Raw genomic sequence first — 454,207 nt, forward strand, 5'->3', positions numbered from 1 at the left:
GTTCGAATCCTATGGACGGATGGAGCGGATAATCCTCGTCGGCCGCGGTCCAGCGTGGCACGAGCAGACCTAATTCCCGCAGTCGGTCGATTTCGGCCTGAACAGCGTCCTGCGCCAAGGTCAATTGGCCGCACAGTTCCGTCATACCGGATCGGCGAACCAGATGTGGTTGTTGCAGGAGCGCGCGGTAGACGGACAGGGTCGTTTCGGTCAACCCCAGAGAATCGAACACCGTGGAGTCAGACCCAGCCGCGCTTGGCAGCGGCTGCGCCGAGCTCGAAGCGGCTGGCGGCGTCGAGGCGTTCGGAGAGGTTGGCGGTGATGCGACGGGCGGTGCGAAGGGAGATGCCGAGCAGGCGAGCGACCTGCTCGTCCTTGGCTCCGCCGGCGAGGAGGCGCAGTACCTCCGCCTCGTGCGGGGTGAGTGGGGCGTCGTCGTCGCGGTCGTCCGGGTCGAACAGTTCGGTGGCTCTGGACCAGTAGGAGTCGAAGAGGGCCAATGCGACTGAGACCACGGCCGGGCTGCGGTGGATGACCGCACCGGCGGTGGGGTTGTCAGGATCCATCGGCATGATGGCGATCTCCTGATCAAGGATCAGGAGGCGCATCGGGAGGGTAGGGGTCGCTCGCACCTCACAGCCGAGCCGGTGCACTGCGGCGGCGTACTCCATCGCCTGCTTCGATGCGGTCATGCTCTGCAGATAAACCGTACGCATCTTGAGACCGCGCTCGATCAGAGGTAGGTCAGGTGACTGTTCGAGGGTGTGAAGCGAATCGTCGATGTGGGTAGGCACCAGACCCCAGAAGGTCTCTTTGGCCTTCAGGCCGAGTTCCTCGATGCGGCGTGACGCGTTGGCCCGGCCCTTGAGCACCTCGACGTCACCGCTACTGCGCGCGGTGAGGAGTTCGTTGTACTGCTCCGCGACGACCTCAGCCGACGCCTCGGCCTCGCGTAGCTCTCCCAGTAGCCGGGTCAGCTCGCTCCGGCGACGCTCTGCCAGACCGGTCAGGCCTACTCGCGGATGCACAGCATGCTCCGCGCCAGGATTTGTCCAGGTCGGCACCAGCAGATCGAGTTTCCGGAGTGTGTCCATCAGCTCGTGAACCTCGGTCGCCGACATCTTTACTAGCGCGGCAATCTGGTCCGGCGTACTGTCTGGGTGGCTGAGGAGGGCGTGATAGACCGCAAAGGTGGCTTCATCCACACCCAGCGGCTCGAGCACGATCCTTCTCCCCAGAACTTGTCGGAACCGACCATATACAGAGTGCGTCGACAATGAGCACCCAATTGCTGGTTCCGGATTATTTCTGAAGGGACAAGTCGTGATCAAGAAGTTGCTGACTGTAGTCGGCTTCGCCCTGCTTCTCGCTGTGGGCGCCGCTGCGCCGACGGCGGCCAACGCCGACGCGCAGCCGAACTGCCCCGCGCTGGCCTGCTGGTGACGCACGCCCGCTGAGCCGCCGATCTCATCTGCTCCGGTGTGAGTCGGGGCACTGTGTGATGTCCCGTAGACTGGTGGTGTGGCTCGTGGCGATGGTCGGCTTACTCATGAACTTGACCCTCAGGACCTGGGGCCGCAGGACGCGTGTGGCGTCTTCGGGGTCTGGGCTCCTGGTGAAGAGGTTGCCAAGCTCACCTATTTCGGGCTCTACGCCTTGCAGCATCGCGGGCAGGAGTCGGCGGGGATCGCGGTCAGCAACGGCAGCCAGATTCTGGTCTACAAGGACATGGGGCTGGTCAGTCAGGCGTTCGACGAGGCGACGCTCGCGTCACTCCGAGGGCATATCGCGATCGGCCACTGCCGCTACTCGACGACCGGGTCCAGCGTCTGGGCGAATGCGCAGCCGACGTTCCGGTCTACCGCGACCGGGTCGATCGCGCTCGGTCACAACGGCAACCTGACCAACACCGGTGAACTGGCCGCCAGCCTGAACGGTGAAGGTGATCTCGATCTCGGCCTGGACGTCGAGGTCGAGCACGCGAAGGCGAACGCCAAGCACAGCGCGTCGTCCGACACCGACATCCTCACCTCGATGCTGGCCGGATACCCGGACCTCACCATCGAGCAGGCCGCCGCGAAGGTGCTCCCGAAGGTCAAGGGCGCCTTCAGCCTGATCTTCATGGACGAGAACACCCTGTACGCCGCTCGCGATCCGCAGGGCATCCGTCCGTTGGTGCTGGGCCGGCTGGAGCGCGGCTGGGTGATCGCCAGCGAGACCGCGGCCCTCGACATCGTCGGCGCGAGCTTCATCCGCGAGGTCGAGCCGGGTGAGATCGTCGCGATCGACGCCGAGGGGCTCCGCTCGACCAAGTTCGCCGAGCCGGACCCGAAGGGCTGCCTGTTCGAGTTCGTCTATCTGGCCCGACCGGACACCCAGATCTCCGGCCAGCGGATCCACTCCACCCGGGTCGAGATCGGCCGCCGGCTGGCGCGTGAGCACCCGGCCGATGCGGACCTCGTCATCGCCACCCCGGAGTCCGGCGTACCGGGCGCAATCGGGTACGCCGAGGAGTCCGGCATCCCGTACGGGTCCGGCCTGGTCAAGAACGCGTACGTCGGCCGCACGTTCATCCAGCCGAGTCAGACCATCCGCCAGCTCGGCATCCGGCTCAAGCTGAACCCGCTGCGCGAGGTGATCGAGGGCAAGCGGCTGGTCGTGGTCGACGACACGATCGTGCGCGGCAACACCCAGCGCGCGGTGATCCGGATGCTGCGTGAAGCCGGCGCGAGGGAGATCCACGTCCGGATCACCGCGCCGCCGGTGAAGTGGCCGTGCTTCTACGGCATCGACTTCGCCAGCCGCGCGGAACTGATCGCGAACGGCTTGAACACCGAGGAGATCTGCCGCTCGCTCGGCGCCGACTCACTCGGATACATCAGCCTGGATGTGTTGGTCGAGGCCACCACCGTGCCGAAGGAGCGGCTGTGCCGCGCCTGCTTCGACGGTGTCTACCCGGTAGCGCTGCCGGAGCCGGAGCAGCTCGGCAAGCACCTGCTCGAGCTGCCGGTGGCCACCGACGCCGACGGGCTGGCCACGGTCTCCGGCGGTGCCGGCGCCGCCGACGCGCTCAGCCGCCCGTAGTACGCCGTACCAAGGAGAGAAGAACGTGAGTCAAGGCGCGAGCTACGCCGCGGCCGGAGTCGACATCGAGGCCGGTGACCGGGCCGTCGAGCTGATGAAGGAGTGGGTGGCCAAGGCGACCCGCCCGGAGGTGGTCGGCGGGCTCGGCGGGTTCGCCGGGCTGTTCGACGCGACCGCGCTGACGTCGTACCGGCGGCCGCTGCTGGCGACCTCGACCGACGGGATCGGGACCAAGGTCGCGATCGCGCAGAAGCTGGACAAGCACGACACGATCGGGTTCGACCTGGTCGGGATGGTCGTCGACGACCTGGTCGTGTGCGGCGCCGAGCCGCTGTTCATGACCGACTACATCTGCACCGGCAAGGTGGTCCCGGAGACGATCGCGCAGATCGTGAAGGGCATCGCCGAGGCGTGCGTCGAGGCCGGTACGGCGCTCGTCGGCGGAGAGACCGCGGAACACCCCGGCCTGCTCGAGCCGGACGAGTACGACGTGGCCGGCGCGGCGACCGGTGTGGTCGAGGCGGACGAAGTGCTCGGCGCGGAGCGGGTGCGCGCGGGCGATGTCGTCGTGGCGATGGCGTCGTCGGGGCTGCACTCGAACGGGTACAGCCTGGTCCGGCACGTGTTCTTCGAGCGGGCCAAGTGGACGCTGGACCGGGAGGTCCCGGAGCTGGGCGCCACGCTCGGCGAGGTGCTGCTGACGCCGACCCGGGTGTACGCCAAGCACTGCCTGGAGCTGATCCAGGAGCTGAACGACGGGGACGAGCGACCGCTGCACGCGATGTCGCACATCACCGGCGGTGGCTTCGCGGCGAACCTGGCGCGGGTGATCCCGGACGAGCTGTCGGTCCGGATCGACCGGTCCACGTGGGCGCCGGCGCCGATCTTCGGCCTGGTCGGGCTGCTCGGCGATGTCGCCCTGCCGGAGCTGGAGAAGACCCTGAACATGGGTGCCGGCATGGTCGCCGTACTCGACCCGTCTGCAGCCGATGCCGCGATCACCGCGCTGGCAGCGCGCGATATCCCGGCCTGGGTGTGCGGTGAGGTCACCGCGAACGCCGGTGGCACGGTCACCCTCGAGGGCACCTACGCGAAGTAGGCCCGCCTACCCCGAGATCACGGCACGCAGGAGCGCCGAGCTTTCAGGGTAGGCGACACCGCATCGGGTGTTGCTGGTGTGGTGGACCTCGTCGGCGCACGGTGAACTGCTCAGGCACCTGGTGGGTGCTGAGCAGTCAGCCGGGCTGGTGTTGCTTACCGACGGGGGTGGTAGTCGTCGGCGTCGTAGTCGTCGCCGTCGTTCTCGCCGTTCGCAGAACGGTCGCCACCTTGGTCGCCGGACAGCTCACGCTTGAGCTGGTCCAAGTCGGTGTCCCAGGTGCGGTACTTCAGGTCGCGAGCGACCTTCGTCTGCTTGGCCTTTGCACGGCCGCGCCCCATAGCGTCGACCCCCTCGCACAAGTCAACCGGGTACGCAGCGTGGCGCCCACGGATCAGTCGTCAGTAATCGTGGTTCAAGGATACCCGGAGCCAGGGATCGACACACGCACCGGCCCCCTGGCTGGACCCCGAGAGGTCCGATCACACTGCCGGCGGGGTGGGCCGGTCCCCTCAAACCGGCCCACCCCGCCGCGTTCAGCCCTGCTACTTGACCTCGCGACGTGAGCTTGCCCACAGTCCGACGATGGTCGGGACGACGATCCAGACCCCGACCGCGACCAGCGTCTCGGGCAGCATCCCTTGCAGATCACGCTCCGCGATCCGGCCGAAGGCGCCGAACACGTCCAGCCAGTTCGCGTTGTCCTTGAACAGCGCCGGCCCGGCCAGCGACCAGGCGGTCGGAGCGATGAAGTACACCAGGATCGCGACCGCGGTCTGGGCGATCAGCGCACCGAAGGCGGCGCCCATCACCACGTTCAGCGCGACGGTCAGGTAGGCCCCGGCGAGTTGTCCGCCTAGTCCGGCGTACGCCGTCGTGTGGTCGGTGACCGCTCCGGCCAGCGCAGTACCGGCGAACGCGAGTACGACGACCGCGGTCATCACCACGACACTCAGCACGATCGCGGAGACGAACTTGGCCAACTGGACCCGCACCCGGCGGGGCGACAGCGTGAACGTGGTCAGCGCGGTCCGCTGGGTCCACTCGCTGGTCATCGCCATCACGCCGATCACCGGCAGGATCAGCATGACGCTGGTCGAGGCCGCGCCGAGGAAGCCGTCGAAGCCGGCCGGCCCGTCCGGCAGGTGAGTGAGCTGCCAGGTGATCGCGACCGCGGCGAGCAACAGGATCGCGGCGATCAGGACACGGCCGCTGCGGGTGTTCACGGACTTGCGTAGCTCGATGGTGACGAGTTTCAGGAAGGACTGCCCGCGGGCCGGCGGCAGCGCGGTCGCCACCTCGGCCCGGTGCTTCGCGGGCGCCGCGGGCGCGATATCAGTGACGGTGGTCATGAGTATGAGCTCCAAGAAGTAGGTGTGATCAGGCCGCTGCGGCGACCGGGGCGGTCAGCTGGAAGAACAGGTCCTCCAGGCCGGCACCGTCGCTCTGGCGGAGTTCGAGAAGGATCTGACCGGCGGCCGCGGCGGCCCGCCCGACCTGCTCGGCGGTGGCGTCGACCCGCAGTGCGCCGTCGTGTAGCGGCTCGAGGTCCAGGCCCGCGGCGGTCAGGGCCTGGTTCAGGCCGATCGGGTCGAGACCGCGGACGAGCGTGCCGGTGCCGGCCAGCAACTCCTGCAGCGAGCCGTTGGCGACGATCCGTCCGCCGCCGATGACGACCAGCCGGTCGACGGTCGCCTGCACCTCGCCCAGCAGGTGGCTGGACAGGATCACCGTGCCGCCCCGGGCAGCGAAGTCCTGCAGCAGACCGCGCATCCACCGGATGCCTTCAGGGTCCATGCCGTTGGCGGGCTCGTCCAGGATCAGTACGGCGGGATCGCCGAGCAGCGCGCTGGCGATACCGAGCCGCTGCCGCATGCCGAGCGAGTACTGCCCGACGCGGCGCTTCGCGGCGTCGCTGAGTCCGACCGCCTCGAGCATCTCGTCGACACGGCCCTTCGGGACCCCGAGCAGGCTCGCGTTCAGCAGCAGCGTCTCCCGGCCGGTGCGGCCCGGGTGCTGCGCGGCGGCGTCGAGCATGACTCCGACGACCCGGCCGGGATTCAGCAGGTCGGCGTACCGCTTGCCGGTGATGGTCGCGGTGCCGGACGACGGTGGGGTGAGTCCGGTCAGCATCCGCAGCGTGGTGGACTTGCCGGCGCCGTTCGGGCCGAGGAACCCGGTGATGCTGCCGGGCTGGACCGTGAACGAAACGTCCTGGACAGCCGTGGTGCTGCCGTAGCGCTTGGTCAGATTCTCGACGGTGATCATGGCAACGAGTCAACCGTCGCCGACCCCTGTCGCACATCGGACAACCGGCTGCACCGACCCCCTACGAAAGTCGTCCGGGAACCCCCTGGATCACACCCGGAAGGGGGACGTGATCGCGTCCACCGGACAACTACGCTGACAGAATGCGACGGTTGCGCCGGTGGTACGCCTGGTGGGTCAGGCATGCCGCGCGCCTGCGCGACTTCCTGTACGTCGGCGTCAGTCTGCTCTCCATCGTCGCGCAGGCCGCCTCCGGTGGTGGGGGCTGGACGATCAAGGACTGGTACGTCGTCGGTGTGGGCGTGGTCGCGTCGGTCGCGCTGCTGTGGCGCCGACGGTTCCCGGCGACCGTCACCGCGATCACTGTCCTCGCGATGCTGACCGCGGGCATCTTCGTCCCGATGGGACTCGCGCTGCTGACCTTGGCGATCCGGCGGCGCGACCTCGTCCTCGCGATCCTGAGCCTGGCCGCGTACGCCGCCTACGTCCTCAACACCTGGGGTGGCGACGGCCAGTTCTGGGTGCCGGTCTTCACCGGACCGTTCCTGATCGGGACCTGGGTCGCGATCGGCGCGTACATCGGCGCCCGCCGCGACCTGATGGTGTCGCTGCGGGACCGGGCCGAGCGGGCCGAGGCCGAGCGTGAGCTGCGCAGCGAGCAGGCCCGGTTGGGGGAGCGTGCCCGGATCGCCCAGGAGATGCACGACGTACTCGCGCACAAGGTCTCGTTGATCGCCCTGCACGCCGGCGGCCTCGAGGTGAACCCGGCTGTCGGCCCTGACAAGGTGGAGGGGTCGGCCCGGCTGATCCGGGAGACCGCGCGGCAGGCGATGGAGGATCTTCGCGAGGTTCTCGGCGTACTGCGCTCCGACGTCAGCGTGGACGGCGCCGACCTGGCGCCGGTGCCACAGGCGGCGGATCTCGAACGGCTCGTCACGGCGTCGCGGGACGCGGGGGTCAGCGTGACGAGCGAGTTCGCGCTGCCGGACGACGTACCGACGTCCCTCGGGCGGACGATCTATCGCGTGGTCCAGGAGTCGCTGACCAACGTGCACAAGCATGCGCGGGGAGCGTCGACCGAGGTGCAGGTGCACGGCGCTCCTGGTGAAGGCGTCACGGTCAGGGTGACGAATGTGCGGCCGGTGGCTGCTGGTTCACTGCTCCCAGGCGCCGGGGCCGGACTGGTCGGCCTGCGGGAGCGAGTGCAACTGGTGGGCGGTCGGCTGACGACCGGACCGACGGCGGAAGGCGGCTGGCGCGTGGAAGCCTGGCTGCCCTGGGAAGACCACCGGCGGAGTGCTGAGCCTGTGTTCGTGGACGAAGGGGAACGATGACGCGGCTGCTGATCGTGGACGACGAAGCGCTGGTGCGGGCCGGGCTGAAGATGATCCTCGAGTCGGACGACGACCTTGAGGTAGTCGCCGAGGCCGACGACGGAGTCGACGCGGCGGCCATGGTGAAGGAGCACCGTCCCGATGTCGTCCTGATGGACATCCGGATGCCGCGGCTGGATGGCTTGGCCGCGACCCGAGCGGTGCAGGCGCTGCCGGATCCGCCGAAGGTCGTCGTCCTGACGACGTTCGACCTGGACGACTATGTGTTCCGGGCGCTGCAGGCCGGCGCGAGTGGCTTCCTGCTGAAGGACACACCGCCGCGGGAGCTGGTGCAGGCGATCAAGGTCGTGGCGGCCGGGGACGCGATGCTTTCGCCGGCGGTGACCCGGCGGCTGATCGGGCACTTCGCCGCGGACCCGCGCGCGGATCGGCGTCGGCTGGCCCAGCAGCGGATCAGCAAGCTCACCGAACGGGAGCGGGAGGTGCTGATCGAGGTCGGCCGCGGACTGCAGAACTCCGACATCGGCAAGACGCTGTTCATGAGCGAGGCGACGGTGAAGGCGCATGTGTCGCGGACGCTGGTGAAACTCTCGGCCACCAACCGGGTCCAGGTCGCGATCCTCGCCTACGAGGCCGGTCTGCTGGACGATTGAGAAACCGGCCCGGGCCGTCGGAGGGGTGGGGGACGACGGCCCGTGCCGGTTTCAGTGGTCAGCGCGCCTAGGGGGAGAGGACGCTGACGAACCGGCAGCGCCCGGGGGGAAGGGCGCTGACCGGTGGGACTCAGACGCGGCCGAAGGCCACGCTGCTGGTCCAGATCTTCGCCTTGGCGACCGGACGACCCGGACGCGAGGAGTGCCACAGCATGTTGCCACCGGCGTAGATGCCGACGTGGTACACGCCGCCGCCACCGCTCTTGAAGAACACCAGGTCACCCGGCTTGGCGGTCTTCCGGCTGATGTGCTTGGTCGCGCTGTACTGCGCACGCGACGTACGCGGCAGCTTCTTGCCGGCCTTCTTGTACACGTAGCCGGTGTAGCCGGAGCAGTCGAAGCCGCGCGGGGTGGTGCCGCCGTAGCGGTACGGCGTGCCCTTGAGCTTCGCGGCCTCGCGGAGCACGCGGGCCCGGAACGTCCCGGTCGAGGTGCTCGAGCCGCTGCGGTGGGGACCGTAGAGCAGGTGGTGCTTGGCGGTGTAGGTGAGGCGGCCCCAGGTCGCCTTGTCCGTGGAGCCTGTGGCGCGCAGACCCCAGGATGCCTGGTACTTCTTCAGAATCCGCACGGTGCTGGCGCCGAAGTAGCCGTCCGGACCCAGGTGCAGAGCCCGCTGGACGTACTTCACGGTCGGGCCCCTGTCGCCGTACCGGAGCAGCGGCCTGCTGGGGATGCTCCAGTACCCCCGCGGAACGGTGGTGGTGGCGGTCGTGGTCGCCGAGGCGGTCGCCGGGGACGCGGTGAGGCTGATCGCAGCGCCACCGCCTACTGCGAGGCCGACGGACAGAACGGCGGCGGTGGCTCGCGGAGTCGCCGACTTGGTGGGCTTGCGGTGTTTCGCGATGGTCCGGCCGGTGGGCCGGATGGTACTGGTGTCGTTCTGGCTGACGGCGCGCGAAAGCGACGTCCGTCGGGCAGTGACGGGCATGGTTGTCTCCCGACGCCTGTGAAGTTAGCTGTCGGGTTCGGGCTGGGATTCATAGCCCGGTCCGCTCCCGCGGACTTCACCCCAGGGTTTCGACCACTCACGGTCGAGACCCAACTTCCTGGGTCCCCCACCCCTGCCATAAATTTTCGAGGGGAGCAGGCGGGCCTTGGCAGGGCTCGGCGTTGACCCGTCTGCGGTTCGTCGTCTTTACCGAACCGCAGACGACTGTATAACAGAAGGATCACGACGCAAACCCTCAGATCCACAGAGACCCTCTGGAATGGCCCTGGAGGGCTGTCTGACGGGTCAGGGAGTCGGGGTGAACATCAGGTGTCCTGAGCGTGTCTGAGCGTCGCGCAGGTGGCAAATGGGGGTTCGATGTGACCCCGGTCACATTTCGCGGTGGCTTTCTGTGACAACGGGCACAGTGCGTGTCCAGGGCACCCTAAAGTCCTTGCGATTTCAGCGATTTCCGAGCAGCTCGACGAACCGGTCCAGGCCGACGTTCCCGCCTGACAGCACCACTCCGACGCGTTCGGGCAGCCCGCGGATCCGGCCGGCCAGCAGGGCCGCCAGCGCGCTCGCGCCGCTCGGCTCGAGGACGATCTTCAGTCGCTCGAACGCGAACGCCATCGCGACCAGGATCTCCTCGTCGCTGACCAGCTCGAAGCTGTCCACCAGCCGCCGGTTCACCGCGAACGTCAGCTCGCCCGGCGTCGAGATCGCCTGCCCGTCGGCGATCGTCCGCGGTACGTCGATCTCCACCCGCTCGCCCGCGGCCAGCGACCGGGCGTGGTCGTCCCCGGCGGCCGGCTCGACGCCGATGATCCGGATCCCCGGCGACATCAACGTCGCCGCGGTCGCACAGCCGGCCATCAGCCCGCCGCCGCCGACCGGAACCAGCAGCGCCCCGAGGTGGCCGACCTCCTCGATCAGCTCGAGCGCGACCGTCCCCTGCCCGGCCATCACGTCGACATGGTCGTACGGCGGAATCAGCGTGAGTCCACGCTCGGTCGCCAGTTCCTTGGCCAGCGCGGCCCGGTCCTGTGTATAGCGGTCGTACTCGACGATCTCGGCGCCGTACCCGCGGGTGGCGGCGACCTTCGTCGGCGGCGCGTCCGCGGGCATCAGGATGACCGCCTTCGTGCCGGCGATCCGGGCCGCCAGGGCGACCGCCTGCGCGTGATTACCGGACGAGTACGCCGCGACGCCGTACCGGAGCTGCTCCGGGGTGAGCCGGCTGATCGCGTTGAAGGCGCCGCGGAACTTGAAGGCGCCGATCCGCTGCAGGTTCTCCGCCTTGAGGAACACCTGCGCCCCGACCCGCTCGTCCAGGGTCCGCGAGGTGAGCACCGGCGTACGGTGGGCGACCCCGGCGATGCGGTCCGCGGCGGCCCGGACATCTGTGAGACTCAGCGCGGTCATGGGGCCTCCCGGCCTGGACTGAGGAGCGGAGGGAGCGAAGCGACTGGAGCGACGAGGGAAGGCCGGGAGTCAAAGCCCCATGACCCGCCGCGCCGGAGGCGTGGCATCAACACTGCCATGGAGTGACGTTATCCAGCGATGTCAAGATGGCGCGGTCCGCTCCGTACTGATGCACGAGAGGCGCCCACACCGGGGGCCACGGGCGAAGGAGACACTGTGAAGTACCTACTGGTCCTGAACATCAACCCCGACGTGCTGGCCGCGCTGACCGAGGAGGAGCAGCAGGCCATCGGCGCCGGGCACCAGAAGTTCCTGGAGACGACGAAGGCGTCGGGCGAGTTCCACAGCACGGTCGCGCTGGCGGAGCCGGCCAAGTCCGTGGTCGTGAAGGTCCGCGACGGCATGCCGGCGGTGACCGACGGGCCGTTCGTGGAGTCGAAGGAGTTCCTGGGCGGCTACTACCTGATCGAGGCGGCCACCCCGGAGCGCATGCACGAACTGGCGGCGATGATCCCGGACGCCGGCATCGAGGGCCTCGGCGTGGAGGTCCGGCCGGTCGTGTTCTCCGACGGTCTCTGACTGTCCACGACAAAGGGGTTCTCCACAGTCTGTGGAGAACCCCCTTGTTTTCCTGAGGTTTCAGGAAGTCTGGTCGTCGACGTTCGCGTCGGCGGCGTTCTTCTTGATCGACTCGATGCCGTTCAGAGCCGAGGCCTTGGTCTTGTAGCTCTCGCTGCTGGTCGCGATCACCTCGCCGTTCCCGGCCTTCAGCCGGAAGCGGTACTCACCTGACTTGTCCTCGTACAGCTCGAACTTCCCCGCCATCGGTAAACCTCCGCGTGTAGTGGTATCGCTCCGCTCCGGAGCGTAGTCCCGTCAGCCCGGCGGGACCTCGCGCACCACGCCGGGCGCGTCGGACCAGCCCGGCCAGGGCCCGGGCGGCGGCCCGTCGGCGTCGGGCCGCTCCTCTTCCGCCGTCTTGTACGGCGTCAGGCCGCGCGCCTTGTAGTTCGCCACCGCGGCAGGTCCGTCGAGGGTGTTCGTGTGCACCCAGACCCGCGTGATCGGGTCAACGCCGGCATGCCGCTCGTGCAGGGTCCACGCGTTCCGCAGGCCGACCGTGAGCAGATGGCCGCCGATCCCACGGCCGATGAAGCCAGGCAACAGTCCGAAGTTCTCGATCTCGGTCTCCTGGCCGACGCCGCGCAGAGCGACGTACCCAGCCGGGACGCCGCCGACCCACGGCACGTAGGTCTCGAAGCCGGGCCGGCTCAGCCAGTCGACCCACTGGTCCCAGTTCCAGCCGAGCTTGCCGATCCAGTGCCAGTGACCGCCGACAGCGGTGTAGAGGTAGCGGGCGAACTCCGGTGAGACCTCCTCGACCCGCCTGACCTCGATGGGCTGCTCTCGCGCCGGCACCAGTTCGTCAGGACTGTTCTGCTGCAGATAGGTCAGGACGCTGAGAGCCAAGCTGCTACTCCTTGTTCAGTACGCCGCAGACGCCGGCGACCACCAGATCGATCCCCAAGGTGTAGTAGCGGTCGGTCGACGACGGACAGATCAGTGTGTCCGCGGCGGCAGTGATCAGCGGGTACTTCCGCGGGGACAGCGCTCCAAGCGCCGCACGCTTCATCCGCAACGAATCCTCGCGCTTGACCGGGTCACTGACTTCCCGGGTGATCGGATCCGTCGTCACCAGGGTGATCAGTGAGCACAGTGACTGGCGGCCGACCTCGGCCGCGTCATCGATCGAGAACCCGCCTTCGGTGAGCAGCTCCATCGTCCGCTCGGCCATGGCCAGCCCTGGCTCGGACGCCAGGATCCGGACGAGGGTGAGGTCTGCCAGCCGCGGATGCCCGCGCAAGGCGGTCACGAACGCCGTCAGCACCTTGTGCAGCTGTTTGTCCCACCGCTCGTCGGTCGGCTCCGGCAGTACGACGTCCGCCAGCAGGCGATCGCCGAGAGCGGCCAGCAAGTCGTCCTTGTCCTTGAAGTGCCGGTACAGCGCCATCGGCGTGACCTCGTGCTGGCCGGCCAGCCGACGGAACGTGACGGCGGCCGGTCCCTCGTCGTCGGCGATGGCCAACGCGCTGTCGACGACCTTCTCCGGATCCAGGCGGCGGGCGCTCTCTTTGGTGATCACGTTGACAAGTTTACACCGTAGACCTAGTGTCTACTACGTAAGCTTACGGCGTATACATACGACGTAGACTCTTTTTCTGAGTGAGGTAGTCATGCGACGCAGTCCTTGGGCCACCCTGGCGGTGCTGGCTCTCGCGCAGTTCATCGTGGTGCTCGACGTGACGATCGTGAACGTCGCGCTGCCCCACATCCAGGCGGACCTGCACTTCTCCGCCGACTCCCTGCAGTGGGTGATCAACGCCTACACCCTGCTCTTCGGCGGCTTCCTGCTGCTGGGCGGCCGGATGGCCGACCTGCTCGGGCCGCGCCGGGTGTTCGTGGCCGGCCTGCTGCTGTTCGGTGTCACCTCGCTCCTGGCGGGGTTGTCCAACTCACCCGAGTTCCTGATCGGAGCGCGCGCCGTACAGGGTCTTGGTGGTGCATTGCTGTCACCGGCCGCACTGGCGATCTTGACGATGACGTTCGCGCACGGTCGCGAGCGGAACATCGCCATGGGCGTCTGGGGTGGTCTCGCCGGCCTCGGTGGGACGCTCGGTGTGGTGGCGGGCGGCGTACTGGTCGATTCGCTCAGCTGGCAGTGGGTGTTCTTCGTCAACGTGCCGATCGTGCTCGCACTGGTCGCTTTGATCCCGGTGTTCGTTCCCGACGTACGGCACTCGTCTGGACGTCGTACCTTCGACACTCTGGGCGCTGTGCTCGGGACCGCGGGCCTCATGGCTGTGGTGTACGGCGTGGTGCGGTCGGAGCCCGCGGGATGGGGATCCGCTGAGGTTGTCGGCACACTGATCGCTGGAGTGGTCCTGCTTGCGGCGTTTGTTGTGGTGGAGCGGCGGTCTGCTGCACCACTGGTGCCGATGCGGCTGTTCCGGTCGCGTGCGTTGAGCGTTTCGGGCGCATCGCTCGCTTTGAACGGCGCTGCGTTCCTCTCGATGTTCTTCTTGACCGCTATCTACTTGCAGCAGGTCCGTGGAGACAGTGCGCTCGAGGCTGGTGTGCACTTCCTGCCGATGGGTGGTGCGGCGATTGTCGGCGCGATCCTGGCTTCCCAGCTCGTGCAGCGGGTCGGCACTCGCACGGTGCAGCTCGCCGGCGCTGTCCTGAGCGTCACCGGTCTGTTCTGGCTCTCGCAGGCCGACGCCGCCGGCAGCTACCCCTCTCAGCTACTCCCCGGCCTGATCATCTTCGGCTTCGGCATCATCGGCGTCGGCGTGCCCGGCCAGATCACCGCCGTGTCCGAAGTTCGGCCCGCTGAGGCCGGTGCGGCATCCGGTGTGGTCAACGCGATGTACCAGGTGGGCGGTGCGCTGGGCCTCGCGATCGTCACCACTCTCTCCATCAGCCACACCACCCACGAACTGACCCACGGCGCCACCCAGCTGCAGGCCCTCCAGTCCGGCTTCCAGCGCGGCCTACTAGCAGCCGCCGCCTTCGCCGTGGCCAACGTCCTCCTGACCCTGGCCACTCCCCAACTCCAGCCAACCTCCGAACAACTAGCCGAAGCCACAGCCGCCGCCTAACAACCCTTCGAACGAGCCCCGGCCCACCAGTCGGGGCTCGTTTAGTTGCTCAAGGCTCCACTAGTTGATCCTCGGGTGGTCCCGGATGTTTGGGTCGGGTTCGGGATAGGCAGCGGGGTGTGGCGGGGGAGCAGTGGGGTCGCCGAGGTCGGGACCACGAAGGCTGTGCCTGTTGGTGCGCGCGTGCGGGTCGGGAGTATTACGAAGACGTTTGTGGCGACCGTCGTGCTGCAGTTGGTCGACGAAGGATGGTTGCGGCTGGACGACGTTGCCGTCACCCCCGACTTCACCAACAACCCCGACGCCCCCGTCAACGCCTTGGTAGACAAGGCCATCTGCTCCTGAAGGGTTCACACTGCTCGTATGACGCGCTTCTCCGATGAGCAGATGCAGGCGGCAATGACCCAGACCCGCGAGTACACCGTGGTGCTGCTCGAAGCCGGGCCGCAGTACGGGACCGAGGCGGCAAAGCCGGTGATCTGGGAACACGGCCGCCGCAACTTCGAACTCCGGGCGGACGGCATCCTCAACATCGTCTGCCCGATCACCGACGACTCCCCACTCTGCGGCGTCGGCATCTTCACCGGCAGTGCATACGACGTACGCCGAATCATGGACGAGGACCCCGGTGTCCAGGCCGGTGTCTTCACCTACCGCGTCCACCCAACTCGCAGCTTCCCCGGCGACGCCCTCAAAGGCTGAATCGCTGCTGGTACTGGGCCGGCGTCAGTCCGAGGCTTCGTTGGAAGTGGCGGTGGAGGTGACTCTGGTCGGCGAAGCCGGCGGCTGTGGCGGCTTCGCCGATCGTCACGCCGGCCTCGAGCATCCGGCGGGCGGCTCGGATGCGGTGCGCGAGTTGCAGCGCGTGGGGTGGTAGCCCGGTGCGCTGGCGGAAGAGCCGGATGAGGCGGAACTTCCCGATGCCCGCGACAGCGGCGAGCTCATCGAGTCCGACGTTCCGCTGGGGCTGGTCGGCGAGATAGTCGAAGGCGAGGCGAAGCGCGCTGTCCTCACGAGCCGTGGTCGCCGACCGCGGCGAGCGGACGGCTGATGTGCGGTCGATCAGAAGCCGCAGCCACTCGGCGAGGACCTCATCTTGTTCGAGTCGGGTGCAGGCCGACTCGAGCGTCGTGTGAAGCCGCAGGAAGCCTGCCGCGAGCTCGGTGTCGGAGAGCACCGGATCGGGAAACAGTACGTCGGCCAACGGGTCGGACTCGGAATCGTCCGCGAGCGCCGCGAGATCCGCGACTTCGACGACCAGCAGGCGAGCCCGCCACGGGCGCTCGTCGACGGCGCTGCCCGCGTGGGCGTGGGAGGGGTCCCAGGCAACCAGTTGGCCTGGGCGGACCAGGCGCTGCTCGCGGCCGCGCCACGACCACATCGGCTGCTCGCCCACGATTCCGAAGACATACTCGCCGCGCGGCTCAACGGCGTACCGAGTGGTTCGGCCCGCCATCAGCAGGACCCGCTGCTCGTCCGGTGCACGCCACATCCGAACCTGCTCAGTCGCCACGTCTCCATGCTAGGCAGGTGCAAGAACGTTCAAGACGGTCTCTTCGCGGCGACGTACGGTGCAGGCATGTCGATCACCGCACACATTGTCGTTCAAGGCGCCGAGCGCGCCGCGGCCTTCTACCGGGAAGCGTTCGGCGCCGAGGAGATCGAGCGCATCCCGACCCCGGACGGCCGGCTCATGTCGGTTCAGCTGCGCATCGGCGACAGCCTTCTCCACCTGGCCGACGAGTTTCCGGAGATGGGCGTTCTCGCGCCGCCCACGATCGGTGGGACTGCCGTCGTACTGGCGCTCGACGTCGCCGATGCGGAGGCGGTGTTCGCTCAGGCGGTTGCCGCCGGCGCCGAGGTTCGCCAGCCGCTGCAGGACACCTTCTGGGGCGACTTGCACGGCCAGTTCGACGACCCGTTCGGCCACCGCTGGAACGTCGACCAGCACCTGCGCGACGTCCCCCACGACCAGGTGGTAGCCGCCGCAGCCCAAGCCTTCTCCTGACCGCGGTCGCCTGTCGGCGTACTGTGATTGGGACGGTGCTTCGTGCATCGTGGGGGAGGCTGTCATGACCACAGCACAGGGTGACCTTGCACTTCTGCAGGACCCAATCGCGCAGGAACTCCTGGTATCCCGCCATCCGGCCCGACTCGCGTACACGTGGACGGACGGAACGCCGCGCGTCGTACCGATCTGGTTCACCTGGACCGGTGACGAACTCGTGTGCGGTTGCCCGCCGAAGGCGCCGAAGCTTCGGGCGCTGGATGCGGCGAGTGACGTCGCCGTCACCATCGATGACTCGACGTCGTGGCCGTACCGGGTGTTGTTGCTGCGCGGCACCGCAACTGTCGAGATGTACGACGACGTCGTACCGGAGTACGAACAGTCCGCCAACCGGTACCTGGGACCCGAGCAGGGCGCAGCTTTGCTCTCGCAGATGCGAGGGCAACCAATGGCACGCGTCGGCGTCAGACCGACGTGGGCGGCGGTGCTCGACTTCGAAACCCGCTTCCCCAGCGCACTGGGGATCTAGGCACTTATTGCCATCCAGGCCCTTGTTTCTGCCTGGGGTGCGGGTTCAGGATGCCCGAGGGAGGGCACATGAGAATCCGCCAATTGGTTGTTGCCGCCACAGTCTCGTCCGCGTTGGTCGCCGGGGTGATGTCGGTCCCCGTCGCAACTGCTGCGCCTTCGAGCCCATCTTCGACCAGCTACACACCGCCGCCAGTGCAGTGGGGTGCATGCACCGATCCACGCTTGGCCAGGGCCGGTGCTCAATGCGGCTACGTTGTCGTACCGCTCGACTACGACCATCCGAAGGGGACCAAGATCCAGCTCGCGGTGTCCCGGGTGATGCACAAGACGCCCGACTCGCAGGCGCAGGGTCCGATGCTGGTGAACCCGGGTGGTCCGGGTGGTTCCGGCCTGATCTACGCGATCCTCGGCCCGGCCATCCCGCATGGTGCCGGTGACGCGTACGACTGGGTCGGTTTCGACCCGCGTGGTGTCGGCTCGAGCAAGCCGGCGCTGAGCTGCATCCCGGACTATTCCGGCTACAACCGTCCGTTCTACGTGCCGGTCACGCGGAAGATCGAGCAGACCTGGCTCAAGCTGTCCAAGTCGTACGCGAAGGCTTGCGACGCCAACCAGCACGCGCTGCTCGGCCACCTCAAGACCACCGACTCGGTGCGCGACATGGAGAGCATCCGCAAGGCTCTCGGCGCACCGCAGATCAACTACTACGGATTCTCGTACGGCACGTACCTCGGCCAGGTGTACGGAACCCTGTACCCGAACCGCCTGCGCCGGGTCGTCTTCGACGGCGTCGTCAACGCGACGCGGGTCTGGTACAACGCCAACCTCGACCAGGACATCGCGTTCAACAAGAGCGTGAAGGTCTTCTTCCAATACGTCGCGGCGCACGACTCGACCTGGCACCTCGGCAAGACCGAGGCCGCGGTCGAGCGCCTGTACTACCGCGAGATGGTCAAACTCATCGGCCACCCGGCCGACGGCAAGATCGGTCCGTCCGAGTGGACCGACGTCTTCACCCAGGCGGCGTACTACGTGTACGGCTGGGTGGATGTGGCCGACGCGTTCGCCGCGTGGGTGCACAACCGTGACGCCTCAGGGCTGGTCGCGCTGTACGGCGGCCCGCCGTTCGACGACAACGGGTACGCCATCTACCTCGGCGTCTCGTGCACCGACGCCGCGTGGCCCAGCAAGTGGAGCACGTGGCAGCGCGACAACTGGCGCACGTTCGCCAAGGCGCCGTTCCTGACCTGGGCCAACGCCTGGTTCAACGCGCCGTGCTTCTACTGGCCGGCCAAGGCAGGCCGCCCAGTGAAGGTCGACGGTCGCGGGGTCAAGAGCCTCTTGATGATCAACGAGACGCTTGACGCGGCGACGCCGTACTCCGGCGCACTGCAAACCCGCAAGACGTTCCCGCACTCCGTCCTGATCGAGGGCGTCGGCGGAACCACTCACGCCGGTTCACTATCCGGCGTGACGTGCACCGACGACCGCATCGCGGCGTACCTCCAAACCGGAGCCCTGCCACCCCGCAAGCCCGGCAACCGCTCCGACGTCCAATGCGACCCGGTCCCCGCCCCCGAAACCCCAGCCGCTGCCGCCGCCAAGTCCACCTCAACCGGCACCGCCAAATCCCTACGAAACACCCTGTCCCCGAACCTCCCCTGAGATCCCTGGGCTGACGCCTGAAGCACGCTCGAGGAGCATCACGCCGCAGTAGCGACGTGATGCTCCTCTTGCTTGTCGGCCCGCCACAGCACATCGCCAGGCGATCGTCGGCACGCGGAAACGCAGACCTCACAGCCATTCCGGATAATTCTCGGGCGACAGCCTTTTCCAACAAGCATTTGATCGTGGCCACGTTTAGTGTTTAACCGCGTGCACAATGCCGCCATCCAGCGTCGCAAAGCTGCAAGTCTCGCGCGGGAAAGCGTTCTTCGAGGTGTTATGCAGCGAGAAGAGTGAAACCTTTCTGTGTGGTTTTGCGGGCTGGCGCAAAGGAAGAGGCGGTGCCAGACTCAAAGGGACGACCGAGTTCTCATTGCCGGCTATTGGGACGTTGCACGACCTGGCACCACGGTGCCGGCCGCCGCTGATCGCGGACCTGGCCGGCCGGGTAGGCAGGGGGACGAGATGCCCGACGATCCTAGCGTCCGCGCGGAGTTGCGCGCCCAAATCGAAACTCGGCGGGCGGGCATCGCTGCCTTCCTGCACGACGTCCGACCACGCCGCAATCGACTGACCAATATCAGCATCATCAGTAGTGCGATGGCGGCTGTTTTCGTGGCAGGCCCCGCCCTGGCCGGTCAGCCATTCACAGACACCGTCAAGCGAGACTTGTCGCTCAGCACCGGCGCCGCTGTTTGGAGGCCGCTCTGTGTGGCAGCGTTGATCGTCTCATTGGTGTCGGTTATCTCCAGTAACCTGAGCAAATCCCAGGACCTCGCAGCCCGCGTCACTGCCGCCGAGGTGTGCAGTACCGAACTCGAAGGTGTGTTGACGTCCCTCCAGTTCGGGCACCTCTCGGTGGACGATGCCGCCGAGCAATATCACCAATGTGTCAGCAAGATCCCGTTCGTCGAGGAGTTGCCGGCCGAGCCGCGATCGCCCTGGGCTCTTTGACGTCGACCTTCACGTGACGACGAGCGCACTTCGCGAACACCTCTCGCGACTGTGCGCACGCCCGGTGGGCATCCTTGGCCAGACGGGATCCGCCCTGTCGAATCAACCGCGACGGGCTCGGCTGCGGCCAGTGGAGCGCTGGGTGCGTTCTGTTTGGCTATGCGGTGATGTGTTCTGCGGCGGCGAGGTGGGTTGATAGGAGTTGGCCGGCTCTGTCGAGGGCGGCGGTGGCTTCGTCGAGGATCGGGTAGTAGGCCTGGAAGACGTGCGGCACGCCGGGGGTGATGTCGAGGGTGACCTCGACGTCGGCGGTGGCGGCTTGTTGCGCGAGGCGGACGGCGTCGTCGAGGAGTACCTCGTGACTTCCGGCCTGGATGACAAGGGGCGGCAGGCCGGACAGATCGGCGAAGATCGGGCTGATGAGACCAAGGGCGGTGTCTTGTCCCGGCGCGTAGTCGGTCACTCGGGCCTGGAGGTTCTCTCGGCTCATCAGGGGATCGACCTCGCCCTTGGTCTGCATGGTCGACCCGGCCAGCGTGAGGTCGACGTACGGCGACATGACGAAAGCCGCGGCCGGCAAGGGCAGGCCGTGATCTCGGGCGTTGATCAGCGTGGCGACGGCGAGCCCACCGCCGGCGGACTCTCCGGCGAAGACGATGTCCGAAGAGGCAGTGCCGTTCTGCAGAAGGGCCTCGTAGGCGGCAAGGGCGTCGTCGACCGCCGCCGGATACGGATGCTCGGGGGCGAGCCGGTAGTCGACTGAGATGACTTTGGCGCGCGTACGCCGGCCGACCTGCGAGGCCAGGTCAGCGGAGAGGAAGGCGTCCCCGAGTACGTAGACGCCGCCGTGGAAGTAGAGAACAACGTGGCGAGGTTCGACTCCGTCGATAGTGATCTCGGCGGTTGGGACGTCGCCCAGCGTGGCTGCGGTCACGGTCACGTCGGCGGGCAGCGGCTGCGCCGAGAGCAGCTCCCGGAGCAGCCGGCGTTGCTCGTTGAGATCGATATCGGTGGGGAAGGCTGACTGTCGCAGTATTGCGTCGAGGTTCTCTCGCTGTTCGGTGCTCACGGAGAAACTCCCTTCGGGTGGGTTGGTTCGGGAGCGGTCCCCTGCGGGCTCGCCACCGTCAATCCACCGCTGAGGTCTCCTGCCGGAGAGGCGGGCCACAGCCAGGCTCGCCGTACGGCAGGTGAGGAGGCATCACCTGATCCCAGTGATTCGCACGACCGGACGTGGTCACCTCGCGCCCTCCCACAGGACGACGTGAGGGCAGAACCACTTGGCGGCCTCCACGTCCCCAGTCCTCCCACTGGACGCCGAGCACCTCGCCCCAGAAGGTGCAGGTGAGTCAACCGTTGCCGGCCGCAACAGTCGGGCCGGGCTATTCCCCGGTGGCGCCGTCGATGGCTTCGCGGAGAAGGTCCGCGTGACCCACATGGCGCGCGTACTCCTCGATCACGTGCTCGAGGATGAACCGAACATCCGTGTCCCCGAACTCCGGGTTCGGCACAATGCGTACGACGTCTTCGGTCACCTTCGCGAACACCTCCCGCGACTCGTCGCACGCCGCCAGGTAATCCGCGTAGACATCCTTGGCCGGCGTGGGATCCGCCTCATCGAACCACTCGCCACCATCGCGTGTGGCAGCGCTCCGATAGGGAAAGAATCGAGGCGTCGTGTCCGCCAGCCTCCGCTTAAACCAGTACCGCTCGACCCCCTGCACATGACGCATGAGCCCCAACAAAGTCAACTCCGACGACACCAAAGGCCGCTGCCGCAGCTGAGCCTCCGAGAGCCCTTCGCACTTCCACAAGAAGGTCGCCCGGTGATACTCGAGATTCGAGCTAATCACCTCCACCCACGACCCCGACAACCGACGCGCAGGCCTAACGATCCCCTCGATCACAACACCACTCACTCCGCAGCCCTCCATAGCCGTCATCGGTTCGCCCCCTGAGCAACGCCTGCCTACCCCTCCGATGCCCCAACCGCCCGCAAATCGACAAGACCGAGGAAACTTCCGCATCAGACTCGTGAGAGGCTCCGAGCCTGCAAAGGTGGGTCGAAGGAGCGGAATGAGACACATCTACCTCGTCACGCATCCCGAGGCACAGCATCACGTTGACGGCATCGTTGGAGGCTGGCACGACTCAGATCTGACAGCCCGCGGGCGCCTGCAGGCCGAACGCATCGCCGAGGTCCTGGAGAGCAGGATCGGACGTCAGCCGGTCGAGGTCTACTCCTCTGATCTGCGTCGAGCCAGCCAGGCGGCAGAGCGAATTGCTCGGAGGTTCTCCGTCGAGGTTCAGACTGATGCGCGGCTTCGCGAGAGGTCCAACGGTGAGGCAGACGGGCGTCCCCAAGCGTGGCTCGCCGAGCGCCGCATCCCACTTCCGGAGTACGGCGATCGCCTCGGCCACCACGACGGACCAGCTGGTGCGGAGACACGAATGGCATTGGTCGAACGCCTGTACCCAGCCCTCGACGACATCCTCCGTCGACCAGTCGCGAACCAGATACTGGTGTCTCACGGGTCGGCATCGAGCTACCTGATTGCTGCCTGGATAGGCATGCCGATGATGTCGACCGACCGGGTCTTCTTTCCTCTGACTGCAGGCGGGATCACCACCCTCCTCCGCAACGACACCCACTTCAGCCATCAGGTTGTTTCTCTGAACGAGACCCAGCACCTGCAGGGTCTTGGAGAGCCACCACTGGCGTGACCTTGGCCCCTCATGCTGGAGTGTCAGTCGCTTGTGGCGGTTGGGGGTGTGCGGGCCGCGTCCGGAGCCGGTGCGGCGTGCGGCGGGACGGCAGGTGCCGGTGGTGTCTGCCGCGCCACGCGCAGCATCGCGATGACGGCGCCGATGAGCCACAGGGCGAAGGCCACAGATGCGATGCCGCCGCTCCAGAAGCCGGACAGGCACAGTACGACGACGGCGTAGGACACCCAGACGGCCCACGTCGGCAGGACGCGCGCCTGTTGGGTGATCCGCGTCGTGACGGCGACCAGCACACCGCAGCCGATCAGCCCGGTGAGGCCGAGGACTTGCCCCGCCATGCCGAGCGCGCGGACGGTGTTCGGGTCGGCGGTGAACTCGTCCGACCACGCCGCGAACGCGCTCGACACATCGAGTGAGACACCGGTGATCGTCAGTCCACCGAACAGCGCCGCGGCCGGCACGGTCGCGTGCGCGAGCGGGTCGCCGCCGGACAATCGGTCCAGCACTCGCCGCAGACCGGTGGAGAACCAGAGCAGCAGGGCGACCCCCGCAGCGAGCACGGGCGGCGCGAAGCCGGCGGCGGCCTGCCGCGCGTCGTCGTTGAGCCTCTCGAGGATGGCGGCGTCCGACATGCCTGGGTTGTCGACGCCGACCAGGTAGCCCAGCGCCACCCCGACGACGAGCAGCACGATCGAAGCGGCGCCCGCCCAGCCCGCGCGCCGAAGAGCTCGTGACCCGTCCATGCCGCCTCCCACGGTCGCGGCCACGGGTGAGCCGGAGGTGGTGCAGACACCAAGATCCGCCCCGCGGCGCGAAGTAGCGCCAGTCCGAGTGTGCCCGCGTACCAGGCCCCCAGCAAGGGCCGCGACGGACCTCGGTGCCGGGCGTTACCGAAGGTCAAGTACGTGCGTTGTGCCGCCAGTCATCGGCCGTGTGGAAGCACGAGAACCGCCAAGCGAACGGAGGTTTGCCGGGCAGCGGCGGCGGAGACGGGCTGCGGGAGCGTACGCGGGTGACGGGGGCCGTGACGAGTGGGTGCCGACGCGGGCGTGCTGTTTGGCCTTCTCGTTCTGTTCGCGTTAATGGTTCGCCTGGCGGGCCGCTGGGGTCGAGGATGGCTGCGATGACTACTACTTCCCCACGAGCGGTTCGCTTCGTCGAGATGACCAGTACTGCGTTGAGCGCGTTGCTGGCCGACGACCGTGCCGCGGCAGAGACCGAGCTCGGCTTCCCACTCGGCGACGAGTTCCTGACTGACCGGGCCAAGTGGCTCTGGCAGTACCGCCTCGATCAGCTGACCCGGGATCCCAGCACCTTCGGGTGGCTCGTCAAGCTCGTCGTGGCCGACGGGGTCGTGGTCGGCTATGCCGGTTTCCACGGTCCACCGGACGAGGCCGGCATGGTGGAGATCGGCTACACCGTCGACCCGTCGTACCGGCGACAGGGTTTCGCCAAGGCGATCGTGACCGCGCTCCTGGATCGTGCGGCAGCCGAACCCGCAGTACGGACCGTGCGCGCCACGATCAGCCCCACCAACCAGGCATCGCTGGCCACCATCGCCGGCTTCGGCTTCGTCCAGAACGGCGAACAGTGGGATGAGGAAGACGGCCTGGAGCTCATCTTCGACCGCCCCAGCCGCTGACCCGACCGTGGCTCGCGGGCCAGTCGCTGCATCCGTGAAGTATCCCCTAGGCCACCTTGGCGATCTTGCATTCGATGCCTGCCGGTCCAATGGGAGCTTGCGCCGGGGTGGTTCCTCCGAACGTGGTCGTGCCGCGAACCTCAAAGGTCTGACCGCCGATCCTCTGGTGAGAGGCCGCATCCAAGACGTCGACGGTCACTGAATAGTTCGTCGCGTCGCCTGTAATCGTGCCGCTGATCGTTACCGTGCCCTGCGATCCGACTGTGTTCACCTGGCAATCGACGTTGGTGCGGTAGCTCTTCCTGTCAAGGGACGGACTATCCACTCCCGGCACACCGAGCAAGTGGAGTACGGCGAAGACGCCCACCAACGCCAGCACACCCAAGGCGATGATCATGACAATCTTCCGCCGGGGGCGCCGAGGCGGGCCATATTCATCGTTGGCCATGGTCCACTCGTGCGTCGGCATCCTGTTCCCCCGTAACCCCGATCGATCCTGATAGGCGCATTTAGGCGCCGCTCAGCGTACATCTCAAGAGGGTCTGGCTTGATCTGATGAGTCTCTGCTCTCCCACGCCCCCGGCTGATGCAGCGCCGCCACGTCCTGAGCCTGGCTGACCGGACTCTTCCACCAACGCCAGTTGAACCAGGCAGGCATCCACCAGTTCGCGTCGCCCAACAGCTTCATCAAGGCTGGTACGAGAACCAGTCGCACGACTGTCGCATCGATGAGGACGGCAGTGGCCAGGCCCAGGCCGAACATCTTGGCCGTTGGGTCGTCGGCCAGAGAGAAGCTGACGAAGACCGCGATCATGATGAGCGCTGCCGAGGTGATCACGCGGCCGGTCGTGGCGATGCCGTGGATGGTGGATGCGGTGTTGTCACCGGTCCGGACGTACTCCTCACGGATCCGTGTGAGCAGGAAGACCTCATAGTCCATCGAGAGCCCGAACACCACGGCGAACATGAACATCGGGATGAACGGAAGGATCGGAATGGTCGACTCCAGCCCGATCAGCTCCGCGGCCCAACCCCACTGGAAGATCATCACCATGACGCCGAAGGACGCGCCGATACTGAGCAGGTTCATCAGCGCGGCCTTCAGTGGTACGACGACCGACCGGAAGACCACCGTGAGAAGTACGACGGACAACAGGATCACCGCGCCGATGAACCACGCCAGCCGATCGTTGACCTTCGCACCCACATCCGCCTGGGTCGCCGTCTGACCACCGACATGGGCCTTCGCCGGGCTGTCGCGTAGGACCGAGGGGAAGACCTCCGCGCGAAGCCGCTGGACCGTCGTCATCGTGGCATCGTCCTGCGGTCCGGTCGTCGGTACGGCGATCATCGTCGCGACGCCGGCCGCGCTGTTCACCGAAGGAGGTGCGACCGACGCGATGCCCCGATCGGCCCGGACTGCGTTGAACAGGGGTTGTACGACGATCGGATCTCGAGAGACGTCGACGGCGATCACCAGCGGACCGTTGCTACCGGCACCGAATCCCGCGGCGACCAGGTCGTAGGCCCGGCGCTCGGTGCGTTGCACGGGAAGCGCGCCCTCATCGGGCGTACCGACGCGGAGTGCGAGCACTGGTGCGGCCAGCGCCAGGAGCAGGACGGTAGCGCCGACGGCGTACGCGGTGGCGTGCTTGGACACATGCCCACCCCAGCGCAGCCAGCCCGAACCGGCGGACGACTGCACCCGGCGTACCCGGAGGCGGTTGATCCAGTGCCCGGCCAGACCCAGGAACGCGGGCAGCAAGGTGAGCGAAGCGAGCACCATGGTCAGCACGATCAGCGAGATGGCAATCCCGCCGGCGGTCATGAATGGCACGCCGGCCACCACCAGCCCGAGGATCGCGATGACTACTGTGCCACCGGCGAAGAGCACAGCCTGCCCCGCCGTGGAGACAGCACGCCCGACCGACTCCTCGACCTCCATCCCGCGGGCCAGGTTCTCGCGGTGCCGGGTGACGATGATCAGCGCGTAGTCGATGCCAACGCCGAGCCCGATCATGCTGCCGAGTACGGGCGCCCAACTGGGCAGCTCGATGAGATAGGTGACCAACGACAGGGAGCTGATCGCCAGCGCGAGGCCGAACACAGCCATCCCGACCGGCAGCCCCATCGCGATGATCGATCCGAACGCGAGCAGCAGGATGACGATCGCGGCGATCAGCCCGAACGCCTCGCCGAGACCTGGCTGGGCTTCCTCGAACGCGTAGAAAAGATCCCCGCCCAGCTCGATCCGCAGCGGCGATTCCACCGCCGTCAGGGTCTTGAGCTGCTCGAGGTCGCTCGGCTCGAGCTTGTCGAGCACCGGATACTGAAGCTTGATGAGCCCGACCCGGCCGTCGGGCGAGATGACGGGATCGGCCGCCTCCAGCACGTGGGGCAACGAAGCCGCAGTCGACCGGATCTGCGTCAGCGCAGCCCGCAGCTCGGGTGCGTTGAGCGTCGCGTGCTCGTCGAGCGGAGTCACGACCACCTGCGCGGTCAGCCCGGCCTGATCCGCTCCCGCGGCTGACAGCAGATCGGTCGCGGACTGCGAGTCGACACCAGGTGCTCCGAACGATTCCTCGAGTTTCTTGCCGAAGGCGCCGGATGCCGCGATCACGAGCGCCGCCACCACCAGCCACGCCCCGATCACCACCCACGGCCGACGTGCGGCGTACCGGCCCAGTTTGTACAGATTCGACCTCATCACAGATCCCTTCAGCGAGAGTTGGACTCATCTTGTGGCCGTGGGGCCGGCCACCACCTCAGGCGATGAGGCGGACTTCCCTCGGCCGATCAGCCGGGTCGCGTCCCGTACTTTGAGCCGATCCGCTCGGCGCCCGGAGTCCCTACGCTGTGGGCATGGTGAGAAACGCGCTCCGCTCGCTGCTGGCCGAGCCGCGAGCGCCCGACGCGCCCAGGCGGGTGTGGCGCGACTGGGTGCTCGTCGCCGGCCTGCTGACGGCCGTCGTTCTCGAAGGTGTACTCCGTGAGGACGTGGTCTGGAGGCCCGTCGCGCTGGTGCTCGCTGTGGCAACCGTGTGCGCCCTCCTATGGCGTCGTACCCACCCGTTGGCCGTGGTGGCCGCCGTCTTCGGAGCCCTGATAGTGGTCAACATCGGGACCTTGATCAGTGGGGACGCGACCTTCGGCCTGTACTCGATGATCTGCGTGGTGCTGCTGCCGTACTCACTTGTTCGCTGGGGATCCGGCCGCGAGATCCTGATCGGGCTGGCGTTCATCCTGGTGGCGCTGGTGCTGGGAATCATCAGTGACTTCACCGGGTACGGCGAAGCCGCCGCCGGCAGCATGTTCCTGCTGTTCCCGGCGACAGTCGGGGCCGCGGTCCGCTATTGGTGGTCCGCCCGGGTCCGCGAGCTGGACCAGGTGCGGCTCCGGGAGCGCGAGCAGTTGGCCCGGGAGCTGCACGACACGGTCGCTCATCACGTCTCCGCCATCGTCATCCGGGCCCAGGCCGGCCGAGCCGTCGCGGCCACCCGCCCGGAAGCCGCGGTCGATGCGCTCGCCATCATCGAGGCGGAGGGCACGCGTACTCTCGCCGAGATGAGGACGATGGTCGGCGTACTGCGCGATGACGGAACAGCGGCGCTGGCTCCACAACCGGGAGTAGCCGACCTGGAGCGGCTCGCCCGCAGCGTCGGGGAGCGGCCGCGGGTCGAGGTCGAGGTGTCGGGCGACCTCGACGACCTCGGACCAGCGGTCGGCGCCGCGATCTATCGCATCGCGCAGGAGTCGATCACGAACGCCGTACGGCATGCTCGGCAGGCAACTCGCATCGACGTTCGGCTGATGTCGTACGACGACTCTGTCCGCCTGACCGTCCGCGACGACGGAGAGGCCACCTCGGCGCCCCGGAACTCGCTGGGCTACGGCTTGGTCGGGATGACCGAGCGGGCCACGCTACTCGGCGGCACGTTCGCCGCGGGACCCGATCCGGGCCGGGGTTGGTCCGTCGACGTGGTGCTGCCGCGATCGGCGGTCGGCCGATGACGATCCGCGTACTCGTCGCCGACGACCAGGATCTCGTCCGTACCGGACTCGCGATGATCCTCGATGCGCAACCCGGTATCGAGGTGGTCGGTCAGGCGGCCGACGGCCTGGAAGCGGTCCAGTTCGCCCGCCGGCTGCGGCCCGACGTGTGCCTGTTCGACGTCAGGATGCCCGGCCTGGACGGGATCGGGGCGACCCGCGAGCTCGCCGGCCCCGGCGTCGACGACCCACTGGCGATCGTGGTGATCACCACCTTCGATCTCGACGAGTATGTGTACGGCGCTTTGAAGGCCGGCGCGCGTGGATTCCTGCTCAAGGATGCCGGCCCCGATCTTCTGGTCCAGGCGATCCACGCCGCCGCCAACGGTGACGCGCTGATCGCGCCGAAGATCACCGCACGGCTGTTGGCCGCGTTCTCCGAACCACCTGCCGGCCGCGCACCGGTCCAACCGGTCGATCCGCTCACGGCCCGCGAGGAACAGGTCCTGATCGCCGCGGCCACCGGCAGGACCAACGCCGAGATCGCGGCGGAGCTGCACATCAGCCTCAGCACCGTGAAGACTCACCTGACCAGCGTGATGGGCAAGGTGGGCGCCCGGAACCGGGTCGAGATCGCCATGTGGGCCTACGAAACCGGCCGCATCAAGCTCTAGCTCACCTCGTGGGTGAGGCGGGTGCGGACTTGGGACCGGTGATGGCGGGATTCAAGTCAGGAGTCCCACGTGAGGGCTACCGCTCGTCGAGGCGGCTTCATCCTTCACCATCGGGCCCTCGCGCGGCACGCACGCGGAACCGGTTCGGTTCACCTGGGCGGCTGTGAGGTTTGCCGCAGGTTTCGGTTGGGCGCCGGCCGGCAAATCGACGTACTTCCTGACGTGGGCCGTGCACAAGCGTCGGCCGCAGATCCGGAAGGACAATCACCATGTCTAGCAGCACAAAACGCCGCCTGGCCCGCGGTATCGGCGCAGCCCTCGTCGCGACTGCCGCGTCCACCACGCTCGCCGTCGGCGCGGCGTCAGCTAACAGCCGGGCGACACCGCCGGCGGGGATCACCGTGCCAGGCGACCCGACCGCAGCACCCGCCTCCTTCGTCGCGAGCCTGGAGGGCCGCAACGAGGTCACGGGCGGCGATCCGGACGGGCGGGCGCTGGAACTCATCGGCATCCAGGGCAACACGCTCAGCTACTCGGTGTCCTGGCGCGGCATCAGCACCCCGACCGAGGCAGCCATCCACGCCGCCGGTCGAGGAGCGGACGGGCCCGTCGTCGTACCTTTGTTCACCAGGCCGAGCGGAGGGGGTAGCTTCGCCTCCGGCAGCGTGACCGTCAGCGACCCGACCGTGCTTGACGCGTTGCGCTCAGACCCGAGCGGCTTCTACACCGACCTGCGAAACGATGACTTCCCGAATGGCGCCGTACGTGCCCAGCTACACCAGCTCAGTCACGCGGTCAGCACGACCGGAGTGGCGGCAGTGCAGGAGTCGGTGGTCTTCGGCAGCCAGATCTACGCCTGCACCGTGCAACGCGACGGCTCGTTCGCCTTCACCCAGAACAACGTCGAGGCACGCCTCACCGGCGGCATCCACCACACCTTCGTCCAGCCGGCCGCCGGCCCGCCGCAGTGGCAAGCAGCCGACGGCAGCGCTGTCACCGGCAAGGTCGTCTCCAAGAACGCCAACGGCGCGGGCAACATCGCCGAACTGGACCTCGACGCCACCCAGATCGGCGACTCCTCCGGACTGCTGTCGAACGCCGTCGAGGTGCTTCGCCTCAACACAGTCGGCGGCGTCGCGCCGACCGGTACCTGCGACCCGCAGGCCACGCCGCTCGTCAACGTCCCATACCAGGCCGACTACGTGTTCATCAACGGCTAGCCACTGCGATCTGAAGGAGTCGCCGCGCGCCCACATCTGACGCGACACTGGTTCGATCGGCAGGATGGCCTCGACCCCTTGAGCTAGAAGGGGTCGAGGCCATCGTCTACTTCCCGAAGAAGACGTGGATGATGCTGATCACGCCGGGGCCGATGATGACGACGAACATGGACGGGAACAGGCAGAACACCAGCGGGAACAGGATTTTCACCGGCACCTTCTGGGCCTTCTCCTCGGCACGTTGCCTGCGCCGCAGCCGCATCTCCTTCGCCTGTTCACGCAGTACGTCGGCGATCGTGATGCCCAGCTCGCCGGCCTGCACGAGCGCGGACACGAACGATCGCAGCCCGGGCACGGTCGTCCGGTCGGTCATCGCGCGCAGAGCCTGCGATCGCGACTTGCCGATCTGGATCTCCTGCAGCACCCGGGAGAACTCGGCAGCCAGCGGGCCGGTGGTGTTACGGGCGACCTGCGCCAGTGCCGCGTCGAATCCGAGCCCAGCCTCGACGCAGACCGTGAGCAGGTCGAGCGCGTCGGGCAAGGCCTTCTGGATCTTCTCCTGTCGCTTGATCCCGGTGTTGTACAGCAGCACGTCAGGCAGGAAGAAGCCGACGGTCCCCGCCACGGCAGCGCCCACGATGAGCAGGCCGATCGTCTGAAGCCCGTACAGGCCGCCCAGACTGCCCAGGATGAACAGACCCAGGCCCTTTGCCGCCAGGACTCGGTCGGGCGTCAACCCCGACGGGTTGCCGGCCAGGTCGAGCCGGTGCTGAAGCGTCGTACTGATGCCCGAGGGCGACAGACGTACGGCGACTCCGCGCAGCCAGCCTGGCAGTGCGGCGAACGGATCACGCTTCGGCTCGAGCTCCACCGGTGCGTGCTGCGTGTAGTGACTGTCGATCGTGGCGAGTGCCCGGGCCACGCCGCCTTCGGTAGTTCGCGCGGTGATGCTGATGACTGCCAGGACAATGGCGAGGCCGAGCGCGGCGACTCCCGCGATCAAGAGCACGGTCGGGTTCATCTCATGCCTCCACCTTGATCAAGACGCGAATCCAGAACGCGCCCACGATGATGAGTCCGACGCAGGCGGCGACCATCATGACGCCGATCGGTGTGGTGAACAGCGGGCTCATGTACTGCGGTTTGCTCAACGTCAGCCACGCACCGAGCGCAATCGGCAGACTGACGATGATGTAGCCGGACAGCCGCCCTTCGGCACTGAGCGCCCGGACGTGGCGGCGGGTCTGTGCGCGTTCGCGCATGGTGTCGACGGTGTTCGTCAGTACCTCGGCCAGGTTGCCGCCGACCTCCCGTTGGATCCGGGTGGCCATCACGACCCAGCGCAGGTCCTCGCAGTGCATCCGGTCCGCAACGTGGGTGAGACCGTCCTCGAGATCGACACCGATCCTGGTTTCCGCGAGTGCCCGGGAGAACTCACTCGCGGCCGGTTGCGCGCCGTCTCGTACGACGGCATCGATGGCCTGAGCCAGCGAGAACCCGGAGCGAAGCGATCCGACGATCAGTTGAAGCACATCGGGGAGTTGTTCGCCGAAGGCGGCACGGCGGCGCCCGATGCGGATATTGAGGAAGACATGTTGGGCGAGCCATCCGACGAGAAGTCCGATCGGCAAACTGAGCGGCGCGTTGACGCCCACGAGCATCAGGGCGACCCCCAGCGCCACACTGCCGCAGAGGACCAGCGACGCCCATTCGGCGGGCTTGCGCTTGACGTCCGCGAGATCGAGCCGCTTGGCAAGACCTTGGTCCGCACCGCTGGACCGCAGCACCTGGGCGACGAGTCCGACCGCGGTCCGCTCGGTAGCGCCCTCCACCTCACCGGTGTTGTGCTCGTCGCGGCGTGGCCCGTACTGGCTGACCTTCTGGATCAACCGACGCGCAGTGTCTTCCCGGGAGCCCTGCCAGCGCAGGAGTACGACGGCGAGCACCACGATCAAGAAGACGCCGGCCAGCAGCGCGAGAAGCTGCCAGGACCAGACGGTCTGGTGCGACCGAGCCGGCTGTGCGGCGTTCGTCGGTGCCGGCGCAGGAGTTGGCGGAGTGACTGCGGCAAAGGTCACCAAGGTCTTGGCGCTGACCGAACCGATGGCGACCCGGAGTATGACGCTACGGCCGGCCAATGCGTCGGGCACAGTGACGTCGACCTTGGCGCGCGCAGTGAAGTTCCGCGCCACGGCAGCGAAGGCCGCAGTCAGCTCACCGGCGTTCTGCGCGGTTAGTATCCGTCCGCCCGCGGCCGACGCGATCTGCTGTGCCGCTGATGCGTCGCCACTGCCGTACCGGAATGCGACGACGTCGGCCGGGACGCGATCCGCCGCGAGCTGCCTGGTCACCGACGTGAGATTCGCCTTGCTGGACGTGTCGACACCGTCCGACAGCACGACCAGCCTGCGCTGGGCTGACGAGCCGAGGTGGGCGGCATCGAGGGTTGCGACGGCTGCGCGGACAGCGTCGTACAGCGCTGTGTTGCCTGTGGCCTGCACGTGCGCCAATGCCGCACGCACCAGAATGCGGTTCGTCGTCGGCGAGACCAAGAGACGGGGCCGGTCGGAGAAGGTGATCAAGCCCGCCTGTACGTCGTTCGGCAGGCTGGCAAGGTAGCTGAGCGCGGCCTGACGCGCCGCGGCAAGCCCCGAGCCGGCCATCGAGCCACTGGTGTCCAGCGCGATGACCACCGCGCGCGGCGGGGCTGCTGTCATGGTCGTGCTGCTCACTGGCGTCACCTGTGCCGGCAGCGAGGTGCTGCCGGCCTGGACGCGCACCGTCTTCGAGTCCAGCTTTCCTGACACGTTGGCGGTCGTGAGCACGAAGCCGGCATGGCCATGGCTGACCTGCACAGAGTCGATCCGTGCCGACGGAGCGCCGTCCGCGTGCGCGATCCCCGGCAGCACCACTGCCAAGCCGAGGACTACGACACCCAGCCAGAGGATGCGTCGCGCGATCGTCATCGGTAGACCTCTTCCACGCCGAACATCCGCGGCGGCAGGTAGACGCCGCGATCAGCGAGCCGCTCGAGGAAACCTGGGCGCAGGCCGGTCGACCGCAGGGCGCCGCGGAAGCTGCCGCGCTCGTCGACGCCCGCGCGGAAGTCGAACTGGAACACGTCCTGGAGGGTGATGACCTCACCCTCCATGCCGGTGACCTCGGTGATGTGCGTGATGCGACGTGTCCCGTCCTTGAGGCGGGCTTGGTGCACGATGAGGTCGAGTGCCGAGGACATCTGCTCGCGGATCGCCCGCTGTGGCAGGTCGACGCCGGCCATCAGCACCATGGTCTCCAGCCGGGACAGCGAGTCGCGTGGTGCGTTGGAGTGCACGGTCGTGATCGAGCCGTCGTGGCCCGTATTCATCGCCTGCAACATGTCCAGCGCGGCGCCGTCGCGGACCTCACCGATGATGATGCGGTCGGGGCGCATCCGCAGGGAGTTGCGCACCAGTTCGCGGATCGCGATCTCGCCACGCTTCTCGACGTTCGCCGGACGCGATTCGAGCCGCAGTACGTGCTCCTGCCGCAGCTGTAGCTCGGCGGCGTCCTCGATCGTGACGATGCGTTCGTCATCGGGAATGAACGACGACAGCACGTTCAGCGTCGTCGTCTTGCCGGAGCCGGTGCCGCCGCCGATCAGGACGTTCAACCGGCCCCGCACGCAGGCCTGCAGCAGTTCCGCGACCGGCCCGGTCAGCGTGCCGAACGAGATCAGGTCGTCGACCGTGAAGGGGTCGGCGGCGAACTTCCGGATCGTGAGCAGTGACCCGTCCAGCGCGATCGGCGGTACGACGGCGTTCACCCGGCTGCCGTCGGGCAGCCGCGCATCCACCATCGGGCTGGCGTCGTCGACCCGGCGGCCGACTCGGGAGACGATCTTGTCGATGGTGCGACGCAGGTGGCTCTCGTCGGTGAACGCCGCGTCGACCGGGGTCAGCCGCCCGTCGCGTTCGACGTAGATCTGGTCGTGACCGTTGACCATGATCTCGGAGACGCCGGCATCGCGCAGATACGGCTCGAGGGGGCCGTGGCCGAGGATCTCGTCGGCGACCTCCTGCGCGACGCGCGCACGGTCGGCCGCGGTCATCGGGGTGTCATCGCGCTGCAGTACTGCCTGCAGGGTTTGCGTGACCTGCTGTTCGAGCTCGTGCTGGTCGAGGTGAGCGTCGTACAGCTTGGGACCCAGGCTCTCCAACAGACCCTGGTGCACGCTGCGCTTCACACCGGCGAAGGGGTCGGCGTTCCGTGCTGCACGGCGCGGTACGTCGGCGGACGTCTGCGGACTCGGTGAGCTCGTCGGCACCGTCCGGGACTGTTGCCCAAGGGGTGCCTGGCGCTTGGCCAATCGTTCGGACAGGGTCATGATCGCCTGCCCGCGCCACGGCGTGCGAACGCCTTGGACCTCGTCGCAACGGGTCGGTCGAGCAGACGTTCGTGGGCGAGCCGAGTGATCGCCTGGCTGACCGGATGAGTCGGGGTCGCGATCACGATCGGAGTGCCCTTGTTAATCGAAATGGGGACGTTGCGGCTGGACGGCACGTGCCCGTTGATGGCACTACGGACCACGCGCTCGACATCGCCCGAAGACAGTCCGACCTTCGAATCGGAGCGATTGAGCACCACTGTGCGGATGTCGCGCGAGTAGGACAGCAGGTCGAGCATGTCCAGCGTGATGCGCAGATTCTTCAGTGCCGGCGTGTCCGGTGTGGTCAGCAGGACATGGTGATCGGAGACGTCCATCGCGGTCAGCACGTGCTCGCTGAACTGCGCAGGCGTGTCGACCACGACGAAGTCGAACATTCCGCGCAGTACCGTGAGCAGCTCGCCGACCAGCGCGGCGGGAATCTTCTCCGCATCGCCGGGGGTCACGGGCGCGAGCAGCATGTCCAGCCCGGGCCGGTACGACGTCAGCAACGACACGGCGCCCGTCGTGTCGAGATGGCCGGCCATCGGCAAGGCGTCGCTGATCGTGCGGACAGGGTCGAGCTGAACGCTGATCGCCACGTCACCGAAGGCGAGATCGAGGTCCACCAAGCAGACCCGGTTGCCGTCGGTCGCCGACAGCGCCGCGGCCAGGTTGATCGCGATGGTGGTCTTGCCACACCCGCCCTTGGCCGCGAACACCGTGACGACCTTGCCCTGGTGTTCCGGTTCCGGCTCGTCGTTGACACGCACCCGGCCCGACAGCGTCCGTGAGCGCTCGCACGCCGCGACGAGCGCTACAGGGTCGCCGGCGGCAACCACCTCCCGCACTCCGGCTCGAAGTGCCTCCGTGAGCAGGTCGACGTCCACGTGCTCGCGGACCAGGATCAGGCCGGTGGCCGGCCGCTCCAACCGCAGGTCCGCGGCGAACCGCAGGGCGGCCCGGGCGTCGGCATGGGGTCCGACCACGACGAGATCCTCGGCGGCGTCGTCGTTCAGGGCGCGGAGCGCGGCATCGAGGTCGTCGACCGACCGAACGTTCGCACCGAGGTTCGAGATCAGGTCGTCCGGCGCAGCGGCCGGCTGGCAGAGAATGGTCATCGCAGTGCCCTCACTTCTTCCTAGGCTTCGGCGCCACCGGGAACAACGGCTCGTTGTGGTCCTGGACCCTGACCTGGGCGGACGGACCGAGCAGTGCCAGGTACGGCAGCGAGGTTTGGGACAGCTGGATCAGGCGCTCGGCGTCGATCTGATTCGCGGCGAAGGTCACCAGCGTCAGGTCGTTCTGCGCCGCGGCGCCCTGCGAGAAGGAGCTGTTGCTGGTCTTGGCATCGTCTTGCGGCGCACCGGACGTGGCCGGGCCGATCGCGATCACGCGCACCTTCGGGATGACGACCGCGGTTTTGGCGACGGCCTTGCCGCCGCCCTGTTGCTTGTGCTGGCCGGTGCAGTTCGGCTGCGCGCTGACATCGCCGGTGCTGCCGGCGACGACCGTACCGAAGACGGCGACGTCCGAGCCGGCCTTCACATTGCCGGCAACCGCTTCTGGGCTGCAGAGCGTGATGGTGACAGCCACCTTGCCTTCGGGAATCGCCAGTCCGCCGGTGGCCTGCGCGGGAGTCACCAGCATCGACTTCAGGAGCAGCTGGCCCGGGCTGAGGTCGGACGAGGTGACGAGGGACTCCTGCGCCGGCGTGATGTCCGTGACGGCGTCTGACGACACCGAGGAGGCCGGCAATGTCTCCTTGTTCAGTGATGCCTTCGCGTCAGCGGCGGAGGTTCCGGACGGAATCGCCTTGCCTACAACGAGAACGGTCACTGCTTGCTGTCCGGCGACGGCGCGGGCGTCCGCGCGATCGACGTACACCAGCACGGCGGCTGTCCCGAGTACGGCCAGCGCGACCGCCAGCACGATGGTCAAAACTCGACGTTTCATGGTTCTCTCTCTTCTGCTGGCGGTACTAGCCGGCGAGCCTGACGGCCGCGGCGCCGAAGTACGTGCCGGTGCCGACGGTGGTCGACACAGGCACCAGGGCCTGCGTGAAATGTCCGTAGATGCAGGACGGAGTAGTGCCCCCGTTCGGGCAACTGCTCTTGGTGAACGGCGAGGGGATCGCGTCCTTGAGCGGGTTCATGTTCGCGTAGCCGGTGAGGACGAAGGCGGCCAGTCCGACGAGGTGGTACGTCGCACCGCTGCCGCTTCCGGTGGTCGTGTCGAAGATCGGGATGAAGATCGGTGCCCCGCTCGCGACGTACGACGTCAACGTGTCCTGACACGCCTTGGAGATGCTCTTGCCGGGGTCGCTGCCCGCGATGACACCGCTCAGCGTGATGTCGATCTCGGCCATGCATCCGCCAGTGTCGTTCAGCCAGCCGAACTCACCGGGGGCGCTCAGACCCGCGCAGGTGGGCGCGCTGGGCGCGTCGCGCACGAAGATCCGGACGTTGGTGCCGAAGGTCGGCGGAGTACCGCCGGTCGCCTGGGTCCAGGCACACAACGAGAGCGTCATCGCGAGCGAGTGCGAGGTCTGTAGGGCCGGTCCCCACATCGCGCGAGCGCAGGCGTGGACCGTACTGCCTTGGTAGCCGGCGTTTCCGGTCAACGCGCGGGCGAACACCGGCGGCAACAGCGAGGAGCCGCCCGATGTCTTCGTGGCGGTGTGGACATCGACGTAGTTCGTCCCGGTCGCCGGTGCGCTCGGGCAGTCGACCATGGTTCCCGAGGGCGCCGGACAACCCGGCAGACCGCCTTTGATGTCATGACCGCAGACCAAGGTCACCGCCGACACGCCGTCCTTCGCGTTGAGGTTCGCGTAGGTGGCCGCCGTACCGGTGGTGCACGCCGGCCCGGTGAGGCAGCTCTTCGCGACGGCGAGCGAGCCGGCGTCCGCGCCGTTCTGCAGCTCGGCACGCTCCTGGTACAGCCGTCCGACATCGACGGTCAGAGCAGCCATGCCGAGCAGTACGCCGGTCGCGAGCAGCATGCCGACCAGGACCCCGAAGGCACCCCGGTCGTCGGTGCCGAGCAGCCGCATCATCGGACGGACGAACGGTGGAATCAGGTTTCGCATGGCATGACTCCCCGGGCGGACAACGTGGTCTGGCCACTCAGGCCGGTGCCGCCGAAAAAGCCGACGAGATATCCGAGGCCCGGCGTGAACTGGAAGGTGAAGCTGGCTTGCACGGCGCCGTTGCTGCCGGGGCCGGCGCCGACCGGGCAGGCCGACTGGATCGACACGCCGACGGGGCTCAGCCCGGTTGCGGCTGCCTGCGTGCGACTCGCCACGTTCGGCTGTCCGAGTGCGACGAGCCGAGCGCCTTCGCGCGCGGCCTGGGTGAGCGTCTGCTGTGCGTTGAGCATCCGGCCGAAGTCGATGATGCCCATCACGATCAGCAGCAGCAGGGGAAGCAGAAGCGCGAACTCGACAGCGGTGGCGCCGCGGTCCGCGCCGCTGCCCCCATGTACCGGCGAAGGGAGCATGCGGCGTACCCATGCCGTGGGCCGGATGCGAGATACGTGGCCGTGGTGAGTTTCCCCGCCGCGCTTCCCTCGTCTCGGATACATGAGTTCTCCGGTTCCTGAAGGTCGATCAGAAGGCCCCGATGACGCCGGTGTACAAAGCGGCGACCAACGGGCCGAGGATGATGACAGTGGGTACGACGACGAGCACGATCAGCGCGACGATCAGGCCGTACTCGATCAGGGTCGCGCCGCGATCGTCGCGTATCACCTTGCCGGCAAGGGTTCTGACGAACCCCGCGAGACTGGGCATCGGAACTCCAACCTGGCGAGGCGGCGGCGGCCCGGCCGTCCGGCCGGGCCGCACCACCCCCTGCCATCGAACGGAGTGGATCGGCAGATCGCTCGATCGGTCAGAGGTTGCCGGCGACGTTGGTGAACAGGGTGACAATGGCCGGGCCCAGGATCAGCAGCGCGGGAACCACGATCATCGCGATCAGCGCGACCATCAGGCCGTACTCGATCATCGTGGCGCCGCGCTCGTCGCGACGCGTCTGCTGGATGGCGGTCTGCACGTAGGTGAGCAGGTTGTTGAGCATGGGAACCCCTTCGGTTGGCGGCGGGTGCGGGACCCACCCGTTGATCGAACGGCGACCTGCCGATCGGTACCGAAACAGTGCGGGATCGCCGGCGTGGCCCGGCATCGGTCAACCGGCCAGACAGCGAAGAACGATCGACCGACAACGGCGGAGACCACGCCGACCGACCGACAGGAGACGACAGGTCTGTCGGTCGTTCGGCTGACACCGTCGGCCGGTCAGCCGGCTCCGCGGCTCCGGTCGGCCGGTTCTGCGGTGATGTGGTTTCTTCGCGCGTGAGGTGCGCCGTACCTTGGCCGGCATGGACATCGCGTGGATAGTTGCCGGGGGCACCATTGGCTTCGTTGCCGGATTGCTGCTGCGCGGCACGGTCTTCCGGCTGTCGGTAGCTTCAGGCGAGCCCGCCCCCACCAGTTGCGCGCGCTGCGGGACCGGGGTCGGCGGACGTTTCGCGATCCGGTGTACGCAGTGTCGTGGCTGGTTCGGCGCTCCGTTCGTCCTCGAGCTGGTGACCGCTGCGGTGGTTGCCCTGCTGCTGGGGCGGTTCGCCGGTCTTCCGGATGCGGCCCCGTTCGCCTTCATCGGCGCGCTGGGGGTCGCGTTGGCCGCCATCGACATCGCAGTCCAGCGGTTACCCGACCGGTTGACACTGCTGCTGTACCCGGGTCTGATTGCGCTGTTCGGACTCGCGACGGCGGTCGACGGGCATCCGTCGCACCTGCTGCGCGCACTGCTGGGCGGCCTGGTGCTCGGTGGCGGCTACTTGGTGCTGGCGGTACTGAGCCGGGGGCAGCTCGGTGGCGGAGACGTCAAGCTCGCCGGCGGAATCGGCATCGCGCTCGGCTGGCTGGGCTGGCCGACTCTGCTCGTCGGCGCGTCCCTGGGCTTCGTCCTGATGGGTGTCGTGAGCCTCGTGCTGCTGATCGCACGCCGGATCACGCTCCAGCACAGCATGAGCTTCGGCCCGTTCATGCTCGGCGGGGCACTGGTGGCCATCCTCGCCGTCGCGTGATGGGGGAGTCCCGCCGCGTTTGGGAAACTTTTTCACCAAGTGTTCAATTGTTTCGGCGAAAAGCACCTACTCGAATTCCGTAACGGGTTGTAGGTGGCTGCCGATCATCGGTTCAGTAAGTGAAATCCATTCATGTCCGGCTGGGGGCCACAGAAGAGTCCGGCGGGGGCAAGTGATGCACAGCTCGATCAAGGTCGTCGTCATCGACGGCCACACACTGACCAGGTACGGACTGATGAGGCTCGTCAGCATTGACGCCGACATCACCGTCGTCGGCGAATGCGGCCTCGCCGCGGAGGCGCCCGCACTGGTCGAGTCCGCCCGGCCGGACGTCGTGGTCCTGGATGTCGCTCTGCCTGACGCGGACGGCCTCCGGCTCGCCCGTGAACTCCGCGACCGGCACGCCGAGCTCGGCATTGTCGTACTCACGGCCCAGGCGGAGGACGACGTACTGTTCAGGGCGCTCGAGACCGGCGTCTCCGCTTTCGTCGACAAGACCGCCCCGAACGCCGAAGTCCTCTGCGCGATCCGGCACGCCGCCGTCGCGGCCGCTTCCTTCACCGCGACCGGCCTGATGCACGCGTTGGCCCGTCGCGGCCAGGTCGCCGGTGGACAGTCTGTGAGTGATCCGGTGGCGGTTTGTCTGGCGCTCAGTCCGCGCGAGCAAGAGGTCCTGTCCCTCCTGGCCACGGGTCGTTCTGTGCCCGAGATCGCCGGCGCGATGTTTGTCAGCCTCTCGACGGCCAAGACCTATGTTTCCCGCGTGTACGAGAAGCTGGGCGCCGTCAACCGAGCAAACGCGATCATGATCGCCCTCGGGCTAGGCCTGATCACCCCAAAGCTCCCCGCCTCGGCCTAGCCCACCTCCTGGAGACCGTTGGCGTCGGCTCACTCGCCCTTGTAGCAAAGGCAGAACGGGTGGCCGGCGGGGTCGGCGTACACGGGGCAGCTGCCGCCCTGCGGCGGTAGCCGTGTCCCTCCGAGCTCGAGGGCGAGACGTTCCTTCCCGGCCCGGTCGTCGAAGCCGATGTCGAAGTGCATCTGTGGCGGGTATTCGGGGTCGGGCCAGCGTGGTGGTCGGTAGTCGGGGACGCGCTGCAGGGCGAGCATCGGCAGCCGGTCGTCGTCGCGGGCGATCACGATCCGGTCGGGTGAGTCTTCGACCGTACGCGGCATGTCCAGCACGGCGCCCCAGAACCGCGCCAGCGGTCGTGGATCGGTGCAGTCGATCACCACGCGGACGAGCGTGCCGAATCGGTCCGTGGGTTTGGTGAGGCCGGGGTACAGGCAGAAGGGATGGCCCACCGGGTCGGCGTACACGCGCCAGCCGGGGAAGTCCTCCAGCTTCGTCGCGCCGTGCTCCAGCACCGCGTGCTCGGCGGCCTCCAGGTCGGCGACGAGCACGTCGAGGTGGATCTGCGTTGGGTTTGCCGGGTCGCGCCAGCGTGGAGGGCGCATCCAGCCCTCGCCTGGCCCGATCCGTCCATGGGTGAGCATCGTGTAGAACGCGCGCAGCTCGTCCTCTCGCTCCTGGGGGCAGCCCACGACGACCCAGAACCGTCCGTCCTGCTCGTCGGAGTCGACCGACGTACCGACGACCTTGGCGGCCTCGTCGAGCACCACGCTCACGAACGCCTGTCCACGGTTGCCGACCAGGACGACGCGGACCATGTGGTCGTTGACCTGCCGCGCACGGCCCACCGTCCGGTCCGAGCCCGCGAGTTCCTCCACATCTGGCTGCCACGCCTCGGCGATCCACGGCCCTGGATCCCACCCGACGAGACCGCTGACCGAGTTGGCCGCTGGTACATCCGCTTGCTCCAACGCGTCGACCCAACGGCATGCAACTTCGACGAGATCTCGCGGCATCTCCGTAGTCTCACGTTGGCAGGCCACCCGATCAAGACTCGCCCAGCCTGGGGTGCTGGACCTGCACCAGCGAATTGGTCAGCGGCCTCGCGACCTGAAACCGGACGTCAGGGGCGTGGTCAGGGGCGGTCTCGAACAGCGGTCCCTGGACCGTTGGGCGGCGCCATCGCGCACCAGATGCCTGAGTTGGAAGTCAGCGGCTCGGGCCGCCGCCGCACCTCGTGCAGGCGATCGCCGGGCACGCGGACACTCACGTCACGATGACGATCTACCCGCACGCGTCGCTAGAAGACCAGCGCAAGGCGATCGAACAGCTCGCAAAGGCGGCCGCCGGATAAGCGTTGCGGTAACTGCGGGAGAATCGGCGGTTCTCAGATCAAGAAACCGCAGGTGAGAGAGGTGGTCAGGGGCGGTCTCGAACCGCCGACCTTCCGCTTTCAGCTCGACGGCGGTGCCCAGGGTGCATGGCTGCATCGTTGTCGGGTAGGGCTCGCCGAGCGGTCTCGTCGGTAGCTGGTGCTGGCCACTGCGGTCATGGTTGCGGTCGGACGGGTATCAGCTTGGAAGCGGGGCGTGTCTGCAGGCGTGGCGCCGTTCTGCTCAGCCGGGTTGGCTGGCGCTGGCGAGTTCGGGTTGTGGGTAGCGCCTTGCCACGCGGTCGCCGATGGCATGGAGGATGGCTAGTCCGATGATCAGGATGCCTATGCCTGCGAGGATCTGGACCCCACGCTGCTCTGCTTCGAACGCGACGTCGTCCGGGGCGGCGAAGTAGAGCACGAGGGAGAACGTATAGAGGCCGTACATCCGCCAGTACGTCGCCCGTTGGGTGACAGCGAGCAGGAACGCGACTATGGCGAGCGCGGTCAGGACCCAGGCGGGCGGAGCGATGATCGCAACCAACACCGCAGCTGCTGCACCGAGGGCGGTGCCGAGTGCCTTCTCGCGGATGCGTTCCCTTCGGCCCATCAGCAGGTACATGACCAGGATCAGGATCGGCTCCGGGACCCAGTACGGTTCGGTCCACGACAAAGCGACCCCGAGTGCGGCTGCGGCGCCCAGCACGGCGCCGAACGCGAGCGCGATGAGGACGGTGACCGGCAGCGAGTAGCGGTCACCCTCGACCACCGGCGGTGCACCGAAGCGGCGAGCGATGACGATGCCGTATCCGGTCCCGATCGCGACGATGACGCCGAACGTGACTGCGGCGGATCCGGTGGAGACCGGCGTCACGAACGTGGCGGCGTACGGTGCCATCAGCAAGGCTCCGAACCAACCGAACCGGAACCCGAACCCGGAGACGAGACCCGCGATCGCCAGGAGCGCTACCCACGACCAGTCGTAGGCGGTGTATGCCCCCAGCCCAGCGACCAGCCCGATCCCGGGCGTCAGATAGACCAGTCGGCGGGTGCCGCCGAGCTTGGTCCCCAACGCGCCCCACAGCACGCCGGTGAACAGCGCTGAGACTCCCAGTTGACCCACGAGTGCGCCGACTACCACCGCCGGCAGCACAGCCCCGACCACCACCGCGCCGAGGACGTGCAACAGCCGTCTAGCACCAGACGGCTGCTCGGCAGGGGTTCCAGAGGCGTGGGGATCCACGGGGTCGACGGACTCGCCCTCGCTCACGGCGCACCACCCCCAGTGCGAGTGTGGCGCACCGGTCTGACGATCCTACTCCGGCACCGAGACGTCCGGACTTACCGCAAGTCCACGGTGACGGTGTACATGGAACCCCGGACGAAGGGGGTTGACCGCCGAACATGGAAGCCACACGACACGTGGACGCCAACTGGGGCGGCCAGCCTGTGCAACATCCGTGCAACTACAGATGGTCGCTGAGGGGGATTCACGGAGACTGGCGGTTGGGCCGTAGTGGCCCGATTCACGCTTAAGAAAGGTGGTCAGGGCGGTCTCGAACCGCCGACCTTCCGCTTTTCAGTTCGACGGTGACTCTCGTGCTGCTGGTGAGAACCTCGCCTGGGGGTCGCTCCGTTGAGCCAAGTCGGTTACTAACGCCGGCCACGGTCTTCATCTCAGATACTTCCTAGGCGGATCATCGACGTGCTCCTCCCAGAGTCTCGCCACCTTCTCGGTCTGGTTCTGCAAGTCGAGTCTGTCCACCTGGATACGGTGGTCAGCGGCCGGCGGGTTCGCTGCGTGGGCCTCGTAAAGCATTCGGAATTCATGGTCAGTCAGCCAGACTTTGCGGGACGCCGCACGCCATATCGCCTCCGGGAACTCGACCGTCATGTGCACAATCAGGCACCCGGGCAGCTCCCGTCTGTACAAGTGGCAGGTCTCTGGCGTGAGGACGTCAGAGAAGACGACCTCAATGCCCATGGCCACGAAATTGCGAGCCAGGCTGCACGCGTTTGTCAAGCCGAGCCTTTGCTGTTCCCGGCCTTCCTCTCCCTCCCACGGTGCGGCAGCGCCCGCGACGATCAGTTGGCGCACATCATCCACATCGATGAAGGCACATCTCGGGCGACCTTCCGCGAGGGCACGCGCCGTCACACTCTTACCCACCGCGGGCCCACCTGTGAGGATCAACGGTGGACGAGTCATAGCTCAGCCGACCCAGGTCACGTCGAAGATCCGGATCTGCTCGCGATCGTCGTCGACATGGAAGGACAGCAGCCCGAGGCCACCGAAGGTGCATTGCCGAAAGCTCGGCTCATCTCGATCGAGGATTTGGGTCTCCCACGGCGCACCGACCAGCTTGCTGACACGTTCGACCAAAGCGTCGAATGCCGATGAAGGCAATCCTTGCAGCTGGGCCAACGCGGATGCGTGAAACTCCACGCGGTAGCTCACAGCCGATCGGGCCAGCCTGGTATCGCTTGCTCAGCCGGCACGAACTCGTCAGCTCGATCCTCGCGGGCCGCTTGCAGTGCATGATCGAAGCCTGGATCGGAGTACGCGACCGCCCGCAGGTGCCAGAGGTGCAACACGTCCCGCAGCTGCTGAAAGCGCCACACCTCGTGGGCAGCGTCTAGAGCGCCGTGGTACTCGCTGAGGAACTGCTCATGCCACTTCGCCGGCAATAGGCGGAGGATCTCGCTGGGGTCGTCCGGCGAGCTCTGCATCGGCTCAGCAGTCATGGCACCAGATTACTCTGAGCAGACCCTCCGCGTATCAAAGCTATCCACACCCGACCGAACTGACCGGCGGTCCCGGCGAAGTGGTTGGCGGTTCCCAGAGCGAGAAAACCGTAGGTGAGAAGTGTGGTCAGGGGCGGTCTCGAACCGCCGACCTTCCGCTTTCAGTTCGACAGCGGCCCTGTGGCACCATACGGCCGCCGTCCTAGACGATGAGCTCCCAACTAGCCCTGGCGGTTGCTGTCGCCCGCTGTTGCGGTCTCGGTTGCGGTCACCGAAGACTTCAGTGGGAACGAAAACCTGTAGCCGTGGTTCCGGGAAGCCGGGCGCGCCGTGACGGGTCAGTTGAGCCGAAGAGATCCGGCCCCTGCTCGGTCGCTGCAGTCCTGAGCCCCGATCGAAGGCAAACTTCGGGAGTGCGCCGGTCGCCACGGAACTTCGGGTTCCAACAGCCAACACTCAAGTTAGCGCCCGGCCACGGAGTAGGTGTCAGTTTGACCCTTTAAGGGCATCGGAGATCTCTGAAAGATCACCGGCCCTGCGGGGTACGACGATCCTTACGGGACCGCAGAGGGCTACGGGAACAAGAGGATCAGGACTACAGCCAGGAAGACGCCGACGAGGAAGTACGGAACGGCGGCACGCCAATAGGCCTTGCTGTTGCCGGACTTCCGGGCGCCTCTGATCACGTAGTACGCGCAGCCGACGGCGACGAACATGCAGAGCGTGCCGACGACATCCCGCTTCCAGGCCCAGGTGACCGCGGCGAGGATGATCGCGGCGATGACGCTCTCGGCGATACGGCTCGCTGAGTTCTGCTGATCGGCCACGGTGGCCCTCCCGAACGTCCCCCAGGCCGGCACGACAATGCTAGTCGCGGAGTCAGCCCCTGTCGCCGGGTCCGCAAGCGGAGGGTGAGGAGCTGCCGGAGGGGCTGCTTCTACCGCCCTGCCGGCGCCAAACCTCTCCTCGTCATGACCCAGATGGGACCCGTGCAAAGCGTCTCCCCGGCGTGTATCGCTGACTGGTGAGAGGATCTGACCCTGCAAGGGTGGGCCCGAAGGAGGGTAATGAGATACATCTACCTCGTCGCGCATCCCGAGGCACAGCATCACGTTGACGGCCTCGTTGGGGGCTGGTACGACTCAGATCTGACAGCCCGTGGGCGCCTGCGGGCCGAACGCATTGCCGAGGTCCTGGAGGGCAGGATCGGACTCGAGCCGGTCGAGGTCTATTCCTCTGATCTGAGTCGAGCCAGCCAGGCGGCAGAGCGAATTGCTCGGAGGTTCTTCGTCGAGGTTCAGACTGATGCGCGGCTTCGCGAGAGGTCCAACGGTGAGGCTGACGGGCGGCCCCACGCGTGGCTCGCCGAGCGCCGCATCCCACTTCCGGAGTACGGCGATCGCCTCGGCCATCACGACGGACCGGCCGGTGCGGAGACACGAATGGCGTTGGTCGAACGCCTGTACCCGGCTCTCGACGACATCCTCCGTCGACCAGTCGCGAACCAGATAGTGGTGTCTCACGGGTCGGCGTCGAGCTATCTGATTGCTGCCTGGATCGGGATGCCGATGACGTTGACAGACCGGGTCTTCTTTCCGCTGACTGCAGGCGGTATCACCACCCTCCGCCGCAACGACACCCACTTCAGCCATCAGGTCGTGTCTCTGAACGAGTCCCAGCACCTGCAGGGTCTTGGAGAGCCACCACTGGCGTGATCTTGGCCCCTCGCGCAGCATCCCGCCGTTGCGGTCATCTGTGGGAGGTCGGCGGTTCTCCGATGGAGAAACCGTAGGTGAGAGAGGTGGTCAGGGGCGGTCTCGAACCGCCGACCTTCCGCTTTTCAGGCGGACGCTCTACCAGCTGAGCTACCTGACCGGGAGAAAGTTCGGCGGCGGTGTGTTGACACCGCCGCCTTCTCCTGGCGACCCAGACGGGACTCGAACCCGCGACCTCCGCCGTGACAGGGCGGCACGCTAACCAACTGCGCCACTGGGCCAGATGACTCGATGATCCTACAGCATCTTCGAGGTGCTTCTGACACCGGTCTTTCGACCGTATCCCCAACGGGATTCGAACCCGCGTTACCGCCTTGAAAGGGCAGCGTCCTAGGCCACTAGACGATGGGGACTCGGACCCGCGGGAGCCGAAGCTCCAGGGACAGCCGTAAGCATAGAGGAGACCACGCCCGCAGCCAAAACGGGTTCTGGGACGGGCGCCGTACGCCCAGGGGGGAGGCGTACGGCGCCCTGGAATCAGCTGGTCGCGTCAGGGGCAACCAGCTGCGGGTACTGAGCGGCGAACAGCCCGAAGAAGTCGAGGGCCGGAAGGATGTGGCCCTGCGGGCGGGCCGAATCCGCGACGCTGTAGGCCCAGAGGGCGGACCGCATCCGCTGATTGGGTGTGCCGTGGTGGCCGTCCGCGGCAAAGCCGCAGTCGCCCAGCTGGTAGAACATCTGGCCGAACGCCTGCACCCGCTTCCACTGCATCGCGGCGCCGCGGGCGTGGGTGAGGAAGTACGCGCTGAACGCGTCCGCCATCAGCTCCGCCCAGCGGGACGCCTCAGGCCCGGGCAGGTCAGGCCGCATCAGGCCGTCGGAGTACTGAACCTGGTGACCGAACTCATGCGCGAGGATGGCCTGCGGCGCCACGTCGCCCAGTCCGACCCGGGCGAAGCCTTCCAGCACGCCGTCACCGAAGGCGATCCGCCGCGGGGACTTGCCAAGGCCGGGGACGTCCTCACCGCCGGGAGCGGCGTACGCGTTGAACGTGAAGATCGGCAGGTCGCCGTACCCGAGGGCCGGGCTGTTGAGCTCGTGTGCGACCAGGTCGGCGGAGATACGGGACGCGGCCGGGTCGAAGCCGTAGAGCACGGTGAAGACGCGGTAGTTCACCTCGGGGTCGAGCATGGCCCGGCCGTGTGCGGGCACCAGTTCGACATCGCCGGACGGGATGTCCCAGAACCTCTTCAGGTCGCGGATCGTGCGGTTGACCTGGTTGCTGAACTCGCCCCGCGCACCGTAGGTGAACGGACCGGTCTGCGGCAGGTACGCCGCATCCATGAGCGCCATGTTGAACAACAGGACGTGGAGGACCGCGAGCCGCTGCTCGAAGGTCCAGTTGGTGACGTCCGGCATGATCGCGGCCACCACCGGCGGGGTGGCGTCGGAGCACTCGTACTGGGTCGGGTCGATGGCGTCGAGTACGGCGTCCTGGATCGGGTTGTCCTCCACGCCGAGCTTCGCCTTCACCGCCTCAGCCCGTTCGCGCAGCGCCGGCAGATTGTCGACTATCTGCTGGATCTGCGGCGACAACTTCTGGGGTACGGCGTCCGCAGCCGAAGCGGACGGGGACGGCGCCACGAGGCCGAAGGTGAGGCCGAGAGCGGCGACCACCGGCCAGATCAGGCGTTTTCTCATCGGGGACTCCTGGAAACGCGGGGACTTGGGCGGCATCAGTATTGGCCGGGCGCGGCGCCCGCTACGAGGCCCCGAGCTGTCAGAAACCGGCATGGCGAGAACCTGTCGCCCGGTGGTACACAAGGGCATGGAACCGCTGCAGGCACTGGGACTCTCGGCGACAGCCGAGGCGGTCTTCCTCGATCTGCTGCAGAACCCGGAAACCACGCCGGCCGACCTGGCGACCCGGCACGACCAGGTCGAGACGTCCCTCGATGAGCTGATCGGCCTGGGCCTGATCGAGCGGACCACTGAGGCCGTCGTGGTCCGTCCGCCACGGCTCGCACTGGGTGCGCTCGCGGAACGCCACACCAGGCAGGCGGAGTTGGCCCGGGACAGCGCAGACCTGCTCTCCGAGCTCTGGAAGGCGGCCGCCGGCAAACAGGACTACCTCGAGGTCCTCCCGACGTACGCCGCCTCACAAGCGGTCCTGAATTCGGTCCAGACCGACGCCAAGGAACAGGTCCGGGCCATGACCATGGGCAACCTCGCTGCCCGCGAACTGCGGATCGTCGACGGCATGTTCGACGCGCTCGAGCGGGGTGTCAGGTACGACGTGATCTACGGCGCCCACGTCCTCCAGGACGCCAACGCGCTGCACCTGGTGCAGGCGTGCATCCAGGCCGGTGAGCTGGCCCAGGTGTTCCCGCACGTACCGCTCAACATCACCATCGTGGACGACCGGTGGGCGCTGGTCGGGGCTCGTGCCGAGGTACGACGGGGTCCGGAGTTCGTGGCGATGGTGGTCCACGACTCCCCGTTGCTGGGTGGGTTCGAGCGGATCTTCGAGGCGCTGTGGCGGATCGCCGTACCGATCACCGGCGGGACCGAGCTGAACGACGTGAAAGCCGGTCCGAGCCTGGACGCGAAGCGGCTGCTGACCTACCTGAGCGCGGGGCTGACCGACGAGTCGATCGCCCGCGAGTTCGGGGTCAGCGAGCGGACGATCGCGCGCCGGATCGGGCGGCTGCAGGAGGCGCTCGGCGCACAGACCAGGTTCCAGCTCGGCGTCCAAGCGTCCCGACACGGCTGGCTCTAGGTCACTACGCTGGCAGCGTGATCGAGATGAGTCGGGCGGACTTCGAGGGGCTGGTGGCGGAGGCGCTGGACGAGGTGCCGGGGGAGCTGGCGGCGCTGATCGACAACGTGGCGATCTTCGTCGAGGACGAGCCGCCGGCCGGGGATCGGGAGCTGCTCGGGCTCTACGAAGGCATCCCACTCACCGAGCGCGGGCAGTACTACGGCGGCGTACTGCCGGACCGGATCACCATCTACCGCAACCCGACCCTGCGGATCTGCGCCACGGTCGAGGACGTCGTCGACGAGGTGAACATCACGGTGGTGCACGAGATCGCGCACCACTTCGGCATCGACGACGCCCGCCTGCACGAACTGGGCTACGGCTAGGAGCGCGAGAACAGCAGCTTCCACGGCATCAGGGCCGACTCGAGCTGCACCTTCAGGGTCATCTTCGACGCACCCACGGTCCGCTCCTCGAAGCGGATCGGGACCTCGGCGATGCGCAGGCCGCGCTTGACCGTCCGGTAGTTCATCTCGACCTGGAACGAGTACCCGTTGCTCTCGATCGTGCCCACGTCGATCCAGCGCAGCGTGTCCGCCTTCCAGGCCTTGAACCCGGCCGTGGCGTCCTTCACATGCAGCCGCAGGATCGCGTTCACGTAGAAGTTGGCCCACGCGGACAGCGCCCGCCGGTGCCAGCCCCACTCGGCCGCCGCCTCGCCGCCTTCGACGTACCGGGACCCGATCACCACGCCGGCGTCCGTCGTCCGCAGCGTCTCCACCATGGTCGGGATCACCGAGGCCGGGTGGGACAGGTCGGCGTCCATCTGGATGACGATGTCGGCGCCTTCGTCGAGGGCGCGGGTGATCCCGGCGATGTACGCGCGGCCGAGACCGTCCTTCACCGTCCGGTGCAGTACGCCGACCCGCTCCGGCGACTCCTTCGCCAGCTCGTCGGCGATGTCACCGGTGCCGTCGGGGGAGTTGTCGTCGACGACGAGCATCTCCAGGCCGGGCAGGTTGAGGTCGGCCAGCTGCCCGGCCAGCACGGGCAGGTTCTCCCGCTCGTTGTAGGTCGGCACGACGACCACGATCTTGGTCAGCTCACCCATGACTTTCCTTTGTCGGAGACAAGGAAAACTACCGCATCCGACGATCAGAGCTGCGCCAGCGCCTCCGGGACCGTGGCGAAGATCCGGAACTGGGCGCCGAGACCGGTGACCTCGAGCGGCCGGTCGATCGGCCGGCCGACGCCGACCAGGGCCAGGGTGATGTTGTGCTCGCCGGCCAGGTTGCGGGCCTCGACCAGGTTGCCGAGACCGGCGGAACTGCAGAAGGTGACGTCGGAGACGTCGATCAGGACCAGCCGGGCCGGCGGCGCCACGGCGGCGCGGATCGACTCGGACGCGAAGTCGGTGGTGGCGATGTCGATCTCACCGGACAGCCGGACCAGCAGTACGCCGGGTTCGAGTTCCTCGATCGCAGCGTCGAAAGTGGTTCTGATCATCTCGCCATCCCGCGGGTCTCGGTGGCTTGTCACGCCGGTCTCTCCCCCGGGCAGCACCATGACCGCCGGTCGGTCCTGGCGGAACGGAACTGCCCTGCTCTCACCGTATGCCCCAACGCGCCGGCGTCACAACGGTTCTCGTGCGGATGACCTCGGAGCGTGACCTGAGCCGCTGTAAGCGCTGCCAATTGGTAGGCAAGCCTTTCGAGGACTCAAGCAAACGAAAGACCCACTCGCGGTGATACACAAGAACAATGGGCGTACTCGACGGCAAGGCAGCTCTCGTCACCGGCGGCTCGCGCGGCATCGGCGCCGCGATCGTACGGCGCTTGGCCGCCGACGGTGCTGTGGTCACGTTCACCTATGCGAGCAGCGAGGCCGCGGCCGCGGATGTGGTCGCCGAGGTGAAAGCGGCGGGCGGTGAGGCAGTCGCGATCCAGGCCGACCAGGCCGACCTGACCGCTGTCGACGAGCTGTTCGACCGCGCGGCCGATCCGACCGGCACCCTCGACATCTTCGTCTGCAACGCGGCCCAGGCGTCGGTCCAGCTGATCGCCGACGTCACCGAGGACGACTTCGACGCTACGTTCGCGGCCAACGTCAAGGGACCGTACTTCGCGCTCCAGCGCGCCGGCCGCACTCTCCCGGACGGCGGCCGGATCATCGCGATCTCCACCGTCAACACGGCCCTCCCCGGGCCGGGCATCTCCCTGTACGCCGCCAGCAAGGGAGCGCTGGAGCAGTTCGTGAAGGTCGCCGCGCGCGAGTACGGCGCCCGCGGGATCACCGTCAACACGGTGTCGCCGGGCGCGACCGACACCGACATGTTCCACGGAGCCAACCCGCCGGACGCCGAGGCAGCCCTGGTCGGCATCACCGCCCTCGGTCGCCTCGGCCAGCCGGCCGAGATCGCCGACGTGGTCGCCTTCCTGGCCGGACCCGACAGTCGCTGGCTCACCGGACAGAACATCCAGGCCAGCGGAGGGTTGCTGATCTGACCACGAAGGACCTGACCACGAAGGACCTGCTCGCCGAGGTCGACGCCGCGGCCGACCCGGCGGTGGCCGACGTGCTGTCGCGGTACTTCCAGCTGCAGCCGGGTGGTTACGGTCACGGCGACCGGATGATCGGGGTGAAGCTGTCGACCATCCGCGGCATCCTCAAGCCGTACCTGCGCGCCGGCCTCCCGCTGCCCGAGCTCGAGCAAGCGTTGACCAGTCCGGTTCACGAGCACCGGCTGACGATCCTCTGCCTGCTCGCCGACCGCGCGTCCCGCAGTCTCAAACCGCGTACGGCGAACCCGGCCGAACTCGCCGCGATCCACGAGCTCTATCTCCGCAGTACGGCGTACGTCGACAACTGGGACCTGGTCGACTGCAGTGCTCCGCAGGTCGTCGGCGGCTACGTGGTCGACAAGCCCCGGGACATCCTCTACACGCTGGTGCGCTCGGCATCACTGTGGGAGCGCCGGATCGCGCTGATCGCGACGCAGTTCCTGATCGGCGTCGGTCAGACCGCGGACACCTATGCGCTGGCCGCCGAGGTGCTCGGCGATCGGGAGGACCTGATCCACAAGGCGTCCGGCTGGATGCTGCGCGAAGCCGGGAAGCGAGTCTCGGAGGAGGATTTGCTGGCGTTCCTCGACCAGCACGCGACGCAGATGCCTCGCACCATGCTCCGCTATGCGATCGAGCGGCTCGATCCCGCCGTACGCAAGCACTACCTCGCGCTGCGCTGAGTCAGCTGGGGGTGCGGCTGTCGGCGTAGGGAGGGGCTTCGAGCGCGCAGTGGGTGTGGTGGTGCACGAGGCCCCGAGACTTGCTCGACCTCGTCTTCGGCTCGGCGAGGCTGAACCAGGCGATCGCCGCGCCGGCTATGGCCAGCACCGCCGTGATCCACAGCGCGTTGTCGAACCCGTTCTGGAAAGCCAAGGGCTCGCGGTAGCTGTCGCCGGTGATCCCGGCCGCCATCGGGATCGCGGCGACCGCCATCAGTTGCGCCGACCGTGCGACCGCGTTGTTCACCCCGGACGCGATCCCGGCGTGGTGGTCGTCGACCGACGCCAGCACAGTGGCGGTCAGCGGCGCCACCGTCGACACCAGGCCGAATCCGAGGACGACGACGGCCGGCAGTACGTCGGTGAAGTAGTTGGAGCCCGGTCTGATCCGCAGCATCAGCAGGAATCCGGCCGACATCAGCAGCGGTCCGACCGTCATCGGGATCCGGGCGCCGATCCGCTCGGACAGACCACCGGCGTACCCGCTCAGGGCGAGCATCAGCAGGGTCATCGGCAGCAGGGACGCGCCGGCCCAGAGCGCGGAGTACCCGAGGACGGTCTGCAGGTACACGACCAGGAGGAAGGTCGAGGTGCCGAGAGCGCCGTACACGGCGACCGTGACGAGGTTCGCGCCGGTGAAGCGGCGGTTGTGGAAGATGCCGGGTGGCAGCATCGGGTGCGAACTGCGGCGCTCGACCTCGACGAAGGCCACCAGCGCGAGTACGCCGATCGCCAGGCTGGTCAGGACGCGCGCGGAACCGAACCCGTCATCGCCCGCGCCGATCAGGCCGAAGGTGAGACCGGCCAGACCGATCGTCACCAGGATTGCGCCGTTGATGTCGAGCTTGCCTGCCGCTGTCTCGTCGAGGGTCTCGGGCACGTGCCGGAGAGTGACGAGGACGGTCACCAGTGCGATCGGTGCGTTCAGCACGAAGATCAGCCGCCACGAGCCGCTGTCGACCAGGCTGCCGCCGACGAACGGGCCGACCGCCGCGGCGACCGAGGTGAGGCCGGACCAGATGCCGACCGCCTTGGCGCGGTCGGAGCGCTGGAACGACGTCTGCAGGATGGCCAGGCTGCCCGGGGTGAGCAGCGCGCCGCCCATGCCCTGGAGGACCCGGCCCGCGATCATCACCTCGAGGGTCGGCGCCGCCGCGCACAGCATCGAGGCCACCGCGAACCAGATCACCCCGATGACGAACACCCGCCGTCGGCCGAGCCGGTCGCCGAGGGAGCCGCTGAGCAGGATCAGGGCGGCCAGCATCAGCATGTAGCCGTTGACGATCCACTGCAGGCCGGCCATGCCCGCGTTGAAATCCTCACCCATCGCCGGCAGAGCGACGTTCACCACCGTGCCGTCCAGGAACGCCATCCCCGACCCCAGCGCCGTCGCGGCGAGCACCCACCGCCCCCGGCTGGTCCCCAACGCGATCCAGTCATCGCTCATGGGGTCAGCCTAAGGTCAGCGCGGTAGATCCAACTGCAGTACGACGAGGGCTTTGCTGGCCGGGATGTTGGGCAGGATTCCGAGCTTCGGGGGATCGCCGACCGCGCACCGGGTGTCGGTCATCAGTGGGCAGACGGCATTGAGCAGTCCACCGGTGACGGTGAAGGTGGTCGGCAGGGTCCCTTCGGTGATCGCGGTGAGCGGCCGGATCGCCGCGCCGGCCCGCTCCGGTTTCGACTGCGTACTGCGGACCACCGAGCCGGACAGCCGGTACGTCAGATGGACCCTGGTGGCGGCCGTCGTCAACGGAAGGTCGGCCGAGCCGGTCACGGTGGTGTTCTGGACCGGAACCGACTGGTCGTCGGCGAGGACCTTGAGGTTCGTCACCTGCGGACTCGTCTTGGCCATCATCCCGGGCAGGTGCTCGCCCGAGGACGGCACCTGGAGCTGCAGGATGTTCATGGCCTCGGGCAACATCACGTCCTCGGTCATGTCGAAGGTCCCGTCCTTGCGCGGTACGGCGATCAGCCGGATACCGGGCTTGGTCACACCGGGACCGGGGCTGACCGTGCCGCCGGCCTCCGGGGTGGGCGTCGCCGAGCCGCGGTCGATGCCGGGACTGGGTGCGACGGGGCCGCTGCCCCCGTCCGTGCAGGCGGCGGTCGCGCTCAGCCCCAGCATCAGCGCGGCCGCCGCCAGCACCCGCACCGTGGTGCGGGTGAGGTCCTCCACCCCCGTTGACGAAGGGAGGAACTCACGAGCCGGACCAATGCGTCCCGACATGAGTCATCGCCCCCCAAAAACGGACCTGGCCGTTACCCCTGGCGGCCGGATCGGACTGGGGCTTACGATACGCCCGAATTAGAGGGGTTCGGCAATTGTTGCCGTATTTTTCCGTGAACGTCGGAGGGGGCGCAAAATGCAGGAACGGAGCGTGTCCGGACAATTTCGGGCTGTATCGCGACGGGTATTAACGAGAATTCGTGGTCCGGTATTTCGAAGGGTGATTCCGCTGTTCCTGGCAGTCACCGTCGCGGCCGCGCCGGCGGTGCTCGCGACGCCGGCGCAGGGGGCGGCCGGCGCCAACGTGTACATCGTCCAGGGTCTGCCGGGGCGCACCCTGGACATCAGCATCGACGGCCACTCGGTGGCGACCGGGGTCAAGGCGGCGCAGCTGGTCGGGCCGTTCGGGGTTGCTGCGGGCAAGCGGATGATTACTGCCAAGCAAGGCGGGAAGGTGGTCATCCAGCGTCAGGTGACGGTCGGATCCGGGGCCAGCATGGACGTCGTGATCCACCAGCCGGCCTCGCCGACGGGGGCGCCGGTGATCACCTCGTACGTGAACAAGCTGAACTCGGTCCCGAAGGACAAGGCCGCGCTCCGGGTCGCGCACACCGCGGCGGTCGGGCCGGCCGACATCGTGGTGAACGGCAAGGTGCTGTTCAGCAATGTCGCGAACGGGGAATCACTCGACGTAGTCGTTCCGGCGGCCACGTACAAGGTCGAGATCGTGCCCACCGGCGCGACGTCACCTGTTGTTCTCGGTCCGTTGGATTTGCCGGCGAAGGCTGGTTATCTGACCCGGGTATTCGCGGTCGGCGCACCGAGCCAGAAGACGATGACGGTCGCGGTCGGCACGATCAAACTCCCGGCCTCGGGGTCGGGCACACCGAACCTGGTGAACACCGGGACCGGCGGGCAGGCGGCAGGGCTTGACCAGGCGCGAAACTCTGCCCCGTCCAACGAGTCCGGCCTCTGGGTCGTGGCGCTGCTGGCCGCACTGTTCGCGGCCGTGGTGACGGTCCGGACGGTGGCCGGCCGCAAGGTCGCGCGAAAGGTGGCACGTCGCTGAAACGGTGGCTGATCGGGCCGGTGCTGTGCGGTGTCGTCCTGGCAGGTTGTTCCGGCCAGGACGACAGTGCCATGCCCAGTCCGGGTACGGATGGCGGCACCTCAACGCCGGCGCCGCCGTCCGTACCAGGATTCAGTTCCGAGATCACCCCGACGATTCCCACGCCGTCGGATCCGATGACCGCGCCGCCCGGCCGGGTCGGGACGCCGGCCCCGAGTCAGCGGATCCGTTTCGTCCCCGAACAGGTCGTGCTGCCCGGCGGCGCGAGCGCACCGGTGCTTCCGGCAACAACCGTCAACGGTCAGCTCCAGGTGCCGGCGGAGGCTCAGCGGGTCGGCTGGTGGGATGGTGGGGCCGAGGCCGGTGATCCGTTCGGCTCGGTGGTCCTGGCCGGTCACGTCGACAGCAAGACCGAGAGGTTCGGCTACTTCGCCCGGCTGCGGCGCGTGCAGGTCGGCGAGGTCGTCGTACTCAATGGTTCGGGGCGCACGGCGTCGTACAAGGTGAAGTCGATCGTGTCGGTGCCGAAGGACGCGCTCGCGACCAAGAGTGGCGCCTTCACCCAGACCGGTGACCACCGGCTGGTTCTCATCACCTGCACCGGACCGTACAACGCCTCCCGGGGCGGCTACGCGGACAACCTGGTCGTCACGGCGATGTCGCTCGGCCTGGCGAAGTAGAACGGTGGTGTTAGCTCCACCTCTGGTTGGGGTGATCCCCTCCTGTCGCTGAGGCCGGCCGCCGACCAGGCTGACGACTATGACTCTGACGACTTTCCGCCCCGCGCGCCGCTTGCTGGTGGCCGTCGGAGCCGCCGCCGGACTGGTGGCGGCTCCGTTGTCCGCTCCACTCGCCGCTACCGCCGCGGGATCCGCCAACGGGGTGTGGACGATGGACGGCTACGGCACGATCGTTGCCGTCGACAACGGTAAGGCGAAGCTCTACCAGACCACGAGCATCAGCTGTACGCCGGCCGCCGAGTACACCCAGGACGGCAGCACCTTCGCCGCGGACGGCGAGCAGTCGTTCACCTTCGCCGTCCGCCGGGATCGCGCGGAGCTGCGGCTCGAGGGTGATGTCGGGGAGCGGCGCCTGCGCCGGGTCCCGAAGCTCCCAGCCGCGTGTTCGATGCCAGGGGCAACCGGTCCGCTGGCTACCTTCGATCAGTTCTGGACTACCTTCGCGGAGAACTACCCGTTCTTCGCGGCCAAGGGCATCGACTGGACCGCGGTCCGCGCGAAGTACCGGCCGCAGGTGACCTCCGACGCGGCGCTGTTCGACATCCTCACGGCGATGATCCACCCGCTGGGTGACGCGCACACCGGCATCAGTACGCCGGACCGGGACTTCGCCGGCGTCCGGCCGGGGACGACGTTTCCCACCTTGGAGCTCGAGACGAACGTGATCCGCCCGTACATCGAGAACACCGCGTTGCACGGCGTCCGCTACACGTCGTACGCGAACGACCGGATCGGGTACGCCGAACTCCCCGGCGGGATCGGATACCTCCGGGTGATCGGCTTCCTCGGGTACGGCGACATCCCGCACTACGACCCGGAGCGGGCGGTGCTCGACCGGACCCTGGACACGATCCTCGCGACCAAGCCGCGCAAGCTGATCCTGGACCTGCGCCTCAACGGCGGCGGCTCGGATCAACTCGGACTAGACCTGGCATCCCGGCTGACCGCGCGCCCGTACTTCGCCTACTCCAAGCGGACCCGCAACGACCCGGCCGACCCGTCGTCGTGCACCGCGCCGCAACCGGCGTACGTCGTGCCGTCCGGGAAGTCGAGGTTCACCGGGCCGATGGCGATCCTGACGGGTGGATCGCAAATGAGCGCGGGCGAGACGTTCACGATGGCGATGATGAACCGCACGCCGCGGCCGATCCGGATCGGCGAGAACACCCAAGGCGTCTTCTCCGACACCATGGACCGGACCTTGCCGAACGGCTGGACGTTCTTCCTGCCGAACGAGGTGTACCGCACGGCCGCCGGGACGTCGTACGACGGCGCCGGGATCCCACCGGACATCCGGCGACCGGTCTTCACACCGGCCGAGCTGAAGGGCGGCCGGGACTCCGCGTTCACCACGGCCGTGGAGTACCTGCGCCGCCGATCCTGACGGAGTCCGCAGCGGTAGGCTCGGCGGCCATGGCCAGGTATTTCGACGTGCATCCGGAGAATCCGCAGCGGCGGTCGATCGGGCAGGTGGTGGACCTGCTGCGCGACGGCGGGCTGATCGCCTACCCGACGGACTCCTGTTTCGCGCTCGGCTGCCAGCTAGGGAACCGGGAAGGGATCGACCGGATCCGCACGATCCGGCACCTGGACGATCGGCACCACTTCACGCTGGTGTGCCAGGACTTCGCACAGCTCGGGCAGTTCGTGCACATCAGCAACGCCGTCTTCCGCTCGATCAAGGCGGCGACGCCCGGGAGCTACACGTTCATCCTGCCGGCGACCAAGGAAGTACCGCGCCGGCTGCTGCACCCGAAGAAGAAGACGGTCGGGGTGCGGATCCCCGACCACGTGGTCACCCAGGCCCTGGTCGCCGAGCTGGGCGAGCCGCTGGTCTCCAGCACGCTGCTGCTCCCCGACCACGACGAGCCGATGACGCAGGGCTGGGAGATCAAGGAAGAGCTCGACAACCAGATCGACGCGGTCATCGAAGGTGAAGCCGGCACCGAACCCACCACGGTGATCGACTTCTCCGACGACGTACCCGAGATCGTCCGGGTCGGCGCGGGGGACCCGACGCCGTTCGAGTGAGGTCTTGCGGTCGGCAAGATTGTGCCCGATGGTGGCTGGTGAACGTTAGTCGGTAACGCATCCTCACCCGCCCCGGAGGAGCCATGAAACGTCTCGTGTTCGCGCTGCTGGCCGTCGTCCTGCTGGCCGGTCTGCCGGCCCCGGCGTACGCCTATGCCAACGCCTTCTTCCCGACCCAGAGCAGCGGCAACCGCGGTGCCGACGTCCAGGCGATCCAGTACCTGCTGCAGTACAACGGGCACTCCGTGGCCGCGGACGGCGTCTTCGGCGCGACCACGGTCACGGCGGCCAAGGCGTTCCAGACGGCCAAGGGGCTGGGCGTCGACGGGATCGTCGGGCCGCAGACGTGGACGGCGTTGACGCCGACAATCGGATCCGGCGACAACAACGCGGCGGTCAAGGCGTTGCAGGTAGAGCTGAACGCCAAGCGTCGGCTGAGCCTGCCGGTCGACGGAGTATTCAGTACGGCGGTCCGCGACGCGGTGGTGGCGTTCCAGTCGCACGCGGGAATCGGCGCGGACGGTGTCGTCGGCCCGATCACGTGGCGCAACCTCGCCTGGCACTACGACTACCCGGACTTCACTGCGAACCTGTGCGACCAGGACCCGGACGGCAACGGTACGGCGGCCAACTGGGCCACGGCCGCGGCCGTCGCCGAACTGGAGCAGGGCGCTCGTGCGTTCGCGTCGACCGGCCAGGGTCAGGTCCCGTACGGCGATGCCGGGTTCGAGCACGGTGGTGACATCCCCGGCCACAGCAGCCACGACGTCGGACTGGACATCGACGTCTGGCCGATCCGGACCGACAACGCCCAGTGCACCGCGGGCCGGATCACCTGGCAGTCGGCGACGTACGACCGGGCCGCGACCCGCCAACTCATCCAGTCGATCAAGGCGGCCGCGCCCGGCCATGTCCGCCTCATCTTCTTCAACGACCCGACCCTGATCAGCGAGGGCCTGACCACTCAGTGGCCCAACCACGACAACCACCTGCACTTCCGCTTCTGCGAAAAGGTCCACCCCAGCTCTCTGCACACCTGCTGAGATAGTGGTGCGGTGACCACACTCGATCTGTCGCCCGACGAACTGCTGACCACGACTCGCACGGTGCGGAAGCGGCTCGATCTGGAGAAGCCGGTTCCGCTCGAGCTGATACGTGAGTGCATCGAGATCGCGCTGCAGGCACCGTCCGGGAGCAATCGGCAGAAGTGGCACTGGGTGGTGATCACGGATGCGGACAAGCGGGCCGCGATCGGCGAGTACTACCGCCTCGCGGTCGAGAAGTACCTGGCCGGTCCCGGAGCCGCCGGGAAGTTGTACGCCGACGATCCCGTGCGCGGGCCCATCCAGCGCCGGATCGGGGACGGCGTGGCCTACCTGGGCGAGCGGATGGGCCAGGTGCCTGTACTGGTGATCCCGTGCCTCGAGGCCGCCTCGCTGCCCGCGGGGAACCAGGCCGGCCTCTGGGGCTCGATCCTCCCGTCCGCGTGGAGCTACATGCTCGCCGCCCGGGCCCGCGGCTTGGGTACGGCGTGGACCACCCTGCACATGAACTACGAACAAGAGGTCGCCGACCTGCTCGGGCTCCCGGAGGAGATCCGGCAGACAGTGCTGATCCCGACCGCCTACACGATCGGGACCAACTTCAAGCCCGCGCCTCGTCAACCGCTCGACGACGTCCTCCACCTCGACACCTGGTAGATCAGGAGGCGGCCATCTCCTCGATGGTCAGGCCGCTCAGCACCGAGCGCGGCTCGGTGACGGTCAGATCCACGGCCGGATCGGCCTCGGCGTCCCGGACCTTGACCAGCAGCCAGTCCTCGCCGGTGCGGGTGAAGGCCCAGGCGCCGTTCAGTTTCACGCCGTGCAGTTGCACCTTGAGATGCCCGCGCTCGATCGCCACCGCCGGGTCGACCGGCTGGTGACGATCGTCGCGGGTCAGGTTGGTGAAGACGCCCGCGTCCCAGACGATCACCGCGCCACTGCCGTACTGACTGTCCGCGATCACGCCCTCGTAGGAGGCGTACTCCAGGTCGTGGTCGGTGGTGAACACCGCGAGCCGTTTCACGGTCGGATCCAGTGACGGCCCGCGTGGCACCGCCCACGACTTCAGGACGCCGTCGACCTCGAGCCGAACGTCGTAGTGCAGCCGCCGAGCGTCATGCAGCTGCACCACGAAGATGGGCTTGGGGCTCAAGCCGCAGCTGCTGTCGGCGGTTCGATCCGGCGCCGCAGCCGGCCGAGGATGCCGCGGAGCAGGCGGGAGACCTGCATCTGGCTCACCCCGATCTCGGCGCCGATGTCCGCCTGGGTCTGCTCCTCGACGAACCGTAAGGTCACGATCCTACGCTCGCGCGGTGGCAGGCTGTTCAGTGCCGGTTCGAGCACGGCGACGTTCTCGAACCGTTCGTACGATGTGTCGTCGACCGCGAGGGTCTCGGCCAGCGGCACGGCGTCGTCGCCGTCGAGCGGACGGTCCAGGGACATCACCGCGAAGCATCCGTCCGCGGACAGCGCGGCGGTCACTTCCTCGACGTCCGCGCCGATCGCGTCGGCCAGCTCCCGCAGGGTGGGCTCGCGGTGGAGATCCTGGACGAGTCCCGGCCGGGCCGCGCCGATGGATCCCTGCAGCTCCTGCAGCCGCCGCGGGATCCGGATGGTCCACGAGCAGTCGCGGAAGTACCGCTTCACCTCACCCCGGATGGTCGGTACGGCGTACGCCAGGAACGGGGTGTCCGTGGTCGGGTCGTAGCTGTGCGCGGCCTTGACCAGGCCGAGGGACGCGACCTGGTTCAGGTCGTCGGCCTCCACGCCGCGGCCGTGGAAACGGGACGCGATGCTGTGGGCGATGCCGAGGTTGAGTTCGATCGCCTGCTCCAGGAGTGCCTGGCGGACCTCGTGGTCGGTAGCGGCCGCGCGCCGGCTGAGCAGCGATCTGGTCTCGTGATCCCGCCGCTCGGCCGGATCGGTCGGCGGCTCGGGGGTGGTGCTGGACTGTACGGTGTTCATTTGGGTCTGACCTCGCGACTGGAGTCACGGCGCGGCACGAGTCTGGACCGCGGTCAGAAGGTTCTGGTCACCGTTCTACCCCATGCGGCGGGGCTTAAGCATCCGTACCGCCTTGACATAGGTTGCAGGTCATGGACTGGAAGCTGGAGTTGGTGTCTGTGCCGGTGTCCGACGTGGACCGGGCCAAGGCGTTCTACACGGACAAGGTCGGCTTCGTGGCCGACCATGATCATCGGGTCACCGACGAACTGAGGTTCGTTCAGCTGACTCCGCCAGGTTCGGCCTGCTCGATCGCGATCGGCAGCGGTATGGACCAGGCCGAACCCGGCTCGGTCCGCGGGCTGCAGATCGTCGTACCCGATGTCGCGGCCGCTCGGGACGAGTTGCTCGCCCGCGACGTCGAGGTGTCGGACCTGCAGGAGTTCCCGTGGGGGCTGTTCGCCTTCTTCCAGGACCCCGACGGGAACTCCTGGGCCCTGCAGCAGATCACCGCGCGTTCCTGAGGATTCCTCACTCCGGCGCCGGCCGGATCCCCTGGCCTACGGGCGATTCTGTGCGGTCGTGTTCGGTTCGCGACCAATCCGAATTACCGCTAACGGCGCGTCACGTGGCGGTTGTAGGGTGGCCTTTGGTTGAGAAGCCAGCCCCCCGAAGTTGGCTTTGTTTCCCTGCGAGGGCGACGATGACCGATCTTCAGCACCACCCCAGAGCAGTACGACGCCATCCCACCACTTCCGCCCCTGTCCAGAAGTCAGGTGCCATGCCAGTAGCCACTTCCCCGGCTCGGCCCACCGCCGTTCAGGTCCGCCTCGGCGGCCGCTGGATCGCGGGGCAGGAGCTGGGCCGCCGGACCGGGGCGGCCGGGGCCGACGAGGTGCTCGTCAGCCACCACGGCCACCTCGTCTGGGTCGACGAGCAGTCGGTGCGCGAGTCCTAGCAGCTGAGAACCCTTGCAGCACAGGGGATTTCAGCAGAGAGCTTTCGCAACCAGATTGCCGATCTCGACCGCCGACGCCGACTGCGCCGGGTCGAACAGCACCCTGGTCAGGCCGAACGCGACGCCCGAGCGCGTGTCGGCCCAGCCGACGCTGCCTCCCATCCCCGGCATCCCGAACGACGTCGGACTCTCCTCCGCCGACGACCCGAGCCGGCCGATCGGGTAGCCCAGCGCCCACGTCGCGGGATTGCCCATCAGCTCGTCCGGCGCGGTGAGTGCCGGTCCGGTGATCTCCGCGACCGCCTCCGGGCGGACCAGCCGGACACCGTCCACCTCACCGATCAGAGCGGCGTACAGCTTGGCGATGCCGCGCGCGGTCAGCACGCCTTCGGAGGGGATCTCGGCGGTGAGCTGGTCCGGGCGGTTACAGCGGGCGGCGCGCGGGGTGAGGTCGGGCGGAGTGACCTTGGCGAACAGTCCGGCCACCATCGCGAACGTGTCCTCGGCGCCCTCCGGCTCGACCAGCGTCGCGACCCGGTGCAGCTGGTTCTGCGGTACGGCGAAGTACACCTCGTCGGCGATCCCGAGCGGCTCGGCGATCTCCCGCAGTACGTCGGAGATCCGCCGGCCGGTAGCGCGACGGACGATCTCGCCGACGAGGTAACCGAAGGTCATGGCGTGGTAGGTCATCTTGGTGCCCGGCTCCCACCACGGCTCGGCCGCGGCCAGGTACGACGTGATCTTCGCCGGATCGGTGAGGTCGTCGGCCGTGGTGTCCGGGGCCAGCGCGGGCAGGCCGACCGAGTGGGTCAGCACGTGCCGCAGGGTCGCCTTCTGCTTGCCGTTGGCGGCGAACTCGGGCCAGAGGTCCGCGATCGGAGCGTCGTACTCGAGCACGCCGCGGTCGACCAGCACGTTCGCGACCGTTGCGGCGGCTGCCTTGCCGGTGGATGCCGCGTAGAGGAGCGTGCCCGACGTGATGTCGCCGGCGACCGCATCGACGACCAGCTCACCCTGGTAATAGACCGCCACCTGCAGCCCGAGCTCGGTCTCGACCAGCTCGTCGAGCCGCCGCTGCACCTGGTCCTGAAGGTTCGTCACGATTCCCATCCTGTCTCTCTGAGATGCTCTCGTGGACTAGTCGGAGCCGTGCTCGCGTGCTTGACGTCGGGTCGGTGCCAGACTGCCGCTGTGGAATTGCGGCAGCTGGAGTACTTCGTGGCGGTGGCGCACGAGCGGAGCTTCACGTTGGCCGCTCGGCGGTTGCATGTCGTGCAGAGCGCGGTGAGCGCCGCGATCGCCGCACTGGAGCGAGATCTGAAGGTCACGCTGTTCGAGCGGAGCGCCCAGCGCGTGGTGCTGACCGAGGCGGGTACGGCGCTGCTCCCGGAGGCGCTCGCGGTGATGGACGCCGTCCAGGGCGCTCGTGATGTCGTCGACGAGCTGGGCGCCGGGATGCGTGGAACCGTGCGGGTCGGGCTGCTGCCAGGGCTCGGACTGGTCGATCTGCCTGCGGCGGCCGGTGAGTTCCGGCGGCGGTACCCGAACGTCGAGCTGCAGCTGCGGGTCGACGCCGACGGCTCGGCCGGTGTCATCGTCGGGCTGCGCAACGGCGACATCGACGTCGGCTTCCTCGGGATCGCGGCCGGGAGTGTGCCGCGTGAGCTGACCGCCTGGGAGCTGCTCCGGGTCCCGCAGGTCCTCGCGGTCCCGGTCGGGCATCGGCTCGCGCGACGGCGGACGGTGACGCTGGCCGATCTCGCCGACGAGGCGTTCGTGGACTTCCCACCCGGCTTCGGTACCCGGACGTTGATCGACCAGACCTTCGAGGCGGCCGGGATCGCGCGGCATGTCGTGGTCGAGGCGCTCGGCATCGAGAACGGCGTGCAGTTCGTCGCCCATGGCGTGGGCCTCGGCATCCTGCCCGGGTACGCCGTGAGCGGGGTGGACGAGATCCGCGTCGTACGGATCGCCGACGAGTCGTTCCAGTGGTCGCTCTACATGGCGACGCTGAAGAAGCGGAAGCCGACGGCCGCGCTCCGGGCCCTGCTCGGCCTGGTCAGCACCCACCTCCGCCACCCACCCGGCACCGAACTCGGCCGCGCCGTGGATCAACAGAATTGATTTACCCATTCCTCCACAACCACCGGGCCCTGGTCTTTTGGATCAACAGAATTGATCTACCCATCGACTTGAGTCGTTGGACTTGATGCATCCTGCGGAGCAGGATCGAGATGTCAGCAAGACATCGAGATCGAGGAGCAGGACGATGACCGAGAACACCACCGCCGGACGGGTCGCGATCGTGACGGGTGGATCGAGCGGGATCGGCCGCGAGGCCGCCGTCCGGCTGGGGCGGGACGGCTACGCGGTGGCGATCGTGTACGTCAACGGCCAGGCCAACGCCGAGGAAACCGTCAAAGAGGTCGAGCAGGCCGGCGGCCGGGCGATCGCGGTCCAGGCCGATGTCGCGGACGAGACCGCCGTGGCCGCGTTGTTCGACCGGACCGAGCAGGAGTTCGGCGGGATCGACGTGGTCGTGCACGCGGCCGGGATCATGCCGCTGGCACCACTGGCCGACCTCGACCTGGAGGTCTTCGACCGGATCGTCCGCACCAACCTCCGCGGCACCTTCGTCGTGGACCAGCAGGCGGTCCGGCGACTCCGCACCGGCGGCGCGCTGATCAACATCTCCAGCTCGCTGACCAAGCTGGCTCGCCCCAACTACTCCGCGTATTCCGCCACCAAGGGCGGCGTCGAGGCGATCACGCTGATCCTGGCTCGCGAGTTGCGCGGCCGCGACGTCACGGTCAACGCGGTGGCCCCCGGCCCGACCGCGACCGCACTGTTCTTCGACGGCAAGTCGCAGGAACTGATCGACCGGATCGCCGCGGAGCCGCCGCTGGAGCGCCTCGGCCAGCCGTCCGACATCGCCGAGATCATCGCCTTCCTGGCCGGCCCGGCGCGCTGGATCAACGGGCAGGTCATCTACGCCAACGGTGGCTCGGCCGCCTGAAACCTCGTGCTGAAAGGAAGACCGCTATGAGCAAGACGGTCCTGATCTCCGGCGCGTCGAGCGGCTTCGGCGCCCTGACCGCCCGCGCCCTGGCCGACGCCGGCCACATCGTGTACGCCGGGATGCGCGATGTCACCGGCCGCAACGCAGCCGCCGCCGCGGACGCCAAGCAGTACTCGACCGAGCACAACGTCGACCTCCGCGCCGTCGAGCTCGACATCAGCACGGACGCCTCCGTCCAGCAGGCCGTCGCCACCGTGATCAGTGAGCAGGGGCGTCTCGACGTACTCGTGCACAACGCCGGTCACATGGTCACCGGTCCGGCCGAAGCGTTCACGCCGGAGCAGCTGGCCGACCTGTACGACACCAACGTGGTGGGCACGCAGCGCCTCAACCGCGCCGCGCTCCCGCACCTCCGCGAACAGCAGGACGGCCTGATGGTGTGGGTCGGGAGCTCCAGCACCCGCGGCGGGACCCCGCCGTACCTGGCTCCGTACTTCGCGGCGAAGGCGGCGATGGACGCGCTGGCGCAGAGCTACGCGCTCGAGGTCGCGCGGTTCGGGATCGAGACGACGATCGTCGTGCCAGGTGCCTTCACGCACGGCACCAACCACTTCGCCCACAGCGGCTCCCCGGCCGACGCGGACGTGGTCGCGGCGTACGAGACGAAGTACGCCGGTCTGATGGAGCAGGTCAGCCAGAAGCTGGCCGAGCTCGAGCCGTCCTGGGCGGACGTCGCCGAGGTCGCCGAGGCGATCGTGACCGTGGTCGGCACCGAGAAGGGCCGCCGGCCGTTCCGCGTGCACATCGACCCGTCGGACGACGGCGCCGCAGTGGTGAACGGAGTCGCCGACCGGGTCCGCGCGGAACTCCTTCGCCGGATCGGTCTGGACGACCTCCTGCACCCGGTGGCGGGATGATCGACCTCCACGCGCACTTCCTGCTGCCGGAGTACGTCGCAGCGGCGGAGCGGGCGGGACACCTTCGGCCAGACGGGATGCCCGGCTGGCCGGAGTGGTCTGTCCAGAAGCACTTGGCGGAGATGGACCGGACCGGCATCGAGAAGGCGGTGCTGTCGGTCCCGTCGCCGGGAGTGCACTTCGGAGACGACTTCCGGGCCCAGGTCCTGGCTCGGCGGGTCAACGAGGCCGCCGCGAAACTGGGCCGCGATCACCCGGGCCGCTTCGGGTTCTTCGCGAGCCTGCCGCTGCCGGATGTCGAAGGTGCGTTGGTCGAGATCGACTACGCGTACGACGTGTTGCACGCGGACGGCGTCGTACTGCTGAGCAACGCCGGCGGCATGTATCCGGGCGACCCGTCGTGGGAGCCACTGTGGCGGGCGCTGGATGCGAGGTCCGCGATGGTGCTGCTGCATCCGACATCCCCACCACAGTGGCGTCAGGTCGCGCTGGACCGGCCGCGACCGATGATCGAGTTCCCTTTCGACACCGCCCGGGCGGTCACGGATCTGGCGTTGACCGGTGTCCTGACCCGCCACCCGGGCATCCGTTTCGTCGTCGCGCAGGGCGACCTGCTCCCGTTCCTCAGCGAGCGCATCGACCTCTTTCACGGGACGTCGAGCGTGGCCGCCCAGCTGAAGAACCTCTCGTGCGTTTCCGGCAGCGGCTACTGCTGTGCCGCGTAGTCGAGGGCGAACCTGATCGTTCGCTCCTGTTCGTCCGCGGTCCCGACCGGGCAGAACACGAACTCCGTCGTCCCGGCGTCCGCGAATCGCTGGATCTCCTTCGCCACCGCCGATTCGTCACCGAGCACGGCAGTGTCCTCCGGTCCCGCCTTACCGCCGCGATCGAGCACCGCCCGGTACGCCGGCATGTCGCCGGCGGCACCGAAGCGTTCCCGGATCCACTCGCGGGTCGCGACCGGATCGTCGGTGAGCGCGATACAGGCAGCGGCGATCACCTGTGGTTGCGGCCGGCCCGCGGCGATGGCGGCTCGCTCGATGGTCGGCCGGATGTAGCTCTCGACCAGTTCGGGTCCGACCCAGCTGGTCATCGTCCCACCGGTCAGTTGGCCGGCGGTCTCGAGCATCCGCGGACCCAGCGCGGCCAGAATCAGGTCCGGAGCCTCCGCGCCGGTGATCTCGATGTGACCGCGAGCCGTCAGCCGTTCGCCTTCGTAGTTGGTGGGCTCGCCGGAGAGCAGTGGGCCGAGCGCTTCGACGTACTCGCGCATGTACGTCGCCGGCCGATCCATCGACAGGCCGAACATCCCCTCGACCATGTGGGGATGACTCGTCCCGATCCCGAGCGTCAGCCGGTTGCCGGCCACCGCCTGGACGCTGAGCGCCTGCGCTGCCAGGGCCATCGGATGCCGCGGATAGATCGGTACGACGCCGACCGCGAAGCCGATGGTGGAGGTGAACGGCGCCGCTCCCGCGATCAGCGTGAGGGCGTCCCAGCCGGTGCGCTGGCTGAACCAGATCCGGTCGACCCCACTGTCCTCAGCAGCCTTCGCGGCCGCGCCGACCTCGTCGATCCGGAGGCCTTCTTCCTCGATCCACAGTCCGATTCTCATGTCCACAAGTCAACGAGCGCGGCGATCGGCGACCAAGACGCAGCTACCCTGTGCAGTGATAAGGAATCGTGATCGCCGGGGGTGGCCGATGGAGCTGCGGCAGCTGCGGTACTTCGTCACCGTCGCCGAGGAACTCCACTTCGGCCGGGCCGCCGAGCGGCTGAACATCGTCCAGCCCGCGGTCAGCCAGCAGGTCGCCCGGCTCGAACGCGAACTCGGACTGAAGCTCCTCGACCGCTCGTCGCGCCACGTTCGGTTGACCGGTGACGGCGAGCGGATGCTGCGCGAGGCGCGGACCATCCTCGCCGCCGCGGATCACGCCACCGGGGTCGCCGCGGAGCTCGCTTCCGGCCGGGCCGGCGTTCTCCGGATCGGCACGGCGCCGGGTCTGCGGGACCGGCTCGAGCGCGGCCTCGCCGCCCTGCGAGCGAGCACGCCGGACCTGGAGATCAAGCTCAGCTCCGGTGCCGCGGCCGATCATCTCGACGCCCTTCGATCCGGCGACCTGGATGCCGCCTTCGTCCGTGGCGAGGTGGCCGCCGCCGATCTCCGGGTGATCGAGCTCTGGCAGGATCCGCTGTCGGTCCTGGTGCCGTCGGAGTACCGGGCGGACGACGGGGTGAAGCTCGTCGACCTGGCCGGTATGCCGATGCGTCTGCCGGCCGACCCCTGGCTGCGCGAGTTCCTCACCGCGGCCTGCCGGGACGCCGGCTTCGAGCCGGTGCCGGGACGGCCGGCGGACGACCTGGAAGCCACGATCGTCGAGATGTCGACCGGCTCCCCGGCCTGGACCGTCGTGTACGGCACGTCGTGCGGATCGGCCGAAGGTGTCCTCTGGATGGGACCGTTCGCGCCACCGCTGCGCGCTCCCGGCAACCTGGTGATCGCACCGGGCCGCCCGGCCGCGTGCGTCGACGTCCTCGTTTCCGCCTTCGGGTGACCCCCGGCGGGCCCTGACAGCACCGCCGGGGGCCGAGCGTTGATCTCTCAACAAGCACCGGATCGTACGTGGCAAACCCTCTCCCGAGGAGAGGTCGTCTCAAGAAAAGACGCCGAGCGGTAGGTAGCTCCCGGTGAGCGGTCGCTGACGCTGCGGGCTTATTGTTGGTTATTGCAACCAAATACCAGGCTGGGTGAGGACCTGCCGGCCGTTTCCGCCCCGGAGCAGCGCCCCACGTTGCCCCGGCCGCAGCGACCCCGCGTACGAACGGAACCCGATGTCTGCCACCCGGACTCTGGACACGGCCACACCCACGGCCACCAACCCTGGGCTCTCCCATCGCGAGATCCTGGAGATCCTGGCGGGGCTGCTCGCCGCGTTGTTCACCGCCGTACTCAGCTCGACCATCGTCAGTAACGCACTGCCGACGATCATCGCGGACCTGGAAGGCTCCCAGACGCAGTACACCTGGGTGATCACCGCCAGCCTGCTCGCGATGACCGTGTCCACACCGGTGTGGGGCAAGCTCTCCGACCTGATCAGCAAGAAGCTGCTGGTCCAGCTCGCGATCCTGATGTTCGTGGCCGGGTCGGCGCTCGCCGGCGCCGCGCACAACGTCCCGTTCCTGATCGGTGCGCGAGTGCTTCAGGGCCTGGCGATGGGCGGTTTGATGGCCCTCGCCCAGGCGATCATCGGCGCGGCCATCCCACCGCGTGACCGCGGCCGGTACTCCGGCTACATGGGTGCCGTGATGGCCGTCGCGACCGTGTCCGGGCCACTCGTCGGCGGCGTCATCGTCGACACGTCGTGGCTTGGCTGGCGCTGGTGCTTCTACGTCTGCGTGCCGCTCGCCGTACTGTCGCTGATCGTCCTGCAGAAGTACTTGCACCTCCCGGTGATCAAGCGCGAGGTCAAGATGGACTACCTCGGCGCGATCCTGATCGCGGGTGCGGCCAGCCTGCCGCTGATCTGGGTCTCGTTCGCCGGGACGCACTTCCCGTGGTGGTCCTGGCAGACCGGCGCCTATCTTGGCGGTACGGCGCTCCTCGGCATCCTGGCCGTGGTCGTCGAGACGCACGCCCGCGAGCCGCTCGTGCCGGTGAAGGTGGTCCGCGAACGCACCACGGCACTGGCGATCCTGGCCAGCCTGTCGGTCGGGGTGGCGATGTTCGGCAGCGCGGTGTTCCTCGGGCAGTACTTCCAGGTGGCCCGCGGATACAGCGCGACCGAGGCCGGGTTGCTGACGATCCCGATGATGTTCGGCTCGTTCCTCGGGTCGGTCGGGGCGGGGCAGTTGATCACGCGGTTCGGGAAGTGGAAGCGGTACCTCGTGCTCGGTGGGCTGTTCCTGACCGCCGGCCTCGGCCTGCTCGGCACCATCGACCACACCAGCCCGTACTGGTACGTCGGCTGCGGCATGCTCGCGATGGGCATCGGCATGGGCATGATGATGCAGAACCTGGTGCTCGCCGTACAGAACACCGTCGACGTCACCCAGGTCGGCGCGGCCAGCGCGTCGGTCACCTTCTTCCGGAGCCTCGGGGGTGCGGTCGGAGTCTCGGTGCTCGGCGCGATCCTGGCCACACGGGTGACGGATCTGATCACGCAGAACCTCCGGGCGCTCGGGCCCGAGGCGGCGGCCGCGGCGCAGAGCGGATCCAGCGGCAGCGTGCTCGACGTCAACGCGTTGCCGGCGCCGGTTGCCGAGATCGTGCGGCACGCGTACGGCGATGCGACCGGGAAGATCTTCGTGATCGCGGCGGGGGCGGCGTTGGTCAGCCTGCTCGCGGTGCTGTTCATCCGGGAGGTTCCACTGCGTCGTACGGTCGCGATGACGGACGAGGGTGTTGCGGATGCCGCCGGCTCGTTCCCGGATGATCCGGCGGAGCGGGCCGCTGTCGTCGCACTCGACGTGATCACCTCGGCCGAGCGCACCGCCCGCGAACGCGAACGCGAGGCCACCGAACGCGTCCAGGCCGCGGCGAACGTCGTACGCCAGATGCGCACCGACGTCGCCGACCTGTTCACCCGCGTGGACCAGCAGATCGCCGCCCTGGAGGAGACGCTGCCGGACGCCGTACCGCAGCCGGCCGCCGCGATCCTCGACGCCCAGCGCCCAGCCGGCGAGCTCGTCGACGAACTCCGCCGCTACGAACTCAGCGTCCTCAGCGCCAGCCAACGCACCGCCGACCACCTCCGCGAAACCGGGAAGACCGAGGCAGATGAGCTGCTGGCAGCCGCACGCGCTGAAGAACTGGAGATCCGCGACCGCATCAGCGAACTGCAGGCCGTCGAACAACGCCTGCTCGGAGCCATCCGCGACGGCCTCTCCGACACCCCACTCCCACCCGCGCCGCCGATGCCACAGCCCACCCCGTCCGTGCCGCCGGCCTCCATCTCTCGGCCGGCTCCCAACGGCTACCCGGAGGAGGCGCACCACCGCCAGGCGTTCGGCTGATCTCAACCTCCTCCACGGCCCTGTCGGGGGCGGGTGGCATGCTTCCGGGGGAGGGGTTGTCGAGCGAGGAGTGCCGTGGGGCCGTGGGATGTGGAGCAGGTGCTGGGGCTGGCGTCTGATCCTGCGTCCGCGAAGGCCGGTCAAGCGCAGGCGCGTACGGCGAAGTGGCCGGACACCGGCGCGTCCGAGCGGGCGGTGTGGGGACTGTGTCAGGGGAGCGGCAAGCAGCCGTACCAGACCGCGGTCGATCTGAGCGGGCCGGCGTACAAGTGCTCCTGCCCGAGCCGGAAGTTCCCGTGCAAGCATGCGCTCGGGCTGCTGTTGCTGTGGGCCGGCGGCGAGGTGCGGCCGGGCGACGAGCCGGAGTGGGTGACGTCGTGGGTGGAGCAACGCGCGGCTCGCGCGGAGCGGCCGGAGCGTAAGCCGGGGGAGGTCGCCGACCCCTTGGCCGCGCAGCAGCGGGCGTCCCGGCGGGCCGACCGAGTGTCCGCCGGGATGGCAGAGCTGGCCAGTTGGCTCGATGATCAGGTCCGGCAAGGGCTCGGTGGGTTCGACCAGCGTGCGTACACCGAGCTCAGCCGGCTGGCCGCCCGGATGGTCGACGCCCAGGCGCCCGGGGTGGCGGGAGCGGTACGGCGCGCCGCCGGGGTGATCGGCCGTGGTCACGGATGGCCGGGCGAACTGCTGGAGGAGCTCTCGCTCATCCACCTGATCGTCTCCGCGCATGACCGGCTGGCCGAGCTGCCGCCGTCGCTGGCCGACACCGTGCAGAGCCGGATCGGCTGGACGGTCGAGACCGCGCGGGTGCTGGCCGAGGGCGAGAAGGTCGAGGACGACTGGCTCGTGCTCGGCCGGGTGATCGAGCCGGACGAGCGGCTCACGGTCCGCCGCGTATGGTTGCGCGGGGCAACAACTGGCCGGCTCGGCCTGATCCTCACCTTCGCCGCCGCCGGACGTCCGCTCGACCCATTGCCGGCCAGACCGGGTGAGTACGTCCCGGGTGCTCTGTCGTTCTACCCCGGTGCGCTCCCGATGCGTGCCATCCTGACCCAGACCGCTCCCCGCCTGACCGCGCCTCGGCCATCCGGATTCACCGCGCGCCAGGCGTTGGCGTCGTACGTCGAATCCGTCGCAGCCGACCCGTGGAACGAACGCTGGCCGCTGGTCCTGCAGGATGTCCGCCCTGCTCGGTACGGCGAGGGCTGGGCGCTCGTGGACACGGCCGGTGACGGGCTCGAGATCCTGCCCGGCGTGGATCCGTGGAAACTGCTCGCGGTGTCCGCCGGCGATCCGGTCACCGTCGCGGGTGAGTGGAACCGCGCCGGCTTCCGCCCGATGACCTGCTGGCACGACGATCGGCCGGTGATCCTGTGAGGGGCTGGGACGGGCTGGTGAGTTCGGCGCTGCTCGGTACGGACCGGCGGCCGCCGCACTTCGAGGAATTGCCGGAGCATGTCCAGGAACGCCTGGGGGATGGCGGGTTGCTGGATGCCGCCGCGCTCGCGACTGTCTACAAGCGCGCCGGTCGCACGCCGCTTCATGAGGTCGAACCGTTGCCGGCGGCCCCTGGTGAGGATCGGCCGCTACCCCGGCCGGTCGCGATCCGGCGGTTGGCCGCGATGCTCGGTGGCTTCCAGGCGACGGCGCTCGGCGAGTGGTTGCGGGCCGCTGATGCTCGTGGCTGGGGCGTTCCGCCCGAACACCTGCCGGCGTTGGCCGACTACGCCCGGAACCGGGCCGAATACCGCCCACTCGTCATCACCGCGGCCGGCCGCCGCGCCCGGTGGCTCGCGGACCTCAACCCGGAATGGCGCTTCCTCCACGCTGCAGTTGCTGAAAGCAACGATCCAGAGCTGTGGACCCACGGCAACACGCTGCAACGCCGGACCTGGCTCCGCACTCTCCGCTCGCAAGATCCCGAGGCCGCTCGCGAAGCCCTGGCCGAGGTCTGGCCGACCGAGTCCGCCGCCACTCGCGCCGACTTCTTGAGCCTGCTCGCCGACGGATCGTCCACGCAGGACGAGGCCTTCCTCGAGGCGGCCCTCGACGACCGCTCCAAAGAAGTCCGCCGAGCCGCCGCCCGTCTCCTCGCCCGAGTCCCCGGCGCGCAGTACGGCGTACGCATGACTGAGCGTCTCCACTCCCACCTAACCCTGACCCAGGGCGTACTCGCGGTCGACCTCCCCAAACGGGTCACCCAGTCGATGGAACGCGACGGCATCGACTCCCAGAACCCGGAAGGAGTGGGCAAGCGGGCGTGGTGGTTCCTGCAGATCGTCGCCAACACCCCGTTGTCGGAGGTGGATCCGGTGTGGTTGGAGACGCCGGTGGAGGGATGTTCTCCGGAGATCCTGCAGGCCGCGTGGACGGAGGCCGCGATCCGCGAAGGCTCAGCCGAGTGGGCACGCGCCCTGCTCCGCTCCGAAGCCTCGACCGGCACCCGAAGCCCCGCCGAGCTCCTGCGCCTTTTACCTGCAGACGAATGGGCCCGCGCGGTCGACGCGCTGCGCACAACTGTAGATGTCGCGGAGTTGGTCGGCGGGCTGCCGGTGCCGTGGCCGGCCTCGTTGGCGAGCATGATCCTCGACCAGTTGGCCAAGGTGGGGACCAACCGCGCATGGGCCCGGCTGGCGAGTATCGCGGCGCGTGCGGTGCCGCCCGACGTACTGAATCATCCGATCACCCGCGAGCCGACCGGCGAGGAAGACACCTGGCGCCGCCGCCTCGTCGAGACCTTGATCTTCCGCCGTGAGATGTATGAGGAGCTTTCATGACCACTGAGGTACTGCGGCCGCATGCGGAAGAGGAGTATGCGGGGGAGTTGGCCGCACTGGCTGCGGCGGATGACAGGGCTCGGCCGCCTGCGTGGCTGCTCTCGCCGGCTGCTGTGGTCACGTATCTGCTCGGCGGTAAGGCAGGCGACGTGGAGATCTCGCCCAAGTACGTCGGTCCGCGGCGGCTGATCGAGGTGGCGGTGGCGACCCTCGCGACGGACCGGGCGCTGTTGCTGCTCGGCGTACCGGGAACGGCGAAGACGTGGGTCAGCGAGCACCTGGCGGCGGCCATCAGCGGGGACTCGACCCTGCTCGTGCAGGGTACGGCGGGGACCGCGGAGGAGTCGATCCGGTACGGCTGGAACTACGCGCAGTTGATTGCCCAGGGCCCCAGTGAGGCGGCGCTCGTGCCGAGTCCGGTGCAGCGGGCGATGACCGAGGCGAAGATCGCCCGGATCGAGGAACTGACCCGGATGCCGTCCGACGTCCAGGACGCGCTGATCACGATCCTGTCCGAGAAGGCGCTCCCGATCTCCGAACTGGCCACGGAGGTCCAAGCCCGCAAGGGTTTCAACGTCATCGCGACCGCGAACGACCGCGACAAGGGCATCAACGAACTCTCCAGCGCACTCCGCCGCCGGTTCAACACCGTCGTACTCCCGCTCCCGGACTCGGCCGAGGACGAGGTCGAGATCGTCTCCCGCCGGGTCGCACAGCTCGGTACGGCGCTCGAGCTGCCACAACCGGACGACGCACTCGACGAGATCCGGCGCGTGGTCACGATCTTCCGCGAACTGCGGTCCGGCCGGACCGAGGACGGGCGGACCGCGGTCAAGTCACCGTCCGGCACCCTTTCGACCGCGGAGGCGATCAGCGTCGTCACCGGTGGCATCGCGCTGGCGGCTCACTTCGGCGACGGCGTCCTGCGGCCGACCGATGTGGCCGGCGGCATCCTCGGTGCTGTGGTCAAGGATCCCTCCGCGGACCGCGTCGTCTGGTCGGAGTACCTGGAGACCGTGGTCCGCGAACGTGACGGCTGGGCCCCGTTCTACCGAGCCTGCCGAGAGATCTCCGGATGACCGTTCATTTGCTGGGGATTCGGCACCACGGGCCGGGGTCGGCGCGGGCGGTGGCGACCGCGCTGGCCGAGCTTCGGCCGGATGTGGTGTTGATCGAGGGGCCGCCGGAGGCGGACAAGGTCGTGGAGTTGGCCGGGTCGGAGGAGATGGAGCCGCCGGTCGCGCTGCTGGCGTATGCGGTCGACGACTCGACGCGGGCCGCGTTCTGGCCGTTCGCGGTGTTCAGTCCCGAGTGGCAGGCGATCAAGTACGCGCTCGCGGCCGGCGTGCCGGTGCGGTTCTGCGACTTGCCCGCCGCTCATCAGTTCGCATCGTCCGGCGGTGGCGGCCGGCGGGCCGCGTCGATCGATCCATTGGCAACGCTCGCACATGCCGGCGGGTACGACGATCCCGAGCGCTGGTGGGACGACGTGATCGAGTCGCGGCGCGAAGGTGCAGAACCGTTCACCGTGATCGCCGACGCGATGCGCGAACTGCGCCGTGACGAAGAGGCGACTGGTCGCGAGGCGCAACGTGAGGCCTACATGCGCACCGTGCTACGGAAGGCGATCCGGGAAGGGTTCGAACGGATCGCGGTGATCTGCGGCGCCTGGCACGTGCCTGCGCTGGAGTTACCGTTGCCTCCGGCAACACATGACCAACGGATCCTGAAAGGCCTGCCGAAGCGGAAGGTCGCCTGCACCTGGGTCCCCTGGACGCACGGCCGGCTGGCGGCGGCGAGCGGGTACGGCGCCGGCATCACCTCGCCGGGGTGGTACCACCACCTGTTCACTGCGCCCGACCAGATCACCACTCGCTGGCTTTCGAAGGTCGCGCGGGTGCTGCGGGCCGAGGATCTGCCGGTCTCCAGCGCCCATGTGATCGAGGCGGTCCGGCTCGCGGACACCCTGGCCGCATTGCGGGGACGTCCGCTGGCCGGGCTGAGCGAGGTGACCGAGGCGACACGGGCGGTGCTCTGCGGCGGGAACGACGTACTGCTCGATCTGGTCACGCGGGAAGCGGTCGTCGGCGAGCTGCTGGGGACGGTGCCCGGGGAGACGCCGCAGGCTCCGGTCGCGGCGGATCTCGCGGCGCAGGCGCGGCGGCTGCGGATGAAGCGGGACGCGACCGAGCGGGTGATCGAGCTCGACCTGCGCAAGCCGAATGACCTGGAGAAGTCCAGACTCCTGCACCGCCTGCGGATTCTCGGGGTGCACTGGGGTGTGCCGGCCGCCGACGAGCGGCGGGCGCAGGGCACCTTCCGGGAGATGTGGCGGCTGACCTGGGATCCCGGCCTCGAGGTCGAGCTGGTCGCCGCCGGCGCGCACGGCACAACCGTGGCCGGCGCCGCGACGACGGTCATGCTGCGCGTGGGTGACGAATCCTCGACGCTCGCAGAGGTCACCGCCGCGTTGGAGAAGTCGCTCCTCGCCGACCTCGCCGAGGCGTTGCCGTCGCTGCTGCAGGGCGTTGACACCCGCGCCGCCGCCGATGCCGACGTCGGCCACCTGATGGCGGCGTTGCCCGCGCTCGCACGCTCTTCGCGGTACGGCGACGTCCGGGGCACCGACACCGCCGGGCTCGCCGCGGTCGCGGGCCGGATGGTGTCGCGCATCTGCGCCGGCCTCGGCCGGACCGTGCACGGTCTCGATCCGGATGCGGCGGCCGCCGTACAGGAGCTGATCGACGGCGTGCAGGACGCGACGGTGTTGCTGGCCGAGAATGTGCGGTCGGAGTGGCTGAACACGCTGCAGGGTTTGAGCGATCGTGTCTCGGTGCCGCCGCTGATCCGCGGTCGGTTGACCCGGCTGATGCTCGACACCTCGCGGCTGCCGGATCACGAGGTCGCGCTGCGGCTGGGGCGCGCGCTGTCCCCGGGTACGCCGACCGCCGACGCGGCCGGGTACGTCGAGGGGTTCCTCGCCGGAGGCGGTCTGTTGCTGGTGCACGACGAGCGCCTGCTGGCGCTGGTGGACTCGTGGCTGGGTGCGGTCCCGGACGATGCGTTCCTCGAGGTGTTGCCGTTGCTGCGCCGTACCTTCGGGACGTTCGCCGCGCCGGAGCGCCGGTCGATCGGGACCAGGGCTCGTGCGCTGGGCGATCCGGCCGCACTGGTCGTTGCTGATGACAACGATCTCGACACCGAGCTGGCGGCGTCCGTCCTTCCCGTCGTCGCGCAGCTGCTGGGGGTCTCATGAGCGAGGAACGCATGCGCCGCTGGCGCCTCGTGCTGGGCGGCGAGGCCGAGCCGGAGACGGGTACGACGCTCTCCGCTCAGGACCGATCCGTCGATGCCGCCTTGGCCGCGTTGTACGACGCGGAGGCCGGCGAGCCGGGGACGCAACGATCGGCCGGGCTGGGTTCGTCGGCGCCGCGGGTGGCGCGGTGGCTGGGAGACATCCGGCAGTACTTCCCGAGCACCGTCGTCCAGGTGATGCAGCGCGACGCGGTCGAGCGGCTCGGCATCACGCGGATGTTGATGGAGCCGGAGTTGCTGGGTGCGGTCGAGCCCGACGTACACCTGGTCAGCACGCTGCTCGCGCTCAACGAGGTGATGCCGGAGGAGACCAAGCAAACCGCGCGGGACGTGGTCGGGCGAGTGGTCGCCGAGCTGGAGGCGCGGCTGGCCGAGCGCACCCGGGCGGCTGTGACCGGCGCGCTCGACCGGGCTGGCCGGACCGGGCGACCGCGGCATTCGGACATCGACTGGGACCGGACGATCCGGGCCAACCTGAAGCACTTCTCGCCGGCGCTGGGGACGATCGTCCCGGACCGGCTGGTCGGGTACGCGCGGCGGAATCACAGCGTCCAGCGGGACATCGTGCTGGCGATCGACCAGTCCGGCTCGATGGCGGAGTCGGTGGTGTACGCGTCGCTGTTCGGTGCGGTGCTCGGGTCGATCCGCACGCTGCGGACCAGCCTGGTCGTGTTCGACACCGCGGTCGTCGACCTGACCGATCAGCTGGAGGATCCGGTCGACGTCCTGTTCGGCACGCAGCTCGGTGGTGGGACGGACATCAACCGCGCCCTCGCGTACTGCGAGGAGCTGGTGACCAAGCCGGCCGAGACCGTGATGGTGCTGATCTCAGATCTCTACGAGGGCGGTGTCCGCGAGGAGATGCTGCGGCGGGCGCGCTCGCTGGTGGAGTCCGGCGTACAGCTCATCGCCTTGCTCGCTCTGGCCGACTCCGGCACCCCGTCGTACGACGCCGAGAACGCGACCGCCCTCGCCGATCTCGGCGTACCCACCTTTGCGTGCACTCCCGACCTCTTTCCCGACCTGATGGCCGCCGCCATCCGCCACGAGGACATCACCACGTGGGCATCCACCAACCTCGCCTGAAAGGACATCCATGACGACTGTCGAGCTGACCCGCTTCCGCGTGCTGCCGGAGCAGACCGGGGAACTGCTCGCCGCCCGGGTGGACATGCTGAAGGACTTCGAGGCCGACCGCACCGGCTTCCTCGGCGCCCGCCTCGTGCAACTGCCGGACGACGAGTGGCTGGACATCGTCGAGTGGGCGAGCCCGGAGGACTTCGCCGCGTCCCGGGACAAGGGCGGGAACCTGCCGGGCATCGCCCGCTTCTTCGCCGCGATCGACTCACTGGTCGTCGCCGAGGAAGGCGTAATCGCGGTGTAATTCAGCTGACAGCCCGGCGGCGCCGGTGCGACGGTGGGCGGCATGGAGATCAGCGGCATCGCGCCGGACGAGTACGACCGGGCGGCGGAGTTGTGGGAGGCGTCCGTCCGGGCGACGCACGACTTCGTCACCGAGGCGGACCTGGACGTGTTCCGGCCGCTGGTGCGGGCGTCGTTCGGAGAGATCGAGCACCTGGCCGGACTGCGGGCGGATGACGGGCTGCTGATCGGATTCATCGGGGTGGCCGAGGGCAACGTCGAGATGCTCTTCCTGGATCCGGCGTACCGCGCGAGGGGTGGCGGGAGCATGTTGCTCACGCACGCCTTCCAGACCTTCGACGCCACGTCGGTCGACGTCAACGAGCAGAACCCGCAGGCCACCGGGTTCTACCTGCACCACGGCTTCCGGGTCGTCGGCCGGAGCGAGACGGACTCGACCAACAGGCCTTACCCGATCCTGCACCTGAAGCTCTAGCCTGCGATCTCCAGGATGTCGATCGGCGTGTTCGGGTCGGCCTCGGCGAAGCGGAGGGCCCACTGGACCGCTTCCTCCTTGGAGTCGACGCGGATGATCGAGACGCCCGCGACCAGCTCCTTGGTCTCGGCGAACGGGCCGTCGAGCACGCGCGGCTCACCCGGAGCCGGGAACGTGATCCGCGCTCCGCGCGAGCTCGGCATCAAGCCCTCACCGAGCAGCAGCACGCCCGCCTGACGCATCTCCTCGAGCACCGCGTCCGCCCGCGCCAGCATCTCCGGGTCCGGCGGGTTGCCCGCCTCCAGGTTGTCGTTGGTCTTGTGAAGCAGCATGTACCTCATACGCCTGACCCTAGACCGTGTCTGATGGTCCCGCGCCTACTGCGCGGCACTCGGCACGGCACCTCGCCGCACTGGAGCAAAGGCCACGATAGAACCACATCGAGGCCTTCGCTCCAGCACGCCGAGCTACCGCACCGAGCACCTGCTCGCTACGGCGCGAGACCATCAGACACGGCCTAGTGCCGCCCAGAACGGCTTGGGGATCTCGTGGTCGAGCCACGCCGCGGCTTCGGTGATCTCCCGCGGGCTCCGCGCCCCGACCACCACGGCCGGTACGGCGGGATGCGTGAGCGGGAACTGGAGTGCGGCGGCCAGCAGCGGTACGTCGTACGCACGACAGAGGTCGCGGAGTCCGTCGATCCGCCGGAGCAGGGTGGGCGGGACCCGCGCGTACCCATGCGGCGCACCCGCCGCGGTGTCGGCCAGGACGCCACCCTGGAACACGCCGGCCGCGAGTACGGCGACGCCGAGCTTCTCGCACAGCGGCAGCAGTTCGTCCGCGCCGGACTGGTCGAGCAAGGTGAACCGGCCGGCGAGCAGGATGCAGTCGGGTCCGATCGGGCCGGTCTCGCGAAGGAACCGGGCGGCGACGTCTGCGTGGTTGACGCCGAGGGAGATGGCGCGGATCGTGCCGCGGCCACGGAGCTCGGTCAGCGCTCGCAGCGCCTCGGTCGAGGCGGTCAGGTAGTCGAGCTCCGGGTCGTGGATGTGCAGGATGTCGATCCGGTCGATGCCCATCCGCTCCAGGCTGGCCTCGAACGAGCGGAGCACCGCGCCGTACGAATAGTCGAGCCGGGGACCGAGGCCGGCCGGCGGCTCGGCCCAGATCGGCTGGATGTCCGGGCCGCCGGGCTCGATCAACCGGCCGACCTTGCTGCACAGCACGAACTCCGCGCGCGGGCGCCCGCGGAGCGCGAGCCCGGCCCGCTGCTCCGAGAGTCCGTAGCCGTAGACCGGCGCGGTGTCGAACAGCCGGACGCCGAGCTCCCAGGCGCGGTCGATGGTCGCGACCGCCTGCGCCTGCGGTACGGCGGAGAACATTCCGCCGATCGACGCGAGCCCCAACCCCAGTCTGCTCACCGTCAAACCGGTCCGCCCGAGCTCCACCATCCGCATGCCGCCGACCCTAGGAGCGACCGCCGACAGTTCGGTCTTCCGCGCCGGGGTCCGGGGCGGGCAAGATGCGGTATGGGTGAGATCGCGGAGCGGTACCGACGCCGGGCCGAGGCGTTCGAGCGGAAGGTCGCGGCGGTGGAGCCGGACCAGTGGGACAACCAGTCGCCATGCGCCAAGTGGACCGCCCGGGACGTGGTCGAGCACATCGTGACGATGCACGGCGTCATGCTGCAGCCGGTCGCCCGCAAGCTCGAGCCGTCCGACGACCCGCTGACCGCGTTCCAGGAGGCGCGTGCCGCGGTCGAGGACGTGCTCGACGACCCGATCCTCGCGCTCACCGAGACCGACTCCCCGAGCGGCCCGCTGACGGCCGAGCGGCACATCGACCAAGTCGTTTCCGACGACCTCGTCCTGCACGGCTGGGACCTGGCCCGGGCGACCGGCCAGGACGAGACGATGGACCACGCCGACGTCGAACGCCTCTGGGCGACCGCGGTGGCGATCCCGCCGGACGTCATGGAGAAGTTCCGCACCCCGGGAGCCTTCGGCGAAGGCATCGAGGTCTACGGGCCTGAGGTGCCGGTCCCCTCGGACGCGCCGCTCCAGGACCGGCTACTGGGGCTGATCGGCCGTCAGCCGTAGCAGGTTACTCGGGGCGTAGTACGTCGCAGGCTCTATGCACAACGGCGCACTGGTCAGTTGCTTCGGCCTGGTCATGAGAAGTGCATGGCCCTGCGCGATGGCCGGTTCCAGGTACTCGTGCCCGGGCAGGTTCGCGACGGCGGTCCGGCAGCCGAGGGCCATCCCCTCGAACAGTGCGGTCGTCGAGACGCCGACCTGGTAGGTGGCCGAGGCCAGCAGGTCCAGCGTGCTGCCATCGGTGGACAGCTGCACACTGGCCGGGATCGTGTAGTCCGACGCGCGCTCGCTTGGATGGAGGCGGTACAGGACCTCCAGACTGGGATGCTCCTTCGCTACAGATTCGGCGACGTGGAGGAGTTCGGCGCCGATCGTGCCCTGCGACAGGAAGACGACGCGGCCGGGATCCTTCGGGCCCGCTGTTGGGAGGAAAGGAGCGCCGACCACCGCGGTCTTCATGCCGGCGGGCAGGTCGGCGACGTTCGTCCAGTACGACCCGAAGCACCACAGCTCGTCCGGCTGGTCCGCGACCACCGGACGGCCCGGGTAGCTGTAGCCCAGGTGGAACGGGCTGATCGCGCCGTGCTGCAGCTCGACCACGCGGATCCCGAGGTCGCGCGCGGCGCCGACGATGTGCTGGTGGAAGTACGCGACGACCACGTAGACCGTCTTGATCCGGTGGCGTCGCAGCAGCGCGCGGTACAGCGCGCGCAGCCGGAGATGCTTGGGGACCTCGCGAGCGAGCAGAGCACCTACAGGCACCGAGACACCGGTCAGTTTATGCAGTGCTGTCGCGATGCCATGGTCGTCCAGTTGGCGCTGGTGTACCGCTCCGGCGGCGGAGGTGAAGAAATCCAGGTTCTTGCTGCCGGTCAGCGGGATCCCGTTGATCCCCGAGTCGAGGATCAGCGCTGACGGGCCGAGGGCGGCGCGGAGTTCGTCGGTGTAGATCTCGACACCGCTCGGTTTCCGCGGATGCGGTACGACGAGAGCGTCGTACCGGCCGAAGAACGGGTTGCGGGTGGCCACGCCGCTCACGTGCTTGGCGACGAGTGCGGCCTTGTCGTACGGCGAACGTCGTACCGGATGGGGTGCGCCGTGGATGCCGCTGCGGCGGGTCAGCTCATGGAAGACGCGCATCCGGATGATCGGCCACGGATGCGCGTCCCGGATCCGCCAGTCGAGCAGACTCAGGTCCCGCTCCACCTGCCAGATCGCCCGGCACAGGCTCGCCACCGTCGGCGCCGTGCCGTTCCCGGTACTCGTCATGGTTGATCCCCACTATCCCTGCGAGACTGCCGACGCCGGAGAAGAACCGGCGGACCGCCTTCAGCAGGTGCGTCTTCCGGCCGAGCAGCAGCCCGGCGAGGGCGAACCCGATCGCCGAGACCACCCGGGCCGAAGCATAGGCCAGCACCAGGACGTAGCTGATCGCGCCCGGGCGGATCAGCAGCCGGCTGATCGTGTCCCCGCTGCCGGACCGGAAGGCACGCCGTACCAGCCAGCGCAGCGTGGTCCGTCCGACCGGCACCTCCTCGGCGATGCACGCCTCCTCGCACCAGACGATCCGGAACCCGGCCCGATGCACCCGGAGGAAGAAGTGCAGGTCGCTGGAGCCGGTATAGCGGAACGCGGGATGGAAGCCGGGCGTGACCGCGTGGTAGACCCGCCGGCTGACCAGGGTGTTGTTCGTGTACGCCTTGCGCAGTTCCTCGCCGGTGATGTGCTTCCCGGTCGAGTCGTGGACGTCGCTGTAGTGGTTCCAGGGCGGGGCGCCGGGCGGCAGGTGGCCCTTGACCGGCCCGGTGACAACGTCGGCACCGGTCGACTCCCAGGCCGTCAGCAGGGTTGTGAGCCAACCGGGTGGCGCGACCTCGTCGTCGTCCACGAAGACCAGGGCGTCGTCGTTCCAGCACAGCTCGACCGACCGCTCCCGCGCGAACGGGATCCCCGGCTCCGGTTCCACCACCGATTCGATCGCGTACGGCGTACCCGCCCCGAACTCCTCCAGGACCCGTTTGGCCGACCCCTCCGCGTCGTTGTCGACCACCACGATCCGGATCGCGTAATCCCCATCCTCCGGCAGCTCCTGGGCCTGCAGGCTGGTGAGGAGCGCGTGCAACAGAGCAGGTCGCCTAAACGTGATTACCGCAATGGCGACACTGGTGCTCATGGCGCCCGAGACTATCGGTCCCGCCCAACCACCGCCCATCCGCCAAGGCGTCTAAAGGCTGTGAGACACGCCCAAACGACACCGCTGCGCGGCGACAGTTCTTGCAGGCCGCCTCCGGCGGCTGCCGCAAACCGCTGGCCCGGTCCAGCGTGCTCGGATGTGATCACGCGCAGGGACACCGCTGCGCGGCGGCAGTTCTTGTGGCCGCCTTCGGCGGCTGCCGTGGGCTGGGGACACGGATTGATGTGGTGGGCGCGGGTCGGCTGTGATCACGGGCAAGGACGCGGCCCTCGGCCGGCGCTGTCTTCTGGACGCCACCGGCGGCTACCGCGGGCTGGTGACCGGGTCCGGCGTGTTTGGCCGGGTCGGATGTGGTCACGCGCAAGAGGACGCCGCTGCGCGGCGGGCAGTTCTTGTAGGCCGCCTCCCGGCGGCTGCGGCGGACTGGTGAGATGTGTGGGTTCGGTCGGCGGGATGGAGGTGATCACACGCGGAGGGCGCCGGTGCGCGGCGGCAGTTCTTGTCGGCGGTTTGCGGGTGCGGAGGTGAATTCTGTGGCCTTGGCTGTCGGGCGACGCAATCATGTTCTGGCGGCGCGGTTGGGTTGACGCCTGGCGCAGCGCACGCGGTGGCGAGGGAGGGAGTGCGGTGCGGGAATTCGAGCTTCGAGTGGCTACGGCCGACGACCGGGACTTTCTGTATGACCTACATCGTCGGTCGTTGGGTGATGCCATCGAGGCGACCTGGGGGCCGTGGGACGACGAGGTGCAGCGGCAGTTTCATCGCGACTGGTTCGATCCTGAACAGGTGGAGATCGTCCTGATCGACGGTCGGCCGGTGGGGATGATTCAGGCTGACTCGACCGCGCTCGACACGTTCTATATCTCGAGGATCGAGATCGACCCAGACCTGCAGAACCGTGGTGTCGGCACCGCACTGATGCAGCATCTGGTGGAGCGTGCCCGACAGTCGGGCGCGCAGGCAGTCGAGCTGCACGTCCTCGAGTTGAACCGTGCTCGCGAACTCTACGAGCGACTCGGCTTCCGAGTCGTCGCCAAAGAACCACCAAAACTCCGGATGCGTCTCGCGCTGCCCTGACTGACGCCTGGTGCGGTCGGTTGGCCGCATGGATGTGATCGCCAACGAGTCGACATGCGGCGTGTCAGGTGTGGAGGCGGGTTAGTTCTTGCGGGCGTGGGTGACCGCTGCGGTTTCGGTGCCGTTGGCGCGGGCGATTTTGCGGGCCCGCGCAACAGCGTGCGGCCTCGGGGCGCAGAGGTGCAGCACCTCCCTCGGCCGAGACAGGGTTTGGGCTCTGCTGCCACGCGCCGTCGGCATCGGTCACTTTGTGCACGAGATCCGTTCGGCGTAGGCCTCGGCGTACGGATCTGGTGCACAAAGTCGATCCTGGCCGTCGTCCACGGCTCCGGTCCGCCGCGCGAGGACAGCGCGGGTTGGGTTCGGATCTGCGGGGCGGATCTGTGCCACTCACCATGCAGGCACCGCTCTGGCTGGTCACGCTCAGACCTGGGCTGGTGATGACGTGGCGGTGGGGTTGGTCAGTGCCTCAGGTCCACACCAGCAACGCTCCGGGCAAACCGGCCTCAACAGCGCAAGGACCGCTCACCCACGGAAACGACAAAGAGCCGGGTTTGGATGGGGCGTAACGCTGAGGGTGGTTTGGGCGATTTAGGGGCGGGCCGGCTCTCGGTCCTTCCGCCCGCGAGGCTCCTGGGGGTCCCGTTGTTGTCGCGTTCTGCTTGGTTGGTGCGGCTGGCTGTGCCTGCAGCTTTGGTCGCTGGGGGTTTGGTTGTTGTGACCGGCTCGTCCGGGTCCGCTGCCGAGCCTGGGCCGTATCGTCCGCCGTTCGGCGCTCACCACAAGTCTGCGAAGGCCGAGTTCGAGCCGAACGCGGTGATGGTGAAGTTCAAGAAGAAGGCCACGTCCTCGGCCCGGAAGGCCGCGGTCTCCAAGGTCGGTGCGACCACCGAGGATTCCGTCACCTCGAACGTCGTGAAGATCAAGGGTGACCTGTCGGCGCCTGAGCTGCTGAAGAAGGTCAAGGCCGACCCGGCGGTCGAGCTCGCCTCGCTGAACTACAAGCGCCACATCGCCGCCGTACCGAACGACGAGTATTACGGCACCGACCAGCAGACCTACCTCAACACCGTGCGGATGCCGCAGGCCTGGGACCTGTCCAAGTCGACCGGCAGCCAGATCGTCGCCGTCCTCGACACCGGCGTCGACGCCGGTCACCCCGACTTGGCCGGCCACCTGGTACCGGGCTACAACGCGGTCTCGAGCACCCGGCCGAACCCGGTCGACGACAACGGCCACGGCACCATGACGCTCGGCATCATCGCCGCAGGCGCGAACAACGGCATCGGCATCGCCGGTGTCGGCTGGAACGTCAAGGCGATGCCGGTCAAGGTCCTGGACGCGAACGGCGACGGGTACGACGCAGACATCGCCGAAGGCATCGACTGGGCCGTCGCCCATGGTGCCAACGTGATCAACATGTCTCTCGGCGGCCCCGGTGACAACCCGGTCCTGCACAACGCGGTGATCAACGCGGTGAACCACGGAGTCGTCGTGGTGGTTGCGGCCGGCAACGACGGCACCGCCGCGATGCAGTACCCGGCGTCGTACCCCGAAGCGATCGCCGTCGCGGCGACGAACGCCGGCGGCGTGCTGACCGACTTCAGCTCGTACGGCGACTGGGTCGACGTCGCGGCTCCGGGCTGGGACATCCTCAGCACCGGCTCCCGGGCGCTGACTCCGGCAGGCTACGAGCCGTACTGGTACTGCACCGGCACCTCCTGCTCGGCGCCGATCGTCACCGCGATCGCGGCCTTGGTGAAGAACAAGTGGCCGTCGTTCACTCCGGCGCAGGTCGCGCAGCGGCTCGAGGGCCTGGCGCGGGACGCGGGTCCGCGCGGCATCGACCGGTACTACGGACACGGCATCGTCGACGCGTACGCCGCTCTCGGCGGCAAGACGACGACCGACTTCCCGGTTCTCGCACCGGACGGCAACGACCAGCCCGCCCGCGCGGTCCCGCTGTCGCCGGGCACGATCAGCGCAACGATCAACACCGAGGGCGAGGTCGACTGGTACCGGGTACCGCCGACCGCGTCGCGCACACTCCAGTTGATCCTCACCGGCCCCGAGTTCAACGAGGACAAGTATTCGGTGAACTTCGGCCCGCGGGTCGAGGTGTACGACGCGAACCTGAACGGGCTCGGCTCGGCCGTCAAGGCGTACCCGGACATCGACGCGGGCACCGGGCGGCCGATCTGGGGCGCGCAGGTGGCCAAGACCACGGTGACGGCGCCGGCCGGCGAGGTCTTCATTGCCGTGCGCAACGACAACGGCTCCCGGGATACCCGGCCGTACACCCTGAGCTACGGCGAGGGCGGCACCGTCAACCCGGGTGTCGTTCCGCCGGCCTATCAGATCCGCAACGTCGGTCCTGACGACAACCGCCTCGAGGTCAGCGTGTCCACGACGCCGATGGTCACGTTCGCCCAGGACATGGACGCGTTCTCGATCGGCCCCAACACCGTGCGGCTGCTGAACGGAAAGACCGGCGCGGTGGTGCCGACCACGCTCGGCGCGTACGACGCGAGCACCCGGTCGGTGGTCATCACTCCGACCGCGCCAATGCTCGACGGTACGCCGTACCGGATCGACGTGAACGGCGTTCGGCATGCCGGCGCCGACGTGAACCTGATGCCGTGGAGCAGCGTCTTCCTCACGTCCGACGAGCCACCGAAGAAGCTGACCACCTTCACCGGCAGCGGCGCGTACCTGGCGGCCGCCCTGGCGTGGACGATTCCGCCGACGCCGGACCTCGAGCAGGTGATCGTACGGCGCATCACCGGAGGCAAGGCGCCGACGCTGACGACCGGGACGCTCGTCTACGCGCGCACCGGGACCGCGGTGAAGGACACCGGGCTGGCGCAGGGGACGACGTACACGTATGCCGCCTGGGCCAAGGATCGCGCCGGCCACTACAGCATGCCCGCGGTCAAGTCGTTGCTCGGGATGAAGTCCGGGATCAGCACGACGTCGACGCTGGTCAACTACGGCGGCTCGATCACGATCAAGGGCAGCACGTTGCGGATCGACAATCTGGCGTACGCCGGTCTGCCGGTCAACGTCTATGTGCGACCGAAGAACGTCTCCACGTTCAAGCTGCTGGCTGCGCTCAAGACATCGTCGACCGGGACCCTCTCGGTGGTCGACAAGCCGGCCGTCTCGTCGGTGTACATGCTCACGTTCCCCGGCAGCGCGGATCTGATGGGCACCCGCACCGCCGACATCACGGTGCAGGTGGCTCCGACGATCTCGGCGACCCTCGCACCGGCCGCGATCAAGCTGGGCACGACCACTGCGTTCAGCGGGTACGTCGCTCCCGGACACGCGGGGCAGACTGTCTATCTGCAGCAGTACGGCAGCAGGGTCTGGAAGTCGATCGCCTCGGTCAAGCTCAGCACCTCGGGCAAGTACGCCTTCGGTATCAAGCCGGCGGTCCGGGGGCAGATCGCCTACCGAGTCTGGTTCCCGGCCGACGCCGACCATGCTCAGGCCTACACGGTGAACAAGATCGTCACCGTCAGCTGAGCGGGCGGTCGGGTGAGGTCTGGAGGCGTTGGAGTTCTTGCCGGGCGTGGGCGACGGGTGGGGTTTCGGTGCCGTTGGCTCGGGCGATTTCTCGGGCCAGGTCCTGGGCGGCTTCGAGGCGGTGGCGGGCCTTGGCTCGGCTGTGGAGGTGCTTGCGGTACTTCTTCCGGTCCTTGCGAAGGCCGCTGACCGCGTCGAGGAGGGCGGGGTCGACGACGCCGGCCTCGACCTCGGGGCCGAGGAGATCCCGCATCCAGCGGCGTTCCTGGCCGGCGGCGTGCCGCAGGACGTAGAAGAGCGCCACGAGTTCGACGGCAGCGATCGCGAACGGCAGCACGGCCGCGGCGGCGGTGCCGCCGCCGAGGGCGTTCATGTCGTCCCAGGCGAAGTGGAACACCATCGCCATCAGCATGGTCAGCACGCCCCTGAGCACCTTGCGTTCACCGGGGGTACGGCCGAGGACCCACATCAGTCCGGCGCAGAAGATCGCGCTGAACAGGGCGTGCGACACGATCCCGGCGGCGCCGCGGACCACGAACACCCGCAACGACGAGCCCAGTTGGTCCACGCCGTACAGCTGGGTGGCGCCGTTGTAGACGTACAAGACGTCCTCGAACACCTGGAACCCCAGGCCGATGAAGGCTCCGATGATGAAGCCGTCGTACGCACTGCGCACCAGGCGGGGCGCCAGACCGATGAGGAGGACCAGGCCGATCGCCTTGCCCCACTCCTCGTTGATCGGCGCGGTCAGACCGGCACCCCAGTCGGACGCGAACGACGTGCCGCCGATCTTGGCCCAGATCGCGAGCAACGCGGCGTTGGCGGGCAGCGCGATCCAGAACGTGGCGGCGACGCCGCCCCAGACGAAGGCGGCCGCCAGGAGCCCGGCCGGCTGCGAGGTGTAGCGGTTGTGATGCCGCAGGAGCAGCAGCCAGGGCACGAGATAGAGACCGAACAGTACGACGCCTCCCGCGAGCGCCGGCGTATAGAACGTGGCGCCGGGACCGAAGTACCGCAGCATCGTCAGCGCGCCGCCGCCCACGCCCAGCAGGTAGACCCAGAAGGCGACGTTGTCCGGGCGCAGGAACCGGAACGGCGCACCCCAGCCCGACTCCTCGATCGCGCGAAGCTGCGCTGTCTTCTCCTCGGGTACGACGCTCATTGCGCCACCCCCGGGGTGATGCTCCGCAGCAGCGCGCCGACGTCGTCCTGGTAGCGCTCGAACTGACCCGACGCGGTCCGGACCCGGACGAGCAAAGCCGGTGCGGAGTCCACCGCTTGCGTCGTGCCGGTGGCCATCTTGAACGCCACGTCGATGCCGTCGCCGCTGGGTCCGGTGTGGCTCTGCACGACCCCGACCAGCCCGGCATCGGTGGTGAGCGTCCCGCGCGCTCCGGTGACGCCCGGCGTGTCGCTCTCGGACAGCTCGACCTGATCGAGGAATCCGGTCGCGCTCCCGTCGTACGACGTGCCACGCAGCTCGATCGTCGCGCCGCCGGAGGCCAGCAGGATCTGCAGGTTGGTCGCGGTCGCGCCGGCTCCACCGGTCAACGTCCCACTCTCCAACTGCCAGCCGACCGGCGGCACCGCCGTTGCGCCGCCGCCGAGATCCAGGACCTGTCCGGCCCGGATCTCGTTGTGCCACGGGATGGCCGCGTTCAACGCCTGCAGACCGTAGATCAGCAGCAACGCCACCGCCAGCGCGGTGAATCCCGCCTTGAACGTACGCCGGTCGAGTCCGAGGAACCGGTCCTCGACCGGCACCCACTCCCGCGGGGCTTCCTCCCTGCTCACGACCATCGAGGCTCCATTCGCCTGAGCGGCACGGACTGGGCGGCGTATCCGGACACTCTAGGCGCAATGGCCCACACCTGTTCGGGACGAGCGGCCGTGTACCTGTGGGTACAGTTGGTCGGGTGGAGACGGTCGAGCGGTTGATTCGCAGTACTCAGGAATTGTTGTGGGAGCGGGGGTATGTCGGGACCTCGCCGAAGGCGATCCAGCGGGCCGCGGACGCGGGGCAGGGGAGCATGTATCACCACTTCGCGGGGAAGGCGGAGTTGGCGAAGGCGGCGATCGAGCGGTCCAGCGCCGAGTTGCGGGAGGCTGCTGAGGAGCAGTTCAGCGGCCCGGGGTCGGCGACGGAGAAGATCAGCGGCTATCTCGAGCGGGAGCGGGAGGTACTGCGGGGGTGCCGGATCGGGCGGTTGACGGCGGATCCGGAGGTGATGGCGGACCCGGAGTTGCGGGCGCCGATCGACGAGACGTTCACTTGGCTGCGCACCCGGCTGGCCGAGGTCGTTGCTGAGGGCAAGCGTGCGGGGGAGTATCCGGAGTCGCTGGATGCCGAGGAGACGGCTGCGACGATCGCCGCTGTGTTGCAGGGTGGGTACGTGCTGGCTCGGGCGGCAGGGTCGGTCGAGCCGTTCGAGTTGGCTGTGCGGGGATTGATCAACTTGTTGCCGGAGGGTGCGAAGTGAAGATCGGTGCCGTGTTCCCGCAGCTCGAGATCGGAGCGGATCCGCGGGTCGTGCGGGAGTGGACCACCTCCGTCGAGGCGGCCGGGTACAACCATGTGGTCGCCTATGACCACGTTCTCGGTGCGGATCCCACGAATCGGCCGGGATGGACCGGATACACCGACAAGTCCTTGTTTCATGAGGTTTTCGTGCTGTTCGGGTACATGGCGGCGATCACGACCGAGCTCGAGCTGGTGACTGGTGTGCTGGTGCTGCCGCAGCGGCAGACGGCACTCGTGGCGAAGCAGGCGGCCGAGATCGACGTGCTGAGTGGCGGTCGGCTGCGGCTCGGCGTCGGCATCGGGTGGAACCACGTCGAGTACGACGCGCTCGGGGTGCCGTTCGAGAAGCGGGGTGCACGGCTGACCCAGCAGGTCGAGTTGTTGCGGAAGTTGTGGGCCGAGCCGGTCATTTCGTACGACGGCACGTTCGACCGGGTCGAGGAAGCTGGGTTGAATCCGTTGCCCGGCAGGGAGATCCCGATCTGGTTCGGTGGCGGTGCGGACGCCGTACTGCGTCGTACCGGACGGATCGGCGACGGCTGGATGCCGACGAGTCCGCCCGACGACAAGGCTCGTGCGCAGCTGGAGACGATCCGGGAAGCCGCTGCCCAGGCCGGACGTGATCCGGCCGCGATCGGTATCGAGGCCCGGCTCACGCTCGGCGCCGTACCCGAGCAGGACTGGCGAGCTTTCGCCGACGGCTGGCGCGACCTCGGTGCGACCCACTTCGGCGTCAACACCATGAACATGGGTCTGTCCAAGCCCGAGGATCACGCCGAAGTGCTGCGCGAGGTCCTTCCCAAGCTCAGCTAGACCACGGGGTATTCGCGGTCGAGCCGCGGATGATCAGCGGGCAGGGGAGGGTGACGGTCTCGGTGGGCCGGTCGGGGTCTTCGATGCGTTGGCGGAGAAGGTTCACGCCGGTCTCGACGATGGCGTGGACCGGTTGCTCGACCGAGGTGAGGTCGAAGGATTCCCAGGCGGCGAGTTCGGTGTTGTCGAAGCCGATCACCCAGACGTCGTCGGGGACCCGGACGCCGAGTGCGCGTGCGCCGTCGAGAATGCCGAAGGCGAGTAGGTCGGTGACGGTGTAGATCGCGGTCGGCGGGTTCTTCCGGGACAGCAGCTTCTGCGCCGCGGCGTGCCCGTCCGCGTGGGGTACGCCGACCGGGACGACGTTGCCGGCCTTGATCTCGACGCCGGCGTCGGCGAGTGCGGCCCGGAAGCCGAGGTCGCGGTCGCGGGACGTGTTCCCGGTGTGGGTCAGCGTGACCAGGCCGATGTCGGTGTGCCCGGCTTCGACCAGATACCGGCCGGCGTCGTAGGCGCCCTGCCAGTTGTCGCCGACGACCTGGTCGCAGTCGAGACCGTCGATGCCGCGGTGCAACAGCACGGTCGGCGTCCCGGAGGAGAGTGCCATCGTGTGCAGCTTCGAGTCGTACGTCGCCGACGTGAGCAGGAACCCGTCGACCAGGCGCTGCTGCAGCACGCCGGCGATCGTGTCCTCGGGGTCGTGCTCGATGTTCCACAGGATCATGTGCTGGCCGACCGAGCTGAGCACCCGGCCGATCTCGTCCAGCAGTTCGGCGTGGAACGGGCTCGTCACCCGGGTCATGAACACGCCGATGGTGTCGGTCCGGCCGGTCTTCATCGCCCGGGCCAGCGCGTTCGGGATGTAGTTGGCGTCCTTCAGCACCTGCAACACCCGGGCCCGGGTCTCCGGGTTGACCTTCGGGTTGTTGGTCAGCACCCGTGAAACCGTCGCCTGGGACACCCCTGCCAGCCGCGCCAGATCCCGGCTCGTCGGTGGTCGCACCATGATCCGCCCTCCCCTCGTTCTTCGGATCCGAAACCTACTGAGCTCGGAGCCGAACCCTACTGAAGAGTGTCGCTCCCCGCCGTTGACCTCAGCCAGAGAGCATTGTATACGTATTCATTGTATACGTATTCATCTCTAGCGGATGGGAGATTCCGGTGCAGACATTCCCCTCCAACCTGAGCCGCCGCAGGTTTCTCGCCGGACTGACGGGAATTGCGGCCGGTGGTGCGCTGGCCGGCTGCGGTGGCAACGGCAACGCAAGTGGTGGTGGCAAGAAAGGCCTGACCTTCTTGAACTGGGAGCAGGTCAAGGGCAACCCGCTCGAGCAGGCGATCCAGGCGTTCGAGAAGGAGTCCGGTACGTCGGTCACCGTGCAGCCCGCGGTCACCCAGGAGTACGACACCAAGATGCGCACGCTGATCGCGGGTGGCAGCCCGCCGGACGTGATGCGGATCAACGACGACTTCGTCCGCGGCTTCTCCCAGCAGGGAGCGCTGCTCGACCTGAAGCCGTACATCGAGAAGGACAAGCTCGACACGTCGCAGTTCGCCAAGGAGACGTACGAGTTCCCCAAGCAGCCGGACGGTTCGCACACCGCCTGGGTGCTCGGCTACCAACCCCGGCTGATCTTCTACAACGTCGATCTGTTCAAGAAGGCCGGCGTACCGCTGCCCCCGACGACCTGGTCGTCGACCGGGTGGACCTGGGCCGATTTCACCGAGAAGGCGAAGAAGCTCACCGACCCGGCCAACAAGCAGTACGGCGCTCTGGTCTACCTGGACACCGGCTACGAGCAGACGTTCACGGTCAACCACGGCAGTGAGACCGGGATCTTCTCCGCCGACGGCACCCAGTTCACGCTGCCCGGCACGAAGGAGGCCGAGGCGCTGCAGTGGGCGACCGACCTGACCTGCAAGGACAAGGTGCAGCCACCGTGGTCCGCGCTGCAGCAGGACAACGTGCAGAACCAGATGTTCGCCCAGGGCAAGATCGCGATGATGTTCGCGACCTTCGGCACCGTGCCGTACCTGCGGACCGCGGTCAAGGACTTCACCTGGGACGTCGCTCCACCGCCTGGTGACGTGGAGCAGAAGACCGAGTCCAGCGTGATCGTGTTCTGCGTCCCGAAGAAGGCGAAGAACCCCGACCAGGCCTGGGACCTGCTCAAGTACCTGGCCAGTGAAGACGGCGGCAAGATCCTGCTGCAGGGCGGCGCCTTCACACCGATCAACCTCAAGGCCGCGGCCGGGCTGGCGCCGAACGGAAAGGCGCCGGCGCACATCGGGCTGTTCGCCGAGGCGGCCAAGCACCTGACCGCGACCAACCAGACCAAGAACACCATCGGCGCCCGCGAGCTGTACCGGCCCGCGCTGGACACGGCCTACAACTGCGAGAAGCCGGTCGGTGACGTTCTCCAAGGGGTCAAATCACAGGTGGAGAACGCCTTGAAGGGTTGATGTCGATGGCAACCATCACGATGGCGCGCGAGACCTCGAGCGCGGTCAACACAACCGATGTACGCCGGGCCCGCCGTAAGCAGAATCTCACCGGCTGGCTGTTCATCAGCCCGATCGTGGTCGGGGTGGTGGCGTTCCAGTTCTTCCCGATCCTGGTCTCGATCGTCGCGTCGCTGACCGACTGGAACGGCATCTCGGCGCCGAAGTTCGTCGGCCTGAAGAACTTCTCCGAGATGTTCACCGACGATCCGTTGTTCCTGCAGACGTTCAAGAACACGGTCTACTTCACCCTGGCGACCATCCCGCTGACGATCGGCATCGGCCTGGTCCTGGCGTTGCTGTGCGCCCGTCCGATCCGTGGCGTCGCGTTCTTCCGGACGGCGTACTTCGCGCCCTACGTGACGAACGTGGTGGCGATCGGGTTCGTCTGGTTCTGGTTCTTCCAGCCGGACAACGGCGTGATCAACGGATTGCTGAACCAGCTCGGGATCCACGGCCCGCAGTGGCTGTCGAGCTCGAGCTGGGCGATGCCGGCCGTGATCATGGTCAGCGTCTGGCAGGGGATCGGGTACCCGATGATCATCCTGCTGGCGGGACTGCAGGGCCTGCCGAGCGAGTTCTTCGAGTCCGCGAAGATCGACGGCGCCGGAGCATGGCAGCGGCTGCGGTTCATCACGCTGCCACTGCTGACGCCGCACTTCCTGTTCCTGCTGATCACGCAGTTCATCTCGTCGTTCCAGGTCTTCGGCCTGATCTACGTGATGACCAAGGGCGGGCCCGGCCACGCCACCAGCGTCTACATCTACAACATCTATCAGAACGCGTTCAGCTACGGGAAGATCGGCTACGCCTCGGCGATGGCGTGGATCCTGTTCGCGGTGATCGCGGCCGTCACCTTCCTGCAGTGGAAGCTGCAGAAGAGGTGGGTGTTCTACTCATGAGAATCGTCGGAAAGACTTCGCAGTACGTCGTGATGGCGCTGTTCGCGGTGGCGTTCCTGGCGCCGCTGGTGTGGATGATCAGCGCCTCACTGCGGCCCGAGGCGAAGGTGCTGTCGGTGCCGCCGAAGTTCCTGCCCACGGACACGCAGTGGGACAACTACCGGCAGGTGTTCGACCTGATCCCGATGTTCCTCTGGAACAGCGTGAAACTCGCCGGGCTGAACGTGATCGGCATCCTGATCGTCGCGTCGATGGCCGGGTACGCGTTCGCGCGGCTGCGGTTCGCCGGCCGGGACCTCGCGTTCATGGTGCTGCTGGCCACCTCGATCATCCCGGGGATCGCGTACCTGATCCCGCAGTACATCGTCTTCCAGCACATCGGCTGGGTGGACACGCAGTACCCGCTGTGGGTGCCGAAGGTGCTCACACCGGTGTTCGCGACCTTTCTCATGAGGCAGTCGTTCCTCACGATTCCGAACGAACTGGAGGACGCCGGCAAGATCGACGGCGCCTCCACGTTCGGCATCTACTGGCGGATCATGCTGCCGCAGACCAAACCGGCGCTGGCCGCGATCGGGGTCTTCACGTTCCTCGAGTCGTGGAACGACCTGTTCGGTCCGCTGATCTACATCACATCCGAGAACCTGCAGACGCTACCGGTGGCGCTGGCCCAGTTCCAGGGCGAGTACTTCACCCAGATCAGTCTGCTGATGTGCGGTGCGACGATCTCCGTCGTACCGGTGATCGCCGTCTTCCTCTTTGCACAGCGCTATTTCATCCAAGGCATCACGATGACAGGAATGAAGGGGTGAGCACCGTGCCGGACCGGCTCGTTGCCATGCAGATCGGAGCGGTTTCGTTCGTCGACGAAGGCGTCGACCAGACACTCGACATCCTGGCTGACCGCGGCGCGGTGAACGCGCTGTTCCTGGCCACGCCGACCTGGACCCGGGGGACCGGCGGCCGGCAGATCCCCGGGCACCCGATCCCCGACCACGGCGGATCCGAGTACGACCTCGGCTGGGTCGGCGGCAACTATGCGACGCCGCACCCGCAGTACTACGGCAACACCGCACTCGGCGCGGTCGGCCGGGCGCCGGAACACCCGGAGCTGGACCTGCTGGCCGAGGTCGTGCCGAAGGCCCGCGAGCGCGGCATCCAGTCGTTCGCCTGGATGGAGGAGAGCGGCGGCGCCCGCGAGCTGCGGACCTACCCGAACTTCGCCAAGGTGCTCGAGGTGGACGCGTGGGGGCGGCCGGGCCGCCGGCCGTGCTTCAACAACCCGGACTACCGCAACTGGCACCTCGGGTTCGTCGAGGACTACGTGCAGAGCTACGAACTCGACGGACTGGCGTGGTGCTCGGAGCGGCCCGGTCCGTTGAACATGCTGATGCAGGGCACGGTCGACGTGTCGGAGATCGGCTGCTTCTGCCCGCACTGCCGGCAGATCGCCCGCGAGCGTGGGATCGACGTCGACCGCGCGATGCGCGGCTACCGTGAGCTGGTCGAGTGGAACCAGCGCGTCGGCGCCGGCGAGCGTCCGGTCGACGGTGCGTTCGTCACGTTCTGGCGGATCCTGCTGAACTACCCCGAGGTGCTGGCCTGGCAGACACTGTGGACCGAGAGCCAGCGGCAGCTGTACCGCGACATCTACGGTGTCGCCAAAGCGATCTCGCCCGAGGTGCAGGTCGGCTGGCACGTCTACCACAACATCTCGTTCAGCCCGTTCTACCGTGCTGACCAGGACTACACCGAGATGGCGAAGTTCTCCGACTTCATCAAGGTGGTCATCTACAACAACTGCGCCGGGCCGCGGTTCTTCACCTGGGTCAAGAGCATCTGCGGCGCGCTGTTCGGCGACGCGGAGCCCGATGACGTCTACCCGTTGATGATGAAGCTGCTGCAGCTCGACGAAGGCGCGTACGAGAAGCTGCCGCAGAACGGCTTCAGCTCCGACTACGTCCGCCGCGAGACCGCGCGGGCCGTCGCCGGGGTCGGCGGGCAGAGCAAGATCTACCCGGGCATCGACATCGACATCCCGGTCGGTGTGGCCAAGCAGCGCGGACTCGAGAAGCCCCGCGACGTCGGGACGAAGATCAACTGGGACGACAACGAGGGTGAGCTCACCGCGTGCACGCGTGAGTCCGTCCGGGACGCCACGCTGGCCGCGTTCGAGGGCGGCGCGGAGGGCGTCGTACTGAGTCGCAAGTACTCCGAGATGCTGCTGGAGAACGTCTCCGGCGCGGGCGACGCGATCCGGAGCCTGAAGTGAAACCTTGGTACCAGAGAACTCTGCGCTGGGCACAGACCAATCTGACCGAGAAGGACCCGGCCCGGTACGACGCCGATTGGTGGCGCGACCACTGGCGTCGTACCAAGGTGCAAGGGGTGATCGTCAACGCCGGCGGGATCGTTGCCTACTATCCCAGCAAGTTCGAGCTCCAGCACCGGGCCGAGTTCCTCGGCGATCGGGACCTGTACGGCGAGATCGCCGCGCTGGCCAAGGAGGACGGGCTGACCGTGCTGGCCCGGATGGACTCCAACCGGGCCCACCAGCCCCTGTACGACGCGCATCCGGACTGGTTCGCGATCGATGCCGACGGCAACCCGTACCGGGCCGGGAAGATGTACGTCGCCTGTGTCACCGGGCCGTACTACCGGGACTTCCTGACCGGGATCCTCGAGGAGATCATCGAGCGCAGCGCGCCGGACGGGCTCACCGACAACAGCTGGAGCGGTCTCGGCCGGGACCAGATCTGCTACTGCCCGAACTGCCGGGACAGCTTCGGCCAGGAGCTCCCGCCACGCGTCGACTGGGCGGATCCGGTGTACCGGCAATGGATCCGCTGGAGTTACGACCAGCGGCTCGCCGTGTGGGACCTGAACAACGAGGTGACCCGGCGCGCGGGCGGTCCGGACTGCCTGTGGATCGGCATGAACGGCGGCGATGTCGTTGCCCAGAGCAAGCGGCTTCGGGACGACGTGGAGATCTGCAAACGCGCCTCGATCTTCATGCTCGACTCCCAGTGGCGGCACGACGAGTCCGGCTTCCAGGCGAACGCGGACACCGGCAAGCGGCTGCACGGCCTGCTCGGCTGGGACACGCTGATCCCGGAGAGCACCGCGATGTACGACGCCGGCGTGCCGACCTTCCGGCTCGGGAGCAAGCCCGAGCCGGAGGCGCGGATGTGGGCGCTCGAGGGGTTCGCCGGCGGCATCCAGCCGTGGTGGCATCACATCGGGTCCGTGCACGAGGACCGGCGGCAGTACGCGACGGCCCAGCCGCTGTTCGAGTGGCATGCGCAGCACGAGGACTACCTGATCAACCGCGAGCCGGTCGCCACGGTCGGGCTGCTCTGGAGTCAGCGCAGTGTGGACTTCCACGGCAAGGACGATCCGCAGACGACGAGTCTGCTGCCCTATCGCGGGTGGGTGGACGCGCTGATCCGGGCCCGGATCCCCTACCTGCCGATCCACGAGATCGACCAGCGGCTGGCGGTGATCATCGTCCCGAACGTGGGCGTCCTCACCGATGCACAGTCCGAGGCGTTGACGGCGTACGTCGAAGCCGGCGGGCGGCTCGTGGTCACCGGGGAGTCGGGTCTGTACGACGAGTGGGGTGATCGGCGGGACGAGTCGGCGCTCGCCGGGCTGCTCGGAGTGCGTCACCAGGGCAAGCGGCTGGAGGCGGGGCAGGTCGACTGGGAGACGTACGGCGCGCACAGCTATCTGCGGATCGAGGATCGGGGGATCGCAGACGGTTTCGGGGACACCGACCTGCTGCCGTTCGGCGGGCAGTTGGAGGTGGTCGAGGCCTCGGGTGCCGCGGTGACCTATGTGCCGCCGTTCCCGATCTATCCGCCGGAGCTGTCGTGGATGGCCGAGCCGCGGACCGACGTACCCGTGGTGGTGCTCGGCGAGCGGACGGCGTACCTGGCAGCCGACCTGGACCGGCTGTACGCGCAGTATCACCACCCTGACCACGGACGGCTGCTGGCGAACCTCGTCCGCCGGGCGGCCGACGGCGACATCCCGTTGCAGGCGGACGGGGCCGGCGTACTCGACTGTCAGGTCTATCGACAGGGCGACGCGGTGGTGCTGCACCTCGTCAACCTCGACCAGGGCGGTGCCTGGCGCGGGCGGGTGGAGGAGTTCACGCCCTCCGGCCCGTTCACCGTCCGGCTCAAGGCGAGCGGCCGGCGGGCGCGGTTCCTGGTCGCCGGCGGGGAGGCGGAGGTGAACGAGCGGGACGGCTGGATTACGGTCGAGGTGGCGCGAATCGCCGATCACGAGGTCGTGGTTGTGGAGTGAGAGGGAGTGAGTTCGTGGCAGTCGAGGTCACCGGGGCACGGCGCGAGCGGTACGACGAGATCCTGACCGAGCGGGCGCTCGGGCTGATCGAGCGGCTGCACCGCGAGTACGACGGACGGCGGCGCGAGCTGCTCGAGCGTCGCCGGGAGCGGGTCGCCGAGATCGCGGCCGGCGCGTCGCTGGGGTTCCTGCCGGAGACCAAGGACGTGCGGGACGACCCGGACTGGCGGGTCGCTCCCGCGGCGCCGGGGCTGGTCGACCGGCGGGTGGAGATCACCGGGCCGACCGACCGGAAGATGACGATCAACGCGCTCAACTCCGGCGCCAAGGTGTGGCTGGCCGACCAGGAGGACGCGAACACGCCCACCTGGGACAACGTGGTCGGCGGCCAGCTCAACCTGCTCGACGCGATCACCCGGCGGATCGACTTCAGCACCGACGCCAAGAGCTACGCGCTGAAGCCGGACGACGAGCTGGCGACCATCGTCGTCCGGCCGCGCGGGTGGCACCTGCCGGAGAAGCACCTCACGGTCGACGGCGCACCGGTGAGCGGATCGCTGGTGGACTTCGCGCTGTACTTCAGCGCCTGCGCACAGCTGCAGCTCGACCGCGGCCAGGGACCGTACTTCTACCTGCCGAAGATGGAGTCGCACCTGGAGGCGCGGCTCTGGAACGACGTGTTCGTGACGGCGCAGGAGTTCGCCGGCATCCCGCGCGGGACGATCCGGGCGACGGTGCTGATCGAGACCTACCCGGCCGCGTTCGAGATGGAGGAGATCCTCTACGAGCTGCGCGAGCACTCGGCCGGGCTGAACGCGGGGCGCTGGGACTACATGTTCAGCGTGATCAAGACACACCGGACCCGGGGCACCGACTTCCAGTTGCCGGACCGCAACAGCGTCACGATGACGGTGCCGTTCATGCGTGCCTACACCGAGCTGCTGGTCCGGACGTGTCACAAGCGCGGCGCGCACGCGATCGGTGGGATGGCGGCGTTCATCCCGAGCAAGGACCCGGCGGTGAACGAGCAGGCGTTCGCCAAGGTCGAGGCGGACAAGACGCGCGAGGCCGGTGACGGCTTCGACGGCTCGTGGGTCGCGCACCCCGGCATGGTCGAGACCTGCCGGACCGTGTTCGACTCGGTCCTCGGTGATCGGCCCAACCAGGTCGACAAGCTCCGCGAGGACGTTGCGGTGACCCCCGAGCAACTGCTCGACGTCGCCTCCACACCCGGCGAGGTCACCGAGGCCGGGCTGCGCAACAACGTCAGCGTCGCCATCCAGTACCTGGCGGCCTGGCTGGAGGGCACCGGCGCGGTCGGCATCTTCAACCTGATGGAAGACGCCGCGACCGCCGAGATCTCCCGCTCGCAGATCTGGCAGTGGCGCCAGAACGGCGTGGTCCTGGACACCGGCGAGACCGTCACGACCGAACTGGTCGAGCGAATCGCCGACGAGGAGATCACCAAACTCGACCAGTACCTGCGCTACCAGTCCGCCCGCGCACTCTTCCTCGAGGTGGCTCTCGCGGACGAGTACGTCGACTTCCTGACCCTGCCCGCCTACGAACGCTTCGACTGAGGCGGGTCGACGTTCACGGTCGGGATGCCGCCCCCGGCCCGGGCGATGATGGCCAGCGACGGTGCACCGGAAGGATTGCTCTCCCGGTGCACCGTGAAGGCCGGCACATGCACGAAGTCCCCGGCCACGGCGTCGAGGTACTCGTCGCTCCCCTCGAACTCCAGCCGCAGTACGCCGGACACGATGTAGAGACTGCTCTCGTTCTTGTCGTGGTGATGCCACCCCGAGATCGCGCCGGGCTCGGTGGTCACCTGCCCCGACCACAGAATGGGCAACTCGAAGGCACGCATCCGCAACATCCCGGACGTCGGATCGGCGGCCACCAGGTTGCCGGCCTTGATCACCCGAACAGGCTCACTCATGCCAGCAGTCTGCCTCCGCCCGAAGGGCTCCCGCCAGCGGGTGGGCCGGTGCGGATGCGGGCGCGGGCATCGGGGACGGTGAGGGCCTGGGTGAGAAGCCAGGTGACGCCGGAGCGTTCGTACTGCGGGATGGTGGCGGGGGTGGGTTCGGTCGCGTCTGCGTTGCCGATGAGGACGAGGTCATACGGCGCATCGGAGGTCCGGGCAACGCGGAGATCCTCGGCGATCTCCGCATAGGTTTCGGGCGCGATCACTGCCGTCGGCCACTGCTCGCTGGCTGGGGCGAATCCGTCCCATCGGGCGGCTCGACGGCGGGGTGGGCGGAAGGAGCCGCCGGCGCCGATCCAGATCGGGATTCTGGGGTGCTGGAGCGGCGTGGGTTGGAGGGAGACGCCGCGGCAGGTGTAGTGCTCGCCTTCGAAGTCGACCCGTTCGCCGCTCCACAGGCGGTTCACCAGTTCGAGGAACTCATCGACCATCGCCGCCCTGGTCCGCAGATCCACGTCCGTCCCGAACGCGGTGAACTGGTCATCCGGGTGACCGAGACCGACTCCGAGCACCAGGCGGCCCCCGGACAGCCGATCCAGCGTCACCGCCTGTCGCGCGAACGCCTCCGGCCGCAATCGGGCCACCGCCGTGACCAGAGTCCCGAAGCGGATCCGCTCAGTCGCCCCGCCCACAGCCGTCAGCGCCACCAGCGCGTCGGCCACGTCGTCGGACTCACCGAGCGCCGCTCGGACCGCGTCCGTGTGCGGATGCAGTGGCAGCAGTTCGTCCCAGATGAAGAATCCGTCCCACCCGGCCGCTTCAGCCGACTGCGCCAGCTCCACGAGCACACCCACGTCAGCGAAAGCACCTTGGTTCGGCAAGTAGATCCCGTGCCGCATAGGCCCTCCTCCCGCGGCCGACGCCGTCGACTGCAGCCTTGCGGCCCGCGGGGCGCACTGTCAACGACGCAGTCGCGCGCCTAGGCTACGAAGATGGCGAGCGTTGTGTTGCGGGTCCGGCTGACGAGCGGTGACCACCTCGATGTCACCTATGAGGAGTCCTCTGCGGCCGATGATGACGAAGTTGTCGAGCACGCTGTCGCCGCCCTCGCGAGCGATGGCGGCATGCTTCGGTGCAGACATGGCGACCGACTTCTCGTCCTGTACGCGCGCGGAGTCGCCGCCGTGGAGATCGCGCCACGAGGCGCGGTCCTGTAACCGCGGTGATTGCGGCCGGATGCCCTGGCGTCGGCTCGCCAGGGCATCCGGATCCGTTCAGCGCTTGGCGGGGTAGGCCGCGTCGACTTCGACCTCGACCAGCCAGCCGTTCACCGGCAGGTTCTCGATCTCCAGGGCGAAGCGTGACGGCCTGGCCTTGTTGACCACGAACGGTTTCGCGGGTGGCGCCGTACCGAGGGGGACGGGGACGTACTGTCCGGTGGTGAGGTCGGTGTTGGCGAAGTACTGGCGGTAGGCGCGGTTCCAGCCGGCGAAGTCAGCGGTGGCCGCGCCGGACGGATTCTGCAGGAAGACGCGCATCGTGTAGACGTCGGCGTAGGACAGGCCCGCCGCTTGCAGGTTCTCGCCGATGCGGCGGAGGACGTTGATGCCTTGGGCCTCGGTGATGGTGACGCCCGCGGGGAGCGTGCCGCCGGGGAAGACGACGGTGTCGACGTACGACGCTTCCGAGCCGGCCGGAGCGCCCGTGTTGAGTGCCGTCGGGCCGATCCCGCTGGTCTTGTAGACGGGTGTGTCGGCGCCGATGCCGACACCGCTGGCGATCATCGGGTTGGACTGACCGGCCGGCAGGGCCGGTACGACGGTGCCGGGCTTCGGCGGCTTGGGTTTGTCCCACCAACCGGCGGCCGTCGTCGCGCCGCCACCGAAGGACAGGGCGACGACTGCGATGCCGGCGACCAGGTTGCGTTTCCTCATCGGCTCGTCACCCGGCTGTGCAGGGCGGTCACAGTCGCCCGGGCGGACACGATCGCGCCGTGCTGCCAGGCGATGGTGTGGGACAGGTGGTCGCCGGCGAAGTAGATGTTGCCGGTGGCATCGAGCAGCCGGGCGTAGATCCCGTCGGTCTGGGACGGCCAGCTGACCCAGGACGCCTCGGAGTACTTGGTGCCGAGCCAGTTCACCGAGAACGCCGCCTTGACGTCCTTGGTGTACACGTCTCCGTGCATCTTGGCGCCCTGCATCAGGGCCCGTTCCAGGCGGGCGGCCGGCGTCAGAGCGCCGTACACATTGGCGTTCGCACCGGTGTTGTAGTAGCCGATCACGGTGCCGCGTTGGCCGTGGAAGCCGGTCGACGGGTACCAGGTGTTGGCCGTGTCGAGCGAGCTGTTGGTGATACCGCCGTAGATCTTGTGGTCCTCCTCCCACCAACGCCGGCCGTACTCGATACCGATCTTGCCCGCATTCGTCGGCCGGGCGTACTTCAGCGCCTCGATGATCGGCGCCGGCAGGTTCGACGGGACCTTCGCGGCCAGGTGCGGCGGGAGCGTGCAGATGGCGTAGTCCGCGGTGACCGTCCGGGTCCGCGTCCCGGTCTGGTACATGATCTCGACGCCGGAGCCGGTGTTGCGCAGCCCGGTCACCTCGGCGCCATAGGTGATCTTCTCGCGGCCGATCGCCTTCTCGAAGGCGTACGGGATCCGGTCCATCCCGCCGACCGGCTGGAACATCATCATCGCCTGGTCCCAGCCGAACTCGAACGAGAAGTAGTTGCCGACACCACTCGCGAAGACATCGCTCAGCGGGTACGGCGCGGCCGTCGTCCCGCCCTCCAGCCCGGCGCCCGGTTCGACGACGTATCCACGCCGGCCGTCGGTGCCGGTGTAGGCGAAGCCGGCCGCCTTGTTCCTGATCGAGCCGAAGCTGCTGAGGAACCCGATCAGCGCGTCCTTGTCGGTCTGCGTCAGCAGGCTGTCGAGCGCGCCCTGGTCGGTGGCTGTAGCGAGCAGTTCGGCGACATAGCCGTAGACGTCCGCCTTGGCGGTGCGGTGCCGGATCGCCTTGCCGGACAGGGCTGTGGTGCCTTCGCGGTAGAGGTACGCGTCGGCGTTCTGGTTGACGAACGGTTCGATCGCGACGCCGAGTTCACGGCAGTACTCCAGCGTCAGGTGGTGCTGTGGAAGACGGCCCGGGCCTGCGTTCATGTACTGGCCGGGCGAGAACGTCGCCCGCTGGGTGTTGCCGGCCAGATCGGTCTCCATGGTGCCGCCGCGAACCGTCCAGTTGCGGCCGCCCGGGCGATTACGGGCTTCCAGCAGCGTGACCTTGTAGCCGGCCTTGAGCAGTTCGTACGCCGAGGTCAGACCGGAGATCCCGGCACCGAGGACGACGACGTGCTTGCTGCCGCGGCCGTGCAGGTCAGCCCGCGACGGAGCGGCGAACGCGGGAGTCTCGGCGGCACTCGTGAGACCGAGCGCCGACATCGTGGAGTACAGGACACCGGCTCCACCGGTGATACCGACCTGTTGCAGGAACTGACGTCTGGTCTGCGCCATGCCTTCTCCTCACTGGGCAACGGGGTAGCTGACCAGAAAGGTAAGGACCTGGTGTTTTCGGAGTGTGTCCGGGCGGTGACGACCTGAGACCGGTACTGACAGGTATGTTTCGGGTTAACGAACCTGTTGGAACTGGGCCCGCAGGGTCTTGACGGCGGGCGCGATTTCCGCGTAAACACCAGGAAATCCGGGCTCCGCGCAGCCCTTGCCCCAGGACACGACGCCGAGCAGGCGGCCGTCGAGGACCAGGGGGCCGCCGGAGTCGCCCTGGCAGGAGTCGGCGGTGCCGTCGAGGTAGCCGGCGCAGATGTTCGAGGCGGCGGCGTACCCGTAGGCGACGTACTCCTTGTTGGCCAGGCAGGTGCTGTCGCCGAGGTCGGGCACGGCCAGCTTCTGCATGGTGTCGTCCGGTCCGGTGCCGGCCGTGTCGCTCCAGCCGTAGACCGTCGGTACGGCGCCGCGCCGGTCGGCCTTCGGGTTCGTCTCCAACTGGACCAGCGGAACGCCGGTGAAGGGATGCGACAGCGTGAGTACGGCGAAGTCGTTGCGGTTGTTCTTCGTGTTGTACCCGGGGTGGATCCACACCTTGCTGATCCCGGACACCTGCCCGGTGCTGTCATCGCTGAGATCGGCCCGCCCTTGGACAGCGACGTACGTCGACAGTGGCTTGATCATGCAGTGCGCGGCGGTGACGAGCTTGTCCGGCCGCACGAGCACCGCACCGCACCACCGCCCGGTCGCCCCCGCGGCCTCTGTGTTGGCCAGCGACACCGCCCACGGCGCCTCGCTCACACTCGCCAGCGTCCCCCCGACGACGAACGGCTTGTCTGTGGACGCGGCCACCGACCCCGCCGTTACCAGCAGAAGAGCACCAGCAAGAACAGCGGCCCGTTTCAACATGCGCCGAACCTACTCTACGTAATGATTCGAATGCGTCAGGTGACCTCGATCAAACGGGGAAGGTGGTCACCCCGGCCACGCATGCCGGGGTGACCACGTCTCGGGGGTTATGCCCGGTAGGCGGTCCACATCGTGCTGATGCGGCTGCTCTGACCCGGGGTGAACTGGGTGTAGCAGGAGTCGTACGAGTAATCCATGTAGTTGTGGATCGGGTCCAGGCCAGGCAGCGAGCAGGAGTCGCGGCCTTCGGGGCAGCCGTTGGTGGGGCTGCTCTGGGCCGGAGTGTCCGAGACCTCGTCGTTCGTCGACGTACAACCGCCCTGGAAGGTGTGGTAGAGCCCGAACCAGTGACCTGCTTCGTGCGTCGCCGTCTCACCCAGGTTGTAGTTCGTGGCCGAGCCGCCCGGCAGCGAGGTGTACTGCACCCGGATGCCGTCGATCCCCGGCTGCTTGGCGTAGTCCCACGGGAACGTCGCGATGCCCAGGTAGGCGAAGTCGACCAGCCAGATGTTGAGCGTGTTCTTACCGCCCAGGCGGGTCTTCTTCCGGTACGTGCTGCTCTGCTTGTCCTGGTGCCACTGGGTGTTGTTGTAGCGGTCGACACCGGCCAGGGTGAACGAGAAGCCGGTGTTCGCCGCCTGCGACGACTCCTGCCCGGCGAACGTCTTGTTCAGTACGGCGATCTGCTGCGAGATCTGGGTGTCGGTGACGTCGCCGTTGCCGGCCGCGTCACGCATCACGTGGATGTAGACCGGCACGGTCGCGGCCGCCAGCGCACCCTTCGGTACGGCGATGCCACGCGCAGCCTTTGCCTTGAGCAACTGAGCTGTCCGGGCCTCGATCGCCTTCTGCTCGGCCACCGAGATCTCCCGGGTGTCCGGGCCGTGACCGCCCTTGGCCGCCGAGCCTTCCGGCGGGACGAAGCAGTCGGACTTCGGCAGCTGATCCATCGGGAGTCGGGCGGTTGCCTGGCTGCTGAGCGGACTGAACAGCAGCGCTGTGCCGGCCAACAGCACGGCCGCAGCGCGGGGACGGGTGATGAAAGATCGCATGCGAGCGCTCCTCCGGTTGGGCCGCTGGGCGGGCGGCCGGTTGCCCGGAATCCTGCGCAAGAACCTCCCGGCTGCGGAAGCGATCACCGGTGAATTTCTTGTGGTTCAGGGAAATCCTTCGCCGGCGGGAGGCTACGGAATGTCGCGGACCAGGAGCCCCGGCGTGGGGGCGGCCGGGGGTTCCCAGCGGGTCGCGTAGTGGGCGAGGAAGATCTGGCCGACCAGTTCGCCCCGGCTGCGGACGCCGGTCTTGCCGAAGATCGCCTTGAGATGGTCCTGCACGGTGTACGGCGACATACCCAGCGCGTGCGCGATCTCCCGGGTGACGCGTCCTTGGACGCACTGCATCGCAACCTGGCACTCGCGGTCGGTCAGCCCGTAGGAGAGCGCGATCACCGGCGCGACGTCCTGTGGGGTCGCCGGATGGATGATCACGGCGGTCCGGCCGCCGGTGTCCGCGCCGAGTCGCGTGCCGTAGAGCAGAAGCCAGTCGCCGGAACGGGTCCGGACCCGGGCCCGGGCGGACAGTTCGAGCGGGTCGGTGTGCGGTGCGATAGCCCGGGCGCGTGCCGCGACCGCCTGCACCGTCTTCGACTCGGCCGGCGTACTCGGCGGTGGGTCCTCGACCAGTTCGCCGATCCAACGCTCCGCGGCGCCCGAGATCGACTCCGGCGCGCCGAACTCGTCGAAGACGACGACCCCGGGACCGTGGTCCACCGGGCGTGCGGGGTACGGCGAGATGCGCGCCAGCAGTGATCGGCGCAGGCCGGCCGCGATCACCGGTGCCAGTGCGGCGATCGTCCGAACCTCGGCCTCGGTGAACCACGGCTCGTCCACCTGGCGCAGGAACGCGGCCGCACCCCAGTAGATGCCATCAGCAACGAAAGAGACCCGCAGTTCGTCACCGAAGCCGTACGAGCCGTGGGAGCGATGCCGGATCGACCGGTCCAGGTCGCCGTGCGTGTCCAGGCTGGTCGCTCCCGCGATCCGCCCGCTGTGGGCCAGGAACGACCATTTGTTCACATCCTCGACGACGTACTCGTGGTGCGCGAGCCAGGAGCCGGAGCAGCCGACGTTCCGGTTCACGCTGCCGGTGAACAGGATCGTGCCGGGATCGACCGTGTGGCAGCACCAGGCGTCGAACGGGATCACCGGTGCGACCGCGTCCGCGACGGCAGCGCCGTACTCCACCCAGGTCAGCCCGGTGCTGCCCAGGTGCTGGATCTTGTCCCGGACCCGCGGGACCAGGTCTCCGGTCACCTTTGGAGCGTACGGCGGTCCGGATACGCGGCGGCACCCCCAGAATCGTGGGATAGCGACTGCGAGCCGCCGCTGCGCAGGCTGAAGCCATGACTACCACCGGCACAGCCGCAGCGCGGACACTCCACGACGTCACGCCCGAGCGCATCTTCGAGATCGCGCAGGGCTTCATGGCCAGCAAGCATCTGTTCGCGGCGAGTGAGCTCGGCGTGTTCGAGGCACTCGGAGAAGGCCCGGCCGATCTGGCCGGCCTGGCCGCCCGCAGCGGGCTCAACCGGCGGACGGCACGGATCAGCGCGGACGCGATGGTCGCGCTGGGGTTGCTGGAGCGGCACGGCGACCGCTACGCGAACAGCCCGGTGGCGGCGGTGTTCCTGTCCGGTACGACCCCAGCCGACTTCCGGCCCCTGCTCCGGTTCTGGGATCGGCTGAGCTATCCGGCCTGGTCAGACCTCGCTGGGGCACTCGGCCGCGGGCACCCGGCTCACGAGATCTTCGAGATCGACGACGAGTTGGTGCCGATCATGTCGGCCGGTATCGCGGCGGCCACCGCGGCCGCCTGTCAGGCACTGCCGGCAGCCGCCGGACTCGCGCCTGGGAGCCGGCTGCTCGACATCGGCGGCGGTACCGGCTCGTGGGCGATCGCGCTCGCGGCAGCCGTCCCGGACCTCACCGCGACCGTGTTCGAGCTGTCCGAGGTCGCCGACGTGGCCCGGGACCAGCTCCGCGCGACGCCGTACCGGGACCGGGTCGACGTCCTCGATGGCAATGTCCTGACCGGCCAGCTCCCACCCGGGTACGACGCCTTCCTGCTCGCCAACCTGGTGCACTACTACACGCCCGAGACGAACCGGTCGATCCTGCGCCGGATCCGTACCTCCGCCGACCCCGGCGCCCGCCTGCTGCTCGCCGACTTCTGGACGGATCCGTCCCACACCCAGCCCCTCGCCGCGGCATTGATGGCCGGCGAGTTCGCGATTCACGTCAACGACGGCGACGTCTACAGTGCGGCGGAAGCAGGCGACTGGCTCACCAGCACCGGTTGGCGGATGACCCGTCACACGCCTTTGGCCGGACCGATCAGCTTGATCACAGCCGAGGCGGTGTGACAGCGTCCACCGGGGCCTGCAGACTTCCGTAGCGTTCCATTCGTTGCCAGCGCAGCCGGGTCCCGGCCAGTGCGGTGAAGACGGACTGGATGACCACCAGGTACATCAGTTGCCGGTAGACGAACTGCTGTAGCGGGAGGGTCCACAACGGCCCGGCTCGCTCGCCATCCAGGCGGAACGCATACAAGCCCATGCCCATTTGCACGACGAGGAAGCCGAGCCAGACCAGCAGCACCCGCACCGGGTCGAGGAACACCAGGCCATAGAGCGAGAACACGTCGACCACCGGTGCGAGCAGCGGCAGGAGGACCTGGAAGAGCAGCAGGTAGGTCAGCCCGCGCCGGCCGAGCTTCCCGGCCTGGCCCCGCTGCACCCACGCGCCGCGGTGCTTCCACATCGCCTGGATCGTGCCGTAGCACCAGCGGTACCGCTGCCGCCACAGCGCATCCAGTGACGCCGGCGCCTCCGTCCACGCCACCGCGCGCTCCTCGTAGACCACGCGCCACCCGTCCCGGCACAACGCCATCGTCAAGTCGGTGTCCTCCGCGAGCGTCACGTCGCTCAGTCCACCGATCCGCTCCAGCGCCGTACGACGGAACCCGCCGACCGCACCGGGCACCGTGGGCATGCACTCGGCCAGGTCGAACAGCCGCCGGTCGAGGTTGAACCCGATCACGTACTCGATGTGCTGCCAGCGACCGAGCAGCCCGCGACGGTTGCCCACCTTGGCGTTGCCCGACACCGCACCGACGGCCGGATGTCCGAACGGCTGGATGAGCATCCGCACGGCGTCCGGCTCGAACACCGTGTCTCCGTCGACCATGACGATCAGGTCGAACCGGGCCGCCTGCATGCCGGTGTTGAGTGCGATCGGCTTGCCGGCGTTGGCCTGCCGGATGACCCGTACTCCGGGGATCCGCAGTGACTCGACGAGATCCGCCGTACCGTCGGTCGAACCGTCGTCGACCACGATCACCTCGAGCGGATGGTCCGACGCCACCAGCGATCTGATCGCGGCCTCGATCCCCGCGCTCTCGTTGTACGCGGGGACGATCACACTGACCGGTTCGGTCACCGGCGGACCGTACAACCAGTCCCGCATCCGGGCATGACGCCGCGCCGCGATCAGCGTGGTGATCGCCCGCAACACGGCCAGCGCACCAGCGGCGTACAGCAGCCAGGTGAGGAGCGTCAGGACGCCGTCGCTGATCCGCATCGCCCAGATCACCGCGAGCCCGCGGCCTCGATCGAGCAGGGTCGCCTTCCGCGTCGGATCCGGCAGGCCGACGGCGTCGCTGACGGTGGCGAACCGGAACCCGCGGGCCTTCAGCCTCGGGACGAGTTTGGACAGGGCCTCGACGGTCTCGCTGCGGTCACCGCCGGCGTCATGCATCAGCAGCACCTGTCCGGCACTGCTTCGCGGCATCGAGTTGGCGATGATCTGCGTCGTACCCGGCCGGCGCCAGTCCTCACTGTCCTGGCTGTTCAGCACGGTCAGGTAGCCGGCCTTGCGGGTGGCCTCGACGGACTCCCAGTCGCGGTCGGTCAGTTCGGACGGCACGGACGAGTACGGCGGCCGGAGCAGCGTCGTGGTGACTCCGGTCGCACCGGCCAGGATCGACTGGCTCTGTCGCAACTCGAGATCCCGGCGCCAGCCTGCCGTGGTGGTCAGGTTGGCGTGCGTGAAGGTGTGCACGGCGATTTGGTGGCCTTCAGCAACAATCCGCCGGGCCAGGTCCGGGTGTTCGGCGACGGCGGTGCCGACGACGAAGAAGGTGGCGTGCACCTGCTGGGCCTTCAGCAGGTCGAGGATCTTGGGCGTCCAGATCGGATCCGGTCCGTCGTCGAAGGTGAGCGCGATGGTGCGGGGCGCGGGCGACACCGACCTCGGCCGGCCCTGGCCGGCGTCGATGACCGGCCCACCCTTGACGATCGACGGCGGCGCTCCACCGACCTTGCCGGGTGACCTGACCGCGCCGTCGGGCTCCGCGCCGAACATGTGGTGCGTGTAGCCGTTGAGGAGCAGCATGCTGGACAGGCAGACCAGCAGCATCGTCAGGACGATCCAGTGCGTCCGGAGCGGGAGTTGCTTGGCCCGTCGTGCGACCGGACGGCTCACGGCTGGGGCGGCGTCTTCGTGTGCCCTGGAGGCGCGGTGGGCTTCTTCCCGTTGTTCCCGCTCGTCGGCGTGGAGGTCGGCGTACTCGGTGGAGTGGTGGGTGCCGTCGTGACCGGCGCTGTGCTGGGCACTCCGGTGGTCCCTGTTGTCGGCGCTACCGTCGGTCCGGCCGTCGGGACCCCCGGTGTCGGGATGGCTGTTACTGGCGCGACGGACGGCGTTGTCGCGCCGTCGGTCGGCCCGGGCGACTGCGTGGCGCCGGGGTCGCTCGGGTTGCCGGTGGGCTCGCCGGCACCCTTCGGAGTCGCAGTTGATTCATTCGTCTGAATCGCCTCCGGACCCGGAGTAACTTGTGGCCGGTGCTTGGGGCCTGAGGCGGCTTCTGGGATCGGGATCAGAGGTGTGTCGAGGCGAGGCCCACCCAGCAGGCTGCTGCTCATCAGGATGAGATAGCCGACGATGGGTACGGCGAGGAAGGCTCCCGCGCGGCGGAGAACGCGACGACGTTGCCCGGTCGAATCCAGGAAGACTGGCCGCCGGGCGGAAGGCGGTTTCACAAGCCCGGAATACTACTCACTACTCACGCGTCATGGCAGTCCCTTACCGGACTATGCCGGAGCGTAGTGACTCGGCAACGCAGCGGAATGAATTCTCGACCGCGAATTCACCCTCGATGCCTGCTTCGGAGGTCGAGGTGGCTACTGTCATCAGGTGCAGAAATGGCCTGGCCGTCCCTATCCTCTCGGTGCCACGTTCGACGGCGCCGGGACGAACTTCGCGGTGTTCTCGGAGGTTGCCCAACGAGTAGATCTGGCCCTGATCGAGGTCGACGCGACCGAGCAGCTGGTGCAGCTGACCGAGGTGGACGGGTTCGTCTGGCACGCGTACCTGCCGGCGGTGCAGCCGGGGCAGCGGTACGGGTTCCGGGTGCATGGGCCGTACAACCCGGCGGAGGGGCATCGGTGCAACCCGTCCAAGCTGCTGCTGGATCCGTACGCGAAGGCGATCGACGGACAGATCGACGGTGACGAGTCACTGTTCAGCTACCGGTTCGCCAAGCCGGACGAGCTGAACACGATGGACAACCGCGAGCACACCATGCTCTCGGTGGTGACGAACCCGTTCTTCGACTGGGGCAACGACCGCCCGCCGGGGCACGACTACCACCAGACGGTGATCTACGAGGCGCACGTGAAGGGCCTGACCAAGACCCACCCGGCGCTGACGGAGGAGATCCGCGGCACGTACGCCGGGATCGGGCACCCGGCCATCATCGAGCACCTGAAGGACCTCGGGGTGTCCGCGATCGAGCTGATGCCGATCCATCAGTTCGCGCAGGACGGGCACCTCCAGGAGCTCGGGCTGTCGAACTACTGGGGCTACAACACGATCGGCTTCTTCGCGCCGCACAACGACTACGCCGCCGGCGGCACCCGCGGCCAGCAGGTGACCGAGTTCAAGACCATGGTGAAGGCGCTGCACGCGGCCGACATCGAGGTGATCCTGGACGTGGTCTACAACCACACGGCCGAGGGCAACGAGTTCGGCCCGACGCTGTCGTTCAAGGGCATCGACAACGCGGCGTACTACCGCCTGGTCGACCAGGACAAGTCGCACTACTACGACACCACCGGCACCGGGAACAGCCTGCTGATGCGGCACCCGCACGTGCTGCAGCTGATCATGGACTCACTGCGCTACTGGGTCACCGAGATGCACGTCGACGGATTCCGGTTCGACCTGGCGGCGACGCTGGCCCGGCAGTTCCACGAGGTCGACCGGCTGTCGGCGTTCTTCGACCTGGTCCAGCAGGACCCGGTGGTGAGTCAGGTGAAGCTGATCGCCGAGCCGTGGGACGTCGGCGACGGCGGCTACCAGGTGGGGAACTTCCCGCCGCTGTGGACCGAGTGGAACGGGAAGTTCCGCGACACCGTGCGGGACTACTGGCGCGGCGAGAAGTACACGCTGGCCGAGTTCGCCTCCCGGCTGACCGGCTCGTCCGACCTGTACCAGGACGACAGCCGCCGGCCGCTGGCGAGCATCAACTTCATCACCGCGCACGACGGCTTCACGCTGCGCGACCTGGTCTCCTACAACGACAAGCACAACGAGGCGAACGGCGAGGGCGGCAAGGACGGCGAGAGTCACAACCGCTCCTGGAACTGCGGTGTCGAGGGCGCGACCGATGATCCAGAGGTACTGAAGGTGCGGGCCAGGCAGCAGCGCAACTTCCTCACCACACTGCTGATCTCGCAAGGCGTGCCGATGGTTGCCCACGGCGACGAGCTCGGCCGGACGCAGAGCGGCAACAACAACGTCTACTGCCAGGACAACGAGATCTCCTGGGTCGACTGGGAGCTGACCGCCCCGCAGAAGGATCTGCTCGCGTTCACCCAGGCCGTGGTCAAGCTGCGCAACAACCATCCGGTCCTGCGCCGCCGCCGCTTCTTCCACGGCGACACCGGCGTCGACGGCCTCGGTGACCTGGTCTGGTTCACGCCGAAGGGCACCGAGATGCAGAACGGTGACTGGCAGCGCGACGACGCCCGGGCGATCGCGGTGTTCCTCAACGGCGACGCGATCTCCGAGCCGGACCCGCGCGGCGAGCCGGTGGTCGACGACTCGTTCCTGGTCCTGCTCAACAGCGACCACGAACCGGTCGACTTCCTGCTCCCGCCCAAGCCGTACGGCGAGAACTGGACCGTGGTCGTGGACACGACGACCGCCCACGGTGAGGGGAGTGACGAGCCGCATGCCGCCGGCAGCACGGTCCAGCTCGAGTCTCGCAGCACCCTCGTCCTGACCCGTCCGCGTCAGGCCGCGGGATGACAGCGGTTCCGCTGGCCACCTATCGGCTGCAACTGCGCGCCGAGTTCGGGTTCGACGACGCCGCCACGGTCGTCCCGTACCTGTCCGGCCTCGGGATCTCGCACGCCTACCTGTCCCCGATCCTCCAGGCCGCGCCCGGCTCCACGCACGGGTACGACGTGGTGGACCACAGCCGCCTGTCCGAGCCGGCCGGTGGTCGCCCCGCGTTCGACCGGCTGGCCGCACGGCTGGCCGACCATCGCATGGGGGCGGTGGCGGACGTCGTACCCAACCATGTGGCTGTGCCGACGCCGGCTCGGCTCAACAAGGCGCTCTGGTCGGTGTTGCGGGACGGGCCGGGATCGCCGTACGCCGAGTGGTTCGACGTCGACTGGGGTTCGGGGAACCAGCCGCTGCTGATGGCGGTGCTGGGTCAGCGGATCGGCAGGGTGCTGGCGGATGGCGAGCTGTCGGTCGATGGCGACGTACTGCGGTATTACGACCACGAGTACCCGCTCCGGCCAGGGACTGAGAACCTGCCGATCGCGGAGCTGGTGACCGAGCAGTGGTACCGCCTCGCGCACTGGCGGGTCGCGGACGAGGAGCTGAACTACCGGCGCTTCTTCGACGTCGACACCCTCGCTGCGGTCCGCGTGGAGACCCAGGAGGTCTTCGACGCGACGCACGAGCTTCTGCTGGCGCTACTGCACGAGGGCAAGCTCAACGGCTTCCGCATCGACCATCCGGACGGTCTGGCCGATCCGCGCGGCTATCTGCGCCGTCTGGCCGAGCGCACCGGCGGTGCGTGGGTCGTGGTCGAGAAGATCCTCGAAGGCACCGAAGAACTTCCCCACGACTGGCCCTGCGCCGGCACCACCGGGTACGACGCTCTGCTCCGGGTCGGCGGCCTCTTCGTCGACCCGGCTGGTGCCGCACCCCTTGCGGCCTTGCACTCCGAGCTCACCGGCGCACCTGCCGACTTCAGCCCGGTGGTGGAGGAGGCGAAGCGAGAGGTCGTCAAGCACGGGCAGTACGCCGAAGTGCATCGGCTGGTGGAGCTACTCGCCCGCATCTGTCAGGACGACGTACGACTACGCGATCACACGCGCCGCGCGTTCCACGAGGTGGTCGTCGAGCTGCTCGTCCACTTCGACGTCTACCGGGCGTACGTCGTACCAGGGGAACAGCCGGCGCCGACCGCGATCGACGCTCTGGAGCGCGCGGCCGAGAAGGCCCGCCAGAACCTGGACGACGACCGGCAGGAGACGCTGGACGTCGTACTGCACCTGCTGCTCGGCAGGGAGACCGGGACGGCGAGCCGGATCGACGAGCACGCGCGGCACGAGCTGATCGTGCGGTTCCAGCAGACGTGTGGACCGGTGATGGCCAAGGGTGTCGAGGACACCGCGTTCTACCGGTGGTTCCGGCTCACGTCGCTGAACGAGGTCGGTGGGGATCCGGAGCACTTCGGCGTGACACCGGAGGAGTTCCACGCGTTCGCGGCCCGGCTGAACCAGCTTTGGCCGAAGACGATGACCACACTGTCCACCCATGACACCAAGCGATCCGAGGACGTGCGCGCTCGCCTCGGTGTGCTGTCGGAGCAGCCCGCTGCTTGGTCCGAGGCGGTGCGCGAGTGGTGGCGGTTGTCGGAGGACCACCGGAGCCCGGTGCTGGACGGGAGCACGGAGTACCTGTTCTGGCAGACCCTCTTCGGCACGTGGGACGACGGACCGCTGCCTGAGGACCGGCTGCAGGCCTATCTGCTCAAGGCGATGCGCGAAGCCAAGCGCCACACCACCTGGACCTCCCCGGACGAGGAGTACGAACAGGCCGTCGCCGCCTTCGCGAGTGCCGTCCTCACCGACGCCGCGGTCCTGGAGTCGGTACGGCGCTTTGCCGCACGGCAGACGGAGTTCGTCCGGGCGGCCACGCTCGGCCAGAAGCTCGTGCAGCTCACGATGCCCGGCGTACCGGATGTCTATCAGGGCACGGAACTGGTCGACCTGTCCCTCGTGGACCCGGACAACCGGCGGCCCGTGGACTACCAGCACCGGATCGACCGGTTGCGGCGGCTGGACGACGGCGCCAAGCCGGACGACCTGTCCGACGAGAAGCTGCTCGTCACTTCGCGGGCGCTCCGCCTTCGCCGGCAGTACCCGGAGGCCTTCGCCGGCAGCTACACCCCGCTCCCGACATCCAACGGTCACGCGGTCGCCTTCGCTCGTGGCGACGCGGTCATCACGGTGGCAACCCGACTGCCCGCGGCACTGCATCGGCTCGGCGGCTGGGGCGACAGCACGGTGGTGTTGCCGAGTGGCCAGTGGAAGAACGTGTTGACCGGCCACGAGGTGGGTAGTGGAGCAGCCCGGATCCACGAGCTGCTGGACCACCTCCCGGTAGCCCTGCTAGGGCGTGTCTGATGGTCCAGCGCCTACTGCGCGGCACTCGGCACGGCACCTCGGCGTGCCGGAGCAAAGGCCACGATGAAACCACATCGAGGCCTTCGCTCCAGCACGCCGAGCTACCGCACCGAGCACCTGCTCGCTACGGCGCTGGACCATCAGACACGCCCGTCAGGAGCTGATGTCATGCACACCTTCTCCGTGTGGGCGCCGGCCGCGTCGTCGGTCGACCTGGTCCTGCGGGACGGCGTACTGCCGTTGCGCGCGGCCGCCGACGGCTGGTGGGTGCGGAGGGTGGTCGAGGCTCACCACGGCACCGACTACGCGTTCTCGATCGACGGAAGCGAGCCACTGCCGGATCCACGCAGCCCGTGGCAGCCCGACGGCGTGCACGGCTTCAGCCGGGTCTTCGACGCGGACCGCTTCGGCTGGACGGACGAGGACTGGATCGGCCGGGATGTGCGCGGCTCGGTCTTCTACGAGCTGCACGTCGGGACGTTCACGCCGGAAGGCACGCTGGACGCGGCTGCCGAGCACCTGGACTACCTGGTGGTGCTGGGCATCGAGGTGGTCTCGCTGATGCCGGTCGCCGCGTTCCCCGGCCGCCACGGCTGGGGGTACGACGGTGTGCACCTCTACGCGGTTCACGAGCCGTACGGCGGGCCGGAAGCGTTGCAGCGGTTCGTCGACCGATGCCACGACGCTGGACTGGCCGTGTGTCTCGACGTGGTCTACAACCACCTCGGTCCGAGCGGCAACCGCCTGGCCGGCTTCGGTCCGTACTTCACCGACCGACACACGACGCCGTGGGGTCCGGCGCTCAACCTCGACGACACCGACAGCACCGAGGTACGCCGCTGGGTCTGCGACAACGCACTGCGGTGGTTCGAGTCGTTCCACCTGGATGCCTTGCGGCTGGACGCCGTCCATGCGCTGGTCGACGACAGCCCGGTGCACCTGCTGGCACAGCTGTCGCTCGAGACCGAGGAGCTGTCCGAAGAACTCGGTCGGCCACTCGGACTGGTCGCCGAGTCCGATCTGAACGACCCACGCGTCGTCGAGCCGGTGGTCGACGGCGGTCTGGGGATGACCGCGCAGTGGAGCGACGACTTCCACCACGCGCTGCACAGCCTGCTGACCGGCGAGCGCTTCGGGTACTACGTGGACTTCGGGGACCCGGCCGTGTTCGCGAAGACGCTGACGCAGGTGTTCCGGCACGACGGCTCGTACTCGACCTTCCGCGGGCAGGACTGGGGCCGGCCGGTCGACCCGGCGAGGCACCGCGGTGCCGAGTTCCTCGCCTACACGTCGAACCATGACCAGATCGGCAACCGGGCGCTCGGTGATCGACCCGCGCTCACGCCGGGCCAGCTCGCGATCGGCGCCGCGCTCGTGGTCACCTCGCCGTACACCCCGATGCTGTTCATGGGGGAGGAGTGGGGCGCCTCGACGCCGTGGCGTTTCTTCACCGACTTCGACGAGCGGGGCCTCGCCGAGGCGGTCCGGACCGGTCGCCGGCGCGAATTCGCGGCGCACGGCTGGACCGCGGACGAGATCCCGGATCCGCAGGACCCGCAGACGTGGCGCAGTTCGGTGCTGGACTGGTCCGAGCTCGACGACTCACCGCACCACGAGCTGCTCGCCTGGTATCGCCACCTCCTCGCGTTCCGCGCGCGGATGCCGGAGCTGCGCAACGACCGGCTGGACTCGGTCCGCATCTCGTTCGATCCCGGCGGGGATTGGTTGGTCGTGGCACGCGGCAGCCTGCGCGTGGTGGTGAATCTGGCCGCGGCCGGGGCCGTGGTGCCGGTCGACGAGGTCCCGGAGTACCTGGTGATGGCCTTCGGCACCGCCGAGCTGGTCACTGACGGTGTCCGGTTGCCGGGTCACGGCGTTGCGATCGTCGCGGTCTGAGAATTACCGACGCCGCCCCAATTCCGGCGCAATCCAACAGAACACGGCGTTCGAGCCTGTTGATCGATGGTGATTTCCGGAATCGCTTGTGCGCAAGCGTCCCGTGACGCAACGTGGAATCGCCAGCAGGGGAAGCCGGGGGGTAGACGGGAGGATCTGGGTGACTATCGGAGGCGTCGATACGTACTACGACTACGAAGAGAAGCAGTGGAAGAGCCGGCGGCTGGGTGGCGGACCGATCCGCCGGGGCCCGGTGTGCCCGGCACCACGGACCGCGGACCACACGCTGCACGAGCCACCTCGCGAGCGCCATCCGGCCGGCCGCGAGCACGACAAGTCCAAGACCGTCCTCAGCTGAGAGACCGGTGGCAGGACCCGCCAGATCAGGTCACCGCACTCATTCGATCAGCGCCACCACAGCGGCCGTCGAGCCGGAACCCGACGGCCGCTGCGGCCTGCCCGGCTGACCTGCGTTCGGGAACCGGTCAGTAGCACAAAGCTCGGCAAAGACTGGCCGGGGTCGCGCGCGAGGCCGTTCGGGGGTCGCATAGAGTGACTGCTGTCACCACCGGATCGGAAGGACCGCCGCGATGGCCGATGCAAACGAGCAGGTTCCGGAGAAGCCGCCGTTCCCCGGATTCGACGTGAGCAAGCCGAGTATCGCTCGCACGTACGACTACCTGCTCGGAGGCAAGGACAACTTCGCCGTCGACCGCGCGTTCGGGGACAAGTTCATCACCGACCTGCCCGGCTCACGGCAGATCGCGCCCGACAACCGGGGCGCCCTGATCCGGGCGGTGCGCGAGATCGTTTCGAACACGCCGGTCCGGCAGTTCGTCGACCTGGGCAGCGGGCTGCCGACCGCGGACAATGTCCACCAGGTCGCCCAGCGGTACGCCCCCGATGCGAAGGTCGTGTACGCCGACAACGACCCGATCGTGCTCGCCCACGGCCGCGCGTTGCTCGCCGAGAACGACAACACCACCGTCATCCAGGCCGACCTGCGCGATCCGAAGGCGATCTTCGACCACGAGGAGACCCGGCGGCTGATCGACTTCACGCAGCCGGTCGGGGTGATCTTCAGCGCGACCCTGCACCACGTGAACGACGACGAGGACCCGGCCGCCCTGGTCCGGTTCTGGTACGACCGGATCCCGTCCGGCAGCTACGTCTTCATCAGCCACTTCCGCAGCGAGAACGACCCGCGCAGCCAGGAGCTGGAGCAGGTGCTGCAGGGGTCGCTGGGCCGCGGCCGCTGGCGCACCGACGAGCAGATCCTCGCGCTCTACGGCGACGGCTTCACTGTCGTCGAGCCCGGCCTCGTCCCGGCCGTCCAGTGGCGCAACCCGGAGGCGCCGGACGAGCTCTCCGAGTGGCAGGGGCTCATCGCCGCCGTCCTCGCGGTCAAGGACTGACCTCGCCCGCGAACTGTGCCCGGGTGAGGAAGGCGAACTGCGCCGTCTTCGTCGTCCCGTCCGGGTGAGTGATCGTGGCTTCGGGACCAAACGTGAAGCCGGAGCGACGGAAGCGGTCGATGGCCCGCGTGTTGCGGACGTCCGGCTCGACCACCAGCCGCGGATGCCCGAGGTGGTCGAACGCGAAGCCGGCCACCGCCTCGATCAGGTTGCCGGTGAAGCCCGGCCGCGGTTCGCCGGGCGCGACCAGCAGATGGAGACCGAGATCCCCGGCCTCGACGTCGTACGCCGAACCCGCCGGATCGGCCTGTGGATCGTAGGTCTGCAACAGCGCGACCGGTACGTCGTCCAGTCGGACGACGTACACGTGATGCGTCGGCACCGAATCCAGGAACCGGTAGGTCGCGGCGATCTCGTCCCGGGACAGCTCACCCATTCCCCAGTACGTCGCTCGCTCGGCGCTCACCCACTCGTAGATGAGCTCCAGGTCGCGCGAAAGATCCGCCTCGACGATGCGGACCGTGCCGAAACCGTCCAGGACACAGGCGAAACTCATTTCCTCGCGAGTGAGTGAGCCCTCGACCGGAGCCAGCTCACCGCGCTGCCACAACGGGAGCTGGTCATGATGATGCGGATCCCCTAGTACGCCGGACGCACCCAACGGCACGACCCATCCACTCGCCGAGCGATCCGCGAGATCGAAGGCATAACGGGCCGCGGAGCCGCGGACACACACGTCGGTCAGGCCGGGCAGGCTTGACGTCGACATCACGCAATGGTGGTCGCCGGACACCCCGAGATCGAACGGCTCCTCGTCCGGCGCGAACACCGGACCGCGCAACGCGTGCAGCGGTGACAGCTGATGGGTCTCACCCCATGGCGGCCGGGCCTTGCGGGCGGCCACTTCCTCGAGGGCTTCCCGGGCCAGCCAGCCGATGTTGACGTCCGGGAGCAGGTCGGTCGCGATCAGGTTCTCCAGCGCGAATGAGACGTGCGTGAGGGCGTCCATCCACGGCGCGAACACCTCCGCGCATTCGGCGTTCTCGAGCATCGTGAAGTGGTCGGTCAGCCGGGAGACGAGCGCCTTGCGGAGTGCGGCGTACGACGAGGCCGTCGTACTCGCGGCGTCCATCCGGCGATCCCAGCCGAGCAACTCGGTGCGCAGGGCAACGGCTTGCTCGGAGAGATCCTCGAGGCCGGGCAGGAGATCCAGGATCGAGCCAGCCGATCCGAGGAAGGTGTCGGTGTGGATGTCCGGCATCTCGCCGACCGACCACGTGGGCCGGGAGGCGAGGAGTTCCCGGATCCGGCGGGACCGGTGCGGGGTGGCGAACTCGACGCCCAGCGGTGCCGCGAGCTCACGCGCGTTCGCCATCACGGCCGGCCCGTCGACAGTTGCCCGCGGCATCGGATCGTGCCAGCCGTCCCACTGGTGCTCGGCCTCCCACGCCGGTACGACGCGCAGCCGGTTGCTCTCGTCCCGGCGCGGAACCATCCCGGCCGTCCGATGCAGCAAACCACCGGCGGTGTCAGCCGCCAGTACGACGTTGACCGGCTCCACCCACTCCTCGAAAGCGGCGTCGACATCGTCCACAGTTGTTGCTCGTAGCAACTTCGGCAGTGCTTCGAAACCCAGTCGGTTGGTCACCCGGGGCGGATACCTCAGACTGATTCCGTCCATGATCATCGGACCGCGGTCGGTCTCGATCACGTCCACCTCGATCGGGTCAGCCCCGCTGACTTCGACCACCTCGGTGTGCACTGCGCACGCGGTCCAGCCCTCCGGGCCGAGGGCCTCCACGCCGGATCCGGTGCGGCGGAGTTGTTCGGCGTACAGGTCCTGGTAGTCGGCCATGGCGTTGGTGATGGCCCACGCGACCTTCCCGGTGTGGCCGAAGTGGGCGAGGCCCGGGATGCCGGGGACGGCCAGGCCGAGGACGTCGTACTCGGGGCAGGTCAGCTGGATCTGCTGGTAGACGCCCGGGCTCTCGATGTACCGGTGCGGGTCGCCGGCGACGATCGCCTGGCCGGAGGTGGTGAGCGAGCCGGGGATGAGCCAGCCGTTGCTCCCGGACGTGTGCGGCCCTTCCGAGCTGAACAGCTCGAGCGCTTCGTCGCCGAGATGCCGGGCGACGTGCGTCCGCCACAGCTTCGAGGGGAACCCGGCGAACAGGACGTGCACCGCCAGCCAGATCCCGAGTGGCGTCCACGGCTCCCACTCCTGCAATGTCAGCCCGGTCTCGGCGAACTCCGGCGCGCGCCGGGCGCCACCCGGAAGCGCGTGGTTGACGCCTTCGACGTACGCCGTGATCCACTCGCGCGTCTCGTCGTCGAGCGCCTCGAAGCAGCGCCGCGCGGTATCGGCGAGCCGGGCCTGCCGGGCGAATACGTCCCACCCCGCCGCTTCGGGACCGAGGAACGCCGCACTCGTCCCGAGGTAGCGCCGCCGCTCGAACTCGACTTGCCAGGCCCGGTCGCGAGCGACGTTGATGCCTTGCAGGTACGCGAGGGCAAGCGGGTCTCCGGCTTGCAGGTGCGGTACGCCGTACGTGTCCCGGAACACCCTCGCATTCACCGCGGTCCTCGTTTCAGTTAGTTAGGCTCCGCTAACTTACACGGCAGCGTAGCCTGGCGCGCGTGATCAGACCTCTCGATTTGTCGGACCGCGCGGTTGCCGAGCGGGTGCTGACGATCCAGCACGCGGCCTACGCCGTCGAGGCCGAGCTGATCGGCTTCGATGGCATCCCGCCACTGCAAGAGGACCTGACCGGCCTGATGGCCTCCACCGAGCACTGGCTCGGCCGGTACGACGGTCCCGTGCTGGTCGGCGCGGTCGCCTACGAACTGACCGACGACTCGGTGGACATCAGTCGGCTGATCGTCGACCCGGCCTATGCCCGCCGCGGCCATGGTCGCGCCCTGCTCGACCACCTCGACCAGCTCGAGCCACGACCGGTCAGCCTGGTGTCCACCGGCAGCGCGAACACGCCGGCGGTCACTCTCTACAAGTCCCGCGGCTACACGGAGATCGGCCAGGTCGAGGTTGCTCCCGGGGTGTGCGTCACGCAGTTCAGGCGCGGGTCCTGAGCTGCTCGAAGCCGTAGTACACCGCCAGCAGGAAGACGACCAGCAGTGTCGCCTGCGCGGAGATGAAGGACAGCCCGATGCAGGCCGCGTAGATCAAGGTGCCGATCGAGTATCTGAGCAGCGACCTCCGGACCTGCGCGTTCGTCATGTTGTGCTCGACCAGATGCTTGCGCAGGACGTGCCACCAGATCAGGCTGAACGCGATCGCGGCCAGGGTCAGGTTGGTGCTGTAGACGGCTGCGGCGATGCTGGCGTTGATCGAGTCGTCTCTGAGGTGCTCGGCGAACAGACTGGTCGGGAACGGCAGCAACGTGGCCCACAGCAACAGCAACAGGTTGAGGAACATCAGCCCACGGTCGGCGCGCTGGATCTGGCGGAACAGCGAGTGGTGGTTGACCCACATCACCCCGAGGATCGCGAAGCTGGTCAGGTACGCAGCGAACTGCGGCCACTCGTCCAGCAAGGCCGGCCAGAGTCGTTGCCCCTCCTCGAGTTCGGGGTTGTGCAGTTCGAGGACCAGCAGGGTGATCGCGATCGCGAAGACGCCATCACTGAAGGCTTCCAGCCGAGTGGTCTCGGCAAGGTCAGACTGGGTGCTCACGGCCACCCAGTCTGACCTAGCGCCATCAGTCCGTCGACAGAGAAAGCGCTGTCCAGCTGATCGCTGGGAGCGTAATGGTCAGCTTGCCGTCGGCGAGGCTCACCGACTCGTGCGGCTGGGCGGTCACCCGGTCCGGGTGCGCGGCCGAGTTCGTGGCGAGTGGGTCGTCGTCGTGGACGATCACGGCCTCCTCGATCGCCGTGACGCCGGTCCGGCCGACGTCCACGGTGATCTCGACCGGGCCCTCGGTCGACCGGTTCACGGCGAAGACCGCGAGCCGGCCCTCGTCGTACGTCGCGACCGCGTCGACGGCCGGGATGTCGCCGTACTTGGCGGTGCTGACGGTCGGCGAGTCGGCCCGCACCTGGAGCACCTGGCCGGCGGCGAGCCGGGAGGTGATCGCGAACGGGTGGAATGTGGGCTGCCGCCAGGCCGGGCCGCCGGGCTCGGTCATGATCGGGGCGATCACGTTCGCCAGTTGCGCGAGGCACGCGACCGCGACCCGGTCGCTGTGCCGCAGCAGCGAGATCAGAAGGTTGCCCACGACAACGGCGTCGGTGACGTTGTACTCGTCCTCGATCCGGCGCGGCGCCACCTCCCACCGGTCGTGCGGGCCGTCGGTCCGGCGGGACCGTTCGCCGTACCAGACGTTCCACTCGTCGAAGGAGATGCCGATCTTCTTGCTGCTCTTGAGCTCGGCGCCGACGTGGTCCGCGGTCGCGACCACGGCCTCGATGAAGCGGTCCATGTTCACCGCCGAGGCCAGGAACGACGCCGTGTCGCCGTCGTCGTTGCTGTAGTACGCGTGGCACGAGATGTAGTCGACGAAGTCGTACGTCTCCCGCAGGACCTCCCGCTCCCAGGTGCCGAACAGTGGCATCCGCGACGAGGACGAGCCACACGCGACCAGCTCCAGATCGGGCTCGATCATCCGCATCGCCCGTGCCGTTTCTGCCGCGAGCCGCCCGTACTCGGTCGGCGTCTTGTGCCCGACCTGCCACGGGCCGTCCAGTTCGTTGCCGAGGCACCACAGCTTGACGCCGTACGGCGATGCGCCGTGCTGTTCCCGCAGATCGGACAAGGCGGTCCCGCCCAGGTGGTTCGAGTACTCCTGGAGGTCGAGCGCCTCCTGGACTCCGCGCGTACCGAGGTTGAGCGCCATCATCGGCTCGACCCCGGCCTTGGCGCACCAGCGGATGAACTCGTCCAGGCCGAACTCGTTCGTCTCGATGCTGTGCCAGGCGAGGTCGAGCCGGCGCGGCCGTCCTTCGCGCGGGCCGACGCCGTCCTCCCAGCGGTAGCCGGACACGAAGTTGCCGCCGGGATAGCGGACCACCGAGACGCCGAGCTCGCGGGTGAGCTCGAGGACGTCCTTGCGGAACCCGTCCTCGTCGGCGGTCGCGTGGCCCGGTTCGTAGATACCGGTGTAGACGCACCGGCCCATGTGTTCGACGAAGGTCCCGAAGGTACGGCGGTTCACGGGCGCGATCGTGAACGCGGGGTCGATGGTGAGGTTGGCAGAGGGCACCAGGCTGCTCCTGTCGTGGTGAGTGGTGTCAACCCTTGATGCCTGCGTCGCCGACGCCGCGGACCACATGGCGCTGGAACAGGGCGTAGACGATCAGCAAGGGAAGTCCGCCCAGGACCGCGGAGGCCATGATCTGGGCGTAGCGCAGGCCGTACGAGCCCTGCACGTTGGCCAGGCCGACCGGGATCGTCATCATCGACGGGTCGGTGGTCACGATGAAGGGCCAGAGGAAGTTGTTCCAGGCGCCGATGAACGTGAAGATGCCGACGGCAACGAGGATCGGCCGCGACATCGGCACCATCACGCTCCAGACGATCCGCCACCGAGACGCGCCGTCGACCCGGGCGGCGTCCTCGTAGTCACGCGAGATGCCGTCGAAGAACTTCTTCAGCACGAACACCATCACCGGCGCGACCACCTGCGGCAGCACGATGCCCCAATAGGTGTCGACCAGGCCGAGCCCGGTCATCTCCTGGAACAACGGCACGATCAGCACCTGCGGCGGGACCAGGATGCCGGCGATGATCAGCCCGAACAGCACCCGCCGGCCGGGAAACCTGGTCCGCGAGAAGCCGAAGGCGGCCAGCACGGACACGACGAGCGTCAGGCCGGTCACCAGGACGGACACGACGCTGCTGTTCAGGAACCAGCGGATCAGATCACCCTGGTCGACGACGCTCCGGTAGGCACCCAGGGTCGGTGCGTTGGGCAACCAGGTGATGGGCGACCGGGTCGTTTCCGGCTCCGGTTTGAGCGAGGTGTCCAAGGCCCACAGCAGCGGGACCAGCCACACGACCGCCAGGATGACCGCGCCGACGATGCTCGCCACCTTCGGGAAGGTCCACGACGTCCTCATTCGCCGGCCTCCTTCCGGCCGGAGAACAGTTTGAACTGCAGCAGCGCGACCACCACGATGACCGCGAAGAACATGTACGAGATCGCCGACGCGTAGCCGATCCGGTAGTTGGTGAAGCCGTTCTCGTAGATGTACTGGATGATCGGCCGGGTCGCGAAGTTCGGCCCGCCGTCGGTCATCAGGTACACCTGGTCGAAGATCTTCAGCGACGCCACCAGTTGCAGTACGACGATCAGCCCGGTGGTCCGGCTCAGCAACGGCAGCGTGATCCGGAACAGCTGCTGCCGCCCGTTGGCGCCGTCGATCGAGGCCGCCTCGTACACCTGAGCCGGAATCCCCTGCAGGGCGGCGAGATAGAGCAGGAAGTTGAACCCCACGGTCCACCAGACGGTGGTGATCACGATCGCGAGCATGGCCCGGTTCTCGGTATTCAGCCAGTCGATCTCGGCGAACCCACCGGCCGTCAGCAGCCCGTTCACGAGGCCGAAGCCGGGCTGGTAGATCCACACCCAGATCAGCGTCACGACGGTGGCCGGCAGGACGAACGGAGCGAAGTACGAGAACCGCAACAGCCAGCCCAGCAGGCCTTTGCGGTTGGCGAGCAGAGCCATCAGGAGCGCGATGATCACCAGCGGCGGCGTACTCATCGCGGTGAAGATGAAGGTGTTCTTCAGCGACGACCAGACAGCCGGGTCGCCGACCATCTCCCGCCAGTTCTCCAGGCCGAGGAACTGGTGCTTGACCCCGGCCAGGCTGGTGTTGAAGAAGCTGTTCCACAGCCCGGACACGATCGGCCAGAGCAGGAAGACCGCGAACAGCAGCAGGAACGGCGCCACGAAGAACAGTCCGCCCCAACGCTCCGTCCACGGGCGGCCAGTGCCCGGCTTCGGTGCGGCCGGTCGGGTGGTACTGAGGGCACGAGGTGGTGTCTGCACAGCCATGATGGCCTCCTTTCAGACCGGGGACGGGGTGTCGAGCAGCTTCTGGGTGGCTGCCTTGAACTGGGCGAGCGCGGCCTTCGGAGTGGCCTGTCCGGTCGCGATCCCGTTGAAGGCCGCCGCGGACTCGTTCTCCAGCTGGGCTCCCGAACCGCTGAACCACGCATCCGGGTCGTACAGCACGTTCGGAGCGACGCTGCGGTACTCCGCCTGCGGCTTGAGGTCCAGGTACTCCTGGCTCGTCACCACCGGCTGGTACGCCGGGATGTGGCCGCCGGCCGCCCACTCGACGCTGTGCTTCAGCATCCAGGCGATGTACTCGATCGTCGCCTTCGTGTCGTCGGCGTTGCGGTGGGCCTGGTGCGGCAGCACGAAGGTGTGCGAGTCGCCCTGGAACTTCGGTACGTCGTACACGACCGGGAACGGCGCCATGCTGAACGGCAGCTTCGCGGTCTGGTACGTCGTGACCTCCCACTCACCGTTGAAGCTCAACCCGGCCTCGCCGTTGCTGAACTGGGCGACCAGGGCGGCGTAGTTCGCCGACCGCGGCGTGAGTCCTTCGCTCGCGAGCTTCGCGATCAGGTCCAGGGCCTCGAGCGCCTTGGCGTCGTCGATCACCAGCTCTTTGCCGTCCGGACTGAAGAACTCGCCCTCGAGTTGGCCGTACAGCGTCCACCACAGCCGCCACGGGCTGGTGGTGTCGACGGAGACGGCGTACTTGCCGGTGGTCTCCTTGACCGCCCGGAGCATGTCGAGGAACTCGGTCACGCCCTTGACTGTCTTGATCTTGTTGTCCGGGCCGAGCAGACCTGCCTTCTTGCAGATCTCGAGGTTGTAGTAGAGGACGAACGGGTGCTGGTCCAGCGGAACGGCGTACAGCTTGCCGTCGATGACGCAGCGGTCCCAGGTCGCCGGCAGGAAGTCGGACTGGTGCACGCCGGCAGCGGACAGCAGATCGACCGGGATCGGGTCGAGCATCGTCGTCGGGCTGAATCCCTTCAGCCGGGACATGTGCATGGTTGCGACCTCGGGCGCGCGGCCGCCGGCCGCCGACATCGCGAGCTTGGTGTAGAACGGCGGGCCCCAGGCGAGGGTGGTCGCCTCGAACCGCACGTCGGGGTGTTCGGCGACGTACTGCTGGTGGATCTGCAGCAGGCGGGCGCCGTCGCCGCCGCCGAAGAGGTTCCATTCCCGGACTCTGGGTCTGCTGCCGAGGCTGCCGCAGCCGGTGAGGGCGAGGGCGCCGCCGAGCAGGCCACCAAGTACTGCTCGACGCCGTGGGCGGAGGGGCGGAGGGGAGTCGTCAAGCATCTGCGTGTCCTCCAGGCGGGGGCGGGGACAGGGGACAGGGCGTTCTACATCGGTGTACTACAACGGTGTAGAGATGATGCCCGGGTGCTCCGGGACCGTCAAGACCTCAGCCGGCGCCGAGCGTGGATTCGCGGGTGTGCAGCTCGTACGGCGCGACGATCTCGGCGTGCTCGGAGTCGTCGCCGGCCATTCGCCGGACCAGCAGGTCGACCGCGGTGCGGGCGATGTAGACGCGGTTCGGATCGACCGTGGTCAGGGTCGGACTGCTGTAGCTGGCCTCGTCGATGTTGTCGAAGCCCGCCACCGCGACGTCGTCCGGGATCCGGATGCCGTGCGCGGTGAGCGCCCGGACCGCGCCGAGTGCGAGCGTGTCGTTCAGACCGAGGACGGCGTCGAACTTCTCCCCGGACGCGAGCAGCTCCTCCATCGCGTCCGCGCCACTCGACCGGTGCCACTTCCCGCCGGACACGGCGAGGTCCTTCGGAACGGGTACGTCGTACTCCGCGAGCGTCTCGGCGTACGCGCCGTACCGGATGGCGGCGGTGCCGACCTGCTCGCCGGGGCGGATGCCGATCACCGCGATCCGGCGCCGGCCCTGGTCGAGCAGATGCCGGACGACCGCCTTGGTGCCCTCGACGTTGTCGATGATCACGTGGTCGACCGGGCCGTGGAAGATCCGCTCGCCGAGCAGCACCATCGGCGTCGGTGTCCGCAGCTGGTCGACGTCCTCGGGCCCGAGGCCGAGCGGACTGTAGAGCAGACCATCGACCAGATGTCCGCGCGGCCGGGCGAGAGCGGTCAACTCGCGGTCGCGGTCGGCGCCCGTGGTCTCGATCATCACGGTCAGGCCGTGCTCACCGGCAGCCGCGATCGCCGCGTCGGCGAGCTCGGCGAAGTAAGGATTGCTCAGCTCGGGGACGGCGAGGGCGATGATGCCGGTCCGGCCGGACTTCAGGTTCCGGGCGGAGATGTTCATCTGGTAGCCGAGGGCGTCGATCGCGGCGAGCACCCTGGTCCGGGTCTCCTCGCGGATGTACGGATACCCGTTCATCACGTTGGAGACCGTCTTCGGCGACACCCCGGCCTGCCGCGCCACGTCCCGCATCGTCACCGCCACGGCATCACCCCCAACCATCCGGTCATGGGCACACACGGTAATGCACGCGGGCGGGGTGTTGCCGTCGCCCGCGTGCTCAGTCGCCGCTGGAGTGTGTCCTGGTCAGCTGTCCGCCGGTTCCTCCGCCGCCGGTTCCTCCGGGGGTGCCTTGTGGGGCGGGCGCCGGGGTGGGTTGGGCTGCGGTCCGAGGGATTTGCCACCGGCGTGCTCGGGGATCACGCCGTCGTAGTTGGTCAGCTCGAGGCCTTCCTCCTGCAGCGTCTCGTCGATCACCGGGGACGGCTCTTCGCCGGGATCCCATCTACCGGGTCTGCGGACAGTCATGACACCCTCCCTGGGACGTGTGTGCACTCCACGGTACGACGGCGCCGTCCCGGCGTCAGGAGGTCGGCGTCATACGCCGTACGGCGGGCGGTTGAGCGGGGTGAGCTTGATGCCCGCCTCGACGGCCTTGGTCAGGATGGCCGGTATCGGGCGGCCGAGGCGGAGGCTGATCACTGAGGGTGGCAGGTTCTCCGCCGCGAGTTTCTCGAACTGCCGGACTTCCTTCGCCGTCCACGGTTCCGCGGCGTTACGGGTGGACTGCGGCAGGGGGTTCATCGCTCTCACATCTTCTCGCTCGGTTGACGACCTTCCAGTGCCCACTTCCCCCCGTCAAAAACAAACCATCATCCCCACCCTCCCGACCGAAAACCTTCATCTTCCGTCCGCCCCGGGACGAGTTGCAGGCCTGCTGGTGTCGCGCGCTGGGGGGCGAGGGCTTCAGCGGTCGGTGGGTGGGCGGCGGCGGGTGGTGGGGGTGGTGAGGGATCGGGGGGCGCCAGGCGGCGTCGGTGTCCCAGAGGTCGGTGCCTGGGGGGACGATCTCGTCGATCCGGTCGAGGGTCGCGTCGTCCAGGGTGAGGTCGGCGGCCTTCAGCAGGCCGTCGAGTTGCTCCATCGTGCGGGGTCCGCTGATCACCGACGTGACCGCCGGATGCGTGGTGACGAAGGCCATCGCCAGCTCCGGGAGGGACACTCCGTTGCCCTCGGCAACTTCGATCAGGTGCTCGACGGCGTCGAACTTCGCCGCGTTCGCGGGCAGTGACGGATCGAAGCGGTGCGGAGCGATGGCAGCCCGGCCGGACGTGAGGTCGATCGGCTGGTTCTTGCGGATCTTGCCCGAGAGGAAGCCGAATGCGAGCGGGCTCCACGTGAGCACGCCCATCCCGAGCCGTTGACACGTCGGCAGCAGCGAGCGCTCGATCCCGCGGCCGATCATCGAGTACGGCGGTTGCTCCGTACGGAAACGCCCGTACCCACGCCGCTCCGCCACGTGGTACGCCTCCACGATGTCCTCGGCCGGGAACGTCGAGCATCCGGACGCCCGGATCTTCCCCGCGCTGACGAGATCGCTGAGCACCCAGAGTGTCTCCTCGATATCCGTCGAGTGATCGGGCCGGTGCACCTGGTAGAGGTCGATCCACTCGGTGTCGAGCCGGCGCAGGCTGTCCTCGACCGCGCGAGTGATCCACCGCCGGGAGTTCCCACTGCGGTTCCGGCTGTCGTCGTGCAACGGGAAGTGCACCTTGGTCGCGAGTACGACGTCCTCCCGGCGGCCCTTCAGTGCCTTGCCGACGATCTCCTCGGACTCGCCCGTCGAGTACATGTCCGCGGTGTCGACGAAGTTGATGCCCTGTCCCCAGTCTTTCCGGTCCTGACCGGCGAAACGCTAGAAGCTAGAGCGCTCTCTAGGTCAACCCATAGGTAGCTGCCGCCTGAAATAGGTGATTGGCACCGATGTGGGCAACGGGCGGCGATCGCAGCATGAGATTCCATGACGACCTTGATGGAACAGGAGACGCTGGGGGAGCGCTTTCGGGTGGGTGACGGGTCGGCGTTGCCCGAGGTGTACGAGCGGTACTCCGGGCCGATGTTCGCGACCGCGCTGAACCTGCTCGGGAATCGCGAGCACGCGGCGGACGCCGTACAGCGGGCGTTCGTGCAGGCGTGGCGGGCGGCCGGCCGGTTCGATGCGGGGCGTGAGCTCAAGCCGTGGTTGTACGCGATCACGCGGCGTGCGGCGGTGGACATCTACCGGCGGGAGCGTCGTACCCAGGAGCAGTTGACGTTCGATGACACCCTCGAGGTCGCGATCGCCGAGCCGCCGAGCATCGTCACTGTCTGGCAGGCCGGGCAGGTACGCGCCGCGTTGGCCCGACTGCGGCCGCTGGATCGCCAGGTACTGCGACTCGCGTACTACGACGGGCTCACGCAGACCGAGATCGCGGACCGGCTCGGCGTCCCGCTCGGCACGGTGAAGAGCCGCACGTCGCGCGCCCAGCAACGGCTGGCGACACTGCTTGCGCACCTGCGTGACTGACGGTTGTGGACAACTCCCGCGGCCGGTCCGCGTGGCTGCGTAGGGTGGAGCAATGGGAACTCTTGGGGACTTCGCCGGACTGTGGGATCCGGAGCCGGGCTGGCTGAACACGGCGTCGTACGGACTGCCGCCGAAGCCGGCCTGGGACGCGTTGCAGGCCGCGCTCGCCGACTGGCGGGTCGGCGCGACGTCCTGGGAACCATGGGACAAGTCGACGACCCGGGCCCGGGAGTCGTTCGCCCGGCTGGTCGGTGCGGACGTCGGCGATGTCTTCGTCGGCAGCACGGTCTCCGCGGCGTTGGCGCCGATCGCGGCGGCGTTGCCGGACGGGGCGAAGGTGCTGACCGACGACGTCGAGTTCACGTCGGACGTGTTTCCGTGGCAGGTCCACGCGGATCGTGGCGTCGAGGTGGTCGCCGTACCAGGGGATGAGCTGGTCGCGGCGATCCGGCCGGGGATCGACCTGGTCGCGGTGAGTGCGGTCCAGTCGTCGACCGGCGCTGTCCTCGATCTGGCCGGGGTTGTTGCCGCTAGCAAAGAAATCGGCGCGCTGGTGGTGATCGACGCGAGCCAGGCGCTGGGGTGGTTGCCGTTGCGGGTGGATGGCATCGATGTGCTCGTTGCGCACACGTACAAATGGTTGATGTCGCCACGCGGCGCGACGGTCGGGTATCTCTCGCCACGGTTGCAGGAGCGTTGCCGACCGTCGGCCGCCGGATGGTACGCCGGTGCCGAGGTGCACGACTCGTACTACGGGACCCGGATGGTGCTCGCCGATGGCGCGCGGAAGTTCGATCAGTCGCCGGCCTGGTTCTCGTTCGTCGGGGCCGCGCCCGCGCTCGAGCTCGTCGAGCAGATCGGCGTCGAGACGATCCACCAGCACAATCTGGAGCTGGCGAACGAGTTCCGCGCCGGTCTCGGGCTGCCACCCGGCGACTCCGCGATCGTGAGCACGCCGCTCCCCGGCGCGCAGGAGGCCTTCGCGTCGGCCGGCATCCGCGCGGCCGTCCGCGACGGGAAGTTGCGCGCGTCCTTCCACATCTACACGACCTTGGCCGACGTCCATCAGGCGCTGACGGCCCTGAAACCACTGCTGTAAGAGCTACGACCGGGGTTATGGTGCCGCGTATGGACGCTGGACTGAGTATCGGACAGGTGGCGGAACGGACCGGGCTGAGCGTGCACGCACTCCGGTTCTACGAGCGCGAGGGGTTGCTCGCGGACGCCGTACGGCGGGAGTCGAACGGCCGGCGCGTTTACACCGAGGACGATGTCGACTGGCTGGACATGTGCATCAAGTTCCGCTCGTCCGGGATGCCGTTGGACACGATCCGCAAGTACACCGAGCTGGTCCGCCAAGGCTCCGGCAACGAACAGGACCGCCTCGCCCTGCTCCGCAGCCACCAGGACCACGTCACCGCCCAGATCCAGGAACTCACCGAGTGCCTGCGGGTGATCACCCACAAGGTCGGCGTCTACGAACAGCACCTGGCCGAGGGCACGGCCGAGTGCCTGTGGGTGGCGCCCTCGACCACCAAGGCCAGCGAAGCCTCCTGAACCTCCCCGTCATCAGGACAGGGTTTCTTGCATTGACAGCAGGGTTTTGCGCATGTTCGCGGACAGCTGGTCCAGGCGTCCTTGGATCACCTCCGCGGCCCGCTCGGGCTGCTGCCGCACGCCGGAACGCAGGCCGCTGTCACCAGGTCCATGGGTGAAGGACTGCCGGACCAGCGTCACCCGCCCCTGCGGCTGCAGCTCGTACTCCCAGTGGGCGAAGGGCACATCCTCACCGCCGTACACGTCCCAGCCGAAGCGCAGCGGCTCATCGGCGATCGTGACTGTGCACGTCACGTAGGTTTCGTACCCGTCGGCGAAGCGGTTGCGCGCTTCGAAGCGGGCGCCGGGGACAGGCCTGTCCGCGTCGTCGAGCCAGGCGCCGTAGTAGCACTCCGGGCTCCACTCGCCGTATCGGTCGATGGCCGTGATCCCCGCCCAGACCGCGTCGACGGGCAGCTTCAGCAACACCTCTGTTCCGGTGGTCGCACCGGTCACTCCGTGGTCGTTCATGTCCGCGACGTCGGAGGTGTGCGACCGGGCTCGACATTTACGTCGTGACGCGGTCCGGGCGGGCCCCGTGCGTGGTTGCACCAACGCCGAAAGGGCTGGACACCGGACCGTACAGCGCGGCGGGGCGGTCCTCGAGGTAGGCCCAGTAGCGGTCGCCGTAGGACCAGTGCCACCACTCGGTCGGGTAGTTCACCAGTCCGGCAGCGGACAGTACGTCGGCCAGCAGCGAGCGATTCGTCCGTGCCTCGCGGCTGATGGTGGCCGCCGCGAAGAAGCACGCGCCGTTGCTCTGCTCGGGTGTCGCGTCGATCGGCGTACCAAGATCGAGCGGACCGTGCGCACCGATCAGCGTGAGGTCGACCGCGGCCCCGGCCACGTGCGGCGCGACCCCGACCGGAGACACGAACCGGCTCGCCAGCACATGCACCTCGTGGTCGGAGATGCCCGGATGCAGGCGTTCGAGTTCCGCCCGGTAGCCGTCGTAGATGTCCTGCTGGCTCTCGATCGGCCGCAGCCCCTCCACCACATGCAGCCGAATCCCGGCCGGCAGAAACGTGTCCGCCAGCGCCAGCCGCTCGGCGACGCCCTCCCGGGCGAACTGCCGGTCCGGCGTCGAGATGTCCCGGGTCGAGAGGTCGACCAGCGGTTCACCGCTCTCGATCGCCGGGATCCGCGTGATCCGTTCGTCACTCAACAGAACCGTCACTGCTGAGCCACCGCCGTCCGGATCAGCGTGTCGACGACCTCGGCGTACGACATCCCGGCCGCCGCCCACATCCGCGGGAACTGTGACGCCGGGGTGAACCCGGGAAACGTGTTGATCTCGTTGACCACCGGCTCTCCATCGGCCGGCACGAAGAAGTCCACCCGGGCCAGCCCCTTGCACCCGAGTACGTTGAAGACATCGATCGCCGTACGCCGAAGCCGGTCGGCCAGCCCGGGTTCGAGCGGCGCGGGTACGACGAACCGCGTGGCGCCGCTGTCGTACTTGGCCGTCGCGTTGAAGAACGGCTCGGCCGGATCAGCGTGGATCTCCAGCGCCGGTGCCGTGTCGACGCGCCCGTCCGGGAACTCCAGCACGGCCAGGTCGACCTCCCGGCCGACCATCTCCCGCTCCACCAGCACGACCGGATCCAGTACGGCGGCATCCGCGATCGCGGCCGACAGCGTCGGCAGGTCCGTCGCCCGGGTCACGCCGAAGCTCGAGCCGCCGTTGCCAGGCTTGACGAACACCGGGAACTCGAGGCCGGCCACTTTGATCTTCTGCATCGCAGCCTCGATGTCCGTCAGGTCCGGACCGCGCAGGGTCACGCCCGGAGTGACCGCGATGCCGTGCGCCATGAGGACCGCCTTGGTGAGCCGCTTGTCCAGCCCGACCGCGCTGGCTGCCACGCCACTGCCGACGTACGGGATCTTCAGCTGCTGGAAGAAGCCCTGCAGCGTGCCGTCCTCACCGCCCTCACCATGCAAGGCGGGGATACTGACGTCGCACGCCTGCAGGATCTCGATCGCCTCGTGCTGCCCGTCCAACCAGTTGCCGGCGGCATCGATCACCAACGGGATCGCCGTGTGGCCGAGCAGCTCGACCGCCTTCACGATGCCCTTGCCGCTGGCCAGCGAGACCCGGCGCTCAGGACTCGCGCCACCCAGCACCACCGCGACCTTCATCGGATGCCCTCCTCGTAACGACGGGGCACCCTGGATCCGATGCCGCAGTAGATCTCGTGCGGGATGGTCCCCGCCCAGTCGGCCCACTCAGCGGCGGTCGGCTCGCCACCCGAGCCGTCTCCGAACACGGTCACCGGCTCACCGGGCTCGACCGCCAGCTCACCGGCGTCGACGACGAACTGGTCCATCGCGATCCGGCCGATCACCGGCATCCGCACGCCCCGGCACTGCACACCGGCCCGACGTACGGCGACCCGCGGGATCCCGTCGGCGTACCCGAGTGGGACCAGTCCGATCGTGGTGTCCCGGTCCGCGACGTAGTCGTGCCCGTACGAAACCCCTTCGCCGGCGCGGATCCGGCGTACCTGGGCCAGCTTGCTGGTCAGCCGCATCGCAGGCCGCAATCCGATGCCGACCTCGTCGATGCCGTACAGACCGGCGCCGATCCGGACCAGATCGCAGTCCGGCGCGTCCAGCGTGATCGCGCCGGCCGAGTTGGCCAGATGTACGACGCTCGGCCGCAACCCGGCCCGGCGGGCAAGGCTCACCCCGGTCCGCAGGAGCTGCAGTTGCCGCCGGCTTTGCGCGGCATCGGGCGACTCACCGTGCGAGAGATGAGACCAGATCCCGCGGACCGTGACGGCGCCGAGCGCCTCGTAGTGCGCCGCCGCACGCGTGAGTTCGATCCACTGGTCAGGTGCACTGCCCGCCCGATGAAGTCCGGTGTCCAGCTTGAGGTGCACGAAGTGCACAGAAGGAATGGAGACGACGCGCTGGAGTTCGGCGACGGTCGAGACGCTGACATCCACCTCGAGATCGCCGAGCAGCAGCAGTTCGGTTGCGTCGTACAACCAAGTCAGGATCGGAACGGTCAGGCCCCCGGCGCGCAGCTGCAGCGCCTCGTCGGCGTGGGCCACGCCGAGCCAGGTCGCGCCGGCCTCGACCGCGGCCCGGGCCACCGGTACGGCGCCGTGACCGAAGGCGTCGGCCTTCACCACCGCGAGGATGTCCTGCGGCACCAGCCGCCGGAAGGTGCGGACGTTGTCGCGAACGGCCGCGAGGTCGACGACGGCCTCGGACAGGCCGGCGATCCCACGGACTGCAGGGCGGTGGCGGGACTCAACCAGGTTCATGTCCGTCATTGTTGGTCCCGGCAACGATCTGCGGCATCGGAGCCCGGGCGGATGTTCCCCCGCCCGGGCGTACGACCCTGGTAGCAGACGTCGCAGTGCCCTGGTCTGACCCACCTCCTCCGGATGAACGATTTTCCGCCGTCACGCGATAATGGCGGAGTGGAGGCTACGGATCACCTGAAGGCGTCGCTGGTCGCGGCGATCGCACTGGCGAACACCTTCGGATCGGCCACGCGCCAAGGGCGGCCGGCGGTCCCACCCGAGGCGGACGACATCCGCGCCGTACTGCGACTGACCACAAACCGCGTCGGCGAGGTGGACGTGGCGGCGTACGCGTCCGGGGGCAAGCAGTTGTACGACGCTCTAAGCCGTCTGCCGGATGTGGACGCGGCCGTCGACCAGGTGAACGACTTGCTCAGGGATACGAAGGCGGCGCCACAGCTGGTGCGGGACGACGGGGCGCCGTGGCATCTGCACTTCGGCGGGCCTGGGGCGACTGGCTGGATCGCCGAGTTCGCGACAGCGGCGGCGATGCTGCTCGGCAGCGACGAGGTCGAACGTCTCCGCCGGTGCGAGGCGACCCGCTGTGACGACCTGTTCCTCGACGCGACCCGGAGCCGCACGCAGCGGTTCTGCTCAACGGCCTGCCAGAACCGCACCAAGGTCGCCGCCCACCGCGCGCGAACTGCCTGACCCGGTCACCATGGTTGCCTCCAGCAACCAGCCGAGCTTCCGGTAGAGGTGGAACCCGTCGGTGGTCGCCATCAGCAACCCCGTCCGCGCGCCGCGCTCCAAGGCCCGCCGGCTGAGCGCGCCCATCACGACGCTGCCCAGCCCGCGTCGCCGATGCGCCGGATCGGTCTGGATGTCATGCATCACCGCGTCGCTCCCGACGATCGCCGCCATACCCCGCGCCGCGACCGTGCCGTCGGCCGCCAGCATGCGTACATACTCCAGCGCCCCGTCGGAGCTCACCTCAAGTCGGTACGCCGCTGTCGTCGGTTGCGGGTGTTCACGCAAATCGATCGACATCAGCGTCTTCTGCTCCGCGAACGGCTGCACGCCCGCGGCCGCGAGTCGTCGGGCAATGTCGTCGCCCTGCTGCGTCGTCACGGTCAACCAGGTGTCCCCGGACACCTGCGCCGCGAGCCGATCCACGGTCGCCGGGTCGTCGCCGAGCGCGAACAACTCCCGCTCGCGTCCGGGCAACCGCAGTACGGCGGCCAGCGCGTCGTCATACTCGATCACTGGTTCCAGTCCGCGGCAGAGCCGCCAGCCCTCGAGCCATCGCCTCACTGAGTCCATGGGCTGGAGTGTAACTGTTTATCGCCTGATAGTCAGTTACTCGGTTCCGAGGACGAAGGTCTGGATCGCGACCACTGCGGCGCCGCGAGCCCACTCGGTGAAGTCGGCGGGCTGCAGCACCATCGGCAGTTCCGCGGAGGACGGATGCCGGTCCGCGTGCAGGGCGGCCAGCAGGTCGGCGTGCGCGACTTCGGCGAGCCGGACGCCCTCGCCGCCGAGGACGACGAGCTCGGGCATGGTGAAGTTCGCGGCCGCCGCGATCAGCTTGCCCAGCGCGCGGCCCGCGCGGCCGATCACCGCGCTCGCCGCTGGGTCGCCCTTGGCCGCGAGATCGAGGCTCTCGTCGTAGCCGACCGTCCGGCCGACCGCCGCGCTGACCTGTTCGGTGATCGCGCTGACGGTCAGCAGGCTGAGCGCGCAGCCGCGGTGGCCGCGCTCGCAGCGGGGGCCGTCCGGCAGCAGTGGGTAGTGCCCGATGGTGCCGATGTCTGTGTCGGGACTGTCGACGGTCAGGTTGTGGACAACCAGTCCGTACCCGACTCCGGCCCCGATCGTCAGCAGCACGAAGCGGTCGGCGCTCCGGCCGGCGCCGAACCAGTGGGTCGCCTCGGTCAGCGCGGTGAGGTCGTTCGCGATCACGACGGGGATGCTGGTGTGGGCGGCCATGATCTCGCCGAACGGTACGTCGACCCAGTTCAGGTACGGCCCCCAGCGGACCTCGGTGTTGTTCGCCACCCGGCCGCCGAGGGCCACCCCGAGCCCGGTGATCGGGGTCCCGCCGGGCACCTGGATCGCGAGGTCGTCGGTGAGCTCGAGGACGAGCTCGGCCACGACGGACGGGGTCGGATCGGTCAGCGGACGCTCGGCGCTCGCAATCACCTCGGCACGCAGCGTTGTCAGTACGCCGATCGCCGAGTCGCCGGTCAGTTTGATGCCGACGAAATGGTGGGCGGCCGCGTCGAGGTCGAGTGGCTGCGACGGCCGGCCCACCCGCGCGTCCGTCGGTCCGCCGGCCACCTCGACCAGCAGTCCGGACTCGACCATCGGTTTCGTCAGGCGGGTCAGGCTTCCCGGCGACAGGCCGACCCGGCGGGACAACTCGGCACGCGACAGCGGACCGTCCAGCAGGATCTCCAGCGCCACCTGCCGCGAAGGCCCCGAGAGCGGCCGCCACTCACCCATCTCGACAGGGTAGCCGCGCGATCGGGGTGAGGACGCCGGGACGTGACCCGGTCCGCCGTTCTGGCCGCACAAGTCCCGGCGTCATGCTCAACCCAAGGGCGCTCAGGTGTCCCCACCCTTTGCACAGATGAACCATCCGCGGGCGCCGTACCCAATTCTTCTCGAAGTATGCACCCGATTTCGGCAAATGTTCCCTGGACAACGGTGTCAGATTCGCCTGCGCCCTCTCAGGTCGGGCGACTGGCGTACCGGACTAGTGCGGGAGTTTGCGGGTGTCGATCAGGTGCTGGGCGACGTCGCGGAGCTTGGTGTTGGTGTCCTGGGAGTAGCGCTTGAGGATGGCGAAGGCCCGGTCGCCGTCGACGTCGAAGCGTTCCATCAGGATGCCCATCGCCTGGCCGACGAGTTTGCGGGCGTCGACGGCCTGGGCCATCGTCGCCTCGTGCCGTGCGGAGGCGACCGCGACCGAGGCGTGCCGGGCGAGGATGTGCGCGATCGCCTCGTCGTCGGCGTCGAAGGCGTCCGCGACCGGGCTGTAGAGGCCGAGCACACCGACCGTCTGGTGGGCCCCGCCGCCGGTGACGAGCGGTACATCGAGGACGCTGCGGACTCCGAGCGCGGCGACCTTGGCGGCCCACTCGGGCCAGCGGCCGTCGGTGGTCGTGTCGCGGATCAGGACGGTTGTCTTCTCCTGCAGTGCGGTGACCAGTGGTCCGGTCTGGCTGCTGAGCTGCAGGTCGTAGACGTCGGCGACGACCGGATCCGTGACCGCCGCGACCTCTGGGCGTGAACCGCGGGCGTACAGCGCGACGCCGGCATACGTGCAACTCAAGGCCTGCAGGGCGAACTGGACGACGGCATCGATCGTCTCCTCCACCCCGGGTGCTTCATGCATCTCGATCGCCAGTCGCGCGAACGAGTCCGCGGACGCGCTCATGGCGAGGTATTGCTCGGACACAGGGGACTCCAGTCGTGCTCAAGCCATCGGGCACCCCGTGGCTGGAGTGATCCTCAGGACACATCATGCAGCCCACGAGCCCCGAACTGTTAGCCGGATCAGCACGGATTTTTCTGGGTCCTTCAACCCAGAACGTTAGAGTGATGCCATGACGGACTTCCCCGCGCTGCTGAGCGGCCGGACCAACTGGCGGCGGGAGTTCGCGGCACCGCTCCGGGCGTTCCTCAGGACCGAGGCGGGCAGCTCCGGCGTCCTCGCCGCGGCGATCGTGGTCGCACTCCTGTGGGCCAATGTCCTGCCAGGGATGTACGACGATTTCTGGCGGACCGACCTGTCGATCGGACTCGGCCACAACGTCCTGAGCCTGGACCTGCGGGAGTGGATCAACAGCGGCCTGATGACGCTGTTCTTCCTGGTGGTCGGCCTCGAAGCGCGCCGCGAGTTCGACCTCGGCGACCTGCGTGACCGCAGCCGGTTCGTGCTGCCGGTGCTGGCCGGCGTCGGCGGGATGGTCGCGCCGGTGCTCATCTACCTGGCCTTCAACGCCGGCGGCGCGGGCTCGCACGGCTGGGGTGTCGCGATGTCCACCGACACCGCGCTGGCGCTCGGCCTGCTCGCGCTGGTGGGTCGTGGGGTCCCGGACCGCGTTCGGGTGTTCCTGCTGACGGTGTTCGTGGTCGACGACCTGCTCGCGCTCGTCGTGATCGCCGTGGTCTACAGCGAGAACATCCAATTGATGCCGCTGGTGGCAGCCATCGGGGCGTTCGGCGTCGTCCTTGGCCTCGCCCTGTTCCACGTCCGCAAGGCCTGGGCGTACGTCGTACTCGGCGTGATCATGTGGGCCGCGTTGCTCAAGAGCGGTGTCGATCCCGTCGTCGCCGGACTCGCGATCGGGCTGACGGCCACGGCGTACTCACCTGGCCGGGAGGAGCTGGAGGAGGCGTCCGGGTTGTTCCGGCTGTTCCGCGAGCAGCCGACCCCCGAGCTGGCGCGCTCCGCGACGGTCGGGCTGACCGCGACGATCTCGCCGAACGAGCGGTTGCAGTATCTCTACCACCCGTGGACCAGCTACCTGATCGTCCCGCTGTTCGGCCTGGCCAACGCCGGTGTCACCATCGATGCCGCATTCCTCGGCCGCGCGTACGCGGCGCCGATCACGCTCGGCATCCTGATCGGCTACGTGGTCGGCAAGCCGGTCGCGGTGACGTCGGTGTCCTGGCTGCTGGATCGCGTCAGCCGGGGCCGGTTCCGGCCGACCGTCGGCTGGGCCGCGGTCGTCGGCAGCGGCACCATCGCCGGGATCGGCTTCACGGTTTCCTTGCTGATAGCAACGATCGCGTTCGAGGGGCCGCAGTTGGCGGAGGCGAAGGTCGGCCTGCTGTCGGCGGTGATCGTCGCCTCCGGGCTCACCTGGCTGGTGTTCCATGCGGCCAAGCTGCTCTCACCGCCGAAGAAGGCGCTGGCGTTGCTCGGCGACGCGGAGCAGTTGCTCGATCTGACCGACCCGGTCGATCCCGAGCGGGACCACATCCGCGGCCCGGAGACCGCGTCGGTGACCCTGGTGGAGTACGGCGACTTCGAGTGCCCGTACTGCGGGATGGCGGAGCCCATCCTCCGGGACGTGCTGCAGGACGACGATCTGCGGTTCGTCTGGCGGCATCTGCCGCTCAGCGACGTCCATCCCCGCGCGCAGATCGCCGCCGAGGTGTCCGAGGCGGCCGCCAAGCAGGGGGCGTTCTGGGGGATGCACGACCTGCTGCTCGCGAACCAGGACAAGCTGCAGCCGGCGGACCTGATCGGGTACGCCGAGCAACTCGGCCTGGACACCGCGAAGCTGCATGACGACGTGAAGCGGCACGTGGCGGCGGCGCGGGTCGCGCAGGACGTGGAGTCCGCGGACACCAGCGGCGTGTCCGGCACACCGACGTTCTTCGTCAACGGCCAACGGCACTACGGCGCGTACGACGTCGAGACGCTGAAGGCGGCGATCAAGACCGCCCGGGCCCGGGCCAAGATCAGCGCGCGGCGTGGCTGAATCTTGTAGTAGTAGGGCATTTCTGCCACTGTTGCGCAGTGCCGGTGATGCCTGACGCTGGTGGCTCCCTGATCACTAAGGAGCCAGCCATGACCGTTCAGACCTCGGCCGTTCTGCAGACCTCCGCCGCCGCACCGGAGGCCGCCGTCGCGCACTTCGCCGGCCGGCTGTCGTTCGAGGCGGATGTCTCGGACGTGGCCGCCGACATCGGGGCCGGCGTGACCGGGTGGGTCCTGGTCGACAGCCGCAGCCAGGAGAGCTGGGACCAGGGTCACGTACCGGGCGCGATCCACCTGCCGACCCGGGAGATCGCGGCCCGGGCGGCGTCCGCCGTACCGGCCGGCGTCACGGTGGTGACGTACTGCTGGGGGCCCGGCTGCAACGGTGCGACGAAGGCCGCGCTGGAGTTCGCCAGGCTGGGCTACCCGGTCAAGGAGATGATCGGCGGCTTCGAGTACTGGGCCCGTGAAGGTCTGCCGGTGGAGACGGCCGACGGGATCGACCGGCGCCTGCCCGATCCGCTCACCGCACCCCGTGGCGTCGCGTGCGCGTGCTGAAGTTGCAGTGTCTGTTGTCATCGCCGTCGGCGCTCACCCGCGCGGGATGAGGCGCAGTCCTGACGTGCCGTCCAGGGTGGGAGGTAAGAGACGGACGCCCTCGGGGTGCGCCGGAACGGGCCAGACGGAAGAGGTTTGAAGATGGCAATCGGACCAGTGCAGCTCATCGTGCTGGGGTTCTCACACCCTGAGTTCCACGGTGAGATCATCGCTGAGCTGGAGCGGCTGCGGGAGAGTGACACCGTTCGGGTGATCGACTCGCTGGCGGTCTACAAGAGCGCGGACGGAGAGATCGAGGTAGAGCACCTCAGCAACCTGACCGAGGCGGAGGCGATCGAGCTCGGTAGCAAGATCGGGGCGCTGATCGGCTTGGGCTTCGAGGGTGAAGAGGGCATGGAGGCCGGGGCGGAAGCCGGCGCCGAGGCCGTGGCCGAGCAGGGCGGGGTGAACGTGTTCGACGAGGAGGACGCCTGGGATGTGCTCGAGGACATCCCGAACGACTCCGCCGCGGCGCTCATCCTGCTGGAGCACAACTGGGCTGTGCCGCTGCGGGACGCGATCGCCCGGGCGGGCGGCTTCCGCATCAGTGACGGCTTCATCAGCCCGCTGGATCTGGTCGGACTCGGGCTGATGTCGGCCGAAGAGGCCAAGGAACTGCACGACATGGAGAAGGCGTCCGCCGCCAGTTGACCTGTCCAGCCGGCGTTCACGACGACCGGTGCTTTTCCACCACCAGGAGGAACCACATGTTCGGATCACGCAGGGTCGCACGCCGTACTGGGCGACGCACCGCGCGGCGGACCTCCCGCCGCAGGTAACGGATCACCACGGCGTTCGCCGGGATCACTGCCCCCACGCGCTCGTGCAACCGAGCGCGGCGGGGGCGTGCGTTCGCAGTGACTGCTGAAACGCCTGTAGCTCTTGAGGTTTTACACACCTTGAAACTCATCGTGCTGATCGGTTCACTGTCCGTGCGATAACCTCGTCGTAGTACGCGACGCCGACGGCGAGGAGACAGTGTGACGGGTCAGCCGAGCGATGACGGCGGGCTGATCGCCCAGGGGATCGACACGACCAAGCCCAGTGTCGCCCGGGTGTACGACTACTTCCTCGGCGGGAAGGACAACTACGAGTCCGACCGCGAGCTGTACCGGCAGATCATGAAGATCGCGCCGGAGGCGCCGGAGTGGGCCCGGGTGAACCGGAGCTGGCTCGGGCGGATGGTCGGCTGGCTGGCCGGTGCGGCCGGCGTGGAGCGGTTCGTGGACGCCGGCTCGGGGTTGCCGACGGCGCAGAACACCCACCAGATCGCCCAGGCGCAGAACCGTTCCGCCTCGGTGGTGTACATCGACCGTGACCCGTCGGTGGCCGCGCATGGGCGGGCCTTGCTGCTGGACAACGACCGCACGCACTTCGCCGCCGCCGATCTGACCCGGCCCGACGACGTGCTGGCCGACCCGGCCGTGAAGGCCATCCTGTCGGAGGGCCGGCCGGTCGCGCTGGTGATGGCGCTGATGCTGCACTACGTCGAGGACCTCGACGACGCCCGCGCGATCCTGCGGCAGTACGTCGACGCCCTACCCCCGGGGTCGTACTTGGCGATCAGCCACGCGTGCAATCCGCGCGACGGCGGCGCGATCGACCAGATGGCGACGGAGCTGACGGAGAAGGTCAAGGCCGCCTTCCCGACCCTGACGTTCCGGACCGTCGAGGAGATCGGCTCGCTGTTCGCCGGGCTGGAGCTCCTTGATCCAGGCGTGGTCCGTTTGGCCGAGTGGCACGCGCCCGGAGCGGAGGCGTCGGCCGAGGACGAGCAGCTGGCCGATGCCCGCGACGTCATCTACGGCGGCGTCGCCCGCAAAGTGTGAGCCGGCCGTCCCTCAGAGGTTGGCCAGGTAGTCGGCGTTACCGCGGATGGCGGCCTCGTACCGCTTGATCTCCGGGCTGTCCACCCGGTCGGCGATCACCAGCAGCAGCGTGGCCAGCGCCTTGTCCTTGTGACCGGCCGCGTGCAGGGTGAGCGACTTGAACACCCGCAGCGAGTCCGACTCCGGGAACTCGGCGCACGCCTTCTTGAACACGTCCAGCGACTCGTCGAACCGGTCGAGGTTGCGCAGGGTGCTGCCGTACTGCAGCAGGCACTTCCGGCGTATCTCCCCGGTCAGCTGGGGTAGCGCACGCTCGTAGTACCCGATCGCCTTCTCCTCCTGGCCATCGGTGTCGTACGAGCCGCCGACCTCGTAGAGCACGTACGGGTTGTCCGGGTGCTCGGTCAGCAGCTTCTCGAAGAAGTCGATGGTCGGCTGCATGTTGTCCCGATCCCGGCGCGCGAAGGCCGCCTCGATCGTCGCGGCCAACTCCGGAGTCAGTTCAGTCACAACACCATCATGCCGCGTCGGGCGGGGCCGGCTCGGACCGGCGTTGCTGCCACGGCCAGGCGCCGGAGATCTCCACCTCGAGGGCGAAGCTGAGGACGACCCGGATCAGCACGATCAGACCGAGGATCAGCACGTTCTGGAGCGAGGTGTCGACGATGATTGTGCGGATGATGTCGCCGACGATCAGGATCTCCAAGCCGAGCAGGATCACCCGCCCGAGGTTGACGCGGAGTTGCTGGTAGCTGCTCGTGCCCTTGCGGACGACGTCGTACAGGTAGCGGATCAGGACTGTGGCGAGGCCGATGGCCATGATGACCACGCCGGTGCCCTCGATCACGCGGGCCACATCGGCGAACAGCGACTCGAAGTCCACCCTCAACAGGTACCAGTCAGGCGGCGGTCTCCGCACTCGCCTCGCCGGGGCGGATGTTCTGGTTGAGGTGGAAGACGTTGGCCGGGTCGTACGCCGTTTTGAGCGCGGTCAGCCGGGCCAGCTTGGCCGGCGGGAACGCGCGGCTGATCGAGTCGCCGTTGAGCGTGTTCACGTAGGCCCCGTGCGCGTACGGCGCCAGCGCCGCGGCGTACTCGCGGAGTTGTGCGATCCGGCTCTCGTCCTCGGCCGGGTCGTCCCAGCGCGTCGCGGTGACGAACTCGAACAGCGTGTCCCGGTGGCTGAAGGCCGCGTCGTCATCGGGGACGTCGGCGATTGCGCCGCCGTACGCCTGCAGGCTGGCGGACACACCCGGCGTCCGGAGCAACGCACGGATCGCGTCGTCGGGCAGCGCCTTGAAGTAGTGGCCCTTCCAGTAGCGGCGGTACCGGTGACCCTGCGCGTTGTCGTCCCGGGTCTGCAGCTCGAGGTACGACGTCTCCTCGACAACCTCATCGCTGACCGGACCCAGCGCGCGGAACGCCGGCAGCAAGGCGTACCCGCCCTCGCCGACCCATACGTACCCGACGGTGATCGAGTCCGGCTTGATGCTTGCGGTGAACGTCGCCTCTCGCGGTGCGTTCGCGTTCAGCTCACGCCACCCGCGCAGTACCTCGAACCCCGCCGACGCCGGGTAGGTGAACTCGACGCTGAGCGCCCGCGTCCCCACCTGGTGCAGCCGGAACTCGAACGAGGTGACGATCCCGAAGTTCCCGCCACCACCGCGCAGCCCCCAGAACAGCTCCGGGTTCTCGTCGGCACTCGCCCGCACGACGGAGCCGTCCGCCGTCACCAGTTCGTACGACGCCACGTTGTCGCAGGCCAGACCGAATCGCCGGGCCAGCCACCCCATCCCACCGCCGAGCGTGAGCCCGCCGACGCCGGTGTGCGAGACGTTGCCCGCGGTCGTCGCGAGACCGTACTGCTGCGCGGCCTTGTCCAGCTCACCTAGCAGCGCGCCGCCCTGGACCCACGCCAGCTGCCGCTCGGGATCGACCCGGACCGCGTTCATCGGCGTGAGGTCGATCATCAGGCCGCCGTCCGGTACGGCGAGACCAGCGATGTTGTGGCCGCCGCAGCGGACCCCGATCTCGAGGCCGTTCGTCCGGGCGAACCGGACCGCGGCGGCCACGTCCTCGGTGCTCTCGCACCGGGCGATCACGGCGGGGCGGCGGTCGATCATCGCGTTCCAAACAGTCCGGGCCTCGTCGTACCCCTGGTCTCCGGAGCACAGCAGTGTGGTCATCGTTCTCTCTTCTCTGATCGGCTTGCTTCAACACTGACAGCGCTGCGGTACTCCGATAAGGTCCAGTTGTGTGAGCCGAATCAGTACCAGTTCGGGGCCTGGCGAGCTGCTGGTCGAGCTCCGGCGGGACACCGGCGTACCGCTGCACCAGCAGCTGGAGAGTGGGATCCGGACGCGGATCCGGGCCGGTCTGCTGCGCGCCGACACGGTGATGCCGTCGACCCGGGCGCTCGCGCAGGACCTCGGGCTGTCCCGTGGCGTCGTGGTCGAGGCCTATCAACAGCTGGTTGCCGAGGGATACCTGGTCAGTCGGGGCGGCGGCTACACGCAGGTCGCCGACATCGCCGTGGTCGAGCCTTCCGCGGTGAAGCCGTCGCCGAGCGGTCCGCCGCGGATCGACTTCCGCTACAGCCGGCCGGACGTCTCGCAGTTCCCGCGCGCCGCATGGCTCCGGTCGATCCGCCGGGTGCTGAACGAGACGCCGTACCGCAGCCTCGCCTACCTGGACGGTCGCGGCACCATCGAACTGCGGACGGCGCTCGCCGACTACCTGAACCGCGTCCGCGGTACGGCGGCCCGCCCGGAGAACATGCTGATCTGCAACGGGTTCGCCCAGGGATCGCGCTTGCTCCTGCAAGTCCTGGCCGCGCAGGGTTATCGACGGCTCGCGGTCGAGGACCCGTCGGACAACGACCTGCGTGACGTCGCGGCGGCGGCCGGTCTCGAGGCGGTCGGCGTACGGGTGCTGGAGTCGGGGATCGATGTCGACGCGCTCGAACGGTCAGGAGCTGACGTCGTACTGGTGACGGCGGCGCACCAGTTCCCCACCGGGGCGGTGGCGTCGGCCGAGACCCGGGCGGCGCTGGTGGCCTGGGCGGCTCGCGGCGATCGGCTTGTCTTCGAGGACGACTACGACGCGGAGTACCGGTACGACCGGGAGCCGATCGGGGCGATGCAGGGCCTTGCGCCAGATCGGGTCGCGTACGCCGGGACCGCGAGCAAGACCCTCGCACCCGGGTTGCGGCTGGGATGGTTGATCCTGCCGGCCCGGCTGGTCGAGCCGATGTCGCAGGCGAAGCTGATGGACGATCGGGGATCGCCGGTGTTCGATCAGCTGGCGTTCGCGGACTTCGTGGCCCGGGGTGAGTTCGACCGGCATCTGCGCCGGATGCGGCCGCGCTACCGCCTGCTGCGGGACACGCTGGTCCATCGGCTGGCGGCGCGGCTGCCGGAGTTCGAGCCGGTCGGGGTGTCCGCGGGGCTGCATGTGATGGCGTTGCTGCCACCGGATCTGGCCGAGGAGCCACTCCAGGCGGCTGCGCTCGAACGCGGTCTGGGGGTTTACGGACTGGCGCCGTACTGGGTGTCGGCCCCGGGGCCGGCCGGGCTGGTCTTCGGCTACGGCTCGCTCACCCCGAAGGAAGTTGTCGAGGGCATCGATCTGCTGGCGGACGTGATCGGTGTACTCCGAGGTGTATGAATAATTATGTAATCCGTTGCAATTTGATCCGCCTGCTTCTACTCTTGGGCGAGTGATCACCACAGCTCGCATGAACGGACTGATGAACCAAGGCTGGCCCGCCGCGGACAGCACCGAACTCGACGGCTGGCTGATCCGCCGCAACGCAGGTGTCACCCTCCGAGCGAACTCGGTGCTGCCCGCGGATGCGCCGTTCGATCTCGGAAAAGCCTTGGACTACGTGGAAAACCTGTACCAGGCGCACGGCATCACACCGTCCTTCCAGATCAGCTCGGCGGCCCGGCCCGCCGACCTCGACGCGCAGCTCGAGGCGCGTGGCTATGAGATCCGGACGCCGACACTCGTGCAGTGCGCCGAGGTCGCCGACATCCTCGCGAAGCTTCCCGAGCCGACGGTCGAGGTGAATATTTCCCCGGCGCCGGACGACAGCTGGACGGACTTCTGGTGGCGGGTCGACGGACACGGCGGACCGGACGAGCAGGCGACCGCCCGGCAAATCCTCCACCGCGGCCGGGCGCTGTACGCCGCCGTCCGGTCCGGCGACCAGATCACGGCGATCGGGCGGCTCGCGCTCGTCGACGACTGGTCGGGGTTGTACTGCCTCGCCGTCGACGAGCACCTGCGCCGGCAGGGACTGGCCCAGGCCGTCATCCACGGCTTGTTGCAGGCGGCAACGGTCCAGGGGATCGGCCGCGTCTGGCTGGCCGTGGTCGAGGCCAACGCACCGGCGCGCGCCCTCTACGACCGCCTCGGTTTCCAGACCGTCTCCTCGTATCACTACCGGGTCAGAGCGTGATCTTCTCCAGGTGATCCAGGAGGATGAACTCCGCGCCGGACTTCTCGGCCGAGGCGCGGAGTGGACCGAGATCGGTCCACGGAACGCCCGGCTCGTCGAGCGGCTTGTCGAAGTCGTCCCAGTGGGTCGCGCTGACCTTCCGCACCGGCTTGATGGTGTCGAACAGCCGGTCGGTGATGCCCGGTTCGCCGCCGGGCGCCGCGAACACGACGTCCACCTGCAGGTCGCGCAGTGCGTTCTGGTCGAAGTTCGCCGTACTGAGGCTGAGGATGCGCAGGCCGCCGATCGTGATCACGTACGCGAGCGTGCCGCCCTCCACCAGGTCCTCGATCACCCGCGGGCGTGGTGGCACGGACTCCAGGTGGTAGCCCGGCCACGCGTAGGTGTGCCGCTTCCCGCCGCAGGAGTGGAGGGACGGGAACACCTCGATGGTGAAGCCGTCGAAGGGCAGGTACTCGCCGCCGCGCACCGGTGACAGCAGGTCTTCCTGGGTGCGCATCGCGCGGAGCAGGTTGACGTGGGTCTGCGTGCCCAGGACTGTCGCCTGCGTCTTCTTCGCGACGTACGGTACGTCGGCCATGTGGTCGTAATGCGCGTGGTGGACGAGGATCGCGTCGGCCGTGCCGAGGTGGCGATCGATCACCTCGGGCTCGATCACCAGCTTGGTTGGGGTCCGCACCCTCCGGCGTGAACGTGCCGGTCTTGAAGCGGGTGAGCCACGGATCAGTCAGTACGACGCTCTTGCCGCAGCGCAGCTGCCACGCGTGGGTCCCGAACCAGGTCACCTCCACCGGGGTCCGCCCTCCCGCCACTTGAGTCCCGGCCTGTGTGTCTGCCGTGGCCGCCTCCTCGCGGGTCGCCGCACCGATCACGCCGGCCGCTCCGACCGCCGCCGCGCCCGTCAGCATGCCTCTGCGCTCACCTTCACCGTGTCTCCTCTCGCCGTACCGGAGCTTCAGTCAAGGTGAGGCCGTCGGACTCTGTCGAATATGCTCTTGCGCATGAACCGATTGGCTGGAGATATCAGCGCAGGTCAGCCGGGTCATGCTGACTGAGCGGCATCTGCAGATCTTCATCGCGCTGGCCGAGGAGCAGCACTTCGGCGACGCGGCCCGGGTGGTCGGCATCACCCAGCCGCCGCTGTCGCAAGGGCTGCGCCGGCTCGAGGCGCTGGTCGGGGCCAAGCTGTTCGAGCGCGGCCAGGGCCGGGTCGAGCTGACCTCGGCCGGCGCCGCGTTGTTGCCGTACGCGCGGCGTGCACTGAGCTCGATCGAGGAGCTGCACCAGGCCGCGGTCGGGCGTGATCCGGAGGGGCCGGAGATCCGGCTCGGCCTCGCGCCGGAGGTCCCGCCGTCGGCCGGCGCCGCGGTGGCGGCGGCTTGTGGTGCGGTGATCCCGGGCAGCCGGGTGACGGTGCTGTCCGCGCCGACCAGCTCGCTCGTAGCTCAGGTGTCCGCGGGCCGGCTGACGCTGGCCGCCGTACTGCATCCCGCCGTGCTCGACGGGTTGGAGGCCGGGCCGGTCACGCTGCTGCCGACCTGGGCGCTGGTGCCGACGTCGGCGATGGCCGATGACGGCTCGGAGCTGAAGTTGCGGCAGTTGGAGCGGCTGCCGATAGCCGTCCGGCCGCGGGCCGAGGCGCCGGCGGCACGGGATCTGTTCCTGGACACGCTCGCGTTGCACCGGCCCGACGGCGGGACCGTCGTGGTCACGGACGAACGGGCCGGACTGGCGATGGCGGCCGCGGGTCAGGTCGCGGTGGTGACGGCGGATCCGGCGCTCGCCGCCCCGGGGATCGGCCGGCACCGGCTCGTCGATGATCCGCTGCCGTTGCGGCTCCGGCTCGTCTGGTCCAGGACGCGTACGCCGTTCCTGCGCCCGGCGGACGTGATGGCGCAACTCACGGATGCGTTGGTGGCCTCGTGAGCGCCCGGATCCGCGCGGTCTTCGACGACGCCGGCGTTCGCGGCTGGTTGCATGCGGTCGCCCTCGATGCGCCCGAGTCGACGATCGAGGTGGATGCGGATCGCGTCGTACCGATGGCGTCTGTGTACAAGCTGCCGTTGCTCGCCGGGTTCTGCCGGCTGGTGGATCTGGGCGACGTCGATCCGCGCGAGCGGGTGACCCTGGACCCGTCGACGCGGACCGCCGGGCCGACTGGGCTGTCGTTGTTCGCGGACCCGGTGACGGTGTCGCTGCGGGACCTGGCGGTGTCGATGATGACGGTGTCGGACAACGCGTCGGCCGATGCGCTGCTCGATGTGGTCGGGTTGCGGAGGCTGGCCGGCTTGCTGGAATCCTTCGGCCTGCAACGGACCTGGGTACGACGAGGGACCGCGGGGAACCTGCGTGACCTGCAACGCCGGACCGGGCTCGACGATCCGGATGCGGCACTCGCCGTACTCGCGGACAACGACCGGACCGATCCGGCCGGGATCTACGAGGCGGCGAATGCGTCGGCGAGCACTCCGCGGGACCTGACGTCGCTGTTGCGGCGACTATGGGCGGGGGAGTTGCTGTCACCCGAGCAGACCGCGTTCGTGCAGGCGACGATGCATCGGCAGGTGTTCGGCCAGCGCTTGGCCTCCGGCTTCCCGCACGACGCGATTCGCGTCGCCGGGAAGACCGGGACGTTCGGAGCCCTCCGCCACGAGGTCGGGGTGGTCACCCTGCCCGACGGTGCCGCCTTCGCACTCGCGATCTTCACCCTGGCCGCGCGCGGCGATTTCCGGCAGCCACGCGTCGACGCCGCCATCGGCGAAGCCGCCCGCGTCGCGGTCGACCTCCTGCGCTGACCGCTTCGGTCAGTTGACGACCGCGTAGGCCTCGACTTCCAGGAGGGCGTCCGGGCTGAAGAGGGCTACGACCTGGACGGCTGTGCTGGCGGGTGGGTTGGTGGTGTCGACGTACGCGTCGCGGGCCGCGCGGATCGCGGGCAGGTAGGCGATGTCGGTGACGAAGAAGTTGAGTTTCACGACGTCGGCGAAGGTGGCGCCGGCTGCCGTCAGGCACGCGTCCAGGTTCGCGAACACCTGGCGCGCCTGCGCGGCCGGGTCACCCACCCCGACGATCGTCCCGTCGGCATCCAGTGCCACCTGCCCGGCGATCGCCACCCACTGCCCCGGCCCGGTCACGACATGGCTGTAACCGTTGCCCGGGGCAACACCATCGGGCCGCGGGAACGAGAGCTTGGTCAAGAGTTCCTCCCAGAGAGTCGTCGCCTCATCTTCTCCCGGTTGGCCGGGTAAATCGCGGACGGGGTTGAGAAACCGGTTTCCGTCGAGAGAAGATACCGTCGTGGGCCGGACACCGAAGGACTCGATCACGATCGCCGACGTCGCGCGGGCGGCGGAGGTGTCGCGGGCAACCGTGTCACGGGTGATGAACGGGCGTCTCTCCGTCGCGCCGGACATCGCCGAGCGGGTGCGGGCCGCCATCGACCGGCTGAACTACCGGCCCAGCGACCTGGCCCGCAGCCTGTCCCTCGGCCGGACGAACATGATCGCGCTGGTGGTGCCGGATCTCGGCAACCCGCTGTTCCAGCAGATCCTGCGCGGCATCACCAACGCTTCGGCCGCGGCCGGCTACCGCGTCCTGGTCGCCGAGACCGATGAGGACCCCAGCGCCGAGGCGGCCATCGCCGTGGAGGCCCGGCGGCGGTGCGACGCGCTGATCATGGTGTCGCCGCGGTTGCCGGAGGAGAGCCTGCTCGAACTGCTGCCGCAGGTGCAGCCGGTGATCCTGGTCAACCGGCAGGGCCCTCCGGAGGTCTCGTCCGTGGTCGTCGACTACGGCCGCGCGGTGCGGATCCTCGTGGATCACCTCGTCGGCCTGGGCCACCGGCGGCTGGCCTTCCTGTCCGGGCCGTCGGCGAGCGCGTCCAACACGGCCCGGCTGCGATCGCTCGAGGTGGCCGAGCGGGAGATCCCGGGGCTGGAGATCGTCCGGCTCGACTGCGGCTGGTCGATCGAGGACGGGTACGCCGCTGTCGAGCGGGTCCTCGAGTCGCACGTCACGGCCGTGGTCGCGTTCAACGATCTGGTGGCCTTCGGTTTGCTCGCGCGACTCAATGAAGTCGGCGTCGCCGTACCCGCGGACCTGTCGGTGACCGGGATGGACGACATCGGCTTGGCGCGGTTCGCCGTACCGTCGCTGACGACTGTGCGGGTGCCGCAGAAGGGCCTCGGGGAGTTGGCGTGGCGGCGGATGTACGCCACGATCACGGGGTCGGATGCCGAGGTGGACGGCGTACCCGAGCTGCGGCTGGCGGTGCGGGCGAGCACCGGGCCGGTGCCGCAGGCGCCGCGGCTGCAAGGGGATGCGCCGACCGGGCGCGTGGGTTGGCAGCGGCAGGGCGACATCTTCGAGCTCAGTAGCGATTCCGGCATGCTCGCGCGGTACGAGTTCGGGCGGCGGACGCCGGAGGTCCACTCGCCGCGGCCATATCTGAATCCGGTCCGGACGCTCGGCGGTCAACCGCTCACGGAGGCCGGCCCGGTCGACCACCGGCATCACTACGGCGTCTCGCTGGCGGTCGCCGGGGTCAACGGCACCTCCCACTGGGGCGGCCGGACCTTCGTCCGGGGCCAGGGCCCGACCCTGCTCACCAACCACGGCCAGCAACGCAGTCGCAGCGTAGCCGTCGACGACGATCACACCCTGCGCGACGAACTCACCTGGTACGACGAACAAGGCCGGCCGCAACTGGTCGAACGCCGACGACTCACGGGTTCACTGGCCGAGGGCGGCTGGCGGCTGGACTGGCAGAGCGTTCTCACCGCGCGCTACGGATCGATCCGCATCGACAGCCCGGCCACCACGGGCCGCCCGGACGCCGGGTACGGCGGCATCTTCTGGCGACTGCCGTCCGCCGAAACCACGACTGTCCTCAGCTCAGCCGGCGAAGGGGCCGATGCTGCCTTCGGCTCGCTGAGTCCGTGGCTCGCGTTCGTCCAGCGTCGCGCCGACATCATCACCACGTTGCTCCTCGTCCAGCCCGGCGACGTACGCCCGTGGTTCCTTCGCGCCACGGAGTACGTCGGTGCCGGTCCAGCGCTGGCGTGGGACAGCCCGCTGACCCTCCAGCCCAACCAAGACCTCGCCCTGTCCCTCACCGCGCTGCTGCTGGATCGCCCGGTCGACCTCGCCGAAGCTGCCGAACTGGCGGCTAGAACGTAGGCAGACCGGTCGTCGGCGAGGAGGCCAGGGCCGACTGCCAGCGGCGGGGGACGCGGCCGGCCAGGCGGGCGGCTCGGCCGGCGGAGACGGCGTCTCGCATGGCGGCGGCCATCAGGGCAGGCTTCTCGGCGCGGGTGACCGGGGTCGCGAGCATGACGGCGGCACAGCCGAGCTCCATCGCCAGCGCGGCGTCGCTCGCCGTACCGATGCCCGCGTCGACGATCACCGGAACGTTCGCGGCTTCGACGATGAGGGCGATGTTGTGCGGATTGCGGATGCCGAGCGCGGAACCGATCGGCGCCGCCAACGGCATCACCGCGGCACATCCGGCCTGCTCGAGCCGGCGCGCGAGAATCGGGTCGTCGTTGGTGTAGGGCAGCACCGTGAACCCGTCGGCCACCAGGGCGTCCACGGCGTCGAGCAACTCGATCGGATCGGGCAGCAGCAGGTGGTCGTCGGCGACGACCTCGACCTTGATCAGGTCGGTCTGCAACGCCTCCCGCGCGAGCTTCGCGGTCAGCACCGCCTCGGCGGCGGTGTGGCAACCTGCTGTGTTCGGCAGGACGTCGATGCCGTGCTTCTTGAGCACGTCGAGCACCGAGCCCTCGTGGCCGGTGCCGAGCCGGCGCATCGCGACCGTGGTCAGTTGGGTGCCGGAGGCAATCAATGCCTCCTCCATCACTTCCAGGTTGGCCGCACCGCCCGTGCCCATGATCAGGCGCGAGGTGTACGTCCGCCCGCCGAGCTCCAGTGGATCGTCCATGTCAGCCTCCTTGCACCGCGCTGACGATCTCGACCCGATCGCCCGCTCGCAGGGCGGTGGACGCCCATTCGGCCCTGGTGAGCACGTTCTGATTGATCGCGACCGCGATCCCGGTGGTGCGGTCCGAGTACTCGGCGATCAGGTCGGCCACGGACTTCCCCGGGGCGACGTCGGTCGCCGTACCGTTGACCCAGACAGCTTCCTGCATCGCTTCCTCCCTACGCCGGAATTACCCGATTCAGGTTCAGCGGTCGGCGACGGCCCAGTCACCCTCTCAGCCCACTCCTGCAAGCTCCCGCGGCGCTTTCGACTCTAGCTCACGTCTTCCCGCGACCGCCAACCCGTCCCGAAGGCAGTACGCCAACGCCGGAAACGGCTACCGTTTGTCTTGGGGGAAGGTGAGCAGAGATGGGGACGATCGATCGGGCTCACGGGGTCACAAGACTTGGCCTGCTGATCACCGCAGGCGTGGTCCTGGCTGCTCTGGCGGTGAGTGTTCTCGCGCTGAGAGCCGAGCTGTACGGCCCCGATCCGCCCGATGTCATCCCGACGATGTCCGAGCCGGCGACATCCGAGCCGGCGGCGACATCGGCGGCTCCGACCTCGCGGCCGAGTTCGACGCCCACCCAAGGGGAGACCGGGCCGCCGACGAGTCGGGAGCCGACGTCGCGCGAGCGGTACGAGCAGGCCGCACGGCGAGAGCTCGAGCAGGGTCTGGTCGCGTACAACCCGCCTGCTCAGGCACGGGTGCAGGAGGACTTCGAGGTCACGGTGCGGGTGCAGCGCGGCACCGTGACGGTGTCGCCGTCGCTGAGATCGCTGCCGGGCACGGCCCCGGTCATCATCGAGAAGCTTCCCGTCGGCACCTACATGCGGGCGGAGCTCCGGGGTTCGGGGCTCGACGTACAGCCGCTCAGCGACAAGTTCCAGCTCATCGACGGGGTGACCGAGTGGGCCTGGCGCGTGACACCGCAGACCGATGGTGTGCGGACTCTCCGTCTCACCCTGGTCGTGGAGCTGAACGACCTGCCCCTCAGCAGCCGTACCTTCGAGCGGGCGATCGCGGTCGACGTCGAGAAGCAGCCGCCGTGGTACAAGCGGGCGTGGGGGTTGCTCGATGTCGCCGGCGTGGTGACCGCGATTGTCATCGCCGCGATCCTGGGATCCGCCAAGCTGGCACGCGTGTGGTGGGTACGCCGGAAGGTTGACGAGGAGGCGGGCGGCGAGGACAGCGGCACGGCGGCCGACGCTCCGGATGTCTCCGCGCCGACGGCCACCGCCGACGGAAAGTCGACCGCCGCCGCCAACGGAAACCAGCCGAATCCGTGAGTAGTCTCAGTCGAGGTCCGATCCGGTGAGCAGGACGGCGAGCTCGGTCGGTCGGTAGAGCACCTGTTTGCCGGTGCGTTGCGCCTCGACCAGTCCGGTACGACGCAGCAGTTGCAGGTGCTGGCTCACGGCCGAGGGCGTCACCTTCAGCTCGCCGGCCAGGTCGGTCGTCGTCCGGGGATGCGTGAGCAGCTGCAGGATGTGGGCCCTCGGCGTACCGATCAACTGGGCCAGATCCCGTTGTGACGGCGGTTCGACGACGGACCACAGATTGGCCTGCCCGCGCGGCGGATACCCCAGCAGCGGCTCGGCCCCGATGTCGAACGGAATCACCGCATGCGGCCCGAACAACGTCGGCTGCAACACCAGCCCCCGCCCATCCACGCTCTCGGTCCGACTCGGATCGCTGACCCGATCGACTTTCAGCAGTCCGTCCTGATAACTGATGGCCGGCCCGAGTCCGTTCAGCATCGCCCCGGTCCCGTGCTGCGTGAGCACATGCCCGCGATAGCTGATGTCGGCCGACAGAATCGTCCGCATCCGATCCCAGTACGGCGCCATCGCCAACTGCCAGTACGCCCGCAGCGCGTCGACAACTCTGGCGGGACCATCAGCACCGGCAAGCTCGTCGGGAACCTCCTTGTTGACCGCGACGAACTGCCGCTCGAACGTCCCCCGATCCACCGCCCCGATGATCTCGAGCTCATCCTGGATCTGCGTCAACGGCGAGGTAGGCCGCGGCGTCAGGAAATCCGGACTCCCCATCGTGTCGTTGACCAACCACCGCAAAACCGACCAATCCACCTGCTCGACAACCGCCTGCACCCCCCGAACCCACCCCAACTGCAACGGAAACCGCCCCGCATCCCGCAACGCCCGCAACGACAAAACCATCTCCGCCACCGGCGAGATCGCGAATCGCACCTCCTCAAGGTCTCGCGAGCTCAGCCGATAGGTCAGCACGCCAGTCCCTTCGTCGATGTAGCTCGATCCTAAATCGACTCGGGTGTGTCCGTGGATCTGGACCTTCGGCCAAGCTGGCCTGCTGCTAGCCGTTCGCGGCGACTCCGACCTTCTGGCCGTGGACGTCGGCGAAGACGCCGAAGCTGGTGCCCGGCACCTGTTGGGTCGGCTGGATGATCTTGCCACCGAGCTCTTCCGCCTTCTGCAGGGTCGCGGTCACATCGTCGACCGCGACGAAGAACAGAACTTCGTCATCGGCGCCTTGACGTGGGCCGATCGCCACATAGGGGCCGGCTTCGCTGCCGGTGTCGATGAACGTGTAGCCGGGGAAGCCGCCTTCGGACGCGACCTTCCAGCCGAAGAGGTCCGCGAAGAACTTGCGCGTGACGTCGGGGTCCTCGGACCGGATCTCGGTGTGAACAACTGGATGGGACATCAGATCTCCTCAGGTTGTGGGTCTCTTCGCGACCCGTGGTGCTTACCTGACGATCACCGCACCCCAGAATCGACAGCCGCCTCAGAACACTGCAACCGGGTTGCCGGCGCTGGAGGTGGCACCGACCATCCGCCACGGCAGCGCGGCGAAGAAGAACTCCCACCGGTTCTCCACCTGGCAGACCTTGGCGAGTTCGGTCAGTTGCATGTTGTCGATCAGCCACAGACCGAGCGCGACGAGACCCACTGTGTGGATCGGGCGCAGGAAGTCGAGCCCGAACCCGGACGGCTGCGCATCCTGGACGCCGTCGTTGCCGAGAACGGCGACATCACGCTCGCGCAAGTACGGCAGGCAACTGGCGTGCAGACCCGCTTGCCGGGCGCCGGGTCCGACTGCGTCCGGTCCTTCGGTCAGGATCGCGGCGACGTTGTCCGTGTGCACCAGGAGCGCGTCGCCCGGTCGCGCCCGTACGCCTTGCCGTGCCTCGGCCGCCTCCAGCTCGTCCGGTGTGACCGCATGGCCCCGTTCGAGCCACTCGACCTCGTGGAGTGCCGCGATGTCGAGCAGGACACCACGGGTGATGAACCCGGCTTCGGCGTGATGGACCGACAGCGACTTGGCCCCGAAGCGCGACGTGGTGTCCGATTCCGGAAAGCCGTTGTAATTCTTGCCTTCCCACGAGTAGTGGGCCAGGCCGTCGACATGTGTATTCGATCCGTGGGCGGAGATTCCGACGTACTCCGTGACTGCGTCGAACCGGAGCGCCTTGCCGTCGAAGTGGTCGGCGACCTCATGCAGACCGGTGAACCGCTGCACCAGGGCGATGCCCGAACCGAGCGCATCGGGTGCTTCGGGGTCGATGTCGCGCGAGAGGGAGAGCGTCCGGCCGGATCGGATCAGCGATGCTGCGGCGACACGGACGTCGTCGGTGATCAGGTTCAGGGTGCCCAGGCGGTCGTCGTCTCCCCAACGGCCCCAGTTCGACAGTGATGTCAGGTACTGCTCGACTTCGGCTTCGGTGACCATGATTCGTCCTCATTCCTTGTGGTCCCTGATCGGGGACATGGTCGTTCCTTTCTTCTCTTCGGTCAGCCGGTCTGGGCCATGCCGCCGTCGGCGAAGAGTTCGACACCGGTGATGAAGCTCGAGGCCCGGCTGGAGAGGAAGACCGCCGCGGTGCCGAGTTCGCGCGGCTGTGCGAGCCGGCCGAGCGGGTTCCCTTCCCCCATCTCGGTGACAAGGGCATCGACCGCGTCGGGGCCGGAGGCATCGGCGAGGGCCGAGCGCAGGGACGGCGTGTCCACCGCTCCGGGGCTCAGCACATTGATGCGGATGCCGGTTCCCTTGACCTCCTGGATCCACGCTCGCACCATGTTCCGCAGCGCGGCCTTGGCTCCGCCGTACAGGCTCATGCCGGTCGGCGGCTGGATCGAGGCGGTCGATCCGATCACCACGATGGTGCCGCCGTCCTTCATCAGGTTGATGGCCGGCTGAACGGTGAACAGCACGCCCTTGACGTTCACGCCGAACACGAAGTCGAACTGCTTCTCCGTGATGGACCGGACGCCGTTGCTGTCGCCGGCGCCGACGTTCGCAACGACCGCGTCGAGACGGCCGTGGGTGGCGACGATGTCGTCGTACATCGTCTGCATCTGCTCGAGATTCGTGACGTCGACGACCACGGTGGTGACCTCCGGGCCGAGTGCGGCGCCGGCTTCCTTCAGTGTCGTTTCGTTGATGTCGGCAACGATCACGGTCGCGCCGTAGGCGACGAACTCCTCGGCGATGCCGAGGCCGACTCCCTGGGCGCCGCCGGTGATCACGGCGACCTTGCCGTCGAGCCGCATGTGATCGGCGGGCTGTGCTGACATGGCTGGACTCCTCGAGTTGGGTGCGATCCGTGCATGCGACGGCATCGGCCAGGGCACGCTGTACCGTCACTTCCCCACCCGAGAGGCGCTCGTCCTCGAGGTCCACCGCCACGACGTGGCCGACCTCGTCGACGCGGCCCCCACCCTGGTCGCCGAGCACCCACCGCGGGAGGCCTTACGCCTCTGGCTGGACCGCCTGGCGTCGTACGGCCAAATCAAACGAGGCCTGGCCGGCGCCTTCCACACCGCCACCCACAGGCAGTTGGCCGGCGAGGGCTACGGGCCGGTCATCGACGCGATCACCACACTCCTGGACGCCTGCAAGCAGGATGGCGCCGTACGCAAAGACGTCGAGGCCGAGGAGGTACTTCTCCTCGTGGGCTTCCTCTGGCGCATTGACCCCGACGACAACTGGTCCACCAGAACAACCCGAATGCTCGACCTGGTCATGAATGGCCTGGCCCCCAATCACAGCAGGGTGGACGCACCGCGTCGTGCATAGACCGGCCGCCACGGAATCGCCTCTGTCGTAGGCTGCTTGGAGTCGACGATGAGTAGGGATCTCATGACCAAGCTTTCCATGCACGAGAGCCTCCCGTTCGACGAGGCGACGGCGCCCTCGCTCGTGTCTACCGGCGAGCTTCCACAGGCTGACCAGGTCAGGGATGTCGTCACCGAGGCGTACGAGCGCTATCGGTCGAACGGCGACGGGGCCGTCGCGAACTACATCCCCGCGCTGGCGAGCGCATCGCCTGGACTGTTCGGGATCTGCGTGGTCGGGGCCAGGGGCCGGTCCTTCGAGATCGGTGACGTGGAGACGGCGTTCTCGATCCAGAGCGTCTCCAAGCCCTTCGTCTTCGCGCTGGTCTGCGAGGCGATCGGGTATGAGGCGGCACGACATCGGCTGGGCGTCAACAGCACGGGATTCCCGTTCAACTCGCTGATGGCCGTCGAGTTGAATGACGAGCGGACGATGAACCCGTTGGTCAACGCGGGTGCGATCGCGACCACCAGCCTCGTTCCTGGCGACACGGCGGAGGAGAAGTGGGAGAGGATCCGCGACGGGCTTTCCCGCTTCGCCGGCCGCGAGCTCACCTTGAGCGACGATGTCTACAGGTCCGAGTCGGCCACCAATATGCGCAACCAGGGCATCGCCCATCTCCTGGACAGCTACGAGCGGCTCTACTTCGACCCCGACGAGGCCACCGACGTCTACACCCGGCAGTGCTCCCTCGACGTGACCGCCCACGACCTCGCGGTCATGGCTGCCACGCTGGCCAACGGCGGAGTGAATCCGATGACAGGCGAGCGAGTCATTGTCGCGGGGGTGTGCCGACGGGTGCTGGCCGTGATGGCCACCGCCGGTCTGTACGAACTGTCCGGGGACTGGCTGTACGAGATCGGGATGCCCGGCAAGAGCGGCGTCAGTGGCGGCATCGTGACCGTGTCGCCCGGCAAGGGCGGCCTGGCGACCTTCTCACCCCCGCTCGACGCCGCCGGAAACAGCGTCCGCGGCCAACTCGTCACGAAGTACCTCGCCGAGCGCCTCGGCCTAAACCTCTTCGCCTCCGAACCCACATAAGCCAACCAGCCAACAACGGGATGGTCCACACCACCTGGGGCCGTGCTTGTTGGAGTTTCCCTCGACGGTGATCGTTTCATTGCCTATGGCAAACTACTTCGCTGAATCAGTTCGGTCGACCCTTCAGTCGGCGGCTGACCGCGCGCTCGACCTCCCGGGTGGCTACAGCGCGTGTCACCAGGGGTCAGAATCGAGCACTTGTATCAGGCTTGGTCTCCGCCAAGGGTCACGCGGCGTGCTCCGCGAAGCGGTCGCGGCGGTGCTGGACCCCGAACGCGATACCCAGACTCGCCCCACTCAGCGCGATACCGCCCAGGGCACCGAGAGCCACCGAGCTCAGGTCCACTGTGCCGTCCGCTGCGGTGGGCGTGGCGCTGTACTCGATGGATCCGCCACGCGGCTCGGGAGGCTCTGAAGCCATCGCCGGCGCGGCGACTGTCATGAAGGCGACGCTGACTGCCGCCCCCGCGGCCACCCGGGTGAGCCGGCTGGTCATGGATTGCTTCCTCGTGCGTCCTGCGGTGGTGAGCATCGCTGCCTCTCCTGCTCGAGCGGGGTCCGCCGTGGTTGGCGGTCCGGTTGCGCTTCGAGTTGCTGGAACCGTTGTCCCGCCCGCAGGTATCGAGCCGCCCGCGACCGGTATCGCCGTGGTATCGCCGCCATTGACGGCGGTTGTGTACAGGTCGAGAGTCGAGGTGTGGGTATCGCCGTTCTCGGCCCGCTCACGATCGAGGGGGAACACAAGGTTCTCGGACGACGTGATCGCGTCGTACTCGCGGCTCTGGTCGTCCACCCGGGGGATGTGGTCAGCGCAGAGGTGCTGGCGGACGTGTTGTGGGGTGAGCAACTGCCGCCGTCGTGGGCCAAGATCGTGCAGGGGTGCGTGGTCCGGCTGCGCAAGCTGCTGGGCATTCATGCGATCGAGACCACCGCGCTGGGCTATCGGCTGGTCGTGCCGTTGGACGAGATCGACGCGCAGCGCTTCGAGCGTGCCGTGTCTCGGGCGCACGACCTGCTCGCCGCCGATGACGCGGAGCGGTCGGCGCTTGTGCTGGCGGACGCGTTGGCGTTGTGGCGGGGCCGGCCGCTGACCGATATCGACGGATGGGACGCCGCGCGGGTCGAGGCGGCCAGGCTGACCGAGCTCCTGTACACAGCCGAGGAGTTGTACGTCGAGTCCGCCCTGCGGGCAGGCCAGCACGACAGGGTCCTGGCGAAGGCGCAGGCGTTGGTGGCTGAGGCCCCGTTGCGCGAACGTCGGTGGGCGCTGCTGGCCACCGCGCAGTACCAGTCCGGCCGTCAAGGTGAGTCGCTGCGCACGCTCCGCCAGCTCGGCTCGGTGCTTGATCGTGAACTCGGCCTGGATCCAGGACCGGAGATCGCCGCCTTGGAGCAGGCGATCCTGCGGCAGGATCCGGCGCTGGTCGTGGAGAGCGCGCTGCCCGAGCCGAGCGCGATGTGCCCGTACCGGGGACTCAAGCCGTACGACGTCGACGACGCGGAGGTGTTCTTCGGGCGGAATGCCGACATCGCCGCGTGTCTGCGACGGCTGGCCGACAGCTCGGTCCTCGCCGTCGTCGGGCCGTCAGGGTGCGGCAAGTCCTCGCTGGTCCGCGCAGGCGTCACCGCCGCCCTGCGCCGCGACGGGGTGCGGGTCGTCGTGATCACCCCCGGCGTGCACCCAGTCGCTGCGCTGGCCGACGCGATGCCGCGGTCAGGCCCGACGCCGGCGCTGCTGGTCGACCAGTGCGAGGAGGTCTTCTCGCTGTGCCAGGACACCGCGGAGCGCGACGCGTTTCTCGGCGCGCTGGCCAAGCACCAGACTGCGGCGCCGCTGATCCTGTCGTTCCGGGCCGATCGGCTGGCCGACATCTCGTCCCATTCTGGGTTCGCGCGGGCCGTGGAGCAGGGCCTGTACCTGCTCGCCGCAATGGCTGAGGCCGACCTCCACGCCGCGATCGAGGAACCGGCCCGGCTCGCGTCGCTCGTGGTGGAGCCAGGTCTGGTGGACCTGCTGGTGAACGAAGTGGCCGACCAGCCCGGTGCGCTGCCGCTGATGTCGCACGCGCTGGCCGAGACGTGGCAACGTCGCGAGGGCCGGACCCTGACCGTCGCGGGCTACAACGCCTCGGGTGGGATCCGCGGCGCGGTCGCCCAGTCCGCCGAGGCGGTCTACGAACGGATCCCGCCTCAGCGTCGCACGGTGCTGCGCGACCTGCTGCTGCGGCTGATCACCCCCGGCCCGGACGACGAGCCGGTCCGCAGCCGGCTGCCGCGGCGCCTGGTCGTCACCGGACCGGACAACGAGGCGATGATCGACCTTCTGGTCGGCGCGCGGCTGGTCACCAGCGACGACGGCATTGTCGAGCTCGCGCACGAGTCACTCGCCCGCGCCTGGCCCCGGCTGCGCGGCTGGCTGGATGACGACCTGGAGGGCCAGCGGATCTTGCACCACCTGACCGTCGCCGCGGACTCCTGGGACGGTCTCGGTCGTCCCGACAGTGAGCTCTACCGCGGCGTCCGCCTCGCCAAGGCCCTGGACTGGCAGCAAGACACCAACCCGACGCTGACCGACACCGAACGCGACTTCCTCGCGGCCGGCCGCCGCCTGTCCGAGGCCGAGCTCCACGCGGCCGAAGACATCGCCCGACACCAGATCCGGGTCAACCGCCGCCTCCGCACCGCCCTCACCACCGCCGCGTTCCTGCTCGTCGGCGCACTCATCGCAGGCTTCGTCGCCGTCCGCCAAGCCGAGCGCGCCGACCAGGAAGCGGCCGCCGCCGAGCAAGCGGCGGTGGCCGCGGATGCCGGCAAGGCCGGTGCGAAGGCCGTCGTACAAGACGACATCGGCAAGTCGATGCTGCTCGCCGTGGCCGGCCTCCGGCTCGACGACACCCCCGAGTCCAGGGACAACCTGCTCGCCGTACTTGCCAAGAACTCGCAGCTGATCCGGTCGTTCGAGACCGAGAGGCTGGACGTCGGCGGCCTCGACGTCAGTCCTGACGGCAGGAATGTCGTTGTGCACGACTGGACCGGCACGGCCGTGCTGTACGACCTGACGACCGGCAAGCGGACGGCTGAGCACCGACCCGAAAGCCAACCGGGCCAGGAACCCGAGGACGGGTGGGGAGCAGTCTTCAGTCCAGACGGCCGTCATCTGGCCATAGGCATGCCCTCGCCGACGACTCAGCCGGTGCTGCTGCTCGATCCGAAGACGCTGGAACCGGTAGCGGATTCGCAGCAACTACCACGCTCCGGGCTACCGGCACGCGCGACGCATGTCAGCTACAGCAAGGACGGGAACTCGCTCACAGCCATGCTGCACTCGTACCGCAACGGGACACCGACCGATGGGACCACAGTGCTCGTCTGGGACGTCCGACCGGGCGGCCCACCGAAGGTACGCATGACCCTGCAACTGTCAGACCTCGCGGGAAACGGCGGGCTGGTGATGAGCCCGGACGGGAGCCAGTTGTACACGAGCAGACCGCTGAGTGCCTACGACGTCCCGACAGGGACGCTGCGCTACTCGCGACCGGAGCTGAAGTACGGCGGCGTCGACGTCACCCCGGACGGCTCGACGCTTGCCATCGGCGGCTTCCTCGCCGGCTCGAACCTAGACCCCGGCCAGGTGCTGCTGGTCGATGCAGCGACCGGACTTCGCGAACGCCCGCTGCGGCGACACGACGAGGCAATTACCGCAGTGCGCTACTCACACCGCGGAACCCTGCTGGTGACCACTACAGCCGAGCTGCAGGCGACCGTGTGGGACGTGAGAACCGGCCGCGCAGTGGAGGACATCAATGTCGGCCAGGCGGGCGTCAGGGGCGTCGGCTTCAGTCCGGACGACGCGACCCTCTACGTGGCCAACGAAGGAGCCCTGCGCAGCTACGACCTCGAGGGCCGGCGCAGATACATCGCGCACCTCATCCCTCCAACCGGCGGCGACTACGGCTGCATCAGTCCGGCCCCCGGCGGCAAGACCACCTACCGTCAGGGCCCCTCCGGGATCTCGTTCAAGGACGTCGAAACGCACAATGCCACCAGGCCGGTCCCGCTCCCCGGGAACTGGTGGGAGACTGACACCGGCAACTGCGTCGCCTGGCACCCCACCGGGGCACGAGCGGCGACGATGAAGTCGGACGTGCTCAGCGTGTGGAACGCGCGAACAGGTGAGCTCATCGCCAGCCGCCCGGTGGTAGGCAGTCGAGTCTCGGACTTCCACTATGCCGGGCGAGACGGCAGCCGGCTTGCCATCGGCCAGGTGTCCGGAGTGGCCACGCTGCTGGACGCCGAAACCCTCGAAGTGGTGGGCACACCCGTCCAGCTCAACGGCTCGATCAACTGGTTGTCAGCCGGCCCCGACGGCCACAGCGCCGCGGTACTCACCGGCGACACCATCGCGGACGGGGTCAAGTCCACGGGTTGGGCACTGCTGGATCTCGAGTCGGGTGAGGCGATCCGCTCGGGCCGGCTGCCGGTAGCCGACCCCGAGGTCGTCGCACTCTCCCCGGACGGACGACATATCGCGGTCACGAGCGCGCAGGGCGAGGTACTCGTGCTCGACACCGCGCCAGGCGCAGCGCCAGGACGACCCGTGAAGGTCAAACGTGGTGCGAACAGTCTCGCGTTCTCAGCCGACGGTTCCCTCCTGGTGGCGCCCGGTGACGGCACGGTGAACTTGTACGACGGCTCCACAGGCGCTCCACTTGGCTCCGTTGTTGTCCCGAACCGGACAGTCGTCACGGCGGACTTCCGGCCCGACGGCCACACCGTGGTCATTGCGTCCTACGACGATGCGATTTACACCTGGGACACCCGCCTCGAGCACACCATCGAGTACGCCTGCCGAACAGCCGGCCGCGACCTGACCGTCGAGGAATGGCGCGAGAACTTCGGCGGCCGGCCCTACCGCAAGACCTGTCCCTGACAACACCACAACGAGGCAGAGCCGCCGCTCGGCAGCTGGCCGGCACATGGGTTGCTGGCACAACTGGCTGAAGGCGGTCGGCTCGCCCACATTTTCCACGCGCCAGGGAAGTCCGGGCCGCCCTCAACCCGCTCTGCAACGGTCTGACGCGCGAGCGCAGTCCACAAGGCTCAAGCCATCCAGCCACACTCGTGTCGCACACCACCCCTCAACGGCACGCGCTGTGACAGTGCACCCCGACGTCCTGGGCTCGATCACCCAGCCCGAAGACGCCGCCGCTGGTGCCGTTGGCGGTGGCGAGAGTGCCTGCCGCTGTCCGGTGACGGTGCGGCGCTGGTCGACCAGGAGAGCCGGCGCGGGCCGAGGCCGAGCTTGACCGCCGGTCCCCCACGCGGGTGCTGGCGCGTGGTGCCGCGTCCCCCGACGACTACCGGGCTGCTTGGGATGCGGTCGAGGCGCTGTGGGCGGCGACGCTCGACCGTACCAGGCTGTTGCCCGAGGCAACGCTGCACGAGCAGGTCGACGGCGAGTGGTCGTTGGTCGAGACTCAACGGCACCTGCTGTTCGCAGGCGATGCCTGGCTCGGCAATGCGGTGCTCGAGGAGGAAGCGCCGTACCACCCGTTGGGCTTCCCGTACGGCGGGATGCCGCCCGATGAGTCGGCGAAGCTCGGGCTCACCCTCGAAGCCACCCCGACGCTGGACGAGGTGCTCGTGCCACGGCTGGCCCGCATGGCCACGATGCGGGGTGTCGTCGACGGGCTCACCGAGGCCGAGCTCGATCGGGTCTGCGGTCGCAAGCCGGCCGACCCGTATCCCGACCAGGACTACGTGGTACGCCGCTGCCTCAAGGTGGTGCTGAAGGAAGAGGCCGAGCATCACCGTTATGCGGTGCGCGACCTCGCCGTGCTCGAGGCCGGTGCCTGAACTGGCGCCGACCCGGCGGAAATGAATTCCCGCCGCACCGCGTGCTGCAACTCCCGGCCCATGAACTCCCGTCCCTGCCAGTTGCGGCGACCCGTCAGACCTCAACCCGCCGGCTCCGGCTTCGAATCTTGCGGGGCCCTCCAGCGCGCCCTGACCCGTGTTGGCAGGCCGAGCCGCCCCAGCCGGCCTGGTCGCGTTCGCGGTGCCGTTCGTGGGTGCGAAATGGTGTCAACCGGTCCGGCCGGTTGACAGCGGTCAGGTCGTGGCGGCGCTTCGAGACCGGGTCGATGCCGGCATACACGCGCACTCTGATGGCGCCGCTCGGAAGCCGCATCGATCGCGCTTCTTGCGACCATTCGCCTTGGCCATGGGGCAAGTCTTGACCCAACTTGCGTCACGAACCGTGTCACGACGCGACCTTGAGAATCTAGCTGACCTCGTCGGAGCGGTGGCCTCTGATCCGTTTCTGCAGGTCAGAGGCCACTTTATTGCGGTAGGCCCCGTGGGACTCGAACCCACAACCCGCGGATTAAAAGGGGCCATGATGCCGTCGAGACTGCCCTCTCCAGGCTCCGGGAATCTCGAAACGACCTGCCATGCGCCACTCTAGGCACCGTGGTTTGACTTCATTTCGCACCACGATTGATACCACGACGGCCGCCACGGCTCGCGGCGGTCGGCGGGGCAGATGCTGCCCAGTGCGACGGCGGCTGGCACGCAGACTTACTGGAGGCCGCCACGCTTTTCGGCGTACTGGATTGCCCGCCTGACCAAATACAGATCGAAGTCGGCGTTGGCGACGAGATCGGCACACTCGACGTCATCAGCAAGCCGATATCTAAGCAAGGTCAGGATGTCGTCCGCGCGTGATAGGTCGGGGGCATGTGAGAGCAGACCAGCGGTCTTCGCGCTAATCTTCGCTGCCATGGAGGCGACTCTATCGATCGAATAGACAGATTCGACAGCGTCTCGCAGAACCTGAGCGACAGATCGGTCGTCATCCGCAGGAGCCAACGTGCCCGTAACAACCGGTGCGGTCTGCCACCAGCTGATCGGTTGGCCCTGATGGGAGACAGTTCCCTTGGCTATGGCCCGCGTGTCTAGCTCGGATGAGTTCCAGGACCCAAACTCGTCCGCGGAGACATAGGACCGGGTGCCCCGGCTGGTGACGAACGGCCAGTGCAATCCGGGCACATGGAAGACGTAGCCAGGTGGCAGATGCTTAGCCACAGCGATGATTCCTGCAGATGCTGAGACATCAGCAATGGCCAAATCGGTCAGCAGCTCGGGGACCTCGCGGTAGGAGCTCGTGAGCGCCTGGAGGAACCTGCTGGGAACGAGCAGTCTCGATGCGAAGCGGTTCGCTTCCCACTCCTGCCGAGCAGCTAGCGTGCGGCCGAGGTCCCGATCGCTACCTTCAGGTGCGCCGGCAGAGGGTGCGGTCGGGTCTTGGTGGCACTGCACGATGTCGACGTGCCACGAGATCCGAATGTGGCCATACTCGTGGGCGGCTGTAAAACGCTTGCGATAGGCAGGACTCTGCTGTCTCAGAAAGATCTTCGGTCGCTTCGAGTTCAGGTCAACGGCGAGACCGTCGCAGCTTGGAGACCACTCCAGCTCTTCGACATCAGCGAGCTCCTGCGCCAAAGCCAGGATGTCGATGGGTGGACGAAGATCTAGACGCTCAACGAGCGTGTCAGCGAGCCGTTCAACTGCGGTCGATGGGTACATACCGTCCGGTCTGCTTCAGCCACGCAAGCAGTTTCTTGGCCTCACCGTCATTCTCTGCCCTGGCAGCTGCTGCGGCGGCGGTTGCGACGTCTCTGATCTCTGAGACCGATCGACGATGCTTTCGTGCTGCGAAGACGAAGCGGAGCGACTCTGGGTGCTCCACCCACAGCGCGTACTCGTCAGGTGTCAACCCGAGGAACTTGGATACCGAGTCAGGCGCGTCGGGAGATTCGTGCCAGGTCTCGATGAAGTCGTCGATATCTTCCGGGAGGGCGCGGCCATCTAGAACCGCGTCAACGAACGTAGCCGTCTCAGACATCGATTCTCCTCCCTTTGCGTGGCTCCTTTATCATAGTACCGGTCACTGCGTCCAGTACACCGATATGGTGGCCCCGCGAGTTGAACACCTCGATCTCGCCGTGTAGCTGATCCCACGTGTAGAGCCGACCGTCGTTGGAGCGCCAACGCTTCTGACCACCGAACGCTCCCAGGTACTCCAGCTGGTCCAGGTAGCACGGATCGGGTCGCGCTTTGTAGAAACCTTCAGCCACCCCCTCCACTACCTCCCCACCCAGCCGATCGCCTCAACGAAGCGCCGACAGCTCGTAGCGCGCCAAGACTAGTCACCCTAGCTCGTGGCTCGTATCTGTGCAGTCGCTCACGGCGACTGGCGTGGCTCGCTGCTCCAGTCGCGCGCGGTGCCGGCCGGGGGGCGTTGCACACTCGAATACTGACCATTGCGTAGTCATCGCAGGCGCCTTACGGATCAGAAGGTCGAGAGCACCCGGCCAGCGCCGCCTCGCAGGGATCACCCGGGGACGCACGGCTTAGGAGACGGACCCATTCCACCGGCATGCGCCCCGCCAGGCGTAACCAGCCAACACCAAATTGGCCGATCGAGACTCCCGTCGACTCTGATCGACCTCACTCTGCTCCCAGGTCGTTCCAGTTCTGAATCGATGAATCGTGGACCGGTCGCCTAACCGTCGACAAACTGAACCCTGGCCAATGCCTTCGCTCAGTAATCCGTGGCCGCGACAGACAAGTAGAGGCGCTCAGCGTCGCCTGCCTCGTGGATAGCCTTGCGGACAGCTTCGGACTTGAGGTCGAGTACGCGTAGGGTCTTGTCCTTCATCTGGGCGACAGCCTCGACGCGGTGGAACTCGTGGGCGTACTCCGCGGTGAAGTCAGCGAGTCCCCGCAGCTTCGGGAGAGCGTCGCCCAGGTGGAAGCCGTGCGGGTCGACGATCGAGACCTTGATCTCTTCGTCCTCGCCTGAGAAGAACACGAAATCAGGACAGAGCCGCCGCCAGTTTCCCTTACCGTCCTTATACGCGATAGCGAGCGAGTCTTCGGAGGCACGTGCGGGATTGCGGTACCAGGCTCGGAAGCCCGGCTGGCTCATCTCCGACTCGAGGACCCTGGTCTCCCAGTTGTTGAGCGATCCGATCGGGAACCGGCCCTGTGCATCAGACATCAGGTGTCCCGTCTTCGTGGCCACCTTGTTCCCAGCGCTGTCTTCGGTCTCTTCGGCGCGGATTCGGGGGCGGAGGACGTCGATGCGGTGCGGGTCAGTGGACATCGCAATGATGTCGTCGTAGACAGCCCGGCGCTCATCTAACAGGCCCTTGATGGCCACCCTGTACTGAGTCAGCCACTTCCCCGCGAGCGTGTCGGCGGCCCGGTCGAGCTCCGCCTGGACCCCTTCGACCTGGGCGAGTGCGGCGATCCTCACGTGTGCGTCGAATAGGCCGTCATCGTCTGCGTCGACCACCGCGATATGGTCTGCGTACTTGCGGGCAAGGTCGGGGCTCAGGACTCGTCCAGCCGCCTTGAAGTCGGCCTCAACGGAACGATCGTCGGCCATCTCGGAGAACTTGCCTGCGATGGCGACGTTCTTGGAGCGGACGCCGGCGACGATGGTCTCGCCTTCGACATCGAGGATTCCGTACGTTGCCTCGTCCACCTTCTGCTTGTGACGGGCGACGAGGCCGTCGAGTACGGCAAACATTTCACCGTAGGCGGCCTTGCGGGCGTCCTTGAGGAGCCCATCGCGCGACAGCGCCTGGGCGAGCGCGGTGAGCCGCTTCGTGGGCTTGGCCGCCTTGCGCGGCAGGGTCTGGGATGGGAGTCGGTCGAATGCCTTCCATACGCTCGGCGATATCGAGGCATTCACGTTCATATCGACCGGAGCTACGAGCACGCGCCGGCCCTCACCACCGCCGGTGTCGCCGGTCCCGTCATCACCTTCACGCTTCTGCCCTAGAAGCACCTCGGCGACCGCAGTGGCAGTCTGCCGGTTGAAGTGCGGGAGTACGCATTCGACAGAGTTGAGCCGGTCGTCTCCAGGGACGCGTCGCGCCAATGGCGTGCGAATCATGCGACCCAGCAACTGCGTGATGTGCGTTTCATCCTTGGCCGGCCGGAAGGACACCAGAACCTCAGCCCGGGGGCAGTCCCAGCCCGTGGAGATGGCGTCCTTCGCGAACAACACTCGAATGTGGGTGCGGTCTTGTACCTTCTCCGGGCTCACGTATGGCACAGCATGACCGCCGAGTTCGATGGCACTGTGGTCGCCGAACACATGTGCCATGGCATCACCGGGGAGGTCTGGCCACTCCTCGCGAACCGTGTTGAACGCAGTCATTAGCAGGTCGGCTGACGGCGTGTTCGGCACCTGAACGACGAGGAGCGGCACCACCGGGTCGGCCGCGGTGTCCTGGCCGTCTGCGTACTCACGCCATAGGACCGTAGACTCCTTGACCTTTCGGGTGGCCCGCTTCAGGAGCACAGTGTCGAACTGGCCAGTCTCGGCAGGGAAGTCGAGGCGGATGTCGTCCTTTAGCAGGCCGGATTCCTGCACCCGGGCCGGGTCGACGCGGATCGGCGGGTACGAGAGGCGGCCCTCTGATGCGGCCATGGCCTTATTGAATCGATCGACGGTTGCCGAAATTCCCCAGACCACCGGGACCGGTGGCACGCCGTTCGTGCCGTTGATGAGTCTCGCCACGATTGTGGACTTCTCATCGCGTTCTCGCGACGACGGCGCCTTCATTCCCCGGTGTGCCTCGTCCAGGATCAGATAGAGCGTGAGATGGTCATTCTCGATGGTGTTGCGGATCGTGTCCCACATCGTGAAGGCGCGGAGGTCCGGCGAGGCCGATCGCTCCACCAGCGGTTCCTGGGAATCGTCGGGTGCACCCTTTACGAGCAGCGAGTTCTTCGACAGTTTCTGTGCGTTTAGGAAGTACACCTTGCCCGGCTCGAGGTTCTCTTCGTTGAAGGTGTTCTCGATGACCTCCAGTCGGGAGTGCGCGATCCGATCTCCCGCTTCCATCAATCGGAACCGGGTCTGCTCGTTCAGCGACGGGTCGTCCGTGAACCAGAGCACGACCGCTCCTGGGTCCGCCTCGAAGCTGAAGTCGTCGTTGCCGTCGAAGAGTGACTCGATCACGGCCGCCGCCATCACCGTCTTGCCGGCACCAGTTGTCGCGGTGAGGGAGAACGCGGTGGGGCGTCTCCGCTGTTGCCAGTCGAACCTGGCGTCGGCCAGGTTCCGCAGCACGTCGCCGACGGCATCAACCTGGTAGTCCTTCAGCGTGAACCGCATCGCCCTGTCACTCCCTGCCGGTGTTGATCGTGAAGTTCGTCAGGTAGGACTCGTACAACCGCACCGGTTCGAGGTGGGCTGGCAGTTCTGAGCACACCATCTGGTAACTCCGGTCGTCGTCGGTCACGATGAACGCCACCCGCACCGATTCGGCTTCCGCGACAGCAGCGAGAAAATCGTGGGATGCATCCATGTCGAACAACACGCCGTATACGTCGGCGACCTCGAAGGTGTCCGTGGCTTTCGCGATCCGCCGGCCCTCCGCTCCAGCCTTCAGCCACAGCAAGGCGGCGACCGCCTCGAACGACCTATTGTGAGCCACTGACCGTGGCGCCTCGTAGGTCATCGTGAAGAATTCGACGTTCTCCTCGAAGCCTTCGGCCATTGGAAACTCGTCGACGAATTTGTAGTCACCTTTGATCGGTTCGCCGGCAGGCGTTTCACCGGTGATTGCCGCTTTGATGCGCGGCTTCGTGATGTAGTCGCAGATCCCCAGGGACTCCCACTCCGGATCTCCCGGCCGGAGTCCCTTAGCGCGCAGCCTAGTCTGCTCGTCCGCGGACACCTCGTTGTTGGTCACTGAGATACAGCGACGCCGCCCGCCGTCTTGCTTGTTGAGCCGCATCACTGCATGTGCCGTCGTACCAGAGCCGGAGAAGAAGTCGACGATCGTCGCCTGCTTCTTATCCGCAACGAAGAATCGCAGGGCATCCTCGACGGCGTACAGAGACTTCGGGAATGGGAACTTCCGGCCGGGCAGCAATACGCGGAGCAGATTGCTCCCGTGCTCGGTGGCGTCGTGCGAGCCGATGTTCCACACCGTCTTCGGCACACGCTCGCGCGAATCCATGTCCGCGTACCTCAGGATATGCGCTCCGGACGCATCACGTCCGCTTGAGACGAGTTCACCAGTCGCCAGCCGGTTGATGTCCTTGGCAATCAAGTAGTTCACCGTCCACATCCCCGTCGCTCGGTTCTTGGTACCGAGTTTCGCGTAGCCGTCAGCAATCAACTCTTCCAAGCGCTCAGGGCCGACCTGCCACCGCCCTTCCGACCCGTCCCGTCGCATCGGCCATGTTGCCGTCGTGCCGCTCGGGGGTTTGATGGTCTGGCGATCGACGCCCGCACCGAGCGGCCGTCCGACGGAGTGAATCGTGCCCGAGGCCTCATCAATGAGGATCGGATAGAACCCGCCTTCGCGGTCGGTGCGTTTCGAGTCCGTTCCTCGCCGCATGAGGGGATTCCAGATGTCAGGCAGCCTCTCGGACTTGATGCCGACCGACAGCCCAAGCGTCTCGCTCTTGATCGGCAACACGCCCGCACGTCCTACGAACACAACAAACACAAACTCGTTGACCCGGGCGAGTTCGCGGCCGCGTGCCACGCCCTTCCGGTTAATCACGGTGCTGACCATCTGTATGCGAGCGTCCGAGAATGTTTGCTCCAGCAGGAGTCCGAGTCGAAGGTACTCCTTCTCGTCGATGGTCGCGATGAGAACCGAGTCAGCCGGATTGAGCAACCGCTTCGCCAGCTTCAGACGACGCTCCATGAACGCGAGCCACTTGCTGTGGCGGTAGATGTCGTCATCGGCGACGTAGTTGTTGTTGTACTTCCAGTCTCTTGCGCCCGTGTTGTAAGGCGGGTCGATGTAGATCGCGTCGATCTTGCCTTCATGGGTGTAGAGCAGCGCTTGGAGTGCATGGAAGTTTTCAGCGTTAATGACGGTATGGAACGGCTTGTCCCCACCGCGCTCGACCTTGCCGGTTGAGACCAGGCCGGGGTAGATCGGATCACGGAACTCGGCTACGACCACGAGGTCCTCCACAGCACGCTCGGCCGTGTCTGCCTCGGTACCCGGGCTCGTCTGGCCCCTCAGCGCTGCGATCCGGCCGCCCTCGTTCCGCCTGACGGCAGTGACCTTCCATAGCCGCCGATCGACGTCGTCTGGGGACTCTCCCGGCGCAGCAAGGAACCGCACCTTGTCGCCGCGCCGGATTGGGCGGCCTGGCAGTTCGACTGTCTCGGGGGTGTGCCGTTCGAAGTTGAGGCCGAACGACCGACGCTCACTGAGCGCTTTCACCTCCTTGGCGAGGTCGGCGCCCAGCTGCGGGTCCTTCTGCTCCAACACTCGTAGGAGGTTGCTCAGCGTCGACACTCGTACCTTCCTTCCCCGAGCAGGTCCGTCGATTTCTGGTGCGACGAGTTCGCAGGCTATCTGGCCACGGCTCTTGTTTCATAGTGAGAGTTGGATGCTGCCGCGCAGCGCTGGGCGAAGTGCCGCGTGATCGGAAGTGCCTGTGCTGGCATTGATGAATGGCTACCCGCTTGGTCGGCAAGCGGAGCGGCATGCATAGGCGATGTTCTCGCAACGCCGACAGGGCCTACGCCTCACTGTGGCTGGCACGCTCCGCGCTGACCGGATCTTGTTGCCTGGCTACATGAACCGGCGCGCGCGCCACTGGCCGCTGGCCGGCGCCAGAGTACTTCTCGAGCACGGGACTCCTCGTATCGGAGGCCACGATGCGGTGGTGGGCCTAACTGGACTTGAACCAGTGACCTCTGCCTTATCAGGGCAGCGCTCTAACCGTCTGAGCTATAGGCCCGCGGTGCGGGTCGAAGCTGGAAGAGAGTATCAGAGGGCCGCCGAGAGCCAGAGGTAGCCCTCGGCTGCCCTTCCTTGTGCGTCCGCCGCCGGACAGCGGTCGGGCGTGCAGTGTGGAGGGAGACCGGTGGATGTCCTATGGCGGCGGAGACCTCGCAATGGAACGCGCGACTTCGGCGCGGATTGCGGACCATGGGAGCTCTTTGTTGGGTGCACTGCCAGGTATGTGGAGCGGCCAAACGTCCTTGCCGTAGACGAGGTGTACGCCGCCGGGGGCAAGGGTGGTGATGTGCTGGTCCCAAGCTGGCTGGGCCGCATGGACCAGGGGAAACACCACTACTGGTGGGTGGTGACCGCCGATCGCCTCGCAGAGCTGGGTTAGTGCCTGGTTGTCAGCGATGCCCAGTGCCAGCTCTGCCGCGAATCTGGGGTTGGCGTCAGGGTGATTGAGTCCCTCGATACGCCAGCGAGTCGGGTGCCGCCGTGCGTCACATCATCCCGCGTGGCGCCTAGCGGCTACGACTCTGGAGGCGTTGCGTGGAAGATCGCCGCACGGATTCAGTCCCCGGAGCTCCTTGTCTGGCGCGCTCCCAGCGCATGGAGCGGCCAAATGTCCTCTCCGTTCATCAGGCGCCTCAGCGGAAACTCAGAAGTTCCTCGCGGTGGCGCCATGCGAGTGTCAGACAGGCGGCGCTCGTCTGGCCGAGGGGCTCACGCGTCGTCAGACGCTTAACAGTGGGCTCGTCGAACGGCAGACCGCGGATCGACCTGTTCGCGTCCAGGGACGTTACAACCTCGCCCTCGGGATTCTTCGCAACTAGATCGCTGAACAGTTCGTCGAAGACGGTGTCGTCGATAACGGTTGTGGTGGCGATCGAGGAATTGAGGCTCAGTGCGTCGAGGATGATGCCGAGGGCGTAAGGGCGGACTTGGCCGACGGTACGCGCGGCGGTCATGTCTCGATAGAAGGGCCATACGTCGTAGTCGACAGGGACTCCGCTGCTGCCGTCGTGTTCTGGTTGGCCGAGCATCTCCTCGGCGTACTCGCGGACCATGTTGCGCCAGATGTCCAGGTCGGCTGAGACGCTCTCGGGCGAGATGCTCGCGGGCTGGAACTCGCCTGCGGGGAGAAGGCTGTAATGCCGACCGTTGGTGACCTGCGTCGGGTCACGCCTGAGCAAGAAGAACGTGCCGCTGCCGTCGACGGTGTTTCGGCGGATTGTCAGTGTGCTGATCCCGGGGTTGACGATGCGTCTCGACAGGTCGAATGGATCAGAGACCAAGCCCCTGAATGGCAGGTGCGCCCAGTCGAGGTGGCCGGCGAGCTCGGCGGCAGCTGACTCGTGTGCCAGTACCTCGGAGACGTCGAGTTTGTCGAAGAACGTTGCGAGTCCGAACTTCATTCGGCCGGCGCCATGGCTCCACTCAACGTCAGTGAGCCGGTAACTGTGGCGGTTCTCGAACAACGCTGGCTTTCGTAGGTAGCGGATAGCGGCGGTGTACCGGGTGAACGCCTGACCCGGTGCACGTAGCGGCAGGGTCGGACGGGCTTCGGCCTCGATGCCGGTGATTCGCGGCTTCCGCGGGCTGGCATCCCAGTCGACTACGAGCTTGTCGAGAGGTACTGGCTCCCTGGGGAGCCATGTCGCGGGGCTGATTGCCGGTACGTTTTCCACGCGAAGCGCTGGGTCGTACAGGTCGGCCGTCCTAGCTGCTAGGCCGATTCCACTCTCGATGAGGTACTGCCGCACCTCGCGCCAATGTGCTTGGCTGGCCTCGACGGCAGCGTCTGCCGAGGGTTGCTCGCTGATCCCGATTGGCTGATCCGAGGCTTTCGCCGGTGCACCCTCTTGTGCTGACAGAAGCATGCCGAACCTCCGGTGGACATCCTCGCCTGCATCCTTCAGTGCGGCGTCGAGTACTTCTTGCATTCCGGGCGAGAGCACCATGTCTGGATTCGCCTCCCAGTTCGCGACGGTGCGGACTCCGGCGCCGAGGCGGCTGGCGAAGGCTTCGTTGCTCATGCGCAGGGACGCTCGGAGCGCCGACGCTCGTCGGCCTGTCCACAGGTCCACTACGTCCATCGTGTGAGTCCCTTCGCAAGGTCGAGCCAGACAGACTGCACTGTCGCTGCACTGTGGATGCATCGTCGCGGCATGTTGAGCGAGTCGCCTTCAGTATTCACTGGTTCATGTGGAAACCAGGGGCACCGGAGATTCGCGGACTCACTCGGCTTGCCATTGCTGGGATGAGTCGGTCACCAGTTGCTCAAGGTGCTCGACCCGATGCCGCAATGAGTCGACGTCGGCGCGCAGACTTGCCAGCTCCGAACCGTTGTTCTCAGCAGTAGCAACAAAGACGCCGACACCTGGCGCGGAGCGGAGGAGGCCTTCCGACTGGAGAGTCTCGATCGCGCGGCGGACGGTCATCAGCGCTACGCCGAAGGTCGTTGCGAGTTTGGGCCCGGCGGGCAGCTTCTCGCCCGGTTTGAGTTCGCCGCCGGCGATTGCTTTGCGGATGCCGGAGGCGACCTGGAGGTAGGCGGGTCCGGCGACCTGATCGTCCAACTTCATACCTGAACGGTAGTCCGGGCTAGATCAGCTAGTCATGTCTACTCGCGAGCCGTTGTCGGCAGAATCAGACTAGACTAGACTAGTCTGGACTAGAGTTGCTTCGAGAGGAGAACGGAAATGCAGGAGTCCAACGAGGGCAACCGCCAGTGGCTGAACGTCGCGGAGATGGCGAAAGAGCTGGGGATCGCAGAGATGACGCTCTACCGCGCGATCGCGGCAGGGGAGTTCCCGGCAGTGCGGATTGGCAGGCGTCTTTTCATTCCCGCCCGAGTCCTAGACCGCATGGCCGAGGCGGCGATCGCGACTGGGCGCGTCGTGACAGCGGCTGAGTTCTGCGGTGAAGCCTCATGACCGCAGGCACGACCGACCAACAAGGGATTACAGACCGGCCCCGCCCAGGCGCCAACCAGAACAGGGCCGGTTCTCCCTTCACTCAGGTACGAGTTCGAGAGGTCTACAGCATGACTGAGGCTGTGCCGGGCGGCATGGAGTGGGTGCTGCGGTTCGCGATGTTGGAGGTTCCGCGGCAGCGAGCGGAGCTGATCCGTGGGTTGTTCGAGCTGCCGGCGTGGGTGGCGGATCACCCGGAGCTGCCGGTGCCGGCGGTCAGGGCCGTGGTCTGGCCGTCGAGCCGGAACGCGGACTTTTCGGCGGCTTGCAGCGAGGTCGACCAGGTCGGTGCCGCGCTCGGTGTTCAGCCGGAGTTGCGCGGCGGGCATTACCACGTGAGCACGGAATTCGGTCCCGTCGAGATCACGTCGTTCGCGATTTCGAGCGAGACGATGGCCGCGCACACCGCACACATGTCGTACGCGGAAAACGTACAACCCGGGCCGAGCGCGGCTAAGGCGACGGGTGGTGCGCGATGAGCGAGAACGTACGGCTTGATCTGGCGTGGCGGATGCACGACTCGGCCGCGGGTGCTGTCGACCGGGCTGACACGAAAGCTGGTTTCGCTGCGACGGTCGAGACCGCCTTGGCTGCGGTTGTTCTGTCCCTGGTGTCGCAGTCAGACGGCGCGCCTGTGGCTGTCCGTGTCCTGTTCGGTGTCGCGCTCGCGGCTCTTGCGGTGGCGCTGGGTTGTGCGTTGGTGGTGGTGGTGCCGAGGCTGCACCGTCCGGGCTGCAAGCTCGTCGCGGGGGAGTTCCTGTACTTCGGCGCGGTCCGCCTGCGGTCGATTCGCGAACTGCGCCAGCACATCGACCCCGAGGTGTACGGCGAGCTGCTCGCCGAGCCGTGGGAGGCCGTCAGCCACCACGCGAAGCGGCTGGCCGATATCGCCTGGGCCAAGCACCGCTTGTTGCGGATCTCGTTCGCGGCGGCGACCGCGGGTGTGCTGGTCGCGGCGGCCACTGTGCTGATCGAGGGTGCGCGATGATGCGCCGACCGACGCGGACCGAGGGCGTGATGGTGCCGCGGTTCACGGCTCTGATGGTGACGCTGACTGCCGCGGGTATCGCGGCGTGCGTGTGGGGCCGGACCCCCCTAGTGATCGAGGTGGGTTACTGGGCGGCGGCGACCGGCGTCGTCGGTTTGGTGACGAGCGGCCTGTTGTTCTGGCGCCTGATGCACGGCGTCCTCATCGCCGCGCCGTTGTGGGTCCTGCTGGCCGGTTTCGCCGCGCTGCGCCTGCACGCGCCCGGTGGTGCAGCGGGGTGGACGATCGGTGCCGGGGCGCTGCTGTTGGTGACGCTGGGCCCGGTGGCGGTCAACCGCCCGGTCGGTGGAGGTCTCGCGGCTGCTGTGTGGCTGGCCTACGCTGGATTGCTGCTCCGTGCGCTGCCGGACTCGGTGCAGGCATCGCAGCGCTGGTGGCTGCTGTTGCTGGCGGCAACTGTCGCGCTGGTCGCGACGGCCGGTTTCGCGCTGCGGTCGCGGTCCAGCTCGCGGGGCCTGCTGCGCCGCCTGGGGCGCGCTGGTCGGGTCACTGACGGTCTGGCGTCGGCGTGGGACGTGCGCCGGAACGCCTCGGCGCGGATGCTGCGCCGCAAGGCCAAGCAGGTCCGGCCGTCGCTGGCGCAGGTGCCGACGTGGAAGCGGCGGTTCGTGCCGCTGACTGAGCTGGGCACGACGGTCGCCACGGTCGGCTGGGTCAAGGTTCGCTCCAGCGCGGAGGACCACACGCTGACGGTGGCCGGGCCGCGTGCGGGCAAGACCGGCCTGGTGATGGGGCATCTGCTCGACGCGCCGGGTGCGGCGATCGTGACGTCGACCAAGACCGATGTCCTCGACATCACCCGCGGCCTGCGCGGCAGGCGTGGCCCGGTGTGGGTGTTCGACCCCGACGGCCTGACCGAGGACGGCTCCACGATCTCGTTCGACCCGTTGATCGGTTGCAGCGACCCGTCGGTGGCGATGGACCGCGCCTCGGACCTGCTGGACGGGGTCGGCGCCAAGAGTGACGACGCCGAGCACTGGCTGAACCTGGCCCGGCAGGCGCTGACCGCGTTGATGCACGCTGCCGCGCTCGGCCGTTACACGATGGCCGACGTGCAGCGCTGGGTCGCTCACCCCGACTCCGGTAAGGACGACGTGCTGTGGGAGCTGCGGGTCGCGAACTCGGTCGGGTTCGAGCTGCAGGCCATGCAGTTCTTCGACAACAACGAACGCACCCGCTCCAGCATTTCCACCACGATCATGCCCGCACTGAGCTGGTTGTCGGTGCCGGCCGCGGCGGCTGCGGCGGCACCCGGTGGGGTCGCGTTCGACGTGGAGCGGCTGCTGGCCGAGACCGGCACCGTGTGTCTGCTGGGCGCGGAAGACAAGAAGACCGCGCCGCTGGTCACCGCGTTGACGGCGCACATCGCCAGGTCGGCGCGCGCGATCGCCGTCAAGAGCCCGGGCCGCCGGTTGGAGCCGCAGCTGACGATGGTGCTGGACGAGGCCGCGCTGATCTGCCTGATCCCGCTCGATCGGTGGACCGGCGACTTCGGGTCCCGCGGCATCACACTGCACATCGTGGCGCAGTCGCGTGCCCAGCTGCGGGAGCGGTTCGGTGAGGCCGCGACCGGTTCATTGATGACGAACGTGACCACGAAGATCGTGCTGGCCGGCACCTCCGACGATGACGATCTGCAGTTTTGGTCCACGCTGTGCGGCGAGCGGCTGGAGCAGACCGCGACCAAGGACCGCACCACCGGCGGGGTGTCGATCAGCGACCGCCGCGTCCCGGTCCTGACCCCGGGCCAGATCGCGCAGCTCCGGGCTGGGCAGGCGCTGATCATCACCCGCGGCATGCCGCCCGCGATCGGGCGGGTCAAGATGGCCTGGAAACGCTCGGACCTGCGCAGGGAACGGTTCAACAACCGCCCCGCCGTGCAGTGGACCAACCGCCAAATGGCTGCGCTCGAGAACCGGATCGGCGCTCGGGTCCTCAACGACGCCGCGTGGCTGCGCGACCAGATCCTCTCCGGTGCCGACCGCGCAACAGCCGCGCGCCGGCGGCTGGCGGCTCCTGTCACACGCCGGATCACGGCTCGCGTCGTGGCCGCGGTGACATGGCTGGAGGCTAACGACCCGGCCCGCGAGCTCCTCGCGCGACTGCGGCTGGCAGGTGCGATGCGCAAGGCCCGCGCAGCCCTCGCCGGACGTGAGACCGCTCGACCGCGGGAACTGGTCGGCCGCGACCACGGCACCGACGGCGGTGCGGCATGACGGCACCGAACAGCGGATGGAGCGGCGACGAGTTGCGGGCGCGCTGGAGCTGCGAGTACCTCGCCGAGGTGCTCGACCTGGAAGCCGTCCCCGCCTATGACCAGGACGGCAACGCGACTGGCTGGGTCGCGATCGACCCGGGCGTGCTCGAAGACCGCTTCGTAGACCTACGCCGAGGGAGACGACTGATGCGCTACGACGACGACAAGGACCCCGGCACCGCCGCGCTCGCGGCGGTTGCCGGGCTGGCCCGGTCGGTCGAGGGGCTGACCCGGGATGTGGCTGCGATGAAGACCGGTCTTCAGCAGACCGCCTCCAAGACCGCCGTAGCGCGGCTGAATGACACCGTGGCGTCGCTGGGCAAAACGGTCGCCTCGTTCGAGGACCTCCTGACCCGACTCACCGCCAAACCCAACAGCCGTGGCAAGGCCGCAGGTCCCAGCGACGTCGAGCCGGTGTCGTGGCTGCGGCTGCCCGAGGACGACGAGTCCGCAGTACAGGCGGTGCTGAGCGAACTGCTGCCGTGGATGGAATCGACCTATCTGCGTTACGCCACCAGCGCGGAGTCGCTGCCGCCGTGCTGGCTGTGGCACCCCGACATCGTCGAGGAACTGCTGTGGCTAATGGACGCCTGGACCGGCGCCTACCACGGCCCGGAGGCGTCGAACAAGCTCGTCGGTGACTGGCACGACCGGCAGCGGCCAGGCGTGGCCCGCCGCATCGGCGAATACGCCCCGAGCTGTGACGTGCTCAAGCACCGCGACCCCGCGGGACAGCCCGCCGTGGTCGTGCCGCTCGCGGCCGACGCGGACGAGTTCGTGACCTGGTGGACCACCAACCGCGACGCCAACGGCCCGGCGCCGACCGCTGAGCAGATCAAGGCCGGCCGCCCCCGCGGCGGCCTGACCGCCGTACCCGACACCGCTGGAGGCCAGCGATGACCACCCACCTGATCAACCTGCCCGACGTCTTCGATCAGGGCGCGGTGACTTGGCCAGTGATCGCCGCCGGCGCCACCCGACTACTGATCCTCGCCGCGACCGTGACGGCGCTGGTTTGGGCGACCCGCCGCGCCTTCCGGGGTGTGAGTGCCGCGATCCAGGCCGGGCGGCTGACGACCCGGCGGGTGCTGATCGTGGTCTCGATCGTCGCCGCGCTCGGCGTCGCCGGGATCGGCGGCGCACGGTCGTTCAGCGCCGTGTCGGACAAGTTCGACAGCAACCTGGTGCCGTTGGTTGCCGACGGCATGATCGTGGCCTGCACCGCCCTGCGACTCGCGGCCTTGACGCGCGGGTGGCGGATTCCGGGCGCGCTGGTCACGACGTATGTGTTCATCGGCGGCACGGTGTGGCTGAACATCGACACCGCCCACGGCATCGCCGACGCCGTCGCGCACGCGCTCGCGCCGCTGGCCTACGCGGTGCTGGTCGAGATGCTCGCCCACCTGCTGCGGCTGCACATGAAGCTCGCCCAGCCCGCCAAGGCGCGACTGTCGGCGCTGACCTGGTTCACCTCCCCGGTGATCACCACCCGGGTGTGGCTGCACCTGTCCCGAACCGGCACCGACGACCCGGCCGAGGCCCGGGCGCTCGTGCAGCAGGTCGTGCGGATGGCGTCCCGGCTGGCGACGCTGTGCCCCAGCCACAAGCTGTGGCCCTACGACGCGGCCCGCGGCGCCCGGGCTGCGTGCCTGCACACCATCCGCGACGGCTTGCTCTCGGCCCGCCAGCTTGCGGCCCTGCTGCCCGCCGGCGGGCGCCTCACGCCGGGCGAACTGCTCGCCCTGGTCGACTCCGCCGCACTCGGCATGACCGACCCCAGCCACCCGCCGAAGGCCCCCGGCGACGGGACCGCGGCTCCGGCCGACATCGCGTCCGGCGATACGGCCGATGGTGCACCGCTGTGGCTGGTCGCGTTCCTGCTCGGTGCACTACGCACCGACACCACGACCGCACCGGTGCACTCCGCGAGCCGCACCGCACCGGCCGCACCGGTGCACGTACCGCACCGCACCGACGACACGAACACCGAGACCGGCGCGACGCCGGACGCCGCACCGCGTAAGGGATCGGGTCCCACGGATGCCGAACTGCTCGATGCGGTGGTGCGGCACGCGGCCGAGCACGGCGGTGCGGCGCTCGGGCAGCGCGAGATCCGCCGCGCCACCGAGGAGGCCTTCGGGCGACCGGTCGGCTTCGGCCGCGCCAAGCGCCTCCAGGAGCTCGCCGGTTGGGCCGAGCCCACCACCGGTGACAGCGACAACCCGCCGCCGGTCCCGCAGGTGCGCGGACAACTCCAGCTCGTCACCGAGCCCGGCGAAACCACCCCCGAGAGCAGCGACGACGACACCACGAAGTCCACCGAACTCGAAACGAGCAGCCACCGATGAGCACCGTCACAGATAACTCAGCGACCAGCAGGCAGCACACCACCGCAGCCGCAGCGACGATGACCGCACCGACGTTCCAGCAGCAGCCAGCAGGCAGCAGCAAGACCAAAGAACTCAGATCACACCTATGCATCACGATCAAGTGGAGCCGTCACTCCGCTTCGCGTCGTCGGCAGTGTCCGGGCTTCGCCCTGCCCAATAGCGCCGGGTACGGCCCGGCTCGAGTCGCCGGAGGTGCGTTGTGCTGAGCGTGCGCAGCGGCCACCGCGCCGACTACCTGACCGGCGCTGTCGCGTCAGGCCGGGAGAACTACTACACCGGCGCGGTGGCGGCCGGCGAGCCGCCCGGGCGCTGGTTCGGCAGGGGCGCCGAGGCGCTCGGCCTGGCCGGGGAGGTCGACGCGCAGGACATGACCGCGCTGTACGAGCGGTTCATCGACCCGCGCGACGACGCGTTCCGTGACCCGGCACGGTGGGACGAGGCCGAGACGCTCGGCCACGCCGGCCGCAACTACAAGTCCGAGGAGCAGGTGTACGCCGACGCACTGGCCAAGGAGCCCGGTGCAGACGCGGAGCGCCGTGCCGAGCTGCGTGCACTGGCGGGCAAGGCGGTGCGTAAGAACGTCGCGTTCCATGACGCGACGTTCTCGGTGCAGAAGTCCGTCACCGTGCTGCACACCGCGTTCGAGGCTCAGGAGGTGCAGGCCCGCGCCGAAGCGGAGCGGGCGCGGGGTGCACTGGAGCAAGCTCAGCGCACCGGTGACACCGCCGAGGTGCATCGGTGCACGCAGGCGGTGCACCGCGCGGAGACCGAGGCCGCGTCGTGGGGGCAGTACCGCCAAGCTGTCGAGGATTCGATCTGGGCGGGCAACCGGGCAGCCCTGTCCTATCTCCAGGACAAGGCTGGGTACACCCGCGTCGGTCACTTCGGGGGCGCCGCGGGCCGGTGGGACGACGCGCACGACTGGACGATCGCGTCGTTCTTCCAGCACGACAGCCGCGACCACGACCCGCAACTGCACATCCACAACGCGATCCTGAACCGCGTGCAGGGCAGCGACGGGAAGTGGCGCACCCTCGACGGCGAGGCCCTGCACCGCTACCAGCCCGCCGCCGGCGCGGTCGGCGAGCGGGTGATGGAGTACCACCTGGCGAAGGCACTCGGGGTCCGGTTCGAGATGCGGCCGGACGGCAAGGCACGTGAGGTCGCTGGGATCGACCAGGCCGTGATGGACCTGTTCTCGTCTCGCCGCAAGGCGATCACGAAGAAGACCGCCGTACTGGTGCGTGAGTTCGAGGCCCAGTTCGGCCGCGAACCGAACAACCTGGAGCTGGCCAGGTTGCAGCAGACCGCCACGCTGGCGACCCGCAAGGCCAAGTCCCACGACGGCGAGACCGTCGAGCAGCGACTGGCGCGATGGGATCAGCAGTTGCGCGCCGAGGTCCGCGGGGGACTCGGCAAGGTGGCACAGAACGTCCTCGCCACCACCGGCACGCCGCCGGTGTCGCACACCTTCAACGAAGCCAAGGTGCTCGACATGGCGCTGGCCGAGGTCCAGCGCAAACAGGCCGAATGGGAGGCCCCCGACCTGACCCGCGAGATCAGCAATGCGCTCCCGGACGATCTGGGGGATCGGACCCCGGAGCAGATCGTGGAGCTGCTCGACAAGCTCACCGAGAAAGCTCTCCGTCAGGCGGTGGTGCTGGCCGCCGAGCGGCCCGGCGAGGCGATGTTGCCCGCCGAGCTGCGCCTGGCCGACGGGACGTCGGCGTACCGGGCGCCCGGCGGCACCCGCTACGCCACCGGCGACCACCTGAAAGCCGAGCGGCAGCTCGCCCGCGCCGGCTACGCCCGTGGCGCCGCGCTCGTGCAACCGCACCTGGCCGAGGAGTTCTGCCGCCAAATCGCCACAGCCGGACTCGAGCTAGGCGCCGATCAGGCGGCCGCTGTGCGCGGCATCCTCACCTCCGGCGCGAAGGTGGAGACGCTCATCGGACCGGCCGGCACCGGCAAATCGCGCGTCGTCGGCGCCTTGGCCAAGGCATGGGAGGACCCCGAGCTGTGGTTCGGCACGCAGCACCGCATGATCGGGTTGGCGGCGTCGCAGGTCGCGACCGAGGTGCTGGCCGCCGACGGTGTCACCGCCCGCAACATCACCCGGTGGCTGATGACGCATCAGCACATCGCCGACGGCTCGGCCAGCCGCGAGGAACTCGCCTGGCAGCTGCGAGACGGCGACCTGGTCGTCGTGGACGAGTCCGCGATGGCCGCCACGAGCGATCTGGCCGTCATCAACCGGCTGTGCGATGAGGCCGGGGCCAAGCTGCTGCTGGTCGGCGACCACCGCCAGCTCGCCGCGGTCGGCGCGGCGGGCGGGATGGAACTGGTTGCCTCCGGCGCCCTGACCCACGAGCTGACCGAGACCCGCAGGTTCCGCGCCGGCTGGGAAGGTCCGGCGTCGCTGCGGCTGCGCGCCGGTGACCAGACCGTCCTGGCCGAGTACCACAAGCAGGGCCGCATCCTCGACGGCGGAACCATCGAGCGTGCCCAGCGCACCGCCGCCGACGCCTGGCTGGCCGACCACCTCACCGGCCTGCACTCGCTGCTGATCGTAGACACCAACGACCAGGCCACCCAGGTCAGCGCCCAACTGCGCTCCAGACTCGTGGAATACGGCCGCGTCGATGACACCAGCACTGTGTTCCTCGCGGCGCAGGGCAGCCACGCCGGCGCCGGTGACCTGATCCAGGCCCGGCACAACGACTGGCGGCTCGCCAAGTACAAGGGCAACCGGCGGGCCGTGTTCAACCGCGACGAGTTCGAGGTGATCGGCACCCGCCCGGACGGCGGTCTGATTGTCGCGCCGCTGGAGCGCGGCACCCGGCGCCGCGTCCCCGGCGAAACGGTGGAACTGCCCGCGAGCTACGTGCGCGAGCACGTCGCCCTCGGGTACGCCGCGACCGTCCACTCATCGCAAGGCCTCACCGTGGACACCGTCCACTCGGTCACCACCCAGAACACCTCGCTCTACGCGCTCTACGTAGCCATGACCCGGGGCCGGACTGCCAACACCACGCACGTCGTCACCCAAGCCATCGCGGCCTCGGCCGAGATCGGCGAGACCAAATCGGCGGCGAAGCGGTCACCGCTGGCCGTGCTCGGCACCGCGTTCGACCTCGACCAGCCACAGATCTCGGCCTTGCAGGCCCAGGCCGAAGCCGCCGCCGAAGCAGGCCACCTCCGCACCCCGGCCGAACTGCTCACCGACGGCATCGCGGTCGCCACCGCCGGGCGCTGCGCGCAGTGGCTCGATGAGCTGACCAAGCAAGGTCTGCTGACCGAGCCGCAGCGGACGAAACTCGCCGTCGAGGACGGCGCCGGCACCCTGGCCACCCTGCTGCGGCGCGCCGAGCTGGCCGGGCACGACCCGCACCAGGTGCTCACCGACGCGGTAACGGCGCGGACGCTGACCGACGCCCGCCGCCTGTCCTACGTCCTGCACGACCGCATCACCAAGACCACCCGGCTCGACCCGGCCGGCGACACCCACACCGAGTGGGTGCCCCGCCTCGAGGACCCGGCCTGGTCGAGCTACCTGCACCAGCTCGCCGCCGAGGCCGACCGTCGCGCCACGACCATGGCCGAGCAACTGGCCGCCGACCCGCCCCCGTGGGCGGTCAAGGCGTTCGGCGCACCGCCCGCGGAAGGAGAGACCCGCACCGAATGGATCGAGCGGGCTGCCGTGGTCGTCGCCCACCGCGAACTCGCCGGAGTGACCGACGATGCCGCCGCGCTCGGCCCGCCGCCGAAGCCGGGCCAGGTCGAGGCGTACGCCTCATGGCGCGCGGCGTGGCGGGCCCTTGGCCGCCCCGACACCGACCGCGCGGAGGCCGAGATGTCCAACGGCCAGTTGCGTGTCCGGGTCCGCGCCTACGAGCGCGAACAGGCTTGGGCGCCGCCGTCGGTGGCCGAAGAACTCGCCGGCACCCGGCAACAGTCCGAGGATCAGCGGCGCACGGCGACACTGCGTGCCACCGAGGCCGACGCCTGCAGCGACGCGCAGACCGCGGCCCGGTTGCGCGCCGAAGCCGGCGAGGCCAAGGCTCTCGCGCAGGCTCTCGATGCCCGGGCGGCCGAGCTGGCGATCGTCGACCAGGCCCGCGCCGAGTGGTACGCCCACACCGCCGCCACCCGTGAAGCAGCGTTACGCGCGACCGACGAACTCAAGGACCGCGGCATCGACAACAGCGACGAAGGCACCACCACCGACGAATGGCTCGCCGCGCACCGCGCCAGCGATCGAGCCGACGACCAGCACCGCACCGTCACGGACGAGCACGAGCTGGCCGACATCGCGCAGCAGCGCGACACCGACACGATCGACGCCGTGCCCGGTGCCGAGCTCGTGGAGGCCCAACTGGTCAACGACCAGCTGCCCAGTAAGGCCGCAGGACCCGACGTAGCTGCCGACGAGATCTCTGGCGCGGAGATCGTTGCCGACGACAACACGAGCTCCGACGACGCGGGCTCGGTGGCCGCCGAGAACCGGACCGCGCAAGAAGGCCAGGCTCCGGTCGATATTCGCGAGGTCGCGGCCGGCGAGGAGCGGGTCGCGGAGTCCGATGCCCCGCGGGTGCCGTCCGCAGACGAGTCGGCCGAGGCGGTCCGCCGGGCGCAGCGGGCACTGATCGAGATCCAGCACCGCCGCGAAGCCGAGGAACGGTTCGCCGCCGCCGAAGCCGAAGAACGGGACGAGGAACTCGCCCGGTGGCACGCCGACGACAGCAGCGCCGAGCGTCGCGGCGCGGCAGCGAAGGCATCCGAGGCCGCGACCGAGGACAGCGGTCCGGTGATGGAGCTGGGCAGCTACGACGACCAGTAGCCGCGAGGCTCTCCCGCCCCTGGCGGGCGGGAGAGCACCCCGGCCTGCGGCCGGGCGAAAAGCCTGCTGTGGCTGGGGTTGGTGGGCGGCTAGCGGACCAGGTCCCCTCCAGCCAAGTTGGTTCCGGCAGTTCTCACCTGGAGGACAAACCGCGTCCACCAGGTGACAACGGCCGCAACCAACTTGGCCGGAGCCTCTGACCCGGCCCGCTAGGCGGCAGTAGCCGGCAGGCCCCAAAGGACGGGGCTGCCGCCAACACAAGCCCACCAGCGGGCAACGGACCAGTCGCAAGGAGACCACCGTGAACCACCCGACCAACACCACCACCCCTCACCGGTACTTCGTGGATGCCGTCGCCGAGCACAACGACAACGCGTGGCCGAAGCACCGTGACGTGACTCCGGCTCCGCAGCCGATCCGGAACGGCCAGGTCGTGAGCGTCTGTTCGTGCGGCCGCCGGTTCGTCGGCATCGACCCCGACCACGCCGACTGGCAGCTGATCGACCACATCGACAACAACGCCGAGACCGTCAACTAACCCACCGGCACGGGGAGCGTCGTGGTGACGGGACCACGCACCCACGGCGCTCCCCGCACCACCCCTCTCGGAAGGAGCTGAACCGATGACGACAGTGACTGATCTGTTCTGCGGTGCCGGTGGCTCGAGCACCGGAGCTGTGCAGGTGCCCGGCGTGACCGTGCGGATGGCCGCGAACCACTGGAAGCTGGCCGTGGAGACCCACAATTCGAACCACCCGACCACGGACCACGACTGCGCGGACCTGTCCCAGGTCGAGCCGGGCCGCTACCCGCGCACCGACGTGTTGTGGGCGTCGCCGGAGTGCACCAACCATTCCCAGGCCAAGGGCCGCAAACGCAACGTGGACGCGATGCCGGACCTGTTCGGCGACACCCTGCCCGACGAGGCGGCCGAGCGGTCGCGGGCGACGATGTGGGACGTGGTCCGGTTCGCCGAGCACCACCGCTACCCGGCGATCGTGGTCGAGAACGTGGTCGACGCCGCACTCTGGGTGCTCTGGCCCGCGTGGCGCTCCGGGCTCGACGCATTGGGCTACTGCACCCACGTCGTCTACCTCAACAGCATGCACGCCCAGGCCGGCGGGCTGCCTGCCCCGCAAAGCCGCGACAGGTTGTATGTGGTCGCGCACCTGCGCACAACGACCTGCCCGGACCTGAACCGGTGGACCCGGCCCCTGGCGTACTGCCCGGGTTGTGACGCGATGGTGCGGGCGATGCAGGCGTGGAAGAAACCCGAGCGGACCTGGGGCCGGTACCGGGCCCAGTACGTGTGGCGCTGCCCGAACGTTGCCTGCCGCAACCAGACCGTGGAGCCCGGCTGGCTCCCGGCCGCGGCGGCGATCGACTGGTCACTGGTGGGGGAGCGGATCGGGGACCGGACCCGGCCGCTGGCCGACAAGACCATGCAGCGGATCCGCGCCGGGCTGGCCCGCTACGTCCGGCCGGAGCTGCTGGTGCCGGTCGAGGGCCGTGACGGCAAGACGGCCGCCTCGGCCTGGGACGCGATGCGGACCATGACGACCCGCAACGAGACCGGTCTGTTGGTTCCGGCCGGTGGGACCTGGAACGAGACCGCGACGCCGCTGAGTGCAGTGATGCGGACCCGGACCACTCGTGAGTCGGAGGCGCTGGTGGTGCCGCTGCGCAACAACAACACCACCAAGCGGGTCTCGGAGCCGTTCGACACGTTCGCGGCCAACGGGAACCACCACGCGCTGCTGATGCCCTACTACGGCAACGCCACCACCCGGACCACGACCGAGCCGCACGGGACGTTCACCACACGGGATCGGTATGCGCTGATCATGCGGAACAACGGCTCCCGTTACACGGGTGCGGAGATGTGCACCCCGGCGAGCGAGACGCTGCGCACCCTCACCACCGCCGGGCACCAGTCGCTGCTGGAGCCGCAGACGGTCGCGGTCGAGGACTGCCTGTTCCGGATGCTGGAGCCGCACGAGGTCGCCGCCGGGATGGCCTTCACCCCCGGATACGTGGTGCTGGGCAACAAACGCGAGAAGGTCCGCCAGCTCGGCAACGCCGTCACCCCACCCGCCGCCCGCGACCTGATCGCCGCCGTCGCCGAATCCCTCGGCCACGACCTCAGCGACCTGAACGCCGCCTAACCAAGAGCTGGTGGGGGTGGCCTCGCCCGCCGCCCCCACCAGCAACAGCAAACCCGACACCGCAAACCGCCGCGAGGGGAACCCACACCATGACCGACCCGAACACCGACCTGACGCTCTCACTGCTGACCCGCACCGACGAGGTCGACTACCAGGAGCCCGAGGCCCAAGTGGTCATCGCCGCCGACGAGGCCCGGGCCCACCGACTGGCGATGGGCGATCTGTCCAAGGACCAGCAGTTGTCCTGGCTCGACCCGCAGCGGTCCACCTGCGTCGCCGTCGCGTCTATCGCCCCCGGCGAGCCGGGGCACGTGCTGACCGCCCACGCCCCCTCCTGACCCACGAACCCGAGGGAGACATTCCATGAACACCCCAACCGACGACACCCCCACCGCCGAGGGACCGGACGACTTCCAGGTGGCCGTGACCGCGGTCACCCGCGCGATCAGGGCGATGAACGCGAACCGGCGCGGTGGTGACGGCGCCGAGTTCGTCACGCACCTGCTCGCCACGGTCGCCGCGAACCTCGGCACCAGTGCCGCCGTCACCGCCGCTCGGCCTGGGTCGTGGGAAGCCGCCGGCGTGGGCGACCTGCTGCGCAGCACCGTCGGATCAGACGACGAATACCTGCTGACCTATCGCATCGAGCCGATCGAGATCGTGGTCAACAGCACCTTCGAGCTGGACGACCTCGGCCTGTACGAGACCTACGAGGCCAGCACCGGCCACATCGGGCGCACGCTGTTCGGTGACCGCTGGAGCCAATCCCGCGACCGCCTGACCGTAGACGAACTGGGACAGATCGAAGACATCGAGCAACTGCTCGTCGACCTGGAGAAGACCGACCGCGCCGAGTACCAGCGACGGTTCACCGCGACCGTCCAGGCCCGCCTCGAGCAGCTGCGCAGCGACGACCCACACCGCTACCCCGAGCAGCTGACCGTCACGGTCCGGTTCAACGACAACGACAACGACACCGCCAGCTACAGCGACCGCACCGACGAGCTGACCGACGGGTGGGGCGAGGACCTGGCCAGCCGGCTCTACCAGCACGCCCGCGAGACCACGCCACTGCCCGGCAGCGACACCGCACCGGACTGGGCAGCCGGCCAAACCCACGTCGACACGCTCCTGGCCGCCGGGCACTGGCCGCACCTGCGCATCCCCACCCTGACCCACTACGCCACCCCGGCCCCCGAGCACTGACCAGCTGCGAGAACAGGAGAACCACGTGATGACGATCAAGGTCCGGCTGTCCGGAGAACCCGATCAGATCGACGCCATGATCACCCACCTCAGCGAAGCCTTCGAGGTCGCCGGCGGCGACCGCGCCTACCCGAACCGGGGATCGTTCGGCGTCCGCGTCTACCTCGAAATCCGGCCCCGCACCGACCAGCCCACCGTGCGACGCGTACGCAGCGAACGGGTGCACCCGCACCGTCAGGAGATCGAACCGTGAACACCACAAGAGATCGCAGGACAAACACGGGGCGGGCCGGGGCTCGAGGAGCAGGACCCGACCGGCTCGCCCGGTCGGCGCACTGGCACGCCGCCCGCGGCCTGGCCGTGTTCCCCCTCCGACCCGGATCGAAGACGCCAGCGGTCGAGGACTGGCCGCACCAGGCAACCACAGACGCCGATCAGATCACCCGCTGGTGGCGTGAAGCCCCGTACAACATCGGCGTCGCCACCGGCCCGTCCGGGCTGCTGGTGATCGACCTGGACCAGCCCAAGCCCGGCGAAACCGTGCCCGAGCCCTGGCACTCCCGCGGTGCCACGTGCGGGCGCGACGTGCTCGACCAGCTCGCCGACGACGCCGGCCAGGCCATGCCCCGGACCTGGACCATCGCCACGCCCTCGGGCGGACGTCACCTGTACTACCGCCAACCCGACGGGACCGAGCTTGGGAACAGCGCCGGGCGGCTTGGCTGGAAGATCGACACCCGCGGTCGCGGGGGCTACGTCGTCGGCGCCGGATCGGTCCTGCGGGGACAGCGATACCGCGCGGACGTGATCCGCCGTCCAGCCACGCTTCCTGACTGGGTCACCGCTCTGACCGCGACCGACGCAACCATCCCCACACGCCCGGCAAGCAACCTCCGCAGGTTCGGCGCCGCGTACGGGCTGAAAGCGCTCACCGATGAGCTCGAACAGCTGCTGGCCTCCACACCCGGTCACCGCAACCATGATCTGAACGGATCTGCCTACGCGCTTGGCCGCGTCGCGGCCGTCGGCGCCCTCGACGCTCAGACCGTACGTGACGAGCTCCTGTCCGCCGCGCTGCGGATCGGGCTCGGCCGCCAAGAAGCACAGCGCACCATCGAGTCCGGCCTGAGCGCCGGGCTTCGACGCCCGCGAGGCACGAAGTAGAGGAGTTACTCGGACCAGAACGTATCCTCCGGCCCGCCACCGGACCGCGCAGTTAGCTGCGTGTATGTTCGCCCGAGCTACGGATTGTTGGGGTATAGTCGGCATCAAGTAATCGAACACATGTTCGGTTGGGGGTAAGGAATATATGGCTGCCACCGCAATTGAATGGACAGAGGTCACTTGGAACCCTGTTACAGGATGCGATCGCGTAGCGTCGGGATGTGACAATTGTTACGCGCTCGCGCTCGCGAAGCGGCTGAAAGCGATGGGTGCCGAGAAGTACCAAAACGACGGAGATCCTCGGACCTCTGGTCCAGGCTTTGGCGTCACGATCCACCCCAAGGCGCTCGACCAGCCATACCGATGGCGTGGGTCGAAGCTGGTGTTCGTGAACTCGATGAGCGACCTCTTCCACGCCAGGGTTCCGATCGCCTTCGTCCGGGACGTATTCGACGTAATTCGCGATACGCCTCAGCACACCTATCAGGTGTTGACCAAACGCGCCCGCCGCCTGGCACGCGTCGCCGCTCGGCTCGACTGGCCGGAGAATCTCTGGATGGGGGTGTCGGTCGAGTCCGCTGACGTCTTGGATCGCGTCGACCAACTCAGGACCACGCCGGCCAGCACGCGGTTCCTCTCCTGCGAGCCCCTGCTAACGGCTCTGCCGAACCTTGATCTCACGGGCATCGACTGGGTGATCGCCGGCGGGGAGTCGGGACCGCGAGCGCGACCGATGGAGTCCGCGTGGGTCGAGGAAATTCGGGATGAATGTCTGGCCGCGAACGTGGCCTTCTTCTTCAAGCAATGGGGCGGCCGCACGCCGAAGGCGCACGGCCGCGAGCTTGCGGGCCGCGTCTGGGACGAAATGCCGGTCACCGCCTGAACTACGGCACGACCACCGTCACGCCGACGGCGAACTGCTGCTTCGGACCCTTGGGTCGGATGACCTGGATCAGCTCGTTCTTCTCGAGCTGCTTCAGCGTCGCGGTCAGGTGGGGCTTCCGGTACGGCGTTTCGAGTAGAACCCATTCCTCGATGCTGGGTTTCACCATGACTGGCCCTGTTCCCGCGTACTTCTGCAGGAGTGCGGAACGAAGCGGGGTGAGATCCGCCTCTGGGGTGAAGAGGACGTCCTTGCCCGCCAAACGGTCGGAGAACGAGAAGTCACCGGACGGTGCCGTCTTCCACATGGCGTCCTTCATCTTCTCCACACCCAAGATGTGGCGTGTTCCGTGGATGAGGTAGTACCCCACGTTCCCGGTCGAGTTCTTCATCGCAAACCACCGCACGTACGGGAAGCCGGCAACCTCCACCAGTTGGCGGATGTACACGTCACGGAGGTGCGCTACCCGGCCCGTGCCGTCGAAGTCAGCGAGGACCTGCTCGGCGTCCAGACCGAACAACTCGTTCATGTTCTCAGTCTGGTCAGGGTGCTCGATGAACCGGTTGATGAAGCCCACCATGAAGTTGATGAACACCTCGCAGCTCTTGTGGTTCAACAGCTCGGCGAGCAGTTTCATGGGCAGGCCCGTCCAACCGAACGGGTCGACGAACGCGAACGTCGGAGCCAGGCTCCTCTTCTGTTCGGCAAGCCAGTCACACATCGCTTGAGCTTCCTGCTCGAACGTGCCGTTCACGACTCTCGTCTTCACGTTGTCGGGGAACGGTCGGTCGTTCTCCGCCGCCCACGCTGCCCTGAAGGCGTCGATCGCCTCTTGCAGGCTGGCCGCGTTCTCCTCGTCGTGCTCGATGAAGAGAAACACGAACTCGCGATGCGACATCCTCTGCCAGTGCGAGTGATTCAGCAGTGCCGACAGTGCGATGATCGGGGACCCCTTCGACCCATCGTTGTAGATCCCGCGACCGGCGAAGCCGTCTAGCACCAGAATCCGGCCGTTGGTACTCGCGAGGATCGGAAACCACGCGAGCAAGTACTGCTCGAAGATCTCGTGCTTCGCCTTGGTGTGGTCGGGGTACTCCCACTTCTCCGGATCGGAATCCTTGGTCTTCATCCAACAGCTCCCCAGGCCCTCGTCGTAACGCTGGCAGGTTCCCCCCTGCCGCTGAGTGATCAATCATACGCACGAGCCGCATTCGTACTCGGCCAGCGGGGCCGGTTCCGGCACCCGGACGAGACGACCGTACGTGACGAACTCGTCTCAGCCGCCGCCCGCATCGGTCTACGCCGCAGCGAGGCCGACCGCACCATCACCTCAGGACTCACCGCCCGCGAACGACACCCGCGCCAACGCAACGCCTAGACCTTGCCTCAGGCCGCAGAAGGGGCCTCGGGAAGCCCACCCAAATGGCTCTCCTGAGGCCCCTTCTCGATGCCAACCCTGTTTTGGTCAGCTCGCGTGCGCTTGCTCAACCTGGATCGGCGGCACACCCGAACGTCGCCACGTCCAGGCGAACGTCGCGGCGACTCCCTCGACGTAACCCGGGCGACCAGGCCACTCCCACCGCCCGACCAGCCGCTCAGCGTACAGCGTCTCTTCCTCGATGAGCTCCTCGATGACCCACGCACTTTTCAGGGTCAGCGGCGTCTTGGCCATCTCACCGTTGCGACCGTCGATCGGGCCGTCGTACGGGACCCACGCGTTGGCGATCCACCGGCACGCCGCGAGCACCCCGACCAGGTACCAATCGACCTGGTCTTCAGCGCGCAGCGCATCGCCGCGCTGCTCGGCCTGCCACCACAGATGAGCGAACTCCGTCACCTTCACGCCGCGCAGGTGTTCGCGTCGGATGCGGTCGAAATCCCGGCCCATCAGCTCCATACCACAACACGATCCCACCGGGCGCGGACACTTTTGGCGCAGCCTCGTGTCCACAGACCCCGTTACGGCAGCGTCTGCAGTGCCTCGAGATCCGAACGGCGACATGAGCTGACCAATGGGCGCATGCTGGTGCCGTGGCCAGGGTGTGGCGGTGCGGGAAGTGTGACGGGGCCGACGTCCCGGAGCACCACCGGTTCTGCCTGCACCGCGACACGCCGCGCACGGTGCAGCGGGTCGTGGTCGTGGTGTGGCCGCCGTTCGGCCGAGCGCGCGGAGGTAGCAGGTGACGCCGGCGCGGCCGCGTAGCGAGCCGGCCGGGGTGCGGATCCCGGCCGAGCTGGCCGGACCGGTGGAGGTCGCGCTGGCCCGATCCGTCGACCAGATCCCGGCCCCGAACGCCCTGCCGGGCGGGGCACGCTACGAGGTGAAGTGGGATGGCTACCGGGTCGCGATCGTCCGGTCCGGCGATGGCGCTCGATTGTGGACCCGCAACCGCCATGACATCAGCGACCGGTTCCCCGATGTCGTCATCGCCGCCGTACGCCAGTTGCCGGACGGCGTTGTTCTCGACGGCGAACTGGTCATCCTCGGCGCGGACGGCCGGTTGAGTTTCGACGCGCTTCAGCAGCGACTCGTCACCAGCCCCGCCAAGGCGCGCGGCAACGCCGCCGTTCTGCCCGCCTCGTTTGCCGCGTTCGACCTGCTCGCCGCCGGTGGGATTGATCTGCGTACCCAGCGCTGGACGGTACGCCGGCAGCGCCTAGAGCAGCTGGCGCAGGGGTGGGTCCCGCCGCTGCAACTGACTCCCGTTACGGCCGATCTCGAGGAAGCCACCGAGTGGTTCGAGGTGCTTCCCGCCGCGATGGGTGTGGAGGGACTGGTCGTGAAAGGTGCAGCCACCCGCTACACCCCGGGCCGCCGTGACGCCTGGGTCAAGGTCAAGCACCGCGAGACCCGCGAGGTCGTCGTCGGTGGGGTGCTGGGCTCGATCACTCACCCCGAGGTCGTCATCGCCGGCCTCTACAACGGCGAGGCCGAGCTGGTGGTGGTCGGGCGCACCGTCCCGCTCAAGCCCGAGCAGTCGGCGCAGCTTGCCGCCGTACTCGCCCCCGCGCGGGGCGGACACCCCTGGCCGGACGAGATCACGTCGTACCGGTGGGGTGGCCCCGACTCGAAGAAGCCATTGACCAAGGTCGAACCAACGGTCGTGGCCGAGGTCACCGCCGATGCGGCAACCCAGGCCGGACAAGCGCGTCACGGGATGCGCTACGTGCGGCTGCGCCCGGATCTGCGCCCCGACGACCTGCCCACCGTTGCAGGCGGGGTTGGCGGTGGCTGATCGGGCGTGGATCGTGGAAGCGTGGAGATAGACGCGGCGGTCGTCGAGCTGTACGGGCTGGCGCCCGAGCAGTTCGTGGCTGCCCGCAACCAGCTGTCGAAGGCGGTACGGGACCGCGGTGACGAGCCGGCCGCGGCGGCGATCGGTGCCCTGCGCAGGCCCACGATCGCCGCGTGGCTTGCCAACCAGTTGGTCCGTGCCGACCCGGACGGTATTCATGCCTTGACCGAGCTGGGGGAGCGGCTGCGCGAGACCTACCTGACGGCCGACAGCACCAGGCGGCGTGAACTCACCCGGCAGCGCCACGACCTGGTCCGCCATCTCGTCCACGCCGCGAGCCAGCGAGCCGCCGGCGGCAGGCGGGTCACCGCCCAGACCGCGGAGCGGCTGACCGAAACCCTCGACGCCGCTCTGGTCGATCCCGGCGCCGCCCAGTTGTTGCGGACCGGGCAGCTGACCAGCGCGCTCCGCCATGTCGGGTTCGGCGTCGTCGACGAGAACGGCGACCCGGCCCAGCTCGCCCCGATCCGGCCCCGCGTCGTCCGCCGCTCCCAGCCGGCACCCAAGGCCCCGGCGCCGAAGCCTGCGAAGCAGCCCGCCGCACCAGCCGCCGGACGGGCCAAGGTCGACCGGACCCTCGCGCACCGCCGCGCCGCGCAGCAAAAGCGCCTCGGCGCGGCCGAATCCGACTACGCCGCCGCCGAGACCGACCGCAACCAGGCCGAGCAGCTCCTCGACGCCCACCAGCACCGGCTCGCCGACCTGCAAGCCGACCTCGACCGGCTCAACGACCAACTCGAGAAGACCCGCCAAGCCCTCCGCGCCGCCCGCAAACAACTCCCGCGACTGCAACGCGCGTTCCACCTAGCCGCACGCAACGCCGCCGCCATCCGGACACGCCGAGACACAGAGCAACGACGCCTGAACGCGCTGGAGCACTAGCCAGCACCTTGTTCGTGTGAGGCTTGGTGCATGGCGGCCGATCAGCACGAGCACCCGGGCGAGCTGCCGGTCGATCCACTGCTCGGGCAGCCCCGGCTGGTCGACGACCCCCGGATCTCTATCGCGCAAGCAGCCGTGGTCCTGGGCAAGAAGCCCGCGCAGGTCCACCGGTACGTCGCGCTCGGCCGGCTACCCCGGCACGGCCCTGCACACAACGGCCGACCGCTGCTGCTGTCGGAGGTCGAAGCGCTGCGCGACAGGGGCGAACCGATCCCGCTGAAGCACGCCGCCCACAGGCTGGGCCGATCGCTCAGGGCCACTCTCGAGCTCGTGGCCGACGGCCACCTGCCGCTCGTCCCCGGCACGAAGTCGATGGTCTACCCGGCCGACCTCGCGGCCATCATCGCCGCGAAAACCCAGCCGCCGATCCGGCGCCCCGCCGGCCCGCCCGGATACCTCAACACCAAACAATCCGCAGAACGCCTGGGACTCACCGCCGTCTACGTGACCCAGTTGGCCGCGGCGGAGAAACTGCCGGCCGTCTTCCAGGACCGACAGTGGTGGTTCGACCCCGACCGGATCGAGATGATCCGCCGCGTGCGACGGGCGCGGCGCGACCGCGTAGTCGGTCGGCCGCTCGGGCGCCGCGGCGGCACAGGGCGGTGAAGGGCTCAGGTCAGTCGATCGAGTTCGGGTGACAGTTCTTTCCCTCCCGCCACACCCAGATGAGACCGGCCGCTCGTGCGACAGTGGCCAGCCCGCCGGATCGCCGACCCTGCGATGCATCCGCTGCGCGGCGCGGATGCATTCGAGGAAGTCCTGCTCGTAGTACTGCCACTTGTCGCAGGGACCGCCCTGCAACTGGTTGACCGGTCCCCGGTCGGCGGCGGCCATCAGAACTGCTCGGCACGGCGAAGCTCGGCCTGCGGAATCCAGGAGACCTTGCCATCTTTTCCCTTGACCCGTCCCAGCCAGGTTCCTTGCTCGAAGATCCAGGCGTCCAGGAACCCGGCCGGCTGCCAGGCCTTCTCCACCGGCACGGGCGGGTCGACGCGCCGGACATGATCCGGTGACCTCGGCCCGTACACGTCGTACTGCAACTCCAGGTCCGCTGCGAGCCGGTGCGCGGCCTGTTCGGACAGGCCCGCTCCCCGGTTGCCGTTCGCCGCGTTGTCCCACACCGACCAGTCCTCGTCGCCCGAGCCCTCGCGCACATTGAACCGTCCGACCATGCCGCCAGGATGCCACACATTCGAAAGTATGTTCTAGTGACCTGAATAACAGTCGCTGACCGTCATGTGATGTCTCAGGACATCGGTGACAGTTCTGCATCAGGACATCGGTGACATTCGATGTGTCAGGACATCGGTGACGATTCAGGGGTCTTGGCGTGGGCCGCGGGGGCGGCCGTTGCCGACGTAAGTCACTCCGGGCGCGGGCCTGGTGTGCTCGATGAGGATCTCGCCTTCCAGGTCGGCGACGGTGATCTTGTCGCCGGCGGTGATGACGAGGACCTGCTGGAAGCCTCGTCGCCCGTCGACCATGTACTGGACCTTGTTCAGCATGAAGACACCGTTGCAGGTCAGCTTCTTGACGACGGTGCCGTCGGGCGGGTCTGTGGGCACTGGTGCCGAGGCAGGTCGGGGCCGGCTGGCGGGACGGCGGATCAGGTCACGAGTGGGGCGAGGTGCCTCGGCCTTCGTGGTGGCCTCCCAGGCGGTCAGGGGTGTGACGCGGCCGGGCAGGCCTTGGTGGGGGCGCTGGGTGTTGTAGATGTGGTCGAAGGCGTCGACCTGGGCCTGCAGGTCAGCCAGCGTGTCGGCGATCGGCTGCTTGTCCAGGTAGCGGAAGAGCGTCTGGTGGAAGCGTTCGTTCTTGCCCTGGGTGGTCGGCTTGTACGGCTTGCCGGTGATCGGCTCCACGCCCAACGCCATCAGGTGCACGACGAACTGACCCAGGAGTCCGCGGCGCGACGGGTTGAGCGCGAGCCCGTTGTCGGACAGCAGCCGCTGGGGCACACCGTGGGCGGCCACGGCCTTGTCGAAGACGGCGACCGCCGCATCTGATGTCTCGCCCCACGCGACGTGCGAGGCCACCGCATAGCGGGAGTGGTCGTCGATGAGCTGGAAGATCACACACTTACGCCCGCCACTGAGCACGTACTCGGTGCCGTCGAGCTGCCAGCAGGCGTTCGGCGCTGGATAGACGAACCGGCGCCACGCCGAGCGTGGCTTCTTCCTCGGCTCGAACCGAGCCACACCTGCCTGACGGAAGATCCGGGCCAGTGACGCGACTGAGGGCACCACCTCCAGCCCCATCGCGCGCATCTTGTCGTGCACGCTGATCGGCCCGTGGTCCAGCCCGGAGGCCTCCAACGCAGCCCGCACCCGTACCGCTTGCTCTTTGACCTCCTCGGTCAACTTCGCCGGGCTCAACCTCGGGCGCCTGGACCTGGGCTCGAGCACGGCCGCCGGGCCGTCGGCCTTGGCGCGCTTGCGCAGCTCGTAGAAGGACTTGCGCGAGATGCCGTGCTCGGCGCAGAAGGTCGAGACCGCGCCGCGCGGAGCATCCTCGGGCCACTGCGAGATCGCGAGGCGAACACGGGGATCGATGGGTTCATTGGCTGACACCGCCCGAGCCTCGCGGCCGAAGTGTCACCACCAAGCCCACCAGAAGAGTCACCGATGTCCTGATCTAAAACCGTCACCGAAGTCCTGCGACATGACAAGTCGCTGACCGTCAAGACAGCTAAACGCACGGCTGAATCGGCGGCCCGGTGGCCAAAGCCGCGCTGAGAACCGAACGTGCACTCACACGCCGCGTCACAGATCCGCCACGAGATCCGCGCGACAGGTGCGCCAACTGATGTGCGACTGGCTAGAAGCCGTGCGACCACGCGGGGCGCCGGAAAACGCACGGATCTGCCGAGATCAGTCCGTTGGCGTGAACGTCCAGCAGGCGCTCACCATCGAGGTTGAACCTGTCATCCTCGCGGGGTGATGCGATCCGCCCCGTCCATGGCGAGGCTCGTTGGGGATACCGGTTGCGGCGGTCGGCGGGCGCGGAGGTTCCGATGCCTGGTCGGCGGTGCGGGCAGGGGGGTCATGAGCGACAAGCGGCCGAACATCGTGTTCTTCTTCTGGGACAACTTCGCGTGGGGTGAGCTCGGCTGTTATGGCGGCGGAATGCTGCGCGGTGCGGCCACACCGCGGATCGACGCGCTGGCCGGTGAGGGTCTCAGGCTGTTGAACTTCAATGTCGAGGCGCAATGCACGCCGAGCCGGTCTGCCTTGCTGACCGGGCGCCATGCGATCCGCTCAGGGACCCAGACCGTGGACATCACCGGCGGACCTGACGGGATGACCCGGTGGGAGGTCACGATCGCCCAGGCACTGTCCGACGCCGGCTACGCCACCGGGATGTGGGGCAAATGGCACCTGGGCAGCGACCCCGAGCAGCGAAGCCCGGTGGACTTCGGCTTCGACGAGGCGGTGTGGAGCCCGCGCACCGCCGATGAGGTGCTCTGGACCATGCAGTCCTACTTCCCGAACGGCCCGGTGACCGCCACCCCGTACGCCGGCCAGACGCAGATCCCGCTGGAACCGGAGCCGATCTACTCGCGGAGGAAAGGCGAGACGGCCGAGGTCGTCTCGACGTACGACGCAGAGTTCCGGGCCGGCTTCGACCGGAAGATCACCGACTGGGCCTGCGACTTCATGACCCGCTCCCACGAGGCCGACAAGCCGTTCTACGTCTACCTGCCCTACACCCAGGTCCACATCCCACCGATCCCCGACCCGGAATACGTCGCCAAGACCAAGCGCGGGAACTGGGCCGACATCCTCACCCAGATGGACGACTTCACCGGAACGATCCTCGACAAGCTCGACCAGCTCGGCATCGCCGAGGACACCATCGTGGTGTGGGCCTCCGACAACGGCGCCGACACCACGTTCCGCTTCCCGGCGATCGACCCGGACCCTGCGGGCGGACAATGGCACGGCTTCTCCGGGCCCTGGCGGGGCGGGCTGTTCACCGCATTGGAGGGATCGAACCGGACGCCCTGCCTGGTCCGCTGGCCCGGCCAGGTACCCGCCGGCAGGGTCAGCAACGAGATCGTGCACGAGGTCGACTTCTTCACCACGCTCGTGAAAGCCGGCGGCGGCACCGTGCCGGGTGACCGGCAGATCGACGGCATGGACATGGCCGGCTTCCTGCTGAGTGATGCCGAGGAATCAGGCCGCGACATGGTCTTGTGCCTGCAGGGCAACCGGCTGCAGGCGGCGAAATGGCACCAGTGGAAGGTCCACCTCTTCCAACAAGACGACTTCTACTCCACGTGGGTGCCGTACAACCTGCCGATCCTCTACAACCTGGAGTGGGACCCGCGCGAGGAGCACCCGGTCGACTTCCCACACGGCTGGGTGGTGCACCCGATTGCCGCGGCGGCCGGGGCCTTCCTGAAGTCGCTCGTGGTGGAGCCGCCGATCAAGCCGGGTACCCCCGACCCGTACGAGCCACCCCAGCCCGGTGAGCTCCGCCCGGAAACGCACCTGCAGATCGGGCCGATCATGCAGTACATCACCACCCTGGTCAGATCTCACGACGAGCTGCCCGACCCGCGCACCGGGATCGAGCACTCTTCCGGATGAGCGAGGGCGCGGCAGGTGCTCCGGCGCGGGCGCCGAAGGACGAGGGCACGGTCACCGAGCTGTGCATTCTGCTCGCCTGCTTCGCGGGACGATCGCACGCAGCGAAGATCCGCAGGAAGCTGGACAAGCGCATCGCGCACAGCGGGGACGCGATCCTGGACGAAGTGGTCGTGAAGATCAGCTCGAAGCGCAGGGCGCTGGTCTACGACCCACGCCGAACCCTCCGGGGCGCCCTGACCCCCGCCCTGACGTGGGGCATCTTCGGGCTGCTCGCCGAGGGCCTGCGAGGCCTGGTGGTCTGGGCCGTGCTGGGCGCTGTCTGCGGCGGCCTGTACGCCTACTACTTCGAGCACCTGCTCGCCAAGGACGAACTGAGGCGCATCGGCGGCCGACTACCCGGCGACTCCTCAGCCCTGGTCGCCTTCGTGCGCGGACCCGATCCCCAGCGACTCCTGTCGTCCGCCGCGGCGCTCGAGCCGGTGACCGTGAGCGTCGCCACGGTCGCACCGGACCTGTCAGCACATGTCTACCGCGGTACAGCACCATTGAAAGGCCCTACGACCGGCGAGGCACCGAACGGCCACGGCAGCGAGCTGAGCATGCTGCTCGTGCGGTTCGCCGGTGAACACACGGCCCGCCAGACCCTGGTCAGCTCCGGATCCTCCGCCACGCACCAAGGCCAGGCCGAGCCGCAGGTCGAGCTGGTCATCGAGACCAACCCGCACGGCAGGCGCAGGGTCGTGAACCCCACCACAGGAAGCGCGGCCTTCGCAAAGGTCGATGCGATCAGCTGGGGACTGTTCGGCCTGGTCTGGGGCGTCATCGTGGGCTTCACCGGCCACGGCGGAATCCTCGGCTCCATCGAGAGCGGGCTCCTCACGGGCATCCTCTGGGCCCTGTTCGGCGTGGTCGCCGGCGCGCTGTACGGCCTGTGGGCGGGCCGTGGGCTGTCTGCCCGGCGCTTGAAGCGGCTCGGCGCGTTCGTGCCGCCCGCCACCTCGCTGGTCGTGGCCTGGGCGGACGGATCGCCTGACCCGGAAACGGTCGAGCGGTGGGCCGGATCCAGGTCGCAGCGACTGACCCTGCGCTTCACCCCAGCCGGGGACGGCGCCGTGCTGGAGGTGTGACAACGTGACGACTGCACGGCACCGCGGCCTGATGTCGTGTGCGACGACTCGAGCGCCCGCGCAGATCGCTGATCTCTGTCTGCAGACAGTGGCAGCAGCACCTGCACGCCCGGAGACACAGCGATGACGCCGCCCGATCCTGGCGATCCACCCGTGCAGCCCGAGCCAGAACCGGCCCGCGACGAAGGCGAACACTCGCGCTCCGGCACCAGCGAGACCCACTACTCCGATGCGAGCCGGCGCACCTTCCTTGCCCAGGAGCGCACGCTGCTGGCCTGGTGGCGGACCGCGCTCGGAACCATGGGTGTAGCGGTGGCCATCGGTGCGATCCTCCCGAAACTGACCGACCTCCCCGAAGGGCCCTTGGTTGCACTCGGGGCGGGATACGCCGCCTTGAGCCTCTGCTTCGTTCTGCTCGGCGGATACCGCCACCTCGCGGGTGAAAAAGCCCTGGCCCGCCGCAGTTACCTCGGACTCAGCCGTGGCACCGTCATCGCCCTGTCCGTGTACATGACGGCACTCGTAGCAGCGACCGCCTGGGTGATGTTCTGGGGACCCGACTAGAGCGCCCAACCCTGCCAAGCACGCCCGTCCTGCGACGCGCACTGAACCACAGTCGTCACTCGACGTCCTCATCGGCCGCAATCCGCGCTTTCGACTGTCGCAGATCACCTGCCGGACGAGTATCGCGCATCAGTCGACGGAGGACAGCCGATGACTCCATCTGTCGTGTGCCACCTGATGCCTGACGATTTCGTGCCAGTTGATGGTTGACGCCTCGCCTAGGAAATTGAGGGGACCGTCCGGGGCCGGTCTGCCTTGATGTTACGGATCGGCAGGGTGGTGGTGCGGCGGACCACGCGGGGTTCTTCGTCGTCGAGCTCGATCGCCAGGGTGGTGTCGGAGACCCAGATGGTCAGGGTCTGATGCTTGTGGGCGCGGCCGAGGGAGACCTTTTGGCCGCAGACCATGATCACGCCGGAGTTGGATGCGCGGCGCTGGACCCGGACGGGTTCGACCGATGGGCGTGGGGGTGGTCCGGCGGGCCGGCTGCCGCGCAGTCGGCGGGCCTGGTCCATGGTCAGCGGGTTGGGTCGGACCCGGAGTAGTTCGCGGGTGTCGAGGTCGTAGAACATCAGCGTTGATGGTTCGATGCGGATCCCGACTCGGCGACCGCCCAGGAGTTCTGCCGCGACCAGGACGTGTCCGGCCAGGGACACGGTGCCGCCGCGGGCGACGATCCGCTCCACCTCGATCGCGTCGCTGCCCTCGATCTGCGGCAGCGGCGATGGCCCGGCGTTGGTGGCGCCGTCGGCGACCAGTCTCGCCAGGTCGTTCACGGTCAGGTGTGAGCGGACGGTCTTGATCCGGGCACCGCCCACGAGCAGGTGGATCAGGTTCACGTCGACCCAGAACCGCAGCGTCTGCCCGGCCCGCTGTGGCCCGAGCCAGAACTGTTTCCCGGCGACCTGCAGGTTCCCACTTGGTGGCACGATCCGGTCGAACTCGATCGGGCCACCGGCCCACGACTGCCTCACCGGCAGCACCTCGGCATCGTCGGTGACGACCTCGTGATCGCTGGGCTCTGCCGGTGCGAGGTGCGGTGGGAGCCACAGCTCCAGCAGCTCGCGTTGATCCTGCGGAGCCGGGCGGAATCGGTCGGCCGGCATCACCGGCGCTCGCTCGTCGAGGGCCTGGTGCGGCCGGTCGGTGTTGTATCGGGCAACGAACCCATCCACCGCGGCCTGTGCGGCCGCCACCGACAGATAGGGCTGGTGATCGTCGAGCAGTTCGCGGCGCAGCGTCAGGTGGAACCTCTCCACCTTGCCGTTCTGATTCGGTGAGGCCGGCGCGGTCAGTCGGTGCGTGATCGCGTTCTTGCGGCAGATCTTGTCGAACAACACCTCACCGCCCTTGCCGAACCGGCCGGTGAACTGCTTGCCGTTATCGGTCAGCACCTCGTCGGGAACCCCGAAACGCTGCAGGGACTGGGCGAACGCCAAACACACCGCCCGACCGGTTGCCCGCTCCACCACCGCCGCGATCACACAAAACCGGGAGTGATCGTCCACGCCGGTCACCACCTTGGCCTCCCGGACCTCACCAGTCACCGGGTTCACGATCATCACCCCACCGACGATGTCGATCCCCCACAGCTGCATCGGACCAGGCCGTTCCCAGCGCCGATACGCGTCCCGGCTCCTCTTCCGTGGTCGCTCGACCAGCAACCCCTGCCGGGCAAGGATCCGGTTGATCGTCCGCTCCGAGGGCACCGCCAGCTCAGAGCGGTTGCGCAGCAGCTCCAGCCGAATCCGCTTCGCGCCCCACCTCGGATGCGTCCGGCGCATCTCCGCGACCCGCACCTCAACCTCAACCGGCGCCTGATGCGGACACGACACCGGACGATGCGACCGATCCGCCAACCCGGCCACACCCTCGACCAGATACCGGGTCATCCAGGAGTGCACCGTCTGCCGCGACACCCCCACCGAGGCCGCCACCTCCGTCACCCGCGCACCCGCCAGAACCGCCCGCACCACGTCCAACCGCTGCTCGACCACCGACAACGCAACCAGCGCCAATCCCGGCCTCCTGAGTCACCGACGCCCCACGGAAACGTCGAACACAGACTGACCGAACAAAGGCGAGCGTCAACCATCAGGTGGCACACGACTGTCAAGCATCACCCGGCACAGGACATAGCATCGCACCGATCCGTCCTGACAAGTTTCTCTACGTCTTCAAGACGGGCCCCTCCAGGGCCCGAAAGGCGCGCCGCCACCGCAGGACGGGGCGCCTGCCTCCCGCTCCGCTTCGCTGCGCTCCCGGCGCGTCCCTTGGCTCGGCGCGCACGTGCCAACAGGGTGCCGGGTCGAAGACAGCAGAACTCGCCATCAACCATCCGACACCCTGTCGGTACCTCACTCCGCCGGAATGGCCGGCCACCGTCTCCCGTCTGCTGGTGAGCTCCCGCATCGCCCCGCTAGCAATCATGGAAGGGACGGCCGGCATGGCACGCGTCAAGGGCGCCTACGGCGTCCCTCCGGGATCTCCGACCCCTCGACCCGCACCGCACCTAAGGTCTGCAGCTATCGGGGCGATGCGGGAGGTCTGCCGTGCGCTTGACACGTAACCGTCAATCGTTATGAAGACTATTCCTATTGGGTGCGCCCCAGGTAAGGAACCTCAGGCCGTCCTCCTCGAAGGCCATATCGGGAGGCCACTGGAGCGGCTCCGCAGGTGCCGGCCACGCAGCGAGAAGCGGCAGCTCGGTAGTGGGCCGCGTTGTCATTCGCTCCTCCCAAAACGCAGGAGGAGTCAGGAGAACCTTGATGAGTAGAGCACCGATGGATGCGGTCCAGTCGTACGCGCTGTATAACTCAGCCGGTCTGCTCGGCCGACTGAGCGTCAGGTGCCGGTTTTGGATCTTGCATGCATGCGCAGGACTGGTGCTGCCTCGATACCGTCCCAACCAGGCCATCGTATTAGGAGGCGGCGTCTGGTGATCATAAACCCAGCGTCCTTGCTCCGCTGAGATCCCGTCGCGCTGATTTCCCGTTTGACTGAACACGATAGCCGTCTTAACCGCCCACGTAACCACGGTTTCCAGATCCTCTGCAGCCAACTCGGCCGGGCGTTCCTGGATCATCGGCGACAGAATAGGTAAGGCGGCTGTTTCTAGGGCGCTCATCCAGCCGTTGTTGCAGTCGTTACAGGCCACGCGTGCCGTGAAGTTGAACGACTTCCCATTGAAGGCGAGTAAGGGACCGTCGTTCTCATCATCCACGGAAAACTCGTAGTCGCCGTCCGATGGCAGTACGTCGGTTAGCCACCTGGGTAAAACATGTTCACGCGTTAGCTTCTGCTTTCGCCCGCAGAACAGACAAGATCTGGACATGACGATCACGAGTCTAGCAAGCACCCACCGGACCACCCGTGATGCAGTTGCAGTCCGGGTTGCAGTACGCCGCCGTTCGCGACCGTTCGGGGAAGGCCAATCGCCTTGCAAATAAGGCAATACGAACCATAGTGAACACGCGCGAAACGATGGTCAGCCGCACTCGTAATGAGAGGGTCGTCGGTTCGATTCCGACAGGCGGCTCCACCCGAACCCCCAGGTCAGAGGGCAGCTTCCTCGCCCGCAGGTTCTTCATTCCAAGTCGCGTGGCATGGTTCGTGGCTGCGCCGTCACGCTGGCCGCGCCGGAGTCGGTCACGAACGCTCGGAGTGTCTTCACGCCTTCCCCGCCAGGCGGCAACCAGCGGGTGCCGGCGACGGTGTCCGCGATGACGGGTCGGTGACGAACACGGTGCCGTCGTAGGCCCGGATCCGGCGCCGGAGTTGCTGACGGTCGCCGCGACCGTAACCGACCACGCCGTGCTTGATCCGGGCTGCGGAAAGTAGCGGCAGGTCGGCGGCGAGGTCGTCGCTGCCGAGGACGTACTGCCAGTCCTCCATCAGGAGATGGGTGATCCCGTCCAGGTCGGCCGGAGCCATCGGCCGCGCACAATCTGGGCCTCATCGATCGCCCGTGACCACTCGATCGCCGCGTTCGACCCGATCGGCCCGATCACGAGTCTCGGGTGCACGGCGCCGCTTGCCGCGCTGGGCGGCGCGCCGACGAGGTCGGCGTACAGGGTTCGGAGATGACCGGCCTGGGTCTGCCAGGACATCTGGTCCCGCAACCCTGGATCCGAGGCCCGTTCGCGGTACGGCTCCGCAGCGACGCCGCGAGCCCACGCAGTTCGTCAACCGGCCTCGCGGCGATGCTGGGCACGCAGACGACGGCCAGGTGGACGCCTGGCAGCCGCGGCAGCGCCGCGATCGCCGTTTCGACCCCGCGAGCACGCGTGACCCCGCCGCTGTAGACCAGCAGCGGTACGTCAGGGGGGAGTCCGGCGGCGGCCCGGACGTCGGTGATCTCGTTGCCTTCCGCAATCAACTGTGGACTGTTGATCACCACCGTCGGCTCGCGGTCCAGTCGGTACCGTCGCCGCAGCGTGCGCGCGATCGCCGGGCTGACTGTGACGACCCGGTCGGCGGTACGGATGTACTCGCGCTCGTGTTGTGCCCAGGCCGCGATGATCCGCGGTGTCCGGCCGCCGTACTGCGACAGACCGGGACGTACTCGTGTGCGTCGTACACCACCTTCATGGTGCGGCCGCGCAGCGCCGCCTGGCAGCCATCCGTCCCACCACTGCCAGAACTCGGCTACTCTGCGGGCTTCGTACTCGGCCAACCAGGTGCGCAACGACGAAGCCACCTGGGACAACCACCACCGCCGGTACGTGAGTGACCGGAGCACAGTGCCGGTCAGGTAGGTCAGCGGACCGACAGCCTTCGCCCGACGATTGGCCAGCGCCCGTCCGGACTCCGCCTTCAGATCCGCCAGCCGGGCAGCGACGCGGGCGGCCTGCGCCGGCGCGGGCTGGATGGTGACCAACCGGCGGGTGCGCCGCAGCCGGTGGCGGCGGTGCCGCTCGTCCCGCAGCACGAACCGGCCGGGCAGCCGGATCATCACGACACCGCCGTCGATGGTGTCGATGGCGAGCCGGCCCGACGCCGACACGCCAAGCAGCGTGACCCGATAGCCAGCGTCCCCCAAGGCAATGGCTTCCTTCAACACGCGAGTGTCATTGGCGACGTCGTTGGCGACGACCATAACGACGTGCGAGACGCGCACATCCCCTCCGACGTTCGTGAGATCTCGGCACTTGACGAAGCGTGACGAACTCACGGGGAGGGCACGGTTCAGCTCTGTAATCGTCGAGACCGCATAAACGTTACGGGCTTTCGCTTGCGGCCATTCGGTCCGGGCCGTAACGCCTGGATGACGGTCCGAGCAATTCTCAACTGGGTGGCTCGAGGTCTGCGAGCCAGGTGGTGAGGAGCCGCTCGAGCTGGGCGCGTTGAGGCTGGGGAGCGGCGCCAGTCGGCGTTCAGTTGGCCCGGGGCGTGATCGGACGGGGTGTCAACGGCCGGCGGAGAAGTCGCGGGCAATGCACTCATCCGCTGTCCGCGCAGTCATACCGATGAGCGCGCACCTGCTCAGGTTGTGACCTCGCCCTTGTGGATGTCGGCCAACATCCTGACCCGGCAGGGGTCAGGAGATGCGATAGAGGGAGCCGCCGGCGGAGATTCCGACGGATGTGCGGACTCCGCCTACGGAGAAGTCGACGATGGTGGCTGTGCCGGACGTACGAACCGCGTAGGTGACGCCTTGGGTGGGTCCCACGGGGACGACGAAGGAGAGAATCGAGGCCGAGTAGCCGGACCAGGCGAACATCAAGGTGGGGGCCGAGTTGCGGGTGGTGATGTTCGGGTAGTGCCAGCCCTGGATGGAGCTGGTCTGGCCCTGCTTGATCAGGATGGCGCCGGGCGGGAGGGCTTGCTTGTAGGGCACTTGGAACAAGATCGTCCGCATCGCGTCGCCGGTCTTCATCGCCAGCGCGGTGGTGCGGGAGTAGACGGTGGTCCGACGGCAGGTGCCACAGCGTCTGGAACTGCTGGGCTGTCGTCGAGCTCGCTCGGTCCAGCGACATGATCAGGTCTGGGTTCTTCAGCACGAGCACCGCCCGGGTGCGGTTGATCCCGACGCCCGGAACGTCTGTGAACTCGTAGAACTCCGACGTCGTAGAAACCAGGGAGCGTGTCAGCTTCGCAATGTCAAAAGCTGCAACCACCTCCCCGCAGTACTTGCCTGTCAGGTCGCAGCTCCCGAAGCACCGTCGGGCTCTCGTCAGGCGCGACTCGTACCTAGACCGTCGATCTGCACCAGCTTGCCGCTCGACGTCACCTTCACCACCACAGTGCCGCTGCGGTAAGTGTGGCCGGCAGCGCGATGACGGCCCGGTACTGGAGCTTCGCGCTGTAGAGGCTGACGGTTCCGACGGCGACGTTGTTGACGTACATCCCCACCGAACCACAGGTCGGACACCTCGTGGCCACGATGGCGACCCGGCTGAGCGCTGCTCCCGTGCGGCTGAGGTAGACGCCCGCCTTCGTCGTCACGGTGGCGGTGCCGCGGTAGAACACACTCGACGTACTCCGCGTCCATCCGCTGGATGCGCCCATCGATCGGTCGTCGATCGGCGCGGCGGCGCAGTTCACGGTGGAACACGCGCCGACGTTGCCGAGCTTGTCGACTCCACGGACTTGGAAGCAATGCGTGTATCCAGGGGCAGTTGCGCTGAAGGTCACGTTGATGCCGGTGACCTTCTGCCAGGCAGCCGGGTACCGCCAGGCGGCGAACCCGCCGTTGAACGGCGCGCGGGTCCACCGGACCTGGTAGCTGGCGACACCGGAGCCGGTGTCCGATCCGGTCCAGGAGACCGGAATCGTGGACGCGAGCGTGAACGGTTGCGCCGGCCCACGCAGTACGGCGACAGGCCCGCTCTGATCGACGAGCCATGGCTTCGCGTGCTTGGCTTGCCGCCGATCCCAGCAAGTGTCATCATCCGGACACCCGCGATGTGCGCTTTCGACTCGCAGATCACCTGGCGGACGAGTGTCCCGCATTACCCGACGGGGGAGACACTCTCCCTCCGATCCCTCTTGCCGAATTTTGGCTCTTATGGATCAAGGCGCGCTTTCGGCGCGGGGCGCGGACGTGCGCATGCGGCCTCCGGCCGTTCACCGCCCGCGCCCGCTCTCGTTGTCTTGTGTTTGAGCCAAGGAGCATTTGCCTCCGGCGGGGTCCCATCAGGGCAGATCTGCCACCATAGACACGCGAAACGCCACCGGTGTCAGGCTCAGACAAGCCATCTGTGGCGGCCCTCAGACTTTTGATCCGCGGTTGTGGGTTCGAGTCCCACGGGCCTACAGAAGCAAGATCGGCCTCTGACCTGCGTGGACAGGTCAGAGGCCGCAAAGTGGAATTGCTACTCGCCCAGGAGGAGGAACTGGAATCCGATCTGGGACGTGTGGTTGAGTCCGTTGAAGACAACCGGGACCTTGCCGTACGACGTCATCGCGGTGGCTGTGCCGTTGAACCTGCTGAAGCCGTACTGGTAGGCGGCTTTGGTGTCGTGGTCGACGGCGGTGATGACCGTAGGCCCGTTGACGCCGCACTTGTTGACGACCAGCGACTCGTACGCCGCCCAGCCGGACTTCCGGATCAGCTTCACCGCCGGCTTCGCGGCGGCCGTGGTGGGGATGTGGATGGTGTAGAGCGCACCGGCTGTCGTGGTCATCAGCAGGGTGTCGTACGCCCTCTCCTCGCTGATCATGGTCATCGTCTTGAAACCCCGGAAGCCGGCGAACGAGCCGGCCGACCGGTACCCGGCGCCGTTCGGGGCATAGCGGTACAGGTTGCCGTTGCTGTTCAGGCCGTACAGGTACGCGGGCCGGGATCCCTTGAGGGGATAGTTCGAGGTGGCGATGGACTTGAAGCTCGCCCAGCCGGTGCCGACCCTGACCGCCGTCGACTGCGCCGGGCGTCCGCCCGAGAGGACGGTCGTCTGCCGGTACAGGTTCGAGCCCAGTAGGAACAGGCCGAAGGCGTAGTACTGGGTGCCCGCGGCGTTCCACGCCAGGTACCACCTGTCCATGAAGCGGGTGGCGAAGAACTTCGAGTACACGTACGGCGCTGACACCGGCGCTGGCGGCTTGTGCGCGGTGATGTCGACTGTGTCTACGACGTTCGCCTTGGTCGGCCAGACGACCGAGTTCCAGCAGGTCTCGGCTGCGGCGGTGGCTGAGTCGGGCGCGGCGGTGGCAGTAGCAGCAGTGGTGGTACTGGCGGCCAGCAGACCGAAACCAGTCAGAACGAGCGCAAAGCGCCGCAGCTTCATCGAGCAGTCCCCTCCAGAGAACCCAGACCCACCCCGGTCCCCCCGAGGTCGGTAGTACAGATCAGCCCCTGCACTGCGTCTCCGCACGTCAGGGGCTGGTTTCGTGCTGGTGGCGCGTGCAGGGTTCGAACCTGCGTAGGCATACGCCGACAGATTTACGGCCGAGACCGCAGCCTACCCTCTGACCAGGGCGAACACCGCTTTCACGCGACTCTGCGGCAGACCTCAGACTTTCAATCCGCAGGTCTAGGTTTTTGACGAGTCGGGAGTACGGCGACAACTGAGGCAAGCGGAACCAACGGATGTCCGCACCGGCTTGAGTGAGGCGGCCGAGGGCCGGTTCGGGGGCGGCGCTGCGATCGCTGTCGCCTGGTTGACCTGTGAGGCGTGCGGCGCCTACTGTCCGGCCAGCTTGGCCACGACGGGGGCGAGTGTGTCGGCAAAGTCGGCGCCGATGACGAAGTAGGAGAAGCCGATCTCCTCGCGACGTCGTTGGATTTCTTCGACGGCTGCCGCGGGGTCACTCGGAAGGATGACGAGCGAGTCGGCCGCGCGAAGTGCGGCTTGTGGTGCGAAGTGGCGTCAACTCGTGCGGGCTATGTTGCCGTGGTGCGAAGCAAATGATGGCAGAGTTGCTGGTAGAGGCCAGTTGCGGCGATGTCGTTCCTCCTCGTAATGAGAAGGTCGTCGGTTCGATTCCGACAAGCGGCTCCACACGAACCCTCAGGTCAGAGGCCACGTTCCTCGCCCTACGGGTTTGTCATTCCCGCCTCAAGTGCCCTCCCTCCGTACCCGATTGGCGGGACACCGATTCGTTGATCGCGGCCGACCAGCGAATCGACCGCTTCCAGTTGCCCTCGGTCAGCGGCCACCTGGACCCACGCTCGGGCTTCAACTGGGGATGCAACCAACTTCAGCCTCGTGGGCGTGTCTAACCCGGTACCGAGGATGAGGAGGACGGATGAGTGATCGGGACGCTGCGTTCGAAGTGTATTTCGCGGCGCGTTCCGACGCCATGCGCGGCACGGCGTACCTGCTCTGTGGCGACTGGCATCGTGCGGAAGACCTGGTACAGCAGACGTTCACGAAGATCTATCTGGTGTGGCGCCGGATCCAGCGGCACGAGGCAATGGACAGCTACACCAGGCAGACGCTCGTACGTACGTTCCTGTCCGAGCGGCGCCGGGGGTGGTTCCGGTACGAGTCGGTCGGGTCTCGGCCGACCGATGAGGCGGCGCCCTCGTCTGGCCTTGCCGACGAACGGCTCGTGTTGTTGGAGGCCCTCGCGAAGGTGCCGCCGAGGCAACGCGCCGTACTGGTCCTGCGGTACTGGGAGGACGCGTCCGTCGAGCAGACAGCCGCGCTGCTCGATTGCTCGGCGGGAACTGTCAAGAGCCAGGCCGCGCGGGGGCTGGCGACGCTGCGCGGTCTGCTTGAGGAGGAGAGGGTTCGATGAACGAAGAGGATCTGAACGAGGCATTGCATGACGTGATGGTGCGCAGCAGTCCACCGCCGTCGATGGATCCTGCGCGCGCGCTTGAACTGGGCCGTCGGGCGCGCAGGCGGCGCAGGGTGGCGTGGGCCGGGGTCGCCGTCGTGCCGCTGGTGGTTGCCGTCGGGGCCGGTCCCGCACTGGTCGCGAACTACACCGGTGACCGGTCGGCGGGCCAGATGGTGGCGGGCGGCACCGGATCGCCGCCGCCGGTGTCAACACCGCGGCCGGTCTCCACCGTCGTGCCGACGACGCGGAAGACAGGTGACCCGTGGCCGGAGGGCCAGGTGGATCGCACGGCGAGCGCGGGTCCGCGCGCGGCTCGGTCCGTGACGCTGATGAACGAGCTGAGCTCGTCAGTGCCGCCGGGGTTCAGCATGCCGAACCTGAAGTACCCGGACGGTCGCTCGATGAGATGGCCGCAGAGCCAGTACGCGTCCAATGACGGGGAGCAGGACTATTGGGAGTACAAGGCCTCCATCCCGGTGCAGAAAGGCGACCGGGTCGGCCAGTTGCTGGTGCAGTCGACCACGCCCGACGGGAAACCGGCGATGGACCCGTGCAAGCTGGCGCAGAAGTTCTGGGGTGGGACTGGTACCTGCGCCATCGTGGACGTCGGCGGCAAGAAGGTCGGCGTGGTGACCACCAATGGGCGCGGCAGCTACGACCAGTGGGCCACCTATCGGCACGACGACGGCACCGTCGTGATTTTCGCGCAGGCCAAGAAGAGCGACGCCCGGGGCCGATCGCCGCTGACGCAACCGGTGTTCACCCCCCGCCAGCTGGCTGAGCTGGCGACGTCCACGAAGTTCAAGATCAGCACCTGATCAGGACACCAGCACCATGAAAGACCGCGCGACCCTGAGGACTTCGCGGTGAATCGTTGCTGTCGGCCCCATTCATTGTCCGGAGCGTACATACAACTCCACCGATCGGAACACCCGTTTCGGAGCAATTCCGCGGTCTCATCGTGGACTGGCAGGGGGTCCACGATGAGGGTGCGGTCGAGCGCGGCGATGGGGTCAGTTGGGCTTGGGCTGGGGTTTGAAGCGGCGGACTTCGTGGGGCCAGCCGCAGGCCTCCGCGACCTTGGCTGCCCACATCTTGGCGGTCTCGTCATCGGCCACGCTGACTAGCGCGAACCCGCCCAGGAACTCCTTGGTCTCGATGTATGGTCCGTCGGTGAGCAACACCTCGCCACTGGTGGGGTCGGCGCTGTAGACCGGGCCGTCCTCCTCCTCCAGCCCCCCGGCGAAGACGTAAACGCCGGCGACCTTCATCTCGTCCACGACCGCCCTGGCGAGTGGCCCGCGCCCGCGGAACCACTCCTCGGTGTGGTCACCCACCCACTGTTGGTTGAAGTAGATGAGGTACTCGGGCATGTCTGCTCCTTCGGCTCGAGCGGACCCGCTGTCCGCCTCCACCTACGCTACGAACGGCGTCCGGTGGATACGACAGGCTTTCGGCAACAGTTTCACGGGACCTCCAACGTTCGGCCCCGCGCAGGCGCCAGGAGCGGGCGACCATGAGCACGAGAAGGTCATCCGGATGTGTGTCGGGCCTGCTCCAGGTTCGACTGGTGGGGGCCGGAGAGCCAGTCTTGATCCAGACGCGCGTCGACCGGTTCGTCTCCTCGCCGCAGCGCGTCGATGTAGGCATGATCGGCGGCCAGCCGGGCCGCCACCTCGGGACCCTCGGCAACGGCGCCGTGGCCGGGAACCACGACATCGACGTGCCTGGCAGCCTCATCCAGCCGGTCGAGTGCCGTCTCGTAGGCGCTCACCTGATCGGGGCGGCGAGGGTCGAGGAGCGGGATCAAGACGTCGGAGAGCATGTCGCCGGCAATCAGGACGCCACGGTCTGCGAGGAGGACCGCGGCGTGGCCGATGGCGTGCGCCTGATGTTCGACGATCTCGCCCGGAACGGGTCCGCCGTCCGCGGGCAGCGGGGTGAGGAGGCCGATCAGCTCGAGAGGGATACCCGACGCGCTCTCCGCCGCCATCTTCTGTGCCCGCTCTCGGGCTTCACTGGCAACCTGGACGCCGCCGGGAGTGGCGTAGCGCGGCACCTCGCCGAACCGGGAATGCCAAAGCAAGTGGTCCCAGTGGGGATGGGTGGAGAACCCAGCGACCACCGGGATACCGAGCCGGTCCACGTCATCGGCGAGCTCGTTCAAATCGGAACCGTCGATGCCTGGATCGACGAGGATCAACCCATCCTCCCCGCGCACCACGATGGCATTGCTCCAGACCCACTCGCTTTGACGGACCCAGACGCCGTCAGCCACCTGATTCAGCATCCATCGACTCTGTCAGTACCGCCACCCCGGCGCAATCACGTTGAGCAGGAGTAGGCGCATCTGCCGGATTCTCTTATGGATCGGCCGCGCAGATCCGATCCAACCGGCATTCGGTCGTGAAAGCCACGAGATCCTGCTCGGGCACTCAGGGCTCGAAGGATCGACGGGACAGGTCGGGACTCGGGGCCCATGACGTTGGGACGCGGGGGCGAGGAAGTTGGGGGCAGGCCGGCCGGACGCGCCGGTGTTGGAGGGGACCTGAAATGTTCACCACGTACCGCGAGAGGGTGGGGGCCGCGACCGGCGCGGCGTTCGTCGCCGCGATCTTCATCGGCAACGGCCTGGCCACCGCCGGACAGTCTCAGTCGAGCCACCCGAGTGGTCAGGACGTGCTCAGCGATGCGGCGCGGGCCGCATCGAGTACGACGGCCACGATCGGATTTCTGCTGGAGATCGCCGGCTTCGTCCTGTTCATGATCTTCGTCGGCTATCTGTGGGAGGTACTACGCCGGGACACCGGCGGACGGGACACTGCTGCCGGCACGAGCTTGGTCGCGGCGATCACGATGCTTGCGATCAAACTGGGTTCCGCTGCCCCGATCATCGCGCTCAGTGTGGATCGCGACCATCTCACCCCGGAGCTCGCACAGGTCCTGAACGACATCAACGGCTCGGCCTTCATCGTGAGTTGGCTGCCGTTCGCCGTGTTCGTCGGGTCACTGGCCGTGGCTCTGCACGTCTCTGGACTGGTGGGCCGCCCGACGGCGTACATCGGCCTGGTGGTGGGGGTTGCAGGTGTGGGCTTCGCGGTCTTGGGCTTCAAGGAGCCGCTGAACGCGAACCCGCTGGCGTTCCTCGCGGGAATGCTGTGGCTGGTGGTCGTGGCGGTGCGGCTCGCGGTGCGGCCCGGCGTCCGCAGGGCACTCGGCCAGCGGACGGCCGATCCGGCGCTCACCGGCGCCTGAAGAAGACCTCATGGCCAAGTGGGCCGGGCCGCGGGACGATGAAGCGGTGGTGACGGATACTGCTGAGGCTCGTTCCGCGACCCTGGTCCGGGTCGCGGTCGCGGTCGCCGTGATCGGCACGATCGCGGTCGCGGTCGCGCTCTGGGTCGCGGTCGTGGACGACCTCCAGCTCGACATCGTTGGCACCGGCTCGTGGATCAACCTCGTCGCCGTGCCGGCATTCCCGTTGCTGGCGGCCCTTGTCCTGCGCAGGAGCGAGGAGGACCGGCCGCCGCACCAGGATCGCCTCGCCTGGCTGTTCCTGGGCTTCGGCGTGCTGTGCGCCGCGACCATCGTGCTCCACATCTATGCCGACTATGCGCTCCGCAACGGATCGCCTCTGTCGGTCCAGAGCGCGTGGGTTTCCAGCTGGTTGTGGATCGGAGTCCCGGCCGGACTGCTCCTCATCCTGTTGCTCTTCCCGACCGGCGAGCTGCCCGGACCGCGGTGGGTGGTGGTCGCAGCCCTGGTGGGGGTTGCCTATGTCGCCGTGTGGGTCAGTGTTGCGCTTGGGCCCGGGCGGATGACCGACTTCGCCGGCGACCATCCGAACCCACTCGGGTGGCACTCCATGGCGGACATCCTTCGCGTGCTCGGCTCCGTCGGCATGGTGGTACTCGCGTGTGCCGCAATCGGCACCGTGGCCGCGGTCGTGTGGCGGTTCCGGCGAGGTGACGCCGCAGTACGGGCTCAGTTGCGATGGCTGGTCGTCACGGTCGGGGTCATCGCACTCACGATCGCGCTTCCCGTTCCCAACGGCCTCGAAGGCGCAGCTCTGGTACTGAACGTGGTAGCGACGTTCCTGCTCCCGGTCGCACTCGGCGTGGCCCTCACCCGCCGCGACGGCCTACTCCTTCCACGGGTGCTCGTGTACGGCCTGCTCTCGGTGCTCCTGCTCATCGCCTTCCTGGCCATCGTCGGCCTGGCAGAGGCGCTGTTCGGCGCGCGCGCCGAGGGAGTGGCCGGCGTCGTGGCCGCGGGTGTGGTCGCCGTGGTCGTCGCCCCGCTGCGAACCAGGCTCCAGCATGCGGTCGACCGACTCGTCTATGGCGACAGAGGAGACCCCTACGAGGCGCTGTCCGATCTTGGCCGCCGACTTGCGTCGAGTCCCAACGATCTTCTCAACGAGGCGGTGCTGTCGGTCGCGGACGCACTCCGCGCACCGTATGCCGCTGTCATCCTCACCGGCGACACCGCGCCGACCGCAGCGGTGGGAACGCCCACAGGGGACGAGATGATCGTGCCTTTGTCTGTACGCGGGAGCGATGTCGGCTCACTGCTGGTCAGCCCACGCGGCCCACGGGAACGGTACGGCGAACGCGACCTGGCACTCGTGTCCGACCTGTCGCGCCACATCGCGGTGGCCGCGCATGCGGCGGCGCTGACTCGCGACCTGCTGCACTCGCGCGAGTCGCTCGTCATCGCGCGGGAGGAGGAGCGCCGCCGGATCCGTCGTGATCTCCACGACGGACTCGGGCCGGCTCTGGCCGGGATTGCCTTCGGCATCGATGCTGCGCGCAACACCTTGACCCGCGACGCAGCCGCGGCTGATGCTGCGCTGGCAGGGCTGAAGGCCGAGGTCCAGACGTCCGTCGCCGACGTGCGCAGGCTCGTCTACGACCTACGGCCGCCTGCCCTCGACCAACTCGGGCTGGTGTCGGCGGTCGAGGAGTACGGCGCTCGGCTCGCCGAACGCGGCGCCCTCTCGGTGACCGTTTCGTCGCCCGCTCTACCTCCGTTGCCCGCGGCGGTAGAGGTGGCGGCGTACCGGATCGCCATCGAGGCGCTCACCAACGCGGCGAGGCATTCGCGTGCGCGCACGTCCAGGGTCTCGTTCGAGATCGACGACTCGACCCTCCGGCTCCAAGTCGTCGACGACGGCGACGGGATGCCCGCCCAGCGCACCTACCGCAACAACGGCCTTGGCATGTCCGCGATGGCCGAGCGAGCCGCCGAGCTCGGCGGAAGCTGCTCGGTCGGCCCTCGGAGCGGTGGCGGCACCGCGGTCACAGCGGTACTTCCCTTGCGGAGCGCGCCATGACCCGGACCCGGGTGATCGTGGCGGACGACCACCCGACGTTCCGCCGCGGCCTGGGGGCGCTGCTCGACAGCCTCGAGAACGTCGAGCTCGTGGGTGAGGCCGCGGACGGCGAGGCCGCTGTCGCGCTCGCCGCACAGCTCGTACCCGATGTCATCGTGATGGATCTCAACATGCCGGGCGTCAACGGCGTGGAGGCGACCCGCCGGATCCTCCGCGCGAACCCGGACATCGCGGTCCTCGTGCTGACGATGCTGGACGAGGACGAGCCGGTGTTCGCCGCAATGCGCGCCGGTGCCCGCGGCTACGTCGTCAAGGGCGCGGACACCGAGGACGTGCTGCGGGCGCTGGAGTCGGTGGCTCGTGGCGACGCGGTGTTCGGACCTGCGATCGCGAGCCGGGTGCTGGCGTACCTCACCCGGCCGCTGTCGGCGCGCGACCCGATCCTGTTCCCCGAACTGTCCGACCGTGAGCGCGAGGTGCTCGAGCTGCTTGCCCGGGGGATGTCGAACAGCCAGATCGCCCAGACGCTGGTCATCTCCCCCAAGACCGTACGCAACCACCTGAGCAACGTCTTCACCAAGCTCCAGGTCCGCGACCGCAACGAGGCGATCGAACGCGCCCGCCGCGCAGGCCTCGGCCAACCCGACGACGCACGCGCCAAGTCGCCTTCGAACCTGCGCCCAACGGACTAGAAGCCTGCCGGACGCGCGTCCGAGCGCTGGCTGATCACGCCCCGCGCGTCGGCCGGGCGAACACTGCCAGGACCAGGCCGAGCAGACCGAGACTGCCGTACATGGGGTGGTACGCACCCTTCGCCTTCGAGAGCTGCTCCCCAGCAGCACAGCATTTGAGGTTGCAGACGACGAGCATGGTGAGCGCCAGCGCAGCGGTCGGCCATCTGAACCAACTGTGCATGCTCCCAGCACTCAAGCCGAGGAGGACCGCCCCAGCCGCCGTAACAGCCACGTCCGCAAGTGCTCGCCAAAACCGCCGCATCGCCGTAGCAAGTGACGGCGTTGGTCCCAACGCGTTCGACATGGCCGCCAGCCTAGACGTCGTCATTCCCCGGCGCGCAAGGGCATTCTGGCGTTACGATCCGGCGTGGAGCACCAACCAGTGGTGGATCCGGGCTGACCAAGGCGGTGTGGTACGCCGGTGTGGCTCTGGTCGCCGTTCGACGCCAGGAGGAGTCATGGCCAACGATGCGACTGGCTTTGAGACGGATATCAAGCCCCTTGTTCCGCGAAATCGACCGCCAAGCAGGTCGACCTCTTCCAACGGTGGGCCGACAACGCCAAGCCGCAGTGACCGCTGAGGAGGGATGCCGGGAAGGGCTTCTTGCGCGGATCGTCGCGACGGTGCTTGGGATGGGGGTGGGGCATCCGGTCCGGGTAGGGATTGACGGGTCGGATGCGGCCGGGAAGACCACGCTTGCCGATGAGTTGGCGGAGCGGTTGCAGGGGCATCGGCCGGTGATCAGGGCTGGGATCGATGGGTTTCGGCGGCCGCGGGACGCCAGGCCGCGGCCGGGGGAGACGTTCCCGGGTGGGTACTTCGACGACTGGTTCGACAACGAGGCCATCGTGGAAGGTTTGCTGTTACCCCTTGGACCGGGCGGGGATCGCCGGTATACCACCATGACGTTCGACGACCGCGCGGACCTGCGGGTGGTTGCGCCGGTTCAGGTCGCGGCGTCTGATGCTGTGCTGGTGTTCGACGGGGTCTTCGTGCTTCAGCCCGCGCTCCTGGCGTATTGGGAGATGGGCATCTACCTCCACGCTGATGAGGGCGAGATCTTGCGACGCGGGGTTGCCAGGGACAGTGAGTGGTTCGGGAGTGAGGAGGCCGCCTTGCGTGCACTGACGACGAACTTCCTCCCTGGATATCGGCGCTATCAGGAGCTGCACGACCCGGCGGCCATCGCGCACGTCGTCGTCGACAACACCGACCCGCAGCACCCCGTCGTACAGAAGTTCACTCCGCCTGCCAGTGAATGAGGACGTCGTCGGCGATGTCGTCGATGGTGCGGGCGGCTGTGTTGATCGCGAAGTCGCTGACATCGTCGGCGGTCAGCAGGGCGGACAGTTCGGCGGCGCGGGCGACGAGTTTGGTCAGACTGGCGCCGCTCTCGCGGGCGCGACCGTGGATGCGCTGTGCGAGGTCGGCGTCCGGCGCGTCGAGACGGCAGATCACCACTGGTCCGCCGGTGGCGGTCTCGAGTTGCCGGCGGTCGTTCAGGTTCTCGACGACGCCTGCGACGATGAGGCGGCGGCTGCCGTTCTGGCGGGAGTTCGACCACACCGCAGCCAGGTTGGTCGCCTTCAACCGCGACTGGTGCGGGTCGTCGTCCGGAGCCGGCCAGGCGGCTCCGAGAAAGTCGAGGTCCGCGAACGCGGGCGCCAGTCCGAGATCGGTGCAGCGATCGAACACCCGCCATCCGACGGACGTCTTGCCGACCCCCGGAGGGCCGGAGAGCACGAGAGCAGGTGGCGCTTGCACCGACCGATGATCTCGTCTAGTACCTGCGCGTGCAAACGATTAGACGGATCGAGGGGGAGAGCCGTTCTCCAGGTACGTCGCCGCCCGTCGGGACGTGAGAGCGGCCGAGACGCGTGCGAACTGTCCGGCGTCCAGTAGTTGCTCGGCCTCGTCGAGAGTGGCGAACCTGAAGCCCTTCACCTCGGCCGGATCGGTGACTATGCGGTCGATGTCGGCCCGCGCGAGTACGCCGCCGTCGAAGAGGAACGCGACGATCTCGGTGAAGTCGCCGGACCGGGCTATCCAGTCCACGGCGAGCAGATCGCCGGGCTCCACGGTGAGGCCGATCTCCTCCCGGACCTCGCGTTGTGCGGCGAGGCGTGGCGACTCGTCCCGCTCGACCATCCCGCCGGGAAGATCCCAGGTCGGCTTGTACGGCGGCTCGAGCACCAGCAACAGGCCGATCTGGTCGGTGAACAAGCAGTCGGCCGCCATCCGTTTGGCGGGGAACTTCGCGGTGAAATGAACATCGTCGGCCACGCCGTAAGCCAACCACAGGTCAATCGCCCGTCTATGGGTTCGGTGGGCTACCCGCAGTACGCCTTCAGGAGTACGGCGCGCATGGCCTGGGTGATGGGGTGGTCGTGGCTCAGGCCGTCGATGTTGACCATCACGACGACTTGGCGGCTGCCGTCGCGGCTGTTCCACACGGCGTCGGTGTAGCCGGGAATCTCGGAGTCGTGACCCCAGGCGTCGCCGCACGGGAAGGTCTCTCTGAGCAGACCCAGACCCCAGCCCCCACCGGGAATCCCCGAGTCGATGGACCCTGGTGGGTCGGTGGCGACCGGGTCGACGGTTTGCATGGCCTTGAGCTGGCCGGGCTTCAGCAGGTGGCCGCGGAGCAGCGCACGATAGAAGCGGGCGAGGTCGTCGGCGTTGGACAGGATTGCGCCGGAGGCACCGAGCAGGGTCGGACTGAGTGCCGTGAAGTCGGTCGGCTCCGGTTCGAACAGCAGCCAGTAGCCGTGGGTGTAGGTGCCGGGGATCCGCGACGAGGTCGGGTACGAGGTGTGGTCGAGTCCGAGTGGCCGGAAGATGCGGCGCCGCAGTTCGGTGCCGATCGAGTTTCCTGTGGCCGCTTCGACGATCATCGCAAGCAGCAGATAGTTGGTGTTCGAGTACGTCCAGCCGGTCCCCGGTGCGAAGAGCGGGCCGTGTTCGGCCGCGATGGCGACCCCCACGCGGGGGGCGAAGATCAAGGTCAGATCCCCTTCGAGATAAGGAGCGAAGACCCTGTCGTCCTGTGCGTAGTCGTAGATGCCGCTGGTGTGGTTGAGCAGCTGGCGGATCGTGATCCCCTGGCCGTTCGGGAAGACTCCCGGGAGCCACTGCTTGATGGTGTCGTTGAGCTTGAGCACTCGATCGCCGACCAGCTGGAGGACCACGGTGGCAGTGAACGTCTTCGTGACGCCACCGATCCGGGATCGGTCACCGACCCGGATCGGCGTCAGTGTCGCGAGCTCGCCGTACCCGCTGGAGAAGCGGTACGTGCGATCACCGATCCGTAGCAAGGCGACAGCACCCGGCGCTCCGGCGGCGACGACCTGATCGAGCGCGGCCTGGATTCCTGGCGGCGGGTGACCGGCCGACGATCGTGGCACTGCGGCTGAGGTGGGGACGCCTGCCGCCGATACCGCCGGTGCCGTTGCCAGGCCGGCAGCGGTGGCGAGCGCGATGACGACCATCCATCGGCGACGCCGCGGCGCGGCGGACCTTTCCGCTGAGGAAGACATTGGTGTGCTCCTACGCCGTTGGGGTCCGCGCTACGGCGGTGCGCCGGGTTGCGACGGTCACCGCGATGACCAGGATTCCGAGGATCAGCAGGAGGCCGCCCACGACCAGGGCAGCGATGGATACGGGAAGGACGACCGGAAGTTTGCTGCCGATGCTCACGTCGGCGTCGACGCCCTGCGAGCCGTCCGCATTCATGACGACGACGGACCAGTTGCCATCAGCAACATTCCAGTCGAGGGTGCGGGGGCCGGTGCCGCTGTCGGACGCGACCCAGAACGTCTGCGCGGCAGGATCGGCGGCGGGTTGGCCGCCTGGCCGGGGCACGTAGGTGACCTTGAACGGGTCGGCCTCGAAGTCCGAGATCTCGGTGTGGCCCACTCCGTTGAGATACCTGGCCACGTCACCGGCGGGGCCGATGCCGATGAACAGCGGTGTCTCCGCGTTCCTCGACTCGAGCGTGATCCGTACGTCGCCGAGCAGATCGTCGGCGTAGATCGCGTCGGGACCGGCGATGCCGACGTCGAGCGACGGAGCCGACAGGGCGAACGTGTCGGTGGTGAGGCGTTCCGGGCCCGCGGTGTGATACCCGGCGGCGTCGCGTTGCGCATGGGCCCACAACCCGATCCCGCCGCCGGCCAGCAGGCCGCCGCCGAGCAGGATGAGTACGGCGCCGACGATCACGAGCACCGTGCGCCAAGCGCTCCAGGAGCGGCGGACCGGCGTGGCAGGACCCGGGATCGGCTCGGTCGTGGTCATGAGACTGCCTCGGCTCGTACTGGCGTTCTGATCATCCAGACGCCCAGCCAGATCATCGCGAGCCCGAGCGGGATGCCGAACGGCGGCAGCAGCGACTGGAAGCCGAGCAGCCCGCCGATCACGATCGCCACGCAGATCGCGCGGGGGAAGACCCCGGCTCGCAGGCTCGAGAGGCCGAACAGCGCCCAGCCGATCGCGAACAGCAGATAGCTCGACACAGCGCCGATCACGATGAGACCCGCCGGGTCCGCGTCGAGGACCGCGGGTGCGGTGTCGGCGAGGTAGGTGACGTAGAACGTCTCGAACCACAGATCACCGCCCAGGAACATCGTGCCCACCATCGCGGCGATCACCCCCACGACGCCGAACCGGCCGGCCTTGTCCGCCTGCCACAGGTAGGCCGCGACGACGGCGAGGATCAGCAGGCAGAAGGCCACGAAGTACACGACGCCGCTGATCCGGTACACGGTGTTGGTCGACGTACCGACATGATCGTCGCGATCGACGATCGGGAGGATCACCACCTCGACCACGACCATCAACGCGCCGGCCGCGAGGGCGAGCGGACCTGCCAGCCGGGCGAGACGTGTGCGGGAAGCGGTGAGATTTCCGCCTGACGATGAAGCCTGCGATGCGTCCAGTCTTGTCATGCTGGACAGTCCCCTCAGCGAGCGGGACCGGCGATTTCCCCCACCAGGTCCCCAGGACGAACGGACCTCCGGTGGTCCTGCCCCGCGCCCCGAACTGCCAAAGGTGAGACCCGATGAGCGGGTCTTTTTGTACTCCGTACATAATATGGACGGCGTACAGAAACAAGTCAAGAGCGAAGGGTTTCGTTAATGGCGACACCGACGGGCCGGCGGACCGGCAGGCCGCGGGCAGTCACAGAGCAGGCGATTCTCGACGCCGCCCTTGCGCAGCTCGACGCAGGGGGCCCGGCCGCGGTCTCGGTGCGCGGCATTGCGGCGCAGGTCGGCGTCGCACCGAACGCTGTGTACACCTATTTCCCCAGCAAGGCCGCGGTGCTCCGCGCTCTCGTCGAGCGCTTCCTCGGCGACGTCAACCACGACCGCTTGGTCGACCGGCAACTGCCGTGGCGACAGCGCGTCGAGGCTCTCGCGCTCGAACTCCGGACCCATCTGGTCGCACACCCCGGCGCCGTACAACTGCTGCTCGGCGGACTCATGGGCGGACCGAATGCCCTCGCCTTGCGCGAGTCGCTCGGTGAGGTCCTCGCCGACGCCGGCTCCGCCCCCGACGACGCCGCCCGCGCCTCCTATGTGCTGCTCGTCTACGTCCTCGGCGCCATCGCCCTCGAAGTCGCCGAGCTCGACCAGCCCCACACCACACCCACAGAACGCGCCCGAGTCTCGACCCGGCGCGCGGTCCTCGACACCATCTCCGCCGACACCTACCCGCGCACGACCGAAACGGCCGCCACCATCTCCAAAGACCTGACCACCGAACAATTCCTCTGGGGCCTCACCCGAATCCTCGACGGCCTCGAACCCGGAACCTGACAGCCCTCGGCAGTGTCAACCGGCTGAATCCAGGTAGTACCTCAGAGGCCTGTCGTGGCCATTGCGCCGGCTGCTGATGCCGACCCGTTCGGCAGCCCGGACCTGCGCAGGATCGACTGAGATGCCCCAGTCCTCCAGGAAGAGTTCGGAACCCGTGAGGTCTGCGCCGTACAGGTCCTTGGTGATCTGGAAGGACCGGCACAGCTTCCCGGGCGCGTTGGCGAGGTGATCGGCGCTGCGTGGCTGGTCCCACTCGGCGGCCATGGCTTGGACGCCCTCGACCGGGGTCACGCCGCGGATGAAGATCACGTCGGGTACGTCGGCCCGATTCACGACGGCGGCGAACTGATGCCACTGGCCATAGATCAGGTACACGTACGCGAGACCGCCGGCCTCCCACATCACGGACGTCCGTGCCGTCTTCTTGTTTCCGTGGTGGACCGCGTCGGTGAAGGCCGGGTAGGCCTCGACGTCGCGGATCACACCGGCGACGCGGCCGGCGCGGGTCTGGCGGACGAGGACCTTGCCCAGGAAGTCGGTTGCGCAGGCCGACGCCGGACGCAGATAGAAGTCGGGCGCTAGCTTCCTGACGGACAACGGGCGAACGGGCGACCTCATCGACCCATCATCGCGCCTACGATCGGTCATTTGGCGAGGAGGTGGATGTGTCGGTTGATGAGCGGGCGGCTCGGGCGGAGGGGCGGCTGCGGGCGGCGTACGGGATTGTCCGGGAGCTGGAGCTGCTGGAGCGGTGGGGGAAGTACGGCGAGGTGGTGATTGTCGGGTCGGTCGGGATCGGGGTTGTGGTGCCGCCGGACATCGACATGGAGATCCACTCGGACGAGCCTCGGGTGGCTGATGGGTTCGCGGTGATGGCGGCGTTGGCCGACTTGCCGAAGGCGCGGCGGATCACCTACCTCGATGCTCGCGATCGGCACGAGCAAGGGCAGTACTGGAAGCTCGAGTACGAGCTGACCGCGGATGAGACGTGGACGATCGACATGTGGGTCTTCGAGCGTGCGTCGACTGTCGCGAGCGGTGCGGCGCTGACCGCGGCTCTTCGAGAGGCACTGACCCCGGAGACTCGGGACCGGATCCTTGCCATCAAAGAGGAAGCCGAAGGGCTGGGGGAGCGGGCGCGTGGCTACTGGCTCTATCAGGCGGTGCTGGATGCCGGCGTCAACAACTACGCCGAGTTCCGGGCGTGGCTCGGAGATCGGAATATCTACGAGCGGACATCCTGGATGCCTCGCCGGGGCTAGCGAGAGGTGCCGCCCCAGTCCTCTGGGGCGACGTCGGCGATGGATTGGCTGATGGTCCAGTGGTGGCCGGCCAGGTCTTCCACGGTGTACTGGCGTTCGCCGTACGGGAAGTCGGTCGGGGTGGTCAGGATGTTGGCGCCGGCTCGGCGGGCGCGCTCGTGGTGGGCGTCGACGTCCTCGACGTGGAGCATGACGCCATGGCTGTGCGCCGTCGCGTCCGAGTCCGGTGCACGCCGCCCGTACTCCTCGCCGGCGTCGGCCACCACGATGATCCCATTGCCGTACTGTAGCCGCGCCCGATGGTTGCCCACTCGCCACATCTCCTCGAACCCGAACACGTCACACAGCCAGTCCACAGCCTTCCCGACATCCGGATACACCAGCATCGGTACGACGTTCGCCGTACCCACCGTCCGATTCACCACCACAACCCGCTCCCTCCACTCGAGCCCATCGTGACACCCCAGCCCGCCCTCAGCCTTGAACTTTTGGGAAGTCCCAAGCCCACGACTCCCCGGCCAGGGTGAAGGTCCAGTCCGCGCGTACGCCGTCGGCCATATAGCCGACCGCGGGTACGGCGATCGGCGGGTAAGGCACCTGTCGCAACAGCCGGATGGCGTCCGCACGGGAGAACCACTGCGCATCCATCACCGACGCATCGGGATCGTCGATCGCGAACGAAGGATCGCTCACCCACACCACGTAGTTCCACGACCGCGACAGCGTCCGCCCGGCAGGTTCCAGTACGCCGCGTCCCACGCCTCGTACTGCTCCCGCACCAGCGCGAGCCGCCCGTCGTACTGCGCAATCACTCCGGCATACCGACCCATCCGCCGAGCCTAGGACGTCAGTCAGGCACGGCTCCTAGTTCCGGAAGGGGAGTGTCCGGAATCGGGTCTACGGTGCCGGTATGACTGAGACATGGTGGGAACCTCCGCTGGCTGGTACCGAGGCTGAGCACCTGGTCGGGGCGCTCGATCGGCTGCGTACGACGTTCCGCTACAAGGTCGACGACCTCGACGCGGCCGGGATGCAGACACGGATCGGCGCGTCGACGATCACCCTTGGCGGTCTGCTGAAGCACCTGGCGGCGAACGAGGACTACATGTTCACCGTGAAGTTCCGCGGCGAACCGATGGACTCGCACTGGGACGAGAACGGTTGGCGGGACGACAACGACTGGGAGTTCAACTCCGCGGCCGACAACACTCCCGAGGAGCTCTACGCGCTCTGGGACGGCGCGGTCGCACGCTCGCGGGAGCGCGTGACCGCGGCCCTCGCCGACGGCGGACTCGACCAGCCGGCGCATATCAGTTGGCCCGACGGCAGGCACGCGAGCCTGCGCCGCCTCGTCTGCGACCTCATCGAGGAGTACGGCCGCCACACCGGCCACGCCGACCTCATCCGCGAAGCCGTCGACGGCCGCGTCGGCGAGGACCCGCCCCCCGGCTGGCACCCCGTAGGCGCCCGCACCCCCCAAACCGCCTGACCCCGTACGGCGGCCGACCGCATCCAGCCGCCTGACCCCGCACGGCGGTCCGCCGCATCAAGACCCTGACCCCGTACGACGGCCCGGCGCCGAGCCGCCGTACGAAGGACTCACTTGACCCGTGCGAGCGTGCCGTCAGCCGCCACGGAGATAGTGGTGCTCACGCCGTCGACCTTCAGGGTGATGCGTACGCCGGAGCCCTGCTGGGACGTGGTGTAGCTGGCGGCCCCGTTGCTGCGGGTCGGGACGATGACGGACAGGATCGACGCGGTGCGGCCGGAGCGGGTGAACTTCACGACCGGCGCCGGCTGGCGCTTGTCGATGGTGGTGTAGTGCCAGCCCTGGATCGGATCGGTGTTGCCGGTTGCGACCTGGATCGGCGTGGTCTGCTGCCGGAACGGGATCTGCAGCAACGTCGTCTTGACCCGATCACCCGGCCGCGCGGCCACCGCAGAGTTGCCGTGGACAACCACCTTCTGGTCCTCCGGCAGATGCCACAACGTCTGGTAGTCCTGGGACGACGGTGACGTCCCGCGGTCCAGCACGACCATCAGGTCCGGATCCTTCAGCACCAGCACGCCTCGGGTCCGGTCGATCCCCTTGCCCAGCGAGTCACGCAGCTCGTAGAACTCCGAGGTCGGCGCGATCGACGACCGCGTCAGCTTGGTCTCCGGGTGTTCCGCGGCGGTGGACAACGCGGTCATCTCGTTGTGCGAGAACTGGCTCTTCGCCCAGCTCCGCCAGTCGTCCATCTTGTAGCCCGCGTGCCCACCGTCGATCAGGATGTCCCGGCCGTGCGAGGTATAGGTGATCGATGTGTGGTCCTCGTGCCCGTGCAGCTTCCGCGTCGGCCCGAACCTGATGCTGTACGTCGATTCCTGGGTGAACGGCCGCGTCTCACCCCACCCGGTCCGGCCGAAGATGTACCCGGCGTCGAAGATCCCGATCCGCTGGGTCGGCCGGATCCCTTGCGCACCGAGGGTCCCGGCGTACTCGAGAACTGTCCCGGGCACCGGGAAAGTCTTCACCATCTCGGAATCGCCGATCTGATGCAGGTTGCCGAGCGAGTCGGTGGCGAGCGCGAGCCACTTCGCGAGCTCGCGCCGGCGTGCCTTGATCGTCGTACCAGGGTCGACGCCGCACTTCTCCAGTACGTCGATCGCCCGGCCCCAGAGCGAGTAGTTGAACTGGGCGTATGCCGTCGACTGTTCGTTGGTCGAGCCCTGGGTGTCGATCGACGTCTTGATCGCGCTGGTCAACCGATCCGCGGCGACCTTCTTCAGATCGCTCCGCCCGAGCGTGCAGCCCACGCCGAACAGGGCAAGGCTCTCGTCGGTGCCGTGGTTCCAGTCACCGCTCCAGTTCCTCTGCAGGAACCAGGCGTGGTCCAGCAGCGCCTTGTCCAGCCACGCGTACTCCCGCGGTAGCCGCGACACGTGCAGCCCGGACAACGTTGCTTGGCGCAAACAAATCAGCACGTTGGTCCGGTGCATCGTCGACTCGTACGCGCCGATGTCCGACTTCCACGAGTACGGGTTGTCCTTCACCCAGTCATGCGCGATCGCGCTGACCCGCTGCAGGGCACGCCGATCGCCCTTGCCGGCGGCCACGATTCCCTGGCCCAGCCAGCGCAGCGAGTGCAGCCACATGTACCAGCTGGGGTTCTTGTCCGGGTTCACCCGCCAATTGATGTTGCCCTTGCCGTCGCCCACCTTGTACGGCGCCGTCGTACCCCAGGTGAACATGTCGCGATAGAGGTTGGCCAACGGGTTCGCGTGATCGATCCCGCTGTACGCCGGGCACGTGTAGGTGTTGCGCTTCGCCGGCGTCGGCGGGGCGGTCGGAGGTTCGGGAGTCCGGACAACGGTCGGGTCCGGGGCGGCCTCCGGCTTCGAGTTGCCCCGCGGGATCATCAACGCGGTCGCCAGGACGGCGACGCTCGCCGCCAGTGCGATGGCGAGCCGGACCGTCGTTCCAGCTGTGCGGGGATGTCTCGCGGGCATTGCTCGTCCTCACCGCATGCCCCGGGCATGCTTCTTCTGGCCTAGACCTGAATTCGGGTCGAGCGGGTCCCTGGATTCGGGTCAGGTGGTTTGCGTGACACGCCTCGAGTCCGCGGCGTGGGCGGTGTTACTCGTGAGAACGTCAGGCGGTCCGGAGAAGGTTGCAGCCGGCATCGATCACGGTGCTGTCCAGGTACGTCGCCATCAGTCCCCCCGAGGTCAGATTGTTTCCTCTTCTGTCTAGATGCCGTGACTCAGGGAAAGGTTGTGCGGATCGACGACTCCGGTTCAGCGGTGCTGGATCGCCTGCAGAATCAAGGTGTTGCGGGCCGTCTGCCCGGCCGGGACCGTCGTGTGCCGGCCGTCCCGCAGGTCGGTCCGCATCCGCTCGGGGCGGGCCGCGAGGAACTCGGCCCAATGCACGATCCGCAGGTTCCGGTAGCGCTCTTGCGCCTGGGCCAACTGCAGATCGACCCACTCGCTGTTGCGCTGATCGGCGACCTGCACCGAGGCCGGCTCGTCGGTCCGGGACACCTGGACGTTCACCCAGTACACGGTCCGGCTGGCCCCGGCGATCCGCAGCGCCCGATCGACCTGTGCCGTGAACGCCGGCGGGTCGAAGATGTCGTTCGAGCCGACCGCCATCACGATCCGATGAGGCAGCCCGTACGCGCGGGCCCACGCAGCCAAGGCGTCGACGGCAGCCGACGTCGGCTGACCGGCCCAGCTGTACTCGGCGAACGACGCACCCGTCCGCTGAGCCAGGAGTCGCCCGAGCGCCTCCCCGTCCTGTACGGCGATGCAGTCGCCGAACAGCAGGACCCCGTCGGTCGCCACGACGTGGCGGACGTGCGCACCACTGGAGATCACCTTGGCGTTGGACCGCCAGGAACCGATCGTGCCCGACCCGTAGCCACCAATGCTCGTGGCCGGCGCGGCGGCGGCCTTCGCAGGGGCAGTGGGGGACTCGAGATGGATGAGTACAAGCAGCGTTGCGGTCAGGACCGCGACGATGACCGCGGACGTCGCCCCGCCGCGAGCGGTGGCGAGCGCATGATGCCGGAGCATGCGTGGACCTCCCTGTGACGCCGTACCCATCCTGTTAACGCCGAAGGTGGCCCGGGGGTTGCCAGCCTCAGGGACTGCCTTGCAGCGCGTCCGCGATCAGCTCGTTGCGCGCGGCCCGGCCGACCGGCTCACTGGTGTGGACACCGTCGCGCAGGTACTTCGCCAGTCCGGCCGGCTGCGAGTTGAGGAACTCGGACCAGTGGATGATCTTCAGGTTGGGGTGGCGCGCCGCGGCTTCCTCCAGCTGCTGGTTGATCCACGCGCTGTTGGCCCGGTCGGCGGCCTGGACGTCGGCACTCTGCCGGAACCGGCTCACCTCGACGTTCACCCAGTACACGGTCCGCTTCGGACCCGCGATCGCCATCGCCCGCTCGACCTGCGCCCCGAATGCCGGCGGGTCGAAGATGTCGTTGGTGCCGACCGCCATCACGATCCGGCTGGGCAGGCCGTAGTCGCGCTCCCAGCCCGCCAGCGCGTCGACCGCCGCGGACGTCGGCTGACCGGACCAGTCGTGGACGGCGATCGAGTCGCCGGTCCGCGTCGCGAGCAGTTGCTCCAGTGCCAAGCCGTCCTGGACGGCGATGCTGTCGCCGAACATGAAGATCCCGTTGAACGTCAGGACGTCCCGGACCTGGTCGTCGGGCGTGATCCGCCGGAGCAGGTTCTGCCACGGGCCGAGCGTGCCCGAACCGTAGCGGCCCGGTGGCACCGTGGTGGGGCCGGGGGGTGCCGCAAGGAGGCCGGTGTCCGGGCTCGCGGGGCTCGGCGAGCGGGGCTCGAGCAGCACCAGCAGTCCACCGATCGCGGTGAACACGGCCAGCGTCGCGACGATCGCCATGGCCGGAGCGATCACGGACTCACGGAGTCTGCTCCTCACGCCCTCCACTCCCCCCAGTTTCGACAGTCGTCCTCATACCTCATAACGCGGTGAACCGCGTTAAACGTTGCAAACCGTCTACATGTATCAGATGCGGACAGGCCCGGAATGGTTGTCACGACCTGACCTGACCCCGGACCGTGCCCGCGTGCCGCCGGACAGTAGCCGCCGCATGTGTGCCTCACTCTTGGTTAATGTCCGGAAACCCCGAATAGGTTCCAGCCATGCCAGAAATCGACAAGCCGGGATACACGCCGGCTGGAGTGTTCCCGGCGTACGCGGGCGGACCAGGAGCTGGCCTGGCGACTCCCGAACCCTCGGCCGCTACCCCTCGAGCCCAGCCTGACCTGACCGCTCGGCGTCGCTGCGTTCGACACAGAACTCGTTGCCCTCGGGATCGTGCAGGGTGACCCAGCCGGGGCCTTCGGGCTGCCGGTGGTCCTCGTGGATGGTGGCGCCCAGGGCGAGGAGGCGCTCGACCTCCTCGTCGCGGGTGCGCTCGGTCGGAGCCCAGTCGAGGTGGACGCGGTTCTTCACCGACTTCGTCTCCGGGACGGCGACGAACAACAGACAGGGGACGGGGGCCGGGGCGACCACGAGCGCCTCGTCGTCGCCGGGTTCGTCGCCGTCGCCGAGCGGCCAGCCGGTGACCGTGCTCCAGAATTTCGCGAGCTCGTACGGATTTCCGGCGTCGATCGTGATGTGTCGCGGGATCATGCCCAGACCCTAGCCACAGACCCGGATCGGCGGGGGGTCGCGAACTGTCGGCGGGCGGGTTTACTGTGCGGGCAAGAGGCCTCACCACCGGGTGCGGCCGGTTGGGGGAAGTGAGTTTTCTGATGGCGGCTCGGCTCAATCCGTACATCCAGTTCGAAAGCAACGCGCGAGCGGCGATGGAGTTCTACCAGAGCGTCTTCGGCGGTGAAGTGGCCTCGAACACCTTCAAGGAGTTCGGTGCGAGCCACGGCCCGGACGACGACGACAAGCTGATGCACAGTCAGCTCGAGACACCGAGCGGCTTCACGCTGATGGCGGCCGACACACCGCAGGGCATGCCGTACAACCCGGGTGAGAACATCGCGATCAGCCTGAGCGGCGACGGCGACGAGCTCCGCGGGTACTACGAGAAGCTGTCCGAGGGCGGCAAGGTCACCGTCCCGCTGGAGAAGCAGATGTGGGGCGACGAGTTCGGCATGGTCACCGACAAGTTCGGCATCAACTGGATGGTCAACATCGCCGCGGCCGGCTGACGCGCACCCGGCGCCGGTGCGCTCGCCTGCGGTTGGTGAGGTGCTGCGGCCGGCGGACGGGCGGCGGATGCAGTGGTGGGAGGGCGGGGCGCCTGACGGCGTCCCGATCTTCTTCCTGCACGGCTGCCCGGACACCCGACATGCCGCGTACGCCGGTGACGCGCCGGCTCGGCGTACCGGCGTACGACTGATCGCGGTGAACCGCCCCGGCTACGGGACGTCGGATGCCTATGCCTCGACGCACCTGTCCGTGGCCGACGACGTCGTGGCCGTCGCGGATCAGCTTGGGATCGACAGCTTCGCGGTGCTCGGGATGTCGATCGGCGGCCCGTACGCGTTGGCTTGCGCAGCGCGTCATCCGGACCGCGTGACGGCCGTGGGAGTGGCGGCGAGCCCGGGCAGCGTCCCCGAGCTGGACCCGCCGATCCACCGGGATGATCTCGGCCCCGAGGAGCTGGCGTTCTTCGCCCGGCTCGCCACGCTGCCACCGGACGACGCGGTCGAGGCCATGCGCTCCGACTTCCAGGCGTACGTCGCCCAGCTCGATCCCGCCGACACGGATGACGCAGCCCTGGCCCGACGCTTCCTCACGGAGCTGGAACCGCGCGACGCCGAGGTAGTCAGCCGGCCCGGCCCGGTCGTTGACGGCCGCGCGCTCGGCTCCGACGCCGCGATCGCGGCCGCGGTCCGCGAAGCGCTGACGAACCCGGCCGGCTATCTCCGCGACGCCGCGATCTCCTTCACATCCTGGCACTTCCGTCCCGAGCGGATCACCTGCCCGGTCCTCCTCTGGTACGGCGACTCGGACGCGAACGCCTCGCCACGCAACGGGCACTGGCTCGCCGAGCGGATCCCGCGGGCGACTCTGGTGATCCGCGAGCAGATCACGCATCTCGCCGTACTGCACGAATATTGGGACGAGATCCTCGAGGCTTTGCGGCTAGCGTGAAGCGCATGGGACTCAACGACCTGCTGTACGACCCGATCCGGCACAACAACTGGGCGACGAAGAGCCTGATCCAGTTCTGCCGCGCGCAGAACCTCACGCCCGAGCAGCTCGAGGTCACCGGCGTCGGCACGTTCGGCGGGATCCTGGCGACGCTCGATCACATCGTCCGCTGCGACGCCGGCTACGTACGGCGGATCGCCGACAGCCCGCTCGACTTCGTCGACGGCGAGCACGCGCAGGACTTCGACACGCTCGAGCGGTGGAACGACGAGGCCGGCGCGGTGTGGGAGGAGTTCCTGGCGAAGCCGATCGACGTCGAGCGGGTGATGATCGTCGACGACAACACGCGCGGGACGCGGGTCGGCATCTTCATCGCGCAGGCGATCAACCACGCCAACCACCACCGCGAACAGGTCTGCGCGATCCTCACCGGCTTCGGCATCGAGCCCCCCGACATCCAGGCCTGGGAGTACGCCTGGCAGACCAACCGCATCTGGGACCTCCCCGCGGCCGAGCAGCCGGCAGACGAGTCCGCCGGCTGACCCACCGCACCCCCGCCCGTCCCCGTTCGAGGGGCCAACCCCTCGATGTGTGGGTCGGCCCCGCGAAATTCGGCGGCCGAACCCGCCCCTTCCGGGGTTGACCCCTCAAACGGGACGCCGGGTCAGTCGAGGGCTTTGGTCAGGAGACCGGCCTCGTACGAGCCGCCGAGCTGGTTGAGGGTGACGGCCAGGCGGTTGGTGGCGTTGATCATCGCGATCACGGTGACGAGCGCGATGAGCTGGTCCTCCTCGTAGTGCTTGCTCGCCCACGCCCAGGTGTCGTCGGAGACGCCGTGGGTGTCGGCCAGGCGGGTGGCTTCCTCGGTAAGGGCCAGGGCCGCCTGCTCGGCCTCGGTGAAGACCGTCGAGTGGTGCCAGGCGGCGACCAGGCTGAGGCGGGTCTCGGTCTCGCCGGCCGCCGCGGCCTCCTTGACGTGCAGGTCGATGCAGTGACCGCAGCCGTTGATCTGGCTGGCGCGCAGCATGACCAGCGCCTGGGTGGTCTCCGGCAGGCCTGACTCCTGGACGGCCTGGTGAATGCCGAACATCCGCTTGCCGAGCCTGGCGCCGAGCTCGTTGCTCATCAGGTCGATACGGGGTTCCGTCATGATGTCCTCACTTGTGAGATCTACTGGACGAACACGAGATGCCGCCGGCCCGGCTGCTGTGACGTGACGAGCGCCATACCGATCGAGCTGTCACAGAATCCCGGCGGCCGGCATCTGGTGGGTGACACCCGACGGCGCGAAGGAGCCAGCCATGACCGGTACGGACCGAGCCACCGAGGCGTTCGTTGCGCATCGCAACCTGCTGTTCACGGTCGCCTACGAGCTGCTCGGCTCGGCCGCGGACGCGGAGGACGTCCTGCAGGAGACGTGGTTGCGCTGGGTCGGCGTCGACCTCGACACCATCCAGGATCAGCGCGCGTACCTGGTCCGGATCGCGAGCCGCCAGGCGCTGATGCGGCTACGGACGCTCGGCCGCCGCAAGGAGTCGTACGTCGGTCCGTGGCTGCCCGAACCCCTGCTCACCGCGCCGGACGTGGCCGAGGACGTCGAGCTCGCCGACAGCGTCTCGATGGCGATGCTGCTCGTCCTGGAGACCCTCAAGCCGACCGAGCGGGCCGTGTTCGTGCTCCGGGAGGTGTTCGACCTGGAGTACGACGAGATCGCGGAAGCCGTCGACAAGAAGCCGGACGCGGTCCGGCAGATCGCCCACCGGGCCCGCGCCCACGTCGCCGCCCGGCGGCCCCGCGGGATCGTCTCCGCCGACGAGACCCGGGACGCGCTCGAGGCGTTCCAGCGCGCCATCAACACCGGCGACCTGCAAGGCCTGGTCGACATCCTCGCGCCGGACGTCGTCTTCCTCGGCGACGGCGGTGGCGTCGTCCAGGCCCTGCCCAAGCCGATCGTGGGCGCCGACAAGGTCGCCGGCCTGCTGGCGCTCGGGCTGCGCCGGCTGGGTCAGGCGTCGGTGGAGCTGACCCAGATCAACGGGCAACCGGCCCTGATCCTCCGCTTCGACGGAGAGATCGACACCGTGACAGCCATCCGGCTCGAGGACGGCCTGATCACCGGCCTCTACGCCGTACGCAACCCCGAGAAGCTCTCACGCCTGGAGCGGGAGATCACTCTGAGCCGCTGAGCCGCCGGACCAGCTCCGCCGACTCGGGGACCGGGGTCAGCGGAGTGCCGTGGGCCAGCCAGTTGCGGAGATTGTCGACGACCAGGTTGCCCATCGCGGTACGGGTGGGCATGGTGGCCGAGCCGACGTGGGGGAGCAGGACGGCGTTCGGGAGGGTCAGGAGGTCGGGGTGGACTTTAGGCTCGTGCTCGAAGACATCCAGGCCGGCGGACAGGATCGTGTTGGTGCGCAGGGCGTCGACGAGCGCCTGCTCGTCGACGACCGAGCCACGGGAGACGTTGATCAGGATGCCGTCCGGGCCGAGCGCCTCCAGGACCTCGGCGTCGACGAGGTGCCGGGTGCTGTCGCCGCCGGGGATCACGATCATCAGGACGTCGACGTCACGGGCCATCTCGACCAGCGACGGGTAGTACCGGTAGCCGACGTCCTTGCGGCGGCGGTTGTGGTAGGCAACGGAGATGCCGAACGGCGTGGCCCGGTCCGCGATCGCCTGGCCGATCCGGCCGAGGCCGAGGATGCCCATCCGGCGGCCGTGCATGGTTGCCCGGGTCAACGGGTAGGGACCGTCCTGCCACTTGCCCTCCCGCAGGTACCGCTCGGCCTGGGGCAGCTCACGCACGGTCATCAGCAGCAGCCCGAGGGCGGTGTCGGCGACCTCGTCGTCGAGCACGCCCGGGGTGTTGGTCACCACGACGCCGCGCTCGGCCGCGGCGTTCGCGTCGATCCGGTCGTAGCCGACGCCGAAGCTGGCCACGATCCGCACCGCGGGCAGCCGGTCGAGGAACGGGCCGTCGACCCGGCCGCCGCCGGTGGCGACGGCAACGATCTCGTCCCGGCGGGCCGCGAGCACGGCGTCCGGGTCGCTCTCCTCCCAGAGCCTGATCAACTCACAGTGGCCCTCCAGACCCTGCGCGACCGCCGGATGCATCGGTCCTGGCATCAGTACCACTGGTAGTCCCACGGGTTCTCCTCACCGATGTTCACCGCCACTTTCCCGCTCAACCCTATTTCCTGTCGCCGGTCGGTACGACGATCAGGGGAGGAGGTCATCATGATCATCGACTGCGCTTACTACCGGGACGGTCGCCGCCAGCACGTCGAGGCGATGTCGGTCGAGGACGCCGCCGCCAGTTGCAAGGCCGGCGGATTCGTCTGGCTGGGCATGTTCGAACCCACGGACGACGAGCTGACCCAGGTCAGAGAGAATTTCGGCCTGCACGAGCTGGCCGTCGAGGATGCGCAGACGTTCCATCTCCGGCCCAAGGTCGAGCCGTACGAGGGCGACATCAGCCTGGCCATCCTGCGCACCGCGCGGTACGACGACGAGCGCGAGGAGGTCGACTTCGGCGAGGTGAGCGTGTTCGTCGGGCCGGCGTTCGTGATCACCGTCCGCCAGGGCGTGGCCAGTGACCTGCACGGCGCCCGGATCCGGCTCGAGCAGCGCCCCGAGCTGCTGGAGACCGGGACGAGCGCGGTGCTCTGGGCGATCCTCGACCAGGTGGTCGACGGTTACGGCCCGGTCGTCGCCGAGCTGGAACGCGACATCGAGCAGGTCGAGCAGACCGTGTTCGCCGGCTCGGTCGCGCCGACGGAGCGGATCTACTTCCTCCGCCGCGAGGTGACCGACTTCTACCGGGCCGTCCACCCGCTGCTCGCCGTACTCGCGACCATCGAACGCGGCGCGCGGGACACCCAGCTGCTGCCGTACTTCCGCGACGTGCACGACCACCTGGTGCTGGTGAACGAGGAGGTCGCCGCCCAGCGCGACCTCCTCGCCACCGTGCTGGAGGCGAACATGGCGGTGATCGGCGTCGAGCAGACCAAGGTCAGCGTCCGGCAGAACGCGACGATCGAGCAGCTGACCATCCTGGCCACGATCTTCCTGCCGTTGACCTTCGTCACCGGGTTCTTCGGCCAGAACTTCGGCTGGCTGGTCGAGCGCATCGGCGCCGAATGGGACTTCCTCGTCCTCGGCGTCGGCGGCCTCCTACTGCCCTGCCTGGCCCTGGCCATCTGGTTCCGCCGCCAACGAACCGCCCGCCACTCAACCAAGGCGTCGGCGTTCGCGGCTTCAGGCGTTGGACCAGCCGCCCAGGTTCAGGTCGGCGATCGCGATCGGCTGGCCGGTGGCTAGCGACTGGTTGGCGGCGATGCCGACCGCGACCGCGCGGACGCCGTCGTGGACGTCGGCGGCGCGACCGAGCGGGTCGTTGCCGGGACCCTGGAACAGGTCGGCGTAGATCAGGCGGTCACCGCCGCCGTGACCGCCGACGCCGCGGGGGATCTCGACCTCGACCGCGGGGGCCCAGTGCTTCTGCAGGACCAGCCGCTCGCCGTCGGACCGTACGTCGCCGGCGACCACGCGCTCGGACGGGTAGCTCGGGTCGATCTGGTCGTCGATCACCGCGGCCCGCTCGACGACCTCCAGCTCCGCGCGTCCCTCCGTGCCGTTGATCGAGACGCGGTACCCCTCCCAGGGGGAATGGGCGTTGAGCGAGTAGCTCAGCCGGGCGCCGTTCGCGTACTCCGCGATCACGGACATGTTGTCCTCGATCGTGATCCCCGGACCGAACACGTCCTGGTCGCGACGGTAGCCGTCGTACTTCTCACTCTCCCAGTACAGCTGCCGGTTGACCTCGTCGGTCCGCAGATCCAGCAACCACGGATCGTTGCCCGAGTCATCGATCGTGCCGCGCTCGGGTCGTTGCCCAAGGCCACGAGCGGCCGCGTTGCCGTCGCCGTAGAAGAACAGGCCGCCGGACGCGAACACCCGGGCCGGCGTCGAGGCGATCCACCAGTTCACCAGGTCGAAGTGGTGGGACGCCTTGTGCACCATCAGACCACCGGAGTTCTTCTTCTCGCGGTGCCAGCGGCGGAAGTAGTCCGCGCCGTGCCGGGTGTCGAGCACCCACTGGAACTCGACGCTGGTGACGGTGCCGATCTCGCCGTCCGCGATCAGCTGCCGCAGCGCGCTGTTCCGCGGCGAGTAGCGGTAGTTGAAGGTCACCACCACGGACTTGCCGGACTCAGTCATCGCGTCGACGATCTGCCGGGTGCCGTCGGCATCGATCGTCAGCGGCTTCTCCACGATCACGTCCGCGCCGGCGCGCAGCAGCCGCGAGACGACCGCGGCGTGCGTGTAGTCGGGACTCGTCACGACCACACGGTCGACGGACTGCTCCTTGACCATCCGCTCCAGGTCGTCGGCGCCGTACTGCGGGAGCTCCGGTCCGCCGAGTTCCTGGACGTACCGGTCGTGATACGCGAGGCGGCCCGGGTTCGGGTCGAGGAGAGCGACCAGTTGGGCCTCCTGCGGGTGATCCTCGAGGATCGCGCGGACGTACGCCCGCGCTCGTGAACCGGTCCCGGCGACTGCATAGCGTCTGGGCACGACGAACTCCCTCTACTCGTGTAGAACACGCACGCTAGCAATCGCTTTCCAGGCGGTCAAGGGTCGTACTATCGGCACATGCCGAAGGCCACCCCAGTCACCCGGAACGACGTGGCGCAGTACGCCGGGGTCAGCACGGCGGTGGTCAGCTACGTGGTGAACGAGGGCCCGCGACCGGTCGCGCCGGAGACCCGGGACCGGGTGCTGGAGGCGATCCGCGTGCTCGGCTACCGGCCGAACGCGACCGCCCGCGCGCTCCGGCTGGGCACCACCCGGACCTTCGGGCTGATCACTCCCGACGGCGGGAACCCGCTGTTCGCCGAGCTCGCCAAGGCGATCGACAAGGAGGCCGCGGCCCGCGGGTACGTCGTCCTGCAGACCGGAGCCGACGGCGACCCGGCCACCGAACAGTCGAAGATCGCCGAACTCCTGATCCGCCGAGTCAGCGGTCTCCTCCTGGTCGCGCCCACCGAGGATCCCGACCTGAGCGAGACCGACATCCCGGTGATCGCGATCAACCGCGTGTTGTCCACGGTGAGCTCGGTCCGACCGCAGTACCGCGAGGGAGCGCGTCGCGGCGTGGAGCACCTGCTGGAGCACGGCCACCGGCGCGTCGGTCTGGTGATCGGTGGTGGCCGATCGGGGGAACGCGAGTTGGGCTGGCGGGACGCGCTCCGGGCGGCCGGGCTCGAGGACGGACCGATCGCCCGCACCACCTTCAGCCGGCAGGGCGGGTATGACGCCGGCCATGAGTTGCTCGCGGCAACTAATCGGCCGACGGCCGTCTTCGCCAGCTCCGACCTGCAGGCCGTCGGCGTCCTCCGCGCGATCCACGAGGCCGGCCTGCGAATCCCCGACGACATCGCGGTCCTCGCCTTCGACGGCACAGCCGAAACGGAATACAGCTGGCCCCCGCTCAGCGTCGTACGCCAACCGCTGGAGCAGATGGCCCGCGAAGCAGTCAGCCGCCTGATCGACGGCCAGGACGCGGTCGAAGCGGTGACCTACCCCACCGACCTGATCCTCCGCAGATCCTGCGGCTGCTAGAGCGTCCCGAGGTCTTCGAAGATCAGGGCGGTGCGGGTGGCTAGGACCTCGGGGATGGCTTGGAGCTTCTCGAGGACTACGCGGCGGAGGCCTTCGTTGTCGGTGGCGCGGACCAGCAGGATCGCGTCGAAGTCGCCGCCGACCAGGGCCATGTGCTTGATCTCGGGGATTGCCTGGAGCTGCTCCCGGAGGGACCGCCAGGAGCTCTGGCGGAGACTGAGGGTGACGTACGCCGATGTCGCGAGGCCGAGCTTGAGTGGGTCGACTGTGACGGTGAAACCGGTGATCACCCCGGTCGTGGTGAGCCGCTCGACGCGGGCGTACGCGTTGGCGCGGGAGATGTGCACCTGGTCGGCCAGGGCCCGGATCGAGAGCCGTCCGTCCCGTCCGAGCGCCTCGACGATCTGCCGGTCGACCTCGTCCAGCGCGGGGGCGACGACTATTTGTCCAGGACCGGCCCGGTGGACCATCACCTCATCGGACATCGTGCCTCCTCATCCGGAGTGGATCGCGCCAAACGTCTCGTGATTCTTCCAGGTCTGGATCCGATTGGCCAGAAGGACGACGATGAAGCCACCGTCCGTCTCCTGCGCAGGAGTGTTCATGACCACCGTCGAGGAGCGTTTGCTTCCGTCTGCGAAACCCGTCCGGTTGATCGACCAGGACGGCATGCCGCACGCCAATCCGTCGTACCCGCTGCCCACCAAGGACGCGCTGGTCGACGGTTACGTTCAGTTGATCAAGGGGCGCCGGATCAACGACCAGGCCAGTGCGCTGGTCCGGCAAGGGCGGCTCGCCGTCTACCCGTCGTCGCACGGTCAGGAGGCCTGCCAGGTCGCGGCCACGATGGTGCTGCGCGAGGGCGACTGGCTGTTCCCGACGTACCGCGACACCGTCTCGATCGTGAGTCGCGGCGTCGACCCGATCGAGACGCTGACGCTGCTCCGCGGCGACTGGCACTCCGGGTACGACCCGTACGCGCGCAATGTCGCGCCGCAGTCCACGCCGCTCGCGACTCAGCTCACCCACGCGGTCGGTGTCGCGCACGCGGCGCGGCTGAAGGGTGAGGACACCGTGGTGATGGCGCTCTGTGGCGACGGCGGGACCAGCGAGGGCGACTTCCACGAGGCGCTGAACTTCGCCGCCGTCTTCCACGCGCCGGTCGTCTTCTTCATCCAGAACAACGAGTACGCGATCTCGGTACCGCTCGCCAAGCAGAGCGTCGCGCCGTCGCTGGCTCACAAGGGCATCGGGTACGGCGTCCCCGGCGAGCGGGCCGATGGCAACGATCTGGCCGGGCTGCTCGCTGTACTCGGACAGGCCGTGGAGAAGGCGCGGGCGGGGGAAGGACCGCAGCTCGTCGAGGCACACACCTACCGTGTGCAGGCGCATACGAACGCCGATGACGCGACCCGCTACCGCGAGGACGCCGAGGTCACGCCGTGGCTGGACCGCGATCCGATCAAGCGGCTCGAGACTTACCTCGCGGCGCAAGGGCTGCTCGATGATGCGGTCCGGGAGCGGGCGGAGGGTGCGGCGGCTGAGGTCGCGGACCAGCTTCGCGACGGGCTGATGCCGGAGCCTGAGGTGGACCCGGCAGACCTGTTCGCGCATCTCTACACCGAGCAGACGCAGCAGCTGCGGGAGCAGGCCGCGTTCCTGCGCGACGAGCTGGCGCGAGAGGAGGTCTGAGGTCATGACGCACATGAAGATCTCCATGGCCCAGGCGCTCAACCAGGCGCTGCGGGACGCGATGAAGGCCGACGACACCGTGCTGATGTTCGGTGAGGACGTCGGTGCGCTCGGCGGTGTCTTCCGGATCACCGACGGGCTGACCGCGGAGTTCGGCGAGGATCGTTGCTTCGACACCCCGTTGGCCGAGTCCGGGATCGTCGGGATGGCGGTCGGGCTGGCGATGAACGGGATGCGGCCGGTGGTCGAGATGCAGTTCGACGCGTTCGGGTACCCGGCGTTCGAGCAGATCGTCTCGCACGTCGCCAAGATGCGGAACCGGACCCGCGGCCGGATCACGCTGCCGATGGTCATCCGGATGCCGTACGCCGGCGGGATCGGCGGCGTCGAGCACCACTGCGACTCGTCCGAGAGCTACTACGCGCATACGCCCGGCCTGACTGTGGTCGCGCCGGCCACGGTCGCGGATGCGTACACGTTGTTGCGCAAGGCAATCGAGTTCCCCGACCCGGTCGTGTTCATGGAGCCGAAGAAGCTCTACTGGGCCAAGGAAGAGGTCGATCTGACCGAGGACCAGCCGGGCATCGGGACCGCCGTCGTACGGCGGGAGGGCGCCGACGCGACGTTGATCGCGTACGGGCCGACGGTGCCGGTCGCGCTGGAGGCGGCCGAGGTCGCGGCGGCCGAGGGACGGCAGCTGAGCGTGGTGGATCTGCGGTCGATCGTCCCGTTCGACGACGAGACGGTCTGCGCGGCGGTACGTCGTACCGGCCGGGCGGTCGTGGTCGCCGAAGCGAGCGGGTTCGCGAGCGTGTCGTCGGAGATCGTTGCCCGGGTCACCGAACGGTGCTTCCACTCGCTGGCCGCGCCGATCCGGCGGGTGACCGGGTTCGACATCCCGTATCCGCCGCCGAAGCTGGAGAAGTACCAGCTGCCCGGCGTGGACCGGATCCTCGACGCGGTCGACGACCTGCAGTGGGAGGACTCGTGAAGACGTTCCTCCTCCCGGACCTCGGCGAAGGCCTCACCGAGGCCGAGATCGTCCGCTGGCTGGTAAAGGTCGGCGACGTGATCACCGTCGACACCCCCATCGCCGAGGTCGAGACCGCCAAGTCCATAGTCGAGCTCCCCTCGCCCTACGCCGGCACCGTCGAAGAACTCCACGGCGACCCGGGCACGACAGTCCCGGTCGGCAAACCCCTCATCACCATCGCCGAGGTGAGCCGGACGGCCGAGCCCAGCGCGGGCGAGGCCTACCGTCGGGAGGAACGTGCCGGCTCGGGCAACGTACTGATCGGCTACGGCACCGGAGCCGGGTCCGCATCGGGCCGTCGGCGCAAGCCCCGCCCGTCGGCGACGGTTCCCGGAACATCACTGCCATCGAGCGTTCCGGAAAGCAACGGAGACGCGCGGCGGGTGCCGTTGGTCATCTCGCCGTTGGTACGTCGGCTCGCGCGGGATGCCGGCGTGGATCTGAAGGGCCTGACCGGGTCGGGTGAGGGCGGTCTCATCGTGCGGCGGGACGTGGAGTTGGCGATCGCTCGGCGGCTGGGGATCGAGGAGGTGCCGCCGGTGACCGTAGCGCAGAGCTCCCGGACCGGCTTGGCGGAGTTGCGGCGGGAGCCCATGAGTGCGTTCCGGAAGGCTGTGGTGGCTACGTTGAGTCGCAGCCGGGCGGAGATTCCGGAGGCGACCACCTGGGTGGACGTGGATGCGACCGCGCTGGTCGAGCTGCGCGAGTCGTTGCGCTCGGCAACCGATGGCGGTCCGGGCTTGCTGGCCTTGATGGGGCGGTTCGTGGTGGCGGGGCTGCTGAAGTATCCGGAGTTGAACGGGTACGTCGACACCGAGCGGGAAGAGCTGGTGCAGTACGACGGCGTCAACCTCGGCCTGGCCGCGCAGACCGACCGTGGTCTCGTCGTACCAGCGGTGGCCAACGCGCACCGATTGACGACGCGGGCTCTGGACGAGGAGATCCGGCGGCTGACCGAGTCCGCGCGCGCCGGCCGGCTCACGCCGTACGAACTCGCCTGTGGGACGTTCACGCTGAACAACTACGGCAGCTTCGGCGTCGATGGCAGCGCGGCGATCATCAACCACCCGCAGGTCGCGATCCTCGGCGTCGGCCGGATCATCGACCGGCCGTGGGTGGTCAACGGTGAACTCGCGATTCGTAAACTCACCCAGCTGTCCCTCGTCTTCGACCATCGGGTGTGCGACGGCGGCACGGCGGCCGCCTTCCTCCGCTTCGTCGCGGACGCCTTCGAGAATCCGGCCTCGGCTTTCGCGGACCTCTAAGAGTTGTCCGCGATTGCCGCTACGGTGGCGGCATGGCCAAAGCTCCGGCCGACAAGGTTGCCCTGTTCGACGCGCTCGTCGAACTGTTCCCGGACGTCGAGCGCAAGGGCGCCGGGTTCCCGTACACCTCGGCCAACGGCAACATGTTCTCGATGCTGAACGAGAACGGCACGCTCGCGCTGCGCCTTCCCGCGGCCGAGCGTGACGCGTTCCTGACGAGGTACGACACGACGCTCAACGTCGCCCATGGCGTGGTGCAGAAGGAGTACGTGGTCGTCCCCGACGCGCTGCTGGCGAACACCGATGAGTTGCGCGAGCACTTCGCGGTGAGCGTCGCGTATGCCCGATCGCTCCGGCCGAAGCCCACGACCCGCAAGAAGCCCTCGACCGGCAAGAAGCCGGCGGGTTAGGAGAGCTGGCGCGGGCGGAGGCCGATCAGGATGACGCGGAGGCCCGAGCTGAAGCGGGCCTCGGGTCCGGCCAGGCTCTCGCGGTTCAGGTACGACGCGAGGCTGGCCGCGTCGACTCCGAGCGCACCGCCGGCCTCCCGTGCCCAGCGGAACTCGTCCATGCCGCTGCGCCGGACGACCGCGGCCCAGGCCGAGTCCGTGACCGCGGACCCGACCAGGTAGTGGAAGATCGCCGACACGGCCGAGTCCAGGTACGCGCCCTTGAACCCGGCCGACTTCAGGATCGCCTGCACCCGGTCGGTCAGCGCTTGGTAGTTCGGCCCGAGCCCGGCATGCGACGGAAGCAACTGCGACGCCCACGGGTGCATCCACAGCGCGTGGTACGCCGCCTCGACGACCACGGTCACCTGGTCACGCCAGTCGCCCGCGCCCTCCGGCACCAGTGCGTCCGCGAGTACTTCGTCAACGGCGAGCTCGAGCAGATCGTTCTTGTTCGCGACCCGCCAGTACAGGGCCGAGGTCGCGGCCGTCCCGAGCTCGGCGGCCATCACCCGCATCGAGAACGCGTCCAGACCTACTCGGTCCAGCACCTTGATCGCCGTACGCACGATGTCGCCCCGACTCAGCCGCGAGCGCGTCGGCTCCGGCTCGTCCCGCAACCACACCGACCCGAGCACCGTCTTCTGATCCGCCTCGCGCCTCACCCGCGAGAGCATAGCGAAACACTGTTCTTCGTTAAGAAACACTGATTCAGCGGAGTGTCGGGCCTGGTCGGCTTGCGTATGGCACCCCAGCGCCCCGAGAATGCCGTGGTCGAGCGTCGCGGGGGCAGGCTCGAGTACGTGAGGCGTGCTCGGTCATGGGGGCGGATGCGTCGGCGCAGGCCGGTCAATCCGATCGGCCTCGGACCATGGGGTGGGGAAGACTTGTGAACGACACATCGATGGACGCGCGCGTGCGCTCGAAGCGGTCCCGCGCGGTCCCGCTGCTCAGCAGCGTCGGCGCGCTGGCGCTCGCGCTCGGCGGCGTCACGCTTGCGCTGGCTCCGTCCGCGTCGGCGAGCGGCGACATCATCGACGGCAACCCGACGTGCGAGAACGTGATCCCGGGCTCGACCCAGATCAAGTTCGACCCGCCGACGCCGGGTTCGGACACCGCGGACGGCGTGACTGTGACGTGGACCGAGCGCATCCTGCAGGCGGACGACCCGGATCACCCCGGTGACCAGACCGGCGGTCAGGTGGTCGACTTCACCGCCACGGGCGGCGTTGTGCTCGCCGTACTGGTCAAGGGCGGTCCGGCGGCGAACTACTACAACTACCAGCCGGCCGGGAAGACCGAGGACACCAGCCTGCACCCGCCGGTGAACTCGAACAACGACAAGTACTACGGCATCAGCCATGTCACCTTCTGCGTCAAGAAGGTGACCCCCACGCCGACGCCGTCCGAGACCCCGTCGGAGACGCCGAGCGAGACGCCGTCGGAGACCCCGAGCGAGACGCCGTCGGAGACTCCTTCCGAGACGCCGTCGGAGACGCCAAGCGAAACGCCTTCCGAGACGCCGAGCGAGACGCCGTCGGAAACCCCCAGCGAGACGCCTTCGGAGACACCTTCCGAGACGCCGTCGGAGACCCCGAGCGAAACGCCTTCCGAGACGCCGAGCGAGACCCCGTCCGCGACCCCGAGTGACACGCCGTCTGCGTCGGCCTCGCCGTCGGAGACTCCGGTCGGGGTTCCGACCGACATTGATGCCGGTCAGTCGGGTGGGCTCAAGCTCACCTCGGCGATCACCGGGCACCAGAGTGCCTGGGGGCTCGCGCTGCTCATGGTCGGCGGCGTGCTCGTCCTGGCTGGTGTCCTGAAGTCACGGCGGATCCGCGGGCAGCACTCTGCCTGACATGTCCGCGCAGCGCCGCCGCCAGGGTCGCGCTCGGTCGTCATGGTTGACGATCGCGGCTCTGGCGGCCGGCGCCGCACTTCTGCTCGTTGGTGGATTCCTGCAGTTCACCGGCGGCAAAGCTGACGACGCGCGCCAACCGGTGACCGTCGGCCGGCCTTCCGCGTCCAGCCCCACGCCGGGTACGACGTCCGCCGTGCCTGGGAAGCCGTCGACGCAGATTGAGAGTCCTCGACAGAGCACGCCACCGCCGGAGGTCCGGAGTACCGGACGGCTCAAGCCTGCGGACCCGGTCAAGGTGTCTGTGCCCAGTCTCGGTGTCTCTGCCCGCGTGCTCGGGATCCGCGCCCGCGGTGGCACGTTGATACCGCCATCGAATCCACTGCTCGTCGGTTGGTGGTCCGACGGTGCTCGGCCCGGCGCGGCCAAAGGGTCGGCGGTTATCACGGGGCACACGGTGCATACCGGTGGTGGGGCCTTCGACGACCTGGATCGGCTGACCGCCGGGGACGCGGTCGCGGTGACCACCGGGCGGAGCACCATCAACTACGTGGTCGCGTCGGTGACCGTCTATCGCAAGAAGGCGCTGGCCAAGCAGGCTGCCCGTATCTTCGACCAGACCGTCCCAGGCCGGCTCGTTCTCGTCACCTGCGAGGACTGGGACGGTACGGCGTATCTCAGCAACGCCGTAGTCATCGCGACCCCCAAGAAGTAGGTGGCCGGTCCCCGTGGACCGGCCACCATGACTGAGAAGAGTCGTCCTGCCGCGGCGAGTGGTGCAAGCGCTTGACAGGGGCACATCGGTGACGGGTCATGGCTGTGTCATGCGACCAAAGTCATGACGCTGTGGACCTCGGTACGACGACCTGAGCGGGGTACCGGCGAAAACTCGACGCTATGACCGCGTCGCGTATCAACCGGGCCCAGTTCCTCCGCCGCGCGGCCGCCCTCGGCCTGTTCGCGACCACAACCGGCATCACCACGACTGCGACCGCAACCGCCGCCGTTCGACCCAAGCTCGAGCTCAAGGGGGTCGCCTACGACACCGGGACCGGGTTCGTCGGCGACGACAGCCGGATGCTGTGGCGGAACAGCATCATGCGCGGCGAGATCCAGGCGATCCGCCACCGGCTGCACGCGAACTGGGTCAGCATCTACGGCAGCGACGTACGCCGCCTCACCGACACTGCGACCGCCGCACTGGAACAGGGGCTGACGGTGTCGATCCAGCCGCGGTCGTTCGACGAACCGCAGGCCGACGAACTGGAGAAGCTGCGCAAGGTCGCGGTCGAGGCCGAGCGGTTGCGGCGCCGCTACGACCAGGAGGTGATCCTGGTGATCGGGTGCGAGTTCATGCTGTTCACGCCGGGCATCGTCCCTGGCGCGACGTTCTTCGAGCGGGTCGAGTACCTGACCAAGGGCGAGTTCGACATGGCCGAGCTGCAGCGGAAGTTCCGCGCCTTCACCGCCCGGATGGTGAAGGTTGCCCGCAGCAACTTCAAGGGCCGGATCACGTACGGCGCCGCGTCCGACCTGGAGCGGGTGGACTGGTCCCTGTTCGATCTCGTCGGATTGGACTACTACTCGTACCACACCGACCGCGCCGGTCACACCCAAGAGCTGGCGCCGTTCCGTCGCTGGGGCAAGCCGATCCTGATTCTGGAGTTCGGGTGCTGCACATTCACCGGCGCGGCCGAGCTGGGCGGCATGGGGTGGGACATCGTCGACTACACCGGCGATGTGCCGGTGATCCCGCCGCAGTACGTCCGCGACGAGCAGGAGCAGGCCGACCACCTCGTGAACATGCTCGGCGTCTTCACCGCCGAGGGGTTCCTCGGCGCGTCGCCGTACACCTTCATCTCACCCGACGCGCCGCACCGCCCGCACGACCGGCCCCATGACGAGGACATGGCCGCCTTCAGCCTCTGCAAGGTCCTGCGCGACCACGATGCGGATCCGGCCTCGCCGTACCGCTGGCAACCGAAGAAGTCCTTCCACGCTGTCAGTGCCTTCTATAGGCGCTCGTGACAGTCTTCGGGGATGTCTGAACACCTGGGTGTCTACAGCGACTGGATCGAGCATGCGAGCGCGCCGGCGGCCCGCGCGGCGAGCCTGCCGGCGAGCGATCAGGTCCGCGATGTCGTCCGGCGGATGGTCTCGACCGCCGGTGCCGCCGACGGTCCGTCAGATGTCGAGGTCGAGCGGCGCTGGACGGCCGGCGGGCTGATCGGTGAGGAGCTCTCGTACTCGGTCGGATTCGGCCCACGGACGCACGCCTACGTGCTGAAGCCGGCCGACGCCACCGGACCGCTTCCGGGCGTACTCGCGCTGCACGGCCACGACGGCTTCAAGTACTACGGCAAGGAGAAGATCGCCGACACCGATCAACCACCGTCCGCCGCGGTCAGGGCACTGCGAGACGGACTGTACGAGGGCCGGGCCTTCGCCAATGACCTGGCCGCGCAGGGGTACGTCGTCCTCGTGCCGGACGTCCTCGCCTGGGGGAGCCGCCGGTTCCCGCTGGAGGACATGCCGCCGCAGATCACGTCGGGTGTGGATCTCGAGGTGCCGGAGGACGGCGACGATCTGCGGGCAACCGCCGCGTACAACACCGCCGCAGGTCATCACGAACACCTCGTCGAGAAGTACTGCACCCTCCTCGGTACGACGTTCGCCGCGGTCGTCACCCGGGAGGACCGGATCGCGCTCGCCTACCTGCGCGGCCGCGACGACACCACCGACCGGACCGCGAGCATCGGCCTGTCCGGCGGTGGGTGCCGGTCCGCGTTGCTGCGGGCAACGAGCAGCGAGCTGACCGCCGCCGTGGTGGCCGGGATGATGGGCACGTACAACTCGCTGCTCGACCGGAACGTCGTCAGCCACACCTGGATGCTGATGCCGCGGATGTTGCCCGCCGAGGTCGACTGGCCGGATGTCGCGGCCTGTCAGGCGCCGGCCTCGCTGCTGGTGCAGTACAACCGGCAGGACGAGCTGTTTCCCCTGGATGGAGCCACCGCCGCACACGACCGGATCGCGGCGCATTATGAGGCGGCCGGCTCCGTGGCGTCGTACACCGGTCAGTTCTTCGAGGGCCCGCACAAGTTCGATCTCGCGATGCAGGACGCGGCGTTCAGTTGGTTGCGGGAGGCCTTGTGAGCGGTCTGGTGGCCGGTTCCTGACGCCACACTGGCGCTCGGCGTACCGGACCGGCCAGGGTTGACGGCAGTCGAGGGAACGGGAAGGGCGTATGACGAACAGCAACGCCGACAAGCACGCCGAGTCGACCGGCTTCCAGGAGCAGGCGCCGTACGACGAATCGATCGACCTGCGGACCGATTTCGTGATGGTCTACGGCCTCAACGACACGACGCCGGAGCGGATCGCCCGCTGGCGCGAGGCCGGTTATCGCGTCCACCTGATGACCGGCATCTCCTGGGGCACCTATCAGGACTATCTGGACGGACGGTGGGACGGCTCCGACCACTGGGCCGACGCGCAGACCGCGGGCGACGGATCGCCGATCCTGCACGGTCAGAGCACCGACATCCCGTACATGGTCCCGACGTTCAGCTTCACCGAGTACCTGGTGCAGAAACTCCGCCCGATCATCGAGCTCGGTGTCGAAGGCATCCACCTGGAAGAGCCGGAGTTCTGGGCCCGCGCAGGCTATTCGGAGTCGTTCAAGCGGGAGTGGCAGGCCTTCTTCGGTGAGCCGTGGCAGGCCCCGCACAGCACCGCCGAAGCGCATTTCCGTTCCGGGCAGCTCAAGCAGCACCTGCTCTCCCGCAGCCTCGACCGGGTCACCTCCGTGCTGCGGGACGCAGCCCTCCAGCAGGGCCGCCAGGTGCGCTTCTACGTCCCGACGCACAGCCTCCTGAACTACACCCAGTGGCAGATCATCAGCCCCGAATCACGCCTCCGGACCCTGCCCTCCATCGACGGTGCCATCGCGCAGGTGTGGACCGGAACCTCCCGCACGCCGAACGTGTACGCCGGAAAGGTCGCCGAGCGCACGTTCGAGACGGCGTACCTGGAGTACGGCATCGCCCAGGACCTCACCCGTGGCACCGACCGTCGGATGTGGTTCCTTCACGACCCGATCGAGGACCACCCGGACCGCACCTGGGAGGACTACCTGGCCAACTACCAGCGCACCCTCGTCGCCTCGCTGCTGCACCCGGGTGTCTCGCGGTACGAGGTCGCGCCGTGGCCCAACCGGATCTTCAACCGCCCCTACCTGCGCGAAGGATCCACCGAACGGCAGCCCATCCCGCCGGACACCGCCACCAGCTACCTGATCGCCATGAACAGCCTGCGCGACCTGGACCAGCCTGAGGTCCGCTGGGCCAACGACGGACCGCGGATCGGGATCGCGCTCTCGGACACCGCCATGTTCCAGCGCTGGTCACCCGGTGGCGAGAGTGGACACTACGACGGCCTGCAGGACGCGCTGGCGCTCGAAGGCCGCGAGCAGTTGCACTTCTCCGACTTCTACGGTCTGGCGCTGCCACCGCTGTACGACGGGCAGCGGGTCAGCCCGGTCCAGCTGGAGAACGTGATCGACACTCCCGATGCACTCGACGATGTCGACGTACTCGTCCTGAGTTACGAGTTCCAGAAGCCGCTGGCGCCCGGCATCCATTACGCACTCGCCGGATGGGTCAACCGCGGTGGCAGTCTGCTGTACGTCGGCGACGGCGCCGATCCGTACCACGAGATCCGCTCCTGGTGGACCGGCCGCTACGACACCTGCGCCGACCACCTGGCCGAGGCGCTCGGCGCGGACCGCGACAGCGACGGAGTTCAGCCGATCGGCAAGGGCCGGGTTCGATTCCTTCCGTCCCGGCCGGCGGGCTTCACCGAATCACCGGAACGCGCCGGCGAGTTGGTCGCGGCGATCCGCGAGTTGGCCGAGGCGGGCGGCCACACCTGGGAGTCCACCAACTGGCTGTCGGTGCAGCGCGGTCCGTACCTCGTCGGAGCCGTGCTGGAAGAGGCCGGCGGCTCGCAGGTCGTCGAGGGCAGCTACCTCGATCTGCTCGACCCGCAACTGGGCATCGTCCGGAAGCGGGAGCTGGGCCCGGGTCAGCTGACCTGGCTCCGCGATCTGACCTTCGACGAGGAACCGCTGCTGGCCTCCGCCGGCCGGGTCGTGGACTGGCAAGGCGACCAGACCGGGATCCGCTACGGCTGTGAGGCTCCACGCGGGGTGCAGGTGACCACAGCGCTGCGCGTTCCGGCCGAGCCGGCGGCCGTCCGGGCTGACGGCGCCGACGTCACCGACCTGCGGTACGACGCCGAGGCCGGTGTGCTGTGGTTGCGGCATCCCGGTGTTCCCGCCGGGACCCGGGTCGAGATCACGTTCTGATTGCTTCAGGCAACAGAGTTGAGAGAGGAGCGGCGGTACGCCGACGATCCAGCAGGCCGCTGATCAGGGCGACCATCAGGCCGGAAACGGCGAGCGCGGCGCCGACCCAGTTGGGCGCGGTGTATCCGAGGCCGTGCTGGATCGTCAGCCCGCCGAGGTACGCGCCGATCGCGTTGCCCAGGTTGAAGGCGGCGATGTTGGCCGCGGACGCCAGCGCCGGAGCGCCCTTGGCCTTGTCCATCACGCGCTTCTGCAGCGGCGCGACGGTCGCGAACCCGGCCGCGCCGAACACGGCGATCGTGACCGCGGACGGCACCTTGCCGTGCGCGGTGAAGACGAACACGACCAGTACGGCGGCCAGCAGCGCGAGGATCACGGAGAGACTCGGCATCAGCGACCGGTCCGCCGCCTTGCCGCCGACCAGGTTGCCGATGACGAGACCGACACCGAAGAGCACCAGCAACCAGGTCACGGCGCCGGCCGAGAAGCCCGCGACCTCGGTCATCATCGGCGCGATGTAGGTGAACGACGCGAACACCCCGGCGAACCCGAGCGCCGTCATCGCCAACGCCAACCACACCTGCACACTCTTGAACACGGCCAACTCGCTCCGCAGCCCAGGACCCTCGGACGTGTCCTGCCGAGGGACGAGGAACACGATGCCGAGCAGTCCGATGACACCGAGCGCGGTCACGGCCCAGAACGTCGACCGCCAGCCGAACTGCTGGCCGAGCGCGGTCCCGCCCGGAACGCCGAGCACGTTGGCCACGGTCAGTCCGGTGAACATGAGCGCGATCGCACTCGCCTGCTTGGCCTTCGGCACCAGCGATGCCGCGACTACCGAGCCGACGCCGAAGAAGGCTCCGTGGGACAGCGCAGCCACGATCCGTCCGGCCATCAGAACGCCGTACGTCGGAGCGACCGCGGCGACGAGGTTGCCGGCGATGAAGACGCCCATCAGCGCGATCAGCACGGTCTTGCGGGACACCCTGGACCCGATCGCGGTGAGCAGTGGAGCGCCGACCACGACACCCAGCGCGTAGCCGGAGATGAGCAGGCCGGCGGACGGGATGCTGACCCCGAAGTCCGTCGCGACCTCGGGCAGCAGGCCCATGATGACGAACTCGGTCGTGCCGATCCCGAACGCACCGATGGCGAGCGCGAGCAGAGCCGCAGGCATGACTGGTGATCTCCTCGAATGTAGTCTTATGACTGTTACCGGCGTGTGCGATAGTTGCACACGCGGGCTATTGCGCAAGCGCTATGATTGCGCATGCAATCGTGAAGTTCAAGTGGAGGACTCGTGGGCCTACCGGACGACGCCGCGGAGGCGCGGGCGCAGGGGTGGCGGACCCTGGCCGCTCTGCATGCCCGGATCGAGGACGAGCTGGAGCGCGCGCTGCAGAAGCAGCACGGCCTGTCCGTGAGTGAGTACAGCGTGCTCGACGTGCTGGCGCGGCAGGACGACTACCACCTGCGGATGAACCAGCTGTCCAACGCGGTCGTGCTGAGCCAGTCCGCGACCACCCGGCTGGTGAACCGGCTGGAGGACCGCAAGCTCCTGCAGCGGTACCTGTGCCCGACCGACCGCCGCGGCATCTACACCGAGGTCACCAAGGCCGGTCGCGACCTGCTCGACCAGGCCCAGCCCACGCATGACGCCGTCCTCACGGCCGCCCTGGAGAAGGCCGCGGAGCTGCCCGAGCTGGCTCCGCTGGTCGATGCGCTGGACAGGCTGACGATGAAGGTCTGAGATGGCCCGCCGGTACGACAATCGGAAGCTCTACATCTGGTTGATGGGCAGTTGCCTGGTGCTGATCGGCCTGGCCTGGTTCGTCGTGCGCTTCTTCTCGGTGCCGGTGGCGATCGGGATGAGCGCGGTCGCGGCCGTGCTGCCGCCGATCGCGGTCATCGTGGCCAACTGGGGTCAGGACTGAGCCAGTTCTCCCGGGGTGGGGTCCAGATAGAGGTGCCGGACCATCGGGAACTGACGCCGTACGTCGGTGTCGACCTGCTCGGCCAGTTGCTCGATCGCGGAGCCGGTGGTCCGCATGTCGGCGAGGTCGACGGTCGCCACCACCAGGACCCGGTCCGGCGCCAATCGCAGGCTGAGCAGCTCCAGGACACGTTCGATACCTGGCGTGCCGCTGATGATGCCGCGGATCTCCTGCTGGACGTCGTCCGGTAGCGCCCGTCCGATCAGCATGGTCTTGTTGTCCCGGCCGAGCGTGAAGGCGACGACGATCAGGAGCAGGCCGATCGCGATCGACGCCGTACCGTCCCAGAAGTGCTGTCCGGTGACGACGGCCAGGGTCACGCCGATCGCCGCGATCAACAGTCCGATCAGGGCGGCCGAGTCCTCGAAGGCCACCGTCTTGACGGCTGGTTCCGCGTTCTTCAGGTGGGTCAGGAAAGGTACGCGGTGCTCGTGGGCCTCCCGCCGTACCTGGGTGATCGCGCGGAGCCAGGACGTCCCCTCGAACACGAACGAGACCGCCAGCACCGAGTAGATCACCGCGAGCGCCGCGATCGGCTCGGGAGCGAACAGCGAGCGGAGGCCTTCGGCGATCGAGAAACCGGCGCCGAGCACGAGGATCCCGACCGCGGCGAGCAGGGACCAGAAGTACCGCTCCATCCCGTAGCCGAACGGGTGCCGCGCATCGGCCGGTTTGCGGCTGCGGTGGAGTGCGGTCAGCAGGAACACCTGGTTGAGCGTGTCGGCGACCGAGTGAGCCGCCTCGGCCAGGAGTGCGGTCGACCCCGACAGCAGGCCGGCGACGACCTTCGCGATCGCGATCGCGAGGTTGGCCGCGCCGGCCAGAAGGACTGTGCTGTCGGATTCTTCTGCCATCAACTCCGCGTGCCCGCGGCCCCGCTGCTCCAAACCAGGACGTCGATGAACGCCGCGGCGAGCGGGTCGGGCTCACCCCGCGTGTACGCCGTGAGCGTGCGGCAGACGCGTGGTTCCGGGTGCAGGACGTGACCGTCGAAGTCCTTGGGCAGGATGTTGTCGGGGACCAGCGCCGGACCGAGGCCCGCGGCGGCGAGGGCCGGTGCGGCGGCCGTCTGCTCGGTCCGAACGGCGACGTGCGGTTCGAAACCCGCTTGTGCACAAGCGAGATCGAGGACGTCGGCCAGTCCGTGGCCCGGGGTGTAATGGACCCAGGCGCGGTCGGCCAGGTCCTTCATGCTGACGGTGTCGCCGACGGCCGCGGGGTCGTCGGCCGCGACCACCACGACGAGCTCCTCGGTCCCGAGCGTGCGGGTGACGCCGGTCCATCCGGCCGGCTCGGGGCCGACGGCGAGATCGGCCTGGCCGGCGTTCATGGCCTCGACGAGCTCGTCGGTGTGCCGGTGCTCGAACAGCCGGATGCCGACGTCCGGGTAGGCCTGTCGCCAGCTTCGCAGTGCCTTCGGGAGCACGCCCAAGGTGATCGAGTAGAGGGTCGCGATCTGGAGCTCGCCGACCTCCAGCCCGGCCGCTTGGCGCGCGGCGCAGCGGGCCCGGTCCGCGTCGGCGAGCGCGGCGCGGGCGTGGGGCAGCATCGCGCGGCCGGTCGGGGTGAGCCGGACGTTGCGGGGGAGCCGCTCGAGTAGCGGCCCACCGGCCGAGCGCTCCAGGGTGCGGATCTGGTGTGACAGTGCCGGCTGCGTCACGTGCAGCAGCTCGGCGGCCTTGGTGAACGACCCCTGGTCGACCACGGTCACGAGGTATTCGAGCTGCCGCAATGTTGTCATGACCTGAGTTTATGACATCGGTGAAAACTATGTCTTTGTCTTATCTGCGCAGGTCAGGCAGGCTGTCAGGCATGGACAAGGTCGCATTGGTAGTCGGTGCCCGTGGGGTGATCGGGACGAATCTGGTCGAGCATCTGTCGTCGTTGCCGGACTGGCGGGTGATCGGGCTGTCCCGCCGCGGCGGGGTCGACGTCCCCGGCCGGGTCCGGCATGTCGCCGTCGACCTGCTCGATCCGGACGACACCCGGGTGCAGTTGGCCGGGTTGTCTGAGGTGACCCATGTGTTCTACGTCGCGTACCAGGACCGTCCGACCTGGGCCGAACTGGTCGCGCCGAATCTCGCGATGCTGGTCAACGTGGTGGACGCCATCGAGCCGGTCGCGCGCGGACTCCGGCACGTCAGCCTGATGCAGGGCTACAAGGTGTACGGCGCGCACCTCGGACCGTTCAAGACGCCGGCCCGCGAGGACGATCCGCCGCACCTGCCGCCGGAGTTCAACGTCGACCAGCAGCGGTTCCTCGAGGATCGGCAGCAGGGCAAGACCTGGACCTGGTCGGCGCTGCGGCCCTCGGTCGTCGGTGGTGTCGCCCTCGGCAACCCGATGAACCTGGCGGTCGGGATCGCCGTCTATGCGTCGATCTCGAAGGAACTCGGCGTACCCCTGAGGTTCCCGGGCAAGCCTGGCGCGTACGACGCTCTGCTGGAGCTGACCGACGCAGGGTTGTTGGCCAAGGCAACGGTCTGGGCGGCGACCGCGCCTGCCGCGGCGAACCAGGCGTTCAACATCACGAACGGCGACCTGTTCCGCTGGAACGAGCTGTGGCCGAAGCTGGGTGCCTGGTTCGGGCTGGAAGTCGCGCCGCCGTTGCAGTTGTCGCTGACGGACGTGATGGCCGACAAAGAGCCCTTGTGGAAGCAGATGCAGGCGACCCACAGCCTGGCCGCGACCTCCTTCGCCGACGTCTCGTCCTGGCCGTTCGCGGACTTCGTCTTCGGCTGGGACTACGACTTCTTCGCCGACTCGTCCAAGGCCCGCCGCGCCGGCTTCCACGAGTACGTCGAGACCGAGCAGATGTTCTACGACATCTTTGCCGACCTCCGGCGCCGGCACATCATCCCGTGATCAGGCCATCCACGACGGTTACGGGGCCTCCCGTCCTGGACTGAGGAGCGCAAGGAGCGAAGCGACTGAAGCGACGAGGGAAGGACGGGAGCGAAGGCCCCGTAACCACGCCGCGCCGAAGGCGCGGCCATCCAATATGGCATGCTCCGGGCTGTGGCGGCGATGGGTGCGGGTAGGTTGCTCGGAACGAATCTGCGGGCGCGGCGGGACGAGCAGGGCATCTCGCTGTCCGAGCTGGCGCGGCGGTCCGGGATCGCGAAGGGGACCCTGTCGCAGCTGGAGTCCGGGGCGGGGAACCCGACGATCGAGACAGTGTTCAGTCTGTCGAACGCTCTGGGAGTCCCGGTATCGGCCCTGCTGAGCGAGTCGCCGACCGCGGACCTGGTGCTGGTGCGGTCCGCGGACATCGAGGTACTGTCCGGCGACGCGATCGACCTGCGGATGCTGCGGCGGCTGGAGAACCCGGGTGGGTTGTTCGAGATCTACAACCAGGAGGTCCGGCCGGACGCGGTCCAGCATTCGGATGGGCATCCGGGGACCGAGCATCACATTGTCCTGAGCGGGCGGTTGCGGATCACCTCGCGAGGGCGGACCGAGGAGCTGGGGCCGGGGGACTACCTGGCGTTCCGGGCCGGCGGGCCGCATGGGTACGAGGCGGTGGACGGGCTGGTGCGGTCGGTGCTGCTGCTCGAGTACCCGCCGGACGCGTACCCGATCACGCCTGGTGGGCCGCATCTGCCGGGATAGTTCCTGGAGAGTGCGCGGAGAGTGCATTGACCGTGCGGCTCGGCGGCGCGTACGCTCGGAATCGTTCATTTTAGTGAACGGTTCTGACGGAGGAGTGTGCGATGCCCGGATCCGCGACGCCCGATGTGGTGATCGTCGGTGCGGGCATGGTCGGGGCCGCTTGTGCTGAGGCGCTGTCCGCGGCCGGGGTCCGGGTGCTGGTGATCGACCGCGACGGGCCTGCGGCCGGGACGACGGCGTCCGGTGAAGGCAATGTGCTCGTCTCGGACAAGGAGCCCGGGCCCGAGCTCGAGCTGGCGATCGCGTCACGGGCCGAGTGGGACGTCGTACTCGATCGGCTGCCGGCACGGGTCGCCGACATCGAGTGGGAGTCCAAGGGCGGGGTCGTGGTGGCCACTGGTGAGCCCGGACCGCTGCAGGAGTTCGCGGCCAAGCAGTCGGCGGCCGGGGTCGATGCTCGGGTGATCACGCCTGCTGAGGTGTTCGAGCTCGAGCCGCTGCTCACGCCTCGGGTGACGGTTGGCGTGCACTATCCGGACGACGCGCAGGTGCAGCCGGTGCTCGCGGCAACGGCTTTGCTGGCCGCGGTTCGCGATCGGGGTGGTGAGGTGCGGTCGGGAGTGACTGCGCTGGGGGTGCGGCAGTCCGGTGGGCGAGTCGTGGGTGTGGATACGTCGGACGGTGACATCGCGTGTGGCGCCGTACTCAATGCCTGTGGTCCGTGGGCTGGTGCGTTTGCAGCCGCGGCGGATGCGCCGATCCAGGTGTTGCCGCGGCGCGGGATGATCTTGGTGACGGCGCCGCTGCCGGAGTGCGTGCAGCACAAGGTGTACGACGCGGACTACGTCGGCGCGGTCGGGAGCGGTGACGCTGACCTGCAGACGTCGACGGTGATCGAGTCAACGCGAGCCGGGACCGTACTCATCGGCTCGAGTCGCGAACGCATCGGCTTCGACGACTCGGTCCGGGTGCACGTACTGCGCGAGCTCGCCCGGAAGGCGGTTGGGTTGTTCCCGTTCCTGGGCGACGTTCCAGTCATGCGCGCGTACGGCGGTTTCCGTCCGTACGCCCCGGATCATCTGCCGGTGATCGGCCCCGATCCCCGCCTGCTCGGCCTCTGGCACGCGACCGGCCACGAAGGCGCCGGCATCGGCCTGGCGCCCTCGACCGGCCGCCTGATCACCGAGCTCTTCCTAGGCCTCACGCCCCACGTCGACCCTTCTCCCTTCCGGGTCGACCGCCCGGCGGTGGTAGCCGCATGACCGCCTACCTCCGTCCGCACTCGGACGACCCGGCCGAGATCGGTACGCCGCCCGCCATACAGGTCACCATCGACGGCGAACCGGTCACCGCCCGAGCCGGCCAAACCGTCGCCGCGGTCCTCCTCGCCCAAGGCCGCACGTCATGGCGCACCACCCGCCGCACCGCACGCCCCCGAGGCGTCTTCTGCGCCATCGGCGCGTGCCACGACTGCCTCGTCATCGTCAACGGCACCCCCGACACCCGAGCCTGCCAACGCACCATCCACGAAGCCGACGCAATAACCACCCAACCCGGCGCCGTCCTCCCCCACCCCTCCACCCCAACCCCCGAGCCCACCACCCCCAACCAGCCCCCCGACGCGGCGCACCCAACCCTCGCCCAGGCGCAGCCCCCCACCTCGGAGCAGCCACCGCACCCGACGCAGCATCTGGCAGCCTCCGCCCACCCGCAGCCAGAGAAACCGCAGCACCCCATCCCTAGCCAGGGGCAGCAGTCCAGCCTCGACCAGACGGCTCAGGCGGCGCGGGGTCCTGCGATGGATCGCCCGAAGGTGGCTGATGTTGTGGTGGTGGGGGCTGGTCCTGCGGGGATCGCGGCGGCTCTGGCTGCTGCGGATGCTGGTGTTGAGGTAGTGCTGATCGACAGCGGCCGGGCTGTGGGCGGGCAGTTCAACCGGCAGCTACCGGTGGAGTTCAACGCCCGGCGCCCAGGGAAGTTGCAGCACGGCTGGAAGGGCTTCGCGGAGCGGCGGGGTCGCGTGGGTGCACACCCACGGATCACCCACCTGGCGGAGAGTTCTGTATGGGCCATCGAAGGACTCCGCCTATGGGTGCAACGCGGGCCGGCGGATGCCGTGGGCCGAGAGGTCTTCGCCGTTGACACCAAGGCCGTCGTCCTCGCGACCGGAGCCTATGACCGCGTACTCCCCTTCCCTGGTTGGGATCTACCGGGGGTCTACAGCGCAGGTGCCGCACAGGCGCTGGCCAAAGGACAGCGCATCTCGGTCGGCCAACGCGTGATCGTCGCGGGCACCGGCCCGTTCCTTCTCCCAGTCGCGGAATCCCTCGTTGGCGTCGGCGCCCAAGTCATCGGCCTACTCGAGGCAAACTCCCTGAAGACAGTCCGCCAGGGCTGGGCCACAGATCCACTGGTTGCCTCCAGCAAACTTCGTGAAGGCCTCGGGTACGGCGCCCTACTGGCCCGCCACCGCATCCCCCTCCGCCACGGCTGGACCGTCACCGCCGCCCACGGCACCGACCACGTCGAGGCCGTCACCATCACCCGCCTCGACGACAACTGGCACTCCATCCCAGGCACGGAACGCCGCGTCGAAGTAGACGCCGTCTGTCTAGGCTTCGGCTTCACCGCCCAACTAGAACTAGCAGTCGCCGCCCACTGCGACCTCACCACCGGCCCCGACGGCGGCCCAGCCGTAATCGTCGACCCCAACCAACAAACCACCACCCCCGGCATCTACGCCGCCGGCGAACTAACCGGCCTAGGCGGCGCCGACCTCTCCACAGCCGAAGGCCACGTAGCCGGCACCGCCGCCGCCCACCGCGCCCAAAGCACAGAGAGCACGCCGCATCCCGCCGCGGCTCCGGCGCCCGGAAGCGATTCGCCGGCTGCGCACTCCACACCCGAGGGCCAAGTAGCCGGCACCGCCGCCGCCCACCACGCCCAAAGCGCACAGAGCCCGCCGCATCCCCCCGCGGCGGCAAGCCCAGCACGGGTTGAGGAAGCGCGCGCGGCTGTGCTTAAGGGGCGGCGGTTTGCGGTGGCTTTGGGGAAGGCTTATCCGGTGCGGGAGGGGTGGCGGGCGTGGAGTCAGGCGGAGACGGTGGTTTGCCGGTGTGAGGAAGTTACGCGGGGGGAGATTGAAGCCGCGGTTAGCGAGCGGGGTGTGGGGGACGGGCGGGGGTTGAAGCTCAGTACTCGCGCGGGGCTCGGGCTGTGTCAGGGGCGGGTGTGTTCGCGCACCGTCGCCGAGTTGGTCGCCGGACCAGGCGACGTACCGAAACCAAGCATGAAACGACCGATCGCCGTGCCTGTCAGGTTGCGGGATTTGGCTGAGGCTCAGGAGGAGCTGTGAGCGAGAAGTTGGACGGCGTGATCGTCGCTACCGCACTGCCGTACGCCGAGGATGCGTCGGCGCCGGCGGGATTGCGCCCGGATCTGGATAAGTTCGCCGAGCACTGCCGCTGGCTGGTCGACAACGGCTGCCGCGGCGTCGGGCCGAACGGCTCACTCGGTGAGTACTCGTCACTCACCGACGACGAACGCCGGGCCGTCGCGCGGACCGCGATCGAGGCGGTCGGCGACGACGGCGTCGTGGTCGTCGGCGTGCACGGCGTCGGCGCGCACCAGGCGCGGGCCTGGGCAGAGAGGGCCGCCGAGGACGGCGCGGACGGCGTACTGTGCCTGCCGCCGACCATGTACCGGGCGAACCGCGGCGAGGTGCTCCACCACTTCACCGAGGTCGCGAAGGCCGGCCTGCCGGTGATGGTCTACAACAACCCGCACGACACGAAGGTCGACCTGACGCCGGACCTGCTGGCCGAGATCGCGCAGATCGAGAACATCGTCGCGGTCAAGGAGTTCTCCGGCGACGTCCGCCGGATCCTGGAGATCCGCGAGCAGGCGCCGGACCTGGCCGTTATCGCGGGCGCCGACGACCTGACCCTCGAGGCGCTGCTGATGGGTGCGACCGGCTGGTTCGCCGGGTTCCCGAACGTGTTCCCGAAGGAATCGGTCCGCTTGTTCGACCTCGCTGTTCAAGGCAAGCTGGACGAGGCCCGGGCGTTGTACGAGCCGCTGGTCGCCGCGTTCCGGTGGGACTCGCGGACCGAGTTCGTCCAGGCGATCAAGTACGGCATGGACTACGTCGGCCGGTACGGCGGTCCGTGCCGCCCGCCGCGTGGGCCGCTGGTCCCCGAGCACGTCGCACAGCTGGAGCAGGACATGAAGAAAGCCGTGGAGTCCCTCGGATGAGGTCTGTCCGGACGATCACCGCGATCGATTCGCACACCGAGGGGATGCCGACGCGCGTCGTGACCGGCGGCGTCGGCGTCGTCCCGGGTACGACGATGGCCGAGCGGCGCGAGTACTTCGTCAAGCATCTGGACGACCTGCGGTTGTTCCTGATGAACGAGCCGCGGGGTCATTCGGCGATGAGCGGCGCGATCCTGCAGCCGCCGACCCGGTCCGACGCGGACTGGGGTGTGCTGTACATCGAGGTCTCCGGCTGCCTGCCGATGTGCGGGCACGGCACGATCGGCGTCGCCACGGTCCTGGTCGAGTCGGGCATGGTCGAGGTGACCGAGCCGATCACCAAGGTCCGTCTCGACACCCCGGCCGGTCTGGTCGTCGTTGATGTTGCCGTGAGCAACGGTCGGGCGGAACACGTGACCTTGCGCAACGTCCCGTCGTACAGCCACGCCCTGGATGCGGCCGTGGACGTGCCGGGGCTGGGGAAGGTGACCTACGACCTCGCGTACGGCGGCAATTTCTACGCGATCCTGCCGTTGGAGCAGCTGGGGATCCCGTTCGACCGCGCCGAGAAGGACCGGATCCTGAAGGCCGGGCTGGACATCATGGACGCGATCAACGCGACCGATCGGCCGGTGCATCCGGTCGATCCGGGGATCAGCGGGTGCAAGCACGTGCAGTTCACCGCACCGGGGCTCGACGGCGCGGACTCGCGGAACGCGATGGCGATCCACCCGGGCTGGTTCGATCGGTCGCCGTGTGGCACCGGTACGTCGGCCCGGATGGCGCAACTGCATGCCCGCGGCGAGCTGGCACTGAACACCGACTTCGTGAACGAGTCCTTCATCGGCACTCGCTTCACCGGCCGCCTCATCGAGGAGACCACCCTCGGCGACCGCCCAGCCGTCATACCCACCGTCACCGGCCGAGCCTGGATCACCGGCACCGCCAACTACCTACTCGACCCCAACGACCCATTCCCAGCCGGCTTCGTCCTCTAACCCACCTCAACCGACCCCAGGCCGGTAAGCGTGAAGACCGCCCGCACGGCCACGGGCGCGGTTGGCGTGGAGCCCGGTCGCACGGCCGCGGGTTGCGGTAGGTGTGGAGATCGGCCGCTTGGCCGCGGGCGTGGTCCGGCCGCACGGCCACGAGGCGCAGTAGGCGTGGAGGCTGGTCGGCACGGCTGCGGGCGCGGTTGGTGTGGAGACCGGCCGCGCGGCCACGAGGCGCAGTAGGTGTGGAGGTTGGTCGGCACGGCCGGGGGCGCGGTTGGCGAGGAGAGCGGCCGCGCGGCCGCGGGCGCGGTAGGTCTGAAGACCGGCCGCATGGCCACGGGCGCAGGAGGCCCGGAGCCCGGAGCGGCGCGGCCGCGGGGCCGCCAGCCTCCGCCGGCAGCCCCGGTTGGCGAGGAGAGGCAGGTTGGCACTCGCTGGATTGAGGCGGACGCTGCGGTCAGACGGTGGGCGTTGACTGCGCCGGTGCGCTCGTCAACGGGATCCTCGCGCGCGGGTGTCAGCGGTTGAGTTTGGTGCGCCAGTCGTCGGGGACGTTGCCGCCGGGGACCGGCTGGTCCTCCGGGCGAGACTCCGGCGGGGCGAGCTCGGGGCCGTCGTAGTACTGGGATTCGCCGTAGTGCCAGAACCAGTCCTCGCCCGGCTCGAAGCTGCGGACGATCGGGTGACCGCTCGAGGCCGCGTGGGCGGAGGCGTGCTGGGCCGGGGACGAGTCACAGCAGCCGATGTGGCCGCATTGGGCACAACGGCGGAGGTGGAACCACCAGCCGTCGACCTGCAGACAGTCCGCACAGCCGGTCCCGCTCGGTGGGACCGTCGCGTCGATCCCCGGAATATCCGTCATAGCGGCCATCCTTGCGCGCCCCAGCCTCCCGGACAAGCAGCACCCCACCGTCCGCGATCCGGCAGGCGGGGGTGTTGGACCACCGGGCGAGGTCCAGTCCACATCCCGCTACCCGGCCTTCCGGACACGCAACCCACTTCCCGCGAGCCGGTAGGTGCGGGTGTCAGATGGTGGCTGTGTTCAGTTTGGAGGGCGGGGTGGTGGTCTGTTGGATGCGGGCTGTGGGTTGCGTTTGTTGGCGAGTGCTGGTGGGTGGTGCGGGATGGTGATGGGCGTCAGGTAGGTCGGGATCGGGGTGGTGGGGGTTTCGCGCGGCGGGTTAGGGGGTGGGGTGGTTGGTGGTGATGAGGGCTTTGGGCGTGCTGGGGTGACGCCGGGGGTGGTGGGTTTGGTGGGTGGTGGCGGTTGGGGTGGTGGCGGCTGGGGTGGTTGGTGGGGTGGTGGGGTTGGGGTGGCCCAGGTGGGGTGGGTGGGGTGGGGGTGGCCGTTGGTTAGGTGGATAGGCCAGTGGGATTTGTGGACGGCGGTGTGGTCGCGTTTGCAGAGGAGGGTGAGGTTGTCGAGGGAGGTGGTGCCGCCGTCGGCCCAGTGGACGATGTGGTGGGCTTCGCACATGGCTGGGGGTGCGCCGCAGATGATGCAGCCTTTGTCGCGGGCGTTCAGGGCGTGGCGGAGGGCTTTGGTGACGAAGCGGTGTTCGGTGCCGACGTCGAGGGGTTCGGAGTTCGAGCCGAGGACGAGAGGGATGACGCCGGCGTCGCAGGCCAGGCGGCGTACGGCGGATGCGGGGAGGGTGTCGCCGTGGATCAGGTCGCCGGTGCCGGTGCCGGATCGGAGGTCGTCCAGGGCGATGGTGACGGTGATGTGCGGCTTGATGTCGCCGTGGCCGGGGACGGCCGTGCCGGTGCCGGCTGCGTTGTGCAGGATCGCGGTCAAGGCGTCGGCCTGACGTTTGCCGCGGAGCCGGGGGTCGCGGTGGCCGTCGGGGGTCTTGTGTGGTTTGGCGCCGGCGAAGATCAAGGTTTGCAGGAGTTCGGCGTTCTCGCCGGCGAGGTAGCCGCCGAAGGTGACGCCGTGGTCGGCCTTCTTGAGCCAGAGGTCTTCGCGGTCGCGGGCCTGGTCGTCGGTGGGTTCGGGGCCGTCGGTGTCAAGGCGTTTGCGGACCTCGACACCGAGTTTGTGTAGCTCGCCGGAGGAGAGGAAGCGGGCGGCCTTCACCATCTGTTCCTCGGCGACTTGCAGGTCCTCGATCGGCACCATCGCGGTGACCGGAACCTTCTCGAGCGCGGACACGATCGCGTGGGCTTGGGCCGGGTTCAGCGGCACGTCTGTTGGGGGCTGCGAGACGTCGGTGGAGTACGTGCCGTTGGTGAGGGCTGCGGAGACGGTCGGGTACCTCGGGAGCGCGGTGGCCAGGCGGAGATCACGGCGTACGTCGCGTGGGTCGAGGCGATGGCGGACGGACAGCAGTCGCACGGTGTCTCCGGCGCCGATGTCTTTGGCGTGGCCGTTCGCGTCGAGGGCGGCCAGGAGCTCGAGGCGACGTACCTGCCGGCGGGTGAGGTCGGCCTGTAGTTGATCGAGACCGGCGAGCATCTCGGCGCCGCTCATCGACCAGACCGGTCGCTCGTCCAGGAGTTCCATGCCGATGACTCTAGGCATGGCCACGGACAGTTTTCGAGCCGAGAAGGCCTTATTTGTAAGGGATCCCGACATTGGCACGTTCCTGCCAACTTGTCCACATTCGACAGGAAGCTGGGCGGTTCTGTCGCGAAACTGATAGGCACGAAGCGGCGACGTTGTTGCATCTGGCAACGGGTTGGCAGCTTTCCAGGTGGAGGACAGCAGCTGTCCTCTACCTGCGGCAGGCTGATGGGTATGACGCAGATTCCGGGTGGTAAGTCGACGGTTACGCCGTACGTAGTGGTGAAGGGAGCGGATCGGTTCCTGGAGTTTGTCGAGGGGACCTTCGGGGTGCGGACGGCGTTGCGGGTGCCGAATGAGGATGGGACGGTCGGGCATGCCGAGGTGACGGTCGGGCAGTCGGTCGTGATGGTGTTCGACGCGGCGGCGGACTGGCCTGCTACGCCGAGCTTCTTGAGTGCGTACGTCGATGACGTCGACAAGGTGTATGCGCGGGCGTTGGAGGCCGGGGCGACGGTCGTCACTGACTTGATGTACTCGCGGATCACTGGTGATCGCGGGTGCCGGGTGAAGGATCCGGTCGGCAATATCTGGTGGCTGCAGACGCATCTGGAAGATGTCGATCCGTCGACGCTGGGTGCGCTGTTCGCGGACCCGGCCGAGTCGGCGGTGATGCGCGAAGCGCAGGAGTCTTTCGCGACCGAGATGCGGAGCCGGATCAAGTAGCCGACCCTGCCGGCCGAGGCCCACCCTCGGCCGGCGGGGGGAGCTAGTCGGTGAAGTTGCGGGTGAAGAAGCGGAGGGCGTTGTCTGTTTCGAAACGGGGTACGTCGCCGGGGTTGGCGTCGAGAGTTTTGGCCGGGGACGCGAAGGTGTCGAAGAGGTCGAGAGCCTGGGCTCGGGGACCAGGGCATCGTCCCACTGGACGAGGAACTGGATGGGGATGGTGAGCCGGGCGGCGGCCTCGGCCAGGCCGATGGAACCGGCGAGGCCGAGAACTGCGGCGCGGACCCGGGGTTCGGCGGCGAGGAAGGGGATGCCCAGGCCGCAGCCCATCGAGACGCCCAGGTAGCCGATCGGGCCGGGGCCGACGTGGCCGAGTTCCTGGACCGCGGTCAGGACCGACTGCCACTCCGGGACCGACTGGCCGGCCATCACCGGCAGGATGGCGACCCGCGGAGCGACGTCCTCGCCAGCGGCCATGCGAGCCCGGTTGTCGGCCGCGGTCCGAACGAACTCCTCGTCGCGCGGCCGGTAGCCGTGGTCGGGTGCATCGACCGCAACCACCGCGAAACCGCCTGCGTGGACGAAGTGATGGGCGTTGGCGACGACGCCAGGACCCTTCTTGTGTGCACCGCCGCCGTGTCCGATCAGGACCAGCGGGCGGGTGCCGGTCGCGCTCTCCGGTGTCCACAGCACACCGGGGATCTCGCCGAGAGTGAAGAGTTGTTCAGCTCCCAGACGTCGTACGACGTCTGGGAGCTGAAGCGCATGGCAAGCCTTTCAGGATGCTTCTGCGGGCGTGCGGGGCGGACCTATTGTTATGCAGGGATCAGTCGGAGGGGTTGGCCGGGGCGGAGTTGGGCGCAGGTGTCCAGGTCGGTTTCGGTGACGTACGCGATGACCGGGTAGCCGCCGGTGACCGGGTGGTCGGCGAGGAAGATGACGGGGGTGCCGGACGGCGGGATCTGGATCGCGCCGAGGGTCATGCCCTCGCTGGCGAGTTCGCCGGTCCTGGCCCGGTCGAGAGGTACGCCGTCCAGCCGCACGCCGACGCGATTGCTGTTGCTGCTCACCTGATAGGTCTGAGTGACCAGCGACTGCCAGCCCGCCTCGGTGAACCAGTCACGTCGAGGACCAGGCGTCACCCGGACAAAGACTTCGCCACCCGGCGGATCGGCAACTGGAGCGAGGTCGACCCCCGGCATCGGCCCGTACGAGCGGCCGACTGGCAACGTCTGGCCGGACCCCAGCGGCGCCGGGCCCAGTCCGGAGAGGAGATCGGTGGAGCGGGAGCCGAGGACCGGAGGTACGTCGATCCCTCCTCGGACCGCGACGTACGTCCGCAGACCGGTGCGCGGCGGGCCGAAGCGAAGGACGTGGCCGGCCTTCACCAGCGCAGGTGCGTTGAGAGGAACGCCAGGGCAGGGAGCGCCGGTGATGGCCAGGACGAGGTCGGTGTCGGCGTGCAGGACGAGTCCACCGAAGGTGACCTCGATGACGCCGGCGCCGGGCCGGTTTCCAACCAACCGGTTGGATAGCGCGTACGCCGTACGGTCGCAGGCGCCGGAGACCGGGATTCCGAGCGCGGCCTGACCGGCCCGGCCGCAATCCTGGATTGTTGCTAGAGGCCCTGATTCGAGGATGGTGAGGCTGCTCATCCACGACCCGCGTCGACGAACCGGACCCGGCGGCCCGGATGGAACAGCGCGGCCGGGTCGCGCTCCTGGTCGAAGATCTTCACATCGGTCCGACCGATCAACTGCCAGCCGCCCGGTGACTCGCGGGGATACACACCGCTGAACTCACCGGCGAGGGCGACGGCGCCCTGAGGTACCTTCGTCCGCGGAGACTGCCGTCGCGGAATGTCCCACGACGACGACGAGCCGGTCAGATAGCCGAAGCCGGGAGCGAAGCCACAGAAGGCGACGGTCCACTCTTCGCCTGCGTGGCGAGCAACCACCTCGGACGCGTCGCATCCGAGGTGGTCGGCGACGTCCTGCAGGTCCTCCCCGTCGTACGTGACCGGGATCTCGATGAGGTCACCGGCCGCGCGGGTCCCGGGAGTCGGCGTGACCGAGTGAAGCGTGCGGGACAGTTCATCCAGGCTGCCCGAGGTGGTGACGAGGATGGTGCGTGCGGCCGGGACGATGTCCACGACGTCCGCGGGTGGGTCGGCGGCGAGGGCGGTGTAGTAGCCGAGCACCTGGTCGAGGTCGTCGAGTTCGATCAGCACCCCGCGGTCACCAGATGGCAGAATCCGCATCAGTGCGCGAACGGGCGCAACGTCACGCCCGCTCCCTCCACCGCGGCCCGCACCCGGCGGGCGATGTCGACGGCGCCGGGGGTGTCGCCGTGCACGCAGATCGACGCGGGGCTCAGGGTCAGCGAGCCACCGGCGTTGTCCTGGATCGGCCGGCCGGTCGCCATCGCCGTACAGCGAGCGGCGATCTCGTCCGCGTCGTGCAGTACCGATCCGTCCAGCCGCCGCGACACCAGCGTGCCCTCGGCCGTGTAGGCCCGGTCGGCAAAGGCCTCGTGTACGACGGTGAGCCCGGCGTCCCTGGCGAGCCGGAGCCACGCCGAGCCGGGCAGGCCAAGGACGGGCAGTGTCTTGTCGTAGTCCGCGACCGCACTGACGACGGCCGCCGCCTGCTCCTCGTGAGAGCCGATCGTGTTGTAGAGCGCCCCATGCGGCTTCACGTACCGCACGCGGTCGCCCGCGATCCGCGCGAACGCGTCCAGCGCGCCGATCTGGTAGACCACCTCGTCGCGCAACGCAGCCGGCTCGATGTCGACGAACCGCCGTCCGAAGCCGGCCTTGTCGGCGTACCCGACATGCGCCCCGATCGCCACCCCGCGCTCGACCGCCTCCCCGGTCACCCGACGCATGATCGACGGATCGCCGGCATGGAAACCGCACGCCACGTTGGCACTGGTGACGACGTCCAGCAAGGCGCTGTCGTCACCCATCGCCCAGGATCCGAAGCCTTCGCCGAGATCCGCGTTGAGGTCCACGAACACTCCTCCAAGGTAAGGATCGGCTGGATCGGACGGCCAGGCAGACGGTGTGAGTGAGGATATGACACGAGAGTAGAGATTGTTCAACAATCCTGCAAGAGTCTTGTTCCACCAAACTTCCCCTAAAAGCTCGGGTGGGCGATGATGCGGGGATGAGCAGGGGTGGGGAAGACGCCGGCCGGCAAGCGTGGTTGCGGACAGTCGCCGCCGACGTCGCGCGGCTGGACCGCAGCAGCTCGGCCGAGCGGGCGGCCGACATCCTGCGCCGCAGCATCACCGAGGGTGCCTTGCCGCCCGGCTCGCAGCTGTCCGAGATCGAGCTGACCGAGGTGCTGGAGGTCAGCCGCAACACCCTCCGTGAAGCCTTCCGGCTGCTCACCCACGAAGGGCTGCTGGTCTACAAGCTGCATCGCGGCGTGTTCGTCCCCGAGCTGGGCGAGCGGGACGTGGTCGACCTGTACCGCCTCCGCCGGGTGCTCGAGGTCGACGTCGTCCGCGGTCTGGTGGACCGCGATCCGGAGCTGCCGGCGAGTCGGCTCGAGCCGCTGCAGGACGATGTCGAAGCCGCCGAGGCGGCCGCGCTAGCGGATCGCTGGCCGGCGGTCGGTACGGCGAACATGCGGTTCCACGAGCACCTGATCGGCCTGGCCGACAGCGCCCGGATGGACGCGGTGACGGGCCGGCTGCTGGCCGAGCAGCGGCTCCTTTTCCACGTCATCGCGGCGCCGCGCGAGCTGCACGAGCCGTACATCGCGCGCAACCGTGGACTGTTCGAACTGCTCGAGGCCCGCAAGTACGACGAGGCCGCGGCCGACCTGCATCAGTATCTGCTGGACTCCGAGCAGGGGATCCTCGCGGCGTTCCGTTCGCGCTGATCTGGGACAGATCCGATAAGGGCTTGCGCGCCCCCGCGCGGACCTGAGTTGATGAACTCTGACCGTCAGCTGCAAAGGGGAGCTCAGCTCATGACCGAAGACGACCGGACCGATCCGACTCCGAAGTCCTACCGCCCGATCGACGCCAAGGGATTCCGGGACTTCGTCTCGCGGGGCTGGGGCCCGGTGGACCGGTCGGTGACGGTGCCGGAGGGCCTGGCCGAGGCCGCCGCCGCGCACCGGCGGAAGCTCTCCGCCGCGCTGCCGGGCCGGCGGATCGCGCTCGCGGCCGGCCGGGCGCCGGTGCGCTCGAACGACACCGACTACCAGTTCCGCGCCGACAGCGACTTCGTCTGGCTGACCGGTTGCCAGGCGGAGGGCGCTGTACTGGTGCTGTCGGCCGATGGTGAGGCGACGCTGTACCTGCGGGAGACCGCCGGTCCGGACGAGGCGGACTTCTTCGCCAACGCGCGGGACGGCGAGCTGTGGATCGGCCCGGTGCCAGGGCTGAAGGACTGGTCGGACGCGCTGCAGATCGCCTGCCGCCCGATCGAGGAACTGCCGGCGGCCGTGCGCGGCGCGGTGCCGTTCATGCTGTCGACGCCGGGTGTCGAGCCGATGCTGGACGCGCTGGTCCGGACCTCTCCGACGGACGGCAACTCGCTGCGCCAGACGCTGGCGGAGCTGCGCCGGATCAAGGACGACTGGGAGCTGGACCAGCTGCGCGAGGCAGTCGCGGCCAGCGTGCTCGCGTTCGGCGATGTGGCCCGGGAGCTGCCCGAGGCCATCCGGGGTGGCGGCGAGCGGTGGCTGCAGGGCACCTTCGACCGGCGCGCGCGGACCGCGGGCAACGGCGTCGGGTACGCATCGATCGTTGCTGCCGGCCACCACGCGCCGGTGCTGCACTGGGTCCGCAACGACGGCCCGGTGAACGAGGGCGACGTGATCCTGCTGGACGCCGGGGTCGAGACCCGCACGCTCTACACCGCCGACGTGACCCGGACCTTCCCGGCCACCGGTGAGTACACCGCGGCCCAGCGGCAGGTGCACGACCTGGTGCACAAGGCGCAGTTGGCGTCCCTCGATGCCGTCAAGGTGGGAGCGCCGTACCGGGCCTTCCAGTACGAGGCGCTGCGGGTGCTGGCCGAGGGCCTGCGGGACTGGGGTCTGCTCGACGTGTCGATGGACGAGCTGCTCGGCCCGGACGGGCAGCAGCACCGGCGGTACATCGTCTGCGGCACGGGTCACTACATCGGCCTCGACGTCCACGACTGCGACGCGTCCCGGCCGGAGGCGTACTTCGCCGGCGACATCGAGGCCGGGATGGCGCTCGCCGTCGAGCCGGGGCTGTACTTCCACCCGAACGACGAGACCGTGCCGCCGGAGCTCCGCGGGATCGGCATCCGGATCGAGGACAACGTCGTGGTGCACGCCGACGGGCTCGAGATCCTCACCAAGGACCTGCCGATCACCACGGACGGACTGGAGCAATGGACCCAGTCGCAGCTCAACGCTCGGTGACAGGCGGTCTACGCAAAATTAATCGTCACAAGCAGTAACATTCGCCCCGCCGGCGACGATGTAGCGAGCGGGGGAGGGTCGAACTCGGCAGGGCGCGTGGCAGTGGGGGGCCGCGTACCACGCGCCCAGCCGAGCCGGCCCCGACTGGGGCCAGGGGGGACCCAGGATCCCTGGGCACGGGGAGTAGTCATCATGAATCTGCGAGTGCGAGTAGTCCACTACGGAGATCAGCACTGGTACGCCGACATCGACGATGCCGACGATCCGCAGCCCGACGACCCGTTCTGGTACGTCGACCACTGCCGATCGCAGATGCAGGCACTCGAGACCGCCTGCGCCGAACTCCGGCTGCTGGCGGGCCGCCTGGTCCGCGGCGACCATCTCGACCGCGTCTTCGACGTGGCCGGCGTGCCGGTCTGAGAGACCGCCGGGGCCGGTGCTGGTTGGGAGGCGCCGGCCCCGGATCTCTCTCAGCCCACCGGCGGTACGGCGGCGCAGCTGGTGCCGCGTTCCGGCACCTGACGCGAGATCAGATACGCGTCGATCGTCGTCTGCATGCAAGGGCTCGAGTTGTAGCTGCCGTGACCCCAGCCCTCGTAGGTGAGAAGTACGCCGTACCTGCCGAGCTGGCGTTCGACGCTCCGGGCCCAGTCGTAGCCGGTGGCCGGGTCGTGGATCGCGTTCGCGAGCAGGACCGGAGTCCTCAGGCCGTGGACCTTGAGCCGGTGCTGCGGGTTGGCGGCCGGCGGCTGCCCGAGGCAGATCGACACCGCCATCAACTGACCGGGATAGCGCATGTCGGGGTTGTTCCCGGCCAACCGGTCGAGATGGCCGGCGTACTCCCGGTAGTCGCGGACGCCGAGGTTCCAGTCCTGGCAGAAGACCGCCAGCGGGTACGACGCCAGTCCGGGCGGGACCGGCGCTTGCCCGGTCGGCGGCGTACTCGCGTCGAGTTGCTTCAACGTGTCGGCGAGCGCGACCCACTCCGGGTCGTAGAGCTTGCGGAACACGAAGAAGCTCAGGTTGAACGGTGTGATCGCGACGGTCGGGTGCTGCGGATCCGGCACCTCGCCGCGGTCGGCGCGGGCGAGCAGGTCCGCCCACAAGGTGTGGATGTCGCGACCGTGCAGTGCGCAGGTCGTTGCCGCGTCGCACCATTTCACGAACTCGGAGAACGAGTCCTGGGCCGCGGTCGCCTGGGCGTCGAGGAACTCCTCCGTCGGCGCGGCGCTGTGGTCGCTCACGCTCTCGAGCACCATCGCGCGCACCCGGCCCGGATACGTCTCGGCGTACTGGCCGCCGAGCACCGTTCCGTACGAGCTGCCGTGGAAGGAGATCGTCGACTCGCCGATCGCCCTGCGGATCGCGTCGACGTCGTGGACCGTCTGCCAGGTGTCGAGGTGGTCGTACACCGGCCCGGTGTGGTCGCGGCAGTCGGTCGCGAGTTGCTGGTTGTAGCGGATGGTCGCGCGGAACTCGGCCGCGCTCTTGATAATCGGTGACGGCTGCTTGACGAGCAGCGCTGCTGTGCACTTCACCGGGTTGCTGCGAGCGACACCCCGCGGATCGAAGCTCACGATGTCGAACCTGTCCTGCAGGTTCTGACTGAACCGGGACATCCCAGTCTTGACCCGGTCGACACCCGAGTCGCCGGGACCACCCGGGCCCCACATCAGCACGCCGACGCGGTCGGCCGGCGACTTCGCCGTACGACGGGCGATCGCGAGTCCGAAGGTGGGGCCGTCGGGATCGTGCCAGTCGACCGGCACCTGCAGGGTCGCGCACTGCGATCCCTTCGCCTCCTGCGGATCGTCGTTGCCTTCGGGCTTGCAGTCGGACCACTGCACGGTCACTTGCCTGGGTACGGCGGCCGGCGCCGGCACTGCGGTGAGGCCGGCCGCAGCGAATCCCAGGACCACACCCCACGCGGTGGTCCTGAGAACTCGTCGGGACTTCATCAGTGGAATCTCCTGTCTGGGGGGACTCCCTCGATCCTCAGCAACCGTTTGCCCAACCACATCCGGGACAAGCCCTCGCCCGACCCCGGCCGATGCTTGGGGGACTTGTTAGGGTCGGCGCCGGCGTGAAGACGGTGCGGAGCGGCCGGATTGACGTTGCCGGTCGGAGCGCCGTACCGTCCACACCGTCAGTCAATTCAACAGCCGCATGAACCCGTGCGGGAGAGACCCGGGCGTGACCCGGGCGCCGTAGGAGCAACTCTCCCCAAGAATCTCTCAGGCACCTTCACCGCGCGGGCGAGGCACCTCTGGAGGACTTCCGGTCCAACAGAGTGGGGAGGACACCAAACGGTCAACGGCGACCGGAAGGAACCTCCACACGATGGCGATCAGCGTCTTCGATCTGTTCAGCATCGGGATCGGCCCGTCGAGCTCCCACACGGTGGGACCGATGCGCGCCGCCCGCACCTTCGCACTCGGCCTGGCCGACGCCGGCCTGCTGGCCGCGACGGCGGGGGTCGAAGCACAACTCTTCGGTTCGCTCGGTGCGACCGGGCATGGCCACGGCAGCAACAAGGCGGTTCTGCTCGGGCTCGAGGGCGAGGACCCCGAGACCGTCGTCACCCATTCCGTCGACGCGCGGGTCGAGACGATCCGCGAGCGCGGCCGGGTGCTGCTGGCCGGCACGCACGAGATCGCGTTCGACGAGAACACCGACCTGGTCATGCACCGGCGCAAGGCGCTGCCCTACCACCCGAACGGGATGAGCTTCGTGGCCCGCTCGGCGGATGGCGCCGTACTTCGGGAACGCACGTACTACTCGGTCGGCGGCGGATTCGTGGTCGACGAGAACGCCGCGGCCGGCGACCGGATCGTGCTGGACACGACCCCGCTCAAGTACCCGTTCACCACCGGTGCCGAGTTGCTCGACCGCTGTCGCGAGTCGCAGTTGTCGATCAGCGAGGTGATGCTCGCGAACGAGCTCGCCTGGCGGACCGAGGAGGAGATCCGGGCCGGGCTGCTGCACATCTGGCAGGTGATGCAGGACTGTGTCCGCGAGGGCTGTGAGACCGAGGGCATCCTGCCCGGCGGGCTGAAGGTGCCGCGCCGGGCGCACTCGCTGCACCGTCGGCTGAGCGCTGACCCGTGGTCGGTGGATCCGCTGAAGGTGATGGACTGGGTGAACCTGTTCGCCCTCGCGGTGAACGAGCAGAACGCGTCCGGCGGCCGGATCGTCACCGCGCCGACGAACGGTGCCGCCGGCATCATTCCCGCCGTACTGCACTACTACCGCCGGTTCGTGCCGGGGGCGACCGACGACGGTGCGGTCAGATTCCTGCTGACGGCCGGCGCGATCGGCGTGCTGTACAAGGAGAACGCGTCGATCTCCGGCGCCGAGGTCGGCTGCCAGGGCGAGGTCGGCTCGGCCCGCTCGATGGCGGCGGCCGGGTTGTGCGAGGTCCTCGGCGGTACGCCGGGGCAGGTCGAGAACGCGGCCGAGATCGCGATGGAACACAACCTCGGCCTGACCTGCGACCCGGTCGGCGGGCTGGTGCAGATCCCCTGCATCGAGCGGAACGCGATGGCGTCGGTGAAGGCGATCAACGCGGCCCGGATGGCGATGCACGGCGACGGCGTCCACGTCGTCACCCTCGACAAGGTGATCAAGACGATGCGCGAGACCGGCGCCGACATGAAGATCAAGTACAAGGAGACCTCCCGCGGCGGCCTGGCCGTCAACGTCATTGAGTGCTGATCACCAGGGCACGGTTCCGTTCAGGCTGAGGTACTCGCCGGTCGGGCCGTCCGGGCCGATGGTGGCCAGCCGGACGATGATCTCCGCACCCCGCTCGACGCTCTGCGGACCGCTGTGGGCGTTGAAATCCGTCGCGGTGTAGCCGGGATCGACCGTGTTGATCCGGAGCTCCGGCAGTTGGCGCGCGTACTGGACCGTGAGCATGTTGAGCGCCGCCTTGGACGACCCGTAGCCGGGTGCGGGCACCCAGATCGGTACGGCGTCGCCCTGACCCTCCGGATCGACGGCGGTGGCGATCGAGCCGAGTCCGCTGGACACGTTGACGACGACCGGGTTGTCGCTGCGGTCGAGCAGCGGCAGGAAGTGGTGCAGCATCCGGACCGGGCCGAACACGTTGACGTCGTACGTGATCTGCAGGTCGTCCGCCGTCAACTCCCGGGCGGTGTGCCGCGGACCGGGGATGCCGGCGTTGTTGATGAGTACGTCGAGCCGGCCGGCCTCGGACTCGAGTTGCCGGGCCGCGGCGGCGACGGAGTCGTCGCTGGTGACGTCCAACGGGAGGTAGTGCGCGCCGAGGTCGGTCGCGGCCTGCTTGCCGCGCTCGGGATCCCGGGCGCCGAGGTAGACGGTGTGTCCCGCGGCGACGAGGCGACGGGCGGTTTCGAAACCGAGGCCCTTGTTGCCCCCGGTGATGAGTGTCGTGGTCATGACTCCACCCTCGCGCTACGGCGGTCGGCCAGATAGTGCCCGCGATGTCCTAGGGAATGGCAGTACCAGGCTGGTTCGGGGCGTGCGCGGAATACTGGGTGTATGGGTGAGCTCGGGCGGACACTGCACGCGTGGCGCGATCGAGTAACCCCGGACGAGGCCGGCCTGCCCGCGGGTGAGCGGCGGCGCGCACCGGGGCTGCGTCGGGAGGAATTGGCGCAGCTCGCCGGACTGTCGGTGGACTACATCGTCCGGCTCGAGCAGGGCCGCTCGGACTCGCCGTCGGTGCAGGTGCTGACCGCGCTGTCCCGGGCGCTCCGGCTGTCCGATGCCGAGCGCAACCATTTGTTCGTACTCGCGGGCCAGGTGGAACCGTCACCCGGCCGGATCTCGGCGTACATCCCGCCCGGGGTGCACCGGATGGTCGATCAGTTGGAGGGTGCGCCGCTCTGCGTGTGCGACGCGGCCTGGGGGTTGATCACCTGGAATCCGCTCTTCGCGGCCCTGATCGGGGATCCGTCGGAGTGGCGCGGCCGCTGGCGCAACATCATCTGGCGGCACTACGCGGCGCCGGGCGAACGCGTGCTCCAGACACCCGAGCAGCGCCGAAGCTTCCAGATCGCGATGGTGACGGACCTGCGCGCCTCCCTGGCCCGCTATCCGCACGACCCGGAACTCAGAGCGCTGATCGACGAACTGCGCGCCGGGTACGACGAGTTCGCCCAGCTCTGGGATCAGCCCGTCGTCGGTTTCCATCAGACCGAGCAGAAGACCATCCGCCATCCCGACCTCGGCACCCTCGTCATCGACTGCGACGTCCTCACCGTGCCGGGCAGTGATCTGCGCATCGTCGTCTACACGGCCGCGCCGAACAGTGAGGCCGCCGAGAAGCTGCGCCTGTTGTCGGTCATCGGCCTGCAAACCCTTCGCTGAATTCTGAACGCGTCAGTCCTAATAACGGACAGAGATGCTACGAGTACGTACTGGTTATCCAGGTGTCAAAAGATTGCGATCTAGCGTGGAATTTCTTCCAAGGACTGTTTGAAGCGCTGGTTCAACCGCTACTGTGCGGGACCGTGAGACCGTTCTCTGCCACGGCACCCGGCCGCCCGCCCTGGCAGAACCCGCAGCGACTTCGACAGGTCGCCGCCGGCGCCGGCGTACTGCTGCTGCTGTACGTCGTCCTGTTCCTCACGGCGCTGGCCGGCGGCCCGCGGATCGGGGCCTCGTTCCTCCCGCTCCCGGGTGGTGGCCCCGACCCGGCCAACCCGGTCGCCGGGCTCGAACCCGGCCAGCCCAGCCAGAACGTCCCGGCGATCCCACGCGGCACCACGGCCACGCCGACCTCACCGGGCACCACCCCGCCCACGCCGTTGCCGACAGCAACGACTCCCGGGGTCGGTGCGACCACCGGCCGCATCCCCGGCGAAAACACCGTGTACCCCACGCCGGCCCCGGGTCGGCCGACCACGCAGATCGTCGACCGCTTCGAGCCGACCATCCCGGGCGCCACCAAGACCCCGCCCACGCGCCCCGCCGATCCGCCCCGCACCGAGCCCACCACGCAGCCGACCACCAGCAATCCGACGGCCCCACCCCCGACCAGCACCACCCCGAGCACCCCGCCGACAACCCCCGAAAACCCAGACCCGCCGAACTCACCGTCCCTAGGCGGCCTCCTCGGCGCCCTCCTGGACAAACTCGGCCTTTAGTACGCCTCCACCTCGGTTGTCTTGGCGTTGCCGCCGAGGGTGGGTTCCAGGTTCACCTGCCAGCTCTCGTTCCGGCCGAAGGCCTGCTCGAACTTCTGGAACGAGCAGTCCTCGCCGAACTGGCGACGGGTGGGACTCCAGTCCGTGCCGCTCTTGAAGTAGATGTGGTACACGCCGCCGATCCGGCTGATCGTGGCGGCTTTGCCCGCCTGGATGAACATCATCACGTGCGGCTTGGCCGGCGGCTTCCCGTCGGTGACGATCGAGACCGCGACGTCGTTCGCCGTACCGTTGGTGACCTTCAGCCGGCCGGTGCCGGTGGGACCGCTGCGGATCACGATGGCACCGTTCGACGGGCGCACGACCTTGGGTTCCGGTCCGGGATCGGGCAGCGTGCCGCCGAACTTCAGCCCGAGCCGGTCCAACGGCACGGTCGCACCGCTCAGGTCCGCCCGCAACTGCCGCTGCACTTTCTGCGAGGTGTAGGCGACACCACCGCAGCGCGCGTTCGCTTCCGTCCGGTCGGAGTTCGACAGGGTCTCGGCCGCCGACCCGAGGCTGTCCTGCAGCACCTCGTGTACGGCGGTCAGTCGCGTGGTCACCGTGAGGTCGGCCAGCTGTGACGATGCCGCGTCGAGGGAGTCGGCGAGCATCGTTATCGCCTCGGTCAGACCCTCGGCGGTGCGCACCCGGGTCAGCGTGCGCAACGGACCGGCCAGGCTCTGCTCGAGCTTGGTCAGCTCCGCCTGGTACGCCGCCGACCCGAGCGGACCGGCCGGTGGTACTGACGCGGCCGGCGCAGGTGCGGACGTCGTACCGATCGTGGATGGTGACGACGCGACCGGAGTCTCCTCCGGCGTGCGGCTACAGCCGGCGAGCACGGCCAGCATCGCCACCCCTGCGCAGAGCGCAGCACAGCGCTTCATGTACTTCCCCCCAGGTCGCCCCAAAACCCTGTGCCGCACAGGGTATGCGCACACCTGCCTCGGAAGCGAGTGGCGTCAGTCCCGCGGAGCCGGCCGCACGAAGGGGAACGCGAGGGTCGCGCGGATGTTCTGGCCCGTCAGCATCATCAGAACCCGGTCCACGCCGATCCCCAGGCCGCCGCTGGGAGGCATCGCGTACTCCAGCGCGTGGAGGAAATCCTCGTCGAGGGACATGGCCTCGGGGTCGCCGGCGGCCGCCTTCAGTGACTGCTCGGTGAGGCGACGGCGTTGCTCGACCGGGTCGACCAGTTCGGAGTACGCCGTACCGATCTCGGCGCCGAACGCGACCAGGTCCCAGCGTTCGGCCAGGCGTGGTTCGGATCGGTGCGTCCGGGTCAGCGGCGACGTCTCGAGTGGGAAGTCGGTGTAGAACGTCGGCAGCGTGGTGGTCGGCTCGACGAGTTCGTCGTACAACTCCAGGACGAGCTCACCGGCGGACATCTCGAACGTCGTGTGTACGCCATGCTCCGCGCAGAGTTCCCGGAGTCGCTCGGCCGAGGTGCCGGCGTCGATCGTTACCCCCGTGGCCCGGCTGACCGCGCCGTGCACGGTGATGACCGGCCACTCACCGGAGATGTCGATGTCGCCGTCCGGCCGGCGGACGATCGGCTTGCCGAACACCGCGGTCGCGGTCTCGATCAGCAGTTCGCGGGTGAGCTCGCGCATCACGTGGTAGTCGGCGTACGGCTGGTAGGCCTCGACCGAGGTGAACTCTGGGTTGTGGGTCGCGTCGGCGCCCTCGTTGCGGAAGTTCCGGTTCAGCTCGAAGATCTTGCCCATCCCGCCGACGCAGAGCCGCTTCAGGAACAGCTCGGGCGCGATCCGCAGGAACAGTTCGGTGTCGTAGGCGTTGATGTGGGTGACGAACGGTCGCGCGTTCGCCCCGCCGTGCACCGCCTGCAGCATCGGCGTCTCCACCTCGATGAAGCCGCGCGACTCGAAACCGTTGCGCAGGGCCCGGACCGCCGCGCTGCGGTGCCGCATCATCTGCAGGGAGTCCGGGTTCATCACGAGGTCGATGTGCCGCTGCCGGACCCGCGCCTCCGGATCGGTGAATCCCTTCCGCTTGTCCGGCAGGGGATGCAGGCACTTGGCCGCCATCAGCCAGGCCGTCGCCGCGATCGACAGCTCGCCACGGCGGCTCGTCACCACCTCGCCGGTGACGCTGACGTGGTCGCCGATGTCGACCAGGCGCCGCCACTGGTCCAGCGGCACCTCGCCGCACGCCTCGGCGGTCAGCATCACCTGCAGCTGGGCCAGACCGTCCTGCAGTTGGGCGAACGCCAGGCCGCCGTGGTTCCGCATCCGCATCACCCGGCCCGTCACCGACACCGTCTGGCCTGTCCGGTGATCGGGCGGCAGGTTGTCGTGCAGCTCGCGGATCCGCTCCAGCGTCTCCGTCCGCGGCACGTTCACCGGATACGGATCGATGCCAGCGGCAATGAGCTCGGCCAGCTTGGTCCGGCGGATCAGCTCCTGCTCGGTGAGCTTGCGATCGGGCAGCGCCGGCCGCAGCAACTCCTCTTCCTGCTGCCGTACGGCGTTCGCGAACCGGCCACCGTCCGACGCCATGATCGCGTGCCGTTCGGCGGTCTGGGCACTGTCGACACGCGTCCAGGGCCGGGGCGCGGGCAGGAAGCCCTCCGCGGTCCCGGCCGCCAGCAGCACCTGGGCGAGCGACGCTCCGCGCGAGTAACAGATCAGCCGCGGCGACCAGCGCGGCAGGTACTTCTCGTTCGACTGGTAAAGACTCTCCAGCTGCCAGAACCGCGAGGCCGCCGTCAGCAGCGCGCTGGTCAGCCGCAGCACCGGCCCGGCGCCGACCCGCTCGGCATCGCTGAAGATCTCCCGGAACATGGCGAAGTTCAGCGAGATCCGGTGCAGCCCGAGATCGCCGCAGGCGTCGACCAGCGACGTCACCATGAACTCCATCAGCCCGTTCGCGGACTCCGGATCCCGCCGCATCACATCCAGCGAGACACCCCGGACACCCCACGGCGCGAACGACAGCAGGCCCCGTACGGCGCCGTCCGCATCGCGGGCGATCACCATCACGCATCGCGCGTCGGCCGGATCGCCCAGCCGCCCGAGCGCCATCGAGAACCCGCGCTCGGTCCGCGCTCCCCGCCACTTCTCGGCGAGGTGGACGTACTCAGTCATTGCCTCAGGCGACAGATCGCCGTGCCGAACCACCTCGGCGTGATAGCCGGCCCGCTGGACCCGGGTCACCGCCTGCCGGACCGGCCGCATCGTCCGGCCTTCCAGCGTGAAGTCGGCGACGTCGATGATCGCCTCGTCGCCCATCGCCAGCGCCCGCAGGCCGGCATCGACGTACGCGTGGGCGGCCTCCTCGCTCGCCGACAGGACCGCGGGGGACCAGCCGTACGTGCGCGCCTCGGCGAGCCAGCGCTGGATCGCACCGGGCCAGGCGGCTGGATCACCCAGGGGATCCCCGCTGGCCAGGCTGACCCCGTTGACCACCCGGTAGGCGATCGCGGCGTCGTTGCCGGGGGCGAAGATGACCGCCTTGTCCCGCCGGGTGGCGAAGTACCCGAGGGAGTCCCGCTCGCCGTGCAGCAGGAGCAGCCGCCGGACCTCGAGTTCCTCGGGCTGGGTGAGGTAGCGGACCCGGCGGACCGAGCGGAGGAAGATCCAGAACGCGATCACCAGCGAGGCGGCCGAGATCGCGCCGACCGTCAGGCCGATCCAGCCGTGCCCCTCGTGCCCGCCCATCTTGTTGCGGGACTGACCGAGCGCGGCGATGACGGCCCAGCCGATCTTCTGCCGCTGACCGGTCAGTGTCCGCGGGAAGATCTGGGTCAGGGTGATGCTCACCGCGATCGAGATCAGCAGGCCGAGCACCAGCGCTCCGATCGCGAGCCGCCGGGTGCCGGGTGCCAGCCGGGCCGGGAACGCGGCGCGGATGTTCCACAGCAGCACGATGATCGCGGCCACCACGACCACCTGGACGATGCCCCATTCCAGGTCCTGGACACTGGCGGGACCGAAGTCGCGGAGCAGTTCGGCATCGTTCGGGTTGGCCAGCCGGACGCTGGTGAACGCGACGGCCGCGGTCTGCGCGAGCAGCCAGAGGACCTGGAAGACCCACAGGACCCAGAGCAGCGCCGCCCGTTTGCCCCGCAGTAGTGCGCTACCGACGACGGCCAGGTAGACGGCTGAGAAGAACGTGTGCCCGGCGGGGATGCCGAAGAAGTCGAACGCCATGTCGACGCGTTTCACGTACGCCGGGGCGAAAATATGCAGCGGGATCGCCAGGAACGACCACACCGCCGCGAACACGACGATGCGGCCCACCCAGACCGCGGCGCGCTGCTTCCACGCGGGGATCACTTCCTGTTGTTCCAGCCGCACCAAGCGATCATCCCACTTGTTCGCTGAGAGTTCGGTCGCCCTAGGTCTACCTGGACGGTATAGCTGACGCCACAGTCAATCCTTTGGTTGACATGTCAGGCCGGCGCTGCTCGTCTGCCTTATATCCGGCGACATAGTTACCAGGTCTCAGGCAGGCTTTCCTACGATGACCGTGATCTGGATCGTGCTGCCCGGCCTGGCCGAGACTCCTGAGGAGTTCGGCCGGGTCGTCGAACTGTTACCGGGGCAGGATGTGCGGGTCATCGATCCGTGGCGTACGCCGATCACGTCCGACGTCGACGAGTTGCGGACGGCGGCCGGCGTACCGGCGGGGGCGGAGGTCGGGCTGGTCGGGCACTCGATCGGCGGACTGGCGGCGCTGCGCTGGGCGCTGACCCGGCCGCTCGAGGTGACCAGTCTCGTCCTGGTCGACACCAGTCTCACGTCGGAGATCGGGTGGCGCGGGCTCTACCCGGGGACGCGCGGTGATCGGGCGGCCCGGGCGTTCCTGCGGTTCCTCGGCCGGATCGGCGGGCCGCAGGTGCTGGGTCCCACGCTGCGGCGGCTGTTCGTCCGGATCGGCAGCCGGTCGAACCACGATCTGTTGTCGAAGGCAACCGCCCGGGCCCGGTACGGCGCGGCGTCGTCGTGGGTGCTGTTCTGGGACGAACTGGCGAGCAGCTGGGAACTGGCCGCCGAGGTCGCCAAGCTCGTCGCCGGTCCGGTCGGTGCGCTCACCCCCACCACGCTCCTCGTCGCCACCGGCGGCACCTCCCGCTTCACGGCCACCCGCTGGCTCGCCGGCCAACGCCGCCTCGCCACCACCCTCAGCGGCACAGTCGACGTCCTACCCGACTCCGCCCACCTCATGCACCTCGACCGCCCCGACGCCATCGCCGCAGCGGTCATCGACCGAAACGGCCGCGGCAGTACGTATGGGTGATGAGGTCAGGTGGTGCTGGTGAGGGCAGGGGTGGGGAGTTTGCGTTGCCAGACCTCGTCGAGAGCCATCCGCATGGCACCGGTGACCACGGCGTCCTCGGCCAGGGCGGACAGCTCCAGCTTCGGGTGGTTGAGAGTCAGCAGCCGCAGCTGGTCTGAGATGGCGTCGAGCAGTACGGCGCCCGCCCGAGCGACACCGCCACCGATGACCACGGCGGTCGGGTCCAGCACCAGTACGGCGGGAGCCAGCGCGCGGGCGAAGTCCCGGGCGACCCGTTGCACGACCGCCTGAGCCACCGGGTCGCGCTCTGCCGCGGCCGCGAACACATCGGCCGTGTCGAGCTGCTCTCCGCCGAGCTCGGCGAGGCGGGACTGTGGGTTGTCCAGAGCGGCCTGGCGGCCGAGTGCGGCGATCGCCTCCGAGCCGACCGCACGCTCCAGCGGACCCCGGCTGTCCTCGGGGTTGATGACGTCATCCGGACCGGTGGCGATGAAGCCGATCTCACCGGCCGCGCCAGTACCGCGGTGCAGCCGGCCGTCGATCACGATGCCGGCACCGAGCCGCTCACCCCACTGGACGGCCAGCAGCGTGCCCGTCCCGCCACGAGCGGCCGCGATGGCCAGGGCGGCCAGGTTGGCGTCGTTGTCGAGCATGACCGGGCAGTCGAGCAGACCGCGGACGTGCTTGATCAGGTCGATCGCGGACCAGCCCGGCACACTCGGGACCAGCTGGACCCGGCCGGTGTGCTCGTCCACGATGCCAGGGCTGGCGGCGACCACGGCCGCGATGTCCTCGGCCGGCACCTCGGCCTCTGCGAGCGCCTCGTTGATCACCTCGCCGATGACCCCGAGCAGCTCTTGCGCGGTCCATCCAGGTCCGGAGCGCCGTACCAGTGAGAGCTTGCGGCCGGCCAGGTCGGAGACCCCGACGGTCACCCGGTGCGGGCCGACGTCCAGACCGAGGACGGGGGCCGCACGGCCGCGGAGCGAGACGCGGATCGCCGGCCGCCCGAGTGAACGGTCGGCCGAATCCGGGCCGTGCTGCTGCAGCCAGCCGGCCTCCAGTAGTTCGTCCACGGCCTGGGCCACGGTCGGTCTGGCCAGACCGGTCCGTTCGACCAGTTCGGCGACGCGGAGTGGTGCCGGCGCGGATCGGCGGACCGCGTCCAGGACCGCGGCGACGTTGATCCGCCGCAGCATCGTCGTACCGCCGCCGCCGACCGTTCCCTTGCTCATGTCCGACCCCTTGCTTGCCACTCGCCTATCTTAATAGAAAGCGAGCGTTCATAAATTACCGTGACGGGTGTTTCGCGCCGGCTGGCGGACGCCGATGTGTGAGTCGACAACTATCACCCTCCGGGGGCCCGATGTCCCAGTACACGCACCAGTGCCGAAATAGGCACTGCCGCCGTCAGTCCTGGAGGACTGTCCGGGCGAAACTGCTCAGTGCCTCCCGATCCGGTTGCTGTGTCTTGGTCATCAGGCTGGCCACATGCTTCTCGACCGTCCGAGGCGAGATGTGCAGCCGGGAGGCGATCGACTTGTTCCCGATCCGGTCGACGAGGAGCTGACAGACCTCGTACTCGCGCGTGGTGACGCCGAGCTGGCGTAGATGCGCGGGCACCTGCTCGGTCCCGCTCCGCCGCTGCGAGACGGTTGCCCCGAGCTGCCGCATCAGACTCCGGCACGCACTCGCCACCGCCGGGATCTCAGCGTTGTGGAAGTAGTCCTCAGCTTGCCGCAACCACGCGACCGGCTCGCCCCACCCGTCCGCGTGCGCCGGCTCGGCCACCATCCGCAGCCCGAGGTAGCGCGCCATGGGATAGATCGACCCGGTCTCCAGCGCCTCCACCACTTTGGCGTTGGCCGCGTCGTACCGCCCGTCCCGCCCGAGCAGTACGGCGTGCGCCAGCTGGACGAACTGTTTGTTCCACCGCATCCCGCTGGCGGCCGTCGCAGTGACGGCCTCGAGGTGCGCCCAGCCGTTCCTGCCGGACAGTACGCCGAGCAGCAGGCCCAGCCCGTTCTTGCCCGAGGTGTGGAAGGTGGTCGGGTTCTGGGCGTCGTACGCGAGGGCCTGGGCCAGGTCGGAGTCGGCCAGTTCGCGGTTCTCCTCCAGGAGTGCGCAGAACGCGCGAGCCAGACCGTAGGAGTACGGCAGCTCGTACGACGCGCGCTCGCCACCCCAGTTGGCCACCTCGGCGAGTGTCTCCTCCATCGCTGCCCGCCGGCCCCGGTGTGCTTCGAGAATCGCCTTGGTGGACAGGAAGTACGTCGCCGACCGGCCCATCCGGAGTCGCCGCGTGACCGCCAGGCACTCGTCGATGATCGCGGCCGCCTTGTCGTACTCGGATCGCAGGATCGCCTGCTGACCGAGGATCCCGTCCACCTCGTAGACCAACGGGATCGCGCCGATCCGGAGCGCTTGCTGCCGGGCCCGCTCCAGCTCCAGAATGCTCCCGTTCGCGAGGCAGATCGTCCCCGCCTGGAAGATGTGCGAACAAACCCGCTGGAACGTCATCGCGTGCTCTTCGGCGACCTGCCGGGCTCGATGGAAGTAGTCGATCGACTGATCGAGGTCGTGCTCACGGGCCAGAATCCCCAGCAATTGCAGGGAGTCGCAGGCCACCGCGGGCAGCTTGGCGCGCTCGGCCGCCGCCGCGGCGCGGGTGGCCAGCTCGGTGGCCGCCTTCAGCCGGCCGGGACTCGATCGGGCCAGCTCGAGGTTGGCGGCGATCGCGTCGACCGGCGCGATGTCGGCGTCGGCGGCGTCGATGCCGAGCAGCGACCGCGCGGTCGCGACCTGGGTCAGTGCGGCCGACCAGCGACCGGCCATGTGTTCGAGGTTGGCCAGTTGCACGTGCAGGGCGGCGACCTTGCGGCTGTCCAGGTTGCGGTCGGCCATCTCCTCGATCGTCGCGGCGTGGTCACCGCTGGTCTCGAACTGGCCGGTCTCACTCAACGCGATCAGCAACGAGCCCAGGACCTCGGCGCGGCAGGTGGTGTCCGGATCGCCGGCCAGCAAGGCATTCGAGCGCTCCAGCAGCTTCACCGCCGACGCCATCGACCCTTCGTCGAAGGACCGTCTCCCGGCCGTGGCGAACAGCCGGCCGGCCCGGGCCTTGTCGCCGCCCGTCTCGGCGAGCTCCGCGACCATCGGGCACCACTCGCCCGGCAGTCCGGGATGCAGCTCCTCGATCGCATCCGCACACCGTCGCGCGAGAGTGGAACGCTCGGTCGGCGTCAGTCCGGCCAGCAACGCATCGGCCGTCAGCGGATGCCGGAACGCATACCAGTCCGGCACCGGCTCGTCCGGCCCGACCAGTTGCGCAGCCAAGCCGGCACGCAGCGTGGCCAACAGCAACCGTTCGTCGGTCCCAGTGGCTTTGCGTACGACGCTCAGCGGAAAGCGATGACCGATCACGGCCGCCAGCACGAGCAGGTCGCGCGACTGCGGCCCGAGCTGATCGGTGCGGCTACTGATGCTCCGGACAACGGCCGCGGGCACGTTCGTCTGCAGACCGTCGACGACCTGCACACTCCCGTCGGCCCTGGACAGCAGTTGCCCGGTCCGGCTCGCCTCCTGCAGCAGTTCCTCAACGATGAAAGGGATTCCGGCGCTGTCATGCCACAGCCGGTCGACCAGAGTGTCGGGTACGCCGCTCACCGGCACCTCGAGACAGCCGGAGGCCAACTCGCCGACCTCGGCCCGGTCCAGCGGCGGCAGCTCGATCAGGGCGGCCGTTCCGCGTTGTGCTGACAATCTGGCCAGCTCGAGCGCCGCACAGGTCTCGGAGCGCAGAGTCGCGACCAGTGCGATCGGCTGGTCCTCGAGGTTGTCGAGCAGGTACTCGATCACTGCCAGGGTCTCGGGATCGGACCCGTGCAGATCCTCCAGTACCAGCAGGCAACCGCGGTCCTTGGCGACCAGGGCGAGTAGCCGCAGGACAGCCTCTCCCAGGACGACGGTCGAGGTCGCGGTGTCGTGCGCCGTACCGTCGTCCCAGTCCGGGATCAGCCGGCTGAGCACCTGACGGTAGGGGCCGAGCCCGTCGGTGGCGGGCATCTCGCCGCGGCGGACGAGCGACAGCAATGCCTCGGTGAACGGGCGGAACGCAACCATGGCGCCGATGGCCCCGACCCTTCCACGCAGGGTCGCCATTGCGTCATCGAGTGCTTTCGTGGTGGCCAGTCCGGCCAGCCGGCTCTTGCCGATGCCGGGCTCACCGACCAGGAAGACCGCACCCCCGTGGCCCCCACGGGCCGCGGCCAGCAGGTGGTCGAGATGATCGATCTCCCGGTCCCTGCCGACCACTCTGGGCGAACGGGTCTGCATGCTTGCCAACTCTAACGACGTATCGCTGACCCCGCAGTGAATCGGCGAAGCCGGTCACCCCCCAGGGCCGGCCGGCTCCGCCGATCAAACGTTCGCTGGGCGTCAGTTCAGGCTGATGGTCGGCCAGGTGCTGGCGAGTTCGTTGCCGACGGCTGCGATCGCGAACGTGCTCAGGCCGACGGTGCCGACCAGGGCCATCGCGCGGGCGCCGACTTTGGTGCGCTTCGGCAGTGTGATCGGACCGAGCGGGTCGGTGGCGTCCGGGGCGGTGGACTGGGCGTCGGGCTGGGATTCGGGCTGGTGCTGGGCGGTCATGCGCTTCCCCTGTCGCTGTGTGGGTTCCGGCGCTGTGATGGGCGCCTCGACCCGGTGGTTGGTTCGAGCAGCAGCACGGACGGAACGCGTTCGGGGAACGCCAGCCGGAGCAGGCCGTAGCCGATTCCCGCCAGACCGGTCAGCAGGCCTGGAGATGGAACCGCCCGCGGTGTCCCGCACTGCGGCCCGTACTGCTGTACTGCGGCGAGCACCAGCCCGGCACGGCGTCGCCGTACCGCCTCGACGGCTGGGTGGTCGCGTTCGGCCAGCCACATCAGTGGCTCGACCGCGCCGAGCTCGCCGTGACACAGACTCATGTCGGCGAGCACCGGACGTTCTGTCGCGGAACTCAGGTACGCATCGAGGTCCGCGGGTACTCCGGCCGCCAGCCGGGCCAGTGCGGTGCCGGCGTCACCCGAGCACCAGCCGTGGCCGGCAGGCCGGTCCCCTCGATCCAGATCGGCAGCCGCTCGCGCGGCATCCAGGTACCTGTCGCCAGGTACGCCGTACTGACCGAGAGACCACGCGATTCCCTGGTAACCGCGAGCGAAACCGTGATCCGCTGCTACTCGGCCACGGAGGCCGCTCTCTACGGTGGTTACCAGTTCGTCGGCGTACCGCGTGGCCAGTCTGTGTGCCGCCGGGAGGCCGTCGATCGCTTGCATGGCGGCGAGTCCACCGGCTGCGCCCTCGGCGTACGTCGGGAACTCGGTGGGATCGGGGACGAGCCGCTCGGTGAGTTCCAGCGACCCTGCCAACCAGGTGGTGAGCTCGGAGTCGCCGAGGAGTGCGCAGAGGCGATTGAGGCCGTAGCTGATGCCACCGAGTCCGTGGAAGCCGGGTCCGACGAGTTGTGCCGACTCCGGATCCCCGGCCAGGGCCTCGAGCAGGTGGGGGAGCGGGCGGATGGCGTCGCGGGCGAGATCGCAGTACTTGCCGGCTCCGGTGAGGACGCCGACCTGGGCGAGGAAGAGCGCCGTACCGGTGTAGCCGTTGGAAAGCCCTGCACCCATTGGCCTGATGGCCCAGTGGTGGTCGTCGAGCAGTTCGAGTCCGAGCCAGTTGGCCGCGCCGCCGCGCTCGCTGATCACCTGCGCGACGATCTCGTCGGCGATGTCGGTGGCCGCGGCCAGCATGCACTCGGGGTCTGCCTCGGTGGCGCCGAGCCAGGGCCTGCTCGCCGTCGTGGTGTGCACGATCGGCTCCGGCCGGGTGGCGAGCGATGCCGAGATCAACCACTTCTGGCGGTGCTCGTCGATGTCGCCGAGATTCGCGATCTTCGCCTCGACCGCGGCCAGGCCTTCAGTGGCGAGGACGTTGGCGATCCGGGTGCCGTCGGAGGACCAGACGTCACGGCTGTCCGGACGAGCAGTGAAGAGCGGTACATCGCCGGTCCACAGGTCGGCCAGCTCGTAAGGCACCAGGTCGCGCAAGGACTCGTCGGCATCCCACAGCAGGTCCAGTAGCCGGCTCCGACCGGCCGCGTCCCGCAGTGCGTCCGGATGCGTCGACTCGTCCAGCAGGCCCGTGTAGAGACTGGTGCTCCTCGGGACGAACCTGATCTGGTCCGCAGCGCAGCGAGCCAGCAGACCGTCGGGCCCGATCAGCTCGTCGCGATGCCAGGCGATCGCCTCGTACCCGGCCCGGAACCCTGTCAGCACAGCGATCTCGTGCTCCCGCGGCTCGATCATCGCACCGTCGAGCAGTGGCCGGTTGGCGGCACTGTGCGTCCGGCCAGGACGCCGGACCAGGTGCATCGAGTCCAGGCCGGCGTCGGCCCAATCGACCACACCCATGGGCGCCGCCGCGTCCGCGTCACCGCCCAGCCCGGACAGGTCTGCCACTCCGTGCTCGCCGGTGACCAGCAGCGGCAACAGCGCAGTGCGGTAGACCGAACTGAGAAGCGCGCGGTACGCCGGGTCGCGGCTGAGCGAGCCCACTGGTGTGTTGCTCGGATGGAACAGGGTCTCCACGTCGACGAGGACAGGCTGGTCGCCGACGGCAATCAGGTTCTCGTAGTGCATGTCGGTGCCGTCCAGCACGTACAGCAGCGCCAGTAACGCGCCCTGCCGGTGATAGAAGCGCCGTACGCCGGCCAGATCGTCGCACGGCTCGTGTACGACGTACTCCAGCCAGCCATAGCCGTGACGGGTCAGCAGGTCGACCGTGCGGATGTCCAGACCGGTCTTGTCGTTCAGCCAGTCGACGAGCTCGTTGAAATGCCGGTGCAGCCCGAGCGGCCGTGGCTTGTAGACCAGCCGCCGCCCGTCCGCGAAGGTGAGGGTCGCTGTGCACCGCCCGCCGCGGTGGGGATCGCCACCGGGCTCGATGGCGGTCAGCGCGCCGGGGTCCCGGCCGTCCAGCAGTCCGGTGACGAGCGACTCACGGTCCTCGGCGAGCCGTGCCAGCAACTCGAGGTGACCCTCGACCGCCTGCCGGCACGACTCGCCCAGGACCCGGGCCAGCACCGGGTAGGCGGCCAGGAACTCCGCCAGCTCGCTCCCTCCGACGAGCCGGTGGGTGAAGGCCAGGAACCGTTCCGCCGGGGTGTCGCCGGCCAGCTCACCGCGGTCGCGGGCGCGGGCAAGCTCCAGCACCAGCGTCCGCGACGCCAGCTTCACCAGCCGCAGCCCGAGCCGATGCAGGAACTGCTCGGTCAGGACGCCGGTGTGCCCGGCGGCGACCAGATCGCGCCGGGCCGCGGTGAGAAGGGGTTCCAGGCAGCGCATAAGCGCCTGCCGCCAGTCCGTGCCGGGCCCACCCGTTGCCTCGGCCGCCCCACCTGACGTGTGGCCGCCGATCACACCGGTCCCTGCAGGGCCCCGACCGGCGGCAGGCGCGCTCGGTGGGAGAGCGGTACTGCGCTCCACGTACTCGACCCAGGCCGGAGCGGTCTGGGTCAGCTCGTGCGGGCGCATTCCCGCGGACCACCAGGTGTCACGCTGGTCGGTCCGGGCCCGCCCGGTGGTCACTGAGTTGAGCACGCGGACAGGCTGCCATCGGCAACGGGGTCGGGGCATGGGTAACCAGCCCCCATATTTAGGTGGGAGCTCGTGGCGGCGCTGGGTTCGAGCCCTGGGGACGATGCCTGCCGCGGGGCGACGACTGGGGGTTGACCGCCCCGCGGCAGCAGCGCCCGGCCGAGCGGCCTCTGGTGGAAGGCCGGCCGGCTCAGGTCGGGAACACTACGGTTCCCAGCTCGGTGTCTGCACTCCTGGTTGGCCTCCTCTGTCCGGGAATCCGCAACGATCGCGGGGAACGATGCCGCGACGATCCGGCACCGGGCAAGGGCTCCGAACCCCCAATTTCCGGCCGCCCGACAGGCCTGGACAGATGGGTGTGGAACGGCCGGAACATGGGGGGCGAACACCCATGTGTGATGCCGCGGACACTGCGACGGTGAACAGGTGCTCACCCCTGTCGCTCCTGGACTGCCCGTCTCGGCTCACTCTGTGCTGGACGTCGTACCGCAGCTGCCCGGTCAGTCGGCTGCGGCCGCGCTCCGGGAGACCGCGGAGGTGGCACAGGCTGCCGACGACCTCGGCTACCGCCGATTCTGGGTGGGGGAGCAGCACGGCGTCCGAGGCGTCGGCAGCGCGGCACCGGCTGTGCTCGCGGCGGTCCTGGCCGCGCGTACGGACCGGATCCGGCTGGGCGCCGGCGGTGTGCAGCTGGCCAACCATCAGCCGCTGGTCGTCGCAGAACAGTTCGCTGCACTGGCAGCGGCGTACCCGAGCCGGATCGACCTCGGCGTGGGCCAGCAGCACAGCCTGATCCCCAGTACGGCGGCCGCACTCGGCGGTGGCGCGCGGGACGCGTTCCCGCAGCGGCTGGACGAGCTGTGCGGGTTCCTCCGGGACGGCCTGCCCGGGCGAGCACCTGTGGGCGACGTACGGCTGACACTGGCCGGCTTGCCGCCACCGGTGTTCGTACTGGCCGACCATCCGAGTGCTGCGGCGACTGCCGCCGTCCGTGGGCTGCCTGTGTTCCTGGCGCATCACTGCGCGGCCGCGGTGACGCCGGCGGCGGTGGCGGCGTACCGGGATCACTTCGAGCCGACCGGGCCCACGGTGAAGCCGTACCTCGCCGTCACGGTCGGTGTGGTCGCGGCCGACTCGGAGGAGGAGGCGATCATCCGGTTCGCGGAGTACGTGCGGGTGAAGACCCGCCTCGGTACGACGGGACCGCGAGCGACACCGGCCGAACTGATGGCGGTCCTCGAGCAACCACTGACGGGACGCGAGCGGGGCCGGGCCGAGCGGATGCTGGACGACCCGAGCACCATCGTCGGCTCGAGAGCGTCCGTGGTGGCCGAGCTCGGCGGACTGGTCGCGAGTACGACCGCCGATGAGATCATGCTGGTCCCACTCGCCTTCGACGGCCTGGTCCGGTCGGCGATCCTCCGCACCATCGCCGCCGGCCTGACCCGCATGGTCCGCACGATCCCCAGGCACGCCCCACCACTGATCGCCACCGCCTAGTGTGGGTACTGCCGACTAGCGAGAGGCGGGCTCATGTCACGGGAGCGGGAAGTCGTCGAGGCGTGTCCGACCGAGCTGTACATCGGGGGGAAGTGGGTAGCGGCCGAGGGTGGCAAGACCCTCGCCGTCGAGGACCCAGCCACCGGTACGACGCTCTGCGACGTGGCCGATGCCAGTCCGGCCGACGGCAAGGCCGCACTGGACGCAGCGGTCGCCGCGCAGGCGGACTGGGCCGCCACCCCGCCGCGAGAGCGTGGCGAGATCCTGCGCCGTACCTATGAGCTGATGACCGAGCGGGCCGACGACCTCGCGCTGCTGATGACGCTCGAGATGGGCAAGCCGGTCGCCGAGTCCAAGGGCGAGATCGCCTATGCGGCCGAGTTCTTCCGCTGGTTCGCCGAGGAGGCCGTCCGGATCGACGGCGGCTACCAGATCGCGCCGAACGGCAAGGGCCGCTTCCTGGTGATGCGGCAGCCGGTCGGGCCCTGCCTGCTGATCACTCCGTGGAACTTCCCGGCCGCGATGGGCGCCCGCAAGATCGGCCCGGCCGTCGCCGCCGGCTGCACGATGGTGATCAAGCCGGCCTCCCAGACCCCGCTGTCGATGCTCAAGCTGGCCGAGCTGATGACCGAGGCCGGACTGCCGGCCGGGGTGCTCAACGTGATCACCACGCACAGCGCCGGCGGTGTGATGGAGCCGCTGATCCGGGACGGCCGCGCGCGCAAGCTGTCGTTCACCGGCTCGACCCAGATCGGCCGGAAGCTGATCGAGCAGGCCGCCGAGCAGGTGCTGCGGACCAGCATGGAGCTGGGCGGCAACGCGCCGTTGCTCGTGTTCGCGGACGCTGACCTGGACAAGGCGGTCGACGGCGCGATGCTGGCCAAGATGCGCAACGGCGGCGAGGCCTGTACGGCAGCCAACCGGATCTACGTGCAGGCGCCGGTGATGGACGCGTTCGCGGCCCGGCTGACCGAGCGGATGGCCGCGCTGAAGGTCGGCCGTGGCACCGAGGACGGGGTCGACGTGGGCCCGCTGATCGACGGGACCCAGCGGGACAAGGTGCGCGAGCTCGTCGACGACGCGGTGGACCAGGGCGCGCGGGCGCTGACCGGCGGATCGGTTGCCTCGGGCAACGGGTACTTCTACCCGCCGACCGTGCTGGCCGACGTCCCGCAGAGCGCCCGGCTGCAGAAGGAGGAGATCTTCGGCCCGGTCGCGCCACTGACCGCCTTCGAGACCGAGGAGGAAGCGGTCCGGATGGCCAACGACACGGAGTACGGCCTGGTCTCCTACCTGTTCACCAACGACCTCACCCGCGCGCTGCGTGTCTCCGAGAAGCTCGAGACCGGGATGATCGGCCTCAACCAGGGCATCGTCTCCAACCCGGCCGCACCCTTCGGCGGCGTCAAGCAATCCGGCCTCGGTCGCGAGGGCGGCACCGTAGGCATCGACGAATACCTCGAGATCAAGTACGTCGCAATCAACGTGGACTGATCTATTCGACGGTCAAGGTCAGGCGTTGGATGCCCCAGTTGTCGGCCGTGGGGCCGGGCGGGAACCAGACGTCGATGATGTCGTCCTTGATCCAGCTGCCGATGTCGGCCGCGTAGCAGTGGCCGTAGCCGGGGACCCACAGGCGAGTCCCCCACGGGATGATCCGGGCATCGACCGCGCAGATCCCGGTGCCGGCGTTGTAGCCGAGCGCGGTCTGAGCGACATCGTTGTACGCCGAGACCCGGTAGTTCAGCGTGGTCCCGGGCGCGAGGGCGAACGCGGCCAGCCGGTTGGACGAGTTCAGCCGGTATGACGTGCTGATCTGCCCGATCGACGACGCCGCGGTGTCCTCCGACGACATCGCATAGACCTGGTAGTGCGCACCGTCGCACGGGCTCGCATCAGTCACCTGCAAGGTCGGTTGACCCCAGTCACTGATCCACTGCAGCGCCTGACCGTTCTTGAACGCGCGATACGCCTTCGCACCGGTCACCCGGCTGAACGTGAACGTCACCTTCCCGTCCGCGCCGAGCCCGCCGTCGATCCCCGTCGGCGCGGGCAGTCGCCCGCTGACGTCGTACGGCGGTGCGGTCGTCCCGTCGCCGTGACCACCGGAGATCGGCCGGTCGGGAATCGGTCCGGTGTAGAAATGCTGACAGGCCGGCAACGCCGCCGACGCGGTGGACGGTGCGACGACAAGGGCGGCAAGGCTGAGGAGAACGACGCTCAGAGCACGCGATCGAGGCATGACGGCAAGACCTCCAAGGTGGGGCGGGACCATGAGGTTTCACCCTCAAGTAGCGGTCCCGCACCCCACTTAGTCAAGGTCTCGACGTAATTCAGTTCACCAGATCGTTCGCCGAACGCAGCACCGGTACGCCGACCTGCGCCGGAGCCGTCCCGCCCGTCACATGGAAGGTGTGGCGCTCGCCCGCGGACAGGGTGATCAGACACGAGTCCACCCGCGCCGCAGCGTCCAGCCGGTCCGGGAACAGCGCCAGGTCCTTCGCGAGCGCGGTCGCGGTGACGGTCACGTCGTACCCGTCGCTGGTCGGAGCGACCGACGCAGTGTAGGCGTCGCCGGCCAGCCGCAGCGCAGTGTCCTCGACGAAGTACCAGTACGCCGTCGACTCGCCGCTGCGGACCTCGAGGTACTCGCGGTGGGGATCGCCCGGCGTGGCGACCGACTCGGGAACCGAGCTGAGGACCGCCGAGCGTGGTTCGACTTCGAGCGCGAACGTCTCCTGCGCGAGGACCGTGCTCTCGGCGCCGGTCGATCGCCGGCGGACCGTGATCTCACCCGCCCACCGCGCATCCGTGTCGTTGTGCGCGGCAACCACTAACCCGTCTTCCCGCGGCTGCACGGTCAGCAGCCGTTCGGCGTACACGCGCTTCAAAGCGAACCACAGCGGCTTCCGGATCCCGTGCCCGTCGACCGCCGCCCACGACACCACCGGCCAGTTGTCGTTCAGCTGCCAGACCACCGCGCCGGTGTTCAGCGGGAACAGGCTGCGGAAGTGCTCGATGCCATAGGCAACCGCTCGCGCCTGGTTCAGCTGCGTCGTCCAATGCCAGTCGTCGATGTCCTTCCACCCCGGCAGGTGATCGCCGAGTCCGCGCTCCAGCTTGAGGTTGCCCTCGAAGGCCTTCTGGTGCACGAGCATCTGCGCGCCGTACGGATCCAGCGGCGCGTCGTGCACGACCGAGGTCAGCGTCGACCACGCCGGCGGCCCCTGGAACCCGAACTCCGAGACGAACCGCGGCTTGTACTTCCGGTACGTCGTGTAGTCCACCTGGTTCCAGACGTCCCAGATGTGCATCGTCCCGTGCCGCTCGTCGTTCGGGTGGATGAAGCGGTCGTACGAATAGGGGCTGCCCGGCGAGTACGGCGTTCGCGGGTCGAGCTCGGCCACGATCTTCGGCAGCAGGTCGAAGTAGTACCCCTCACCCCAGGCGCGCCCGGCCAGCGGCACCCGCCAGCCCCACTCGACGTACCCCCAAATGTTCTCGTTGTTCCCGTTCCACACCGCGAGGCTGGCGTGCTTGCTCAGCCGGCCGACCGCCTCCCGTGCCTCGGCCTCCACCTCGCTCCACAGCGGCTCGTCCTCCGAGTACGCCGCACACGCGAACAGGAAGTCCTGCCAGACCAGAATTCCCAGCTCGTCGCAGACGTCGTAGAAGGCTTCGCTCTCGTAGATGCCGCCTCCCCAGACACGCAGCAGGTTCATGTCTGCGTCGACCGCGTCCTGGATGCTGGTGCGGTAGGTCTCCGGGGTCAGCCGGGTCACGAACGCGTCGTCGGGGATCCAGTTGGCGCCCCGGCCGTAGATCGGCTTGTCGTTCACCGACAGCGCGAACGGCGTCCCATCGTTGTCCGGAGCAACATTCAGCGACACGGTCCGGAACCCGACCCGCCCGTTCCACTCATCCCGGTCGTCCACCGTGACCGTCACGTCGTACAGCGGCTGCTCGCCGTGCCCGCGCGGCCACCACAGGTCTACCGCGTCGATCGTCGAGGTGAGCTCGACGGTCTCGGCGCCGGCGGCAACTGTCACCGCCTGCGTCGTGCCGCCGACCTCGACGGTGATCGACGCCTCGCCGCCCTCGCCGTCCGCCCACGCGAGCGCGACGTGGGTGGTCAGGACACCCTGGCCGCCGTCGACGCCGGCCAACGGACGGACCGTGTCGATCCGCACCCCGGACCACGACTCGATCCGGATCGGCCGCCAGATGCCCGCGGTCGCGACGTCCGGACCCCAGTCCCAGCCGTAGTTCGACGCCATCTTCCGCAGCTCGTTGTACGGGTGCAGGTTCGTGTGCGGCCAGTCGCCGACCGTCGCCCGGATCTCCTCGGCCGTCGACACCGGACCGGCGAACTCGATCACCAGCTCGTTGTCACCGGCAATCAAAGCCTCGGTGACGTCGAACCGGTACGAGCGGTGCTGGTTCGCGGTCCGGCCGAGCTCCCGGCCGTTCAGCGTCACCGTCGCCACCGTGTCGAGGCCCTCGGCGACCAGCTCCTGCCGGGTGTTGCCGTCCGCGGTCCAGGCGAACTTGGTCCGGTATCGCCAGGACGTCCGGCCGATCCAGGCCAGCTTCGACTCGTTGTCACCGTCGAACGGATCCGGGATCTCGCCCGCCGCGAGCAGGTCGGTGTGCACCTCGCCGGGCACGGTGGCAGCGATCGGTCGCCCGATCAGACCCTCCGGCGCGGGACCCTCCAGCGCATCCACGGTCCAGACAGCACCGCCGTCGGTGGTCAACGGCACGACATTGAGGGTTGTCACAGGCGTTCTCCAAGGTGAACCGGTTTAGTCGGTGCGAACCGCTCCCCGTCGAGGGGAGCGGGGATTTCAGTCTTCGAGCACGACGCGTCGCCACAGGTCGGCGATCGCGCGGTGTCCGGCGGCGGTCGGGTGCACGCCGTCGTTGGCGAGTGTTGCCGCACCGACGGCCGCGGCCTGCCGGTTCAGCTCGACATCGGCCGGTACCAGGATGGCGCCGTACTCGACGGCGAGCTTACGGACCACGTCCAGCTTCGGATCGAGGTCCTCGCGCCACGCCTCCTGCCCGGCCTTCACCGGCAGCAAGAAGGGCTCGATCACGACGACGGGGCAGGTGAGCGGATCGAGCATCGCCCGGTACGACTCCTCGAACGACTCGGCCGTCGTCGGGTCGTCCTCGTCGTACCGCCGCCAGGTGTCGTTGATCCCGATCAGGATCGACACCACCGACGGCTCGTGGGCCAGCACATCGGCGGACCACCGGGCGGCCAGGTCGGCTGCCCGGTTGCCGCTGATGCCGGCGTTGACGATCCGCGGCCGGCGCGGACCGAGATCGTCGTACAGGGTGCGGACATAGCCGCCGCCGAGCCCGTCCGGGTCGGTACGGCGGCCGCAGTCGGTGACCGAGTCCCCGGCGAACACGAGGGTCCGCCGGGGATCGAGGAGGATCGTGGTCACAGGGTGGCCGCGGTGACGTCCCAGTCGTCCGGCAGGATCGGCGCGACCTCGACGGTGCTCTGCACGTCGACGAACGCGCCGGTGTCGATCGACTCGGTGATGGACGCCATCACGTCGACGATGTGGAACGCCAGCGCCCCGGTCGCCCGGTGCGGCCGGCCGGCCCGGATCGCCCGCGCCATCTCCAGCACGCCGGTGCCCCGCTCGGCCACCGCGGTGGTGCTCGCGAGCGTCTCCCACTCGTCCGCGCCCCGGCGGCGGATCTTGACGTCCCCGGCGAACCCGTTCGGGTCCGGTACGGCGAGCGTCGCCTCGGAGCCGGTGATCTCGACGAACCCGGCCCGCGACAGCGGCGAGTCGAAGCTGAAGATGCTCTGCGACGACTGCCCCGACTCGAACCGCGCGATCGCGCTGACGTGGGTCGGCACGGTCACGTCGAAGTCGGTCCCCGCCAGCGGACCGGATCCGATCGTGCGCTTCTCCCGCGACTTCGAGCCGAGCCCGGCCACCGCGCCGACCGGACCGAACAGCTGCACCAGCGTGGTCAGGTAGTACGGGCCGATGTCCCACAGCGGTCCAGCGCCCTCCTGGAACAGGAAGGCCGGGTTCGGGTGCCAGGACTCCGGGCCGGGCGACTGCATCAGGGTCAGCGCCGTCAGCGGCTGACCGATGTCACCGCGCTCGATGATGCGGCGCGACTCCTGCAGGCCCGGACCGAGGATGGTGTCGGGTGCGCAGCCCAGCCGCACGCCCGCGTCCTGGGCCGTCGACAGCAGCTTCAGGCCGCTGTCCTGGTCCAGCGAGAACGGCTTCTCACTCCACACATGCTTGCCTGCGGCAACCGCCGCCAGGGCCACCTCGACGTGTGCGACCGGGATGGTCAGGTTGACCACGATCTCGACGTCCGGGTGGTTCAGGACCGCGTCGGGACCGCCGTGGGTCTCGATCCCGTACTGCTCGGCCTTCTCCTTCGCCGCTTCCGGCCGCAGGTCGCCGATCGCGACCACCTTCAGGTCGGGGAAGCTCTGCATGCTCTTGATGTAGGCGTCGGAGATCACCCCGGCGCCGATCACACCTACGCCGACGGCACTCATGCCGGTGCACCCTCTCCGGTGAGGAACGTGTAGCTGCCCTCGACCGCGTCGAAGATCTCGCCGGAGAAGTCGTCCAGCTCGACCACGCGCAGCGCGTTCGGTGCGGCGGCCAGGATGTCCCGGACCGCGATGACGCCGTCGCCGACCGCGACCTGGGCCTTGTTGTCCAGCGTGCCGTCGCCGTCCTTGACGTGGATCGCCTTCACCCGGTCGCCGAACTTGCCGAGCAGCGCCGGTACGTCGGCGCCGCCGACGGCGGCCCAGTAGGTGTCCACCTCGAGGATCACGTCGTCGGACAGGTTGTCGACCAGGATCTCGAGCCCGTGCGCTCCGCCGATCTTGGACTCGAGCTCGAACTGGTGGTTGTGGTAGCCGACCGTGATGCCGTGGTCGGCGGCCTCGATCGCGGCCTTGTTCAGCCCGTCGGCGATGACCTTGATGTCGTCGGCGGACTGCCAGCGCGCGGGGTCGGTGTGCGGGTCGATCACGGTGCTGATGCCGAGCCGCTTCGCCGCGGCGTAGATCGGGGCGCTGTCGTCGCGGAGCAGGCCGGCGTGGGTGGTGGGTGCCGAGAGTCCGTGCTTGGGCAGCGCCTCGGCGAGACGGTCCGCGAAGGCGGTGACACCGAAGGGTTCGACCTTCGTGTAGCCGATCTCCGCGATGCGGGCCAGGGTGGCGTCGAAGTCCTCTTCGAGCTTGCCCCGGACCGTGTACAACTGGAGGGACAGGTTGTCCACTGCGACCATGGTTTCTCCTCGTCGTCGGCGCCTCGCCCGCTGCCCTGGGGTCCGCGCCGACTGATAAGCCGAACCGGTTAAGTAACGACGGCAACGCTATCCCACTCGACCCCCCCCACACCACCCTCCGCCCAACCACTGGGCGGTCACCTGGCACTTCCCGGGCCGGGAAGGTTTGATCAAATGATCACGCTCCGCGCCTGAGCGATGACACGGTGTGGAAACCGGCGCACACTGGAGGATTCCGGACCGACTCGTCAGCGGTCCGGCCGCCGTGAGGGGTGTTCGTCGTGGCTCGAGTGACCATCAAGGAGATCGCCAGACGCTGCGGCGTCTCCCAGGGCGCGGTGTCGTACGCGCTGAACAACCAGCCGGGGGTCTCCGCGGCCACCCGGGCCCGGGTCCTGAGAGTGGCCGCCGAACTGGAGTGGGTGCCCAACCGGGCCGCCCGGCAGTTGTCGGCGGCACGCAGCGAGACGTTCGGGCTCGGGTGGCCGGACCGCCGGAGTTCGGCGATGTGTGGATCCGGGACCAGGGGTTCGCAGTGGCCGGCCGGAGGCTCGACCTGGACGGCCGGATCCGGCACACGGACTTCTCCGCCGCCGAAGGCGCCTCCGCGACCCGCGAACTACTGACCGCCCGTTCGCGGCCGACTGCGATCATCTACGACAACGACCTGATGGCGGTGGCCGGCCTGGCCGTCGTCCAAGCGCTCGGTCTGCGTACGCCGGACGACGTCACGCTGGTCGCCTGGGACGACTCGACGCTGTGCCGGATCACGCACCCGGCCCTGACCGCGCTGAGCCACAACATCGTCGGCTACGGCGCCGAAGTAACCCACCGCCTCCTGGATCTCCTCACCGGAGCCGTCCCCCAAGCACACCTCTACTCCACCCCACTGCTCATCATCCGCGACAGCTCGGGCCCGCCACCGCTGCCCGCATAGCGCCTCGTCCAGACTCTTCAGCAGGCCGTCACCGTGACGGGTACGCCGTTCACGGCGGCGGTCCCGGCCACGGAGTCGGTGAAGTCCGCGTCGGTGATGTCGTTGGCGCTGGCGCCGGGGACCTGGTTGGCGACGGAGAGACGGGCGCCGGGGCGGCCGTGGCCGAAGCCGTGCGGGAGGCTGACCACGCCGGGCATCATGTCGTTGCTCGCGGCAACTTCCACCGCGACCGACCCGGCCGCGGACGTCACCGTGACCAGCTGCCCGTCGGCCAGGTCGCGCTTGGCCAGGTCCTCCGGGTTCATCAGCAGCTGATGCCGCGGCTTTCCCTTCACCAGCCGGGCCGAGTTGTGCATCCACGAGTTGTTGTTGCGCAGGTGCCGGCGCCCGATCAGCAGCAACTCGCCGTCACTCCCGGTCGCGAGCGCCTCCAGCCGGGGCAGGTCGTCCAGGATCATCCGCTGGGCGAGGTCGATCCGCTTGGTCTTGTGGTGCAGCGCCCCGGGCAACGCCGGCTGCAGCGGACCGAGGTCGATCCCGCCCGGCGATCTGCGCAGCTTCCGCAGCGACAGCCGGTACGGTCCGATCCGCAGTCCGAGGTCGACGATCCGTCGCGGCGACAACCGCAGTCGTGCCGTCATCTCGACCTTGCGCCGGCTCATCGGCGTACGGCGTACCAGGCCCAGGCCGAGGTCGCGGAAGATCTCCCAGTCGTGCCGGGCCTGCGGGGGCTTCGGCAGAACGGCGTCGTTCCAGCGGGAGGTGTTGCGGACCGCGAGCTGGTGGAAGATCACGTCGTAGTGGTCGCGCTCGAGCGGCGGCGCCGGCGGCAGGATCACGTCCGCGTGCCGGGTGGTCTCGTTGATGTACGGATCGACCGCGACCATGAAGTCCAGCGTGCCGAACGCCTCGTCGAGCCGGCGGCCGTTCGGCGTGGACAGCACCGGGTTGCCGGCCACCGTCACCATCGCCCGGATCCGGCCCTCACCCGGCGTCAGGATCTCCTCGGCCATCGTCGACACCGGCAGCTCGCCGCCGAACTCGGGCAACCCGCGGACCCGGCTCTTCCACAACCCGAGGTGGCCACGGCCGAGACCGAGCAGCGCGTTCACCGCCGGCCGCGGGAACATCGTGCCACCGGGCCGGTCCAGGTTCCCGGTGATGATGTTGAGCACCTGGATCGCCCACTGGCAGATCGCGCCGAACTGCTGCGTCGACACCCCGACGCGTCCGTAGCAGGCAGCCCGGTCGGCCGTCCCGAACTCGCGCGCGATCCGCCGGATCACCTCCGCGTCGATCCCGGTCATGCCCGCCGCGCGCTCGGGCGTCCACGGCTCGACCGCGGCCTCGACCGCCTCGAAACCATCGACGTACGACGCCGGCCGAGCGTGACCGTCCTCGATCACCTGACGGATCAGCGCGAGCAGGAAGGCGGCGTCCGTGCCCGGCCGGACGAAGTGGTGCTCGTCGGCGACCGCCGCGGTCTCGGTCCGGCGCGGGTCGATCACGACGACCTTGCCACCGCGCTTGCGCAGTTCCTTGAGCCGCCGCCCGAACCCGGGCGCGGTCATCATGCTCCCGTTCGAGGCGAGCGGATTGGCGCCGAGCATGAGCAGGTACGACGTCCGGTCGATGTCCGGCACGGCCACCATCAGCTGGTGCCCGTAGAGCAGGTACGACGCGAGCATGTGCGGGAGCTGGTCGATCGAGGTGGCGCTGAACCGGTTCCGGGTCCGGAGTTGCCGCACCATCGTCGGCAGGTGGGTGAGCGCGCCGAGACTGTGCACGTTCGGGTTGCCGAGGTAGACGCCGACAGCATTCCGGCCGTGCTCGCGCTGGATGTCGGTCAGCCGCCCGACCACCAGCTCGTACGCCGCCTCCCACCCGAGCTCCTGCCATCCGTCGGGAGTCCGCCGGACCGGCGTGGTCAGCCGGTCGGGGTCCTCCTGGAGATCGCGCAGCGCGACCGCCTTCGGGCAGATGTGGCCACGGGACAGCGGGTCCGACTCGTCGCCGCGGATGTCGGTCACGCGGCCGTCCTCGACCGTCACGAGCACACCGCAGATCGCTTCACACAGGTTGCACGAGGTCCGCCGTACCGTGGTCGCCATTCAGCCAAACTACCCCCGGGTAGCCTGTCCGGCCATTACTCGAAGCGCGCCTCGTCGAGGCGCCCGAGGATGGCGTCGACGGTCTCACCGGCGGAGAGGTCGGAGTTGTCGAGCCAGAGTCCGCGGCGCGGGCTGAACGCGTGCAGCTCGTAGTCGAGCTCGTCGACCAGGTGGTACGCCCCGCCGATCCGGCTGGAGATCACCTCGGGTCGCGGCGTCAGGACGACGAGATACCGCGGGCGGGTCCGGATCCCGTCGAGGAACTCGCGGAGCAGTTCGCCGATCACCACGTCCTCGAGGACCACGGTGAAGCCGGCGTCGGCGTACCCGTCCGCGACCTGGCAGGCGAGCCGGTAGCGGAGCTGGAGCTGCTTCTGGGCCGCGGCGCTGTCGTCGCGCATCGAGGCCTGTCCGCTGACGATCATCCGGCGGAAGACATCGCCGCGGAGGTGTACGCCGTACTGGAATCTCTCGGCCAGTAATTGGGAAACTGTCGACTTCCCCGCCGCCATGATCCCGCTGACGACGATCACCCCCTCGGACTCCATGCGGTGATGTTGCCACGCGGCGCAAGGTTTTAGTCAGGTCTCCCGGAATCTTGTCTGTAACCGGACAGAAAACCTTGGTTTGCAAGGCTTTTCAGGCCAGCAGCGACTCGACGTGGAGCCGGAGAAGCTGCCGGACCCGGGTCGGTGTGGTCCGGTCGGGCTGGATCGCCGCGTGCAGGGCCAGGCCGTCGATCACCGCGTGCAAACGCTCGACCTCGCGGCGTAGATCGAGGCCCTCTGTCAGGAGGCCGGCCTGGGCGAGTGCCTGCAGCAGCGATTCGCAGAGTTGGCGCAGTCCGTTGTGCACGGTGTCGACGTGTTCGTGCAGGGTGCCGGCGCCGGACTCGGCCTGGGCCTGGGCCATGAACGCGATCCAGACGTCGAACTCGGCGCGGCGTTCGGCGTCGAGCGGGAGGGCTTCCTCGAGGTAGCGCAGCACGACCGTGGTCGGACTGCCCTTGGCGTCCAGAGCCTCGATCCGCTGCGTCACCCGTCGGGTGACCAGGTCCATCGCGAAACTCAGCAGACCGTCCTGGTCCGGGAAGTAGTACCGGACGGCGCCCGGGGACCAGCCGGCCTCGGCGGCGATGGTGCGGACCGAGGCGGCGCGGATGCCGTCGCGGCGGACCACGCGCCAAAGCGCCTCGGCGATCTCCTCGCGGCGGGTCTCGTGGTCGACGATCTTGGGCATGCGGCCTTTTTAGCACAGCCGTGCTAGAGTCTTGTCTCAACACAGTCGTACTTAATAAACTCGGGAGGGTGAACCGCTGTGCTGCTCGCTGTGATCGCCGGGTGTGAGATCGGCTTCTGGGTTCTGCTCGCCGCCGGGATGGTGACGCGCTACCTGCTCAAGCTGCCCAGGGCGGGCCTGGTGCTGCTGGCCGCCGTACCGCTGGTCGACGTGGTGATGCTCGCGGCCAGCGTGATCGACATCCACCGCGGCGGGGTGCCGGCGTTCAAGCACTCACTGGCCGCGATCTTCATCGGGGTCAGCGTCGGCTTCGGTCATCAGACGCTGAAGTGGGCGGACAAGTGGGCCGCGCACTTCCTGGGCGGTGCGCCGCGCCCGGTCAAGCCGCCGAAGCGCGGTCCGGAGCGTGCTCGTCGCGAGCGCGCCGGATGGTTCCGCCACCTGCTCGCGTACGTCGTCGCTGTCGGCATCATGATCGGCCTCGGCCTGCTGTCCGGTCGCGGGTACGACGCCGCCCTCGCGCCGGCCGGGACCTGGACGATCGTGCTGGTGATCGACGCCATCGTCTCGTTCAGTTACAGCTTCGGCCGCGCCGGCGACGAGGCCCGGGAGAAGGAGTCGGTCTGAGATCCCCTCGCCGGGCGCTCCGGCGTCGTACATTTCGGACATGACGACGACGGGGCGTAGCTGGGCCGGGATGACCGCTCTGGTGGTGGCGGCCGGGATCGTGATCCAGTTGATCGTGACGGCGAACGGGACCGAGGGGTTCTTCCCGGACAACCCGGACCGCGTGTTCAACGTGTTCGCGTACTTCACCATCCAGTCGAACCTGTTGCTCGGCGGGACCGCGCTGATGCTGGCTCTGCAACCGGATCGGCCGGAGAGCACGCTGTTCAAGACGCTGCGGCTGAACGGCGTGCTCTGCATCGCCGTGACCGGGATTGTCTACCACCTCGTACTGGCCGGGTCGGACGACCCGCACGGGTGGGCGGCGGTGGCCAACTTCCTGCTGCACACGCTGGCCCCCGTGGTCGGGGTGGTGGGCTGGCTGCTCTTCGGTCCGCGCGGGCAGACCGATGCGCGGATCGTTTCGTGGTCGATTGTTTACCCGCTGCTGTGGCTCGTGTTCACACTCATCCGCGGCGAGTTCGTCGGGTTCTACCCGTATCCGTTCGTGAACGTCGACGAGCACGGGTACGCACGGGTGCTGCTGAACTGTCTGCTGGTCGCGGTACTGTTCCTGGCTCTGGCCGCCGGGGCGACCTACCTCGACCGCCGTTTGCACCGGAAGACAACCGTCGAAAGGTAGACCCGTGCTGGTGACCTCGCGCTCGTACGCCGAGTACGAAGCGATGTTCGACCTGAAGGACCTCCCCGACTCCGTGCTCGACTGCTGTGCGGGTGGTGCCGGGTTCACCGCCGAAGCCGCCGCCCGTGGCGTCGACGCGATCGCCGCCGATCCGGCGTACGAGCTCGATCACCCCGAGCTGGTCGACACGGTCCGGCGGAGCCTGCCGGCCACGGCCGGGATCGTGGACGAGCACCAGGGGAGCTTCGTCTGGCACTGGTACGGGTCGCCCGAGCGCAAGGACCAGTACCGCATCGAGGCCGCCGACGCGTTCCTGCAGGACGTCGCGGCCGCACCCGAGCGGTACGTCGCGGCTGGCCTCCCGGAGCTGCCCTTCGGCGACGGGCGCTTCGAGCTGGTGCTGTGCTCACACCTGCTGTTCACGTGGGCCGACAAGTACGACCGCGACTGGCACGAGGCGGCGCTGCGGGAGCTGATCCGGGTGGCCAACTCCGAGGTCCGCATCTTCCCGCTGGTCATGCAAGGTGCCGGTGAGTCGGTGCCGTATCTGCAGGACATGCTGCAGGGGCTCGACGGCGTCACCTGGGAGATCCGCAAGGTGCCTTACGAGTTCCAGGCCGGGGCCGACGAGATGCTGGTCATCACTCGCACCTGACGTTTGGTGCTTCCCACCCGGTCGCCATCCCGGATGAGTTGCGCACTGACCCGCCACGAGGGGTGGGAAGCGCCAAACGGCAGCTACCGCAGGCCTGCCGGGCCGATCGAGTGGTGGAGGACGTTCCGCCACTCGATCGGTTGGATGGCAGGCTGGTTCAGCGGAGGTACTTGCCGCAGACGGGCCACGGGGAGGCGCCGCGCTGGGCGTAGAGCTTCTTCGCGCGCATCAGCTGCTCGCCCGCGGACGCGCTCGCCGGGCTGCCGGAGCCGCCGACGCTGCGCCACGTCTGCCTGTCGAACTGGAACAGCCCGTAGTACCCGGCCGAGTTGACGGCCCGCGGGTTCCCACCGGACTCACAGTTGGCGACCTTGGCCCAGGCGCCGCTCAGGTTGGCCTTGCCGCTGGACGTGGAGCGATCCTTGGACCGGCTGTCCCGCACCTTGCGCTCGGCCTTGCGGACCTTCTTCGTCTCGACCTTGTGGGTCTTCTTCGTCTCGGCCTTCTTCGCGCTGACCTTCCTCGGCGCGGGAGCGGCGGCCTTGTTCGCGCCGTCCAGCGAGAGGGTCTGCCCGATCAGGATCAGGTCCGGGTCCTTGAGGTTGTTGATCTTCGCCAGCTGGTGCCAGTCGGCACCGTTCGCCTGGGCGATTTCTGAGAGGGTGTCGCCGGCCTTGACCGTGTAGTCGGTCGCGAAGGCCGCGCCGGCGCCGGCGGCGGTGATGCCGGCCCCGAGACCGGCGATCGTGATCGTCCGGGCCACCCGGCGAGTACTTCGCCGGGGGCGCGCATGTCGGGCTTTGGACATCAGAAAAGCGCTCCTCGTGAGCTGGGCATGGTGAAACTCACCAGGCCCCCCGTCAGGGGATGGGGGCATCCGGGCAGGTCACAGGACAGCGTCCGAATGGTCACGCCACGGTAACGACGCGACCTGAGCCATCCTGTGCGACCTTGGCCCGAAGCGCAAGGCCAATCGGGGAATCTGCCCCGGGTTTTTTCCGTCGCTTGACGTAGCGAAAGCCCAACAACAGAACGGTTTCCGGTGCGACGCGCCGAAGGTTTGAGCGCGGCCGGAGGGGGGAGGCAACGCTGCGCAACCGCCCGGTTTCCCGCCCGTGCAGCGGTCGGGAACAGGTCGTTTTCCCACCTGCTGGACCTGCCCCGTCTCAGCGCCGGAAGTATCGCGGTGGGACCAGGTCGTTGGTGAGCTTCCGGATCACGTCCTGCTCCTCGGCCGGCCACGACTCCCACACCTCCCGCGCCCACGCGATCAGTGCGGCCTCCACGTCCCCGACCTCACCTGCCGTGAGTACGTCGTACGCCGTGAGCCGGCCGACTGTCGCGGGTGGGGTCAGCGCGGGCCAGTCGTCGTACGCATTGGCCATGATCCCGTGGGCGGTGCGGACGTCGATGTTGCCGGAGCCGCGCTCCAAGTACATATAGAGGCCGTTCAGTGCGAACACCGGCCCGATGCGTGGGGCGTCCGGGCTGACGTGCTGGGCGCCGTACGCGTCGATCCGCAGCTGGTGCAGATACCCGAGCCGAGCCGCGTGCTCCAGCTCGTAACCGAGCAGCTCACCGGCGACCTCCAGGCACGCCGGGGAGGCGGTGTTCTTCGCCTCGCCCGGCCAGTCCGAGCGCGGGAGTACGGCGCCGCACCCTGGGCAGGCTGATTCTTTCCCCACCCCAGCGCCCCGGCCAGGGGATTCGTGCGTGTCATCGGGGGAGTTCACTCGTTGATCGAAGCACGGGCACCGCTGTCCGGCAGCTGGTTTTCACCGCGGCGGCGCGGTGACTGCGGGATGAGGCGACGGATGTGATGGGGGCAGAGCGGTGATCCGAGTGGCTCTCGGCCATCGTGGCACGTTGGTGCGTGGTGCACTGGCCGCGGTGCTGTCAAGGGAGAACGATCTGGACGTGGTGGCCGAGCTGGACCGCTCGGAGGACGTCCTGCAGGTGGCCGGCCGGCGGCCGCATGTCGTGCTGCTCGATCCACAGCTGCCCGGGCGGATCCGGATCGAGGAGCTGTGCCGGAAGCTGACCGGCCGCGGAGTCCTGATGCTGATCGACCACGAGGCGATCGTCGCGACCAGTCTCGCGCTGGTGAAGCAGGCGCCGCGGATCGGGCTGATCGCGACCGACGCCACCACCGACCAGTTGGTGCAGGCGGTGCGCGACGTCGCGAAGGGCCTGCCGGTGGTCGACGTACGCCTCGCCGTGGCCGCGTTGAAGGCGGGCGACAATCCGCTGACCGATCGCGAGTGTGAAGTCCTGCGACAGGTCACCACGGGCGCTACGGCCCAGGAGGTCGCGCGGACCTTGAGCCTGAGCACCGGGACCGTGCGCAACTACCTGTCCCGCATCCTCGCCAAGACCGGAGCCCGCAGTCGCATCGAGGCGATCCGGAAGGCTCAGGACGCCGGCTGGATCTGACTCCGGCCGATCGCCGGCGCCCAGTTGCCGTGCAGGTCGCGGTACATGCGGGACGTGCGCATCAGGCTGACGTGGGTGCCGAGAGTCGCTTTGTTGCCGTCGAGCACCAAGATGCGCCGCGCACGCAGCGCCGAGCTGATCCGGTGCGCGATGACGATGAGCGTCCCGTCCCGCTTGGCAAACGCCTCCTCCGCCAACCGCTCGGCCTCCGGATCCAGGAAGCAGGTCGCTTCATCCAGTACGACGAGCGGCGCGGGTGACAAGTACGCGCGCACCAATGCGATCAACTGCTTCTCTCCAGCCGACAACTCGCCCGGCTTGACCTCACCCGTAAGCCCGCCGATCTTCTCGATCAGGCGTTCTGCTCCCACTGCCTCAACCGCGGCGCCGACACAGATCCGCTCAGTTGTTGCGGCAGGCAACAAGTAGGTCAGGTTGTCGAGTACGGTCCCGGAGAAGACGTACGCCTCCTGCGGGATCAGCACCCGCGTCTCCGCCAACCGCTCCGCAGTCACCTCCGCCGGTGGGACACCGCCCAGCAGCACCTTCCCGCCGGTCGGCGTCAGCATCCCGCACACCAGCCCCGCCAGCGTCGACTTCCCGATGCCGCTCGGCCCGACCACCGCGAGATGCTCGCCTTCGGGAATGATCAGCTCGAGCCTGTCCAGCACCGGCTCGGCATTCGGCCCGTACGCGAAGGTCAAACCACGGATCCGGACCGCGAACCCGCCCGGAGCCCCGCCGCGCTTGGCCTCCGGCGCGGCCGTCGACGCATCCAGGATCCGCCCGAGCGTGATCACGTACCGCAGACCGCTGTCTCCGAGCGCGCTCATCACCGTGTTCAACGCAGGCTGCAACCCGATCAACACATACGTCAATCCACCGAGCAGCGTGCCCGTGCTGACTCCGCGCCCGACCAGCCACGGCCCGGCCGCCAACAGGATCAGCAGCGGCAACCACCCACCGACCGCGAAGCACAACGTTCGCAGCGCCGCGACCTTGGCCAGGGCGCGTTCCGCCGACGCGTGGGCCTCGATCGGCTCCCCGACCAGATGCTCGGCGAACTCCTCCGTCCCGGCCGCGGTGATGTCCCGCACCCCGTCGAACACCATCCCCGCCGACGCCGCCAGTTCCTCGTCCGCCTTCAGCGAGGCCCGGACCCGATCCGCCGCCATCCCCAGCACCGCCAGCGACAACGCGAACCCAACCAGAAAAGGCGGTACGACGAACGCCGCAACCAGCGGAGCCAGTGACAACAACCCGGTCAGCACACCGAACAACGTCACCGCGAAGCTCCGCAGCACCAGTACCAACCCGGCGAACGTGTCCCGGACGATCTCCACCTGCCGATTCAATCGAGCAACCGCACCGTCGTCCCCGGACCGCAGTGCGCCGGCGACAACCCGCCGTACCAAGTCATCCCGCAGCGGCTCGACCACATCACCCAACCGCCCGTAGACCTGACGAGCACCCGCCGCCCCCAGACAGGCGGTCGCGACCAGGCCCCCAAGCCACACGATCCCTTGCCACGCACGTCCCTCGAGAAAGCTATCGGTCGCCCGGGCAACCGCCACTCCGTAGATCGCCGTCGGCAATATCTCCGGAACGGACCACCCGATCAACCCGACCGTAGCCCGCTTCTTCAACGCTACGGCGCCGTACGCCAGTTCTCTCCTCATCCAAAGACTTCGCGGTACGACGTGTTGTGCCAGAGGTCGGCGTGGGGGGCTACGGCGCGGACCTGGCCGTGGTCGAGCCAGACGACCAGGTCGGCGCGGGCCGCGGTGGCTGGGCGGTGGGTGACGATCAGGCGGGTGCGGTGGTGCCGGTCTTCGGTCAGCGTGCGGCTGATCTGCCGCTCGGTAGCGGTGTCGAGGCTCGAGGTCGCGTCGTCGAGTACCAGCAGGCGGTTCGCCGACCAGGCTCGGGCGAGGCCGAGCCGTTGCCGTTCGCCGCCGGACATCGGTGCCCTGCGCAACGACGTGAAGTACCCGTCGGGCAGGCGGCTGACGAAGTCGTGCGCATGGGTGGCGCGGGCGGCGGCCAGCGTGCGGATCGGGCTGATCGCGTCGGGGGCGATCGCCTCGGCGATCGTGCGACCGACGAGCTGCGGACGCTCGAACGCGCATCCAACGGCACTGCGCAGCGCATGCCGGCTGACGGCCTGGAGGGGGACGCCGTCTAGCGACACCTGTCCGGTCGACGGATCACGCAGTCGCGCCGCGATCGCCGCGAGGACCGACTTGCCGGCGCCGCTCGGACCCACGACCGCGACGGTCACGCCACCAGGTAGGTCGAGATTCACGTTGTCCAGCAGGACGTTCCCACCCGCGACCACGCTGACTCCGTCGAACGTCAACTGCCCGGGGCCGGCCGGAATCGGCAGCGTGCCGTGGGCGATCGACTCGATCGACAGCACCTCGGCGGCCCGGTGCACACCGGCCTTGGCGCGGGCGATCTCTCCGAGTACGCCGGTCAGGTTGCCGAGGCCGGCCCCGAGTACGGCGTACTGGGAGGCGGCGAACAGTTCGCCTGCGGTGATGCGGCCGGAGACGAGTTGCAGCCCGCCGACGGCCAGTACGGCGACCAGCACGAGCGGGCCGACGACCGCGGCCTGCGCGCCGGAGCGGGCCAGGATGCGCCAGGTGACGACACCGTGCTTGTGCAGCTCGGGCAGGAATCCGAGGATGCGGCGCTCCTCGCGTTCCGTCGTACCGGCGGCGGTGATCGTGCGGATGCCGGTCAGCGATTCGGACAGCAGGGCGGCGATCCGGCCCTGGGTCTCCTGATAGGCGAGGCTCACGTTGGCGGTCCGCTTCGCGAACGTCCACAGGACCAGGATCACGAGCAGCACGCCGCCGAAGAAGGCTGCGGCGAGCCAGGGATCGATCAACGCCAGCAGGACGAGGCTGCCGACCGGCGGAGCGATCGCGGCGACCGCGGTCACGGCCGCCGGGCCTGCTTGCGCAGCGTCTGTGGCGTTGGCGGAGACCCGGGTGACGAGGTCGCCGGTCTCGAAGTCACGGGTGCCCTCCGGGCCGCCGTGCACGACGTGCTTGACCAGGCGATGCCTGAGCCACGCTGTGGTCTCAGTGACGCAAGCAGCGCCGGCGAACGCGTCGACAATGCTCGCCGCGATCCCGAGCGCGATCAGTGCGGCCGCCGCCATCAGCCATTGCGTGTAGCCGGCACCCGCCACAATCGCGTCGACAGAACGACCGAGGATCGCCGGGAGCGCCAGCGTCACGCCGCTGCCGATCAAGGCATTGATCCCGATCAGCGGCAACCACCCCCGCCCCCGCTTGGCAACATCCCCAAAGCCGATCATGACGCCGCCGTGCATCGATCGGCACGCCCGCTGCGATCGGCTGGCTCGGTCTGCGCGGCGAGTCCGGTTTGGTCGGACAGGAAGGCCAGCATGTCGGCCGCCAGGCTGGCACCTCCGGTGGCATGCCCTGCGTCTGCTTCCAGGCGCAGCAGGATCGGCCGACCACTCTCGGTCGCGTGTTGCAGAGCGGCGCACATCTTCCTTGCGTGCAAGGGATCCACGCGCGTGTCGTTCCCGAAGACAGTGAACAGCACAGCCGGATACTTCACCCCGTCGACGACCCGGTGGTACGGCGAGTAGGACAACAGGTTCTGGAAGTCGTCGGGATCCTGAGCCGACCCGAACTCCGGGACCCAGCGCTCGCCCAGACCGGACAGCTCGTAGCGGGCCATGTCTGTCAGCGGCGCCGAGCAGACCGCGGCTGCGAACAACTCCGGTCGTTGCGTGATGGCGGCCGCGACGAGCAGACCGCCGTTCGACTCGCCGCACAGTGCCAGTTGATCCGGCGTCGTCCAGCCCTCGGCGATGAGGTGCTCGGCAGCGGCGATGAAGTCGTCGAAGACCTTCTGCTTGTGCCGCCGGATCCCGGCTTGATGCGACGCCTCGCCACGCTCGCCACCACCACGGGCAGATGCGGTGACGAAGATGCCACCGGCCTCGACCCAGGCCAACGCGAAGGCGGAGTACGTCGGGGTCAGCATCTGGCCGAATCCGCCGTATCCATAAAGCATCGTCGGCCGGGGTCCTTCGATGCCGGGCTTCTTGATCGCGCGCAGCTCGAGCGCGGTGCCGTCGGGGGAGGTGTAGGTGAGCGCGTGGGTCTCGGCTGCTGTCGCTGCCGCGGGTTCTTGCCGCCAAGGCGCAGTACGTCCGGTGGTCGCGTCGTAGCGGTAGACCGTCGGTGGCGTGATGCTGTCGGTATAGGTGAACCAGGCTCGCGCGCCACCATCGGTGCTCAGCGAGCCGATCGAGCCGCTTCCCGGGACGTCGACGGTCCCCAGTTGCCGGCCGGTCTCGCGCTCGTGCACGGTGATCCCACCCAGTGTGCCGACCAGGACGACGTCGTCGAGGACCGCCAGCCCGGTCAGGGGTGCATCAGGTGTGAGGTAGTCGTGCCAGACCGTCGGATCCGAGGAATCGCCGACACAGACCCGCCCGCTGGGCGCGCCCTGCGTGGTGACGACGTACAGGCGGCCGTCAGGACCGACCGTCATGACCGTGGTCGCGTCGACACCTTGCTGGACAGGCGTTGGCGGCTCAGCTGTGGACAGGTCCGCCAGCCACAGGTCGTTCGCCGCGCCGCGCACCGCCGAGATCGTCAGCCACCGACCGTCCGCGCTGATCTCGAGTCCGTACGACGCCTCGGCGGCCAGGATCGTGGTGTCGTCAGGCACGCCCAGCCGATGGCGTCGTACCTGACGGAAACGCACGTAATAGAAGGAGTTCCCGTCGGGAAGCCATGCGATCGGGGAGTAGCGGCAGCCGTCGATCGGGCCGTCGATGAGCTGACCCGTGGCTACATCGAGGATGTGGAGGACGGACTGCTCGTCTCCGCCCCGCGAGACTTGATACGCGAGCCGGCTGCCGTCCGGGGAAGGCTGCCAGCCGTCGAGCGTGCTCAGTCCGGTCGGGTCGAGCTCCAGCGGATCGAGCACCGGCCGCGAGTCGACGTACAACACCGCATGCTGCCGCCCCGCCTCCCGCCGCACCGTGAAGCACCGCTCGCCGCGCCACACCGGAGTCGACACGCTGCCGACGTTCGACAGCTCTCGCACTCGGTTGCGCAGGCGGAACCGGTTGGACAACGAGCCGGCGTACTCCAGCCACACGTCCTGCTGGCCCGCCAGCCACCGCACGGTGTCGTCACCCGAGGCATCCTCGAGCCACCGGTACGGATCCCCCACGGCACTACCGTGCACCTGCTCCACGAGCGGTAGCCGCTCGGCGCATGGATAAGACTGCACGGAGTCCCTCACCCCTCTCATTCCGTCCTGCCCAATCAACGACCGCCGGGGCTCCGGGCTACCCCGGAATCCTGAGGTCGTCCTGGCAGGGAACGCCCGGCGACCGAGGCGAGTCGGTCACCGGGGGCTGAACGCAGGACGGCCCCGGGTGGGTATGCCGCCCACCCAGGGCCTCAGAACCTGTCTATCCAGGTGCCGATCAGTGGCAGAGCAGCAGGCTCAGGTTGCTCGGGGTCTGCGAAGCGCAGCCCAGCACGGTCAGCGTGGAGCCGCCGTGGTGGTGCCCGCCGTGGCCGTAACCCGGGGTCTCGAGACCCTGGAGGTCGAGAAGTGCCATGTGTTTACACCTCCTTCGGTGTGGATTGTCGGGACAGGGACTCGGACCACTGGGGAGGTCCGAGGAACGGGAGGGACACCGGCGCGTCGTGCAGCGCCGTACCCAGAGCCAGCAGTACGCCGGCCGATCCGGTCGCCAGGTCCATCGAGAGACGGAGCAACTGGTTGCCCGGGTACGCGAGGCCACCTTCGAAGGGCATCGCGTGCCAGCCGAGTCCGTAGACGAGATCGTCGACCGTCGCCTGCTCCTCGCCGAGTGCAGCGGCGGTGAGGAGCAGACCGGCGCGACCCATGAACAGGCCGGGCTGGACGTAGTAGGAGCAGTGCGTCACGCGCTTGAGTTCGGCGAGCGTGGCCGCGAGCTCGTCGGACGGCCGATGACGCAAGTACCGCTCGAGGACCAAGGCGACCCCAGCCGAACCCTCTTCGAGGTACGGCAGCGTCCGCCAGCCCTGGTTCACCTGCCGCATGCCGTCGTCGGTAAGGACGGAGCGCTTGAGGTCTTGCCTGATCGCGATCTCGGCCAGATCCAGCAGCCCGGTGTCCCCGAGCCGCTCGAACGCTTCCAGGAAGAGGAGTGCCGGTCCCGAGGACCCGTACATCAGCCCGGCCCGCGCATGCTGACCGCCACTGAGCTCAGGTACGGCGGTGAGGTCGCCGAGGCGGTCAGCGACCAGATCCAGGACGCGGACCGCCTTCGCGCGAAGGCTCGGCTCCGTGTCGAGGTGCAGCAGGTTCAGTCCGATGCCAGCGAGCCCGGAGTGCAGTCCCAGTTCGCGGGAGCTCCAGTCGTCGGCGAGTGTGCGGTCGACCAGGTCCAACGCGTCCTGCCGGTATCCCAGCTGGTCCAGCACATGGGCGACCCCGTGCAGGCCGTCGTACAGGCCCGGCCCGGTCTCTGTGTCCACGGCGCGTTTGCGCAACCATTCGTCGTACTGCGGGAAGCGCCCCGCGCCGGTCGTCGCGAGGGCGTAGAGGACGCCCGCGGCGCCGGTGGCGAGGTCGATGCCGCCGCCGTCGCGGAACTGCGCGATGTCGCCGGGGAACAGCCGATCCGTGCGCCCGGGTGTCGCACTGGCGACGATGGCCTTGGTGAGTGCCTCACGGACCTCGGTCCATCCAGCCTCGCCGGGCAGCGCGAGATCGACCATCTCCGGGTCGTGGGTCGCCTTCGGGCCGACGATGGTCCGGACGGCGTCCTCGATCGTTGCCCTGGGCACCGGGAAGGTCTCGGTGATCATGTCGGCGAGCTGGAACGCCTTGCCGGGATGCATGTTCAGCAGGATCGTCGCCTGCGGGGCGTAGACACCCAGAGCGATACAAGCCAGCGCGTAACGGTCGACGTCGACGCCCTGACGGTCGGGCGGCGCGGCGTACCCGGGATGCGCGAGCGTCGAGCGGGCCTTGTCCTCGGCCTTGGTCGCGACCTCGAAGTCGATGAGGGTCAGGCGTCCGTTCACGTCGAGCAGGACGTTGTCCGGGTGCAGATCGCAGAACACGACACCGCGCTCGTGCAGTTGCCCGACAGCCTCAGCGACTCGGTCGACCATCTGCGTGGCCCACTCGGCGTACTCCGCCTTGTCGGCCTCGGTCGCATCCGGGTGCGTCAGTGGGTAGCGCCGTACCAGCTCGCGCTGCAGCGACACCGAGTCGATGTGCTCCTGGACCAGGAAGTGATGCTCACCCAGCTGGAGGTAGTCGTGTGTCTTCGGTACGACGCTCAGTCCGTCGAGCTGCTCGAGGATGTCCCGCTCGTGTGCGATCCGGGCGACCGCATCACGGCCGGCCATGTCGAGACCGGCGTACGGGCGTCCTTCCTTGAGGACGACGCGGTCACCGGTCTCGTTGTGGTGGCCGAGGTACACACCGCCGCCGTTGGAGAACTGGATGACGCCGTCGACCGTGTACGCGAGGTCGTTGGTGGTGACCGCGTTGCGGGCGTCGAGGTGCGGTTGCAGGAAGTCCGGCAGCTGCACCCAGGCCGGCAGCGCGAAGGTCGGGCCGCGATGGTCGGGCACGAGTCTGCCCTGGTCGTCTTCAAGCGCCAGCACTCGTTCGCCGGTCGGGGACAGGCAGTGCCTGCTGACGAAGGCGCCGTACCGGACGAAGAGCGGACCTTGCCCGTAGCGCAGATCGCTCAGGATGTAAGGCCCTTGCACGCCGTCGAGGACCCCGTCGAGCTCCTTGAGGATCAACTCGCACTGGGCCTCGTCGGTCGGGTAGATCGTCACCAGCTTGCCGCTCGACCCACGGGGAGCGGCCTTCGAGTTGACCATCACCAGCACGGGCTCGTTGCGCAGGAACTTGAACGCGATCCCGCGCGGCACGCAGTAGTCCCCGACGGCTTCGAGCGTCCGCTCGACATCCGCGAGCCGCGCCGAGACGTGGATCTTCCAGCCCTGCTGCGGGAGCTTGATCCCTTCCGGTGCGTAGTGCATCCAGGTCTCCCCGGGCACATGCCGCCAACCGTCCGGAACGGCCCGCGCGGTGATCGCGAAATCCGGATGCTGAGCACCACGGTTGGCCGGCGTCTCGTAGAACCGCCGATCCGCAAGGCAGTAGAACTCGTAACTCTCATGCATGACTGTCCGACCCCCCTTCTCGTGGTGCCCCGCCACATCTTGGACACCCCGACCAGGGCCGGCGTAGTGCACGATGTCATCACTCTCACGTGAAGAACCCACACACTATAAGTGAGTAACTAAACACTCCTCGTTACCAAACCGCGCCCTCTGAGCGCGAATCCCCCCGCAACAACATGTCAATCCATCCCGGTGCCATCACGGCCCGTAACTTCACTCCCAGTGCCTCGTACACACCCAAGAGCGACGACTACTGTCATCCCGTGACCGCCGAGAGCACCCTGTGGAAGATCCACGGCGAACGCCTGATCGACGACACCCGCCGCCTCCGCCTGACCATCGCCTCCGTCGAACTCCCCGATGGCGTGCGGTTCGAGCAATACGTACTGCGGATGCCGAAGGCCGCGATGATGGTCGTACTCAACGACGCCCACGATCACGTGCTGATGATGTGGCGCCACCGCTTCATCATCGACCGCTGGGCCTGGGAACTCCCCGGTGGGTACGTCGACGCCGACGAGGACCCGGCCGTCACCGCCGCCCGCGAGGTGGAGGAAGAAACCGGCTGGCGCCCCCGATCCGTCGAACCCCTCGTCACTCTCCAACCTTCAGTCGGTACGACGGACGCGGAGAACCTCCTGTTCATCGCCCACGGCGCTGACCACATCGGAGATCCCTCCGACATCAATGAGGCAGAGCGCGTCGCCTGGCTCCCTTTGGACTCCCTGCCCGGCCGCATCCAAGCTGGCGAGATCATCGGCGCCGCTTCCCTCGTCGGCCTCCTCCACGTCCTAGCGTTCCCGCGCTCATGACGGAGCAATGGCTAGAGGTACGTCGGGAGTTGCAGCAGAACCGTTTTCGCTGGGGTGTCGAGGCCGCGGCCGACTATCCCGCGGACCGTCGAGTGGCTGGGACACCGTTGCTGGCGGCATCGACGTGGATCCCGGCGCAGCCGATCCCGTTGACGTCCATCCGGTTGGAGTTCGAGCCCGATGCGGAATTCCACGGGGTGACAGGTTTGGAACCCACGGGCACCCTGCCCCTGCGACCGGACGGCACCCGCTACCCGTCGTACGCCGAGGCCATCGCCGACCTGGCGTCCCCGGCTGTCTTTGAGAACCGCCCGACGTACAGACTCCTCTCGGCGGATCTGACCGCCGCACAGCCCGTACTGCGCCTGGGCCGAGGCACCTACTTCGACAGCATCAACACCGGCGAGGCCTCCGCCCACGAGTACGCCGCCCGCCGCCTTGACCTGAATGGATGTAATCCGCTGCGCACCGCGATCGGAGAACCCTGGGACCCAACCCGCCGCCCCACCAACCTGGCGATCAGCACCCTCACGATCCGCCACGACAAGACGACCGGCGACTCCACCTTCCTGATCCACTGGCGCGATCCCGCCAAGGTCGGCCATGCCGGCGGCCTCTACCAAGTCGTCCCGTCGGGCGTCTTCCAACCAAGCGCCGACGCATCCTGGAATGAACGCCACGACTTCTCCCTCTGGCGAAACCTCACCCGAGAACTCTCCGAAGAACTCCTGGGCACGTCAGAGGACCACGGCAGCGACTCCGCCCCCATCAACTACGAAACCTGGCCCTTCGCCACCCAACTCTCAGCTGCTCTCACAGCCGGCTCGGCCCGGGCGTACTGCGTAGGCCTAGGCGTAGACCCCCTCACCTTCGCCACAGACCTACTAACAGTCCTGGCAATCGACGCCGACATCTTCGACACCCTCTTCGCCGACCTCACCACCAGCAACGACGAAGGCCGCGTCCTCACCCCCCAACCCTTCACCGCCGACTCAATCAACGACTTCGTCCACCACAAACCACTACAAGCCGCCGGCGCCGCCATCCTCCAACTCGCCTGGCAACACCAACTGGTCTGAGCGTGGGGACCGGTCAGGCTGCGCTTTCGTGCGGCACCCAAAGGACGCGACGCCCCCTCGACCGTTCATAAGGCCATCAGGCGGCTCGTGTATCCGCCGGCGACCAACCGACGGTACGCCGCGTCGACCTCAGCCGGGACGTCTTGTTCGACGGCGAAACCAAGCCCGGGGTACTCGATCACCCGCTGAAGATCACCCACGAGCATGCCCACCACGAGCTTGTTATCGCCAATGCTCGCCAAATAGGCGTCGAATCCGATCGGCTCCGACGCACAGATAGGCTGAACCTCCGGCCAAACCTTCTGACACGTCGCGAATGCACGTCGTTCCATGTACGGCTTCGAGACGATCAAGACTGTCGTCACCGATACACCGACCGACGCGAGGAGGTCACGAGTGAGGGCGATGTTCTGACCGGTGTTCGTGGCTAAGCTCTCGACCCTGATCGCAGACGAAGGCACGCCCAACTCGATGCGCATGCTCGCGGTAGTGCACAGCCTCGCCCCGCGGAAACCTCGCAGCCGTCGTCGAGCTGGTCGCTCCGGTGAAGACGATCTGCGGAAAGAGCCGTTCATGAAAGAGGTTCGCGGTGTACGCCGCAACACCCAGGTCATGACTGCCAAGCCCGATCCCGACGTCGGCAGGCCCCAATCGATGATGCATCAGGTGGTAGTCCCAGATCCTGCGCGCATCGCGAAGATCCTGTGTGGAGATCTCGCCAGTCATCGACTCACCTTCCGGGGCTCCCCTTGATCTTCGACTGATCCGATGATGCGGCACTGATGCGGTGCGTTTGGGCGTTGCCGAGCAGTTGGGCCTGACCGCGGTTGCCTAGCACGCGTGGGCTGTTACACCGGGTAGGTGTGGATTTCGGTGGCTTTTAGGGTGGCGTGGAGGGGTTGGCCGGGGGATAGGTGGAGGTCGGCTACTGCTGCGGGGGTGATGTCGGCCAGGAGGGTGGCTGGGCCGGTGGGGGTGGCGTTGAGGCGGACTCTGACTGTGTGGGCGTGTTGTTCTATGCCGGTGACTACGGCGGGCCAGGTGTTGCGGGGGCTGCCTGAGGGTGGTGAGGGGTAGAGGCTGACCGCGGTGGGTGGGAAGGCGACGTGGACCGGGCCGGTGGCTGGTTCGGCGAGGGTGATGGTGCCGCCTTCCATCAGATCGACTGTCGTGCCGGAAGCGGTGCCTCGGTAGAGGTTGAGGCCTACTAGTTGGGCTACGTAGTCGGTGCGCGGGTGGCGGGCTATCTCGGTCGGGCGGCCTGCTTGGACAACACGGCCGTTCTCGACGATGACCAGGCGGTCCGCGAGGACCATGGCGTCGAGTGGGTCGTGGGTGATGAGAAGGGTGCGGCCTTCGTAGCGCCTCAGGTGTTGGCCTAGTTCAGCCCGGACGTGGAGCGTCGTACCGGCGTCCAACGCGGCCAGAGGCTCGTCCAGCAACAACAGTTCGGGGTCGGTGGCCAAGGCTCGGGCCAGGGCGACTCGTTGGGCTTGGCCGCCGGACAACGAGCGCGGGCGGCTACGCGCGTACGACGCCAAGCCGACGATGTCGAGCCAGCGCAGAGCCTCCGACCGGGCGGCGTGTTTGTCGAGTCCGCGGGCGCGGAGGCCGAAGGCAACGTTCTCGAGGCAGCTGAGGTGGTTGAAGAGCAGGTAGTCCTGGAAGACCACGCCGATCGGCCGGCGGTCCGGCGGACGGAATGTACGCGGGGGTTCGTCCCACACCTCAGAACCTAAAGCGATGCGGCCACCGCCCAGCGGCAAGAGGCCGGCAATCGCGCGGAGTGCGGTGGTCTTGCCGGCGCCGTTGGGGCCTAGCAACGCGACCACCTCACCTGGTTCGACAACCAGGTCCAACGAGAGGTCGAAGGAGTCACGCGTCACTCGCACGTCGGCGTACAGAGTCATCGCAGCCCACTGATCCAGCGCTCGCGCAGAGACGCCAGTACGACGACGGACACGATGAGAAGCACGATGCTCAGTACGACGGCCACGTCCGGGTCGGTCTCCAACGCGAGGTACACCGCCAGCGGCATGGTCGTCGTACGGCCAGGCAGGTTGCCGGCAAAGGTGATGGTGGCGCCGAACTCACCCAGCGCGCGAGCCCAGCACAGTACGGCGCCTGCCACGACACCTGGCGCGATCGACGGGAGTGTCACGCGTCGGAAGGTCAGCCAGCGACCTGCGCCGAGTGTCGCGGCCGCTTCCTCGTAGCGCGGGTCCGCAGCGCGCAGTGCGCCCTCTACAGAGATCACTAGGAACGGCATGGCAACAAAGGCCTCTGCCACGATCACACCGGCCGTCGTGAACGGCAGAGTGATACCGAACCACAGATCCAGACGTTCACCGATCAGTCCGCGTCGTCCCAGGACCAGCAGCAGTGCAACACCGCCCACTACAGGCGGCAGGACCAGTGGGACGGTCACCAGCGCCCGGATGATGCCGCGGCCAGGCAACTCGCCGCGAGCCAGCAGCCAGGCGAGCGGGATGCCCAGGACAATGCACACTGCAGTAGCGGAGGTGGCGCAGATCAGGGACAGCCTCAGCGCCTGCCAGACGTCCTGGCTGAACAGATGGCTCGGCAACGTCGACCAGGGCGCCTTGGCCAGCAGACCGATCAGAGGGACGACCAGGAACGCCAGTCCGAGCAGGGCAGGCAGCAGGAGCACGAGCGGCAACCGCCCACTGGTGCTCCTGCTACGACGACTCACGGTGTGTCGAAACTACTACGACCTACGGCGCGCTGAAGCCGGCAGCGGTCATGACCGCCTTGCCCTGGTCGGACAGTACGTAGTCGACGAACGCCTTTGCGCCGTCAGGGTTCGGAGCCTTCGTCAGCGTCGCGATCGGGTACTCGTTGATCGCCTTGTCCGCTTCGGGGAACTCGATGCCGTCGACCTTGTCCTTGGCCGACAGTACGTCGGTCTTGTAGACGAGGCCGGCGTCGACCTCACCGAGGCCGACCTTGGTCAGCACGGCCTTCACGTCCTGCTCGAGGCTGTCCGGCTGCGGCGTGATCCCGGCCGCCTTGAACACGGTGTCGGCCGCCGCGCCACACGGCACCTGTACCGCGCAGATCGCGATCTTCTTGTTCTTGTCGGCGAAGTCTTCCAGCCCGGTGATCTTGGCCGGATTCCCCTTCGGTACGGCGATCTCCAGCGTGTTCGTCACGAACACCGTCGGAGTGTTCTTGTCCGTCACTTGGTCCATGTTCTTCGGCGACGCCGAGGCGAACACGTCCGCGGGGGCACCCTGGTTGATCTGCTGCGCCAGCGCCGAGCTTCCGGCGAAGTTGAAGGTCACCTTCACACCCGGGTGGGCCGCCTCGAAGTCCTTGCCCAGCTGGGTGAACGTCCCGGTCAGGGAGGCCGCCGCGAAGACGTTGACGGTCCCGGACAGAGCCGGCGTACTGCTGCTGCCTGACGGCGAGGACGATGCCGCCGGAGTGTCGTCACCGCAGCCGGCGAAGGTGAGCGCGGCAACGGCGGCGAGCGTGGCGAGCGCGGTACGACGGAACATCAGGCCTCCGGGATTTCGACGACGACATGGGTGGACTTGATCGAAGCGACCGCGACCACTCCCGGCTCCAGACCGAGCTCGTCGGCAGCCTCGCGGCTCATCAGCGACACGACGCGGAACGGACCGGCCTGCATCTCGACCTGGGCCATCACACCGTCCTTGATGACACGAGTGACGATTCCCCGCATCCGGTTCCGGGCCGATGCGGCGGTGGTGTTGCCCGGCTCCGGCGACTCGGCCAGCTCCTGGGCGAATCGGGCGAGCGCTTGCCCGTCGATCGCCATCCGGCCGCTGGCCTGGACTGACGGCAGCCGGCCCTGGTCGACCCAGCGACGGACCGTGTCGTCGCTGACTCCCAGGAGCGCTGCCGCCTCACTGATCCGCAAGTTCGGCACGGCAGACAGCATACTGGCGCAGATGCGGATTGTTGCCCGGAGTTTTCCACAGTCACCGACTGGTGACGGAAAGTGTCTGCCAATCCGCATAAGTTAAAGGCATGAGGACATCGGGGTTGCGGGACTACCTGGACGGGCCGCACAAGGCGGCGCGCGACGTGGTGCGCGCAGGGCTAGCGGACGCGGAGCTGTTCGACCTGGCCGTGCGCCTGCCGCGGGACGAGTACCGCGACAAGGTGCTCGACCTGCTGCAGCAGATCACGGCCGACGGGCACCCGGCGCGCGGCTTCCCGAAGGAGTACGGCGGTGAGGGCGATCTCGGCGGGTTCATCGCCGGGTTCGAGATGCTGGCCTTCGGGGACCTCTCGCTGATGGTGAAGGCGGGGGTGCAGTTCGGCCTGTTCGCCGGCGCGATCCTGCATCTGGGGACCGAGAAGCACCATGAGCGATATCTCGCCGACGCGGTCAGTGGCCGGTTGCACGGCTGCTTCGCGATGACCGAGACAGGCCACGGGTCGAACGTCCAGGCGCTCGGTACGACGGCGACGTACGACGCCTCGACCGAAGAGTTCGTCGTCCACACGCCGACGGCGGCGGCGCGGAAGGACTACATCGGCAACGCGGCGCGGCACGGGCGGATGGCGGCGGTGTTCGCGCAACTCGTGGTCGGCGGTGAGAGTCATGGGGTGCATTGCCTGCTGGTCCCGATCCGGACGGACGACGGTACGGCGATGCCCGGGGTGACGCTGTCCGACTGCGGCCCGAAGCTGGGACTGAACGGGGTGGACAACGGGCGGATCGTGTTCGACCAGGTCAGGGTGCCGCGGGACGCGTTACTGGACCGCTATGCCCAGGTCGATGCTGATGGCAACTATCAGAGCGAGATCGAGAATCCGGACCGCCGGTTCTTCACCATGCTCGGGACGCTGGTGCAGGGGCGGGTGTCGGTCGGCGGCGCGGCGATCAACGCGAGCAAGGTCGCGTTGACGATCGCGATCAAGTACGGCGCTCAGCGTCGGCAGTTCGGTGCGCCGGGGAGTGCGGAGGAGGCGTTGCTCCTGGACTACCGGATGCACCAGCGACGGTTGTTGCCGTTGCTTGCACGGACCTACGCCTTGCACTTCGCGCAGGGGGAGTTGGTCGACGAGTTCCTGCGGGTGTTCGGGGAAGACGGCACCGAGCACGACCGGCGGGCGTTGGAGGCGCAGGCGGCCGGGACGAAGGCGCTCGGGACGTGGCACGCGACCGAGACGATCCAGATGTGCCGCGAGGCGTGTGGCGGTGCCGGTTACCTGGCGGAGAACCGGTTGGCGACGCTGAAGGCCGACACCGATGTGTTCACCACCTTCGAGGGGGACAACACCGTCCTGCTGCAGTTGGTGGCGAAGGGTCTGCTGACGGACTACCGGGAGTCGTTCGGGAAGCTGGACCCGCTCGGCACGGCCCGGTTCATCGCGGCGCAGGCGGTGGAGATCGCGGTCGAGAAGGCGGCCCTGCGACCACTGATCGAGCGGCTGCGGGACGTCGTACCGAATCGGAGTGACGCGGCCGATCCGGATGCGGGGTTGCGGGACGACGCGTATCACTCGGGGCTGCTGCGGTTTCGCGAGGAGCACATGTTGTCCGGGGTGGCACGGCGGTTGAAGGCGGGCATCGATGCGGGCGACGAGCCGTTCGAGGTGTTCAACCGATGCCAGGACCACGTGATCGCGGCCGGGCGGGCGCACGTGGACAGGGTTGTGCTCGAGGCGTTCCAGGGCGCCGTACTGGACGCGCCGGAGGAGAGTCGTGAGCTGCTGAAGGACGTCTACGACCTGCACGCGCTGGCGACGATCGAGGCTGAGCGGGCCTGGTACCTGGAGCACGGGCGGCTGTCGCCGGGGCGGTCGAAGGCGATCACGGCGCTCGTGAACGAGCTGTGCGCCGCCGTCCGGCCGGCCGCTGTCGAGCTCGTCGACGCGTTCGGCATACCGGGCGGGGCGGTGGAGGTGCCGATGGTTGTACCGTCGCAGCATGAGTGAGCCGATCGAACCCGCGTCGGCCGCCGAGGCCGCCCGCGAACTCGCCCGGGTGTTGCTGGAGCAGGCCGACGCTCTGGACCTGCACGACCTGCGGGCCACCGGCGCGATTGAGAACGTCCGGGTCCAGGCCCGGGCGCTCGCGGACGCCGTCCATGAACGGGGCTGGGGTGACATCTTCCTCGGGATCGACTCGTACGACCCCGACGAGCTGGACGACCTCCCGCTCGGGCCGGACGACTTCGACGACCCCGCGGACTACCGGGAGATCGTGGAGGGTGTGGACGATCTCGAGGAACTGGAGGAGCCGCTGCTGCCGGAGAACGGGGTCCGGGTCAGCTACCAGGCGCGGTACGACTATGTGGTGACGGATCCGGAGGCGTTCGTGCAGTACGTCCGGAGCCGGGCCGACGAGGCGCAGAACGACGAGGTGATCGACGACATCGAGGACGCGCAGTCGGCGTTCGAGCTGCTGTGTTACCTCGACGGGATGGGGTCGAAGGAGTACGACTCGTTCGGGCTGATCCCGGCCGGCGGGGAGGAGTCCCACCGGATCGTCGAGTTCTCCCTGTGGGACCTCGACCCGACCCGCCGCGACGACACCTACCCGTACTAGCCGCCAACCACCACGAACCTCCGAGCGCCTGCCGTCAGCCCAGCAGCCGACAGCAGGCGCTCGGCTTGCATGCGGTGGGCCATGCTGACCAGCCGCGGCGCGCAGGTGCCCGAGTACGTCGTGTGCCGGTGCCGCCGCGCGGGATGCGGGCTGAGCTGGTGCTGGTTGCCGGGGACGGCTCTCCGGTGCTGGCTGCGCGAGCACGGCTTGTGCGGGTGCCGCTCCGCGGGGTGCGGGCTGCGCAGGTGCTGGTTTGCCGGGGCGGTTGTACCGGTGCGGGATGCGGGGGTGCGGCGTGGGCGGGTGTGCAGCTGAGCGGAGTGCGTGCTGGGCAGGTGCGTGTGCTGGTTGCTGGGGGCCCGGGTCGGCGCGACCTGCGCAGATGCGGGTTGGGCGGGGCGGGATGCGTGCCGGTTGCCGGTTGCCGGGAGCTGCGTGTGTACGGCTTGTGCGGGTGCCGCTGTGCGAGGTGCGCGCTGAGCGGGTGCTGGTTGCCGGGGACAGCTCTCCGGTGCGGGCTGCGCGAGTACGGCGAGGGCGGGTGCTGCTGCGCGGGGCCGGCTGGGCAGGTGCTGGTTCTCGGGGTCGGTTGTACCGGTGTGGGGTGCGCGGGTGCCGTGTGGGCGGGTGCTGCTGCGCGGGGTGGTGGCGTGGGCGGAGCTGCTGCGAGGGGTGCGGGCTGAGCGGGGTGAGTGTGGTTGCCGGGGGCGGCTGTACCGGTGCTGGCTGCGCGGGGTACGGGCTGGGCAGACCGCGACCGGGGACACCGGTGGGTTCGAAAGGCCGGCCAACGCGTCCGCGACGTCCTGGAAGGTGCGTGCGTCGGCCTTGCCGGCACGACCTGCGCGGGTGCGGCTTGTGCGGGCGGGGCGGGTGCCTGCCGGCTGCCGGGGCTGTGTGGGTGCGGTTCGTGTGGATGCGGCTTGTGCGGGGCCGCGTGGGTGCGGGTGGTGGGGTTTTGGAGTGGGCTGGTGGTGGGGGTTGTTGTTGCGGAAGGCAACGGTTGTACGGAAAGTGAAGGTTTGTCTACGGAGAGTTGTCTTGTTCAAAGGCAATGCAAATGTTTGATCGGAGGGATTCCCGGGGATCGCGGCCCATGACAACGTTCTCTTGTCGGCGGCGGACGGGTCGCTGACACAGGCTCCAGGTGGTTCCCGAAGTACTCCCGTCCGCGACCGGACTGTACCTCCCCTGCCGGTCACGGAATGAGGCATCGGGCCCGCCCGCCTTCGGGCCGACTGCCCTCTCGGGGCAACAGCAGGACGCCGGCCGTGCCGCTAGGGCAGCCGGTCGCCAGTGAGGTGGCGACCGACGCCCGGCACGGTCGGCGTTTCCGTGCCCGGGCTGGTGTCTGGTGCTGCTGGGGATCAGACACCAGCCCGGGAACGTCACCCGGTGAGATGGGTGAGTACGGCGAGCACCCGCCGGTGGCTGTCGGGAGTGTCGTCGATACGGAGCTTCTGGAAGATGCTGCGCATGTGTGTCTCGACTGTGCGTTCGGCGAGGACCAGTTCGGCCGCGATCGCGCTGTTCGACCGGCCTTCCGCGACCAAGGCGAGGACCTCGCGTTCGCGGGCCGACAACGCCGCCAGCGGATCGTTCACCCGGGTCGGCGTGACGAGGGCCGCGACGATCGCCGGGTCGAGCGCGGACCCGCCGTCCGCGACCCGGCGCATCGCGTCGAGGAAGTCGGCGACCCGCAGGACCCGATCCTTCAGCAGATACCCGAACGCCCCGGTCCCGACCAGCTCGACCACGTGCCGCGTCTCGACATGTTGCGACAGCATCAGGATCGGCCGGTCGGGCGCATCGTCGCGCAGGACTTTCGCCGCCCTCGCGCCGTCGTCCGTCATCGTCGGCGGCATCCGTACGTCGATGATCGTCAGCTCGGGATCGACCGCGCGGACCACCTCGACCAGTCCGTCGGCGTCGGCCGCCGTACCGGCGATCTCGTGGCCGTTCTCGGTCAGCAGCCGGCTCAGACCCTCACGAAACAAGGCGGAATCCTCGCCGATCACGATGCGCACGGAATCTCCACCCTGATCGCGGTCCCGGCTCCGGGCGGACTCTCCACGGTGAACTCCCCGCCGACCGACGCCACCCGGTCCCGCAACGACGTCAAGCCGAATCCCTCCTTCGCCCCGCCCACCCCGTCGTCGCGAACGACCACCCGCAGCACCTGGTCGGAGATGCCGACCTCGATCGAGATCCGGGTGGCGCCGGCGTGCTTGAGCGCGTTCGCGATCGCCTCGCCCACCGTGAAGTAGACCGCGGTCGCCGCGCTCTCGCCCACCTCCAGGTCGGGTACGACGAGGTCGACGGGCAGTGTGCTGTCGGCGACGAGGCGGCGCAGCGCCACCGCGAGCCCGTCGTCGAGGCGGCTCGGGCGGACGCCATGCGCGATCTGCCGTAACTCGGCGACGGTCGCCTCCACCGTCTCGACGACTTCGTCGATCTCCTGGTACGCCGCGATGCCGGGCTCGAGCTGATACTGCAGGGATCGCAGTCGCATGCCGATCGCGATCAGCTGTTGCTGCGCGCCGTCGTGGAGGTCCCGCTCCAGCCGCTGCCGTTCGGCGTTCACCTCGTCCATCAGCCGGGCCCGGCTGGCGCGGACCTCGGCGAGTGCCTCCCGGAGTTCGAGCCGGAGCCGGCTGACCTCGATCGGCAGTCGCGCCTCGACAACGGCTTCCCGGGCTCGCCGGATCCGCCGGGCCGACGTCGTACCGAGAACCAAGGCGCCGACGACCGCATCGCCGGTCCGCAAGGGGATCGCGCCGTCGGGGATCTCGGGCTGGTCACCCGGCCGATGGAGGAGAACGCGTAACGACGGGTCGTCGAGGGCGTCGCGCAGTACGGTCTCGACCTGTTCGGGCTCGGCCTCGCCGTCACGCACCCGCCAGACGAAGGCGCGGATCCTGGCCAGCGCCACGGTCCGGTCGGGGTCGACGAAGCGGCCGACGGAGCTGTGGATCCAGTGCTGCAGCGGCAACAGGGCCAGGGCGGTGACGAAGGCGGCCGTGGTGACGCCGACGCGGTCCGGGAAGAAGTTGCCGACAGCAAGAACCACGGCGGCGAAGATCGCCGCCGAGATCAGCGTGGTGACGACCCAGCTCAGCGTGCTGCCGAGCAGCCGGTCGATGTCGAACAGATCGTGGCGGAGGATCGCCACCGCGATCGCGGCCGGGACCAGAACGAGCATCGCGATCAGGAAGCCGCCGTAGGCGACATCGGCCGGCGCCCCGAGCGCGATCCCCAGCCAGCTCGCGGCCAGCAGGATCGGCACGCCCAGAGCGGCTCCGGTCAGCCAGCGCAACCGCAGCCGGGTCAGTTCGTCGCCGTGCCGGTAGCGCACGACCAGACTGGAAGCGGCGGTCAGCAGGACGGCCACGAAGAACGCGAACACGGCGACGATGACGATCGAATGGAAGGGTTCGGGCGTGACGAACGGAGGATCCCCGAGACCGCCGTCGGCGAAGGTCCCGGGATCTGTGGAGACCACGAAGTTCACGAGCGCGGCCGCGACCGGAACCAGCGCCCAGGTCACCCGCCAGCGACGGCCGGGCAGCAGGCCGTCCGGGAAGAGCAGCACCAAGGTCACGAAGCCGAGGAACAGCCACGGCCAGACGCCGGCCGCGACGACCTCGACCACGCGAGCGACCGGCCACGGGCTGCTGGTTCGGTACGTCGCTCCCCAGTCCTCGATGCTGAAGACGACAGCCGGAGTGGTGGCAGTCAGTGCCAGCGCGGGGCCGATGGGACTTGACGGGGCTCGGACAACGACCAGCCAGCCGAGGAGGAGTGAGGGCAACAGGAGAGCGGTTGTGACCGGCCAATCGGCCGGACTGCCGATCGACGCCGGGCCGTAGGCGAGCACCGCGCGCAGCCCGGCAGCCGCTGCGAACACCGTCGTCGCGGCGGCGACCAGACGCCGTGGCTGCAACACAACCTCATGATGACGGCGAGTGGCCGGTTTCGCACCAGTGTCAGCACGTAAGCGCCAGCCGCGAGCCTGTTCCGGCGACAGCACCGATGTGCGGAGGCCGGGCCGAGCGGGACGGTGATGGTGTCAATTCTTCCAGGAGGGGATCCCCATGGTTGCCATCGTCACCGTACTGTTCGCCTTCCCGCTCGGCTTCTTCCTGCGCAACCGGCTCGCGGCGTACGTCGCCTACATCGCGATCTTCGCCTACTCGTTCACCTTCCAGACCCTCTACCTGATGCGCGCCTGGGTCGGCGGCAACCACACCGCGTTCAGTGCCGATGCGAAGAAGCTTCCGCTCGACTACCTAGCCGTCACCGGCTCCATCTACATAGTCGGCTTCCTGCTCATCACCTTGGGCCACCGCCTCGGATCGAAGCGCCGGAGCCGCACCAACGCCGTCAACCTCGACGCGGCCCGTTGATCAGGCGAGCTCCAAGGACGGGCGGGCCGGGACCTCGCCGTACGTCGTGGTGCGCTGGCGGGCCGGGCGACCGGCGGCGGTGGCCATGGCGGTCAGCTCCTCGATGGACTTGCGGGAGCCGTGCTTGGAGCCGGCCATCCGGCTGATGGTCTCCTCCATCAGGGTGCCGCCGATGTCGTTGACCCCGCCGTTCAGGACCGCGACGCAGCCGTCGACGCCGAGCTTGACCCACGAGCACTGGATGTTGTCGATCCGCCCGTGCAGCATGATCCGCGCCATCGCGTGCACCGCGCGGTTCTCGTCGTACGTCGGTCCCGGGCGGGCGACGCCGGCCAGGTAGATCGGCGAGTTCTGGTGGATGAACGGCAGCAGGACGAACTCGGTGAACCCGCCCGTCCGATCCTGGACGGCGGCGATCGTGCGCAGGTGCTGCACCCAGTGGTGCGGTGCGTCGACGTGGCCGTACATCATCGTCGAACTGGATGGCAGGCCGACCTTGTGCGCGGTGCTGATCACCTCGATCCAGCTTGCCGTGGGCAACTTTCCCTTGGTGAGGATCCAGCGCACGTCGTCGTCGAGGATCTCCGCCGCGGTGCCGGGGATGCTGTCCAGGCCGGCCTCCTTCACCGAGATCAGGAAGTCCTCGATCGACAGCCCGGTGCGGACCGAGCCGTTGACGATCTCCATCGGCGAGTACGCGTGCACGTGCATGTCCGGCACCCGGTCCTTGACCGCGCGGACGAGATCGGCGTACGCCGTACCTGGCAGGTCGGGGTGGATACCGCCTTGCATGCACACCTCGGTCGCGCCGATCACCCAGGCTTCCTCGGCGCGCTGGCCTACCTCGTCCATCGACAGCGAGTAGGCGTCGGCGTCGGTCCGCCGCTGGGCGAACGCGCAGAACCGGCAGCCGGTGTAGCAGACGTTGGTGAAGTTGATGTTGCGGTTGACCACGTACGTGACGTCGTCCCCAACCGTTGCCTTGCGCAACCCATCCGCAAGAGCGGCCAATGCGTCCAGCGCCGGACCCGTTGCCGTCATCAACGTCAGGGCGTGCGCATCCGACAGCCCGGCCGGATCCCGCTCGGCAGCGGCGAGCGCCGCCTTCACGTCACCTTCGACACGCTCTGGTGCGGACCGATGCGCAACGTCCTCGCGGAGGACGTCCCAGTCGCCGTACGCGGCGTCGAAGTCGGAGCGGGTCTCGGTACGCCGTCCCTCGGTGTCGATCGCGGTGTGCAGGTCGGTCCGGCCGACGCTGTCCCACCCACCATCCGGCTCCTGCCACGGCAGCCCGACAGGCATAGCGCTCTCGTCCGCTAGCCCAGAACCCCCATCGACCAGTGCTTCGACGTGCGAGATCAACCGCGGGTCCAGCCACGGCTCACGTAGGTACTCCGGATGCGCCGTCAACCGCTCCCGCAAGACAAAGCCGGCGTCCGCCGTGACCTTCGCCAGGTCGTCGATCTGCGGCCATGGGCGTTCCGGGTTCACGTGGTCGGGCGTCAGTGGCGACACCCCGCCGAAGTCGTCCACGCCCGCGTCGAGCAGCGCGCGGCACTCGGCCAGGTCGACCAGGTTCGGCGGCGCCTGCACCCGGACGCGCGGCCCGAGCACGACGCGGGTGGTGGCGATCGCGGCCAGCCATTCGTCCAGCGGTACGTCGGCGTCGTTGCGCATCGCGGTGTCCGGCTTCACCCGGAACCCCTGGATGATCACTTCCTGGATCCCGTTGTACTGCCGGGCGATCTTGCGCAACGCGAAGATCGAGTCCGCCCGCTCCTCCAGCGTCTCGCCGATGCCGATCAGCAGGCCCGTGGTGAACGGCACGTTCGACCGCCCGGCGTCCTCGAGCACCCGCAGCCGGATCGCCGGGTCCTTGTCGGGTGAGCCGAAGTGCGGCTGGCCCTTCTCCTCGAACAGCCGCCGGGACGTGGTCTCCAGCATCATGCCCATGCTCGGCGCGACCGGCTTCAACCGCTGCAGGTCCTGCCACGACATCACGCCGGGGTTGAGGTGCGGCAGCAGCCCGGTCTCCTCCAGGACCCGGATCGCCATCGCCCGCACGTAGTCGAGCGTGCTGTCGTACCCGGCCTCCTCCAACCACTGCCGCGCCGCCTCCCAGCGGTCCTCGGGAGCATCGCCGAGGGTGAACAGCGCCTCCTTGCAGCCGAGTGCGGCGCCCTGCCGCGCGATCTCCAGCACCTCGTCCGGCGAGAGGTACGGCGAGTGCACCCGGCCCGGCGTGGTCGCGAACGTGCAGTAGTGACAGCGGTCCCGGCACAACCGGGTCAGCGGGATGAAGACCTTCTTCGAGTACGTGACGATGCCGGGGCGGCCGGCGTCGGCCAGGCCCTGGTCGCGGACGCGGGCCGCGGTCGCCATCAAGGTGGTCAGCGCGTCGCCGCTCGCGCCGAGCAGCACCTCCACCTCGGCCGGGTCGAGGGTCTTGCCGTCGTCCGCACGCTTTAGGGCGCGGCGCATCGCCGTACTGATGTCGTTGGTTGTCACGTCATCCGAGCCTAGGTGCCGAAAACCGGTCGTTCCCGTGATTCCCGGAACCAAAAACAATCCGTACAGACGTCCTGATAGTTTGCTGTTCGTGCAGGTCGGAAAGGCTGTGGACGGTCGCCGGATGCGCGGTGAGCAGCGGCGGAGCGAGTTGCTGCGGGCGACGCTGACCGTGATCGAGCGCGACGGGGTCGCAGGTGTGAGCCATCGCGCGGTGGCCGCGACGGCGGATGTGTCGGTCGCGTCGATCACGTATCACTTCGCGACGCTCGACGAGCTGCTGGTCGCGGCGCTGGGATGGGCGGCCGAGGATCTCGCCGCCGAGCTGCACGGCTGGGGGAGTGAGCTCGGGGCGCGGCCGGCGGACGAGCTGGCGCGGTTGATCGAGCACAGCGTCGTACGGCGGCGCGGCCGGACACTCGCGTTGTACGAGCTCTACCTGTACGCCGCTCGCCGTCCGGAGCTCCGCGACGTCGCCCAGGCCTGGTTGGAGCCGTTGACGGAGATCGCCCGCGCCTTCACCGCCGATCCGCAGAAGGCGCGGCTGCTGGTCGCGGCGCTGGACGGCCTGCTGATGCAGGCACTGATCGGTAGCCGGCAGGTGGACCGTGCGGACCTCGCCGCGTTATTAGAGGTGCTGAGGTAGGCGGTGCCGGGTAGGGTCCCGAGGGAACTCGCCATCGGGAGGTCCGAGTGTCTGACCCCGCAGTTCAGCCACTGTTCGCGTCCGCTGTCCGCGCCGTACGAAAACTGCAAGATCTCGGCGATCCACTGCCCGCCGATGTGGTCACCCAACTGTCCAAGCTGGAAAGCAGCTCGCTGAGCGAGGCGGAGCGGCGCAGCCAGCTCGAGACCCTGCTGCGGCCGTACGTCCTGGTGGACGTGTCGATCGACGAGCAGGGGATCGCTGTGTGCGCACCGGGCGCCGCGCCGCCGCGACTGGTCCAGCACGGCTGGCGCAGTTTCCTCGTGCGGGTGGCGAACCCGCACCGGATCGCCGCCACCTTGAGCGCGTCGCCCGGCGGCGTGTACGGCGTGATCGACTACCAGAGCCACTCCGCGCGCATCGCGTTGCACGACACGCTGACCATCGTTCCACGGATCAAGGACGCCTGGCTGGACGCGGCCGTCGCCGCACCGAAAGACCTGTCCGGCCTCGAGGTCGAGTACAAGGTCATCAGCCTGTACAGCCGCGAAGGCGGCGTCCGGCCGGGTGGCGTGTCGCTCTTCGCCGCGGACGAGCACAACCACCACAGTCTGAGCCGGTCCCCGCTGGGCGTCGCCGGCTTCCGGACGAACTTCGAGTCGCGCGAGTACGCCGCGTCGTTCGACTTCGACTGTGCACCGGCGCGCGACATCCGGCTGGACATCCGTGAGCCCGACGGCCGGAGCTGCATGGCCGCGATCACTGTTCGCGACGCGCAGGGACGCTCGTACCCTTCCAAGGCGATGCGGCTGGCGCCGGACATGTTCTTCCACGAGCACGTCTACCGCGCGACCGGCGAAATGATCCGGCTGCCCGAGGGGCGGTACGAGGTCTCGGCGATCCGTGGGCCCGAGTATCGACAGGTACTGCTCGAGGCCGATGTCGACGCGGAAACCGAGACGGTTCCGATCACCCTCGACCGCTGGGTCGATCCGGCCGGCCACGGCTACTACTCGGGTGACCCCCACATCCACGCCGGCGGCTGCTCGCACTACAACGTCCCGAGCGAAGGCGTCACGCCCGAAACGATGATCCGGCATGTCCGTGGGGAAGGCCTCTGGCTCGGCAGCGTGCTCACCTGGGCGCCGTGCTACTACCACCAGAAACAGTTCTTCAGCGGTGCGGCGATCAGTCCGCCGGCCGACCTGGAATATCCGGCGATGCAAGCCGCACAGGGCATGACGTGGACTCCACAGCCGACGGACCGCGATGCCGAGAGTGCGTTGCGGTACGACGTCGAGGTGTCGGGGTTCCCGTCCAGCCATTCCGGTCACTTGATCCTGCTCGGGCTCACCGACCAGGACTACCCGGGAACCAGTCTGATCGAGGACTGGCCGTCGTGGAACCTGCCGGTCCTGCGCTGGGCCAAGGAGCAGAACGCACTGGTCGGGTACGCGCACTGTGGAGTCGGTCTGTCGGTCGGCACCGAGGAGCTGCCCAACTACATCGTGCCGTCGTTCCAGGGCATCGGCTCCAACGAGATCATCGTCGACGTACCCCTCGGGGCCGCCGACTTCCAGTGCGGCGGCCAGTTCGCGCCCGCGGCGGAGCTGAACATCTGGTACCACCTGCTCAGCGTCGGTTACCGCACCCTCATGCTCGGCGAGACCGACTATCCCTGCATGTACGACGAGGGCCCGGGCGTCGGGCGTACGTACGTCCGACTGGCCGAACCGCCGGCCGGTCCGCAGGCGATCGAGGCATGGACCACCGGTCTGCGGGAGAGTGCGTCGTACTTCGGTGACGGCCGCAGTCATGTGTTCGATCTGGCCGTAGACGGTGACGTCAGCCGTGAGCATCCGCTCGACGCGCCCGGCCCGGTGCGGGTCAGCGCGACCGTCGCCGCTTGGCTGCCCGAGGAGCCGCCTCCACCACCGGCGGGTCGTCCGGTGTACAGCGCGCCGGTGGGCTGGCATCTCGAGCGGTCCCGGGTCGGCACGTCCCGAACTGTCGTCCTCGAGGTCGTGCTGAACGGTGTCGTGGTCGCGTCGCAGGAACTAGTTGCCGATGGCACCGAGCAGGAGGTCGCCTTCGACGTGACCGTCGAGCGCTCGTCCTGGCTGGCGCTGCGGATCCTGCGCAGCGTGCACACCCAGCCGATCTTTCTCGAGATCGACGGCCGGCCGATCCGGGCCTCACGCCGCAGTGCTCAGTGGCTGCACGACTCCGTCGACCAACTGTGGAAGGTGAAGTCGGGGTTCATCCGGGAGAGCGAGCGGGATGCGGCGCGGCAGGCGTACGACGAGGCGCAGGCCGGCTACCTGTCGAGGCGAGAAGAATGCGAGGCCGACTGATGCACCACGCACCTGCAATCGGCTGTTGTGGGCCGGTCGAGACCGACGCGCCGCTCGCGGTGACCATCAACCCGGAGGCGCGGGTGAACGTCGCCCGCAGCGGCGCGCCGATCGGCATCTTGACGCCAGGTGAATGGCACACGCTCGCCGTGACGGTCGTCAACGACGGCTTCGTCACCGGCCCCTTGGCCATCGAAGCCGAGCCGGTCAGCGGGCTCCGGCTCGAGCTGCCGGCTCACGAACTGACCGGTGAGCATCGCCAGGAGACGGCCTTCCGGGTCCGGCTCGACGCGCCCACCGTTGTGGACGTGACCCTGACCTTCCGCGCTCTCGGCGCGCTTGGTGGTCTCGCCAACCACAGCACCGTCAACCTGCTGCTGTCGGCACGCGCGTGAGGTAGCGCGGAAGCTACCCGCGCTGGGGTGGCTGAGCCAGGGCGAGCAGCAGCTCCCACCTGTTGGGTAGGAGGATGCTGACGTTGTCTGTGGATGCAGTGCGGACGAGATGGCACCTGTTCGCGGGCGCAGTGGTTGCCGTCGCGCTAGGAGTGGGCCTGGTGCAGTCAGGGCTGCAGATGCTCGCCGCCACCGATCGACCGGCCCTGCCTGCCGGACTGTCGGCGTACGACCGCGCCCGAGTGCGTGAAGGGTACGTCGGCGCCGCCACGCTGCTGGGGATGTCGGTGATGCTCGCGGTGTTCCTGACCGTGTTCATCGTCAGTACGACATTCGGCTTCACCGTCGTGCAGCGGCGGCGGGAGCTTGGCCTGCTGCGGCTGGTCGGGGCACAGCGTGGCTACCTGTGTCTGATGCTGGTGACGGAGGCCGGACTGCTCGGTCTGATCGGGACTGTGGTCGGTGTGCCGCTCGGGCTGCTGGGGACCTGGGCGCAGTCGTGGTTGTTGATCAAGCTTGGGATGCTGCCGTCCTGGTTCGATGCGCCGTGGGATCAGGGGGCGGTGTGGGCGGCGATGATCGTCGGCGTGAGCACAGCGCTCGCCGGCGTACTCGCGGCCGCGTGGCGAGCGTCTCGGATCAGCGCGCTCGAAGCGCTCACGGAGAGCCGTGCCGCGCAGCGGGTGATGACCGGCTGGCGATGGTTCTGGGGACTGTCGGCCGCGTTCTGCACGGTGGTGCTGGTGGTCGCCGCGCAGGCCGCGCGTGATCTGGTCGCCGGGCTGATGATCGGTCTGGTCGTGATGATCAGTGGTTCGGTCGCCCTCAGTCAGCTCAGCCCGATCGTCGTACCGCTGACCGGTCGGCTGCCCGCGGCCGTCCTGCGTGGCAACCTGATCGCCGACCTCGCCCGGGCTGGAGTGCTTCACGCGGTACGGCGAAGCGCGGCAACGGCGGCGCCGTTGATCGTGCTGGTCGGACTCGTGGTCGGGTTGTGGGGGACGTTCGGGTCGCTGGCGAAGGCTGTCGGGGTGGAGCAGGAGCGACTGATCACCGCGGACCTGGTCGTCGATCACGCGATACAACGCGGGCCGGACATCGCGGTCGCGTCGCAACAGACCGCCGTACCGATCACTGTCAGCCGGGGCAGGACGACGGTGTACTCGGAGGCGATCGGGATCGATCCGGCCGCATATCTGCAAACCCACAAGCTGCGGCCGCGCAAGGGGTCGTTGGATCGCCTGACCGGCCAGACGATTGCCATCGGCCCCGGAATGGCTGCCGAGGGCTACAGACTCGGATCCACGCTCAAGATTGCCTTAGGCAATAGAACTGTCGTCGCCAAGGTTGTCGCCATCATGCCGGAGACGCTCGACGTCAGTGAGAACTTCTTCATCCCCAGAGCCCTGCTGCCCGCGGGCGGCCGGACCGAGACGTTGGTGAAGGTTGCGCCGGGCATCAAACCGAGCCGGGTCGCGGCCGGGCTCGACGGCACGGTGCAGACGGTCGGAGAGTGGGCCGAAGATCGTGGCGCGGCGCAACAGCGGAGTAACTCCAGTCTGTTCGCCGCGCTGATGGGGCTGGCCGGCATCTTCGCGGCCGTTGCTGTGGTCAACGCGGTGGTGATGTCGACGGCCGACAGGCGGCGGGAGTTCGCGCTGGCCCGGATGGCCGGGCTGACTCGCGCGCAGGTCGTCACGGTTGATCTGGTCGAGTCCGCCACCGTCGTGATCGTCGGCGTACTCCTCGGATCGCTGGTCGCGGCGGCCGCGCTGGCCGGCATCGCCGCTGGTCCGTACGGTCTTGCAGCGTTGGCGATTCCCTGGCGCTTGCTCGGCCTGATCTTCGGCGTGGCGCTCATCGTCGTCGGTGCGGCCGCGGCGTTCACCGCGCACCAGGCGACGAGGCCGCAGCCGGTGTCGTTGCTAGCGGCTCGCGAATGACGTCTCGCCGGCCCGGCACATGCTGAGCAGGACCAGGTGATGGAACGGACGGATCAGGTTGTAGTAGAAGCGACCGACGGGTCGCAGGTACTTGACCAGCGTGACGACCTTGAACTCCGCGGGCTGCCCGTTGTCCGTGATGATCGCCAGCCAGGCGACCAGATGGTTGTCGGAGACCTTCAGCAACAAGTAGTGATCCTCCTCGCCGCGCACGACGGTGAAGAACGCGGCGGGGTCACCCGGGGTGAAGCTCACCGTCTCCGGCCGCAGTCGAAACGAGTCGGGGACGGCCGTCTCAAGCCGGAGCGCCCAGGCCAGCAGGATCCGGACACCGAACAAGGCTTTGATCCACAGCGGTCCATGGCCGAGTGCGCCGGCGGTGAACTCGCGCAGTGACACCGCACCGCGAGCGGTCTTCACATCGACCACGTCGACGATGGGCAGTAGGTCATCCAGCTCAGGCAGGTCGGTGCGGGTCGGCATGGCGACTCCTCTAGTCGATGGACGCGAGACGCAGGGTCAGTGCGTAGATGTCGCGCAGGTCGTCCTTGGCGATGGGCGGCAGCACCTGCTCGGCGCCGATCAGGATCAGATAGAGCAGTTGCGCGAACCGGTCCGGATCCAGGTCGGCCTTCAGTCCGTGGCACAGCTCCTTCACGTACGCCGTCCGCGCCCGGTCCACCCGCTCCTGCGCAGCCCGTACTTCGGGATCCTGGAGGGCCCACGCCCGTACGGCGATCTCGAGCCCGGCACTGTCCGGGTCGGACGTCACGAGGCGCAGGAGGTGCTGCAGCTTCGCCGCCGGCTCCGCATCGGGCTGGCGCTCGACCGCGTCGATCAGCCGGGTGGTGAATTGCGCCTCGAAGTACTCCAGGAGCGCCGTCCGGTAGCCGGCGGCGCCCTTGAAGTGGTGGTAGTACGAGCCCTTGGTGACCCCGAGCTTCCCGGTCAGTCGCTCGATCGTCACCGCCGGCGCACCTTCGTCCGCCAGTAGCTCGAGGCCGGCGTCCAGCCATTCCGTCCGGGTGACCATGCCGAAAACATACCATACCGTTTGGTATGGTCAATCCTGTGTGACCTCCTCGCCGAAGAGCTCGACCGAGGTGAGGTGCAGGTCGCCTTCGCGGACGTGGAGCGTTCGCTCGACCGTGTCGAAGGTGCCGACCGCGTCGCCCGTCGACCAGAAGATCCGTCGTACGTCGGGAGTCCGCGGCGCGAACCGCATCACCCCGGTCCGTCCGTCGTAGTCGAAGCCGGTCAGCGCGATCACCGCACCCCAGCTCGCCATCGCCCGCGCGTAGTGGTGACCGCACTCCGCCTCGTCGAACGGGTTGCGCCGCTCCCCGTCGTACCGGGCCCGGATGTCGGCGATCACCTGCAGCCCCTCGTCGACCAGGCCTTCCGCGATCAGGCCGACCGCGAGGATGTGCTCGAACCCCGTCATCACCTCGCTGAAGTACGGGAACGGCCGCTCAGGCCGGTTGCCGCGCGGATAGCTGCACATCAGTACGGCGGACTCGTCGCCCAGCACGTAACTGCGCATGTGGTTGAAGTGCCCGGAGAACCCGGAAAGCCCGTTGTGCTTCAGGATGCTGCGCAACGTCGTCACGACCCGGTCCGGATCGAGCAGGGTGCCGAGTTGGGTCAGCCGAGCGAGGTGCTGCCCGACCAGTTGATCGACGAGGCAGCCGTCGCCCAGTTGCAGCACGGGATGGGTCGGATCGGCGGCGCCCATCCGTTCGCGGAGGCCGGGTGCGATGTCGTCTGCTGATGCCGGCGGGCGAATCTCGTGCCGGTAGTACTCGCCGTTGAACAGGTGCTCGTCCATCCACGCACTGCCGTTGTCGAAGAGCGTGCGGCACTCCGTGGCGAGGTCTTCGACGCCGAGGTAGCGGGCCATTTCCTCGCACGCGCGCAGGGCCGCCAGGTACCAGGACTGCATCTGCGGGTTGGGTCCGTAGTACTCGACGTCCATCGTGTTGTGCTGGCAGCCCTCGATCACGCCGTCACGGTCGGCGTCCCATCCGCCGGGGATCCAGCAGAACTCGAGCGCCCGCCGGGCCGCAGGCCACAGCGAACGCACCAGCTCGTCATCGCCGCTGAGCCGCCAGTCGCGATACAGCTTGACCAGGCACCCGAGCTGACCGTCGGCGGCAGCGACTCGCCAGTCGGTCGCACTGGTCTCGAGGGGGAGGCCGACCCGGAAGCTCATCAGCCCTTGATCATCGGTCGCGTGGGCGAACTCGACCTCACGCATCGAGCGCGCGATCTGACCGAACAGGAAGGGTGTGGCCTGCTCGTAGTTCCACACATGCGTGCAACTGCCGAAGCAGCTGCCTTCATGGTCGGAGCATCCTTCCCAGCCGAAGAACCGTCCGTCCGGGGTCCGGAAGACCGTCTGGGTCCGCAGTGTGCTCAGGTTGAACAGAGCCGCCTCATGGACCTGCGCGGGCAGGTCGCTGCCGAGGAAGTCCGTGACGAAGGCGACGGTACGACGTTCCAGCTCGTCGAGCTGCGCTGCGAAGCGGCAGAGCATGGTCCAGACGTCGTCGATCAGCGTCGTGTAGTAGTTGCCGACGACGGCGGGCTTCTCCCAGGCGCGCCGGTTCGGGAAGTGCCAGCCGAGGAGGAAGGTGAAGCGCTCGGTCGCGCCGGCGGCGACGGTACGGCGGTCGGCCACCGACGCGATCGGGGTCGCGGACTCGCTGGTGCGCTCGTCGAGCCGGCCGTCGGCGCTGAAGTCGTCCCAGAAGTCGAGCAGGCTGTCGCCCCAGGTGCGATCCGCCCAGCCGGTCCGGCGGCTCACGTCCTGGCCGTCCAGCACTGCCAGCGCGATCGAGCCGTACTGCTCCGCGGCGGGATCGACCCCGCGGCTGCGCAACAGCACACCGTCCGCGCGGACTGCCGGTCCGCCGGTGGCGGTCGTGTTGTAGTTGCCCGCAGCAACGTCTGTGGTGCCGTCCCGGCCGATGAAGTTCTGCAGCGATCCGGCCAGCGACACCGTCAGCGGCTCGGTTCCGCGGTTCGTCACGACGAAGCGCAGTACGGCGACCGGCCAGGAGCTCGCCTCGACGTCGGTGGGGACGAGTGGGTTGAACGCCTCCAGCTCCACGTCGACCGGTACGTCGTCGTCGCGGAGTTCGATCCGGCCGAACGGGTACGCCGTACTGAAGGTAGCCTCGCGGAAGCGGGGGAGGCCGTGGTTCTGGGCGGCGCTGCCGTGGGCGCCTTCGTACTCACTCAGGTCGAGTGGGCCTTCGACGGCGCGGGTATTCACAGTGCCGTCGCCGGATTCGGTGCGGATCGCGAAGAACGCCGTACCGGGGTGGAAGCCCTTGGCCGGGCGGTTCACGATCTCCCAGTCGCGGAGGTTGCCGCGGCCGCCGAGGGAGACCGTGCCGGTGCCGATACCGCCGAGCGGGAGGGAGATCCGGCGGAGGTGGCGGCCGGTGTACGTACGAAGCTGGGGCCAGGTCGTCATGTGACCCGACCCTAATCGCCGCGCCCGCCGGAGAAATCGATCTCCGGCGGGTCGGTCGACCAATCGGTCAGGCGTCGGCGGTGATGAGTGCCTGCGCCTCGACCGCGGAGTGGTTCGCCGGGATGCGCAGGTGGGACAGCGGCTTCCAGCCGCTGGCCAGGACGCCGACCGCGAGCACGACGGCGAACGCGCCGACGTAGAACGGGATCTGGACGTTGATCTCCTCGCCGAGCTTGCCGGCCAGCCACGGAGCGATCGCACCGCCGGAGAAGCGGACGAAGGAGTACGCCGCGGACGCCGTACCGCGCTCGACCGGGGCGGCGCCCATCACGGCCTCGGTGATCAGCGTGTTGTTGATGCCGAGGAACAGCCCGGCCACGATGACGCCGGCCGCGAGAACCCCCTTGTGGTGCGCGTACACACCCATCACCGCGAGGTCCGCGGCGAACAGCAGCAGCGAGGTCATCACCACCGGCAGCGTGCCGAACAGGCGCTGCAGCCGCGGAGCCACGAACACCGACGTGAACGCCAGTCCGATCCCCCAGCCGAAGAAGATCAGCCCGATCTGCCGCGCCGACATCGCCAGCGGGAACGGCGTGAACGCCAGCAGGGTGAAGAAGCCGAAGTTGTAGAGCAGTGCGGTGACCGCGACGGTCGCCAGCGACCGGTGCCGCAGTGCCTTCAGCGGCTCGACGATCGACGTACGGCGTCCTGCTGGCGGCGACGTGGGCAGCAGGAACGCGGTCGCGGCCAGCGCGATCGTCATCAGGACGGCGACACCGAAGAACGGGCCGCGCCACGAGATCGTGCCGAGCTCACCGCCGACCAGCGGGCCGGCCGCGATGCCGACACCGAGAGCGGCCTCGTACAGGATGATCGCCTGGGCGACCGAGCCGCTCGCGGAGTTCACGATCGTGGCGAGGGCGGTGGCGATGAACAGCGCGTTGCCCAGGCCCCAGCCGGCCCGGAAAGCCACGATCATGCCGATCGAGTTGGACAGGCCGGCCAGTGCGCTGAACACGACGATGATGGCCAGGCCGATGAGCAGGGTGCGCTTCGCGCCGATCCGGCTGGAGACCGCGCCGGTGATCAGCATCGCCACCCCGATGACCGCCATGTAGCTGGTGAACAGCAGCGAGACCTGGGACGGGCTCGCGTGCAGCTGCTCGGCGATCGGCTTGAGGATCGGGTCCACCAGGCCGATGCCCATGAACGCGATCACACAGGCGAACGCCACCGCCCAGACGGACTTGGGTTGCTTCAGGAACGAGGAGTTGCTCACCGGGGCGTGTCCTCCAGAACATCTTCGAGGGTGAGGATCTTGTGCATGACGGCGACGGCGGCCTCGAGCGTCGCGAGGTCGGTGCCGGGGAGCTGAAGGAGCCGGGCGGCGACCGCAGCGCCGGCCTGCTGGCGGGCGCGCTGCAGTTCGGCCAGGCCGGCCTCGGTCAGGCTGATCAGGCTGGCGCGGGAGTCGGTCGGATCGGCCGCACGCCGGACCCAGCCCTGCTCCTCCTGGCGTTGCACCAGGGTGGACATGGTCGGCTGCGAGCACCGGTCGGCCTTGGCCAGGTCACTGATCCTGGTCGGCCCGAGCTCGTCGAGCCGCCCCAGCAACCGCATCGCCGCATGCGGCAACACGCTCACGTCCCGGCTGGCCATCCGCGTCAACCGCGCCGACGCGACGACGACCTCGATCCCGAGCTGAGTCAGATCCGTTCCGATCACACATTTCAATATACATAGGAAACCTATGCATCTCCATCGTTGGAACGGTGAACCGCATCACTGCCGGGAGTCGTTCTGAGGCTGCTGGCGGGCGCGGGCGGCTTCGATGTCGGGGACGTGTTCCTCGGCCCAGAGCCGTACGGCGCGGAGCGGCACGAGGAGCGAGTGTCCCAGCGGTGTCAGGTCGTACTGGACGTGCGGTGGGTTCTCGTCGTACTCGTGCCGGCTGATCAATCCGTCGCTTTCCAGGGAACGGAGGGTCTCGGTCAGGACCTTCGGAGTGATGCCCTGGATGTGCGCCCTCAGTTCGGTGAAGCGGCGCGGCCCGTCGGCGAGGGCGTTGACCACGAACACGGTCCACCGGGCGCCGATGCGGTGGAGGACCGTGCGGCTCGGACAGGTCGCGGCCATCACGTTGTACGCCTTGCCCATGGGGGACCCCCAGTTCCGTTGAAGATACCGGTATCAAATCCATACCGTTGCATCCGATCCTACGAGAGGGAGTGACACACATGGAGCGGATCCTGGTGATCGGCGGCGCACGGGCGCTCGGGGCGGCCGTGGCGCGGCGGGCGGCGGAGGACGGGTACGAGGTGGTGATCGGGGCGCGTGATCTGGCTGCGGCTCAGCTGCTCGCGGCCGAGATCGGCGCGACCGCGATCCGGATCGATCTGCAGGACGAGACGACGATCGCGGCTGCGGCCGATCGGCTGGCCGACGGAATCGATCACATCGTGACGACCGGTTCGGCGCCGCACGACGTTCGTGCGGTCGAACTGGATCGCGACAAGCTGGTGGGAGCGGTCACGGCCAAGGTGATCGGACCGATGCTGGTCGCGAAGCACTTCGCGAAGGTACTGCGGCCCACCGGGTCGATCGTGCTGTTCTCCGGCGTCGTCGGGTGGCGGCCGGGGCCGGGCTCGCTCGTCAAGGGCGTGACGAACGGCGCGGTCGAGTACCTCGCTCGCCACCTCGCCGCGGACCTCGCTCCGGTGCGGGTCAACGCGCTCTCACCCGGGGTCGTGGACTCCGGTGCGTGGGACCGGCTCGCCGACAAGAAGGCCGGCCTGCTGAGCAAGAGCGCCGCCGGGACTCTGGTGGGACGCCACGGCGAGACCGAGGATGTCGTCGACACGGTGATGTGGCTCCTCCGCGCAGGCTTCATCTCCGGCGAAACGATCCACCTCGAAGGCGGCGCCCGCCACAAGACCGCCTGACGGCCCCACCGCGGGCCATCAGAGCTGCTGGGCGATGGTTGCGGCGGCTTCGGCTGGGCCGTTCGCGGCGGCGTACAGCTTCTGGATTTGCTCGGCTGCCTCGGCGTGGGTGGGGTTGTCGAGCATCTGGGTGGTTTGGGCGGCCAGGGTGCCGGGGCGGGCGCGGCGGGCGGCGCCGAGGCGTTCGACCAGGGCGACGTTGAGGTCCTGTTCGATGTGGAGGGGGATGCCGAGGAGTGGGGTGCCGCTGGCCATGGCGGTTTGAACGCTGCCCTGGCCGCCGGTGGTGATCGCGAGGTCGACCTGTGGCATGACCAGATGACTGGGCAGGACTCCCTCAATCAGGATTCGGTCGGTGGCGAGGTCGCCGAGGTCGTGGATGGTGCCGGCGACCAGGATTCGTACGTCGAGCCGGCTCAGCTCGGCGATCGCCGTACGGACCTGGGTGGGCGGGGTCGAGGTCATGGCGAGGTAGATCGTCGGGCCGGGGAGGTCGAGGAAGTTCTGCACCCTGGCTGGGATCGGGAGGTCCAGTTGTGCGAACAGCGGGCCGACCGCCGCGAGACGCGCGCCGGCTCGATAGCCCTTGCCGGGTGTCCAGGCCTCCAGTTCGGCGGCGGAGATTCCGAGCACTTCGGGGATCTCGGGGACCAAGGACAGGTCGCCGAGCAGGAGGGCGGCCAAGCTGGGGACGCCTTCCACGCCGAGCTCCGCGGCGACGCGGTTGAAGCCGCCGCAGTACGCCGTGATGCGGTTGGGGGTCCGATTGACGAGGAAGCGGGCCAGCCAATCGGGTGCATGCTTCAACCGTGGATCTACCGGCCGGGTCGGCGCCGGTAGCAGGCGATGCTCGAAGACCGGCGGTACGAAGCTGCCCGCGTGTTCCGTGATCACCCGTACGCCGGCCAATCGCGACGACAACAACGTGGTCAGGGTGAATCCGGTGACGGCGACCGTGATCCCGTGGGTTCGGAAGTACTCGGCCTCGGCCGCGACGTACAGCCGGATCTCGGCATCGTCGTACATGCTCTGCCGGGGATCGCCGAGGCCGACGGCCGAGCCGACGAAGGCGGCCGCGCGGGCGGCGGAGAGTCCCGGGCCGAGAACGTCGTACCTGATGCCGGCCTCGGCCAGCAGGCGTTCGTGGGGGCCGCCGTGGGTAGCGACGCGGACCTCGAGACCGAGTTGGGTGAGGGCGCGGTGGAGCTCGAGCATGCGGGAGGTCTCGGACAGGTAGGCGCAATGCGGCAGTAGGCAGATCACGGTTGCCCCCTTCGACAGTGATAGGTAATATATTGCCTATGTCGTCGGTGGACAAGGGTCGGAAGCTCTTCGGGATCGGCGCGGGCTCGGAGCTGGCGCCGTCGGTGCGGGCGTTCCGGACCGCCCTGATGCTTGCGCAGAAACTGCGCTACGAGATGGACGAGCGACTGCGTGCGGACGGGCTCACCACGCAGCAGGCCGCGCTGATCACCGTCGTCAAGGCGATGGGGAAGCCGTCGCTCGCGGAGGCCGCGACCGCGCTCGGGAGCACACATCAGAACGTCGCCCAGATCGTCGCGGCCCTGCAGCGCAAGGAGTTGCTGCAGGTCGAGCCGGACCCGGCGGACCGGCGCCGCAAGTTGCTGTCAGCAACTAACAACAGTGCCGCGTACTGGCGGGAGCGGGACGCGGGGGACATCGCCGCGATCGACGACTGGTTCGCGGACCTGAGCCCGGCCGAGCTCGAAACCTTCTGCGACCTCGCCGACCGCGTGATCGGCAGGGTCAACCATGCTTAAGGCAGCCTTGGGCAGCACTGCGTTCTTCTTCGCGGCGCCGTGCGTGGTGGGCGGCGTGGTGCCGTGGTGGGTGAGTGGATGGGCGGCGCCACGGTTCTGGCCGGGCTTCGTGGTGGTGGCGGCCGGTGCGTTCGTCGTACTGCGGGCGTTCGTGCGGTTCGTCCGGGAAGGACGTGGCACGCCGGCGCCCATGGCTCCGACGGAGGAGTTGGTCGTGGGCGGCGACTATCGCTTCGTCCGCAACCCCATGTACGTCGGTGTGGTGACCGCGATCCTCGGGCAGTCGCTGGTCTTTCTCGACCCGTGGGTGCTGGCGTACGGCGTACTCGCGTGGTCCGTGATGGCGTCGTTCGTGCGCTTCTACGAGGAGCCCGTACTGCGGGAGCGGTACGGCCGGCAGTACGAGGAGTACTGCCTGACCGTGCCCGCGTGGGTGCCTAGGTTCCGAAGAGACTGAGTGGGATCGGGCCGCGGTGGAGGACATGCGGGATGTCGGCCCAGGGGTAGAGCGGCTCGTTGTACGTTGACGCAATGGACAAGCGCTTTCTCGGTCGGACCGGGCTGGAAGTCAGTGAGCTGTGCCTTGGCACGATGACGTTCGGCAGTGAGACCGACCAGTCGACCGCCCACAAGATCCTGGATGATTTCGTCGCCGCGGGCGGCACCATGATCGACACCGCGGACACCTACTCCGCCGGTGTCTCCGAGGAGATCATCGGCAGCTGGCTGAAGACCAGGAACCGCGACGACCTGGTGATCGCGACCAAGGTGTACGGCGAGGCCGGCCCCGGACTGCCCGTCCGCGGGGCCGGGCGGAAGCACATCCTCGCCGGCGTCGAAGCGAGCCTGCGCCGGCTGCAGACCGACTTCATCGACCTGTACCAGATCCACGTCTTCGACGACGCGACTCCGCTGGAAGAGACGCTGACCACGCTCGACACCCTGGTCACCAGCGGGAAGGTCCGCTTCATCGGCGCCAGCAACCTGACCGGATGGCAGCTGCAGAAGGCGATCGACCTCTCCCGTCACCACGGCCTGGAGCCGTACGTCTGCCTGCAGCCGCTCTACAACCTGCTCGACCGCGACGCCGAGCTCGACCTGATCCCGGTGTGTCAGAACGAGGGCGCCGGCGTGATCGCGTGGAGCCCACTGGCCGGCGGCTGGCTGTCCGGCAAGTACACCAAGGACGCGGGTGGCCCGCCGGCCGGCAGCCGCAGCAGCCAGGCCGACTGGGACAGCCACGACAACGATCGGACCTGGCGGGTTCTCGATGCCCTCCGCGCGGTCGCGGCCGAGGTCAACCGGACGCCTGCCCAGGTCGCCCTGCGGTGGGTGATGCAGCGGCCGGGTCTGACGGCGCCGATCATCGGGGCGAGGACCCCGGACCAGCTCGCCGACAATCTGGGCGCGACGGGATGGAGCCTCGACGACGACCAGCTGCGCCGGTTGACCGAGGCCGGCGACGGTCCGCTGCCGTACCCGCACAACATCCTGCGCCTCCCGCAGTTCGTCCGCCGCCCCAGCTGACCGGAGCACTCAAGGCGCAGCACCCCGGGTGCTGCGCCTTCTGCTTGCCCGAACGTGCAGTTCTGCAAAATTTCAGCGTTAATAGTTTGCAGTGACTGCAAGAATCCGCCTAGCCTGGATGGGTGACGCAGGCAGAGGGCGGGTTGCGGGAGCGGAAGAAGCGGGAGACGCGGGCCGCGCTGGCCGACGCCGCGCTGCGGCTGGCGCTGGAGAAGGGGCCGGACCACGTCACGGTCGAGGAGATCGCCGAGGCGGCGGACGTCTCGGTGCGGACCTTCTTCAACTACTTCCCGCACAAGGAGCACGCGATCCTCGGGCGCAACCCCGAGCACCTCGAGCGTGCCCTGGAGCGGATGCGGACCGCGCCGGCCGAAGAGTCGCCGCTGACCACGATGTGGTTCGTCGTCCGCGACGTACTGCGTGATCTCGAGAGCGACGGCGAGTTGTCGCGGCGCGGTGAGCTGATCATGCAGTCGCCGACCCTGCTCTATCAGCTGATGATGTCCAGCTTCGACGACGAGCGGCAACTGACCGCCGCCCTGGCCGACCGGATGGGCGAACCGGATGGTTCGGTCCGGGTGGCGCTGATCGTCGGCGCCGCCGGCGCGGCCTGCCGGGTGGCGATGGAACTGCACAAGACCGCCCCGGACCGGTCCGTCCGCGAGCTCGTCGACGAGGCCTTCCACTTACTTGCCCAAGGCATCGACCCCGCCTTCGGGCCGGACCACCGCAACCAGAAAGGTCATTCATGACAACGACCTCTTCGCCCACGCCCGAGTCGGTGTCGGGTGAGGTCACTGCCACTGACGAAACCCCGTCGACCAGCCTGACCCCGCGGCAGACCGTGCAGGCCATCTCCGGCTTGATGATGGGCATGTTCGTGGCGATCCTGGCCGGCACCGTGGTGTCGACCGCGCTGCCGCGGATCATTCACGACCTGGGGGCGAGTCAGTCCTCCTACACCTGGGTCGTCACCCTCGAGCTACTCACGATGACGGCCACCGTGCCGTTGTGGGGCAAGCTCGCCGACCTCTACAACAACAAGCTGCTGGTCCAGCTGTCGCTGGGCTTCTTCGTGATCGGCTCGCTGGTCGCGGGCTTCGCTCCGAACATCGAAGTACTGCTAGGCAGCCGGGTCCTGCAGGGCCTCGGCGCCGGCGGACTGACCGCACTCGTGCAGATCGTGATGGCGGCGATCATCCCGCCGCGCGAGCTCGGCCGGTACTCCGGGATCTTCGGCGCGATCTTCGCCTCGGCGACGGTCGGGGGACCGCTGCTCGGCGGATTCCTGGTCGACTCGCCGCTCGGCTGGCGGGCCTGTTTCCTGGTCGGCGTGCCGTTCGTGCTCGCCGCGATCGTGCTGCTGCAGCGCACGCTGAAGCTGCCGACCGTTCGCCGCGAGGTGAAGATCGACTGGTGGGGCGCGTTCCTGATCACCGCCGGGGTGAGCACGCTGCTGGTCTGGTCGTCGTTCGCCGGCAACAAGTTCGAATGGGTGTCCGGCTGGAGCTTCCTGCTGGTCGCGGTGGCGCTCGTGGCGCTGGTGGCCGCCGTACTGGTCGAGCGCCGGCACCCCGAGCCGATCATCCCGATGGACCTGTTCCGCAACCGCACGGTGACGCTGGCCATCGTCGCCAGCGCGCTGGTCGGCGTGGCGATGTTCGGTGGCTCGGTGTTCCTGGCGCAGTACTTCCAGATCGCGCAGGGCTATACCCCGACCAAGGCCGGGCTGATGAGTCTGCCGATGATCCTGGGCATGATGGTCGCGTCCACGATCGCCGGTGGGCTGATCACGAAGTACGGCAAGTGGAAGGTCTACCTGGTCGTCGGCAGTGTGCTGCTGCCGATCGGGCTGGCCCTGTTCGGCACGATCGACGCACACACCTCGAAGTACATGCTGTGGACGTTCATGATCGTCCTCGGTGTCGGCATCGGCCTGGTGATGCAGAACCTGGTGCTCGCCGCGCAGAACGACGTACCGGCGCGAGAGCTGGGCGCGGCCACCTCGGCGGTGAGCTTCTTCCGCAGCATGGGCGGCACCATCGGCGTCAGTGTGCTCGGTGCGATCCTGGCGAACAAGGTCACCGAGACGCTGAACCCGGGCGGCGCCTCGTCCGGCAGCAGCGGAGCGGTGCCGAACGTCGCCGAACTACCGGAGCAGGCGCGAGCCGTCGTCGAGAACGCGTACGGCGCGGCGACCGCGGATCTGTTCACGATGTCGGTGCCGTTCGCGGTGCTGGCGCTCATTGCGGTCCTGTTCATCAAGGAGAAGGCACTGCTGACCACCAGCGGAGCCGAGCGTCGCGCTCAGGAGGAGCCTGACATCCTGGATGCATGATCGTTGCATTCAGCATCAGCCCTTCCGGCGGTGACGAGACCGGAGGCGTGGGCCAGGCGGTGGCCGAAGCCGTTCGCGTGGTCCGCGCCTCCGGTCTGCCGAACGAGACCAACGCGATGTTCACCAACATCGAGGGTGAGTGGGACGAGGTGATGGCCGTGGTCAAGCAGGCCGTCGATGCCGTCGCCGCCGCCTCGCCGCGAGTGAGCCTCGTGCTGAAGGCGGACATTCGCCCCGGCTACACCGGCCAACTCACCGCTAAGGTCGACCGGATCGAGCAGGCGCTAGCCGACTGAGTTGAGGATGCCGATCACCTGGTCGTAGCGGTTCTCCCGTTCCGCGTCGCGCAGGAAGCGGACCCGGTCTACGAGGATCTCGTCGGCGTCCGGGTGCTGCCGGAGCAGGTCCATCGTCTCGGTGAGGTACTCGTCCAGCGGCATCGCCCGCTCGTCGTCCTCTTGGTTCAGCAATGCGGTTCTGACGGCGGGCGGGACCACCTCGATCACCTGGACCCCGGCGTCCGCGAGCTGGATCCGAAGACTCTGGGTGTAGCTGTGGATCGCGGCCTTGGTGGCACTGTAGGTCGGCGTGATCGTCAGTGGCACGGACGCGAGACCGGACGAGACGGTCAGGATCGCCGGATCGCGCTGCTTCAGCAGGTACGGCGTGAACGCGGTGACGGTGCGGATCGTGCCGAGCAGGTTGATGTCGATCGTCTGCTCCGCGGTCGCGAGGTGACCGGGATCGCGGAGGTCCTCGACCTGCATGATGCCGGCCATCGTGACCAGCACGTTGACGTCATGGGCGCCGGTCACCTGCTCGAAGGCCCTGGCGATCGAGTCCGGGTCGGCGACGTCGAGTGCGACCCCCTCGATACCGTCCTCGGCGGCGATCCGGTCCAGCAGGTCTTGGCGCCGGCCGCTGATGATCACGGTGTTGCCGAGATCGCGGAACCGGCGGGCCAGACCGAGGCCGAGTCCCGACGTACCGCCGGTGAAGAAGATCGTGTTGCCAGTCGTTTTCATGTCTCCAGGCTGCGATCGGATGCCGATGGCAACCAGGCCCGGCCCAGCCTCTGCTCGGCAAGCAGTGGATAACAGCCGCCCGTTCGCGACACTGGATGCATGGAGTACGCCGAACTGTCCGATTTCCTCCGCAAACGCCGCGAGGCCCTGCAGCCCGAGGACGTCGGGTTGCCGCGCGGCCGGCGCCGTCGTACGCCGGGACTCCGGCGCGAGGAGATCGCCGTACTGGCGTCGATGTCGACGGACTACTACAGCCGGCTGGAAGGCGGCCGGGGCCCGCAGCCGTCGGTGGAGATGCTGACGTCGATCGCCCGCGCGCTGCGGCTGACGCTGGAGGAGCGGGATCACCTGTTCGTGCTCGCCGGGCACGGTACGCCGCCGCGCACGACGCGGGCCTGTCACGTCGACCCCGGCATGCTGCGCATCCTCGACCGGCTGCACGACACGCCCGCGCTGCTGGTCAACCGCTGCGGCGAGACGCTCGCGCAGACGCCGGCGCACGTCGCGTTCGCGGGGGAGCTGACCAACTTCGAGGGGCTGGAGCGGAGCGAGGTCTACCGCTGGTTCGCGCATCCGGAGTCGCGGGTGCTCTATCTCGAGCCCGAGCTGTCCACCCACAGCCGGATGCTGGTCTCGATGCTGCGCTCGGTCGCCACCGTCGACGGGCCGAAGTCGTACGCCGCGACGATCGTCCGCGCGCTGCAGAAGCTGAGTCCGGAGTTCACCGAGATCTGGGACGCGCACGAGATCGGTGTCATGCACAGCCGGACCAAGCACTTCCGGCATCCCGTGGTCGGCGAGCTCGACCTGTACTGCGAGGTGATCGACAACCGGGACCAGCAGCAGACGCTCGTGGTCTTCACCGCCGAACCCGGCAGCGAGAGCGCCGACAAACTGGGGCTGCTGGGTGTCTTGGGCAGTCAGTCGATGAGCTCTGGACAGGACTTTGATCCGGAGTTAATTTAAGTCCTGAAATTTCATAATTGCTCCGCACCGGAAAGGGCCGCCCCCCATGCTTTCCGATCGCTTCCGCCTGCCTGCGTTCCTGCTCGCCTTCGTGCTGCTGGTCAGCACCCTCTCCGTCACGCCCGCGACTGCTCAGGTCCAGGCGAATTTCAACGTGCTCGCGTTCTACAGCGGCACCTGGGACGCCGCCCACATCGATTTCGAGAAGGAGGCGAACCAGCGCTTCCCGCAGTTCGGGGCGCAGAACGGGTTCATCTACACCGCCACGAACAACTGGGACCAGCTCAACAACCTGACGGCGTCGCAGTACCAGGTGGTGATGTTCCTCGACGACTCGCCGCACACCGACGCAGAGCGCACCGGGTTCCAGCGCTACCTGGACAACGGTGGCGCGTTCTTCGGCTTCCACGTGTCGGCGTACAACGACGCGAGTGGTGGCTGGCCGTGGTTCAACAACACGCTGCTCGGGACCGGGCGCTTCCAGTCGAACACCTGGGGACCGACCGCGGTCACGCTGAAGGCGGAGAACCGTTCGCACCCGGCGCTGGTGAACACCGGCGCGACGTTCCAGTCGTCGGTGAGTGAGTGGTACAGCTGGCAGAACGACCTGCGGAACAACCCCGACATCCAGATCCTGGCGTCGATCGACCCGTCCAGCTTCCCGGTCGGCACCGACCCGAACCAGACCTGGTACAGCGGCTACTACCCGATTATCTGGACCAACAAGAACTACAAGATGATCTACGCGAACTTCGGCCACAACGCGATGAACTACGAGACCAACACCCGGCTCTCGTCGACCTTCGACAGCCCGGCCCAGAACCAGTTCATGATGGACGCGCTCAAGTGGCTGGGTGGCGCCGGTACGACGCCTCCGGCCGACCAGCCGTCGCCGACCGCGTGGTACACGATCGCCAACAAGGCCAACGGAAAGTGCGTCGACGCCCGCGCGGCCGCGACCGCCAACGGGACCGTGATCCAGCAGTACAGCTGCAACTCCACGCAGGCACAGCAGTTCCAGTTCCAGCCCACGTCCGGCGGGTTCACCCGGGTGAACAACCGCAACGACGCGACCAAGGTCATCGACGTGACCGGAGTGTCCGCCGCTGACAACGCCGGCCTGCAGTTGTGGACGTACAGCAACGGCAACAACCAGCAGTGGCAGGCCGTCTCCGAAGGCAGCGGCTACTTCCACTTCGTCAGCCGCTTCAGCACCAAGTGCCTGACCGTCCCCAACGGCTCCACCGCCGACAGCACCCAACTCGTCCAACTCACCTGCAATGGCACCGCGGCCCAGTCTTTCCAGCTGACGATTGCCTGACCATGGACTAGGTTCACGCGCATGAGAATCCTGCGTGTGGCCGCTGTGGCGGCAGGAGGTCTGCTGTTGATGTCTCAGCTCGTCCCCGCCCAGGCGAGCGGCGGACCGTCGTACCAGTGGAAGCAGACGCCGACCGGGAGTACGGCGCAGTTCCGCGGGTTGGCGGCGGTCAGCAAGGACGTCGCCTGGGTGGGCGGGACCGAAGGGCAGGTGCTGCGGACCGTCGACGGTGGGAAGCACTGGCAGAACGTCAGCCCGCCCAGCGCCGGCGCACTGCAGTTCCGCGACGTCGAGGCGTTCGACGCGCAGCGGGCGCTGGTCCTGTCGATCGGCACCGGCGAGGACTCGCGGATCTACCGGACGGTGAACGGCGGCAAGTCGTGGACGGAGACGTTCCGGAACACGGATGCGAACGCCTTCTACGACTGCTTCGCCTTCAACGACCACAAGCACGGGCTGGCGTTGAGCGACCCGGTGGACGGGAAGTTCCGGATCGCGGCGACCTCGGACGGCGGCAAGTCGTGGCAGGTCCAGTCGAACGCCGGGATGCCGGCCGCGCTGACGGGTGAGTTCGCGTTCGCGGCGAGCGGGACCTGCCTGGTCGCCGGACCCGGCCGGACGGCGTGGTTCGCGTCCGGCGGCGGCGACCGGCCGCGGGTGTTCCGGACCGTTGACGGTGGCAAGCACTGGACGGTCGCCGACTCGCCGATGGCCAGCGGTGAGGCGGCCGGGATCTTCAGCCTCGCGTTCCGCGGGCCACTGGTCGGGGTCGCGGTCGGTGGCGACTTCCTCAAGCCGACCGAGGCCGTGAAGGCCGCATCGGTCACGTACGACGGTGGCCGCACCTGGAAGCTGGTTCCGGCGGACAAGGCGCCGAAGGGGTACCGGAGTGGGTCGTCCTTCGTGCCGTGGTCGCGGTCGACGGTCCTCGCGGTCGGTCCGTCCGGGAGCGACGTGAGCTACGACGGCGGACGCAGCTGGAAGCAGTTCTACGACGGCAGCTTCGACAGCGTCGAATGCGCCGGTCACGGCTCCCACGCGGGCTGCTGGGCCTCGGGTGCCAAGGGCGCCGTCGCTCGACTCGTGCGCTGACGTTCAGGCCGGCGACACTCGGTCGTAGTGCGGGTGTCGCCGGTTTTCCGGAAGGATGGACGCATGCGTAAATTACTAACGGTTCTCGTGGGGTTCTTGATCGTGATTCCGACCGTTGCCGCGGCTCGGCCGGACGCCGGGCGTCCGAGCCGGCCGTTGACAGTGATGACGTACAACATCCACCACGGAGCCGGGATCGACGGAGTCCTCGATCTCGAGCGGATCGCCGTACTGATCCAGAAGTCCGGTGCGGATGTGATCGGGCTGCAGGAGGTCGACCGGCACTGGGACGTCCGGAGCAACTGGGTCGACCAGCCGGCCTGGTTCGCCGAGCGGCTCAAGATGCACTACGCGTACGCCGCCAACCTCGACCTCCCGCCGGTGAACCCGGGCGAGCCGCGGCGCCAGTACGGTACGGCGATCCTGTCGAAGTACCCGATCAAGGACTTCACCAACACCCTCCTGCCGCTCTATCCGACCGGGGAGCAGCGTGGGCTCGCGGTGGCGAGCATCAAGGTCCGCGGCGCCGACCTGCGGTTCGCCAACACGCACCTGACCAGCAACAACAACGCCGAGCGGCTGGAGCAGGCGCAGAAGGTGGTCGAACTGCTGGGCACGTCGAAGGTCCCGACGCTGCTCGTCGGCGACCTGAACGCGACGCCGGAGAAGCCGGAGATCAAGACCCTGACCGCGGTGCTCGACGACACCTGGACCGAGGTCGGTGTCGGCCCGGGCTACACGATCGAGGCGGAGAACCCGACCAAACGGATCGACTTCCAGCTGCACAGCGCCGGGCTGAGCCCGGTCAACGCCGAGGTCCCGGTCACCCCGGCCTCCGACCACCTGCCCGTCGTCGCCACGTTCACTCTGCACTGACAGCCCACTCCGCGGCGCCCATCCGGCCTCCGGTTGGGCGCCGTTGTCATGCCGTCGCGAATTACAAGCTTGTAGTTTGTCAAGCCGACACGCAGGTGCAACAAAGTTACTTGTGTGAAAACTGTTCCCAATGGGGCTGGAGGCAACTAGTGTCACGTATGTGGTCCATGAGGACCAAAAGTTCACGAACCCTGGGGAAGGGGTTCGTGACCGGCGGAAGGAACGATTCCGATGCGGACGCCCTCGAGGGCCACGTCCGGCGGGCGGGTCGGGAGCACTGGGAAGACCGGTAGGGCGCTGCTCTCCGGGGTGCTCGCGATCTGCCTGGCCGGCTCGATGGCCATCCAAACGGTCCCGGCCGAGGCCACCAAGCCGAAGCCACCGGTCATTCCGTCCAAGGCCGCGGTCGAGCGGGCCAAGCAGGCCGCCGCCTCGAAGGCCGGCCAGGTGGCCGCGATCGAGCGGCAGCTGGCCGCGGCGAACGCGCGGCTCGAGCAACTCGGCATCCAGTCCGGGATCGCGGACGAGGCGTACAACGGCGCGGTGTACAAACTGCAGCAGGCCAAGGCCGAGGCGGCCGCCGCGGCGGCCCGGGCGGCGAAGGCGCAGCAGACCCTGGCCATCCAGCGGCAGCAGATCGGCCGGTTCGCGGCGGCGTCGTACCAGGGTGGTGGCGACGTGGCGAAGATCGCGCCGCTGTTCACAGCCGACGGTCCGCAGCAACTGCTCGACTCGGCCGGCGCGGCGCGCTCGGTGTCGACCGCGATGCAGGGGTCCTACCTGCGGTACACGGCGACCCAGGTGGTCACGAACCTGTTCAAGGTGCAGGCCGACGAGGCTGTGGTCAAGGTGAAGCAGGCGACCGACGAGGCTGCCAAGGCGAAGCAGGCGGCCGAGAACGCGGAGGCCGCCCAGGCCGCCGCGGTGACCGCGATGGGCGTGCAGCGGACGCGGTCGATCGCGCAGCTCGCCGTACTGCAGAACACGTCGGTCCGGGTGGCCGCCCAGCGGCAGCGGGGGCTCGAGGAGCTTGCGCGGCAACGCGCCGCCGAACTCGCCGCGCGGAAGGCCGCCGAGCTGAAGCGGCGGATCGCCGCCCGGGAGGCCGCCGAGCGGGCCCGGGAGAAGGCCGAGCAGGCGCGGGAGGAGGCCGAGCAGGCGCGGGAGGAGAAGGAGGCCCGCGAGCAGGCGAAGCGGAACCACGGCAAGAAGCCGCCGAAGCAGCACACGCCGGACCGGCCCAGCAACAACAACGGCAACGACAACGGCAACAGCCACAGCACGCGCCGCGGAGCGCAGGCGGCGATCGACTTCGCGCTCTCGCAGCTCGGCGACATGTATCTGTGGGGCGGGACCGGTCCGTCCCGCTGGGACTGCTCCGGTCTGATGATGGGCGCGTGGGAGCGGGCCGGTGTCCAGCTGCCGCACTACAGCGTCGCGCAGTACGAGCAGGTCCGGCACATCGACGAGGACGAGCTGCGGCCGGGCGACCTGATCTTCTGGGCGCTGAACCCGGACGACCCGGGGACCATCCACCACGTCGCGATGTACCTCGGCAACGGGCGGATGATCCACGCGCCCCGGACCGGCAAGCCGGTGCAGATCGACAGCGTCTACTACTGGGTGCCGCCGAACTTCTTCGGACGGCCGTAAGACAGATCCCTTTCAGGCGATGAATCCGTTGCGCAGCAGGGCGATGGTCGCGTCAATGGTAGTTGCTGGAGGCAACAAGCGGTTCAGGTGGTCGCGATGAGGCGTCCGAGGTTGGCGCGGGCGTCGAGCGTCTCGTGAATGCGGACGACGTCGGTCAACGGATACGTGGCGTGGACGACCGGGCGTAGGTCGCCGGACTGCCAGCGGCGGGTGACCTCGGCGATGTCGGCGCGGGCCTCGTCCGGGCGGGCCTGGCGCCACCCCAGCATTCCCACGCCGGAGACGGTCTTGAGTCCGAACAGGCCCATCGCCGTGACGGTCGGGAGTTCGGTGGTGATGGCGCCGTACGTGATCATCGTGCCGAGCGGTGCGACGAGGTCGAGGCCTTGGTCGAAGACCTTGCCGCCGACCGCGTCGAGGACCGTATCGACGCCGTCGGGTGCGATCTCGCGGACCTTGGCCGGCCAGTCCGGGTCGGTCAGGTCGACGGCCTCGGCGCCGAGTTCGCGGATGAAGTCGAGCCGCTTGGCAGACGACGCCGTACCGATGATCGTCTTCGGGTCGAAGAAACGGGCCAGCTGGACGGCCAGGTGGCCGACGGTGCCGGCCGCGGACTGGATCAGCACAGTGCCGCCGGCGGGGACGCGGCCGGCCTCGAGGAGGCGGAGGGCGAGCGGCGCGGTCATCGACATCATCGTGGCCTCGCCCGCGTCGGCGTCGGCGGGGATCGGGGCGAGGAAGGCTGCGTCGGCGACGGCGAGGTCGGCGAAGGCGTCCTCGGACAAGGCGGCGACCCGTTGGCCGACCACGACGCCGGGCGGCGTGTCCGGGCCGAGCCTGGCGATCCGGCCGACCACGTCGCCGGTGAGGGTGCCCGGCAGCGGGCGGTCCCAGGGGGTGCCGCCGGCCCGGAGAACGGTGTCGATGGCGTTGGCGCCGATCGCCTCGACCTCGATCAGGACCTGGCCGGCCGCGGGTTCGGGGACGGCGACCTCGTCGATCTGCAGGACGTCGGGGCTGCCGTGCCGGTGGAAGCGCACTGCGCGCATGGGCTTGCTCCAAATCGTGGGAGTTCTAAATAATGGGAGAGTCCCACGATAACGCCTGGGCGGTCCGGTGCCAATAGAGTGGCCGGGTGAAGAAGGCGCCGACGCATCGTCTGGCCGACCGGGTGCTGTTCGCGCTGGGGCGGGCGAGTCAGCAGTCGCAGCGGCTGGTCCGGCAGCACATGACGGACGCCGGTGTGCGGACGCTGCACTACCACGTACTGGCGAGCCTGGCCGACGACGGCGAGGCCGTCCAGGCGACGCTGGCCGACCGGATCGTGCTGGACCGCAGCGACCTCGTCACCGTGCTCGACGAGCTGGAGGCGCTGGATTACGTCGTACGCCGGGTCGACCCGGCCGACCGCCGACGGAAGATCGTCGCGATCACGGCGACGGGGGAGAAGCAGTTGGTCGCGATGGACCAGCTGATCTACGCGGCCGAGGCGGAGTTGCTCGAGCCGTTGAGTGCGAGTGAACGCAAGACTCTGCTGGAGTTGCTGGGCAGGCTGACCGCCGAGTGAAGCCGCCGGCGCCGCGAGTGCGGGCCGGCGGAGTGGCTGCTCAGTGGCCTTCGGTTCAGTGGCCTTCGGTCTTCAGGCGGGCAAAGGAGGCGGTGATCTCGGCCTCGGCGTCGGCGCGGCCCACCCAGGTGGCGCCTTCGACGGACTTGCCGGGCTCGAGGTCCTTGTAAACCTCGAAGAAGTGCTGGATCTCGAGCCGGTCGAACTCGGGCACGTGGTGGATGTCGCGCAGGTGCTCCTGGCGCGGGTCGCCGGCCGGGACGCAGAGGACCTTGTCGTCCGGCCCCTTCTCGTCGGTCATCCGGAACATGCCGATGGCGCGGGCCCGGATCAGGCAGCCCGGGAAGGTCGGCTCGGGCAGCAGCACCAGTGCGTCCAGCGGGTCGCCGTCCTGGCCCAGGGTGTCCTCGATGAAGCCGTAGTCGGACGGGTACTGAGTGGCCGTGAACAGGGTGCGGTCCAGGCGCAGCCGGTTCGTCTTGTGGTCCAGCTCGTACTTGTTGCGAGTGCCCTTGGGGATCTCGATGAAGACGTCGAACTCCATACGGCAGATACTGTCACGGTTCCGACCGACCGACTGACAGGAGCAGCCCGGTGGCTCGTCCTCCCCGTGCGGTGTTCGTCACGCTGCTCGCCACGGCCCTTTGTGTGGGTCTGGTGAGCGGAGCACGCGCCGTACCCGGATCAGTGCAGTCCGCGCAGCAGGCTCCCGTCGTACTGGCGCCGGCCAAGGGCGCGGGCGTCGCACCGACGGCGGCCGGCGTCCAGAAGGCGCTCGCCGCGTTCCTCAAGGACCCGTCCCTCGGCAAGCACCGGGGCATCTACGTGTACGACGCCTCACGCGGCCAAGCGGTGTTCTCGGCCGGTACGGCGACTCCGTTCACCCCGGCGTCCACGCTGAAGCTGCTGACGACGGTCTCGGCGCTGGAGACCCTCGGAGCCGATCACACCTTCACCACGAAGGTGGTGAGCGCGGCCAACGGCTCGATCGTCCTGGTCGGTGGTGGTGACCCGTTGCTCGCCACGAAGCCCGCGGCGAGCTCCGACTTCCCGGCCCGCGCGACCCTGCAGACATTGGCCGCGAGTACGGCGAAGGCACTGAAGGCGCAGGGCGTCACGCGTGTCAGTCTCGGCTATGACGCCTCGCTCTTCACCGGTCCGGCCGCCAACGCGAACTGGGAGCCGAACTACCTGCCCGAAGGCATCGCGGCCCGCACTTCGGCGCTGTGGGTGAATGAGGGCCGGCTCTCTCCGGGCATGGCCAAGCGGTCGGACGCTCCGGCGCAGGCGGCCGCAGCCGCGTTCGCCAAGCTCCTGGCCGGTTACGGGATCGCCGTGGCGCCGGCCGTCCGCGCCGCGGTCGCTCCGGCCGCAGCGAAGCCCATCGCGCAGGTGGCGTCGCCGACGCTGGGCCAGATCGTCGAGTACATCAACCTGCACAGCGACAACGACGGTGCGGAGGTGCTGCTGCGCCAGGTCGGCCTGGCGACCAAGAACGGCGGTTCGTACGTCGGCGGCGTCAAGGGAGTCCGGGAGACGCTCACCAAGCTCGGACTGGACGTCAGCAAGGCGCGGATCTTCGACGGCAGTGGCCTGACGCGGGCCAACAAGGTGCCGCTCGAGCTTCTGGCCGGTGCGGTCCGGGTGGCGGCGTCGGAGGACCACCCGGAGCTGCGGCACCTGCTGACCGGTCTGCCGGTCGCAGGCTTCACCGGCAGCCTCGAAGACCGCTTCGTCGCACCCGGTACGAGCACCGGCACCGGACTGGTCCGTGCGAAGACCGGAACGCTCACCAACGTCCACAGCCTGGCCGGCCTGGCCCGTGACCGCACAGGCACGCTCCTGGTGTTCGCGATCGCCACGGACAGCGTCGCGGTCCCGCAGACGCTCAACGCCCGCGCCGCCCTCGACCGGGCCGCCGCAGCCCTCGCCAACTGCGGCTGCGCTGTCTGATCGGAAGCGCGTCTTGGGACATACGACTAGGGTCGGAACATGAGTACGGCGGAAGGCGGGACCACGGCCGAGATGGTCGACTGGCAGCTGGCGACCGGAGTGGCGCGGAAGCTGCTGCGCCCCGGACCGGCGGTCAGCCGCGCGGAGGCGGACCAGGTAGTGGCCGAGTTGCGTCAGTTCGCGGCCGACTCCGAGCACCACGTCCGGGAGTTCACGGGACTGCAGGCCACGTCGGCCACGGCGCCGGTCGTGATCGTGGACCGGCCCGGCTGGGTGCAGGCGAACGCTGACGGCTTCCGGACGGTGCTGCAGCCGCTGGCCGACAAGCTGCGGGAGAAGGCGGAGCGGACCGGCGGGTTGTCCTCGGCGGTCGGCTCCCGGGTGACGGCCATCGAGGCCGGCGCCCTGCTCGCCTTCCTCTCTTCTAGGGTGCTGGGCCAGTTCGACCCGTTCTTCCCGGCCGAGCCGGACCCGGAGCGGCCCGATCTGACCGGTCGGCTCCTGCTGGTGGCGCCCAACGTGATGCACGTCGAGTCCGAGCTGGGCGTCGTACCGCGGGACTTCCGGCTGTGGGTGTGCCTGCACGAGGAGACGCACCGGGTGCAGTTCACCGCGGTCCCGTGGCTGCGGGATCACCTGCGGTCCGAGATCGCCTTGTTCCTGGACCAGGCCGAGCTGGACGCATCGGCGTACGCGGCGATGTTCCGCGAGGCTGTGCAGCGGCTGGGCCGGTCGATGCGGGGTGAGACCGAGCTGAGCCTGGTGGATCTGATGCAGTCGCCGGAGCAGCGGGCGGTGCTGGATCGGCTGACCGCGGTGATGTCGCTGCTCGAGGGTCACGCGGACTTCGTGATGGACGGGGTCGGGCCGTCGGTGATCCCGACCGTGGAGACCATCCGGTCCAAGTTCACATCGCGCCGCCAGAGTGGCAACCCGGTGGACCAGTTGCTGAAGCGGCTGCTCGGGCTGGACGCCAAGCTGCGGCAGTACAAGGACGGCGCCGCGTTCGTCCGCCGAGTGGTCGACCAGGTCGGCATGGACGGGTTCAACCGGGTGTGGACCGGTCCCAACACGCTGCCGACCAAGAACGAGATCGCGAACCCCGATGCCTGGGTCGCCCGGCTCCACGGCTGAGCCGCCGGCCCGGTCCACGGCCGAGGAGCTCGTCGAGCACCGGAGAGGGAAGCTGCACCCCGCCGTGGCGCGCACCCGGGAGGCGGTCCGGACCATGCTGTCCGAGCTGCCGCACAGTACGACGGTCCTGGTGGCGTGCTCGGGTGGCACGGACTCGCTCGCCCTGGCCGCGGCGACCGCGTTCGAGGCGCCCAAGCTCAAGCTCCGCGCCGGTGCTGTCATCGTCGACCACGGTCTCCAGGCGGACTCCGCCCATGTCGCCGAGACGGCCGCCGAGCAGTGCCGGGGGCTCGGACTCGACCCCGTCCTGGTGCGCCCGGTAGAGGTGGGCAGCGACGGCGGTCCGGAGGCGGCGGCCCGTTCGGCCCGGTACGACGCCCTCCGCGACGCGGCCGACGAGTTCGGGGCGGACGTCGTACTGCTGGCGCATACTCGCGACGACCAGGCTGAGACCGTGCTGCTGGGGCTCGCCAGAGGGTCGGGTGCGCGTTCGCTGGCCGGGATGGCTCCGGTGGCCGGACTGCTCCGGCGGCCGTTCCTCGAGCTCCCACGCGCCACCACGGCGGCCGCGTGCATCGCGTCCGGGCTCCGGCCGTGGCACGACCCGCACAACGACGATCCGCAGTACACCCGGGTCAGAGTCCGCCACGAGGTGCTTCCAGTGCTGGAAGAGGCGCTCGGCCCTGGAGTGCTCGAGGCACTGGCCCGTACGGCGGGACTCCTCCGGGCGGATGCGGATGCACTCGACATGCTCGCGGCGGACCTGGCGGAGACGGCGGTCCGGCGTACTGACGACGAAGTGCAGTGCGACGTCGGGATGCTGGCGGACGAGCCCGCCGCGCTGCGGACCAGGGCGCTGCGGCAGGCGGCCCTCGAAGCCGGTTGCCGGGCCACCGACCTCACCGCCGGGCACATCGCGGCCGTCGACGCACTGGTGACGGACTGGCGCGGACAGCGGTGGATCGATCTGCCCCAAGGTGTCCGGGCAGTCCGCCGGGGCGGGTTCATCCTCTTGGGCCCAGGTGTGACAGGCTGACTGTGTGGATGCGGCGGACATCGAGAAGGACCTGACCAAGATCCATTACACCGAGGACCAGATCCTGGCGAAGCTGCGGGAGCTGGCGGGGCGGATCGAGCAGGACTACGAGGGCAAGGACCTCCTGATGGTCGGCGTCCTGCGGGGCGCGGTGATGGTGATGGCCGACCTGGCCCGGTCGTTCAGCCGGCACGTGGAGATGGACTGGATGGCCATCTCGTCGTACGGCTCGGGGACCAAGTCGTCCGGTGTGGTCCGGATCCAGAAGGACCTGGACACCGACATCACCAACCGGCACGTGCTGATCGTCGAGGACATCATCGACACCGGGCTGACGCTGAGCTGGCTGGTCAGCAACCTGGAGTCACGGAAGCCGGCCTCGCTGGAGCTGTGCACCGCGTTCGTGAAGCCGGGCGCTGCCAAGATGCGGGTCCCGGTCAAGTACGTCGGGCTGGAGCTGCCGGACGAGTTCGTGGTCGGGTACGGGCTCGACTACGCGGAGAAATACCGGAACCTGCGCAGCGTGGCGACGCTCGCGCCGCACGTCTATTCCTGACGACGCCGGGGCGGTGGGGCGGGGAAAGTCCTAAACTGGTCCCTCGGGGCGGACTTGGTGACGGCCTGTACAACAGGTCGTACCGTCTTTGGTGACCCTCGTGGTGTGTTGTCTTGTGCGACACGAGACACTTGGACTGGTGTTACCGTCTCAAGCCCGCATACCCGGGCCTGCCGAGCTAGGAGGGACGGGGCGTAGGCCTCGATCATGGACGTGAAGCGCATCTTCCGCGGACCCCTGTTCTGGATCGTCGTCGCCTTCCTGGGCGTACTGGTGATCGGACAGCTCCTGACCGGCTCGACCGGGTACAAGTCCGAGCCGACCGGCCAGGTCGTGCAGCTGATCCAGCAGGCCAAGTCGTCGAGCGACAAGACGATCAAGTCGGTGACGCTGATCGACCCCGACCAGGAGATCCGGGTCGAGAAGACCGACGGCACCAAGATCAAGGCGAACTGGGTCGACGGTCAGGCCGACACCCTCGGGGCCGACCTGCAGTCGCTGTTCCAGAGCGGCAAGATCGAGCGGTACAACGTCGAGAACCCGAAGCCGAGCTTCATCGGCCAGGTGTTCTCCACGCTGATCCCGTTCCTGCTGATCGCGGTCGTCTTCATCTTCTTGATGAACTCCATGCAGGGCGGCGGATCGCGGGTGATGAGCTTCGCCAAGTCCAAGGCCAAGCTGATCACCAAGGACACTCCGAAGACCACGTTCGCGGACGTGGCCGGCTGTGACGAGGCGATCGAGGAGCTCGGCGAGATCAAGGAGTTCCTGCAGGAACCGGGGAAGTTCCAGGCGGTCGGGGCGAAGATCCCGAAGGGCGTCCTGCTCTACGGCCAGCCGGGTACCGGTAAGACCCTGCTCGCCCGCGCGGTCGCCGGTGAGGCGGGCGTGCCGTTCTACTCGATCTCCGGTTCGGACTTCGTCGAGATGTTCGTCGGTGTCGGTGCCTCCCGGGTCCGCGACCTGTTCGAGCAGGCCAAGACGAACGCCCCGGCGATCGTGTTCATCGACGAGATCGACGCCGTCGGCCGGCACCGTGGTGCGGGCCTCGGCGGTGGTCACGACGAGCGCGAGCAGACGCTGAACCAGCTGCTGGTCGAGATGGACGGCTTCGACATCCGCGGCGGTGTGATCCTGATCGCGGCGACCAACCGGCCCGACGTGCTCGACCCGGCGCTGCTGCGGCCCGGCCGGTTCGACCGGCAGATCGCCGTCGACGCGCCGGACCTGCCCGGTCGCGAGCAGATCCTCAAGGTGCACGCGCGGGGCAAGCCGATGGCGCCGGACGTGGACCTGCGGGCGGTCGCCCGTCGTACGCCGGGCTTCACCGGTGCCGACCTGGCCAACGTGCTGAACGAGGCCGCCCTGCTCACCGCGCGGAACAACCTGCAGGTGATCGACAACCGCGGGCTGGACGAGGCGATCGACCGGGTCATCGCCGGTCCGCAGCGGCGCAGCCGGCTGATGTCGGACAAGGAGAAGGTGCTGACGGCGTACCACGAGGGCGGCCACGCTCTGGTGGCGGCCGCGCTGCCGCACTCCGACCCGGTGCAGAAGGTGACGATCCTGCCGCGGGGCCGGGCGCTCGGCTACACGATGGTGATGCCGGACGAGGACAAGTACTCGACCACCCGGTCCGAGATGCTGGACAAGCTGGCCTACATGCTCGGTGGCCGCGCGGCGGAGGAGATGGTCTTCCACGACCCGACCACCGGCGCCAGCAACGACATCGAGAAGGCGAGCGCTTTGGCTCGGGCGATGGTCACTCAGTACGGCATGACCGAGCGGCTCGGCGCGATCAAGTTCGGCTCGGACGGCAGTGAGCCGTTCCTGGGCCGCGACTTCGGCAGCCAGCGGAACTACTCCGAGGAGATCGCGGCCGCGGTCGACGAGGAGGTCGGCAAGCTGATCCTGAACGCGCACCAGGAGGCCTTCGACATCCTGGTCGAGAACCGCGCGGTCCTGGACCACCTGGTCGAGGAGCTGCTGGAGAAGGAGACCCTGGACAAGAACGAGATCGCCCGGGTCTTCGCGCCGGTGGTCAAGCGGGAGCGGCGGCCGGCCTGGACCGGTTCGTCCACCCGGGTGCCGTCGGACCAGCCGCCGGTGATGCCGGTGCCGACGCGCGCCGAGCAGAACGGCTCGCTGTCGGATGTCCTGCCGGGCGGTTCGGTCGGCCCGGACGAGGCCGTCCGCCCGCCGACCTACGGCAGCGGCCCGACCCCGCCGTCACCGAACGACTGAGCTGAACCACAGCAACGCCGTCACCCGATCGGGTGACGGCGTTGTTCTGTTTACAGTTGCGAGATGACGTCGCCGAAGTTCGACCATGCACGGGCGGAGCGGGCTGTCCGCGAACTGCTGATCGCGATCGGGGAGGACCCGGATCGCGAGGGGTTGCTGGACACGCCGGCCCGGGTAGCCCGCTCGTACGCCGAGATGACCGGCGGGCTGGGTCAGCGGGCCGAGGACGTGCTGACGACGACGTTCGACATCGGCCACGACGAGATGGTGCTGGTGAAGGACATCGAGGTCTGGAGCCTGTGCGAGCACCATCTGGTGCCGTTCACCGGGGTCGCCCACGTCGGCTACATCCCCAGCCGGGACGGCCGGATCACCGGGCTGTCGAAGCTCGCCCGGCTGGTCGACCTGTACGCGAAACGACCGCAGGTCCAGGAACGGCTGACCACTCAGGTCGCCGAGTCCCTGGTCGAGCTCCTCGAGCCGCGCGGGGTGATCGTGGTGATCGAGTGCGAACACCTCTGCATGACCATGCGCGGCGTCCGGAAACCCGGTGCCAAGACCATCACCTCCGCCGTCCGTGGCCAGCTCCGCAACCCCGTCACCCGCGCCGAGGCGATGAGCCTGATCGTCGGCTGAAAAACCCGCCGTAGCCTCGGGCAGCCTTGATTCGTTGGAGGGTGAAAGCCGATACCTGTGGACATTCTGTCGCTGAGCGTTTACTTTCCGTAGTGGCACTTGGCCAACGGGGACCAGGTGCCGGTGTGAGGAGGACAGGATGTCGGGGCGTTTCCGGGTCGGCGCCGCACTTGCCGGGGTCGTCGTACTGACGGCCGGCGGGCTGGTCGCGGCGAACTGGGCCACCGCCGAGACGCGGACCAAGCCGACCGGGCAGAAGTCCGATCCGGTCGGGACGGTGACCGAGCGGTCGCCGGCGGTCGCGGAGGCGCTCGAGGAGCACCTCGGGCCGGACTCGGGCGTGGTCGGCAGCTACTACGACGACGCCGGTGACCTGGTCGTCGCGGTGTCCGACCTGACCGCCGCCGAGCTGGTCCGCGGGGCCGGCGCCATCCCGCGGCTGGTCCGCTTCACGATCGGCCAACTGACCGCCGTGCAGCGCGAGCTGGACCAGCTCGCCATCGGCTCCAGCGCGGGCAAGGTCCGGTCTTGGTACGTCGATCCCGTCTCGGGCACTGTGGTCGTCACCGTGCCGACGGGCGCGCACGACCAACTCACCGAGCGGTTCCTGTCCCGCGCCGAAGCGAACGGCGACCGGGTCACGGTCCGCACCGTCGCCGGCAAGGTGACCACGACCGCCGACGACTTCAGCCTGCGCGGCGGGGTCCAGGTGGACAAGAACACCGGGTACGTCTGCTCCCTCGGCTTCAACGCCCGGACCACCAAAGGCACCCGGATCTTCCTGACCGCCGGGCACTGCACGGCCGGCAAGCCGTCGTTCTCGCGGAACGGCTACATCCTCGGCAACACCCGGACGTCGAGTTTCCCGGGCAACGACTTCGGCACGGTCGGCGTGATCGAGGGCTGGGACCAGCAGGGGTACGTCGAGGGCTGGGGAGCCGGGAACATCGCGGTCCGCGGGATCGCGAACGCGACCGTCGGATCCACGCTCTGCAAGTCGGGCAAGAGCACCGGCTGGACCTGCGGCCGGATCGTCGCCCGGAACGTGACCGTCAACTACGGCAGCAACAAGGTCGTCCGCGGGCTCTTCCAGCACACCGCGTGCGTCGAGGCCGGCGACTCCGGCGGCGCGAACATGACCGGCAACTACGCCCAGGGCATCACCAGTGGGGCCGCGCTGATCGACGGGCAGTGCCTGGAGAAGTACGGCCAGACCAACGAGTCCTACGCACAGCCGATCGCAGAAGCGCTTCAAGCCACCAAGTCACGGTTGATCCTCACTAACTGATCCCACCTGGTGGGGTTGGGGGTGGGGGCCACTACGGTGGTCGGGTGAGCGATGGGTCGTGGGGTCACGTCGACGGGCTGCCGGTGCTGGACCGGTGTCTCGTCATGGGCGTCGTCAACGTGACACCGGACTCGTTCTCGGACGGCGGTGAGTGGTTCGAGCCGGCCGCCGCGATCAAGCACGGCCGGGAGTTGCTGGCCGACGGGGCCGATCTGCTCGACGTCGGCGGGGAGTCGACCCGGCCGGGCGCCGAGCGGCCCGCGCCCGAGGAGGAGATCCGCCGGGTGCTCCCGGTCATCGAGACGCTCGCCGCCGAGGGCGCGCTGATCTCGGTCGACACCATGCGGGCCGGCGTCGCCGCGCTCGCCCTCGACGCCGGCGCGGTGATGATCAACGACGTGTCCGGCGGCCAGGCCGACCCGGACATGCTTCCGCTGGTGGCAGAGCGCCGTACGCCGTATGTCTGTATGCATTGGCGCGGCCACTCGATCGACATGCAGAACAAGGCGGAGTACGACGATGTGGTCGCCGAGGTGATCGCGGAACTCGCCGGGCGGATCGACGCGATCCGTGCGGCCGGCGTCGATCTCGGCCGGGTCGCGCTCGACCCCGGGCTCGGTTTCGCGAAGAACGCGGACCACAACTGGGAGATCCTGCGAAGGTTGCGGGAATTCGCCGTACTGGATCGGCCGTTGTTGATCGGTGCGTCCCGGAAGGCGTTCCTCGGTAGGCTGCTCGCCGACGAGCAGACCGGCGAACCCAGACCGGCCGTACGACGAGACGATGCGAGCGCGGCTGTATCCGCCCTGGCCGCCGCCGCGGGAGCCTGGTGTGTCCGGGCGCACGCGGTGGCGCCGAGCGCGGACGCTGTCCGGGTGGCGAAGAGATGGGGAGCGGTATGACGGACGGACCGGGCAGTCCGCGCCGGAGCGCAGGAGGCGAAGGGGCGCGCGGTGCCTCGGTGGAGGACGTCGTGCTGACCGCCAACACCGCGTTCTACAACGCGTTCGAGGCCGGCGACCTGGACCTGATGGCGGCGGTCTGGCTGCCGGAGCCCGACCCGGTCTGCATCCACCCCGGGAACGCGGCCATCTCCGGGTACGCCGAGATGATGCGCGCCTGGGCGATGATCTTCGCGAACACGCCGTACATCCAGTTCTTCCTCACCGATGTGCAGGTGCGCGTGGATGAAGACGTGGCATACGTCACGTGTACGGAGAATGTCCTGTCCTCGGGTGAAGGTGCTCCCGAGGAGGGGTTCGCGGGCGGGAAGGCACTCGCCACGAACGTTTTCCGTCGAACTTCTACCGGCTGGCGGTTGTGGATCCACCATGCCTCACCGGTACTGTCGTCTGGGGGCCGACAGGAGGAGGCGGAATGAGCGGTCCCGTACTTACTCCTGATGTGATCGAGATCCGTGGCATCCGCGGCTTCGGGCGCCACGGCGTGTTCGAGCACGAGCGAGCCGACGGGCAGGAGTTCGTCGTGGATGTCCGGCTGGAGCTGGACACCCGGCCCGCCGCGGCCTCCGACAACCTGGCCGACACCGTGAACTACGGGGTGGTGGCCGAGCAGGTGCACCAGGCGATCGAGAACGACCCGGTGGATCTGATCGAGACCCTCGCCCAGCGCATCGCCGACCTGTGTCTCGCCGACCGGCGGGTGACAGCGACCGCGGTGACCATCCACAAACCCTCGGCGCCGATCACGGTGCCGTTCGACGACGTTGTCCTGACCGTGCAGCGCAGAGCCGGAGAATCCTCGTGACTGAGACCCCTAGTCCCCACGTCATCGACGCGGACACCCTGAGCGGTGGCCTGAAGCCGATCCGCCAGGTCATCCTGTCGCTCGGCAGCAATCTCGGCGATCGTGAGGCGAACCTGCAGGGCGCGGTCGATGCGCTGCGGGACACCCCGGACGTCGTGGTGGTCGAGGTCTCACCGCTCTACGAGACCCAGCCGGTCGGCGGCCCGGACGAGTCCGGCCCGTACCTGAACGTCGTCCTGCTGGCCGACTCGACGCTGTCGGTCGACCTGCTGCTGGACCGCGCGCACGCGATCGAGCAGGCGTTCGGCCGGGAGCGCAGCGTGCCGGGCGCGCCGCGGACCCTCGACGTCGACCTGATCACCTACGGCCAGAAGACGATCGAGTCCGAGGAACTGACCGTGCCGCACCCGCGGGCGCACGAGCGTGCGTTCGTCCTGGCGCCCTGGCTCGACATCGAGCCGGACGCGGTGCTGCCGGGTCATGGCCCGGTCACCGAACTGCTCGCCAAGGTCGGCACCGAGGGCGTGACCAAGCTCGACATCGAGCTGCAGTAGTGGTGTCCGGCGGTCCCGAGCCAGGCCAGGCGCCCAGTAACGAGCCCGGCAAGGAACCGCCGCGTCCGGGCTCGGTCCGGCCGACCTCACGCCGGCTGCTGATCGCGATCGCCGTCCTCGGGGCGGCGATCGGCGTGACCATCGTGCAGGCCATCGAGTCCAGCGGCGGTGTCGCGCCGGCCGTCTCCTGGCTGACCTTGATCGCCTGGAGCTTCCTGGCCGCGCTGCTGTTCGCCGCGGCCCGCAACACTCATCAGCGGATCCAGGTCCGGCGGGAGCGGATGGAACCGTCCCGCGCGGTGTTCCTGTTGCTGATCGGGAAGGCGAGTGCGTTCGTCGGCGCGTTGTGCGCCGGGGTTTACGCAGGGTTCGCGTTATCCTTCCTGGAGGCGATGGGCTCCTCCGGGCCTCGTAACCGTGTGATCATGGCCGGTGCCGCGGCGGTGGTCTCAGTGCTGGTCGTCACGGCCGGATTGTTGCTCGAACGCGCGTGTCGTATTCCCGAGGACCCCGACGAGACCCCCTAACATGTCGGTCCATGGGGTCAAGGGGTAGCCGCCGTCGAACCAGGACCACAGTTCTCACCGTCGCCAACGGTCTGCTGATCGTTGTCTGCCTGGGCGTCAGTGCCGCGCTCTTCTCGCAGAACGCCTGGATTCTCCGGGCTGCCGCGGTAGCCGCCGTTGTGATCGCGATCGCCGCCTCGGTGCTGTTCCGCCACCAGCTGCTGGTCGAACGCCTGGCCCATTCCGACGAGCGGGCCCAGGTGGCCCAGGAGTACTCGCGCATCACCAGCGCCCGCGTGGTCGAGAACGCGGAGTTCGTCGACCTGATGCAACGCCGGCTGGACAAGATCGACGCCCGCCTGGACAAGATCGACCAGGAGGTCGCCACGGTCGTTGCCGCCGGCGACAAACACTCCCAGGCCGAGGCCCCCACCGTCGTCGACCTCAAACTCCGGGGCCTGGCCGCTTCCTGAGTACGCCGTCCCGCCCCATACTGCGAGGTGGGGAGGGGATCAGCATGGGGCTGGACGCGAACTACCCGGCTGTGACGATGAACGACCCGAACGGGCACGTCACGGTCTACAACCAGGACCACCTGCCGATCGGGCAGCTGGGTCCGACACCCTTCGAGTCGCCGTCGGTGAACGTGACGTGCAAGCGGAAGGCGTGGGACGACGCCGACTGGTACCGCCTGCTGAATCCGGAGGGCTGGCCGTTCCCGGCGGACGAGGCGTACGTGTCGGCCGACGAGACCCACGAGCTCAATCCCGGGCAGCCGTACCCGATCCCGCAGTGCGCATCCGGCTGCCCGATCAAGATCGGCCAGGCCGCCGCCGGAGCACTGGCGATCGGTGCGGTGGCCGCGGCGGCCGCCTGGCGTCGCAAGCGCAGGGCGCTGGGCACGGCCTGAGGCTCGGTCGCGTAGGTTCGGGATGTGGATCTCGCGAAGCTGCTGAAGGTTGCCGAAGCCGCCGTCGATCGCGGGCGGGTGATCACCGACTCCCGGGCACCGGGCGTGCTGACCTCCAAGGGCGATCGCGACATGGCCTCCGAGGTGGACTTCGCCGTCGAGCGGGAAGTGCGGGCGTTCCTCGAACGCGAGACGCCGGAGATCGGCGTACTCGGGGAGGAGGAAGGTGGCGCGACCGACGGGACGCGGTGGGTGCTCGACCCGGTCGACGGGACGGTCAACTTCATCCATGGTGTGCCGCTCTGGGGCATCTCGCTCGGCCTGATCCACGAGGGCCGGGCCGTGGCGGGCGTGATCGATCACCCGGCGCTCGGGACGAGGTACGCCGCGGCCGAGGGCCTCGGCGCGACCTGCAACGGCAAGCCGGTCCGGGGCAGTGAGTGCGCCGACCTGACCGACGCATTGGTTGCCGTGGGCGACTACGCGGTCGGGCCGGACGCGGAGCGGGTGAACGCCGAGCGGTTCGCGCTCACCCAGCGCCTCTACCCCCGGGTCCAGCGCCTCCGCATGATCGGCACCGCGGCGACCGCCCTGACCTGGACCGCGGCCGGCCACTTCGACGCGATGATCATGTTCTCCAACAAGCCCTGGGACACCATGGCCGGCGTAGCCATCTGCCGTGAGGCCGGTGTCACCGTCCTCGACCTCGACGGGTCGGACCACTCACCCGAGTCGCGCGGCACCTTCGCGGTCTCGGCCGGCCTCCGCGAACCGCTGCTCGAACTGCTCGGCTGAGCTACTTGTCGATGTCGCCGACGACGAAGAACATGCTGCCGAGGATGGCGATCATGTCGGGGATCATCGTGCCGGGCAGCAGCGCGGGCAGGGCCGAGATGTTGTTGAAGCTGGCCGAGCGGAGCTTGAGGCGCCACGGGGTCTTGTCGCCGCGGGAGACCAGGTAGTACCCGTTGATGCCGAGCGGGCTCTCGGTCCAGGCGTAGGTCTGGCCCTCGGGGACCTTGAGGATCTTCGGCAGCCGGACGTTGATCGGCCCGGCCGGCAGCGCCGACAGCTTGTCCAGGCAGGCGTCGACCAGGTCGAGCGACACCTTCACCTGCTCCAGCAGCACCGAGAAGCGGGAGAAGCAGTCGCCGTCGGTCCGGGTGACCACCCGGAGTACGCCGTCCCGCAGCAACTCGTCGTACCCGAGGTAGGGCTCGTCGCGGCGGAGGTCGGCGTCGACGCCGGAGGCACGGGCGATCGGGCCGGAGACGCCGTACTGCGAGACGAGCTCGGGGGAGAGCTTGCCGACGCCGACGGTGCGGGCGCGGAAGATCTCGTTGCCGAGCACGATGTCCTCGATGTCGGGCAGCCGCTTGCGGACCGCGGCCGAGGCGTCGGCCGCGCGACCGAGCCAGCCGTACGGCAGGTCCTCCTTCAGCCCGCCGACCCGGTTGAACATGTAGTGCATCCGGCCGCCGGAGAGCTCCTCCATCACGGCCTGGATCGTTTCCCGCTCGCGGAAGGCGTAGAAGACCGGCGTGATCGCGCCGAGCTCCAGCGGGTACGAGCCGAGGAACATCAGGTGGTTCAGGATCCGGTTCAGCTCGGCCAGCAGCGTGCGCAGCCAGACCGCGCGGACCGGCACCTCCAGGCCCATCATCCGCTCGACCGCGAGGACGACGCCGAGCTCGTTGGCGAACGCGGACAGCCAGTCGTGCCGGTTCGCCAGCACGATGATCTGCCGGTAGTCGCGGACCTCGAACAGCTTCTCCGCGCCCCGGTGCATGTAGCCGATGATCGGCTCGCACCCGACGATCCGCTCGCCGTCCAGGGTCAGCCGCAGCCGCAGTACGCCGTGCGTCGCCGGGTGCTGCGGACCGATGTTGAGCACCATGTCGGTGGTCGCCAGTTCCGAGCCGCTTCCGGTCCCGCCGCGCTCGTACGCAGGGTCGAATCCGGCCGCCCCCGCGCCGACTCCCACCACTCGTTCGGTACTCATGCCCCCTATCGTGACAGGCTTGGAGTGTGGATGACCTCTTCGCACCCTCGGATGTCAGCTGGACGCCGGTCTCGCCGAAGCTGGCGGCGGTCCGCCGGCTGAACGCGGCGCTCATGGCCGGCGTGCTCGGGCTGGCGGCGTTGTTCGGGCTCGGACTGACCCTGGGCTGGGCCTACGGCGGCCTCGCGCTGCTCGTGGCCGTGGCCGCCTTCGGCTGGTCGTGGGTCCTGATCGGCCGGAACCAGAGGTCCTGGAAGTACGCCGAACGCGACGACGAGCTGCTGGTCAGCCACGGGATCATGTTCCGCGAGCTGGTCGTCGTGCCGTACGGGCGGATGCAGTTCGTCGACGTGGCCGCGGGGCCGCTGGAGCGCGCGTACGGGATCGCGACCGTGGAGCTGCACACCGCGACACCGGCGACCGACGCCAAGATCCCGGGCCTGCACCCGGACGAGGCCGGCCGGCTGCGTGACCGTCTCTCCGCCCTCGGTCAGGCCCAGGCGTGGGGCCTGTGACCGAGCATCCGCCCGGGCAGACCGCGGTCGTGGAGCAGACCGGGGCGCGGCTGCATCCGCTGACCCCGTTCGTGAAGGGCTGGGGCTACTTCGTCGTCGCGTCCGTCGCACTGGTCAACAACGAGGGTCTGCGGAGCAATCTGACGATCGCCGGCATCGGTCTGGCCGCCGTACTCGTCGGCGGCAGCCTGCTCGGCGCCCTGTCCTGGTACTTCACCAAGTGGCAGCTGACCGACGATGCGATCCGGGTGGACAGCGGGTTCCTGTTCCGGCGGACCCGGATCATCCGGTTCGACCGGATCCAGGCGATCGACGTGGCCCAGCCGTTCGTCGCCCGCCTGTTCGGGATGGCCGAGCTGCGGATGGATGTGGCCGGTGGTGGCAAGAGCGACGGCAAGCTGAGCTATTTCCGGTACGACGAGGCCGTCAAGCTCCGGACCATCCTGCTGGTCCGGGCCAAGGGCGAACGCGTCGCCGAGCAGCAGGAACAGCAGGTGGAGTCGGCGCCGCTTCTGGTCGTCCCGACGACCCGCCTGCTCGGGGCGACCCTCCTGTCGTCCACAGTGCTCGGTAGTGCGGGCGCTCTGATCTGGTTGGTCGTCGCGACGGAGTGGCTGAACTTCCACATCGGTCTGTTCGCCGCTCTGCCGCTGCTGTTCGGTGTGGTGCAGCCGATCTGGAAACAGGTCGTCGGCAACCACGGCTTCACCCTGACGGAGAGTGGCCATGGTCTACGGACCAAGCGCGGCCTCTTCGACGTGCAGCGGCAGACCATCCCGCCCGGCCGCGTACAAGGCCTGCTGATCACCGAGCCGCTGATCTGGCGTCTGCTCGGCTGGGCCCGGGTCGAGTTGGACATCGCCGGTGTGGCCGGCAACAAGGAGGACGGCGACGACGAGCGCCAGGGCGCCCAGCTCCTGCCGGTCGGCGACCGTGGCGAGGTCGCGGGCGTGCTGGCCCGCATCCTCCCGGGACTCGACCTCGCGCGCATCCAGATGCACGTCGCGCCGGAGCGGGCCAAGTGGCTGCGCCCCGTCGGCTGGCGCTATCTCGCGTACGGCGCCGACGACCAGGTGCTGGTCACAGTCCGCGGCTGGGTGAGCCGCCGTACGTCGATCGTGCTGCATCACAAGACCCAGTCCGTGCGGCTGGAGCAAGGCCCGCTCCAACGGCGGCTGGGCCTGGCTAACGTCCATGTGGACACCCCACTCGGCCCGACCGACGCCGTCGCGCTCCACCGCGACCAACGCGAGGCCGCGCAACTGGTGCAGGCTCAGGCCGACAGAGCCCGCGAAGCACGCCGGGTGGCGTCCGCTCCGACCGCGGTCCACACCCAGCCGAACCCGCCGAGCCCAGAGGGGTCCAATAGTTCGGCGGCCTCGCCGGCCGACGACAGCTCGGCCACGTAGCGCAGCGGCTCCGTCTGAGCCAGCTCCAGGCTCGGACGGGCCGCACTGACCCCCAGAGCACGCAGAGCGTCGCGCTGGAGCACGAGAGACCCATCCAGCGAGTCCCAAGCCACATGCGCCGTCACGTCGCACGAGCCGTCCAGGACCGGCTCGCACTCCCGCCCGGCCCGGAAGCCGGTCACAGTCCCGTACGGCGGCCGGTCGGTGCGGAGATGTCCGTAGTCGATGGCGATCGCGACTGCACCATCCGCCAACCGGTCGACCACGGATGCCCACGCCTCGTCGCGGGTCCGGCCGATCTCGGCGCGGTCGCCGGGCTCGCCGGGCCACCAGCGCCGCAACCAGTCCAGATCGTTGCCATCGACAACATCTCCCGCTGTCAGGTCGGCCGACAGATAGCGCGGTACGCCGTCCTCGTCCCACTCGACCAGCTCACACGGGATGTTGTCGAGCCACTCGTTGGCGACGACCAGGCCGGTCAGCGACGGCGGTAGATCGTCGTCCAGCTCGATCTCCACCACCGGCAAGCCCTCGTCGCGCAACACCTTGCCCAGTTCGCCGGAGCCCGCGCCGATGTCCACGACCTGATCAGCACCGACCGCACGCGCCAACCGGGCGATGGCCTGGCCGAACAGCGCCGACGCGTGCACCGACGTACGGAAGTGGCCAGCCGGGCGTTCCCGCCGGTAGAACCCAGCGGGGCCGTAGAGCGCCGTCTGCCAGGCAGCCCGGAAGGTGGTCACCGCGCACCCAGCGGTACGGCGCCGAACTGGACCCACAAGCCGTCCTCACCTTCTCGCCACAGGCCCAGCTCGGTGAGCTGAAGACGTGGCGCGGGCGCGGCGGCGAGAGCCTCACGGGCCTCCGCGACGACCGCCGGGCCGCCCTGCTCGGACGACGAGATGGTCAGGTGTGGCTGCGGGTCCGGGAACTCACCGCCGTACGGCGGGCACTCAGGGAAGGCCTGGAAGACCGAGTGCAGCAACGAGACGACGGCGTCGTACGGTTCTGGCTTCAGCCATGCAGTGCCGTTCGGGAACTGACCCGCGGTCGGGAAGCTGACCTCGAACGGCTCGAACGACGTCACCGCATCCGCCAGTCGCCGGACGTCGGCCTCCGTGGGCTCCGCGACCCACGGGACCAGCACAGTGACGTGTGGCGGGATCAGCTCGGTCAGTGGGACGTGTGATCGCGCGGTCGACCGCGACACCGAGCGCCAGCGCTCGGTGTACGCCGCAAGTTCGGGGACTGTGATCAGAATCGCGGTCAACCCACTCCGCGCGGCCCAGGCATCGCTCACCATCGCATGCTCTCATCACCTACGCTGGCAGGGAGGTCGTCTGGTACCCCGCGCGGGACTGGAACGAAGAGAGTTGAGTGATGGAACGGATCGGCTTGATCGGAGCCGGCCGGGCCGGGACCGCCGTGGGAGCAGCCTTGGCGGCAGCCGGACATCCCCTGGTCGGCGTCACCGCACGGTCGGGCGCGTCACGCGAACGCGCCGCCCGTCTTCTTCCGCATGTGCCTGTGCTGTCCGCCGATGAGGTCACCACTCGTGCCGACGTCGTCCTGGTCGCCGTACCGGACGACCTGATCCACGACCTCGCCCACACGTTGCCGCTGACCAGTGCGCAGTACGTCGTCCACCTGTCCGGAGCCCACGGACTCGGACCGCTGGCCGGGCTCGCCGCGATGCCGGTGGCACTGCATCCGTCGATGACATTTCCCGGGGGCGCGGTGAAGCTGGACGGCGTCATGTTCACGGCAACCGCGCCGGATGAAGCACGGCCGATGGTGGAGCGCCTGGTGAAGGCTCTCGGGGCTCAGCTGCAGTGGGTGGCCGACGAGCAGCGGGCGCGGTACCACGCGGGTCTCTCACACGGCGCGAACCACCTGACAACGTTGCTCACCCAGGCGGTCGGCATCCTGCGGGAAGCAGGCGTGGCGGATCCGGCCGCGACACTCCGTCCGCTGCTGGCCGCAACCCTCGACAACACGCTGCGATCCGGTCATCATGCGCTCACCGGGCCGATTGCCCGGGGCGATGTCGACACGGTGGCAGCACATCTGTCCGTACTGCGGGACCGGACGGCGAGCACGTACGCCGAACTGGCCCGCGCGACGGTGGAGTTGGCGGCGGCCGACGGACGACTGGACCCGGACACGGTGGCACGGTTCGACGAGGTGCTCGAGCGGGATCGAACAGGGGAGGCACCGCGATGAGACTCACCCAGACGAAGGCCGAACTGCGAGCGGCCGCGGCGATCCGGCCGCGGGCGGTCGTGATGACGATGGGCGCCCTGCACGACGGCCATGCCGCGCTACTGGCCGAGGCCCGCGAGCGGGTCGGTCCGGACGGCAGCGTAGTACTGACCATCTTCGTGAACCCGTTGCAGTTCGGGCCCTCCGAAGACTTCGACCGCTATCCGCGCACGCTGGCCAGTGACCTGGCGATCGCCAAGAACGAGGGCGTCGACCTGGTCTTCAACCCGTCCCGCGACGAGCTCTACCCGAACGAGCCGTCCATCACCGTGCATCCCGGGCCACTGGCCGACGAGCTCGAGGGGATGGTCCGGCCGGGTCACTTCGCCGGCGTGCTGACGGTGGTGGCGAAGATGCTGCACCTGACCGCGCCCGACCTGGCCCTGTTCGGCGAGAAGGACTACCAGCAGCTCACGCTGATCCGCGAGATGATCTGTGACCTCGACTGGGACGTCGACATCGTGCCGGTGCCGACCGTGCGGGAGCCTGACGGACTCGCGTTGTCCTCACGCAATCGCTACCTCGACGAGACCGAGCGTGACGAGGCGCTGGTGCTGTATCGCGCGCTGACCGCCGGAGCGAAGGCCGGCATGAACGGCCCGGACGCCGTGATGGCCGCCGCCCACGCCGAGCTCGAGGCGGTCCCGTCGGTCCGGATCGACTATCTCGCTCTGCGCGCACCGGACCTCGGCCCGGTGATCGGCCCCGGCGAGGCCCGCATGCTGATCGCCGCCCGCGTAGGGGCCACCCGTCTCATTGACAACATTTCCATCACGCTCAGGTGAAATCGATTGATACGGTCACCGAATGACCGCACCCGCAGTCCCGCAACGGCTGGCCGCCCCTGAGCCTGGCTGGACCGACACTGTCGACGTGGTGGTGATCGGGTCCGGGATCGCCGGGCTGACCGCCGCCCTGAAGGCCCGTGAGCTGGGATCCGTGCTCGTGGTGACGAAGGACGTCGTTGCGTCCGGCTCGACCCAGTGGGCCCAGGGCGGGATCGCGGCCGCCCTTGATCCGGAGGACTCGCCCGAAGAGCACCTCCAGGACACCCTCGTCGCCGGCGCGGGGCTCAGCGATCCGGAGGCTGTCCGCGTCCTGGTCACGGAAGGGCCGGACGCCGTCCGGGACCTGATCGAGTTGGGTGCGCGGTTCGACACCGTCGACGGCGACCTCTCGCTGGGCCGGGAAGGCGGGCACCACCGCAACCGCATCGCGCATGCCGGTGGCGACGCGACCGGCGCGGAGATCGAGCGAGCCCTCGTCGCCGCCGTCAAGCGGGCCGACGACATCCGGCTGATCGAGCACGCCCTCGTCATCGACCTGTTGACCGCCGAGGACGGCGCCGTCGCCGGCGTCACCCTGCACGTGATGGGCGAGGGGCAGCTCGACGGTGTCGGCGCGGTCCGCAGCCGGGTGGTGATCCTCGCCTCCGGCGGCATCGGTCAGTTGTACGCCGCCACCACGAACCCGAGCGTGTCGACGGGTGACGGCATGGCGCTGGCGTTGCGGGCCGGCGCGAAGGTGCGTGACCTGGAGTTCGTGCAGTTCCACCCGACCGTGCTCTGGCTGGGCAAGAGCGCGAAAGGCCAGCAGCCGCTGGTGTCCGAGGCGGTCCGGGGCGAAGGCGCGTTCCTGGTCGACCACGAAGGCAATCGCTTCATGCAGGGCCAGCACGAGCTCGCCGATCTCGCCCCGCGCGACATCGTGGCGAAGGCGATCATGCGGCAAATGCTTGCCACCGGCAAGGATCACGTCTACCTGGACGCACGGCATTTCGGCGACGAGAAGTGGCGGGTGCGGTTCCCGACCATCCTGGCGGCCTGCCGGTCGCACGGTATCGACCCGGTGCGAGAACTGATCCCGGTCGCGCCGGCCTGCCACTACTCGTCCGGCGGGGTCTGGACCGACCTGCACGGACAGACCTCAGTGCCCGGCTTGTACGCGTGCGGCGAGGTGGCGTGCACCGGCGTACACGGCGCCAACCGCCTGGCCTCGAACTCGCTGCTCGAAGGGCTGGTCTTCGCGCGGCGGATCGCCGCCCAGCTGGCCAACAGTCTTCCCGAGCTGCGCGAGCCGGCCGTGGACACCCGTGTCCCCGGTCTGGTCGACGCGGACGTCGTACCCGAGCTGCAGCGGGCGATGACGGTCGGCGCCGGAGTGATCCGGAGTGCGAGCGGACTGTCGGAGGCCGGCGCGGCGCTGGGCAAGCTGATCGAGCAGCCCGCCGGCGAGCCCGGTACGCCGGGATGGGAGGCGACCAACCTGGTCACAGTGGCGTCGGCGCTGATCGAGGCCGCCACCGTGCGCGAGGAGAGCCGCGGCTCACACTGGCGTGAGGACTACCCGGATCGCGACGACCGGCACTGGTCGGGCAGTCTTGACCTGACCCTCCCGTCCGAGGGTCAGTCGGCGCGGCCGGTCAGCACGTTCGTGCCGCACGGATCCGAGGAGAAACAGCATGGATGAGACGGTCGACAGGCAGTGGGTCGCCGACCTCGTGCGGGCCACCATCGAGGAGGACCTGGCCGGGGGCGTCGACGTCACCACGACGGCCACGGTCGATCCGGACCAGATCTCGGTCGCCGAGCTGGTCGCCCGGGGCGACGGCGTGGTCGCCGGCCTGGAGATCGCCGAACTGGTGATCCGGCAGGTCGCCGCGCCGGAGGAGGTCGAGCTCGAGTACTCCGTCCGCGACGGCGCCTCGGTGCGCAAGGGCGACATCCTGATGACGATCCGCGGCAAGACCCGGCAGTTGCTGACCGCCGAGCGCACGACGCTCAACCTGCTCTGCCACCTCTCCGGCGTGGCGACGCTGACCCGGCGCTGGGTGGACGCGGTCGACGGCACCGGCGTGGTCATTCGCGACACCCGCAAGACGATGCCGCTGCTCCGGTCGCTGGAGAAGTACGCCGTCCGGTGCGGTGGCGGGAAGAACCACCGGATGGGCCTGTCCGACGCGGCGCTGATCAAGGACAACCACGTGATCGCGGCCGGCGGGGTCGCCGAGGCGTTCCGGCTGGTCCGGAAGGCGTATCCGGACATCGCGGTCGAGGTCGAGGTGGACACGGTCGGCGACGCGCTGATCGCGCTGGAGTCCGGTGCAGACCTGATCCTGCTGGACAACATGGACATCCCGTCGCTGCGCGAGGCGGTCGAGAAGGTGGCCGGCCGGGCGCGGCTGGAGGCTTCCGGCGGCCTGACCCTCGATCAGGCCCGGGCGGTCGCCGAGACCGGCGTCGACTTCTTCGCGGTCGGGGCGCTCACCCACTCCGCGCCGGTCCTCGACATCGCCCTGGACCTGCGAGAAGCGTGATGCTGCTCGCTGTGGCCGTAGAGAACACCAGGACCCTGGTCGGCCTGGTCTTCGAGGGGGCGGTCAAGCGGCATTGGTGGGTCGGCACCGACCCTCGCCGGACGGCGGACGAGTGGGCGGTCCTGTTGCAGGGGCTGCTCGCCGGCGAGTCCCCGGTATCAGGGGTCGCGGTGTGTTCCGCCGTACCGCATGTGCTGCACGAGTTGCGGGAGGTAGTCGCCCGGTACTACCAGGACGTGCCGAGCGTCGTGGTCGAGCCGGGGGTGAAGACCGGGCTGCCGGTGCTGGTGGACAACCCGCGCGAGGTCGGCACCGACCGGATCGCCAACGCCCTCGCGGCGGTCCAGCGGTACGGCGCTCCCTGCCTGGTCGTCGACGTGGGGACGGCGATCACCATCGATGTGGTCAGTCCGGCCGGCGCGTTCATCGGCGGAGTGATTGCCCCAGGCATCGAAACCGCGACCGACGCGCTGGGCACCGCGGCCGCCCAGCTGCGCCGGGTCGAGTTGGTCCGGCCGCGCTCCGTAGTCGCCAAGAACACGGTCGAAGCCCTGCAATCCGGAGCGATCCACGGTTTTGCGGCCCTCGTCGACGGTCTGGTCGACCGGATCCGCGTGGAGCAGTCGCTTGATCCCGCGACTCCGGTGGTGCTGACCGGCGCTCTCGCTCCGTTGCTCGCCGGCGAGTTGGCGACCCCGATTCGTCACGAGCCGTTGCTCACTTTGCACGGTCTGCAGCAGGCGTTCGCCCGCAACCACCAATAGTTGCCTCATCGGGCAAAAGCTCTTGTGCCCTTCAGGTGATCTGGATCACCATGAAGTCAGCTACCGTGGGGGGAGATCATGAGAGCTACTTATCGGGTACTTGCCGGACTCGTTGCGGTCGGCGTGGTTTTACAGGCGATGTTCATCGCCCTCGGCTGGTTCACGGCGATCAAGGACATGGACGACGGCCTGGTGATCGACAAGAACTACGACGGCAACATCGGTCACACGCTGCATGGCCAGTTCGGGACGCTGGTGATCCCGATCCTCGCGTTGCTGCTGCTGATCGTGTCGTTCTTCGCGCACGTGCCGGGCGGAATCAGGTGGGCGCTGTACGTGTTCGGCCTGGTCGTCCTGCAGATCGCGCTTGCGTTCGTGTCGTTCGGCGCACCTGTGGTCGGGCTGTTGCACGGCCTGAACGCCTTCGCGCTCCTCGCGGTCGCGGCCATCGCCTCCCGGCGAGCCGCCGGGGCTCCGGTCGCCGCCACGGAGACCACGACCGAGGCGACCGCTTAGATGCCCTTGGCAACTGACGGACGGCGGCCGTGACGGTGCGGCTGCCGCCTCGCCGGGTCCTGATCGCGATCCTCGCGACGCTCGTCGTGCTGACGCCGATCGCGTTCTTCTGGCAGCGGAGCCTGGTGCCGAACGACCTGTCGCCGATGGCGATGGGGTACGCCGACTTCGGCGGTGGGCCGGCGGAGCACGTGCATCACGGCGTCGACGTCAGCACTCTCACCGGGCCGGCGAATCGAACGGTCGACGTGGTGGTGGATCTGGTGGCCCGCAAGGAGAAGTTCGACATCCCCGGCCGCGGGTCGATGGACGGCTACACCTTGAACCACAAGTCACCGGGTCCGCAGATCGTCGCAAAACAAGGCGATCTGATCCAGGTCACCCTGCACAACGAGTCCGTGCCCGAAGGGATCACACTGCACTGGCACGGCGTCGACGTACCGGCTGCTGAGGACGGGGTCGCCGGAGTCACCCAGGACGCGGTCGGAGTCGGGCAGTCGTTCGTCTACCGCTTCGTCGCGGAGGACGCCGGCACGTACTGGTACCACTCCCACCAGGTCTCGCACGAACTGGTGAAGAAGGGCCTGTACGGCGTACTGATTGTCAAGCCCACACCCAGCGACGTGATCGCCGCGGTCCACACCTATGACAAGGTGCGAACAGTCAACGGCGAGTACGGCGAACGCCGGGTGGCGGCACCTGGTCCGTCGGTCCGGGTGCGACTCATCAACACGGACAACGGACCGATGGCGGCCTGGGTCGACGGAGCGCCGTACAAGGTCGTGGCGGTGGACGGGAACGAGGTGAACGCGCCGCCGGAGGTGAGTGGCAAGACGGTACTCGTCACTGCGGGCGGCCGGATCGACCTGCAGGTGACGATCCCGCAGGGGTCGGCGGTGCGGATCGGTCTGGGTGGAGGACCGACCACTCTGGTGATCGGCGACGGCAGTGCGCCGACCGGTACGCAACCGCGGGATCAGGTCGACCTGTTGACCTATGGCGCGCCGAAGTCGCTCGGGATCGATCCGGCGAAGGCGACGCGGGTGTTCCAGTACAACATCGGGCGGCGGATCGGGTTCTTCGAGGGCAAGCCCGGACTGTGGTGGACGATCAACGGGCATCAGTACCCGGACGTGCCGATGTTCGTGGTGACCGAGGGCGACATCGTCCGGATGACCATCAAGAACACCTCCGGGCAGGTCCATCCGATGCACCTGCACGGCCACCACGTCGTTGTACTGAGTCGCAACGGTGTGGCCGCGACCGGCAGCCCGTGGTGGACCGATTCGCTCAATGTCGAGGACAAGGAGACCTACGAGGTCGCCTTCGTCGCGAACAACCCGGGCATCTGGATGGACCACTGCCACAACCTGCCGCACGCGGCGCAGGGCCTGGTCACGCACCTGATGTACACCGGGGTCACCACGAAGTTCCACCTGGGCGGCGGGCCGGACAATCAGCCGGAGTGAATCGCCCGCCCGACCGTGAGCGCCGTACGGAGCGTCTCCGGCAGACCGTTGAAGGCCGCGTCGGGGGGAGTGCCGGTCGCGTCGAGGGTCTTGGAGAAGAAGGATCGCGCGGCCGCGGCCAGGACCACGTCGAGGACGTCGGTGTCGGTCAGGCCGAGGGCCTTCAGGGCGTCCACGTCATCCTGCGTGACGGCGTCGGCGGACAGCGCCACCTTGCGGGCGAAGGCCATCACCGCCCGGTCGACCGGGTCGTTCGCCGGCTCACTGACGAGGGCCGCGACCTCTTCGGACGTGTAGAACTTGTCGGCCAGGACCTGGCCGTGGGCGAGGCAGCAGTAACTGGACTTCAGTGCGGTCGCCGCGGCCAGCGTGGCGAGCTCGTAGCGGCGCAGGTCCATCGATTCCTTGATCGCGCCGTTGAGTTGCTTCCACGCGTCGTACACAGCCGGACGGGCCGCGAACGTGGTGACGAAGTTGGGCACGTGGCCGGCCGGCGCCCGGTTCTGCTCGAAGAACTCCGGGTCCTTCGGTGTGTCGATGAATGCCATGGTGTTCCCCCCTTGTGGGTCTCCTCACGGTAGAAGCGCCATACCGATCCGGCAACGGTCGCTCGGGATAGGCGCCCACTACTGGGTATGGTTCACCCGGTTGGTTGTGAGGCAGCTGAGACGAGGTGGTCCGAGTGCGGCGTACCCTCGCCGTTGCGCTGGCAGCGCTGGTCGGTGCGACCGCGCTCACCGCCTGCGCGTCGGACCCGGTGCCCACGAACGTCGCGGTCGCGTGGGCGCCGGAGGGCCGGGCCGCCGTCCTGGTCACCTGGAAGGACGCCAACGCGCCGAACCGGATCACGATCGAGGGTGTGCTCAGCGAGAGTCCGTCGTACGTGAAGTACATCGCGGCCGGCGAGCCGAACAGCTGGGAGATCCCGACGTCGGCGTTCCCGCCGGACGGCAACTACAAGGTGGCGGTCGCCACCGGGACGTCGCAGGGTGGCGTGACCAGCAAGCTCGCCCGCTCGGTCGTATTCGACACCGACGGCCCGGTCCAGCCGAGTGCCGCCGGTGCGACCCCGTTGGGCCGGGGCGTGCTGATCAAGTGGTCGGTGCCGGTGGCGCCGCAGGACTTCACCCCGGACGATCCGCTCGACGTGAAGGGCAAGCACACCCAGAGGTACGTCCCGATGGTCGGGCGACCCGGGGAGTTGCTGCGGGCGATCGGCCCGGGGACGACGTCGACGCGGCAGGTGATCAAGAGCATCAAGCCGCCGTACGTGTTCCAGCTCCAGACCCAGAACGAGTGGAGCACCCGGATGGGCGGGCAGGTGCTCGGCCTGACCAGCTCGATCAATGCGGCCGTGCCCGGTCTGGCCCAGTTCAGCGTGCCGATCGTGATCCGCGGGCGAGTCGTCCTGCAGCAGGTCGGTTGCGAGGCGGAGACGCCATGCGTGCAGCAGCGCGCGACGCCTGCCGGCGTGCCGGTGGTGGTGCTGACCCAGGTGACCCCGGGCTCCCGCTGGACCCCGGCGGCCCGCGGTACGACGACCGCCGGTGGGCACTACGACATCGCCGTACCGACCGGTGGAAGCCGGCCGTACAAGATCACCGTGCCGGCGTACAGCAAGGCCGGCATCATCACCGGGTCGTCGACCAGCAGGCCGGCGTACACCCGCAGTGTGGTCCGGATCGCGGCGGCCGGGTTCATCGGCGGGCAGACGGCCAAGAAGCGCGGCACGAGCGTCACCGTCTTCGCGACGGTCAAGCCGGCGATGAACTCGACCGCGATGCTGCAGGCCTGGAACCGGCAGACCCGCAAGTGGGCCAACGTCAAGGCGACGGCGATGCGCCGGGGGCAGACCGCGCTGGCCTTCACCGCCGGGCAGGCGGGTGACTTCGTCTACCGGTTCGTGATCCCCGGCGCGATGATGTTCGGCCGGTCGATGAGCGGGACGATCACGCCGCAGCTGGCGCTACACATCCGCTGACTGGCGCTCCGGCACGGTCGGCGCGGCGTGCCGCCGCTTGCGGATCCGGTGGACGACGTACGCCGCGACCGCGGCCACCCCGATCACGACCAGGGCCCACACCGACACCCGGCCGAAGATCTTGTCCGCGTTGTCGCCGACCTTGTACGCGACGATGCCGATCGTGACCGACCAGGCGATGCCGCCGGCCGCGTTCGCGGCCAGGAACCGCGGGTAGGGCATCCGCAGCATGCCGGCCATCGGGCCGGCGAAGATCCGCAGCAGGGCCACGAAGCGCCCGAAGAACACCGTCCAGACGCCGTACTTGTGGAAGTACTTCTCGGCGCGGACGATCCGGTCCTCGGAGAAATGGTGGAACCGGCGGCCGAGCCGCTCGAACAGGCCGCGGCCGGCCTTGCGGCCGATGAAGTAGCCGATCGAGTCGCCGACGATCGCCCCGATCGCGGCCGCGCCGATCACGTACTGGATGTGCAGGTGCCCCTGGGAAGCGAGCAGCGCCGCCGCGACCAGCGTGGTCTCACCCGGCAGCGGCACCCCCATGCTCTCGACGCCGATGACGAGTCCGACCACCAGATACGCCAGGATCGCCATCCCACCGGTCGGGATCGCGATCGCCAGCGCAAGCCAAGGTTCCCCCATGCACCCATAGTGACATTCGGGGGCAACCGATTAGGTGACAGGGCACCTATTTCGGGGGGATCTCAGGGACGTGGCCGTTGGGAACCTCGGGGGCGTGCCCGTTGGGCACCTCGGGGACTTGGCCGAGGGGAAGGTTGGGAACCTGACCGTTGAAGGCCTTGGTGACGCTCTGCAAGGCCGCGGTGACCTCGGACGGGATCACCCAGAAGGTGTTGCCGGGGCCCTTGGCGAGCTCGGGGAGCATCTGCAGGTACTGGTACGCGAGCAGCTTCGGGTCCGGGTCGTTGCGGTGGATCGCCTCGAACACCGTGTCGATCGCCTTCGCCTGGCCCTCGGCGCGCAGGATCGCCGCCTGCCGCTCGCCCTCGGCGGTCAGGATCCGGGACTGCCGCACGCCCTCGGCGGTGAGGATCGCGGCCCGCTTCTCCCGGTCCGCCCGCATCTGCTTCTCCATCGACTCCTTGATCGACGGCGGCGGGTCGATCGCCTTCAGCTCGACCCGGTTCACCCGGATACCCCATTTGCCCGACGCCTCGTCCAGTACGCCGCGGAGCTGGGAGTTGATGTGCTCGCGGGATGTCAGCACCTTCTCCAGGTCCAGGCTGCCGATCACGTTGCGCAGCGTGGTGACGGTGAGCTGCTCGATCGCCTGCTCGAAGTTGGCGATCTCGTACGCCGCCGCGCGGGGATCGGTGACCTGGACATAGAGCACCGTGTCGATGTCGACGACCAGGTTGTCCTCGGTGATCACCGAGCGCGGCTCGAACGAGATCACCTGCTCGCGCAGGTCGATCAGTTGCCGGGGCCGGTCGACGAACGGGATGAGGATGTTCAGCCCGGGTTCGAGGGTGCGCAGGTAACGGCCCAGACGTTCGACGTTGCTGGCCCGCGCCTGCGGCACGATCCGGACGGTCCGGATGACCAGCACGATGGCGAGCAGGGCGACGACCAGTCCGATGATCAGTTCGGCCATGGATCCTCCTGGGGATGCACGAGGGCGGTAGCCCCCTCGATGGCGAAGACGTCGACCCTGGTGCCCGCGGGAATGAGCAGGTCGGGGTCGTACGAACGGGCGCTCCACTCCTCGCCGCCGATCTTGACCCGGCCGGGTTCGCGGCCGCACGCGGTCAGCACGACGGCCTCGCGGCCGATCAGCGCGGCCACGCCGGTGCGCAGCTGGGGGTGTCCCATCAGGTGCCGGCGGGCGACCGGGCGGACCAGCGTGATCATCGCGGCGGCGGTGACGGCGAACGCGAGCAGTTGGAGCCCGATCCCCAGGCCCAGCCCGGCGATCGCGGCCGCGGCCAGCGCGGCGACGGCGAGCAGGAGCAGATCGAATGTCGCGGTCATCAACTCGGCCGTGCCGAGGATGCCGGCGATGATCAACCACAGAACCCAGGACTGCATAACGGACCACCTAGCGGCGGAAAGTACCTCTCTTTCGAAGGTACTCCGGGATACGCAGATCTGTAGCTAACGGTTCAGCTATCGTGCGGCGGCTTGCCGGTCGGTACGACGGCCAGCAGCGTGCTGATCGACCGGGTGCCGGCCGGATGCGAGGTCGCCGTCCGGCCCTTGCGGAAGCCGTCGATCACGTCGTTCAGGTCCTTCGCGAGCTGCTCGGTCTCCTCGCGGGTCAGCCACAGCCGGTTCCGGCCCATGGTGCTGAGGTCCTCCCACGGGTCGTCCGCCGACAGTTCCTGGAACTGCTCAAGCACCCGGTCGACGTTGCTGCGCATCATCGCGTGGGTGGCCAGCCGGCCGGATTCGGCCGACTGGGACGCGATCTGCAGCCCGGTGCCGAGCGCACGCCAGGGCCGCTCCCGGCCGTCCGCCGAGGCCTCGGCCCGTTCGACGATGCCCCAGCGCTCCAGCGCGCGCAGGTGGTAGCTGGTCGCGGACGGGGTCAGGCCGGCCAGCTCGGCGCATTCGGTCGCGGTCAGCACCCGGCCGCTGTAGAGCTCGTCGATGATCCGCTGCCGGGCCGGATGGGCCAGGGCACGGATCGCCCGTGGGTCGGTGATCACCACGCGCTTGTTCCGGGTCTTCTTCGCGGCCACGAGGTCAGCGTAGCGAAGCCCTTGACGCCGGTAAATATGAAGCATTAACTTCATAGTTGTGAAGCAAACACTTCAGACTTCGATCTGGTCCTACCGCGACATCCGCCTGGTGCTGCCGGCCCGGGCGCTGTCCTATGCGGGCGATTCGGTCGCCCTCATCGCGCTGATGCTGCGGGTCTCGGCCGACGGTGGGCCGGGCGCGATCACGGCGCTCTTGCTCGCGTTCGCCGTACCGACCGTGGCGATGATCCCGTTCGCCGGCCGGATCGTGGACGGCCACGACTCCCGCACGGTCCTGGTCTGGTCGGGTTTGCTGCAGGCGGCCGCCGGGATCGGGCTGGCCTTCTCCCACGGGCTGATCGAAACCCTGGCCCTGGTCTGCGTCCTCCAGCTGGGCCAGGCCGTCGCCGGACCCGCCTGGAGCGCGCTGATCCCGCGCATCGTCGGCGAGGACCTCGTCGGCCGGGCCACCGGCACCAGCCAGGCCCTCGTCGGAGTGGCCACCCTGGCCGGCTCCGCGGTCGGCGGCCTCCTGGTCGGGTGGTCCGGCGACCGCGGAGCCCTGCTGGTCGACGCCGGCACCTTCGTGGTTCTGGCCGCGGTGGCACGGATGGTGGTGACCCGGCGGTGCCCCGCGCCTGGCGCCGTCCGGGAGAAGGGCGCGATGTCGGCCGGCCTGCGCAGCCTCTTCGGCGATCCGCTGCTCCGGATCCTGGTGCCGTGCCTGTGGGTGCTGGTGCTCGTCGGCGAGGCGATGAACATCGTCGAGGTGTTCCTGATCACCGACGACATCGGGCTCGACGCGGCCGGGTACGGGTGGGTGCTGGCCGCCCAGGGAGGCGGCGCGATCGTGGGTGCGTGGATCACCGGACGACTGGTCACCGGGATGTCCCGGTCCCGCGCCGTACTGGGTGGGATGGCCGCGATCGGCGCCTCCGCTGTCGTGATGGGGCTGGCCGGCAATGTGGTCACGGTCGTCGCCGGCGCCATTGTGTGCGGGTTCGGCAGCGGGATGCTCAATGCCGGCACCAGCACGCTGGTCGTCACCCGGTCCGCGGAGGCCGTCCGCGGCCGGGTGAACGCGGCGCTGATGGGCACGGTCCGGGGCTGCAGCCTGGTGGCGCTCCTGCTGGGCGGTCTCCTCGGCGCTGTGCTCGGGGCCCGATCGACGTTCGTGGCCTGCGGGGTCGCGTGCGCGGTGGCTGCTGTCGCCGCGTCCTTCCTGGTGGTCCGGACAAAGGATTCGGCTGTGGAGGTGCTCAGTCACTAGCCTTTAGGCATGACTGACGCACACGTTGACCCGGTGAACCCCGACAGCGGGCAGGACGACCTGCCCGAGCAGATGCGGGTTCGCCGGGAGAAGCGTGACCGCCTGCTGGCGGAGGGAGTGCAGCCCTACCCGATCTCGGTGCCGCGGACGCACCTGCTGAAGGACCTGCGGGCCAAGTACGACGGGCAGGAGCTGGAGCCCGACACCAGGACCGGCGAGCAGGTCTCGGTGGCCGGCCGGGTGATCTTCCTGCGCAACACCGGCAAGCTGTGCTTCGTCCGGCTCCGGGAAGGGGACGGGACCGAGCTGCAGGTGATGCTGTCGCTGGCCGACCTCGGTGCGGACGAGCTGGCCCGGTTCAAGCAGCTCGTCGACATCGGCGACCTGCTGTCCGTGCAGGGCGAGGTGGTGACGAGTCGCCGCGGTGAGCTGTCCGTGCAGGCGACCGGCTGGCAGATGGCCGCCAAGACCCTCCGCCCGCTCCCGAACGAGCACAGGCCGCTGAACGAGGAGGCCCGGGTCCGGCTCCGGTACGTCGACCTGATCGTCCGCCCCGAGGCACGCGAGATGGTCCGCACGAAGGCCGCCGTACTCAAGTCACTGCGTGCTACCTACGACGAGCACGGCTTCATCGAGGTCGAGACCCCGGTGCTGCAGCTCACCAACGGTGGCGCGGCGGCCCGGCCGTTCAGCACCCACCTGAACGCGTTCGACCAGGAGATGAAGCTGCGGATCGCGCTCGAGCTCGATCTCAAGCGGGCGATGATCGGCGGCGTCGACCGGGTCTACGAGATCGGCCGGACGTTCCGCAACGAGGGACTCGACTCCACCCATGCCGCGGAATTCTCGATGATCGAGGCCTATCAGGCGTACGGCGATTACGACACGATGGCCGAACTCATCGAGGACCTGATCCGGAACGCGGGCCGGGCGGTCGGCCACACCGTGATCACCGCGCGCGACGGTTCGAGCATCGATCTGGAGCAGCCGTTCCGGCACGCGACCCTTTTCGAACTGGTCTCCGAGGCGGTCGGCGAGGCCGTCGACATCGGCACCGACACGACCCGGCTGACCAAGCTGGCCGAGCAGCACGACGTCGAGCTGCAGCCGGGCTGGAATGCCGGCGAGATCGCGCTGGAGTTGTACGAGAAGCTGGTCGAGCACACCCTCATCCAGCCCACGTATGTCCGCGACTATCCCGAGTCGGTGCGGCCGCTGGCGAAGCCGCACCGCGAAATTCCGGGCCTGGTCGAGGCCTGGGACATCATCATCAACGGGGTCGAGCTCGGCACCGCCTACTCGGAGCTGAACGACCCGGTGATCCAGCGTGAACGCCTGGTGGCACAGTCGTTGCTGGCCGCGGCCGGCGACCCGGAGGCGATGGACCTGGACGAGGACTTCCTCCGGGCGATGGAGTTCGGGATGCCCCCGGCCGGCGGCATGGGGATGGGCCTGGACCGGCTGATCATGCTGTTCACCGGGACGGGTATCCGGGAGACGATTCTGTTCCCGTTGCTCCGGCCGGAGTGATTCCTGCAAACCCGGGCCCCGGGGTTGCCGCGATCGTTGCATAGCACAACGGACGGTCACGGCAATTCCCGGGGTCCTTTTCATTCTGGTCTGGCCGGATTCACCCCGCCGGGCCGGTGCGAATACTCAAGGTGACCTCGGATGCACAGTGCCGATCGGGACCACCTGATCCGGCGGATTTGGTCACATCTTTCCGGCACATTCCGGGAGGTGAATGACACGAAGGCGGTTTGTGCGGTACAAATCAGGTGCAAACAATTCGGCAGAGGGATTGTGCCCGATGGCGGGCGCGGAAAGGTTGTCATCGATGGCGCAAAGGGTGCAGGTGGTTCTCGAGGACGATCTCGACGGCGGTAAGGCCGACGAGACCGTGACCTTCGGGCTGGACGGCACGACGTACGAGATCGACCTGTCCAAGAAGAATGCCGCCAAACTGCGCGACGCCCTGGCCGGGTACGTCGGTTCGGGACGCCGGGTGTCCGGTCGCCGCGGCGCAGCGGCCCGGTCACGGGGACGGGGCCGGGCGGCTTCGGACTCGGCCGACATCCGGGCCTGGGCGAAGGACAACGGCTACGACGTGAGCGAGCGGGGCCGGATCTCCGCCGAGGTGCGGGCGGCGTACAACGAAGCCAAGTAATTCCGCAGGACTGCCGGTCCCGGCCCCGTGAGGGTGCCGGGACCGTCCGCATTCCGGTTGTTTCACAGTGTGGACAGCCCCGATCCGGGGCGGATGACTGACCGGGCAAGTAGTTCGGTGAAATTCGCTGGTGGCGAACACGCTGTCCGAAGGTGCGCACGCGGGAACACCCTGGAGATCCGCGGGGTTGTTCCCTTGTGATGCCTCCCGGCCGGCCGGTGATGTGGTGATGTTGTGTTCGCCCAGAGCGAGCCTGTCGGCACCGGGGACTAGCATGCATGTACGGGGGTCGGCCTACACGGCACGTCCGACTCCTCTGAGGCAAGGAGCGCTTTGGCGATGTTTGAACGATTTACGGACCGCGCCCGTCGGGTAGTCGTCCTGGCTCAGGAAGAGGCCAGGATGCTCAGCCACAACTACATCGGGACCGAGCACATCCTGCTCGGCCTGATCCACGAGGGTGAAGGGGTCGCCGCCAAGGCTCTCGAGAGCCTGGGTATCTCGCTCGAGGCCGTCCGCTCCCAGGTCGAGGAGATCATCGGCCAGGGGCAGCAGGCACCGAGCGGGCACATCCCGTTCACCCCCCGCGCCAAGAAGGTGCTGGAGCTCTCCCTGCGCGAGGCCCTGCAACTGGGCCACAACTACATCGGCACCGAGCACATCCTGCTCGGCCTCATCCGCGAGGGTGAGGGTGTCGCAGCGCAGGTCCTGGTCAAGCTCGGCGCGGACCTGAACAAGGTCCGTCAGCAGGTCATCCAGCTGCTGAGCGGGTACCAGGGCAAGGAGCCGTCGAGCGCCGGTGCGCCCACCGAGGGTGCGCCCAGCAGCTCTCTGGTGCTGGACCAGTTCGGCCGGAACTACACTCAGTCCGCTCGTGAGGCGAAGCTCGACCCGGTGATCGGGCGCGAGACCGAGATCGAGCGGGTCATGCAGGTGCTGTCCCGGCGGACCAAGAACAACCCTGTCCTGATCGGTGAGCCGGGTGTCGGGAAGACCGCGATCGTGGAGGGTCTGGCCCAGCAGATCGTCCGCGGTGACGTCCCGGAGACCCTCAAGGACAAGCAGATCTACTCCCTCGACCTGGGCGCCCTGGTGGCCGGTTCGCGCTACCGCGGTGACTTCGAGGAACGCCTGAAGAAGGTGCTCAAGGAGATCCGCACCCGCGGCGACATCGTGCTGTTCATCGACGAGATCCACACCCTCGTCGGGGCCGGCGCCGCCGAGGGCGCGATCGACGCGGCGAGCATCCTGAAGCCGATGCTGGCCCGTGGTGAGCTGCAGACCATCGGCGCCACCACCCTCGACGAGTACCGCAAGTACGTCGAGAAGGACGCCGCGCTGGAGCGCCGGTTCCAGCCGATCCAGGTGGCCGAGCCCTCGATCGCGCACACGATCGAGATCCTCAAGGGCCTCCGGGACCGGTACGAGGCGCACCACCGGGTGACGATCACCGACGCCGCGCTGGTGAACGCCGCGCAGATGGCGGACCGGTACATCTCCGACCGGTTCCTGCCGGACAAGGCGATCGACCTGATCGACGAGGCCGGGGCCCGGTTGCGGATCCGCCGGATGACGGCTCCGCCGGACCTGCGCGAGTTCGACGAGAAGATCGCGACCGTGCGCCGGGAGAAGGAGTCGGCCATCGACGCGCAGGACTTCGAGCGCGCCGCCGGTCTCCGCGACGACGAGAAGAAGCTGATCAACGCCAAGTCGGAGCGGGAGAAGCAGTGGAAGGCCGGCGACATGGACGTCGTCGCCGAGGTGGACGAGGAGCTGATCGCCGAGGTGCTGAGCACCGCGACCGGCATCCCCGTCTTCAAGCTGACCGAGGAGGAGTCCTCCCGGCTGCTCGACATGGAGAAGGAACTGGCCAAGCGCTACATCGGCCAGGAGGACGCGGTCAAGGCGCTGTCCCGCTCGATCCGGCGTACTCGCGCCGGCCTGAAGGACCCGCGTCGCCCGAGCGGCTCGTTCATCTTCGCCGGTCCGTCCGGTGTCGGTAAGACCGAGCTGTCCAAGGCGCTGACCGAGTTCCTGTTCGGCGACGAGAACGCGCTGATCAGCCTCGACATGTCGGAGTACTCCGAGAAGCACACCGCCTCCCGGCTCTTCGGCTCGCCGCCCGGTTACGTCGGCTACGAAGAGGGTGGCCAGCTGACCGAGAAGGTTCGCCGCAAGCCGTTCAGCGTGGTGCTGTTCGACGAGGTGGAGAAGGCCCACCCGGACATCTTCAACTCGCTGCTGCAGATCCTGGACGAGGGTCGTCTGACCGACGCCCAGGGCCGCGTGGTCGACTTCAAGAACACCGTGATCATCATGACCACGAACCTGGGCACCAAGGACATCGCCAAGGCGGTCTCCCTGGGCTTCTCGCAGGCCAGCGACGTCGGCGGCACGTACGAGAAGATGAAGGCGAAGGTGACGGAGGAGCTCAAGCAGCACTTCCGCCCGGAGTTCCTGAACCGCGTCGACGAGATCGTGGTCTTCCACCAGCACGACATGGCGGCGATCGTGAAGATCGTCGACCTGATGGTCGCGCAGGTGGAGGAGCGGCTGAAGGACAAGGACATGGGCATCGAGCTCACCCCGGCGGCGAAGGAACTGGTCGCCAAGCGAGGCTTCGACCCGGTCCTGGGAGCCCGCCCGCTGCGCCGCGCCCTGCAGCGCGACGTGGAGGACATCCTGGCCGAGAAGATCCTGTTCGGGGAGCTGCGTCCCGGCCAGATCGTGGTGGTCGACGTCGCCCCCGAAGGCACGGTCGACGCGGACGGCGTGACCGAGTACTTCACCTTCACCGGCAACCCGAAGTCGTCGACTCCGGACCTGGAGCTGACCGACCTCGCCGCCGGCGGTGGCTCGGGCCTGCAGGACTCGTAGTCGACAGCAACAAAACAGCAGGCCCCGCGCAGTCGCGCGGGGCCTGCTGTTTTTCGTAGGCTTCAGGCAGTCGGGGGGACGACTACCGGTCCAGGCCACTGGCGCGAGTACTGCGCCGGTAACGTGCGTACAGGGAGACACGCTTGAGTTACATGGTGCGACCCGGATGGCCGTATCGTCCTGTTACTTCCCGCCCATGTACCGCGTTGTAACGCTGTGACCACGCTGATGGGACCCGGACTGTCGGAAAGGGGGCCGGGGATGGAATCATCTCGTCGCATGGACGCTCCGCGTCTGCCATTGACCCAGGAACCGGTCGCCGACACCGGTTCCTTTGGCGTGCGGCAAGCGGGTGGCGTGCTCGAGCGGGCCCAGCGGATCGCCGACACCCTGCGGGAGCAGGCGGAGCACGAGAACGACCTCGCCCGTGAGGACGCCGACCGGCTCCGGTCCGAGAGCGAGCACCTGAAGGCCGAGGTCGAGGCGGCCGCGCAGAAGCTGCGGGCCGACGCGATGTCCGCCGCCCAGCGACTGCTGAACGACGCGGAGCGGGCCGCCGAGCAGCTGCGGACCGAGGCCGAGACCGAAGCCGAGCGGGTCCGCTCCGAGGCCGAGGAGGCCGCCGAGCGGCTCCGCGCCGAGTCCACCGCCGAGGCCGACCGGGTACGGCGCGATGCGGCCAACGCCGCGCATCAGCTGCGGACGGAGTCGACCGCCGAGGCCGACCGGGTCCGTGCCGAGGCCACGACGATCGCCGAGCGGCTGAAGGCCGGCTCCGAGGCCGCGGCCGAGCAGCTCCGGGTCGCGGTGGCCGACGAGGTGGCCCAGCGCCGGGCCGGCTCCGAGGCCGCGGCCGAGAAGCTGCGGACCGAGAGCCAGGCGGCCGCCGACCGGCTGCGGGTCGAGTCGCAGGCCGCCGCGGACCGCCGGATCGCCGCGGCCGAGGCCGAAGCGGCCCGGCTGAAGGACGAGGCCGACGAGCTGCTCGAAGACGCCCAGCTGGCCCGTGAGTCAGCGCAGGCGACGGTCGACCGGGCCGGCCGCGAGGCGCAACAGCTGGTCGCGGACGCCGGTGAGCAGGCCAGGCTGGTCTCCCAGGCCGCCGTGCGCAACGAGGCCGACCTGATCGCCCGCGCCGAGACCGAGGCGAGTGATCTGCGCGCGGCCGTCGAGCGCGAGGTCGAGGCCGCCCGGGAGAAGTCCCGGATCCAGATCGCCGAGGCACACGCCGAGATCGAGCGCCTCCGCGGCGAGAACCGGTCGGAGCTGGAGCGCCGGACCGCGGAGCTGGAGGAGACCGAGCGGGCCAAGCTCGCCGCGATCTCGCTCGAGATCGACAAGCTCCGGGCCGAGGCCGTGGCCGAGATCGCCGAGCGCAAGGCCGAGACCGAGGCCGGCAACGAGCGGCTGATGGCCGACGCGCGGGCCCAGGCCAAGCTGGTGGTCGATTCCATCGAGGCGGATCGCCGGACGGCGACGGGCGAGGCACAGCGGATCGTCGAGGACGCCAACCGGGCCGCCGAGGCGGCGCTGGCCGAGGCCGAGAAGCAGACGCTGTGGAGCAGGAAGACGGTCGACGACCTGATCGGCGCGGCCGAGTCCGAGGCGCAGTCGATCCGCGACCAGGCCGCGGCCGACGCCGCCGAGCTGCTCCGGCAGAAGCGGGCCCACCTGCGCCGCGTGGTCGGCCGTTCGACGAGCCGGCTCAAGCAGACCCAGGACGCGATCGCCAGGGAGAACGCGGAGCTGACCACGCTCGCGGAGACGACGTTGTCGTCGGCAACCGAGCAGGCCGAGTCGATGCTGGCCGCGGCCGATCAGGAAGCCGAGAAGATCACCGCCAGGGCCCACGCCCGGGTGGATCGGCTGAAGGCGTCCGCCGGGTCGGACGCCGCCGAGATCATCGAGCGGGCGAACCGGCGCGAGGCCGAGGCCGAGGCCAGCACCCAGGTCCTGCGCGAGCGCGCGGCCAACGATCTGGCCGACGCGCAGCGCCAGTCGCACGAACTGATCCGTAGATCCCGCGCCGAGGCCCAGCAGATCGAGGCGCAGGCCCGTGAGCACGCCGACGACCTGCGTGCCCAGGCCCGAAAACTTCTCGCCGACGCCGAGGCGAGGGTCGCGGCATTGAACCAGCGCCGTGATGAGATCACCAAGGAGCTCACCCAGCTTTCGGGTGTGATCGAGGCACTCGCTGTACCCGGCTTCCGCTCAGGTGGTGGAATGTCCTCCAGCGAGGGTTCCACGGGGGAATCAGGATGAGGACGTGACAGTCAGATCCTTGTCAGTGACAATGTGTGATCCACCCACCCACCGAAGTGAGCATCAGAAGACATGAGCAGTGAAAGCCCAACCCCGTTCCGCACCGTTCTGCGTGGCTACGAGCCTGCCCAGGTGGACCAGCACATCCGTGAGCTGACCACCTCGCTGACCGCGCTGCAGCAGCAGTCCGAGCAGTTGCAGCGGCACGTTCAGGAGCTGCAGACCCGCACGGACGCCGCGGAGTCGGCCGTCATCTCCGCCCAGGAGGAGAACAAGGACCGCACCCCGACCTTCACCGAGTTCGGTGAGCGGGTGGCGAAGATTCTGTCGCTGGCCGACGACGAGGCCCGTGACCTGGTCACCCGTGCCCGCACCGACGCCGAGGCGATCGTCGCCGACGCCGAGGCGCACGCGAAGAAGGTCCGCAAGGAGGCCGAGCAGTACTCCCTGGACTGGAAGAGCGAGGTCGACGCGGAGGCGGCTCGCATCCTCGAGGAGGCCCGCACCCAGGCCGACGACATGCGCGACGAGGCCGAGCGCGACGCGACCGCGCGGCGCAGCGAGGCCCAGGCGCTGTACGAGCAGGAGCGGGCCAAGTCCGCCCAGGCCGCGGCCGCCTTCGAGACCACCCTGGCCGAGCGCCGGGGCAAGGTCGAGCAGGAGTTCGCCGCCCGGACCGCACTGGCCGAGCAGCAGCTGGCCGCCGTCACCGACCGCGCCGCCCAGGTGCAGCGCGAGGCCGACCGGGCTCGTTCCGAGGCCGAGCGCCTGGCCCAGCAGCAGCTGGCCGACGCGAACCGTCAGGCGCAGGAGATCGTTGCCGCCGCGAAGGACAAGTCGGAGCGGATCCGGGCCGAGTCCGAGCGCGAGCTCGCCGCCGCGACCCAGCGTCGCGACAGCATCAACGCGCAGCTGACCAACGTCCGCCAGATGCTGGCGACGCTGTCCGGCAGCCCGGCGATGCCGCTCGACCTGCTGGCCGACGACGACGAACAAGCCGCCACCGGCAGCAAGAAGAACTGAAGTACCTGAGGCCGGCCCGGATCCCGGGCCGGCCCTCAACTCGGTAGCCGATAGTGGCCGTGGGCAAGCGGCTCCACCAGTCCGTCGGCCACCAGGCCGTCCAGCGCGCGCTCCCGCTGCGCCACGTCGTGCCAGCAGGCATCCAGCGCCGTCTTGGGTACGGCGCCCTCCGCGGACCGCAGCACGGCCAGCAGCCGGCCACGAGCCTGCCGATCGGTGCCCTCGTACGTCTGCCCCTTCCGAGGCGGCCCCTCGTACGGCGGACTCCCGGCCAGGACCCAAGCACACCGGCCACGAATCGGGCACTCGCCGCATTTCGGCGTACGCGCGGTGCAGACCAGTGCACCCAGCTCCATCGAGGCGACCGCCCAACGGGCGGCTGTCGGCTCGTCAGCCGGCAGTGCGTTCACCGCGAGCCGCTGGTCGGCCGCAGTGGGGGAGATGCCGGGCTGTGCGACTCCAGTGAGGGCTCGCGCGAGCACTCGGCGCACGTTGGTGTCCACGACCGCGTGCCGCCGGCCGAACGCGAAGGACGCGATCGCAGCCGCCGTGTAAGTGCCAACGCCCGGCAGTGCGAGCAGTGCGGCATGATCGTCCGGCACCTCACCACCATGACGCTCCACAATCGCCTGAGCCGCCGCATGCAGTCGCAGGGCGCGCCGTGGGTACCCGAGCCGGTCCCAGGCCCGCACAGCCTCACCTGGCGCCTCTACAGCCAGGTCCACCGGCTTCGGCCACCGCTCCAGCCACGCCTGGTACGCCGGCAGCACCCGATTGACCGGTGTCTGCTGCAGCATGAACTCGCTCACCATCACTGCCCATGGGCCCGCGTCCGGCTCCCGCCAGGGCAGTACTCGCGCGTTGGCGCCGTACCACTCCAGCACCGGCTTGTGCAAGGCGGTAGCTGTCCTGGTTAGCGGCGAGCCTGACTGGTCGAGCACAGACCCGATATTAGGGTGCGATCATGAGCAGCCTGCTCCGTCCGGTCGGGCATCTGCCCGCCAGCGTGTACTGGTTCCGCCGGGGACTGGTGCTCGCCGTACTGGCGCTGCTGTTCTTCCTCGTCGTCCGATTGTTCGGTGGCGGTGGTGACAACCCGCAGAACACGGCCGCCTCGGACCCCACTAGCGCCCCACCTGCCGCGCCGACCACCACTCCGACGGTTACCGAGACGCCTACCAGAACCACCACCACGCCGCCACCTCCACGGGACACGAAGTGTTCCGGGTCCGATGTGCGCGTCGAGGTGCTGCCGGCCAACCGGAAGATCGCTTCCGGGTCCGCGCTGAACTTCGTGGTCCGGCTCGACGCGGTGTCGGACGGCTGCAAGGCGACGATCGATCCCGGCGCGCTGACCGTGACGGTGATGTCCGGCAACGACCTGATCTGGACGACAACCCATTGTGGACAGGCGATTCCGCGCGCCACGCTGGTTGTTGCCAAGGGCAAGCAGGCGGCGAGTACGGTGCCCTGGAACGGGCACCGGTCCGGCCCCGGCTGCCTGCCCGGGCAGCCGGCGGCCAAACCTGGCACCTATGTGGTGAAGGCCGATTTCGACGACCGCTCGTCAGCCGTGCAGGCTTTCCAGGTCGTCTGACGGCTTGCCCGGCGTGCGAATCGGCTTGGCGAACAGCAGCGCGGCGACCAGACCGATCAGGAGCACCGCCGCGGGCAGGATCAGCGCCTGCGCCATCGAGTCACTGAAGCCTTGGCGCAGTGGCTCCGGCAGCCTCCCGGTGAAGGCGCCTTCACCCGCCGCTGCGCCACCTGGTGCCGCCGGCAGGTTGCGCGCCAGCAACGACTCCATCAGTACGGCGATGCCGGCGCTGCCGAGCACCGCGCCGATCTGACGCGTCGTGTTGTAGACGCCCGCCCCGGCACCCGCCTGACTCATCGGGAGGTTGCGAGTCGCCGTACTGCCGATCGGAGCCCACATGAAGCCGTTCGCCACGCCCAGCAACGCGATCGGCAGCAGCAGTTCCCAGATCGGTACGTCGGGCTCGATCACCTGGCTGAGCCAGAACAGGGCGATCGAGCAGCATGCGAGTCCGAAGCCGGCCAGGTAGCGCGGATGCGCCCGGTCGGTGAGCCTGCCGACGAACGGCGACAGCACACCGGTGATAACGGCCATCGGGACCAGCAGCAACGCCGACTTGGTCGGGCTCAGTCCGCGCACGGCCTGCGCGTACAGAAACAGTGGGAACGTCATCGCGGTGATCGCGAAGCCGACCGTGCTGATCGCGGTGTTGGCCAGGGAGAAGTTGCGGTCCTTGAACAGACCCAGCGGGAGCAGCGGCTCACCGCGGTTGCGGGACTGCCAGAAGACGAAGATCGCCAGCACGACCAGACCGGTGATGATCAGTGACCAGACCGAGATCGGTCCCTTGATCGTGCCCCAGTCGTACTTCTGTCCTTCCTGGATGCCGAACACCAGGCAGAACAGGCCGACCGAGCTCAGCACCACGCCCAGGATGTCGAACTTGTGCTCGTTGGTCGGCAGGTCCGGCACCAGCCGCATCGCCAGCACGAAGCCGACCACGCCGATCGGCACGTTGATGAAGAAGATCCACTGCCAGCCCAGCCAGTCCACCAGCACGCCGCCGAGGATCGGGCCGACCAGCGTCGCCACGCCGGCGGTCGCGCCCCAGAGGCTCATCGCCCGGCCGCGCTGGTCCGGCGGGAAGATCCGGGTGATCACGGCCATCGTCTGCGGTGTCATCATCGCGGCGCCGAGACCCTGGAAGACCCGGGCCACGATCAGCATGCCGATCGAGGTCGTGAACCCGCACCAGAGCGATGCCAGGGTGAACAGGGCCAGACCGGCCAGGTAGACCTTCTTCGGGCCGATCCGGTCACCCAGCCGTCCGGTCACCAGCAGGGGTACGGCGTACGCGAGCAGGTAGGCACTGCTCACCCAGATGACGCTGCCGACGTCGGTGTGCAGGTCCTCCAGGATCGCGGGGGTCGCGACCGAGACGATGGTCGAGTCGACCAGGATCATGAAGAAGCCGATGACGAGTGCCCACAGCGCGGGCCACGGCCGCACCTCCGGAGGCCTCACGTGTTCTTGCGGGGTTGCCATGGCAAGTCCTTGCTCTCGATACGTTCGATGGTGGTGGCGAGCCAGTCCCGTTCGGCGGCGATCTGGTGGCGGATGTACGCGCCACCGATCCAGTAGGGCTCGTGCACGCCGTTCTCGCGGGCCAGGCCGAGCGACTGGTCGAGATCGGCCAGCCATTTGTCCAGGTCCTCGACCCGGCGGCGGAACCGCAGCAGCGCATCCTCGGCCTCGAGGTTGTGCGCCTCACTGAGGACCACCGGGAACAGCGGATATTCGTAGACGAACTTCTCGATCCCACTCTCCACCCGGCGCCGCAGCGCTTCGACACCGGCCGGGGTGATCTCGTAGGTCGTGCGCTCGGGGCGGTTGCCGGCCCGTTCGGTGCCGGTCGCGCGGACGTACTCCTGCCCGGCCAGTCGCTCGACCGTGTGGTAGAGCGAGCCGGGCCGGACCTTGACGATCCGGTCGTTCTGCCGGCTGACGAGCAGTTGGTACATCTCGTAGGCGTGCATGGGCCGCTCGTTCAGCAACGCCAGCACCGAGATCGCCAGCGGCGTCAGGTCGGCCATGATCCTCCACCTGGATTGTTCCGCACGAAATGTTCCACGTGGAGTATTACTCGCGCGAGCCAGAACGCGCAAGACCCCCGGCGGGTACACCGGGGGTCTCGAGGAGAGCTGGAACCGGGGTCAGACGTAGCGTTCGAGGATGCTCGACTCGGCCAGGCGGGACAGGCCCTCGCGGACGGTGCGGGCCCGGTTCTCGCCGACGCCCTCGACCGTCTGCAGGTCGTCGATGCTTGCCGCGAGCAACTTCTGCAGGTGACCGAAGTGGTCGATCAGCCGGTCGATCACCGCACCGGGCAGGCGCGGCACCTTGGCGAGCAGCCGGTAACCCCGCGGCGTGACCGCGGCGTCGAGCTGCTCGGCGCCGCCGAGCTGCAGGGCCCGGGCGACCTGGCCGATGTCGAGCAGGTCGGTCGGGCTGACCGCGTCCAGCTCGAGCAGTACGTCGTCCGCCGTCTTGGGCTTGCGGCCCGTGGCGGGCGGCAGGTAGTCGCGGACGACCAGTTCACGTTCACCGGCGACCCCCGCGACGAGCTCGTTGAGCTGCAGGGTGAGCAGCCGGCCGTCGGTGCCGAGCTCGACGACGTACCCGTCGATCTCGGTGGCGATCCGCCGGACCATCTCCAGCCGCTGCGCGACCGCGGCCACGTCGCGAACCGTGACCAGGTCCTCGATCTCCAGCGCGGACAGCGTGGCGGACACCTCGTCGAGGCGGAGCTTGTACCGCTCGAGCGTCGCGAGGGCCTGGTTGGCGCGGGACAGGATCGCGCCGGAGTCCTCGAGGACGTAGCGCTGGTCGTCGACGTACAGCGCGATGATGTGCATCGACTGCGACACCGAGATCACCGGGAACCCGGTCTGCCGCGCGACCCGGTCGGCGGTGCGGTGCCGGGTGCCGGTCTCCTCGGTGTGGATCGACGGGTCCGGCATCAGGTGTACGGCGGCGCGGAGCAGCCGGCTCACGTCGCGGTCGAGGATGATCGCGCCGTCCATCTTGCTCAGCTCGCGCAGTCCGGTCGCGGAGAACTCGACCTCGATCTCGAAGCCGCCGGTCGAGATCGAGTCGACGGTCTTGTCGTGGCCCAGGACGAGCAGGGCGCCGGTACGCCCGCGCAGGATCCGTTCCAGGCCTTCACGCAGTTCGGTCCCGGGTGCCACCGCCGCGAGGGTCGCGCGCATCCGGGCGCCGGTGCTGTTCTTGTCGGAATTCGGAGCCACGGAACCTGAGTCTATGCGGTTACCCGGATGCGATGGAGCCGAAGTCCCCGGTGGGCGTCCGCTCACCGGGTGCGGTACCGGTCGCGGTTGCCCATGCGCGTGCAGCCGCTCGTGCATCCGGACCGTGCAGTTCTGGTTTCCCGCGTGAATCAAGCCCTCGCGGCGACAGCGCCTGTCGCGTCAGGGGCAGCGGATGACCTGCCCGGCATACGTGAGACCGCCGCCGAATCCGAACAAAAGCACCGGCGCGCCGGAGGGGATCTCACGCTTCTCGACCAGTTTCGACAGCGCGATCGGGATGCTCGCGGCCGATGTGTTGCCGGACTCGACGACGTCCTTGGCAACCACCGCGTTGACCGCGCCGAGTCGCTTGGCCAGTGGCTCGATGATGCGCAGGTTGGCCTGGTGCAGGACCACGCCGCCGAGCTCCTCGGGTTTCAGCCCGGACTTCTCGCACACCTGTTGCGCGATCTCCGGCAGTTGCGTGGTGGCCCAGCGGAAGACGCTGAGTCCCTCCTGCTGGAACGGGCCGTCGCGGCCCTCGATCCGGACCGCGTCCGACATCTCCGGCACCGAGCCCCACACCACCGGACCGACCTCGGGCTCGTCACTCGCGACCACCACGGCCGCGCCGGCGCCATCGCCGATCAGCACGCAGGTCGTGCGGTCGGTCCAGTCCGTCCAGTCGCTCAGCTTCTCCACGCCGATGACCAGGGCCTTCGAAGCAGCGCCGGCGCGGATCGCCTGGTCGGCGGTCGCGAGCGCGTACGCGAAGCCCGAGCATGCGGTGTTCAGGTCGATCGCGGCCGGGCTGCCGAGGCCGAGCCGCGCGGCGACCCGGGCGGCGATGTTCGGTGACCGGTCGATCGCCGTACAGGTCGCGACGACGACGTAGTCGATCTCGGAGCTGTCGATCCCGGCATTGGCGACGGCCTTGTCGGCGGCCCGCCACGCCATCTCGTCGACCGATTCGTCCGGTGCCGCGATGCGGCGCTCCCGGATCCCGACCCGGCTCTGGATCCACTCGTCGTTGGTCTCGACCATGGTGGCGAGCTCGGCGTTGGTGAGCACCCGCTCGGGCTGGTAGTGGCCGAGCGCGACAACTCTGGATCCGGTCATCTCGTGCTCCTGCAGTCATCCGGCGGGGGGTGCCGGCGGGTTCCCGGGTTCGCCACTGAACCCGGCGGGGCGCCCCCAGAGTACGTTCCCCATCTACCCCGTGTAGATCCCCGTCTCACCCCTACACCTGCGGCGTAACGTGGTCCACCAGGGGGACGGGCAGACGTACGCCCGTTCCGTCGGCCACCGAGAGCCGCACCTTCGGCACGACAGGGACGGAGCCGGATGACATGACGGCGGACGTCCGGGGGTCGACCGCCGCCACCGTCGGGCGCATCAGGCAGCTCGACGACCGCGGGCGGGCCGCGGTACGCCGGGCCGCTCAGGTCACCGTCGCGGCCTGTCTGGCGTTCTACCCCTTGCAGTATGTCGTCGGGGACCCGACGACGGCGGTGTACGCCCTCTTCACGGCGGTCGCACTCGGAGGGCTGTCGGACGTGCAGGGCGCGCCGTCGACGCGGACACGCACCTACCTCGCCGCGGTCGCCATCGGGGCCGTACTCATCACCGCGGGAACCCTGGCGGCGGTGAGTACTGCGGTCGCCGCCGCGGGGATGCTCGTCGTCGGGTTCACCGTGGCCTACGCGGGAGTCGGCGGCCCTCGGGTCGCCGGCGTGGCCAATGGGTTGCAGCTGTTCTACGTGCTGCCGTGCTTCCCGCCATTCGCTCCGGACACCCTCGATCAGCGGCTTGTCGGCCTGCTGGTGGGCGGCCTGTTACTCACACTCGCCGACCGGCTGGTCTGGCCCGCGGGTGCTCCACGACCACACAGTCAGCGGCTGCTCGAAGCGGCGGACGCGGTTGCCGCGTACGCAGCGGCGCTGCGACCAGTGCTGCAGAGCCCGGCGGCGGCCATCGGCCCGGAGCTCGCCGCCCGCCGGGCTGCACTCGACGCCGTGGCCCGGTTGCGGCTGTCGGACATCCCGCCGGCGCAACGGCCCCTCGGCCCGGGCATCCGCGACCGTTCGCTGCTCGCCGCCAGCGCCGCGACCCGGGTGGCCGCGGGCCGCCTGGCCGACCTCGCCGATCTGCTGACCGACTCGCACCGCATCAGGCATCCCGGTACCGCCGATCTCGTCACCGCGTCCGGCGACGCCTTCTCCGCACTCGCCGCGGCGCTGCGAGCCGGCAGCCCGACCCCGATCGCCACCACCGCCCTCGACGGCGCGCTGGAGAGCTACGTCGCCGAGCGGGGTCGGCACCTTGCCAACCAGGCGGGGGCTCCGGCGGACCTCCGGTCCGGGCTCGCGGGGATGGCCGTCGCCGAGGACGCCCGCACTGCCGTGCTCGCCGGGGGCGGCTTCCTGAGGGCGCCGGCCCCCGATCCCGCCACGACGCCGCCGCAGCTGTGGTTCCTGCACGCCCGGCCTGCGGAGCTGGTGTGGCAACGCGTCCGCGCGAATCTCACGCCGCGCTCGGTCTATCTACAGAACGCGGTCCGCCTCGCCGTCGGCCTGGCCGTCGCGCGGGTCGTCGCCGGCGTGCTGGACCTCTCGCACGGCTTCTGGGTCCTGCTGGCGACGCTGAGCCTGATGCGCACGTCGGCGGTCGCGGACCGAGCCGTCTTTCTGCGCGGCTTCGTCGGAACGGTCGGCGGTGCGCTCGTCGCGGCCGGCCTGCTCGCCCTCGTCGGTCCCGATGACGACGTGCTGGCCTGGGCGTTGCCGCTGGTGATGATGCTGGGGTTCGTGGCCGGCCCCCTGTTCGGTGTCGCGGCCGGCCAGGCCTGCTTCACCGTCGTCGTCGCGTTGCTGTTCGCGCAGGTCGCGCCGGCGAACTGGCGGTTGGCCGAAGTCAGGCTCGCTGACGTGGTCGTCGGCGGCCTCGTCGGCGCGCTCATCGGCGCGGCGGTGTGGCCTCGCGGAGGCGGCGGGGAGGTCCGGCGGGCGGCCGCGGCCGGCCTGCACGCGGGTGCGCGCGTCATCCGGGACACCGTCACGCGGCTGACCCGTGGTGTCTCCTCCGGGACCCCGCCCGACCTCAACCGGCTGGCGACGCTGTTCGACCAGGCGTACGTGCAGTTCCGCACCGAGCCGTCCGGCGACCCCGGACCGGACTGGCTGATCGTGCTGTCGGTCGTGCACCGGATTGCCGACTACGCGTCCGTGCTGCAGGTGCGTCACACCGGCGAGCCGTATCCGCCGATGGACGCTGCACGAGCCCTGGAGGCCGCGGCGGGTGAGGCCGGCGCCGACTACGCGACCGCGGCCGTCGCCATCGCCGCCGGCGATCCCCCTCCCGCCGGCGCAGGCGCTGCCCTGAGCCGACGGCTCGACGACTCCGGCGCTCCGACCCTGTCCGAGGCGCAGGACGCGACACTGCGGATCGTCGACGGGTGGAGCTGGCTGCACGCGCTGGCCGACGACCTCGACCGGCTCGAGCGGGCACTCGGCCCAGCGTCCGTCAGAGCACCCCGCGCCCGACGGTGAACGTCACGACCATCGACCGGGTGGCCGGGAGAGTGGGGTGCGAGATCAGGCGAGGCCGGCGGCCATCAGGGCCGAGGGGAGGTCGGGGGCGGCGAAGACGCGCAGGCCGTACTTGGCCTGCATGTCCATCGGCTTCAGGTCCTTGCCGCGGTTGGGGACGTCGGCGGGGACGATCGCCTTGGTGAAGCCCAGCCGGGCGGCTTCGGCCAGGCGCTTCTCGAGGCCGCCGACCCGACGGACCTCACCGGCCAGGCCGACCTCGCCGATCGCGATCAGGCCTGGATGGATCGGGCGGTCCATCACTGACGACGCGACCGCGATCGCGACGGCCAGGTCCGCGACCGGCTCGGTGATCTTCACGCCGCCGACGGTGGCGACATACACCTCTTGATCGGTCAGCTTGAGGCCGGCCCGATTGCCGAGTACGGCGAGGACCATCGCGACCCGGGACGACTCCAGCCCCGACGTGGTCCGGCGCGGCTGGGGAGCGGCCGACGGGCCGACCAGCGCCTGGACCTCGGCCAGCAGCGGCCGGCGGCCCTCCATCATCACCGTCACGCACGTCCCCGCGACCGGCTCGGCGTGCTCGGAGACGAACAGCCCGGTCGGGTCCGACACCTCGACGATCCCGGTGTCGACCATGTCGAAGCACCCGACCTCGTCCGACGGCCCGAATCGGTTCTTGGTCGCTCGCACCATCCGGAACCCGGAGTGCCGGTCGCCGTCGAACGCGAGCACGACGTCGACCAGGTGCTCGAGCATCCGCGGCCCCGCGATCGCGCCGTCCTTGGTCACGTGTCCGACCAGAACGACGGCGATGTGCCGCTCCTTGGCCAGCCGCACCAGTGCTCCGGTGACCTCGCGGACCTGCGTCACCCCGCCGGGCGCGCCGTCGACCTCCGGATGCGCCATGGTCTGCACCGAGTCGATCACCAGGAACGACGGATCCACGGCGTCGACCTGCCCGACCACCGCGCCCAGGTCGGTCTCGGCCGCGAGATACAGCTCGTCGACGAGCGCGTCGGTCCGCCCGGCGCGCAGCCGCACCTGGGCGGCCGACTCCTCACCCGAGACGTAGAGCGTGCGTTGACCGCGCCGGGCCGACTGTGCCGCGACCTCGAGCAACAGCGTCGACTTCCCGACGCCGGGCTCACCCGCGAGCAGGATCACCGCCCCGGGTACGACGCCGCCGCCGAGGACCCGGTCGAGCTCGGCGATGCCGGTCGGACGGGACTCGGCCTCGATCGCGGACACCTTGGCGATCGGCATCGCGGGCGACGACACCGGGCCCGCGGTGATCCGGGCGGCCTTCGGCGCTCCGACCTCGGCGACCGTGCCCCACGCCTGGCATTCACCGCACCGGCCGATCCAGCGCGGCGCCGTCCAGCCACACTCCGAACACGCGAACGACGTTGCCTTGCTCTTGGTCTGCCCCGCCGTCTTCGCCATGCCCAACAACCTAAGCGAAACCGCCGACAAATCCCGTCAACGGGCGAAGTGGTTGCGGATGCGCTCGAGGCTGCGGGTGAGCCAGCCGACGGCGACGCGGTGCCCGGCGTCCTCGGCGACCACCGGCGGGGCGGCGATCTCCCGTGCGGCCTCGAGGTATCTCGCCAGGATCTCGCTCTCCGACGTTCGCAACAGCGCACTCTGCTCGAGCAACTCACGCGCGGAGCGCAGCCGGCCGGCCGCGACCTCCGCCGAGCCCAGGTGCTGAAGACATCGCGCGCGGCCTTCGTGTTCGCCGACCTCGGCGTAGAGGTGTTCGGCGTGCTGCCACCAGCGCTTCGCCTCGTGCGGACTGCGCTGCATCCACGCCGCCACGCCAGTGAGTTCGAGGGCATGCGCCTGACCGCTGATGTCGCCCGCCGCGGTCGCGCGGGCCACGGCCGGCCGAAGCTGATCCAGCGCACCCTCCGGGTCCTGCTGGTACAGCTGCACGATCGCGCGGTTGATGTAGATCGCGACCTCGGCGGCCAGGTCGGGACCCGGGCGGCTCAGCCGTGCGTCGTCCAAGCGGTCACGCGCATTCAGTACGGCCTCGTCGCGGTCGTTGCCTGCTGGCGCCAATTCGGCCCGGGCCAGGTGGAGGAGCGCCCGCTCGACCTGCCTGCGAGTCGTCAGAGCGGCCGCGGTCCGAGTGTGCGTCGCCACGTTGTCCGAGACGCCGAGCCGAGTGCTCGCTGCTTCCAGATCGCCCATCAGCCGGTGCGCCGTTGCAGCGCGGGCGGCGGCGAGTTCCGCCAGGTCACGGCGCCCACAGGCGTCCGCGACGGCGCTCAGAAACTCACTCAGCTCCAGCAATGCAGCCGGTTCGGAGCGGCGGAGGTACCAGACCTCGAGAGCGTCACAGATCCGGGCCAGGTCATCGGCCGTCTCGTCGCGCGGCTTCTCCGTGAGAAGTACCTCGCGCAGTTGCGGTTCGTTCATCGAGTACCACTCGGCCGCGGCCATCCCACCGGCATCGGACCCGAGCGCGATCATCCACTGCTCGGCCTCTTCGGCCGCCGCATGGAGCTCGGGCGCGGCGATCGGCGCGTGAACGCCGTACCGCCGGCGTCGATAGGCCTGGAGTGCGGCCGGCGCGTTGTAGATCGCCCAGATCAGCAAGAGGATGACGGCCACGGCGACGCCGACGATGCGCACCCAGCCGGTCGCACTGAAGCTCTGCGACCACCCGTCGGTCAGGAGCCCGGTCAGCAGGCCGGATGCGAGTCCACTGATCCCGAAGACGCGTCCGCGTCGCCCCGTCCGCGGCGGCTTCTCCTCCGGAGAAGGCCGGCGCTCCTCGTCAGCGCTCATGGCCTGCTCCCAGCGGTCAGCCCGCGCACGACGGTCTGCCAGAACGACAACATCAGCACAGCCGGCACGACAGAGGCGACCACAGCTGCAGCGGCCACGGTTCCACTCGACGCCGAGAACTGCCGCGCCTCACCCCACAACACCAGCGACAACGGCGTCGTACCTGGGCCACTGATCAGGAAGCCGACGATGAAGTCGTTCCAAACCAGGGCAAACTCCAGCACCGCGACAGCAACCAGTGCGGGGCGATACGTCCGCTGCACAGTCGCGAGTACGGCGCTCTGCCGCGCAGGACCCTGCAGTGCCTCAGACACCAACGCCGGTGGAGCCGATGCGAAAGCGGACCGCAGCAACAGCACAGCGAACGGCAGACCGGCGGCCGCATGCACCAGCGCCAGTGCGATCCGCGATCCCGCCAACCCAGCACCACCGATCGCATCCCGCAGCGGAGCTGCATACATCTGCACAGGAGTCACTGCCAGCACCACAAAGGCGGACATCACCACCCGGCCCAGCCACTGCGGCAAACCGCCCCACGCGACCAGATAAGCCGTCGGTACGGCGATCACCAGCAGGACAACCGTGGCTGCACCGGCGATGAGCACTGTGGACAGCAAAGCCCGGAACAGCCCGATATTCGCAGCTGCCGCGAACGACGAGAACCCCAGTCCCGAAAGGGACCACCAACCTCGCAGCCCCGCCTCCCGCGGTGAGTGCAGTGCAGTCGCGACGAGCACCACCGCGGGGAAGATCCACACCAGGCTCACTGCGAACCCGACCGTCCACCCGATCCGTCGTACCCGCTTGCTCGGCCTCGGCCGGCCCAGCGACGGGTCGGGCGGCACGACCGTGATGGGCATGGCCCACCGACGCCGTCGCAGTCCACGGACGCCGATCACGCCGACCGCGGCCACGATGGCGAACAGCACCACGCCGAGCGCCGCCGTCCGTCCGGAGTCGTCGCCGGTCGTGGTCGCACGCCACCAGTTCAGACCGAGCACATCCGCGGACCGCTGCATCGAACCCGGTACGACGATCAGCACGAGGTCGAACACCCGGACAGCCGCGATCACCAGGGTCAGCGTGATCACACCGGTGATCGGTCGCAGCAGTGGGATCTCCAGCGCCCGTAGCCGCCGCCACCCGGTCACTCCTTCGGCAGCGATGGTCCGGGTCACGTCGTCGGGGATACCGTCCAGGCCGGCGCGGAACAGCGACACGACGTACCCGAGCCAGGTCCAGCCGAAGGCGGACACCAGCACGAGCCAGAACAGACCAGGGCCCAGCCACACCGGACTCGACCCGAACAGTCGCGTCCAGACCGCTGTCACGGTCCCACGCTCCGGCGTCGGATCGAAGATCAGCCGGAACGTCGCACCGGACACGAGCACCGACACCGCGAACGGGATCACCAGTGCGGGCTGCAGGAACGACGTGAGTGCGGGCAGCCGATAACTCAACAGGGCAAGGAAGAACCCGACCGCGACGAGTCCGAAGGCGACCAGCACCCAGAGCAGACTGTTGCCCACGGCACGCAATGCGCCGGGGTCGCCCATCACCGCGAAGTTGCCGAAACCGAGGCCGCCCGGCGTCCGGAACGCCGCGACCACCGTCACGCCGATCGGTATCAGCAGCAGACAGCTCAGCAGGAGGGCCGGCAAGCCCAGCAGGTACGGTCCGGCCGGCCGGCGCGGCTTTCCCGGTACCGGCCGGCCGCTCACCTCCCGGCCGACGACCTCGAGCGACAGGCCGTTCGTCTGCAGGCCCATCAGCCCTCCACCTCCCGCAGTTCGCTCATCGCTGCGTCGACAGCCTCGGTTACGGCGGCAGCCCCGCGGCCACCGATCCGGGTCAGGAAGTCGGTGAGGACACGCCACAGTCCGTTGATGTCACCGAGCCGTCCAAGCAGGTCGGACAGATCGAACTGCAATTGCTCGCCCCGACGGGTCAGCTGTTCGGCCAGCCGGGTTAGCTCGGGGGAGTAGCCCGACACCCGTCCGTCGACCAGGAATCCACCCTCCTTGATCCACGGGTCCGCGGCGGTTGGAGCGGCCAGCCGCCGGACCAGATCGCGCGCGTCCTCGGTGGTCGGCTTCGGCAACACCATGACGTCCCCACCGACGACCACGGGCGCAGCCGCGCCGGGTTCCAGGGGTGGGAAGGTGAAGACGCCGATGTCGTCCGGGTCTGCGGCGAACGACCGTACGACCGGCTCGGCGAAGTCGGATGCGAGCACCATGGCTGCTCTGCGGTGCCCGAACACCTCCACCACGGCATCGGGGAACTGCTGCACGAGCGAGCGCTTCACGCCCCCGGCCAGCGCATCAGGAGCCGACCACATCGTCCCCAGCAACCGCAGCGCAGCGGCGAACTGCGGCTGCCGGGACGGACGCGGATCGGCAGCCATCGCAAGTCCTGCATAGACAGCCGGCGCTATGCCCAGCAGCACGTTCTCCAAGAAGTCGGTCAGCACCCAGCCATCACCAGCAGCCAAGGACAAAGGCGTGACGCCGGCCTGCGTCAAGGTCCGGTTGAGGTCCAGCCAGTCCGCCCACAGTCGCGGAGGTTGTACGCCGACCTGCTGGAACACCGAGGGCCGGTACCAGACCGCCGACTTGTGCGCTGTCTTGAAAGGCACGCCGTACGTCGTTCCGTCGTGCACCAACTGCTCTTTCCACAAGCGGGCCCGGCCGAGGTCGGCGAGGTCGTCGGGGATGGGCTCGAGGTCGTGGAGATGCCGGGGGACCAGACCGGGCTGCGGCAGCATCACGATGTCCGGCCGGCGCGTGGACCGGGCGCCGAACGCCGTGGAGATGTCGTCGCCGAGCGGTACGACCTCCACGGGGTACTCCAGCCCGCCGAGACCGTCGAGCACCTTGTGGAAGGCACGTAGCTCCTGACCGCTCCAGCTCACTGCGACCCGCACGCTACGGCGCAGTCCGAGCACATCGCTCGAACAGCCCGCGACCACCAGCGTGGCTGCGGCTCCCAGGAACGCTCGGCGACTACTCCGCATCGAGGAAACCCGCCGTACGCGCTGAATTGGTTGTGATGAGCAGGATCGCCGCCGACGAGAGATCCGGGTTGTGTTCGATGCGCAGTAGGGATCCCCAGGTCGGTAGGCCGTTCGCGTCCTCCAGCAGGATCACTCGCGGATAGGCGCCGAGTGCCCGGGCCACACCGGCCAGCCGGCGACGGCCCGGGGTGATCTCGTGCGGGTAGCGGTCCAGCACGTCCGCGAGACCGCACCGGCCGGCTTTGACCAGACTCTGTTCCTTCGCGGCCTGCTTGGTGACCGGGTGCGCGACCGTGTGCCCGTGGATCACGTTGTCGAGGACAGTCAGGTGCGGAAGCAGGCCACCCTCGGCGGGCACCAGCCGGACCGCGCCGCCGATCTTGACCACCGCGCCGTCCGGCGGATCCTCGGCACCGGTCACCAGATCGGCCAGCCGACGGCGGTCCACCGCGGCGGGGATCACCACGGCTCGCTGCTGACCTACGTCGATCCGAAGTCGGTCCGGCAACCCCGGCACGCGGTCGAGCAGCAGTCCGTCCATCCCTGGCTGGCGCCTCCCCAGAAGACCCGTCGAGTGGTTCGTCAACCCTATGGGCCCCCGAGGTCCGCCCGCAGCCGGGCCCGGGTGTCGTTTCAGAAGACGTTCAGAAGGTCTTGCTCCAGAGGTTGATCGCGTAGTCGACCTCGACACCCGAGTGGGACGCGATGATGCGGTCCGCGTCGGCCGGCTTGAACTCGATCCGGACCACCGCCTCGAGGTCCTCCCGCCGCTCGAACCGCCAGCCCATGTCCAGCGGCGTCCGCGTCCACCCGCGCTCGGTGAAGAACTTCTCCACGACCGCCGGCTTGATCATCGGGTACGCCGCACCGAACCAGCCACCGAACGTCGACCGGCTCGCGTCGTTGTCGATCACGAACGCGGTCCCGCCCCGCCGCATCACCCGGTCCAGTTCGGCCAGCCCGGGCTCACACCCGGGCCCGAAGAAGTACGCCCAGCGCGCGTGCATCACGTCGATCGAGGAGTCCGCCACGGGCAACCGCTGCGCCGTACCCTGTCGTACCTCGACGTTGGGCAATCCGCGCGTACGACGCCGGGCCGCGTCGGCCAGGGCACCATGCGGCTCGACCCCGATCACCCGGGCCGCGGTCTCCGCGAACCGAGGCAGGTGGAAGCCGGTCCCGCAGCCGATGTCGAGCACCGTCAGTCCGGCCCAGTCCCGGATCGCCCGCATGGCCGGCTCGATCACGCCGTCCGGATCCACCGCCCGGTTCTCGACCTCGTACACCTTCGGGTGCTGCCAGATGTTGGGACTCGGGATCCCACCGTCCGCAATGCTCACAGCGCTAGACCTTAGTTGCCGCCGGCAGCGGCCTGGTCGTGGCGGCGGCGAGGAGGGCGACGGGGATGAGCAACAGGCCGCAGAGGATGGCGAGCCAGTGGAAGCCGAAGTGGGCGAGGATCGGGCCGGCGGCGATGCCGGCGATGGAGGCGAGCGCGCCCATCATCAGGTCGGACAGGCCTTGAGCCGAGGTGCGGATGTCTGCCGGGACCGAGCGGGAGAGCAGTGTGGAACCCGCGACCAGGCACGCGGACCAACCGAGGCCCAACAAGGCCAGGGCGGCAGCTGTCAGGCCATGTGCGCCGTCGGGAGCCAGTGCGGCGACAGTCATGGCCATGGCGAGGGTTGCCAGGCCGATGCCGATAGTGGGGATCCGGCCGAGGCGATCTGCCAGCCATCCCATGACTGGAGACAGGGCGTACATGCCGGCCACGTGACCGCTGATGACGAAGCCGACGATGGTCAGCGAGGCTCCGTGATGCCTCAGGTGGACGGACGTCATCGACATGACCCCGACCATGACCGCGTGAGCGACCGCGATCGAGAGCAGTCCGAGGCGGGCATGGGGGATCGCCATCACACGCCGGAAGGTGGGCGCCAGCGGCTGCCGCTCCAATTTGTCTTGGGGCGTGGATTGGTGCAGCCGGCGCAGTCCGAACCACACCGTAGTCAGACTGAGCCCGAAGGCGACCACGGAGAAGACATACGGGCCGGCAAGAGCCAGGATGCCGATCGACGTGCCCACCGAGCCGCCGAGACCGGTCAGGTTGGGTCCGACGACAACGCCGATCGTGGTGGCCCAGACGACCAGCGACAGCGACCGAGCGACGCGTGTCGGGTCGGCTGAGTCGGTAGCGGCGTACCGGGACTGCAGGTTGGATGCCGAGCCGCTACCGAACAGGCAGCCGGCGACCAGGAGCAGTGCGAGCGAATCCAGCTGCGCCGCGACGATGCTGAGCACCGCACCGGTGGTGGCGATCAGATAACCGACCGTCAACGACACCCGCCGGCCACGCGACCGCGCGAGCCGAGCCAGCGGTACGGCGAGGATCGCGGCGCCCAGTGTGGTCGACGTGGCGACCAGTCCGGCCATCGACGTCGAGCCGGAGATGTTCTCGGCCAGCAGTCCGGCGACCGCGAACCCGCTCGCCACCGCGACGCCACCGAGCACATTGCTCGCCACCAGCACCCTCAAGGTCGTCCGCTGCAGCTCGGCGGGGCTCTGGTCGACAGTCACGGGCACACCTTCTCATCAACCTGACGGGGAAGCAGCTCGATTTGGTGTGTTCGGCGATGCTCTCAGTAGCCGGGTTACACGCATTTCCGAACGTGGACGTGCGCCGATCCGCGCTTATAGGATTGTCCTGACGTAATTCGACCCTGCTTTGGAGTCCGGATGCCTGACATCGCGATCGTCCCTGCCCCGCGTGAACTCACCGTCGAGGAGGGCCGGTGGATCAGCGCGGATCCCGGCGCCGAGGCGATCCGGGACGTGGTCGAGAACCTCGGTGAGACCGAGTACCGCATCGACGTGACCGCGGACGGCGCCCGGCTGTCGGCCGGCTCCGAGGACGCACTCCGGCACGCCGAGTCGACGTACGCGCAGTTGCTGGATGCCGCCGAGCCGGCCGAGGACGGCAAGGTCGCGGTGCCCGCGGTGCGGATCGCGGACGCGCCGAGGTTCGCCTGGCGCGGAATGATGCTCGACGTCGCCCGGCACTTCATGCCGAAGGACTTCGTGCTCAAGGTCATCGACGTGCTCGCCCTGCACCGGCTGAACACGCTGCACTTCCACCTCACCGACGACCAGGGCTGGCGGGTCGAGATCGAGGCCTACCCGCGGCTCACCGAGATCGGTGCCTGGCGCGACGAGACCATGGTCGGCAAGATGTCGCGCGGCCAGAAGGAGTTCGAGTACGACGGCAAGCGGCACGGCGGCTTCTACACCAAGGACGACCTGCGCGAGATCGTCGCGTACGCCGCCGAACGCGGGATCACCGTGGTCCCGGAGATCGACCTGCCGGGTCACATGCAGGCCGCGATCACGGCGTACCCGGAGCTCGGCAACAACCCGGACACCCAGCTCAGCGTCCGTCAGTACTGGGGTATCAGCGAAGACGTGCTGAACGTGAACGACGAGACCGTCGAGTTCGTCCGGACCGTGTTGCGCGAGGTGCTGGAGATCTTCCCCAGCCCGTACATCCACCTCGGTGGTGACGAGTGCCCGTCGGTGCAGTGGCGTGACTCGGAGGTGGCACAGAAGCGGCAGGCCGAGCTCGGGCTGACCGAGCCGGGGCAGCTGCAGGGCTGGTTCACCGAGCAGGTCGCGTCGGTGCTGGCCGAGGAGGGCCGCCGACTGGTCGGCTGGGACGAGATGGTCGAGACCGACTGCCCGAAGGACGCGGTCATCATGGCCTGGCGCAGCGCCCACCGCGGCGAGGTCGCGGTGAAGGCCGGTCACCAGACCGTCATGGCGCCGTGCGAGTCGGTGTACTTCGACTACTACCAGGGCGACCCGGCCACCGAGCCGCTGGCGATCGGCAACTTCATCCCGCTGGAGAAGGTCTACGACTTCGAGGTGATCCCGCCGTCGCTCACCGAGGAGGAGGCGGCGCTGATCGTCGGCACCCAGTGCCAGATCTGGACCGAGTACATGCCGGACGAGCAGCAGGTCGGCTACATGCTGCTGCCGCGGCTGTCCGCCTTCGCCGAGCGCGCCTGGGGTTCGCCCAGGACGTCGTACGACGAATTCCTCACCCGCCTGCGCCCGCACCTGACCCGGATCGAGAAGATCGGCGTCAACTACCGCCCGCTCGACTGAGGGGTAGACGGACTGGGTTCCCGGTGGCGACGATGGGTCGTCAGGAACCCAGTCCGTGGAGCGGAGGAGTCATGACCGCGGTGGGGCCGCTGGACGCGATGTTCTTGCTGGGGGAGACGCGCGAGCAACCGATGCACGTCGGCGGGCTGATGCTGTTCGAGTTGCCGGAAGGCGCTGGGCGGGATCATGTGTTTCCGGAGGGGTCGCGGGACTACACCTCGGGCCTGTACCACGACATGGTCGCGGCGCCGGCGGTCCACCCGCTGTTCGCCCGGCGGGTGCGGCGCCGGCCGCTCGACCTCGGCTACTGGTCGTGGGAGCAGGACGAGGACATCGACCTCGACTACCACGTGCGGCTGTCGGCCCTGCCGCGCCCAGGGCGGTTCCGGGAGTTGTTCGAGCTCACCAGCCGGCTGCACGGCACGCTGCTCGACCGGCACCGCCCGCTGTGGGAGACGTACCTGATCGAAGGCGTCGAAGGCCGCCGCTTCGCCATGTACACCAAGATTCACCACTCGATGATCGACGGCGTGACAGCGCTCCGTTGGATGCAGGACACCCTGACCTCGGACCCGGCGCGGACCGGGATGCCGGCGACCTTCGCCCTGCCGGTGTCAGCGGCCGAGCCGGCCAACAGCGCTGACGGGTTGCTGACGACGGTCGGCCGCATCCCGGGAAATGCGGGCAGAGTACTGGCCGGCGTCGCCGGCCTCACACCCCTCGGGTTGAAGAGCTTGGTGCGTTCGTCGGTGCCACTGCGGGCGCCGCGGACGATCCTCAACCAGTCGATCACCGGGTCGCGGCGGTTCGCGGCGCAGTCCTGGCCGGTCGAGCGGTTGGAGAAGGTGCGGGCGATCACCGGCGCGACGCTGAACGACGTGATGCTGGCGATGTGTTCAGGGGCCCTGCGCAACTATCTGCTCGAGCTGAGCGCCCTTCCGGACCGGGCGTTGACGGCCATGGTCCCGGTGTCGCTGCGCGGCACGCCCGACGCCCCCGGTGGCGGCAACTCGTTGAGCACGCTGATCGCCGACCTCGCCACCGACGAGCGGGATCCGGAGCGCCGGATCCGCCGGATCATGGCGTCCACCACGTATGCCAAGGGCGTGTTGTCCGAGCTCAGCCCGTTGCAGCGGCTGCTGCTCGGAGCCCTCGGCTTCGGTGTCGCCGGTCCCGCCGCGGTCCTCCCCGGAGTCGCCGGCCGGACGAGGCCGCCGTACAACGTGGTGATCTCCAACGTGCCGGGCCCGAGCGAGAGTCCGCTGTACTGGAACGGGTCGCGGCTGCTCGGGATGTATCCGGCGAGCATCGTGCTCAACGGCCAGGCGCTCAACATCAGCGTCACCAGCTACGACCACCAGCTCCACTTCGGGCTGGTCGGCTGCCGCCGTACGGTGCCGCACCTGCAGCGGCTGCTGACCCACCTCGAGACGTCGCTCTCCGACCTCGAGAGCATCCACTAGGACTACAGCCGGACGATCCCGTTCGGGGTGTCGAAGAGGGCGGCGTTGAGGCCGGGCTGGCCGTTCGGGCCGACCCACGCGACGTCGAGGTCGTCGAGCAGGTGGTCGGCGGGGTGGCCGATCCAGTCGGTGACGCGGGCCGGGTCGCCGGCGATCTCGAGCGCGGTCAGCTTGACGCCCTTGCCGCCGGTCGACGGGTGCTGGCTGAGGTCGTCCCAGTGCACGAAGAACGGCAGCTGCGGGTCGGCCATCAGGCCCTTCACGCCGATCTGCCGCCAGGTCAGGTTCACCCCGTCGGGCCGGTGCCGGTTGCCGGGCACCGCCGGCCGGCCGAGGCGCTTCTCCATCCGCTCCATGTCGCGGACCGCCACCACCCAGCCGAGCCAGCCGCCGCCGAGCTCCTTGCGGGCGCGGACCGCCTGACCGAACGGTGCCTTGTCGGAGGCCGGGTGGTCGAGGACGTCGACCACCTCGATGTAGCGATCGTTCTCCAGCGGGAGGATGTGGTTCACCGTGCCGAAGCGCGGGTGCACACCGCCGTCGACGAACTCCGCTCCGAGCAGCGCGGACAACCGCTCGACAGTCGCGCGGCACCCATCCGGTCCGCACGCGTACGACAGATGATCCAGACGCATGGCAGTCATTCTGTCCTCACCCACCGACAATCGCCGCATCCGGGGTGTCGGACTAGGGTCTAGCCATGCGTACGGTCGTTATCGGAGGAACCGGTCATATCGGCACCTACCTGGTCCCCGCGCTGGTGCGCCTCGGGCATGAGGTCACGGTGCTCAGTCGCGGCGAGCGCTCGCCGTACCAGTCCGACAGGGCTTGGCGGAAGGTCGAGCTCGTCCAGGTCGACCGGCAGGCCGAGGATGCGGCCGGGACGTTCGGGCAGCGGGTCGCCGAGCTGCGGCCGGACGTGGTGATCGACCTGATCTGCTTCACCGAGGACAGTGCGCGTCAGCTCGTCGAGGCAGTGCAAGGAAAGATCCAGCACCTGCTGCACTGCGGCACGATCTGGGTGCACGGCCCGAGCATGACGGTGCCGACCCGGGAGGACGCACCACGCCGACCCTTCGGTGACTACGGCGTACAGAAGGCGGCGATCGAGGCCTACCTGCTCGGCAAGGCTCGCCGCGACGGGCTGCCGGCCACGATCATCCACCCCGGTCACATCTGCGGTCCCGGCTGGACGCCGGTCAACCCGGCCGGCAACTTCGACCTCGGCGTGTACGAGAAGCTTGCCCACGGCCATGACGTGCTGCTGCCGAACCTCGGCCTTGAGACGCTCAACCCGGTCCACGCCGCCGACGTCGCGGGCGTCTTCCTGGCCGCGATCGCGAGCCGCTCGACCGCGATCGGCGAGAGCTTCCACGCGGTCGCCGACGGCGCGGTGACACTGCGTGGGTATGCGTACGCCGTCGCCGACTGGTTCGGTCAGGAGGCGCAGCTCGGGCTCCTGCCGTACGGCGAGTGGCGGGAGAAGGTGCCGGAACGGGACGCGGCCGCCACCTGGGATCACATCGAGCACAGCCCGAACTGCTCGATGGAGAAGGCGGCGCGGCTCCTCGGCTTCCGGCCGCGCTACACCGCGCTCGAAGCCACCCTCGAAGCGATCGGCTGGCTCGTCGACAACGGGAAGATCGCTACTTAGAGGCAGGGTGCGGCAGCAGCGGCCGGGCTGCTTCTAGGTGCTGACGGCAGAGTTCCGCGAGTACGTCGTACGCCTTGTGGCCCATCAGGGTCTGGAGCTCGACCTTGCTGGACTCGAAGACGGCCTCGACACCGATGTGCGCCTCGGTGTTGCCGGTGCAGTACCAGTCCAGGTCGTGACCGCCCGGCCCCCAGCCGCGCCGGTCGTACTCACCGATGCCGACCTCGGTGTACGTCGTGCCGTCCGGGCGCTCGACCTCGCGGAAGGTACGGCGGATCGGCAGCTGCCAGCAGACATCCGGCTTGGTCTCGACGAAGTGGATGCCGCGCTTGAGCGCCAGCCCGTGCAGCGCGCAGCCGCCGCCACCGGGGAAGTCCGGGCGGTTCAGGAAGATGCAGGCGCCCTCCCAGACCCGGGTCTTGCGGTCGCCCTCGTCGTCGGTCTCGACCCAGCCGTTCTTCCGGCCCTCCTTGCGGAACTGCCAGTCGTCCTTGGTCAGGTCCTTGACGTAGCTCTTGACCCGCTTCTCGTCGTCGGAGTCGGAGAAGTGCGCGCCGAGGGTGCAGCAGCCGTCGTTCGGTCTGCCCTTGTAGATGCCCTTGCAACCACCGCCGAAGATGCAGGTCCAGTTGGACGCCAGCCAGGTCAGGTCGCAACGGAAGACCTGGTCGGGATCGTCGGGATCGGTGAACTCGACCCACGCGCGGGGAAAATCGAGAGAAACCTCAGGCACCTGGAAAGCGTACGCGCCCGAGCCCCGCAACTGTGAACGCCGGCTCCCGGAACACGCCGGTACGCCGGGAGTCCAGTAGCGTGAGGGTATGCGGCTCGGCGTACTCGACGTGGGATCCAACACCGTCCACCTGCTCGTGGTGGACGCACACCGCGGTGCCGCGCCGTACCCGGCGTACTCGCACAAGACCGAACTGCGGCTCGCCGAGCACCTGGACAAGGACGGCAAGATCGCGCAGTCCGGCTCCGACGGGCTGGTCTCGTTCGTCAAGGAAGCCTCCGAGCTGGCCGAGGACAAGGGCTGTGAGTCGGTCCTCGCGTTCGCCACCTCGGCGCTGCGCGAGGCGCCGAACGGCGAGAAGGTGCTGGATCGGGTCCGCACCGAGACCGAGATCGACCTGCAGGTGCTGAGCGGCGAGGACGAGGCCCGCCTGACCTTCCTGGCGGTACGGCGCTGGTTCGGCTGGTCCTCGGGTCGCCTGGCGGTGTTCGACATCGGTGGTGGGTCGCTGGAGATCGCGGCCGGGTCCGACGAGGAGGCGACGATCGCCGTCTCGGTGCCGCTCGGCGCCGGCCGGCTGACCCGCGAGGGACTGACGGCCGACCCGCCGGACAAGGACCAGGTCCGGACGCTGCGGAAGCGGATCCGGATGGAGATGGCCGCGGTCGCCGGTCCGGTGCTGCGGGCCGGTAAGCCGCAGCGTTCGGTCGCCACCAGCAAGACGTTCCGCTCGCTGGCCCGGATCTGCGGTGCGGCGCCATCGGACGACGGACCGTACGTGCCCCGCGGCCTGGACCGGGACGCCCTGGCCGAGTGGGTGCCGAGGCTGACCAAGATGTCCGCCGCCGAGCGGGCCGACCTGCCCGGGGTGTCGGTCGGCCGGTCCTCGCAGCTGCTCGCCGGTGCGTTGGTCGCCGACGCGGTGATGGACCTGTTCAACCTGCCCGCGCTCGAGGTCTGCCCCTGGGCGCTGCGCGAAGGCGTCATCTTGTCCCGGCTCGACCAGCTGCAACCCCGATAGGCTCCCGATGACTACCAGCAAGACCGCGCGGATCGGCCTGTCCACTGCGTCCGTGTACCCCGAGTCGACCGCCAGCGGATTCGAGCTCGCCAGCCGGCTCGGGTACGACGGTGTCGAGGTGATGGTCGGCATCGATCCCCTGAGCACCCAGATCGACGCGATCCAGCGGCTGGTCGACTACCACCAGCTCCCGGTCCTCGCGATCCACGCGCCCTGCCTGCTGATCACGCAGCGGGTCTGGGGGACCGATCCGTGGGGCAAGCTCGAGCGCAGCGCCGAGGCCGCGAAGGACCTCGGCGCCGACGTGGTCGTCGTCCACCCGCCGTTCCGCTGGCAGCGCGACTACGCGCGCGGATTCGTCGAGGGGATCGCCCGGCTCGAGGCGGAGACCGGCGTGATCTTCGCGGTCGAGAACATGTACCCGTGGCGCGCGCCCGGCAAGGGCCTGCAGGCGTACGCCCCGAGCTGGGACCCGACCGAGCAGAGCTACGCCCACACCACGCTGGACCTGTCGCACTCGTCGACCGCGGAGCAGGACTGCGTCGAGCTCGCCGCGACGATGGGCAAGACCCTCAAGCACATCCACCTCACCGACGGGACCGGCTCCGCGAAGGACGAGCACCTGGTGCCCGGCCGCGGCACGCAGCGCGCGGCGGATCTGCTCGCCGAGCTGGCCCATCAGGACTTCCGCGGTCACATCATCATCGAGATCAACACCCGGCGCGCGACCAGCCGGTCCGAGCGTGAGGTCGACCTGGTCGAGTCGCTCGAGTTCACCCGGAAACATTTCGCCCGCGGATCACGCCGTACGTCGTTCGCCGTCACCCCCGAAGGCGAGATCTCGGAACTGATCCCGTGAGCTCGCGGGCGGCGGGGAGCGGGCGGGCCGGCCGTCGGCCGGGCGGACCGGATACCCGCGGCGAGATCCTGGGAGCGGCCCGGAAGGCCTTTGCGGACAAGGGATTCAGCTCCACGTCGATCCGTGCGGTCGCCCGCGAGGCCGGGGTCGACGCGGCGCTGGTGCATCACTACTTCGACAGCAAGGACGAGCTGTTCATCGAGGCGATGGCCATCCCGGTCGACCCGCGCCAGATCGCCGCGGAAATCGTCGACGGACCGCGGGAGGAGATCGGCCGGCGGATCGCGACCGTGTTCCTCGGGATCTGGGAGTCGCCCGAGGGACAGCAGCGGATGACGGCGATCTTCCGCAGCGTGGTGACCAGTGACGAGGTGGCCCGGCTGATGCGTGAGGGCATCACGCAGATGATCATCCAGCCGATCTCGCGCACGCTCGACGTACCCGACGCGCACCTTCGCGTGAGCCTGGTCGCGACCCAGCTGATCGGCGTCGCGATGGCCCGCTACCTGGTCGGGCTCGAACCGGTCGCGTCCGTCGACCTCGCGACCCTGATCGACCGGCTGGCGCCCGTTCTCCAGCTCCACCTGACCGGCTGATGCGGATCCCCACCGACCGCGAGATCCACGCCCTGCATCGTGATCACGCGCCCACTCGCGAAGCCTTCGAGTCGGTGTATCCCCACTCCGTGATGGTTTGCCAGGTCGCCGAGCAGCTGTTCGTCGGTCTCGACGTCGACACCGACCTGATCCGGGCGGGCGCCCTGTTGCACGACATCGGGGTCTATCGGTTGTACGGCCCGACCGGCGAACTCAACACGGTCGACTACGTGCGGCACGGCGTACTCGGTCATGAACTGCTGGACGGCCTCGGCTTCGCCGAACCGATCTGCCGGTTCGCGTCCCGCCACACGGGCGTCGGCATCACGCGGGCCGACGTACTGCGCCAATCGCTGCCGATCCCGGTCGACGACTACATCCCGGCCTCCGCGGAAGAGGAGTTGGTGATGTACGCCGACAAGTTCCACAGCAAGCGCACTCCGCCGGTGTTTCTGACCGGGGACACCTATGCCGCGTCCGTCGGTCGCTGGGGTGCGGACAAGGTCACCGCCTTCGCTTCACTGCGGGCGAAGTACGGCGAACCCGTCCTGGGCTCGCTCAGCGAATCCACCGGTTACCCCGTCATCTGAAGGCTTGCCAGAGGCTGTTGCGCGAGCTAAATTCATCACATGATGAAAAACGCGGTGAGTTGCCGGGACGTCGTGGTGGTGCGCGGCGACCGGGAGGTCCTGCACGGGGTCGGGTTCGACCTCCGGGCCGGGACGGTGACCGGGCTGCTCGGTCCGTCCGGCTGCGGCAAGACGACGCTGATCCGGGCGATCGTCGGTCTCCAGGCCCGCGTGACTGGCGATGTCTCCGTCCTCGGGTCGCCCGCCGGAGCGCCGACGCTCCGCGGGCGGATCGGGTACGTCACCCAGGAGCCCAGCGTGTACGGCGATCTCACCGTCACCGAGAATCTGCGCTTCTTCGCCGCGGTGCTCGGAGTCCCGGTCGCCGACGTGGATCGGGTCATCGACGCCGTCGACCTGCGCTCGCACGCGGACGATCGCGTCGATCGGCTGTCCGGCGGGCAGCGGTCGAGGGCCTCGCTGGCCGCGGCTCTGCTCGGGGATCCCGAACTCCTCGTCCTCGACGAACCGACCGTCGGTCTGGATCCGGTGTTGAGGCGCGACCTGTGGAGCCTCTTCCACTCCTTGGCGGACGCCGGCGCGACGCTGCTGGTCTCGAGTCACGTGATGGACGAGGCTTCGCGCTGCGACCGCCTCCTGCTGATGCGCGACGGCGACCTGCTCGCCGACGACACCCCGCAAGCCCTGCTCGACTCGGTCGGTACCGACGACATCGAGCAGGCGTTCCTCACCCTCATCGACCGGAAGGCAGGTGCGCGATGACGCCCCGGGTCACCTTCGCCGTCGCCGCTCGGGTCCTGGCCCAGCTGCGCCGCGACCACCGCACGGTCGCGATGCTGATCGTGCTGCCGACGCTACTGGTCAGCCTGATGTGGTGGATGTTCATCGACTCACCGAACGCCTTCGACCGCTTCGGCGGTCCGCTGCTCGCGGTGTTCCCGGCGATCATCATGTTCGTGGTCACCTCGGTCGCGACCCTGCGCGAACGCTCGACCGGCACGCTGTCCAGGCTGTTCACGATGCCGATGGGGAAGCTGGACTTCCTCCTCGGCTACGCGCTCGCCTTCGCCCTGATCGCGGTCGTACAGGCCCTCGTGGTCGTGTCGATCGCTCTGTACGCCCTCGGCCTCAACATCGAGGGTGCTCCCTGGCAACTCGGCGTGGTCGCCGTCCTCGACGGTGTCCTGGGTACGGCGCTCGGCCTCTTCGCCAGCGCCTTCGCCGCCACCGAATTCCAGGCCGTCCAGATGATGCCCGCCGTGATGATCCCCCAGATCCTCCTCTGCGGCCTCCTCATCCCCCGCGACCAACTTCCCACCGCCCTGCACGCCATCAGCGACGTATTGCCCTTGTCCTACGCCGTCGACGCCGTCATCAGCGTTGCCAAAGGCAACGGCTTCACCTCCGGCGCCGGCACCGACGCCCTGATAGTCCTGGCCTTCATCCTCGCCGCCCTGACCCTAGGCGCCGCCACCCTCAAACGCCGCACGGCGTAGACCCACCCCGACCCAACGAAAGCTCAGAGGGCGAGGTTGCTATTGGCGGCAGCTGTTGATCGAAGTGTGACGTTTCCCCTTGTGGATAAGGGCTTTCGATGCCTTGCCGCATTTGCCGCCGTATCGTGACTCTGTGTAGAATCGCACGCATGTTCGACGGAGACCTGGCGACACTATCGACAGCCGACTTGCTGGAGTCGGCTGCCGAACACGACGCCGAGGCCCGACGGGTCGACGCGCGGCGCCTCGAACACGCCCAGGTCTACGCCGACCGTTTCCACCCTGACGCATGCCCGGTCCGGCCGGGCCGGCGGTCGTGGGAGGGCCGGGAGCGGGCGATGGTGCTGGGTGGTGAGGGGTGCCCGGCGATCGCGGAGTTCGCGATCGCCGAGTTCGCGGTCATGCTGGGGATCTCACCGCGGGTCGCGGCGAACTACATCGGTCAGGCGCTGGCCTTACGGCACCGGTTCCCGTTCACCTGGGCGCGGGTCCTGGCCGGGGAGGCGACGCCGTGGAAGGCGTGCCGCATCGTCACAGACTGCGCCAAACTGTCCGAGGTCGCGGCCCGGTACGTCGACCAGCGGGTCGCGCCCCTGGTGGACTCGATCACGCCGTACCGGCTGGCCAAGATCGTTACCGCCGCGAAGCTGTATGCCGACCCGGGCCTGGCGCGGGCGGAGGCCGAGGAGAGGGCCCGCGAACGCGGCGTGTTCGTCGGCCGCTCGAATGAGCACGGCACCAAATCCATGTACATCAGGGCCGCCGCCGGCGCGGTCATCCGCCACGAGGCGACCCTGGCCGCGATCGCCGAGGCCCTGAAGACCTTCGGCGACACCCGCCCAGTCCAGCACCGCCGCGCGGAGGCAGTCGGGATCATCGCCGACCCCCGCTACACCGAAGAACTCCTGGCTCAGGCCCGCCACCACCGCCTCCACAACCCAGCCACCACCGATACCCCGGATACCGCGCCGACCACCACGGCTCGGGACACTGCTCCGGATACTGCGCCGACCGCGACGGCTACGGACACCATCGGACCGACCGCCGCTCCGGACATCGCCGCCGCCCCAGCTTTGGGCCGCCGCTGCCGCAGCCGGGATGTGGACCTGCTCGATGGCCGAGCGATCGACCGGGACGAGCCCGGCCCGGACGACGAAGCCGACCGCGACGCACCCCACCCGAGCGTCAGCGATCTGCCTGACCCCCTCGACACCCCAGACACCGTGCCGATCCAGCCGTTCGACCCATCCGATCCCGGCCTACACCTCGATCCCGACGACGGCCAGGCCATGGACGCCGCCGCCCAACGCGCCCTGCACGCCCGCCTCGCCCAAATCAAACACGACGCCTACACCCACCCCACCACCCCAACCGACACCGACATCACCGGTCACAGCGGCCGCCGCGGAGGACGGCTACGCCTTGGCCAGACGCAGATCTACGTCCACCTCACCGACCACACCCTGGCCACCGGCACCGGTGTACTGCGCGCCGAAGCCATCGGCCCTTTGCTCGCCGACCAGCTCGCCGAGCTCATCGGCTACGACCCCTACACCGTCAAGCCCGTCATCGACCTCAACGACGCCGTCAGCGTCGACGCCTACGAAATCCCCGACCGGATCCGCGAACGCGTCAAACTCACCCACCCCGTCGAACTCTTCCCCTTCGGCACCCAAGAAACCCACCGCGCCATGGACCTGGACCACCTGCGGCCCTTCGATCCGCTTGGCCCACCGGGTCAGACCAACACCACCAACCTCGCGCCGCTGGGCCGGTACGGTCACCGGGTCAAAACCCACGCCCACGGCTGGACCGTCCACCGCATCGACCATAAGACTCTGGAGTGGACGACACCCCATGGCTTCCGATTCCGCGTCGACCCCACCGGCACCCACCGGCTACCCCAACCGGCAGACAGAAGACGGAGTGGATCACACAGCCCGGACGGTGGCCGCTAGGAGCGCAACCATGTCGGAGGCTGAGTCCATGAGTCCAGACGAACCTGTGGTGGAGACCGGTGCCGAGACGGCGCAACTGCTGGAACAGCTGAGATCGGTCCAGCGGTCGTTGCTCTGGAAGCTCGAAGGGCTGAGTGATGCCGAGCTCCGTCGGCCGATGACGAAGACCGGGACCAACCTGATCGGCATCGTCAAGCACCTGACTGGGCTTACGTACGGCTACCTGTGCTCGGCGTTTGGGCGTGAGCGCGAGGTGCTTCCCTGGGAGCTCGACGAAGAGCTCTTGCACGGCCTGGACATGTGGGCGACGCCCGATCTCGTTGCGTTCGATGGTCCTCACCGTTCTCCCGGACACCACCAGGCATGCCGGACATGCCGACGTGGTCAGGGAGATGCTCGACGGCAGGGTCGGAAGCCATCCGGGCGATGTGATGGTCTCTGACGACGAGGAGCAGCTGCGGATGTATCGGGCGCGCATTACCGGAAGGCTCGATCGCGACGCCTGGATGGCGTACGTACGAAGTCGCCCTGACTACGACCCTTCGGCATGGGAGAGCCATCGGGACAGGGTGAACGCGCTGTGGTTCTCGCACACTCCGCCGTAGTTCAAGGCGACCACAGTTACCCGGCGAGGTGGGAGACGTTGCGCCAGGCGGGTCGGGGTTGGTGGTTTGCCGTGGGGCCAGCCGGTGGTGGCGGCTTGGATCCGGGTGCAGGCGGAGGTTTCGTGGGCGAGGAGGTTGCCGGAGCCGCCGAGGCGGTCGGTGAGGTGGTCTTCGAAGGCGCGGTGTTCGTCGAGCATGTCGGACCAGGCAGGCCGTCGTCGCGGACCACGGGGTAGCCGATCGAGACCGCGACGTGGGTGTCGAGGTGTGGGCGGCGGATGGAGCGCAGCGGGTACTCTGCGGTTGCGATCAGCCGGTGTCCGTCGCGCGTGCCCTCGAGCATCTTCCACGCCGGACTGCCGTCCTCCAGGGTCTGCTCAGCAACGAACGCAGCGCATGCCTTGGATCTCGACATCCAGGGCGCGGCCTGGCAGCTCGGTGTCGGTGCTGTCCTGGATGGTGTGCTGGGTACGGCGTTGGGTCTGTTCGCGAGCGCCTTCGCGGCGACCGAATTCCAGGCCGTGCAGATGATGCCGGCCGAGATGATCCCGCAGATGCGGTGGACGCGGTCATCGGAGTTGCCCAGGGCAACGGATTCACCAGTGCGACCGGGAGCTGCTCTTGTCGTTCTGGCGTTCATCCTCGCAGCTCGCAGCTCGCAGCTCGCAGCTCGCTGCTCGCGGCCTCGGTGCGGCAACGCCGAATGGCGTGAAGAGCCGGCGCGCACCAGTGAGTGCGCGCCAGCTCCATTGTCACTCCCGAGCAGCGGATCGGATTTCACCGACGCCGATCCGTATGCCGAGTCTCAGGACGGTTGCCGGGGCTCCAGGATCTTGACGACCTTTCCGTCCTTGTCGTAGGCGGTGGCCTTGAAATCGGTCTCCTTGGCCGTCGTCGGTGGGCTCAGCCAGATGTAGGCGAACCAGCCGTCGGTGACCGGAATGTCGGTAGCCGCCGACGGGCCCATCGGCAGGTGGATCCGGGTTGCCGTGCTCGCCACCCGTCCGCAGGCGCGGGCCTCCCAGCAGCGCTTTCCGGAGCACTCCTGGCCGCTCAGATCCCCACCGGTATAGAGATCCGCCCGTTGCGAACCCTTCGCCGGGGTGAGGATCGGGTCCTGCACCTGCCGCAACGAGTCGAGGTTCAGGAAGGTGATTCCGCGCATCACCATGCCGCCGTCCAGCGAGTTCGTCTCGATCCTGCAGGCGACCGCGGTCCAGGAGTTGGGCGGTGTCCAGCGGCTGCAACTGCTCTGCATCGGCGAGGCGATGCAGTTCGGCACCGACCTCACGTACGTCGTTCATGGAGCTCGCCTTCACAGTGCTCGGCTCGTCCGCTGCCGGTCGATGGCTTGCCGGAGAGTGTCGAGACCGCGTGACACCTGGCTGTTCACGGTGCCGCTGGAGCAACCGAGGATCTCCGCCGTCTGCTCGACGGACAGGTCCTCGTAGTTCCGCAGCACCACACATGCGCGCTGACGTGCCGGCAGACTGCGAAGCACGTCGAGTACTTCGTCGCGCTCAGCGTGCCCGGTGGCCACCGTCGTGCGCCACGTTGACGACCATCCGGCGTGCGTACGCGAACTGACTACCCACCCGCCGTACCCTCGGCCACGCCAGGTACAGCTTGTACAGCGCGTCCTGGACGATGTCGTCCGCCCTGTGCCGGTCGCCACAGACCAGGTACGCCGTCCGCCGCAGCGACGGACTCGTCGTCTCGACGAACTCCACGAAGTCCCGGTCCGCCACGGCCATCCCGCCTCCACTCTCTCCGAATCCCCCTCAAGACGAAAACGCAGGGCGATCAGGTTGCATCCGGATCTGCCGCGTCCGGCGGGAGTCAGCGGACGACGTCGTACACGAGCTTCTGGATGCCGTTGGAGTAGGACTCGCTCTCGACGACCTCGAGGCGTTGCTTGTCCTTGTCGGTTGCGCTGAAGAGGCGCTTGCCGGCTCCGAGCAGGACCGGGAAGACCAGCAGGTGGTATCGGTCGATCAGGCCCGCGTCGGATAGGTTGCGGTCCAGGGTGGCGCTGCCGTGGATGATGATCGGCCCGCCCTCGGTCTGCTTGAGCGCGGCGACGTCGTCGAGGGATCGCAGGATCGTGATGTCGCCCCAGTTCGTCACCAGGTCCTCGTCCTGCAGGGTGGTCGACACGACGTACTTCGGCATCACCCGGTAGCCAGGGAACTCGGGCATGTCCGGCCAGACCGGAGAGAAGGCCTCGTAGCTCGCACGGCCCATCATCATGGCCCCCGCCTCCTCCTGCTCGCGGCTCTTCAGCTCGTACGCGGCCGGGTCGAACTCGATGTCCTTGAACGTCCACCCCGAACTCCGGTAGCCCTCCTCTCCACCAGGCGCCTCGACAACGCCATCGAGCGAAACGAACGCGGTCGCGATCAAAGTACGCATCACAAACTCCTTGTCAGCCCTACCGTCTTGTCACCCTTGCGTCGCCCGACCCCCACCGAACTAGACATTCTGCCGCTTGTGACCCCAATCACACCCCATCAACCGGGGGAGCTACCCGGCGAGGTGGGAGACGTTGTGCCAGGCGGGGTCTGGGTTGGTGGTTATGGTGACTTTGCCGTGGGGCCAGCCGGTGGTGGCGGCTTGGAGTTGGGCGCCGGCGGGGGTGGTGCCGTCGGTGTAGTAGTGCAGGATGCGGGTGCCGGCGGTGGTCTCGTGGGCGAGGAGGTTGCCGGAGCCGCCGAGGCGGTCGGTGAGGTGGTCTTCGAAGGCGCGGAGTTCGTCGAGCATGTCGGACTCGGGCAGCCCGTCGTCGCGGACCACGGGGTAGCCGATCGAGACCGCGACGTGGGTGTCCAGGTGTGGGCGGCGGATGGAGCGCAGCGGGTACTCCGCGGTCGCGATCAGCCGGTGTCCGTCGCGCGTACCCTCGAGCATCTTCCACGCCGGACTGCCGTCCTCCAGGGTGTGCTCGGCCGCGAACGCAGCCACGGCCGGCAGCAGCGAATCGATCGCCACCGCATCAGCCGGCGCCGAACTGAGGGTCTCGATCGCGCCGACCCAGGTCTCCACCATCTCCTCGCCGAGCACCAGGTCGAGGATCAGGAAGGTCACCCGCCGCTGCACGTCGATCGGCACATCAGGAAAGACAGGGTGATGTACGCCGACATGGATCGAAGCCGCGTCGGGTTCGATCGAGACGACCGCCTCGTCGACCGGGATCGGCGGCAGCCCGTCGAAGCGGATCGTGAACGCGGGACCGGGCCGGCGCAGGTCGGCGTACTCCCAGGTCTCGTCGGACGGCGGCGCGGCGCGCAACCAGCGGCGGGCGACGGCGCGGTGGGTGGGGTTGCCGGCCGCGGTGACGATGAGGGCGTGCTTGGCATGCAGTCCCGGACCGAGTTCCCACTCGAGGTCCTGGTGGATCCACCCGATCAGCTCGGTCAGCACGGAGCTCGTCTCGGTCGGCTCCTTCCGCGCGATCGCGTCTGCCACCTGTGCCGCGCCGGCCTCGGTCCACCACGACCAGAACGCGCCGATCGGGTCGGCCTCCACGACGGTCCGCTTGCGACGCTTGAAGATGGGCATGCCCGCATCCTTGCCGACCAAGGGTGCGAGCATCGGACCAGTGGACCGGCTGGTGTGGTCCCCGCCACACGATTAGCGAGCGTCTGGTTCAGGCGCGTAACCTGCTGACACCACTGGCATATGGGGCCGGGTGGGTCGATGAGGAGGAACACGTAGTGCTTCGGCGAGTCCTGCTGGGCATGTCCCGCAGCCCCCAGATCAAGAAGGCCGTGTCGTCACTCCCGGTGTCCAGTGGCATCGTCGCACGGTTCGTCGCCGGCGAGACCGCTCCGGAGGCCGTGCTGGCCACCGAGAAGCTGGTCAGCAACGGCCTGAACGTCACCCTCGACCACCTCGGTGAGGACGTCACCGACCGGGCCGCCGCGACCGCCACCGCGGACGCCTACCTCGAGCTCCTGAAGCAGCTCGCCGCCGCCGGCCTGACCAAGAACGCCGAGGTCTCGGTGAAGCTGTCCGCGGTCGGCCAGGCGCTGCCCGGTGACGGCGAGAAGATCGCGCTGGAGAACGCGCGGACCATCTGCCTCGCGGCCCGCAACGCCGGTACGACGGTCACCCTCGACATGGAGGATCACACCACCACCGACTCCACGCTGGGCATCCTGCGCGAGCTGCGCCAGGACTTCCCGGAGACCGGCGCGGTGCTGCAGGCCTACCTGCGCCGGACCGAGAGCGACTGCCGCGACCTGGCGTACGCCGGTTCCCGTGTCCGGCTCTGCAAGGGCGCGTACAAGGAGCCGGAGTCGGTCGCGTTCCAGGACAAGCGCCAGGTGGACAAGGCGTACGTCCGCGCGATGAAGATCCTGATGAACGGCACCGGCTACCCGATGATCGCCTCGCACGACCCGCGGCTGATCGCGATCGCCGGCTCGCTCGCCGACCGCGCCAACCGTCAGCCGGGCAGCTACGAGTACCAGATGCTCTACGGTATCCGTCCCGAGGAGCAGCTCCGGCTGGTCGGCCTGGGTCACACCATGCGCGTCTACATCCCGTACGGCGAGGACTGGTACGGCTACCTGGTCCGTCGCCTGGCCGAGCGCCCCGCGAACATCCAGTTCTTCGCGAGGTCCCTCATCAGCAAGAAGTAACCTGTCGGCATGACTAGTCAGGTGGCCATTCTCGGGGCCGGTGTGATGGGGGAGACGTTGCTGTCCGGGCTGATTCGGGCCGGGCGGCGACCGGAGGAGCTCCTGATCACCGAGCGCCGGGAGGAGCGGGCCACCGAACTACGCGAGCGGTACGGCGTCGACGTCGTGTCCAACGTGGATGCGGCGGTCAAGGCCGACACCCTGGTTCTTGTGGTGAAGCCGCAGGACATGCCGGACCTGCTCGCCGAGATCGCCCCGGCGGTCCGTGCGTCCCAGACCGTGGTCTCGCTGGCCGCGGGCATCACGACCGGGTTCATCGAATCGCGGCTGCCCGAGGGTGTGGCCGTCGTACGCGTCATGCCGAACACGCCGGCCCTGGTCGACGAAGGGATGGCCGCGATCTCCCGCGGTGCGCACTGCGACGAGAGCCATCTCGAGCTGGCGGAGGGCCTGCTGGCCGCGACCGGCCGGGTCATCCGGGTGCCGGAGAAGCAGCAGGACGCGGTGACCGCGATCTCCGGGTCGGGCCCGGCGTACCTGTTCTTCGTCGTCGAGGCGATGATCGAGGCCGGCGTCCACATGGGCCTGCCGCGGAGCACCTCGACGGACCTCGTCGTCCAGACCGTGGTCGGCTCGGCGAAGCTGCTGCGGGAGACCGGTGAGCACCCGACCGTGCTGCGGGAGCGGGTGACGTCACCGGGCGGTACGACGGCCGCCGCCATCCGCGAACTGGAGGACCACAAGGTCCGGGCCGCGTTCCTGTCCGCGATCGAAGCGGCCCGCAACCGTTCGCGGGCATTGGCTGCCGAATAACACCTCTCCGACGGGTGGCGTTATTGTTGGCGCCGCAGTTTCCTGCCTTGTTCGAGGGATGAGTCGACTATGGTCCCGCCCATGGGTAATCGTTCGGTCGATCCTGCCGCCGCGCCTGCGCAGCAGCAGGAGGTGCCACAGCTGCCGTGGCGGGTGCCATTGGACCCGGCGCCCTGGTGGGCCTGGGCGCTGTTCGTCGCCCCGTTCATCGTCGTACCGGCGCTGAACTCGTGGCTCTGGATGGGTGCCCGCGACATGCTCGCGGTCGGCCTGCTCACGATCATCGGCGCCTCGGTCGTCCGCGTCGCCGGCGGCGTGGTGCTCTACCGCGTGGTGCTGACCGACACCGCCCTCAAGGCCCGCACCAGCATGCTCATCCGCAGCCTCGCCTGGCAGGACGTCGACAAGATCGAGATCGGCGACGACAACGTCGTACTGACCCGCGGCCAGGACGAGAACGAGATCAACGGCATCCCGAAGGACCGCACGGCCGAGGTCGGCGCGGTGATGGAGTCCATCCGCGGCCAGGCGGCCGACAGTCCGGTACGGCGCCACCGGCCGCGTCCCGGGATCGGAGCCCTGCTCGTCCTGACTTACCTGATCCTGTCGGTCGGCGCCTTCCTGCTCCGCTGGCACATCGTCGTCTGACTAGGCGGTCCAAGGTCCTTCGCCGGCGACCCGGTCCAGGGTGATCCGGGCGATCATGCCGGTGTCCCAGATGCCTTCACCGAAAGGGAACTCGGGTACGCCGAGGTAGCGCTGCGACAGGCCGTCCATCAGCGCCTTGTAGTCGACCGGGATCCCGGGCCCTTCGAGCTTCGCCGTTCCGCGGATCACCAGGTACTGCGTGATGCCGCGAGGGCTCAGCTGGTCGTCCTGGACCAGCAGCGTCACGCGCGGATCGCGCAGCAGGTTACGGGTCTTGCGGTGCGGCCGCTGGAGGCCGAGCAGGATCTCGTCTCCGTCGCGCCCGGCCCAGACCAGCGACGCCTGCGGCGAGCCGTCGGGGTCGAGGGTGACGACGGTGACGTCCTTGGGTTCGGTGAAGAGCCGGTGGGCACTTTCGGGGAGAGCGTTCATACCTGAGACGGTAGGCAGCGCCGTGGGAACCTCTGAGTACCCTGGACGGTCGTGGATGGATTGGATCCCGGCAACGTCTTCCTCGCCGACTGCCCGGCCCGGCTCGCGGTCGAGGTGATCGCGGACAAGTGGGCCGTGGTCGTGCTGTGGGGCCTCAATGAAGGACCGCGGCGGCACTCGGAGCTGATCACGCTGATCGGCGGCATCTCGAAGAAGGTGCTCACCCAGACCCTGCGCCGGCTGCAGGCGAACGGCCTGGTCGACCGGCAGAACTTCGGCGGTGTGCCGCCCCGCGTCGAGTACGAGCTGACCGGCCTCGGCCGGACCCTGATGGCGCCGATCCGGATGCTCACGATGTGGGCGGAGGAGAACGGGGAGGCGGTGCTCGCGGCGCAGGAGGGAGGATGACGGCATGGACTTCTCTTTGTGGCCCGCGGCATCCAGGACCTGGTCGGACGTGCTCGACGGAGCCGAGTACGCCGAACGCACCGGCTGGCACGGGGTCTGGATAGCAGATCACTTCATGCAGAACGGCGACGACCTGTCCGTTCCCGTCAACGAAGCCTTCGCCCTGCTGGCCGGGATCGTCGCCCGGACCGAGCGGGTCCGGGTCGGCTCGATGGTGCTCGGCAACACCTACCGGCATCCCGCCGTCGTCGCGAACACGGCGGCGACGATCGATCAGATGAGCAACGGCCGGTTCGTCCTCGGGATCGGGGCCGGCTGGCAGGTGAACGAGCACGAGGTCTACGGCATCGAGCTGCCGCCGGTGCGTGAACGGCTGGCCCGGTTCGAAGAGGCCTGCCAGGTGATCAAGGGCCTGCTCACCGAGGAGCGGACGACCTTTGACGGGTCCTACTACCAGCTGACGGGCGCCCCCTTGGAGCCGAAGCCGGCCCACCTGCCGATCCTGATCGGCGCCGCCGGCGAGAAGGTTGCCCTCGGCATCGTTGCGAAGTACGCCGACGAGTGGAACCACTGGGGTGACGCGGCGCTGGCCGCCCACAAGGGCGAGGTGTTCGCCGCGCACTGCGAGCGCCTCGGCCGCGACCCGAAGTCGGTCCGCCGGTCCGCGCAGACGATGCTGGAGGTCGTCGTACCGGGTGACACCGAGGCGGCCGAGCGGAAGGAACGGCTCGAGAGCCGTGGCGGGCACGTGATCATGGGGTCGGCGCAGGAGGTGCTCGACAAGGTCGCGCAGTACCCGGCGGCGGGGATCGACGAGCTGCTCGTGCCGGACGCCTTCCTCGGCTCCGGTAACCGGCGGTTCGACGCGCTGGAGCGCCTGCGCGAAGAGGTTTTCGCCAAGATCTAAAGGGACAGCGTGGCCAGGACCGGCCAGTGGTCGCTGGGCAGCCGTCCGTCCGGGCGGTAGTGGGAGACGGCTGCCTCGACCACGGTCCACCCCGCGCTGACCAGGATGTGATCGATCCGGTCGTCGTCCTCCGCGCCGGTGAAGTCGTTCCAGCTCCCACCGGCCTCGATCGGTACGGCGAGGCGCAGGCCGGACTCGATCAGCGTCTTCAGCGGCGGGGAGTCCGGCGTCGCGTTCAGATCGCCCATCACGATCCACGGCAGCTCGCCGGCGGTCCAGCGCGCGATCAGTCGCGACGACTGCAGCTGGGCCATCTCGCCGGCGTGGTCGTAGTGCGTGTTCGCGACGCCGATCGTCGTACCGTTGCGGTGCCGCAGCCAGACCAGCGTCGCGATCCGGGTCAGGTCCGCGTCCCAGCCGACCGAGCCCGGCGTGCCGGGATCGTCAGACAGCCACCGGGTCTCGTGCTTCTCGACGCGCCAGTCGCCGGGCCGGACCATGACGACGGAATGCTCGCCGGCGCTCATCCCGTCGTCCCGGCCGACGCCGACGATCTCGTACTTCGGGAATCGCCAGCGCAGGTAGTCGAGCTGGTCGGGCAGCACTTCCTGCAGCCCGACCACGTCCGCGTCCAGGTGCTCGATCGCCGCCACTGTCGCGTTCCGCCGGACCGGCCAGGCGTTGTCGCCGTCGGGTGCGGAGGAGTTGCGGATGTTGAACGTGGCGGCGCGAATCTTCATGGTGCCGATCCTGCCAAACCCATCGCCCGCGTCGCCGCTCGGAGTCGGGGCGTGCTCGCGTCGATCGCCCGATCCCGGCCCTGCGCGAGCAGCTGGTCGATCGCACCGGGATCGCTCGTCAGCCGCGCGTACTCCTTCTGCAGCGGCTCGATCACGGCCAGCACGGCGTCCGCGACGTCCTGCTTGAGCGATCCGTACGACGAGTACGACGCCGCCAGCGTGACCGGATCGCCGTCCGTACACGCCGCCAGGACCTCGAGCAGGTTCGTGACGCCGGGTTTGTTCGCCTCGTCGTGGCGGACCTCGTTGTCGGAGTCGGTCACCGCCCGCATGACCTGCCGGCGGATCACGTCCGGCGGGTCGAGCAGCCGGATCACGCCGATCGCGTCGTCGGCAGCGGACTTGCTCATCTTGGTCGTCGGACTGGCCAGGTCCTTGACCCGCGTCGCCAGCGCGGCCTTCGCCAACTGCGGTACGACGAACGTCTCGCCGTACTCGCGGTTGAACCGGATCGCGATGTCCCGGGCCAGCTCGACGTGCTGATCCTGGTCACCGCCGACCGGGACCTGCTTGGCGCCGTACAGCAGGATGTCCGCGGCCATCAGGCACGGATAGGTGAACAGCGAGGCCCGCGTCATCGGGCGCCCGTTGCCCTTCTCCTTGTACTGGATCATCCGCGACAGTTCGCCGACGTACGACGTGCACTCGAGCAGATACGCGAGCTGCGCGTGCGCGGGGACGTCGGACTGGATGAACACGGTCCCTTCGGGAACGCCGGCCGCGAGCATCAGCGTCGCGAACTCCCGGGTGAGCGCGGCGAGTCTTCGGGGGTCGTGCTTGGTCGTCATCGCGTGCAGGTTGGCGACGAAGTAGAACCCGTCGGGGTCGGTGAACCGGCGGAGCGCGCCGAGGTGGTTGCCCAGCGTCAGACGGCCGGACGGGGTGATACCGGACAGCGAAGTCATGATGTTTGCCCTTTCGGTGAGTGTGAGAGCCCCACCGAGGGCATCAAAAAGGCCGCCTCGGCGAGGCGGCCTCTTGGATGCGTGCGAACACGCCGGGGGACCGCCCTAGGCGGCCCACCACAGCTGCAAGTTCGTGTTCACGGCATCAGAGTAGCTCATCGACCGGGGCGGTGGGGAAGGAATTCAACGCTGCGTCAGCGACTGGACGATCAGCTCGTTGCGGGCGTCCTGACCGAGCGGCACCGAGGGGTGGACGCCGTCGCGGAGGTAGTTGGCCAGGCGGTACGGCTTGACCCAGAGCCACTCGGCCCAGCGGATGATGCGCAGGTTCGGGTACTTCTTCTGCGCGTCGTACAGCTGCATGTTGAGCCAGGAGCTGTTGCGCTGGTCGGCAAGCTGCACCGCCGCGGTCTGGGCCGTGCGGACGACCTGGAGGTCGACCCAGAACAGCGTCCGGTTCTGGCCGACGATGCTGATCGCCCGGTCGACCTGTGCCGCGAACTTCGGCGGGTCGAAGATGTCGTTCGACCCGCTCGCCATCAGGATCCGCCGCGGCAGGCCGTACGCCGACGCCCACTGCTGCAGCGCGTCGACCGCGCCTGAGGTGGGCCGGCTGGACCAGTTGTTCACCGCCATCTGGCTGCCGTCGCGGTTCAGCAGCCGGATCGCCAGCGACTTGCCGTCCTGGACCGAGATGCTGTCCCCGAACATGTACACGCCGTTGGTCTCGACCACGCGCCTGATCTGCGTCTCGGTCGCGATGGCCCGGGTCCCGTTCGCCCAGGAGCCGAGCGTGCCGGAGCCGTACAGGCCGCCGGGCGTCGCGGCCGTCGCCGGCACGGTCGAGGCGGCCACGGTCGACGCGGCGACGGCCGCTCCCGCCGTGAAGACCTGCCGCCGATTGGGTCTGATCGAGCTCAAGCGCTTCCTCACGGGAAGGAACTGTGCGGCCTGACCACCGATCGGCGCAACTCCGGTTGGCGGCGGCCGGACGCCGCGCAGAGTACAGGACTAGACCAGCTTATGTCACCCTCCGCAACCGAATCGCTCCCCGGTTTGCAGTTAGCTGCAAATCCTGTAACGCCTTGCAGTCCTTGAGCGATGAAGCACCTGTCGGACCAGTTGTCACACGGGTCGGCGCGGCTCTGGAGGGGTGTCGCGCCGGCTCGTGTCCTTCGTCAAGGCGCTGATGAGGGGCTCGGCCACCGCCATCACGTCTTCCGGTGGCGCATCCAGACCGTCCAATCGGACCAGGTGCCGCCCGATCACGAGCCCGAGTGTCAACGCGCCGATCACGCCGGAACGCAGTACGGCGTCCTCCCCGGGCAACTGCGCTGCCACCTGACGCTGCTGCCCGGTCATCGCGGATCGCACCTCGTCGGCCGCCTCGGGATGACTGAACATCGCCCGGAGCGCGGCAAGTGCCGCAGCCGGCTCCTCCGCGAGCTTCTCCGACAGTGCGGTGGTCAATTGGGCGGCGATCTCTGCCGGCGATCCCACGATCGGCCCGTCCGCGGGCATCGCGGCCGCCTGGGCGAACAGTCGCTCCTTGGATCCGAAGTACCGCATCACCAGGCCGGGATCGCTGCCGGCCGCGGTCGCGACGGCCCGGATCGTCGTCCGGTCGTAACCGTGCTCACCGAACAGCTGCCGCGCCGCCGTCAGGATCCGCGCCTCCGTCCGCCGCCGCTGCTCCACCCTCGTGCTCATGAACTTCAGTCTACGCATGTTGACTCAAAAGACGTACGGCTCTATGGTTTCAGTCAACACACGTAGACTGAAATGAGGAGACATGATTCAAGCGATCGTGCTGACGTTCCTGGCCGGCTTGATGGGCACGAACGGCATCCCGCACTTCGTCCAGGGCATCAGCGCCCGCGAGTACCCGAACCTGACCGGCAACTCGCCGACCAGGAACGCCGTCGGCGGCCTGGGGGCGTTCGCGATCGCCGGCGCGCTGACTGCCTTGGCGCACGTCGGCGCGCATCCGTGGGCTGCCCTGATCGCGGCCGCTGTCGGCATCCTGGCGATGACCGTCTTCCATGCTCAGCGCGGCGCTTACCGATTGAGCGCCAGGTTCGGCAAACCACTTCCTCACGTCTGACGGTTAAGGTCGGAGACATGAGCGGTGAGGCGATGCTGGTCTTCGACGACGGACTGACCGAGTACGACTTCGGCCGCGGGCATCCGATGAGTCCGATCCGCGTGCAGTTGACGATCCGGCTGGCGAGCGCGCTCGGTGTGCTCGACGAGCTCAAGGTCGTGCCGGCGCCGACGGCCGACGACGCACTGCTCGAGACCGTGCACACCGCCGAGTACATCGCCGCGGTCAAGCGGGCCGGCGAGAACCCCGACGGCTCCGATGAGGTGCACGGGCTCGGCACTCACGACACGTACTGTTTCCCGCGGATGCACGAGGTCTCCGCGCACATCGTCGGCGCGAGCGTCGAGGCCGCCCGCGCGGTCTGGGAGGGCGATGTCCTGCACGCCGCCAACATCGCCGGCGGCCTGCACCACGCGATGCCGGACCGGGCCAGCGGTTTCTGCGTCTACAACGATCCGGCCATCGCGATCCAGTGGCTGCTCGACCACGGCGCCGAGCGGATCGCGTACGTCGACGTCGACGTGCACCACGGTGACGGCGTACAGGCGGCGTTCTACAACGATCCGCGCGTACTGACGGTCAGCCTGCACGAGTCGCCGACCACGCTCTTCCCCGGCACCGGCAGCGCGGGGGAGACGGGCGGGCCGGACGCCGAGGGTACGTCGGTCAACGTGGCACTGCCGCCCGGGACCGGCGACGCCGGCTGGTTGCGGGCGTTCCACGCGATCGTGCCGGATGTGGTGAAGGCGTTCCGGCCGTCGGTCCTGGTGACGCAGCACGGCTGCGACTCGCATGTCGAGGATCCCCTGGCCCACCTGACGAAAACGATCGACGGGCAGCGAGCGGCGTACTTGGCCCTGCACGACCTCGCGCACGAGGTGGCCGGCGGGAAGTGGGTCGCCACCGGCGGCGGTGGGTACGCGATCGTCGACGTCGTACCGCGGGCCTGGACTCACCTGCTCGCAATCGTCGCGGGCAACCCGATCGACCCGCTGACGCCGGTGCCGGAGTCGTGGCGCGAGGAGGTCCAACTCCGCTTCGCGCGGGTCGCGCCGCTGCGGATGACGGACGGCCGGGACGCGTCGTACGTGGACTGGTCGAGCGGCTACAACCCCGACACCTGGCTGGACCGCGCGATCAAGGCGACCCGTGACACCAGCTTCCCGCTCTTGGGTCTCGATCCCTCCTATTGAGTCACACGAGTCCCCCTCTTTCCCATTCGTACCAACAGCCACTACGCTCGTTGCATGCACGGACGGAGGTGCCGGAGGGGAAGCCGGCGCACGATCCGTGCTGGAAGTGCGGTGCGCAATGGCATCAAAGAAGTCCGGTGGTGAGCAGCCGCTCGCCGAGGTGAAGTTCCTGACCGTGGCGGAGGTCGCCACGGCCATGCGCGTGTCCAAGATGACGGTGTACCGCCTGGTGCACTCCGGTGAGCTGCCCGCGGTGCGGGTGGGTCGTTCGTTCCGGGTGTCGGAGGACGCCGTGCACGACTACCTCAAGGGCGCCTTCTTCCAGGCCGGATAACCACGAGAAGCCGAAGCGGCCGGATCCCTCGGGACCGGCCGCTTCGTCATGTCTCCGGCAGTCCCGAGAGCGCCCGCAGTGCGGCGGTGGCGCGCTGGACGGTTTCGCCGGGCAGGCCGTCCCACAGCTTGTGCTGCGCGGCGGCGCTCGCGATCACGGCTTCCTCGGCGAGCGTCACGCCCTCGGCGGTGAGCCGGATCTGGGTGCCGCGCCCGTCGTCCGGGTCGGGCTCGCGGGCCACGAATCCACGCCGTACCAACTGGTTGACGACATTGCTCGTGCCGCCCGAGGACAGCAGCAGACTGCGGCTCAGGTCCGACGGCTTCTGCCGGTACGGCGCTCCCGAGCGGCGCAGCGCGACGATCACGTCGTACTCGGCCGCGGTCAGACCGAGCTCCCGCAGCACCGGCCGAGTGGCCTGGTCCAGGGCGTCTGCCAGCACCATCAGGCGCTTGGTCAGCTCGCTGGTCGGGTGCAGCGCGTCCGGCAGTTCGTCCTGCCAGGCCGCGAGGATCCCGTCCACCCGATCGCTCGTGGTCATGGTTGACAGCCTATCTGGCTTTGGTGATAGCTTTCTATAAAGCTTTCTGTTGAGGGGATTTCTCATGCGCATGCTGGTGCGAGGTGGCCTGGTGATCGACACCGCGCCGACGGTGGTGGTCCGGCCGGAGACCGACGTGCTGATCGAGGACGGCCGGATCGCGGCGGTGGGACCTGGTCTGGTTGCGGACGATGCGGAGGTGATCGACGCGCGGGGGCGGATCGTGCTGCCTGGGTTCGTCGACACCCATCGGCACGTCTGGCAGACCGCGCTGCGCGGGATCGGGGCCGATGGTGATCTTGGGTACTACTTCGACCGGGTGATGCAGGCCCACGGCACCCGCTACCGGGCGGAAGATGTTGCTGCGAGCAACCTTGTGGGTGCGTTGGAGTGCCTGGACGGCGGCATCACCACGGTGCAGGACTACTCCCACGTGCAGGGCTCGGCGGAGTTCGCCGAAGCCGCCGTCGACGCTCTGGATCGCAGCGGCATCCGGGCGGTCTTCGGATTCGGGCCGTCGCCGCTGGCCGGTGGTGCGGTCGATCCGGACGGCCTGCGCCGCATCCTGGGCCGGGTGTCCGGCCGTATCGGCGTCGCGGTCGCGTCCATCGGCCCCGCCTACGCGCCGTTCGAGATCGTCGAGGCCGACTGGGCGCTGGCCGCGGAACTCGGCATGCCTGTCGTGACGCACATCGACAGCAGTGAGGTCACGCCGGCACCGATCGCCGGGCTCCGGGATGCGGGGCTGTTGCGGCCGGACACGTTGTACGTGCACTGCAACAACCTGTCCGAGGCCGAACTCAAGCTGATCGCGGAGTCCGGTGCGTCCGTCTCGGCGACGCCTGCGGTCGAGTCTCGGCTGGAGATGGGCGGCCCCATCACCGCCCGGCTGAAGGCTGCGGGCGTCGGGGTCGGCCTCGGGATCGACACGGTGACGAGTGGTGCCGGCGACATGTTCAGCGTCATGCAGCAGGTCCTGGCCCTGGGCCACCGCTCCTTCACCGCGGCCGAGGTGCTCCAGTTGGCGACCGTCGGAGGCGCCCGCGCGCTCGGGTTCACCGACGTCGGATCGCTTGCCGTCGGCAACCAGGCTGACCTGATCGTTCTCCGCGGTACGGATCTGAACCTGGCCGGCGGTTGGCAGGATCCGGTCGCCACCGTGGTCACCTCCGGACATCCGGGCAACGTGGAGACCGTCCTGGTCGGCGGTACGCCGGTCAAGCGCGTCGGTCAGGTGGTCAGCACCTCGCTGCCTGCCGCGCTCGACGCCCTCACTGAGTCGGCCGCTTACCTCACCGCTCGAGCAGCTTCCTGATCGCGCTGGTGATCTCGGCCGGGGATTCCTCGGCCATGAAGTGGCCGGAGGTCGTGGTCTGGTGGTGGAGGTCGGGAGCCCACGCCTGCCAGCGGGCCAGGGCGTCGAAGCCGAGCGCGGCGCCCCAGTCCTGCTGGATCACGGTCACGGGCATCCGCAGTTTGTTGCCGCTGGCAAGGTCTTCCTGGTCGTGGGTGACGTCGATCGTGGCCGAGGCGCGGTAGTCCGCGACGATCGACGGGACCGCGTCCCGGCAGGCGTCCAGGTACGCCGTCCGGACGTCGGCGGGGATCGAATCCGGGTCCTTGGTCCAGAGGTCCAGGAAGTATCCGAAGAAGGCGTCCGGTGCGGCGGCGATCAGCTCCTCCGGTAGGCCGGGTGGCTGGGCCATCAGGTAGAGATGGAAGCCGACGGCGGCGCTCGTGCCGTGCATGACGTCCCACATGTCGAGGGTCGGGAGAACGTCCAGGCACATCAGGTGACTGACAGCCTCAGGGTGATCAAGCCCAGTCCGAAATGCCACCAGAGCGCCCCGGTCATGTCCGACCAGAGCAAACGTCGAGAACCCGAGTTCGCGCACCACTCCGACTACGTCCGCGGCCATGGTCCGTTTGGAGTAGTCGTCGGTGGGTTTGTCGCTCTCGCCGTACCCGCGAAGGTCCGGACAGATCACGGTGTGGTCGGCGATCAGGTCGGCGGCCACGTGCCGCCACATGAGGTGAGTCTGTGGGAAGCCGTGCAGCAGGACGATCGGCGTACCGGAGCCACCGACCGAAACGTTCAACTTCCCCAGCCGGCGATAGTCAAAGCCCTTGATCTTCACGTCCACGAGCTTCACGGATCCGGATGAGCATCCGATGAGCGCTACGGTGGCCGGGTGGAGTTCGGGGTGCTCGGGCCGGTGGTGGCCTGGGATGATGCCGGGCGGCCGGTGGCGTTGAAGGGGCCGCGGCACAAGGCGGTACTGGCGCGGTTGATCGTGGCGCGGGGTCGCGTCGTACCGGCGACTCTGCTGGTGGATGAGCTGTGGGCCGATCCGCCGGATGGGGCGTTGAGCGCGGTGCGGACGTTTGTGGCGGCGTTGCGGCGGGCGCTGGAGCCGGATCGGGCGCCGCGTACGCAGGCACGGCTGCTGGTGACTGAAGGTCCTGGGTATGCGTTGCGGACCGAGGCGGTTGATGCGTGGCGGTTTGAGGACGTGGTGCGAGGGTCGTCGGCGCTGCCGGAGTTGGTGACGGCTCTGGGGTTGTGGCGTGGGCCGGCGTACGCCGAGTTTGCTGAGGACAACTGGGCTCAGGGGGAGCGGTCCCGGCTGACCGAGCTGCGGCTGCATGCTGTGGAGCGCGTTGCGGAGGCTCGGCTGGCGTTGGGGCTTGCTGCTGAGGCTGTGCCTGAGCTGGATGCCCATGTGACCGAGCATCCGTGGCGGGAGGACGCTTGGCGGTTGCTGGCGCTGGCGTTGTATCGGAGTGGCCGGCAGGGCGACGCTCTCGCCGTACTGCGTCGTGCCCGGGCGATGCTGGTCGATCAGCTCGGTGTCGATCCCGGTACGACGCTCAGCCGGTTGGAGACCGACATCCTCAACCAGGCCGCGCATCTGTCGCCGGTGTCGGCCGGCCACGTGTGGGCCGAGACGGCTGCGGCGTACGACCGGACTGTGGGTGCTCGCGCGCGGTTGGAGTCCACGGTGGGATTGCTGCGGAGCCTGGCGGTGACGGGTGGGCTGGAGGTCGCACGTCAGCACCGCCTCGGAGCCGTGGCCGCAGCCGAGGAGCTAGGTGATCCTGACCTCACCGCCCGAGTGATCGGCGCGTACGACGTACCGGCGATCTGGACGCGCTCCGATGACGAAACCCATGCCGCCTCCATCGTCGCTGCAGCAGAACGGGTCTTGCCGACGCAGCATCACCCGAAGGCCCGGGCGCGGTTGCTGGCAACCATTGCGCTCGAGTCGCGCGGCTCACGAGTTCCCCGGGCGCGTGACGCGGCCCTTGAAGCCGAAGAGATCGCCCGTGGATTGGACGACCCCGCAGTGCTGGCCTTCGCTCTCAATGCCGTCTTCATGCAGACCTGCCATCGCGCCGGCCTGGCCCTCGAACGCGACGCCATCGGTGCCGAACTCATCACCGTCTCCCAACGCCACGCCCTCCCGACGTACGAGGTCCTAGGTCACCTCATTCGCCTCCAGTCCGCTTGCGCCGTAGCCGATCACTCCACCGCCACCCACCACGCCACTGCCGCCGACGCCCTCGCCGCCCGCCACGAGCTGCCCCTCGTGGCCGTCTTCACCCGCTGGTACGCCGCCCTCCGCGAAGACACCCCGGCTTCCTACCGTGAGGCCGCCGCTCTGCTGGACGGCGCCGGCATGCCTGGCCTTCAGCAAGGTCTCCTCCCGCTGGCTCTTGCCTGCTGGTCCCTCCGGCACAACCAGCCGGTGCCGGCCGCGGACTACGGACCCCACACGCCCTGGATCCGTCCCTTGCTCCTCACGAGTCCTTCAGAAGCAGTCAGGGCTCTCGAGGCCGTACCGGATCCTCCGCCCGGGCTACTGCTGGAGGCCTACTGGGCACTGGTGGCCACCGCAGCCAACGCCCTCGACCACCAGCAATCACTGGCTCGTGCTCAGGCCGCGCTGGCTCCGGCTGCAGCAGAACAAGCCGGAGCCGCCTCGGGCCTGCTGACGTTAGGCCCCGTCGCCGCCTACCTCTGATCGCACCACGAAGGCGAACTCCAGCCGGGCCAGGATGCGGTCGGCGCCTTGCTGGACTCGGGTGATGAGTTCGGGGCCTCGGCTGCCGGACAGGATCTCGGTGCGGATCTCGGCGACGATCGCTCGCTGGACGCCGATCAAGGCGTTCGCGATTGCCCAGGCCTCCAGCCGATCCGAGCCGTCCGACTGCAGCAGGGCGGCCAGCGCGTCGGTGGTCGCGGCGACGATCTCGCGCTCGCGGGCCCGCAGGGACGGGCTGCCGTCGACCACGCGGGCCGCGGTGGTGATGAGCTCGACCGCGCCCGGGTCGGCGGTGTGAGCGACGTTTGCGACGGTGAAGCGGCGGAAGGCGGCGATCGCCGACTCGCCGGGCGGGCGCTCCCGGACCGCGGCCAGGGTCGCGGCCTGGAACTGTTCGAGTCCGCCCCCGAAGAACAGGTCGTCCTTGGTCGGGAAGTAGTTGAACACGGTGGCCTCGGACACCTGCGCGGCCTGCGCGACCTCGACCACGGTGACCTCGTCGAACCCGTGCGCCACGAACAACTCCCGCGCGGCCGCCGCGATCCGCTCGCGCGTCTCCCGCTTCTTCCGCGCCCGGAGCCCGTCGTCGTCCACTGTCTTCACAGCGTCAGGGTAATGCGCTTAGAGTGACCCTAAACATAGGGTGACCCTAAAATTCTGGAGTGGCCGGATGAAGGTCAGCATGACGGTGACGGATCACGCCTGGACCGATGGTGTGGACGGGCTACGGCGGATCGCGGCGATCGCAGACGAGGGTGGGCTGGACACGATCTGGGTGCCGGACCATCTCTTCCAGGCGGATCCGACCAGTCATCCGCAGGCCGAGCTGTTCGAGGCCGTCAGCATGCTCGGGTTCCTGGCCGCGATCACCAGCCGGGCGCGGCTCGGGATGCTGGTGTCGCCGGTGCCGTTCCGGCCGCCCGCCGTCCAGGTGAAGGCGATCGCGACGCTGGATGCGTTGACCCGGGGGCGGGCATGGTTCGGGGTCGGGATCGGGTGGGAGGGTGACGAGGCACGGGCGATGGGCGTCCCGCTCGGGCCGACCAAGGCGAGGTTCGAGCAACTGGAGGAGTTGCTGGACATCGCGGACCGCATGTTCGCGGGCGACAGTTCGCCGTACGTCGGTCGGCATTTCCAGCTCGAGGGGCCGATCTGCAGCCCGCGGCCGGCCATCCGCCCGCCGGTGCTGATCGGTGGCACGGGGGAGCAGAAGACGTTGCGGATGGTGGCTCAGCGTGCGGACGCGTGCAACCTCTTCGACCTGCCCGATGGTGGTACGACGGTCCGCCACAAACTAGACGTACTGCGTAAGCACTGCGAGGACAGCGGTCGTCCGTACGACGAGATCGAGAAGACGCTGTCCACCCGGCTCACGCCGGACGACACCGTCGGCAGTTTCGTCGAACGTTGCCGAGAGCAAGCATCCTGGGGAATCGATCACGCCATCGTGATCCGCTCCGGCCCGTGGACAGCGGAATCCGCGCGGATCCTGACCGCCGCGGTGCCGGAGGTCGCGGCACTCTGACTGCCAGCGAGCTCCCAGGTTTCTCGCAGGACGGTTCCAGCGCGGACGTCGAGGATGGAGTCATCGCCGGGAAAGAAGCCCGGCCACAGACTTCCAGGAGCCCGTCATGCGCACGAAGATCGTCAAGACCGTTGCCGTCGGCACCATTGTCAGCCTCGGCCTCGCCGCCGTCGCCTTCACCCCGGCCGCCTACGCGAGTACCACCCAGGCCACCGCCCGAACCGCCACCCCCCACCTGGCCATCCTCACCGACCCCATCGTCCAAGTCCCCATCCGCAAGGCCGCATGAGGCTGGTGCCGGCCGCCGGGGCGACCGTCGCCACCTCATGCACCGTCACCATGCGGAAGATTCCATCAGCCGCCACCGACAAGCTTCGCTCAGCTGGTCCGCCTGGCGCGGACTGCCAGGGAGTAGGGGACGCCGGCCCGGTCCGGTTCTTCGAAGCGTTCGAGGGTTAGGGCGGGGGTGAGGATGGCGTTGAGGTACGTGGCGAGGGGGACGTGGTGCATGCTTACGTGGCGGCGGATGCCGTCGCCCCAGTGGGGGGACTCCTCGTGCCAACCACGTTGGCGGTAGGAGGGGTGGACCAGCCGGCTGCCGTGCTCGTTCCAGAGGACGTGTGGGCCGTTGAAGCACGGATGGACGCCGTACACGACCAGGACGCCGTCCGGCCGGAGGACCCGGGTCGCCTCGCGGACGACCTCGGTGAAGTCGTCGACATCGGTCGAGATCCACATCACCATCGCGGTGTCGAAGGACGCGTCCGCGAACGGGAGTACGGCGGCGTCCGCGACCATCAGTGGTCCGTCGGTGCGGGTGCGGGCCAGCCGGAGCTGGTCGGCGGAGAAGTCCAGGCCGACCACACTGCGGCCGCTCGCGCGGATGGTCTCGAAGTTGCGGCCGGTGCCGCAGCCGATGTCCAGGCATGGTCCGGATCCAGGCCCGAGGAGCTCGAGCAGGCCGGGTTGGTGCGGCTCGGCGCCGGCCACGTAGCGGGCGTCGTACCAGTCGGCCAGGCCGTCGTACCGAGCCGTCGAACCGGTCGTCATGCGCGCCTCCCCAGGTCGTTCCCCACCCTACCGAGCGGCCTGCTTTAGGTTCACGCGGTGACCTGCGGGTAAGCTTTGCCGACGTTCTCTTTGAGTTTGGATGGTCCAACTGTGGGTTCTGTTATCAAGAAGCGCCGTAAGCGGATGGCGAAGAAGAAGCACCGCAAGCTGCTGAAGAAGACGCGGGTGCAGCGCCGCAAGCTCGGCAAGTAAGCAGTTCCCGCCGCGCCGGGGGTCGGCGCGGCCATTTGTGGGGTTGCTGTCTGGCTGGGGGTCTCTCGTGGCACAGGTAGTGATGGTGACCGGCGTCTCCCGGGACGCCGGCGCTCGCTGCGCGCGCAGGCTGGCCGACGATCCGTCGATCGGCACCGTGCTCGGCATCGACGTGGTGCCGCCGCGGGCCGAGCTGGGCCGGGTCCGGTTCGTCCGGGCCGACATCCGCAACCCCGTGATCGCCAAGGTGATCGCCGCCGAGGACGTCGACACGGTCGTCCACACAGGCGTCGTGGCCACCCCGGGCAGCGCCGGCGGCCGGTCGTCGATGAAGGAGATCAACGTCATCGGCACCATGCAACTGCTCGCCGCCTGCCAGAAGGCGCCCGGCGTGGCCAAGCTGGTGGTGAAGTCGTCGACCACGGTGTACGGCGCGGGTCCGCGGGATCCGGCCATGTTCACCGAGGAGATGGCGCCCCGGGCGATCCACCAGACCGGGCTGAGCAAGGACGCGGTCGAGGTCGAGGGATACGTGCGCGGGTTCGCCCGGCGCCGCCCCGATGTCTGCGTCACCACGCTCCGGATGGCGAACTGGATCGGCCCCAAGACCGACTCCCCGATCACCCGGTACTTCGCGATGCCCGTCGTACCGACAGTCTTCGGGTACGACGCCCGCCTGCAGTTCCTGCACGAGGACGACGGCGTCGAGGCGATCCGTCACGCCACCGTGACCGACCTCCCGGGGACCTTCAACCTGGCCGGCGACGGCGTACTCACGCTGTCCCAGGCGATCCGCCGGCTCGGCCGGCCGACGCTGCGGCTGCCCTCGTTCACTGCGGCCAGCACGGCGGCCGTCGTACGGCGGGCGCGGCTCGCGGATTTCTCGCCGGACCAGATCACCTTCCTGACGTATGGACGGGCCGTGGACACGACGCGGATGCGGACGGAGTTCGGGTTCGAGCCCGGGTACACGACGGCATCGGCCTTCGACGACTTCCGGACCTCGCTCGGGCCGGGTGCGGTCACGCGGGCGTCGGGGTTGCTGTCGGCGGGGCTGGGAGCGCTGCGTGGCTGACGCCGACGTGATCCCGATCGGTTCGGGCGGTCGCCCGGGTCGTGGATCAGGACGCCGTACGACGCCCTCCGCGGCGGCGCGTGCGCTGGCCGGAGCCGGTGCTCGCTCGAAGAAGACGGCCAAGGCCGGCAAGCCGGCTGTGGAGACGCCGGTGGAGCCGGTCGAGGTGGTGGCCCCGGAGGTCGACGTACCCGCTGCTCCCGCCAGTCTGGATTTCGCCGGGTTCGAGCGGGTGGTGCGGGAGCTGTTCGGCGAGGACGGCGAGCGGCGGGTCGCGCAGTGGCTGGCGTTCCTGCGGCGGCGGTTGAGCGGGGGTTACGACGTCGACGAGTTCGGGTACGACCCGGATCTGACCGATCAAGTGCTGCTGCCGGTGCTGCGGCCGCTGGCGGAGAAGTGGTTCCGGGTCGAGGTGCGCGGGGTGGAGAACATCCCGTCTGACGGCGGTGCGCTGATCGTCGCGAACCACTCGGGCACGATGCCGCTCGACGGGCTCGTCACGCAGCTGATCGTCGCCGATCACGCGCATCGGCCGTTGCGGACGCTGGCGGCGGACCTCGTGTTCCAGACGCCGTTCGTCGGTGAGCTCGCCCGCAAGGGCGGGGCGACGCTGGCGAGCAACGACGACGCCGAGCGGCTGCTCGGGCGGGGTGATCTGGTCGGGGTATGGCCGGAGGGGTTCAAGGGGATCGGGAAGCCGTTCGCCGAGCGGTACAAGCTGCAGCGCTTCGGCCGGGGTGGTTTCGTCAGCGCCGCGATGCGGACCGGCGTACCGATCGTCCCTTGCTCGATCGTCGGCGCCGAGGAGATCTACCCCCTGGTCGGCAACATCGCCTCCCTGGCCCGCCTGCTCGGCGTCCCGTACATCCCGATCACCCCGTTCTTCCCGCTGCTCGGACCCCTCGGCCTGATCCCGCTCCCCTCGAAGTGGCTGATCGAGTTCGGCGAGCCGATCCGCACCGACGAGTTCCCCGACGGCGCCGCCGACGACCCCATGCTCGTCTTCAACGTCACCGACCAGGTCCGCGAAACCATCCAGCAGACCCTCTACACCCTCCTCATGCAACGCCGCAGCGTCTTCTTCTGACCGCGCCGCGACGGACACGTTCTGGGGAGGATGGAACTGGTGCCGGTGGACAGGAGGTGTCGGCTCGGGTCCGGTCCCGCCGGCCGGTCCCACGCCTGAGCGGGCCGCCCGACCACCACCCGTGGGCCGACACATCCTGTCGAGCTGCACGCCGACCACGCCCAGCAGAACCTGCGCGGATATCCCCCGCGGGTGGGGTGGGGAGCGTTGGGGTGGGTCAGGTGAGTTCCAGCTGGAGTTCGATGGTTTCGATCTGAGTGGTCACCTGGGTCTCCTGTTCGATCAGTCGGAGACGCGCCGTCACCCGGCCGAGGGCGTGCCGGTCCTGCCGCACCCGGCGTTCGAACTCGGCCTGCCGCAGGCGCAGCATGCCGTGCAGCTCAGCCGGATCCACGCCTTCGCTGAGCAGTACGCCGACCTCGTCCAGGCTGAAGCCGAGCCCCTTGAGGGCGACCAGCCGGTTGAGCACGGGCAACTGCGCCACGTCGTACGAGCGTCGTCCGCTGTACGGATCGACGTTGGCGGGCTTGAGTACGCCGATGCCGTCGTAGTGCCGCAACATGCGCGTCGAGACACCACCGAGGCGAGCGAATTCTCCGATGTTCACCGTGTCAACTGCAACAAGAAGCCCGGCGCAGGGTGTGCGCCGGGCTGCTTGGTGTCGGGAACTACTTCCAGGGTGGGAGGAGGGTTTGGATGACGCCGGGGATGTTAATGATCGGCGTGGGCAGGCTCAGGGTCGGGAACGGCCAGGGCCACGAGGTGGTGCCTGGGGTGGGGACGGTCGGGACTCCGGTCGGCGTTGTCGTCGGTTGTGAGGACGACGGGTTCGGCGGGGTCTTCAGGCTCGGCGGGGGAGTGTCGGACTCCTCCACGATCGTGGTGTTCGGCAGCTTGGTCGGGGCTGTCGTCGGCTGTCCGCTGACGGACGCACCGGGGGTCGGCGCCGTGGACGGCTTCGTCGTCGGACCGTCGCTGGGCTCGGTGCTGACACCCGGACGGTTCGGCTGGGTGCCGGCGCCCTTGGCCGGCTTCGGTGCGTCGCACTTCGGGCACGCGACCGTGGTGTGCTGGGCCAGCTGCTCGACCGTGGCCAGCGCCTCGACGGCGGACTTCAGGGACTCCGGCGGGAGTTTCGGCGCGAGCTCACCAAGAGCCTGGCGGGCGTTCGTGATGAAGGTCGTGATCGCGGTGATCGAACTCTCGTCGCCGTCCTGCTGGTACGACGCGACCAGGCGGGACACGCCCTTGCGCGCCTGCGCCGAGAAGACGTCCAGCGTGCCGTTGATCGTGGCCACGTCGCCGCCGGACTCGGCCAGCTTGTCGACCTCGGACAACCGGGTCATCGCGTGCTCGAGATCGCGCCGGCCGCGGGAGTCGTCCCCGATGCCGACGTTGGTGGAGACGTTCTCGATGCTGCGCTTCATCCCGTACAGCGTGTCGCCGGGCATCGCCTGCTGAGCGGCGGCGGCGGAACCGATGCCACCTCCGAGCAGGACCAGCGCGGCGGTACAGGCCACGAGCCGGATCCGCCGGCCGTGACGATGACGGATATCTGTCACGGACGCGTCGACGTCCTCGCCACCCGGCGGGTCGTCGGAGCTGTCCGGAAGGCTGCGCACCATCGTCGGAGTCGTCGTCGCCGCGCGGGCGGCCGCCTGCTCCAGCAGGCGGTGCCGTAGCTCGGCACTGAACTCCGGACGCGGTGCCACTGCGCCGGCGGTCCTCAGCCGTCCGACCAGTTCCACAGCTTCCACAAGCTCCGGGTCATCGCTGTGTCGCGAAGAGTGACGGGGCCCGTGATCGACGGCGTGCGCGAATGCCTCCGCGCGCGCTCGAGCCCTGTGTAGGTCACTCATGAGTTCTCGTTCTCCTCAATGGCCAGTCGGGGTCACCGACAGGTCCTCACCAGGCAAACGAGGAAACTCCCTGACGGGTTACGAAAGACATTCGTTGTCATCCTCCTCACCTCAAGTCCTTGGGGATAACCTTCGCCAAGTGCCGTACGGCCCTCAGTTGCAGTTGCTTGACGGCGCCTTCGGACTTCTCCAGCGCTTTGGCCGTTTCCGCGATCGACAGACCGGCGAAGAATCGCATCGTCAGGCAGTCGCGTTGCTCGTCGGGCAGGCCCGCGACGGCGTCCCGCAGCACCTCGGCGGTGGCGGCGGCCAGTACGTCGACCTCCGGCCCCTCGGTCTGCCGGTCGTGCGTCTCGATCTCGTCCGTGACCACCTCGAGCCGGACCCGGCCGGACTTGTAGTGATCGGTGATCAGGTTCCTGGCGATGGTCACCAGCCAGGCCCCGAAATCCCGGCCCTGCCAGCGGAACGAGTCCAGCGCGCGCAGCGCCCGGACGAACGTCTCACTGGTCAGGTCCTCCGCGAGTGCCGACGACGACACCCGCGCGTAGATGTAGCGATAGACGGTGAGCGAGTACTCGTCGTACAGCTCACCGAAGGCACCGACGTCCCCGGCCTGGGCGCGATCGACGAGCTCCGCACGTCTCATCCCGTCCGGGCTTGGCTCCGGCGTCGTCAAGTTCTCTCCCCGTTCAACTGACACGTCTTCTGACACATCCGCGAATGGCCACAGCGGCTGAGGCAGCACCGAGCGTTACCTGAGAAACACTCGCTGTCAACAGCCTGAGGCGTGCCGCCTTCCGTCCGGTCCGATGGGTCACGAATGCGCCAGCGGACTGCTTCCGCGAACGGCGCAGCCTGCTGTCGGGGATATCGCGCATGGTCTCCCCGGCGCGGACGGTTTCTGCAGTGTGAGGTTCGGCAGAAGGTCGCCCACGAGTTCACCTGTATATATGTCGTCACGCTCTGCTGCAACCGTTTCGAGCGAGCCGGTCGATCCCTGGTGCCTCCGCACGCATGACAGACTCACCTGGTGAACTTCAATTTCGCGGATCTTCTTCGTGACACAGCGCAACGTCACGGCGAACGTGTCGCGCTGGTCGACGGGGATCGGCGGCTGACCTGGGACGAGCTCGACCAGGCCGTCGACCGGACCGCGCAGGGGTTCGCCGCGGCCGGCCTCGTGCCTGGGTACCGGGTCGTGCTACTTGTTGCCAACAGCATCGAGTTCGTCACGTCCTACCTGGGGATTCTCCGCGCCGGCCTGGTCGCCGTACCGCTGAACACGGGGCTCACGAAGCCCGAGATCGCGGCCGTCGTGCAGCACTCCGGGGCCCGCCTCGCGGTCGCCGGAGCCGACCTCGCGGACAAGATCGAGGGCCTGCGGACAGTCGCGCCGGACGAGCTCGAAGGTCACGCTCCGTTACTCCCGCAGCTCGACCCGGAGATGCTCGCGGTCCTGCTGTACACGTCCGGGACGAGTGGAGATCCGCGCGCCGCGATGCTCACCCATCGGGCACTCGCGGCGAACGTGACCAACCTTTCCGAGCTCGGCGAGGACCGGATGGGCCCCGAGGACGTCGTCCTGGGCGTGCTCCCGATGTTCCACGCCTTCGGCCTGAACGCCGTCCTGGGCTGGACCGTCGCGACCGGCGCGGCGCTGATCATCGACCAGCGGTTCGACACCGCGCACACCTTCGACCTGATCGCCAAGTACGGCGTCACCCGCCTGCCGCTGGCCCCGCCGGCGCTGCACGCACTGCTGGCCCGGCCGAATCTGCGCGAGGCGCTGCAGTCGGTCAAGGTCGTCCTGACCGGCGCGTCGGCCCTGGACCGAGCGCTCGCGGATCGCTTCGAGCAGGCCAGCGGCCTGTTCGTGCACCAGGGCTACGGTCTGACCGAGGCGTCCCCGGGAGTCACGGCGACCCTCGGTGAGGCCGAGCCGAAGCCCGGTTCGGTCGGGCGCCCACTGCCGAACGTCGAGGTCCGGATCGCCGACGAGCAGGGCGAGGACGTCGAAGGCGACGACCCCGGCGAGATCCTGATCCGCGGCCGCAACCTGTTCTCCGGCTACTGGCCGGATGGTGCCGACGGCCCCGATCTCGACGGCTGGTACCGGACCGGCGACGTCGGCTACCTCGACTCCGACGGCGACCTGTTCCTGGTCGACCGGTTGCGCGAGCTGATCATCGTGTCCGGCTTCAACGTCTTCCCGAGCGAGGTCGAGGAGGTACTCGTCGCGGCTCCGGGTGTCCGGGAGGCCGCCGTCATCGGCGTACCGTCCGAGGAGACCGGCGAGGCCGTGAAGGCGTTCGTCGTACCCAGTCCTGATGCGACCGTCGACCCCGCGGCGGTCCGCGAGTACGCCGGGACCCGGCTGGCGCGGTTCAAGTGCCCGGTCGAGATCGAGGTCGTCGACCACCTGCCGCACTCCGTCACCGGCAAGGTCGCCAAGGGCCGGCTCCGGGCGGATCGATGAGCCGGGTCACGCTGTACGGCAAGCCTGGCTGTCACCTCTGCGACGACGCGCGGGCGATCGTCCAGGCGGTCTGCGCCGAGCTCGGGGTGGAGTGGACCGAGGTCGACATCACGCAGGATGACCGGCTGTTCACGGAGTACGGCGAGCAGATCCCGGTCACCTTCGTGGACGGGAAGCAGCACGATTTCTGGCGGGTGGACCCGGTCAGGCTCCGGAAGGCCCTCGCCGGTTAGTGCTCTCGGTCACGCCGTGGTCCGCCGATTTTGTTCTCACGTTCACAAGCTCCTAGAGTAAGAACGGCCGCCGGCCGTCAGACCGCGGCCTGAACTACCGTTCCCAGGAGAATTGTGACGCGTGCCAGCAGCCGTCGCCCCGGCCCGCCGACGAGAACCGAGCGCGGCATTCCCGAGGCGACTGTCGCGCGCTTGCCGGTGTACCTGCGGGCCCTGACCGCCCTGTCGGACAGCGGTATCGCCACCGCGTCGAGCGAGGACCTGGCCACCGCCGCCGGGGTGAACTCGGCGAAGCTGCGCAAGGACCTGTC

Annotated in this window: 444 protein-coding genes, 4 tRNA genes, 6 pseudogenes and 2 riboswitches (2 of these 456 running past the window's edge); of the genes and pseudogenes, 238 read left to right on the top strand and 216 right to left on the bottom strand. The window is 68.6% G+C overall.

All coding sequences use genetic code 11. The annotated features are described in order from the left end of the window. Window positions 1–214, bottom strand: the 5' end (the start) of a protein-coding gene (locus OG876_RS14995; protein WP_328525460.1) for a helix-turn-helix transcriptional regulator. The gene continues 758 nt to the left of window position 1, outside the view; the window shows 214 of its 972 coding nt (coding positions 1–214); the start codon lies at window positions 212–214; its stop codon lies off the left edge, out of view. Between the two features lie 25 nt (window positions 215–239). Then, window positions 240–1,223: a helix-turn-helix transcriptional regulator gene (locus OG876_RS15000; protein ID WP_328525461.1), complete on the bottom strand. Its 984-nt coding sequence runs from the start codon at window positions 1,221–1,223 to the stop codon at window positions 240–242. Between the two features lie 298 nt (window positions 1,224–1,521). Here OG876_RS15000 and purF point away from each other — a divergent pair, with 298 nt between their 5' ends. Then, window positions 1,522–3,084, top strand: a complete 1,563-nt coding sequence (gene purF, locus OG876_RS15005; protein WP_328525462.1) for an amidophosphoribosyltransferase — start codon at window positions 1,522–1,524, stop codon at window positions 3,082–3,084. Between the two features lie 25 nt (window positions 3,085–3,109). Beyond that, a complete protein-coding gene (gene purM / locus OG876_RS15010; RefSeq protein ID WP_328525463.1) occupies window positions 3,110–4,183 on the top strand; it encodes a phosphoribosylformylglycinamidine cyclo-ligase in 1,074 nt (357 codons plus the stop codon). A 155-nt stretch (window positions 4,184–4,338) separates the two neighbouring features. On the opposite strand, the gene OG876_RS15015 is transcribed toward purM, so the two are convergent. The 3 genes from OG876_RS15015 to OG876_RS15025 all read right to left on the bottom strand — a co-directional run bounded on the left by OG876_RS15015 (window position 4,339) and on the right by OG876_RS15025 (window position 6,451). Continuing rightward, window positions 4,339–4,524, bottom strand: a complete 186-nt coding sequence (locus OG876_RS15015) for a DUF3073 domain-containing protein (protein WP_137252242.1) — start codon at window positions 4,522–4,524, stop codon at window positions 4,339–4,341. A 204-nt stretch (window positions 4,525–4,728) separates the two neighbouring features. After that, window positions 4,729–5,535, bottom strand: a complete 807-nt coding sequence (locus OG876_RS15020) for an ABC transporter permease (protein WP_328525464.1) — start codon at window positions 5,533–5,535, stop codon at window positions 4,729–4,731. Window positions 5,536–5,563: 28 nt separating this feature from the next. Next, complete coding sequence (locus OG876_RS15025; protein ID WP_328525465.1) at window positions 5,564–6,451, bottom strand: ABC transporter ATP-binding protein; 888 nt, start codon at window positions 6,449–6,451, stop codon at window positions 5,564–5,566. A gap of 143 nt (window positions 6,452–6,594) precedes the next feature. Here OG876_RS15025 and OG876_RS15030 point away from each other — a divergent pair, with 143 nt between their 5' ends. Both OG876_RS15030 and OG876_RS15035 read left to right on the top strand, forming a co-directional pair. Then, window positions 6,595–7,785: a sensor histidine kinase gene (locus OG876_RS15030; RefSeq protein ID WP_328525466.1), complete on the top strand. Its 1,191-nt coding sequence runs from the start codon at window positions 6,595–6,597 to the stop codon at window positions 7,783–7,785. Continuing rightward, complete coding sequence (locus OG876_RS15035) at window positions 7,782–8,438, top strand: response regulator transcription factor (protein WP_328525467.1); 657 nt, start codon at window positions 7,782–7,784, stop codon at window positions 8,436–8,438. Before OG876_RS15030 ends, OG876_RS15035 begins: the two co-directional genes overlap by 4 nt. A 130-nt stretch (window positions 8,439–8,568) precedes the next feature. Here the strand turns inward: OG876_RS15035 and OG876_RS15040 are convergent, their stop codons facing one another. Further along, window positions 8,569–9,426, bottom strand: a complete 858-nt coding sequence (locus OG876_RS15040; RefSeq protein WP_328525468.1) for a C40 family peptidase — start codon at window positions 9,424–9,426, stop codon at window positions 8,569–8,571. After that, a riboswitch (cyclic di-AMP (ydaO/yuaA leader) is annotated at window positions 9,426–9,598 on the bottom strand. It overlaps the preceding gene by 1 nt. Before the next feature lie 290 nt (window positions 9,599–9,888). Then, entirely contained in the window at window positions 9,889–10,851 is a 963-nt protein-coding gene (locus tag OG876_RS15045; protein WP_328525469.1) for a threo-3-hydroxy-L-aspartate ammonia-lyase, read from the bottom strand. 216 nt (window positions 10,852–11,067) lie between these two features. Between OG876_RS15045 and OG876_RS15050 the strand changes: the two genes are divergently transcribed. Next, on the top strand, window positions 11,068–11,430 hold the full coding sequence (locus OG876_RS15050) for a YciI family protein (protein ID WP_328525470.1): 363 nt from the start codon (window positions 11,068–11,070) through the stop codon (window positions 11,428–11,430). Window positions 11,431–11,490: 60 nt separating this feature from the next. On the opposite strand, the gene OG876_RS15055 is transcribed toward OG876_RS15050, so the two are convergent. The 3 genes from OG876_RS15055 to OG876_RS15065 are packed head-to-tail and all read right to left on the bottom strand — an operon-like array spanning window position 11,491 to window position 12,994. Beyond that, window positions 11,491–11,676, bottom strand: a complete 186-nt coding sequence (locus OG876_RS15055) for a YegP family protein (protein WP_328525471.1) — start codon at window positions 11,674–11,676, stop codon at window positions 11,491–11,493. A 51-nt stretch (window positions 11,677–11,727) separates the two neighbouring features. Next, window positions 11,728–12,321 carry a GNAT family N-acetyltransferase gene (locus tag OG876_RS15060; RefSeq protein WP_328525472.1) on the bottom strand — a complete coding sequence of 198 codons (594 nt, stop codon included), beginning with the start codon at window positions 12,319–12,321 and terminating at the stop codon, window positions 11,728–11,730. Window positions 12,322–12,325: 4 nt separating this feature from the next. Beyond that, window positions 12,326–12,994 carry a TetR/AcrR family transcriptional regulator gene (locus OG876_RS15065; RefSeq protein ID WP_328525473.1) on the bottom strand — a complete coding sequence of 223 codons (669 nt, stop codon included), beginning with the start codon at window positions 12,992–12,994 and terminating at the stop codon, window positions 12,326–12,328. Window positions 12,995–13,085: 91 nt separating this feature from the next. On the opposite strand from OG876_RS15065, the gene OG876_RS15070 reads away from it, so the two are divergent. From OG876_RS15070 to OG876_RS15085, 4 genes and pseudogenes are all read left to right on the top strand, one after another. Next, entirely contained in the window at window positions 13,086–14,510 is a 1,425-nt protein-coding gene (locus OG876_RS15070) for an MFS transporter (RefSeq protein ID WP_328525474.1), read from the top strand. Window positions 14,511–14,675: 165 nt separating this feature from the next. Next, window positions 14,676–14,723 (top strand): annotated as a pseudogene (locus OG876_RS15075) (hypothetical protein); the annotation flags it as partial. Then, window positions 14,724–14,855, top strand: coding sequence for a hypothetical protein (locus OG876_RS15080; protein WP_328527044.1), 132 nt, complete (start codon window positions 14,724–14,726; stop codon window positions 14,853–14,855). An 18-nt stretch (window positions 14,856–14,873) separates the two neighbouring features. Beyond that, window positions 14,874–15,212 carry a hypothetical protein gene (locus OG876_RS15085; protein ID WP_328525475.1) on the top strand — a complete coding sequence of 113 codons (339 nt, stop codon included), beginning with the start codon at window positions 14,874–14,876 and terminating at the stop codon, window positions 15,210–15,212. Here OG876_RS15085 and OG876_RS15090 read toward each other — a convergent pair. Further along, window positions 15,202–16,023: an AraC family transcriptional regulator gene (locus tag OG876_RS15090; RefSeq protein ID WP_328525476.1), complete on the bottom strand. Its 822-nt coding sequence runs from the start codon at window positions 16,021–16,023 to the stop codon at window positions 15,202–15,204. The genes OG876_RS15085 and OG876_RS15090 overlap by 11 nt on opposite strands. Before the next feature lie 66 nt (window positions 16,024–16,089). Here OG876_RS15090 and OG876_RS15095 point away from each other — a divergent pair, with 66 nt between their 5' ends. The 4 genes from OG876_RS15095 (at window position 16,090) to OG876_RS15110 (ending at window position 19,668) form a co-directional block, all read left to right on the top strand. Beyond that, on the top strand, window positions 16,090–16,518 hold the full coding sequence (locus OG876_RS15095; RefSeq protein WP_328525477.1) for a VOC family protein: 429 nt from the start codon (window positions 16,090–16,092) through the stop codon (window positions 16,516–16,518). Window positions 16,519–16,582: 64 nt separating this feature from the next. Further along, window positions 16,583–17,047: a pyridoxamine 5'-phosphate oxidase family protein gene (locus tag OG876_RS15100; RefSeq protein WP_328525478.1), complete on the top strand. Its 465-nt coding sequence runs from the start codon at window positions 16,583–16,585 to the stop codon at window positions 17,045–17,047. A gap of 68 nt (window positions 17,048–17,115) precedes the next feature. After that, a complete protein-coding gene (locus OG876_RS15105) occupies window positions 17,116–18,714 on the top strand; it encodes an alpha/beta fold hydrolase (protein ID WP_328525479.1) in 1,599 nt (532 codons plus the stop codon). Window positions 18,715–19,179: 465 nt separating this feature from the next. Continuing rightward, window positions 19,180–19,668, top strand: coding sequence for a hypothetical protein (locus OG876_RS15110; RefSeq protein WP_328525480.1), 489 nt, complete (start codon window positions 19,180–19,182; stop codon window positions 19,666–19,668). Window positions 19,669–19,825: 157 nt separating this feature from the next. Here OG876_RS15110 and OG876_RS15115 read toward each other — a convergent pair whose 3' ends face one another. Beyond that, entirely contained in the window at window positions 19,826–20,737 is a 912-nt protein-coding gene (locus OG876_RS15115) for an alpha/beta hydrolase (RefSeq protein WP_328525481.1), read from the bottom strand. Between the two features lie 313 nt (window positions 20,738–21,050). Continuing rightward, window positions 21,051–21,611: a DinB family protein gene (locus tag OG876_RS15120; RefSeq protein WP_328525482.1), complete on the bottom strand. Its 561-nt coding sequence runs from the start codon at window positions 21,609–21,611 to the stop codon at window positions 21,051–21,053. A 91-nt stretch (window positions 21,612–21,702) separates the two neighbouring features. Here OG876_RS15120 and OG876_RS15125 point away from each other — a divergent pair, with 91 nt between their 5' ends. Then, a complete protein-coding gene (locus tag OG876_RS15125) occupies window positions 21,703–22,392 on the top strand; it encodes a histidine phosphatase family protein (RefSeq protein WP_328525483.1) in 690 nt (229 codons plus the stop codon). 23 nt (window positions 22,393–22,415) lie between these two features. Here the strand turns inward: OG876_RS15125 and OG876_RS15130 are convergent, their stop codons facing one another. Further along, the gene (locus OG876_RS15130; protein WP_328525484.1) at window positions 22,416–23,135 is read right to left on the bottom strand and encodes a hypothetical protein; all 720 of its coding nucleotides are present in this window, start codon (window positions 23,133–23,135) and stop codon (window positions 22,416–22,418) included. 380 nt (window positions 23,136–23,515) lie between these two features. Between OG876_RS15130 and OG876_RS15135 the strand changes: the two genes are divergently transcribed. Next, complete coding sequence (locus OG876_RS15135) at window positions 23,516–24,034, top strand: GNAT family N-acetyltransferase (RefSeq protein ID WP_328525485.1); 519 nt, start codon at window positions 23,516–23,518, stop codon at window positions 24,032–24,034. Between the two features lie 46 nt (window positions 24,035–24,080). Here OG876_RS15135 and OG876_RS15140 read toward each other — a convergent pair whose 3' ends face one another. Together OG876_RS15140 and OG876_RS15145 are read right to left on the bottom strand one after the other, a co-directional pair. Beyond that, window positions 24,081–24,431 (bottom strand): hypothetical protein, encoded by a 351-nt coding sequence (locus tag OG876_RS15140; RefSeq protein WP_328525486.1) that lies wholly within the window; start codon window positions 24,429–24,431, stop codon window positions 24,081–24,083. Between the two features lie 135 nt (window positions 24,432–24,566). Next, window positions 24,567–26,741 carry an MMPL family transporter gene (locus tag OG876_RS15145; RefSeq protein ID WP_328525487.1) on the bottom strand — a complete coding sequence of 725 codons (2,175 nt, stop codon included), beginning with the start codon at window positions 26,739–26,741 and terminating at the stop codon, window positions 24,567–24,569. A 155-nt stretch (window positions 26,742–26,896) separates the two neighbouring features. Here OG876_RS15145 and OG876_RS15150 point away from each other — a divergent pair, with 155 nt between their 5' ends. The 3 genes from OG876_RS15150 to OG876_RS15160 all read left to right on the top strand — a co-directional run bounded on the left by OG876_RS15150 (window position 26,897) and on the right by OG876_RS15160 (window position 29,918). Beyond that, window positions 26,897–28,045, top strand: a complete 1,149-nt coding sequence (locus tag OG876_RS15150; RefSeq protein ID WP_328525488.1) for a sensor histidine kinase — start codon at window positions 26,897–26,899, stop codon at window positions 28,043–28,045. Further along, on the top strand, window positions 28,042–28,698 hold the full coding sequence (locus OG876_RS15155; protein WP_328525489.1) for a response regulator transcription factor: 657 nt from the start codon (window positions 28,042–28,044) through the stop codon (window positions 28,696–28,698). The genes OG876_RS15150 and OG876_RS15155 overlap by 4 nt, the downstream gene beginning before the upstream one ends. Before the next feature lie 269 nt (window positions 28,699–28,967). After that, window positions 28,968–29,918: a DUF3455 domain-containing protein gene (locus OG876_RS15160; RefSeq protein WP_328525490.1), complete on the top strand. Its 951-nt coding sequence runs from the start codon at window positions 28,968–28,970 to the stop codon at window positions 29,916–29,918. A gap of 106 nt (window positions 29,919–30,024) precedes the next feature. Here OG876_RS15160 and OG876_RS15165 read toward each other — a convergent pair whose 3' ends face one another. The 9 genes from OG876_RS15165 to OG876_RS15205 all read right to left on the bottom strand — a co-directional run bounded on the left by OG876_RS15165 (window position 30,025) and on the right by OG876_RS15205 (window position 38,402). After that, on the bottom strand, window positions 30,025–30,939 hold the full coding sequence (locus OG876_RS15165; RefSeq protein ID WP_328525491.1) for a type II secretion system F family protein: 915 nt from the start codon (window positions 30,937–30,939) through the stop codon (window positions 30,025–30,027). A 1-nt stretch (window position 30,940) separates the two neighbouring features. After that, the gene (locus tag OG876_RS15170; protein WP_328525492.1) at window positions 30,941–32,884 is read right to left on the bottom strand and encodes a VWA domain-containing protein; all 1,944 of its coding nucleotides are present in this window, start codon (window positions 32,882–32,884) and stop codon (window positions 30,941–30,943) included. Beyond that, window positions 32,881–34,284, bottom strand: a complete 1,404-nt coding sequence (locus OG876_RS15175) for a CpaF family protein (protein ID WP_328525493.1) — start codon at window positions 34,282–34,284, stop codon at window positions 32,881–32,883. The genes OG876_RS15170 and OG876_RS15175 overlap by 4 nt, the downstream gene beginning before the upstream one ends. Next, entirely contained in the window at window positions 34,281–35,444 is a 1,164-nt protein-coding gene (locus OG876_RS15180; protein ID WP_328525494.1) for an AAA family ATPase, read from the bottom strand. The genes OG876_RS15175 and OG876_RS15180 overlap by 4 nt, the downstream gene beginning before the upstream one ends. Before the next feature lie 10 nt (window positions 35,445–35,454). Next, window positions 35,455–36,279, bottom strand: coding sequence for a Flp pilus assembly protein CpaB (gene cpaB / locus OG876_RS15185; RefSeq protein WP_328525495.1), 825 nt, complete (start codon window positions 36,277–36,279; stop codon window positions 35,455–35,457). Window positions 36,280–36,304: 25 nt separating this feature from the next. Continuing rightward, a complete protein-coding gene (locus tag OG876_RS15190; RefSeq protein ID WP_328525496.1) occupies window positions 36,305–37,414 on the bottom strand; it encodes a TadE/TadG family type IV pilus assembly protein in 1,110 nt (369 codons plus the stop codon). Then, window positions 37,402–37,824: a TadE/TadG family type IV pilus assembly protein gene (locus OG876_RS15195; RefSeq protein ID WP_328525497.1), complete on the bottom strand. Its 423-nt coding sequence runs from the start codon at window positions 37,822–37,824 to the stop codon at window positions 37,402–37,404. The genes OG876_RS15190 and OG876_RS15195 overlap by 13 nt, the downstream gene beginning before the upstream one ends. 109 nt (window positions 37,825–37,933) lie before the next feature. After that, entirely contained in the window at window positions 37,934–38,116 is a 183-nt protein-coding gene (locus OG876_RS15200) for a Flp family type IVb pilin (protein ID WP_328525498.1), read from the bottom strand. A gap of 100 nt (window positions 38,117–38,216) precedes the next feature. Beyond that, window positions 38,217–38,402: a Flp family type IVb pilin gene (locus OG876_RS15205; RefSeq protein ID WP_328525499.1), complete on the bottom strand. Its 186-nt coding sequence runs from the start codon at window positions 38,400–38,402 to the stop codon at window positions 38,217–38,219. A gap of 301 nt (window positions 38,403–38,703) precedes the next feature. On the opposite strand from OG876_RS15205, the gene OG876_RS15210 reads away from it, so the two are divergent. Beyond that, window positions 38,704–39,414, top strand: coding sequence for an A24 family peptidase (locus OG876_RS15210; RefSeq protein WP_328525500.1), 711 nt, complete (start codon window positions 38,704–38,706; stop codon window positions 39,412–39,414). Window positions 39,415–39,589: 175 nt separating this feature from the next. Continuing rightward, window positions 39,590–40,273 carry a response regulator transcription factor gene (locus tag OG876_RS15215; protein ID WP_328525501.1) on the top strand — a complete coding sequence of 228 codons (684 nt, stop codon included), beginning with the start codon at window positions 39,590–39,592 and terminating at the stop codon, window positions 40,271–40,273. Between the two features lie 29 nt (window positions 40,274–40,302). Here OG876_RS15215 and OG876_RS15220 read toward each other — a convergent pair whose 3' ends face one another. The 6 genes from OG876_RS15220 to OG876_RS15245 all read right to left on the bottom strand — a co-directional run bounded on the left by OG876_RS15220 (window position 40,303) and on the right by OG876_RS15245 (window position 45,211). Further along, window positions 40,303–41,283 (bottom strand): VOC family protein, encoded by a 981-nt coding sequence (locus OG876_RS15220; RefSeq protein WP_328525502.1) that lies wholly within the window; start codon window positions 41,281–41,283, stop codon window positions 40,303–40,305. A 600-nt stretch (window positions 41,284–41,883) separates the two neighbouring features. Then, window positions 41,884–42,909 carry an FUSC family protein gene (locus OG876_RS15225; protein WP_328525503.1) on the bottom strand — a complete coding sequence of 342 codons (1,026 nt, stop codon included), beginning with the start codon at window positions 42,907–42,909 and terminating at the stop codon, window positions 41,884–41,886. Between the two features lie 402 nt (window positions 42,910–43,311). Continuing rightward, window positions 43,312–43,809 (bottom strand): hypothetical protein, encoded by a 498-nt coding sequence (locus tag OG876_RS15230; RefSeq protein ID WP_328525504.1) that lies wholly within the window; start codon window positions 43,807–43,809, stop codon window positions 43,312–43,314. A 42-nt stretch (window positions 43,810–43,851) separates the two neighbouring features. After that, the gene (locus OG876_RS15235) at window positions 43,852–44,097 is read right to left on the bottom strand and encodes a type II toxin-antitoxin system RelE family toxin (protein WP_328525505.1); all 246 of its coding nucleotides are present in this window, start codon (window positions 44,095–44,097) and stop codon (window positions 43,852–43,854) included. Further along, window positions 44,094–44,384 (bottom strand): DUF6247 family protein, encoded by a 291-nt coding sequence (locus OG876_RS15240; protein WP_328525506.1) that lies wholly within the window; start codon window positions 44,382–44,384, stop codon window positions 44,094–44,096. Before OG876_RS15240 ends, OG876_RS15235 begins: the two co-directional genes overlap by 4 nt. A gap of 572 nt (window positions 44,385–44,956) precedes the next feature. Continuing rightward, window positions 44,957–45,211, bottom strand: a complete 255-nt coding sequence (locus tag OG876_RS15245; RefSeq protein ID WP_328525507.1) for a hypothetical protein — start codon at window positions 45,209–45,211, stop codon at window positions 44,957–44,959. Window positions 45,212–45,451: 240 nt separating this feature from the next. Here OG876_RS15245 and OG876_RS15250 point away from each other — a divergent pair, with 240 nt between their 5' ends. After that, window positions 45,452–46,099, top strand: coding sequence for a histidine phosphatase family protein (locus tag OG876_RS15250; RefSeq protein ID WP_328525508.1), 648 nt, complete (start codon window positions 45,452–45,454; stop codon window positions 46,097–46,099). An 87-nt stretch (window positions 46,100–46,186) separates the two neighbouring features. Here OG876_RS15250 and OG876_RS15255 read toward each other — a convergent pair. The 4 genes from OG876_RS15255 to OG876_RS15270 all read right to left on the bottom strand — a co-directional run bounded on the left by OG876_RS15255 (window position 46,187) and on the right by OG876_RS15270 (window position 47,800). Continuing rightward, window positions 46,187–46,259: transfer RNA gene (locus OG876_RS15255), tRNA-Phe, on the bottom strand. 44 nt (window positions 46,260–46,303) lie between these two features. Further along, a tRNA-Asp gene (locus OG876_RS15260) sits at window positions 46,304–46,380 on the bottom strand. A 59-nt stretch (window positions 46,381–46,439) separates the two neighbouring features. Continuing rightward, window positions 46,440–46,512: transfer RNA gene (locus OG876_RS15265), tRNA-Glu, on the bottom strand. Window positions 46,513–46,636: 124 nt separating this feature from the next. Continuing rightward, window positions 46,637–47,800: a hypothetical protein gene (locus OG876_RS15270; protein ID WP_328525509.1), complete on the bottom strand. Its 1,164-nt coding sequence runs from the start codon at window positions 47,798–47,800 to the stop codon at window positions 46,637–46,639. Window positions 47,801–47,927: 127 nt separating this feature from the next. Here OG876_RS15270 and OG876_RS15275 point away from each other — a divergent pair, with 127 nt between their 5' ends. Together OG876_RS15275 and OG876_RS15280 are read left to right on the top strand one after the other, a co-directional pair. Then, window positions 47,928–48,878: a hypothetical protein gene (locus OG876_RS15275; protein ID WP_328525510.1), complete on the top strand. Its 951-nt coding sequence runs from the start codon at window positions 47,928–47,930 to the stop codon at window positions 48,876–48,878. A 17-nt stretch (window positions 48,879–48,895) separates the two neighbouring features. After that, window positions 48,896–49,246 carry a metallopeptidase family protein gene (locus OG876_RS15280; RefSeq protein ID WP_328525511.1) on the top strand — a complete coding sequence of 117 codons (351 nt, stop codon included), beginning with the start codon at window positions 48,896–48,898 and terminating at the stop codon, window positions 49,244–49,246. Here the strand turns inward: OG876_RS15280 and OG876_RS15285 are convergent. Then, window positions 49,243–49,971, bottom strand: a complete 729-nt coding sequence (locus tag OG876_RS15285; protein WP_328525512.1) for a polyprenol monophosphomannose synthase — start codon at window positions 49,969–49,971, stop codon at window positions 49,243–49,245. The genes OG876_RS15280 and OG876_RS15285 overlap by 4 nt on opposite strands. Before the next feature lie 44 nt (window positions 49,972–50,015). Next, window positions 50,016–50,366, bottom strand: coding sequence for an STAS domain-containing protein (locus OG876_RS15290; RefSeq protein ID WP_328525513.1), 351 nt, complete (start codon window positions 50,364–50,366; stop codon window positions 50,016–50,018). Window positions 50,367–50,620: 254 nt separating this feature from the next. On the opposite strand from OG876_RS15290, the gene OG876_RS15295 reads away from it, so the two are divergent. Continuing rightward, a complete protein-coding gene (locus tag OG876_RS15295) occupies window positions 50,621–51,364 on the top strand; it encodes an SDR family oxidoreductase (RefSeq protein ID WP_328525514.1) in 744 nt (247 codons plus the stop codon). A gap of 26 nt (window positions 51,365–51,390) precedes the next feature. Then, complete coding sequence (locus OG876_RS15300) at window positions 51,391–52,104, top strand: DNA alkylation repair protein (protein WP_442914177.1); 714 nt, start codon at window positions 51,391–51,393, stop codon at window positions 52,102–52,104. A gap of 1 nt (window position 52,105) precedes the next feature. Here the strand turns inward: OG876_RS15300 and OG876_RS15305 are convergent, their stop codons facing one another. Further along, on the bottom strand, window positions 52,106–53,590 hold the full coding sequence (locus OG876_RS15305; protein WP_328525516.1) for an MFS transporter: 1,485 nt from the start codon (window positions 53,588–53,590) through the stop codon (window positions 52,106–52,108). Between the two features lie 15 nt (window positions 53,591–53,605). Continuing rightward, entirely contained in the window at window positions 53,606–54,373 is a 768-nt protein-coding gene (locus OG876_RS15310) for a hypothetical protein (RefSeq protein WP_328525517.1), read from the bottom strand. A gap of 220 nt (window positions 54,374–54,593) precedes the next feature. Between OG876_RS15310 and OG876_RS15315 the strand changes: the two genes are divergently transcribed. From OG876_RS15315 to OG876_RS15340, 6 genes are all read left to right on the top strand, one after another. Then, on the top strand, window positions 54,594–55,442 hold the full coding sequence (locus tag OG876_RS15315) for a DUF4397 domain-containing protein (protein ID WP_328525518.1): 849 nt from the start codon (window positions 54,594–54,596) through the stop codon (window positions 55,440–55,442). Window positions 55,443–55,513: 71 nt separating this feature from the next. Continuing rightward, window positions 55,514–56,122, top strand: coding sequence for a class F sortase (locus OG876_RS15320; protein ID WP_328525519.1), 609 nt, complete (start codon window positions 55,514–55,516; stop codon window positions 56,120–56,122). Between the two features lie 79 nt (window positions 56,123–56,201). Further along, a complete protein-coding gene (locus OG876_RS15325; RefSeq protein ID WP_328525520.1) occupies window positions 56,202–57,566 on the top strand; it encodes a S41 family peptidase in 1,365 nt (454 codons plus the stop codon). A gap of 29 nt (window positions 57,567–57,595) precedes the next feature. Next, window positions 57,596–58,213 carry an L-threonylcarbamoyladenylate synthase gene (locus OG876_RS15330; RefSeq protein WP_328525521.1) on the top strand — a complete coding sequence of 206 codons (618 nt, stop codon included), beginning with the start codon at window positions 57,596–57,598 and terminating at the stop codon, window positions 58,211–58,213. An 83-nt stretch (window positions 58,214–58,296) separates the two neighbouring features. Continuing rightward, window positions 58,297–59,256, top strand: a complete 960-nt coding sequence (locus tag OG876_RS15335) for a penicillin-insensitive murein endopeptidase (RefSeq protein WP_328525522.1) — start codon at window positions 58,297–58,299, stop codon at window positions 59,254–59,256. Between the two features lie 12 nt (window positions 59,257–59,268). After that, on the top strand, window positions 59,269–59,913 hold the full coding sequence (locus OG876_RS15340; protein WP_328525523.1) for a nitroreductase family protein: 645 nt from the start codon (window positions 59,269–59,271) through the stop codon (window positions 59,911–59,913). 1 nt (window position 59,914) lies between these two features. Here the strand turns inward: OG876_RS15340 and OG876_RS15345 are convergent, their stop codons facing one another. Both OG876_RS15345 and OG876_RS15350 read right to left on the bottom strand, forming a co-directional pair. After that, window positions 59,915–60,409, bottom strand: a complete 495-nt coding sequence (locus OG876_RS15345; protein WP_328525524.1) for a DNA polymerase ligase N-terminal domain-containing protein — start codon at window positions 60,407–60,409, stop codon at window positions 59,915–59,917. Then, window positions 60,406–61,221, bottom strand: coding sequence for a SigB/SigF/SigG family RNA polymerase sigma factor (locus OG876_RS15350; RefSeq protein ID WP_328525525.1), 816 nt, complete (start codon window positions 61,219–61,221; stop codon window positions 60,406–60,408). The genes OG876_RS15345 and OG876_RS15350 overlap by 4 nt, the downstream gene beginning before the upstream one ends. A gap of 131 nt (window positions 61,222–61,352) precedes the next feature. Here OG876_RS15350 and OG876_RS15355 point away from each other — a divergent pair, with 131 nt between their 5' ends. Next, the gene (locus OG876_RS15355; protein ID WP_328525526.1) at window positions 61,353–61,724 is read left to right on the top strand and encodes a VOC family protein; all 372 of its coding nucleotides are present in this window, start codon (window positions 61,353–61,355) and stop codon (window positions 61,722–61,724) included. 257 nt (window positions 61,725–61,981) lie between these two features. Then, window positions 61,982–62,158: a hypothetical protein gene (locus OG876_RS15360; RefSeq protein WP_328525527.1), complete on the top strand. Its 177-nt coding sequence runs from the start codon at window positions 61,982–61,984 to the stop codon at window positions 62,156–62,158. A gap of 30 nt (window positions 62,159–62,188) precedes the next feature. Here OG876_RS15360 and OG876_RS15365 read toward each other — a convergent pair whose 3' ends face one another. Next, a complete protein-coding gene (locus OG876_RS15365) occupies window positions 62,189–63,259 on the bottom strand; it encodes a serine hydrolase domain-containing protein (RefSeq protein ID WP_328525528.1) in 1,071 nt (356 codons plus the stop codon). 90 nt (window positions 63,260–63,349) lie between these two features. Here OG876_RS15365 and OG876_RS15370 point away from each other — a divergent pair, with 90 nt between their 5' ends. The 4 genes from OG876_RS15370 to OG876_RS15385 all read left to right on the top strand — a co-directional run bounded on the left by OG876_RS15370 (window position 63,350) and on the right by OG876_RS15385 (window position 66,819). Further along, the gene (locus OG876_RS15370; protein ID WP_328525529.1) at window positions 63,350–64,282 is read left to right on the top strand and encodes a LysR family transcriptional regulator; all 933 of its coding nucleotides are present in this window, start codon (window positions 63,350–63,352) and stop codon (window positions 64,280–64,282) included. A gap of 145 nt (window positions 64,283–64,427) precedes the next feature. Continuing rightward, a complete protein-coding gene (locus OG876_RS15375) occupies window positions 64,428–65,174 on the top strand; it encodes an SDR family oxidoreductase (protein WP_328525530.1) in 747 nt (248 codons plus the stop codon). A gap of 26 nt (window positions 65,175–65,200) precedes the next feature. Then, complete coding sequence (locus OG876_RS15380; protein ID WP_328525531.1) at window positions 65,201–66,094, top strand: SDR family oxidoreductase; 894 nt, start codon at window positions 65,201–65,203, stop codon at window positions 66,092–66,094. Beyond that, window positions 66,091–66,819 carry an amidohydrolase family protein gene (locus OG876_RS15385; RefSeq protein ID WP_328525532.1) on the top strand — a complete coding sequence of 243 codons (729 nt, stop codon included), beginning with the start codon at window positions 66,091–66,093 and terminating at the stop codon, window positions 66,817–66,819. The genes OG876_RS15380 and OG876_RS15385 overlap by 4 nt, the downstream gene beginning before the upstream one ends. Here the strand turns inward: OG876_RS15385 and OG876_RS15390 are convergent. Continuing rightward, window positions 66,801–67,709 carry a TIGR03564 family F420-dependent LLM class oxidoreductase gene (locus OG876_RS15390; RefSeq protein WP_328525533.1) on the bottom strand — a complete coding sequence of 303 codons (909 nt, stop codon included), beginning with the start codon at window positions 67,707–67,709 and terminating at the stop codon, window positions 66,801–66,803. The genes OG876_RS15385 and OG876_RS15390 overlap by 19 nt on opposite strands. An 88-nt stretch (window positions 67,710–67,797) precedes the next feature. Here OG876_RS15390 and OG876_RS15395 point away from each other — a divergent pair, with 88 nt between their 5' ends. The 9 genes from OG876_RS15395 (at window position 67,798) to OG876_RS15435 (ending at window position 79,054) form a co-directional block, all read left to right on the top strand. Beyond that, complete coding sequence (locus tag OG876_RS15395; protein ID WP_328525534.1) at window positions 67,798–68,649, top strand: LysR family transcriptional regulator; 852 nt, start codon at window positions 67,798–67,800, stop codon at window positions 68,647–68,649. A gap of 277 nt (window positions 68,650–68,926) precedes the next feature. After that, window positions 68,927–71,107 (top strand): MDR family MFS transporter, encoded by a 2,181-nt coding sequence (locus OG876_RS15400; protein WP_328525535.1) that lies wholly within the window; start codon window positions 68,927–68,929, stop codon window positions 71,105–71,107. Between the two features lie 75 nt (window positions 71,108–71,182). Then, the gene (locus OG876_RS15405) at window positions 71,183–72,481 is read left to right on the top strand and encodes an SWIM zinc finger family protein (RefSeq protein WP_328525536.1); all 1,299 of its coding nucleotides are present in this window, start codon (window positions 71,183–71,185) and stop codon (window positions 72,479–72,481) included. A gap of 17 nt (window positions 72,482–72,498) precedes the next feature. After that, window positions 72,499–73,881 carry a DUF5691 domain-containing protein gene (locus OG876_RS15410; protein WP_328525537.1) on the top strand — a complete coding sequence of 461 codons (1,383 nt, stop codon included), beginning with the start codon at window positions 72,499–72,501 and terminating at the stop codon, window positions 73,879–73,881. Further along, on the top strand, window positions 73,878–74,960 hold the full coding sequence (locus OG876_RS15415) for an ATP-binding protein (protein WP_328525538.1): 1,083 nt from the start codon (window positions 73,878–73,880) through the stop codon (window positions 74,958–74,960). The genes OG876_RS15410 and OG876_RS15415 overlap by 4 nt, the downstream gene beginning before the upstream one ends. Beyond that, window positions 74,957–77,137, top strand: coding sequence for a DUF5682 family protein (locus OG876_RS15420; protein WP_328525539.1), 2,181 nt, complete (start codon window positions 74,957–74,959; stop codon window positions 77,135–77,137). Before OG876_RS15415 ends, OG876_RS15420 begins: the two co-directional genes overlap by 4 nt. Beyond that, window positions 77,134–78,282: a VWA domain-containing protein gene (locus OG876_RS15425; RefSeq protein ID WP_328525540.1), complete on the top strand. Its 1,149-nt coding sequence runs from the start codon at window positions 77,134–77,136 to the stop codon at window positions 78,280–78,282. Before OG876_RS15420 ends, OG876_RS15425 begins: the two co-directional genes overlap by 4 nt. Window positions 78,283–78,292: 10 nt before the next feature. Continuing rightward, window positions 78,293–78,580 carry an antibiotic biosynthesis monooxygenase family protein gene (locus OG876_RS15430; RefSeq protein WP_328525541.1) on the top strand — a complete coding sequence of 96 codons (288 nt, stop codon included), beginning with the start codon at window positions 78,293–78,295 and terminating at the stop codon, window positions 78,578–78,580. Between the two features lie 42 nt (window positions 78,581–78,622). Then, the gene (locus OG876_RS15435) at window positions 78,623–79,054 is read left to right on the top strand and encodes a GNAT family N-acetyltransferase (RefSeq protein WP_328525542.1); all 432 of its coding nucleotides are present in this window, start codon (window positions 78,623–78,625) and stop codon (window positions 79,052–79,054) included. Here OG876_RS15435 and OG876_RS15440 read toward each other — a convergent pair. Then, window positions 79,051–79,395 carry a YciI family protein gene (locus OG876_RS15440; protein WP_328525543.1) on the bottom strand — a complete coding sequence of 115 codons (345 nt, stop codon included), beginning with the start codon at window positions 79,393–79,395 and terminating at the stop codon, window positions 79,051–79,053. The genes OG876_RS15435 and OG876_RS15440 overlap by 4 nt on opposite strands. 165 nt (window positions 79,396–79,560) lie before the next feature. Beyond that, window positions 79,561–80,511, bottom strand: coding sequence for an aldo/keto reductase (locus OG876_RS15445; protein WP_328525544.1), 951 nt, complete (start codon window positions 80,509–80,511; stop codon window positions 79,561–79,563). Window positions 80,512–80,583: 72 nt separating this feature from the next. Here OG876_RS15445 and OG876_RS15450 point away from each other — a divergent pair, with 72 nt between their 5' ends. Further along, window positions 80,584–81,153: a TIGR03086 family metal-binding protein gene (locus OG876_RS15450; protein WP_328525545.1), complete on the top strand. Its 570-nt coding sequence runs from the start codon at window positions 80,584–80,586 to the stop codon at window positions 81,151–81,153. Here the strand turns inward: OG876_RS15450 and OG876_RS15455 are convergent. Further along, window positions 81,124–82,290, bottom strand: a complete 1,167-nt coding sequence (locus tag OG876_RS15455) for a hypothetical protein (RefSeq protein WP_328526913.1) — start codon at window positions 82,288–82,290, stop codon at window positions 81,124–81,126. The genes OG876_RS15450 and OG876_RS15455 overlap by 30 nt on opposite strands. Next, window positions 82,274–83,323 (bottom strand): glycosyltransferase, encoded by a 1,050-nt coding sequence (locus OG876_RS15460; protein ID WP_328525546.1) that lies wholly within the window; start codon window positions 83,321–83,323, stop codon window positions 82,274–82,276. The genes OG876_RS15455 and OG876_RS15460 overlap by 17 nt, the downstream gene beginning before the upstream one ends. Window positions 83,324–83,971: 648 nt before the next feature. Between OG876_RS15460 and OG876_RS15465 the strand changes: the two genes are divergently transcribed. Beyond that, window positions 83,972–84,421: a GNAT family N-acetyltransferase gene (locus OG876_RS15465; protein ID WP_328525547.1), complete on the top strand. Its 450-nt coding sequence runs from the start codon at window positions 83,972–83,974 to the stop codon at window positions 84,419–84,421. A gap of 717 nt (window positions 84,422–85,138) precedes the next feature. Then, complete coding sequence (locus OG876_RS15470; RefSeq protein ID WP_328525548.1) at window positions 85,139–87,949, top strand: S8 family serine peptidase; 2,811 nt, start codon at window positions 85,139–85,141, stop codon at window positions 87,947–87,949. On the opposite strand, the gene OG876_RS15475 is transcribed toward OG876_RS15470, so the two are convergent. Beyond that, window positions 87,942–89,111: a PrsW family intramembrane metalloprotease gene (locus OG876_RS15475; protein ID WP_328525549.1), complete on the bottom strand. Its 1,170-nt coding sequence runs from the start codon at window positions 89,109–89,111 to the stop codon at window positions 87,942–87,944. The genes OG876_RS15470 and OG876_RS15475 overlap by 8 nt on opposite strands. Continuing rightward, window positions 89,108–89,749: a hypothetical protein gene (locus OG876_RS15480; RefSeq protein ID WP_328525550.1), complete on the bottom strand. Its 642-nt coding sequence runs from the start codon at window positions 89,747–89,749 to the stop codon at window positions 89,108–89,110. The genes OG876_RS15475 and OG876_RS15480 overlap by 4 nt, the downstream gene beginning before the upstream one ends. Window positions 89,750–89,865: 116 nt before the next feature. Here OG876_RS15480 and OG876_RS15485 point away from each other — a divergent pair, with 116 nt between their 5' ends. Further along, window positions 89,866–90,429: a TetR/AcrR family transcriptional regulator gene (locus OG876_RS15485; RefSeq protein ID WP_328525551.1), complete on the top strand. Its 564-nt coding sequence runs from the start codon at window positions 89,866–89,868 to the stop codon at window positions 90,427–90,429. Next, window positions 90,426–91,283 carry an LLM class F420-dependent oxidoreductase gene (locus OG876_RS15490; RefSeq protein ID WP_328525552.1) on the top strand — a complete coding sequence of 286 codons (858 nt, stop codon included), beginning with the start codon at window positions 90,426–90,428 and terminating at the stop codon, window positions 91,281–91,283. The genes OG876_RS15485 and OG876_RS15490 overlap by 4 nt, the downstream gene beginning before the upstream one ends. Here OG876_RS15490 and OG876_RS15495 read toward each other — a convergent pair. After that, on the bottom strand, window positions 91,276–92,289 hold the full coding sequence (locus OG876_RS15495; protein WP_328525553.1) for a LacI family DNA-binding transcriptional regulator: 1,014 nt from the start codon (window positions 92,287–92,289) through the stop codon (window positions 91,276–91,278). The genes OG876_RS15490 and OG876_RS15495 overlap by 8 nt on opposite strands. Window positions 92,290–92,444: 155 nt before the next feature. Here OG876_RS15495 and OG876_RS15500 point away from each other — a divergent pair, with 155 nt between their 5' ends. Genes OG876_RS15500 through aceB form a run of 6 tightly spaced genes read left to right on the top strand, consistent with a single transcriptional unit; the run spans window position 92,445 to window position 100,578 of the window. Next, complete coding sequence (locus tag OG876_RS15500; protein WP_328525554.1) at window positions 92,445–93,746, top strand: ABC transporter substrate-binding protein; 1,302 nt, start codon at window positions 92,445–92,447, stop codon at window positions 93,744–93,746. Window positions 93,747–93,751: 5 nt separating this feature from the next. After that, entirely contained in the window at window positions 93,752–94,687 is a 936-nt protein-coding gene (locus tag OG876_RS15505; RefSeq protein ID WP_328525555.1) for a carbohydrate ABC transporter permease, read from the top strand. Next, window positions 94,684–95,499: a carbohydrate ABC transporter permease gene (locus OG876_RS15510; protein ID WP_328525556.1), complete on the top strand. Its 816-nt coding sequence runs from the start codon at window positions 94,684–94,686 to the stop codon at window positions 95,497–95,499. The genes OG876_RS15505 and OG876_RS15510 overlap by 4 nt, the downstream gene beginning before the upstream one ends. Beyond that, window positions 95,496–96,959 (top strand): hypothetical protein, encoded by a 1,464-nt coding sequence (locus OG876_RS15515; RefSeq protein WP_328525557.1) that lies wholly within the window; start codon window positions 95,496–95,498, stop codon window positions 96,957–96,959. Before OG876_RS15510 ends, OG876_RS15515 begins: the two co-directional genes overlap by 4 nt. Next, window positions 96,956–98,998, top strand: coding sequence for an alpha-amylase family protein (locus OG876_RS15520; protein WP_328525558.1), 2,043 nt, complete (start codon window positions 96,956–96,958; stop codon window positions 98,996–98,998). The genes OG876_RS15515 and OG876_RS15520 overlap by 4 nt, the downstream gene beginning before the upstream one ends. 14 nt (window positions 98,999–99,012) lie before the next feature. Next, on the top strand, window positions 99,013–100,578 hold the full coding sequence (gene aceB / locus OG876_RS15525; RefSeq protein ID WP_328525559.1) for a malate synthase A: 1,566 nt from the start codon (window positions 99,013–99,015) through the stop codon (window positions 100,576–100,578). Here the strand turns inward: aceB and OG876_RS15530 are convergent. Beyond that, window positions 100,560–100,940 (bottom strand): cupin domain-containing protein, encoded by a 381-nt coding sequence (locus OG876_RS15530; protein ID WP_328525560.1) that lies wholly within the window; start codon window positions 100,938–100,940, stop codon window positions 100,560–100,562. The two genes, aceB and OG876_RS15530, sit on opposite strands and share 19 nt — an antisense overlap. Then, entirely contained in the window at window positions 100,937–101,782 is an 846-nt protein-coding gene (locus OG876_RS15535) for an LLM class flavin-dependent oxidoreductase (RefSeq protein WP_328525561.1), read from the bottom strand. Before OG876_RS15535 ends, OG876_RS15530 begins: the two co-directional genes overlap by 4 nt. 138 nt (window positions 101,783–101,920) lie before the next feature. Here OG876_RS15535 and OG876_RS15540 point away from each other — a divergent pair, with 138 nt between their 5' ends. Further along, entirely contained in the window at window positions 101,921–102,145 is a 225-nt protein-coding gene (locus tag OG876_RS15540; RefSeq protein ID WP_328525562.1) for a hypothetical protein, read from the top strand. A gap of 57 nt (window positions 102,146–102,202) precedes the next feature. Here the strand turns inward: OG876_RS15540 and OG876_RS15545 are convergent, their stop codons facing one another. The 5 genes from OG876_RS15545 to OG876_RS15565 form a co-directional block, all read right to left on the bottom strand. Then, entirely contained in the window at window positions 102,203–102,862 is a 660-nt protein-coding gene (locus OG876_RS15545) for a Rid family hydrolase (protein WP_328525563.1), read from the bottom strand. Beyond that, window positions 102,859–104,439: a flavin monoamine oxidase family protein gene (locus OG876_RS15550; protein ID WP_328525564.1), complete on the bottom strand. Its 1,581-nt coding sequence runs from the start codon at window positions 104,437–104,439 to the stop codon at window positions 102,859–102,861. Before OG876_RS15550 ends, OG876_RS15545 begins: the two co-directional genes overlap by 4 nt. Window positions 104,440–104,553: 114 nt before the next feature. Continuing rightward, the gene (locus OG876_RS15555) at window positions 104,554–105,339 is read right to left on the bottom strand and encodes a S1 family peptidase (protein ID WP_328525565.1); all 786 of its coding nucleotides are present in this window, start codon (window positions 105,337–105,339) and stop codon (window positions 104,554–104,556) included. A 107-nt stretch (window positions 105,340–105,446) separates the two neighbouring features. Further along, entirely contained in the window at window positions 105,447–106,391 is a 945-nt protein-coding gene (locus OG876_RS15560) for a zinc metalloprotease (protein ID WP_328525566.1), read from the bottom strand. A gap of 132 nt (window positions 106,392–106,523) precedes the next feature. Next, window positions 106,524–107,651: a helix-turn-helix transcriptional regulator gene (locus OG876_RS15565; protein ID WP_328525567.1), complete on the bottom strand. Its 1,128-nt coding sequence runs from the start codon at window positions 107,649–107,651 to the stop codon at window positions 106,524–106,526. A gap of 89 nt (window positions 107,652–107,740) precedes the next feature. Here OG876_RS15565 and OG876_RS15570 point away from each other — a divergent pair, with 89 nt between their 5' ends. Then, window positions 107,741–108,760 (top strand): methyltransferase, encoded by a 1,020-nt coding sequence (locus OG876_RS15570; protein ID WP_328525568.1) that lies wholly within the window; start codon window positions 107,741–107,743, stop codon window positions 108,758–108,760. Here the strand turns inward: OG876_RS15570 and OG876_RS15575 are convergent. Next, window positions 108,741–110,879 (bottom strand): bifunctional polysaccharide deacetylase/glycosyltransferase family 2 protein, encoded by a 2,139-nt coding sequence (locus tag OG876_RS15575; protein WP_328525569.1) that lies wholly within the window; start codon window positions 110,877–110,879, stop codon window positions 108,741–108,743. The two genes, OG876_RS15570 and OG876_RS15575, sit on opposite strands and share 20 nt — an antisense overlap. Before the next feature lie 36 nt (window positions 110,880–110,915). Here OG876_RS15575 and OG876_RS15580 point away from each other — a divergent pair, with 36 nt between their 5' ends. From OG876_RS15580 to OG876_RS15605, 6 genes are all read left to right on the top strand, one after another. Then, window positions 110,916–111,206, top strand: a complete 291-nt coding sequence (locus OG876_RS15580; protein WP_328525570.1) for a hypothetical protein — start codon at window positions 110,916–110,918, stop codon at window positions 111,204–111,206. 384 nt (window positions 111,207–111,590) lie between these two features. After that, complete coding sequence (gene glgX, locus OG876_RS15585; RefSeq protein WP_328525571.1) at window positions 111,591–113,708, top strand: glycogen debranching protein GlgX; 2,118 nt, start codon at window positions 111,591–111,593, stop codon at window positions 113,706–113,708. Then, a complete protein-coding gene (gene treY / locus OG876_RS15590; RefSeq protein ID WP_328525572.1) occupies window positions 113,705–116,110 on the top strand; it encodes a malto-oligosyltrehalose synthase in 2,406 nt (801 codons plus the stop codon). Before glgX ends, treY begins: the two co-directional genes overlap by 4 nt. A 168-nt stretch (window positions 116,111–116,278) precedes the next feature. After that, window positions 116,279–118,006, top strand: a complete 1,728-nt coding sequence (treZ, locus tag OG876_RS15595; RefSeq protein ID WP_328525573.1) for a malto-oligosyltrehalose trehalohydrolase — start codon at window positions 116,279–116,281, stop codon at window positions 118,004–118,006. 160 nt (window positions 118,007–118,166) lie between these two features. After that, entirely contained in the window at window positions 118,167–118,364 is a 198-nt protein-coding gene (locus OG876_RS15600; protein WP_328525574.1) for a hypothetical protein, read from the top strand. A gap of 232 nt (window positions 118,365–118,596) precedes the next feature. Beyond that, window positions 118,597–119,421, top strand: a complete 825-nt coding sequence (locus OG876_RS15605; protein WP_328525575.1) for an SAM-dependent methyltransferase — start codon at window positions 118,597–118,599, stop codon at window positions 119,419–119,421. On the opposite strand, the gene OG876_RS15610 is transcribed toward OG876_RS15605, so the two are convergent. After that, window positions 119,411–121,996, bottom strand: coding sequence for a GNAT family N-acetyltransferase (locus OG876_RS15610; RefSeq protein ID WP_328525576.1), 2,586 nt, complete (start codon window positions 121,994–121,996; stop codon window positions 119,411–119,413). The genes OG876_RS15605 and OG876_RS15610 overlap by 11 nt on opposite strands. 62 nt (window positions 121,997–122,058) lie before the next feature. Between OG876_RS15610 and OG876_RS15615 the strand changes: the two genes are divergently transcribed. Continuing rightward, complete coding sequence (locus OG876_RS15615) at window positions 122,059–122,508, top strand: GNAT family N-acetyltransferase (protein ID WP_328525577.1); 450 nt, start codon at window positions 122,059–122,061, stop codon at window positions 122,506–122,508. On the opposite strand, the gene OG876_RS15620 is transcribed toward OG876_RS15615, so the two are convergent. From OG876_RS15620 to OG876_RS15660, 9 genes are all read right to left on the bottom strand, one after another. After that, a complete protein-coding gene (locus OG876_RS15620) occupies window positions 122,492–123,109 on the bottom strand; it encodes a TMEM175 family protein (RefSeq protein WP_328525578.1) in 618 nt (205 codons plus the stop codon). The two genes, OG876_RS15615 and OG876_RS15620, sit on opposite strands and share 17 nt — an antisense overlap. A gap of 25 nt (window positions 123,110–123,134) precedes the next feature. After that, window positions 123,135–124,637 (bottom strand): arabinosylfuranosidase ArfA, encoded by a 1,503-nt coding sequence (gene arfA / locus OG876_RS15625; protein WP_328525579.1) that lies wholly within the window; start codon window positions 124,635–124,637, stop codon window positions 123,135–123,137. A 28-nt stretch (window positions 124,638–124,665) separates the two neighbouring features. Further along, window positions 124,666–125,493: a carbohydrate ABC transporter permease gene (locus tag OG876_RS15630; RefSeq protein WP_328525580.1), complete on the bottom strand. Its 828-nt coding sequence runs from the start codon at window positions 125,491–125,493 to the stop codon at window positions 124,666–124,668. Beyond that, window positions 125,490–126,434, bottom strand: a complete 945-nt coding sequence (locus tag OG876_RS15635) for a carbohydrate ABC transporter permease (protein ID WP_328525581.1) — start codon at window positions 126,432–126,434, stop codon at window positions 125,490–125,492. Before OG876_RS15635 ends, OG876_RS15630 begins: the two co-directional genes overlap by 4 nt. A gap of 12 nt (window positions 126,435–126,446) precedes the next feature. Further along, complete coding sequence (locus OG876_RS15640; protein ID WP_328525582.1) at window positions 126,447–127,742, bottom strand: extracellular solute-binding protein; 1,296 nt, start codon at window positions 127,740–127,742, stop codon at window positions 126,447–126,449. A gap of 106 nt (window positions 127,743–127,848) precedes the next feature. Further along, window positions 127,849–128,859, bottom strand: a complete 1,011-nt coding sequence (locus tag OG876_RS15645) for a LacI family DNA-binding transcriptional regulator (RefSeq protein WP_328525583.1) — start codon at window positions 128,857–128,859, stop codon at window positions 127,849–127,851. A 102-nt stretch (window positions 128,860–128,961) separates the two neighbouring features. After that, the gene (locus tag OG876_RS15650; RefSeq protein ID WP_328525584.1) at window positions 128,962–129,183 is read right to left on the bottom strand and encodes a hypothetical protein; all 222 of its coding nucleotides are present in this window, start codon (window positions 129,181–129,183) and stop codon (window positions 128,962–128,964) included. A 69-nt stretch (window positions 129,184–129,252) separates the two neighbouring features. Then, window positions 129,253–129,459: a hypothetical protein gene (locus OG876_RS15655; RefSeq protein ID WP_328525585.1), complete on the bottom strand. Its 207-nt coding sequence runs from the start codon at window positions 129,457–129,459 to the stop codon at window positions 129,253–129,255. Beyond that, the gene (locus OG876_RS15660; RefSeq protein ID WP_328525586.1) at window positions 129,431–130,507 is read right to left on the bottom strand and encodes an aldo/keto reductase; all 1,077 of its coding nucleotides are present in this window, start codon (window positions 130,505–130,507) and stop codon (window positions 129,431–129,433) included. The genes OG876_RS15655 and OG876_RS15660 overlap by 29 nt, the downstream gene beginning before the upstream one ends. 168 nt (window positions 130,508–130,675) lie before the next feature. Here OG876_RS15660 and OG876_RS15665 point away from each other — a divergent pair, with 168 nt between their 5' ends. From OG876_RS15665 to OG876_RS15675, 3 genes are read left to right on the top strand one after another with little or no spacing between them, the layout of a single operon-like run. Continuing rightward, window positions 130,676–131,221, top strand: coding sequence for an RNA polymerase sigma factor (locus OG876_RS15665; protein WP_328525587.1), 546 nt, complete (start codon window positions 130,676–130,678; stop codon window positions 131,219–131,221). Window positions 131,222–131,273: 52 nt separating this feature from the next. Continuing rightward, window positions 131,274–132,320: an aminotransferase class V-fold PLP-dependent enzyme gene (locus OG876_RS15670; protein WP_328525588.1), complete on the top strand. Its 1,047-nt coding sequence runs from the start codon at window positions 131,274–131,276 to the stop codon at window positions 132,318–132,320. 29 nt (window positions 132,321–132,349) lie between these two features. After that, window positions 132,350–132,778, top strand: a complete 429-nt coding sequence (locus OG876_RS15675) for a MerR family transcriptional regulator (protein ID WP_328525589.1) — start codon at window positions 132,350–132,352, stop codon at window positions 132,776–132,778. Between the two features lie 12 nt (window positions 132,779–132,790). Here the strand turns inward: OG876_RS15675 and OG876_RS15680 are convergent, their stop codons facing one another. Genes OG876_RS15680 through alr form a run of 4 tightly spaced genes read right to left on the bottom strand, consistent with a single transcriptional unit; the run spans window position 132,791 to window position 136,089 of the window. Further along, a complete protein-coding gene (locus OG876_RS15680) occupies window positions 132,791–133,288 on the bottom strand; it encodes an SRPBCC family protein (RefSeq protein ID WP_328525590.1) in 498 nt (165 codons plus the stop codon). A gap of 37 nt (window positions 133,289–133,325) precedes the next feature. Continuing rightward, window positions 133,326–133,994: a M15 family metallopeptidase gene (locus OG876_RS15685; protein ID WP_328525591.1), complete on the bottom strand. Its 669-nt coding sequence runs from the start codon at window positions 133,992–133,994 to the stop codon at window positions 133,326–133,328. Continuing rightward, window positions 133,991–134,956, bottom strand: coding sequence for a D-alanine--D-alanine ligase family protein (locus tag OG876_RS15690; protein WP_328525592.1), 966 nt, complete (start codon window positions 134,954–134,956; stop codon window positions 133,991–133,993). Before OG876_RS15690 ends, OG876_RS15685 begins: the two co-directional genes overlap by 4 nt. Further along, window positions 134,953–136,089 carry an alanine racemase gene (gene alr / locus OG876_RS15695; protein WP_328525593.1) on the bottom strand — a complete coding sequence of 379 codons (1,137 nt, stop codon included), beginning with the start codon at window positions 136,087–136,089 and terminating at the stop codon, window positions 134,953–134,955. The genes OG876_RS15690 and alr overlap by 4 nt, the downstream gene beginning before the upstream one ends. A 159-nt stretch (window positions 136,090–136,248) precedes the next feature. On the opposite strand from alr, the gene OG876_RS15700 reads away from it, so the two are divergent. After that, window positions 136,249–136,782 (top strand): CGNR zinc finger domain-containing protein, encoded by a 534-nt coding sequence (locus OG876_RS15700; protein ID WP_328525594.1) that lies wholly within the window; start codon window positions 136,249–136,251, stop codon window positions 136,780–136,782. On the opposite strand, the gene OG876_RS15705 is transcribed toward OG876_RS15700, so the two are convergent. From OG876_RS15705 to OG876_RS15715, 3 genes are all read right to left on the bottom strand, one after another. Continuing rightward, window positions 136,726–137,394 (bottom strand): GNAT family N-acetyltransferase, encoded by a 669-nt coding sequence (locus OG876_RS15705; RefSeq protein ID WP_328525595.1) that lies wholly within the window; start codon window positions 137,392–137,394, stop codon window positions 136,726–136,728. The two genes, OG876_RS15700 and OG876_RS15705, sit on opposite strands and share 57 nt — an antisense overlap. Before the next feature lie 36 nt (window positions 137,395–137,430). Next, window positions 137,431–138,576 (bottom strand): ROK family transcriptional regulator, encoded by a 1,146-nt coding sequence (locus OG876_RS15710; protein WP_328525596.1) that lies wholly within the window; start codon window positions 138,574–138,576, stop codon window positions 137,431–137,433. Between the two features lie 253 nt (window positions 138,577–138,829). Next, window positions 138,830–139,513: a GAF and ANTAR domain-containing protein gene (locus OG876_RS15715; protein ID WP_328526914.1), complete on the bottom strand. Its 684-nt coding sequence runs from the start codon at window positions 139,511–139,513 to the stop codon at window positions 138,830–138,832. A gap of 169 nt (window positions 139,514–139,682) precedes the next feature. Here OG876_RS15715 and nhaA point away from each other — a divergent pair, with 169 nt between their 5' ends. The 4 genes from nhaA to OG876_RS15735 all read left to right on the top strand — a co-directional run bounded on the left by nhaA (window position 139,683) and on the right by OG876_RS15735 (window position 143,994). After that, window positions 139,683–141,569, top strand: coding sequence for a Na+/H+ antiporter NhaA (gene nhaA / locus OG876_RS15720; RefSeq protein WP_328525597.1), 1,887 nt, complete (start codon window positions 139,683–139,685; stop codon window positions 141,567–141,569). An 89-nt stretch (window positions 141,570–141,658) separates the two neighbouring features. Continuing rightward, on the top strand, window positions 141,659–142,126 hold the full coding sequence (locus OG876_RS15725) for a rhodanese-like domain-containing protein (protein ID WP_328525598.1): 468 nt from the start codon (window positions 141,659–141,661) through the stop codon (window positions 142,124–142,126). A 141-nt stretch (window positions 142,127–142,267) separates the two neighbouring features. Continuing rightward, entirely contained in the window at window positions 142,268–142,816 is a 549-nt protein-coding gene (locus tag OG876_RS15730; protein WP_328525599.1) for a hypothetical protein, read from the top strand. 329 nt (window positions 142,817–143,145) lie between these two features. Continuing rightward, window positions 143,146–143,994 carry an SAM-dependent methyltransferase gene (locus tag OG876_RS15735; RefSeq protein ID WP_328525600.1) on the top strand — a complete coding sequence of 283 codons (849 nt, stop codon included), beginning with the start codon at window positions 143,146–143,148 and terminating at the stop codon, window positions 143,992–143,994. 12 nt (window positions 143,995–144,006) lie between these two features. Here OG876_RS15735 and OG876_RS15740 read toward each other — a convergent pair whose 3' ends face one another. Genes OG876_RS15740 through OG876_RS15750 form a run of 3 tightly spaced genes read right to left on the bottom strand, consistent with a single transcriptional unit; the run spans window position 144,007 to window position 146,180 of the window. After that, the gene (locus OG876_RS15740) at window positions 144,007–144,504 is read right to left on the bottom strand and encodes a tetratricopeptide repeat protein (RefSeq protein WP_328525601.1); all 498 of its coding nucleotides are present in this window, start codon (window positions 144,502–144,504) and stop codon (window positions 144,007–144,009) included. Between the two features lie 7 nt (window positions 144,505–144,511). Beyond that, window positions 144,512–144,877, bottom strand: coding sequence for a DUF1622 domain-containing protein (locus OG876_RS15745; protein ID WP_328525602.1), 366 nt, complete (start codon window positions 144,875–144,877; stop codon window positions 144,512–144,514). Window positions 144,878–144,893: 16 nt separating this feature from the next. Continuing rightward, on the bottom strand, window positions 144,894–146,180 hold the full coding sequence (locus OG876_RS15750) for an FAD-binding oxidoreductase (protein ID WP_328525603.1): 1,287 nt from the start codon (window positions 146,178–146,180) through the stop codon (window positions 144,894–144,896). A 70-nt stretch (window positions 146,181–146,250) separates the two neighbouring features. On the opposite strand from OG876_RS15750, the gene pdxR reads away from it, so the two are divergent. Further along, on the top strand, window positions 146,251–147,660 hold the full coding sequence (gene pdxR, locus OG876_RS15755; RefSeq protein WP_328525604.1) for a MocR-like pyridoxine biosynthesis transcription factor PdxR: 1,410 nt from the start codon (window positions 146,251–146,253) through the stop codon (window positions 147,658–147,660). 52 nt (window positions 147,661–147,712) lie between these two features. Further along, complete coding sequence (locus OG876_RS15760) at window positions 147,713–148,456, top strand: GNAT family N-acetyltransferase (protein ID WP_328525605.1); 744 nt, start codon at window positions 147,713–147,715, stop codon at window positions 148,454–148,456. Here OG876_RS15760 and OG876_RS15765 read toward each other — a convergent pair. Continuing rightward, window positions 148,446–149,135 (bottom strand): MBL fold metallo-hydrolase, encoded by a 690-nt coding sequence (locus OG876_RS15765; RefSeq protein WP_328525606.1) that lies wholly within the window; start codon window positions 149,133–149,135, stop codon window positions 148,446–148,448. The two genes, OG876_RS15760 and OG876_RS15765, sit on opposite strands and share 11 nt — an antisense overlap. Before the next feature lie 365 nt (window positions 149,136–149,500). Between OG876_RS15765 and OG876_RS15770 the strand changes: the two genes are divergently transcribed. Together OG876_RS15770 and OG876_RS15775 are read left to right on the top strand one after the other, a co-directional pair. Continuing rightward, complete coding sequence (locus OG876_RS15770) at window positions 149,501–150,382, top strand: LysR family transcriptional regulator (protein WP_328525607.1); 882 nt, start codon at window positions 149,501–149,503, stop codon at window positions 150,380–150,382. Then, window positions 150,379–151,251, top strand: coding sequence for a serine hydrolase (locus OG876_RS15775; protein WP_328525608.1), 873 nt, complete (start codon window positions 150,379–150,381; stop codon window positions 151,249–151,251). Before OG876_RS15770 ends, OG876_RS15775 begins: the two co-directional genes overlap by 4 nt. A 9-nt stretch (window positions 151,252–151,260) precedes the next feature. Here OG876_RS15775 and OG876_RS15780 read toward each other — a convergent pair whose 3' ends face one another. Then, on the bottom strand, window positions 151,261–151,653 hold the full coding sequence (locus OG876_RS15780) for a RidA family protein (RefSeq protein WP_328525609.1): 393 nt from the start codon (window positions 151,651–151,653) through the stop codon (window positions 151,261–151,263). Window positions 151,654–151,753: 100 nt separating this feature from the next. Between OG876_RS15780 and OG876_RS15785 the strand changes: the two genes are divergently transcribed. Then, window positions 151,754–153,634: a DUF6807 family protein gene (locus OG876_RS15785; protein WP_328525610.1), complete on the top strand. Its 1,881-nt coding sequence runs from the start codon at window positions 151,754–151,756 to the stop codon at window positions 153,632–153,634. Here the strand turns inward: OG876_RS15785 and OG876_RS15790 are convergent. Further along, on the bottom strand, window positions 153,624–154,397 hold the full coding sequence (locus OG876_RS15790) for a thiazole synthase (RefSeq protein ID WP_328525611.1): 774 nt from the start codon (window positions 154,395–154,397) through the stop codon (window positions 153,624–153,626). The two genes, OG876_RS15785 and OG876_RS15790, sit on opposite strands and share 11 nt — an antisense overlap. Before the next feature lies 1 nt (window position 154,398). Continuing rightward, on the bottom strand, window positions 154,399–154,605 hold the full coding sequence (thiS, locus tag OG876_RS15795) for a sulfur carrier protein ThiS (RefSeq protein ID WP_328525612.1): 207 nt from the start codon (window positions 154,603–154,605) through the stop codon (window positions 154,399–154,401). A gap of 200 nt (window positions 154,606–154,805) precedes the next feature. Between thiS and OG876_RS15800 the strand changes: the two genes are divergently transcribed. Further along, window positions 154,806–155,726, top strand: coding sequence for a hypothetical protein (locus OG876_RS15800; protein ID WP_328525613.1), 921 nt, complete (start codon window positions 154,806–154,808; stop codon window positions 155,724–155,726). Between the two features lie 6 nt (window positions 155,727–155,732). Here OG876_RS15800 and OG876_RS15805 read toward each other — a convergent pair whose 3' ends face one another. From OG876_RS15805 to OG876_RS15820, 4 genes are all read right to left on the bottom strand, one after another. Further along, window positions 155,733–156,650 carry a DUF5937 family protein gene (locus tag OG876_RS15805; RefSeq protein WP_328525614.1) on the bottom strand — a complete coding sequence of 306 codons (918 nt, stop codon included), beginning with the start codon at window positions 156,648–156,650 and terminating at the stop codon, window positions 155,733–155,735. A 124-nt stretch (window positions 156,651–156,774) separates the two neighbouring features. Next, a complete protein-coding gene (locus OG876_RS15810) occupies window positions 156,775–157,125 on the bottom strand; it encodes a VOC family protein (RefSeq protein ID WP_328525615.1) in 351 nt (116 codons plus the stop codon). 81 nt (window positions 157,126–157,206) lie between these two features. Continuing rightward, complete coding sequence (locus OG876_RS15815) at window positions 157,207–158,151, bottom strand: cyclase family protein (RefSeq protein WP_328525616.1); 945 nt, start codon at window positions 158,149–158,151, stop codon at window positions 157,207–157,209. Window positions 158,152–158,213: 62 nt separating this feature from the next. After that, window positions 158,214–158,996, bottom strand: a complete 783-nt coding sequence (locus OG876_RS15820) for an SDR family NAD(P)-dependent oxidoreductase (protein ID WP_328525617.1) — start codon at window positions 158,994–158,996, stop codon at window positions 158,214–158,216. Between OG876_RS15820 and OG876_RS15825 the strand changes: the two genes are divergently transcribed. Together OG876_RS15825 and glsA are read left to right on the top strand one after the other, a co-directional pair. Then, window positions 158,995–159,498, top strand: a complete 504-nt coding sequence (locus OG876_RS15825) for a TetR/AcrR family transcriptional regulator (RefSeq protein WP_328525618.1) — start codon at window positions 158,995–158,997, stop codon at window positions 159,496–159,498. The genes OG876_RS15820 and OG876_RS15825 overlap by 2 nt on opposite strands. Window positions 159,499–159,546: 48 nt before the next feature. Beyond that, complete coding sequence (gene glsA / locus OG876_RS15830; RefSeq protein ID WP_328525619.1) at window positions 159,547–160,578, top strand: glutaminase A; 1,032 nt, start codon at window positions 159,547–159,549, stop codon at window positions 160,576–160,578. A 226-nt stretch (window positions 160,579–160,804) separates the two neighbouring features. On the opposite strand, the gene OG876_RS15835 is transcribed toward glsA, so the two are convergent. Next, window positions 160,805–161,074: a hypothetical protein gene (locus OG876_RS15835; RefSeq protein WP_328525620.1), complete on the bottom strand. Its 270-nt coding sequence runs from the start codon at window positions 161,072–161,074 to the stop codon at window positions 160,805–160,807. 201 nt (window positions 161,075–161,275) lie between these two features. Here OG876_RS15835 and OG876_RS15840 point away from each other — a divergent pair, with 201 nt between their 5' ends. Together OG876_RS15840 and OG876_RS15845 are read left to right on the top strand one after the other, a co-directional pair. Continuing rightward, window positions 161,276–165,508 (top strand): nSTAND1 domain-containing NTPase, encoded by a 4,233-nt coding sequence (locus tag OG876_RS15840; protein ID WP_328525621.1) that lies wholly within the window; start codon window positions 161,276–161,278, stop codon window positions 165,506–165,508. A 395-nt stretch (window positions 165,509–165,903) separates the two neighbouring features. After that, window positions 165,904–166,434: a DinB family protein gene (locus OG876_RS15845; RefSeq protein ID WP_328525622.1), complete on the top strand. Its 531-nt coding sequence runs from the start codon at window positions 165,904–165,906 to the stop codon at window positions 166,432–166,434. Window positions 166,435–167,157: 723 nt separating this feature from the next. On the opposite strand, the gene OG876_RS15850 is transcribed toward OG876_RS15845, so the two are convergent. From OG876_RS15850 to OG876_RS15880, 8 genes are all read right to left on the bottom strand, one after another. Beyond that, window positions 167,158–168,165 carry an ImmA/IrrE family metallo-endopeptidase gene (locus OG876_RS15850; RefSeq protein WP_328525623.1) on the bottom strand — a complete coding sequence of 336 codons (1,008 nt, stop codon included), beginning with the start codon at window positions 168,163–168,165 and terminating at the stop codon, window positions 167,158–167,160. Then, entirely contained in the window at window positions 168,143–168,484 is a 342-nt protein-coding gene (locus OG876_RS15855; protein ID WP_328525624.1) for a hypothetical protein, read from the bottom strand. Before OG876_RS15855 ends, OG876_RS15850 begins: the two co-directional genes overlap by 23 nt. After that, entirely contained in the window at window positions 168,477–168,725 is a 249-nt protein-coding gene (locus tag OG876_RS44035) for a colicin E3/pyocin S6 family cytotoxin (RefSeq protein ID WP_442914132.1), read from the bottom strand. The genes OG876_RS15855 and OG876_RS44035 overlap by 8 nt, the downstream gene beginning before the upstream one ends. A 458-nt stretch (window positions 168,726–169,183) precedes the next feature. After that, window positions 169,184–171,775 carry a DEAD/DEAH box helicase gene (locus OG876_RS15860; protein WP_328525625.1) on the bottom strand — a complete coding sequence of 864 codons (2,592 nt, stop codon included), beginning with the start codon at window positions 171,773–171,775 and terminating at the stop codon, window positions 169,184–169,186. 7 nt (window positions 171,776–171,782) lie between these two features. Next, entirely contained in the window at window positions 171,783–173,930 is a 2,148-nt protein-coding gene (locus OG876_RS15865) for a site-specific DNA-methyltransferase (protein ID WP_328525626.1), read from the bottom strand. Between the two features lie 371 nt (window positions 173,931–174,301). Then, window positions 174,302–174,378, bottom strand: a tRNA-Ile gene (locus OG876_RS15870). A gap of 634 nt (window positions 174,379–175,012) precedes the next feature. Further along, window positions 175,013–176,401, bottom strand: coding sequence for a hypothetical protein (locus OG876_RS15875; RefSeq protein ID WP_328525627.1), 1,389 nt, complete (start codon window positions 176,399–176,401; stop codon window positions 175,013–175,015). A gap of 201 nt (window positions 176,402–176,602) precedes the next feature. Continuing rightward, window positions 176,603–176,950 (bottom strand): GntR family transcriptional regulator, encoded by a 348-nt coding sequence (locus OG876_RS15880; RefSeq protein ID WP_328525628.1) that lies wholly within the window; start codon window positions 176,948–176,950, stop codon window positions 176,603–176,605. A gap of 117 nt (window positions 176,951–177,067) precedes the next feature. Here OG876_RS15880 and OG876_RS15885 point away from each other — a divergent pair, with 117 nt between their 5' ends. From OG876_RS15885 to OG876_RS15950, 14 genes are all read left to right on the top strand, one after another. After that, window positions 177,068–177,301, top strand: coding sequence for a helix-turn-helix domain-containing protein (locus OG876_RS15885; RefSeq protein ID WP_328525629.1), 234 nt, complete (start codon window positions 177,068–177,070; stop codon window positions 177,299–177,301). A gap of 110 nt (window positions 177,302–177,411) precedes the next feature. Beyond that, window positions 177,412–177,819 carry a hypothetical protein gene (locus tag OG876_RS15890; RefSeq protein ID WP_328525630.1) on the top strand — a complete coding sequence of 136 codons (408 nt, stop codon included), beginning with the start codon at window positions 177,412–177,414 and terminating at the stop codon, window positions 177,817–177,819. After that, entirely contained in the window at window positions 177,816–178,328 is a 513-nt protein-coding gene (locus tag OG876_RS15895; RefSeq protein WP_328525631.1) for a Pycsar system effector family protein, read from the top strand. The genes OG876_RS15890 and OG876_RS15895 overlap by 4 nt, the downstream gene beginning before the upstream one ends. Next, complete coding sequence (locus tag OG876_RS15900; protein WP_328525632.1) at window positions 178,325–180,604, top strand: type IV secretory system conjugative DNA transfer family protein; 2,280 nt, start codon at window positions 178,325–178,327, stop codon at window positions 180,602–180,604. Before OG876_RS15895 ends, OG876_RS15900 begins: the two co-directional genes overlap by 4 nt. Then, the gene (locus tag OG876_RS15905; RefSeq protein ID WP_328525633.1) at window positions 180,601–181,545 is read left to right on the top strand and encodes a hypothetical protein; all 945 of its coding nucleotides are present in this window, start codon (window positions 180,601–180,603) and stop codon (window positions 181,543–181,545) included. Before OG876_RS15900 ends, OG876_RS15905 begins: the two co-directional genes overlap by 4 nt. Next, entirely contained in the window at window positions 181,542–182,993 is a 1,452-nt protein-coding gene (locus tag OG876_RS15910) for a DUF2637 domain-containing protein (RefSeq protein ID WP_328525634.1), read from the top strand. Before OG876_RS15905 ends, OG876_RS15910 begins: the two co-directional genes overlap by 4 nt. A gap of 241 nt (window positions 182,994–183,234) precedes the next feature. Further along, window positions 183,235–187,875: a MobF family relaxase gene (mobF, locus tag OG876_RS15915; protein WP_328525635.1), complete on the top strand. Its 4,641-nt coding sequence runs from the start codon at window positions 183,235–183,237 to the stop codon at window positions 187,873–187,875. Window positions 187,876–188,176: 301 nt separating this feature from the next. Then, a complete protein-coding gene (locus tag OG876_RS15920; protein WP_328525636.1) occupies window positions 188,177–188,413 on the top strand; it encodes a hypothetical protein in 237 nt (78 codons plus the stop codon). A gap of 85 nt (window positions 188,414–188,498) precedes the next feature. Then, complete coding sequence (locus OG876_RS15925; RefSeq protein ID WP_328525637.1) at window positions 188,499–190,040, top strand: DNA cytosine methyltransferase; 1,542 nt, start codon at window positions 188,499–188,501, stop codon at window positions 190,038–190,040. Between the two features lie 89 nt (window positions 190,041–190,129). Then, the gene (locus tag OG876_RS15930; RefSeq protein ID WP_328525638.1) at window positions 190,130–190,378 is read left to right on the top strand and encodes a hypothetical protein; all 249 of its coding nucleotides are present in this window, start codon (window positions 190,130–190,132) and stop codon (window positions 190,376–190,378) included. Between the two features lie 25 nt (window positions 190,379–190,403). Continuing rightward, window positions 190,404–191,246 carry a hypothetical protein gene (locus OG876_RS15935; RefSeq protein ID WP_328525639.1) on the top strand — a complete coding sequence of 281 codons (843 nt, stop codon included), beginning with the start codon at window positions 190,404–190,406 and terminating at the stop codon, window positions 191,244–191,246. 28 nt (window positions 191,247–191,274) lie between these two features. After that, window positions 191,275–191,499 carry a hypothetical protein gene (locus OG876_RS15940; RefSeq protein WP_328525640.1) on the top strand — a complete coding sequence of 75 codons (225 nt, stop codon included), beginning with the start codon at window positions 191,275–191,277 and terminating at the stop codon, window positions 191,497–191,499. Further along, window positions 191,496–192,410, top strand: a complete 915-nt coding sequence (locus tag OG876_RS15945; protein WP_328525641.1) for a bifunctional DNA primase/polymerase — start codon at window positions 191,496–191,498, stop codon at window positions 192,408–192,410. Before OG876_RS15940 ends, OG876_RS15945 begins: the two co-directional genes overlap by 4 nt. Before the next feature lie 145 nt (window positions 192,411–192,555). Beyond that, window positions 192,556–193,293, top strand: coding sequence for a DUF5131 family protein (locus OG876_RS15950; protein WP_328525642.1), 738 nt, complete (start codon window positions 192,556–192,558; stop codon window positions 193,291–193,293). Window position 193,294: 1 nt separating this feature from the next. Here OG876_RS15950 and OG876_RS15955 read toward each other — a convergent pair whose 3' ends face one another. Both OG876_RS15955 and OG876_RS15960 read right to left on the bottom strand, forming a co-directional pair. After that, a complete protein-coding gene (locus OG876_RS15955) occupies window positions 193,295–194,422 on the bottom strand; it encodes a three-Cys-motif partner protein TcmP (RefSeq protein ID WP_328525643.1) in 1,128 nt (375 codons plus the stop codon). A 336-nt stretch (window positions 194,423–194,758) separates the two neighbouring features. Beyond that, window positions 194,759–195,190, bottom strand: a complete 432-nt coding sequence (locus OG876_RS15960) for a hypothetical protein (RefSeq protein ID WP_328525644.1) — start codon at window positions 195,188–195,190, stop codon at window positions 194,759–194,761. A gap of 283 nt (window positions 195,191–195,473) precedes the next feature. On the opposite strand from OG876_RS15960, the gene OG876_RS15965 reads away from it, so the two are divergent. From OG876_RS15965 to OG876_RS15975, 3 genes are read left to right on the top strand one after another with little or no spacing between them, the layout of a single operon-like run. Further along, on the top strand, window positions 195,474–196,529 hold the full coding sequence (locus tag OG876_RS15965) for an ATP-dependent DNA ligase (RefSeq protein ID WP_328525645.1): 1,056 nt from the start codon (window positions 195,474–195,476) through the stop codon (window positions 196,527–196,529). Between the two features lie 21 nt (window positions 196,530–196,550). After that, a complete protein-coding gene (locus OG876_RS15970) occupies window positions 196,551–197,471 on the top strand; it encodes a hypothetical protein (RefSeq protein WP_328525646.1) in 921 nt (306 codons plus the stop codon). A 30-nt stretch (window positions 197,472–197,501) separates the two neighbouring features. Continuing rightward, window positions 197,502–198,137, top strand: coding sequence for a hypothetical protein (locus OG876_RS15975; RefSeq protein WP_328525647.1), 636 nt, complete (start codon window positions 197,502–197,504; stop codon window positions 198,135–198,137). Between the two features lie 227 nt (window positions 198,138–198,364). Here the strand turns inward: OG876_RS15975 and OG876_RS15980 are convergent, their stop codons facing one another. Together OG876_RS15980 and OG876_RS15985 are read right to left on the bottom strand one after the other, a co-directional pair. Beyond that, entirely contained in the window at window positions 198,365–198,703 is a 339-nt protein-coding gene (locus OG876_RS15980; protein WP_328525648.1) for a hypothetical protein, read from the bottom strand. A 459-nt stretch (window positions 198,704–199,162) separates the two neighbouring features. Continuing rightward, window positions 199,163–200,101 (bottom strand): annotated as a pseudogene (locus OG876_RS15985) (integrase core domain-containing protein); the annotation flags it as partial. Window positions 200,102–200,575: 474 nt separating this feature from the next. Here OG876_RS15985 and OG876_RS15990 point away from each other — a divergent pair. The 3 genes from OG876_RS15990 (at window position 200,576) to OG876_RS16000 (ending at window position 203,814) form a co-directional block, all read left to right on the top strand. Continuing rightward, a complete protein-coding gene (locus tag OG876_RS15990) occupies window positions 200,576–202,123 on the top strand; it encodes a sulfatase-like hydrolase/transferase (RefSeq protein ID WP_328525649.1) in 1,548 nt (515 codons plus the stop codon). Continuing rightward, complete coding sequence (locus OG876_RS15995) at window positions 202,120–203,250, top strand: hypothetical protein (protein ID WP_328525650.1); 1,131 nt, start codon at window positions 202,120–202,122, stop codon at window positions 203,248–203,250. Before OG876_RS15990 ends, OG876_RS15995 begins: the two co-directional genes overlap by 4 nt. A 123-nt stretch (window positions 203,251–203,373) precedes the next feature. Continuing rightward, entirely contained in the window at window positions 203,374–203,814 is a 441-nt protein-coding gene (locus tag OG876_RS16000) for a YidH family protein (protein WP_328525651.1), read from the top strand. 218 nt (window positions 203,815–204,032) lie between these two features. Here OG876_RS16000 and OG876_RS16005 read toward each other — a convergent pair whose 3' ends face one another. The 7 genes from OG876_RS16005 to OG876_RS16035 all read right to left on the bottom strand — a co-directional run bounded on the left by OG876_RS16005 (window position 204,033) and on the right by OG876_RS16035 (window position 212,042). Further along, window positions 204,033–205,832, bottom strand: coding sequence for an IS481 family transposase (locus OG876_RS16005; protein ID WP_328522428.1), 1,800 nt, complete (start codon window positions 205,830–205,832; stop codon window positions 204,033–204,035). Window positions 205,833–206,386: 554 nt separating this feature from the next. After that, window positions 206,387–207,037, bottom strand: a complete 651-nt coding sequence (locus tag OG876_RS16010; RefSeq protein ID WP_328525652.1) for a hypothetical protein — start codon at window positions 207,035–207,037, stop codon at window positions 206,387–206,389. A gap of 446 nt (window positions 207,038–207,483) precedes the next feature. After that, entirely contained in the window at window positions 207,484–207,747 is a 264-nt protein-coding gene (locus OG876_RS16015; RefSeq protein ID WP_328525653.1) for a hypothetical protein, read from the bottom strand. Between the two features lie 73 nt (window positions 207,748–207,820). Next, a complete protein-coding gene (locus tag OG876_RS16020; protein ID WP_328525654.1) occupies window positions 207,821–208,873 on the bottom strand; it encodes a hypothetical protein in 1,053 nt (350 codons plus the stop codon). A gap of 480 nt (window positions 208,874–209,353) precedes the next feature. Further along, the gene (locus OG876_RS16025; protein WP_328525655.1) at window positions 209,354–209,692 is read right to left on the bottom strand and encodes a hypothetical protein; all 339 of its coding nucleotides are present in this window, start codon (window positions 209,690–209,692) and stop codon (window positions 209,354–209,356) included. A gap of 356 nt (window positions 209,693–210,048) precedes the next feature. After that, on the bottom strand, window positions 210,049–210,768 hold the full coding sequence (locus OG876_RS16030; RefSeq protein WP_328525656.1) for a hypothetical protein: 720 nt from the start codon (window positions 210,766–210,768) through the stop codon (window positions 210,049–210,051). Window positions 210,769–211,130: 362 nt separating this feature from the next. After that, a complete protein-coding gene (locus tag OG876_RS16035) occupies window positions 211,131–212,042 on the bottom strand; it encodes a hypothetical protein (protein WP_328525657.1) in 912 nt (303 codons plus the stop codon). Between the two features lie 961 nt (window positions 212,043–213,003). On the opposite strand from OG876_RS16035, the gene OG876_RS16040 reads away from it, so the two are divergent. Both OG876_RS16040 and OG876_RS16045 read left to right on the top strand, forming a co-directional pair. After that, window positions 213,004–213,498 (top strand): SigE family RNA polymerase sigma factor, encoded by a 495-nt coding sequence (locus OG876_RS16040; protein ID WP_328525658.1) that lies wholly within the window; start codon window positions 213,004–213,006, stop codon window positions 213,496–213,498. After that, window positions 213,495–214,361: a hypothetical protein gene (locus OG876_RS16045; protein ID WP_328525659.1), complete on the top strand. Its 867-nt coding sequence runs from the start codon at window positions 213,495–213,497 to the stop codon at window positions 214,359–214,361. The genes OG876_RS16040 and OG876_RS16045 overlap by 4 nt, the downstream gene beginning before the upstream one ends. 195 nt (window positions 214,362–214,556) lie before the next feature. On the opposite strand, the gene OG876_RS16050 is transcribed toward OG876_RS16045, so the two are convergent. Beyond that, on the bottom strand, window positions 214,557–214,916 hold the full coding sequence (locus OG876_RS16050; protein ID WP_328525660.1) for a YciI family protein: 360 nt from the start codon (window positions 214,914–214,916) through the stop codon (window positions 214,557–214,559). A gap of 158 nt (window positions 214,917–215,074) precedes the next feature. Beyond that, on the bottom strand, window positions 215,075–215,833 hold the full coding sequence (locus tag OG876_RS16055) for an MBL fold metallo-hydrolase (protein WP_328525661.1): 759 nt from the start codon (window positions 215,831–215,833) through the stop codon (window positions 215,075–215,077). Between the two features lie 263 nt (window positions 215,834–216,096). Here OG876_RS16055 and OG876_RS16060 point away from each other — a divergent pair, with 263 nt between their 5' ends. Genes OG876_RS16060 through OG876_RS16070 form a run of 3 tightly spaced genes read left to right on the top strand, consistent with a single transcriptional unit; the run spans window position 216,097 to window position 219,570 of the window. Continuing rightward, on the top strand, window positions 216,097–216,798 hold the full coding sequence (locus OG876_RS16060) for a hypothetical protein (protein WP_328525662.1): 702 nt from the start codon (window positions 216,097–216,099) through the stop codon (window positions 216,796–216,798). 10 nt (window positions 216,799–216,808) lie between these two features. After that, entirely contained in the window at window positions 216,809–218,878 is a 2,070-nt protein-coding gene (locus OG876_RS16065; RefSeq protein ID WP_328525663.1) for a sensor histidine kinase, read from the top strand. Then, window positions 218,875–219,570 carry a response regulator transcription factor gene (locus tag OG876_RS16070; RefSeq protein ID WP_328525664.1) on the top strand — a complete coding sequence of 232 codons (696 nt, stop codon included), beginning with the start codon at window positions 218,875–218,877 and terminating at the stop codon, window positions 219,568–219,570. Before OG876_RS16065 ends, OG876_RS16070 begins: the two co-directional genes overlap by 4 nt. Before the next feature lie 34 nt (window positions 219,571–219,604). Here OG876_RS16070 and OG876_RS16075 read toward each other — a convergent pair whose 3' ends face one another. Next, complete coding sequence (locus OG876_RS16075) at window positions 219,605–219,793, bottom strand: hypothetical protein (RefSeq protein ID WP_328525665.1); 189 nt, start codon at window positions 219,791–219,793, stop codon at window positions 219,605–219,607. 287 nt (window positions 219,794–220,080) lie between these two features. On the opposite strand from OG876_RS16075, the gene OG876_RS16080 reads away from it, so the two are divergent. Continuing rightward, the gene (locus tag OG876_RS16080) at window positions 220,081–220,875 is read left to right on the top strand and encodes a uridine kinase (protein ID WP_328525666.1); all 795 of its coding nucleotides are present in this window, start codon (window positions 220,081–220,083) and stop codon (window positions 220,873–220,875) included. On the opposite strand, the gene OG876_RS16085 is transcribed toward OG876_RS16080, so the two are convergent. The 5 genes from OG876_RS16085 to OG876_RS16105 are packed head-to-tail and all read right to left on the bottom strand — an operon-like array spanning window position 220,853 to window position 224,556. Beyond that, window positions 220,853–221,377: a hypothetical protein gene (locus OG876_RS16085; RefSeq protein WP_328525667.1), complete on the bottom strand. Its 525-nt coding sequence runs from the start codon at window positions 221,375–221,377 to the stop codon at window positions 220,853–220,855. The two genes, OG876_RS16080 and OG876_RS16085, sit on opposite strands and share 23 nt — an antisense overlap. 39 nt (window positions 221,378–221,416) lie before the next feature. Beyond that, window positions 221,417–221,896 (bottom strand): NUDIX hydrolase, encoded by a 480-nt coding sequence (locus OG876_RS16090; protein WP_328525668.1) that lies wholly within the window; start codon window positions 221,894–221,896, stop codon window positions 221,417–221,419. 47 nt (window positions 221,897–221,943) lie between these two features. Then, complete coding sequence (locus tag OG876_RS16095) at window positions 221,944–223,149, bottom strand: serine hydrolase domain-containing protein (RefSeq protein WP_328525669.1); 1,206 nt, start codon at window positions 223,147–223,149, stop codon at window positions 221,944–221,946. A 10-nt stretch (window positions 223,150–223,159) separates the two neighbouring features. After that, window positions 223,160–223,906: a hypothetical protein gene (locus OG876_RS16100; protein ID WP_328525670.1), complete on the bottom strand. Its 747-nt coding sequence runs from the start codon at window positions 223,904–223,906 to the stop codon at window positions 223,160–223,162. Further along, entirely contained in the window at window positions 223,903–224,556 is a 654-nt protein-coding gene (locus tag OG876_RS16105; protein ID WP_328525671.1) for a hypothetical protein, read from the bottom strand. The genes OG876_RS16100 and OG876_RS16105 overlap by 4 nt, the downstream gene beginning before the upstream one ends. A 189-nt stretch (window positions 224,557–224,745) precedes the next feature. Here OG876_RS16105 and OG876_RS16110 point away from each other — a divergent pair, with 189 nt between their 5' ends. Beyond that, window positions 224,746–225,426 (top strand): TetR/AcrR family transcriptional regulator, encoded by a 681-nt coding sequence (locus OG876_RS16110; protein WP_328525672.1) that lies wholly within the window; start codon window positions 224,746–224,748, stop codon window positions 225,424–225,426. Between the two features lie 15 nt (window positions 225,427–225,441). On the opposite strand, the gene OG876_RS16115 is transcribed toward OG876_RS16110, so the two are convergent. After that, window positions 225,442–226,044 carry a DNA-3-methyladenine glycosylase gene (locus OG876_RS16115; protein ID WP_328525673.1) on the bottom strand — a complete coding sequence of 201 codons (603 nt, stop codon included), beginning with the start codon at window positions 226,042–226,044 and terminating at the stop codon, window positions 225,442–225,444. 47 nt (window positions 226,045–226,091) lie between these two features. On the opposite strand from OG876_RS16115, the gene OG876_RS16120 reads away from it, so the two are divergent. After that, window positions 226,092–226,688 (top strand): hypothetical protein, encoded by a 597-nt coding sequence (locus OG876_RS16120; RefSeq protein WP_328525674.1) that lies wholly within the window; start codon window positions 226,092–226,094, stop codon window positions 226,686–226,688. On the opposite strand, the gene OG876_RS16125 is transcribed toward OG876_RS16120, so the two are convergent. The 3 genes from OG876_RS16125 to OG876_RS16135 are packed head-to-tail and all read right to left on the bottom strand — an operon-like array spanning window position 226,685 to window position 227,518. Then, window positions 226,685–227,110, bottom strand: coding sequence for a VOC family protein (locus OG876_RS16125; protein ID WP_328525675.1), 426 nt, complete (start codon window positions 227,108–227,110; stop codon window positions 226,685–226,687). The genes OG876_RS16120 and OG876_RS16125 overlap by 4 nt on opposite strands. A gap of 52 nt (window positions 227,111–227,162) precedes the next feature. Then, on the bottom strand, window positions 227,163–227,381 hold the full coding sequence (locus tag OG876_RS16130; protein ID WP_328525676.1) for a hypothetical protein: 219 nt from the start codon (window positions 227,379–227,381) through the stop codon (window positions 227,163–227,165). Continuing rightward, entirely contained in the window at window positions 227,378–227,518 is a 141-nt protein-coding gene (locus OG876_RS16135; protein WP_328525677.1) for a hypothetical protein, read from the bottom strand. The genes OG876_RS16130 and OG876_RS16135 overlap by 4 nt, the downstream gene beginning before the upstream one ends. 80 nt (window positions 227,519–227,598) lie before the next feature. On the opposite strand from OG876_RS16135, the gene OG876_RS16140 reads away from it, so the two are divergent. Beyond that, window positions 227,599–228,177: a mycothiol transferase gene (locus OG876_RS16140; RefSeq protein ID WP_328525678.1), complete on the top strand. Its 579-nt coding sequence runs from the start codon at window positions 227,599–227,601 to the stop codon at window positions 228,175–228,177. 110 nt (window positions 228,178–228,287) lie between these two features. Here OG876_RS16140 and OG876_RS16145 read toward each other — a convergent pair whose 3' ends face one another. From OG876_RS16145 to OG876_RS16160, 4 genes are all read right to left on the bottom strand, one after another. Beyond that, entirely contained in the window at window positions 228,288–230,180 is a 1,893-nt protein-coding gene (locus tag OG876_RS16145) for a heparinase II/III domain-containing protein (RefSeq protein WP_328525679.1), read from the bottom strand. A gap of 288 nt (window positions 230,181–230,468) precedes the next feature. Next, complete coding sequence (locus OG876_RS16150; protein WP_328525680.1) at window positions 230,469–231,248, bottom strand: hypothetical protein; 780 nt, start codon at window positions 231,246–231,248, stop codon at window positions 230,469–230,471. Window positions 231,249–231,315: 67 nt separating this feature from the next. Next, window positions 231,316–232,125 (bottom strand): GDSL-type esterase/lipase family protein, encoded by an 810-nt coding sequence (locus OG876_RS16155; RefSeq protein WP_328525681.1) that lies wholly within the window; start codon window positions 232,123–232,125, stop codon window positions 231,316–231,318. 324 nt (window positions 232,126–232,449) lie between these two features. After that, a complete protein-coding gene (locus OG876_RS16160; protein ID WP_328525682.1) occupies window positions 232,450–232,842 on the bottom strand; it encodes a VOC family protein in 393 nt (130 codons plus the stop codon). A 122-nt stretch (window positions 232,843–232,964) separates the two neighbouring features. Here OG876_RS16160 and OG876_RS16165 point away from each other — a divergent pair, with 122 nt between their 5' ends. Genes OG876_RS16165 through OG876_RS16175 form a run of 3 tightly spaced genes read left to right on the top strand, consistent with a single transcriptional unit; the run spans window position 232,965 to window position 234,866 of the window. Then, window positions 232,965–233,375, top strand: a complete 411-nt coding sequence (locus tag OG876_RS16165) for a VOC family protein (RefSeq protein WP_328525683.1) — start codon at window positions 232,965–232,967, stop codon at window positions 233,373–233,375. Window positions 233,376–233,391: 16 nt separating this feature from the next. After that, window positions 233,392–234,324: an alpha/beta fold hydrolase gene (locus OG876_RS16170; protein ID WP_328525684.1), complete on the top strand. Its 933-nt coding sequence runs from the start codon at window positions 233,392–233,394 to the stop codon at window positions 234,322–234,324. 5 nt (window positions 234,325–234,329) lie between these two features. Further along, window positions 234,330–234,866, top strand: a complete 537-nt coding sequence (locus OG876_RS16175) for a DinB family protein (protein WP_328525685.1) — start codon at window positions 234,330–234,332, stop codon at window positions 234,864–234,866. Window positions 234,867–234,988: 122 nt separating this feature from the next. Here the strand turns inward: OG876_RS16175 and OG876_RS16180 are convergent, their stop codons facing one another. Beyond that, a complete protein-coding gene (locus OG876_RS16180) occupies window positions 234,989–235,474 on the bottom strand; it encodes a carboxymuconolactone decarboxylase family protein (protein WP_328525686.1) in 486 nt (161 codons plus the stop codon). 151 nt (window positions 235,475–235,625) lie between these two features. Here OG876_RS16180 and OG876_RS16185 point away from each other — a divergent pair, with 151 nt between their 5' ends. Continuing rightward, window positions 235,626–236,510 carry an RNA polymerase sigma-70 factor gene (locus OG876_RS16185; RefSeq protein ID WP_328525687.1) on the top strand — a complete coding sequence of 295 codons (885 nt, stop codon included), beginning with the start codon at window positions 235,626–235,628 and terminating at the stop codon, window positions 236,508–236,510. Here OG876_RS16185 and OG876_RS16190 read toward each other — a convergent pair. After that, window positions 236,494–237,471, bottom strand: coding sequence for a 2-hydroxyacid dehydrogenase (locus tag OG876_RS16190; RefSeq protein WP_328525688.1), 978 nt, complete (start codon window positions 237,469–237,471; stop codon window positions 236,494–236,496). The two genes, OG876_RS16185 and OG876_RS16190, sit on opposite strands and share 17 nt — an antisense overlap. Before the next feature lie 90 nt (window positions 237,472–237,561). Here OG876_RS16190 and OG876_RS16195 point away from each other — a divergent pair, with 90 nt between their 5' ends. Further along, window positions 237,562–238,644 carry a magnesium and cobalt transport protein CorA gene (locus OG876_RS16195; protein WP_328525689.1) on the top strand — a complete coding sequence of 361 codons (1,083 nt, stop codon included), beginning with the start codon at window positions 237,562–237,564 and terminating at the stop codon, window positions 238,642–238,644. On the opposite strand, the gene OG876_RS16200 is transcribed toward OG876_RS16195, so the two are convergent. Further along, window positions 238,582–239,901: a Gfo/Idh/MocA family protein gene (locus OG876_RS16200; RefSeq protein ID WP_328525690.1), complete on the bottom strand. Its 1,320-nt coding sequence runs from the start codon at window positions 239,899–239,901 to the stop codon at window positions 238,582–238,584. The genes OG876_RS16195 and OG876_RS16200 overlap by 63 nt on opposite strands. 78 nt (window positions 239,902–239,979) lie before the next feature. Between OG876_RS16200 and OG876_RS16205 the strand changes: the two genes are divergently transcribed. Further along, a complete protein-coding gene (locus OG876_RS16205; protein WP_328525691.1) occupies window positions 239,980–240,948 on the top strand; it encodes a LacI family DNA-binding transcriptional regulator in 969 nt (322 codons plus the stop codon). Here the strand turns inward: OG876_RS16205 and OG876_RS16210 are convergent. Then, on the bottom strand, window positions 240,945–241,433 hold the full coding sequence (locus OG876_RS16210; RefSeq protein ID WP_328525692.1) for an Lrp/AsnC family transcriptional regulator: 489 nt from the start codon (window positions 241,431–241,433) through the stop codon (window positions 240,945–240,947). The two genes, OG876_RS16205 and OG876_RS16210, sit on opposite strands and share 4 nt — an antisense overlap. A 118-nt stretch (window positions 241,434–241,551) precedes the next feature. Between OG876_RS16210 and OG876_RS16215 the strand changes: the two genes are divergently transcribed. The 4 genes from OG876_RS16215 to OG876_RS16230 are packed head-to-tail and all read left to right on the top strand — an operon-like array spanning window position 241,552 to window position 245,348. Then, a complete protein-coding gene (locus tag OG876_RS16215) occupies window positions 241,552–242,640 on the top strand; it encodes a thiamine pyrophosphate-dependent dehydrogenase E1 component subunit alpha (protein ID WP_328525693.1) in 1,089 nt (362 codons plus the stop codon). A 4-nt stretch (window positions 242,641–242,644) separates the two neighbouring features. Beyond that, window positions 242,645–243,631 (top strand): alpha-ketoacid dehydrogenase subunit beta, encoded by a 987-nt coding sequence (locus OG876_RS16220; protein ID WP_328525694.1) that lies wholly within the window; start codon window positions 242,645–242,647, stop codon window positions 243,629–243,631. Further along, a complete protein-coding gene (locus tag OG876_RS16225) occupies window positions 243,628–244,938 on the top strand; it encodes a dihydrolipoamide acetyltransferase family protein (protein ID WP_328525695.1) in 1,311 nt (436 codons plus the stop codon). Before OG876_RS16220 ends, OG876_RS16225 begins: the two co-directional genes overlap by 4 nt. A gap of 32 nt (window positions 244,939–244,970) precedes the next feature. Then, window positions 244,971–245,348: a hypothetical protein gene (locus OG876_RS16230; protein ID WP_328525696.1), complete on the top strand. Its 378-nt coding sequence runs from the start codon at window positions 244,971–244,973 to the stop codon at window positions 245,346–245,348. Here OG876_RS16230 and OG876_RS16235 read toward each other — a convergent pair. After that, window positions 245,345–246,052 carry a TetR/AcrR family transcriptional regulator C-terminal domain-containing protein gene (locus tag OG876_RS16235; protein WP_328525697.1) on the bottom strand — a complete coding sequence of 236 codons (708 nt, stop codon included), beginning with the start codon at window positions 246,050–246,052 and terminating at the stop codon, window positions 245,345–245,347. The genes OG876_RS16230 and OG876_RS16235 overlap by 4 nt on opposite strands. Before the next feature lie 239 nt (window positions 246,053–246,291). Here OG876_RS16235 and OG876_RS16240 point away from each other — a divergent pair, with 239 nt between their 5' ends. The 5 genes from OG876_RS16240 (at window position 246,292) to OG876_RS16260 (ending at window position 252,613) form a co-directional block, all read left to right on the top strand. Then, window positions 246,292–247,245: a hypothetical protein gene (locus OG876_RS16240; RefSeq protein WP_328525698.1), complete on the top strand. Its 954-nt coding sequence runs from the start codon at window positions 246,292–246,294 to the stop codon at window positions 247,243–247,245. A gap of 1 nt (window position 247,246) precedes the next feature. After that, window positions 247,247–247,960, top strand: coding sequence for a class F sortase (locus OG876_RS16245; protein WP_328525699.1), 714 nt, complete (start codon window positions 247,247–247,249; stop codon window positions 247,958–247,960). A 182-nt stretch (window positions 247,961–248,142) separates the two neighbouring features. Beyond that, on the top strand, window positions 248,143–249,273 hold the full coding sequence (locus OG876_RS16250) for a hypothetical protein (RefSeq protein ID WP_328525700.1): 1,131 nt from the start codon (window positions 248,143–248,145) through the stop codon (window positions 249,271–249,273). 12 nt (window positions 249,274–249,285) lie between these two features. Further along, window positions 249,286–250,401 (top strand): dienelactone hydrolase family protein, encoded by a 1,116-nt coding sequence (locus OG876_RS16255; RefSeq protein WP_328525701.1) that lies wholly within the window; start codon window positions 249,286–249,288, stop codon window positions 250,399–250,401. Window positions 250,402–250,492: 91 nt separating this feature from the next. Then, a complete protein-coding gene (locus OG876_RS16260; RefSeq protein ID WP_328525702.1) occupies window positions 250,493–252,613 on the top strand; it encodes a hypothetical protein in 2,121 nt (706 codons plus the stop codon). On the opposite strand, the gene OG876_RS16265 is transcribed toward OG876_RS16260, so the two are convergent. Further along, complete coding sequence (locus OG876_RS16265; protein WP_328525703.1) at window positions 252,603–253,793, bottom strand: MFS transporter; 1,191 nt, start codon at window positions 253,791–253,793, stop codon at window positions 252,603–252,605. The genes OG876_RS16260 and OG876_RS16265 overlap by 11 nt on opposite strands. A 123-nt stretch (window positions 253,794–253,916) precedes the next feature. Here OG876_RS16265 and OG876_RS16270 point away from each other — a divergent pair, with 123 nt between their 5' ends. Both OG876_RS16270 and OG876_RS16275 read left to right on the top strand, forming a co-directional pair. After that, on the top strand, window positions 253,917–254,366 hold the full coding sequence (locus tag OG876_RS16270; RefSeq protein WP_328525704.1) for a MarR family winged helix-turn-helix transcriptional regulator: 450 nt from the start codon (window positions 253,917–253,919) through the stop codon (window positions 254,364–254,366). 1 nt (window position 254,367) lies between these two features. Next, complete coding sequence (locus OG876_RS16275) at window positions 254,368–254,550, top strand: DUF3099 domain-containing protein (RefSeq protein WP_328525705.1); 183 nt, start codon at window positions 254,368–254,370, stop codon at window positions 254,548–254,550. Here OG876_RS16275 and OG876_RS16280 read toward each other — a convergent pair. Both OG876_RS16280 and OG876_RS16285 read right to left on the bottom strand, forming a co-directional pair. Then, window positions 254,541–255,464: a cation diffusion facilitator family transporter gene (locus OG876_RS16280; RefSeq protein WP_328525706.1), complete on the bottom strand. Its 924-nt coding sequence runs from the start codon at window positions 255,462–255,464 to the stop codon at window positions 254,541–254,543. The genes OG876_RS16275 and OG876_RS16280 overlap by 10 nt on opposite strands. Further along, complete coding sequence (locus OG876_RS16285; protein ID WP_328525707.1) at window positions 255,464–256,351, bottom strand: LysR family transcriptional regulator; 888 nt, start codon at window positions 256,349–256,351, stop codon at window positions 255,464–255,466. The genes OG876_RS16280 and OG876_RS16285 overlap by 1 nt, the downstream gene beginning before the upstream one ends. Before the next feature lie 71 nt (window positions 256,352–256,422). Here OG876_RS16285 and OG876_RS16290 point away from each other — a divergent pair, with 71 nt between their 5' ends. The 7 genes and pseudogenes from OG876_RS16290 (at window position 256,423) to OG876_RS16320 (ending at window position 263,474) form a co-directional block, all read left to right on the top strand. Next, on the top strand, window positions 256,423–257,475 hold the full coding sequence (locus OG876_RS16290; RefSeq protein WP_328525708.1) for an SDR family oxidoreductase: 1,053 nt from the start codon (window positions 256,423–256,425) through the stop codon (window positions 257,473–257,475). 141 nt (window positions 257,476–257,616) lie between these two features. Further along, a complete protein-coding gene (locus OG876_RS16295; RefSeq protein WP_328525709.1) occupies window positions 257,617–258,222 on the top strand; it encodes a helix-turn-helix domain-containing protein in 606 nt (201 codons plus the stop codon). Between the two features lie 101 nt (window positions 258,223–258,323). Next, complete coding sequence (locus tag OG876_RS16300; protein WP_328525710.1) at window positions 258,324–259,484, top strand: NAD(P)/FAD-dependent oxidoreductase; 1,161 nt, start codon at window positions 258,324–258,326, stop codon at window positions 259,482–259,484. After that, a pseudogene (locus OG876_RS16305) lies at window positions 259,481–259,762 on the top strand ((2Fe-2S)-binding protein); the annotation flags it as partial. The gene OG876_RS16300 and the pseudogene OG876_RS16305, both read left to right, overlap by 4 nt. A gap of 258 nt (window positions 259,763–260,020) precedes the next feature. Beyond that, window positions 260,021–261,577, top strand: a complete 1,557-nt coding sequence (locus OG876_RS16310) for an NAD(P)/FAD-dependent oxidoreductase (protein ID WP_328526915.1) — start codon at window positions 260,021–260,023, stop codon at window positions 261,575–261,577. Beyond that, the gene (locus OG876_RS16315; protein ID WP_328525711.1) at window positions 261,574–262,476 is read left to right on the top strand and encodes a dihydrodipicolinate synthase family protein; all 903 of its coding nucleotides are present in this window, start codon (window positions 261,574–261,576) and stop codon (window positions 262,474–262,476) included. The genes OG876_RS16310 and OG876_RS16315 overlap by 4 nt, the downstream gene beginning before the upstream one ends. Beyond that, window positions 262,473–263,474, top strand: coding sequence for a proline racemase family protein (locus OG876_RS16320; protein WP_328525712.1), 1,002 nt, complete (start codon window positions 262,473–262,475; stop codon window positions 263,472–263,474). The genes OG876_RS16315 and OG876_RS16320 overlap by 4 nt, the downstream gene beginning before the upstream one ends. 514 nt (window positions 263,475–263,988) lie before the next feature. Here OG876_RS16320 and OG876_RS16325 read toward each other — a convergent pair. Together OG876_RS16325 and OG876_RS16330 are read right to left on the bottom strand one after the other, a co-directional pair. Continuing rightward, entirely contained in the window at window positions 263,989–264,333 is a 345-nt protein-coding gene (locus OG876_RS16325) for a UBP-type zinc finger domain-containing protein (RefSeq protein ID WP_328525713.1), read from the bottom strand. A gap of 180 nt (window positions 264,334–264,513) precedes the next feature. After that, complete coding sequence (locus OG876_RS16330) at window positions 264,514–265,977, bottom strand: HNH endonuclease signature motif containing protein (RefSeq protein WP_328525714.1); 1,464 nt, start codon at window positions 265,975–265,977, stop codon at window positions 264,514–264,516. A gap of 234 nt (window positions 265,978–266,211) precedes the next feature. Between OG876_RS16330 and OG876_RS16335 the strand changes: the two genes are divergently transcribed. Next, window positions 266,212–266,703, top strand: a complete 492-nt coding sequence (locus OG876_RS16335; protein WP_328525715.1) for a VOC family protein — start codon at window positions 266,212–266,214, stop codon at window positions 266,701–266,703. An 815-nt stretch (window positions 266,704–267,518) separates the two neighbouring features. On the opposite strand, the gene OG876_RS16340 is transcribed toward OG876_RS16335, so the two are convergent. From OG876_RS16340 to OG876_RS16350, 3 genes are read right to left on the bottom strand one after another with little or no spacing between them, the layout of a single operon-like run. Next, window positions 267,519–268,358 (bottom strand): biotin-dependent carboxyltransferase family protein, encoded by an 840-nt coding sequence (locus tag OG876_RS16340; protein ID WP_328525716.1) that lies wholly within the window; start codon window positions 268,356–268,358, stop codon window positions 267,519–267,521. Beyond that, complete coding sequence (locus tag OG876_RS16345) at window positions 268,355–268,933, bottom strand: 5-oxoprolinase subunit B family protein (RefSeq protein WP_328525717.1); 579 nt, start codon at window positions 268,931–268,933, stop codon at window positions 268,355–268,357. The genes OG876_RS16340 and OG876_RS16345 overlap by 4 nt, the downstream gene beginning before the upstream one ends. A 29-nt stretch (window positions 268,934–268,962) precedes the next feature. Next, window positions 268,963–269,715, bottom strand: a complete 753-nt coding sequence (locus OG876_RS16350; RefSeq protein WP_442914133.1) for a LamB/YcsF family protein — start codon at window positions 269,713–269,715, stop codon at window positions 268,963–268,965. Between the two features lie 155 nt (window positions 269,716–269,870). Here OG876_RS16350 and OG876_RS16355 point away from each other — a divergent pair, with 155 nt between their 5' ends. From OG876_RS16355 to OG876_RS16365, 3 genes are all read left to right on the top strand, one after another. After that, a complete protein-coding gene (locus OG876_RS16355) occupies window positions 269,871–270,593 on the top strand; it encodes a GntR family transcriptional regulator (protein WP_328525718.1) in 723 nt (240 codons plus the stop codon). Window positions 270,594–270,683: 90 nt separating this feature from the next. Continuing rightward, a complete protein-coding gene (locus OG876_RS16360; protein ID WP_328525719.1) occupies window positions 270,684–272,114 on the top strand; it encodes an aminopeptidase P family protein in 1,431 nt (476 codons plus the stop codon). A 192-nt stretch (window positions 272,115–272,306) separates the two neighbouring features. Beyond that, on the top strand, window positions 272,307–272,534 hold the full coding sequence (locus tag OG876_RS16365) for a hypothetical protein (protein ID WP_328525720.1): 228 nt from the start codon (window positions 272,307–272,309) through the stop codon (window positions 272,532–272,534). A gap of 50 nt (window positions 272,535–272,584) precedes the next feature. Here the strand turns inward: OG876_RS16365 and OG876_RS16370 are convergent, their stop codons facing one another. Continuing rightward, window positions 272,585–274,072, bottom strand: coding sequence for an alpha/beta hydrolase (locus tag OG876_RS16370; RefSeq protein ID WP_328525721.1), 1,488 nt, complete (start codon window positions 274,070–274,072; stop codon window positions 272,585–272,587). A 209-nt stretch (window positions 274,073–274,281) separates the two neighbouring features. Further along, window positions 274,282–274,374, top strand: a riboswitch (glycine riboswitch). Between the two features lie 80 nt (window positions 274,375–274,454). On the opposite strand from OG876_RS16370, the gene OG876_RS16375 reads away from it, so the two are divergent. Then, window positions 274,455–275,828 carry an L-serine ammonia-lyase gene (locus tag OG876_RS16375; RefSeq protein ID WP_328525722.1) on the top strand — a complete coding sequence of 458 codons (1,374 nt, stop codon included), beginning with the start codon at window positions 274,455–274,457 and terminating at the stop codon, window positions 275,826–275,828. On the opposite strand, the gene OG876_RS16380 is transcribed toward OG876_RS16375, so the two are convergent. Next, a complete protein-coding gene (locus OG876_RS16380) occupies window positions 275,829–276,536 on the bottom strand; it encodes an SDR family oxidoreductase (protein WP_328525723.1) in 708 nt (235 codons plus the stop codon). It abuts the gene before it with no gap. Between the two features lie 102 nt (window positions 276,537–276,638). Here OG876_RS16380 and OG876_RS16385 point away from each other — a divergent pair, with 102 nt between their 5' ends. Together OG876_RS16385 and OG876_RS16390 are read left to right on the top strand one after the other, a co-directional pair. Continuing rightward, window positions 276,639–277,469, top strand: coding sequence for a helix-turn-helix transcriptional regulator (locus tag OG876_RS16385; RefSeq protein ID WP_328525724.1), 831 nt, complete (start codon window positions 276,639–276,641; stop codon window positions 277,467–277,469). A 143-nt stretch (window positions 277,470–277,612) separates the two neighbouring features. Further along, window positions 277,613–278,248 (top strand): hypothetical protein, encoded by a 636-nt coding sequence (locus OG876_RS16390; protein WP_328525725.1) that lies wholly within the window; start codon window positions 277,613–277,615, stop codon window positions 278,246–278,248. On the opposite strand, the gene OG876_RS16395 is transcribed toward OG876_RS16390, so the two are convergent. Beyond that, on the bottom strand, window positions 278,245–279,174 hold the full coding sequence (locus OG876_RS16395; protein ID WP_328525726.1) for a hypothetical protein: 930 nt from the start codon (window positions 279,172–279,174) through the stop codon (window positions 278,245–278,247). The two genes, OG876_RS16390 and OG876_RS16395, sit on opposite strands and share 4 nt — an antisense overlap. A gap of 75 nt (window positions 279,175–279,249) precedes the next feature. Continuing rightward, complete coding sequence (gene lysX / locus OG876_RS16400) at window positions 279,250–282,606, bottom strand: bifunctional lysylphosphatidylglycerol synthetase/lysine--tRNA ligase LysX (protein WP_328525727.1); 3,357 nt, start codon at window positions 282,604–282,606, stop codon at window positions 279,250–279,252. Window positions 282,607–282,772: 166 nt separating this feature from the next. Here lysX and OG876_RS16405 point away from each other — a divergent pair, with 166 nt between their 5' ends. Next, window positions 282,773–283,549, top strand: a complete 777-nt coding sequence (locus OG876_RS16405; protein WP_328525728.1) for an alpha/beta hydrolase — start codon at window positions 282,773–282,775, stop codon at window positions 283,547–283,549. Window positions 283,550–283,554: 5 nt separating this feature from the next. Here the strand turns inward: OG876_RS16405 and OG876_RS16410 are convergent, their stop codons facing one another. The 4 genes from OG876_RS16410 to OG876_RS16425 all read right to left on the bottom strand — a co-directional run bounded on the left by OG876_RS16410 (window position 283,555) and on the right by OG876_RS16425 (window position 291,183). Next, a complete protein-coding gene (locus OG876_RS16410) occupies window positions 283,555–284,784 on the bottom strand; it encodes an ROK family transcriptional regulator (RefSeq protein WP_328525729.1) in 1,230 nt (409 codons plus the stop codon). Window positions 284,785–284,959: 175 nt separating this feature from the next. Further along, window positions 284,960–287,884, bottom strand: coding sequence for an ATP-binding protein (locus OG876_RS16415; RefSeq protein ID WP_328525730.1), 2,925 nt, complete (start codon window positions 287,882–287,884; stop codon window positions 284,960–284,962). Window positions 287,885–287,986: 102 nt separating this feature from the next. Next, window positions 287,987–288,199 (bottom strand): hypothetical protein, encoded by a 213-nt coding sequence (locus tag OG876_RS16420; RefSeq protein ID WP_328525731.1) that lies wholly within the window; start codon window positions 288,197–288,199, stop codon window positions 287,987–287,989. After that, window positions 288,196–291,183: a type 2 lanthipeptide synthetase LanM family protein gene (locus tag OG876_RS16425; protein ID WP_328525732.1), complete on the bottom strand. Its 2,988-nt coding sequence runs from the start codon at window positions 291,181–291,183 to the stop codon at window positions 288,196–288,198. Before OG876_RS16425 ends, OG876_RS16420 begins: the two co-directional genes overlap by 4 nt. A gap of 423 nt (window positions 291,184–291,606) precedes the next feature. Between OG876_RS16425 and OG876_RS16430 the strand changes: the two genes are divergently transcribed. Continuing rightward, on the top strand, window positions 291,607–292,680 hold the full coding sequence (locus OG876_RS16430; protein ID WP_328525733.1) for an MsnO8 family LLM class oxidoreductase: 1,074 nt from the start codon (window positions 291,607–291,609) through the stop codon (window positions 292,678–292,680). A 33-nt stretch (window positions 292,681–292,713) separates the two neighbouring features. Continuing rightward, a complete protein-coding gene (locus tag OG876_RS16435) occupies window positions 292,714–294,174 on the top strand; it encodes an NAD-dependent succinate-semialdehyde dehydrogenase (RefSeq protein ID WP_328525734.1) in 1,461 nt (486 codons plus the stop codon). A 1-nt stretch (window position 294,175) separates the two neighbouring features. Here the strand turns inward: OG876_RS16435 and OG876_RS16440 are convergent, their stop codons facing one another. The 5 genes from OG876_RS16440 to OG876_RS16460 form a co-directional block, all read right to left on the bottom strand. Then, window positions 294,176–294,922, bottom strand: a complete 747-nt coding sequence (locus OG876_RS16440; RefSeq protein ID WP_328525735.1) for a 3D domain-containing protein — start codon at window positions 294,920–294,922, stop codon at window positions 294,176–294,178. A gap of 91 nt (window positions 294,923–295,013) precedes the next feature. After that, window positions 295,014–297,461 (bottom strand): glycoside hydrolase family 2 protein, encoded by a 2,448-nt coding sequence (locus OG876_RS16445; RefSeq protein ID WP_328525736.1) that lies wholly within the window; start codon window positions 297,459–297,461, stop codon window positions 295,014–295,016. A 66-nt stretch (window positions 297,462–297,527) separates the two neighbouring features. Continuing rightward, window positions 297,528–298,136, bottom strand: a complete 609-nt coding sequence (locus OG876_RS16450) for an SGNH/GDSL hydrolase family protein (RefSeq protein WP_328525737.1) — start codon at window positions 298,134–298,136, stop codon at window positions 297,528–297,530. Then, a complete protein-coding gene (locus OG876_RS16455) occupies window positions 298,133–299,230 on the bottom strand; it encodes a Gfo/Idh/MocA family protein (RefSeq protein ID WP_328525738.1) in 1,098 nt (365 codons plus the stop codon). Before OG876_RS16455 ends, OG876_RS16450 begins: the two co-directional genes overlap by 4 nt. Beyond that, window positions 299,227–299,976: a sugar phosphate isomerase/epimerase family protein gene (locus OG876_RS16460; RefSeq protein WP_328525739.1), complete on the bottom strand. Its 750-nt coding sequence runs from the start codon at window positions 299,974–299,976 to the stop codon at window positions 299,227–299,229. The genes OG876_RS16455 and OG876_RS16460 overlap by 4 nt, the downstream gene beginning before the upstream one ends. 281 nt (window positions 299,977–300,257) lie before the next feature. On the opposite strand from OG876_RS16460, the pseudogene OG876_RS44040 reads away from it, so the two are divergent. Then, window positions 300,258–300,455 (top strand): annotated as a pseudogene (locus OG876_RS44040) (LacI family DNA-binding transcriptional regulator); the annotation flags it as partial. 56 nt (window positions 300,456–300,511) lie between these two features. Then, window positions 300,512–300,913 (top strand): substrate-binding domain-containing protein, encoded by a 402-nt coding sequence (locus OG876_RS16470; RefSeq protein ID WP_328525741.1) that lies wholly within the window; start codon window positions 300,512–300,514, stop codon window positions 300,911–300,913. A gap of 17 nt (window positions 300,914–300,930) precedes the next feature. On the opposite strand, the gene OG876_RS16475 is transcribed toward OG876_RS16470, so the two are convergent. From OG876_RS16475 to OG876_RS16485, 3 genes are all read right to left on the bottom strand, one after another. Beyond that, window positions 300,931–303,024 carry a molybdopterin-dependent oxidoreductase gene (locus tag OG876_RS16475; protein ID WP_328525742.1) on the bottom strand — a complete coding sequence of 698 codons (2,094 nt, stop codon included), beginning with the start codon at window positions 303,022–303,024 and terminating at the stop codon, window positions 300,931–300,933. 35 nt (window positions 303,025–303,059) lie between these two features. Then, window positions 303,060–303,572, bottom strand: coding sequence for an AAA family ATPase (locus tag OG876_RS16480; protein ID WP_328525743.1), 513 nt, complete (start codon window positions 303,570–303,572; stop codon window positions 303,060–303,062). A gap of 91 nt (window positions 303,573–303,663) precedes the next feature. Further along, window positions 303,664–304,263 carry a TetR/AcrR family transcriptional regulator gene (locus tag OG876_RS16485; RefSeq protein ID WP_328525744.1) on the bottom strand — a complete coding sequence of 200 codons (600 nt, stop codon included), beginning with the start codon at window positions 304,261–304,263 and terminating at the stop codon, window positions 303,664–303,666. A gap of 78 nt (window positions 304,264–304,341) precedes the next feature. On the opposite strand from OG876_RS16485, the gene OG876_RS16490 reads away from it, so the two are divergent. Genes OG876_RS16490 through OG876_RS16500 form a run of 3 tightly spaced genes read left to right on the top strand, consistent with a single transcriptional unit; the run spans window position 304,342 to window position 306,227 of the window. Then, window positions 304,342–304,890 (top strand): 2TM domain-containing protein, encoded by a 549-nt coding sequence (locus OG876_RS16490; RefSeq protein WP_328525745.1) that lies wholly within the window; start codon window positions 304,342–304,344, stop codon window positions 304,888–304,890. A gap of 40 nt (window positions 304,891–304,930) precedes the next feature. Beyond that, window positions 304,931–305,572, top strand: coding sequence for a Pr6Pr family membrane protein (locus OG876_RS16495; protein ID WP_328525746.1), 642 nt, complete (start codon window positions 304,931–304,933; stop codon window positions 305,570–305,572). A 4-nt stretch (window positions 305,573–305,576) separates the two neighbouring features. Then, window positions 305,577–306,227 (top strand): class I SAM-dependent methyltransferase, encoded by a 651-nt coding sequence (locus tag OG876_RS16500; protein WP_328525747.1) that lies wholly within the window; start codon window positions 305,577–305,579, stop codon window positions 306,225–306,227. A 157-nt stretch (window positions 306,228–306,384) separates the two neighbouring features. On the opposite strand, the gene OG876_RS16505 is transcribed toward OG876_RS16500, so the two are convergent. After that, window positions 306,385–307,035 carry a transglycosylase family protein gene (locus OG876_RS16505; protein ID WP_328525748.1) on the bottom strand — a complete coding sequence of 217 codons (651 nt, stop codon included), beginning with the start codon at window positions 307,033–307,035 and terminating at the stop codon, window positions 306,385–306,387. Between the two features lie 358 nt (window positions 307,036–307,393). Beyond that, window positions 307,394–307,912, bottom strand: a complete 519-nt coding sequence (locus tag OG876_RS16510) for a DUF5946 family protein (protein ID WP_328525749.1) — start codon at window positions 307,910–307,912, stop codon at window positions 307,394–307,396. A gap of 157 nt (window positions 307,913–308,069) precedes the next feature. Between OG876_RS16510 and OG876_RS16515 the strand changes: the two genes are divergently transcribed. Continuing rightward, on the top strand, window positions 308,070–308,660 hold the full coding sequence (locus OG876_RS16515) for a response regulator transcription factor (RefSeq protein WP_328525750.1): 591 nt from the start codon (window positions 308,070–308,072) through the stop codon (window positions 308,658–308,660). On the opposite strand, the gene OG876_RS16520 is transcribed toward OG876_RS16515, so the two are convergent. From OG876_RS16520 to lanKC, 5 genes are all read right to left on the bottom strand, one after another. Next, the gene (locus OG876_RS16520; RefSeq protein ID WP_328525751.1) at window positions 308,639–310,339 is read right to left on the bottom strand and encodes an ABC transporter ATP-binding protein; all 1,701 of its coding nucleotides are present in this window, start codon (window positions 310,337–310,339) and stop codon (window positions 308,639–308,641) included. The genes OG876_RS16515 and OG876_RS16520 overlap by 22 nt on opposite strands. Next, window positions 310,336–311,988 (bottom strand): ABC transporter ATP-binding protein, encoded by a 1,653-nt coding sequence (locus OG876_RS16525; RefSeq protein ID WP_328525752.1) that lies wholly within the window; start codon window positions 311,986–311,988, stop codon window positions 310,336–310,338. Before OG876_RS16525 ends, OG876_RS16520 begins: the two co-directional genes overlap by 4 nt. Continuing rightward, the gene (locus OG876_RS16530; RefSeq protein ID WP_328525753.1) at window positions 311,985–313,952 is read right to left on the bottom strand and encodes a prolyl oligopeptidase family serine peptidase; all 1,968 of its coding nucleotides are present in this window, start codon (window positions 313,950–313,952) and stop codon (window positions 311,985–311,987) included. The genes OG876_RS16525 and OG876_RS16530 overlap by 4 nt, the downstream gene beginning before the upstream one ends. A 199-nt stretch (window positions 313,953–314,151) precedes the next feature. Further along, complete coding sequence (locus OG876_RS16535) at window positions 314,152–314,289, bottom strand: SapB/AmfS family lanthipeptide (protein WP_130387812.1); 138 nt, start codon at window positions 314,287–314,289, stop codon at window positions 314,152–314,154. Between the two features lie 4 nt (window positions 314,290–314,293). Further along, the gene (lanKC, locus tag OG876_RS16540) at window positions 314,294–316,870 is read right to left on the bottom strand and encodes a class III lanthionine synthetase LanKC (RefSeq protein ID WP_328525754.1); all 2,577 of its coding nucleotides are present in this window, start codon (window positions 316,868–316,870) and stop codon (window positions 314,294–314,296) included. A gap of 263 nt (window positions 316,871–317,133) precedes the next feature. On the opposite strand from lanKC, the gene OG876_RS16545 reads away from it, so the two are divergent. Together OG876_RS16545 and OG876_RS16550 are read left to right on the top strand one after the other, a co-directional pair. Beyond that, on the top strand, window positions 317,134–317,682 hold the full coding sequence (locus OG876_RS16545; protein ID WP_328525755.1) for an NUDIX hydrolase: 549 nt from the start codon (window positions 317,134–317,136) through the stop codon (window positions 317,680–317,682). After that, window positions 317,679–318,761 carry a hypothetical protein gene (locus OG876_RS16550; protein WP_328525756.1) on the top strand — a complete coding sequence of 361 codons (1,083 nt, stop codon included), beginning with the start codon at window positions 317,679–317,681 and terminating at the stop codon, window positions 318,759–318,761. The genes OG876_RS16545 and OG876_RS16550 overlap by 4 nt, the downstream gene beginning before the upstream one ends. A gap of 65 nt (window positions 318,762–318,826) precedes the next feature. Here the strand turns inward: OG876_RS16550 and OG876_RS16555 are convergent, their stop codons facing one another. The 5 genes from OG876_RS16555 to OG876_RS16575 form a co-directional block, all read right to left on the bottom strand. After that, a complete protein-coding gene (locus OG876_RS16555) occupies window positions 318,827–319,240 on the bottom strand; it encodes a YdcF family protein (protein ID WP_328525757.1) in 414 nt (137 codons plus the stop codon). Between the two features lie 369 nt (window positions 319,241–319,609). Continuing rightward, the gene (locus OG876_RS16560; protein WP_328525758.1) at window positions 319,610–320,671 is read right to left on the bottom strand and encodes an ABC transporter ATP-binding protein; all 1,062 of its coding nucleotides are present in this window, start codon (window positions 320,669–320,671) and stop codon (window positions 319,610–319,612) included. After that, on the bottom strand, window positions 320,668–321,474 hold the full coding sequence (gene modB, locus OG876_RS16565) for a molybdate ABC transporter permease subunit (protein WP_328525759.1): 807 nt from the start codon (window positions 321,472–321,474) through the stop codon (window positions 320,668–320,670). The genes OG876_RS16560 and modB overlap by 4 nt, the downstream gene beginning before the upstream one ends. A gap of 22 nt (window positions 321,475–321,496) precedes the next feature. After that, window positions 321,497–322,282, bottom strand: a complete 786-nt coding sequence (gene modA / locus OG876_RS16570; protein ID WP_328525760.1) for a molybdate ABC transporter substrate-binding protein — start codon at window positions 322,280–322,282, stop codon at window positions 321,497–321,499. Beyond that, window positions 322,282–322,767, bottom strand: coding sequence for a TOBE domain-containing protein (locus tag OG876_RS16575; RefSeq protein WP_442914134.1), 486 nt, complete (start codon window positions 322,765–322,767; stop codon window positions 322,282–322,284). The genes modA and OG876_RS16575 overlap by 1 nt, the downstream gene beginning before the upstream one ends. An 11-nt stretch (window positions 322,768–322,778) precedes the next feature. Here OG876_RS16575 and OG876_RS16580 point away from each other — a divergent pair, with 11 nt between their 5' ends. Further along, a complete protein-coding gene (locus OG876_RS16580) occupies window positions 322,779–324,698 on the top strand; it encodes an acyl-CoA dehydrogenase family protein (protein WP_328525762.1) in 1,920 nt (639 codons plus the stop codon). Beyond that, a complete protein-coding gene (locus OG876_RS16585) occupies window positions 324,691–325,311 on the top strand; it encodes a hypothetical protein (RefSeq protein WP_328525763.1) in 621 nt (206 codons plus the stop codon). The genes OG876_RS16580 and OG876_RS16585 overlap by 8 nt, the downstream gene beginning before the upstream one ends. A gap of 1,388 nt (window positions 325,312–326,699) precedes the next feature. Here OG876_RS16585 and OG876_RS16590 read toward each other — a convergent pair. Both OG876_RS16590 and OG876_RS16595 read right to left on the bottom strand, forming a co-directional pair. Beyond that, a complete protein-coding gene (locus OG876_RS16590; RefSeq protein WP_328525764.1) occupies window positions 326,700–327,338 on the bottom strand; it encodes a response regulator transcription factor in 639 nt (212 codons plus the stop codon). Further along, the gene (locus OG876_RS16595; protein ID WP_328525765.1) at window positions 327,326–329,257 is read right to left on the bottom strand and encodes a sensor histidine kinase; all 1,932 of its coding nucleotides are present in this window, start codon (window positions 329,255–329,257) and stop codon (window positions 327,326–327,328) included. The genes OG876_RS16590 and OG876_RS16595 overlap by 13 nt, the downstream gene beginning before the upstream one ends. A 148-nt stretch (window positions 329,258–329,405) precedes the next feature. On the opposite strand from OG876_RS16595, the gene OG876_RS16600 reads away from it, so the two are divergent. Continuing rightward, entirely contained in the window at window positions 329,406–329,717 is a 312-nt protein-coding gene (locus tag OG876_RS16600) for a hypothetical protein (protein WP_328525766.1), read from the top strand. On the opposite strand, the gene OG876_RS16605 is transcribed toward OG876_RS16600, so the two are convergent. Next, window positions 329,718–332,228 (bottom strand): bifunctional FO biosynthesis protein CofGH, encoded by a 2,511-nt coding sequence (locus OG876_RS16605; protein ID WP_442914135.1) that lies wholly within the window; start codon window positions 332,226–332,228, stop codon window positions 329,718–329,720. Window positions 332,229–332,319: 91 nt separating this feature from the next. Between OG876_RS16605 and OG876_RS16610 the strand changes: the two genes are divergently transcribed. The 4 genes from OG876_RS16610 to OG876_RS16625 all read left to right on the top strand — a co-directional run bounded on the left by OG876_RS16610 (window position 332,320) and on the right by OG876_RS16625 (window position 337,566). After that, window positions 332,320–332,874 carry a TetR/AcrR family transcriptional regulator gene (locus OG876_RS16610; RefSeq protein WP_328525767.1) on the top strand — a complete coding sequence of 185 codons (555 nt, stop codon included), beginning with the start codon at window positions 332,320–332,322 and terminating at the stop codon, window positions 332,872–332,874. A gap of 47 nt (window positions 332,875–332,921) precedes the next feature. Further along, window positions 332,922–335,228: a CehA/McbA family metallohydrolase gene (locus tag OG876_RS16615; protein WP_328525768.1), complete on the top strand. Its 2,307-nt coding sequence runs from the start codon at window positions 332,922–332,924 to the stop codon at window positions 335,226–335,228. Then, complete coding sequence (locus OG876_RS16620) at window positions 335,213–335,623, top strand: hypothetical protein (protein WP_328525769.1); 411 nt, start codon at window positions 335,213–335,215, stop codon at window positions 335,621–335,623. The genes OG876_RS16615 and OG876_RS16620 overlap by 16 nt, the downstream gene beginning before the upstream one ends. A 74-nt stretch (window positions 335,624–335,697) precedes the next feature. Then, on the top strand, window positions 335,698–337,566 hold the full coding sequence (locus OG876_RS16625) for an ABC transporter permease (protein ID WP_328525770.1): 1,869 nt from the start codon (window positions 335,698–335,700) through the stop codon (window positions 337,564–337,566). Here the strand turns inward: OG876_RS16625 and OG876_RS16630 are convergent. From OG876_RS16630 to OG876_RS16655, 6 genes are all read right to left on the bottom strand, one after another. Next, window positions 337,549–338,049 (bottom strand): DUF2867 domain-containing protein, encoded by a 501-nt coding sequence (locus OG876_RS16630; RefSeq protein ID WP_328525771.1) that lies wholly within the window; start codon window positions 338,047–338,049, stop codon window positions 337,549–337,551. The genes OG876_RS16625 and OG876_RS16630 overlap by 18 nt on opposite strands. A gap of 10 nt (window positions 338,050–338,059) precedes the next feature. After that, entirely contained in the window at window positions 338,060–338,599 is a 540-nt protein-coding gene (locus OG876_RS16635) for a TetR/AcrR family transcriptional regulator (RefSeq protein WP_328525772.1), read from the bottom strand. A gap of 30 nt (window positions 338,600–338,629) precedes the next feature. Beyond that, entirely contained in the window at window positions 338,630–341,047 is a 2,418-nt protein-coding gene (locus tag OG876_RS16640) for a GH116 family glycosyl-hydrolase (RefSeq protein ID WP_328525773.1), read from the bottom strand. 67 nt (window positions 341,048–341,114) lie between these two features. Then, on the bottom strand, window positions 341,115–342,329 hold the full coding sequence (locus OG876_RS16645; protein WP_328525774.1) for an MFS transporter: 1,215 nt from the start codon (window positions 342,327–342,329) through the stop codon (window positions 341,115–341,117). Beyond that, window positions 342,326–342,775, bottom strand: coding sequence for a MarR family winged helix-turn-helix transcriptional regulator (locus tag OG876_RS16650; protein WP_328525775.1), 450 nt, complete (start codon window positions 342,773–342,775; stop codon window positions 342,326–342,328). The genes OG876_RS16645 and OG876_RS16650 overlap by 4 nt, the downstream gene beginning before the upstream one ends. A 57-nt stretch (window positions 342,776–342,832) precedes the next feature. Next, window positions 342,833–343,207 (bottom strand): winged helix-turn-helix transcriptional regulator, encoded by a 375-nt coding sequence (locus tag OG876_RS16655; protein ID WP_328525776.1) that lies wholly within the window; start codon window positions 343,205–343,207, stop codon window positions 342,833–342,835. 80 nt (window positions 343,208–343,287) lie between these two features. On the opposite strand from OG876_RS16655, the gene OG876_RS16660 reads away from it, so the two are divergent. Then, on the top strand, window positions 343,288–343,992 hold the full coding sequence (locus tag OG876_RS16660) for an SDR family oxidoreductase (protein ID WP_328525777.1): 705 nt from the start codon (window positions 343,288–343,290) through the stop codon (window positions 343,990–343,992). Between the two features lie 18 nt (window positions 343,993–344,010). Here the strand turns inward: OG876_RS16660 and OG876_RS16665 are convergent, their stop codons facing one another. Further along, complete coding sequence (locus OG876_RS16665) at window positions 344,011–345,255, bottom strand: nucleotide disphospho-sugar-binding domain-containing protein (RefSeq protein WP_328525778.1); 1,245 nt, start codon at window positions 345,253–345,255, stop codon at window positions 344,011–344,013. A gap of 38 nt (window positions 345,256–345,293) precedes the next feature. Between OG876_RS16665 and OG876_RS16670 the strand changes: the two genes are divergently transcribed. From OG876_RS16670 to OG876_RS16695, 6 genes are all read left to right on the top strand, one after another. Beyond that, window positions 345,294–345,773, top strand: a complete 480-nt coding sequence (locus OG876_RS16670; protein ID WP_328525779.1) for a MarR family winged helix-turn-helix transcriptional regulator — start codon at window positions 345,294–345,296, stop codon at window positions 345,771–345,773. Further along, window positions 345,766–346,230 (top strand): methyltransferase family protein, encoded by a 465-nt coding sequence (locus OG876_RS16675; RefSeq protein ID WP_328525780.1) that lies wholly within the window; start codon window positions 345,766–345,768, stop codon window positions 346,228–346,230. Before OG876_RS16670 ends, OG876_RS16675 begins: the two co-directional genes overlap by 8 nt. 74 nt (window positions 346,231–346,304) lie before the next feature. Further along, window positions 346,305–347,300, top strand: a complete 996-nt coding sequence (locus tag OG876_RS16680) for an aldo/keto reductase (RefSeq protein WP_328525781.1) — start codon at window positions 346,305–346,307, stop codon at window positions 347,298–347,300. Window positions 347,301–347,422: 122 nt separating this feature from the next. Then, a complete protein-coding gene (locus OG876_RS16685; protein WP_328525782.1) occupies window positions 347,423–348,052 on the top strand; it encodes a TetR family transcriptional regulator in 630 nt (209 codons plus the stop codon). Further along, complete coding sequence (locus tag OG876_RS16690) at window positions 348,049–349,638, top strand: MDR family MFS transporter (RefSeq protein WP_328525783.1); 1,590 nt, start codon at window positions 348,049–348,051, stop codon at window positions 349,636–349,638. Before OG876_RS16685 ends, OG876_RS16690 begins: the two co-directional genes overlap by 4 nt. After that, complete coding sequence (locus OG876_RS16695; RefSeq protein ID WP_328525784.1) at window positions 349,635–349,934, top strand: thiamine-binding protein; 300 nt, start codon at window positions 349,635–349,637, stop codon at window positions 349,932–349,934. Before OG876_RS16690 ends, OG876_RS16695 begins: the two co-directional genes overlap by 4 nt. On the opposite strand, the gene OG876_RS16700 is transcribed toward OG876_RS16695, so the two are convergent. Beyond that, complete coding sequence (locus OG876_RS16700) at window positions 349,923–350,663, bottom strand: SDR family oxidoreductase (protein ID WP_328525785.1); 741 nt, start codon at window positions 350,661–350,663, stop codon at window positions 349,923–349,925. The genes OG876_RS16695 and OG876_RS16700 overlap by 12 nt on opposite strands. 99 nt (window positions 350,664–350,762) lie before the next feature. Here OG876_RS16700 and OG876_RS16705 point away from each other — a divergent pair, with 99 nt between their 5' ends. The 5 genes from OG876_RS16705 to OG876_RS16725 all read left to right on the top strand — a co-directional run bounded on the left by OG876_RS16705 (window position 350,763) and on the right by OG876_RS16725 (window position 356,571). Then, window positions 350,763–351,629: a helix-turn-helix transcriptional regulator gene (locus OG876_RS16705; protein ID WP_328525786.1), complete on the top strand. Its 867-nt coding sequence runs from the start codon at window positions 350,763–350,765 to the stop codon at window positions 351,627–351,629. 46 nt (window positions 351,630–351,675) lie between these two features. Then, complete coding sequence (locus OG876_RS16710; RefSeq protein ID WP_328525787.1) at window positions 351,676–352,950, top strand: RICIN domain-containing protein; 1,275 nt, start codon at window positions 351,676–351,678, stop codon at window positions 352,948–352,950. Window positions 352,951–352,971: 21 nt separating this feature from the next. Then, window positions 352,972–354,042: a WD40/YVTN/BNR-like repeat-containing protein gene (locus tag OG876_RS16715; protein ID WP_328525788.1), complete on the top strand. Its 1,071-nt coding sequence runs from the start codon at window positions 352,972–352,974 to the stop codon at window positions 354,040–354,042. A gap of 63 nt (window positions 354,043–354,105) precedes the next feature. After that, window positions 354,106–354,918 (top strand): endonuclease/exonuclease/phosphatase family protein, encoded by an 813-nt coding sequence (locus tag OG876_RS16720; protein ID WP_328525789.1) that lies wholly within the window; start codon window positions 354,106–354,108, stop codon window positions 354,916–354,918. A 231-nt stretch (window positions 354,919–355,149) separates the two neighbouring features. Next, the gene (locus OG876_RS16725; RefSeq protein WP_328525790.1) at window positions 355,150–356,571 is read left to right on the top strand and encodes an NlpC/P60 family protein; all 1,422 of its coding nucleotides are present in this window, start codon (window positions 355,150–355,152) and stop codon (window positions 356,569–356,571) included. Window positions 356,572–356,654: 83 nt separating this feature from the next. Here the strand turns inward: OG876_RS16725 and OG876_RS16730 are convergent, their stop codons facing one another. After that, window positions 356,655–357,620 (bottom strand): quinone oxidoreductase family protein, encoded by a 966-nt coding sequence (locus tag OG876_RS16730; protein WP_328525791.1) that lies wholly within the window; start codon window positions 357,618–357,620, stop codon window positions 356,655–356,657. Between the two features lie 86 nt (window positions 357,621–357,706). Between OG876_RS16730 and OG876_RS16735 the strand changes: the two genes are divergently transcribed. Further along, window positions 357,707–358,138: a MarR family winged helix-turn-helix transcriptional regulator gene (locus tag OG876_RS16735; protein ID WP_328525792.1), complete on the top strand. Its 432-nt coding sequence runs from the start codon at window positions 357,707–357,709 to the stop codon at window positions 358,136–358,138. 55 nt (window positions 358,139–358,193) lie between these two features. On the opposite strand, the gene OG876_RS16740 is transcribed toward OG876_RS16735, so the two are convergent. After that, a complete protein-coding gene (locus OG876_RS16740) occupies window positions 358,194–358,682 on the bottom strand; it encodes an inorganic diphosphatase (protein WP_328525793.1) in 489 nt (162 codons plus the stop codon). A gap of 50 nt (window positions 358,683–358,732) precedes the next feature. On the opposite strand from OG876_RS16740, the gene dacB reads away from it, so the two are divergent. The 15 genes from dacB (at window position 358,733) to OG876_RS16815 (ending at window position 371,517) form a co-directional block, all read left to right on the top strand. Then, window positions 358,733–360,091: a D-alanyl-D-alanine carboxypeptidase/D-alanyl-D-alanine endopeptidase gene (dacB, locus tag OG876_RS16745; RefSeq protein WP_328525794.1), complete on the top strand. Its 1,359-nt coding sequence runs from the start codon at window positions 358,733–358,735 to the stop codon at window positions 360,089–360,091. A gap of 39 nt (window positions 360,092–360,130) precedes the next feature. Continuing rightward, window positions 360,131–361,225: a zinc-dependent metalloprotease gene (locus tag OG876_RS16750; protein ID WP_328525795.1), complete on the top strand. Its 1,095-nt coding sequence runs from the start codon at window positions 360,131–360,133 to the stop codon at window positions 361,223–361,225. After that, on the top strand, window positions 361,197–362,261 hold the full coding sequence (gene tilS / locus OG876_RS16755) for a tRNA lysidine(34) synthetase TilS (protein ID WP_328525796.1): 1,065 nt from the start codon (window positions 361,197–361,199) through the stop codon (window positions 362,259–362,261). The genes OG876_RS16750 and tilS overlap by 29 nt, the downstream gene beginning before the upstream one ends. 4 nt (window positions 362,262–362,265) lie before the next feature. Continuing rightward, window positions 362,266–362,817, top strand: coding sequence for a hypoxanthine phosphoribosyltransferase (gene hpt, locus OG876_RS16760; protein WP_328525797.1), 552 nt, complete (start codon window positions 362,266–362,268; stop codon window positions 362,815–362,817). A 207-nt stretch (window positions 362,818–363,024) separates the two neighbouring features. Further along, the gene (ftsH, locus tag OG876_RS16765; RefSeq protein ID WP_328525798.1) at window positions 363,025–365,061 is read left to right on the top strand and encodes an ATP-dependent zinc metalloprotease FtsH; all 2,037 of its coding nucleotides are present in this window, start codon (window positions 363,025–363,027) and stop codon (window positions 365,059–365,061) included. Window positions 365,062–365,124: 63 nt separating this feature from the next. Continuing rightward, the gene (gene folE / locus OG876_RS16770) at window positions 365,125–365,697 is read left to right on the top strand and encodes a GTP cyclohydrolase I FolE (RefSeq protein WP_328525799.1); all 573 of its coding nucleotides are present in this window, start codon (window positions 365,125–365,127) and stop codon (window positions 365,695–365,697) included. A gap of 139 nt (window positions 365,698–365,836) precedes the next feature. Beyond that, window positions 365,837–366,985, top strand: a complete 1,149-nt coding sequence (locus OG876_RS16775; RefSeq protein ID WP_328525800.1) for a S1 family peptidase — start codon at window positions 365,837–365,839, stop codon at window positions 366,983–366,985. 104 nt (window positions 366,986–367,089) lie between these two features. After that, window positions 367,090–367,887 (top strand): dihydropteroate synthase, encoded by a 798-nt coding sequence (gene folP / locus OG876_RS16780; protein WP_328526918.1) that lies wholly within the window; start codon window positions 367,090–367,092, stop codon window positions 367,885–367,887. Further along, entirely contained in the window at window positions 367,884–368,366 is a 483-nt protein-coding gene (locus tag OG876_RS16785) for a nuclear transport factor 2 family protein (protein WP_328525801.1), read from the top strand. The genes folP and OG876_RS16785 overlap by 4 nt, the downstream gene beginning before the upstream one ends. Then, the gene (gene folB, locus OG876_RS16790) at window positions 368,363–368,752 is read left to right on the top strand and encodes a dihydroneopterin aldolase (RefSeq protein WP_328525802.1); all 390 of its coding nucleotides are present in this window, start codon (window positions 368,363–368,365) and stop codon (window positions 368,750–368,752) included. The genes OG876_RS16785 and folB overlap by 4 nt, the downstream gene beginning before the upstream one ends. Beyond that, the gene (gene folK / locus OG876_RS16795) at window positions 368,749–369,306 is read left to right on the top strand and encodes a 2-amino-4-hydroxy-6-hydroxymethyldihydropteridine diphosphokinase (protein ID WP_328525803.1); all 558 of its coding nucleotides are present in this window, start codon (window positions 368,749–368,751) and stop codon (window positions 369,304–369,306) included. Before folB ends, folK begins: the two co-directional genes overlap by 4 nt. 2 nt (window positions 369,307–369,308) lie before the next feature. Further along, window positions 369,309–369,833: a DUF3180 domain-containing protein gene (locus tag OG876_RS16800; RefSeq protein WP_328525804.1), complete on the top strand. Its 525-nt coding sequence runs from the start codon at window positions 369,309–369,311 to the stop codon at window positions 369,831–369,833. A gap of 11 nt (window positions 369,834–369,844) precedes the next feature. Further along, window positions 369,845–370,285 (top strand): hypothetical protein, encoded by a 441-nt coding sequence (locus OG876_RS16805; protein ID WP_328525805.1) that lies wholly within the window; start codon window positions 369,845–369,847, stop codon window positions 370,283–370,285. A 44-nt stretch (window positions 370,286–370,329) separates the two neighbouring features. After that, on the top strand, window positions 370,330–370,722 hold the full coding sequence (locus tag OG876_RS16810) for a hypothetical protein (RefSeq protein WP_328525806.1): 393 nt from the start codon (window positions 370,330–370,332) through the stop codon (window positions 370,720–370,722). Window positions 370,723–370,746: 24 nt separating this feature from the next. Further along, window positions 370,747–371,517 carry an inositol monophosphatase family protein gene (locus OG876_RS16815; protein ID WP_328525807.1) on the top strand — a complete coding sequence of 257 codons (771 nt, stop codon included), beginning with the start codon at window positions 370,747–370,749 and terminating at the stop codon, window positions 371,515–371,517. A 1-nt stretch (window position 371,518) separates the two neighbouring features. Here OG876_RS16815 and OG876_RS16820 read toward each other — a convergent pair whose 3' ends face one another. Then, on the bottom strand, window positions 371,519–372,724 hold the full coding sequence (locus OG876_RS16820; protein WP_328525808.1) for an NADH-quinone oxidoreductase subunit D: 1,206 nt from the start codon (window positions 372,722–372,724) through the stop codon (window positions 371,519–371,521). Between the two features lie 26 nt (window positions 372,725–372,750). Here OG876_RS16820 and OG876_RS16825 point away from each other — a divergent pair, with 26 nt between their 5' ends. Next, complete coding sequence (locus OG876_RS16825) at window positions 372,751–373,239, top strand: PH domain-containing protein (RefSeq protein WP_328525809.1); 489 nt, start codon at window positions 372,751–372,753, stop codon at window positions 373,237–373,239. After that, window positions 373,236–374,648, top strand: coding sequence for a PH domain-containing protein (locus tag OG876_RS16830; RefSeq protein WP_328525810.1), 1,413 nt, complete (start codon window positions 373,236–373,238; stop codon window positions 374,646–374,648). The genes OG876_RS16825 and OG876_RS16830 overlap by 4 nt, the downstream gene beginning before the upstream one ends. Window positions 374,649–374,752: 104 nt before the next feature. Here OG876_RS16830 and OG876_RS16835 read toward each other — a convergent pair. Both OG876_RS16835 and OG876_RS16840 read right to left on the bottom strand, forming a co-directional pair. Next, window positions 374,753–375,427 (bottom strand): annotated as a pseudogene (locus OG876_RS16835) (SAM-dependent methyltransferase); the annotation flags it as partial. After that, entirely contained in the window at window positions 375,388–375,951 is a 564-nt protein-coding gene (locus tag OG876_RS16840) for a 2'-5' RNA ligase family protein (RefSeq protein WP_328525811.1), read from the bottom strand. The gene OG876_RS16840 and the pseudogene OG876_RS16835, both read right to left, overlap by 40 nt. 77 nt (window positions 375,952–376,028) lie before the next feature. Here OG876_RS16840 and OG876_RS16845 point away from each other — a divergent pair, with 77 nt between their 5' ends. From OG876_RS16845 to OG876_RS16875, 7 genes are all read left to right on the top strand, one after another. Next, a complete protein-coding gene (locus tag OG876_RS16845) occupies window positions 376,029–376,871 on the top strand; it encodes a Rossmann-like and DUF2520 domain-containing protein (protein ID WP_328525812.1) in 843 nt (280 codons plus the stop codon). Then, window positions 376,868–377,695 carry a pantoate--beta-alanine ligase gene (gene panC / locus OG876_RS16850; RefSeq protein ID WP_328525813.1) on the top strand — a complete coding sequence of 276 codons (828 nt, stop codon included), beginning with the start codon at window positions 376,868–376,870 and terminating at the stop codon, window positions 377,693–377,695. Before OG876_RS16845 ends, panC begins: the two co-directional genes overlap by 4 nt. Window positions 377,696–377,717: 22 nt before the next feature. Then, a complete protein-coding gene (locus OG876_RS16855; RefSeq protein WP_328525814.1) occupies window positions 377,718–379,379 on the top strand; it encodes an L-aspartate oxidase in 1,662 nt (553 codons plus the stop codon). Next, window positions 379,372–380,226, top strand: a complete 855-nt coding sequence (gene nadC, locus OG876_RS16860; RefSeq protein WP_328525815.1) for a carboxylating nicotinate-nucleotide diphosphorylase — start codon at window positions 379,372–379,374, stop codon at window positions 380,224–380,226. The genes OG876_RS16855 and nadC overlap by 8 nt, the downstream gene beginning before the upstream one ends. Next, on the top strand, window positions 380,226–380,990 hold the full coding sequence (locus tag OG876_RS16865) for a type III pantothenate kinase (RefSeq protein ID WP_328525816.1): 765 nt from the start codon (window positions 380,226–380,228) through the stop codon (window positions 380,988–380,990). Before nadC ends, OG876_RS16865 begins: the two co-directional genes overlap by 1 nt. Before the next feature lie 78 nt (window positions 380,991–381,068). Next, complete coding sequence (locus OG876_RS16870; RefSeq protein ID WP_328525817.1) at window positions 381,069–381,506, top strand: hypothetical protein; 438 nt, start codon at window positions 381,069–381,071, stop codon at window positions 381,504–381,506. A 29-nt stretch (window positions 381,507–381,535) separates the two neighbouring features. Then, a complete protein-coding gene (locus tag OG876_RS16875; protein ID WP_328525818.1) occupies window positions 381,536–382,975 on the top strand; it encodes a multicopper oxidase family protein in 1,440 nt (479 codons plus the stop codon). On the opposite strand, the gene OG876_RS16880 is transcribed toward OG876_RS16875, so the two are convergent. Continuing rightward, the gene (locus tag OG876_RS16880) at window positions 382,963–383,523 is read right to left on the bottom strand and encodes a carboxymuconolactone decarboxylase family protein (RefSeq protein WP_328525819.1); all 561 of its coding nucleotides are present in this window, start codon (window positions 383,521–383,523) and stop codon (window positions 382,963–382,965) included. The genes OG876_RS16875 and OG876_RS16880 overlap by 13 nt on opposite strands. A gap of 134 nt (window positions 383,524–383,657) precedes the next feature. Between OG876_RS16880 and OG876_RS16885 the strand changes: the two genes are divergently transcribed. Continuing rightward, the gene (locus OG876_RS16885) at window positions 383,658–384,956 is read left to right on the top strand and encodes a hypothetical protein (RefSeq protein WP_328525820.1); all 1,299 of its coding nucleotides are present in this window, start codon (window positions 383,658–383,660) and stop codon (window positions 384,954–384,956) included. Here the strand turns inward: OG876_RS16885 and OG876_RS16890 are convergent. The 4 genes from OG876_RS16890 to OG876_RS16905 form a co-directional block, all read right to left on the bottom strand. After that, on the bottom strand, window positions 384,942–385,595 hold the full coding sequence (locus OG876_RS16890; RefSeq protein WP_328525821.1) for a DedA family protein: 654 nt from the start codon (window positions 385,593–385,595) through the stop codon (window positions 384,942–384,944). The two genes, OG876_RS16885 and OG876_RS16890, sit on opposite strands and share 15 nt — an antisense overlap. A gap of 46 nt (window positions 385,596–385,641) precedes the next feature. Continuing rightward, window positions 385,642–386,568, bottom strand: a complete 927-nt coding sequence (locus OG876_RS16895) for an SPFH domain-containing protein (RefSeq protein ID WP_328525822.1) — start codon at window positions 386,566–386,568, stop codon at window positions 385,642–385,644. Then, window positions 386,556–387,002, bottom strand: coding sequence for an NfeD family protein (locus tag OG876_RS16900; protein ID WP_328525823.1), 447 nt, complete (start codon window positions 387,000–387,002; stop codon window positions 386,556–386,558). The genes OG876_RS16895 and OG876_RS16900 overlap by 13 nt, the downstream gene beginning before the upstream one ends. 74 nt (window positions 387,003–387,076) lie before the next feature. After that, a complete protein-coding gene (locus tag OG876_RS16905; protein ID WP_328525824.1) occupies window positions 387,077–387,655 on the bottom strand; it encodes a winged helix-turn-helix domain-containing protein in 579 nt (192 codons plus the stop codon). 58 nt (window positions 387,656–387,713) lie between these two features. On the opposite strand from OG876_RS16905, the gene OG876_RS16910 reads away from it, so the two are divergent. The 6 genes from OG876_RS16910 to OG876_RS16935 all read left to right on the top strand — a co-directional run bounded on the left by OG876_RS16910 (window position 387,714) and on the right by OG876_RS16935 (window position 397,254). Then, window positions 387,714–388,925, top strand: a complete 1,212-nt coding sequence (locus OG876_RS16910; protein WP_328525825.1) for an MFS transporter — start codon at window positions 387,714–387,716, stop codon at window positions 388,923–388,925. Window positions 388,926–388,934: 9 nt separating this feature from the next. Continuing rightward, window positions 388,935–390,455, top strand: a complete 1,521-nt coding sequence (gene lysS, locus OG876_RS16915; protein WP_328525826.1) for a lysine--tRNA ligase — start codon at window positions 388,935–388,937, stop codon at window positions 390,453–390,455. 307 nt (window positions 390,456–390,762) lie between these two features. Continuing rightward, window positions 390,763–391,092, top strand: a complete 330-nt coding sequence (locus tag OG876_RS16920) for a histone-like nucleoid-structuring protein Lsr2 (RefSeq protein ID WP_328525827.1) — start codon at window positions 390,763–390,765, stop codon at window positions 391,090–391,092. A gap of 339 nt (window positions 391,093–391,431) precedes the next feature. Further along, on the top strand, window positions 391,432–393,969 hold the full coding sequence (locus OG876_RS16925) for an ATP-dependent Clp protease ATP-binding subunit (protein WP_328525828.1): 2,538 nt from the start codon (window positions 391,432–391,434) through the stop codon (window positions 393,967–393,969). Window positions 393,970–394,248: 279 nt separating this feature from the next. After that, a complete protein-coding gene (locus tag OG876_RS16930; RefSeq protein ID WP_328525829.1) occupies window positions 394,249–396,231 on the top strand; it encodes a kinetoplast-associated-like protein in 1,983 nt (660 codons plus the stop codon). A gap of 72 nt (window positions 396,232–396,303) precedes the next feature. Beyond that, a complete protein-coding gene (locus OG876_RS16935) occupies window positions 396,304–397,254 on the top strand; it encodes a DivIVA domain-containing protein (RefSeq protein ID WP_328525830.1) in 951 nt (316 codons plus the stop codon). 35 nt (window positions 397,255–397,289) lie between these two features. Here OG876_RS16935 and OG876_RS16940 read toward each other — a convergent pair whose 3' ends face one another. After that, entirely contained in the window at window positions 397,290–398,195 is a 906-nt protein-coding gene (locus OG876_RS16940) for an A/G-specific adenine glycosylase (protein WP_328525831.1), read from the bottom strand. Window positions 398,196–398,218: 23 nt separating this feature from the next. Here OG876_RS16940 and OG876_RS16945 point away from each other — a divergent pair, with 23 nt between their 5' ends. After that, on the top strand, window positions 398,219–398,851 hold the full coding sequence (locus OG876_RS16945; protein WP_328525832.1) for a hypothetical protein: 633 nt from the start codon (window positions 398,219–398,221) through the stop codon (window positions 398,849–398,851). Here OG876_RS16945 and OG876_RS16950 read toward each other — a convergent pair. The 4 genes from OG876_RS16950 to OG876_RS16965 form a co-directional block, all read right to left on the bottom strand. After that, the gene (locus OG876_RS16950) at window positions 398,822–400,336 is read right to left on the bottom strand and encodes an MFS transporter (RefSeq protein ID WP_328525833.1); all 1,515 of its coding nucleotides are present in this window, start codon (window positions 400,334–400,336) and stop codon (window positions 398,822–398,824) included. The two genes, OG876_RS16945 and OG876_RS16950, sit on opposite strands and share 30 nt — an antisense overlap. Then, window positions 400,312–400,884 carry a PadR family transcriptional regulator gene (locus OG876_RS16955; RefSeq protein ID WP_328525834.1) on the bottom strand — a complete coding sequence of 191 codons (573 nt, stop codon included), beginning with the start codon at window positions 400,882–400,884 and terminating at the stop codon, window positions 400,312–400,314. The genes OG876_RS16950 and OG876_RS16955 overlap by 25 nt, the downstream gene beginning before the upstream one ends. Window positions 400,885–401,004: 120 nt before the next feature. Beyond that, the gene (gene disA / locus OG876_RS16960; RefSeq protein ID WP_328526919.1) at window positions 401,005–402,060 is read right to left on the bottom strand and encodes a DNA integrity scanning diadenylate cyclase DisA; all 1,056 of its coding nucleotides are present in this window, start codon (window positions 402,058–402,060) and stop codon (window positions 401,005–401,007) included. Window positions 402,061–402,279: 219 nt separating this feature from the next. Continuing rightward, window positions 402,280–403,218: a beta-ketoacyl-ACP synthase III gene (locus OG876_RS16965; RefSeq protein WP_328525835.1), complete on the bottom strand. Its 939-nt coding sequence runs from the start codon at window positions 403,216–403,218 to the stop codon at window positions 402,280–402,282. 230 nt (window positions 403,219–403,448) lie between these two features. On the opposite strand from OG876_RS16965, the gene OG876_RS16970 reads away from it, so the two are divergent. Beyond that, a complete protein-coding gene (locus OG876_RS16970) occupies window positions 403,449–405,647 on the top strand; it encodes an FUSC family protein (RefSeq protein ID WP_328525836.1) in 2,199 nt (732 codons plus the stop codon). A gap of 45 nt (window positions 405,648–405,692) precedes the next feature. Here OG876_RS16970 and radA read toward each other — a convergent pair whose 3' ends face one another. The 7 genes from radA to OG876_RS17005 form a co-directional block, all read right to left on the bottom strand. Then, window positions 405,693–407,096: a DNA repair protein RadA gene (radA, locus tag OG876_RS16975; protein WP_328525837.1), complete on the bottom strand. Its 1,404-nt coding sequence runs from the start codon at window positions 407,094–407,096 to the stop codon at window positions 405,693–405,695. A 36-nt stretch (window positions 407,097–407,132) separates the two neighbouring features. Beyond that, window positions 407,133–408,449, bottom strand: a complete 1,317-nt coding sequence (locus OG876_RS16980; protein ID WP_328525838.1) for a hypothetical protein — start codon at window positions 408,447–408,449, stop codon at window positions 407,133–407,135. After that, complete coding sequence (locus OG876_RS16985) at window positions 408,446–410,218, bottom strand: ABC transporter permease subunit (RefSeq protein ID WP_328525839.1); 1,773 nt, start codon at window positions 410,216–410,218, stop codon at window positions 408,446–408,448. The genes OG876_RS16980 and OG876_RS16985 overlap by 4 nt, the downstream gene beginning before the upstream one ends. Next, window positions 410,218–411,465: an ABC transporter substrate-binding protein gene (locus OG876_RS16990; RefSeq protein ID WP_328525840.1), complete on the bottom strand. Its 1,248-nt coding sequence runs from the start codon at window positions 411,463–411,465 to the stop codon at window positions 410,218–410,220. The genes OG876_RS16985 and OG876_RS16990 overlap by 1 nt, the downstream gene beginning before the upstream one ends. Beyond that, window positions 411,455–412,006, bottom strand: coding sequence for a hypothetical protein (locus OG876_RS16995; RefSeq protein ID WP_328525841.1), 552 nt, complete (start codon window positions 412,004–412,006; stop codon window positions 411,455–411,457). The genes OG876_RS16990 and OG876_RS16995 overlap by 11 nt, the downstream gene beginning before the upstream one ends. A 103-nt stretch (window positions 412,007–412,109) precedes the next feature. Beyond that, a complete protein-coding gene (locus tag OG876_RS17000; protein ID WP_328525842.1) occupies window positions 412,110–412,805 on the bottom strand; it encodes a class I SAM-dependent methyltransferase in 696 nt (231 codons plus the stop codon). Window positions 412,806–412,809: 4 nt separating this feature from the next. Continuing rightward, window positions 412,810–414,042, bottom strand: a complete 1,233-nt coding sequence (locus OG876_RS17005) for an MFS transporter (protein WP_328525843.1) — start codon at window positions 414,040–414,042, stop codon at window positions 412,810–412,812. Between the two features lie 159 nt (window positions 414,043–414,201). On the opposite strand from OG876_RS17005, the gene OG876_RS17010 reads away from it, so the two are divergent. Together OG876_RS17010 and OG876_RS17015 are read left to right on the top strand one after the other, a co-directional pair. Further along, a complete protein-coding gene (locus OG876_RS17010; protein WP_328525844.1) occupies window positions 414,202–415,626 on the top strand; it encodes a beta-N-acetylhexosaminidase in 1,425 nt (474 codons plus the stop codon). Window positions 415,627–415,697: 71 nt separating this feature from the next. After that, window positions 415,698–417,089 carry a WS/DGAT/MGAT family O-acyltransferase gene (locus OG876_RS17015; RefSeq protein ID WP_328525845.1) on the top strand — a complete coding sequence of 464 codons (1,392 nt, stop codon included), beginning with the start codon at window positions 415,698–415,700 and terminating at the stop codon, window positions 417,087–417,089. A gap of 2 nt (window positions 417,090–417,091) precedes the next feature. On the opposite strand, the gene OG876_RS17020 is transcribed toward OG876_RS17015, so the two are convergent. Next, entirely contained in the window at window positions 417,092–417,724 is a 633-nt protein-coding gene (locus OG876_RS17020; protein WP_328525846.1) for a VOC family protein, read from the bottom strand. A gap of 65 nt (window positions 417,725–417,789) precedes the next feature. On the opposite strand from OG876_RS17020, the gene OG876_RS17025 reads away from it, so the two are divergent. Continuing rightward, window positions 417,790–418,743 (top strand): NAD-dependent epimerase/dehydratase family protein, encoded by a 954-nt coding sequence (locus OG876_RS17025; protein WP_328525847.1) that lies wholly within the window; start codon window positions 417,790–417,792, stop codon window positions 418,741–418,743. On the opposite strand, the gene OG876_RS17030 is transcribed toward OG876_RS17025, so the two are convergent. Then, window positions 418,736–419,476 carry a hypothetical protein gene (locus tag OG876_RS17030; protein WP_328525848.1) on the bottom strand — a complete coding sequence of 247 codons (741 nt, stop codon included), beginning with the start codon at window positions 419,474–419,476 and terminating at the stop codon, window positions 418,736–418,738. The two genes, OG876_RS17025 and OG876_RS17030, sit on opposite strands and share 8 nt — an antisense overlap. A gap of 88 nt (window positions 419,477–419,564) precedes the next feature. On the opposite strand from OG876_RS17030, the gene OG876_RS17035 reads away from it, so the two are divergent. From OG876_RS17035 to OG876_RS44050, 9 genes and pseudogenes are all read left to right on the top strand, one after another. Next, window positions 419,565–420,497 carry a Ppx/GppA phosphatase family protein gene (locus tag OG876_RS17035; protein WP_328525849.1) on the top strand — a complete coding sequence of 311 codons (933 nt, stop codon included), beginning with the start codon at window positions 419,565–419,567 and terminating at the stop codon, window positions 420,495–420,497. 7 nt (window positions 420,498–420,504) lie between these two features. Further along, window positions 420,505–421,356, top strand: a complete 852-nt coding sequence (locus OG876_RS17040; RefSeq protein WP_328525850.1) for a sugar phosphate isomerase/epimerase family protein — start codon at window positions 420,505–420,507, stop codon at window positions 421,354–421,356. Next, entirely contained in the window at window positions 421,353–421,952 is a 600-nt protein-coding gene (locus OG876_RS17045) for a TetR/AcrR family transcriptional regulator (protein ID WP_328525851.1), read from the top strand. The genes OG876_RS17040 and OG876_RS17045 overlap by 4 nt, the downstream gene beginning before the upstream one ends. Further along, complete coding sequence (locus OG876_RS17050; protein WP_328525852.1) at window positions 421,952–422,542, top strand: HDIG domain-containing metalloprotein; 591 nt, start codon at window positions 421,952–421,954, stop codon at window positions 422,540–422,542. The genes OG876_RS17045 and OG876_RS17050 overlap by 1 nt, the downstream gene beginning before the upstream one ends. A 39-nt stretch (window positions 422,543–422,581) precedes the next feature. Continuing rightward, window positions 422,582–423,304, top strand: a complete 723-nt coding sequence (locus OG876_RS17055; RefSeq protein ID WP_328525853.1) for an ABC transporter ATP-binding protein — start codon at window positions 422,582–422,584, stop codon at window positions 423,302–423,304. Beyond that, window positions 423,301–424,038: an ABC transporter permease gene (locus OG876_RS17060; RefSeq protein ID WP_328525854.1), complete on the top strand. Its 738-nt coding sequence runs from the start codon at window positions 423,301–423,303 to the stop codon at window positions 424,036–424,038. Before OG876_RS17055 ends, OG876_RS17060 begins: the two co-directional genes overlap by 4 nt. A gap of 149 nt (window positions 424,039–424,187) precedes the next feature. After that, window positions 424,188–425,996, top strand: a complete 1,809-nt coding sequence (locus tag OG876_RS17065; RefSeq protein WP_328525855.1) for a hypothetical protein — start codon at window positions 424,188–424,190, stop codon at window positions 425,994–425,996. Between the two features lie 28 nt (window positions 425,997–426,024). Continuing rightward, a pseudogene (locus OG876_RS44045) lies at window positions 426,025–426,252 on the top strand (mycothiol transferase); the annotation flags it as partial. After that, window positions 426,239–426,601, top strand: a complete 363-nt coding sequence (locus OG876_RS44050; protein WP_442914136.1) for a mycothiol transferase — start codon at window positions 426,239–426,241, stop codon at window positions 426,599–426,601. The pseudogene OG876_RS44045 and the gene OG876_RS44050, both read left to right, overlap by 14 nt. Here OG876_RS44050 and OG876_RS17070 read toward each other — a convergent pair. From OG876_RS17070 to OG876_RS17095, 6 genes are all read right to left on the bottom strand, one after another. Continuing rightward, window positions 426,529–426,798, bottom strand: a complete 270-nt coding sequence (locus OG876_RS17070) for a hypothetical protein (RefSeq protein ID WP_328525856.1) — start codon at window positions 426,796–426,798, stop codon at window positions 426,529–426,531. The two genes, OG876_RS44050 and OG876_RS17070, sit on opposite strands and share 73 nt — an antisense overlap. Before the next feature lie 608 nt (window positions 426,799–427,406). Continuing rightward, window positions 427,407–427,892 carry a hypothetical protein gene (locus tag OG876_RS17075; RefSeq protein ID WP_328525857.1) on the bottom strand — a complete coding sequence of 162 codons (486 nt, stop codon included), beginning with the start codon at window positions 427,890–427,892 and terminating at the stop codon, window positions 427,407–427,409. A gap of 24 nt (window positions 427,893–427,916) precedes the next feature. Further along, on the bottom strand, window positions 427,917–428,141 hold the full coding sequence (locus OG876_RS17080; protein ID WP_328525858.1) for a sigma-70 family RNA polymerase sigma factor: 225 nt from the start codon (window positions 428,139–428,141) through the stop codon (window positions 427,917–427,919). After that, window positions 428,122–428,355: a sigma factor gene (locus tag OG876_RS17085; RefSeq protein WP_328525859.1), complete on the bottom strand. Its 234-nt coding sequence runs from the start codon at window positions 428,353–428,355 to the stop codon at window positions 428,122–428,124. The genes OG876_RS17080 and OG876_RS17085 overlap by 20 nt, the downstream gene beginning before the upstream one ends. A gap of 85 nt (window positions 428,356–428,440) precedes the next feature. Next, window positions 428,441–429,013, bottom strand: a complete 573-nt coding sequence (locus tag OG876_RS17090) for a dihydrofolate reductase family protein (protein ID WP_328525860.1) — start codon at window positions 429,011–429,013, stop codon at window positions 428,441–428,443. A gap of 111 nt (window positions 429,014–429,124) precedes the next feature. Next, the gene (locus tag OG876_RS17095) at window positions 429,125–430,159 is read right to left on the bottom strand and encodes a DUF695 domain-containing protein (RefSeq protein WP_328525861.1); all 1,035 of its coding nucleotides are present in this window, start codon (window positions 430,157–430,159) and stop codon (window positions 429,125–429,127) included. A gap of 155 nt (window positions 430,160–430,314) precedes the next feature. Between OG876_RS17095 and OG876_RS17100 the strand changes: the two genes are divergently transcribed. The 3 genes from OG876_RS17100 (at window position 430,315) to OG876_RS17110 (ending at window position 432,705) form a co-directional block, all read left to right on the top strand. Next, window positions 430,315–431,244 carry a proline dehydrogenase family protein gene (locus OG876_RS17100; protein WP_328525862.1) on the top strand — a complete coding sequence of 310 codons (930 nt, stop codon included), beginning with the start codon at window positions 430,315–430,317 and terminating at the stop codon, window positions 431,242–431,244. Between the two features lie 9 nt (window positions 431,245–431,253). Further along, a complete protein-coding gene (gene proC / locus OG876_RS17105; RefSeq protein ID WP_328525863.1) occupies window positions 431,254–432,057 on the top strand; it encodes a pyrroline-5-carboxylate reductase in 804 nt (267 codons plus the stop codon). 81 nt (window positions 432,058–432,138) lie between these two features. Next, complete coding sequence (locus tag OG876_RS17110) at window positions 432,139–432,705, top strand: hypothetical protein (RefSeq protein ID WP_328525864.1); 567 nt, start codon at window positions 432,139–432,141, stop codon at window positions 432,703–432,705. Here the strand turns inward: OG876_RS17110 and OG876_RS17115 are convergent, their stop codons facing one another. After that, window positions 432,706–433,137 (bottom strand): pyridoxamine 5'-phosphate oxidase family protein, encoded by a 432-nt coding sequence (locus OG876_RS17115; protein ID WP_328525865.1) that lies wholly within the window; start codon window positions 433,135–433,137, stop codon window positions 432,706–432,708. 51 nt (window positions 433,138–433,188) lie between these two features. On the opposite strand from OG876_RS17115, the gene OG876_RS17120 reads away from it, so the two are divergent. Beyond that, window positions 433,189–433,545 (top strand): winged helix-turn-helix transcriptional regulator, encoded by a 357-nt coding sequence (locus OG876_RS17120; RefSeq protein ID WP_328525866.1) that lies wholly within the window; start codon window positions 433,189–433,191, stop codon window positions 433,543–433,545. A 4-nt stretch (window positions 433,546–433,549) separates the two neighbouring features. Then, window positions 433,550–434,452: a TIGR03560 family F420-dependent LLM class oxidoreductase gene (locus OG876_RS17125; protein ID WP_328525867.1), complete on the top strand. Its 903-nt coding sequence runs from the start codon at window positions 433,550–433,552 to the stop codon at window positions 434,450–434,452. Here OG876_RS17125 and OG876_RS17130 read toward each other — a convergent pair. The 4 genes from OG876_RS17130 to OG876_RS17145 all read right to left on the bottom strand — a co-directional run bounded on the left by OG876_RS17130 (window position 434,449) and on the right by OG876_RS17145 (window position 437,867). Next, window positions 434,449–435,192: an endonuclease/exonuclease/phosphatase family protein gene (locus tag OG876_RS17130; RefSeq protein WP_328525868.1), complete on the bottom strand. Its 744-nt coding sequence runs from the start codon at window positions 435,190–435,192 to the stop codon at window positions 434,449–434,451. The two genes, OG876_RS17125 and OG876_RS17130, sit on opposite strands and share 4 nt — an antisense overlap. Further along, window positions 435,189–436,157, bottom strand: coding sequence for a tryptophan--tRNA ligase (gene trpS, locus OG876_RS17135; RefSeq protein WP_328525869.1), 969 nt, complete (start codon window positions 436,155–436,157; stop codon window positions 435,189–435,191). Before trpS ends, OG876_RS17130 begins: the two co-directional genes overlap by 4 nt. 183 nt (window positions 436,158–436,340) lie before the next feature. Further along, on the bottom strand, window positions 436,341–437,090 hold the full coding sequence (locus tag OG876_RS17140; protein WP_328525870.1) for a hypothetical protein: 750 nt from the start codon (window positions 437,088–437,090) through the stop codon (window positions 436,341–436,343). A gap of 192 nt (window positions 437,091–437,282) precedes the next feature. Next, entirely contained in the window at window positions 437,283–437,867 is a 585-nt protein-coding gene (locus tag OG876_RS17145) for a TetR/AcrR family transcriptional regulator (protein ID WP_328525871.1), read from the bottom strand. An 82-nt stretch (window positions 437,868–437,949) separates the two neighbouring features. Here OG876_RS17145 and OG876_RS17150 point away from each other — a divergent pair, with 82 nt between their 5' ends. From OG876_RS17150 to OG876_RS17160, 3 genes are all read left to right on the top strand, one after another. Then, a complete protein-coding gene (locus OG876_RS17150) occupies window positions 437,950–438,261 on the top strand; it encodes a hypothetical protein (RefSeq protein WP_328525872.1) in 312 nt (103 codons plus the stop codon). A gap of 17 nt (window positions 438,262–438,278) precedes the next feature. After that, window positions 438,279–439,454, top strand: a complete 1,176-nt coding sequence (locus OG876_RS17155) for an acetoin utilization protein AcuC (protein ID WP_328525873.1) — start codon at window positions 438,279–438,281, stop codon at window positions 439,452–439,454. Window positions 439,455–439,572: 118 nt separating this feature from the next. Then, window positions 439,573–439,788 (top strand): helix-turn-helix domain-containing protein, encoded by a 216-nt coding sequence (locus OG876_RS17160; protein ID WP_012923942.1) that lies wholly within the window; start codon window positions 439,573–439,575, stop codon window positions 439,786–439,788. 46 nt (window positions 439,789–439,834) lie between these two features. Here OG876_RS17160 and OG876_RS17165 read toward each other — a convergent pair whose 3' ends face one another. Continuing rightward, window positions 439,835–440,329, bottom strand: a complete 495-nt coding sequence (locus OG876_RS17165; RefSeq protein ID WP_328525874.1) for a MarR family winged helix-turn-helix transcriptional regulator — start codon at window positions 440,327–440,329, stop codon at window positions 439,835–439,837. Window positions 440,330–440,393: 64 nt separating this feature from the next. Here OG876_RS17165 and OG876_RS17170 point away from each other — a divergent pair, with 64 nt between their 5' ends. Beyond that, window positions 440,394–441,644, top strand: a complete 1,251-nt coding sequence (locus tag OG876_RS17170) for an amidohydrolase family protein (RefSeq protein WP_328525875.1) — start codon at window positions 440,394–440,396, stop codon at window positions 441,642–441,644. On the opposite strand, the gene OG876_RS17175 is transcribed toward OG876_RS17170, so the two are convergent. Continuing rightward, window positions 441,622–442,482: an alpha/beta fold hydrolase gene (locus OG876_RS17175; RefSeq protein ID WP_328525876.1), complete on the bottom strand. Its 861-nt coding sequence runs from the start codon at window positions 442,480–442,482 to the stop codon at window positions 441,622–441,624. The two genes, OG876_RS17170 and OG876_RS17175, sit on opposite strands and share 23 nt — an antisense overlap. Window positions 442,483–442,521: 39 nt before the next feature. On the opposite strand from OG876_RS17175, the gene OG876_RS17180 reads away from it, so the two are divergent. Continuing rightward, window positions 442,522–444,354 (top strand): AfsR/SARP family transcriptional regulator, encoded by a 1,833-nt coding sequence (locus tag OG876_RS17180; protein WP_328525877.1) that lies wholly within the window; start codon window positions 442,522–442,524, stop codon window positions 444,352–444,354. Here OG876_RS17180 and OG876_RS17185 read toward each other — a convergent pair. Continuing rightward, window positions 444,328–444,978: a TetR/AcrR family transcriptional regulator gene (locus OG876_RS17185; protein WP_328525878.1), complete on the bottom strand. Its 651-nt coding sequence runs from the start codon at window positions 444,976–444,978 to the stop codon at window positions 444,328–444,330. The two genes, OG876_RS17180 and OG876_RS17185, sit on opposite strands and share 27 nt — an antisense overlap. Window positions 444,979–445,057: 79 nt before the next feature. Here OG876_RS17185 and OG876_RS17190 point away from each other — a divergent pair, with 79 nt between their 5' ends. After that, a complete protein-coding gene (locus OG876_RS17190) occupies window positions 445,058–445,900 on the top strand; it encodes an LLM class flavin-dependent oxidoreductase (RefSeq protein WP_328525879.1) in 843 nt (280 codons plus the stop codon). 106 nt (window positions 445,901–446,006) lie between these two features. Beyond that, complete coding sequence (locus tag OG876_RS17195) at window positions 446,007–446,189, top strand: hypothetical protein (RefSeq protein WP_328525880.1); 183 nt, start codon at window positions 446,007–446,009, stop codon at window positions 446,187–446,189. A gap of 89 nt (window positions 446,190–446,278) precedes the next feature. Here the strand turns inward: OG876_RS17195 and OG876_RS17200 are convergent, their stop codons facing one another. Beyond that, window positions 446,279–446,950 (bottom strand): class I SAM-dependent methyltransferase, encoded by a 672-nt coding sequence (locus OG876_RS17200; RefSeq protein ID WP_328525881.1) that lies wholly within the window; start codon window positions 446,948–446,950, stop codon window positions 446,279–446,281. Window positions 446,951–447,061: 111 nt separating this feature from the next. Here OG876_RS17200 and OG876_RS17205 point away from each other — a divergent pair, with 111 nt between their 5' ends. The 3 genes from OG876_RS17205 to OG876_RS17215 all read left to right on the top strand — a co-directional run bounded on the left by OG876_RS17205 (window position 447,062) and on the right by OG876_RS17215 (window position 449,325). After that, on the top strand, window positions 447,062–447,163 hold the full coding sequence (locus tag OG876_RS17205; protein ID WP_008356322.1) for a 30S ribosomal protein bS22: 102 nt from the start codon (window positions 447,062–447,064) through the stop codon (window positions 447,161–447,163). A 67-nt stretch (window positions 447,164–447,230) separates the two neighbouring features. After that, window positions 447,231–448,238: an NAD-dependent epimerase/dehydratase family protein gene (locus OG876_RS17210; protein WP_328525882.1), complete on the top strand. Its 1,008-nt coding sequence runs from the start codon at window positions 447,231–447,233 to the stop codon at window positions 448,236–448,238. After that, window positions 448,231–449,325, top strand: a complete 1,095-nt coding sequence (locus OG876_RS17215) for a lysophospholipid acyltransferase family protein (protein WP_328525883.1) — start codon at window positions 448,231–448,233, stop codon at window positions 449,323–449,325. The genes OG876_RS17210 and OG876_RS17215 overlap by 8 nt, the downstream gene beginning before the upstream one ends. A gap of 217 nt (window positions 449,326–449,542) precedes the next feature. On the opposite strand, the gene OG876_RS17220 is transcribed toward OG876_RS17215, so the two are convergent. The 3 genes from OG876_RS17220 to OG876_RS17230 form a co-directional block, all read right to left on the bottom strand. Then, entirely contained in the window at window positions 449,543–449,932 is a 390-nt protein-coding gene (locus OG876_RS17220; protein ID WP_328525884.1) for a MerR family transcriptional regulator, read from the bottom strand. A 61-nt stretch (window positions 449,933–449,993) separates the two neighbouring features. After that, window positions 449,994–451,037 carry a DUF5667 domain-containing protein gene (locus tag OG876_RS17225; RefSeq protein WP_328525885.1) on the bottom strand — a complete coding sequence of 348 codons (1,044 nt, stop codon included), beginning with the start codon at window positions 451,035–451,037 and terminating at the stop codon, window positions 449,994–449,996. Window positions 451,038–451,290: 253 nt separating this feature from the next. Then, window positions 451,291–451,863 carry a sigma-70 family RNA polymerase sigma factor gene (locus tag OG876_RS17230; protein ID WP_328525886.1) on the bottom strand — a complete coding sequence of 191 codons (573 nt, stop codon included), beginning with the start codon at window positions 451,861–451,863 and terminating at the stop codon, window positions 451,291–451,293. Window positions 451,864–452,217: 354 nt separating this feature from the next. On the opposite strand from OG876_RS17230, the gene OG876_RS17235 reads away from it, so the two are divergent. The 3 genes from OG876_RS17235 to OG876_RS17245 all read left to right on the top strand — a co-directional run. Then, on the top strand, window positions 452,218–453,663 hold the full coding sequence (locus tag OG876_RS17235) for a class I adenylate-forming enzyme family protein (RefSeq protein ID WP_328525887.1): 1,446 nt from the start codon (window positions 452,218–452,220) through the stop codon (window positions 453,661–453,663). Next, window positions 453,660–453,896, top strand: a complete 237-nt coding sequence (locus OG876_RS17240; RefSeq protein WP_328525888.1) for a glutaredoxin family protein — start codon at window positions 453,660–453,662, stop codon at window positions 453,894–453,896. The genes OG876_RS17235 and OG876_RS17240 overlap by 4 nt, the downstream gene beginning before the upstream one ends. Window positions 453,897–454,010: 114 nt before the next feature. After that, window positions 454,011–454,207, top strand: the 5' end (the start) of a protein-coding gene (locus tag OG876_RS17245; RefSeq protein ID WP_328525889.1) for a redox-sensing transcriptional repressor Rex. It continues 559 nt past the right edge of the window; only the first 197 of its 756 coding nucleotides appear in the window; its start codon is at window positions 454,011–454,013; its stop codon lies off the right edge, out of view.

This window comes from Kribbella sp. NBC_00359 (assembly GCF_036097425.1).
GTDB lineage: Bacteria > Actinomycetota > Actinomycetes > Propionibacteriales > Kribbellaceae > Kribbella.

Bases quoted from the DNA above. Each gene is read 5' to 3' on its own strand.
- OG876_RS15015 (WP_137252242.1), bottom strand. From the start codon at position 4,524: ATGGGGCGCGGCCGTGCAAAGGCCAAGCAGACGAAGGTCGCTCGCGAC.
- OG876_RS15020 (WP_328525464.1), bottom strand. From the start codon at position 5,535: ATGACCACCGTCACTGATATCGCGCCCGCGGCGCCCGCGAAGCACCGG.
- OG876_RS15025 (WP_328525465.1), bottom strand. From the start codon at position 6,451: ATGATCACCGTCGAGAATCTGACCAAGCGCTACGGCAGCACCACGGCT.
- OG876_RS15030 (WP_328525466.1), top strand. From the start codon at position 6,595: ATGCGACGGTTGCGCCGGTGGTACGCCTGGTGGGTCAGGCATGCCGCG.
- OG876_RS15035 (WP_328525467.1), top strand. From the start codon at position 7,782: ATGACGCGGCTGCTGATCGTGGACGACGAAGCGCTGGTGCGGGCCGGG.
- OG876_RS15040 (WP_328525468.1), bottom strand. From the start codon at position 9,426: ATGCCCGTCACTGCCCGACGGACGTCGCTTTCGCGCGCCGTCAGCCAG.
- OG876_RS15045 (WP_328525469.1), bottom strand. From the start codon at position 10,851: ATGACCGCGCTGAGTCTCACAGATGTCCGGGCCGCCGCGGACCGCATC.
- OG876_RS15055 (WP_328525471.1), bottom strand. From the start codon at position 11,676: ATGGCGGGGAAGTTCGAGCTGTACGAGGACAAGTCAGGTGAGTACCGC.
- OG876_RS15070 (WP_328525474.1), top strand. From the start codon at position 13,086: ATGCGACGCAGTCCTTGGGCCACCCTGGCGGTGCTGGCTCTCGCGCAG.
- OG876_RS15085 (WP_328525475.1), top strand. From the start codon at position 14,874: ATGACGCGCTTCTCCGATGAGCAGATGCAGGCGGCAATGACCCAGACC.
- OG876_RS15095 (WP_328525477.1), top strand. From the start codon at position 16,090: ATGTCGATCACCGCACACATTGTCGTTCAAGGCGCCGAGCGCGCCGCG.
- OG876_RS15100 (WP_328525478.1), top strand. From the start codon at position 16,583: ATGACCACAGCACAGGGTGACCTTGCACTTCTGCAGGACCCAATCGCG.
- OG876_RS15105 (WP_328525479.1), top strand. From the start codon at position 17,116: ATGAGAATCCGCCAATTGGTTGTTGCCGCCACAGTCTCGTCCGCGTTG.
- OG876_RS15110 (WP_328525480.1), top strand. From the start codon at position 19,180: ATGCCCGACGATCCTAGCGTCCGCGCGGAGTTGCGCGCCCAAATCGAA.
- OG876_RS15120 (WP_328525482.1), bottom strand. From the start codon at position 21,611: ATGACGGCTATGGAGGGCTGCGGAGTGAGTGGTGTTGTGATCGAGGGG.
- OG876_RS15130 (WP_328525484.1), bottom strand. From the start codon at position 23,135: ATGGACGGGTCACGAGCTCTTCGGCGCGCGGGCTGGGCGGGCGCCGCT.
- OG876_RS15135 (WP_328525485.1), top strand. From the start codon at position 23,516: ATGACTACTACTTCCCCACGAGCGGTTCGCTTCGTCGAGATGACCAGT.
- OG876_RS15140 (WP_328525486.1), bottom strand. From the start codon at position 24,431: ATGATCATCGCCTTGGGTGTGCTGGCGTTGGTGGGCGTCTTCGCCGTA.
- OG876_RS15145 (WP_328525487.1), bottom strand. From the start codon at position 26,741: ATGAGGTCGAATCTGTACAAACTGGGCCGGTACGCCGCACGTCGGCCG.
- OG876_RS15150 (WP_328525488.1), top strand. From the start codon at position 26,897: ATGGTGAGAAACGCGCTCCGCTCGCTGCTGGCCGAGCCGCGAGCGCCC.
- OG876_RS15155 (WP_328525489.1), top strand. From the start codon at position 28,042: ATGACGATCCGCGTACTCGTCGCCGACGACCAGGATCTCGTCCGTACC.
- OG876_RS15160 (WP_328525490.1), top strand. From the start codon at position 28,968: ATGTCTAGCAGCACAAAACGCCGCCTGGCCCGCGGTATCGGCGCAGCC.
- OG876_RS15165 (WP_328525491.1), bottom strand. From the start codon at position 30,939: ATGAACCCGACCGTGCTCTTGATCGCGGGAGTCGCCGCGCTCGGCCTC.
- OG876_RS15170 (WP_328525492.1), bottom strand. From the start codon at position 32,884: ATGACGATCGCGCGACGCATCCTCTGGCTGGGTGTCGTAGTCCTCGGC.
- OG876_RS15175 (WP_328525493.1), bottom strand. From the start codon at position 34,284: ATGACCCTGTCCGAACGATTGGCCAAGCGCCAGGCACCCCTTGGGCAA.
- OG876_RS15180 (WP_328525494.1), bottom strand. From the start codon at position 35,444: ATGACCATTCTCTGCCAGCCGGCCGCTGCGCCGGACGACCTGATCTCG.
- cpaB (WP_328525495.1), bottom strand. From the start codon at position 36,279: ATGAAACGTCGAGTTTTGACCATCGTGCTGGCGGTCGCGCTGGCCGTA.
- OG876_RS15190 (WP_328525496.1), bottom strand. From the start codon at position 37,414: ATGCGAAACCTGATTCCACCGTTCGTCCGTCCGATGATGCGGCTGCTC.
- OG876_RS15195 (WP_328525497.1), bottom strand. From the start codon at position 37,824: ATGCTCCCTTCGCCGGTACATGGGGGCAGCGGCGCGGACCGCGGCGCC.
- OG876_RS15200 (WP_328525498.1), bottom strand. From the start codon at position 38,116: ATGCCCAGTCTCGCGGGGTTCGTCAGAACCCTTGCCGGCAAGGTGATA.
- OG876_RS15205 (WP_328525499.1), bottom strand. From the start codon at position 38,402: ATGCTCAACAACCTGCTCACCTACGTGCAGACCGCCATCCAGCAGACG.
- OG876_RS15210 (WP_328525500.1), top strand. From the start codon at position 38,704: ATGGACATCGCGTGGATAGTTGCCGGGGGCACCATTGGCTTCGTTGCC.
- OG876_RS15215 (WP_328525501.1), top strand. From the start codon at position 39,590: ATGCACAGCTCGATCAAGGTCGTCGTCATCGACGGCCACACACTGACC.
- OG876_RS15220 (WP_328525502.1), bottom strand. From the start codon at position 41,283: ATGCCGCGAGATCTCGTCGAAGTTGCATGCCGTTGGGTCGACGCGTTG.
- OG876_RS15240 (WP_328525506.1), bottom strand. From the start codon at position 44,384: ATGACTGCTGAGCCGATGCAGAGCTCGCCGGACGACCCCAGCGAGATC.
- OG876_RS15250 (WP_328525508.1), top strand. From the start codon at position 45,452: ATGAGATACATCTACCTCGTCGCGCATCCCGAGGCACAGCATCACGTT.
- OG876_RS15270 (WP_328525509.1), bottom strand. From the start codon at position 47,800: ATGAGAAAACGCCTGATCTGGCCGGTGGTCGCCGCTCTCGGCCTCACC.
- OG876_RS15275 (WP_328525510.1), top strand. From the start codon at position 47,928: ATGGAACCGCTGCAGGCACTGGGACTCTCGGCGACAGCCGAGGCGGTC.
- OG876_RS15285 (WP_328525512.1), bottom strand. From the start codon at position 49,971: ATGGGTGAGCTGACCAAGATCGTGGTCGTCGTGCCGACCTACAACGAG.
- OG876_RS15290 (WP_328525513.1), bottom strand. From the start codon at position 50,366: ATGATCAGAACCACTTTCGACGCTGCGATCGAGGAACTCGAACCCGGC.
- OG876_RS15295 (WP_328525514.1), top strand. From the start codon at position 50,621: ATGGGCGTACTCGACGGCAAGGCAGCTCTCGTCACCGGCGGCTCGCGC.
- OG876_RS15305 (WP_328525516.1), bottom strand. From the start codon at position 53,590: ATGAGCGATGACTGGATCGCGTTGGGGACCAGCCGGGGGCGGTGGGTG.
- OG876_RS15310 (WP_328525517.1), bottom strand. From the start codon at position 54,373: ATGTCGGGACGCATTGGTCCGGCTCGTGAGTTCCTCCCTTCGTCAACG.
- OG876_RS15320 (WP_328525519.1), top strand. From the start codon at position 55,514: ATGCCCAGTCCGGGTACGGATGGCGGCACCTCAACGCCGGCGCCGCCG.
- OG876_RS15325 (WP_328525520.1), top strand. From the start codon at position 56,202: ATGACTCTGACGACTTTCCGCCCCGCGCGCCGCTTGCTGGTGGCCGTC.
- OG876_RS15330 (WP_328525521.1), top strand. From the start codon at position 57,596: ATGGCCAGGTATTTCGACGTGCATCCGGAGAATCCGCAGCGGCGGTCG.
- OG876_RS15335 (WP_328525522.1), top strand. From the start codon at position 58,297: ATGAAACGTCTCGTGTTCGCGCTGCTGGCCGTCGTCCTGCTGGCCGGT.
- OG876_RS15350 (WP_328525525.1), bottom strand. From the start codon at position 61,221: ATGAACACCGTACAGTCCAGCACCACCCCCGAGCCGCCGACCGATCCG.
- OG876_RS15355 (WP_328525526.1), top strand. From the start codon at position 61,353: ATGGACTGGAAGCTGGAGTTGGTGTCTGTGCCGGTGTCCGACGTGGAC.
- OG876_RS15360 (WP_328525527.1), top strand. From the start codon at position 61,982: ATGCCAGTAGCCACTTCCCCGGCTCGGCCCACCGCCGTTCAGGTCCGC.
- OG876_RS15375 (WP_328525530.1), top strand. From the start codon at position 64,428: ATGACCGAGAACACCACCGCCGGACGGGTCGCGATCGTGACGGGTGGA.
- OG876_RS15380 (WP_328525531.1), top strand. From the start codon at position 65,201: ATGAGCAAGACGGTCCTGATCTCCGGCGCGTCGAGCGGCTTCGGCGCC.
- OG876_RS15385 (WP_328525532.1), top strand. From the start codon at position 66,091: ATGATCGACCTCCACGCGCACTTCCTGCTGCCGGAGTACGTCGCAGCG.
- OG876_RS15390 (WP_328525533.1), bottom strand. From the start codon at position 67,709: ATGAGAATCGGACTGTGGATCGAGGAAGAAGGCCTCCGGATCGACGAG.
- OG876_RS15395 (WP_328525534.1), top strand. From the start codon at position 67,798: ATGGAGCTGCGGCAGCTGCGGTACTTCGTCACCGTCGCCGAGGAACTC.
- OG876_RS15400 (WP_328525535.1), top strand. From the start codon at position 68,927: ATGTCTGCCACCCGGACTCTGGACACGGCCACACCCACGGCCACCAAC.
- OG876_RS15415 (WP_328525538.1), top strand. From the start codon at position 73,878: ATGACCACTGAGGTACTGCGGCCGCATGCGGAAGAGGAGTATGCGGGG.
- OG876_RS15420 (WP_328525539.1), top strand. From the start codon at position 74,957: ATGACCGTTCATTTGCTGGGGATTCGGCACCACGGGCCGGGGTCGGCG.
- OG876_RS15425 (WP_328525540.1), top strand. From the start codon at position 77,134: ATGAGCGAGGAACGCATGCGCCGCTGGCGCCTCGTGCTGGGCGGCGAG.
- OG876_RS15430 (WP_328525541.1), top strand. From the start codon at position 78,293: ATGACGACTGTCGAGCTGACCCGCTTCCGCGTGCTGCCGGAGCAGACC.
- OG876_RS15435 (WP_328525542.1), top strand. From the start codon at position 78,623: ATGGAGATCAGCGGCATCGCGCCGGACGAGTACGACCGGGCGGCGGAG.
- OG876_RS15440 (WP_328525543.1), bottom strand. From the start codon at position 79,395: ATGAGGTACATGCTGCTTCACAAGACCAACGACAACCTGGAGGCGGGC.
- OG876_RS15445 (WP_328525544.1), bottom strand. From the start codon at position 80,511: ATGCGGATGGTGGAGCTCGGGCGGACCGGTTTGACGGTGAGCAGACTG.
- OG876_RS15450 (WP_328525545.1), top strand. From the start codon at position 80,584: ATGGGTGAGATCGCGGAGCGGTACCGACGCCGGGCCGAGGCGTTCGAG.
- OG876_RS15455 (WP_328526913.1), bottom strand. From the start codon at position 82,290: ATGCGCGTCTTCCATGAGCTGACCCGCCGCAGCGGCATCCACGGCGCA.
- OG876_RS15460 (WP_328525546.1), bottom strand. From the start codon at position 83,323: ATGAGCACCAGTGTCGCCATTGCGGTAATCACGTTTAGGCGACCTGCT.
- OG876_RS15475 (WP_328525549.1), bottom strand. From the start codon at position 89,111: ATGAGCGTCGTACCCGAGGAGAAGACAGCGCAGCTTCGCGCGATCGAG.
- OG876_RS15480 (WP_328525550.1), bottom strand. From the start codon at position 89,749: ATGGTCGTGAGCAGGGAGGAAGCCCCGCGGGAGTGGGTGCCGGTCGAG.
- OG876_RS15495 (WP_328525553.1), bottom strand. From the start codon at position 92,289: ATGGTGCGACCACCGACGAGCCGGGATCTGGCGCGGCTGGCAGGGGTG.
- OG876_RS15505 (WP_328525555.1), top strand. From the start codon at position 93,752: ATGGCAACCATCACGATGGCGCGCGAGACCTCGAGCGCGGTCAACACA.
- OG876_RS15510 (WP_328525556.1), top strand. From the start codon at position 94,684: ATGAGAATCGTCGGAAAGACTTCGCAGTACGTCGTGATGGCGCTGTTC.
- OG876_RS15530 (WP_328525560.1), bottom strand. From the start codon at position 100,940: ATGAGTGAGCCTGTTCGGGTGATCAAGGCCGGCAACCTGGTGGCCGCC.
- OG876_RS15540 (WP_328525562.1), top strand. From the start codon at position 101,921: ATGGCGAGCGTTGTGTTGCGGGTCCGGCTGACGAGCGGTGACCACCTC.
- OG876_RS15545 (WP_328525563.1), bottom strand. From the start codon at position 102,862: ATGAGGAAACGCAACCTGGTCGCCGGCATCGCAGTCGTCGCCCTGTCC.
- OG876_RS15550 (WP_328525564.1), bottom strand. From the start codon at position 104,439: ATGGCGCAGACCAGACGTCAGTTCCTGCAACAGGTCGGTATCACCGGT.
- OG876_RS15555 (WP_328525565.1), bottom strand. From the start codon at position 105,339: ATGTTGAAACGGGCCGCTGTTCTTGCTGGTGCTCTTCTGCTGGTAACG.
- OG876_RS15560 (WP_328525566.1), bottom strand. From the start codon at position 106,391: ATGCGATCTTTCATCACCCGTCCCCGCGCTGCGGCCGTGCTGTTGGCC.
- OG876_RS15570 (WP_328525568.1), top strand. From the start codon at position 107,741: ATGACTACCACCGGCACAGCCGCAGCGCGGACACTCCACGACGTCACG.
- treY (WP_328525572.1), top strand. From the start codon at position 113,705: ATGACAGCGGTTCCGCTGGCCACCTATCGGCTGCAACTGCGCGCCGAG.
- treZ (WP_328525573.1), top strand. From the start codon at position 116,279: ATGCACACCTTCTCCGTGTGGGCGCCGGCCGCGTCGTCGGTCGACCTG.
- OG876_RS15605 (WP_328525575.1), top strand. From the start codon at position 118,597: ATGGCCGATGCAAACGAGCAGGTTCCGGAGAAGCCGCCGTTCCCCGGA.
- OG876_RS15630 (WP_328525580.1), bottom strand. From the start codon at position 125,493: ATGAGGACGTCGTGGACCTTCCCGAAGGTGGCGAGCATCGTCGGCGCG.
- OG876_RS15635 (WP_328525581.1), bottom strand. From the start codon at position 126,434: ATGGCTGTGCAGACACCACCTCGTGCCCTCAGTACCACCCGACCGGCC.
- OG876_RS15640 (WP_328525582.1), bottom strand. From the start codon at position 127,742: ATGCTTGACGACTCCCCTCCGCCCCTCCGCCCACGGCGTCGAGCAGTA.
- OG876_RS15650 (WP_328525584.1), bottom strand. From the start codon at position 129,183: ATGACTGTCCGCAGACCCGGTAGATGGGATCCCGGCGAAGAGCCGTCC.
- OG876_RS15655 (WP_328525585.1), bottom strand. From the start codon at position 129,459: ATGAACCCCCTGCCGCAGTCCACCCGTAACGCCGCGGAACCGTGGACG.
- OG876_RS15660 (WP_328525586.1), bottom strand. From the start codon at position 130,507: ATGTACTCGACGGGCGAGTCCGAGGAGATCGTCGGCAAGGCACTGAAG.
- OG876_RS15665 (WP_328525587.1), top strand. From the start codon at position 130,676: ATGACGACCTTGATGGAACAGGAGACGCTGGGGGAGCGCTTTCGGGTG.
- OG876_RS15670 (WP_328525588.1), top strand. From the start codon at position 131,274: ATGGGAACTCTTGGGGACTTCGCCGGACTGTGGGATCCGGAGCCGGGC.
- OG876_RS15675 (WP_328525589.1), top strand. From the start codon at position 132,350: ATGGACGCTGGACTGAGTATCGGACAGGTGGCGGAACGGACCGGGCTG.
- OG876_RS15680 (WP_328525590.1), bottom strand. From the start codon at position 133,288: ATGAACGACCACGGAGTGACCGGTGCGACCACCGGAACAGAGGTGTTG.
- OG876_RS15690 (WP_328525592.1), bottom strand. From the start codon at position 134,956: ATGAAGGTCGCGGTGGTGCTGGGTGGCGCGAGTCCTGAGCGCCGGGTC.
- alr (WP_328525593.1), bottom strand. From the start codon at position 136,089: ATGAACCTGGTTGAGTCCCGCCACCGCCCTGCAGTCCGTGGGATCGCC.
- OG876_RS15705 (WP_328525595.1), bottom strand. From the start codon at position 137,394: ATGGACTCAGTGAGGCGATGGCTCGAGGGCTGGCGGCTCTGCCGCGGA.
- OG876_RS15710 (WP_328525596.1), bottom strand. From the start codon at position 138,576: ATGGGTGAGTGGCGGCCGCTCTCGGGGCCTTCGCGGCAGGTGGCGCTG.
- OG876_RS15715 (WP_328526914.1), bottom strand. From the start codon at position 139,513: ATGAGCGCGTCCGCGGACTCGTTCGCGCGACTGGCGATCGAGATGCAT.
- nhaA (WP_328525597.1), top strand. From the start codon at position 139,683: ATGACGGACTTCCCCGCGCTGCTGAGCGGCCGGACCAACTGGCGGCGG.
- OG876_RS15725 (WP_328525598.1), top strand. From the start codon at position 141,659: ATGACCGTTCAGACCTCGGCCGTTCTGCAGACCTCCGCCGCCGCACCG.
- OG876_RS15730 (WP_328525599.1), top strand. From the start codon at position 142,268: ATGGCAATCGGACCAGTGCAGCTCATCGTGCTGGGGTTCTCACACCCT.
- OG876_RS15750 (WP_328525603.1), bottom strand. From the start codon at position 146,180: ATGACCACACTGCTGTGCTCCGGAGACCAGGGGTACGACGAGGCCCGG.
- OG876_RS15770 (WP_328525607.1), top strand. From the start codon at position 149,501: ATGCTGACTGAGCGGCATCTGCAGATCTTCATCGCGCTGGCCGAGGAG.
- OG876_RS15790 (WP_328525611.1), bottom strand. From the start codon at position 154,397: ATGGACGATCCACTGGAGCTCGGCGGGCGGACGTACACCTCGCGCCTG.
- thiS (WP_328525612.1), bottom strand. From the start codon at position 154,605: ATGCAGGAAGCTGTCTGGGTCAACGGTACGGCGACCGACGTCGCCCCG.
- OG876_RS15800 (WP_328525613.1), top strand. From the start codon at position 154,806: ATGGGGACGATCGATCGGGCTCACGGGGTCACAAGACTTGGCCTGCTG.
- OG876_RS15810 (WP_328525615.1), bottom strand. From the start codon at position 157,125: ATGTCCCATCCAGTTGTTCACACCGAGATCCGGTCCGAGGACCCCGAC.
- OG876_RS15815 (WP_328525616.1), bottom strand. From the start codon at position 158,151: ATGGTCACCGAAGCCGAAGTCGAGCAGTACCTGACATCACTGTCGAAC.
- OG876_RS15825 (WP_328525618.1), top strand. From the start codon at position 158,995: ATGGCTGGACTCCTCGAGTTGGGTGCGATCCGTGCATGCGACGGCATC.
- OG876_RS15820 (WP_328525617.1), bottom strand. From the start codon at position 158,996: ATGTCAGCACAGCCCGCCGATCACATGCGGCTCGACGGCAAGGTCGCC.
- glsA (WP_328525619.1), top strand. From the start codon at position 159,547: ATGAGTAGGGATCTCATGACCAAGCTTTCCATGCACGAGAGCCTCCCG.
- OG876_RS15835 (WP_328525620.1), bottom strand. From the start codon at position 161,074: ATGACCAGCCGGCTCACCCGGGTGGCCGCGGGGGCGGCAGTCAGCGTC.
- OG876_RS15850 (WP_328525623.1), bottom strand. From the start codon at position 168,165: ATGTACCCATCGACCGCAGTTGAACGGCTCGCTGACACGCTCGTTGAG.
- OG876_RS15855 (WP_328525624.1), bottom strand. From the start codon at position 168,484: ATGTCTGAGACGGCTACGTTCGTTGACGCGGTTCTAGATGGCCGCGCC.
- OG876_RS15860 (WP_328525625.1), bottom strand. From the start codon at position 171,775: ATGCGGTTCACGCTGAAGGACTACCAGGTTGATGCCGTCGGCGACGTG.
- OG876_RS15875 (WP_328525627.1), bottom strand. From the start codon at position 176,401: ATGAGCAACGAAGCCTTCGCCAGCCGCCTCGGCGCCGGAGTCCGCACC.
- OG876_RS15880 (WP_328525628.1), bottom strand. From the start codon at position 176,950: ATGAAGTTGGACGATCAGGTCGCCGGACCCGCCTACCTCCAGGTCGCC.
- OG876_RS15885 (WP_328525629.1), top strand. From the start codon at position 177,068: ATGCAGGAGTCCAACGAGGGCAACCGCCAGTGGCTGAACGTCGCGGAG.
- OG876_RS15890 (WP_328525630.1), top strand. From the start codon at position 177,412: ATGACTGAGGCTGTGCCGGGCGGCATGGAGTGGGTGCTGCGGTTCGCG.
- OG876_RS15895 (WP_328525631.1), top strand. From the start codon at position 177,816: ATGAGCGAGAACGTACGGCTTGATCTGGCGTGGCGGATGCACGACTCG.
- OG876_RS15900 (WP_328525632.1), top strand. From the start codon at position 178,325: ATGATGCGCCGACCGACGCGGACCGAGGGCGTGATGGTGCCGCGGTTC.
- OG876_RS15905 (WP_328525633.1), top strand. From the start codon at position 180,601: ATGACGGCACCGAACAGCGGATGGAGCGGCGACGAGTTGCGGGCGCGC.
- OG876_RS15910 (WP_328525634.1), top strand. From the start codon at position 181,542: ATGACCACCCACCTGATCAACCTGCCCGACGTCTTCGATCAGGGCGCG.
- OG876_RS15925 (WP_328525637.1), top strand. From the start codon at position 188,499: ATGACGACAGTGACTGATCTGTTCTGCGGTGCCGGTGGCTCGAGCACC.
- OG876_RS15930 (WP_328525638.1), top strand. From the start codon at position 190,130: ATGACCGACCCGAACACCGACCTGACGCTCTCACTGCTGACCCGCACC.
- OG876_RS15935 (WP_328525639.1), top strand. From the start codon at position 190,404: ATGAACACCCCAACCGACGACACCCCCACCGCCGAGGGACCGGACGAC.
- OG876_RS15940 (WP_328525640.1), top strand. From the start codon at position 191,275: ATGACGATCAAGGTCCGGCTGTCCGGAGAACCCGATCAGATCGACGCC.
- OG876_RS15950 (WP_328525642.1), top strand. From the start codon at position 192,556: ATGGCTGCCACCGCAATTGAATGGACAGAGGTCACTTGGAACCCTGTT.
- OG876_RS15955 (WP_328525643.1), bottom strand. From the start codon at position 194,422: ATGAAGACCAAGGATTCCGATCCGGAGAAGTGGGAGTACCCCGACCAC.
- OG876_RS15960 (WP_328525644.1), bottom strand. From the start codon at position 195,190: ATGGAGCTGATGGGCCGGGATTTCGACCGCATCCGACGCGAACACCTG.
- OG876_RS15975 (WP_328525647.1), top strand. From the start codon at position 197,502: ATGGCGGCCGATCAGCACGAGCACCCGGGCGAGCTGCCGGTCGATCCA.
- OG876_RS15980 (WP_328525648.1), bottom strand. From the start codon at position 198,703: ATGGTCGGACGGTTCAATGTGCGCGAGGGCTCGGGCGACGAGGACTGG.
- OG876_RS15990 (WP_328525649.1), top strand. From the start codon at position 200,576: ATGAGCGACAAGCGGCCGAACATCGTGTTCTTCTTCTGGGACAACTTC.
- OG876_RS15995 (WP_328525650.1), top strand. From the start codon at position 202,120: ATGAGCGAGGGCGCGGCAGGTGCTCCGGCGCGGGCGCCGAAGGACGAG.
- OG876_RS16000 (WP_328525651.1), top strand. From the start codon at position 203,374: ATGACGCCGCCCGATCCTGGCGATCCACCCGTGCAGCCCGAGCCAGAA.
- OG876_RS16015 (WP_328525653.1), bottom strand. From the start codon at position 207,747: ATGGCTCCGGCCGACCTGGACGGGATCACCCATCTCCTGATGGAGGAC.
- OG876_RS16025 (WP_328525655.1), bottom strand. From the start codon at position 209,692: ATGAAGACCGGCGACGCGATGCGGACGATCTTGTTCCAAGTGCCCTAC.
- OG876_RS16030 (WP_328525656.1), bottom strand. From the start codon at position 210,768: ATGCGGGACACTCGTCCGCCAGGTGATCTGCGAGTCGAAAGCGCACAT.
- OG876_RS16035 (WP_328525657.1), bottom strand. From the start codon at position 212,042: ATGAAGCTGCGGCGCTTTGCGCTCGTTCTGACTGGTTTCGGTCTGCTG.
- OG876_RS16040 (WP_328525658.1), top strand. From the start codon at position 213,004: ATGAGTGATCGGGACGCTGCGTTCGAAGTGTATTTCGCGGCGCGTTCC.
- OG876_RS16045 (WP_328525659.1), top strand. From the start codon at position 213,495: ATGAACGAAGAGGATCTGAACGAGGCATTGCATGACGTGATGGTGCGC.
- OG876_RS16050 (WP_328525660.1), bottom strand. From the start codon at position 214,916: ATGCCCGAGTACCTCATCTACTTCAACCAACAGTGGGTGGGTGACCAC.
- OG876_RS16055 (WP_328525661.1), bottom strand. From the start codon at position 215,833: ATGCTGAATCAGGTGGCTGACGGCGTCTGGGTCCGTCAAAGCGAGTGG.
- OG876_RS16060 (WP_328525662.1), top strand. From the start codon at position 216,097: ATGTTCACCACGTACCGCGAGAGGGTGGGGGCCGCGACCGGCGCGGCG.
- OG876_RS16065 (WP_328525663.1), top strand. From the start codon at position 216,809: ATGGCCAAGTGGGCCGGGCCGCGGGACGATGAAGCGGTGGTGACGGAT.
- OG876_RS16070 (WP_328525664.1), top strand. From the start codon at position 218,875: ATGACCCGGACCCGGGTGATCGTGGCGGACGACCACCCGACGTTCCGC.
- OG876_RS16075 (WP_328525665.1), bottom strand. From the start codon at position 219,793: ATGCACAGTTGGTTCAGATGGCCGACCGCTGCGCTGGCGCTCACCATG.
- OG876_RS16080 (WP_328525666.1), top strand. From the start codon at position 220,081: ATGCGACTGGCTTTGAGACGGATATCAAGCCCCTTGTTCCGCGAAATC.
- OG876_RS16095 (WP_328525669.1), bottom strand. From the start codon at position 223,149: ATGTCTTCCTCAGCGGAAAGGTCCGCCGCGCCGCGGCGTCGCCGATGG.
- OG876_RS16100 (WP_328525670.1), bottom strand. From the start codon at position 223,906: ATGACCACGACCGAGCCGATCCCGGGTCCTGCCACGCCGGTCCGCCGC.
- OG876_RS16105 (WP_328525671.1), bottom strand. From the start codon at position 224,556: ATGACAAGACTGGACGCATCGCAGGCTTCATCGTCAGGCGGAAATCTC.
- OG876_RS16110 (WP_328525672.1), top strand. From the start codon at position 224,746: ATGGCGACACCGACGGGCCGGCGGACCGGCAGGCCGCGGGCAGTCACA.
- OG876_RS16115 (WP_328525673.1), bottom strand. From the start codon at position 226,044: ATGAGGTCGCCCGTTCGCCCGTTGTCCGTCAGGAAGCTAGCGCCCGAC.
- OG876_RS16135 (WP_328525677.1), bottom strand. From the start codon at position 227,518: ATGGGTCGGTATGCCGGAGTGATTGCGCAGTACGACGGGCGGCTCGCG.
- OG876_RS16140 (WP_328525678.1), top strand. From the start codon at position 227,599: ATGACTGAGACATGGTGGGAACCTCCGCTGGCTGGTACCGAGGCTGAG.
- OG876_RS16145 (WP_328525679.1), bottom strand. From the start codon at position 230,180: ATGCCCGCGAGACATCCCCGCACAGCTGGAACGACGGTCCGGCTCGCC.
- OG876_RS16150 (WP_328525680.1), bottom strand. From the start codon at position 231,248: ATGCTCCGGCATCATGCGCTCGCCACCGCTCGCGGCGGGGCGACGTCC.
- OG876_RS16160 (WP_328525682.1), bottom strand. From the start codon at position 232,842: ATGATCCCGCGACACATCACGATCGACGCCGGAAATCCGTACGAGCTC.
- OG876_RS16165 (WP_328525683.1), top strand. From the start codon at position 232,965: ATGGCGGCTCGGCTCAATCCGTACATCCAGTTCGAAAGCAACGCGCGA.
- OG876_RS16175 (WP_328525685.1), top strand. From the start codon at position 234,330: ATGGGACTCAACGACCTGCTGTACGACCCGATCCGGCACAACAACTGG.
- OG876_RS16180 (WP_328525686.1), bottom strand. From the start codon at position 235,474: ATGACGGAACCCCGTATCGACCTGATGAGCAACGAGCTCGGCGCCAGG.
- OG876_RS16185 (WP_328525687.1), top strand. From the start codon at position 235,626: ATGACCGGTACGGACCGAGCCACCGAGGCGTTCGTTGCGCATCGCAAC.
- OG876_RS16195 (WP_328525689.1), top strand. From the start codon at position 237,562: ATGATCATCGACTGCGCTTACTACCGGGACGGTCGCCGCCAGCACGTC.
- OG876_RS16205 (WP_328525691.1), top strand. From the start codon at position 239,980: ATGCCGAAGGCCACCCCAGTCACCCGGAACGACGTGGCGCAGTACGCC.
- OG876_RS16210 (WP_328525692.1), bottom strand. From the start codon at position 241,433: ATGTCCGATGAGGTGATGGTCCACCGGGCCGGTCCTGGACAAATAGTC.
- OG876_RS16215 (WP_328525693.1), top strand. From the start codon at position 241,552: ATGACCACCGTCGAGGAGCGTTTGCTTCCGTCTGCGAAACCCGTCCGG.
- OG876_RS16220 (WP_328525694.1), top strand. From the start codon at position 242,645: ATGACGCACATGAAGATCTCCATGGCCCAGGCGCTCAACCAGGCGCTG.
- OG876_RS16230 (WP_328525696.1), top strand. From the start codon at position 244,971: ATGGCCAAAGCTCCGGCCGACAAGGTTGCCCTGTTCGACGCGCTCGTC.
- OG876_RS16240 (WP_328525698.1), top strand. From the start codon at position 246,292: ATGGACGCGCGCGTGCGCTCGAAGCGGTCCCGCGCGGTCCCGCTGCTC.
- OG876_RS16245 (WP_328525699.1), top strand. From the start codon at position 247,247: ATGTCCGCGCAGCGCCGCCGCCAGGGTCGCGCTCGGTCGTCATGGTTG.
- OG876_RS16250 (WP_328525700.1), top strand. From the start codon at position 248,143: ATGACCGCGTCGCGTATCAACCGGGCCCAGTTCCTCCGCCGCGCGGCC.
- OG876_RS16255 (WP_328525701.1), top strand. From the start codon at position 249,286: ATGTCTGAACACCTGGGTGTCTACAGCGACTGGATCGAGCATGCGAGC.
- OG876_RS16260 (WP_328525702.1), top strand. From the start codon at position 250,493: ATGACGAACAGCAACGCCGACAAGCACGCCGAGTCGACCGGCTTCCAG.
- OG876_RS16265 (WP_328525703.1), bottom strand. From the start codon at position 253,793: ATGCCTGCGGCTCTGCTCGCGCTCGCCATCGGTGCGTTCGGGATCGGC.
- OG876_RS16275 (WP_328525705.1), top strand. From the start codon at position 254,368: ATGGCCCGCCGGTACGACAATCGGAAGCTCTACATCTGGTTGATGGGC.
- OG876_RS16280 (WP_328525706.1), bottom strand. From the start codon at position 255,464: ATGGCAGAAGAATCCGACAGCACAGTCCTTCTGGCCGGCGCGGCCAAC.
- OG876_RS16285 (WP_328525707.1), bottom strand. From the start codon at position 256,351: ATGACAACATTGCGGCAGCTCGAATACCTCGTGACCGTGGTCGACCAG.
- OG876_RS16290 (WP_328525708.1), top strand. From the start codon at position 256,423: ATGGACAAGGTCGCATTGGTAGTCGGTGCCCGTGGGGTGATCGGGACG.
- OG876_RS16295 (WP_328525709.1), top strand. From the start codon at position 257,617: ATGCTCCGGGCTGTGGCGGCGATGGGTGCGGGTAGGTTGCTCGGAACG.
- OG876_RS16300 (WP_328525710.1), top strand. From the start codon at position 258,324: ATGCCCGGATCCGCGACGCCCGATGTGGTGATCGTCGGTGCGGGCATG.
- OG876_RS16310 (WP_328526915.1), top strand. From the start codon at position 260,021: ATGGATCGCCCGAAGGTGGCTGATGTTGTGGTGGTGGGGGCTGGTCCT.
- OG876_RS16320 (WP_328525712.1), top strand. From the start codon at position 262,473: ATGAGGTCTGTCCGGACGATCACCGCGATCGATTCGCACACCGAGGGG.
- OG876_RS16325 (WP_328525713.1), bottom strand. From the start codon at position 264,333: ATGACGGATATTCCGGGGATCGACGCGACGGTCCCACCGAGCGGGACC.
- OG876_RS16330 (WP_328525714.1), bottom strand. From the start codon at position 265,977: ATGGAACTCCTGGACGAGCGACCGGTCTGGTCGATGAGCGGCGCCGAG.
- OG876_RS16335 (WP_328525715.1), top strand. From the start codon at position 266,212: ATGACGCAGATTCCGGGTGGTAAGTCGACGGTTACGCCGTACGTAGTG.
- OG876_RS16340 (WP_328525716.1), bottom strand. From the start codon at position 268,358: ATGAGCAGCCTCACCATCCTCGAATCAGGGCCTCTAGCAACAATCCAG.
- OG876_RS16355 (WP_328525718.1), top strand. From the start codon at position 269,871: ATGAGCAGGGGTGGGGAAGACGCCGGCCGGCAAGCGTGGTTGCGGACA.
- OG876_RS16360 (WP_328525719.1), top strand. From the start codon at position 270,684: ATGACCGAAGACGACCGGACCGATCCGACTCCGAAGTCCTACCGCCCG.
- OG876_RS16365 (WP_328525720.1), top strand. From the start codon at position 272,307: ATGAATCTGCGAGTGCGAGTAGTCCACTACGGAGATCAGCACTGGTAC.
- OG876_RS16370 (WP_328525721.1), bottom strand. From the start codon at position 274,072: ATGAAGTCCCGACGAGTTCTCAGGACCACCGCGTGGGGTGTGGTCCTG.
- OG876_RS16375 (WP_328525722.1), top strand. From the start codon at position 274,455: ATGGCGATCAGCGTCTTCGATCTGTTCAGCATCGGGATCGGCCCGTCG.
- OG876_RS16380 (WP_328525723.1), bottom strand. From the start codon at position 276,536: ATGACCACGACACTCATCACCGGGGGCAACAAGGGCCTCGGTTTCGAA.
- OG876_RS16385 (WP_328525724.1), top strand. From the start codon at position 276,639: ATGGGTGAGCTCGGGCGGACACTGCACGCGTGGCGCGATCGAGTAACC.
- OG876_RS16395 (WP_328525726.1), bottom strand. From the start codon at position 279,174: ATGAAGCGCTGTGCTGCGCTCTGCGCAGGGGTGGCGATGCTGGCCGTG.
- OG876_RS16405 (WP_328525728.1), top strand. From the start codon at position 282,773: ATGACCGTGATCTGGATCGTGCTGCCCGGCCTGGCCGAGACTCCTGAG.
- OG876_RS16410 (WP_328525729.1), bottom strand. From the start codon at position 284,784: ATGAGCAAGGGAACGGTCGGCGGCGGCGGTACGACGATGCTGCGGCGG.
- OG876_RS16415 (WP_328525730.1), bottom strand. From the start codon at position 287,884: ATGCAGACCCGTTCGCCCAGAGTGGTCGGCAGGGACCGGGAGATCGAT.
- OG876_RS16420 (WP_328525731.1), bottom strand. From the start codon at position 288,199: ATGACCGCCCAGCACCAGCCCGAATCCCAGCCCGACGCCCAGTCCACC.
- OG876_RS16435 (WP_328525734.1), top strand. From the start codon at position 292,714: ATGTCACGGGAGCGGGAAGTCGTCGAGGCGTGTCCGACCGAGCTGTAC.
- OG876_RS16440 (WP_328525735.1), bottom strand. From the start codon at position 294,922: ATGCCTCGATCGCGTGCTCTGAGCGTCGTTCTCCTCAGCCTTGCCGCC.
- OG876_RS16455 (WP_328525738.1), bottom strand. From the start codon at position 299,230: ATGAGTGCCGTCGGCGTAGGTGTGATCGGCGCCGGGGTGATCTCCGAC.
- OG876_RS16460 (WP_328525739.1), bottom strand. From the start codon at position 299,976: ATGGTCGCAGTGGACAACCTGTCCCTCCAGTTGTACACGGTCCGGGGC.
- OG876_RS16475 (WP_328525742.1), bottom strand. From the start codon at position 303,024: ATGGCGACCACGGTACGGCGGACCTCGTGCAACCTGTGTGAAGCGATC.
- OG876_RS16480 (WP_328525743.1), bottom strand. From the start codon at position 303,572: ATGGAGTCCGAGGGGGTGATCGTCGTCAGCGGGATCATGGCGGCGGGG.
- OG876_RS16485 (WP_328525744.1), bottom strand. From the start codon at position 304,263: ATGCCCAAGATCGTCGACCACGAGACCCGCCGCGAGGAGATCGCCGAG.
- OG876_RS16495 (WP_328525746.1), top strand. From the start codon at position 304,931: ATGACGACGACGGGGCGTAGCTGGGCCGGGATGACCGCTCTGGTGGTG.
- OG876_RS16505 (WP_328525748.1), bottom strand. From the start codon at position 307,035: ATGTCCAAAGCCCGACATGCGCGCCCCCGGCGAAGTACTCGCCGGGTG.
- OG876_RS16520 (WP_328525751.1), bottom strand. From the start codon at position 310,339: ATGAGGAGAGAACTGGCGTACGGCGCCGTAGCGTTGAAGAAGCGGGCT.
- OG876_RS16525 (WP_328525752.1), bottom strand. From the start codon at position 311,988: ATGATCGGCTTTGGGGATGTTGCCAAGCGGGGGCGGGGGTGGTTGCCG.
- OG876_RS16535 (WP_130387812.1), bottom strand. From the start codon at position 314,289: ATGGCACTTCTCGACCTCCAGGGTCTCGAGACCCCGGGTTACGGCCAC.
- lanKC (WP_328525754.1), bottom strand. From the start codon at position 316,870: ATGCATGAGAGTTACGAGTTCTACTGCCTTGCGGATCGGCGGTTCTAC.
- OG876_RS16550 (WP_328525756.1), top strand. From the start codon at position 317,679: ATGACGGAGCAATGGCTAGAGGTACGTCGGGAGTTGCAGCAGAACCGT.
- OG876_RS16555 (WP_328525757.1), bottom strand. From the start codon at position 319,240: ATGCGCATCGAGTTGGGCGTGCCTTCGTCTGCGATCAGGGTCGAGAGC.
- OG876_RS16560 (WP_328525758.1), bottom strand. From the start codon at position 320,671: ATGACTCTGTACGCCGACGTGCGAGTGACGCGTGACTCCTTCGACCTC.
- modA (WP_328525760.1), bottom strand. From the start codon at position 322,282: ATGTTCCGTCGTACCGCGCTCGCCACGCTCGCCGCCGTTGCCGCGCTC.
- OG876_RS16575 (WP_442914134.1), bottom strand. From the start codon at position 322,767: ATGCGGATTGGCAGACACTTTCCGTCACCAGTCGGTGACTGTGGAAAA.
- OG876_RS16580 (WP_328525762.1), top strand. From the start codon at position 322,779: ATGAGGACATCGGGGTTGCGGGACTACCTGGACGGGCCGCACAAGGCG.
- OG876_RS16585 (WP_328525763.1), top strand. From the start codon at position 324,691: ATGAGTGAGCCGATCGAACCCGCGTCGGCCGCCGAGGCCGCCCGCGAA.
- OG876_RS16600 (WP_328525766.1), top strand. From the start codon at position 329,406: ATGGTTGCCATCGTCACCGTACTGTTCGCCTTCCCGCTCGGCTTCTTC.
- OG876_RS16620 (WP_328525769.1), top strand. From the start codon at position 335,213: ATGCGAGGCCGACTGATGCACCACGCACCTGCAATCGGCTGTTGTGGG.
- OG876_RS16625 (WP_328525770.1), top strand. From the start codon at position 335,698: ATGCTGACGTTGTCTGTGGATGCAGTGCGGACGAGATGGCACCTGTTC.
- OG876_RS16630 (WP_328525771.1), bottom strand. From the start codon at position 338,049: ATGCCGACCCGCACCGACCTGCCTGAGCTGGATGACCTACTGCCCATC.
- OG876_RS16635 (WP_328525772.1), bottom strand. From the start codon at position 338,599: ATGGTCACCCGGACGGAATGGCTGGACGCCGGCCTCGAGCTACTGGCG.
- OG876_RS16640 (WP_328525773.1), bottom strand. From the start codon at position 341,047: ATGACGACCTGGCCCCAGCTTCGTACGTACACCGGCCGCCACCTCCGC.
- OG876_RS16655 (WP_328525776.1), bottom strand. From the start codon at position 343,207: ATGGGCAAGGCGTACAACGTGATGGCCGCGACCTGTCCGAGCCGCACG.
- OG876_RS16660 (WP_328525777.1), top strand. From the start codon at position 343,288: ATGGAGCGGATCCTGGTGATCGGCGGCGCACGGGCGCTCGGGGCGGCC.
- OG876_RS16670 (WP_328525779.1), top strand. From the start codon at position 345,294: ATGTCGTCGGTGGACAAGGGTCGGAAGCTCTTCGGGATCGGCGCGGGC.
- OG876_RS16675 (WP_328525780.1), top strand. From the start codon at position 345,766: ATGCTTAAGGCAGCCTTGGGCAGCACTGCGTTCTTCTTCGCGGCGCCG.
- OG876_RS16680 (WP_328525781.1), top strand. From the start codon at position 346,305: ATGGACAAGCGCTTTCTCGGTCGGACCGGGCTGGAAGTCAGTGAGCTG.
- OG876_RS16690 (WP_328525783.1), top strand. From the start codon at position 348,049: ATGACAACGACCTCTTCGCCCACGCCCGAGTCGGTGTCGGGTGAGGTC.
- OG876_RS16695 (WP_328525784.1), top strand. From the start codon at position 349,635: ATGATCGTTGCATTCAGCATCAGCCCTTCCGGCGGTGACGAGACCGGA.
- OG876_RS16700 (WP_328525785.1), bottom strand. From the start codon at position 350,663: ATGAAAACGACTGGCAACACGATCTTCTTCACCGGCGGTACGTCGGGA.
- OG876_RS16705 (WP_328525786.1), top strand. From the start codon at position 350,763: ATGGAGTACGCCGAACTGTCCGATTTCCTCCGCAAACGCCGCGAGGCC.
- OG876_RS16710 (WP_328525787.1), top strand. From the start codon at position 351,676: ATGCTTTCCGATCGCTTCCGCCTGCCTGCGTTCCTGCTCGCCTTCGTG.
- OG876_RS16715 (WP_328525788.1), top strand. From the start codon at position 352,972: ATGAGAATCCTGCGTGTGGCCGCTGTGGCGGCAGGAGGTCTGCTGTTG.
- OG876_RS16720 (WP_328525789.1), top strand. From the start codon at position 354,106: ATGCGTAAATTACTAACGGTTCTCGTGGGGTTCTTGATCGTGATTCCG.
- OG876_RS16725 (WP_328525790.1), top strand. From the start codon at position 355,150: ATGCGGACGCCCTCGAGGGCCACGTCCGGCGGGCGGGTCGGGAGCACT.
- OG876_RS16730 (WP_328525791.1), bottom strand. From the start codon at position 357,620: ATGCGCGCAGTGCGCTTCCACCGGCACGGCAGCCCCGACGTCCTGCAG.
- OG876_RS16740 (WP_328525793.1), bottom strand. From the start codon at position 358,682: ATGGAGTTCGACGTCTTCATCGAGATCCCCAAGGGCACTCGCAACAAG.
- OG876_RS16750 (WP_328525795.1), top strand. From the start codon at position 360,131: ATGAGTACGGCGGAAGGCGGGACCACGGCCGAGATGGTCGACTGGCAG.
- tilS (WP_328525796.1), top strand. From the start codon at position 361,197: ATGCCTGGGTCGCCCGGCTCCACGGCTGAGCCGCCGGCCCGGTCCACG.
- ftsH (WP_328525798.1), top strand. From the start codon at position 363,025: ATGGACGTGAAGCGCATCTTCCGCGGACCCCTGTTCTGGATCGTCGTC.
- folE (WP_328525799.1), top strand. From the start codon at position 365,125: ATGACGTCGCCGAAGTTCGACCATGCACGGGCGGAGCGGGCTGTCCGC.
- OG876_RS16775 (WP_328525800.1), top strand. From the start codon at position 365,837: ATGTCGGGGCGTTTCCGGGTCGGCGCCGCACTTGCCGGGGTCGTCGTA.
- folP (WP_328526918.1), top strand. From the start codon at position 367,090: ATGGGCGTCGTCAACGTGACACCGGACTCGTTCTCGGACGGCGGTGAG.
- OG876_RS16785 (WP_328525801.1), top strand. From the start codon at position 367,884: ATGACGGACGGACCGGGCAGTCCGCGCCGGAGCGCAGGAGGCGAAGGG.
- folB (WP_328525802.1), top strand. From the start codon at position 368,363: ATGAGCGGTCCCGTACTTACTCCTGATGTGATCGAGATCCGTGGCATC.
- OG876_RS16805 (WP_328525805.1), top strand. From the start codon at position 369,845: ATGGGGTCAAGGGGTAGCCGCCGTCGAACCAGGACCACAGTTCTCACC.
- OG876_RS16810 (WP_328525806.1), top strand. From the start codon at position 370,330: ATGGGGCTGGACGCGAACTACCCGGCTGTGACGATGAACGACCCGAAC.
- OG876_RS16820 (WP_328525808.1), bottom strand. From the start codon at position 372,724: ATGAGTACCGAACGAGTGGTGGGAGTCGGCGCGGGGGCGGCCGGATTC.
- OG876_RS16840 (WP_328525811.1), bottom strand. From the start codon at position 375,951: ATGGTGAGCGATGCCTGGGCCGCGCGGAGTGGGTTGACCGCGATTCTG.
- OG876_RS16845 (WP_328525812.1), top strand. From the start codon at position 376,029: ATGGAACGGATCGGCTTGATCGGAGCCGGCCGGGCCGGGACCGCCGTG.
- panC (WP_328525813.1), top strand. From the start codon at position 376,868: ATGAGACTCACCCAGACGAAGGCCGAACTGCGAGCGGCCGCGGCGATC.
- OG876_RS16855 (WP_328525814.1), top strand. From the start codon at position 377,718: ATGACCGCACCCGCAGTCCCGCAACGGCTGGCCGCCCCTGAGCCTGGC.
- nadC (WP_328525815.1), top strand. From the start codon at position 379,372: ATGGATGAGACGGTCGACAGGCAGTGGGTCGCCGACCTCGTGCGGGCC.
- OG876_RS16865 (WP_328525816.1), top strand. From the start codon at position 380,226: ATGCTGCTCGCTGTGGCCGTAGAGAACACCAGGACCCTGGTCGGCCTG.
- OG876_RS16870 (WP_328525817.1), top strand. From the start codon at position 381,069: ATGAGAGCTACTTATCGGGTACTTGCCGGACTCGTTGCGGTCGGCGTG.
- OG876_RS16880 (WP_328525819.1), bottom strand. From the start codon at position 383,523: ATGGCATTCATCGACACACCGAAGGACCCGGAGTTCTTCGAGCAGAAC.
- OG876_RS16890 (WP_328525821.1), bottom strand. From the start codon at position 385,595: ATGGGGGAACCTTGGCTTGCGCTGGCGATCGCGATCCCGACCGGTGGG.
- OG876_RS16895 (WP_328525822.1), bottom strand. From the start codon at position 386,568: ATGGCCGAACTGATCATCGGACTGGTCGTCGCCCTGCTCGCCATCGTG.
- OG876_RS16900 (WP_328525823.1), bottom strand. From the start codon at position 387,002: ATGCAGTCCTGGGTTCTGTGGTTGATCATCGCCGGCATCCTCGGCACG.
- lysS (WP_328525826.1), top strand. From the start codon at position 388,935: ATGACTGACGCACACGTTGACCCGGTGAACCCCGACAGCGGGCAGGAC.
- OG876_RS16920 (WP_328525827.1), top strand. From the start codon at position 390,763: ATGGCGCAAAGGGTGCAGGTGGTTCTCGAGGACGATCTCGACGGCGGT.
- OG876_RS16925 (WP_328525828.1), top strand. From the start codon at position 391,432: ATGTTTGAACGATTTACGGACCGCGCCCGTCGGGTAGTCGTCCTGGCT.
- OG876_RS16930 (WP_328525829.1), top strand. From the start codon at position 394,249: ATGGACGCTCCGCGTCTGCCATTGACCCAGGAACCGGTCGCCGACACC.
- OG876_RS16935 (WP_328525830.1), top strand. From the start codon at position 396,304: ATGAGCAGTGAAAGCCCAACCCCGTTCCGCACCGTTCTGCGTGGCTAC.
- OG876_RS16945 (WP_328525832.1), top strand. From the start codon at position 398,219: ATGAGCAGCCTGCTCCGTCCGGTCGGGCATCTGCCCGCCAGCGTGTAC.
- OG876_RS16950 (WP_328525833.1), bottom strand. From the start codon at position 400,336: ATGGCAACCCCGCAAGAACACGTGAGGCCTCCGGAGGTGCGGCCGTGG.
- OG876_RS16955 (WP_328525834.1), bottom strand. From the start codon at position 400,884: ATGGCCGACCTGACGCCGCTGGCGATCTCGGTGCTGGCGTTGCTGAAC.
- disA (WP_328526919.1), bottom strand. From the start codon at position 402,060: ATGCGCGCGACCCTCGCGGCGGTGGCACCCGGGACCGAACTGCGTGAA.
- OG876_RS16965 (WP_328525835.1), bottom strand. From the start codon at position 403,218: ATGACCGGATCCAGAGTTGTCGCGCTCGGCCACTACCAGCCCGAGCGG.
- OG876_RS16970 (WP_328525836.1), top strand. From the start codon at position 403,449: ATGACGGCGGACGTCCGGGGGTCGACCGCCGCCACCGTCGGGCGCATC.
- radA (WP_328525837.1), bottom strand. From the start codon at position 407,096: ATGGCGAAGACGGCGGGGCAGACCAAGAGCAAGGCAACGTCGTTCGCG.
- OG876_RS16980 (WP_328525838.1), bottom strand. From the start codon at position 408,449: ATGAGCGCTGACGAGGAGCGCCGGCCTTCTCCGGAGGAGAAGCCGCCG.
- OG876_RS16985 (WP_328525839.1), bottom strand. From the start codon at position 410,218: ATGGGCCTGCAGACGAACGGCCTGTCGCTCGAGGTCGTCGGCCGGGAG.
- OG876_RS16990 (WP_328525840.1), bottom strand. From the start codon at position 411,465: ATGCGGAGTAGTCGCCGAGCGTTCCTGGGAGCCGCAGCCACGCTGGTG.
- OG876_RS16995 (WP_328525841.1), bottom strand. From the start codon at position 412,006: ATGGACGGACTGCTGCTCGACCGCGTGCCGGGGTTGCCGGACCGACTT.
- OG876_RS17010 (WP_328525844.1), top strand. From the start codon at position 414,202: ATGCCTGACATCGCGATCGTCCCTGCCCCGCGTGAACTCACCGTCGAG.
- OG876_RS17015 (WP_328525845.1), top strand. From the start codon at position 415,698: ATGACCGCGGTGGGGCCGCTGGACGCGATGTTCTTGCTGGGGGAGACG.
- OG876_RS17020 (WP_328525846.1), bottom strand. From the start codon at position 417,724: ATGCGTCTGGATCATCTGTCGTACGCGTGCGGACCGGATGGGTGCCGC.
- OG876_RS17025 (WP_328525847.1), top strand. From the start codon at position 417,790: ATGCGTACGGTCGTTATCGGAGGAACCGGTCATATCGGCACCTACCTG.
- OG876_RS17035 (WP_328525849.1), top strand. From the start codon at position 419,565: ATGCGGCTCGGCGTACTCGACGTGGGATCCAACACCGTCCACCTGCTC.
- OG876_RS17040 (WP_328525850.1), top strand. From the start codon at position 420,505: ATGACTACCAGCAAGACCGCGCGGATCGGCCTGTCCACTGCGTCCGTG.
- OG876_RS17050 (WP_328525852.1), top strand. From the start codon at position 421,952: ATGCGGATCCCCACCGACCGCGAGATCCACGCCCTGCATCGTGATCAC.
- OG876_RS17055 (WP_328525853.1), top strand. From the start codon at position 422,582: ATGATGAAAAACGCGGTGAGTTGCCGGGACGTCGTGGTGGTGCGCGGC.
- OG876_RS17060 (WP_328525854.1), top strand. From the start codon at position 423,301: ATGACGCCCCGGGTCACCTTCGCCGTCGCCGCTCGGGTCCTGGCCCAG.
- OG876_RS17065 (WP_328525855.1), top strand. From the start codon at position 424,188: ATGTTCGACGGAGACCTGGCGACACTATCGACAGCCGACTTGCTGGAG.
- OG876_RS17070 (WP_328525856.1), bottom strand. From the start codon at position 426,798: ATGCTCGACGAACACCGCGCCTTCGAAGACCACCTCACCGACCGCCTC.
- OG876_RS17085 (WP_328525859.1), bottom strand. From the start codon at position 428,355: ATGGCCGTGGCGGACCGGGACTTCGTGGAGTTCGTCGAGACGACGAGT.
- OG876_RS17090 (WP_328525860.1), bottom strand. From the start codon at position 429,013: ATGCGTACTTTGATCGCGACCGCGTTCGTTTCGCTCGATGGCGTTGTC.
- OG876_RS17095 (WP_328525861.1), bottom strand. From the start codon at position 430,159: ATGCCCATCTTCAAGCGTCGCAAGCGGACCGTCGTGGAGGCCGACCCG.
- proC (WP_328525863.1), top strand. From the start codon at position 431,254: ATGACTAGTCAGGTGGCCATTCTCGGGGCCGGTGTGATGGGGGAGACG.
- OG876_RS17110 (WP_328525864.1), top strand. From the start codon at position 432,139: ATGGGTAATCGTTCGGTCGATCCTGCCGCCGCGCCTGCGCAGCAGCAG.
- OG876_RS17115 (WP_328525865.1), bottom strand. From the start codon at position 433,137: ATGAACGCTCTCCCCGAAAGTGCCCACCGGCTCTTCACCGAACCCAAG.
- OG876_RS17125 (WP_328525867.1), top strand. From the start codon at position 433,550: ATGGACTTCTCTTTGTGGCCCGCGGCATCCAGGACCTGGTCGGACGTG.
- OG876_RS17130 (WP_328525868.1), bottom strand. From the start codon at position 435,192: ATGAAGATTCGCGCCGCCACGTTCAACATCCGCAACTCCTCCGCACCC.
- trpS (WP_328525869.1), bottom strand. From the start codon at position 436,157: ATGACTTCGCTGTCCGGTATCACCCCGTCCGGCCGTCTGACGCTGGGC.
- OG876_RS17145 (WP_328525871.1), bottom strand. From the start codon at position 437,867: ATGAGCACGAGGGTGGAGCAGCGGCGGCGGACGGAGGCGCGGATCCTG.
- OG876_RS17150 (WP_328525872.1), top strand. From the start codon at position 437,950: ATGATTCAAGCGATCGTGCTGACGTTCCTGGCCGGCTTGATGGGCACG.
- OG876_RS17155 (WP_328525873.1), top strand. From the start codon at position 438,279: ATGAGCGGTGAGGCGATGCTGGTCTTCGACGACGGACTGACCGAGTAC.
- OG876_RS17160 (WP_012923942.1), top strand. From the start codon at position 439,573: ATGGCATCAAAGAAGTCCGGTGGTGAGCAGCCGCTCGCCGAGGTGAAG.
- OG876_RS17165 (WP_328525874.1), bottom strand. From the start codon at position 440,329: ATGACCACGAGCGATCGGGTGGACGGGATCCTCGCGGCCTGGCAGGAC.
- OG876_RS17170 (WP_328525875.1), top strand. From the start codon at position 440,394: ATGCGCATGCTGGTGCGAGGTGGCCTGGTGATCGACACCGCGCCGACG.
- OG876_RS17190 (WP_328525879.1), top strand. From the start codon at position 445,058: ATGACGGTGACGGATCACGCCTGGACCGATGGTGTGGACGGGCTACGG.
- OG876_RS17195 (WP_328525880.1), top strand. From the start codon at position 446,007: ATGCGCACGAAGATCGTCAAGACCGTTGCCGTCGGCACCATTGTCAGC.
- OG876_RS17200 (WP_328525881.1), bottom strand. From the start codon at position 446,950: ATGACGACCGGTTCGACGGCTCGGTACGACGGCCTGGCCGACTGGTAC.
- OG876_RS17240 (WP_328525888.1), top strand. From the start codon at position 453,660: ATGAGCCGGGTCACGCTGTACGGCAAGCCTGGCTGTCACCTCTGCGAC.